The 461,373-nt window shown below is 38.6% G+C and carries 373 protein-coding genes, 3 tRNA genes and 1 riboswitch (2 of these 377 cut by a window edge); of the genes, 213 read left to right on the top strand and 163 right to left on the bottom strand.

The genetic code is table 11. The features are described from left to right. Positions 1-111 carry the 5' portion of a murein L,D-transpeptidase catalytic domain family protein gene (locus tag BUF13_RS04400; protein WP_243839694.1) on the bottom strand. 618 nt of this gene lie to the left of the window's left edge, so the window shows 111 of its 729 coding nt (coding positions 1-111); its start codon is at positions 109-111; the stop codon falls past the left edge of the window. A gap of 252 nt (positions 112-363) precedes the next feature. On the opposite strand from BUF13_RS04400, the gene BUF13_RS04395 reads away from it, so the two are divergent. From BUF13_RS04395 to BUF13_RS04385, 3 genes are all read left to right on the top strand, one after another. After that, a complete protein-coding gene (locus tag BUF13_RS04395) occupies positions 364-774 on the top strand; it encodes a 6-pyruvoyl trahydropterin synthase family protein (RefSeq protein ID WP_073570502.1) in 411 nt (136 codons plus the stop codon). Further along, positions 734-1,438: a GTP cyclohydrolase I FolE gene (folE, locus tag BUF13_RS04390; RefSeq protein ID WP_073570501.1), complete on the top strand. Its 705-nt coding sequence runs from the start codon at positions 734-736 to the stop codon at positions 1,436-1,438. The genes BUF13_RS04395 and folE overlap by 41 nt, the downstream gene beginning before the upstream one ends. Positions 1,439-1,760: 322 nt before the next feature. After that, a complete protein-coding gene (locus BUF13_RS04385) occupies positions 1,761-2,351 on the top strand; it encodes a DUF4136 domain-containing protein (protein WP_083586368.1) in 591 nt (196 codons plus the stop codon). 92 nt (positions 2,352-2,443) lie between these two features. Here BUF13_RS04385 and BUF13_RS04380 read toward each other — a convergent pair whose 3' ends face one another. Next, positions 2,444-3,226 carry a hypothetical protein gene (locus tag BUF13_RS04380; protein ID WP_166669809.1) on the bottom strand — a complete coding sequence of 261 codons (783 nt, stop codon included), beginning with the start codon at positions 3,224-3,226 and terminating at the stop codon, positions 2,444-2,446. 903 nt (positions 3,227-4,129) lie between these two features. On the opposite strand from BUF13_RS04380, the gene BUF13_RS04375 reads away from it, so the two are divergent. Then, positions 4,130-5,065 carry a phosphotriesterase family protein gene (locus BUF13_RS04375; RefSeq protein ID WP_243839693.1) on the top strand — a complete coding sequence of 312 codons (936 nt, stop codon included), beginning with the start codon at positions 4,130-4,132 and terminating at the stop codon, positions 5,063-5,065. Between the two features lie 3 nt (positions 5,066-5,068). On the opposite strand, the gene BUF13_RS04370 is transcribed toward BUF13_RS04375, so the two are convergent. Both BUF13_RS04370 and BUF13_RS04365 read right to left on the bottom strand, forming a co-directional pair. Next, complete coding sequence (locus BUF13_RS04370; RefSeq protein ID WP_083586367.1) at positions 5,069-5,509, bottom strand: DUF4174 domain-containing protein; 441 nt, start codon at positions 5,507-5,509, stop codon at positions 5,069-5,071. Positions 5,510-5,588: 79 nt separating this feature from the next. Beyond that, a complete protein-coding gene (locus BUF13_RS04365) occupies positions 5,589-7,301 on the bottom strand; it encodes a M28 family peptidase (RefSeq protein ID WP_073570496.1) in 1,713 nt (570 codons plus the stop codon). A 251-nt stretch (positions 7,302-7,552) separates the two neighbouring features. Here BUF13_RS04365 and guaA point away from each other — a divergent pair, with 251 nt between their 5' ends. From guaA to BUF13_RS04340, 5 genes are all read left to right on the top strand, one after another. Next, positions 7,553-9,082: a glutamine-hydrolyzing GMP synthase gene (guaA, locus tag BUF13_RS04360; RefSeq protein WP_073570495.1), complete on the top strand. Its 1,530-nt coding sequence runs from the start codon at positions 7,553-7,555 to the stop codon at positions 9,080-9,082. A gap of 148 nt (positions 9,083-9,230) precedes the next feature. Further along, a complete protein-coding gene (locus tag BUF13_RS04355) occupies positions 9,231-10,883 on the top strand; it encodes an ABC transporter substrate-binding protein (protein WP_073570494.1) in 1,653 nt (550 codons plus the stop codon). Further along, the gene (gene hemL / locus BUF13_RS04350) at positions 10,880-12,172 is read left to right on the top strand and encodes a glutamate-1-semialdehyde 2,1-aminomutase (protein ID WP_073570493.1); all 1,293 of its coding nucleotides are present in this window, start codon (positions 10,880-10,882) and stop codon (positions 12,170-12,172) included. Before BUF13_RS04355 ends, hemL begins: the two co-directional genes overlap by 4 nt. A gap of 137 nt (positions 12,173-12,309) precedes the next feature. Beyond that, entirely contained in the window at positions 12,310-15,069 is a 2,760-nt protein-coding gene (locus BUF13_RS04345; RefSeq protein WP_073570492.1) for a M14 family metallopeptidase, read from the top strand. Positions 15,070-15,162: 93 nt separating this feature from the next. Then, on the top strand, positions 15,163-15,516 hold the full coding sequence (locus tag BUF13_RS04340) for a Spx/MgsR family RNA polymerase-binding regulatory protein (protein ID WP_073570491.1): 354 nt from the start codon (positions 15,163-15,165) through the stop codon (positions 15,514-15,516). Here BUF13_RS04340 and BUF13_RS04335 read toward each other — a convergent pair. The 5 genes from BUF13_RS04335 to BUF13_RS04315 form a co-directional block, all read right to left on the bottom strand. Further along, on the bottom strand, positions 15,513-16,895 hold the full coding sequence (locus BUF13_RS04335; RefSeq protein WP_083586366.1) for a c-type cytochrome domain-containing protein: 1,383 nt from the start codon (positions 16,893-16,895) through the stop codon (positions 15,513-15,515). The genes BUF13_RS04340 and BUF13_RS04335 overlap by 4 nt on opposite strands. Next, on the bottom strand, positions 16,888-17,760 hold the full coding sequence (locus BUF13_RS04330) for a sugar phosphate isomerase/epimerase family protein (RefSeq protein ID WP_073570490.1): 873 nt from the start codon (positions 17,758-17,760) through the stop codon (positions 16,888-16,890). The genes BUF13_RS04335 and BUF13_RS04330 overlap by 8 nt, the downstream gene beginning before the upstream one ends. A gap of 3 nt (positions 17,761-17,763) precedes the next feature. Further along, a complete protein-coding gene (locus BUF13_RS04325) occupies positions 17,764-19,263 on the bottom strand; it encodes a DUF1501 domain-containing protein (RefSeq protein ID WP_073570489.1) in 1,500 nt (499 codons plus the stop codon). 1 nt (position 19,264) lies between these two features. Further along, entirely contained in the window at positions 19,265-22,003 is a 2,739-nt protein-coding gene (locus tag BUF13_RS04320) for a DUF1553 domain-containing protein (RefSeq protein WP_073570488.1), read from the bottom strand. 98 nt (positions 22,004-22,101) lie between these two features. Beyond that, positions 22,102-23,049 (bottom strand): NAD-dependent epimerase/dehydratase family protein, encoded by a 948-nt coding sequence (locus tag BUF13_RS04315; protein WP_073570487.1) that lies wholly within the window; start codon positions 23,047-23,049, stop codon positions 22,102-22,104. A 145-nt stretch (positions 23,050-23,194) separates the two neighbouring features. On the opposite strand from BUF13_RS04315, the gene kbl reads away from it, so the two are divergent. Then, positions 23,195-24,391, top strand: coding sequence for a glycine C-acetyltransferase (kbl, locus tag BUF13_RS04310; protein WP_073570486.1), 1,197 nt, complete (start codon positions 23,195-23,197; stop codon positions 24,389-24,391). Positions 24,392-24,466: 75 nt separating this feature from the next. Here kbl and BUF13_RS04305 read toward each other — a convergent pair whose 3' ends face one another. From BUF13_RS04305 to folP, 3 genes are all read right to left on the bottom strand, one after another. Continuing rightward, on the bottom strand, positions 24,467-25,189 hold the full coding sequence (locus tag BUF13_RS04305) for a DUF5715 family protein (RefSeq protein WP_083586365.1): 723 nt from the start codon (positions 25,187-25,189) through the stop codon (positions 24,467-24,469). A 245-nt stretch (positions 25,190-25,434) separates the two neighbouring features. Next, positions 25,435-26,316 carry a diadenylate cyclase CdaA gene (cdaA, locus tag BUF13_RS04300; protein ID WP_073570485.1) on the bottom strand — a complete coding sequence of 294 codons (882 nt, stop codon included), beginning with the start codon at positions 26,314-26,316 and terminating at the stop codon, positions 25,435-25,437. Then, positions 26,313-27,089 (bottom strand): dihydropteroate synthase, encoded by a 777-nt coding sequence (gene folP, locus BUF13_RS04295; protein ID WP_394345357.1) that lies wholly within the window; start codon positions 27,087-27,089, stop codon positions 26,313-26,315. The genes cdaA and folP overlap by 4 nt, the downstream gene beginning before the upstream one ends. A gap of 124 nt (positions 27,090-27,213) precedes the next feature. Between folP and BUF13_RS04290 the strand changes: the two genes are divergently transcribed. Genes BUF13_RS04290 through BUF13_RS04280 form a run of 3 tightly spaced genes read left to right on the top strand, consistent with a single transcriptional unit; the run spans position 27,214 to position 29,376 of the window. Beyond that, positions 27,214-27,759, top strand: coding sequence for a DUF1599 domain-containing protein (locus BUF13_RS04290; protein ID WP_073570483.1), 546 nt, complete (start codon positions 27,214-27,216; stop codon positions 27,757-27,759). Beyond that, positions 27,752-28,849, top strand: a complete 1,098-nt coding sequence (locus tag BUF13_RS04285; protein WP_073570482.1) for a BT_3928 family protein — start codon at positions 27,752-27,754, stop codon at positions 28,847-28,849. The genes BUF13_RS04290 and BUF13_RS04285 overlap by 8 nt, the downstream gene beginning before the upstream one ends. Beyond that, on the top strand, positions 28,849-29,376 hold the full coding sequence (locus BUF13_RS04280) for a shikimate kinase (RefSeq protein ID WP_073570481.1): 528 nt from the start codon (positions 28,849-28,851) through the stop codon (positions 29,374-29,376). The genes BUF13_RS04285 and BUF13_RS04280 overlap by 1 nt, the downstream gene beginning before the upstream one ends. On the opposite strand, the gene BUF13_RS04275 is transcribed toward BUF13_RS04280, so the two are convergent. Together BUF13_RS04275 and BUF13_RS04270 are read right to left on the bottom strand one after the other, a co-directional pair. Next, positions 29,366-30,880 (bottom strand): OmpP1/FadL family transporter, encoded by a 1,515-nt coding sequence (locus BUF13_RS04275; protein ID WP_073570480.1) that lies wholly within the window; start codon positions 30,878-30,880, stop codon positions 29,366-29,368. The two genes, BUF13_RS04280 and BUF13_RS04275, sit on opposite strands and share 11 nt — an antisense overlap. Before the next feature lie 80 nt (positions 30,881-30,960). Further along, the gene (locus BUF13_RS04270) at positions 30,961-32,265 is read right to left on the bottom strand and encodes a DUF5320 domain-containing protein (RefSeq protein WP_073570479.1); all 1,305 of its coding nucleotides are present in this window, start codon (positions 32,263-32,265) and stop codon (positions 30,961-30,963) included. Positions 32,266-32,387: 122 nt separating this feature from the next. Here BUF13_RS04270 and proS point away from each other — a divergent pair, with 122 nt between their 5' ends. The 3 genes from proS (at position 32,388) to floA (ending at position 35,433) form a co-directional block, all read left to right on the top strand. Further along, a complete protein-coding gene (gene proS, locus BUF13_RS04265) occupies positions 32,388-33,869 on the top strand; it encodes a proline--tRNA ligase (protein ID WP_073570478.1) in 1,482 nt (493 codons plus the stop codon). A 92-nt stretch (positions 33,870-33,961) separates the two neighbouring features. Continuing rightward, complete coding sequence (locus tag BUF13_RS04260; protein ID WP_073570477.1) at positions 33,962-34,420, top strand: NfeD family protein; 459 nt, start codon at positions 33,962-33,964, stop codon at positions 34,418-34,420. Between the two features lie 5 nt (positions 34,421-34,425). Continuing rightward, entirely contained in the window at positions 34,426-35,433 is a 1,008-nt protein-coding gene (floA, locus tag BUF13_RS04255; RefSeq protein WP_073570476.1) for a flotillin-like protein FloA, read from the top strand. Between the two features lie 34 nt (positions 35,434-35,467). Here floA and BUF13_RS04250 read toward each other — a convergent pair whose 3' ends face one another. Both BUF13_RS04250 and hemA read right to left on the bottom strand, forming a co-directional pair. Next, the gene (locus BUF13_RS04250) at positions 35,468-37,024 is read right to left on the bottom strand and encodes a WG repeat-containing protein (RefSeq protein ID WP_073570475.1); all 1,557 of its coding nucleotides are present in this window, start codon (positions 37,022-37,024) and stop codon (positions 35,468-35,470) included. A gap of 82 nt (positions 37,025-37,106) precedes the next feature. Beyond that, positions 37,107-38,375, bottom strand: a complete 1,269-nt coding sequence (hemA, locus tag BUF13_RS04245; RefSeq protein ID WP_073570474.1) for a glutamyl-tRNA reductase — start codon at positions 38,373-38,375, stop codon at positions 37,107-37,109. Positions 38,376-38,555: 180 nt separating this feature from the next. Between hemA and BUF13_RS04240 the strand changes: the two genes are divergently transcribed. The 16 genes from BUF13_RS04240 (at position 38,556) to BUF13_RS04165 (ending at position 53,623) form a co-directional block, all read left to right on the top strand. Beyond that, the gene (locus BUF13_RS04240) at positions 38,556-39,224 is read left to right on the top strand and encodes a ComEA family DNA-binding protein (protein ID WP_073570473.1); all 669 of its coding nucleotides are present in this window, start codon (positions 38,556-38,558) and stop codon (positions 39,222-39,224) included. A gap of 35 nt (positions 39,225-39,259) precedes the next feature. Beyond that, a complete protein-coding gene (locus BUF13_RS04235) occupies positions 39,260-39,733 on the top strand; it encodes a type I restriction enzyme HsdR N-terminal domain-containing protein (protein ID WP_073570472.1) in 474 nt (157 codons plus the stop codon). A 69-nt stretch (positions 39,734-39,802) separates the two neighbouring features. Beyond that, on the top strand, positions 39,803-40,516 hold the full coding sequence (locus tag BUF13_RS04230; protein WP_073570471.1) for a Crp/Fnr family transcriptional regulator: 714 nt from the start codon (positions 39,803-39,805) through the stop codon (positions 40,514-40,516). A 36-nt stretch (positions 40,517-40,552) separates the two neighbouring features. Continuing rightward, a complete protein-coding gene (locus tag BUF13_RS04225) occupies positions 40,553-41,068 on the top strand; it encodes a rhodanese-like domain-containing protein (protein ID WP_243839692.1) in 516 nt (171 codons plus the stop codon). Between the two features lie 22 nt (positions 41,069-41,090). After that, entirely contained in the window at positions 41,091-41,876 is a 786-nt protein-coding gene (locus tag BUF13_RS04220; RefSeq protein ID WP_073570469.1) for a DUF547 domain-containing protein, read from the top strand. A gap of 26 nt (positions 41,877-41,902) precedes the next feature. After that, positions 41,903-43,255 carry an NAD(P)/FAD-dependent oxidoreductase gene (locus BUF13_RS04215; protein ID WP_073570468.1) on the top strand — a complete coding sequence of 451 codons (1,353 nt, stop codon included), beginning with the start codon at positions 41,903-41,905 and terminating at the stop codon, positions 43,253-43,255. After that, a complete protein-coding gene (locus BUF13_RS04210) occupies positions 43,252-44,796 on the top strand; it encodes a 4Fe-4S binding protein (protein ID WP_073570467.1) in 1,545 nt (514 codons plus the stop codon). The genes BUF13_RS04215 and BUF13_RS04210 overlap by 4 nt, the downstream gene beginning before the upstream one ends. Beyond that, positions 44,789-46,261: a cellulose synthase family protein gene (locus BUF13_RS04205; protein ID WP_073570466.1), complete on the top strand. Its 1,473-nt coding sequence runs from the start codon at positions 44,789-44,791 to the stop codon at positions 46,259-46,261. The genes BUF13_RS04210 and BUF13_RS04205 overlap by 8 nt, the downstream gene beginning before the upstream one ends. Before the next feature lies 1 nt (position 46,262). Next, positions 46,263-46,952: a glycosyltransferase family 2 protein gene (locus tag BUF13_RS04200; RefSeq protein WP_073570465.1), complete on the top strand. Its 690-nt coding sequence runs from the start codon at positions 46,263-46,265 to the stop codon at positions 46,950-46,952. A 38-nt stretch (positions 46,953-46,990) separates the two neighbouring features. Beyond that, positions 46,991-47,875, top strand: coding sequence for a hypothetical protein (locus tag BUF13_RS04195; RefSeq protein WP_073570464.1), 885 nt, complete (start codon positions 46,991-46,993; stop codon positions 47,873-47,875). A 134-nt stretch (positions 47,876-48,009) separates the two neighbouring features. Continuing rightward, positions 48,010-49,218 carry an MptA/MptB family glycosyltransferase gene (locus BUF13_RS04190; protein WP_134204328.1) on the top strand — a complete coding sequence of 403 codons (1,209 nt, stop codon included), beginning with the start codon at positions 48,010-48,012 and terminating at the stop codon, positions 49,216-49,218. Continuing rightward, complete coding sequence (locus BUF13_RS04185; protein ID WP_073570462.1) at positions 49,215-49,934, top strand: hypothetical protein; 720 nt, start codon at positions 49,215-49,217, stop codon at positions 49,932-49,934. Before BUF13_RS04190 ends, BUF13_RS04185 begins: the two co-directional genes overlap by 4 nt. A gap of 15 nt (positions 49,935-49,949) precedes the next feature. After that, positions 49,950-50,690 carry a DUF6503 family protein gene (locus BUF13_RS04180; protein WP_073570461.1) on the top strand — a complete coding sequence of 247 codons (741 nt, stop codon included), beginning with the start codon at positions 49,950-49,952 and terminating at the stop codon, positions 50,688-50,690. 56 nt (positions 50,691-50,746) lie between these two features. After that, positions 50,747-51,784 carry a glycoside hydrolase family 113 gene (locus BUF13_RS04175; RefSeq protein ID WP_243839691.1) on the top strand — a complete coding sequence of 346 codons (1,038 nt, stop codon included), beginning with the start codon at positions 50,747-50,749 and terminating at the stop codon, positions 51,782-51,784. A 105-nt stretch (positions 51,785-51,889) separates the two neighbouring features. Continuing rightward, the gene (locus BUF13_RS04170; protein WP_073570459.1) at positions 51,890-52,102 is read left to right on the top strand and encodes a YgaP family membrane protein; all 213 of its coding nucleotides are present in this window, start codon (positions 51,890-51,892) and stop codon (positions 52,100-52,102) included. Between the two features lie 132 nt (positions 52,103-52,234). After that, entirely contained in the window at positions 52,235-53,623 is a 1,389-nt protein-coding gene (locus BUF13_RS04165; protein WP_073570458.1) for a Gfo/Idh/MocA family protein, read from the top strand. A 75-nt stretch (positions 53,624-53,698) separates the two neighbouring features. Here BUF13_RS04165 and BUF13_RS04160 read toward each other — a convergent pair whose 3' ends face one another. Continuing rightward, on the bottom strand, positions 53,699-54,565 hold the full coding sequence (locus BUF13_RS04160) for a 3-keto-disaccharide hydrolase (RefSeq protein ID WP_073570457.1): 867 nt from the start codon (positions 54,563-54,565) through the stop codon (positions 53,699-53,701). A gap of 214 nt (positions 54,566-54,779) precedes the next feature. On the opposite strand from BUF13_RS04160, the gene BUF13_RS04155 reads away from it, so the two are divergent. Further along, complete coding sequence (locus tag BUF13_RS04155; protein WP_073570456.1) at positions 54,780-56,402, top strand: AsmA family protein; 1,623 nt, start codon at positions 54,780-54,782, stop codon at positions 56,400-56,402. A gap of 318 nt (positions 56,403-56,720) precedes the next feature. Beyond that, positions 56,721-58,979: a helix-turn-helix domain-containing protein gene (locus BUF13_RS04150; protein WP_073570455.1), complete on the top strand. Its 2,259-nt coding sequence runs from the start codon at positions 56,721-56,723 to the stop codon at positions 58,977-58,979. Between the two features lie 240 nt (positions 58,980-59,219). On the opposite strand, the gene BUF13_RS04145 is transcribed toward BUF13_RS04150, so the two are convergent. The 8 genes from BUF13_RS04145 to BUF13_RS04110 form a co-directional block, all read right to left on the bottom strand. Next, a complete protein-coding gene (locus tag BUF13_RS04145; RefSeq protein ID WP_073570454.1) occupies positions 59,220-59,999 on the bottom strand; it encodes a cupin domain-containing protein in 780 nt (259 codons plus the stop codon). Positions 60,000-60,054: 55 nt separating this feature from the next. After that, entirely contained in the window at positions 60,055-61,416 is a 1,362-nt protein-coding gene (locus BUF13_RS04140; RefSeq protein ID WP_073570453.1) for an FAD-binding oxidoreductase, read from the bottom strand. A gap of 29 nt (positions 61,417-61,445) precedes the next feature. Beyond that, a complete protein-coding gene (locus BUF13_RS04135; RefSeq protein WP_073570452.1) occupies positions 61,446-61,916 on the bottom strand; it encodes a cupin domain-containing protein in 471 nt (156 codons plus the stop codon). Between the two features lie 160 nt (positions 61,917-62,076). Beyond that, positions 62,077-62,958, bottom strand: coding sequence for a helix-turn-helix domain-containing protein (locus BUF13_RS04130; protein WP_073570451.1), 882 nt, complete (start codon positions 62,956-62,958; stop codon positions 62,077-62,079). 313 nt (positions 62,959-63,271) lie between these two features. Next, complete coding sequence (locus tag BUF13_RS04125; RefSeq protein ID WP_073570450.1) at positions 63,272-63,622, bottom strand: DUF6984 family protein; 351 nt, start codon at positions 63,620-63,622, stop codon at positions 63,272-63,274. 25 nt (positions 63,623-63,647) lie between these two features. Then, a complete protein-coding gene (locus BUF13_RS04120) occupies positions 63,648-64,142 on the bottom strand; it encodes a hypothetical protein (RefSeq protein WP_073570449.1) in 495 nt (164 codons plus the stop codon). A 77-nt stretch (positions 64,143-64,219) separates the two neighbouring features. Further along, entirely contained in the window at positions 64,220-64,936 is a 717-nt protein-coding gene (locus BUF13_RS04115) for a Type 1 glutamine amidotransferase-like domain-containing protein (RefSeq protein ID WP_073570848.1), read from the bottom strand. 203 nt (positions 64,937-65,139) lie between these two features. After that, positions 65,140-66,777, bottom strand: a complete 1,638-nt coding sequence (locus tag BUF13_RS04110; RefSeq protein ID WP_073570448.1) for a carboxylesterase/lipase family protein — start codon at positions 66,775-66,777, stop codon at positions 65,140-65,142. An 81-nt stretch (positions 66,778-66,858) separates the two neighbouring features. On the opposite strand from BUF13_RS04110, the gene BUF13_RS04105 reads away from it, so the two are divergent. Then, positions 66,859-67,563, top strand: a complete 705-nt coding sequence (locus tag BUF13_RS04105; protein WP_073570447.1) for an NUDIX hydrolase — start codon at positions 66,859-66,861, stop codon at positions 67,561-67,563. Here BUF13_RS04105 and BUF13_RS04100 read toward each other — a convergent pair whose 3' ends face one another. The 3 genes from BUF13_RS04100 to BUF13_RS04090 form a co-directional block, all read right to left on the bottom strand. After that, positions 67,564-69,654 (bottom strand): polysaccharide lyase family 8 super-sandwich domain-containing protein, encoded by a 2,091-nt coding sequence (locus BUF13_RS04100; RefSeq protein ID WP_166669808.1) that lies wholly within the window; start codon positions 69,652-69,654, stop codon positions 67,564-67,566. A gap of 148 nt (positions 69,655-69,802) precedes the next feature. Further along, positions 69,803-71,341, bottom strand: coding sequence for a M20/M25/M40 family metallo-hydrolase (locus tag BUF13_RS04095; RefSeq protein ID WP_073570445.1), 1,539 nt, complete (start codon positions 71,339-71,341; stop codon positions 69,803-69,805). Positions 71,342-71,367: 26 nt separating this feature from the next. Then, the gene (locus BUF13_RS04090; RefSeq protein ID WP_073570444.1) at positions 71,368-71,820 is read right to left on the bottom strand and encodes a nuclear transport factor 2 family protein; all 453 of its coding nucleotides are present in this window, start codon (positions 71,818-71,820) and stop codon (positions 71,368-71,370) included. Between the two features lie 138 nt (positions 71,821-71,958). On the opposite strand from BUF13_RS04090, the gene BUF13_RS04085 reads away from it, so the two are divergent. Together BUF13_RS04085 and BUF13_RS04080 are read left to right on the top strand one after the other, a co-directional pair. Then, positions 71,959-72,501 (top strand): ECF-type sigma factor, encoded by a 543-nt coding sequence (locus BUF13_RS04085; RefSeq protein ID WP_073570443.1) that lies wholly within the window; start codon positions 71,959-71,961, stop codon positions 72,499-72,501. A 9-nt stretch (positions 72,502-72,510) separates the two neighbouring features. Next, positions 72,511-75,108 carry a serine/threonine-protein kinase gene (locus tag BUF13_RS04080; protein ID WP_073570442.1) on the top strand — a complete coding sequence of 866 codons (2,598 nt, stop codon included), beginning with the start codon at positions 72,511-72,513 and terminating at the stop codon, positions 75,106-75,108. A gap of 1 nt (position 75,109) precedes the next feature. Here the strand turns inward: BUF13_RS04080 and BUF13_RS04075 are convergent, their stop codons facing one another. After that, entirely contained in the window at positions 75,110-76,639 is a 1,530-nt protein-coding gene (locus BUF13_RS04075) for a thiol-activated cytolysin family protein (RefSeq protein WP_073570441.1), read from the bottom strand. Positions 76,640-76,979: 340 nt separating this feature from the next. On the opposite strand from BUF13_RS04075, the gene BUF13_RS04070 reads away from it, so the two are divergent. Together BUF13_RS04070 and BUF13_RS04065 are read left to right on the top strand one after the other, a co-directional pair. Continuing rightward, positions 76,980-77,660 carry a Tat (twin-arginine translocation) pathway signal sequence containing protein gene (locus tag BUF13_RS04070; protein ID WP_073570847.1) on the top strand — a complete coding sequence of 227 codons (681 nt, stop codon included), beginning with the start codon at positions 76,980-76,982 and terminating at the stop codon, positions 77,658-77,660. 10 nt (positions 77,661-77,670) lie between these two features. Further along, positions 77,671-78,084: a DsrE family protein gene (locus BUF13_RS04065; protein ID WP_073570440.1), complete on the top strand. Its 414-nt coding sequence runs from the start codon at positions 77,671-77,673 to the stop codon at positions 78,082-78,084. Between the two features lie 664 nt (positions 78,085-78,748). On the opposite strand, the gene BUF13_RS04055 is transcribed toward BUF13_RS04065, so the two are convergent. The 3 genes from BUF13_RS04055 to BUF13_RS04045 form a co-directional block, all read right to left on the bottom strand. Then, positions 78,749-79,501 carry an NYN domain-containing protein gene (locus BUF13_RS04055; protein WP_073570438.1) on the bottom strand — a complete coding sequence of 251 codons (753 nt, stop codon included), beginning with the start codon at positions 79,499-79,501 and terminating at the stop codon, positions 78,749-78,751. Positions 79,502-79,616: 115 nt separating this feature from the next. Then, positions 79,617-80,504, bottom strand: a complete 888-nt coding sequence (locus BUF13_RS04050) for a dienelactone hydrolase family protein (protein ID WP_073570437.1) — start codon at positions 80,502-80,504, stop codon at positions 79,617-79,619. Between the two features lie 104 nt (positions 80,505-80,608). Further along, the gene (locus tag BUF13_RS04045; RefSeq protein WP_073570436.1) at positions 80,609-81,067 is read right to left on the bottom strand and encodes a YehS family protein; all 459 of its coding nucleotides are present in this window, start codon (positions 81,065-81,067) and stop codon (positions 80,609-80,611) included. A 127-nt stretch (positions 81,068-81,194) separates the two neighbouring features. Here BUF13_RS04045 and BUF13_RS04040 point away from each other — a divergent pair, with 127 nt between their 5' ends. Beyond that, complete coding sequence (locus BUF13_RS04040) at positions 81,195-83,363, top strand: B12-binding domain-containing radical SAM protein (protein WP_073570846.1); 2,169 nt, start codon at positions 81,195-81,197, stop codon at positions 83,361-83,363. 58 nt (positions 83,364-83,421) lie between these two features. Next, positions 83,422-83,985, top strand: coding sequence for a Pycsar system effector family protein (locus BUF13_RS04035; protein WP_073570435.1), 564 nt, complete (start codon positions 83,422-83,424; stop codon positions 83,983-83,985). Positions 83,986-84,010: 25 nt separating this feature from the next. On the opposite strand, the gene BUF13_RS04030 is transcribed toward BUF13_RS04035, so the two are convergent. From BUF13_RS04030 to sdaAB, 9 genes are all read right to left on the bottom strand, one after another. Beyond that, entirely contained in the window at positions 84,011-84,706 is a 696-nt protein-coding gene (locus tag BUF13_RS04030; RefSeq protein WP_073570434.1) for an SIMPL domain-containing protein, read from the bottom strand. A 114-nt stretch (positions 84,707-84,820) separates the two neighbouring features. Continuing rightward, complete coding sequence (locus tag BUF13_RS04025) at positions 84,821-87,034, bottom strand: heavy metal translocating P-type ATPase (protein ID WP_073570433.1); 2,214 nt, start codon at positions 87,032-87,034, stop codon at positions 84,821-84,823. A 71-nt stretch (positions 87,035-87,105) separates the two neighbouring features. Then, on the bottom strand, positions 87,106-87,666 hold the full coding sequence (locus BUF13_RS04020) for a helix-turn-helix domain-containing protein (protein WP_073570432.1): 561 nt from the start codon (positions 87,664-87,666) through the stop codon (positions 87,106-87,108). Positions 87,667-87,700: 34 nt separating this feature from the next. Beyond that, positions 87,701-88,462, bottom strand: coding sequence for a malonate transporter subunit MadM (madM, locus tag BUF13_RS04015; protein ID WP_073570431.1), 762 nt, complete (start codon positions 88,460-88,462; stop codon positions 87,701-87,703). Continuing rightward, on the bottom strand, positions 88,455-88,820 hold the full coding sequence (gene madL / locus BUF13_RS04010; RefSeq protein ID WP_073570430.1) for a malonate transporter subunit MadL: 366 nt from the start codon (positions 88,818-88,820) through the stop codon (positions 88,455-88,457). Before madL ends, madM begins: the two co-directional genes overlap by 8 nt. 2 nt (positions 88,821-88,822) lie before the next feature. Continuing rightward, the gene (locus tag BUF13_RS04005) at positions 88,823-90,307 is read right to left on the bottom strand and encodes an acyl-CoA synthetase (RefSeq protein WP_073570845.1); all 1,485 of its coding nucleotides are present in this window, start codon (positions 90,305-90,307) and stop codon (positions 88,823-88,825) included. A 137-nt stretch (positions 90,308-90,444) separates the two neighbouring features. Beyond that, positions 90,445-91,755: an efflux RND transporter periplasmic adaptor subunit gene (locus BUF13_RS04000; protein WP_073570429.1), complete on the bottom strand. Its 1,311-nt coding sequence runs from the start codon at positions 91,753-91,755 to the stop codon at positions 90,445-90,447. 3 nt (positions 91,756-91,758) lie between these two features. Beyond that, entirely contained in the window at positions 91,759-93,087 is a 1,329-nt protein-coding gene (locus BUF13_RS03995; protein ID WP_073570428.1) for a TolC family protein, read from the bottom strand. A 7-nt stretch (positions 93,088-93,094) separates the two neighbouring features. Next, positions 93,095-93,772 (bottom strand): L-serine ammonia-lyase, iron-sulfur-dependent subunit beta, encoded by a 678-nt coding sequence (sdaAB, locus tag BUF13_RS03990; protein WP_073570427.1) that lies wholly within the window; start codon positions 93,770-93,772, stop codon positions 93,095-93,097. A 152-nt stretch (positions 93,773-93,924) separates the two neighbouring features. On the opposite strand from sdaAB, the gene BUF13_RS03985 reads away from it, so the two are divergent. From BUF13_RS03985 to BUF13_RS03930, 12 genes are all read left to right on the top strand, one after another. Continuing rightward, positions 93,925-94,746 (top strand): aminotransferase class IV, encoded by an 822-nt coding sequence (locus BUF13_RS03985; RefSeq protein ID WP_083586361.1) that lies wholly within the window; start codon positions 93,925-93,927, stop codon positions 94,744-94,746. Between the two features lie 121 nt (positions 94,747-94,867). Further along, a complete protein-coding gene (locus BUF13_RS03980; RefSeq protein WP_073570426.1) occupies positions 94,868-96,511 on the top strand; it encodes a sodium/sugar symporter in 1,644 nt (547 codons plus the stop codon). A gap of 1 nt (position 96,512) precedes the next feature. Beyond that, on the top strand, positions 96,513-98,015 hold the full coding sequence (locus BUF13_RS03975; protein WP_073570425.1) for a xylulokinase: 1,503 nt from the start codon (positions 96,513-96,515) through the stop codon (positions 98,013-98,015). Between the two features lie 33 nt (positions 98,016-98,048). Then, positions 98,049-99,362, top strand: a complete 1,314-nt coding sequence (gene xylA, locus BUF13_RS03970) for a xylose isomerase (RefSeq protein WP_073570424.1) — start codon at positions 98,049-98,051, stop codon at positions 99,360-99,362. Between the two features lie 131 nt (positions 99,363-99,493). Then, positions 99,494-103,537: a hybrid sensor histidine kinase/response regulator transcription factor gene (locus tag BUF13_RS03965; protein WP_134204324.1), complete on the top strand. Its 4,044-nt coding sequence runs from the start codon at positions 99,494-99,496 to the stop codon at positions 103,535-103,537. A gap of 103 nt (positions 103,538-103,640) precedes the next feature. Continuing rightward, on the top strand, positions 103,641-104,639 hold the full coding sequence (locus BUF13_RS03960) for a glycoside hydrolase family 5 protein (protein ID WP_073570423.1): 999 nt from the start codon (positions 103,641-103,643) through the stop codon (positions 104,637-104,639). Positions 104,640-104,998: 359 nt separating this feature from the next. Beyond that, positions 104,999-108,154, top strand: coding sequence for a SusC/RagA family TonB-linked outer membrane protein (locus tag BUF13_RS03955; RefSeq protein ID WP_243839690.1), 3,156 nt, complete (start codon positions 104,999-105,001; stop codon positions 108,152-108,154). Positions 108,155-108,172: 18 nt separating this feature from the next. After that, positions 108,173-109,837: a RagB/SusD family nutrient uptake outer membrane protein gene (locus tag BUF13_RS03950; protein WP_073570421.1), complete on the top strand. Its 1,665-nt coding sequence runs from the start codon at positions 108,173-108,175 to the stop codon at positions 109,835-109,837. A gap of 27 nt (positions 109,838-109,864) precedes the next feature. After that, positions 109,865-111,139, top strand: a complete 1,275-nt coding sequence (locus tag BUF13_RS03945) for a glycan-binding surface protein (protein ID WP_073570420.1) — start codon at positions 109,865-109,867, stop codon at positions 111,137-111,139. 73 nt (positions 111,140-111,212) lie between these two features. Then, positions 111,213-114,473, top strand: coding sequence for a VCBS repeat-containing protein (locus BUF13_RS03940; RefSeq protein ID WP_083586359.1), 3,261 nt, complete (start codon positions 111,213-111,215; stop codon positions 114,471-114,473). Between the two features lie 23 nt (positions 114,474-114,496). Next, positions 114,497-116,308 (top strand): glycoside hydrolase family 9 protein, encoded by a 1,812-nt coding sequence (locus BUF13_RS03935; protein ID WP_166669807.1) that lies wholly within the window; start codon positions 114,497-114,499, stop codon positions 116,306-116,308. Positions 116,309-116,389: 81 nt separating this feature from the next. Beyond that, positions 116,390-118,297 (top strand): sialate O-acetylesterase, encoded by a 1,908-nt coding sequence (locus BUF13_RS03930; RefSeq protein ID WP_073570840.1) that lies wholly within the window; start codon positions 116,390-116,392, stop codon positions 118,295-118,297. Here BUF13_RS03930 and BUF13_RS03925 read toward each other — a convergent pair whose 3' ends face one another. Beyond that, positions 118,298-119,362, bottom strand: coding sequence for an alpha/beta hydrolase (locus BUF13_RS03925; protein WP_073570419.1), 1,065 nt, complete (start codon positions 119,360-119,362; stop codon positions 118,298-118,300). A gap of 1 nt (position 119,363) precedes the next feature. After that, entirely contained in the window at positions 119,364-119,957 is a 594-nt protein-coding gene (locus tag BUF13_RS03920) for a hypothetical protein (RefSeq protein ID WP_073570418.1), read from the bottom strand. Positions 119,958-120,069: 112 nt separating this feature from the next. Between BUF13_RS03920 and BUF13_RS03915 the strand changes: the two genes are divergently transcribed. After that, positions 120,070-120,642, top strand: a complete 573-nt coding sequence (locus BUF13_RS03915; protein ID WP_073570417.1) for a hypothetical protein — start codon at positions 120,070-120,072, stop codon at positions 120,640-120,642. On the opposite strand, the gene BUF13_RS03910 is transcribed toward BUF13_RS03915, so the two are convergent. After that, entirely contained in the window at positions 120,639-120,956 is a 318-nt protein-coding gene (locus tag BUF13_RS03910) for an antibiotic biosynthesis monooxygenase family protein (RefSeq protein WP_073570416.1), read from the bottom strand. The two genes, BUF13_RS03915 and BUF13_RS03910, sit on opposite strands and share 4 nt — an antisense overlap. Positions 120,957-121,099: 143 nt before the next feature. Here BUF13_RS03910 and BUF13_RS03905 point away from each other — a divergent pair, with 143 nt between their 5' ends. Beyond that, complete coding sequence (locus tag BUF13_RS03905; RefSeq protein ID WP_073570415.1) at positions 121,100-122,062, top strand: DUF4097 family beta strand repeat-containing protein; 963 nt, start codon at positions 121,100-121,102, stop codon at positions 122,060-122,062. 368 nt (positions 122,063-122,430) lie between these two features. Here BUF13_RS03905 and BUF13_RS03900 read toward each other — a convergent pair whose 3' ends face one another. Further along, positions 122,431-123,648, bottom strand: coding sequence for a serine hydrolase domain-containing protein (locus BUF13_RS03900; RefSeq protein ID WP_073570414.1), 1,218 nt, complete (start codon positions 123,646-123,648; stop codon positions 122,431-122,433). A 175-nt stretch (positions 123,649-123,823) separates the two neighbouring features. On the opposite strand from BUF13_RS03900, the gene BUF13_RS03895 reads away from it, so the two are divergent. Both BUF13_RS03895 and BUF13_RS03890 read left to right on the top strand, forming a co-directional pair. Then, positions 123,824-125,071 (top strand): NAD(P)/FAD-dependent oxidoreductase, encoded by a 1,248-nt coding sequence (locus BUF13_RS03895; RefSeq protein WP_073570413.1) that lies wholly within the window; start codon positions 123,824-123,826, stop codon positions 125,069-125,071. A gap of 45 nt (positions 125,072-125,116) precedes the next feature. Next, on the top strand, positions 125,117-125,452 hold the full coding sequence (locus BUF13_RS03890; protein WP_073570412.1) for a zinc ribbon domain-containing protein YjdM: 336 nt from the start codon (positions 125,117-125,119) through the stop codon (positions 125,450-125,452). 59 nt (positions 125,453-125,511) lie between these two features. Here the strand turns inward: BUF13_RS03890 and BUF13_RS03885 are convergent, their stop codons facing one another. Then, positions 125,512-126,438, bottom strand: coding sequence for a ThuA domain-containing protein (locus BUF13_RS03885; protein ID WP_073570411.1), 927 nt, complete (start codon positions 126,436-126,438; stop codon positions 125,512-125,514). 81 nt (positions 126,439-126,519) lie between these two features. Between BUF13_RS03885 and BUF13_RS03880 the strand changes: the two genes are divergently transcribed. The 5 genes from BUF13_RS03880 (at position 126,520) to BUF13_RS03860 (ending at position 132,741) form a co-directional block, all read left to right on the top strand. Further along, the gene (locus BUF13_RS03880; RefSeq protein ID WP_073570410.1) at positions 126,520-127,488 is read left to right on the top strand and encodes a DUF6807 domain-containing protein; all 969 of its coding nucleotides are present in this window, start codon (positions 126,520-126,522) and stop codon (positions 127,486-127,488) included. A gap of 38 nt (positions 127,489-127,526) precedes the next feature. After that, positions 127,527-128,897, top strand: coding sequence for a Gfo/Idh/MocA family protein (locus BUF13_RS03875; protein ID WP_073570409.1), 1,371 nt, complete (start codon positions 127,527-127,529; stop codon positions 128,895-128,897). A gap of 22 nt (positions 128,898-128,919) precedes the next feature. Beyond that, positions 128,920-130,272: a putative oxidoreductase C-terminal domain-containing protein gene (locus tag BUF13_RS03870; RefSeq protein ID WP_073570408.1), complete on the top strand. Its 1,353-nt coding sequence runs from the start codon at positions 128,920-128,922 to the stop codon at positions 130,270-130,272. Positions 130,273-130,334: 62 nt separating this feature from the next. After that, complete coding sequence (locus BUF13_RS03865) at positions 130,335-131,744, top strand: NAD-dependent epimerase/dehydratase family protein (protein ID WP_073570407.1); 1,410 nt, start codon at positions 130,335-130,337, stop codon at positions 131,742-131,744. A gap of 46 nt (positions 131,745-131,790) precedes the next feature. Continuing rightward, complete coding sequence (locus BUF13_RS03860; RefSeq protein ID WP_073570406.1) at positions 131,791-132,741, top strand: aldo/keto reductase; 951 nt, start codon at positions 131,791-131,793, stop codon at positions 132,739-132,741. 35 nt (positions 132,742-132,776) lie between these two features. Here the strand turns inward: BUF13_RS03860 and trpF are convergent, their stop codons facing one another. Further along, complete coding sequence (gene trpF, locus BUF13_RS03855) at positions 132,777-133,397, bottom strand: phosphoribosylanthranilate isomerase (protein ID WP_073570405.1); 621 nt, start codon at positions 133,395-133,397, stop codon at positions 132,777-132,779. A gap of 153 nt (positions 133,398-133,550) precedes the next feature. Between trpF and BUF13_RS03850 the strand changes: the two genes are divergently transcribed. The 11 genes from BUF13_RS03850 to BUF13_RS03800 all read left to right on the top strand — a co-directional run bounded on the left by BUF13_RS03850 (position 133,551) and on the right by BUF13_RS03800 (position 149,548). Then, positions 133,551-134,180 carry a hypothetical protein gene (locus BUF13_RS03850; RefSeq protein WP_134204322.1) on the top strand — a complete coding sequence of 210 codons (630 nt, stop codon included), beginning with the start codon at positions 133,551-133,553 and terminating at the stop codon, positions 134,178-134,180. Further along, on the top strand, positions 134,167-135,834 hold the full coding sequence (locus BUF13_RS03845; protein WP_073570403.1) for a S8 family serine peptidase: 1,668 nt from the start codon (positions 134,167-134,169) through the stop codon (positions 135,832-135,834). The genes BUF13_RS03850 and BUF13_RS03845 overlap by 14 nt, the downstream gene beginning before the upstream one ends. A 33-nt stretch (positions 135,835-135,867) precedes the next feature. Then, positions 135,868-136,527 carry a ribulose-phosphate 3-epimerase gene (gene rpe / locus BUF13_RS03840; protein ID WP_073570402.1) on the top strand — a complete coding sequence of 220 codons (660 nt, stop codon included), beginning with the start codon at positions 135,868-135,870 and terminating at the stop codon, positions 136,525-136,527. Between the two features lie 112 nt (positions 136,528-136,639). Then, positions 136,640-137,143, top strand: a complete 504-nt coding sequence (locus tag BUF13_RS03835) for a hypothetical protein (protein WP_073570839.1) — start codon at positions 136,640-136,642, stop codon at positions 137,141-137,143. 93 nt (positions 137,144-137,236) lie between these two features. After that, positions 137,237-138,256, top strand: coding sequence for a hypothetical protein (locus tag BUF13_RS03830; protein ID WP_073570401.1), 1,020 nt, complete (start codon positions 137,237-137,239; stop codon positions 138,254-138,256). A 95-nt stretch (positions 138,257-138,351) separates the two neighbouring features. Beyond that, positions 138,352-140,910 carry a DNA gyrase subunit A gene (gene gyrA, locus BUF13_RS03825; protein WP_073570400.1) on the top strand — a complete coding sequence of 853 codons (2,559 nt, stop codon included), beginning with the start codon at positions 138,352-138,354 and terminating at the stop codon, positions 140,908-140,910. Between the two features lie 29 nt (positions 140,911-140,939). Further along, the gene (locus BUF13_RS03820) at positions 140,940-142,148 is read left to right on the top strand and encodes a tetratricopeptide repeat protein (protein WP_073570399.1); all 1,209 of its coding nucleotides are present in this window, start codon (positions 140,940-140,942) and stop codon (positions 142,146-142,148) included. Between the two features lie 236 nt (positions 142,149-142,384). Further along, complete coding sequence (locus BUF13_RS03815) at positions 142,385-143,995, top strand: NADP-dependent glyceraldehyde-3-phosphate dehydrogenase (protein WP_073570398.1); 1,611 nt, start codon at positions 142,385-142,387, stop codon at positions 143,993-143,995. A 78-nt stretch (positions 143,996-144,073) separates the two neighbouring features. Then, the gene (locus BUF13_RS03810) at positions 144,074-145,210 is read left to right on the top strand and encodes an acyloxyacyl hydrolase (protein ID WP_073570397.1); all 1,137 of its coding nucleotides are present in this window, start codon (positions 144,074-144,076) and stop codon (positions 145,208-145,210) included. A 75-nt stretch (positions 145,211-145,285) separates the two neighbouring features. Continuing rightward, on the top strand, positions 145,286-147,745 hold the full coding sequence (locus BUF13_RS03805; protein ID WP_073570396.1) for a PIG-L family deacetylase: 2,460 nt from the start codon (positions 145,286-145,288) through the stop codon (positions 147,743-147,745). 102 nt (positions 147,746-147,847) lie between these two features. Beyond that, on the top strand, positions 147,848-149,548 hold the full coding sequence (locus tag BUF13_RS03800) for a sodium:solute symporter family protein (RefSeq protein ID WP_073570395.1): 1,701 nt from the start codon (positions 147,848-147,850) through the stop codon (positions 149,546-149,548). Positions 149,549-149,662: 114 nt separating this feature from the next. On the opposite strand, the gene BUF13_RS03795 is transcribed toward BUF13_RS03800, so the two are convergent. Further along, positions 149,663-150,511: a DUF2911 domain-containing protein gene (locus tag BUF13_RS03795; protein ID WP_073570394.1), complete on the bottom strand. Its 849-nt coding sequence runs from the start codon at positions 150,509-150,511 to the stop codon at positions 149,663-149,665. A 149-nt stretch (positions 150,512-150,660) separates the two neighbouring features. On the opposite strand from BUF13_RS03795, the gene BUF13_RS03790 reads away from it, so the two are divergent. Both BUF13_RS03790 and BUF13_RS03785 read left to right on the top strand, forming a co-directional pair. Continuing rightward, positions 150,661-151,581 carry a 2-hydroxyacid dehydrogenase gene (locus BUF13_RS03790; RefSeq protein WP_073570393.1) on the top strand — a complete coding sequence of 307 codons (921 nt, stop codon included), beginning with the start codon at positions 150,661-150,663 and terminating at the stop codon, positions 151,579-151,581. Between the two features lie 13 nt (positions 151,582-151,594). After that, positions 151,595-152,440 (top strand): universal stress protein, encoded by an 846-nt coding sequence (locus BUF13_RS03785; protein WP_073570392.1) that lies wholly within the window; start codon positions 151,595-151,597, stop codon positions 152,438-152,440. Here BUF13_RS03785 and BUF13_RS03780 read toward each other — a convergent pair. After that, a complete protein-coding gene (locus BUF13_RS03780) occupies positions 152,437-153,144 on the bottom strand; it encodes a tetratricopeptide repeat protein (protein WP_073570838.1) in 708 nt (235 codons plus the stop codon). The two genes, BUF13_RS03785 and BUF13_RS03780, sit on opposite strands and share 4 nt — an antisense overlap. Positions 153,145-153,266: 122 nt before the next feature. Here BUF13_RS03780 and holA point away from each other — a divergent pair, with 122 nt between their 5' ends. From holA to trmB, 9 genes are read left to right on the top strand one after another with little or no spacing between them, the layout of a single operon-like run. Continuing rightward, positions 153,267-154,289: a DNA polymerase III subunit delta gene (gene holA, locus BUF13_RS03775; protein ID WP_073570391.1), complete on the top strand. Its 1,023-nt coding sequence runs from the start codon at positions 153,267-153,269 to the stop codon at positions 154,287-154,289. Positions 154,290-154,305: 16 nt separating this feature from the next. Beyond that, positions 154,306-157,293, top strand: coding sequence for a tetratricopeptide repeat protein (locus tag BUF13_RS03770; protein ID WP_073570390.1), 2,988 nt, complete (start codon positions 154,306-154,308; stop codon positions 157,291-157,293). 8 nt (positions 157,294-157,301) lie between these two features. Continuing rightward, complete coding sequence (locus BUF13_RS03765; protein ID WP_073570389.1) at positions 157,302-158,999, top strand: TonB-dependent receptor; 1,698 nt, start codon at positions 157,302-157,304, stop codon at positions 158,997-158,999. Between the two features lie 56 nt (positions 159,000-159,055). After that, entirely contained in the window at positions 159,056-159,994 is a 939-nt protein-coding gene (locus tag BUF13_RS03760; protein ID WP_073570388.1) for a hypothetical protein, read from the top strand. Between the two features lies 1 nt (position 159,995). Further along, complete coding sequence (locus BUF13_RS03755) at positions 159,996-160,685, top strand: MotA/TolQ/ExbB proton channel family protein (RefSeq protein WP_073570387.1); 690 nt, start codon at positions 159,996-159,998, stop codon at positions 160,683-160,685. A gap of 1 nt (position 160,686) precedes the next feature. Then, entirely contained in the window at positions 160,687-161,076 is a 390-nt protein-coding gene (locus tag BUF13_RS03750; protein WP_073570386.1) for an ExbD/TolR family protein, read from the top strand. A gap of 1 nt (position 161,077) precedes the next feature. After that, the gene (locus tag BUF13_RS03745; protein ID WP_073570385.1) at positions 161,078-162,034 is read left to right on the top strand and encodes an energy transducer TonB; all 957 of its coding nucleotides are present in this window, start codon (positions 161,078-161,080) and stop codon (positions 162,032-162,034) included. Between the two features lie 3 nt (positions 162,035-162,037). Then, entirely contained in the window at positions 162,038-163,324 is a 1,287-nt protein-coding gene (locus BUF13_RS03740; protein WP_073570384.1) for a bifunctional folylpolyglutamate synthase/dihydrofolate synthase, read from the top strand. A 1-nt stretch (position 163,325) separates the two neighbouring features. Beyond that, positions 163,326-163,985, top strand: coding sequence for a tRNA (guanosine(46)-N7)-methyltransferase TrmB (gene trmB, locus BUF13_RS03735; protein ID WP_073570383.1), 660 nt, complete (start codon positions 163,326-163,328; stop codon positions 163,983-163,985). Between the two features lie 16 nt (positions 163,986-164,001). Here the strand turns inward: trmB and BUF13_RS03730 are convergent, their stop codons facing one another. Continuing rightward, entirely contained in the window at positions 164,002-164,769 is a 768-nt protein-coding gene (locus tag BUF13_RS03730; RefSeq protein ID WP_073570382.1) for an SDR family NAD(P)-dependent oxidoreductase, read from the bottom strand. A 112-nt stretch (positions 164,770-164,881) separates the two neighbouring features. Here BUF13_RS03730 and BUF13_RS03725 point away from each other — a divergent pair, with 112 nt between their 5' ends. Both BUF13_RS03725 and BUF13_RS03720 read left to right on the top strand, forming a co-directional pair. Further along, positions 164,882-165,847 carry a zinc-dependent alcohol dehydrogenase family protein gene (locus BUF13_RS03725; protein ID WP_073570381.1) on the top strand — a complete coding sequence of 322 codons (966 nt, stop codon included), beginning with the start codon at positions 164,882-164,884 and terminating at the stop codon, positions 165,845-165,847. An 86-nt stretch (positions 165,848-165,933) separates the two neighbouring features. Further along, on the top strand, positions 165,934-166,356 hold the full coding sequence (locus tag BUF13_RS03720; RefSeq protein WP_073570380.1) for a hypothetical protein: 423 nt from the start codon (positions 165,934-165,936) through the stop codon (positions 166,354-166,356). A gap of 54 nt (positions 166,357-166,410) precedes the next feature. On the opposite strand, the gene trpS is transcribed toward BUF13_RS03720, so the two are convergent. Beyond that, positions 166,411-167,385, bottom strand: a complete 975-nt coding sequence (gene trpS / locus BUF13_RS03715) for a tryptophan--tRNA ligase (RefSeq protein WP_073570379.1) — start codon at positions 167,383-167,385, stop codon at positions 166,411-166,413. 70 nt (positions 167,386-167,455) lie between these two features. On the opposite strand from trpS, the gene BUF13_RS03710 reads away from it, so the two are divergent. The 3 genes from BUF13_RS03710 to BUF13_RS03700 all read left to right on the top strand — a co-directional run bounded on the left by BUF13_RS03710 (position 167,456) and on the right by BUF13_RS03700 (position 173,271). Next, the gene (locus BUF13_RS03710; protein ID WP_073570378.1) at positions 167,456-168,547 is read left to right on the top strand and encodes a DUF1573 domain-containing protein; all 1,092 of its coding nucleotides are present in this window, start codon (positions 167,456-167,458) and stop codon (positions 168,545-168,547) included. Between the two features lie 34 nt (positions 168,548-168,581). Beyond that, the gene (locus tag BUF13_RS03705; RefSeq protein ID WP_073570377.1) at positions 168,582-172,769 is read left to right on the top strand and encodes a T9SS type A sorting domain-containing protein; all 4,188 of its coding nucleotides are present in this window, start codon (positions 168,582-168,584) and stop codon (positions 172,767-172,769) included. A 73-nt stretch (positions 172,770-172,842) separates the two neighbouring features. Beyond that, on the top strand, positions 172,843-173,271 hold the full coding sequence (locus BUF13_RS03700; protein WP_073570376.1) for a hypothetical protein: 429 nt from the start codon (positions 172,843-172,845) through the stop codon (positions 173,269-173,271). Positions 173,272-173,325: 54 nt separating this feature from the next. Here BUF13_RS03700 and BUF13_RS03695 read toward each other — a convergent pair whose 3' ends face one another. Continuing rightward, the gene (locus BUF13_RS03695; protein WP_073570375.1) at positions 173,326-174,531 is read right to left on the bottom strand and encodes an acyl-CoA dehydrogenase family protein; all 1,206 of its coding nucleotides are present in this window, start codon (positions 174,529-174,531) and stop codon (positions 173,326-173,328) included. A 116-nt stretch (positions 174,532-174,647) separates the two neighbouring features. Between BUF13_RS03695 and BUF13_RS03690 the strand changes: the two genes are divergently transcribed. Further along, on the top strand, positions 174,648-175,610 hold the full coding sequence (locus BUF13_RS03690) for a tryptophan 2,3-dioxygenase family protein (RefSeq protein WP_073570374.1): 963 nt from the start codon (positions 174,648-174,650) through the stop codon (positions 175,608-175,610). 17 nt (positions 175,611-175,627) lie between these two features. On the opposite strand, the gene BUF13_RS03685 is transcribed toward BUF13_RS03690, so the two are convergent. Next, a complete protein-coding gene (locus tag BUF13_RS03685; RefSeq protein WP_134204320.1) occupies positions 175,628-177,226 on the bottom strand; it encodes an amidohydrolase family protein in 1,599 nt (532 codons plus the stop codon). Between the two features lie 2 nt (positions 177,227-177,228). Further along, positions 177,229-178,290: an alpha/beta hydrolase gene (locus BUF13_RS03680; protein ID WP_073570372.1), complete on the bottom strand. Its 1,062-nt coding sequence runs from the start codon at positions 178,288-178,290 to the stop codon at positions 177,229-177,231. A gap of 251 nt (positions 178,291-178,541) precedes the next feature. Between BUF13_RS03680 and BUF13_RS03675 the strand changes: the two genes are divergently transcribed. Then, complete coding sequence (locus tag BUF13_RS03675; protein WP_073570371.1) at positions 178,542-180,044, top strand: calcineurin-like phosphoesterase C-terminal domain-containing protein; 1,503 nt, start codon at positions 178,542-178,544, stop codon at positions 180,042-180,044. Positions 180,045-180,104: 60 nt separating this feature from the next. Here the strand turns inward: BUF13_RS03675 and ggt are convergent, their stop codons facing one another. From ggt to BUF13_RS03660, 3 genes are read right to left on the bottom strand one after another with little or no spacing between them, the layout of a single operon-like run. Continuing rightward, the gene (gene ggt / locus BUF13_RS03670) at positions 180,105-181,817 is read right to left on the bottom strand and encodes a gamma-glutamyltransferase (RefSeq protein WP_073570370.1); all 1,713 of its coding nucleotides are present in this window, start codon (positions 181,815-181,817) and stop codon (positions 180,105-180,107) included. Beyond that, positions 181,810-184,188 carry a S9 family peptidase gene (locus BUF13_RS03665; protein ID WP_073570369.1) on the bottom strand — a complete coding sequence of 793 codons (2,379 nt, stop codon included), beginning with the start codon at positions 184,186-184,188 and terminating at the stop codon, positions 181,810-181,812. The genes ggt and BUF13_RS03665 overlap by 8 nt, the downstream gene beginning before the upstream one ends. A gap of 14 nt (positions 184,189-184,202) precedes the next feature. Further along, positions 184,203-184,538 carry an Hpt domain-containing protein gene (locus BUF13_RS03660; RefSeq protein WP_073570368.1) on the bottom strand — a complete coding sequence of 112 codons (336 nt, stop codon included), beginning with the start codon at positions 184,536-184,538 and terminating at the stop codon, positions 184,203-184,205. A gap of 158 nt (positions 184,539-184,696) precedes the next feature. Between BUF13_RS03660 and BUF13_RS20590 the strand changes: the two genes are divergently transcribed. The 4 genes from BUF13_RS20590 to BUF13_RS03645 are packed head-to-tail and all read left to right on the top strand — an operon-like array spanning position 184,697 to position 187,020. Then, positions 184,697-184,846 (top strand): hypothetical protein, encoded by a 150-nt coding sequence (locus tag BUF13_RS20590; protein WP_166669806.1) that lies wholly within the window; start codon positions 184,697-184,699, stop codon positions 184,844-184,846. Next, entirely contained in the window at positions 184,847-185,305 is a 459-nt protein-coding gene (locus BUF13_RS03655) for a DUF2452 domain-containing protein (protein ID WP_073570367.1), read from the top strand. It begins immediately after the preceding gene. Between the two features lie 3 nt (positions 185,306-185,308). Next, a complete protein-coding gene (locus BUF13_RS03650; RefSeq protein ID WP_073570366.1) occupies positions 185,309-185,953 on the top strand; it encodes a DUF7255 family protein in 645 nt (214 codons plus the stop codon). Positions 185,954-185,979: 26 nt separating this feature from the next. Beyond that, positions 185,980-187,020, top strand: coding sequence for a glycoside hydrolase family protein (locus tag BUF13_RS03645; protein ID WP_073570365.1), 1,041 nt, complete (start codon positions 185,980-185,982; stop codon positions 187,018-187,020). A gap of 25 nt (positions 187,021-187,045) precedes the next feature. Here the strand turns inward: BUF13_RS03645 and BUF13_RS03640 are convergent, their stop codons facing one another. Further along, positions 187,046-187,663: a deoxynucleoside kinase gene (locus BUF13_RS03640; protein ID WP_073570364.1), complete on the bottom strand. Its 618-nt coding sequence runs from the start codon at positions 187,661-187,663 to the stop codon at positions 187,046-187,048. 5 nt (positions 187,664-187,668) lie between these two features. Further along, on the bottom strand, positions 187,669-188,559 hold the full coding sequence (locus BUF13_RS03635; protein ID WP_073570363.1) for a 3-hydroxyacyl-CoA dehydrogenase family protein: 891 nt from the start codon (positions 188,557-188,559) through the stop codon (positions 187,669-187,671). Between the two features lie 167 nt (positions 188,560-188,726). Here BUF13_RS03635 and BUF13_RS03630 point away from each other — a divergent pair, with 167 nt between their 5' ends. Then, positions 188,727-189,554, top strand: a complete 828-nt coding sequence (locus BUF13_RS03630; protein ID WP_073570362.1) for a CvfB family protein — start codon at positions 188,727-188,729, stop codon at positions 189,552-189,554. Here BUF13_RS03630 and BUF13_RS03625 read toward each other — a convergent pair. Continuing rightward, entirely contained in the window at positions 189,551-189,910 is a 360-nt protein-coding gene (locus BUF13_RS03625; protein ID WP_073570361.1) for an arsenate reductase family protein, read from the bottom strand. The genes BUF13_RS03630 and BUF13_RS03625 overlap by 4 nt on opposite strands. Positions 189,911-189,993: 83 nt before the next feature. On the opposite strand from BUF13_RS03625, the gene BUF13_RS03620 reads away from it, so the two are divergent. Beyond that, positions 189,994-190,482: a YkgJ family cysteine cluster protein gene (locus BUF13_RS03620; RefSeq protein ID WP_073570360.1), complete on the top strand. Its 489-nt coding sequence runs from the start codon at positions 189,994-189,996 to the stop codon at positions 190,480-190,482. Between the two features lie 45 nt (positions 190,483-190,527). Further along, positions 190,528-191,460 (top strand): ROK family protein, encoded by a 933-nt coding sequence (locus BUF13_RS03615; RefSeq protein WP_073570359.1) that lies wholly within the window; start codon positions 190,528-190,530, stop codon positions 191,458-191,460. Here BUF13_RS03615 and BUF13_RS03610 read toward each other — a convergent pair. Further along, positions 191,441-191,824 carry a hypothetical protein gene (locus BUF13_RS03610; protein WP_073570358.1) on the bottom strand — a complete coding sequence of 128 codons (384 nt, stop codon included), beginning with the start codon at positions 191,822-191,824 and terminating at the stop codon, positions 191,441-191,443. The genes BUF13_RS03615 and BUF13_RS03610 overlap by 20 nt on opposite strands. A gap of 236 nt (positions 191,825-192,060) precedes the next feature. Between BUF13_RS03610 and BUF13_RS03605 the strand changes: the two genes are divergently transcribed. From BUF13_RS03605 to BUF13_RS03590, 4 genes are all read left to right on the top strand, one after another. Further along, positions 192,061-192,555 (top strand): DNA topoisomerase IV, encoded by a 495-nt coding sequence (locus BUF13_RS03605; RefSeq protein ID WP_073570357.1) that lies wholly within the window; start codon positions 192,061-192,063, stop codon positions 192,553-192,555. 10 nt (positions 192,556-192,565) lie between these two features. Then, the gene (locus BUF13_RS03600) at positions 192,566-194,458 is read left to right on the top strand and encodes a DNA topoisomerase IV subunit B (protein WP_073570356.1); all 1,893 of its coding nucleotides are present in this window, start codon (positions 192,566-192,568) and stop codon (positions 194,456-194,458) included. A gap of 99 nt (positions 194,459-194,557) precedes the next feature. Next, positions 194,558-197,176: a DNA gyrase/topoisomerase IV subunit A gene (locus BUF13_RS03595; RefSeq protein WP_073570355.1), complete on the top strand. Its 2,619-nt coding sequence runs from the start codon at positions 194,558-194,560 to the stop codon at positions 197,174-197,176. Continuing rightward, a complete protein-coding gene (locus BUF13_RS03590; protein WP_317129053.1) occupies positions 197,148-197,894 on the top strand; it encodes a TrmH family RNA methyltransferase in 747 nt (248 codons plus the stop codon). Before BUF13_RS03595 ends, BUF13_RS03590 begins: the two co-directional genes overlap by 29 nt. Position 197,895: 1 nt before the next feature. On the opposite strand, the gene BUF13_RS03585 is transcribed toward BUF13_RS03590, so the two are convergent. From BUF13_RS03585 to pckA, 3 genes are all read right to left on the bottom strand, one after another. Continuing rightward, on the bottom strand, positions 197,896-198,495 hold the full coding sequence (locus tag BUF13_RS03585) for a hypothetical protein (protein ID WP_073570354.1): 600 nt from the start codon (positions 198,493-198,495) through the stop codon (positions 197,896-197,898). 86 nt (positions 198,496-198,581) lie between these two features. Continuing rightward, positions 198,582-199,019, bottom strand: coding sequence for a peptidylprolyl isomerase (locus BUF13_RS03580; protein ID WP_073570836.1), 438 nt, complete (start codon positions 199,017-199,019; stop codon positions 198,582-198,584). Positions 199,020-199,239: 220 nt separating this feature from the next. Then, entirely contained in the window at positions 199,240-200,841 is a 1,602-nt protein-coding gene (pckA, locus tag BUF13_RS03575; RefSeq protein ID WP_073570353.1) for a phosphoenolpyruvate carboxykinase (ATP), read from the bottom strand. Between the two features lie 280 nt (positions 200,842-201,121). Between pckA and BUF13_RS03570 the strand changes: the two genes are divergently transcribed. Beyond that, entirely contained in the window at positions 201,122-202,660 is a 1,539-nt protein-coding gene (locus BUF13_RS03570) for a peptide MFS transporter (RefSeq protein ID WP_073570352.1), read from the top strand. A 47-nt stretch (positions 202,661-202,707) separates the two neighbouring features. Here BUF13_RS03570 and BUF13_RS03565 read toward each other — a convergent pair whose 3' ends face one another. The 3 genes from BUF13_RS03565 to tyrS all read right to left on the bottom strand — a co-directional run bounded on the left by BUF13_RS03565 (position 202,708) and on the right by tyrS (position 206,192). Then, the gene (locus BUF13_RS03565; protein WP_073570351.1) at positions 202,708-204,057 is read right to left on the bottom strand and encodes an amidohydrolase family protein; all 1,350 of its coding nucleotides are present in this window, start codon (positions 204,055-204,057) and stop codon (positions 202,708-202,710) included. After that, on the bottom strand, positions 204,057-204,752 hold the full coding sequence (locus tag BUF13_RS03560) for a TetR/AcrR family transcriptional regulator (protein WP_073570350.1): 696 nt from the start codon (positions 204,750-204,752) through the stop codon (positions 204,057-204,059). Before BUF13_RS03560 ends, BUF13_RS03565 begins: the two co-directional genes overlap by 1 nt. A 147-nt stretch (positions 204,753-204,899) precedes the next feature. Next, entirely contained in the window at positions 204,900-206,192 is a 1,293-nt protein-coding gene (tyrS, locus tag BUF13_RS03555) for a tyrosine--tRNA ligase (RefSeq protein ID WP_073570349.1), read from the bottom strand. A 167-nt stretch (positions 206,193-206,359) separates the two neighbouring features. Here tyrS and BUF13_RS03550 point away from each other — a divergent pair, with 167 nt between their 5' ends. After that, positions 206,360-209,593: a S41 family peptidase gene (locus BUF13_RS03550; RefSeq protein WP_083586355.1), complete on the top strand. Its 3,234-nt coding sequence runs from the start codon at positions 206,360-206,362 to the stop codon at positions 209,591-209,593. 53 nt (positions 209,594-209,646) lie between these two features. Here BUF13_RS03550 and BUF13_RS03545 read toward each other — a convergent pair whose 3' ends face one another. After that, the gene (locus BUF13_RS03545) at positions 209,647-209,976 is read right to left on the bottom strand and encodes a BlaI/MecI/CopY family transcriptional regulator (protein ID WP_073570348.1); all 330 of its coding nucleotides are present in this window, start codon (positions 209,974-209,976) and stop codon (positions 209,647-209,649) included. 153 nt (positions 209,977-210,129) lie between these two features. After that, a complete protein-coding gene (locus BUF13_RS03540) occupies positions 210,130-210,879 on the bottom strand; it encodes an acyl-CoA desaturase (protein ID WP_073570347.1) in 750 nt (249 codons plus the stop codon). Between the two features lie 139 nt (positions 210,880-211,018). Here BUF13_RS03540 and BUF13_RS03535 point away from each other — a divergent pair, with 139 nt between their 5' ends. Beyond that, positions 211,019-211,381 (top strand): phage holin family protein, encoded by a 363-nt coding sequence (locus BUF13_RS03535; protein ID WP_073570346.1) that lies wholly within the window; start codon positions 211,019-211,021, stop codon positions 211,379-211,381. Here the strand turns inward: BUF13_RS03535 and BUF13_RS03530 are convergent. Next, the gene (locus tag BUF13_RS03530) at positions 211,373-211,813 is read right to left on the bottom strand and encodes an AlbA family DNA-binding domain-containing protein (protein ID WP_073570345.1); all 441 of its coding nucleotides are present in this window, start codon (positions 211,811-211,813) and stop codon (positions 211,373-211,375) included. The two genes, BUF13_RS03535 and BUF13_RS03530, sit on opposite strands and share 9 nt — an antisense overlap. Before the next feature lie 88 nt (positions 211,814-211,901). Between BUF13_RS03530 and BUF13_RS03525 the strand changes: the two genes are divergently transcribed. The 5 genes from BUF13_RS03525 to BUF13_RS03505 all read left to right on the top strand — a co-directional run bounded on the left by BUF13_RS03525 (position 211,902) and on the right by BUF13_RS03505 (position 216,807). Continuing rightward, on the top strand, positions 211,902-212,459 hold the full coding sequence (locus BUF13_RS03525; protein WP_073570344.1) for a hypothetical protein: 558 nt from the start codon (positions 211,902-211,904) through the stop codon (positions 212,457-212,459). Positions 212,460-212,515: 56 nt separating this feature from the next. Further along, complete coding sequence (locus BUF13_RS03520; protein ID WP_073570343.1) at positions 212,516-213,418, top strand: histone deacetylase family protein; 903 nt, start codon at positions 212,516-212,518, stop codon at positions 213,416-213,418. A 96-nt stretch (positions 213,419-213,514) separates the two neighbouring features. After that, complete coding sequence (locus BUF13_RS03515; RefSeq protein ID WP_073570834.1) at positions 213,515-214,114, top strand: OmpH/Skp family outer membrane protein; 600 nt, start codon at positions 213,515-213,517, stop codon at positions 214,112-214,114. 93 nt (positions 214,115-214,207) lie between these two features. Continuing rightward, positions 214,208-215,179: a deoxyhypusine synthase family protein gene (locus tag BUF13_RS03510; RefSeq protein WP_073570342.1), complete on the top strand. Its 972-nt coding sequence runs from the start codon at positions 214,208-214,210 to the stop codon at positions 215,177-215,179. Positions 215,180-215,181: 2 nt separating this feature from the next. Further along, positions 215,182-216,807, top strand: coding sequence for an OmpA family protein (locus BUF13_RS03505; RefSeq protein WP_073570341.1), 1,626 nt, complete (start codon positions 215,182-215,184; stop codon positions 216,805-216,807). A gap of 50 nt (positions 216,808-216,857) precedes the next feature. On the opposite strand, the gene BUF13_RS03500 is transcribed toward BUF13_RS03505, so the two are convergent. Beyond that, positions 216,858-218,312 (bottom strand): Gfo/Idh/MocA family protein, encoded by a 1,455-nt coding sequence (locus tag BUF13_RS03500; protein WP_073570340.1) that lies wholly within the window; start codon positions 218,310-218,312, stop codon positions 216,858-216,860. 186 nt (positions 218,313-218,498) lie between these two features. On the opposite strand from BUF13_RS03500, the gene BUF13_RS03495 reads away from it, so the two are divergent. The 3 genes from BUF13_RS03495 to BUF13_RS03485 all read left to right on the top strand — a co-directional run bounded on the left by BUF13_RS03495 (position 218,499) and on the right by BUF13_RS03485 (position 222,710). Beyond that, on the top strand, positions 218,499-220,109 hold the full coding sequence (locus BUF13_RS03495; RefSeq protein ID WP_073570339.1) for a beta-N-acetylhexosaminidase: 1,611 nt from the start codon (positions 218,499-218,501) through the stop codon (positions 220,107-220,109). A gap of 154 nt (positions 220,110-220,263) precedes the next feature. Beyond that, positions 220,264-221,616 carry an alanine/glycine:cation symporter family protein gene (locus tag BUF13_RS03490; RefSeq protein ID WP_073570338.1) on the top strand — a complete coding sequence of 451 codons (1,353 nt, stop codon included), beginning with the start codon at positions 220,264-220,266 and terminating at the stop codon, positions 221,614-221,616. Beyond that, complete coding sequence (locus BUF13_RS03485; protein ID WP_073570337.1) at positions 221,613-222,710, top strand: glycerate kinase; 1,098 nt, start codon at positions 221,613-221,615, stop codon at positions 222,708-222,710. The genes BUF13_RS03490 and BUF13_RS03485 overlap by 4 nt, the downstream gene beginning before the upstream one ends. Before the next feature lie 286 nt (positions 222,711-222,996). On the opposite strand, the gene BUF13_RS03480 is transcribed toward BUF13_RS03485, so the two are convergent. From BUF13_RS03480 to BUF13_RS03470, 3 genes are all read right to left on the bottom strand, one after another. Then, complete coding sequence (locus tag BUF13_RS03480; RefSeq protein WP_073570336.1) at positions 222,997-223,188, bottom strand: hypothetical protein; 192 nt, start codon at positions 223,186-223,188, stop codon at positions 222,997-222,999. A 274-nt stretch (positions 223,189-223,462) separates the two neighbouring features. Beyond that, complete coding sequence (locus BUF13_RS03475) at positions 223,463-223,819, bottom strand: response regulator (protein WP_073570335.1); 357 nt, start codon at positions 223,817-223,819, stop codon at positions 223,463-223,465. Positions 223,820-224,144: 325 nt separating this feature from the next. Further along, a complete protein-coding gene (locus BUF13_RS03470) occupies positions 224,145-224,711 on the bottom strand; it encodes a DUF4136 domain-containing protein (RefSeq protein WP_073570334.1) in 567 nt (188 codons plus the stop codon). 148 nt (positions 224,712-224,859) lie between these two features. Between BUF13_RS03470 and BUF13_RS03465 the strand changes: the two genes are divergently transcribed. Next, on the top strand, positions 224,860-225,342 hold the full coding sequence (locus tag BUF13_RS03465) for a deoxycytidylate deaminase (protein ID WP_073570333.1): 483 nt from the start codon (positions 224,860-224,862) through the stop codon (positions 225,340-225,342). Here BUF13_RS03465 and murB read toward each other — a convergent pair. Further along, the gene (gene murB, locus BUF13_RS03460) at positions 225,339-226,352 is read right to left on the bottom strand and encodes a UDP-N-acetylmuramate dehydrogenase (protein WP_073570332.1); all 1,014 of its coding nucleotides are present in this window, start codon (positions 226,350-226,352) and stop codon (positions 225,339-225,341) included. The genes BUF13_RS03465 and murB overlap by 4 nt on opposite strands. Positions 226,353-226,420: 68 nt before the next feature. On the opposite strand from murB, the gene BUF13_RS03455 reads away from it, so the two are divergent. Continuing rightward, on the top strand, positions 226,421-227,365 hold the full coding sequence (locus tag BUF13_RS03455) for a succinylglutamate desuccinylase/aspartoacylase family protein (RefSeq protein WP_073570331.1): 945 nt from the start codon (positions 226,421-226,423) through the stop codon (positions 227,363-227,365). A 51-nt stretch (positions 227,366-227,416) separates the two neighbouring features. On the opposite strand, the gene BUF13_RS03450 is transcribed toward BUF13_RS03455, so the two are convergent. Beyond that, a complete protein-coding gene (locus BUF13_RS03450) occupies positions 227,417-229,147 on the bottom strand; it encodes a phospho-sugar mutase (protein WP_073570833.1) in 1,731 nt (576 codons plus the stop codon). Between the two features lie 174 nt (positions 229,148-229,321). Here BUF13_RS03450 and BUF13_RS03445 point away from each other — a divergent pair, with 174 nt between their 5' ends. Both BUF13_RS03445 and BUF13_RS03440 read left to right on the top strand, forming a co-directional pair. Beyond that, the gene (locus BUF13_RS03445) at positions 229,322-230,116 is read left to right on the top strand and encodes a hypothetical protein (RefSeq protein WP_073570330.1); all 795 of its coding nucleotides are present in this window, start codon (positions 229,322-229,324) and stop codon (positions 230,114-230,116) included. 10 nt (positions 230,117-230,126) lie between these two features. Next, positions 230,127-231,941, top strand: coding sequence for a glycoside hydrolase family 2 protein (locus tag BUF13_RS03440; RefSeq protein WP_073570832.1), 1,815 nt, complete (start codon positions 230,127-230,129; stop codon positions 231,939-231,941). A gap of 10 nt (positions 231,942-231,951) precedes the next feature. Here the strand turns inward: BUF13_RS03440 and BUF13_RS03435 are convergent, their stop codons facing one another. From BUF13_RS03435 to BUF13_RS03420, 4 genes are all read right to left on the bottom strand, one after another. Further along, the gene (locus BUF13_RS03435) at positions 231,952-232,542 is read right to left on the bottom strand and encodes a DUF502 domain-containing protein (RefSeq protein ID WP_073570329.1); all 591 of its coding nucleotides are present in this window, start codon (positions 232,540-232,542) and stop codon (positions 231,952-231,954) included. A gap of 59 nt (positions 232,543-232,601) precedes the next feature. Then, positions 232,602-233,696 carry a 4-hydroxyphenylpyruvate dioxygenase gene (gene hppD / locus BUF13_RS03430; protein ID WP_073570328.1) on the bottom strand — a complete coding sequence of 365 codons (1,095 nt, stop codon included), beginning with the start codon at positions 233,694-233,696 and terminating at the stop codon, positions 232,602-232,604. A gap of 73 nt (positions 233,697-233,769) precedes the next feature. Beyond that, positions 233,770-234,771, bottom strand: coding sequence for a 1-acyl-sn-glycerol-3-phosphate acyltransferase (locus BUF13_RS03425; RefSeq protein WP_073570327.1), 1,002 nt, complete (start codon positions 234,769-234,771; stop codon positions 233,770-233,772). Beyond that, a complete protein-coding gene (locus BUF13_RS03420; RefSeq protein ID WP_073570326.1) occupies positions 234,768-235,670 on the bottom strand; it encodes a bile acid:sodium symporter family protein in 903 nt (300 codons plus the stop codon). Before BUF13_RS03420 ends, BUF13_RS03425 begins: the two co-directional genes overlap by 4 nt. A gap of 175 nt (positions 235,671-235,845) precedes the next feature. Between BUF13_RS03420 and BUF13_RS03415 the strand changes: the two genes are divergently transcribed. Further along, positions 235,846-236,220 (top strand): hypothetical protein, encoded by a 375-nt coding sequence (locus tag BUF13_RS03415; protein ID WP_073570325.1) that lies wholly within the window; start codon positions 235,846-235,848, stop codon positions 236,218-236,220. Positions 236,221-236,290: 70 nt separating this feature from the next. On the opposite strand, the gene BUF13_RS03410 is transcribed toward BUF13_RS03415, so the two are convergent. The 3 genes from BUF13_RS03410 to BUF13_RS03400 all read right to left on the bottom strand — a co-directional run bounded on the left by BUF13_RS03410 (position 236,291) and on the right by BUF13_RS03400 (position 239,660). After that, positions 236,291-237,295: an amidohydrolase family protein gene (locus tag BUF13_RS03410; RefSeq protein WP_083586354.1), complete on the bottom strand. Its 1,005-nt coding sequence runs from the start codon at positions 237,293-237,295 to the stop codon at positions 236,291-236,293. 80 nt (positions 237,296-237,375) lie between these two features. Then, positions 237,376-239,109, bottom strand: a complete 1,734-nt coding sequence (locus BUF13_RS03405; RefSeq protein WP_073570324.1) for a DUF2207 domain-containing protein — start codon at positions 239,107-239,109, stop codon at positions 237,376-237,378. After that, positions 239,109-239,660, bottom strand: a complete 552-nt coding sequence (locus BUF13_RS03400) for a LemA family protein (protein ID WP_073570323.1) — start codon at positions 239,658-239,660, stop codon at positions 239,109-239,111. The genes BUF13_RS03405 and BUF13_RS03400 overlap by 1 nt, the downstream gene beginning before the upstream one ends. A 437-nt stretch (positions 239,661-240,097) precedes the next feature. On the opposite strand from BUF13_RS03400, the gene BUF13_RS03395 reads away from it, so the two are divergent. The 6 genes from BUF13_RS03395 to BUF13_RS03370 all read left to right on the top strand — a co-directional run bounded on the left by BUF13_RS03395 (position 240,098) and on the right by BUF13_RS03370 (position 244,819). After that, positions 240,098-241,267: a pyridoxal phosphate-dependent aminotransferase gene (locus BUF13_RS03395; protein WP_073570322.1), complete on the top strand. Its 1,170-nt coding sequence runs from the start codon at positions 240,098-240,100 to the stop codon at positions 241,265-241,267. A gap of 13 nt (positions 241,268-241,280) precedes the next feature. Continuing rightward, positions 241,281-242,420 carry an AEC family transporter gene (locus tag BUF13_RS03390; protein ID WP_073570321.1) on the top strand — a complete coding sequence of 380 codons (1,140 nt, stop codon included), beginning with the start codon at positions 241,281-241,283 and terminating at the stop codon, positions 242,418-242,420. 196 nt (positions 242,421-242,616) lie between these two features. After that, positions 242,617-242,901: a hypothetical protein gene (locus BUF13_RS03385; RefSeq protein ID WP_073570830.1), complete on the top strand. Its 285-nt coding sequence runs from the start codon at positions 242,617-242,619 to the stop codon at positions 242,899-242,901. A gap of 123 nt (positions 242,902-243,024) precedes the next feature. Next, positions 243,025-243,420, top strand: coding sequence for a heme-binding domain-containing protein (locus BUF13_RS03380; RefSeq protein WP_073570320.1), 396 nt, complete (start codon positions 243,025-243,027; stop codon positions 243,418-243,420). Further along, positions 243,421-243,885 (top strand): heme-binding domain-containing protein, encoded by a 465-nt coding sequence (locus tag BUF13_RS03375; protein WP_073570319.1) that lies wholly within the window; start codon positions 243,421-243,423, stop codon positions 243,883-243,885. It begins immediately after the preceding gene. Positions 243,886-243,967: 82 nt separating this feature from the next. Then, positions 243,968-244,819: a LamG-like jellyroll fold domain-containing protein gene (locus tag BUF13_RS03370; protein ID WP_073570318.1), complete on the top strand. Its 852-nt coding sequence runs from the start codon at positions 243,968-243,970 to the stop codon at positions 244,817-244,819. A gap of 83 nt (positions 244,820-244,902) precedes the next feature. On the opposite strand, the gene BUF13_RS20735 is transcribed toward BUF13_RS03370, so the two are convergent. Continuing rightward, on the bottom strand, positions 244,903-245,583 hold the full coding sequence (locus BUF13_RS20735) for a hypothetical protein (RefSeq protein WP_208327357.1): 681 nt from the start codon (positions 245,581-245,583) through the stop codon (positions 244,903-244,905). A gap of 226 nt (positions 245,584-245,809) precedes the next feature. Between BUF13_RS20735 and BUF13_RS03360 the strand changes: the two genes are divergently transcribed. Together BUF13_RS03360 and BUF13_RS03355 are read left to right on the top strand one after the other, a co-directional pair. Then, complete coding sequence (locus tag BUF13_RS03360; RefSeq protein ID WP_073570317.1) at positions 245,810-246,298, top strand: hypothetical protein; 489 nt, start codon at positions 245,810-245,812, stop codon at positions 246,296-246,298. 14 nt (positions 246,299-246,312) lie between these two features. Next, positions 246,313-247,002: a cyclase family protein gene (locus tag BUF13_RS03355; RefSeq protein ID WP_073570316.1), complete on the top strand. Its 690-nt coding sequence runs from the start codon at positions 246,313-246,315 to the stop codon at positions 247,000-247,002. Here BUF13_RS03355 and BUF13_RS03350 read toward each other — a convergent pair whose 3' ends face one another. The 5 genes from BUF13_RS03350 to BUF13_RS03330 all read right to left on the bottom strand — a co-directional run bounded on the left by BUF13_RS03350 (position 247,003) and on the right by BUF13_RS03330 (position 255,067). After that, the gene (locus BUF13_RS03350; RefSeq protein ID WP_073570315.1) at positions 247,003-248,661 is read right to left on the bottom strand and encodes an amidase; all 1,659 of its coding nucleotides are present in this window, start codon (positions 248,659-248,661) and stop codon (positions 247,003-247,005) included. A 193-nt stretch (positions 248,662-248,854) separates the two neighbouring features. Beyond that, positions 248,855-250,294 carry an efflux transporter outer membrane subunit gene (locus BUF13_RS03345; RefSeq protein ID WP_073570314.1) on the bottom strand — a complete coding sequence of 480 codons (1,440 nt, stop codon included), beginning with the start codon at positions 250,292-250,294 and terminating at the stop codon, positions 248,855-248,857. Continuing rightward, a complete protein-coding gene (locus BUF13_RS03340) occupies positions 250,291-253,458 on the bottom strand; it encodes an efflux RND transporter permease subunit (protein WP_073570313.1) in 3,168 nt (1,055 codons plus the stop codon). The genes BUF13_RS03345 and BUF13_RS03340 overlap by 4 nt, the downstream gene beginning before the upstream one ends. 28 nt (positions 253,459-253,486) lie before the next feature. Then, positions 253,487-254,674, bottom strand: coding sequence for an efflux RND transporter periplasmic adaptor subunit (locus BUF13_RS03335; RefSeq protein WP_083586353.1), 1,188 nt, complete (start codon positions 254,672-254,674; stop codon positions 253,487-253,489). Positions 254,675-254,731: 57 nt separating this feature from the next. Next, positions 254,732-255,067 carry a hypothetical protein gene (locus tag BUF13_RS03330; protein WP_073570312.1) on the bottom strand — a complete coding sequence of 112 codons (336 nt, stop codon included), beginning with the start codon at positions 255,065-255,067 and terminating at the stop codon, positions 254,732-254,734. A 403-nt stretch (positions 255,068-255,470) separates the two neighbouring features. Here BUF13_RS03330 and BUF13_RS03325 point away from each other — a divergent pair, with 403 nt between their 5' ends. The 4 genes from BUF13_RS03325 to BUF13_RS03310 all read left to right on the top strand — a co-directional run bounded on the left by BUF13_RS03325 (position 255,471) and on the right by BUF13_RS03310 (position 261,611). Continuing rightward, the gene (locus BUF13_RS03325) at positions 255,471-256,208 is read left to right on the top strand and encodes a glycosyltransferase (protein WP_073570311.1); all 738 of its coding nucleotides are present in this window, start codon (positions 255,471-255,473) and stop codon (positions 256,206-256,208) included. Further along, the gene (locus BUF13_RS03320; RefSeq protein WP_073570310.1) at positions 256,205-258,454 is read left to right on the top strand and encodes a lipid-A-disaccharide synthase N-terminal domain-containing protein; all 2,250 of its coding nucleotides are present in this window, start codon (positions 256,205-256,207) and stop codon (positions 258,452-258,454) included. The genes BUF13_RS03325 and BUF13_RS03320 overlap by 4 nt, the downstream gene beginning before the upstream one ends. Positions 258,455-258,745: 291 nt before the next feature. Continuing rightward, positions 258,746-259,807 (top strand): outer membrane beta-barrel protein, encoded by a 1,062-nt coding sequence (locus tag BUF13_RS03315; RefSeq protein WP_073570309.1) that lies wholly within the window; start codon positions 258,746-258,748, stop codon positions 259,805-259,807. A 4-nt stretch (positions 259,808-259,811) separates the two neighbouring features. Beyond that, entirely contained in the window at positions 259,812-261,611 is a 1,800-nt protein-coding gene (locus BUF13_RS03310; RefSeq protein WP_073570308.1) for a Kelch repeat-containing protein, read from the top strand. Positions 261,612-261,670: 59 nt separating this feature from the next. Here BUF13_RS03310 and BUF13_RS03305 read toward each other — a convergent pair whose 3' ends face one another. The 3 genes from BUF13_RS03305 to BUF13_RS03295 all read right to left on the bottom strand — a co-directional run bounded on the left by BUF13_RS03305 (position 261,671) and on the right by BUF13_RS03295 (position 265,016). After that, positions 261,671-261,871, bottom strand: a complete 201-nt coding sequence (locus BUF13_RS03305; protein ID WP_073570307.1) for a dodecin family protein — start codon at positions 261,869-261,871, stop codon at positions 261,671-261,673. A gap of 168 nt (positions 261,872-262,039) precedes the next feature. Further along, a complete protein-coding gene (locus tag BUF13_RS03300) occupies positions 262,040-263,758 on the bottom strand; it encodes a hypothetical protein (RefSeq protein ID WP_073570828.1) in 1,719 nt (572 codons plus the stop codon). A gap of 379 nt (positions 263,759-264,137) precedes the next feature. After that, entirely contained in the window at positions 264,138-265,016 is an 879-nt protein-coding gene (locus BUF13_RS03295; protein WP_073570306.1) for an aldose 1-epimerase family protein, read from the bottom strand. A gap of 1,052 nt (positions 265,017-266,068) precedes the next feature. Here BUF13_RS03295 and BUF13_RS03290 point away from each other — a divergent pair. The 4 genes from BUF13_RS03290 (at position 266,069) to BUF13_RS03275 (ending at position 269,176) form a co-directional block, all read left to right on the top strand. After that, positions 266,069-266,929: a hypothetical protein gene (locus tag BUF13_RS03290; protein ID WP_073570305.1), complete on the top strand. Its 861-nt coding sequence runs from the start codon at positions 266,069-266,071 to the stop codon at positions 266,927-266,929. A gap of 4 nt (positions 266,930-266,933) precedes the next feature. After that, positions 266,934-267,329, top strand: a complete 396-nt coding sequence (locus BUF13_RS03285) for a hypothetical protein (protein WP_073570304.1) — start codon at positions 266,934-266,936, stop codon at positions 267,327-267,329. 387 nt (positions 267,330-267,716) lie between these two features. After that, on the top strand, positions 267,717-268,397 hold the full coding sequence (locus BUF13_RS03280) for a hypothetical protein (protein WP_073570303.1): 681 nt from the start codon (positions 267,717-267,719) through the stop codon (positions 268,395-268,397). Between the two features lie 329 nt (positions 268,398-268,726). Beyond that, positions 268,727-269,176: a GNAT family N-acetyltransferase gene (locus BUF13_RS03275; protein WP_073570302.1), complete on the top strand. Its 450-nt coding sequence runs from the start codon at positions 268,727-268,729 to the stop codon at positions 269,174-269,176. 7 nt (positions 269,177-269,183) lie between these two features. On the opposite strand, the gene BUF13_RS03270 is transcribed toward BUF13_RS03275, so the two are convergent. After that, on the bottom strand, positions 269,184-269,483 hold the full coding sequence (locus BUF13_RS03270) for a DUF3892 domain-containing protein (RefSeq protein WP_073570301.1): 300 nt from the start codon (positions 269,481-269,483) through the stop codon (positions 269,184-269,186). A 779-nt stretch (positions 269,484-270,262) separates the two neighbouring features. On the opposite strand from BUF13_RS03270, the gene BUF13_RS03265 reads away from it, so the two are divergent. The 5 genes from BUF13_RS03265 to BUF13_RS03245 all read left to right on the top strand — a co-directional run bounded on the left by BUF13_RS03265 (position 270,263) and on the right by BUF13_RS03245 (position 277,223). After that, positions 270,263-271,282: an aldo/keto reductase gene (locus BUF13_RS03265; RefSeq protein WP_073570300.1), complete on the top strand. Its 1,020-nt coding sequence runs from the start codon at positions 270,263-270,265 to the stop codon at positions 271,280-271,282. Positions 271,283-271,980: 698 nt separating this feature from the next. Beyond that, positions 271,981-272,220 carry a hypothetical protein gene (locus BUF13_RS03260; protein ID WP_073570299.1) on the top strand — a complete coding sequence of 80 codons (240 nt, stop codon included), beginning with the start codon at positions 271,981-271,983 and terminating at the stop codon, positions 272,218-272,220. 196 nt (positions 272,221-272,416) lie between these two features. Beyond that, the gene (locus BUF13_RS03255) at positions 272,417-273,061 is read left to right on the top strand and encodes a DUF6266 family protein (RefSeq protein WP_073570298.1); all 645 of its coding nucleotides are present in this window, start codon (positions 272,417-272,419) and stop codon (positions 273,059-273,061) included. A gap of 384 nt (positions 273,062-273,445) precedes the next feature. Beyond that, a complete protein-coding gene (locus BUF13_RS03250; RefSeq protein WP_073570297.1) occupies positions 273,446-273,841 on the top strand; it encodes a (deoxy)nucleoside triphosphate pyrophosphohydrolase in 396 nt (131 codons plus the stop codon). Then, complete coding sequence (locus BUF13_RS03245) at positions 273,834-277,223, top strand: DUF3427 domain-containing protein (RefSeq protein WP_073570296.1); 3,390 nt, start codon at positions 273,834-273,836, stop codon at positions 277,221-277,223. Before BUF13_RS03250 ends, BUF13_RS03245 begins: the two co-directional genes overlap by 8 nt. Here the strand turns inward: BUF13_RS03245 and smc are convergent. Further along, complete coding sequence (smc, locus tag BUF13_RS03240) at positions 277,206-280,745, bottom strand: chromosome segregation protein SMC (RefSeq protein ID WP_073570295.1); 3,540 nt, start codon at positions 280,743-280,745, stop codon at positions 277,206-277,208. The genes BUF13_RS03245 and smc overlap by 18 nt on opposite strands. Positions 280,746-281,320: 575 nt before the next feature. Here smc and BUF13_RS03235 point away from each other — a divergent pair. Both BUF13_RS03235 and BUF13_RS03230 read left to right on the top strand, forming a co-directional pair. Continuing rightward, entirely contained in the window at positions 281,321-281,836 is a 516-nt protein-coding gene (locus BUF13_RS03235) for a hypothetical protein (RefSeq protein ID WP_073570294.1), read from the top strand. Between the two features lie 357 nt (positions 281,837-282,193). Continuing rightward, positions 282,194-282,592 carry an endonuclease domain-containing protein gene (locus tag BUF13_RS03230; protein WP_073570293.1) on the top strand — a complete coding sequence of 133 codons (399 nt, stop codon included), beginning with the start codon at positions 282,194-282,196 and terminating at the stop codon, positions 282,590-282,592. Positions 282,593-282,840: 248 nt separating this feature from the next. On the opposite strand, the gene BUF13_RS03225 is transcribed toward BUF13_RS03230, so the two are convergent. Both BUF13_RS03225 and BUF13_RS03220 read right to left on the bottom strand, forming a co-directional pair. Next, the gene (locus BUF13_RS03225; RefSeq protein WP_073570292.1) at positions 282,841-284,418 is read right to left on the bottom strand and encodes an ArnT family glycosyltransferase; all 1,578 of its coding nucleotides are present in this window, start codon (positions 284,416-284,418) and stop codon (positions 282,841-282,843) included. Between the two features lie 352 nt (positions 284,419-284,770). After that, a complete protein-coding gene (locus tag BUF13_RS03220; protein WP_073570291.1) occupies positions 284,771-285,994 on the bottom strand; it encodes a BamA/TamA family outer membrane protein in 1,224 nt (407 codons plus the stop codon). A gap of 211 nt (positions 285,995-286,205) precedes the next feature. Between BUF13_RS03220 and BUF13_RS03215 the strand changes: the two genes are divergently transcribed. Both BUF13_RS03215 and BUF13_RS03210 read left to right on the top strand, forming a co-directional pair. Beyond that, the gene (locus BUF13_RS03215) at positions 286,206-287,117 is read left to right on the top strand and encodes a helix-turn-helix transcriptional regulator (RefSeq protein ID WP_073570290.1); all 912 of its coding nucleotides are present in this window, start codon (positions 286,206-286,208) and stop codon (positions 287,115-287,117) included. 305 nt (positions 287,118-287,422) lie between these two features. Beyond that, positions 287,423-288,985 (top strand): S8 family peptidase, encoded by a 1,563-nt coding sequence (locus tag BUF13_RS03210; protein ID WP_244547792.1) that lies wholly within the window; start codon positions 287,423-287,425, stop codon positions 288,983-288,985. A gap of 249 nt (positions 288,986-289,234) precedes the next feature. Here the strand turns inward: BUF13_RS03210 and BUF13_RS03205 are convergent, their stop codons facing one another. The 5 genes from BUF13_RS03205 to BUF13_RS03185 all read right to left on the bottom strand — a co-directional run bounded on the left by BUF13_RS03205 (position 289,235) and on the right by BUF13_RS03185 (position 297,001). Continuing rightward, the gene (locus BUF13_RS03205; RefSeq protein WP_073570288.1) at positions 289,235-291,340 is read right to left on the bottom strand and encodes a M28 family peptidase; all 2,106 of its coding nucleotides are present in this window, start codon (positions 291,338-291,340) and stop codon (positions 289,235-289,237) included. After that, a complete protein-coding gene (locus BUF13_RS03200) occupies positions 291,333-292,502 on the bottom strand; it encodes a C40 family peptidase (protein WP_073570287.1) in 1,170 nt (389 codons plus the stop codon). The genes BUF13_RS03205 and BUF13_RS03200 overlap by 8 nt, the downstream gene beginning before the upstream one ends. 89 nt (positions 292,503-292,591) lie before the next feature. Then, a complete protein-coding gene (locus tag BUF13_RS03195) occupies positions 292,592-293,893 on the bottom strand; it encodes an amidohydrolase family protein (RefSeq protein WP_073570286.1) in 1,302 nt (433 codons plus the stop codon). Positions 293,894-293,914: 21 nt separating this feature from the next. Beyond that, positions 293,915-295,303 (bottom strand): amidohydrolase family protein, encoded by a 1,389-nt coding sequence (locus BUF13_RS03190; RefSeq protein ID WP_073570285.1) that lies wholly within the window; start codon positions 295,301-295,303, stop codon positions 293,915-293,917. 3 nt (positions 295,304-295,306) lie between these two features. Beyond that, positions 295,307-297,001 carry an amidohydrolase family protein gene (locus BUF13_RS03185; protein ID WP_073570827.1) on the bottom strand — a complete coding sequence of 565 codons (1,695 nt, stop codon included), beginning with the start codon at positions 296,999-297,001 and terminating at the stop codon, positions 295,307-295,309. Between the two features lie 228 nt (positions 297,002-297,229). Here BUF13_RS03185 and BUF13_RS03175 point away from each other — a divergent pair, with 228 nt between their 5' ends. From BUF13_RS03175 to BUF13_RS03155, 5 genes are read left to right on the top strand one after another with little or no spacing between them, the layout of a single operon-like run. Beyond that, complete coding sequence (locus BUF13_RS03175) at positions 297,230-297,589, top strand: response regulator transcription factor (RefSeq protein ID WP_073570283.1); 360 nt, start codon at positions 297,230-297,232, stop codon at positions 297,587-297,589. Between the two features lie 46 nt (positions 297,590-297,635). Continuing rightward, positions 297,636-299,162, top strand: coding sequence for a HEAT repeat domain-containing protein (locus BUF13_RS03170; protein ID WP_073570282.1), 1,527 nt, complete (start codon positions 297,636-297,638; stop codon positions 299,160-299,162). Continuing rightward, on the top strand, positions 299,155-300,618 hold the full coding sequence (locus BUF13_RS03165; protein WP_073570281.1) for a glycosyltransferase family 2 protein: 1,464 nt from the start codon (positions 299,155-299,157) through the stop codon (positions 300,616-300,618). The genes BUF13_RS03170 and BUF13_RS03165 overlap by 8 nt, the downstream gene beginning before the upstream one ends. Continuing rightward, positions 300,615-301,844 (top strand): YaiO family outer membrane beta-barrel protein, encoded by a 1,230-nt coding sequence (locus tag BUF13_RS03160; protein WP_073570280.1) that lies wholly within the window; start codon positions 300,615-300,617, stop codon positions 301,842-301,844. Before BUF13_RS03165 ends, BUF13_RS03160 begins: the two co-directional genes overlap by 4 nt. 5 nt (positions 301,845-301,849) lie before the next feature. After that, positions 301,850-303,028, top strand: coding sequence for a hypothetical protein (locus BUF13_RS03155; protein ID WP_073570279.1), 1,179 nt, complete (start codon positions 301,850-301,852; stop codon positions 303,026-303,028). On the opposite strand, the gene BUF13_RS03150 is transcribed toward BUF13_RS03155, so the two are convergent. Next, the gene (locus tag BUF13_RS03150) at positions 303,025-304,647 is read right to left on the bottom strand and encodes an LTA synthase family protein (protein ID WP_166669805.1); all 1,623 of its coding nucleotides are present in this window, start codon (positions 304,645-304,647) and stop codon (positions 303,025-303,027) included. The genes BUF13_RS03155 and BUF13_RS03150 overlap by 4 nt on opposite strands. Before the next feature lie 477 nt (positions 304,648-305,124). Here BUF13_RS03150 and BUF13_RS03145 point away from each other — a divergent pair, with 477 nt between their 5' ends. From BUF13_RS03145 to BUF13_RS03125, 5 genes are all read left to right on the top strand, one after another. After that, positions 305,125-305,667 carry a class I SAM-dependent methyltransferase gene (locus tag BUF13_RS03145; RefSeq protein ID WP_073570277.1) on the top strand — a complete coding sequence of 181 codons (543 nt, stop codon included), beginning with the start codon at positions 305,125-305,127 and terminating at the stop codon, positions 305,665-305,667. A gap of 78 nt (positions 305,668-305,745) precedes the next feature. Continuing rightward, positions 305,746-305,997, top strand: a complete 252-nt coding sequence (locus BUF13_RS03140) for a DUF3253 domain-containing protein (RefSeq protein ID WP_134204316.1) — start codon at positions 305,746-305,748, stop codon at positions 305,995-305,997. After that, complete coding sequence (msrA, locus tag BUF13_RS03135) at positions 305,994-306,572, top strand: peptide-methionine (S)-S-oxide reductase MsrA (protein WP_073570275.1); 579 nt, start codon at positions 305,994-305,996, stop codon at positions 306,570-306,572. The genes BUF13_RS03140 and msrA overlap by 4 nt, the downstream gene beginning before the upstream one ends. Before the next feature lie 178 nt (positions 306,573-306,750). Continuing rightward, positions 306,751-308,418 (top strand): DUF6909 family protein, encoded by a 1,668-nt coding sequence (locus tag BUF13_RS03130; RefSeq protein WP_073570274.1) that lies wholly within the window; start codon positions 306,751-306,753, stop codon positions 308,416-308,418. 66 nt (positions 308,419-308,484) lie between these two features. Then, entirely contained in the window at positions 308,485-308,823 is a 339-nt protein-coding gene (locus BUF13_RS03125; protein WP_073570273.1) for a hypothetical protein, read from the top strand. Between the two features lie 8 nt (positions 308,824-308,831). On the opposite strand, the gene BUF13_RS03120 is transcribed toward BUF13_RS03125, so the two are convergent. The 4 genes from BUF13_RS03120 to BUF13_RS03105 form a co-directional block, all read right to left on the bottom strand. Further along, positions 308,832-309,293, bottom strand: coding sequence for a DUF4440 domain-containing protein (locus BUF13_RS03120; RefSeq protein WP_243839688.1), 462 nt, complete (start codon positions 309,291-309,293; stop codon positions 308,832-308,834). 53 nt (positions 309,294-309,346) lie between these two features. Beyond that, a complete protein-coding gene (locus tag BUF13_RS03115; RefSeq protein ID WP_073570272.1) occupies positions 309,347-310,804 on the bottom strand; it encodes an amidohydrolase in 1,458 nt (485 codons plus the stop codon). 178 nt (positions 310,805-310,982) lie between these two features. Continuing rightward, positions 310,983-312,851, bottom strand: a complete 1,869-nt coding sequence (locus BUF13_RS03110) for a gamma-glutamyltransferase family protein (RefSeq protein WP_073570271.1) — start codon at positions 312,849-312,851, stop codon at positions 310,983-310,985. A 15-nt stretch (positions 312,852-312,866) separates the two neighbouring features. Next, the gene (locus tag BUF13_RS03105; protein WP_073570270.1) at positions 312,867-313,931 is read right to left on the bottom strand and encodes a carboxypeptidase-like regulatory domain-containing protein; all 1,065 of its coding nucleotides are present in this window, start codon (positions 313,929-313,931) and stop codon (positions 312,867-312,869) included. 183 nt (positions 313,932-314,114) lie between these two features. On the opposite strand from BUF13_RS03105, the gene BUF13_RS03100 reads away from it, so the two are divergent. From BUF13_RS03100 to BUF13_RS03090, 3 genes are all read left to right on the top strand, one after another. After that, positions 314,115-315,470: a DEAD/DEAH box helicase gene (locus BUF13_RS03100; RefSeq protein WP_073570269.1), complete on the top strand. Its 1,356-nt coding sequence runs from the start codon at positions 314,115-314,117 to the stop codon at positions 315,468-315,470. A 67-nt stretch (positions 315,471-315,537) separates the two neighbouring features. Next, positions 315,538-316,359: an N-acetylmuramidase domain-containing protein gene (locus tag BUF13_RS03095; RefSeq protein ID WP_073570268.1), complete on the top strand. Its 822-nt coding sequence runs from the start codon at positions 315,538-315,540 to the stop codon at positions 316,357-316,359. Between the two features lie 36 nt (positions 316,360-316,395). Then, positions 316,396-316,839, top strand: coding sequence for a DinB family protein (locus tag BUF13_RS03090; protein ID WP_073570267.1), 444 nt, complete (start codon positions 316,396-316,398; stop codon positions 316,837-316,839). A gap of 790 nt (positions 316,840-317,629) precedes the next feature. Here the strand turns inward: BUF13_RS03090 and serA are convergent. Beyond that, the gene (gene serA, locus BUF13_RS03085; protein ID WP_073570266.1) at positions 317,630-319,522 is read right to left on the bottom strand and encodes a phosphoglycerate dehydrogenase; all 1,893 of its coding nucleotides are present in this window, start codon (positions 319,520-319,522) and stop codon (positions 317,630-317,632) included. A 219-nt stretch (positions 319,523-319,741) separates the two neighbouring features. Here serA and BUF13_RS03080 point away from each other — a divergent pair, with 219 nt between their 5' ends. From BUF13_RS03080 to BUF13_RS03070, 3 genes are all read left to right on the top strand, one after another. After that, complete coding sequence (locus BUF13_RS03080; protein ID WP_073570265.1) at positions 319,742-320,284, top strand: DUF4920 domain-containing protein; 543 nt, start codon at positions 319,742-319,744, stop codon at positions 320,282-320,284. 3 nt (positions 320,285-320,287) lie between these two features. After that, positions 320,288-320,494: a hypothetical protein gene (locus BUF13_RS03075; RefSeq protein WP_073570264.1), complete on the top strand. Its 207-nt coding sequence runs from the start codon at positions 320,288-320,290 to the stop codon at positions 320,492-320,494. Between the two features lie 133 nt (positions 320,495-320,627). After that, complete coding sequence (locus BUF13_RS03070) at positions 320,628-320,984, top strand: DUF983 domain-containing protein (RefSeq protein WP_262710358.1); 357 nt, start codon at positions 320,628-320,630, stop codon at positions 320,982-320,984. Here the strand turns inward: BUF13_RS03070 and BUF13_RS03065 are convergent. Next, positions 320,976-322,505: a BCCT family transporter gene (locus BUF13_RS03065; RefSeq protein WP_073570262.1), complete on the bottom strand. Its 1,530-nt coding sequence runs from the start codon at positions 322,503-322,505 to the stop codon at positions 320,976-320,978. The genes BUF13_RS03070 and BUF13_RS03065 overlap by 9 nt on opposite strands. A 220-nt stretch (positions 322,506-322,725) precedes the next feature. Here BUF13_RS03065 and BUF13_RS03060 point away from each other — a divergent pair, with 220 nt between their 5' ends. The 8 genes from BUF13_RS03060 to BUF13_RS03025 all read left to right on the top strand — a co-directional run bounded on the left by BUF13_RS03060 (position 322,726) and on the right by BUF13_RS03025 (position 330,703). Then, positions 322,726-323,403: a TetR/AcrR family transcriptional regulator gene (locus BUF13_RS03060; RefSeq protein ID WP_073570261.1), complete on the top strand. Its 678-nt coding sequence runs from the start codon at positions 322,726-322,728 to the stop codon at positions 323,401-323,403. Next, a complete protein-coding gene (locus BUF13_RS03055; protein WP_073570260.1) occupies positions 323,396-325,102 on the top strand; it encodes a peptidase domain-containing ABC transporter in 1,707 nt (568 codons plus the stop codon). Before BUF13_RS03060 ends, BUF13_RS03055 begins: the two co-directional genes overlap by 8 nt. 3 nt (positions 325,103-325,105) lie before the next feature. After that, entirely contained in the window at positions 325,106-326,461 is a 1,356-nt protein-coding gene (locus BUF13_RS03050; protein WP_073570259.1) for an HlyD family secretion protein, read from the top strand. Further along, positions 326,458-327,849, top strand: coding sequence for a TolC family protein (locus BUF13_RS03045; RefSeq protein WP_073570258.1), 1,392 nt, complete (start codon positions 326,458-326,460; stop codon positions 327,847-327,849). The genes BUF13_RS03050 and BUF13_RS03045 overlap by 4 nt, the downstream gene beginning before the upstream one ends. A gap of 13 nt (positions 327,850-327,862) precedes the next feature. Beyond that, entirely contained in the window at positions 327,863-328,147 is a 285-nt protein-coding gene (locus BUF13_RS03040; RefSeq protein WP_073570257.1) for a DUF1330 domain-containing protein, read from the top strand. 127 nt (positions 328,148-328,274) lie between these two features. After that, positions 328,275-328,901: a hypothetical protein gene (locus BUF13_RS03035; protein WP_073570256.1), complete on the top strand. Its 627-nt coding sequence runs from the start codon at positions 328,275-328,277 to the stop codon at positions 328,899-328,901. Positions 328,902-329,045: 144 nt separating this feature from the next. Then, complete coding sequence (locus BUF13_RS03030) at positions 329,046-330,035, top strand: sugar kinase (RefSeq protein ID WP_134204314.1); 990 nt, start codon at positions 329,046-329,048, stop codon at positions 330,033-330,035. 2 nt (positions 330,036-330,037) lie between these two features. Continuing rightward, complete coding sequence (locus tag BUF13_RS03025; protein ID WP_073570254.1) at positions 330,038-330,703, top strand: beta/alpha barrel domain-containing protein; 666 nt, start codon at positions 330,038-330,040, stop codon at positions 330,701-330,703. A 34-nt stretch (positions 330,704-330,737) separates the two neighbouring features. Here the strand turns inward: BUF13_RS03025 and BUF13_RS03020 are convergent, their stop codons facing one another. Beyond that, positions 330,738-331,373 (bottom strand): peroxiredoxin, encoded by a 636-nt coding sequence (locus BUF13_RS03020; RefSeq protein WP_073570253.1) that lies wholly within the window; start codon positions 331,371-331,373, stop codon positions 330,738-330,740. Positions 331,374-331,519: 146 nt separating this feature from the next. Here BUF13_RS03020 and BUF13_RS03015 point away from each other — a divergent pair, with 146 nt between their 5' ends. Beyond that, positions 331,520-332,143, top strand: coding sequence for a TIGR04282 family arsenosugar biosynthesis glycosyltransferase (locus BUF13_RS03015; protein WP_073570252.1), 624 nt, complete (start codon positions 331,520-331,522; stop codon positions 332,141-332,143). Positions 332,144-332,163: 20 nt separating this feature from the next. Next, positions 332,164-332,781, top strand: a complete 618-nt coding sequence (locus BUF13_RS03010; RefSeq protein WP_083586350.1) for a DUF6134 family protein — start codon at positions 332,164-332,166, stop codon at positions 332,779-332,781. A gap of 3 nt (positions 332,782-332,784) precedes the next feature. On the opposite strand, the gene gap is transcribed toward BUF13_RS03010, so the two are convergent. Further along, on the bottom strand, positions 332,785-333,795 hold the full coding sequence (gap, locus tag BUF13_RS03005; RefSeq protein ID WP_073570251.1) for a type I glyceraldehyde-3-phosphate dehydrogenase: 1,011 nt from the start codon (positions 333,793-333,795) through the stop codon (positions 332,785-332,787). Between the two features lie 191 nt (positions 333,796-333,986). Between gap and BUF13_RS03000 the strand changes: the two genes are divergently transcribed. The 4 genes from BUF13_RS03000 (at position 333,987) to BUF13_RS02985 (ending at position 338,669) form a co-directional block, all read left to right on the top strand. Next, positions 333,987-334,061 (top strand) — tRNA-Glu (locus BUF13_RS03000). Between the two features lie 83 nt (positions 334,062-334,144). After that, positions 334,145-334,216 (top strand) — tRNA-Glu (locus tag BUF13_RS02995). 182 nt (positions 334,217-334,398) lie between these two features. Next, positions 334,399-337,818, top strand: coding sequence for a HEAT repeat domain-containing protein (locus tag BUF13_RS02990; RefSeq protein WP_073570250.1), 3,420 nt, complete (start codon positions 334,399-334,401; stop codon positions 337,816-337,818). Further along, entirely contained in the window at positions 337,818-338,669 is an 852-nt protein-coding gene (locus BUF13_RS02985) for a PIG-L deacetylase family protein (protein ID WP_073570249.1), read from the top strand. Before BUF13_RS02990 ends, BUF13_RS02985 begins: the two co-directional genes overlap by 1 nt. Before the next feature lie 46 nt (positions 338,670-338,715). On the opposite strand, the gene BUF13_RS02980 is transcribed toward BUF13_RS02985, so the two are convergent. The 22 genes from BUF13_RS02980 to BUF13_RS02875 form a co-directional block, all read right to left on the bottom strand. Beyond that, a complete protein-coding gene (locus BUF13_RS02980; protein ID WP_243839686.1) occupies positions 338,716-341,682 on the bottom strand; it encodes a carboxypeptidase-like regulatory domain-containing protein in 2,967 nt (988 codons plus the stop codon). 335 nt (positions 341,683-342,017) lie between these two features. Continuing rightward, on the bottom strand, positions 342,018-342,359 hold the full coding sequence (gene gldC / locus BUF13_RS02975; RefSeq protein WP_073570247.1) for a gliding motility protein GldC: 342 nt from the start codon (positions 342,357-342,359) through the stop codon (positions 342,018-342,020). A gap of 52 nt (positions 342,360-342,411) precedes the next feature. After that, positions 342,412-343,068 (bottom strand): CoA transferase subunit B, encoded by a 657-nt coding sequence (locus BUF13_RS02970; protein WP_073570246.1) that lies wholly within the window; start codon positions 343,066-343,068, stop codon positions 342,412-342,414. Positions 343,069-343,095: 27 nt separating this feature from the next. Then, on the bottom strand, positions 343,096-343,794 hold the full coding sequence (locus tag BUF13_RS02965; RefSeq protein ID WP_073570245.1) for a CoA transferase subunit A: 699 nt from the start codon (positions 343,792-343,794) through the stop codon (positions 343,096-343,098). Between the two features lie 8 nt (positions 343,795-343,802). Then, entirely contained in the window at positions 343,803-344,726 is a 924-nt protein-coding gene (locus tag BUF13_RS02960; RefSeq protein WP_073570244.1) for a bifunctional riboflavin kinase/FAD synthetase, read from the bottom strand. Next, a complete protein-coding gene (gene truB, locus BUF13_RS02955; protein ID WP_073570243.1) occupies positions 344,713-345,399 on the bottom strand; it encodes a tRNA pseudouridine(55) synthase TruB in 687 nt (228 codons plus the stop codon). The genes BUF13_RS02960 and truB overlap by 14 nt, the downstream gene beginning before the upstream one ends. Before the next feature lie 29 nt (positions 345,400-345,428). Further along, complete coding sequence (locus tag BUF13_RS02950) at positions 345,429-345,641, bottom strand: DUF3098 domain-containing protein (protein ID WP_073570242.1); 213 nt, start codon at positions 345,639-345,641, stop codon at positions 345,429-345,431. A gap of 1 nt (position 345,642) precedes the next feature. Continuing rightward, positions 345,643-346,533: a cell division protein FtsX gene (locus BUF13_RS02945; RefSeq protein WP_073570241.1), complete on the bottom strand. Its 891-nt coding sequence runs from the start codon at positions 346,531-346,533 to the stop codon at positions 345,643-345,645. Between the two features lie 57 nt (positions 346,534-346,590). Then, on the bottom strand, positions 346,591-347,256 hold the full coding sequence (gene pdeM / locus BUF13_RS02940) for a ligase-associated DNA damage response endonuclease PdeM (protein ID WP_073570240.1): 666 nt from the start codon (positions 347,254-347,256) through the stop codon (positions 346,591-346,593). A gap of 137 nt (positions 347,257-347,393) precedes the next feature. Continuing rightward, positions 347,394-348,446, bottom strand: coding sequence for a homoserine O-acetyltransferase family protein (locus BUF13_RS02935; RefSeq protein WP_073570239.1), 1,053 nt, complete (start codon positions 348,444-348,446; stop codon positions 347,394-347,396). Between the two features lie 8 nt (positions 348,447-348,454). Next, entirely contained in the window at positions 348,455-349,759 is a 1,305-nt protein-coding gene (locus BUF13_RS02930; protein WP_073570238.1) for an O-acetylhomoserine aminocarboxypropyltransferase/cysteine synthase family protein, read from the bottom strand. Between the two features lie 149 nt (positions 349,760-349,908). Beyond that, positions 349,909-350,017, bottom strand: a riboswitch (SAM riboswitch). Between the two features lie 84 nt (positions 350,018-350,101). Next, positions 350,102-350,752, bottom strand: a complete 651-nt coding sequence (gene can, locus BUF13_RS02925; protein WP_073570237.1) for a carbonate dehydratase — start codon at positions 350,750-350,752, stop codon at positions 350,102-350,104. Continuing rightward, a complete protein-coding gene (locus BUF13_RS02920; protein ID WP_073570236.1) occupies positions 350,749-352,293 on the bottom strand; it encodes a SulP family inorganic anion transporter in 1,545 nt (514 codons plus the stop codon). Before BUF13_RS02920 ends, can begins: the two co-directional genes overlap by 4 nt. Positions 352,294-352,393: 100 nt before the next feature. Beyond that, complete coding sequence (gene argH / locus BUF13_RS02915) at positions 352,394-353,728, bottom strand: argininosuccinate lyase (RefSeq protein WP_073570235.1); 1,335 nt, start codon at positions 353,726-353,728, stop codon at positions 352,394-352,396. Positions 353,729-353,732: 4 nt separating this feature from the next. Further along, positions 353,733-354,815 (bottom strand): M20 family metallo-hydrolase, encoded by a 1,083-nt coding sequence (locus BUF13_RS02910; RefSeq protein WP_073570234.1) that lies wholly within the window; start codon positions 354,813-354,815, stop codon positions 353,733-353,735. Further along, positions 354,815-355,615, bottom strand: a complete 801-nt coding sequence (argB, locus tag BUF13_RS02905) for an acetylglutamate kinase (RefSeq protein ID WP_073570233.1) — start codon at positions 355,613-355,615, stop codon at positions 354,815-354,817. The genes BUF13_RS02910 and argB overlap by 1 nt, the downstream gene beginning before the upstream one ends. A gap of 11 nt (positions 355,616-355,626) precedes the next feature. Continuing rightward, positions 355,627-356,580, bottom strand: a complete 954-nt coding sequence (locus tag BUF13_RS02900) for a Rossmann-fold NAD(P)-binding domain-containing protein (protein ID WP_073570824.1) — start codon at positions 356,578-356,580, stop codon at positions 355,627-355,629. An 18-nt stretch (positions 356,581-356,598) separates the two neighbouring features. Next, positions 356,599-357,732, bottom strand: a complete 1,134-nt coding sequence (locus tag BUF13_RS02895) for an aspartate aminotransferase family protein (RefSeq protein ID WP_073570232.1) — start codon at positions 357,730-357,732, stop codon at positions 356,599-356,601. Between the two features lie 107 nt (positions 357,733-357,839). Beyond that, positions 357,840-358,808 (bottom strand): N-acetyl-gamma-glutamyl-phosphate reductase, encoded by a 969-nt coding sequence (argC, locus tag BUF13_RS02890; RefSeq protein ID WP_073570231.1) that lies wholly within the window; start codon positions 358,806-358,808, stop codon positions 357,840-357,842. Next, positions 358,801-359,994, bottom strand: a complete 1,194-nt coding sequence (locus tag BUF13_RS02885) for an argininosuccinate synthase (protein ID WP_073570230.1) — start codon at positions 359,992-359,994, stop codon at positions 358,801-358,803. Before BUF13_RS02885 ends, argC begins: the two co-directional genes overlap by 8 nt. A gap of 28 nt (positions 359,995-360,022) precedes the next feature. Further along, positions 360,023-360,706, bottom strand: a complete 684-nt coding sequence (locus BUF13_RS02880) for a GNAT family N-acetyltransferase (RefSeq protein WP_073570229.1) — start codon at positions 360,704-360,706, stop codon at positions 360,023-360,025. A gap of 390 nt (positions 360,707-361,096) precedes the next feature. Further along, the gene (locus tag BUF13_RS02875; protein ID WP_073570228.1) at positions 361,097-362,350 is read right to left on the bottom strand and encodes an aminotransferase class V-fold PLP-dependent enzyme; all 1,254 of its coding nucleotides are present in this window, start codon (positions 362,348-362,350) and stop codon (positions 361,097-361,099) included. Between the two features lie 230 nt (positions 362,351-362,580). Here BUF13_RS02875 and BUF13_RS02870 point away from each other — a divergent pair, with 230 nt between their 5' ends. The 3 genes from BUF13_RS02870 to BUF13_RS02860 all read left to right on the top strand — a co-directional run bounded on the left by BUF13_RS02870 (position 362,581) and on the right by BUF13_RS02860 (position 367,308). Further along, positions 362,581-363,285 carry a DsbA family oxidoreductase gene (locus tag BUF13_RS02870; protein ID WP_073570227.1) on the top strand — a complete coding sequence of 235 codons (705 nt, stop codon included), beginning with the start codon at positions 362,581-362,583 and terminating at the stop codon, positions 363,283-363,285. A 227-nt stretch (positions 363,286-363,512) separates the two neighbouring features. Next, complete coding sequence (locus BUF13_RS02865; protein ID WP_073570226.1) at positions 363,513-365,924, top strand: TonB-dependent receptor; 2,412 nt, start codon at positions 363,513-363,515, stop codon at positions 365,922-365,924. A 19-nt stretch (positions 365,925-365,943) separates the two neighbouring features. Next, positions 365,944-367,308 (top strand): hypothetical protein, encoded by a 1,365-nt coding sequence (locus BUF13_RS02860; protein ID WP_073570225.1) that lies wholly within the window; start codon positions 365,944-365,946, stop codon positions 367,306-367,308. Positions 367,309-367,391: 83 nt separating this feature from the next. Here the strand turns inward: BUF13_RS02860 and BUF13_RS02855 are convergent, their stop codons facing one another. Both BUF13_RS02855 and BUF13_RS02850 read right to left on the bottom strand, forming a co-directional pair. Then, positions 367,392-368,306: an SMP-30/gluconolactonase/LRE family protein gene (locus BUF13_RS02855; RefSeq protein WP_073570224.1), complete on the bottom strand. Its 915-nt coding sequence runs from the start codon at positions 368,304-368,306 to the stop codon at positions 367,392-367,394. A gap of 4 nt (positions 368,307-368,310) precedes the next feature. Then, positions 368,311-369,210 (bottom strand): TolB-like translocation protein, encoded by a 900-nt coding sequence (locus BUF13_RS02850; RefSeq protein WP_073570223.1) that lies wholly within the window; start codon positions 369,208-369,210, stop codon positions 368,311-368,313. Between the two features lie 257 nt (positions 369,211-369,467). On the opposite strand from BUF13_RS02850, the gene BUF13_RS02845 reads away from it, so the two are divergent. Next, the gene (locus BUF13_RS02845) at positions 369,468-369,773 is read left to right on the top strand and encodes a DUF2752 domain-containing protein (RefSeq protein ID WP_073570222.1); all 306 of its coding nucleotides are present in this window, start codon (positions 369,468-369,470) and stop codon (positions 369,771-369,773) included. Continuing rightward, a complete protein-coding gene (locus tag BUF13_RS02840; protein WP_073570221.1) occupies positions 369,766-370,149 on the top strand; it encodes a TM2 domain-containing protein in 384 nt (127 codons plus the stop codon). Before BUF13_RS02845 ends, BUF13_RS02840 begins: the two co-directional genes overlap by 8 nt. A 59-nt stretch (positions 370,150-370,208) precedes the next feature. On the opposite strand, the gene BUF13_RS02835 is transcribed toward BUF13_RS02840, so the two are convergent. Beyond that, a complete protein-coding gene (locus tag BUF13_RS02835; RefSeq protein WP_073570220.1) occupies positions 370,209-370,910 on the bottom strand; it encodes a hypothetical protein in 702 nt (233 codons plus the stop codon). 50 nt (positions 370,911-370,960) lie between these two features. Here BUF13_RS02835 and BUF13_RS02830 point away from each other — a divergent pair, with 50 nt between their 5' ends. Further along, positions 370,961-371,482, top strand: coding sequence for a HEAT repeat domain-containing protein (locus BUF13_RS02830; RefSeq protein WP_073570219.1), 522 nt, complete (start codon positions 370,961-370,963; stop codon positions 371,480-371,482). Positions 371,483-371,522: 40 nt separating this feature from the next. Beyond that, entirely contained in the window at positions 371,523-372,143 is a 621-nt protein-coding gene (locus BUF13_RS02825; RefSeq protein WP_073570218.1) for a hypothetical protein, read from the top strand. Here the strand turns inward: BUF13_RS02825 and hrpB are convergent. The 4 genes from hrpB to BUF13_RS02805 form a co-directional block, all read right to left on the bottom strand. After that, the gene (gene hrpB / locus BUF13_RS02820) at positions 372,140-374,626 is read right to left on the bottom strand and encodes an ATP-dependent helicase HrpB (protein ID WP_073570217.1); all 2,487 of its coding nucleotides are present in this window, start codon (positions 374,624-374,626) and stop codon (positions 372,140-372,142) included. The two genes, BUF13_RS02825 and hrpB, sit on opposite strands and share 4 nt — an antisense overlap. A gap of 66 nt (positions 374,627-374,692) precedes the next feature. Next, positions 374,693-375,205, bottom strand: a complete 513-nt coding sequence (locus BUF13_RS02815; RefSeq protein WP_073570216.1) for a DUF2911 domain-containing protein — start codon at positions 375,203-375,205, stop codon at positions 374,693-374,695. 82 nt (positions 375,206-375,287) lie between these two features. Continuing rightward, positions 375,288-376,436: a Gfo/Idh/MocA family protein gene (locus tag BUF13_RS02810; protein ID WP_073570215.1), complete on the bottom strand. Its 1,149-nt coding sequence runs from the start codon at positions 376,434-376,436 to the stop codon at positions 375,288-375,290. Positions 376,437-376,610: 174 nt separating this feature from the next. Further along, positions 376,611-377,729 carry an MBL fold metallo-hydrolase gene (locus BUF13_RS02805; protein WP_243839684.1) on the bottom strand — a complete coding sequence of 373 codons (1,119 nt, stop codon included), beginning with the start codon at positions 377,727-377,729 and terminating at the stop codon, positions 376,611-376,613. Between the two features lie 233 nt (positions 377,730-377,962). Here BUF13_RS02805 and BUF13_RS02800 point away from each other — a divergent pair, with 233 nt between their 5' ends. Both BUF13_RS02800 and BUF13_RS02795 read left to right on the top strand, forming a co-directional pair. Further along, positions 377,963-378,421, top strand: coding sequence for a (2Fe-2S)-binding protein (locus BUF13_RS02800; protein ID WP_073570214.1), 459 nt, complete (start codon positions 377,963-377,965; stop codon positions 378,419-378,421). A 2-nt stretch (positions 378,422-378,423) separates the two neighbouring features. Next, on the top strand, positions 378,424-380,586 hold the full coding sequence (locus BUF13_RS02795; protein ID WP_073570213.1) for a xanthine dehydrogenase family protein molybdopterin-binding subunit: 2,163 nt from the start codon (positions 378,424-378,426) through the stop codon (positions 380,584-380,586). A 113-nt stretch (positions 380,587-380,699) separates the two neighbouring features. Here the strand turns inward: BUF13_RS02795 and BUF13_RS02790 are convergent, their stop codons facing one another. After that, positions 380,700-382,730, bottom strand: a complete 2,031-nt coding sequence (locus BUF13_RS02790) for a glutamine--tRNA ligase/YqeY domain fusion protein (protein ID WP_073570212.1) — start codon at positions 382,728-382,730, stop codon at positions 380,700-380,702. Positions 382,731-382,838: 108 nt separating this feature from the next. Continuing rightward, entirely contained in the window at positions 382,839-383,189 is a 351-nt protein-coding gene (locus BUF13_RS02785) for a hypothetical protein (RefSeq protein WP_073570211.1), read from the bottom strand. Between the two features lie 77 nt (positions 383,190-383,266). Between BUF13_RS02785 and BUF13_RS02780 the strand changes: the two genes are divergently transcribed. The 5 genes from BUF13_RS02780 to BUF13_RS02760 all read left to right on the top strand — a co-directional run bounded on the left by BUF13_RS02780 (position 383,267) and on the right by BUF13_RS02760 (position 391,631). Then, a complete protein-coding gene (locus tag BUF13_RS02780; protein ID WP_073570210.1) occupies positions 383,267-384,412 on the top strand; it encodes a cysteine desulfurase family protein in 1,146 nt (381 codons plus the stop codon). 99 nt (positions 384,413-384,511) lie between these two features. Beyond that, positions 384,512-387,043 carry a hypothetical protein gene (locus tag BUF13_RS02775; protein WP_073570209.1) on the top strand — a complete coding sequence of 844 codons (2,532 nt, stop codon included), beginning with the start codon at positions 384,512-384,514 and terminating at the stop codon, positions 387,041-387,043. Between the two features lie 119 nt (positions 387,044-387,162). Continuing rightward, positions 387,163-387,711 carry a sigma-70 family RNA polymerase sigma factor gene (locus tag BUF13_RS02770; protein ID WP_073570208.1) on the top strand — a complete coding sequence of 183 codons (549 nt, stop codon included), beginning with the start codon at positions 387,163-387,165 and terminating at the stop codon, positions 387,709-387,711. Next, complete coding sequence (locus BUF13_RS02765) at positions 387,704-388,414, top strand: tetratricopeptide repeat protein (RefSeq protein WP_073570207.1); 711 nt, start codon at positions 387,704-387,706, stop codon at positions 388,412-388,414. The genes BUF13_RS02770 and BUF13_RS02765 overlap by 8 nt, the downstream gene beginning before the upstream one ends. Positions 388,415-388,424: 10 nt before the next feature. Beyond that, the gene (locus BUF13_RS02760; protein WP_073570206.1) at positions 388,425-391,631 is read left to right on the top strand and encodes a CHAT domain-containing protein; all 3,207 of its coding nucleotides are present in this window, start codon (positions 388,425-388,427) and stop codon (positions 391,629-391,631) included. On the opposite strand, the gene BUF13_RS02755 is transcribed toward BUF13_RS02760, so the two are convergent. The 8 genes from BUF13_RS02755 to BUF13_RS02720 form a co-directional block, all read right to left on the bottom strand. Continuing rightward, entirely contained in the window at positions 391,628-392,212 is a 585-nt protein-coding gene (locus BUF13_RS02755; RefSeq protein WP_073570205.1) for a nucleotidyltransferase family protein, read from the bottom strand. The two genes, BUF13_RS02760 and BUF13_RS02755, sit on opposite strands and share 4 nt — an antisense overlap. Then, on the bottom strand, positions 392,209-393,327 hold the full coding sequence (locus BUF13_RS02750) for an XdhC family protein (protein WP_073570204.1): 1,119 nt from the start codon (positions 393,325-393,327) through the stop codon (positions 392,209-392,211). Before BUF13_RS02750 ends, BUF13_RS02755 begins: the two co-directional genes overlap by 4 nt. Positions 393,328-393,447: 120 nt before the next feature. Then, positions 393,448-394,203, bottom strand: a complete 756-nt coding sequence (locus tag BUF13_RS02745) for a sulfite exporter TauE/SafE family protein (RefSeq protein WP_073570203.1) — start codon at positions 394,201-394,203, stop codon at positions 393,448-393,450. Between the two features lie 90 nt (positions 394,204-394,293). Then, on the bottom strand, positions 394,294-395,553 hold the full coding sequence (locus BUF13_RS02740; RefSeq protein ID WP_073570202.1) for a sterol desaturase family protein: 1,260 nt from the start codon (positions 395,551-395,553) through the stop codon (positions 394,294-394,296). A gap of 127 nt (positions 395,554-395,680) precedes the next feature. Further along, positions 395,681-396,343 (bottom strand): LytR/AlgR family response regulator transcription factor, encoded by a 663-nt coding sequence (locus tag BUF13_RS02735; protein ID WP_073570201.1) that lies wholly within the window; start codon positions 396,341-396,343, stop codon positions 395,681-395,683. Further along, entirely contained in the window at positions 396,337-397,455 is a 1,119-nt protein-coding gene (locus BUF13_RS02730) for a sensor histidine kinase (protein ID WP_073570200.1), read from the bottom strand. The genes BUF13_RS02735 and BUF13_RS02730 overlap by 7 nt, the downstream gene beginning before the upstream one ends. Positions 397,456-397,485: 30 nt before the next feature. Then, positions 397,486-398,079 carry a hypothetical protein gene (locus tag BUF13_RS02725; RefSeq protein WP_134204312.1) on the bottom strand — a complete coding sequence of 198 codons (594 nt, stop codon included), beginning with the start codon at positions 398,077-398,079 and terminating at the stop codon, positions 397,486-397,488. A 74-nt stretch (positions 398,080-398,153) separates the two neighbouring features. Beyond that, entirely contained in the window at positions 398,154-398,885 is a 732-nt protein-coding gene (locus BUF13_RS02720; protein ID WP_073570198.1) for a dioxygenase family protein, read from the bottom strand. 164 nt (positions 398,886-399,049) lie between these two features. On the opposite strand from BUF13_RS02720, the gene BUF13_RS02715 reads away from it, so the two are divergent. From BUF13_RS02715 to BUF13_RS02705, 3 genes are read left to right on the top strand one after another with little or no spacing between them, the layout of a single operon-like run. Continuing rightward, positions 399,050-400,564 carry a M20/M25/M40 family metallo-hydrolase gene (locus BUF13_RS02715; RefSeq protein ID WP_073570822.1) on the top strand — a complete coding sequence of 505 codons (1,515 nt, stop codon included), beginning with the start codon at positions 399,050-399,052 and terminating at the stop codon, positions 400,562-400,564. Between the two features lie 2 nt (positions 400,565-400,566). Further along, the gene (locus BUF13_RS02710) at positions 400,567-401,709 is read left to right on the top strand and encodes a DUF819 family protein (RefSeq protein WP_073570197.1); all 1,143 of its coding nucleotides are present in this window, start codon (positions 400,567-400,569) and stop codon (positions 401,707-401,709) included. Between the two features lie 7 nt (positions 401,710-401,716). Beyond that, positions 401,717-402,187, top strand: coding sequence for a hypothetical protein (locus tag BUF13_RS02705; protein ID WP_073570196.1), 471 nt, complete (start codon positions 401,717-401,719; stop codon positions 402,185-402,187). Positions 402,188-402,240: 53 nt separating this feature from the next. On the opposite strand, the gene BUF13_RS02700 is transcribed toward BUF13_RS02705, so the two are convergent. Further along, positions 402,241-403,188 (bottom strand): hypothetical protein, encoded by a 948-nt coding sequence (locus tag BUF13_RS02700; protein ID WP_073570195.1) that lies wholly within the window; start codon positions 403,186-403,188, stop codon positions 402,241-402,243. A 263-nt stretch (positions 403,189-403,451) separates the two neighbouring features. Between BUF13_RS02700 and BUF13_RS02695 the strand changes: the two genes are divergently transcribed. Further along, on the top strand, positions 403,452-404,342 hold the full coding sequence (locus BUF13_RS02695) for a DUF1684 domain-containing protein (RefSeq protein ID WP_073570194.1): 891 nt from the start codon (positions 403,452-403,454) through the stop codon (positions 404,340-404,342). A gap of 11 nt (positions 404,343-404,353) precedes the next feature. Beyond that, positions 404,354-405,166 (top strand): polysaccharide deacetylase family protein, encoded by an 813-nt coding sequence (locus tag BUF13_RS02690; RefSeq protein WP_208327356.1) that lies wholly within the window; start codon positions 404,354-404,356, stop codon positions 405,164-405,166. 84 nt (positions 405,167-405,250) lie between these two features. On the opposite strand, the gene BUF13_RS02685 is transcribed toward BUF13_RS02690, so the two are convergent. Further along, positions 405,251-408,316 (bottom strand): VPS10 domain-containing protein, encoded by a 3,066-nt coding sequence (locus tag BUF13_RS02685; protein ID WP_073570193.1) that lies wholly within the window; start codon positions 408,314-408,316, stop codon positions 405,251-405,253. Positions 408,317-408,575: 259 nt separating this feature from the next. On the opposite strand from BUF13_RS02685, the gene BUF13_RS02680 reads away from it, so the two are divergent. From BUF13_RS02680 to BUF13_RS02620, 12 genes are all read left to right on the top strand, one after another. Further along, on the top strand, positions 408,576-409,271 hold the full coding sequence (locus BUF13_RS02680; RefSeq protein ID WP_244547791.1) for a glucosamine-6-phosphate deaminase: 696 nt from the start codon (positions 408,576-408,578) through the stop codon (positions 409,269-409,271). 100 nt (positions 409,272-409,371) lie between these two features. Then, positions 409,372-410,694, top strand: a complete 1,323-nt coding sequence (locus BUF13_RS02675) for a sugar MFS transporter (RefSeq protein ID WP_073570191.1) — start codon at positions 409,372-409,374, stop codon at positions 410,692-410,694. Then, complete coding sequence (locus BUF13_RS02670; protein ID WP_073570190.1) at positions 410,682-411,857, top strand: N-acetylglucosamine-6-phosphate deacetylase; 1,176 nt, start codon at positions 410,682-410,684, stop codon at positions 411,855-411,857. Before BUF13_RS02675 ends, BUF13_RS02670 begins: the two co-directional genes overlap by 13 nt. After that, entirely contained in the window at positions 411,847-413,184 is a 1,338-nt protein-coding gene (locus tag BUF13_RS02665; RefSeq protein ID WP_073570189.1) for a Gfo/Idh/MocA family protein, read from the top strand. The genes BUF13_RS02670 and BUF13_RS02665 overlap by 11 nt, the downstream gene beginning before the upstream one ends. Before the next feature lie 3 nt (positions 413,185-413,187). After that, complete coding sequence (locus BUF13_RS02660; RefSeq protein ID WP_073570188.1) at positions 413,188-414,306, top strand: acyltransferase family protein; 1,119 nt, start codon at positions 413,188-413,190, stop codon at positions 414,304-414,306. A gap of 110 nt (positions 414,307-414,416) precedes the next feature. Then, positions 414,417-415,418, top strand: coding sequence for a Gfo/Idh/MocA family protein (locus BUF13_RS02655; protein WP_073570187.1), 1,002 nt, complete (start codon positions 414,417-414,419; stop codon positions 415,416-415,418). Positions 415,419-415,691: 273 nt separating this feature from the next. After that, complete coding sequence (locus BUF13_RS02650; protein ID WP_073570186.1) at positions 415,692-417,125, top strand: hypothetical protein; 1,434 nt, start codon at positions 415,692-415,694, stop codon at positions 417,123-417,125. 2 nt (positions 417,126-417,127) lie between these two features. After that, a complete protein-coding gene (locus tag BUF13_RS02645) occupies positions 417,128-418,690 on the top strand; it encodes an alkaline phosphatase family protein (RefSeq protein ID WP_073570185.1) in 1,563 nt (520 codons plus the stop codon). 20 nt (positions 418,691-418,710) lie between these two features. Beyond that, on the top strand, positions 418,711-423,282 hold the full coding sequence (locus BUF13_RS02640) for a molybdopterin cofactor-binding domain-containing protein (RefSeq protein WP_073570184.1): 4,572 nt from the start codon (positions 418,711-418,713) through the stop codon (positions 423,280-423,282). Between the two features lie 235 nt (positions 423,283-423,517). Then, entirely contained in the window at positions 423,518-425,302 is a 1,785-nt protein-coding gene (locus BUF13_RS02635; RefSeq protein WP_073570183.1) for a carbohydrate-binding domain-containing protein, read from the top strand. Between the two features lie 168 nt (positions 425,303-425,470). Further along, complete coding sequence (locus BUF13_RS02630; RefSeq protein WP_073570821.1) at positions 425,471-428,293, top strand: hypothetical protein; 2,823 nt, start codon at positions 425,471-425,473, stop codon at positions 428,291-428,293. 511 nt (positions 428,294-428,804) lie between these two features. Further along, complete coding sequence (locus BUF13_RS02620; protein ID WP_073570181.1) at positions 428,805-430,835, top strand: M13 family metallopeptidase; 2,031 nt, start codon at positions 428,805-428,807, stop codon at positions 430,833-430,835. 77 nt (positions 430,836-430,912) lie between these two features. On the opposite strand, the gene BUF13_RS02615 is transcribed toward BUF13_RS02620, so the two are convergent. Both BUF13_RS02615 and BUF13_RS02610 read right to left on the bottom strand, forming a co-directional pair. After that, entirely contained in the window at positions 430,913-432,418 is a 1,506-nt protein-coding gene (locus tag BUF13_RS02615; RefSeq protein ID WP_073570180.1) for a HAMP domain-containing sensor histidine kinase, read from the bottom strand. Then, the gene (locus BUF13_RS02610; protein ID WP_073570179.1) at positions 432,415-433,134 is read right to left on the bottom strand and encodes a response regulator transcription factor; all 720 of its coding nucleotides are present in this window, start codon (positions 433,132-433,134) and stop codon (positions 432,415-432,417) included. Before BUF13_RS02610 ends, BUF13_RS02615 begins: the two co-directional genes overlap by 4 nt. A 245-nt stretch (positions 433,135-433,379) precedes the next feature. On the opposite strand from BUF13_RS02610, the gene BUF13_RS02605 reads away from it, so the two are divergent. Next, positions 433,380-434,255, top strand: a complete 876-nt coding sequence (locus BUF13_RS02605) for an anti-sigma factor (RefSeq protein WP_073570178.1) — start codon at positions 433,380-433,382, stop codon at positions 434,253-434,255. 97 nt (positions 434,256-434,352) lie between these two features. On the opposite strand, the gene BUF13_RS02600 is transcribed toward BUF13_RS02605, so the two are convergent. Continuing rightward, positions 434,353-435,795 (bottom strand): M20 family peptidase, encoded by a 1,443-nt coding sequence (locus BUF13_RS02600; RefSeq protein WP_073570177.1) that lies wholly within the window; start codon positions 435,793-435,795, stop codon positions 434,353-434,355. A 308-nt stretch (positions 435,796-436,103) separates the two neighbouring features. On the opposite strand from BUF13_RS02600, the gene BUF13_RS02595 reads away from it, so the two are divergent. Then, positions 436,104-437,549 carry an aminopeptidase P family protein gene (locus tag BUF13_RS02595; protein ID WP_073570176.1) on the top strand — a complete coding sequence of 482 codons (1,446 nt, stop codon included), beginning with the start codon at positions 436,104-436,106 and terminating at the stop codon, positions 437,547-437,549. Positions 437,550-437,553: 4 nt separating this feature from the next. Then, positions 437,554-439,218 (top strand): M1 family metallopeptidase, encoded by a 1,665-nt coding sequence (locus tag BUF13_RS02590; protein WP_083586347.1) that lies wholly within the window; start codon positions 437,554-437,556, stop codon positions 439,216-439,218. Positions 439,219-439,575: 357 nt separating this feature from the next. On the opposite strand, the gene BUF13_RS02585 is transcribed toward BUF13_RS02590, so the two are convergent. The 3 genes from BUF13_RS02585 to BUF13_RS02575 form a co-directional block, all read right to left on the bottom strand. Beyond that, the gene (locus BUF13_RS02585) at positions 439,576-439,944 is read right to left on the bottom strand and encodes a MoaF-related domain-containing protein (protein ID WP_134204310.1); all 369 of its coding nucleotides are present in this window, start codon (positions 439,942-439,944) and stop codon (positions 439,576-439,578) included. 1 nt (position 439,945) lies between these two features. After that, on the bottom strand, positions 439,946-442,876 hold the full coding sequence (locus tag BUF13_RS02580) for a PVC-type heme-binding CxxCH protein (protein ID WP_073570174.1): 2,931 nt from the start codon (positions 442,874-442,876) through the stop codon (positions 439,946-439,948). Positions 442,877-442,942: 66 nt separating this feature from the next. Further along, positions 442,943-443,593 (bottom strand): hypothetical protein, encoded by a 651-nt coding sequence (locus BUF13_RS02575; protein WP_073570173.1) that lies wholly within the window; start codon positions 443,591-443,593, stop codon positions 442,943-442,945. Between the two features lie 472 nt (positions 443,594-444,065). Here BUF13_RS02575 and BUF13_RS02570 point away from each other — a divergent pair, with 472 nt between their 5' ends. The 3 genes from BUF13_RS02570 to BUF13_RS02560 all read left to right on the top strand — a co-directional run bounded on the left by BUF13_RS02570 (position 444,066) and on the right by BUF13_RS02560 (position 448,817). Further along, positions 444,066-445,532 (top strand): SLC13 family permease, encoded by a 1,467-nt coding sequence (locus BUF13_RS02570; protein WP_073570172.1) that lies wholly within the window; start codon positions 444,066-444,068, stop codon positions 445,530-445,532. 1,185 nt (positions 445,533-446,717) lie between these two features. Further along, entirely contained in the window at positions 446,718-448,136 is a 1,419-nt protein-coding gene (locus BUF13_RS02565; protein ID WP_073570171.1) for a sensor histidine kinase, read from the top strand. A gap of 3 nt (positions 448,137-448,139) precedes the next feature. Then, positions 448,140-448,817, top strand: coding sequence for a LytR/AlgR family response regulator transcription factor (locus tag BUF13_RS02560; protein ID WP_073570170.1), 678 nt, complete (start codon positions 448,140-448,142; stop codon positions 448,815-448,817). Between the two features lie 175 nt (positions 448,818-448,992). On the opposite strand, the gene BUF13_RS02555 is transcribed toward BUF13_RS02560, so the two are convergent. Next, positions 448,993-449,862, bottom strand: coding sequence for an AraC family transcriptional regulator (locus tag BUF13_RS02555; RefSeq protein WP_073570169.1), 870 nt, complete (start codon positions 449,860-449,862; stop codon positions 448,993-448,995). Between the two features lie 136 nt (positions 449,863-449,998). Between BUF13_RS02555 and BUF13_RS02550 the strand changes: the two genes are divergently transcribed. The 3 genes from BUF13_RS02550 to BUF13_RS02540 are packed head-to-tail and all read left to right on the top strand — an operon-like array spanning position 449,999 to position 455,506. Continuing rightward, positions 449,999-453,487, top strand: coding sequence for a PVC-type heme-binding CxxCH protein (locus BUF13_RS02550; protein ID WP_073570168.1), 3,489 nt, complete (start codon positions 449,999-450,001; stop codon positions 453,485-453,487). A 1-nt stretch (position 453,488) separates the two neighbouring features. After that, positions 453,489-454,349, top strand: a complete 861-nt coding sequence (locus BUF13_RS02545; RefSeq protein ID WP_073570167.1) for a sugar phosphate isomerase/epimerase family protein — start codon at positions 453,489-453,491, stop codon at positions 454,347-454,349. A gap of 41 nt (positions 454,350-454,390) precedes the next feature. Beyond that, positions 454,391-455,506: a Gfo/Idh/MocA family protein gene (locus BUF13_RS02540; RefSeq protein WP_073570166.1), complete on the top strand. Its 1,116-nt coding sequence runs from the start codon at positions 454,391-454,393 to the stop codon at positions 455,504-455,506. A gap of 244 nt (positions 455,507-455,750) precedes the next feature. Here BUF13_RS02540 and BUF13_RS02535 read toward each other — a convergent pair whose 3' ends face one another. The 5 genes from BUF13_RS02535 to BUF13_RS02515 form a co-directional block, all read right to left on the bottom strand. Then, positions 455,751-456,125, bottom strand: coding sequence for a hypothetical protein (locus BUF13_RS02535; RefSeq protein WP_134204308.1), 375 nt, complete (start codon positions 456,123-456,125; stop codon positions 455,751-455,753). Between the two features lie 162 nt (positions 456,126-456,287). Further along, positions 456,288-458,990 (bottom strand): DUF7133 domain-containing protein, encoded by a 2,703-nt coding sequence (locus BUF13_RS02530; RefSeq protein ID WP_073570164.1) that lies wholly within the window; start codon positions 458,988-458,990, stop codon positions 456,288-456,290. A gap of 195 nt (positions 458,991-459,185) precedes the next feature. Next, a complete protein-coding gene (locus BUF13_RS20870) occupies positions 459,186-459,341 on the bottom strand; it encodes a GIY-YIG nuclease family protein (RefSeq protein WP_083586346.1) in 156 nt (51 codons plus the stop codon). A 59-nt stretch (positions 459,342-459,400) separates the two neighbouring features. Then, positions 459,401-459,473: transfer RNA gene (locus tag BUF13_RS02520), tRNA-Thr, on the bottom strand. A gap of 111 nt (positions 459,474-459,584) precedes the next feature. Beyond that, positions 459,585-461,373 carry the 3' portion of a DUF349 domain-containing protein gene (locus BUF13_RS02515; protein WP_073570163.1) on the bottom strand. 227 nt of this gene lie beyond the right edge of the window, so 1,789 of the gene's 2,016 nt are visible here — the last part of the coding sequence; its start codon lies beyond the right edge, outside the window — the gene reads right to left on this strand; the stop codon is at positions 459,585-459,587.

Below are 461,373 nucleotides of genomic sequence, written 5' to 3'. Positions count from 1 at the left end.
AATTTCCGGTTCAGATAGGGTGAGTAAGCTGAAGACCAGAAACAGAATAGGTAGTTTTAGCATATGCTCAGGGTGAATAGCAAAGTTAAAGCCAATTATTGTTTTGATCAAAATTCTGATTAGCAGAAGATTATGATTCTTGTCAGAATTCCGGGTTACTAATAAGGGGAACTAAGAATGGGGTGCTTTTCGTTCCATTCTTGGTGAAAAAATCAGATTCTTGGCTCAGCCGAGAAATATGGTTAGTTTTGCGCCTCTTTAAATCAAATTAATCTGTTGGAAAGCAAGGACTTGAAGATTTGTTTAGATTTTAATGAGTAAAAATTAAACAAAATAGAGCCACTTGCTGTTCAGGAAAGGTAAATGAAAGTAAAAGTATTTCGTAAGGAGCATTTTAATGCAGCGCATAGATTAAACAATCCGAATTGGTCTGAGGAGAAAAATCAGGCTGTTTTCGGAAAATGTAACAATCCTCATTATCATGGTCATAATTACGAACTGATTGTCACCCTCAAAGGGGAAATCAATCCTGAAACAGGATACGTATATGATATGAAACTGCTTAGTGATTTGATCAAGGAGCACGTTTTGAGAAAATTTGATCACAAAAATTTAAACCTAGATACCGATGAATTCACGAATCTTAACCCAACCGCTGAGAACATTGCAGTGGTTATTTGGAATATTCTAAGGGAAAAAATTGATCGGAAACTCGAGTTAATAATTCGACTTTATGAAACAGAAAGAAACTTTGTTGAATACGATGGGAATTAACATCTCCCGCGCTTCATTTGAGGAAATCGGTGAAGAACATGTTGGAACCTCCTTAGAAACTCCTCTCAGAGAGGATGCTTTCGAAATGGACGATGATCTTAAAGTTGAGTTGATCGAGAAGCATTTCCGAGAAATCATGAATATTCTTGGGTTGGATTTGACTGATGACAGCTTGAAAGGTACGCCTCACCGAGTAGCAAAAATGTATGTGAAAGAGGTGTTTGCAGGATTGAATCCCAAAAACAAGCCTACTGCCAAACTTTTTGAAAACAAGTACAAGTACAATGAGATGTTGGTGGAGAAGGATATTACTTTCCACTCTCATTGCGAGCATCACTTTGTGCCAATTTATGGAAGAGCTCATGTTGCCTATATTTCAAATGGAAATGTGATTGGGCTTTCAAAAATCAATAGAATCGTCCAGTATTTTGCGAAAAGACCTCAGGTTCAGGAGAGATTAACCATGCAAATTGGAAATGAGTTGAAAGAAGCTTTGGGGACAGAAGATGTAGCAGTGATCATGGATGCTTACCACATGTGTGTGAGCTCCAGAGGGGTGCAGGATACCAATAGCTCGACAGTTACTTCTTTCTATTCCGGGAAGTTTGAAAAAGACGAACAAGCTCGAAATGAGTTTTTGAAATACATTAGTCTCGAAAAATAAGTGGGACATACTAGACCAACGACAAAGCCAAGCAGGAATGCTTGGCTTTTTTTATTTTCAACTTACAATTTATTCTATCAACATTCATTTCGAAAAAAAATCCTCAATCTGTTGAATTCTTTTCACAGTTTATGTCTGTAAGTATCTGAAAAACTGATATTTAAATGGTTTAAGAGGTTTGGAATAGTTTTGGCGACTTTATAGGTGTAATCCTAAAGGAGGTTTGAATTAGAAAGCTCTTTATAAGGGTGGATAAGGCCTGTGATATGGTTGAAATAAGTGCATTTCCTTTAGACATGTTTCACCTAAAATTCAAGGACCAATGAAAAAATTAAGCTATTTCTTATTATTTACAATACTATCATTAACCATAGCTTCTTGCGCCCAGAAAAGTATGAAAGTGGTTACTAGAGAAGATGGTAATGCAAATTTATCTGACTATGACACCTATGCTTGGATTTCTGAAAAGGAATCTATTCCTAATGCATTTGCTATAGTGAGTCCAAATGAAGCCTTGGTATTCAATAATCAATCTTCTCAAAAAATGATAAAAGAAGCAGTAGAACTTCAAATGAGAGCTAGAGGTTTTGCAGAAGATACCTCAGAACCAGAGATGTTAGTCAATTTTGTAGTATTGGAAGAAGATACTGAGTTGAGAAAATATATCCTGGATAATGGACAAGATTACCTTGGCTTTGGACCAAGGTCTGAGTCAGTGCAGATGGTACCAGTTGAAAAAGGTACCGTATTAGTCAATTTTATGGATTCAAGGTCAGGAAATCAGATCTGGCAAGGGTTTGCTTCTGGAGCTTTAAATGAATCTGATATTGAAAATATGAGTGTGATGCAGGAAAAAGTTGGAGCTATATTTGAAAACTTTGACTTTGACCAATTTGAAACAAGCTCTCAATAATTATTGTATTACATGTTAAATAAAAACCCGAGTTTATGACTTGGGTTTTTATTTAAAAAGCCTAGATTATCTTTTTACGAATTGCGTTATTATTATTTTATTTTTTGAACTTTGAAATTTTTTTCATTTGTGTGGTCCCATCTTCCAATCTCATTCCCTTTGCTATCTTCTAAAATATACCTATCTACAATTAGCCAAAACCTTAAGTAAAAATCTTTTTCATCATCCTTTTCGGGTTTTTTATAGGTGAATTTTATGGCTTTTTTAATGTTTTCCTCTTGTGACCTTGTCTCTGTATCCAATAAGGTTGTTTGGTCTTTAAATTGGTAGGCTAGGTTAAGTGTAGCCCCAACTTCATTTGTAGCTGTTGCAGAAGCTCCACCCTCCTCAACACCCATTTCAGCCGATTTTTTTCCATATAAATTGATTGAGGCATCGAATGTAGTTCCAAAAGTCTTTTCGATACTTTTGTATGAGTCAAATTTAAAAGAGGAAATTATTTCTTCTGAAATTTCGGAGGTAAGGTAATCCGAAATCAAGACTTGATTCAATTGTTCAGAACTCCATAACTTTTCATGAGTAAGGTAATAATAGGGGGAGAGAGCTATTTGATCACTCTTAGTTCTGTATTTATTATCATTTATCAATGAGGCTGGAATGGCTTCAACTGATATTGTTTTTTTATTCCATTCTTTTCCATTTGTAATCTTAAAATCAGCAGGAGAGGTGAAATCCTTTTCCAACAATGTGATTTTTTCTTGAATTTTATTAGGGTCTGGTTTTACAAAATCAATAGCCTCAAATTTTAATTTGGTTTGATCTTTTGAGCTATTGGAAGGGAAAACATATCTATGGGATGCAAAATCCAAATACAATTTCGTTCCTTCACCTTTCAGATAATACCATTCAGCTGATTTGTCTTTTTCGACAAGAGGCGGCGGTGCGTTAAAAAACTCGAACCGTTGAAGGTCACTATCTTTTGGTGTTGCCAATAAAGCGCGATCACTTTCCATTTGGACCAGAAAATCAGGCCAGCCAAGAACTATTATTCTAAAAAGCCCCTTTTTGTCTGGGTCAGGGTAAATTTGAAATTTGAAAAACTCATTAGGAATGCCATTTGGAGCAGGGTAACGCATCAAATGACCACTAGTACCGGATCCATATTCTTGGCAAAGAAAGTCTTTCTCAAAGGTTGTTTTGATTAAAAAATGACAAGTGTTTTTTAAAATTGTATTTACTATCTCCATTTTTATAAAAATTATCTATTGATTTATAATATAAAGACAATTAATTAAACTAAATATTTTCTCGGACTATTTAGAAAAGTTTCAAATGCGAACTGTTAATTTAGAGTATAATGTGGTAACCTTTAAACCATTGATCAGGACCATTTTTTTGAGATAGTCTAATGATTGTATTTTCTATTTTTAATATTAAGGTGATGGCTAGTCGGTGTACGTCAACTTTTGAAAGATTTAATAGGAGAGATTTCTAGTTGGAGGATACCATTCTATACTAATTGTAAAAATGTGAATTGGTAATGAGGATCAAAAAACCTAGGAAGGAGTGTGGCCAATTACTTTGGAATCCAAAAAAGGACTTTTGTATTCCGTAAATGCCAAGTTGGGGGAAGATCCAGACTCAATCGAAAAAGATGTTCAGACCTTCTATTTTTATGAGTTGATTAGGTAGATTTATGGATGAAGACTTCCGTTTTTCCTTTCCTTATCTCTTTATCCCTACTATTTTCTTGCAGTCAAAAATCTTCTAATTCTCCTTTGATTCACACAGTAAAAGGTGAGATTCCCATTGACTCCATGGGCTTAACACTCATCCATGAGCATATGTTGGTAGATTTTATTGGGGCAGATTCAGTTTCTCAGGATCGCTATAATCGCGAATTGGTTGTTGAAAAAGTATTGCCCTATCTGCTTGAGGTGAAACAATATGGTGTAAAGACCATATTTGATTGCACGCCATCTTACTTAGCAAAAAATCCCATTTTGTTGAAGGACTTAAGTGAGAAATCAGGAATTCAAATAGTTACAAATACAGGTTTTTACGGTGCTGTGGGAGGGAAATATTTGCCGAATTTTGTCTTTGAAGAAAGTGCCTCTGAAATAGCGGAGAGATGGATTTCAGAATTTGAAAATGGAATAGAAGGAACAGGGATTAAACCCGGCTTTATAAAAATCTCTGTTAATGAAGAGGAACCTTTGCGAGGAATAGATGCCAAATTGGTGAAGGCAGCAGGAATCACGTATCAGGAAACTGGGCTTCAAATTGTCTCACATACCGGAACCTGGAATACAGCCCGACAGGAAATTGAGATTTTGGAAGAAATGGGAATCAATCCTTCCACTTTTGTTTGGGTGCACGCTCAGGCTGAGCAGAATTTTCAGAATTATCTAAAAGCTGTTGAAAAAGGCATTTGGATAAGTCTGGATGGAATTGGTTGGGGAACCGAGGAGTATGTTGAGAGACTCCATTTTGCCAAAAATAATGGGATTTTAGACCATATTTTGATTTCTCATGATGCAGGTTGGTACGATCCGGGGAAGCCAGATGGAGGCGATTTTCAACCTTTCACAGGTATTTTTGAGAATTTAATGCCTGCCTTGAATGAAATGGGATGGTCACAAACTGATTGGGAATTGCTTTTAATTGAAAATCCAAAAAAAGCTTTTGGAATCCTGGAAGTAGAAATGAATTAAACTTCAATTGTCCTTCTTTCTTCTCATTTCTGATATTCTCATAGGCATTTGATCGATCGTTCCAAAGAGTTCTTGGATAGTCAATAAGTCTGTTTTTCGAAGCTTGACTCCACCATCCAATCCGATTAAAAGGACTTCAAATTTTAAGTGAGAATCATTCAATTTTTGGAATTCAACTTCTGAATTATCACAATTCTCATTCTCTACCAATCCTTTTTTAACCTTTCCATTGATGGATTGATAGATGACTATTTTACGATCATGAATTCCCTCAGTATCTTTTTTAAGTTCTTGGAGTTGATTTTGAAAAGTACTATTCGTGGTATCATCTGAATAAATAACTACCAAACGATCTTTCCATTGATGAGAAGAAAGACTCTGAGCATTACTTGGAGAAATGATCATATATAAAAATGCTATTAAGAAAAGTCTAAGATTGACCATATCAACCTAACTAACCCAAAGAGATTTGGTTTAAAAAAGATTGATATTATCCCCTAAATGTTGGGATTCATTGCTGGATTTATTGACTACCCAGTTTTTTGGTAAGGCTTGATGAAATCTTATTCAATTTGGATTCAGACTTTGATTGATTGGATTCAGGAGAAAGGTCTGAAATGGACATTAAGGCTTTTTGATACCAATCATTCCAAGTTGAAATTATATCCATTTCCACTTCTTTGGAACCTCCATTTTTGATTTCCTCCAGGCTTAATTGGTATTCAATTTTCAATCTCTTTTTTGCATCTGCCAAGATTGTTTTAGCCAAAAATTTGGCTGTTTTATCATCACCGTTCAATAAAGTGTATGCACTAGCTAAAGCGGCAGTTCCGACATTTTTCAATGTTTCCTGAGATACTTTATCCAATCTATCTTGGTCAGTGTGATAAAACTGATCAGTAAAGTGCCAAAGCAAGAGACCCGGAATATTGGCCTGAAGGAATGGGGTGTGATCTGAGCCACCTTCGAATGGATTGGTTTTGACAGTCCAATTGGCATAGCTGCCCTGAGCTTTAAAAACATTTAAAATGAAATCATTAAAGTAATGCGGCTTCATGTCTTCTTTTTTCAAAGGCCTGCCACCCCATTCGGTATGCTGATCATTCCCTCTAGTCCAGATCGCACTTGGATCAGGCATCTTTTCAATCAAGAAAGAGCCACCTGTCACATCGGTATTTTCTCCTACCATGTCCAAAGAGATTCCCCATAGGATTTCAGGCTCTCTTTTTTCTTCTTCTTGGATATACCTTCTGGTAGATATGATTTCATCTCCCCAAAGGAATGTCAATGTTCTGTCAAGGTCTAATTTATTTTCCTGAATCAGCTGGGCAGTGATTTGAGCCATCTCTAATTGAGTGCCCACACCCGTTGCATTGTCATTAGCTCCAGGCTCCTGGATATGTGCTGAGAAAACTAAGCTTTCAAATGGTTTTTCCGAACCCAAAACATTTGCTACGACAGTCAATTCCTCTGATTCGTAAATCTTGGTTTCTATACTAACAAGAACCTCTACTTTCCCTTTAGCCAAAGCTGCTTTCAATTTCTCTTTTGCTTGAAAGGAAAGAGCTAAAGCCCAAGCAGGAGAATCAGCTTCATATCTTAGGCCTCGAAATTGAATGGAATTAATATTTTTCTCAGGTTGCAAATAAGAAGGCATGTCATAGGTCAAAGCTCCTAGGGCACCTTTTTCTTTGATAGCCGACTGAAGTGTTCGGTAACTCACGCTGTCAGAAAACAGGATCTTTCCCTTCAGGTCTTTGGTTTCTAAAACCTCTTTGTTGGGGATATATACGATTTCCGCCTGGACGCCGCCTTTTGGAGTTGAGCTAGAATAGGTGTAGATCATGTTTCGATTACTCGAGGATTTGAGTAAATCCGTGCTTTCACCTACGATTTTCAAGCTGGCAGAAACAGGCTCCCAAGTTGGGCGGTTCATTTCTCTTTTTTCGATTCGATAGGTTAGCTTGCTTTTTGCACCCGCATTTTCTTCCAAAACATATCCAGCTTCATCCAAGCGTTTAGTAATCCAATCCACTGAATTATTGAAGCCTGTATTTCCGGCGATTCTCCAGTATTGTTCCACAAAAGCAACAGTTTCATAAGCCAAATCACCCTTGAACTCTGGTCTGATCATTTCGAAATAAGGATCTACTTCTTTTAAAATAGGGGCTTTTTGAGCCAGAACTACTTGGGAAATAAAAATGAAAGCGAATAGAGGAACGAATCTATGATACATGGCAAAGCCTGGTTTTTGATTTGGGAGCTCTAAATACCTACATCTTCTTTGAAAATGGAAGCCGTTCGAAAAATTAACTTGGGACCCACTTGGTACAAAATACCAGGTTCAATTTCCAAAGCATGATTTCAAAAAAGGTGAATTTTGCAATTTTTCAATTTTAAAATCTTTCAATTTCTGAGAACCAAACATTATTCTGTAAAATTTAGCAGAACACTTCGTCAATTTGTCTAGCCTGCTTACCTTTGCGCATGGCAGAACAAATCCTCATCCTAGATTTTGGCTCTCAGTATACACAACTTATCGCCCGACGAGTTAGAGAGCTGAATGTTTACTGTGAAATTCATCCTTATAATAAGGTACCTGAAATTACCGATGACATCAAAGGTGTGATCCTTTCTGGGTCTCCTTGTAGTGTCCGCGAAGCAGATGCTCCTGACTTGGATCTTGATGCATTGCGCGGAAAGCTACCTCTTCTTGGAGTATGCTACGGTTCTCAATTATTGGCTCATAAATACGGGGGAGAGGTTCTTCCTTCTACCATCCGTGAGTACGGAAGAGCTAACTTGGATCATATTGACTTGCATCATGACTTGTTAAAAGAGATGACTCATGGTTCTCAAGTTTGGATGTCCCATGGTGATACCATAAAAAAATTGCCAGCTGGCTTTGAAATTATTGCAAGTACTTCTTCAGTAGAAGTGGCAGCATTCAAAGTGGAAGGTGAAAAGACCTATGGAATTCAATTCCACCCAGAGGTAACTCACTCTACGGAAGGCAAGAATTTGTTGAGAAACTTCGTAGTTGGAATTTGTGGATGTTCTCAGGATTGGACTTCTGATGTGTTCATCGACTCTACTGTTGCTGATTTGAAAGAGAAAATCGGTGCTGATAAAGTAGTGATGGGACTTTCTGGAGGTGTTGATTCCTCTGTAGCAGCTACTTTGATCCACAGAGCGATTGGAGATCAGTTGACTTGCGTTTTCGTAGACAATGGTTTGTTGCGAAAAAATGAATTTGAAGAAGTTTTGGATTCCTACAAGCACATGGGATTGAATGTGATTGGTGTGGATGCCAAGGACAGATTTTATAAAGCCCTTGAAGGATTGACAGATCCTGAAGCGAAAAGAAAAGCGATTGGTAGAGTATTTATCGAGGTGTTCGATGATGAGGCTCACAAAATCGAAGGTGTTAAATGGCTAGGACAAGGGACCATCTATCCAGATGTGATTGAATCAGTTTCTGTGAAAGGTCCTTCAGCAACCATCAAATCTCACCACAACGTAGGTGGATTGCCTGATTTCATGAAGCTATCTGTAGTTGAACCATTGAACACCTTGTTCAAAGACGAGGTAAGAGAAGTGGGTAGAGCTTTGGAAATCGTAGAAACGATTATCGGAAGACATCCTTTCCCTGGACCTGGACTGGGTATCCGTATCTTGGGAGATATCACAGCTGAAAAGGTTAAAACACTTCAAGAAGTAGATTATATTTTCATCAAGGGATTGAAAGACCATGGTTTGTATGACCAAGTTTGGCAGGCGGGAGCAATGCTTCTTCCTATCCAATCTGTAGGTGTGATGGGTGATGAAAGAACTTATGAAAAAGTTGTAGCCTTGAGAGCTGTTGGATCTGTAGATGGAATGACTGCTGATTGGATTCACTTGCCTTATGAGTTCCTTGGGAAAATCTCCAACGAAATCATCAACCGTGTAAAAGGAGTTAACAGAGTGGTTTATGATATTTCTTCCAAGCCACCAGCAACGATTGAATGGGAATAATTGCATTTACAATTTGATATTCAAAATTTGAAATTGGGCCCAAAGAGAAATCTTTGGGTCTTCTTTTTGGGAGTATTTTGGCCTAAACTTTGGGTTTGAAAATAATGGCTTAAATTTGCCTCACTTGTCAGACGCATACCCTCGATTCATGAGAAAATTATTCCTTTTGCTTCCAGTATTTTTGATTTGTCTAGAAGCATGGTCCCAGTCCGTTCCGGAGGGCTATCAGCGGGCTCAAGTCCTATTAAATTCCCGGAGTTATTGGGACGCATTAAACTCTTTTAAAGAATTTACCAGTGTAGAAAAATATGGCAATTTGGCCAATTACGCTTCATTTCATTCAGGAGAAGCTGCCCTTGGTGCCAATCAACCTGCACAAGCTATTGAGTTTCTACAACCTTTGGTTTCAAGAAATTGGAAAGGTAATCAGGATGCTGAGTACCTTTTAGCAACAGCATATTTTCAAAATAATCAAGCTTTAGAGGCTCTTAGAGCAATTGCTAGAATTGAAGATTCTGCTTTACAGGAAAAAGCTCAAGATCTTTCCTTTGAATATTTGACTAAATCAAGCCCTAATTTCTTGATAAGTAATTTGAAGGAATTTGAAAGTCAGCCAGCATATAAGGCTGCATTGGGCACTGTCCTTAAAAGCAAAAGTGTTTTGTCCTCTGAGGAAAAGGCTTTGTATTATGAAATGCAGGGAATTGGAGCTAACTCCTCCTCCGGTCAAATAAAAGACGATGTGCTGGACATTGTAGTGATCCTTCCATTTACTGATTCTGGAAATGGACAAATTTCTCCATCATCATTTACTTATGAATTGTTCCAAGGGATTCGCTTCGCGGTCAATAATATGAATAGAGAAGGAGTAAATGTTAACCTTTCTACTTTCGATTCTCAAAGGGATATGAACCATTTGAGAAGTATTCTTCAAGAGCCGGTTGTAGCCAAAGCTGACGTGATCTTAGGACCTATTTATCCTGATGAATCAGATTTAGTAAGTGCTTTTGCTGAAAACGCGGAGATTCCATTTGTGCATCCACTTTCTAATTTGGGTGAGCGTTTTGTTGGAAAGCAATACAGCTATTTGTTTAGACCTTCCGCTCAAAACTTGGTAGAAGGTATCATCAAAAACCTGAAAGGAAAGACTTGGGGAAATCGAGTTGCCATTGGATATAGTGGAAGCTCAAGAGATGAAAAAATGGCAGCATTGCTAAACGAAAGACTTCCACAGGAAGGTTTTCAAATCGTAGGTAATACAAGGTTAGATCCTAGAAATGCAGCTAATTTCCTTTCTGATTTGGGCGTAAGACCTGGTAAAGACAGTGTCAATTTGGATGTTGATCAGGTTATAATACTTACAGATGATCCTTCTATAGCTCAGCCTACATTGGCTTTGGTCGAATCCGTAACGACTACATTGCCGATTTTGGTAATGGACTCATGGTTAGGTTTCAATTTCGCCAATTATGAAATGTTGGAGTTCCCAAACTTTTATTTTATATCAAATAATTCTCCTGCATTGGATAGTGAAGCGATGAATTCCTTTAAGTCAGAGTTTTACGGTAGAAATTTGGCTTTCCCTACGCTCAATGCCGTTTTAGGTAGAGAGTTAGTTTATTGGGTTTCCCAGAATTTGAAGCCTACCTTTGGATTTGATTTGAGAAGAAGTTTGAATCAGCAGGTTTATGAACCAGGAAAATTGACATGGGGATTCAATTTCCAAAACAGCAATTCCAATCAATATGTACCTGTTTTTTCTATTGAAACAGGTGAACTGAAACCACTATTAAATCAATGAACATATCTGAAAGCAAGCGGCTTTTTGCCCATGCCCAAAACTTCATTCCCGGAGGTGTTAATTCGCCAGTACGTGCATTTAGAGCCGTAGGGGGTGAACCTATTTTTATCAAAAGAGCTGATGGGGCTTACATCTTTGATGAAGATGACAATCGCTACATCGAGCTAATCAACAGCTGGGGACCAATGATTATTGGTCACAATCACACATTGATTAGAGAAGCGGTGATTCAGGCTATGGAAAATGGGACTTCTTTTGGCGCTCCAACGGCTAGAGAGATTGAGATTGCTGAATTGATAATAAGCATGGTTCCTTCCGTAGAAAAAGTCAGAATGGTGAACTCAGGTACCGAAGCTACCATGTCTGCTATCCGAGTAGCAAGAGGCTATACAGGAAGAGATAAGTTCATCAAAATGGAAGGTCACTATCATGGACACGGTGATTCCTTCTTGATTGCAGCTGGTTCTGGTGCTATTACTATGGGAAACCCTGATTCACCGGGTGTGACCAAAGGAACTGCAAAAGATACACTTTTGGCACCCTATAACTCTCTGGAAGCAATCGAAGAGTTGGTTGAAGCAAACAAAGGTGAAATTGCAGCTTTGATTTTAGAGCCTGTTCCAGGAAATATGGGATTGGCATTGCCAAAGCCGGGATACTTGGAAGGATTGAGGGAAATCTGTACCCGAGAAGGAATTGTATTGATTTTTGATGAGGTAATGACTGGTTTCAGATTGTCTCCGGGTGGAGCTCAAGAGCTTTTCGGAGTGACTCCTGATATGACTACTCTAGGTAAAATCATTGGTGGCGGTATGCCAGTAGGTGCTTATGGTGGCAAAAAGGAAATCATGGAGCACGTGTCTCCAGCAGGTCCAGTATATCAGGCAGGAACCCTATCAGGTAATCCAATTGCAATGGCTGCTGGATTGGCGATGTTGAGACACTTGAACGCTCAAAAATCTGTTTATACAAAGCTGAATGAAATCAGTAGAAAGGTTTCTGAGGGAATCCAGAACATCAACCAAGTGTTGGGGTATAATTATTCAGTCAATCATTTGGGAAGTATGTATTGTCTTTTCTTCACAGATCAGCCTGTTTATGATTTTGAATCTGCGAAAAAATCTGATACTGCTTTATTTGGGAAATACTTCCAAGCAATGCTGAAAAGAGGTATTTACTTGGCACCAAGTCAGTTTGAAAGTTTGTTCCTTTCTACAGCTTTGAAAGATGAACTAATCGATAAAATACTGGAAGCTCATCGCGAAAGCATGATTGAGATCCATTCCTAAATTTAAGGCCGATTGATTCGGCCTTTTTTTATGTCCTCTTCCAAACTAAAGATTGTCCTTTTGTTCAAAATTTGAAGGGCTTTTTAATCTTTTGGCTTATATTCTGACTATTAAGTCAACCACTAACCCTTCAGATTATGAACTCAAAAATTCTGGGAGCAGGTCTCTGTCTCTTAGGGAGTAGTTTTTTCGCCCAAGCCCAACAAATTGATCAGGCTTATAATGCTAAGATCAAGGAATACACTACTGATACGCGCTTTCTACCCAGTTCTGTATTGGGAGTTGTTGAGCACCCGACAATTCCTTCACCCTCTAAGCATTTTGGACAAATCATCGGAGCTCCAGGAGTCATGCATAATACCACAGCAATATATGGGTATTATAAGGCCTTGGCGGATGCATCCCCCAACCTAAGTATAAAGCAAGTCGGGACAACTGAGGAAGGAAGACCAATCAATATGGTTGTGATCGGGAGTGATGAAAGTATGGGGAATTTAGATACCTATCGGGAGTACTTAGATCAATTGGCAGACCCAAGAAAGATTGATTCAGAAAAAGCTGAAGAGATTTTTGAAAAGGCAAAACCTGTTTACTACCTAAATGGGGGCTTGCATTCCACTGAAATGGGGTCTCCAGAAATGTTGATGGAATTAGCCTATCGATTGGTAACCAGTGAGGATAAAAGCATCCAGAAGATATTGGATAATGTGATTGTGTTGATCAATCCTGTTTCCGAACCAGATGGAAGGGATAAAGTAGTAGATTGGTACTATCGATATAGTAAGGCAAGAACTGAGTGGGATGATGGTTTCCCTAGATCTGCGCCTTATTGGGGAACATATGTTTACCATGACAATAACCGAGATGGCTTGCAGGTTTCTCAAGAATTAACAAAGGCGATTTTCAATATTTTCTACGAATGGCATCCAACGGTAATGTTGGATTTACATGAATCCGTGCCTTTACTTTATATATCGACAGGAACAGGCCCATACAATGAGCAAGTAGATCCTGTTACGATTGGTGAATGGCAAATCATGGCCAATCATGACATCACAACATTGGCTGCTCAGGGAATGCCTGGAGCCTTTACATGGGCCTTTTACGATGGCTGGTGGCCTGGATATGGGATTTGGGTTGCCAATAACCATAACTCAAACGGACGCTTCTATGAGACTTTTGGGAATGCCGGTGCAAATACCTATTTGAGAGATCTTTCTAAGGCTAGATATGCCGGGGATCCTGCGACCACGAGAGAATGGTACCGTCCTGATCCACCTTCTGAAAAAGTTTATTGGTCAGCTAGAAATAATGTGAATTACATGCAGGCGGGCGTTTTGGCATCCTTAAGCTATGCTGCTCAAAATGGAGAACAGTTGCTAAGAAACTTCTATCAAAAAGGGATCAATTCCATAAGAAAAGGAAGCACCGAAGGGCCTAGAGCTTATGTGATTCCAGCAGAGCAAAGAGATCCAGCTATGGCTGCATATTTGGTAAATCAATTGAGGGCTCAGGCGATTGAGGTTCATGAGGATGGTGAAGGAGCCTATTATGTTTTATTGGATCAACCTTACAGAAACTTGGCTGTGACATTACTTTCTGAGCAGAAGTATCCAAAAGATGCCAAATTTCCTCCATACGATGATATTGCCTGGACTTTGAGCTACCTCTATGGAGTGGACGTGGAAGTGAAAGATTCAATTGATTTTGATAGAAATAGCTTGTCTTTAGTTAATACGGATGCTTCATATGACGGTAAAGTCGATGGGAGCGGGTCCAATTATTACATTTCCTACAAGGCTCAGAATACAGTTTTGCCTGCTTTGTATTGGTTAATAGAGCAAGAATCTGATCTAGAAATCAATGTATTAGAATCTGGGTTGAAAACCGGGTCAGATAGCTTGGCTTCAGGGTCGATTTGGATCAAGGGGATTTCTTCCTCCCAAGCCAAAGAGTTGGGAGAAAAGTTTGAGTTGGATATTACTAGAGCTTCTCAGGCACCGGAAAGCTCTGAAGTTCATGCTATAGACCTTCCTAAAATTGCGATTTACCATACTTGGTTCAATACTCAGGATGAAGGATGGTCTAGATACACCTTTGAGCAACGTGGTATTCCATATACCTCAATTGATAAAGATGATCTGAAAGCTGGGGATTTGAAATCTAAGTTTGATGTGATTTTGGTGCCAAGAAGCAGGGGAGATGTCTCCTCTTTTATTCATGGTGTAGATAGTAGATTTGGTCCTATGCCGTATACCAAAACCGAAGAGTTTCCTTCTCATGGATATCCTGATTCTACGGATGATATGACTGGAGGTCCAGGATTTTTGGGAATTGATAATTTGAAAAAGTTTGTTGAGGCAGGAGGCTTGGTGATCACTCTAGACAATTCAACGAGGATGGTTGCAGAAACAGGAATTACAAGAGATTTAGATCCTCATAATGCAGGAGGTCTTTTCCATCCAGGATCTGTTGTTACTGTAAAAGCTAAGGATTCTAGCAGTCCATTGTTGTATGGCTATCCTGAGGTTTTCTCCATTTTTAGAGGAAATGGTCCATTGTATGGAGTCGATTTGGCAAAAAGAGACATGATGGTTCTTCAATATGGAACGAAGCCCTTGAAGGATGAAGAGCCTTATACCGGAGAAATCATGGGGATGGAAAATCCTGATAAGGATTTGAAAAAAGAAAGTGAAGGAAAGCCTGTACCTTATGTGAGATCTGGGATGGTGAGAAATGAGCAAACGATTATTGGTCAAGGAGGGATTTTCAATGTTCCTGTAGGGAAAGGTAGAATTGTTGCCTTTACCTTTGATCCACTTCATCGCTATTTGAATCATCATGATGCTCCTTTAGTTTGGAACGCCATTATCAACTGGAATCATTTAGGAGATTAATATTGTTGGATGGAAGATACCCGAAGGTTTTGAAATCCCGGGTATCTTTACATTCACATTGAATCTTGAAATCAATTAATCAAAACGAAAACCATGTCAGTTAAAGTTTACGGAATCAAAAACTGTAATACCATGAAAAAGGCTTTCACTTTTTTGGAAGAAAAAGGAGTAGCCTATGATTTTATCGATTATAAAAAACAGAAACCAACCAAGGATTTATTGGAAGGATTTCTAGAAAAAGTATCCTTGGAGCAGCTAGTCAATAAAAAGGGAACGACCTATAGAAAGATGGATGATTCTCAAAAAGCTGCCTTGGAATCCCAAAAATCAGCCCTTCCTATTTTGGTAGAAAACTCCAGCATGATCAAAAGACCAGTGATTGTTTACGGTGATGGAAGTATCACACTGGGTTTTGATGAGGAAGCAATCGAAAGCCACCTTTCTTAAAAAACTATAGTGTCGGTAGCTAGTTTAGGGAGTAAGTAATTTCCTTTTTCCAAATGAAAGCTAAACTCTTTGGACTTGTCGTTTTCGGCTGCTGGAGTATCAAATGCAAAGACCTTTTCTAAACTCGGGTGATCTTGAAGTGATTCCAATTGCTCCAATGTCACCTGAGTTTTGTTTAAATAGAGGTTCTTCAGGTTTTCATTTTTTAGAAGCGTTTCCAATCCACTTCCTGAAATATCCGACTCGTTTAATTTCAACACAGTCAAGTTGGGAAAGCCTGCAATTTGATCCAGACTTTGATCGGTAATTTGAGTTCTAGATAGATCCAAAAAGGCTAACTGATCTTTTACAGAATTTAATTTTTGCCAATCTGAATCTGAAAAAGAAGGGAAGTTGATGCAGGAAATCATGATCCAGTTTGATTGCTCAGAAACTGGCTCAGCAAAGAAACCCTCATCTTTTAGTGTATTCAGATCATCTTTTGAAACTGGATTCACGGAGGCGGTTGAGTAGAATGGAATCTCTTCACGTTTGATAAAAGGTTCCAACAATTCAGTCTCAATATTTGCATCTCCCAATTTGGATTCAGTGTTTCCTCCCAAGGCAATCCATCTCTGGATCAACTCAATCTCTTCTTTGTGCATTTGACGCTTTTCCTTTGGAGGCATATGGTCTTCATCTTCTTTGGGAAGTACCAACCTTGAAAAAAGCGGACTGTCCTCTGGACTTCCACTGGTTAGAATAAAGCCATCTTCTCCTCCTTCCAAAAGGGAATTGTAACTAGACAAGTCTAATTCGCCTTTCTTGTTTCTGGTATTATGGCAACTTGCACAGTTTTGATTGAGGATTGGTTGAACTACATCCTCGTAATAGGCCAACTCCTCCCATCCATTTTCGGGGATTTCTAAGCCCTTTTTCTCAGATGTATCGTAGCCTAGAAAGTTCTGCATTTCTGCAGGTAAAGGTTCAATAAGATAGGTTTCTCCATGAGTGATATTTCCTCCCAAGTGACCTGTGAATAGGAGTAAAGCAAATAATATCCCAGCCTTCAATTTAAACTTAGGTGGAATCTCATTTGATTTATTGATTTCATAAAAGAGCCAAAATGAAAATAGAGCAGTACCACTTCCAAAATAGAAATGAAACTGAACCGAATCCCAGCTGAATCCTTCGTATTGGTACTGAAGGAAACCAGAAATAGATGAAAGTATGGCTGAAATAGCTCCAAGTAAAAAGGCCAGACGAATGGAATCCAAGTGCTTGCTGTCTCCTTTTTTACTCAAGAAAACCAAGATGATTCCAAAGGCCAGAAAGCCAATCGGAAGGTGAACTAAGATAGGATGGAACCTTCCAAAAAGAGGAAAAATAAACTCAATCATTTAGATGTTTTTTGATCAAATTCATAATGTAAACATTCGCTTCCCATTGGTCAGCAATCGGAACGTTGGAGAACGGAACGGTTGGTAAATATGGGGGAGGACCAAATTCGGTAGTAATCGTAAAAGTATCCTCAGGAAAATTCAAGATGATTTCTTTCCAAATCTCCATATGCACTTCTACAGCATGTTTCCATTCTGGAGCTGCAGGATTATTCACTTGAGGTCCTTCAGCAAATCCAACTCTGGAATGAATATGATCTATATGAGGTAATACTGACTTAAGGAAAGGATCTTGCTTTTGGATCAGTTTTTCATGAACTACCATCCAATGACTGATATCCAGATTCAATCTCAATTCAGGAAAAGCTTCAATCATTTCCAAGGTTGCTGGAAGTGTATTGGAAAATCTACCTCGATGAGTTTCATGGATTAAGGGGATACCTGATTCTTGAGCTATTTTTTGACCAGCTTTGATGAAAGCAAGATTTTGCTCCAAGGTCCAAAAATCACTTCCTGTGTGACTATTTACTTTGACTGGTTTCCAGGTTAAGATATATCTTAAACCCTCCTCATAGGCTTTTAAGGACTCCTCAAAAGGTAAGCCTTTGTTCGTTCCATGAAGGAAGAGGACTTTCAAATCATACTTTTCAAGACCTTCTTTTAGCTTTTGTTTGGCTTCATCGGACCTAGGCATCCAGACTTCGATACCATCGTATCCGTCAGCTTTGGTTTTGGCTAAAAAGTCATCCATTGGTAGTTCATTCCCCCAATCTGTTTGGAAGAAGAGAACTTGTTTTTGGGCAATTGAATTGAATGAAATCGAAATAAAAGCAATTGCTAAGAGCAATCTGGAAAATTGGTGCATGTATTAAGCGATAATTTTTCTAATTAATTCTCCTTCCACATCTGTCAGTCTGAAAGGTCGGCCTTGGAAATCATACGTGAACTGTTCGTGATCAAAGCCCATCAAATGAAGTATAGTAGCATGGATGTCATGAACAGAAACCCGTTCATCAACTCCTGAAAAACCAAAGTCATCAGTGATACCATAGCTTGCTCCTTTTTTTACACCTCCTCCGGCCATCCACATGGTAAATGCATCTCCGTGATGATCTCTTCCCAAGAAACTTTGCTGTTTTCCTTCCCGATTTTCCTGCATTGGTGTTCTTCCAAACTCACCACCCCAAACTACAAGAGTGTCTTCTAACAAGCCTCTTTGTTTGAGATCTAAAAGTAAGGCAGTCATAGGACGGTCAATTTCACGGCACTTATTTCTAAGTCCCATATCAATAGACCCATCATGATCTGTTCCATGAGAATCCCAGCCCCAATCATACAACTGAACGACTCTGACCCCTTTTTCAACTAGTTTTCGAGCCAAAAGACAATTATTGGCGAAGGATTCTTTTCCAGGCTGAGTTCCATAAAGCTCATGAATGTATTCAGGTTCATCATTGATGTCCATCACTTCAGGTACCTCAATTTGCATTCTGTATGCCATTTCATATTGATTGATTCTGGCTAGAATTTCTGGATCCCCATATTGGTTGAATTCTTCCTTATTGACATCATTGATAGCCGAGATCAAATTTTTCTTCATATCTCGGGACATGCCATCAGGATCTTGGAGATAAAGCACCGGATCTCCTTTGGATCTACATTGTACTCCCTGATAAACAGATGGTAGAAAGCCACTTCCCCAAACACTTTTGCCTGCATCTGGGGTTTTTCCACCAGAAGTCAAAACCACAAATCCTGGTAAGTTTTGATTTTCAGTGCCCAATCCATAAGTAACCCAACTTCCCAAACTAGGACGTCCCAATCTTGGGCTACCCGTTTGCATAAATAGCTGGGCGGGTCCGTGGTTGAATTGATCAGTATGAACAGCTTTAAGGAAGGCCACATCATCTATTACCTGAGAGAAATGAGGTAAAAAGTCTGATACCCAAGCTCCTGATTCACCTTTTTGAGTGAAGTTTGCCTGTGGACCCAATAGATTAGGAACTCCTCGGATAAAGGCAAATGTCCTTCCTTCCAAAAGAGACTCTGGACAAGGTTGATTATGGTATTTTGCCAATTCTGGCTTGTAGTCAAATAATTCTAACTGGGAGGGAGCGCCTGCCATATGTAAATAGATGATGGACTTGGCTTTTCCTCTGAAAGGAGGTGGAAGAGGAGCCAAAGGATTCAAGTCTCTTTGGCTTAATTCCAATCCTTTAGGTTTGGATTCCAATCCACAGCCGAACATCAGAGGGGCTAAAGCCAGACCTCCCATTTTGCTGACACAATCCATTAGAAAATGTCTTCTGGTTTTCTTTTCTAGCTGTTGCTGAGAAAGCTCTTGAAATAATTTATCTAAATGCTTCATGTCAAGGTTTCGTTAGGAATTCATCCAAGTTCAAAAGTGCATTGGCCACCACAGACATGGATGCCAATTCAGGGCTTATCTGCTCAAAATTGGCAGTCATAAACTCCTGAAGGGTTTTTGGATTCTGCTCAAATTCTTTCAAGGATGCCAAATACAATTCGTCCAATGCTTTGAGTTTTTCTTTCGAAATAGGTGTTAGCATCAATTTTTTAAAGCCATTTGAGATTCCTTTTTGAGGATCAGAATCAGAATCTAACATCCACTTACCCAATTGGGCTGCGGCTTCTAAATAAACTGGATCGTTTAAGGTTACTAGGGCTTGGAGAGGGGTGTTTGTTACAATTCGATTACTCAAGCAAACCTCCCGACTACCTGCATCAAAAGAGATGAAAGAAGGATAGGGGCTAGTTCTTTTCAAGAAAGTATAGATACCTCGTCGATATCGATCTTCGCCATTTGATTCATTCCAGGACTCTCCATTGTATACGGTTTGCCAGATTCCTTCTGGTTGGGGTGGCTTAACTCCCGGACCATACATTTTATTGCTAAGCAACCCAGAAACAGCCAGAGCTTGATCTCTGATTTGCTCCGCACTCAATCTTATTCTTGGACCTCGTGCATACCACTTATTTTGAGGGTCCTGAGAATACAATTCTGGAGAAACTGATGAGTTTTGCTTATAGGTTTCAGAGGTAACGATAGACTTAATGAGCTTTTTAAGACTCCATTCATAATCGTTCATGGTGGTCCAAGCCAAATAGTTTAAAAGCTCTGGATGTGAAGGAGTATCCGATTGGGTTCCCATATCTTCAACAGAACTCACAATTCCTCGACCGAATAGTTGTGCCCAGATTCTGTTGACTAGCGTTCTGGATGTCAAAGGATTTTCCTTAGAAGTCAGCCAGTATGCAAATCCTAATCTGTTTCTTGGCCACTCTGGATTCCATTCATTGAATTCCGAAGGGGTGTCGGGATCCACTTCATCACCTAGCATTAACCAATTTCCTCTTTCGAAGATTTTGGTTTCACGTTTCATGTATTCTGGGTTTTCAATCAAAATTGGAAGCTTCGTTCCATTGAATTTGAGAATTGATTCCCAAGAGTTTTTTACTTCAGCAAATCCAGCTTCGTTTTTCCCTGGAAGACTTGGGATAAAGGCAAACCATACTAATGCAGAAGTATTTTGTTGTGGTTTGGCAATGGGACTTATTGCTGAGATATATAGGTCATTTTTCCCCTGGATTTTTTTGATAGGGAAAGAATGTATTTCATCACCTTTTGTCTGGTTCAAAGTGAATTGAGTCAATATTTCTCCTTCAGGTCCCCCAATTCTGATGGTTATTCGGGTTCCATTCAAGCCACTTCGGTAATTCAAGAGCATTTGATCGGAACCTTGCGTATCTATATTCCTAAAATAGGCTGAGCCACCATTCCACAGCCCCAACCATTTGGTATCGATGAGTTCTGCTTTATTAAAGTCCGTAGCAATATGAGATTCATATTTAGGTTCGAAGAAAGTCAAAAAATCAGCCTTTTTCTTAGCAGCCTCTTTGGATTCATTTTGCTCTACCCAATTAACCACCTTGCCAAAGCTGATTTGATCTTTTACAGAATAAAACCTCAGTTTCGGTTCCTCGTCATGAGTATCTTCATCTCTGGTATTATTGAAAAAAGCCATGGATTCATAAAACTCCTCATGTCGAATAGGGTCATAAGGATGGCTATGGCATTGGACGCAGGCCATGGTAGTGCTTTGCCAAACTTCATAAGTGGTATTTACCCGATCCAAAACTGCCGCAACCCTAAACTCTTCATCCTGTGTTCCACCTTCATCATTATTCATGGTGTTTCGGTGGAAAGCAGTGGCGGTGAGTTGTTCTTGTGTGGGGTTTGGAAGGAGATCTCCTGCTAATTGCTCAATTGTAAAGACATCAAAGGGCTTGTCTTTATTGAGTGACTGAATCACATAGTCTCGATAAGGCCAAACAGTCCGAGAAACATCTCTTTCATACCCTTTGGTATCAGCGTATCTCGCCAAATCTAACCACCAGCTGGCCCAATTTTCACCATAGCTCGGCTGGTTAAGCAAGTAGTCAACTGCTTGTTCATAGTTGATTTTTCCACCTTGATATAAATTCAACAATGAATCAGTAGGAGGTAGCCCGGTAATATCTAAGGATACTCTTCTTAAAAGTTTATTCGGATCCTCCTGAGGAGAAAATGTTAGACCTTGTTCCTCTAATTTTTCTGCAACAAAAAAATCTATTGGGTTGGAGCTTGACTCTGAATTACTTGTTCCGATTCCTGCTGAAAGGACCTGATCTATTTCTTCAGGCTTTTGTACAGTTTCATAGGCCCAGTGTTTCCCCCAATTTGCACCTTCATTGATCCAATCTTTTAATATTTGAATTTCTTCTTTTGCAAGAGCAGGTTTGCCATAAGGCATCCTTAATTCTGGATCAGGATCTGAAAGTCTTTTGATTAGTTCACTGTTATTTGCATCGCCGGGAATTATGGACGGATGACCAGATTCGGTCACAGCCAAGGCTTCTTCTTCAAATAAAACACTAAAACCACCACTTTTTTTGACTCCTCCATGGCAGGAAATGCAATGCTTGTTGAGTATGGGTTTGATTTCAGTACTAAAATCTACCTTCTTACTGGGTGCAAAAAAATAAGCCGTAATAATCCCTAGAATCACCAGGGCAGTAATTATAATATAGAGGTTAAGTTTCGTCATGAGTCTATTTCGAATCAGAAAAATAGGCAAAATGGCCTAAATTCTGAAAACTATTTCAACAAAAAACCCGAAAGATGTCTTTCGGGTTATTAAGTTAATTAAAAAGAATAATTTGGAAGGTTTTCCAGAATATCCTTTGTCATTTCATCTAGTCCAAAGTCTGGTTTCCATCCCCAATCAGCTCTCGCACAACTGTCGTCAACACTATCTGGCCAACTATCTGCAATGCCTTGTCTGAAATCAGGATTGTATTCGATTTCGAAAGAAGGATGGTATTTTAAAATGCTTTCGTAGATGTCTTTTGGAGTAAAGCTCATACCCGCTAGGTTGTAGCTTGATCTGATTTTTACCGATTCAGCAGGAGCATGCATCAAATCTAAAGTTGCTTTGATGGCATCCGGCATATACATCATAGGAAGAGAGCTGTCTTCTCTCAAGAAACAGCTGAATTTTTCTCCAGCTAATACTTTATGATAAATGTCTACGGCGTAATCTGTAGTACCTCCGCCTGGAAGAGATTTGTATCCAATCAAACCCGGATATCTTAAGCTACGTACATCGACTCCATATTTCTGGAAATAATACTCACACCATCTTTCGCCGGCCTGCTTAGAAATTCCATACACAGTGTTTGGTTCTTTCACGCAATACTGAGGAGTATTGATTTTAGGAGTGTTTGGACCGAAAACAGCAATAGAAGAAGGCCAATAAACTTTCTCCATTTTGAATTCTCTAGCCATTTCAAGGACAAACAATAAGCTGTCCATGTTTAGGTTCCATGCAAAAAGCGGTTTTTGCTCACCAGTTGCTGAAAGGACTGCAGCCAAATGATAAACTTGCTTTACATTTTCTTTTTGGATCAATTCTTTGGCTTTTGCTTGATCCATGATATCCAATACTTCGAATTGGCAATAGTCGAATTTTGACCTGGCTGACTCATTTAAGTCCGTGGCAATCACCCTGTCACCGCCATAAATATCACTTAATGATTTTGTTAATTCAGAACCCAATTGACCGGCAGCGCCGATTACAAGAATTTTTTCCATTGATGGGAGATTAAATTGCCCGATTTCCTTCCGAGGCTTTTTGTTTATATTTGGATTTGCTTGCGCAAAAGTATAAAAAATTAGAGGGTCGAAAAGAATTTTTGACCAAAGGAAAACCGAAAATTATTAGTTAATACTTCTCAACATGTACGATCAGATCAAACCCAAATTGGAAGCGGAAATCCAATCTATCAAGGACGCAGGTCTTTTTAAAAATGAAAGAGTCATCACTTCTCCTCAGGCGGCAGAGATAACTATCACTGGAGGAAAGAAAGTTTTGAACTTCTGTGCCAATAATTATTTGGGACTTTCATCTCACCCTAAAGTAATCGAAGCAGCAAAAGCAGCGATTGATTCTCATGGTTTTGGAATGTCATCTGTGAGGTTTATTTGTGGAACTCAGGATATTCATAAAGAATTGGAGAAGAAGATTTCCGAATTTTTAGGAACCGAGGACACAATTCTTTATGCCGCGGCTTTTGATGCCAATGGTGGTGTATTCGAACCTATTTTGGGGCCAGAGGACGCTATTATTTCTGATGCATTGAATCATGCATCCATTATTGACGGTGTCAGACTTTGTAAAGCAATGAGATTCCGTTATCAGCATAATGATATGGAGGATTTGGAAGCTCAATTGAAGGATGCAGTCGCAAAAGGGGCCAAGCAAAAGATCATCGTTACGGATGGAGTTTTTTCCATGGACGGTACGATTGCACAGTTGGATAAGATTGTAGCTCTTGCCGAGAAATATGAAGCATTGGTGATGTCTGATGAGTGTCATTCCACCGGTTTTATGGGTAAAACGGGCCGTGGAGTTCATGAGCATTGCGATGTAATGGGCAAAATGGATATCATTACAGGCACTTTGGGAAAAGCTTTGGGTGGTGCATCTGGAGGATTTACTTCAGGTAGAAAAGAAATTATCGAATTGCTTCGTCAAAGATCTAGACCATATTTGTTCTCCAATACCTTGGCGCCATCAATTACTGGAGCATCTATTGCTGTGTTTGATTTGTTGACTGAGACCACCGAGCTGAGAGATAAATTGGAAGTCAATACACAATATTTCCGAGAGAAAATGACTGCTGCAGGATTTGATATTAAGCCTGGTACACATCCTATCGTTCCAGTGATGTTATATGATGCAGTTCTTTCTCAACAAATGGCAGAGAAACTTTTGGAGAAAGGAATCTATGTGATTGGTTTCTATTACCCTGTTGTACCAAAGGGACAGGCTAGAATCCGTGTTCAGATTTCTGCAGGCCATGAAAGAGAGCATTTGGATCAGGCAATTCAAGCTTTCACTGAAGTAGGAAAAGAATTGGGAGTGATCAAATAATCCTCTTTCTATATAAATGACAAAAGCCAGAGTTCAATATTGAATTCTGGCTTTTGTTGTATACATGAAAGAAATTTACCTGACTGTCACGTGGTAGCAATTCTGCTTTCTTTCTTTGATAAAGAAGATTTTGTCTTCCGCTTCAAATTCCTTTAAGATTTTTTCGAGCTTTTTCTGATTCTTTCGGTTCCAATTCTTTTTACCATTGAATCGGATGTATGAAATGTCAAAAGACACTCCGTAGGAATGAGAACTAACGCCTTTAGTTGCATTGGTATTTCTTTTTCTTAGACTCTTTTGTTGTTCTGGAGTTCTGGTAACTGAGGTGAGCGTGATATAGCTTTTAGAGTCTGTTAGGCTTTGAAAAGCGATTCCGATTTCTTCCAAAACAGTCTTTGAATAGGGAGTGATATAAGGTTGGCTATGAGTCAAAGGCATCACTTCATAGCCTGTTCCATTATCAATTAAGACCAGCTTCCCGTCTTTGACCAAACTATTGTAATGATCTTCACTTTCAATCAACCCAAAGCCATTGTATTCTGCAGCGAATAAGTGCTTATCATATTCTTTAGTGATAAGCTCTTTGGGAATAGGAGGTGTTATTCTTGGTTCTGGAACTTCTATTTCAATCGTTTGAATTATTTCTGCTCGAATAGTTTCCTTATCTGGTTCTACCAATGAAGAATAAGTGTCCTTCAATTGCTTTTTGATTTCAGGCATATATGCTTGGGTAGCCCAGGCTCCTGCGGAAAATAGAATCAATAAAATAGCAATTTGAATTCTGTTTGGTTTTTTCATTGTTAAGAGTGGGGGTGATTTGTCAGGCTATACTGATAATCTTAACGCTGTGATAGCAAAGATTAATCCACTTTGCTACTAGTTTTTTAATACTTGATGGATGATTTTATATAATATGATTAAGAGAACAACTAGTTCAATTTTTAATAAATAGACTAGCTAAAAAGTCTAATCGGTAATAAAAAATAGTAAGTGGTAGTGTTTTAAATTAAAAATTACTCCTAAGAAATTAGATGTAATTTTTTTTAAGAAGTCTTGCTGGTCATTGCTGCCAGTTTCTTCTTTTTCTTCTGCTGGTAATCTTCCAGATTCTCGAATCTCGCATCCACATCCTGACTGTTTAAGTAATCATTCAATGTTTCGCGAACTTCCTGGAAAGACATGTTGTGCAGGATCTTTCCATTTTTAGCCATAGAAATCTGACCAGTTTCCTCTGATACAATCAAAATAATGGAATCTGTCGCTTCAGACATTCCGATTCCAGCTCTGTGCCTCAATCCAAATTGGGCAGGAACTTCCCTTTCTGTAACCGGAAGAATACATCTTGCAGCTTTGATTTTACCATTGTGTATGATCACAGCACCGTCATGTAGCGGACTGTATTTGTTAAAAATCGAAACAAGAAGTCTTTTTGATAATTCTGCATCCAATATATCACCACTTTCGGCATAGAATTTTAATTCAGTACTTCTAGAGATGACCATCAAAGCACCTGTGTTTGAGCCAGCTAGGGTTTTGGATGCATCAATAATAGGAGTAATGTTAAAAGATTCATTGTCTTTTTTTCTCCAGAAGAAAAGCATATCCTTCCAGGCATTGTCATCGGACAACAAAGAAGATCTACCGATCATTAAGAGGAACTTTCTGATCTCTGGTGCGAAGATGATAATAGCTGCTATCACACCGACTCCCATGAACTGCCCCAATATGGAGGAAAGTAATTCCATTCGAAGTGCTCTCACCAAGAGATACATCAAATAAATAGAGAGGAAGCCAAGGAAAATCTTGATTGCAACACTGCCCTTTAGGAGTTTGTAAACCTGGTACAATAGAAATGACACCAACGCAATATCAATCATATTGACGATGGATACATCCAGGAATCCTATTTTAAAAAGTAAGGTCAAGCGTAAAGTTGGTTATATAATTTCAGGGTTTCGTTTGTTTCTTTAACGTCATGTACTCTCAAGATGTTAGCACCTTTTTGAAGTGCCACCATGTTCAAGGCTGTGGTACCAATCAAAGCTTCTGATGGTTCACATTCCAATAGTTTATAAATCATGGATTTTCTGGAAAGACCAGCCAGAATTGGCAGACCTAACGATTTCAAAATTTCCAGATTTTTCAAAAGAAAGTAATTCTGATCGAGATTTTTAGAAAAACCAAAACCCGGATCAATAATTACATCTTTGATGCCAAACTTTACTATTACATCCAGTTTTTCAGCGAAATAGTTCAATATTTCAGGAAGAAAATCAAAATACTCCGTTTTTGCCTGCATAGTTTGAGGATTTCCCCTCAAATGCATCAAAATGTATGGAACTCCAAGCTCTGCAACTGTCGGTATTAGGTCAGAATCCAGTTCTCCACCTGAAATGTCATTTACAATATGGGCACCTTCATTTACGGCAACTTTTGCAACTTTGGATCGAAATGTATCTACAGAAATCAAAACTTCCGGAAACGCATTGTTGATCCAATTGACAGCTGGCAATACTCTTTCCAATTCTTCATCTTCACTCACATCTTTGGCACCTGGTCTGCTACTGTAGCCACCGATATCCAAAATGGAAGCACCATCTTGAATCATTTTTTCGGCCTGTTGAAGAATAGCCTCTTTATTTAGGGAAATTCTGCTTTGATCAAAAAATGAATCAGGAGTTGTATTGATTATCCCCATTATTTGCGGCTTTTCCCATTCAATAAGCCTTCCCTTAATTTGAAGTGTATATTTTTGGGGAAATAAATTATCTTCGATCGAGGAAGATGCACTCGCAGCCGACAACATTAAAATTAAACTAAGATTGGAAACGAAAACCAGTAACGAATATACGCAAGTTATTGCCCGTTGTAAAGAACTATTTCGCAAGAAAACTATAGATTATGGTACAGCATGGAGGATTTTGAGATTGTCTTCCATTACCGACCAGATTTTTATCAAAGCACAGCGTATCCGATCAATTCAAGAAAAGGGAAGCCAAAAAGTAGGAGACCCAATCGTAGATGAATTCGTAGGAATCATCAACTATTGTCTAATTGCCTTATTACAGATTAGTTTTTCAAAAGATGAAAGGATGGAAATTCCTTTTGATGATTTGGAGCCTGTTTATGATAAATGGGTGAATGATACAAAGGGACTGTTAGAAAACAAGAATCACGATTATGGAGAGGCTTGGAGAGAAATGAGAGTGAGCTCAATGACTGACATCATTTTGATGAAATTACTTAGAGTTAAGCAAATTGAAGATAATGAAGGTCAGACTTTGGTTTCGGAAGGGATCGAAGCCAACTATCAGGATATGATCAATTATTCGGTTTTCTGTCTAATCAAACTAGGATATCATGGGTAAAGCATTACTGTGGGTTTTGAGACTTCTGGTTGGAGGTCTATTTATTTTTTCCGGGTTGATCAAAGTCAACGACCCAGTTGGAACAGCCATTAAACTGGAAGAATACTTCGACGTGTTTTCCAATGATATTGCGGGATTCTTTTATTACCTCAAGCCTTTTGCTCTTTATATAGGGGTATTTCTAGTGGTAGTTGAAGTGGTTTTAGGAGTAATGCTTATTCTTGGTGTTAGGTCCAAATTCACTGTTTGGGCTTTAGGTCTGATGATCTTGTTTTTCACCTTTCTTACTTTCTATTCTGCATACTTTAATAAAGTGACTGATTGTGGTTGCTTTGGAGATGCGATCAAATTGACCCCCTGGGAATCTTTTTATAAGGATGTGATCTTGATGATAATGATCGCTGGGATATTTGCATTAAGGAAATTTCTTCCAGAATCATCCCCTTCATGGGCAAAAAGGGTTGTAATGGTTGTTGGTATTTTATCTTTTGTTCTTTCTATTACTGCAATTAGGAATTTGCCATTCATTGATTTTCGTGCTTACAAAGTCGGAGTAAATATTCCTGAAAATATGCAACCATCAGCACCATTGCAGTATTCCTATGTAATGAAAAAAGATGGGCAAGAGGTGATATTGGATCAATACCCTACAGATAAAAGCTATGAGTTTGTAGAAATGAATTTGAAGAACCCTGAGAACTTACCGAAAATCTCTGATTTTGCAGTTTGGAACAATGACGGTGATTATTCTGAAGAGATGTTTGTGGGGAACAAATTGGTGGTTTTAGTAAGTAATTATTCCAAAATGAGTGATGCAAATTTGGATGAAATTGATGTATTGATTCAAAGTTTGGCAAATTCTCCGATCCAAGTGGTTTTGGCTGCTGCAGCTTCTGAAGAAGAAATCAATAATTTGTTGACCTCAAGAGGTTGGGATATTTTGGCTGTACAGGCTGATGCCACTGTAGTCAAAACCATGATCCGATCTAATCCGGGCCTAATGCTTTTAAAAGATGGAACTGTTCTAGCCAAATTCCATCACAACAATACACCTGAAGCCTCTGAGGTTTTAGATTATTTTATTCAATAATGGAATTTCTAAAAGTTGTTTTGGTAGGCCTTCCAGGTTCAGGAAAAAGTACCTTTGGTAAACAATTGGCCCAAGCTTTGGACTTTCCGTTCTATGATCTGGATACTCAGATCGAGCAGAAAGAGCAGATGAAAATCCCAGATATTTTTTCAAAAATGGGCGAGGGGAAATTCAGGGAAATAGAGACTGAAGCCTTAGAACAGGTTTTGAGTTGGGATAGGTCCTTTGTTTTGGCCTCTGGAGGAGGTTGTCCTTGCTTCAATGACAATATGGACCGAATCAATGCGAAAGCTGTTTCTGTATATCTTGACGTTCCTTTGGAAGATATTTCTCAAAGGTTGGTAGGAACTAAAATTCAAAATAGACCCATGTTTCAAGGAATGGGAGGCGGAGAGATTATCCTTAAATTGAAAAGCCTTCAAGCTGATAGAGAATCCTATTATAACCAGTCAAAAATAAAGCTCAGCGGATCTGACTTTATCACTGAGCTTTTGGTATCTGAGTTAATTCACAGACTTAAAAACTAAGCCCAAGGGTTAGAACTCCATTAATTATTGAATTGTCTAATTCTGTAACTGGTCCAATATTATTGTTTTGACTATCTAATACTTGATAGGAGCTGTAAAGCCCATTGTATTTCTGATTGACTAAAGCAAAGTCCATTGAGAAATTATTCAATTTCACGCCAATACCACCACTAATTTGCTGTGTGCTTCTATCAAAATCAGAATTCGTATAAGGGTCGCCGAAATGGGCATATCCAGCTCGAAGTCTTAAGATGTTTAATCTTGCTTCCGCACCAAATCTAAAATTGACGGTACTTCCATAATAGGAACTGATTGCTTGGTTATCTGGTCCCTCATCAAAGTCTCTTGAACTTAATCTAGCTGCACTATAATCTACCCAATCCACATCAGCAGATATAAATCCATTTTTCCCTAAAAAGAATGTGGCTCCACCTCCGATTTTTAAAGGAGTATTGAGGTTATATCGACCTAAAATGTAATCGGATGTAGCGCTTACATTTCCTAAAGTGATATCCTCTTCCTCGAAGTAGTAATTATCATAATTGGCAAACATAGAAGCTTCATATTCTTCGTTCAACATATACCAAGTTGGACTCTGGAAATTGAAACCCAAATTGACATAGTCGATAGGCTTATAGATCAAGCCCATATTTACATTGAAGCCAGTGCCATTAATATAAAGACTTTCTCTGATGGTAGAATTGATTAAAGGACCATCGGGAAATTCCTCGTTGTATTCTTTCAAAGAAGAAAAACTTAAAGAACGAATTCCAATTGACCCACCTACAAAAAGCTTATGGTTAAAGTTTGCACCATATGAGAAAGTCATTTGGCTTGCCGAACCTTCTTGAGTTACATTTTCGTCTTGGAACGGATATCCAGTAACGAATGAATCATAGGTGTCAGGGTTAGAAATTGGATTACCATCATCATCAAATGCAATTGGGTTGATTTGGTAGGTCAAATATCCCAAACCAGTTAATCCAAAAGATTCAATTTGAGATTCTGGGATTCCATATGCATCCTGGATATAAAAGTCAATAATTGAAGTTTCTCCAAGTTGATCAGAGTAAAAACCATATTCTGTATTGAAGTTGGCTATTCTTTGGATACTAATACCAAAGGATCCTCCCTTAAACGCACCTCTTTCGTAGTCTCCTTTAGGATTGGCGAATACTACTGATAGGTTAGGAATATTGAAATTGGAAGTGTTATATGATTTTGGTTGACCCAAATAATAGGTGTCAACTCCCCAGTCTGAATAACCTAGAGTGATGCTTGCTTCTGAATTCCTGAAGAAGCCCAATCCTGCTGGGTTTCCTGCAATATTTGAAACATCTCCGCCCAATGACCACTGGGTTCCCCCAATACCCATAATTCGAGCAGTTCCTGCAGGCATATTTTGGCTAAACCTTAAAGCATCCTCATAATATCCGCTTTGTGAGTATGCTACATGTCCGCATATTATACTAGAGAGTAATAGAATTGAAGCTTTTATCTTCATTAATAAATAATATTTGATTGCCTATTATAACGGTAAGAAAAGGCGAAGTGGTTAATTTTTGGCAAAAAAAAGGGGGGATTTTAATTCCCCCTTCCTCCTCTGGATCCGGATGAGACTGAGCCTCTGGATCCTCCACCGCTTGAAGAACTTCTACTTGGCATGCTCATGCTGCCAGAGGAACTTCTGGATGGTGTATATGTCCTTGTACTAGGTGTACTTCTATTATAACTTGGGCTAGAAGTTCTACCTGGCATAGTACTTCTATTATAAGAAGGAGTGGTAGTTCTTCTATAGGATGGGTTTGAAGTAGTTGATCTTCTATAAGTGTCAATACTTCTGGTATTTACCCCTCTATTTGTTGTTCCTATTGATCTTGTACTTGGTCTTGCAGTTGGCATAGCGCTTCTTGATCTAACAGAAGATGATCTATCCATGGCTGCAGAATTTGTAGTTCTAGTATTCCTAGTTGTAGCAATTCTAGATCTATTGGAGTTATAATAATCATTTTGACTTGTTCCAAAATCTCTAGAGCTTGTTCTTGCTCTGTCAGAAGAAACAATACTTCTATTATTCATAACATCTCTTCTTGCTTGCGCTCTTGCTGTACTAGGTAGGGCGGCATTTGCAACAGCTCTATTTCCAGCAGTGGCTAAAGATGCTCCTCTAGTAGGTCTTGCACCTCTTACTACTCTTCTATCACCGTATTCTCCTCCTGGAAGTACATAGATTGGATTGCCATAGCCAGGATAATAACCGCCATAGTAACCTCCTCCATAATAACCTCCACCCCAAGCATAGCTAGGATAGAAACCTCCATAACCGAAGCCCGGTCTGAAGAAAGGAGACCCGAATCCATATCCAAATCCCCAACCTAAACCGATGCTTAGGCTAAAGCCTGGTCTATAACCCCAACTAGGTCCATAGAATGGATCATAAAAACCAAATCCCCAAGGGTTAAAACCATACATAAAGCCCATATTGAAGGCAAAAGAAGGATTTGCCCAAGAACTATTTCCTGAACTTCCAACGTAATAATTGTTGTAAACATCAATGTCTGGCTCACCCTCAGAAACTGCAGCAGTTTCATCGAAGTAAACCACTTCATCTCCTGTTTCCTCTGTGTCCGCTTGATATCGGGAGATGTAATCAGGATTGACGTTTCTGCTGGAAAAACTTTCTTCCGGAACATCATTCAAAGAATTGAATTCTTGAAATGTTTCTGGCTTGTTGTTCTGTACAGCGTATTCAGTAGATAGTTTTGCATCAGAAGCCATGAAATACATGTTGTCACTCGCTCCATTTGTAGCTAGCTGTGAAGAGCTACAAGAAGCAAGAACAAGTGTTCCTAGGACTGCTGGTGTAAGTAATACGGATAATTTCTTCATGGTTGAAGTTTGAGTTGTTACTTAGTTATACGTTGTTCGAGGTGTAGGGTTATATTTTTACCTTATATTTGCCACGCTTAATTTAGTAAAAATAAAGACATTTCATATTCAATCAAAATAGAATGAGTAAAGGACTACCTAAGCGAAGTGAGGATTACTCTCTTTGGTACAATGAGTTGGTAAAAAAAGCTGATTTGGCAGAAAACTCTGCAGTCAGAGGCTGTATGGTAATCAAACCTTACGGTTATTCCATTTGGGAAAAAATGCAGGCTGAACTTGACCGAATGTTTAAAGAAACTGGTCATACGAATGCTTATTTTCCGCTATTCATCCCCAAGTCCTATCTCAGTAAGGAAGCCTCTCATGTAGAAGGCTTTGCGAAAGAATGTGCGGTAGTAACACACTACAGGTTGAAAAATGCTGAAGATGGTTCAGGAGTAATTGTTGACCCAGAAGCAAAATTGGAAGAAGAGCTGATTGTTCGTCCTACTTCTGAAACGGTTATCTGGAGCACCTATAAAAATTGGATTCAGTCTTATAGAGATTTGCCTTTGCTGGTAAACCAGTGGGCGAATGTTGTAAGGTGGGAAATGAGAACCCGACTTTTCCTTCGTACAGCTGAATTTTTATGGCAAGAAGGGCATACTGCTCATGCTTCAAAGGAAGAAGCAATGGCTGAAACGGTTCAGATGATGAATGTCTATGCTCAGTTTGCTGAGGAATTCATGGCAGTACCTGTTGTGAAAGGAAGAAAAACTGAGAACGAACGTTTTGCAGGTGCTGATGAAACTTTATGTATTGAAGCTATGATGCAAGATGGAAAAGCTCTTCAAGCAGGAACTTCTCACTTCTTGGGACAAAACTTTGCAAAGGCTTTTGATGTAAAGTTTGCAACCAAAGAAGGTGGTTTGGATCACGTTTGGGGTACTTCATGGGGTGTGAGTACCCGATTGATGGGGGCCTTGATTATGGCACATTCTGATGATAATGGTTTAGTCCTTCCTCCGAAATTGGCTCCAATTCAGGTGGTGATTGTCCCTATATATAAAGGAGAAGAGCAGTTGAATGCTATTTCTGAGAAAGCTTATGAAATGATGACAGCTCTTAGAAAAGTTGGTGTTTCTGTCAAATTTGATGATAGAGATACTCATAAGCCAGGGTGGAAATTTGCTGAATATGAATTGAAAGGTGTTCCATTGAGAATTGCAATCGGTCCTAGAGATTTGGAAAATGGAACAATTGAATTGGCTAGAAGAGATAACTTGACCAAATCAAGCTTCGATCTTTCTTCCGAGCCGATTGAAGTAATGATCCCTAGATTACTTGATGAAATCCAGCAAGGAATCTATGAGAAAGCTTTGAATTTCAGAACTGAGAAAACTACTGAGGTGAATTCTTGGGAAGAATTCCAGGATGTTTTGGAGAATAAAGGTGGATTCGTTTCAGCTCATTGGGATGGGACGTCAGAGACAGAAGATAAAATCAAAGAATTGACTAAGGCGACAATCCGTTGTATTCCTTTGGATCAAAAAGAGGAAGACGGAACCTGCATTTTAACAGGGAAACCTTCGACAGGCCGAGTATATTTTGCAAAAGCATATTAAAAATTAAACCCTGAGAATTCAGGGTTTTTTTATTTTCTATTGTCCAAGGTTGCTGGCTTTCTCGTATTTTAGGAATCTAAATAAAAACCCAAATGACAATTCTAATCCTTTCAAGTTTATTGATCATAGGTCTTATTCTTTTAATGGCAGAGACCTTATTTATCCCTGGAACGACAGTTGTTGGAGTTTTGGGTTTACTGATTAGCCTTGCAGGAGTAGCTTATGCTTTTTTGACTTTCCCAGCAAATATAGCCTGGTGGATTACAGCCATTGCTACTGTCTTAAATATTGCAGCAGTTGTCTATAGTTTTCAATCTGGAGTTTGGCAAAAGCTCACCTTAAAAAATGCCTTGGAAGGAGGTGTGTTTGATGGAAGAACCAAAGGATTAGAAAAAGGAATGGAAGGAAAAGCAATTTCAGATCTAAAACCGATTGGAAAAGGATTATTTGGAGACTCTATTTTTGAAGTTAAATCAGAATCCGGTTTTATTTCAGTAGATTCGATCATCACAATAATGAAAATTGAAAACAATCAAATTTTAGTTAAGTAAATATTATGGACCCTTCAAGCCCTGTCTTTTTATTGATAATTGCATTTGGAGCAATTTTAGTTATCTGGCTTTTCCTTTACTTTATTCCTGTTGGATTATGGTTCACAGCACTTTTCGCTAAAGTGAAAGTGACAATTGGAGAATTGTTTGGAATGAGGATTAGAAAAGTTCCCCCAAGTGTGATTGTAAACTCTTTAATTACTGCAACAAAAGCAGGTTTGCAATTGACTACCAATGAATTGGAAACTCACTACTTAGCAGGAGGGAATGTTCCTAATGTTATTCGAGCTTTGATTTCTGCTGATAAAGCAAATATTAATTTGTCATTTAAACAGGCAACTGCTATTGATTTAGCTGGTAGAGATGTGTTTGAGGCAGTTCAGATATCTGTAAATCCAAAAGTAATTAATACTCCTAATGTGGCTGCAGTTGCTGCTGATGGGATTCAGTTGGTAGCAAAAGCCAGAGTAACTGTTCGTGCAAACATTGCTCAATTGGTAGGTGGTGCTGGAGAAGATACCATTTTGGCAAGGGTAGGGGAAGGAATTGTGACTTCAATCGGTTCTGCTGATACTCATAAAAGCGTTTTAGAAAACCCTGATAAAATCTCTAAATTGGTGTTGCAAAGGGGGTTGGATGCGGGAACAGCTTTCGAAATCCTTTCTATTGATATTGCTGATATTGATGTAGGAACCAACATCGGTGCGAAGTTACAGATCGATCAGGCGTCTGCTGACCTGAAAGTAGCTGAAGCAAAAGCGGAAGAAAGAAGAGCCATGGCTGTAGCTTTGGAGCAAGAGATGAAGGCAAAGAATGTGGAAATGCGTGCGAAGGTAGTAGAAGCTGAAGCAGAAGTTCCCAAAGCTCTCGCGGAAGCCTTTAGATCCGGCCAGTTGGGAGTGATGGATTATTATAGAATGGAAAATATCAAATCTGATACTTCTATGAGAGATTCAATTGCTAAATCAGATTCTGAAGGAAGCGATTCCAAAGGAAAAGGAGATAAGAAGTAAAAAGTGAATATATATTTTAAATCAAAAAAGGGGCTTAATGGCCCCTTTTCTTTTTCTTAGATACAGGTTCTTGCTCCACCATCAATACCGGTTCATAATTACTTTTTACCAAAATTTGGCGATTCTGATTATCTATGATGATCTCTTCATAGTCAAATGGAATAATGACTTCTCCATCTTCCTGAATCAATCCGCTCTTGCTGTCTTTGATGGCCAAAACCCAATTGCTTCTTTCATGTTTCAAGAAGTCATATTCAGGATTAAGAATGATATCACCATTAGAGCTTAAGAGTCCGACTTTTTCATTGGATTCTACCAGAAATTGACCAGATTCTGTTCTACATACCTTATTGTATCCTTCTGGATTTTTGATTTCCCCTGAAGCATTGATTAGAAAAAGTTTATTGTCTTTCTTTCCAACTCCCCAACCGTTTTGAAATGCTTTGATTTCATCCCATTCTGGACTCAGGACCATTTGGCCATTGGAATTAATGAGCCCAGAATAAAGGCCTGATTTGATGCTGGCAAAATGTTCAGAAAAAGGACCTGCCTCCTGGAAAGTGGGAGTAATTAGCCAACTTCCTTCTTTATTCACATAGCCGAAAGCTCCATTTTTCTTGGCTGCGAAATAGCCTTCATTTCCATTGTTGATCCATTCCAAACTATCGGTTGGTTTAACGATCCAGCCTTTTTTACCCAATAATCCAAGTTTTCCATCTCTGAATTTGATTTGGTAAAGGTCCCTTTCCATCCGGTTGACCTCGGTCATTCCTACTGTATCCAATAAAATTCCATCTTCCTCCATCACTCTTCTGAGTTTTCCATAGATGTATTCAAGCATTAAATCATTTTCAAATGAGATTTTATGGAATGAGTTATACCGAATATTTGCATTAATCGGATCGCCTTCAATCAAAAGGTATTGGTCCTGGTCAAAACCATAGTAAAAATTACCTCTATTATGTTTTAGCTCTGAAATAACCGGTTCCAAAACGATTGTGCCCTCCATATTGATTAAGCCAAATCCAGTTTGGGTTTTCACCAATATGTATTCACCTTCATTTCCTTCCAGATATTCGAAAGTTTCGTCAGGATTTTCTCCCAAGGGAAGGAAATATTCGTTGTTTCGCTTAGCTATGATCTGACCTACATTCGTTATCTCAGCTGATTCCAATTCTCCGAGGTAAGTTGTGGTACCTTTTCCTCTTTTGTATATCCAGTATTCATTGTCTTTTCTTGCCAAAAGAAAATTGAAATAGGTCTCTATCTCATCATACTCAAGATCTAAAACCTTTTGCCCGTATTCGTGAAAAGCTCCGATTCCATTTGGACCTTTTACTAATATCCATGGCTCTAAAAATTGATAAATCTCATCGCCTTCTAAATTTACAGCAGGCTTAAAATCATTGGAAAGGAGAAATAATCCTTCTTCATTACTTCCAATCTTGACAGACTCACTCAAAAGCGAGATTGATTTATATACCAACCGAGTTTTGAGATTCATGTCATAATCATAGACCTCATAGGTTTGGGCTTGGAGAAAAGAAGAAATTGTAAAGAACAGTACTAATAATGGGCTTTTTCGAAACATCGATAATCTTATTAAAGCCCGAATATAAAATGCCCAAAAGAGGAATTCCCCTTTTGGGCATTAAAAATGTTTTGATTTGCCTTTATTTTTCTTCTTGAACCCTATCTAAGTCAAAAAGATCTGAGATAAACTCTATCATTTCCTCTGCTTCATCTCTTTTGCAAGCAGCCTTTAGCTGTACAACAGGTACTTTCAATACCTTTTGCATCATGCTTTTGGTGATTTTGTCAACCACAGCAAATTCTTCAGCTGTTGAATTCTTTAAGAATCTAGCCAGCTCTTCCTGACGGATTTGCTCTAAAGATTGCTTTAGTTTATTGATAGTAGGTGAGACCATCATTTCTTTTTTCCAGCTGGAAAATTCATGAATGGTTTCCTCTATGATTTTTTCTACTTGAGGAACAGATGCCAATCTTTTTTCCAAAGCCTCTGAAGCTTTGCTTTTGATATTGTCCACATTGTATAGGATCACTCCTGGAACATCCTCCACTGTTGTCTCAATTGATCTTGGTACAGAAAGATCAACGAATAGCTTGTAGGATTGAATCTCAAACTGACTGACCATTTTCTTGGTAATAAATGGCTCAGATCTATGAATGGAGCTGACAATCACATCAGCTTCCTGCATAGCTTCGAAACAATTTTCAAAAGGAACTACCTCAAATCCAAGCTCTGCTGCGATTGCTTCAGCTTTAGATTGTGTTCTATTGGTAATTTTTACTTTCGCCTCAGGAAGGTAGACCATGTTTTTGGCTACGTCTTCTCCGATTTCTCCCACACCGATCAACAGAATTCTTGGTTGATAGGTGTTTGAGGTCAAACTTTCGATCAATTCAATAGATGCATACGACAAGGAAGCTGCTCCATCTCTGAATGCAGTTTCTTGTACGATTCTTTTATTAGTGAAGAAGACTGTGTGCATCAGTCTATGCAAAAATGGTCCAGCCATGTCCAAATCAGCAGAAGCTTGGTAAGCTCTTTTTACTTGATTTGAAATTTGAATATCTCCCACAACTTGAGCTTCCAATCCCATGGATACTCTGAAAAGATGGTTGATGGCAGAATGATCTTCACTGAAAATCTCAAAATAATCAATGTAGTTTACCACTTCCATCATTCCCTTTTCCAACCCAATCAATTTGATGATCTCTGTACTTAGTTCAAGTTCATGACTATAATACACCTCAGTTCTATTACAAGTAGATAGAATGAGTGCATCTTGAAGGCTAAAAAACTCTTTTAGCTTCAATAGGATGCTATGAATTGATTGATCGTCTAGCGCAATCAATTCCCGGATTTGAACGGGAGCGGTCTTGTGGGATAAACTTAAGGCTCTAAACTTATTCTGCATAGATTTAGTCTTGCATCGCAAATTTAACAGACAATGTACTCTAATGCCTGTTTTTATATAAGCTTAATTTGAATTTAGAATATGTCTAAATAACTGTTTTCGCAAAGGTCTGGAAAATTGTTATTCAAGTCCAATATTCTTAAATTATCAGTTATTGATTTTATCTATTAGGCTTTTCTTATGTACCGAAGATTTTTTTACCAACTCAAACAGTATCTGGGCTTTACAAATAAGGAGTCCAGAGGTTTTGTTCTACTGATTCCTTTCCTTTTAATTCTTGCTATGATTCCTCAGTTGATCCAAAAGATCAATGCGAAATCTCGGGTAGCTCAAAGTAGTGAAATTCAGGTGTTAATAGATTCTCTGGAACAAGTAGGGTTTGAATTTGTGAAATCTCCCATGCCAATTCAGGCACCGTTAGATACTGCTCCATCCTTAAACCAAAGTTCTTTGAAAAGGATTCCTTTTTCGGAAGCTGATTCTGTTACACTTCAAATTGTACCTGGCATAGGCCCGACAATGGCGTCTAGAATAATCAAGTTTAGAGAATCTTTAGGAGGTATGCATTCCAAAAATCAGCTTCAGGATGTTTATGGGTTAAAAGAAGAAGTTGCTGCTGGAATTTGGGAATATTTCGACTTTGAAAGTGGGATATCGAAAAAAGTACAAATCAATGAATGGGATGTGAGTGAACTTGCAAAGCACCCCTATATTGGTTATGGAGAGGCTAAAGTTATTGTCGCATATAGAAATCAACATGGTAAGTATACAAGTGCTGATGATTTATTGAACGTGAAAATATTTACTTCAGAATGGATAAATAAAATTTCACCTTATCTCGACTTTTAGGCCTTAGTTATTCAAATTCCTTAGATATTTGAGGCATGATACCGCAAGGAGAAGGAATTAAATTACCCAAATTAAATCTTCCTGAAATAGAACCCAGACTTTCTCAAAGAGAAGGCAGGCTTTGGGTATTTGATATACTTCGAAAAAAAGATCTTGTTTTAACTCCAGAAGAATGGGTACGACAGCATTGGATCTCCTTTTTGATAAAAGAGCAGAGTTATCCAAAAGGCTTACTTTCTATTGAAAAAGGTCTGAAATACAATCAATTACAAAAAAGGACGGATTTGTTGGTATATAATAAATCTGGTAATGTCCATTTGCTTATTGAATGTAAAGCGCCCAATGTCTCTTTATCTCAAAAAACAGTGGAGCAAGCTTGTTTATATCATAGTCAACTACAATCAGAATACTTAATATTATCGAATGGGATGAACCATTTATGTTTGCAGTGGATTTTAGATGAAAAGAGGTTTGAACAAATAAAAAGCTTTCCTCCAATACCAAATTGATTCCAATGTTTTATGATATTAATCAGTCATTTTTTATCTTCAAACGCCGATTAATCATACCTACTTAGCATGTCCAGTTCACCACATAATACTCCATGCGAACTTTGCGCTAGTCGTAAATTTTCGATGATGTCAGGATTGACAGATTCTCAAATCTGTACCATATCTGATCATAAGAATCTTATTTCGCATAGAAAAGGACAAATCCTGTATTACGAAGGGACCAAGCCATTGGGTATATTTTGTATCAATTCAGGTGTGGTTAAAGTCTATAAAACAGCCTCAAATGGCAAAGAGCAAATTGTCCATTTAGCTCAGAAGGGTGACTTTTTGGGGTACGCAGCATTGTTGGGAGAAGAAAACTATACCAATTCTGCAATGATTGTAGAGGATGCCAAAATCTGCTTTATTCCCAAAGAAGCATTCTTAAAGACGTTGATGACCAATTCTGAATTCTTCAAAAGAGTAACCAAGGAATTGAGTCATGAGCTTGGAGTGATGGAAGAGAAATTGACCGACGCCACACAGAAAAGTGTTAGAGAAAGATTGGCTTATGTGTTACTTCATTTGGCTAGTTGCTATGGTGTAGAAGGAGGAGAAAGCCAGAAAATTGACTTGATTTTGAGTAGAGAGGAGATTGCCGGTATTGTTGGGACAGCAACTGAATCGGTGATTCGGCTACTTTCTGAATTTAAAAAAGATGATTTGATCGAATTTGAAGGAAAGAAAATCATCATCAAGGACAAACGTGGTTTAGCTCGACTTTCTGATTTTTACGCTTAATCAGAACCCTTAGGTAGGTTTTCAAGTTCTACCATCATGATGTCACCCAAAAGAATCATTTCTGCCTTGCGATTCCCCTTGCTAGGAGTATTCTTCGTATTCTTTCTGGCAAATGAAGTTTACAGTCAATCTGTTGCCTATAAATCCTTGTTGTCAGTTCTTTACGATGAGGAGTTTCCAGTTTTGAAACCAGGTGAATTGAAAAGCTTAGATAACTTTCAAATCTTGGACACCAGAGAAAAGGAGGAATATGAGGTGAGTCATATTGAAGGGGCGCAATGGGCTGGATTCGATTCATTTCCTGAGTTTGATGTACAAAAGTTGGATAAAAACAAACCAGTTTTAGTCTATTGTACGGTTGGAGCTCGATCTCAAGAAATAGGGCAAAAACTTCAAAATGAAGGTTTTCAGGTTTTCAATCTTTATGGCGGAATTATCCATTGGGTCAATGAAAATCACCCGGTATTCAATGAAAATTCCATGACCAACCAAGTGCATACCTATTCTCAATCTTGGGGAATTTGGTTGAAAAAAGGAGAAAAAGTTTATTGATCAAAAGCTACAATTTCTAAGAATGAATTTTTCAAAAGCATCTTTTTCTCCACTTAAATCATTTATTCTCCTTGCTTTTTCACTCGTGTTATTTGCTTGTGGCAATTCATCTTTGGGTAAAGAAGGAAGTACTCCACCAAGTCATGAACTTTGGAATCAATTGGTCCACAAACATGTCAAATCCAATGGAATGGTGGATTACAAAGGCTTTATCAATGACAAAAGTCAATTGGAAACCTATCTTGATCTATTGTCAAATAATGCCCCAGATCGTAAAAATTGGTCTAAAAATGAGCAATTAGCTTACTGGATCAATGCTTACAATGCTTTTACCGTCAAATTGATTGTAGATCATTATCCAGTGGAAAGCATTCGAGACTTAGGTCCCAAATTGAAGGTTCCACTGATAAATGATGTCTGGCATTATAAGTTTTTTCAAATCGGAGGGGTCGAAACCAGCTTGGATGAAATAGAACATGGGATTTTGAGAAAGGAATTTAACGAGCCAAGAATCCATTTTGCGATCAATTGTGCATCGATTTCTTGCCCTCCTTTACAACCTTTTGCTTTTACTCCAGATCAATTGGAATCCCAACTGGAATCTGTTTCTGTAAAATTCATCAATGATCCTCTCCGTAATAAAATTCAAAAAGACAAAGCTGAGATTTCCTCTATTTTTTCCTGGTTTTCAGGTGATTTCACGAAAGATGGTTCAATCATCGATTTCTTGAATCGTTACAGCAAGACTCAAATTTCAAAAAACGCCAAGGTTAGTTATCTGGATTACAATTGGAGTCTAAACGAATAGTCTTAATTTGAAGATTCTTTTGATTTATGAACCCAAATAGACACATTCTTATCATCGGTAATGGCATAGCAGGTGTGACACTTGCTAGACACATTCGGAAGCGGGATTCTTCTGTGAAGATTACTTTGGTTTCCGGTGAGAGCAAGTATTTTTTTTCCCGAACAGCCCTGATGTATGTGTTTATGGGACACATGAAGTTTGAGCACACACAGCCTTATGAGAATTTTTTCTGGGAAAAAAACAGAATTGACCTGAAAGAAGGGTGGGTTCAATCCGTTGATTTTGACGAGAAAAGTCTGAAGCTTCAATCTGGAGAATCATTATTCTACGATCAATTGGTGATTGCCTCGGGTTCCAAACCCAATAAGTTTGGCTGGCCAGGCCAAGATTTGAAAGGTGTCCAAGGTTTGTATTCCAAACAGGATTTGGAGCTGATGGAAGAAAATACCAAAGAAGTGAAGCGAGCCGTAATTGTAGGAGGAGGTTTGATTGGGATCGAAATGGCTGAGATGTTGGCCTACAAGAAGATTCCTGTTACTTTTTTGGTTAGAGAAACAAGCTTTTGGAGGAATGTGTTGCCGAAAGAAGAATCTGAAATGATCAGCAAGCATGTGCGAGAACATCATATCGATTTAAGATTGGAAACTGAGTTGGCTGAAATAATTGATGATGGAAACGGAAAGGTAAAGGCTGTCAAGACCAATCATGGAGAAGAAATTCCTTGTGAGTTTGTAGGCTTAACTGCTGGTGTGACACCAAATGTGGACTTCCTAAGAAATTCGAAATTAGAAGTGAATCGTGGGGTGGTGGTGAACTCAAAATTTGAAACCAATATCCCAGATGTATACTCAATTGGAGATTGCGCTGAGTTTCAGGTGAAGCCAGCAGCTGATAGAAAAAACATTGAGCAAGTCTGGTATACAGGCAGAATGCATGGCGAAACTTTGGCTTTAACTTTAACTGGTCAAGCCACAGATTATCAAGCTGGAGTGTGGTTTAATTCTGCCAAGTTTTTGGATGTGGAATATCAAACTTATGGAACCGTCCCTGCTGATTGGAAAGAGGAAGAATTCCAAAGTTTCTATTGGGAGCATCCTCAAAAGAAAGTCGCATTTAGAATGTTGATGGATACCAAAGGAGCGATTGTGGGAGTGAATAATTTCGGTTTCCGACTCAAACATGAGTTTTTTGACAAGGCTATTAAAGAGAAATGGACAGGTCAAAAAGTTATCTCCAGTTTAAGAAAGGCAAACTTTGATCCTGAGTTTTTCGCACCGTTTTATATTGAAATTCAAAAAGCATTTTTGAAGGAATTTGGTGGAGATTTCAAGCCTGAAAAGCGATCATTTATTCAAAAACTATTCGGAGCGAGCGTATGAAAGTGATTCAGAAAATAGGGTTGTTTTTGTTCTTGATCGGTTTGGGTGTTTTTACCACTATTCCTTTTCTGGGAACCTATGAATTGAACCAGGAAATGGTGTCAGCCAATACCAAGGATATTCATCAAGAGAAAATGTTGGAGATTTTGACTCCAATCTATGATCAGTCTTATTCTTCCAATTTCCAGTTTTTAAGTGCCTTTAATCAGGAATTTGGCAATTACAATGATGCTTTGAAAGCTGAAGGAAAATGGGATGAAGTGATTTGGGATGATTATAGTTTTTCTTTGGGGAAAGCTGCATTATCAAGTCCCGTCAAGGATAATCCTTGGCTTTGGATGTTTCTTTCCATCGGTTTGGCTGTTCTGGGTGGACTTTTATACAACCTTCCCAAATACAAGGACGAACCTGAAGGAATTAAAAACAATGGAATTTTTCATTCCAAAATGAAGAATAGAGGCTGGTTAGGCATGTTGACTGGTTCTTACTTGATTTTGTTCTACGTAATTCTCTATTGGTTTCCTGCTTACCTAGTGAATTTGGTCGCGATGGTTGATCCATTGAGCATGATTTTTTCCGGAAATCCTGCTAGTCAGTGGTTTTTGTATGGTTTTGTCTATACGCTGGCCATCATTGTGATGGGAATTCGAATGTTCCGAAAATACCGTGGAAACAAGTATCAGCAGCTTCGAACGGCTTCTGTGATGTTTTTCCAAACAGCTTTTGCCTTTTTGATTCCTGAAATTCTAGTTCTTTTGAATCAACCCTATTTTGATTTCAAAAATATCTGGCCTTTGGATTATGACTTTTTCTATTCCTATCAATTGGATTCCTTTTTATCAGGAGGTTCTGTAGGGATGTTTATGTTGATTTGGGGGATCTTGTTGATCATCATCGGAGTACCTGTTTTTACTTATTTCTTTGGGAAAAGATGGTATTGCTCTTGGGTTTGTGGATGTGGTGGATTGGCAGAAACAGTAGGAGATCCGTATCGCCAGTTATCTGATAAAAGTGTCAAATCCTGGAAAATTGAGAGATATCTTATTAATGGAGTCTTGGTTTTGGCAGTTGTCATGACAATCCTAACCATTGCCAATTATTTCTCTGACTTCTGGCTTTTGGGAACTGTCACCAACGAACTTCATAACTTTTATGGTTTTGCTATCGGTTCCGCCTTTGCAGGTGTAGTTGGAACAGGCTTTTATCCATTTATGGGAAATCGTGTATGGTGCCGATTCGGTTGTCCTTTAGCAGCTTATTTGGGAATAGTCCAGCGCTTTAAATCCCGTTTTAGAATCTCTACCAATGGAGGGCAGTGTATTTCTTGCGGAAATTGCTCTACTTATTGTGAAATGGGGATTGATGTGAGATGGTATGCCCAAAGGGGACAAAATATTGTCAGATCTTCTTGTGTGGGATGTGGAGTTTGTTCAGCAGTATGTCCAAGAGGAGTTTTGAAATTAGAAAATGGCCCTGAGGAAGGTCGAATCAATGAATTGCCGATTATTATCGGAAATGACTCTGTGAAAATTAATGCCTGAAATCATCGCATACATTTTATTGGGGATCTACCTTCTAGGGATGACTTTCATTTTTGTGTATAGTCTAGCCCAGGGACATTTGTTGCTGAATTTTTTGAAAGCAAGGAGGAATAAATCCGAACTGAAACTCCTTAAAAATGACTTCCCAAAGGTGACAGTCCAGCTACCTATTTTCAATGAATTGTTTGTTGTGGAAAGACTGATAGAATCTGTAGCCAAATTGAATTATCCAGCTGATAAACTGGAAATCCAGATTTTAGATGACAGTACAGATGAAACAGTCCAGATCATCCAGGAAAAGATAAAAGAATTTCCACAAATTAATTTTCAATACATTCATAGAGCTGATAGACAGGGGTTTAAAGCAGGGGCTTTGCGTGAAGGTTTAGAAAAAGCTTCTGGTGATTTTATCGCAATATTTGATGCGGATTTTATTCCAGAGCCTGAGTTTCTTCTTCATACCTTACCTTATTTTTCTAGTGATAATATCGGTATGGTTCAGTCAAGATGGACTCATTTGAACGAAAAATATTCTTTATTGACGAGGCTTCAGGCATTTGCGCTGGATGCGCATTTCTTGATCGAACAGACAGGAAGAAATCATCAGGGAGCATTTATCAATTTCAATGGAACTGGTGGGGTTTGGAGAAAGAAATGTATTCTAAATGCGGGAAATTGGCATGATGATACATTGACCGAAGATTTGGATTTGAGCTATCGAGCACAAAGAAAAGGATGGGAATTCGTTTACCGACCAGAGATCGAATCTCCTGCTGAGTTGCCTCCTGTGATGTCCGCAATCAAGTCTCAACAATTTCGATGGACCAAAGGAGGGGCTGAATGTGCAGCCAAACATGCCGGAAATGTCCTTCGTGAAAAACATCCTTTCCTAGTGAAGTTTCATGCCATGGCCCATCTTTTCAATAGCACCATATTTATAGCAGTGCTTTTGGTTAGCTTGTCCAGTTTGGGGGTTTGGTGGATGGGAGATCAAGGACTTTTACCAAAAGAAAGCTTGAAATTGGCTGGTGTTTTTCTAATCGGATTTGCCATTATTGCCTTGGTTTACCTGTTTTCTTATGTTTATCGAGAGGAAAAGAAATCCAAAAGTTTGCTAGAAGCCATTGTGCTATTACCAGTCTTTTTATCGGTTTCCATGGGTCTTGGTCTCCACAATGCTCAAGCAGTCTGGGAAGGGTTAACAGGCAAAAAATCACCTTTTATCAGAACTCCCAAATTCAACTTGGAGGGAGGCAAAAGCAAATTGAAAAACAATCTCTATCTCACTTTTAAAATGCCAGTTACCACATGGTTTGAAGGTGTCTTGGCCCTTGTATTTATAACAATGGTTGTGTTGGCATTTGCACATCAGAATTACCTCTTCTTGCCTTTCCACATGATGTTGGCATTTGGTTACACCCTAGTATTTATCACTTCATTTAAATCCTACGCATTAGGCCGATAATATGTCCCAAGCGATCATTGACGTCATTATTCCCGCATTCAATGAGGAGAAATCCATTCCAAAAGTCATTCATGATATTCCCAAATTTGTAAGGCATGTAGTAGTGGCTAACAATAATTCCACCGATCAAACAGCTGCGGTTGCAGAAAAGGCAGGTGCGGTAGTGGTTTTCGAAGGACAAAAAGGATATGGAAAGGCCTGTTTGACAGCTATGGATTGGATTAAAAATCAAGAGATTCAGCCTGATATCGTTGTCTTCTTGGACGGGGATTACAGTGATTATCCGGAAGAAATGACTGGTTTGGTGCAGCCTATTTTGGAAGGAAAAGCCGATATGGTGATTGGTTCCAGGGCTTTGGGAGAAAGAGAAAGTGGCTCCATGACCGTTCCTCAGGTTTTTGGGAATTGGTTGGCGACCACTATGATGAATTACATCCAAGGTGCCAAGTTTTCTGATTTAGGCCCTTTTAGGGCGATTGATTGGCCAAAGCTGTTGAGTTTGAATATGGTGGATCAAAATTATGGTTGGACGATCGAAATGCAGATCAAAGCTCATAAAGCAGGATTGAAATATCTGGAAGTCCCTGTAAATTATAGAAAACGGATTGGTGTGTCCAAAGTCAGCGGTACTGTAAAAGGTGTTTTTGGTGCTGGTTATAAGATCATTTTGACGATTTTCAAGTATTGGTAAATTTGCTAAACTTCGTATTTCCTTCTAAAAGGCTACTCATGAAAAGGCTTTCCTATATTCTCTTTTTCGGTTTCATTTTATTAATCGATTCCTGCGCTCCAAAAAGCAGGGAAGGTGTGGACTTGGATCAGTTTTCTGCCTACTGGTTTCAGGGAAATGCCGAAATCAATGTGTTTGATCTCCAGCAAAGCCGCTATGGTGAAGTGAGAGAAGGAAATACTGTGATGATCTTTGTGACAGAAGATTTTTCGAGAAGAAAGCAGGTGAAACTAGATGATCTTTCAGGAGTGGGAGCCGATGCTAGAAAAGTTCTGAAATTGAATATGACTCGGGAATTTGTGACTGGTATCTATCCTTATCATACGATGTTGTCTGTTTTCACCCCAGTCAATGATGAGATCAATTCTTATAAATTGGTTTCTACTGTGACCGAATGGTGTGGTCAGGCTTTTACCCAGATGAACTGGAAAAACTCCAAGTATCAGATTCAGTCTTTTTCCTATTTTGAATCTGAAGGTGATCAGGAATTAAACATTGAAGCACAAGCTGAGGATGAGCTCTTTAATTTGATTCGAATCAATCCAGATTTGATTCCTGAAGGAGATGCACGATTGATTCCGAGTTTGGTGTATCAACGCTTTGCACATGTGGAAATGAATGATTACCGAGCGAAAATTTCTAAAGAGGATGTAGGGAGTAATAGCTCTGAATTGGTAGTCGATTATCCAAGCTTGAAAAGGACTCTTAAAATCCAGTACAAGAACTTTTTTCCCTATGAAATCTTATCTTGGGAGGAAATCCAAACTAAAGCGAATGGAGATCTGGAAGTGACCAATGCCGTTCGAAGAAAACTGGAATTGTCTGACTATTGGAACAAAAATGAAAAGGTATTTGAACCTCTAAGAAAGGATCTGGGACTTTGAATTCCTGGTTGACAAAAGCTGGTAAACCAGTTGGAATTTTAACTTTAATCCTTGGGCTCTATTGGATAGGATACCAGGTGTTTAGAGAACAATTTTCCTCTATATTTTTCTTTTTTGCACTGGCTTTTATTGGGATGCTGGCCATCTATTTTTCCTATTCAAAATCGGATAATTCTTGGAAGAAAATCTTTTGGGCAGGATTGGGTTTGAGGCTTTTGTTGATGTTAGCTGTTCCCAATTTGTCAGAAGACTACGTGAGATTTTTGTGGGATGGGGAATTGGTGAGGCTGGGTGAAGACCCCTATAAGCTAAAACCATCAGAATGGATTGAGGAAAAAGAGGATGTAACAGCTTTACAAGTTCAGCTTTTCGAGGAGATGAATTCTCCAGATTATTTCTCGGTTTATCCTCCTTTGAATCAGCTGATTTTTTGGGTTTCAGCAAAAGCGATGAATGGTTTTGTTTGGAATGGATATTATACTTTGAGATTCATATTGATACTCTTTGAAGTATTGACTTTCTTTTCCCTTTTGAAACTGATGAGGAGGTTTGAAGTCCCGATTCGCCATTTGGTCTTATACTGGCTAAACCCCTTTGTAATCCTTGAAATCACTGGAAACCTTCATTTTGAAGGGATTGTACTTTTTTTCCTTTTGTATTCATTGATTGCTTATTCCAAAAACAAAAAGTTTGTCTCAGGAATCAGTTGGGGAATGGCAATAGGGATGAAATTATTGCCCTTGATTCTATTTCCTGCTTGGTTTTTCTTTCGGAAAATCAAGTCAAGCCCCTTTTTCTGGATCGGTACTTTATTGGCACTAATTGTAGCTTTTGTTCCCTTGGTTTGGGATGATGCCTGGGTCAATTTCTTTGAAAGCCTGAAGCTGTATCAGGGTAAATTCGAATTCAACGCCTCTTTATACTATTTATTGAGAGAAGTAGGTTATTGGATTGAAGGCTACAATACGATAGGCTATTTGACCAAACTATTGGGAATTGTCTTTGTCATAGGAGTGTGTTATATGTCATGGAAAACCAAGCCACAATCCTTGTTCAAATTGACAGATTTATGGATTGGGATATATTTGCTTTACTTATTGATCCAGCCGATTGTACATCCTTGGTACCTGATTCCAGGTTTGGGTTTGAGTGTGATTACCGGAAGAGTAACTTTCCTATTGTGGAGTTTTTCAGCAATATTTTCCTACCAAGCCTATGGAAATCCAGCTAATTTTGAACAGCCAATTTTCCTGATTTTAGAATATGGCTTTGTCATTATCGGCTTGCTGTGGGATTACCGACCTCAATCATTTAATTTTCTGAAAAAATCAGTTTCTACATGAGAATCACCTCGTATTTCATCATTCTATTCATCATCGCGTTCTCTTGTAAACCCAAGGAGGAAAGAGATGCTATTGATCTTTTGGAAAAATCCATTGAAGCCCATGGTGGGGAGAAAGCATTTGAAGATCTGAATGAAATCCAATTTAGAAAGTGGACTCAATTGCTAGATGAAAATGGAGATGTGGAGTCGGAAACGGACCAATTGATTCAATTTCAATTAAAACCTCAACTCAAGGGAAAAATCACTTGGGAAAAGGATAGCGTAAGCCATGTGATTGAATTTGATGGGGAGAAAACCTTTTATTCTTTGGGTGGAAACTCCATTCAGAATGTTGATTTTTTGGAAGCCAAAAAGAAGGAGTTTGATGCGGCATACTATGTAGTTGCTCAACCATGGAAGTTACTTCAGGATGAAGGAGCAAAGCTGATTTATGAAGGAGAGAAAGAGGTTTTTTCTAAAACTGTCAAATCAATTCGAGTAGAATACGGACCTGATCAAGATGTATGGTGGTATTATTTTGATCCAAATTCTAATCTAATGGCAGGAAATGAAGTTCAGTTAAAAGATCATAGAAGCCAGATTGAGAATTTGAGTTTTAGCCAGATTTTGCCTTTTATTTTTTATGGTCAAAGAGAAAGTTACCGTGTAGACGAGAAAGGAAACAAATTGTATCTTAGAGCGGTTTATAGTTATTCTGATTTCCAATTGAAATAAAATAAATAATTGATAATGAGATATTTGACACTAGTTGTTTTAAGTTTTTATTTGATTTCCTGTGAAAGTAAATCTGAGGCTGAAAAGATTGTTGATTTGGCCATCCAAGCACATGGGGGGGAGGCCTACAAAAACTCTAAAATTGAATTCGACTTCAGAAATATCCATTATTCGATTTATAAATCAGCTTCAGGTTTTGAATATATCCGAGAGTTTTCTGACTCAACAGGAAATGTAAAAGATGTATTGAATAATGAAGGTTTTGTTCGAACTGTCAATAGCGTAAAGATTGATACACTGACAGAAGAAAGGATTGGTGCTTTTTCACGTTCGGTTAATTCGGTGGCCTATTTTGCATTTTTACCTTATGGGTTAAATGACGCTGCGGCAATAAAGTCTCATCTAGGTAGCACTGAAATCAATGGAGAAAATTATGAGATGATCAAAGTGACGTTTCACCAAGAGGGAGGAGGAGATGATTTTGATGATGAATTTTTATACTGGATAGGTTCTGATGATCATTTTGTTGATTTCATGGCTTATAGTTACCATACCGATGGCGGGGGCGTTAGAATGAGAGAAGTGAGCAAAGTACAGGAAGTTGGAGGGATTAGGTTCCAAAATTATCTGAATCTCAAGCCAGAAGATAAAAATACTCCTGTTGAAAGTATGCAAGAACTCTTTGAAAACGGTAAATTGGAATTGTTGTCAGAGATCAATTTGGAAAACATCCAAGTGAAGCCTTTAGAAGAATAGGTTTCTAAAAGGATTGTGAGCCAAGGTCTTTGAAGTTATTTCAAAACCCGAATGCCTTGAGGAAATCTCATTTTACTTATTTATTCAGTTCTGTAGGTCTTATTTTTTTGATCATGGGATTCATCTGGTTTTTTCCCGAAGGCGAAATGCCAGTTTGGTCTCAAAAACTCAAAGGCGTTTGTTGGGTGGGAAGTAGGAAGCCTCTATCAGGAGGAGAGTTCGCAGCCTTGAAAGCTACTGGAGCCAATGCGATTTCCCAAACCCCGTTTGGCTGGCAGGAGGGAACAGACAGTCCTGGGATCCGATGGCAAGTCGAGGGAGATCGGCAATGGTGGGGAGAATCTGGAACGGGAATCCAAGTAACACTAGATTCTGCTGAATCGCATCAAATTTCCAATATGCTGAAGCCTCACCTATGGGTGAGAGGAAGTTGGCCAGGAGAAATTGAAATGAAATCTGAGGAAGACTGGAATCGATGGTTTGAAAATTATGAAACCTTTATTCTTGATTATGCCAAGCTCGCCGAAAGAATTTCTATTCCTTATTTGTGCATAGGGACAGAATTGGAAAAGTCTTCAGATCGTGAAGAGGACTGGAGAAAAATTATTGCTGCAGTTAGACAGATTTATAAAGGAAAGATCGTCTATGCTGCCAATTTCACAGAGTTTGAGCATATCCAGTTTTGGGATGCATTGGACTTTATTGGAATCCAAGCTTACTTTCCTTTGTCAGATAAAGAGGTTCCAACTTTGAATCATATGAATCAAGCCTGGAAATCTCATTTGAAGGACATTGAATCGGTGGTTAAGAAATTTCAAAAGCCAGTCATATTCACAGAAATTGGTTATTGCAATACGCATGATGCGGCGAAAGAACCTTGGGTTTGGCCAAATGAAAGGGGAGAAGCTCAGATTTCTGAAGAGATTCAGGCATTATGTTATGAGTCATTTTTCGAGAGTGTCTGGGATAAATCCTGGATGGCAGGAGCTTATTTTTGGAAGTGGTATCCCGAAGGGAAGCATCGAGATCCTGATTTCAGTCCTCAAGGCCTCAAAGCTGAAACTGTGATGAAGCAATATTTTTTGGCTGATTGAAAATCAGTCTGTTATGTGACTTTTGTCATGGATGTTTTCATCTGGTGATTTTAATTTAGGTCTCAATAATCAAACAGTCCTTTCTAAAACTAAGACGCAGAAATCATGAAAAAGAACATGGGAAATACAGATAGATTGATTCGTTTAATCATCGCCGCTGTCCTTGTAGCCCTTTACTTTTCCGGAACATTGACTGGTACCATCGGTATCATCGGGATGGTTGTAGCTGGAATATTTACACTGACCACATTGGTGGGGTTCTGCCCACTTTATACTTTGGTTGGGCTCAATACATGCCCAAAACCCCACACGAAATAGAATAATGCGTAATAGTTTGGAAAAAGCCGGGAGCAATGCTTTCGGTTTTTTTTATGAAATAATCTATTTCATGATAGGCTTCTTTAAAAATTTTGGTAAACTAGAGGCTCCAAATTCAACAATATTATAAAAATGAAGAACAACCCTAGAAGAGAGTTTTTGAAATCCACTGGTCTCCTTGGACTTGGGATTTTTGGAGCTGGAGCGGCGACTGCCAGCGAGTCAAACATTTTACCATTAGAGGCAAAATATGGAGCCTCCAGAGTACAACACTTTAATATGTCAGGTTTTGCCGCACCAAAACTAGAGACTGTTAGAGTGGGTATTGTTGGATTGGGAATGCGAGGTCCCGGTGCTGTAAACCGCCTAAGTAAAGTTGAGGGAGTAGAAATCAAAGCATTGTGTGATCTTCTTCCTGAAAGAGTAGAAAAGCAAAAGGAATTACTAGCAAAAGACACTGACCATAGACCAGTTGGTTATTCTGGAAGTGTTTATGCATGGAAAGAAATGTGCGATAGAGAGGATTTGGACTTGATCTATATCGCGACACCTTGGGAGTGGCATACTCCGATGGCTGTTTATGCAATGGAAGCTGGAAAGCACGCTGCTGTTGAAGTTCCTGCTGCTAGAACCTTAGATGAGTGCTGGCAATTGGTTGAGACTTCAGAGCGTACTAAAAAGCATTGTATGCAGTTAGAAAACTGCTGCTATGACTTCTTTGAATTGATGACTTTGAAAATGGCTCGTGAGGGTTATTTCGGAGAAGTCCTTCATGCAGAAGGAGCATATATCCACGATTTGTTGGCCCTTAATTTCAACAAAGAAGGTTATCAAGGAATGTGGAGATTAAAGGAAAACTATAGAGATGGTAACCTATACCCGACTCATGGTTTGGGGCCAATTTGCCAGATATTGAATATCAATCGTGGGGATCAAATGGATTATTTGACTTCTTTGAGCTCAAATGATTTCCAAATGAAAAAAGAGGCTCAGAAGCTTGCTGATACTGATAATTTCTTTGGTGAGTTTGCTTCAAAAAGCTATAGAGGAAATATGAATACCACTGTAGTGAAAACCAAGAATGGTAAGTCTATCATGATTCAGCATGATGTGACTTCTCCAAGACCATATAGCCGTCTTCACGTAGTGAGTGGCACTGAAGGATACGCTCAGAAATATCCTACTCCAGGTGTTGCGAAAGGACATGGATGGTTGAAAGAAGAGGAAATGAAGGAGCTTGAAAAGAAATATACTCCTGAAATCGTCTTGAAAGTTGGTGAATTGGCTAAGCAAGTGGGTGGTCATGGAGGAATGGACTTCATGATGGATTGGAGATTGATCGACTGCTTGAGAAATGGCTTGCCTTTGGATCAGGATGTGTATGATGCAGCGCTTTGGAGTTGTATTTCTCCATTGAGTGAGTGGTCTGTTGCCAACAGGTCAAATTCTATCGATGTACCTGATTTCACTGGCGGTAGCTGGAAGACAAACAAGCCAGTTCCGATTACTTTGAGAGGTTAATCGATATACCTTTTAAAAGAAAATAAAAATGGGACGATGATTATTCACCGTCCCATTCTTTTTGAAAAGGATTTCTTATTTCATAACTGTAGTAGCAAAAGCTTCATCTACAATTTCCTTCATTTTTGCAGGATCATTTTTGTATGGGCTTAAATCGATCAAAGCCACTTTTCTAAAATCAACAGGATGGGATTCACTTTGCAAGGAAATGTATCCTGAATCCAAAAGTTTTCCGTCAATTTTTACTTTTTCATCAAAAGGATCTACGCTTCCTCCACCGATTTGAGGTTGGTTGTAACTGAAAACTGTATCAGTTCCTACCAAATGATGGATCACTTCATCTCCTAAAACAATGAAATTCGCCTGAACCCACTGGTCTCCATGGTAAGTTTCAGAGCTGGAATTGATACAATGTGGAGTAAATAGAGTGTCAGCCAACACTACATTGGTTCCTGGGGTGCAAAGATTACAGGTAGATCTTTTATCTGTTCCGTTTCCACCCAAGAACTGTGCTTCTACAGAGATAGGGAAATTTTGATCCTTCAACATAGTGGCTGGATCTTGAGAATGAAGCATGGCTCCACTATTTCTCCAAGCCCATCCTTCGCCTTCAAGAGCTTGCTCTCCGGTAAATCTATATTCTACCTGAAGCAAATAATATGAAAAAGGATCCTTGTAAAAAATATGCCCATACTGTTGATCAAATGCCTCATACCCATCGTATCTCACTTGCATCATTCCATCTTCCACACGAAAAGTATTGGCATAATTATCTCCTAAATCGTGGGTTCTGATTTTGATTTTCCAGTCATCCATGTCTTTTCCATTGAAGAGCTGAATCCATTCAACTGGTGTAGAATCAGCTGTTTCCTCAGTACTGGAGCCTTTTTGACAGGAAGTAAAGGCAAAGAGTGATAAAGCTAAAATTGCTGGGTATTTCATGTTTAATAAGGTTACTGAAATTTGTGGGGTTGAAGTATTAAAGAATTTGAAAGATAAGAATCTTATTAAAGACAATTTTGGAATGTTTTTTCGAATACCCAAGTAATTCTATGCTATCGGTATAATATGCTAATTCAAAGTACCAGGGAATGACAAATTGTTAGGGAAAGGAATGATTTAGTTATGGTTATGCTTATCTTACTTAACAGTATCTATGAAAAAAATATTCTTTATTTCTGTTTCGATAATAGGAGTCATCGCTCTAGTTTTTTTCAGTGCTGAATATTGGATTGCTTATAAAATCAAAAACTCTTTAAACACTCGGGAATCAAGAAATTATGACTTAGTTTTTGAAGATGTTGATGTCAAGTTATTGCTTGGTAAAGTAGATTTGAATCATATTCTATTGGTTCCGCTTCACGATAGCTTGCCTTTTGAATTGGAGGGATCTATGGACCGAATGAAAATGAGCAATGTGAAATTGCTGGAATATATTTTCAAAAAAGATATTGAAATTGGTGAGTTGAGGTTGGAAAATCCATCTTTTAGATTGATCAGAAAAGATAGTCTTACCAATGTCAAACAAAGTTCTAGGGCATTTCAAGATGTGTTTGGGGATATTCTCCGAAGAGGTATTATCAGGAATTTTGTGGTTGAAGGAGGAAATGCTGAACTCTTGATGAAAGGGGATAGTCTAAGACGATTTGGAAGCTTTACCGATTTGACCATTTATGCAGAAGGAATCGAAACTGACTCCGTTTTGGTGACCAATATGGTTCCTTTTCAATTGGAGAAAATCAGGACTGGTGTCAAAAATCTAAGAATTCGAATGTCGGACAAGCAGGAGTTTAGAGTGGGCTCTGTTGATTTTAACTTTACAGAAGCCTATCTCTCTTTACAAGATATATCTATGGAGTTTGATGATGAGATTCTTGATTATTCCCATCAGTTGGACTACCAATCTGATTTATTTGAAATAGGGATAAAGGAGGTCAGATTTGATCAATTGGATACGAAGAGTGATGTGTATGGCAACTGGTCTGTGATTTCTCAAAAGATGTTGATCGATAGCCTGGTGATGGTGGATTTGAGAAACAAAAATAAAATCAGAGTTGATGAGGAGAGGAAACCAATGTTTGCAGGGATGCTTTCGCGAATTCCTTTTCCACTTGATATTGATACCCTTCAGATCAAAAACTCCAAAATCACCTATATCGAAGTGCCTAATGGAAATCAGACTGGTGGCGAAATTCGATTTGATAATTTGAATGCAAAAGTGACCGGATTGATCACCATCGATTCTTTGCAAAAGCAAAATCAGCTAATTATGGATGTGAATGCTGATTTTATGGGGATTTCTCCAGTGATGGCGCATTTTACAGTTCCATATAATCAAGAATATTTTTCATTGGATTTGGATGTGTCCAGACTAAATCTTCCACAATTGAATCCAATTTTGATTCCTTTGGCAAACATCTCGATTACTTCGGGAACAATGAGGAGTTTGAAATTGAATATGGATTCAAGAGACAACTCGGCTTATTCCACGGTCCAGTTTGACTATGAAGATCTAAAACTTGAAATCCGAAAATCAGGGCAATTAAGAGGACATAAACATGGAACTGCTTCCTTTTTAGCTAATATTGCCATTCGCTCTGACAATATTCCTGAAAAGAATAATCACCGAATTGCGAGGTTTCATTCAACCAGAAATCAATACCGAGGTCCATTCAATTTTATTTGGGAAACTACAAAAACTGGATTGATGGATATTACGCCTGGTGGTGTGGTCAAGCTGCTTTCCGGAATAGGGAAGGATTCTGGAAAAGGGAAATAGGGTAAGAGAGATTAGAGAAAGGAGAAAAGAGAAAAGAGATTAGGAATACGAGATAGAAGAAGGGAGATAAAATATAGGACAAAATAGATTGGGTTGCCACCTGCTTTAGCTGGTGGATCACAAAAAAAAACTGTTTGAACGGGCTTTAGCCTAATTTTTTAATTGATTTGGGTTAAAGCCGCAAGACTATTATTATCTTGTATAGATTTATTGCTGGTAAAATTCAACACTATTTAAAATTGTGAGATTAATGGCTTCAAGGTTTATTCCTTTTAGTTTTGTTCTTTAATCCAGACGGATTTTTTCAAAGATTACCAGATGACCGACATTACCACCGACAAACTCAAACTTGCTGCTCAATTTGTAAATAGTACCTCAGCTCCGATTTTTTTGACTGGGAAAGCAGGAACGGGGAAGACTACTTTTCTGAGAAACCTAGCCAAGGAAACTCATAAAAATTATGTGGTGGTGGCTCCAACAGGTATCGCAGCTTTGCATGCAAGAGGAGTGACAATCCATTCTCAGTTCTTATTGCCCCTGGGGAGTTTTCTGCCTGTTCGAGAGCCTGAGGGCAATTATACCGATCAATATGGATTCTTTACCCAGCATACTTTGGGAAGAAAACACCCGCTCAATAAAGTGAGAAAATCGGTTCTACGAGCCATTGATTTGTTGGTGATTGATGAGGTTAGTATGCTGAGAGCCGATGTGCTGGATGCAATTGATTACCGATTGAAAAGTGCCAAGAGCAATTTTAATGAGCCTTTTGGAGGGGTTCAGGTTTTGCTGATTGGCGATTTGTATCAGTTGCCTCCGATTGTGAGAGATCAGGAATGGGGAGTTTTAAACCGTTTTTATAACAGCATTCATTTCTTTGAGGCGAAAGCTCTTCAGAATTCAGGGTTGGTCTATCTGGAGCTGGACAAGATTTTCCGTCAGCAGGATCATGTGTTTATTGATTTGTTGAATCACTTGAGGGACAATCAACTGACAGATGATGATGTTCGGCTTTTGAATAAACATTATAAAAGCGCCGCTGAAATTCAAGAGGAAAAGGACTGTATCACCATCACCACGCATAATTACAAGGCCGATCAAATCAACCAAGGTGAGCTGGAAGCGTTGACGAGTAAGACCTTTTTCTATCGTGCTGAAGTGGAAGGAGACTTTCCGGAATCGCTTTATCCATTGCCTGAAACATTGGAACTCCGAGAAGGGGCACAAATCATGTTTGTCAAAAATGACAGCTCCGGAATGGCTTCTTATTTCAATGGAAAGCTGGCCACTGTCACTGAATTGTCCAAGGATTCAGTAACAGTCATCATGAAAGATGAGAATAGAGAATATATCCTGAGAAAGGAAACCTGGGAAAACAAAAAGTATGTATTAAATCCAGATACGAAGGAATTGGATGAGGATGTTGTAGGAACTTATTCTCATTTTCCTATAAAATTGGCTTGGGCCGTGACTGTTCATAAAAGCCAGGGTTTGACTTTTGACAAGGCAATTATCGATGTGGGGAAAGCTTTTGCTCCCGGGCAAGTGTATGTTGCTTTAAGTAGATTGAGAAGTCTGGATGGACTCTTTTTGAGAAGTAGAATCCAACCTAATTTGGTACATTCCGATCAACAGGTTGTTGAGTTTTCTTCCGGTTCCAAAGCCCATCAAAAGCTGGGAGAATTGCTTCATATTCATCAGAAAAGATACCTCCATCAATTGCTGGAGCTAACTTTTGACTTTACGCCGATTATCCGTGAACTCAATCAACATACCAAGGATCAAAGTGGAACCATGGAATTTGAGGATGAGGATATGCAAGCCACGATGCCGAAGATGTTGGAGAAATTCAGGGGAGAATCCGAAGTGACTCAAAAGTTCAGCAGACAATTGTTGTATTTACTTCATGAAGGAGATTTTGAAAAACTCAATGAAAGACTGGAAAAAGGAGGGGAGTACTACCGTAATTTCTTAGCAAATCGATTGCAGGAAATAGCCCTTCAATTGACTATGGTTTCCAGTTTTACCAAGACTCAAAAGATCCAGGAAGAACTGGAAGCTATCGAAGAGTTGATTCTTCGAAAGTATTTGGATATCAGTAAAATAAGAAATATTGTCAATGCAGTAAGCATTGGGGAGGTTCCTGGGAAAATGCAGAATGTTGAGCAGGCAATTCAGGACCTTCGAAAGCAGTTTTTCTTGCGTGCAAAAGAGATTTCTGAGGAAAAACTCAAGGCTATTAAATCCAAAACCGGAAAAAGGAAAAAGGGAGCGGCGGCACCTAAAAGACAAAAAGGTGATTCTCATGCAATGACTTTTTTACTTTTCGAGTCTGGGAAAGATATCAGATCAATCGCCATGGAAAGAGGCTTGGCTGAATCAACTATCAAAAGCCATATGGCTGAAGGAATTGCTGCAGGTAGATTTGAATTGGAGGACTGCTTGCCTCAAGAAGTTATCATAGAGATTATGGCAAGCTTGGAAAAATTTAAAACCATGAAAGAGCTTCGTGAGCACTTCAAAAACAAGTATGACTACGGAACTCTCAAGATGGTTTTTGCTGGGAATAGAGATATTTGAAAATAGCTAAGGGTTAAAAAGATTGGTAGATTTTGCTTTTTGTTGAAATTTCAAAAAATGGGTGGATTAAAATAACACCTTTAAATCTCGAAGGGTGCACTTATTTTATTTTTTAGGAGGTGATTTTAGATTTTTTTATTCAAAAGAGTACGCGAAACTGCCCATTTGAGTATGAGCAATCCGCGTACAACCAAACCCAATCTATCTAATTGTGTTGGAAGTTTTTGCCTATATTTCCTGTTATGGATTTAAAGAATAAATTTCCTGCATAAGTACCTTTACTGTGGTCTCGCCCCGATTAATTGCAACGTCAGCTAAAGGATTCCCTAATCCAAGCCTTCCTTCTAAATATTCCTTAGTAGTACCTGAGCTAGCGTTCCCAACAATTACCTCTAAAATACCGCCTTCGATAATATAATTAGAATGATATGGATGTACGTGATATGGTAAGGTTTCACCAGGTTCGATAGTCAATTCATAAATCACAATGCCAAATTCATCATGTTTTAACTCAGTCATTTTTGGAGCAATATAAAACGCCCCTTCTTTCCAATTAACCGAGTATAAATCTTTGTTTTCTTTTATAATCAAAGAATAGAATTCATGCATGAGTACTTTTATGGTTGTCTCGCCACGATTTATAGCCATATCACCTGCTGGAGCTCCTATTCCTGTTTGACCTGTTTCAAATTCGATTGTTGCTGACGTCAAGTCTTCGAAAATGATCTCCAGTGTACCACCCTGCATAATATAAAATGAATTGTAGGGATGTTCATGGTAGGGTAGTGTGTCACCTGGTTCAATAGTCAACTCATAAATCAAAACATTATGATCCTCTTTAAGGATATTTGTCATCTCTGGAGCAATATCAGTGGCTGCCAGATCCCGGATGTCAGTATTATCTTGTAGTTCAGAGTCGTCTATCACTGGATCAGTGTCCTTATCTGAAGATTTATCACAGGAAAAGAACGCAATCATTAGGACAAAGAGGAACGGGATGGAATTGAATCTATTTTTCATAATTAGATAATTTTGATTAAAAAAAATGTGCTTATATAGTTTGGTATGTTTAAAATCAGATAGGTTTAATATTTTGATTTATATGGAAAAAATTACTCGGGTCGTACTTGGTTTTTACCTCCACTAACCTGTCATAATTGCTTTTATAAGCAGCCATTACCCTTTCCTGGCCTTCGTTCATCAAAAAATTTATATATCCTCCTCCCATAGCAAATGGGCTTAAATCATCGTGATATTTTTTGCTCCAATCTGTAATCATTTTGGAATTAGCAGGATCAGGATCGATGCCTGCTATCACCTGTGCCCAGCGTGCATCCCGATTTGCCCAGGCTGTTTCACTATTCGCTACATCATGCACAGCCCCGTCAATAGGATAAAGGTGGGTAGTGGAATGAAAATTCGGGATATTTCCTCCGTATTTGACATTCACCTCAATAGCTTCATCCGGCAAATCTTTAAAATAGTGAGCTCGCCAATACCAGTTTAATCCCGGTGGATAAAGTGCATCGAACATTCCATTCAGAACTGGCATGGGCATTTCACCAACAAAATCCAATATGTGAGGTCCAAATTCGCGGATTGGTTTGAAAACTTCTGCAGCCTTTTCAATAGGTCCTGTATAATTCCACACTACACCGCATACATTTTTATTCCATAGGTTTTCAGGAAAGGGATCAGCGGGAGGGACAATTAGAAAGGCAAAGAAACCATATAGCTCCTTGGAGGCATTTTTGGTAAATTCATCATAGAACCTCATCGCTTCTTTTGCTTGCTCCAAAGGCCAAAACATAGGGCCAGCATAGACTTTTTTAACTTCAATTAATTTGAATTTGAAAGAAGTAACCACCCCAAAATTTCCACCACCACCGCGTAGTGCCCAAAATAGATCAGAATGAGAGTCTTTATTGGCAATTACTGTGTCGCCATTTGCAAGTACCACTTCACATTCGAGCAGGTTATCAATTGTCAACCCTGCTTTTCTACTCAAATACCCTAAACCGCCACCCAAGGTAAGTCCACTGATTCCAGTTGTACCGAAGATTCCACTAGGCAATGCGAGTCCATATTCGTGAGTAACGGCATCGATTTCACGCAACAAATTTCCGGCTCCGATTACAGCTGTTTTAGTATCTGGGTCAATAGATATGGTTTTCATTCCTGACAAGTCTATTACCAAGCCATTATCGACTACCCCAAGTCCCGCTCCGTTGTGCCCACCTCCACGTATGGAGACTTCCAACTTGTTTTTTACGGAATAATTAATCGCGTTTACTACATCTTGTGTGTTTTCACACACTACGATAATAGCGGGTTTCTTGTCGATCATAGCATTGTAGACCGCTCTGGCTTCATCGTAATTTGTGTCTGAAGGCCCTATTACTTGGCCTGTTAGTTCCTGAAGACTCATACCTTTCATTTATTTCCTGTTTGAATCATTAATGACACCTAATTTTTAGGTGCAGATAACAATTTGTTGATGTCATCTAAAAGTTTCATCATTGGTTTTTCGGGGCTAAAGTCTATTATCCTAGCATCTTCCAATACCATTACAGTATGACCTGGTGGCATATAAAACACTTCACCGGTTCCAACTTCAGCTTCGGATCCGTCTGTATGAACCACTTTCAGTTTTCCTTTTTCCAGATAACCCCAATGTGATACTTGACATAGGTCATCTTTTTGTCCTTTTAAAAGCGGAGTATAATCTGTACCTGCAGGTGGTTCGTTAATAGCAACTACCATATTGCCCCAACCTTGAAGTAAATTGACAGGATTGTTTTTGGGAAAATCAGCTTTTGAAATATGAAGCGTATTTTCAACAGAAGTAGAATTCTGGTTTTGTGCTACCAAAGTTTGGGAGCTTACGATCATTAAGGCAATACATGAGGTAAAGCAGACGGCTAATCTAGATTTCATAATCTACCTGATTTTAATTGTCAAATTATCACGCTCCGACCTCACAAAACTTTTTGTTCCATTCAAAGGATATTGCAAATATTTCTGCCGGATCGTTATTATATCGAGACTAATCTATTGTAGATTTTTTTGCCTGCCTGTTCTTAAAAGTCCAAAATATTTACTTTGCGGTTAGACTATTTTTATAATCTGAAGGGGTCACACCAAACCTGTCTTTAAAAACTCTGCTAAAGTGAGAAGCATTATTGAAGCCGCAATCGAAAGCTATGGAACTGACTGGATTGTCGGTAGTTTTTAGGTAAATGATAGCACGCTCCAAACGTTTTTTACTAAGCCACTTTCCTGGAGAGGTATCGTAATGATCCTGGAATTCTCGCTTGAAGGCTGACAAACTTCTATTTGCAATTTCTGCGAATTCCTCAAGCTTCAGATTAAACATAAAGTTGTTCTCCATGACTTCCCAAATGGGAACAATATAGCCTGTGGAGATAGCATTGACATAGGACAGGATATGCTTGTTGTCAGGATGTTTGAATATGTTATAGAGGAGCTCCTTAAACTTCATTTCAATGATTTCTTCGGGATAATCCTTGTCTTCATCGAAATAGGGGAGCATACTGAGGTAGCAGTTTTTTATCCTTTCATTTAAATGGACAAAAAGCAGCATGTCGTCTTTATGCGGTGGTAAGTCTTCCCATGATAAATGAGATCTGAATTCCTCTAAAACATTTTTGAAGTAATCGTCTTTCACGTAGAGAGCCAACACTTTCCAACCCTCAGTCTTATTATGCAACTCTTGATGAAAAGCAGTTCGTTTCAATAAAAAAGCAGTGTCCTCAGTGAGTTCCCATTTTTGGTTGCCTTTATAGAAATTCCGTCTGCCACCAAGAGAAAACACAAATTGATTGTAAGCACTGTACAGCTGCATCACTTTCTCCTTTTGGGGACAATTGTAAAATACATACAATTGATTTTTTACTGTAAAATGGCGAAATACCTTTTGGTCTGATTGGTGCACTTTGTAGGTACTGTAAACTGGCATAGGCTAGAGGTTAAATCATAGGAAAAATTTATATCCTAAAAGCTAAGATCAATTTGAAAAGTCATCTAGAGTGGGTTTTTCAAACTGATGAAGTTCATCTGCATGAAATGCAGTTAATTGTGTGTCTACTTCAATATAAGCAATAGATGCTTAGATTCCTTCCCCTAAAGCTATTAAACAACTATAAAAATATCTTGTTGAAATATTGATGGGTAGAGGTTTATAATCCGATTCAAGATTCTGCCAACAGTTTTTTAAAGGAAACCCTTCCAAATTGTCGTATTTTTATTTACGCCAATTGAAAACTTATTATTTAATTTCGATTGATTTGACTAGAAACTAAAGTGGGAAAAGTTATTTCTATTTCATTCTCTTTTGGGAATGAGACCAATTGGTTAAAGTCAACTTTCCAAAGATCAAGTTCGAATAAGTTCCCTTGCTTATCAATTGTTAACTCGAAATCAACTAAAATTCCATCATCATCCATAAAATTTCCCGAAACAATCCTTTCATTCCTTGATTGATTCTGATCTATATCAAATGAAATTGAACCCATTTTTTCATCTTTCAATTGGATTACCATTTCAGGAATTTCAACTTTTAAGGTAGAATGCTTCAGAAGGATTATAATAACCTGTTTTTCAGAATTCGAAATTTTTCTCATTGATTTTAGTTATTCCAAGCCACAATTATTCTTTCGAAATTTTATTTAGACCGATTTTCAATCCTTTGATTCCAGTATTTTCTATTTCAACCAAGTCTTCTGCCTGAATAAGGAATTGATTGGAAGAATTTCCATTGTAAAAAGTGGATCCTGAGGAAGTGAATAGAAATAATGTGTCTCCGATAATTTCAAAAGTTCCATCAAATTCAATCTCCCTTGAGGAATTGCCAAATTCCCAAGTTGAATCATAATATAGGCCAAGCCAATAACCCCCAATAGGAGCCTCTCTGTAGGCAGTCAATACGAGATCATCCAATTTAGGATTTGGTGGAAATAGAATTACTTCATGGACAAGGATAAGCAAAATAACCACCGCTCCAGATATCAGGAAACTATAAATAGACTTCTTCCAATGTTTAGGTTTTCGCTTGAAAATCTCAATTATGATGAAGGTAAGTGTCGCAAATAATCCGAGAAATCCAACCAATAAAATTATCAAACCAAAGAGAAATGAAGTCATTTTAAATTATTTGAAATCCCATCTATTTTGTTCTTTATTCCCTTACTACCTCAAAATAACCGCTTCCAATTTCTCCTCTACCATTTACCATTTTTGATAGAAACGAAGTAACTGTTATGCTTTTCGTCAATGGAAACTACTTTGAAAGGCTTTCCATTTTTGAAAATGATTCCTGCATTGTTGTCCATGGCATAGCCAGCTTTGAAGATGCCATTTGCGATGTTTTTCTCATAAAGCGGTCTTCGATACTCCTCAGCATCATAATGTGGGCTATGGCTATAAGGAAGAAAGCCTAAACCTTCCACTACACTCAGTTCAATAGGACGGGAATCGGTAGTTCCATTTTCAAACCAACAAAGAGATCCTGCACTTCCTCCCGCCAAAACAATTCCCTTTTCCAAGGCTTTTTTCAGCACCACATCGATTCCTTGGGCTTTCCAAATCGCCATCATATTCAGCGTATTTCCTCCGCCTACTACTATCGCATCTACATTCAACAACACCTCTTCAAAGGTCTGCTTTTGATTGTAAGAACTAATCCAAACCCGCTGAACCGATGGCTCTACAGAAAGATCATGGACCAATTCATACCAGCGAATGATGTTTCTCTCACTATCCCCGGAAGCAGTGGGCAAGAAACAAATCTTGGGTTTTTCTTTGCCTGTCAGTTTGATGATTTCATTGATAAATAACTTGTTGGGACCACTTCCGAAAGGAAAGATATATTGGTCTTGAGCATAGGAAGTTCCTAGGAAAAGAATTGAAAAGACTAATAAGAGTAGAGACTTTTTCATCTGAGTATAGGTTGCTGGATTGTGGAAGATTGAATATACATATGTAGCGGTTTCGTTTAGCAAATATTCCTCAAATGGTCGTTTGATTTCTTGAACTCGTATGCTATGATTTATTGCTAATTCAAACTATTAATTATAACCAAAAAAGAAAGGCCACCCATTGCTGGATGGCCCGTACCCTATAAATGAATCGGGTAGCTGGTTTATTTCTTGCCAAAGTATTGGTCGTGAAAATGATATCTAGACTCTACTTCTGATTTCTTTTCTTCGCTTACGACATCGATGACCAAATAGGGTGGATGGGTGTCGTTTCCTTTTACAGGGTTCCAATTTACTAAACCTTCTCCATTTGGATTGCCTGTTTTGATAAAGTTTGCAAAGTAATTTTGCATTTGGCTGGAAACCTTGTAATCATCCGCCGTCCAAGCATACTCATGCACCAAGGGAAGGTTGCCCATTGCATATTCGATTTCGCAGGCATGAGGAGCACCAATAGCTTTTGGAGCTTCCTGTCCATTTCTTTCCATCGTTCCCCCTGCTAATCCAGGAATCAAATCCTGATTTTTCAATTCAGGTCTCAGTTTGCTATACATATAACGATAAACCGGCTGATCTGAATTCTTAGCTTGGAGATCTAGCCATTTCCAGGTAGAATAAACAATAAATCGATCTGCTGCCAAATTGGTGGCGGCCCATTCAACTTCTTCAGGAGTCTGGTGCGGATGTGCCGCTAAAACTACCTCCCATTGTTCAGGATATGTTTCTTTTACTTTCTCTATAAAAGCCTCTTTAGTATAAGGTTTTCCTTGCATAAATGCCATTCCTGGGATCTCAGCGGAGTTCCATCCAGCCATCAATGGGACTTGGGCCTGCTCTTTTGCTTCAAAAATCTCAGGAAGTGTTTTCGGGAGGAAGTATCCATCTATGCTCACTGGAAAACCAAAACGTCCTGATTCCTGATAGATCTCATAGATATCCTTAGAGGATAAAGCTCTCAATTCCGCCAAAGAGTTTATCCCTGCTTTTTCAGCGAATTCTTTCCCTATTGCTTCAGCTTCTTTCATTGGCATTGGTGCGAGAGTTGGATTGATACCTGCGCCACTTTCACCAATTGCACCGGCAATTAAGTCTTTGGAAAGAGGAGAAGCCATCTGATAGCTGACAGAAATAGAACCCGCAGATTCTCCGGCAATAGTTACTTTTTTTGGATCCCCTCCAAAAGCTTCGATGTTTTCTTTCACCCATTGCAAAGCCATATTTTGGTCCAGTAGACCATAGTTTCCAGATCCTTTGTAGCTGCTTTCTGCACTTAGTTCAGGATGAGAGTAGAATCCGAAAATTCCCAATCTGTAATTCACGGTTACTACTACGATTCCTTTTTGAGCCATGCTTTCACCATCATATCGAGGTTCTGAGCCATCACCTGCTACAAATCCACCTCCATAGAAGTAGACCAAAACTGGAAGGTCTTTCGTGTTCCTTTTCGAAGGAGTCCAAACATTCAGGTAAAGACAATCTTCACTGATTCCATCAGATCGGAAATTCATATCTCCGAATACAGGAGCTTGCATCGCTCGAGGACCAAAGTGCTTTGTCTCTTTGATTCCAGACCAATTTTTTGCCGGAAGTGGAGCTTTCCATCTTAAATCACCTACAGGCGGTTGCGCAAATGGAATACCTAGATATTTTTGTACTCCGGTTTTGGTGTCATACATTCCTTCAATCGTTCCATTTTTGATTTTCGTTTGGACATCAAAGGAGTTATTGATTTGAGCAGAAGTTTCTTTTGAACTTGCTTGTAAAATCACCATAATTAGAAAGAAAACAAGATAGGATTTCATAGATTGGGATTATTGTTTCGAATAGAGACAATAGTACTAGCAATTCGATTGAAATCCTAGATTATTTATTAGAAAAAGCCCATGAACAAGCCAGACCCAAAAGACTTTCTTCCCCACATAGCTTATGATTCAGTTGTATTTGGATTTTCGGGAGACCAACTCAAAATTCTTTTGATGGAATACCATAATACTGGTTGGTTTGCTTTGCCAGGTGGCTTTGTGAAAATAGATGAGGCTTTGGATAATGCAGTGCAAAGAGGGCTTAGAGAAAGAACTGGATTGGACGAAGTTTATTTAGAGCAGTTTCACACTTTTGGTTCTATGGAGCGAGTGAAGCCAGAGGTCATGAAGAAGATTTTTAAAGCCAGAAATCAAGATGTTTCAGATGATTACTGGATGTTGGATCGATTTATTTCGGTGGCTTACTATGCTTTGATCGATTATGAAAAAGTTGAGCCTAAAAAGGATATGCTTTCTGATTCAATAGGTTGGTATGCAATAGATCAGATCCCTGAATTGATTTTTGATCACAATTTTATTGTAGAAAAGGCTTTAGAGCACTTGAGAACGCATTTGGATCAAAAGCTTCTTTCAGTAAATCTGTTGCCAGAAAGATTTACGATGAAAGAATTACAAACAGTCTACGAAGCTATCTTAGGAGAAAGCCTAAACAGAGCCAATTTCCAAAGGAAGATGCTTGGTTTGGGGATTTTGGAAAGACATGAAAAGCTGTTCTCTGGCGGCTCTCATAAAGCTCCGTATTTATATTGCTTTAAAGGGAAATGATTAAAAGTTTACATTTTCTGAAATAGTTGACCCTGCCAAATTCCCTGTAGGAAGCTTGAAATTTAGGTTTTTGGAATTTGAATTGAATTTAAATTCTCCTTTTACATTTCCTGAAAGTTTTTGGGTAGGATCAGCATAATTGATGGTCCATTCACCATCATCAGTTTGGCAGGCAAGGACTACACCCGGTTGGTCCATACTTATAGTATTCCCATTCCATTCCAATTTGCCCTTTTTATAAAATACTACTCCCAAAAGTTTGTTAGAATTATCCCAAACAGCCTGAATATCTGAGGAGTTTTCTACAATTTCTATTGATGAAACAGAAGCGGAGGAAATACCATCTGGAGACTCAATTCCCGGGAGAAGTATGTATGAATATTGACTATTGGACGGGTTCAATTGATGGTCGATCCATAAATTGAAAACATTCATTTCAATTTTTTTGTCAGATGAATTGGAGTTAATAGCTTTCCATGATCCAGATTGAGTTTGGGCTGAAAGTCGGATGTTTTGTGAACTTGGGAAATAGTAAGCGATCGCATCATGCCAAACCCATTTTAGATCTTTGTCAAAATGCGCTTCTTTTTCAGTAAACTCCTTAAGCGATGTATTTTCTCCAGTCCAGACTTCTCCTTTTTTCAAAGATTGATTAATAGTGGTATAGATAGGCTCGGGCCTATCAGCGGAAATACCTGCTCCTAGACAAATGACTTTATCATCAAAGAAAAACCACGCTTTTTTGGCTTTAGTTTTATAAGCATCCATTTGGTATGTAGTGACACCGTTAATACCGTCACTGACTCCTCCTACAAAATCAACATTGCCATTTTCCGCAACCCAATTGGTTCTTTTTTTAAGTTTTTGATTTGCTGGCGTGGTAGTTCCAGGGATCATATACCATTTCCAAACTGGAAAAATATTAAAGTATTCATTCCCGTCAACCGCTATATACATGGCGCCTTCAGTCAAAAACTGTCCATTTAAATTTTCTCCGTTTCCTGACTCTGTTCGAATAGTTCGGTTTGAAGCAATGTTGACACTCACCATAAATTCTGGCCTGTGGTGAACAGTGTAATCTGATCTCCAGTAGTGTGTGTGGCTTGGCTCTACCCCAAAAGAAGTGGATTCATCTTCTTGGATTCGTTTGATAGCATCTCCATAGGTTTTGGTAGATTCATCTGGCACAACATCTCTCAATTGCTTCACCAAATTTGAATTGGTTCTGGTGGCATTATTTCTGGATATTCCTCTGCCAATGACACTATAATCAATGTATTTGCCTCTGATGACTTGTAAGTAACCTTTTTTGACGAAGTCAGAAATTAATTCCATCTGCTCAGGAGTATATGAGAATCGGGTTCCTTTTACATATACTTCAATATTTCTTATGCCTGAAAGATATTCCATTCCATAACCATGCATGTAAAGTTCAGGACCATGTGCATGAAAAGAATAGTCTCGCTGAATGCCATCCTTCTCAGAAAACCTGATGGATTCAGAAGTCATTTTCACAGATTCTGAAAGTAAATTTTCATTTTTGGTCAATGCTGCCTGCATAATTCGATGCTGGGCGATATCTGTCAGATTAGAACCGTCTTTTCCTGGGGATTTGGAAGTGGAAACAGTCATATTCATCCATTTGATGAGGTTGTTTTCCAATTCTTGCGGTAATTTTTTTGTACCAAATCTCATCGCTGAAAGTAACTTTCCGATCTCTTGAGGAACACTGATACTGATCCACCACCAATTACTGGAATTAGGGGCAGGGTTTAGATTAATCCAATATTCTGCTGCTGAGATGATTTGATTATATACTTTTTCCGAACCAAAAAGCTCACTTTCCTTTCTCGTATAGGCTTTAGTCAAGGTTCCTATCCGCTTGATATGACGATCAGGTTTCCATCCAGTACCAGATTGATCTTTGTAGTTGATATCTTCCCAAGAACCGTTTTCTTTTATTGATTCACTCCATTCTTTCGCTTCTTTGTTTAGCGTAGCAGTATTGGGAGAGCTTTGGTATTCTTCAAAAACTCTTTCTAATATCAAGTCATACTCATCTCCATTTTGGGAGTATCCTTGACTTTGCATGAATAAAAAAGATAGGCATAGGAAAACAAAAATTTTGGAAAGGGCTTTCATATCAAACAATTTGGTTTAGCTAGTTAAATTTAAAAATGTACGTTAAGGATAGCAATCGTAATAAAAGAAAAGAGGGATTTTATATCCCTCTTGATGCTTATTTTTTATTGATGGTATTTTCCTGAATGGGCTCTGTGAGTATACTTAAGATAGTTTTGATGCCTTCTCTGTAATTCCCCAATCGAATATTTTCATTGGGGCTATGCTGGTTGTTGTCAGCATTTACAGTAGGAATAGTGACAGCTGGAACTCCTAAAGCATCTACAAAGGGTGAAATTGGAATACTTCCACCAGAGATTCTAATTTGGATTGGATCTTTATCAAATGCTCTTTTCATGGCTGTGCGCAACCATTCACCGGTTTCAGAATCCATAGGTGTGCGAAATGCCTGATAGGAAATTGAATAATCCATTTTTACGATTTTTGGATACTTCATTCTTTCCTCATCACTTGGGTCATGATCTAGGATTTGAAATCCTTGCTCTTTTATATGCTCTTTGATCAATTCGAAAAGCCTTACTGGATCAGATTCTGGGACCAAACGCATATCGATTTCGGCCAAAGCAGTCGCTGGTACTATCGTCCTCGCTTCAGAACCTACCCAAGCTGATTCCATTCCTCTGATGTTTAACGAAGGATATTGAATACTTTCTTGGTAAGTGTTCCCAACCTTATCTGTCCTTCCTAATCCCAATCGGTTTTGAATAGCCTTTTCATCATCTGGAACAGATTTTAGGATTACTTTTTCTGCTTCAGTTAGATTGATACCATCATAAAATCCCGGAATGATAACTCTTCCTTCCTCATCTTTCATACTTGCCAAAAGCTGAGCCAAAAGAAATGCAGGATTAGGAGCATAGTTTCCATAATGACCGCTATGTTGAGGAGTTTTAGGACCATAAGTTGTCAATGTCATTCTAGAAATCCCACGTGCTCCATAACTTAAGGTCGGGAGGTTGGAGGTATGTCTTGGGCCATCCATAATTAGCATCAGGTCGGAAGCCAATTCATTTTTGTATTTGTCCACAGCTGCAGGAAGGAGTGGAGAACCTTTTTCTTCTTGAAAATCCAAAATGATTTTGATGTTGTAATCCGGAGAAAGGTTTGCGCCAATCATTGCATCCCAAGCAGTCAAGAACATAGCAAAAGGGCCTTTATCATCTGAAGTCGATCTTGCAAAGATTCTCCATTCTGGATCATATTTTTCATCCAATAAAGACATTGGAATACTTTCCCATTCCCCATTTGGTTTTTTTGACTTGAGTTCAGGATTGTAAGGATCTTCTTGGTTCCATTTAGATAAGTCGACAGCTTGTCCGTCAATGTGGAAATACAAAAGCGCAGTTTTAGTCGCATTGGGTTCTTTTTTCTCTGCAAGAAGAAGAGGTATGCCTCCCGTATCCAGTCTTTCCGATGTCCAGTTTCTTTTGGAAAACTGATCTTCACACCAAGCAATATTTACTTCAATTTGCTCAGGGAAAGTGGCATCATTTGGCATAGAGACAATCTCTTTAAGGAGGTCAAGTCCATGATGCCAACTTTGCGTAGTTAGTTCATCCAATTGCTTTTGGGTTGGAGTTTGGGAATATCCCAGTATGGGAATAAGTAAGCCTAATAGGAGTAATGGTTTTTTCATAAAGGATTAAAGGTTCTATTTGGTGGTTATATTTCTTCGTCTGGGATTGCCATGGTATGATTGGCAAGCAATTGCCACTGGTTTCCTTTGAGGACATAAGTTCTCATGAAATGATAAGTGGTTGGTGTTGGACCCCGGTCAACTACAGTGATACCTGTGACGATAGCTGTTGATCCATCGATGATGACTTTTACATCCCTGGAATCGCGGGACCGGGTATTGTTATTAGGATTTTTGACCGCATTTTTTGCTCTCTTGACTACATCTTCCTTGGAGTCTACCATTGACATATGGTTGTGTACCCAAATGAAATCCTCTGCAAGAAAGGATTCCAAAAAGTCGGGATCGGGACTAAGGTTCACATCTTCCCAAGATCGGTCAATTTGCTTCAACTGGTCCTCTGTCCAAGTCTGAGCAAATGCGGAATTGGAACAAAAGAATATACAAAGAGCAAAAACTATTAAAAATCGAGTGTTCATCTTAAGGGGTTTTATCTGCTTAATTTCTATAATTTTCTTGACTTTCGGTTTTAAAGGATTCAATTCATTGTGAATTAGGCTTTTACTGTTTCAAATTGTATTTTAGAGTTGTTCTTTTAAACTATTTATTTGATTTATATGAGTTCAGTTGCTGCAATCAGTTCTCAGCCTTCCGATTTTTCTATTTTAAAGTCTCAGTTTTTGACTTGCTACGATGAGTTATCAAAAATGGCGAGACAAAAGTTGAAGTTTGAATACAATTCAGACACTTTGGATACATCTGCTTTAGTCCATGAAGCATACTTGAAACTGGAAAACCATGAAAATGGCTTCCAAAATAAATCTCATTTTATGGCTATTGCAGCAATAGTGATGAGAAGGTTTTTAGTGGATTATGCTCGGCAGAAAAAGAGACAAAAAAGAGGAGGAGATCAGATCCAACTGACGTACGGGGCAGTTAACCAGGCTATTTTTACTACTCCAGAAGAGGTTATTAATCTCAATGAAGCGTTGACCCGACTTAAGTTTATTAATAATAGACATTGCCGGGTCGTTGAGTATCATTTTTTTGGAGGATACAAGCATGAAGAGATTGCCAAAATGATGGGGGTGTCTATTGATACTATCAGAAGAGATTGGCGTCTTGCCAAAGCATGGCTTAGTAAAGAGCTTAAAAATTAGGCAAAAACCATGAGTAAAAGGAAAGAGGAGTGGAAGGCATTGGAAGATGCGTTTCACAAACTGACGGCTTTATCCCTAGAGGATCAGGTACTTTTTTTGGATGGCATTCTAGAGGAGGACCCTAACCTATATCATCAATTGGCGTCGCTTTTAGAAGGTGACCGTGAAGCACATCCTATTTTTAATGTTACTGCACCAAGCATTTTCAATGTTTTGGAAAATGATCAAGATTTGATCGGATCTTCCATTGGATCCTTTGAATTGGAAGAATTAGTGGGGCAGGGAGCCATGGGCTCTGTGTTTAAAGCAAAAAGAATAGATGGACAATTTGATCAAATAGTAGCCATCAAATTGATGAAGCCTGTTGTACTAAATAGCTCCTTTCGAGAGTTTTTTCAAAGGGAAAGACAGATACTAGCTAAGCTAAATCATCCACATATCGCTCGATTGTACGATGGAGGATTTACCGAAGATGAAAGACCTTATTTCACTATGGAATGGGTTTCTGGTAAAAACCTAATCGAACATTGTAATGCAGAGAAGCTAAGTTTAAATAATCGAATTGACTTATTTCTTCAGGTTTGCCAAGCTGTCAAATATGCACACCAATCTTTAATAGCCCATCTTGATTTAAAGCCTCAAAATATCATCGTTCATGAAGGTGAGCAGGTGAAATTGTTGGATTTTGGGGTTTCTAAGATGATGGAAGAAGGAGAAGATCAATCCGGTAGTTTTACTTTGGCCTATGCGTCTCCTGAACAGATCCAAAAGACAAACGTTGGCACCAACTCTGATTTGTATGCATTGGGAGTAATCTTTCAGGAATTGTTATCAGGAAAACATCCTTTTCATAACTTTTTTGATGATCGACAAAACCTGAAGGATGCAATTTTGAAAGGTGAAAGCTTACCTTTTTCTCTTTCCTCAGACTTTGGAAATGTTCCTTTTGCAGAAGATTTGGAAATGATCTGTTCCAAAGCCATGCAAATCAATCCAGAAGATCGCTATGGGTCTGTCGATGAGATGACAAGAGATATCAAAGCTTTCTTGAATAATTATCCAGTTCTTGCTGAAAAGACTCCATGGTCCTACAAAAGCAAAAAGTATTTCCGAAGAAATAGAGCGATGTTATCTTCGCTTGGAGGGGCATTCATTTTGCTTTTGGCTATGGGGATCTATTATACCGTTCAATTAGCTGAGCAAAGAAATATAGCTCAAGAAGAGGCCAAACGGGCAAACCAGATTACAGATTTAATGTCGGATGTGTTCTTGGCTGCTGATCCAAATGTGGGTGGAGCAGATACCATTACCGCTGTTCAGTTACTGAATAAAGGGTTGGAAGATTTGGAAAAAAACACTGGTGACAATCCTGAATTGTATGCGGATATGCTAGCCAGGCTTTCTCCAATTTTTTTTAACCTCGGTCAATATGATAAAGGAATGGAGACTGCTGAAAAAGCATTTGAAATCAATAGCTCACTCTCTAATACAAATCCAGAGACTACTGCTGAACGATTGACTCAGCTTTCAAGTGGGTATTATTACTATGGAAACATAGATACCTCTTTGGTTTTGGTGAATCAATCTGTTCAGTTACTCAAAGAAAATGGGCTTGGGAATTCAGAAATGATGGCCATCACTTTATACCAAAAAGGAAACTCCTTATATGATTTGGGAAGAAATGCCGAAGCTGATTCTTCCTACAGAGCAGCTTATGATATTTACCTTACTTATTTTGATCCTCCCAATTTAGACTTGGCTACAAGTCTTCACATGATCGGTGCAAATTTGATAGACATGGGTGAATTAGATGAAGCTGAGAAGTATTTGATGGAGGCTTTAAATATGAAAAAGCAATTGTATGAAGAACCTCATTTAGAAATTGCCTATACCTATAATTACCTAGGGACATTGAATCAGAAAAAAGGGGAGGATTCAATAGCACTCGGGTACGTTCAGGAGTCCCTTAGGCAGAGAAGGGCAATTTTGGGAGACTACCATGTGGAGACTGTTGCTAGTATGGGAAATACTGCCAGGACCTTGATTCGATTAGGAAAAGCAGAAGAGGCAATTCCCATTTATGAAAAGACTTTGGTAATCATAGATTCCTTGATGGGAGAAAGTCATTATTATTTTGGCGCATTGTCTGGATCTTTAGCAAATGCATACTTTAGTTTAAAAGATTATCCGAGTGCTAAAAAATATTACCAGAAAGCTGCTGAAAACTTTCAAGTAACTATGGATGCCAATAACCCAAGACAAGCATCGCCTTATGTCAATTTGGGAAAGGTCGAGGAAGCAGAAGGTAATTATGAAAAAGCCCTCACTTATTATAAGAAAGGGCTTGAAATTAGGGAAAGTATTTTTTCAGAAGGCCATCCGGATATCGCCCAAAGCCAACAGACTGTAGGAGAGTGCCTGCTAGCAATGGGGGATTATCCTATCGCCATAGAATATTTAGAGAAAGCCCGGAATGCATATCAGGAAGATAAAGAGTCGAACAAAGAGGCAATACTTTCATTGAATTCATCTTTAGCTTCAGCATACCAAGCAACCGATAATGAAGAAAAAGCTGCATATTATCGGGGCTTGGCATCTAATGAATGATTTAGCAGGATACTCCTCGGACCGTAACCGATGTAAACGTTTGGGTTGATTCCAAACATAGCTCTGTCGGTTTGCTGTATTCATAATCACTTAGGAATTTCCACTTAAATCCATCTTTGTATTCGACGGTAATTCGAATATCAAAAGCTCCGGCAGGGACGGTTTTGACTTTTTTCGTATTGGTAGAGATGTCACCACTGGCAATTGTTTGATTATAAGTGTTTCCGCCGGATTTTGTCTTATAAGCTATGGAAAACCTCATAGTTACTCCCAAAAATCCATTTTTATTATTCAATGAAACATTTTTAGCTGGGTATTTCTTGTCAGTGCAGGTTTTTACTTGATATTCAGTAGTATAACCGAGCTTAGCTGTTGTATTGTCTTTGAGATAGTGAAGCTTGTAAGAGATAGGTACTCCAGGGTTATTTCTTGAATAAACAGCATTATCTCCAGTGATGATATAGTTCAAATCTGCGAATGTCTTTGCTTCAACAGCATTTGAAGCCACAGATGCATTTCCTCCTATGGTTACCACTGTGATGGAGGATTTGTTCAATATGCTTTTGTACTTCGTTTCTACTGTTCCAGATACATTTGTGAGGCCTGTTGCATAGTTGAGAGTACCTTCCAGCTCCGCATCAGTAGCACTTTCAGTAGTTACCATTCTGAACATGATAATTCTTCCATAATTCACAGCTTGTACATATGCAGGAGGAGAGTTAGGTCCAAACTTAGCTTCTATGTCAGCTTGTGTAGCGGAAGGTCCGAAAACATTTCCCGGGTTAGTAGGAGGATCCATAGTTACTGAATAGAAGACTTGCTTGAACACCATCATCGCTACTCTTTCTGTATTGGTAGATTCGTAACTGAATTGTGCTGAAACATCTCCTCTTGCCCATTCAACATTTAGCCCAAGATCCATACTTAATTGACGAGAACTATAGGAAGTTTTAGCCACGTAGCTTGAGTTTGCTGCATTTACATATCCTTCTTGATAGGCGTTTGCATTCCAATATTCCAAAACCCCATCCAATGCTGATTGGACATTGGAATTGCTTGGACTATCAACGGTAAAACTTCCTTCTTCACCGATTCCAGGTAGATCAATTCGTAAATCCAATGGAGCCCTATCCACTCCGGCAGGTGTTGGTAAGCCTCCCAATGTCGCTTCATCAGCTATTACCAATGCTCCTGGGTAAATAATGCCATTTGTAGGTCTTAGGATAGCGATGTCTTCAAAATTGTTTCGAAGGTCATAGGTGACAGTTTTGCATTCTGTATATCCACCACTAAAATTGGTGCTTTGAGTATTGGTGCCCATTTGAGTTCTCTGAGAAGACCCAGAAATACTTTGAACATTTAATACGTTGTTAGGGTCGTTGTTTAACCCTTTTAGATATTCTCCAATGGTCTCAGCATCTGGAGATATTTTGATCGGATCATCATTGTTTCCGAAATCACAGGAATACATAAAGATCCCCATAGTAAAGGCAAAAATGGCCTTTTTGAAAATTTGAAAATTTGCTTTCATGGCGAATAGAAATTTGGTTGTATTTCTAAAGGCGACAAAAGGTTTCAAAAGTGGTAACGTGGTATTGGGTTTTTTTCAAAAAACTTTTATTCCCTGATTAAATAGTATTTTTTGTGATTGTTTGTACTTAATTAATAGTAATATTCTAATATGGTTATTAATCCTTTTTTTAGTTCGTGATATTTATTAGGGTATTGAATTATTTCCGGTTTAAATATCTTAAAGTATTTGTAGTCAATTGAATAAGGATAATATTTATTGTATTTTTCTTATATTGATTAAACCATTATTGTTTAGTTCCATGATTTTCAATAGATGTTATACTCAAACTGTTTTTAAAATGAATAAGGAAAATTGTAATTCTCGAAGAAGTTTTATTGAGACCCTGGCTATGGGTTCTGCGATTGGAGGCTTGACTGCATTTTCGGGAGGAGTGGTTCAAGCTGAAACCAAATCCGATTCTAAAATTCTAAATGAAGCAGAAGAATGGTTCAAAGGAGTTAAAGGTACTCATCGAATTGTTTATGATGGTTCTACCCCCCATGATGGATTTCCAATAATTTGGAACTGGGCATTTTACCTGACCAATAATCAAACTGACGTGCCAGATTCTGATATGACAGCTATGACAGTACTTAGACATTCTGCAATTCCTTTTGCAATGAACAGCTCAGTTTGGAAGAAATATAAATTGGGAACGGTCTATGGAATCAACGATCCTAAAACCCAACAACCTTCGGAAAGGAACCCTTTCTATGCGCCAACCGAGGGGGATTTCCCTATTCCTGCTATTCAAGGAATTAAAGACCTTCAAGCTCGTGGTGCTATGTTCTGCGTATGTGATCTAGCTATGAACTTTTACAGTGGAGTTATCGCTGGGCAAATGGGATTGGAAGCGGCTGATGTTTATTCAGATTTCAAAGCAGCAGTAGAGCCAGGAATACAAATCGTTCCTTCTGGTGTTTGGGCGTTGCAGAGAGCCCAGAAACATGGATGTGCTTATGTATTTGCAGGTGGGTAATTCTTAGATTATGAAAAAACTCTTAGTATTTGGAATTGTTTTCATTTTGGTGTTGAATGCTTTTGGACAAAGTCCCGAAGTTCAAATTGTCTTTGATATCACTAGCCCTGATGAAGGGGTACATCAATCAGCTATTCGACATGTAACGATGATGTCTGAAGCTTACCCAAAATCAGAATTTGAATTGGTTTTGTATAGCAGCTCAATCAATATGGCATTGAAAGAAAAATCATCTGTTTCTGATGCACTTGTGGGCCTATTGAAAAAGGAAAATATATCCATGGTCGTTTGTGAAATGACTTTGAAAAGGCATGAAATTGATAAGGAAGATTTGATCGAAGGAATAAGTACTGTCCCTGATGGTATTTTGGAGATCATCCAAAAGCAAAAAGAAGGGTGGGGGTATATCAAGGAGAGTAAATAGAATGTAGATTGTCTCAAACTCTTAAAATTTGTCAGACTGAGCGGAGTCGAAACTATTTTGGTTAACATCTAATATAGATTTCGATATTACAGGTAAAAAACTGTTTTTCATAAAAAAGAAAAAATATATCCTATTGAACTCTCAGTCCTTTTTTCTGTGGGTGAAAAAGGACCAAAAACCACACATTTGTATTTTAGGTTTTAAAGGATTTTTCTTTTTGCCTGTTCTTTTGTCTTGATACAAAAGAACCAAAATATCAAGATTTGGCAAAGCTTCAGCCGCACAAGTCCCGCGCTCTCCCCGCTGCCAAATCCTCCCACCGCACCACAAAATTTGAGTTTTTTAGCAAAATTCAAAAGATCTTGGATTGTTGAAGATTATTTGAATGGTTAGGATTCTGCCTTGAAGTGGCTGGTGACGGATTGAGGTCAACAAGCGTTAAGAAAATCGGCTAGTTCCGAACTTGTTCGGAAATCTGGCGATTTTTAGCGTTTGACCCAATTCGGCAGAAAATGTCCGAAGGCATTTTCAAGCCAATTCAGGCAAAAGACTTTTGGGAACTTTTGGTCTTTCAAAAGTTCCAAACTTAAAGGTCTCTGACTTATTTTTTTTATAAGCATATGTAAGAGGCAAACTAAAGCTCTTAGGTGACTTAAATGATTTCCTACTTCAATTTTACTAATGGATAATTCAATCCATTCACTTCATTCCTTACAACGACGTATTTGTTGAGGCTTTTGAATAAATCAGTCAGATTTCGAAAACCATAAGTTCTGGGGTCAAAACTTGGATCAATTTTTCTAAGAGATGCTCCGATTTTGGCAATATGTATTTCTTCCTCCTCATCAGAAGAAATCTCAAATGCCCGATCAATTAAACGCAAGTCAATTTTTGGATGAGAACTCTTTTTGGGGCTTTCTGCCGCAACCACATTCTGTCTTGAACTTGACTTTTCTGGTTTTTTCTCTTCTTCAACTTCTTCACCCAAGTTTTCGGCAAATGTGAAAATCTCACAAGACTGTACAAAGGCCTGAGGGGTGATTCTTCTGCCTATTCCCATTACAAACATCCCTTCCTCACGGATTCTCTTTGCTAAACCTGTATAATCTGAATCTGATGAAACGATACAAAATCCATCCACCGAATTGCTGTGGAGGATATCCATAGCATCGATGATCAGGGAGCTGTCTGTAGAGTTTTTACCTGTTGTGTAGGCGAATTTCTGAATGGGATTAAAAGAATATTGGTTGATTACCTCCTTCCAACTGTTCATTTGAGGAGTAGTCCAATCTCCATAGATTCGCCGAATTGTGGCCTTTCCATATTTGGAAACTTCTTCTAAAATTTCTTTGATAAGCTTGGCTTGAGCATTATCTCCGTCAATCAGGACGGCAATATTGAATTTATTTTCTCTCATAAAAATCGTTCAATCTAAGATTGACTGTGGGTTAATTAAGGCTTTAAGTTAGGTAATGCTATAGTGGAGGCCAAAATAAAAGGGGCTTTTGGCCCCTTGAACTTTTTATTTATATCTATTTCAAATGCTCTTTAAAAAAAGCAATGGTCCGATCCCAAGCTAGATTTGCTGCTGCTTCATCATATCGTGGAGTTGTATTATTATGGAATCCATGATTAACATCTGGATACATAAACATCTGATATTCGACTCCGTTTGTTTTCAAAACCTCCTCATAAGCGGGCCATCCTGCATTGACTCTTTCGTCCAATCCAGCGTATTGAATCATCAAAGGAGCTTTTATTTGCGCAGCCTCTTCTGCAGAAGGCTGACCGCCGTAGAATGGTACTGATGCTCCTAAATCTGGAAGCCTCACTGCCATCATATTGGAGATCCATCCTCCAAAACAGAATCCTACTACACCTACATTTCCATCGCAGTCTGGATGATTTTTGAGGTAATTATATGCTGCTATGAAATCCTCCAACATTTCATCTCTATTTCTTTCACGTTGCATTTCACGACCTTTATCATCGTTTCCAGGATATCCTCCCAATGGCCAAAGCGCATCTGGAGCTATGGAAATAAATCCAGCCACAGCACATCTTCTACCAACATCTTCGATATAGGGATTCAATCCTCTGTTTTCATGAACTACCACAATTCCTGGAAATTTACCAGACCCGGCAGGTTTGGAAAGTAGCCCTCGGATTTCTCCGCCTCCTTTGGGGGAGTCATAAAAGACATAATCGGAGCTTTGCATACGCTCATCATTATCCAGAATAGTTGCCGTGGTGACATAATCAGGCATCATTGTACTCATGAGGGTAGTCAAAGTGATTCCTCCAACAGCATATGCAGAAAGTTTTTCCATAAAAACCCTTCTTTCAAGTTTATTATGGGCGTAATAGTCATACAGGTCAAAGACTTCCTGAGGGATGTCTTCTTTTTTGAGTTTATCCATGGTTGTTGTTGTTTTGAGCTATAGGAAGATGCCCAAAAAATCGCAGATTTCCATGGAGAAAGTGAGGAATTGAGAAATAGATTCGATGAAAGGTGGAGGTTTGATTAACCTCTGAGCTTTAATTGTAGTCCCATGAGGAAGTTTCTGAGAATCTGGTCTTTACATTCTCTGTATTGGTGCTGATCAGGTTTTCTGAAAAATGCGCTCAATTCATGTTTACTGATTCTGAATTTTCTTAATTCAAAAACCTCCAACATATCAGTATCCTGCATAGAAAGTGCGATTTTCAACTTTCGAAGGATCATGTTATTGTTGAGTGATTTTTCAGCAACAGGTGGGTTTTCACCTTTTTTACCTCTCTTCAATATGATCAATCCATTCAGAAATGAAGCGAGTTCTTTGTCGATGATTTTTTGATATGCCGGATCTTCCTCATTCTTGAGCCAATTGCTGACAAGCTCCCTGCTGACTTCCATTCCTCCTTTATGGAAAAGATCAATCATCACAAAATCATTGAAATCGAAAGAATAGCGAAGAGTTTTTAGAATGTCGTTGTTGCTCATTTGATTCAGTTTGGTGGGCGAATTTAAGGCTTTTTTGAGAGGGGAATGGTTTGAAATCTATCTTTTAGGTTTTGAGGAAGGTTTTTGCCAAATTTTAACCTGATCTTTGATTCCAAATTCAAAAGCTGTGACCGAAGTCTTATTTATCACTCCTCCTTTTACACAACTTAACACACCCTATCCTGCAACGGCCTATTTGAAAGGTTTTTTGAATACTCTTTTGATTCCTTCCAATCAGGCAGATTTGGGTATTGAGTTGATTTTGAGGATCTTTTCAAAAGATGGCCTGACAGAAATATTTGATTTAATGGAATCTCAGGAGCTGGAATTATCAGAAAATGCATCGAGAATTTTCCGATTGAAAAAGAATTATCTCCAGACTATTGATTCGGTTATTGGGTTCCTTCAGGATAAAAACCCCACTCTTGCTTATAGGATTGTGGAGGGAGATTATTTGCCAGAAGCTTCCCGCTTTGAGCAGAAGGATGATACGGATTGGGCTTTTGGAACATTGGGAATTCGAGACAAAGCTAGGTACCTGTCAACTTTGTATCTAGAGGATTTGGGAGATTTGATTTCAGAAGCTATTGATCCTCATTTCGGGTTTAGCAGATATGCCGAGCAATTGGCGATCAGTGCACAGGAGTTTGATGAAATGGATGAAGCACTTCAAGAGCCAAATGGATTGTTGGATGATTGGCTTTGGGAGTTATTGGATAAAAAGATTCGTGCATTTGAACCTCGGTCAGTTGCCTTTTCAGTGCCTTTCCCAGGGAATTTATATGGAGCCTTAAAATGTGCTCAATTCATCAAATCTCATTTTCCGGATATTTCTGTTTGGATGGGAGGGGGCTATCCAAATACAGAATTGAGATCCTTGAAAGATCCACGGGTATTTGATTATGTTGATTTTATCACCTTGGATGATGGGGAAGCTCCGGTAAGGCTATTGTTGGATCATATTGCTGGAAATATTCCCCAAGAGGTGTTGAAAAGGACTTTCCTCCGAGAAGATGGAAAAGTGAAATGGGTCAACAATAGTCAAGTCAAGGATATTCCTCAAAGAGAAACAGGGACGCCTGATTATTCTGATTTGCCAATTCGTGATTATTTATCGGTTATTGAGGTGGCGAATCCCATGCACAGACTTTGGTCTGATGGAAGATGGAATAAATTGACTTTGGCCCATGGTTGCTATTGGGGGAAATGTACATTCTGCGATATCTCACTCGATTATATTCAGCGTTATGAACCTATCAATGCCTCCATACTCTGTGATCGGATTGAAGAAATTATAGCTCAGACCGGTCAAAATGGATTCCATTTTGTAGATGAGGCAGCACCGCCTGCTCTGATGAGAGATTTGGCAATAGAAATCCTTAGAAGAGGACTTTCTGTTACCTGGTGGACGAATATTCGCTTTGAATCTAGTTTTTCAGCGGATCTTTGTCGTTTGCTCCGTGCTTCTGGTTGTATTGCTGTTTCAGGTGGCTTGGAAGTGGCTTCTGATCGATTATTGGATATGATCAAAAAAGGTGTGACAGTTGCTCAAGTGGCACAGGTTTGTAATCACTTTACCCAATCTGGAATAATGGTTCATGCCTATTTGATGTATGGTTTTCCAACTCAGACGGCCCAGGAAACCATTGATTCCTTGGAAATGGTTCGCCAGTTATTCGAATCAGGAGTTCTTCAATCTGGTTTTTGGCATCGATTTGCTATGACCGCACACAGTCCTGTTGGACTAAATCCTCAAAGTTTTCAGGTTAAAAACTTATATCCGCATCCAGGAACCTTTGCCAATAATGAATTGGCACATGAGGATCCAAGTGGTGCAAATCATGATTTGTTTGGAGAGGGCTTGAAAAAGTCTCTGTTCAACTACATGCATGGAGTAGGTTTTGAGATTCCTCTCGGTGATTGGTTTGAAACGAAAGTACCTCCGACGAGCATTCCTAAAAAATATATTCAGAGACAGGTGAACGATGAGCCAGAATTGGTTTACAAAGATCAATTGAGAATACTTTGGATTGGAGAGTTGCCTGAATTGGTTTATTTGGATGAAGAAAATGTTGATTTGATTTTCTCGGGCAAAAAGGAAGATTTTGCCTTGGAATTACCTTTAGATTTTGGGGAATGGATCATGGAAATGCTAGAAGAAATCAGCTATCAACAGCCATTAAATAGACTTAAGGTAATTCGTGAAAAATACGAGGCTAATTATGGTGATTTTCAGGAATTGATAGAATCTGAAGTTTGGCAGATTTTAAAAGAAAATGGACTTTTGATTATTTAAAATATTCAAAACTTATGCTTTGATATCCTATATCGAAAAATTGTTAAATTAACATCGAATGGAAGAGCAAATCATACATAAGGAGTCCAAGGATAAGACATCTAGAGAAAGACAAACCTTCTACAGGGTTACTTTCAATAATAATTCTCAATTGTTGAAAATTGCTGATAATAAGGCAAATATTATCATCAGTATCAATGCCTTGGTGATTTCCTCTATGGCTGCTTTGATTGGTTACGGTTCTATTTCCAATCAAATTGAAAGTTCAGAATTTGGATTGCAGATTCCCATTTTACTTTTTGTTGTTTTTTGTTTGGCTTCAACCATTTTGGCAATTCAAGCTGCCAAGCCAAAAATTGTGGGAAAGCCCCGTCAAAAAACAGATAACCCATCTCTCATTTTTTTTGGTTCGGTGTCTCATTTGAGTAAGGATGAATATTTCGCCCATCTTAAAAAGACTATGTCCTCCAGGCAGGATATTATGGATCAAATGTCTACGTCATTGTATTACCAAAGCATGGTCTTAAATCAAAAATACCGACTTCTCAGATACGCTTATTTGGCTTTTTCCTTCGGAGTGATCATCGGAGCTATTGCCTTTCTTACTCAATTGATGGCATAAAAAAAGCCGCTCAAGGCGGCTTCTCTTAATAAGTGAATTTGACGTAAACTCGTTTTTCTATTTTTTGACCATCTGGAGCAATCATCATTTTGGCCGATTCAGCTTGTGCACCATCTGCCATCATTCTCATGACTGGAAGTGGAGATGCTGGTTGATCCAGGGAAACATGAAATACTCGAATTGTTCTAATTCCTAAAGTCTCGGCAATTAAATTTGCTTTTGACTGCGCATCCAAAAGTGCTTCTCTCATCAATGTATTTTCCATTGATTTGGTAGTAGCTTCAGAAACTCTAAAACTCAAATTGAAACTCATATCTCCTGCATCTTGGATGGCATCAGAAATTTTTTGTAAGTCTTCATTTGTGCTTTTAGTGATGATTTGAAGAGATTGTCGTGCTACATATCCACTATCTCTAGAAACTCCACTTCTATAGATTCGATTAATACTAACTGAGTAATTGTCTGCTACCAGTTTATAATCTCTGATTTTCGCCTTTTTAAGTTGGTTAGCAAGGTTTTCGGTTTTGGTATTCAGCATTTTAGTTGCATCAGTCACTTTCATGGACTTTTCTTCCAAATTGATATAGAATACCGCTTCGTCAGGGGATACGGATTTCACTGAATACCCCTGTACTTCAATAAGAGGTACCTGCTGAACTTCTTGGGCTTGTAAAGAAAATGTCAAGCCTGCTGCCACTAGAAATGTCAATAATGCCTTCATATGTGTTGATTTTGGTAATGTGATCATATCTTCAAAACGCAGTCCAGTTTTGCTTCGCTACCTAATTCGATACGCTTTTCTACTTGATTTAAGGAAAATTAGGAATTGATTTACTTAGATTTTTCTTCCTTTTAATCTCAAACTATTAGCTACTACAGAGACAGAACTCATAGCCATCGCCGACCCGGCAATCATAGGATCCAAAAGGAATCCATTGATAGGGTATAAGATTCCAGCTGCGATTGGAATGCCTATTAAGTTGTAAATAAAAGCCCAAAAAAGGTTCTGCTTAATGCCATTTACAGTCAATTTTGAAAGATTGAAGGCTTGAGGAACTTTTTGAAGATCAGAGGTAATCAAAGTGATTTTTGCAACATCCATGGCAATATCAGATCCGTGCCCCATGGCGATGCTGACATCTGCTTGAGCCAAAGCCTCTGAATCATTAATGCCGTCACCAACCATTGCTACAATTTTACCTTGGGATTGGAGGATTTTAACATATTCGGATTTATCAGAAGGAAGGACTTCAGCTTTAAATTGTTTGATTCCAACCTCTTTGGCAACCGAGTCTGCCGTATGCGGATTGTCTCCTGTCAGCATGTGGACTTCAATTCCCATTTCGTGTAATTGCTTGATGGCGGCCTTTGAACTAGCTTTTATCTGATCTTGAATTCCAATCATGGCAATCAATCCTTCCTCATTCCCAAAATAAACCACTGTTTGGGCTTCTTGCTCCCATTTTTTGGCTTTGCTATTCCATTCAGTTGAGAGAGAAAGCTTAAAGTTTTCGAGAAGTCTTAGGTTTCCTACGAAATAGGATTTGCCTTGATATTGAGCTTTGACGCCTTGACCCGTGACACTCTCAAAGGATTCCAAAGAAATTGATTTACTTTGATTTTCTTGGAGAAAGGAAACTACTGCGGTTGCGAGTGGGTGCTCAGATTGACTTTCCAAAGCCAAAAGAATGGAGGATTCATCTGAATTTCCATTTAACCATTCTATTGATTTGATACTAGGTTTACCTTCGGTGATTGTTCCTGTTTTGTCCAAGATCACTGTATTGACTCGATGGCCCAATTCCAAACTTTCTGCATCTCGAATCAGGATGTTGTTTTCGGCGCCTTTTCCCATCCCAACCATAATTGCAGTAGGAGTAGCAAGTCCCAATGCACAAGGACAGGCAATCACCAAAACAGCAATAGATGTCAAAAGAGCATGGGTAAAGGCACTTTCACCTCCAAATGCCATCCAGATGATAAAGGTTAGAATCGCTATCCCTAGAACTGTTGGGACGAAGATACTGGCGATTTTATCGACCAGTTTTTGAACAGGAGCTTTACTTCCTTGAGCCTCTTGGACTCGCTGAATGATCTGAGATAGAAGTGTGGATTCACCTACTTTTTCAGCTATAAACTGAAAGCTTCCTTTCTGGTTTATCGTACCGGCAAACACTGGATTTCCGATAGTTTTTTCAACTGGAATAGGTTCTCCACTGATCATACCTTCATCAATAAAAGTGCTACCTGAGCTTACTTTTCCATCGACAGGAACCTTTTCTCCGGGCTTTACCAAAATTTTATCACCTACCTGTACTTCTTTTATTGGAATTGATTTTTCTCCATGATCGGTAATCAAAGTCAGCGTTTTGGGCTGTAATCCAATCAGCTTTTTAAGGGCAGAAGAGGTGTTGGATTTAGCTTTTTCCTCGAGCATTTTTCCGAAGGAAATGAAGGTGATTATGACTGTAGCAGCTTCATAATAGACATGGGGAACCAATCCTTTGGAAGTCCAAAACTCAGGAAAGAAAGTATTGAATAAACTAAATAGGAAAGCGATTCCAGTACTTAGAGCCACAAGAGTGTCCATGTTTGCTTTTCCATGTTTGGTTTGCTTCCATGCATTGATGTAAAAGCTTTTTCCAAAGAAGAAAAGGACTGGAATTGAAAGGGTAAGAGATATCCATTTTCCCGGTTCCCAATCCATAAAAAACATTCCAATAATAAATATTGGAAGGGTTAGGATAGCAGACCAGATGGTTCTTTTTTTGACATCTTGGTATTTTTTATCCTGTTCATTTTCAATGCTTTCATTGATGTCTTTTGAATTGATAATCAAACCATAGCCTATCGCGGTAAGAGCTTCGTTGAGAAGGTCTGGATTGGTGGATTGATCATATTCTACCTGAACAGTATTTGTCGCAAAATTGACAGCGGCAGACTGAACTCCATCTGTATGAGTAAGGATCGTTTCAACACTGGAGGCGCAAGCTGCGCAGGTCATTCCTGTAACTGGAAAAGTTTGTTTCTGAATCATTTCTTTGTTCATGATTCAAATTTCAGAAAAAATAGTGAGTGGGTGTTTACAGGATTTTAGATGAGTTTTATAAGATTTTGATCTCATACTTTATCCAAAAAAGTCCGTGGTTTGGAGTTGAGTTTTTTAAACTCTGAAGGTGTCATTCCAGTTTCCTTTTTGAATTGAGAAGACAAATAGGCCACGCTACTGTATTCCATCAAATCGGATATTTCTGAAAAACTCAATTCACCATAAGAAATCAGCTCTTTTACTTTTTCAATTTTTTGTTTGGTGATGAATTTCTCAATGGTGATTCCTTCAACAGTTGAGAAAAGTCGACTTAAAGATGAATAATCATGGTGAAGATTTTGCGCGATAAGTGTAGAGAAATTCTCAGTCCTTTTGGAATCATTATTCTGAATTTCCAGAATGATCAAATCCTTGATTTGGGAAATGATTTTGGCACTTTGGTCTTCTAAAAGTTCAAAGCCCAAATCTTTAAGCTCTCCAGCTAATCTTGATTTTTGATCTGTTGATAAAGAGTTTTCAGTCCAAACCGCACCTAATTCGATCCGCTGAACCGGGATTTGATGTTTTTCAAAAAGCTCAGAAACTGCGCTGACACATCTTTGACAAACCATATTTTTTATGCGGATTTCCATGCTTTTTTACTGGTGATTCAATACTTAACAGGGCTTACGCAAAAATAATTTCAAGGATTAGAAAAAGGAGAGAGGGACAAAGCAAACAGCCCAATCCTGTATAGAATGTAGCTGTGACAGCTCCATAAGGAACCAATTTCGGATCTGTGGCCGCCAATCCAGCTGCCACTCCACTTGAGGTACCCATCACTCCACCGTAGGCCATGGCTGAAGCAGGCGATTCTAAACCAATCTTTTTGGCGAAAATAGGCGTGAGTATGGTTACAGCAATCGTTTTGACTAAGCCAGTGCCTATACTCAAGGCAATTACTTCAGAACTGGCTCCTAAAGCTCCACCAGTCACCGGTCCGACAATATATGTACATGCTCCAGCTCCAATGGTGCATAGACTTACGGCATCTCGATAGCCAAAAGCCCAAGCCACTCCAACTCCAACTATAAAAAAAAGTAAAATCCCTACCATAAGTGAGATAAGTCCCAAAAGTCCGCTTTTACGAATCAGGATAAAACTAGCTCCCAATGCTGTGGCAACAATTGTGAAATCCCTAAACATAGATCCACCCAAAAGAGCTAATCCACTAAAATGTGGAACATCTGAAAATCCCTTTTGCCCACCAGTTAATTCCCCACCAATATACCCAAGGATCAAACCCATAAAAATGGCGATTGCGGAACCTGGGATTCTTTTTTTGAAAATAGTTCGAGAAAGATAGTCTGCAAATATTGTTAGGACTCCAACAAAAAGGAAAGCTAGAATAAGCCCGTTCTTATCGATTATTTTCAACAATTCATCCATGAGTCGATTTGTCGAAATTTTTGATTAGAAAAGGAAAAACCATTAAGCTGATCAGTACAGGGACGATACCCGCTAATATGGCCAAAGTACCTGCTGATATGGCTGATTTTACGTTGAGACTTGCTGCCATGGCAATGACAACAGGGATATAAAGCTTACCCCAAAAGTGGATTCCAAATTCCATTTCGGAGTTAAGTAAGTCCTGCTTGATTAGCCATTCTTTTGAAAGAAGAAGGATGATCATGGCAAATCCCACTCCGCCGACATTGGCATTGATACCTAACCAAGACCCAAGCAATTCTCCCATCCATTGACCAAGGAGGAAAGAAAATGCCAATAAAGCCAAGCCCTTAATCATGCCTAAAAGAGTTTTTTAAGTTCATTTTTGGTTACTTTTCCCATGACATTTCTAGGAAGGTCTCCAAGGAAAATGTACTTCCTGGGAGTTTTATAGGCAGGCATTCGTTCTCTGAGCCATTCGTTCAATTCAAGGCTGTCTAATTCATGATCACATACTAAACCTGCTACCACTAACTCTCCCCATTCTTCATCAGGAATTCCTACTACTCCGCAATCTTTGATATGCTCGTGTTTCCTTAAAACTTCCTCTATTTCCAATGCTGAAATTTTATATCCTCCGGATTTGATGATGTCCACTGAATCTCTTCCTAAAATTCTGAAATAGCCATCTTCAACTTCTGCTATGTCGCTAGTTTTAAACCAGCCGTCCTCTGTAAAAGCTTTTGCTGTCGCTTCAGGTTTACCCCAATATTCTTTGAAAACACAGGGGCCTTTTACTTGAATCTCACCAGGATGACCAGGCAGTACGATCAATTCTTCTTCATTGACCAGTCGAATATCTACTCCTGGAAGAGGAAAACCGATGTGTCCTGCTTTTCTGACTCCTTCATATGGATTACTTATGGCCATACCTATTTCAGTCATTCCATATCTTTCCAATAAATAGTGTCCAGAAATCTGCTTCCATTTTTCCATCACTGAAACAGGAAGGGCCGCAGAACCAGAAACCATTAATCTGAATTTGGGTAACTGTGAGGAAAGTAATTCTTGGGCTTCCTTGGAAAGACTTTCATAGGCTGTAATCAACTTGTAATAAATGGTTGGAACAGCCATGAAAACATTGACTCTGCCAGATACAAAAGTATCCAGTACTTTTTCGGCAGAAAATGGATGAATGAATTCGATAGTTCCTCCTGCATAAAGGCAACAGGAAAGCACATTGATAATCCCATGCACATGATGTAGAGGCAAAATCCCAATGGTATAATCTTCCTGAGTCCACATCCAGGCATCAACCAATGTTTTGATTTGAGACTGGATGATTCGATGGGTTGTCAAAACCCCTTTTGGAAGATTTGTAGTGCCCGAAGTATATAAGATCATGGCTCCTCGATCTAAAGGAACTTCAGGAAGAGCTCTGTCTTGTTCTTCAATATTCTCAATTTCAGATATCTCGATCCCAATGAGATTTTCCCTTTCCAAAAGTGGTTGAAGTATCTCCTTATATTCTGATCCATAAACTAAAATGGAGGCTGATGTATCATCAATGACGTAAGTCAAAGAGGGGAGTGGGTAGCTAATACACAGGGGGGCAGCTATTCCACCTGCCAACCAAATACCCCATTGGGTTTTCACATAATCAAATCCTGGCGAAACCATAAAAGCAACTCTAGCTCCATCCAAATCCGGTTTTTTATAAGATTGGAGGAGCTGAAAAGCTACTTTTTTGGAGTCTTCAAGTAGTCGAGAATAGGTGTAAGAACCGTGAGAGTCGACTATTGCAGTCTTTGAAGAATATTTAGCGGCATTTTGGATCAGTTGCATTTCTTGGATTTTGTTAATCTCCCAAGATAAAAGTAGAAATGAATATTTCCCTTCTAATTGCAAAAGTTTCTTTTTGAAAAAATAGAAAAAGAAAACCCCGACTGGTAGGCCGGGGTTTATGCTTTGTTTGGAGAATTTTACTTTTTAGGAGCAGCTGCAGGTGTTGGAGCATTATTAACTTTTGATCCTTCTTTGAGTTCCTTACTTACTACGAAGTATGGACCTGAAATCACTTCTTGACCTTCCTGAAGTCCTTCCAAAATCTCAATATTTTGGAAGTCAGAAATTCCGGTTTTCACTTGAGTCATTTTAGCTTCTCCATTATCCATGATGTAAACCAATTCTTTCATTTTGGTAGTACCATCGGAAAGAGTGTCTAATTGATCTTCTCTAGTAGTCACTGCTGAAAGAGGAATGGATAATACATTATCTTTCTGAGTGGTAATAATTTCAACAGAAGCAGTCATACCTGGTCTGAAAGGGTAAATATTGCCTTCTGCTACCAAATCAGAATAAGAACTATTTAGGATTCTGATTTTTACTTCAAATTCAGTTACGGCATCAGCAGAAGCTTTAGTGTTTGCGGTATTTGCGATGCTGGTTACGATTCCTTTGAATCTTTTCCCTGAGAAAGAGTAGGCATCCACATCAATGATAGTAGTATCTCCTTTAGTCAATCTTACGATATCATTTTCATTAACGTCCACTCTGACTTCCATCTTAGATAGATCAGCAATAGTCAACATTTCGGTACCTGCCATCTGTGCAGTTCCGACTACTCTTTCACCTTGCTCTACCAAAAGGTTGGAAACAATCCCACTAACTGGAGAGTAAACATTGGTTAGACGTAGATTTTCTGCAGCTTCATTTACTGAGGCCTGAGAACTTTTTACGACGAATTCAGATGCAATGACACTTTGTTTTGCAGCTTCGAGATCTTTTTGAGCAGAAGTGTAATCAGCTTGTGCTTGCTCAAAATCTGACTGAGAAATTGCCTTTTCCTCAAATAGTTTCTTTTGACGATTGTAAGTCAATTCAGTTCTTGTAAACTGAGCTTCAGCTCTTTGAAGGCTAGCTTTTGATTGTGCCAAATTAGCCTGTTGTTGGTTAAGGTTTGCCTTGGTTCTATCCAATGCAGAGATGAAGTTGTCAGGACGAATTTTTACCAAAAGCTTTCCAACTGCCACTGAGTCTCCTTCTTGGACATTCAATTCAATAATTTCCCCAGCAACGTCTGGACTTAGGTTAACTTCAATTTCTGGTTGAATTTCTCCAGAGGCACTTACTTTTTCAATGATTGAGTTTTTACCAACTTTGGAGACTTCTACATTGATCACGTTTTCACCGCCAATCCAGCCCATAGATCGACCGATGACTGCAACTACGATGATTAATCCAACTCCACCTAGGAGATAGTATAATAACTTATTTGATTTTTTATTGGCCATGGTTTAGTTGAGGTTGATGGGGTTACCCAAATAGAAATCTAAAACTTTTACTCTGAAAATGTAAGTGTATTTGTCGTACAATAATTGAGACTGAGCACTGAAAAGGTTGTTTTGCGCTGTTTGGAAATCAACTGAATTGATTGCTCCTAAGTCAAATCTTTGCTTGGCAATTCTGAATGATTCCTCCAAACTCTGAATTCTCGTCAAGGAAGCTTCATAGGATTGTTCAGCTGCAAGAGCATTGGTATAGGCAGTTTCAATATCCTGTCTCAATTGGTTTTTCGTTTCCAACTCGGTTATTTCTGACAATTGCTTTTGAACTCGAGCTCTCTGCACGGCTGCCTTATTTGAAAGTCTGGAAAACAAAGGGATATTCAATTGAAGACCTGCAGATTGAGAGAAGTTGAAATCAATCTGGTCAGAGAATTTTTCCTCGTAAATATCAACATAGTTTGTACCTAGGTTTCCTCCCAATGCAATAGTAGGGTAGAATCCAGCCTTAGCTATTTTTACACCTTCTTCAGCGCTTTCCACTCCTTTTTCAGCTGCTTTTACTTCTGGCATAATCTCCAATGCAGTATCATAAATAGTTCCAGAAGATTCCGAAGTCATAAATGCATCGTCAATTGTTAATTCAGGAGTTACGATTTGGAAATCTGGTGTATAAGGGATTTGAAGTGCCTGAGCCAAACTGAGCAATGCCCCATTCAAAGTAGCCTTTGTATTGATCAAGTCAACCTTATTAGTGGAGAGCTGTGATTCCAAGTCCAATTGATCGGCATAAGGGAGGGAACCTGCCTCTACCAACCTAGTAGTTCTTTCTAGTTGTTCTTGAGTTGTGTTCAGTTGATTTTCCGAAATCTTAACTTGCTCCTGATTGAAGATCACATTTACATACAGGTTGATCACATTTAGGATAATCTGATTTTTGGTAGCTTCTATATTAAACTGCCCTTGCTCCAGATTGATCTTGGTCTGTCTGATGGTATTATTGATTCTACCTGCATTGAATACAGTCATATTCGAGCTACCAAACAGATTAATGTTGCCGATCCTTTGTGTTTCAAAAAGGTTGGTTGCAGGGTTAATAGATCTACCCCAATTAAAATTGGTCGCCCCACCCACTGTCAAGTTTGGGTATCTAGCTCCTTGATTCTGGATCAAGTTAGCTTCAAGAGTCTGTTGGTTCAACTCACTTCTTTTGAGCGTCAAATTATTTTCTAATGCGATTTGAACAGCGGTTTCGAGATCCAAAGGACCAGAAACTTCCTGTGAAAAAGCATAAGAAAATGAACCTGCGACCCAAATGAGGCTTAATAAAAGTCTTTTCATGTGGTAATTATAGGTCAATATCAGGAATATAAATTAATTCTTTAATCCATGGCAGGGATCTCAAATATTCCAATGTAATGGGCTGGATTCCTGAATCCATTTCGATTACATGGCATGCTAGATCATTTTTTCCTTTTCGGGAAACTGACATGGTGGCTATGTTGGTTTTCTCCTGAGCAATCACCGATGAAATAAAAGCAATTGCACCAGATACATCATCTGCCTTAATGATGAGTGTATGCATTTGAGCTGAAAAGTTGGCGACAAAGCCATCTACTTCAGCAATATTGATCAAACCTCCCCCTAAGCTTTCTCCGACTACTTCTACTTTCCTATTTCCTTTTTTAAGGATCAGTTTGATAGTATTCGGATGGTGGACTGAGGAATTTCCAATTGATTTAAAGGAATATTTAAAGCCGGTCTCTTCAGCAATTTGTAGTGCCTGTTTGATACGTTCATCATCTGTTTTGAAATCCATCAGTCCGCCTATGATTGCTCTGTCACTTCCATGACCTTCATAAGTTCTTGCAAATGAATTATAAAAAGTGATTGATGTTTCTTCAGGCATACCGCCTAAAACTCGGATAGCTGCACGCGCTATACGAACTACTCCCGCAGTGTGGGATGAAGAAGGTCCTATCATTACCGGACCGATCATATCAAAAATACTACTTTTACCAGCCATCGCCCCAAATGTCCAATTATGATGCTAATCTTAGGAAAACTATTTATTCCTGCCAAAAATGATAATAATTGAGTGATTAAATGAAAATTTAGAGGGCAATTTCTACAAATTTAATAGTATTCTAAATTGACAGTTTTCAATACTGTACGATAATGAACGATAAAATGAGCGTTTTCGAAACAATTTTAACAAAAGCATACAAATCAACAGAATGGAATACGGAAAAGTCAATATCATCTCCAAATAGGGGCATTTATTTTGGTGATGGACTTTTCGAAACAATGGTATATCAAAATGATGAATTGAGATTTTTTGGTTTTCACTTAGATCGTTTGATGGAAGGAATGAAACTCCTGGGATTGAATGAGTCTAAAATAAGTCCTTCAGAAATTATTGAGCATTGTCAGGCAGCTTTCCGTGATGAACCTATGCGAGTTAGATTGACGATTTTTAGAGAGGGAGTGGGAAAATATGCACCATTATCAGTGGGATTCTCCCAAATCCTCCATTTGACCAAACTAGAAAAGGCCCCAAAAGTCAAATCAAAATCAATTGTTTCCAAAACCGTTCGGCTTAGTTTTAATAGTTTCTCTCATTTGAAAACTACCTCGGCTTTAGCCTATGTAATGGCAAATAAAGAAAGACAAGAACGGAAAGCTGATGAAGTGATTTTGTTAGATTCTTTTGGAAATGTGGCAGAATCAGGAGCCTCCAATATTTTTTGGTTGAAAAAGGGGATAATTTATACCCCTTCCCTGGAATCTGGATGTATAGCTGGGATAAGCAGGCGAGTATTAATGAATGAGCTAATTGGAAAAGGAAAAGAAGTTTCAGAAGGATTGTATCCGCTTTCGGAATTGCTTCAGGCAGAGTTAGTTTGGGTCAGTAATGTTTCCGGAATTAGTATGATTGAAACTATTGAAAACAGTGAATTTGATACCGATATGCCTGATTTTCTCAAAGGAATACTCTAATTGTTCATGAAAATTAGATTTGAGATTTTAAGACCTTTCGATGAAAGTCTTATATTTAACGGCTTATATTTTATCAATTAGTCCATTCACCAAAAACTATTGTAAAAACCCAACCTAACCTATGCTCTTAGAACCATTAGACTTAGCGGTATTCATTGGATACTGCTTGTTGATTGTCGGCATGGGCCTTTTTGTTTCTCAAGAAAAGAAAGGCCACGTCAAAAACTCCTCAGATTATTTCTTGGCATCCAAAGCGCTCCCTTGGTGGGCTGTTGGTGCTTCTTTGATTGCATCCAATATCTCTGCCGAGCAGTTCATCGGTATGTCTGGTTCTGGCTTTGCGCTGGGATTAGCCATTTCTACCTATGAATGGATGGCTGCGGCTACATTATTGGTTGTGGCAATCTTCTTCCTTCCAGTTTACATCAAAAAAGGCATTTATACCATGCCTGGATTCTTGCTGGATCGATATGATTCAAGAGTAAGAACGACCATGGCTATTTTCTGGCTGTTGCTGTATGTATTTGTAAACCTGACTTCTGTTCTTTATTTGGGAGCACTGAGTTTAAATACTATTCTGGATGTTCCATTGACTTATGGAATCATCGGTTTGGCGGCTTTCGCGATGATTTATTCCATTTATGGAGGGTTGAAAGCTGTTGCTTGGACTGATGTAGTTCAGGTAGTTTTCTTGATCGTGGGTGGTTTGGCTACTACCTATATTTCATTGCAATTGGTAGGCGGTGGAGATGTTTGGGAAGGGATTAGCCTTTTGAAAAAAGAAGTTCCTGGACATTTTTCAATGATCCTTTCTAAAGGTGAAATGATGATCCCCGATGGATCTGGTGGTGTTAGAGATGCTTATTTGGACCTTCCTGGTTTGAGTGTGTTGATAGGTGGTATGTGGATCACCAATTTGAGTTATTGGGGCTTTAACCAATACATTACTCAGAGAGCTTTGGCAGCTAAAAGCTTAGATGAAGCTCAAAAAGGGATGATTTTCGCAGGATTCTTGAAATTGTTGATGCCATTAATCGTGGTAATTCCTGGAATTGCAGCTTTGGTGATTGTAAATAAAGGAATGGATACGGGTTTCATTGAATCCATGAAAGATCCAGCAACAGCAATTATCAAATCTGATAGAGCTTACCCAACCTTGCTTCAATTGCTTCCAGTTGGTCTGAAAGGACTTGCTTTCGCTGCTTTGACAGCAGCCATTGTTTCTTCTTTGGCTTCCATGGCAAACAGTACTTCTACCATTTTTACAATGGATATTTACACGAAGTATTTCGGTAAAAATGCTTCTGAAGTAAAGCAAGTTAGGGTTGGTAGAATTACCGCTTTGGTGGCATTTATCATTGCAGCTATTGTTGCACCTGCTTTAGGGCAGCTTGATCAAGCATTCCAATTTATCCAGGAATATACAGGCTTTATTAGCCCGGGTGTATTTGCGATTTTCTTCTTTGGTGTTTTCTGGAAAAAGACTACCTCAAATGCTGCATTGGTAGGAGCTGCATTAAGTATTCCTCTTTCTGTAGTTCTTAAAATCGTATTCCCTGCGCTGCCATTTATTGATAGAATGGGTGTTGTATTCCTGATTTTGGCCGTATTGATGATCGTGATTTCGTTGGTTGAAGGGAAAGGAAAAGATCATCCAAATAGCATCGAGATCAACAAAGAATTGTTCCAAACCAGTACTCAATTCAAGGTTGGAGCCTTTTTGATCACAGGAATTATTGCAGCACTTTATACAATCTTCTGGTAAAATGAGAAAACTATTATTAGGTCTTGATATCGGAAGTTCTTCAGTAAAGGCTTCCTTATTAGACGCAGATACAGGAAAATCAATTATTTCAAAAGCATTCCCTGACCAAGAGTTGCCAATCGACTCGCCAAAGAGTGGATGGGCTGAGCAGGATCCTGAGATGTGGTGGAAATATGTGATGGAGGCAAGCAAATTTGTTCATCAAAAAGCTGAGGTCAAAAAAGGTGAATTAAAGGGAATCGGGATTGCCTATCAGATGCATGGTTTGGTAATTGTAGACAAAGATCAAAATGTCTTGAGGCCTTCCATCATTTGGTGTGATAGCCGAGCAGTGGGAATTGGCGAAAAAGCATTTGAAAATCTGGGAGAAGATTATTGTTTGAATAACCTACTGAATTCTCCGGGAAATTTCACTGCATCCAAATTGAGATGGGTCATAGAAAATGAACCAGAAACAGTAGCTAAAATTCATAAAATGATGCTTCCTGGAGATTTCATTGCTATGAAACTGACCGGTGAAATCTTGACTTCAGAAACAGGCCTTTCCGAAGGTATATATTGGGATTTTCAAAAGAATGGGATCAGTGATCAGGTTCTTTCTAATTATGGAATCAATCCAGAATGGATTCCGGAAGTGGTTCCATCATATTCGATCCAAGGAAAAGTATCAACTGCCGCCTCAATTCTGAGTGGTATTGAAGAAGGAGTTCCAGTTTCATATAGAGCTGGTGATCAGCCTAACAATGCATTCTCACTTCAAGTGTTGAAACCGGGAGAATTAGCAACTACTGCAGGTACTTCAGGTACTGTATATGGAGTTTGTGATACACCTCTTCATGATCCAAAATCTCGCGTGAACACCTTCGTTCATGTGAACCATAAGCAAGAAAAACCATCTTATGGTGTTTTGCTTTGTGTGAACGGGACAGGGATTTTGAACAGTTGGTTGAAGCAAGTCATGGGTGGAAATCATATTGATTATGATGAGATGAATACCTTGGCATCTTCGGCAGGAATAGGAGCGGAAGGTTTGTCATTTATTCCTTTTGGAAATGGAGCGGAGCGGATCATGCAGAATAAGCAGGTTGGAGCTCATCTTTTGGGTTTGGACCTACTTAAGCATGATAAAAGACATGTGATTCGTGCAGCACAGGAGGGAATCGTTTCTGCTTTGACCTTTGGTTTTAGAATCATGCAGGATATGGGCTTGGATTTGAAAACAGTGAAGGCTGGAAGAGCCAATATGTTTTTGAGTCCGATCTTCAGAAAGACATTTATCCATATGAATCAGGTAAATCTTGAATTATATGATACAGACGGTGCTCAAGGTGCCGCAAGAGGGGCTGGAATCGGTGCCGGAATTTTCTCCTCTGAGGATGAGGCTTTTGCCGGATTGACATTATTGGAAACTTTCGAACCTAACGAGAATTTCTTCGATCCATATGAAGAAGTTTATCTCCGCTGGAAAAACCAATTGGAAAGTATCCAAAAAATGAACTTATAATTGTGAGAAAATAATTAAACCTAAGAACCTATTATGGCTAAGACTTATTTTTCTGGTATTGACAAAATACCTTTCGAAGGAAAAGAAAGCGACAATCCACTTGCATTTAGATTTTATGATGAAAATCGAATAATCGGTGGAAAAACCATGAAGGAGCATTTCAAGTTTGCAATCGCTTACTGGCATTCCTTCTGTGCAACTGGTGCTGATCCATTCGGGCCAGGAACAATCGTACATCCTTGGGATGCTGCAGCTGACCCTGTGCAGAGAGCAAAAGACAAAATGGATGCTGCTTTTGAATTCATTACTAAAATTGGAGCTCCTTACTACTGTTTCCATGATGTGGATTTGGTGGATGAAGCACCAACTTTGGCTGAATACGAGAAAAGGATGCAAATCATCACTGATTATGCATTAGAAAAGCAAAAAGAAACTGGAGTAAAATTGCTTTGGGGTACTGCCAATGTATTCAGTAATCCTAGATACATGAATGGAGCATCTACGAACCCAAATTTCGATGTAGTTGCAAGAGCTGGCGCTCAGGTGAAAAATTCCATTGATGCTACGATCAAATTGTCTGGTGAGAATTACGTTTTCTGGGGTGGTAGGGAAGGTTATATGTCCTTGCTAAATACTGACATGAAGCGTGAGACTGAGCATTTGGCTCAATTCCTTACCATGGCAAGAGATTATGCTAGAAAGAATGGTTTCAAAGGAACATTCTTCATCGAGCCTAAGCCAATGGAGCCTACCAAACACCAGTATGATTATGATTCAGCAACTGTTGTTGGTTTCTTGAGACACTTCGGTTTGGACAAAGATTTCAAACTGAATATTGAGGTGAATCATGCGACTTTGGCTGGACATACTTTCCAACACGAGCTTCAAGTAGCTGCTGATGCAGGTATGTTAGGAAGTATCGATGCAAACAGAGGTGATTACCAAAACGGATGGGATACTGATCAATTTGCATTGAACCTACAAGAATTGACTGAGGCAATGTTGGTCATCTTGACTTCTGGAGGACTTCAAGGCGGAGGAGTTAACTTTGATGCTAAAATCAGAAGAAACTCGACTGATATGGACGACTTGTTCTTGGCTCATATCGGAAGTATGGATGCCTTTGCAAGAGGTATGTTGATCGCTTCTGATATTTTGGAAAAATCAGACTACCTAGAAAGAAGAAAGCAGAGATATTCAAGCTTTGATGCTGGAAAAGGCAAAGATTACGAAGATGGTAAACTGTCTTTGGAAGATTTGAGAAACTATGCTGCTGAAGCAGGTGAACCAACTCAAATCAGTGGTAAACAAGAATACTATGAAAATCTAATCAATAGATTTATCTAAATATTAATTAACCTATATCTATTAAGTCTGGCCCTGAGAAGGTGCCAGACTTTTTATTCAGTGGGTATCTGAAGATATTGAAGACCGGGAAGATTTTGTTGAAAGCAAAAATCACATATTGTTTTTTCATTTTGCTTCTAAGCTTAGGAAGTCTTTATGCCCAACAGAAAAATGATAATCTAGTTTTTAGAAGTCTTGATCCTGATTTAGGGCTTTCTAATTCCAATGTCATGTCCATTGTGAGAGGGCCTGATGAAATGGTTTGGTTTGGGACTGGATATGGACTTTATCGATATGATGGTACCCGAATCAAGACTTTTTTAAACTCTGGTGATAGTCTTTCGCTGAGTCACAATAGTATCCAAAAGCTTTTTAACGGTCCTTTTGGACTGCTTTGGATCAAGAATGTCAATGGGCAATTTGATCTATATGATCCTGTAATGGAACAAATCCATCGAGGACTTAATCAAGTCGCCAACAAGATAAAATTTGCCTCCGATTCAATAGGGATCATTTTAAAGGATAGGCAAAATCGTTTTTGGTTTACTCATCCTGAAAAAGGTATAACTCTCTATGATCCTGAAACCAGTAAAACCCAATACCTATCCTCATCCAAGGAATATGGAAACTTATCATCTGACCGTATCGCTTCTGTTCAAGAAAGCCCCGATGGATTAATCTGGGTTTTAAGTAGGGATGGATATTTGGATTTAGTTGATCCAAATCGATTGATTGTTACTCGTTCCACATGGATCAAAGAGCAAAAGAACTTCGGAGTTTCAAATTTCGAGTTGATGATCGATTCCGAGGGTGATGGTTGGATTTTTGACCCTGATAGAGATTTGGGGCTGATTTGGGTTCAGGGGCTGACTCTGGAATCAGAACAAATTACAAGTGCTACTTCACCTTTAAAATTGAATAATGACATGATTAAGGCGATCAGCGAAAATGTCAAAGGTGAAATTTGGCTGGGTACGGACCATGGTGGGATCAATATTCTCCATAAAAAAAAGAGAGAAATTGAGTATCTCTATGATCAAAACCCAAATGATGAAGCATCTCCTCAAAATGTTGTGTATGCACTGTATAAGGACTTAGAGGGGATATTATGGGTGGGAACTCACAAAAGAGGAGTTTCCTATTATCATCCTGGTCTGTTGAAATTCTCACATATTCAGAAGAATCTATCAGATGCCAATTCTCTTCCTTACAATGATGTAAATGCTTTTGTGGAAGACAGTTTAGGAAATCTGTTTATTGGTACCAATGGGGGAGGGCTTTTATTTCAAAATCGAAAAACAGAAACTTATAAACAATATTTAAATGATCCTTCCAATTCCAATAGTCTGGTGGGAGACGTCATTGTTGATATGACAATGGATAGAAATGGGGTACTATGGATAGGAACGTATCTCAATGGTCTTGGGAGTTTTGATGGAAAGAATTTCAAGTCTTTTCAATTCAAAGGTGAAGGAGAAAATAGTATCCCTGGTCCTAATGTTTGGAAGGTTTTTGAGGATAGCAAACACAGACTTTGGGTTGGGACTCTACGGTCTGGATTGGCTTATTTGGATTCAAGCAGAAGCACATTCACAAGTTTCAAAGCAGGGGACCCACCTTATTTCATCCATAACCAATACATCACTGGATTTGCAGAAGATACCGCCGGAAATATTTGGGTATCAGGTGGTAGTGGCTTGAATGCCTTTAATTTAGAAACAGGTTATCATCAATATTTTTCTGAAGAAACAGGCGAGGGGCTGGTCGAACCGAATATCACGGATTTATTTGTGGATTCTGATGGTGTTTTGTGGTTGACTACGATCAATGGGCTTCATTATTTTGACAATCAGGATTCAACATTCGTCCAATATTCTACTGAGTCAGGTCTGCCTTCGGCTTATTTGGTTGACGTATTGGAAGATCAAGATGGAAATTTGTGGATTAGTAGTCAAAAAGGGATCAGTTATGCTGAGGTGGATCGAAGCAAGAGACCTTTCTCCATTGTTTTTCAGAATTTTGACCAAAAGGATGGACTTCAAGCTTCACTTTTCAATAAAAATTCAGCGATTAGAACTAGAGATGGAGAGTTCATTTTTGGTGGTCCCAATGGATACAATATTTTCAGGTCAGAGAATTTTGCGTTTGAGCAGAACTATCCAAAAGTTGTATTCACGGATTTGTACCTATTTAATAATGAAGTAGGGGTAGGAGAAGTCTTTGGGAAGAGAGCTTTGCTTCAAAAGAATCTTCAATACACTGATGAATTGGTTTTGAGGCATGATGAAAATATGTTTTCAATTGGCTTCAGTGCCTTAAATTTTCTCTATCCTGAAAAGAATAAATATCGCTACAAACTTGAAGGCTTCAATAATGAGTGGATCTATTTGGATGAAAATGTAGCTAGAGTGAATTTCACAAATCTGGATCCGGGGAGTTACACCTTGATCGTCCAACCAGGTAGTGTTTTGGAAGGATGGAGTCCGCAAGAATTTGAGTTGAAAATCAGGGTGTTGGCTCCTTTCTGGAAGACTCCAATAGCCTATTTTTTATACTTTTTCATTGCTGTGGCGATCATCATTTATTTTAGAAATCAGCTGATTAGAAGACAAAAAGAACAATTCGAAAGAGAACAGAATCTATTGGAAACCAAAAGAATCCAGGAGCTGGACAGATTGAAAACAAAATTTTTCACCAACCTCAGTCATGAATTTAGGACTCCACTTTCTTTGATCCTGACACCGGCAGATCACTTGCTATCTACCACAGAGGATAAAAATTTGAAAACTCATTATGAAATTATTCAAAGGAATGCAAGGAGGCTTTTGAAGTTGATCAATCAATTGTTGGATGTCAAAAACATTGAAAAAGGGGCGATTGCTTTTCATCCAAGTGAAGGCGATATCGTCAATTTTGTCAATGATGTGGTTTTGGACTTTAAAGAATTGTCAGAAAACCAACATAAGGTGCTCATTTTTGAAAGTAATGTAGAGTCGAAACAGGTGATTTTTGATGCAGATAAATTGGAAAAGGTCATCTTCAACTTACTTTCCAATGCCTTTAAATTCACCTTCGAGGATGGTCAGATCAAGGTGAAACTGGAACTTCACCAAGAAGATGAAGAGAAGGTAATGATGGAACTATCTGTTTCCGACTCCGGTGTAGGCATTTCTCCTAAAAATCAACAAAGAATATTCGATCGTTTTTATTCGACAGATGCCCCTACCAACCAATTGAATCAGGGGAGTGGAATTGGACTTTCATTGGTTTGGGATTTTGTCAAAATCATGAAAGGTGAGGTCTTTGTCCAAAGCGAGGAAAATGTAGGCTCTACTTTTATACTTCAAATTCCATTGACTTTGATTCATTTGGAAGAATTAGAAGAGCGTGAGGAAATGCTGGATGAATTGACCAAAAATCAAAAGGAAGTGGTTCTGATTGCTGAGGATCATGCAGATTTCCGCACCTACCTCAAAGATTGCCTTTCAGAAAATTACCAGGTTTTGTTGGCTTCAAATGGAGCTGAAGCATTGGAGATTGCACGACAACAAATACCTGATCTGATTATTTCTGATCTGATGATGCCAGTCATGGATGGTAATGAGTTTTGCCAAAATGTGAAATCAGATATCAGCACCTCCCATATTCCTGTGATTTTATTGACAGCCAAAAAATCTGAAGAGCAAATGCTTCAAGGGTTGGATAGTGGATGTAACCTATATCTTACCAAGCCTTTTAATTTGGAAGTCCTACAGCTTTCGATTAAGAATTTACTCAAAGAGAGAAAGCTTTATCAGGAAGAAAACAGGAAATTAATTCAAGTGAATGCATCTTCAGTAGAGGTGGCTTCTTTGGATGAGCAGTTGATTCAAAAAGCTGTTTCTTTAGTGGAAAAGCATCTCGATGATTCAGAATTTTCGGTGGAGTTTTTGGCTAAGGAATTAGGAATGAGCCGTGTTCATCTTTACAAAAAACTACAGTCCCTAACTGGTAAAAGTCCGATTGAATTCATTCGATTGATCCGATTACAGAGAGCTGCCCAGTTGCTTTTGAAAAGTCAATTGAATGTCAATGAAGTTGCGTATATGGTCGGCTACAACAATGCCAAATACTTTACCAAGCAGTTTAAAGCTGAATTTGGTATTTTACCTTCCGAATATGCCTCCAATTCCTAGGAATTGAGAGGTTCATACGATTTGACTCCCATTTTAGAAACATTTCTTCCCCTTCATTTTTTTGAAATTGACTTAAAATTGGGTTCAATTAACCAACCCAAACATGAAAACCTTATTCCTCTTTTTTGGACTATTTGTTCTTCCACTATCTGTTTTTCAAACCATTGAACAAGATGATTCCTTGATTCCTGAAAAAGAATTCCCCGGAGCTCTTCGTGTCGATGGAACCCAATTAGTTGGAGAAAATGGAGAACCGATTGTCCTGAAAGGAGTCAGTTTAGGTTGGCATAATTGGTGGCCTCGATTTTACGATTCTAAGATAGTATCATGGCTTAAAAATGACTGGAACGCACAAGTGGTTCGTGCATCCATGGGAGTAAATGTTTCCAAAGGATATTTAGAGAATCCAGACTTTGGTATTCAAAAGATTCAGGAAGTGGTGGATGCTGCTATTTCGGAGGATATCTATGTCATAATAGATTGGCACAGCCATGATTTGATTGAGAAAGAGGCAATTGAATTTTTTGAAAAAATGGCTCAAAAATATGGAGAATCCCCACACGTGATTTATGAAATTTTCAATGAACCTGTAGACTTGGAATGGAGTGAAATAAAAAGCTATAGCGAAAAAGTAATTCAAGGGATAAGGAAACATGATCCTGACAATCTGATTTTGGTAGGAACTCCAACATGGAGTCAGGACGTCGATTTGGTTGCTGAAAATCCAATCAACGGGTATAGCAATTTGATGTATGTCTTACATTTTTATGCTGGTACTCATCAAGAGTCATTGAGAAATAAAGCTGAAATGGCTCTTGAAAATGACTTGCCAATTTTTGTATCTGAATGTGCCGGGATGAATTCAGACGGGGATGGTCCCATAAATTGGGAATCCTGGAAAGCTTGGTCAGATTGGATGGATTCGAAGTCCATTAGTAGGATTGCCTGGTCTATTTCAGATAAAGACGAAAGTTGCTCCATGCTGCTTATATCAGCTTCATCTTCCGGAAACTGGAAAGAGGATGAAATGAAGTCTTGGGGAAAATATATCCGGGAATCCTTAAGAACTGATCAAACAGAAAATCGATTTTTTGGAAATTGAATTATGCATTCTTCTGAAAATTCAGAGGTGTAAAATGCCTTTTTTAGTGGTTTTAGGCCGATTTAACATGGAGTTAACATTTGTTACCCTTATTAAAAACATTTGAATCCCCTCTCTACAGATAATCAAATCTACTTTCCGAGAACAATTAGTAAACCCAAAATCCTAGAATGATCCTATTAGAAGCTCAGTCTTCCTTTGACGGATTCTGCTCAATTTTTTTGGTGTTTGCTAAGTCCATTTACAACCAGCTTTAAACACTATGAGTATCCGACCTTCTCCAATTTCCCACATTTTTATTTCCGGGCCTTTTCCCGCAAAAAACCTATTACCTAGTTTAAACAATTAAACCCTTTATGATGAAAAAACTATTACCCATTTGGCTTTTCCTCCTGGCAGGAATGGTTCATGCGCAAGTCACGGTAAAAGGAACTGTGACTTCTGCTGCAGATGGACTTTCCCTTCCTGGAGTGACTGTGCTGGTCAAAGGTACCACGACGGGAGTAGCCACCGATGCTGATGGTGGCTATAGTATTACAGCTCCTTCTTCTAGTTCTGTTTTGGTTTTTAGTTTCATTGGATTCAAACCTCAAGAAATCCAAGTTGGAAACCAATCAGTTATTGATGTAAACATGGAAGAAGATATGGCCTCATTGGATGAGGTTGTTGTAGTTGGATATGGAACTATGAAAAAGCGGGATATGTCCAGTGCACAGGTCTCGGTTTCTTCAGAAGATATCGAAAGAACAGTCAATACAACTATTGAGCAGGCTTTGCAAGGACGTGCTGCTGGTGTGTATGTGACTCAAAATACCGGTGCTCCTGGAGGAGGTATTTCTGTAAACATTCGAGGGATTAACTCGATTGGAGGTACCAATGAACCTCTATATGTTATTGATGGAGTGCAGATTCAGCCACAGACTGTTTCCTATGGAAATACATCTTCAACCAATCCATTAGCAGGTTTAAATCCGAGTGATATTGAATCTATGGAGGTTTTACAAGGACCTTCTGCTACTGCAATTTATGGATCAAGAGGTACGAATGGTGTAATTATGATTACCACCAAAAGAGGGAAATCAGGGGATACTAAGATTAGCTACAATTACCTGTTTTCACTTCAGGACAAGCCACAATCTTTGGATGTGATGAATCTGCAGCAATATGCTACGATGACCAATGAAATCAATGAGATTTCAGGTGGCGATCCTCCCGCAGCATTTTTGGATCCTTCTCTTTTAGGACCTGGTACGGATTGGCAAGAAGCGCTATTTAAAACAGCTGCTTTGAATAAGCATACTTTGAATCTAAATGGAGGAAATGAGAAAACCCAATTCTACATTTCTGGTGAATATTTCGATCAGGAAGGTGTGGCTATCGGTTCCGGTTTTGAAAGATATTCAATGCGTGTCAATTTGGACAATCAAACCAGAAAATGGTTGAAGCTTGGAGTGAACCTTCAGCTTTTCCATACTGATGAACAATTGGCAACCGGTAGCTCTGATGTGATCAGCAATGCCATTCAAATGGCTCCGAATATTCCAGTGACCAATCCAGATGGCTCTTGGGGAGGTGCGGATCCTATTAATGGCTCCAGTCTTCAGTTTACTCCTTTGAACCCGATTGCCTTGGCTAATCTTTTGGACAGAAACTATAAAAGAAGAGGTGCTTTAGGAGGTTTCAATATTGAAGTGGACATCATCGAAGGATTGAAATTCCGAACCATGGTCAATGGGAATGTGAACTATAACAATGGACATTTCTTCACTCCAACCTATACTTTGGGTGTGATCAGTAATGATGTCAATCAGTTGACAAAGAATTCTGACAATAGCTTTTATTGGAACTGGAACCAGATCCTGACCTATAGCAAGACATTTGGAAAACATGCCATCGATGCGATGGTCAGCCACGAGGCCCAAGCATCTCAATATGAGTTCATGAATGCTTCTCGTGTTAATTTTCCTTCCAACGATTTGCCAGAGCTAGGTCTTGGTTCTGCACAGGGTGCAACCAATAGCGGAGGTGCTGGACATTGGGCTATGGAATCCTACTTCGGGAGAATCAATTATACCTTCAATGAAAAGTATATTATCCTAGGTGCATTTAGAGCTGATGGTTCTGCCAATTTTGGTCCTGAGAATAGATGGGGTTATTTCCCTTCTGTCTCTGCGGCTTGGAGAGTTTCAGAAGAAAACTTCCTGAATGATGTAGAATGGATGGACGAATTGAAAATTCGTTTTGAAACCGGTTTGACCGGTAATCAAGGAAATGCGAATGCAATTTTTGCTCCTTTAAGTTCTCCAAGTATCCCGACTCCATGGGGTGGTGGATTTTTGGTGTCAAGATTTGGGAACCCTTCATTGAAATGGGAAGAAACCCAAACCTATAACCTAGGTTTCAACTTGAACATGTTTAATAACAGAGTTCAATTGGAAGGTGATTTTTATCTGAAGAAAACTGATAATCTATTGCTTCTTAACCCATTGCCTTGGTACATGGGGACATCGGCGGAAGGAAGTATCGGGACTCCAACAGTAAATATCGGTGCTCTTGAAAATAGAGGTTTTGGAATCACGATCAATACCATCAATATTGATAATAGAGCTAGTGGATTTAGCTGGACTTCGAATTTCAACTTCTCTGGTTTCAAGACCAAAGTCACTCAATTCTTCTCTCAAACGGCTTTCATTGACAGAACTGCCTGGTACATGAATGACTTTACTCAAAGAGCTGTGATTGGTCAGGCACCTTGGATGTTCTATGGATACGTTTCTGATGGATTGTTCCAGTCTTTGGAAGAGGTTGAATCAAGCGCGAGACCAGTTGACAATTCTGGAAATCCTTTGCCAGTGGGTGAAGACGGGATTTATGTTGGTGATATCAAATTCAAAGATTTAAACGGTGATGGAGTAATTGATGAAAGAGATCAGACTTTCATTGGTAATCCTTGGCCAAAACTGACTTTTGGTACCACGCAGCAGTTTTCTTACAAAAACTTCACCTTGGACATTTTGTTGACAGGAGCAGTAGGAAACGATATCTACAACTTCAACAGATTCAGAAATATCGCTCCGAATAATATCTACTTGGGCAGAAACATGCTGGCAGAAACCTATGATTATGCCAGAATCGAAATGGACGAATCAGGTAATCCATTTATCGTGAATTCTGATACCAATATTCCTCGTATCACGATCACAGACTTGAATGGTAACAGCACCAGAATTTCAGATAAATATGTGGAAGACGGGTCATTTGTAAGATTGAAAAACATTCAATTGAGCTACAATATTCCGAGTTCTCTTCTAGGCGGTCAAAATGTGATCCGAGGAGGAAGATTGATGGTTGGTGTTCAAAATGCCTTTACATGGACCAAATACAAAGGATATGATCCTGAAGTAGGTTCCTATGTGGGTAACAATGTGTCTGCAGAAAATCAGCTGATCGGGGTTGATTACGCAAGATATCCTCAGACGAGAATGTATACTATCAGCTTAGGAATTGACTTTTAAACCCAAAAGAAGAATCAAATGAAAAAACATATAAATATCAGGAATATCCTGGCGGGTGTAGCAGCCTTGAGTTTGGGATTATCGGGTTGCTCTGATGAGTTTTTAGACAGGCCTCCATTAGATGCAATCGTTGATGCAAATTTCTATCAAAATGATGACCAAATTCTGGCTGCTTCTGCGCCGCTTTACAATATTGTTTGGTTTGCTTACAATGATAAAGCAAGCCATGGAATAGGGGATGCGAGAGGAGGAATATTGACTTCTGGATCCTACCAATTGGAAAATGTAAGGTTCAATACTACCGGTGAAACTCCTGAAAATGGAGCTGCCTGGAGAGCTTTTTACAATGTGGTAGCACAATCCAATTCCCTGATCAATAATATTGAGAGTTTTGCTGGGGAAGACGTGACAGACCGAATCAAAAATCATGGTTTGGCAGAAGGAAGATTTATGAGAGGTTTGGCCTTTTCCTATCTAGTCCAAAACTGGGGAGCAGTTCCAATTATCACCAATAATACGACTTTGCTTCAGGATACGACTTTGACCAGAAACACTGAAGAGTCTGTTTGGCAATTTATCATCAAGGATATCAGATTTGCTGCGGAAAACCTTCCGGAATCTAGTGTTCAAACTGGTAGATTGAACAAGTGGAGTGCAGAGGGACTTTTGGCCAAAATGTATTTGACTAGGGCTGGAGTCTCAGGATCAAGAAATCAAACTGATTTGGATTCGGCTGCATATTTCGCCAAAAGAGTCATTGATAATAGTGGAGCAAGCTTGATGGAGAATTATGAAGATCTCTTCAAGATGGCCAATAATAATAATGAAGAAACTCTTGCGGCTTTGCAATGGACTTACAATGCAGGTCAGGCTGGTGCTTGGGGTGCTCAAAACTCAGTGCAGGCTTTTTTGGCCTTCGGATCAGAAATCACCGGATTTGGTGACGGATGGGGAGGAGATATTGGAGCTTCTAAATGGATGTTGGATTTGTATGAAGATTACACTTTCGATACCAGAAGGAAAGCGACATTCATGTTTCCTGGAGATCACTACCCTTATATCACTCAAGTACCTGCTGGAGGTACAGCTCAAGAATTGAGAGTTCCAGCAAGAAGCAATGATGGAGCAAGAGATTATAATGGCAGAGCTTGGGTTAAGAAATACGTAGTTGGTAGGCCAGAGGACAACGATGGCAAAGTAGTGCAGCAGGGTACAGAGATCAATACCTATATCTTGAGATTGGCTGATGTTTACTTGGTTTATGCCGAAGCTATTTTGTCCAAAGACCCATCTGAAGCACTTACCTATGTCAATTTGGTTAGAGAAAGAGCCGGTGTCAGCCCACTTACTTCGGTAACTTGGGAAGATATTTTTGAGGAGAGAATGCGTGAGTTTGCCATGGAAGGCCAGGCATGGTATGAGTTTACCAGATTGCATTACTACAATCCTGAATTGACTTATCAAATTTTATCGGAGCAAGATAGAGGCACTTTCAGAATCTATCCGGACAAATTGCCAGATCCAACTTTGTGGGATGTTGAAATTCCTGATGATGATACATCTCCAAGGTTCTTCAATGTGAATGCGTCAAATTTCTTGATTCCCATTCCTTCCTCTGAATTATCCAGAGCTCCAAACCTGAGAAAACCTCCAGTTCCTTATGATTTCTCTTCTGGAGAGTGATTGTCCATGTTTAATTAAGATCTAATTATGAAACTTATAAATTATCCAAAAAACCTATCTCACTCTCTGGTTGTTGCTTCCCTTTTGACATTGGCAATTGGGTTGGGATCATGCCAAGAGGAAGATGAAATAAGTGTGGGGCCTCCCACAATCGAAAGGGTAAGAACAACTGATCCCACAACAGTGGACAGTTCGTTGACTTCAGCAACCCTGGGTACGACTTTGTCTATCATGGGAACCAATTTTCTTGGAACCCAACAAGTATACTTGAATGATTATCCTTTAGGTGTAAATACTGCCTATGTGACCAATAACGCAGTAATCGTTACAGTCTCTGATAGTGTACCAACAGTTGCTACCAATCCTGATGTACCCAATACCCTTCGTTTGGTAACCAAATCTGGTGAATCCATTATTAGTTTTCAAACACTTCCACCGGCACCACAGATTTTGCAAGTGAAAAATCAATATGTGAAGCCAGGTGATGAGTTGGAGTTATATGGTAGATATTTCTATTTCGTAGATACAGTTTATTTCCCGGGAACCGACGTGTTTGTTACATCTGGATTTGAAACCAATGGCGCTGGTACTTCCTTGAAAGTGACTGTTCCAGATGGAATGGATTTTTCCGAAAGTCAATCTATTTCAGTTGTGACTCGAAGTGGTGGTTCCGTTCCGGGTAGAACTTCTCAGATTTATGCAGGCAAAGGAATGATCGCTGATTTTGATACCAATGGTGCTCTAGAATGGCCATGGAATTGGGGATGGGGATTGTCAGGAGAAATGATCAAACCTACCCAACCAGGAATCGAGAGTCTGGAAGGAAGTTTTGCAGGAATGAATCAGGCCTTCCCAGCTAATTGGGGCTGGAACAATGATAAGGTAATCAACTTGACCAACTGGGGTGGAGTACAGATTTTCCCTACAGATCCAAGTGGAGAGTATGACCCTTCAACTCCAGCCAATAAGTTCGATTTTAGGGTAGAAATGGCTGTAAGTACCTCCGAATCCATAGATGGATTGTTACTTCAATTTTGGTTCCCTGACAAAAACGGAAACGAATTGAGTTACAATGTTCCGATTACTGATTTTGTGAGAGAAACTGATGGTTCTTGGTTTACTATCTCCATGAACGCAAGTCAATTAACCAATGGTACTACTCGCTTGAGTACCTACCAAGATTTATTGGACGGAGATGGTTGGGCGAAGCAAATTCGTTTGGTTGTGATCAATCCAACTTCAAATGATATTCAAGCTGTAATGGGTTTTGATAATCTAAGATTAATCAGAGCAGTAGAATAATTTCCCGTTTTCAGATTGCCTCCGGAGTTCAAGCAGCTCCGGAGTTTTCTTTGTTTTCAAGAAAAGAATCGCTTTGAATCACCCCAATCAATTTCTTTTTCTTCGCTTGTTGGCGATACCTATTTTCGCTTTTTTACTTCTTTCTTGTAAAAGAACTGATAGTGAAAAAGGAGGAAATCAAACTCTTTTTAGAGTATTACCTTCCGATTCTACAGGGCTGAACTTTACGAATCAAATTCAGGAGACTGCGATTGCAAATGTCCTTTATTATCAATATTTCTATAATGGAGGAGGAGTTGCAGTTGGCGATATCAATAATGATGGATTGGAGGATTTGTATTTTACTGCAAATCAGCAATCCAATAAACTTTTTTTAAACCTTGGAAACCTTCGTTTTAAAGACATCACTCTAGCAACTGGAACCGGTGGAAGAGAAGCTGCCTGGACAACTGGTACAGCCATTGTGGATATCAATTCCGATGGATTAAAAGATATTTATGTGTGTTATTCTGGTGACTTGGATGAGTCTTCCAGAAAAAACCAATTGTTTGTAAATCAGGGCTTGGATAAGCAAGGTATCCCTTATTTCAAGGAAATGGCAGAAGACTATGGATTAGCTGATCCTGCCTATTCTGTAGCAGCTTATTTTTCAGATTTGGATAGAGATGGGGATTTGGATATGCTGCTTCTAAATCATAATCCAAGTCTATTTACAAATCTCAATGAACAGGCATTCAAGTCTATGCTCAGTGAATATGATTCAATGAGTAGCTCCAAAATCTATCGAAATGAAGGAGGAAAATTTCACGATGTAAGTAAGGAAGTCGGCTTTTCTGGAAGCCCATTGAGTTATGGCTTAGGTGCTGTGATCTCTGACTTTAATCAAGATGGTTGGCCTGATATTTACTTAGGAAATGATTATTCGGCCCCAGATTATTTTTATGTCAATCAAGGGGATGGCACGTTCAGGAATGATCTTAATGAGGCTTTTTCGATTACCAGTCAATATTCAATGGGAGTGGATGCATCCGATTTCAATCAAGATGGCTGGACTGATCTGATTTCTCTGGACATGCTTCCTGCGAGCAATAAGCGTCAAAAATTATTGCATAGTCCTGAAAATTACGAGCACTATCAATTATTTGTCCGATCTGGATTGCATCATCAGGTGATGAGAAATATGCTCCAACTGAATAATCAAAATGGGACCTTTTCTGAAATCGGGAACCTTTCGGGCATAGAGGCAACGGATTGGAGTTGGGCTCCGCTGGCTGGGGATTATGACAATGATGGCTGGACCGACCTTTTTATTTCCAATGGATTTTTGAAGGATTTTACGAATCTGGATTTTATCAATTACAGAAATACTCAATTGGGTAACACTCATGTGACAACTGAAACGGTTCAGAATTTAATTCAGAAAATGCCTGCAACCAAGGTTGGAAATTTTGCATTTAAAAATCAAAATGGACTTCAATTTCAGGATGTCTCCGATGAATGGGGTATTGGTATTCCGGGAAATAGTAATGGAGCTATTTATGCCGATTTGGATCAGGATGGTGATTTGGATTTAGTACTCAATAATCTAAATGAGCCTTCTCAGATCTTTGAAAACACAGCTTCTGGAGAAGGAAATCACTTTCTTCAAATTCAATTGGAAGGCCCGCAAGGGAATCCTTCAGGAATTGGTTCCAAAGTTTGGTTGTATTCCAATGGAAAACTCCAGTATCAAGAGCAATTGATTTACAAAGGCTATCAAGGGAATGTGTCAGAAATCCTGCATTTTGGACTTGGTCAGCAAGCTATTGATTCGATTAAAGTTGTATGGCCAGATGGAAGAAAGGAAAACATTGAGAAACCAAATTCAGGTCAACTGTTGAAGGTTTCTTATGGAAATTCTACCACCAATGTTGAATTTAAAAAACCGAATAAACCATTTTGGGAATTGGTGGATGAGTGGGATTTGGAAGAAATCGATGCTACTATTGAAGACTTTAAGAGTCAAAATCAATTATTGTATTCCCAATCAAACTCTAAGGTTCATTTTGCAAAAGGAGATCTTAATCTGGATGGAAACGAGGATCTGGTTTTTAGTGATGGAAAAGGAAATGTTTGGTTGATTGATGGAATCAAAAAGTCATTTCAGCTTAAAGAAAAATTGATTTCTGGAATTCAAAGTCGAGTTTCCGGTTTGGAGTTGATGGACTTGGATGGTGACGGAAAGCTCGACTTGATAATCTCCAAATTGAATGGTGAAAATGGAAGCCGAATCTATTTTCAAGGTCCAAATTTCAATTTTGACAATGAGGTTATCCTTTCAGTTGATGGGGAACAGAGATTCAATTCAAAGGTTTTGCCTTGGGATTTTGATCAAGATGGGGACTTGGATCTCATTTTGGGAGGAACCTATCTACCTGGAAGATGGCCTGAGTCAAGCCCAACTTTGGTTTTTGAGAATTTGGGGAAGAGGAAGTTCCAATATGTTTCATCTCAAATCTTAAATGAAATCAATCGGGTCACAGACATGACGATCTTGGATGGAAATGGAGATGGAAAAGAAGAATTATGGATTAGCTCCGAGTTTGAACCTATTCGAGCAATCCAATTCGATTCCGAAGAATTTTCATGGGTCCAAACTGGTCTTCCAATACAAAGTCGAGGACTTTGGAGAAAGTTATTCACCACCAAAAGTGAAAGTGGTAATGACCTTTTGTTTATGGGGAATTGGGGGCTCAATAGCCGCTTAGAAGCTGATTCAGAAAAACCTTTGTCTCTGTATTTTGCAGATTTTGATCAAAATGGCTCCGTTGATCCTTTGATGGAAATTCAAATCCAGGGTGAACTATTCCCTTTCTTTTCCAGAGATGAATTGAGCAGTCAACTTTATAAGAAGAAAGCAAAATTTCCTGATCACGAAGGATTTTCGAATGTGAAAATCTCAGGAATTTTGGATGAAAAGGAGTTGGAAATTGCCACCATTTTGAAGGTTGATACTTTAGCAAGTTTGGCTTTTGAGAAAAAAGATGGTGTTTGGAAATCTATACCTCTTCCATTGAATTTTCAATATTCACCAATTTCGATTTTCCTTGAGCCTTCTGAAAACGAATTATTGGTATTGGGTAATCTTGAAAGTACACGATTGAAAATTGGGAAGTTGACTGCAAATCCAGGAATTCAGTTTTCAATCGATTTGACAGATAAAATCCAATCTTTTGGACCTGAACAAACTGGTATTAATCTTAACCAAGAAGTCGTGGATGCGATACTTCTCGATGAAATGCTTTGGGTAAGTACTGCCAGTGGAAAAATTATCCAGTATCAAAAGTCAAAATGATCCCAAATCTTACCGATTCAATAATGATGAAACTTTACACAGGTAAAGATTATAGTAGATTCTCTTCAATTTTTGTCTGTCAAAAACAAGGAAGCTTCTTTTATTTAGTAGCTTTTATGCTTTTGATTTTTTCCTGCCAAACGAAGGTAGAATTGGAAAAATATCAGGTTCTTGAGAGTCTGAGAATAAATCAATTAGGATTTTTCACCAATCAAAAAAAGATAGCGATTTGGGTTTCTGAAGAGGAAGAAAAAGAATTTTGGATTGTAGATACAGATAATAAAGATTTGATCTTGAAGGGAAAGACATCTCTTAATCCAAGTTCTACTTTTTCTGGGAAGAAAGTTCAGATCATTGATTTTTCATCTCTAAACAAAGCTGGAAAATATGAGATTATCATTCCTTTAATTGGAAAGTCCTATCCATTTGAAATAAAGAAGAGCATTTTTGAAAATTTAGGCAAGGCTTCTTTGAAGGCATTCTATTATCAAAGGGCTTCCACTCCGATTGATTCTATTTATGCAGGGAAATGGAGTAGAAGCTCCTCTCATCCTGATACTAATGTTTCTATTCATTCATCAGCTGCCGATTCATATAGGCCAGTAGGGTATAAAATTGATGGGTCTAAAGGTTGGTATGACGCTGGGGATTATAATAAATATGTGGTCAACAGTGGGATTACTTTAGGAACGCTAATGTCTCTTTACGAGGATTATCCGCACTATTTTCAAGAATTGACATTGAATATTCCAGAGTCTCAAGATAGAATTCCAGACATTTTGAATGAAATTCAATGGAACTTGGACTGGATGATTGGAATGCAGGATCCATCTGACGGGGGCGTTTATCACAAGTTGACAACTGCCAAATTCGAAGGTTTTGTGCAGCCCATAGATGCTACTCATGAACGATTTGTAGTCCAAAAAAGTACTGCGGCTGCTTTGGACTTTGCGGCAGTAATGGCTCAAGCACATCGAATTTTTAAGACCTATTCTCCTCAAAATAGTGAGTGGTATTTGAAAGCTGCTGAAAAAGCCTGGCATTGGGCAGAAAAAAATCCTACTGCCATTTATGATCAAAATTCATTGAATGAACGTTTTGCTCCCCCTGTAACCACAGGTGCTTATGGTGACAAGAGCCTGGATGATGAAAGAGTTTGGGCTGCATCTGAATTATTTATTGCGACCCATAATCTGGACTATTGGAAAGTAGTTGAAGGTTCAAACTTGGATTTTATTTTACCTACTTGGTCAAAAGTCAAATGGCTGGGATACTATTCCTTGCTTCGTCATTCTCAGAATTTGAGTAATACTTCACCTATTTGGATTGACCATGTAAAACTTCAAATGCAACAAGCTGCGGATGAAATTGTGAAAGAAAGCAGGAAAACAGCCTTTTTGAATCCGATGGAAACCCAAAGAAGTAATTTCGTTTGGGGGAGTAATGCTGTAGCAGCCAATCAAGGGATTTTATTGATTCAGGCTTTTAAGCTATTTGGAGAGCCGAGTTATTTGGAAGGAGCATTTGATAACTTGGATTATTTGTTGGGTAGGAATTCCACAGGATATTCATACGCTACGGGTTTTGGGGCGAAAACGCCTCAATTTCCTCACCATCGATTGATAGCTGGTAGAGAATCACTTGGGCCTATTCCTGGATTTTTGGTGGGTGGTCCAAATCCTGGAAAACAAGATAAAGTCATGTATTCCAGTTCTTTTCCAGATGAAACCTATGTGGATGATCTGGAAAGTTATGCAAGCAATGAAATTGCAATCAATTGGAATGCTGCTTTTGCCTATTTGGTCAATGCTTTGCAAGCTATTGAAACAGAATAATTTCTGTTGGTGGAAAAATTGGGAAAACAGGCTAGAGTTTCAGATATTTTCTTCAATTTCCCTGTGAATCCAAGACTTAATATGAAAAAGCTTTCTGTATTGTTGATTGCATTGCCAATGTTGGTTTTTGGCTGCAAAGAAAAATTCCAGTCTGAAATCACCCTACCAAGAGTTATTTCGGAAGGAATGGTTTTACAACGGGACCAGCCTATTTCAGTTTGGGGAAAAGGGATTCCTGGAGAAAATGTCCGAGTAAGTATAGCCGGTGTAATGTCCAGCACTGAGGTAGAAAGTGACAGTACTTGGATTGTAGGTTTACCTTCGGTTTCTGCTGGTGGACCGCATATTATGAAAGTCAATCAAACAGAAGTTAAAGATGTGTATTTCGGAGATGTTTGGTTGGCTGGAGGTCAATCCAACATGGAATGGCCATTGAAGTCAGGAGTTATTGGGGCTGATGCAGAATATAAAGATGGCGGAAATCCAAAGATTCGTTTTTTTAAAGTGCCTAGGATCTATGCAGCTGTTAAAAAGTCAGACATTCCAGAAGGGGAATGGAAAGTTGCAGACTCTATCAATATGCCTGATTTTTCTGCTGTGGCTTGGTTTTTTGCCAAAAGAAATGCTTTGGAAAAAGATGTGCCTGTTGGAATTATAGAGTCCAACTGGGGCGGAACTCCTGCTGAGGGATGGACAGATGCTGAAATCTTGGCTGAAATGGAAGGAATGTCCTTTTTAGAAGAGGCATTGGATATGGTCGAAAATCAAGAGAAGTGGGATAAGGAGTTTCAGGCAAATGATAAAAGACGCGAGATGCGTGATATCATGGTGCATCATCCAGATTCGGCTACAGCTAGAGAGGTTTCTTCAGTAGACTATAGTGATTCTCAATGGAGTAAAATTAACCTTCCTTCAGCCAATCCTCTAAGTGATATAGCTTGGGTTCGGAAGTCATTTCAATTGGCTTCAACGGAAGATGTTACATTAATTTTTCCTTCGATTGATCAAATGGCATTTATCTATATCAATGGTGAATTGGTTCATCATAAAGATTGGGGAACTACGATGCCTGAGGTTTCGGTATCATCTGATTTACTTTTTGAGGGTAAAAATGTAATTACAATTCGAGCTATTAATACTTGGAATAATAAACCTGTTATTGGATCAAAAGATGAAATGTATTTGCTACAAGCAGGGAAGAAGATCGCTTTAGAAGGAACTTGGTCTTATTCTAACGCTATTGTTGAACCAAAGCTACCTGAAGTAACTTGGCAAAACTGGAAGCCTGGAGCCATGTATAATGCCATGATTTATCCATTGAAAGATTATGGAATCAAAGGTGTGATTTGGTATCAGGGTGAAAGTAACGCTGGTAGAGCAGGGGAGTACAAAGAGCTATTTGAGACCATGATAACTAACTGGCGAACTATCTGGGATCTTCCAGAAATGCCATTTCTTTTTGTTCAACTAGCCAATTTCATGGAAAGGGTCGATATCCAACCAGATAGCCAATGGGCTTTCTTACGTGAGGCACAGACAGAAACCTTGGAACTACCTAAAACGGGCATGTCTGTGATTATTGATATTGGAGAAGCAGAAGATATTCACCCTAGAAATAAGAAAGACGTGGGAGAAAGATTATGGCTTCAAGCAAGAAAAGTTGCTTTCAATGAAAAAGTAACCGCATCAGGGCCCATTATCAAAGAGGTTAGCAAAACTGGAGCTACTGTTACTCTCAATTATGTTTCAATTGGTGATGGATTACAATTGATTGTGGAAGGAGATGTAAAAGGCTTTATTCTGAAGAATGAGGCAGGAAAATGGATTTTAGCAGAAGGTAAAATTGTAGGTAAAGATCAGATTCAAATCAAGTTGCCAGATGGATTCAATCCAGTAGAAATTAGATATGCTTGGGCTGATAATCCTGAGGTGAATTTGATCAATTCAGAAGGTTTACCAGCTCAGCCGTTTCGAATGGAATTGGAATAATTAGTCTTGGGATTTGATGTCTTGAACTTCCATCATTTCATCTACTTTTTCTTGAAATTGTGGTCTTGGAGTTATTCCGACCACATTTTCCAAGAAATTGATGGTTTCAAACATGACGCCTTCCCAATCATCAGAAGTGATCGAACTTGAGATCACATGATTTCCAGACTTAGGAAATGCCTTTTCTACTTTTAGGTTTTCTGGAGTGGAAACTTCTTGGAACATTTCAAGCATTTTTTGGACAGAGACGGTACCGTCTTGTTCCTCCTCACTTTTGTAATAGTATCCTAAAAATAGAGGTTGATGAATTTTTTCGTAAGTGGATTTATTCATCATACTATACATCAATACAGCCAAGCTCTGGTAGCCATTGATATGATAATCTTCAGACCAGTAAGCGGCTTTGATTTCGCTTCTTTCTTGATGGATCATTTTGTCTTTCATGGCAAAATTTTCCATTAAGAACTTTGCCCAAGGAGTAAATAATTTCCCTAAAACCTCACCACGATCCCTAAAGGCTGGAGAATAAAGGACCAAAGCTTTGATGTCAGGCTGCTGACTTGCAAGGAGTGTAGTCAAGGCTCCACCCATGGAAGTGCCAATTATGATGACTTCATCTCCTAAGACTTTCCCAATTTGATATGCTTCACCAACAGCGTCAGCCAATTTCTGAGCTGTGAGGTATTCCATTCCATTTTCTCTTCGGATTCCATGTTCTGGAAGACGGGTCACAAACAAATTGGCTCCGAAATGCTCTGCCAAAAATCTATGAACAGGGTCGCCTTCCATGGGACTTGCTCCAAATCCATGGATATAGACGATAGAGTAGGGAGTCTTTCTTTTGTTGCTAGAATCTGCCCATTGGATATAGGCTTCATTGTCTGGTTTCAAGCCTTTCACACTGTCTTCCCTTTGGGAAATATATGCTTCTAATTCATTTAACCGAGTTGGGATTTCGGGAAAATGAATTTCAAGGTTTTCTGTTTCGACTTTTGGCCCTAGCATGTAAACTATGACCAAAACCATAGCCGTGGCAAATAATCCTAGGAAGATTTTACGAAGCATATCAAGAAGTTTTCAAAGTTGGAGAGCTCGAATTTACGACGATTTGAGTTCCATCCTTCAAAAATACGTGAGTTCTAAATTTTAACTTGGAATAATTTTCAATCTCACCTGTGAAATTGAATCCCAAGTAAGCAGGAATTTCTTTGAAATCTTTTAATTCTGAAAGCTTTTTGCCGGCATAATCTTCAAAAAGGAATGTGATATCTGATCCGTTTTGAAGATTCCCAAATGCTTCTGTCAAGGTGATTGAAATATTTGAAATATTCGAAAAGTTATAGACTAGTGCACAAGAAAGTGCATAGGCTTTACCTGGAAAGGAATTCAATAATTTGCTGGTTGTTGTTTCTTCTGGCTTGAAATTGAAAACTACACTGAAGTCTGAAAAAGTGACTGTATCTGACTCCACTGCAAACCGATCGTCTATAAATGGAGTGAAGTTGACTTCTAAATCTTCAAAAGTTGCTTTTACAGGATCGGGACATTCGCCAAATATGTAGGGATTTGGTTCCTCAACACATGAAACAATTACCATCAAGAATAAATAACCAAAACAAAGCACTAGAGTTGATTTTATAGGTTTGAAGTTGAAATTCATCTTTTCTTAGATTTTGGAAAATTGTGTACTATAAGTTTCTGATATTAAAACTTTAGCTTTCATGTGTATCGTTTCATTAATTTTGACGTATTAGACTTAAATTTTGATACTTATGAAGCGATATATTTTTGCCCTTGTTGTAGTTTTTTCTTTCCTATCTCAGGCTTTTGCCCAAGAAGATAAAATTCCTTCCAAATTTGTGTATTTGGAATTGGGTGGGGCAGGTCTCCCGTACAGTTTTAATTATGATTTTCGATTTAACCCAGAAGATATGAATTCCTGGGGGATGAGAGTGGGTGCTGGAGGTTATACAGTTTCTGGCGGAGAATCTTTTTTTTCAATTCCTTTGATGGTCAATAAACTCTACGGAAATGGTCCACATTATTTCGAGTTAGGTTTTGGAGCTACATTTTTTGGATTTAGCAATGATTCCTATTCCTATTGCATCGACGGGTATTATGATCAAAATACCGGTCAATATATCTGCAATACCTACGATAATGATGACTATAATTTCATCTTAGACGTAGATGGGTCTCCAAGTTTAATGGGGACCATGAATTTTGGATACAGAAAGGTTCCTGTAGATGGAGGGTTTATGTGGAAAATTAATGTCAACCCGATTTTCAACAATAATGGATTTTGGCCATTGTTTGGAGGAATAGGGATTGGATACGCTTTCTAAAGCTCGAATCCGTAATCCCTTTCTACCAAGCAAATTCTAGTTTTATAGGCTTTGTACCACTTGTCTCTTCCATTTTTTTGGGCTTCCAGATGGTCTTGTTGCTGTTTCCAAAATTTGATTGATTCCAAATCTTTCCAATAGGAAATAGTAATGCCCATTCCATCTCTTACACTTTCATGTCCTAAGTAACCAGGTGTTTTTTCTGCCAACTCAACCATATGCTCAGCTGTTTGTCCATATCCTTCATCAGTATCAGTTCTGATATTTGAAAATATCACAGCATAGTATGGAGGCGGTGGAGTGTTTGCAATCATTTTTTTTGATGTTCAATAGGGGGAAGAATCTTTTCAGTTGTCTTAGTATAAAGTTGATCAAAATATTTGATTCTGAGTGAGCTTGACTGCTCATAAATGAATTCAATAACGATCTCAAAAGAGAAAACTAAACCAACATTTTAATGCAAGCAATTATGAAAACTGGAAAGAAAAGACCATTTGTTTTAAAACTCATCTTGGGATTACTATTAACTCCTTTGCTTTTCTCCTGCGGATATGGGGAATTGGAAGTCGTCCAAACTATTGATGAGGAATTTTATGATGTACAAAAGATTGATATTGAATCAGGCTTTTTGGAGGTAGTTTATGAAGGAGTTGAGGGTAAAACTGAAGTGACATTGACAGGTACCTTAGAATCATCTCGACCTGGAGCTTATAAGGTGAAATACCAAATGGAAGGAGACGAATTGAAAATCGAATTGGATCAGAAAAATTTAATCGGATCTGGAAGACATAAAGGTGTTCTTTATATCAGTGGACCTGTGTCTATTGAATTGGATGTAGAATCAGGATCCGGAACTACTCAGATTTCCAATGTTGAATCTTCAGAAATAGAATTGGATGCAGGTTCGGGAAGGTTGGAATTGTATAATGTTGCTGCCAATACTATTGATCTTGAGGTTGGTTCAGGTACGATAAAAGGCTATAATTTGGTAGGGAATGTGAAAGGTGAAGCTGGTTCTGGAAGGTTAGAATTCGATCAAATTGATGGAGATGCTAAATTGAATGTATCCAGTGGTGTTATTAGAGTTAAGTCTATCACGGGGAAATTGAACTCTCAATTGAGTTCAGGTAACCTTTACATGGAAAGAGTAAATGAAATCGAAGAACTAAAAGTTAGTTCGGGTTCCATTGAAGGTGAAGATATAGGCTTAGGAGCAAAAACACGTTTGAGTAGCTCTTCTGGTAGAATAAAAATTCAAACTTATTCTGATTTAGCTGATTACAATTATGATTTTCAAGCAGGAAGTGGAAGAGTGAAAGTAGGAGATAGTTCTTCCTCAGGAAGTTTAGAAATCCACAATGGTTCACCATATACAATTCAGGGATCTGTAAGCAGTGGATCAATTGAGATTTTCAATTAAAATATTTTAACGTTCTAAATTAACAGATAAGGCACTTTCAGGGTGTCTTATCTGTTTTTGACTTATAGCCTGATTATTAATCTTTTGACGTAAATCAATTAATTAAAATTAGGATAACTGTTCTAAAATTCTTACCGTATATTTGTATGCATAACGAGTAATTCAGAATGTAAAACCAAATATTATTTCGTTAAGAATGCCTGATATCTTTCTTTAGTAAAGGTTTCATAAGGGTTGTTAGGTTGATGAACACGGGCATTCGAAAACGGTTATCCTTCCGAGTTCTAAAAAAGGAATAGTGAAAAGTTGTTTAAATCACTCCCGACCCCGGCTCCCCGCCGGGGTCTTGTTTTTTGATACCATTTGAATTAGTGAGGTAGGCTTTCTAAGATTTTCTTAACCAATTCCGCTTTATCACCATTTGGAATCCATCTAGCTACGATTACCAGTTCATTTTCTGGATCTACATATATCATATTCGTTCCTGCTCCGATGTGTAGAAAGGCTGATTTCGGACCTGCTGGAACTTGCTTTTGATCTTCATTCAAGAAGTAATTCATAAATCCATAACCAGGATTTGCAGGTGTTGGGATTTTAGATTTTGCGATCCAATCTTTGGAAATCAATTGTTTTCCAGCCCAATTACCTTCGTTCATTGTTAGGTATCCAAATCGTGCCTGATCATAAGCAGAAAGCATCATTCCACCTCCCCAATGTGATCCGCCACTTACAGATTGCATGATTTGGCCATCAATAATCACAAAGGAATTTTCATAACCAGTCCATCTCCAAGTATCACTTGCTCCAATTGGGTCCATGATTTTTTCCTTCAAAACTGTTGGAAGCGGCTTTCTCCAAACATTCAAAAGAGCCAAAGCCAAGACATTTACCCGAGTGTCATTGTATTCATATTTGGAACCGGGACTGTTTTGAGGCCTTGCTCTTTTCTCAGCTACTCCTTCAGCTGGTCTGTCTCCCCAATCAGGTTTTCCCCATAATGAACCTTCCCAATCTGAAGTCTGTCTCAATAAATGATTCCAAGTGATGGTTTTATTGTGTTCTGTGTCAAAAAGCTCAAACACATCATCATCCATCAAATGATCCGATTTATTCATTAATAACTTGGCTGGTTCATAAGGGTAAATAGGAGCCATGTAAGGATAAACCAAATCTTGCTCGCTTTGGATCAAACCCTCAGCTACCGCCAATCCTGCGGTAGTGGAAAGAAAACTTTTTGCTACTGAAAAAGTCAAATCAACTCTGTTAGGCTCTCCCCACTGGCCAACAACATATCCTTTAAAAATAATCAATCCCGTCGCTGGACCACGAGTTTTCATGGGGCCGACAGGATAACCGAAAGGTTCTCTACCGAAAGCCGATTCGTAGTGAGCGATTTTCAAATTTGGATTAGCATCACTTTCGTGAGCTATCGCAAAATCAATGGCCTCTTGAACCTTTTGGGAATTAAGTCCCAATTCTGTCGGTGATTTCTTCTCCCAGTTTCCTTTTTTAGGAAAGTAGGTTTGAGAAAAAGTAGTTTGTACTGCGAAGGCAGAAAATAAAAGAAGTAAGGCTGTTTTTTTCATGCTTAGGTGATTTATTGCGATTTTACAAAATTCCTGCTCCAATGCATTGCCATTGGTGGATTTGAAAAATGGAAATTCTTCAAAACTCTTTGAACACTTTCTGGTTACCTTTTAAGGAATTCTATAATCTCTTTGTTTTTGAAGAATTCTGACTGTTTTAACCCAGCCTTTAAATATGAAAGAAGATAAAATATATATCATCGGTGCCGGCTTATCCGGATTAGTAGCTGCTTTGGAATTAGAAAAAGCGGGATTTTCCCCTATAATTTTGGAGGCTTCAGATCGTGTAGGCGGTAGAATGAAAACGGATGAAGTAGAGGGGTTTTTATTAGATCATGGGTTTCAGGTTCTCAATACTGCCTATCCAGAGGCAAAAAGGTATCTAGATTTTCAGGCTTTAAACCTGAAGACTTTTGATCCGGGAGCTGTAATAATGGATGGTAATGAATCCTATATTATCACAGATCCTCTAAGAAATCCTTTGAAGGTGATGGGGATGGCTTTTTCTAAAGTGGGAACACTTCTGGATAAGATTAAAATGTTTTCTCTGACACAAGAATTGAAGAAAAAGACCTTTGAAGAGATTTTTGAAACTCCTTCGATCCCAACACACCAATACCTCAAAAAGTATGGTTTTTCGGATCAGATCATCACCAATTTCTTTAATCCCTTTTTTAGAGGAATTTTCTTGGAAAAGCATCTGAATACCAGCTCCAGGATGTTTGAGTATGTATTCAAAATGTTTTCCATTGGACATGCAGCGATTCCGGCTAAAGGAATGGGAGAGGTGGCAGAAATGTTGAGAAGACAATTGAGCACTACTCAGATTTTCTTCATAAGTCCTGTAGAAGAAGTTCAAGGAGATAAAATCTTACTTAAAAATGGGGATGAGCTGCATGCAGATAGAATAATTATCGCGGTGCAACCAGATAAAATCATGAAACAACTTCAGGGACAATTCGCTTCTCCGAGGAAGGTTACCAATCTCTATTTTTCACTGCAAAAGTCGTTTTTAGCTCGGCCTATGATAGGATTGCTACCTCATGGAAAATTGGTAAATAATCTTGTTTTCATGGATGATGTTTCAGATGCATACAGTCAAAATGGAAGAGCTTTACTTTCTGTGACAGTTTTGGAAAATGAATTGGATGACAAAGAGTTGATTCAACAAGTTCAAAATGAATTAGAGGAGGTGTCGGGAGTGAAAAGCGAATACTTCAAGTTCGTTCATTTGTATCATATTCCTTATGCATTGCCTGTTTTGGACGATTTGAAATACAGTATTCCGATTAGTGAATGTCAAATTACCGATCAGGTTTATTTGGCTGGAGATTATCTGTTGAATGGCTCGATCAATGCCGCCATGAGGTCTGGAAGAATTGCAGCTGAGTCCATCATCCATTCTTATATGCCGACTCATTGAGGATTTGCAACGGAATAGCTTCCAAAAAAGCTTATCTTTGCCGGCATGAATATACCTCCTTGCCCTTCCTGCGGATCTCCGTATGGATATGAAATGGACGATAAGCTAGTTTGTCCTGAATGTTCTTATGAATGGATTCCTTCATCTGAGGAAGAAGTTGAAGAAGGACTGATTGTCAAAGATGCCAATGGTACTCAGTTGGCGGATGGTGATGCTGTTGTGATTGTTAAAGACCTTCCTGTAAAAGGAGCGCCGAAGCCGATTAAGGCAGGTACGAAAGTGAGAAGTATCAGACTAGTGGAAGGGGATCACAATATTGATTGTAAAATCGATGGATTTGGATCGATGGCCTTGAAAAGTGAATTTGTAAGAAAGGCATAATTGCCATAAAATATAAGTGAAAAGGGTTCGGAATTGATTTCCGAACCCTTTTTTGTTTTTTATTTCCCGATTGACTTGTCATCGACTTTAACATCTCCAACTAAGTATTGCATACCGTCCAAGAAAAACTGTAGCAAATCTGCGTTTTCGAAGCTTTGAGCATTGTGAGAAGGAGAGCTATAAAGCACTCTACCTTTTCCGTCTTTTCTGATCCAGGCCACATAAGTCACTCCGTCTTTCAATTCTTTTTCTTTTCTCTGACCTTCAATTTCTGCATTGTTGAAATACAAAAGAGGTTTGAAATCAAGATTCTCATAAGCGTTTTTGTAAAAGTAAGGCTCATCTGTATGAACAAATCCTTCTTTAGGAAAAGCCTGAACCAAAGGGTGGTTTGGATCAACCAATCTTACCTTGATATCTTGTTGTTTAGGATGATAATCAAAGCTTCCTCCCAATAATTCAGAGAATTCCTGAGAGTTATTGAAAGTGGTATTTCCTCCATGGATTACGAATAAACCTCCTCCTTTTTTCACGAAGTTGATTAGGTTTTTCTCCAATTCACCCGCTTTTTTCCAAACTGCCACACTATCTGAATGCTGATCTTCACTTAGCTTATCAACGAATAGATTTCTGTATTGAGGTTTTGAGTTGGTGTTGTTTAGGACAATCAAATCAAATTCCTTCAAGTTTGCCTTTTCAAACATTTCTATGTCTGTGCTTGAAGTGACATCAAATGCACCACTTTTTTGTCCCAAGATTTTGAACATCTCTTCTGTATGTGGATTTACCCAATGAACGAAACCTGTGTGTAGTGAAAAAACTAGAACCTTTTTTGGTTTGGTGGTAGGGAAGGTTGGTTTCTCTGGAGCCAGAGAATAGATTTTATCCTTCCATGCATCAGTCAATTTTACTTCAGACATGCTTTGTCCAAAGGAAAATTGAGAGCTTAAGAGGAAAACGATTCCGTAGAAAATAGATTTCTTCATGGGGTATTCAATTAAACTTTAAATGGGTTTTAATAGAGAATTTATAACTTGAATTCGAATGCCTAATAACCTGAATCTTGCATGAATTTCAAAAGGAAATTACTTCTAGCGCCTGTTTTTCTACTTTTTTCTACGCTATCGTTTTCGCAAAAAGTAGTCTTGAATGAGACTCCTGATGGAGTTGATTTTAGCATCAATGGTCAGACTGTTTTGACCTATCAAAAATCTAAAGTTCCAGTTCCTGAAGGTATTAAGGAGGCCTTTAGTAAATCTGGATTTATTCACCCTCTTACCTCTCCAAGTGGTCAAGTATTGACCAGAATCCAGCCTAAGGACCATTACCATCATTATGGAATTTGGGGGCCTTGGACCAGGGCTACAATTGATGGTCGGGAAGTGGATTTTTGGAATTTGGGAGATGGAAAGGGCCGAGTGGACTTTTCACATGTTATTTCCAAAAAGCAAGCAGGTGGTGCTGCTGAGCTAAATGTGCGTCAAAATCACTATGATCTGAAAGCTCCTGAATCCCAAAAGATCGCAATCGAGGAGGATTTAAGGATTAAAGTCAAACCTGCTGATAAAGGACGATATATGGTTGATTACACTTCGACGATTTCCACGAAAAATCCGGGAGGAATACTATTGGATGACTATAGATATGGAGGAGGTTTAGGATTCAGAGCCACGGAAGTGTGGGGATCTGATAATAGTGTGATTTTGACTTCCGAAGGAAAAGATCGCAAAAACGCCGACAGCAGTGAAGCTAAATGGGTGATAATTACTGGTGAAACAAATGCTCCTGAAGGAACGAGCGGATTGCTAATCTTAAGTCATAATACAAACAAGGCTCATCCGGAGCCTTTAAGAGTTTGGCCAGAAGAAAATTATGACCGAAAAGGTAATGTCTTTGTGGAATTTACTCCGATTCGCCATGAATCTTGGGAGATCCTACCTAATAAAAAATATAGCCTTAAGTACAGAATGATTGTTTTTGATGGTACAATGAGTGCTGAGGAGGCTGAGGCTTATTGGAGAGCCTTCGTTAAATAAGAAACCCTTAAATTTATCTAATACCTTTTTCACGAATTATGAAAAGAAGAGACTTTATTATGAAAACTGCTGTAGCAGGTGCAGCATTCGGATTCCCGACGATCGTACCTGCTTCTGTTTTAGGTAAGAATGCCCCTAGTAATAAAATCAATATCGGTCAAATTGGATGTGGTAGGATTGCGAGAGATCATGATATGCCGGGAACCTGGAGACATGATGTAGCTCGAATCATTGCTGTTTCAGATTTGGATAGCAAAAGAATGGCTGACGGTAAGAAGTATGTAGAAGAATACTATACCAAGAAAATGGGTAGTCCTTACATTGATGTGAAGCAGTATGGCGATTACCGTGAAATGCTTTTAAATCCCGATATCGATGCTGTGGTTATTTCAACTCCCGATCACTGGCATTCTCAACCAGCGATGGAAGCTGCATTGGCAGGAAAGCATATTTATGTTCAGAAACCAACTTCCTTGACGATCAAAGAAGGTCGTCAATTAGTAGATGTTGTGAATAAAACTGGCGTAGTCCTACAGCTAGGAACGCAGCAAAGATCCAGTGAGCAATTCCGTATTGCAGCTGAATTGGTGAGAAATGGAAGAATCGGGAAATTACATACAGTTAGAATAGGTCTTCCTGGAGATCCTGCAGGTCCAGAAGCTCCTGAGATGCCAATTCCTTCTAACTTGAATTTTGACATGTGGTTAGGATCCACTCCAGAAGTGCCTTATACTGAAATCGGAGTACACCCTCAGCATGATTACAGTCGGCCAGGGTGGTTGAGAATAGAAAATTATGGAGCAGGGATGATCACAGGTTGGGGTCAGCACCACTATGATTCAGCGGCTTGGGGTATGGATACCGAATTGACAGGCCCGAGATATGTTGAAGCAGTTGCCGAATTTCCAAGATCTGGTCTTTGGAATGTTCATGGGGATTTCATGGTCAAGCAAGAATATGACAATGGTGTGAATGTATTTACTTCTGGAGGCTATCCAAACGGTATCCGATACGAAGGTTCTGATGGATGGATTTGGGTGTCAAGAGGTAGTTATCAAGCATCTTCCTCGGATCCGGTTGCCCAGGATAACAATGCAAAAGCCTTGGATGCTTCAGATCCAAAAATCTTAACTTCGGTAATTGGACCAGATGAAATCCATTTGACAAAAAGTACCGAACACCATGGTAACTGGCTGGGTGCTATTCAAGGAAATAATGAATTGCTTTCCCCTGTAGAAATCGGACATAGAGCATGTTCTGTTTGCCTAGTAAGCCATATTGCTATGAAGTTGGGTAGAAAATTGGCTTGGGATCCTGTGAAGGAAGAATTCATCAATGACCCAGAAGCAAATACTTATCTAAGTAGACCTCAAAGACGACCATGGGGAACTGATTATGTCAATGTCTAATCGAATTAGATTATTTTAGAATATGAAAAAACTACAAATAGGGCTCTTTGGAGCCCTTATTTTCTCCGCCTGTTCTTCACCAGAAATGAAAGACCAAACTGAAACCATGGACTCAAAAGTTAAAATCATGACTTTGGATCCAGGTCATTTTCATGCTGGACTGATACATAAATCCATGTATCCAAATGTGGATTCTACTATCCATGTCTTTGCACCGGAAGGGGAGGAATTACAGGAATATCTCAAAAGAATTGAATCCTATAATACTCGATCTGAGGATCCAACTGCTTGGAAACTGGAAATCTATGAAGGTCCAGATTTTGTAAATCAGATGATTTCTCAAAAACCTGGAAACGTGATGGTGGTTGCAGGGAAAAATGATCGGAAAATAGATTACATCTCTGCCGCTATAGATAATGGAATCAATGTCTATGCAGACAAACCTTTGGTGATCAATCATGATGGGTTTAAAAAGCTATTGAAAGCATTTGATTCTGCAGAAAAGCAAGACCTTTTGCTTTATGATATCATGACTGAGCGATTTGAGATTACGACCAAATTACAGCGCGAACTTTCCATGATTGAAGATGTATTTGGAAAGGTCGAAACTGGAACTGTCGATAATCCAGCTATTACAAAAGAATCAGTTCATCACTTTTTTAAATATGTTTCTGGACAGCCATTGATTAGACCAGAATGGTTTTTTGATACTGAAATCGAAGGATCTGGAATTGTCGATGTGACAACCCACTTGGTTGATTTGGTTCAATGGGAGCTTTTCCCGAATCAAATTTTAGATACTACCGATGTGTCAATGTTGGAAGCGGAGTTGTTGCCAACTTCTTTGGATGCTGAACAATATGAAAAAGTAACCGGTAAAACAGCTCCTTTTGGGCAAGATGGCAAATTGGACGTCTTGGCAAATGGGGTGATGAATTATACCTTGAAAGGTGTACATTCAAAAGTCTCTGTGATTTGGAATTTCCAAGCACCTGAAGGAACGGCCGATACTCATTACAGTAAAATGAGAGGAACCAAAGCCAATCTAATCATCCGTCAAGGTGCTGAGGAAAATTATAAACCGGCTCTGTATGTAGAGCTTTTGGGAGAGGATAAAGGGGCGCTTGAAAAAGCGGTTTCTGAAACTTTACAGGCTAAGTATCCTGGAATTTCTTTGGAAGAAAAATCATCTGGCTTAATTGAGGTGAAGATCCCTGAGGAATACCACAATGGGCATGAAGCACATTTTGCTCAGGTAACTGAGCAGTTTTTGGAATATTATGAAAATAGAAATATGCCAGACTGGGAGGTTCCAAATATGATTACCAAGTATTTCACCACAACAGCTGCTTTTTCTATGGCTCAAGAAAAATAGGAGACTAGGAATTAAACAGAATGAAGGGATTGAAGTTAAATGTATTCAATCCCTTCTTTTTTATGTCTAGTTCTCAAAGCGAAAAGAAAAAGCTGAAAGTTGCAATAGCAGGTGCTGGTGGATACATCGGAAGGTGGTTTATTCACCATTACCGGGAGCACTATGAAATTATCGGCCTGAGTAGGAGAAAGGTTAAATCAAATTTGCAAACCGAAGTAGAATGGAGACAAGTAGAGCTTTATTCGATTTCCTCTACAGTGGAAGCACTCAAGGGAGTGGATGTAGCGATTTATTTGGTTCATTCCATGAATTCATCTACTCGATTAAATCAGGGGAGTTTTGAGGATACTGATTTATTGTTGGCGGATAATTTTAGCCGTGCCGCCAAAGCAAATGGAGTAAAGCAGATTATATTTTTGGGAGGAATTATTCCTGATAATTACGAGGAGAATCTTTCTCGGCATATAAGAAGTAGGTTGGAAGTGGAACAGGTCTTGGGTTCAAGAGGGAACAATCTGACTGCCTTAAGAGCATCTATCATTGTAGGTCCTGGAGGTTCGAGCTTTGATATGATTAAAAATCTGGTTCAAAAACTACCCGTGATGATCTGCCCAAAGTGGACAGAAAGTAAGACACAACCCATATCCCTTCGGGATACTTTGACTATATTAGATCACTGTATAGGAAACTCAAATGTTTACAATCAAGCAATCGAAATTGGGAGTCCTGAAATATTGACTTACCGTGAAATGCTTGAAAGAACAGCCAAAGTTTTGGGTAAAAAAAGGATGATCTTTTCAGTTCCTTTCTTTTCCCTAGGCTTGAGTAAATTTTGGGTTGGTCTTTTTGGGGAAAGTCCATCACAGTTGGTTTCTCCTTTGGTTGAAAGTTTGAAGCATACGCTGACAGTAAACCCTAAACTGGCTCTGAAGGATAAAAATATCGATTATCTCAATTATGATGAGTCTGTTTTAGAAGCCGTTAATTCTAATGAAAAACCATATTTGCCCACTTTTTATAAGAGAAAGGGGATAAAAAATACAGTTAGAAGTATCCAACGACTTTCTAATGAATCAGGCTATTCAATACCTTGGGTTGCTAATCGATATAAAGTCTGGCTGCCTTGGTTTTTTAAATTTCTGATCAATGGAAAAATGAGTGGTCAGGAAGGGGTAGGCTTTTTTTTAATGAATGGAAGAAAGCCAATGTTGGAATTAACTCCTGTACATGATAGGAGTGATCAGCATAGGGAGTTATTTTACATATCAGGAGGATGGCTAGTCAAGAGGTTTGATTCTGGTTGGCTTGAGTTTCGAGGTGTTTTGGATGACAAGTATATTTTAACTGCCATTCATGATTTTGTTCCTCGATTACCCTGGTTTATTTATGTAAATACCCAAGCAAAGATTCATTTATGGGTAATGAATCGATTTAAAAATTATCTAGAGAAAAAAGTAAGATTTATAGGATGACACAGGCTGTCATTTCGTATATGATTTAAAACTCTTTTTGATACAAATGAAAAACTTACAATTCAGAAATGGAGATCTAATTCCAATCTTGGGATTGGGAACATGGAAAAGTAGCCCTGGTGAAGTGAAACAAGCTGTTTTTTGGGCAATCGAAGCTGGCTATCGACATATAGATTGTGCGGCTGCTTATGGCAATGAGCAAGAAGTGGGAGAAGGGATAGCTGATGCAATCAAGGCAGGGCTGGTGAAAAGGGAGGACCTTTTCATTACTTCGAAACTTTGGAATGATTCTCATAGACATGAAGATGTAGGTCCTGCCTTGGAAAAGTCTTTGAAAGAGTTGGGCTTAGATTACTTGGATTTGTATCTGATGCATTGGCCTGTAGCTTTTAAGCATGGAGTGGGCTTTGCAAAAACTCGAGAAGAATTTTACACCTATCAAGATGTGCCCTTGACTCAGACCTGGGAAGCCATGCAAGAGCAAAAAGAATTGGGTAAGACCAAACACATTGGAGTTTCTAATTTCAATCAGGCTAAGCTGAAAGAATTGCTGAAAATGAAAGGAGAAGGCCCTGAAATGAATCAGATTGAAATGCACCCATTTCTTCCGCAGGAAAAATTGGTAGAGTTTTGTCGGGAGCATGAAATTCTTTTGACTGCATATAGTCCATTAGGCACATCGGACTCTAGAGCCGAAAGGCATAAAAATGACCCAAAATTATTGGTTAATCCAGTTGTGCAAGAAATTGCCAATCGTCAAGGAGTTTCTGCTGGACAAGTTTTGATAGCCTGGTCAATTCAACGAGATGTGATCGTAATTCCGAAATCTATCAATCAGAGCAGGATCAAGGAGAATTTTGATTCTATCAATGTGAAGTTGACAGAACATGACTTGATGGAATTGAAAGATATTGGGATATCCCATCGCTTTTTGGATGGCTCCCTCTTTGCCGGAGATCATAGTCCTTATAAAAAATCTGATCTATTTGATATGTAAAGTAAAAGGCTCCTTTTGGAGCCTTTTACTTTTATTTAATCTTCAACTTCTAATTCTTCTAAGATATCCGCCAACTCATCAAAATCCTTTAATCCCGGTTTGATTTCTTCTCCTCCTTCTAAAGCTATTCCGTAAAGTTTCAACTCGGATACAAGCGATTTTACGTTGAATTCGGATATTCCTGAACCTAGAATGACAGATGCCTGACCTGTTACTTTAAGAATAATTGCTTCTTCCTCTTTAGTAAGTTTGTCATGAGGTCCTCGGATCAACATGAAAATATCCAAGTTGGCTAATCTATCAGCTACTTGGGCTTCGAGGTGCTTTAATTCATTGACATTGACTTCATAGATCAGGTTTTTACCTGAATCAGCCAAGTCAACAAGTGTTTCTAATCTTTGATGTTGGATCCAGGAGATGTTTGGGTATTTCTCCAGTTTTTGAAGAATGTAATCAGCTTCTTCAGTTTCAAACTCTGCCGCCAATTCAGTTCCAGAAACCCATCCTGTTATTTCTTCAAATTGCGTGGGATGGACGAATTTTTCTGAACTCTCCTCTAAACAAAAACCCAACACATCTACATACATTCCTGCACAGTAGCGTGCGTCACTCAAGTTGGTGATACCACCTATTTTTACAAAAGTACTTAAAGCCATTATTTCAAATTATTTCGCTAAGGTAAAAACAAATCAGTTTTCCAAAGGCAAATATTAGTAAGGATTCCACTTGGAGAAGGTTTTTTGATAGATTCCTTCTATTTTTAGGTGCTCATGAGGTATCCTTTCCGCATTGTTTTTTGCATGTTTTTCATGACCCTATTGATACAAGGGTGTGAGAGAGAAATAGAAGATCCCCAAATGGATCTGGGGTTGGAATATTTTCCACTCTTGATTGGGAATTTTTGGGTTTATGAGGTAAATGAGCTGATCCATTTTGGAGAGAATGATTCAGAAGAAAGCACTTTCTTTTATAAGGATAAAATCAGATCTGTTTATGTGAATGATGCATTGGAGCAAGTTTTTATCGTAGAAAGAAGTAAATCCGAAGATCAAGAAAATTGGACTTTTCTTTATGAATACACTTTACTTGAAAGAGGGGGTAGTTTGATAAGAACAATTCAAAATCAACCAATAGTAGTCTTACCGGCAACAATAGCTGAAGGTAGTTCTTGGAATGGAAACTTATATAGGAGTGCCGCTGATGATGAATTCCAGGTGAATTTTATTCAATCTGATGAATTGAAAGTTGATCAGGAAAATGAAGATGATCAAATTACATTTCGAGATATTCGCTATGAAATATTCCAAAAGGATATAGGAATGACCGAATTGTATACAGAAGTGTTAACTTATTGTTCAAGGAATGATTGCTTGGGTGATCAATTGATAGATTCTGGAAGTAGGGTACATATGAAATTAGTAAGTCATGGTTCAGAGTAAATGGCTTTTTCTTTTTGGTTTTGTTTTTTCCCTGACTATTTTGAAAGTTGAGGCACAGGATAGGTATGCCGTATTTTATAAATACAAACCTCAAGAGGCCTTAAGCTTGGAAAACCCACAGGGATTTTTGACCTCAAAAGCAATCCAAAGACGAAATAGGGAAGGAGTGGAAGTTGATAGCTTGGATTTGCCAGTCTCCCAAAAATATGTTGATCAAGTTTTTGATATCGCACATTATATCCTCTATCAAAGTAAATGGATGAACGCTTCATTGGTGGTGACTGATGAAGCAGGGATTGTCGAATTAGAGAGTTTGCCTTTTGTTGATCGGGTTGAATTGGTGGGTAAAGGATACATTCCTAATCCAAATGCTCGAGTAGGAAAGCGTATCTATGCTTCCACTACCATGAAAATTTGTCCTCCTGGAGGAAAAGCCAGTAGGAAATTGGAAAGTCAGGAGCTCCCATCTGATTTTCAAAATAACTTAATCGGAATTCCAGACATGCATGAAGAAGGCTTTTTCGGGGATGGAATCACCGTGGCTGTATTCGATGCAGGTTTTCCCGGTGCAAATACTGCATCTGCTTTGGCTCATTTATTCAGTAATGGACAAGTGATAGCTACGAGGGACTTTGTGAGACCTTGGAATGAAAATGTGTTTGAGGACAATCAGCATGGTACCAATGTTCTTTCATTGATTGCCTCTAATGAGTCTCAGACTTTAGTGGCAGGAGCTCCAAATGCTGATTTCGTGCTGGTAATGACTGAAGAAATTGCAACTGAATATCCGATAGAAGAATACAATTGGCTTCGTGCTGCAGAATTTGCAGATTCTTTGGGAGTGGATATCATTAACAGTTCCTTGGGATATTGGGATTTTGATGATGCCAGTATGAACCATACTTTGGAAGAGTTGGATGGTCAAACTACAGTCATAACAAAAGCTGCTAATCTTGCCTCAGAAAGAGGAATTTTGGTAGTGAATAGTGTTGGTAATTATGGTCCACAAACATCCACTTTGGTAGCTCCATCAGATTCACCAAATGTTTTGGCAATTGGATCTGTCAAGGAGGATTTGGATGTGTCTGCTTTTAGTTCGAGAGGGCCAACTGGTGATGGTAGAATCAAACCAGATTTGGCGGCTTTTGGAAGTGGAGTTGCTTTGATTCGATCCAATGGAGCAGTTGGATTTGCCAATGGAACCTCCTTTTCAGCTCCACAAATAACAGCACTGGCGGCAGGGTTATGGCAGGCAAGACCTGAATGGACACGAGAAGACTTGATTTTGAATTTACTTCGGAGTGCTACTCAATATGAGGAACCGGATAACATTTTAGGTTATGGGATTCCAAATTTTTATGATGCCTATTTCGGAGAGATTTTGGATGTAGAAGAAGAGCCAGAATTGATTCCTTGGAAAGTATTCCCTAATCCTCTACAGGAGGATGAATTGAAGATTTATTTTGGAACTGGACTTGAAAGCTCCTTTGAATTGGTAGATATGAATGGAAAGAAATTGGAATCTGCTATTTTAAAAAGAAACTCTAATAAGGAACCATACAAGATTCTTTTGGAGAGAATCAAACCAGGTCTTTACTTGATTCAATTGCAAGAAGGAACCTTCATCAAACAAACGAAATTATATAGATATTAAACTTGGGACTTCACTCAGGTGTAAAATAGAATTATGAATCCATTAATTGCCCCATCAATTTTAGCTGCAGATTTTGCCAATATTCAGAAAGAAGTGGAAATGCTGAATAGCTCTGAAGCAGATTATATCCATGTTGATATTATGGATGGGATATTTGTACCCAATATTTCTTTTGGTATCCCTGTCACAGAAGCGATCTACAAGCATGCTAAGAAGCCTTTGGACGTACATTTGATGATCCAAAACCCTGATCAATATTTGGAAGCTTTTCGAAAAGCAGGCGCGGCTGTTATTTCTGTTCATTATGAAGCATGCTCCCATTTGCATAGGACACTTCAAGCTATCAAACAATTGGGAGCAAAAGCCGGGGTAGCAATTAATCCTCATACTCCGGTTGAGCTTTTAGTAGATGTATTGGAAGACATAGATGTGGTCATCATCATGTCTGTAAATCCAGGATTTGGGGGGCAGAAATTCATCGAAAACACTTACTCCAAAGTGAAAAGACTGAAAAGTTTGATTCAAGAAAACGGAGCAGATACGCAAATTGAAATTGATGGTGGAGTAAACTTAGAAAATGCTCCCAAACTTTTATCCGCTGGTGCAGATATTTTGGTGGCTGGAAGTTTTGTGTTTAGCTCACCTGATCCAATCCTTACGATAGCCGAGCTAAAATCAATTACCATGGTTTAGGGCATGCGGGCCATTTATCATAAAAAAACTTAAAAAAGGGCTGTTTTACTTGATTTTTTGGCATATGAGCATTTCTTTGAAAGCTTATCGTAAACTAAACTCAGAAAAGATTATGAAAAAAGTTCTGCTATTTGGGGCGTTTTTTGCCTTCCTAGGATTAACCGGATTTGCACAAGAAGCTTCAGAAGAGCCAGTGACTGACGAGGAAATTGAGAAGTTCGCAAATGTCGAGTTTTTAACAGCCCAATTTGTCAATGATAAAACCGAGGAATTAAAAAATATGATTTCTGGCAATGAAATCTTCCAAGGAGGGGCACGATATAATGAAATCAAGGCTGCTTGGGGAGATGATACAAAAATGGCTGAAGCCGAAGTGACTGAAGAAGAAAAAGCTGCTTTTCAGGAAGTGATTGATTTTATGGGTTCATTGCAAGAGTCTGCTAAAGAATTCAAAACTGGATTGATTATGGATGATGAGGTTTTGGGTGTGTCTACTTATAATAAAGTAAACGGAGCAAAGTCTGATCCAGCAGTAAAAGAAAAAATCGATTCTATTGTAGAGGCAAAGAAAGCTGAAGCTGCTGCTGCAAAAGAAGCTGAAGAGGACGGAAAATAAATCTTTCCTCTCTCATCATATGATTGGCCTCCTTTTTGGAGGCTTTTTTTATGTATTTTGCACGAAAGCCGAACCTTAGAACGTTACCACTTTATGAAATTTAAAACTCCTTCAATCGCGTTAATTTTCCTATTAATAAGTTTTTCAGTGTTTGCTCAAGAGGAGGATATTTTTGGAATTTCGAAAAAAGCCAAAAACCCGAAAAGTGAATCTTCCATCGGAAATGTGACTCGGAATATAATGGAAATGTTTGCAGTTGAATTTTCAACTGGTGCAGCTTACCATCAGTTTGGGACTAGTTTTTATACCGAAAATGTGGGGCTTTATGATAATTTCAGTCGCTATCGAGAATCAGATTTGGTCTTGGATATGACCGAAGAGAATCCATTGGAAATGAAGTCTCAGGACTGGACCTTTCCTTTGTTTAATGCGGGTCTTAGAATCAATGTGTTTAATATTATCACCATTGGTGGGGGATATGGTCAAGAATGGGGGAATTTAAGTCCCATGCAAGGAGGAGATTGGCAGTTTGATTTTGAAGGAGCGACTTATCAAATGAGTAAATTCTATGGGACTGTTGGTTTGGTTCTATGGGATGCTCGAAAAAGAGCTAAATATCTGCAATGGAGATATCGTAAATATGCTGGTGCAAATATCTATATGCAATCCGAATTGAAGCAGAGAGTTCGTCAGATTTATCCTTGGAGATTCATTTTAGAGGGGGAGTTTGGACAATTGAACCTAAAAAAAGCATATGATCCATCTTTGGCAGCCAATGGTTCTTATACGCCAAGATTAGCGGTTGGGGACAAACCATACTATGCAATTGGCTTGAGATTGGAACGTGATTTCTCCGAATACACCAAGTTGTTTTTAAAAGGAAGTGCCGAATTTAGAAACTTTACTTATGCATCGGCGGATTATTCTGAGGTGCAAGATCTTGAGCAACAGGTGTATGCGATGCAGGTTGGACTTTCGATTCGAATACCAGGAACCAAGAGATGTAAAATTCGTGGTTGTGGAGTTGTGATGAAGCATATGCATAATGGAATCGAATATCGTGGTAGTTCGATTTTCAAACTTCAGGACAGAAAAATCGGACAATGGTATTAAGTCCTGATTTCCTGCACTAGACTTCATATTCTCTTTTCAAAAGCTTAGGCTTTTTACTATCTTGCAGGCTTAATATACCCTGTGAATAGCATATTATGGCTCAAGGAGAAAACGAGAACATTATACCCATTAACATTGAGGAGGAAATGCGAGGAGCCTACATCGATTATTCGATGTCGGTTATTGTTTCAAGAGCACTTCCAGATGTCCGTGACGGACTAAAACCAGTTCACCGAAGAATCCTTTATGGAATGCAAGAACTGGGAGTTTTACACAACAAACCTTTCAAGAAATCTGCAAGAATTGTAGGGGAGGTCCTGGGTAAATACCACCCACATGGTGACTCAGCTGTATACGAAACCATGGTTAGGATGGCCCAGCCTTGGTCTTTGAGATACCAATTGGTAGATGGTCAAGGAAACTTCGGTTCGATTGATGGAGATAATGCCGCAGCAATGCGTTATACTGAGGCAAGACTAAAAAGAATTGCTGAAGAACTATTGGTTGATATCAACAAAGAAACCGTTGACTTCCAATTCAACTTTGATGACTCATTAAAAGAACCTATCGTTCTTCCTGCAAAAGTTCCTGCACTTCTTTTGAATGGTGCTTCTGGGATTGCAGTAGGTATGGCAACTAATATGGCTCCGCATAACCTTTCTGAGGTGATTGACGGAATCGTTGCCTATATCCAAAATAAAGATATTACTGTTTCTGAATTGATGGAACACATTGTGGCCCCTGATTTCCCTACTGGAGGTATCATTTATGGTTACAATGGTGTGAAGGCTGCCTTTGAAACAGGTAGAGGAAGAATCGTGATCCGAGGCAAAGCCAATGTTGAGACCAAAGACGGAGGAAACAAGGAGATGATTGTCATCACTGAAATCCCTTACATGGTCAATAAGGCAAACATGGTTGAGAAAACAGCTGCCTTGATCAATGAAAAGAAAATAGATGGGATTTCTGCTATCCGAGATGAATCAGATAGGTCAGGGATGAGAATTGTATACGAATTGAAGAGAGACGCTATGCCAAGTGTCGTTTTGAACAATTTGTATAAGCATACACAGTTACAGACATCATTCTCAGTGAATAATGTGGCTTTGGTAAAAGGCCGTCCTCAGACTTTGAATTTGAAAGATCTGATTGTTCACTATGTCAATCACAGACATGAGGTAGTAGTCAGAAGAACTGAATATGAACTAAGAGAAGCTGAAAAGAGAGCTCATATCCTTCAGGGTTATTTGATTGCCTTAGACAATTTGGATGAGGTTATTGAATTGATCAGAAACTCTGCTGATCCTGAAACTGCCAGAAATGGTTTGATTGAAAGATTTGAGTTAAGCGAAATCCAAGCAAGAGCTATTCTCGATATGAGATTGCAGCGATTGACTGGAATGGAGCGAGATAAGATTCTTCAGGAATTCAAAGAAATTATGGAGTTGATCGAGGAGTTGAAATTCATCCTTGCCAACGAAGATAAAAGAATGGAAATCATCACAACTGAACTTCTTGAAATGAAGGGAAGATATGGTGATGATCGTAGAACTGAAATTGAGCATAATGCAGAAGATTTCAGTTATGAAGATATGATTCCAAATGAGGAAGTGATTATCACTGTTTCTCATCAAGGATATGTCAAAAGAACTGCATTGACAGAATACCGAACTCAAGGAAGAGGTGGAGTAGGATCAAGAGGTGTGAGTACCAAGGAAGATGACTTTACAGAATACTTATTCACTGCTTCCACCCACAATTACTTGTTGATCTTTACAGATAAAGGAAAATTGTTCTGGTTGAAGACCTATGCAATACCAGAGGGAAGCAAAACTTCAAAAGGTAGACCTATCCAGAATTTGATCAATATTGAGCAAGATGATAAGATTCGTTCTATTATTCAGGTGAACGATCTAAATGATCAAGATTATATTAATAATCATTTCTTGATAATGGTCACCAAGCAAGGTGTTATTAAGAAAACTACTCTTGAGCAATACAGCAGGCCTAGGTCTAATGGTATTATCGCCTTGAATATCAGAGAGGATGATCAGCTGGTAAATGTTGACATGACCAATGGGGATCATCACATTGTCATAGCCGCAAAATCTGGTAGAGCTATTCACTTCCACGAGTCAGCTGTAAGACCAATGGGACGTACTGCCACTGGTGTAAAAGCAATTACCTTAAATGATGTAAACGATTTTGTTGTTGGCATGGTATGTGCATCCGAAGAAAATGCAACCTTACTGGTAGTTTCTGAAAAAGGGTATGGAAAACGCTCTGATTTAGGAGAGTACCGAATCACAAATAGAGGTGGTAAAGGGGTGAAAGCCATGAACACCACTGACAAAACTGGTTCTCTGGTTGCGATCAAAGAAGTAGTAGATACAGATGACCTGATGATCATCAATAGATCTGGAATTACTATTCGAATTTCGGTGGATAATCTTCGTATCATGGGAAGGGCTACACAGGGAGTTCGATTGATCAAAGTAGGTGAAGGAGATGAGATTTCTTCCGTTGAAAAAATTTCTAAAGAAGAAGAAGATGAAATAGCAGATTCTTCAGAAATTGCGGAAAATAGTTCTGATTCAACTACAGAAGACAGTTCAGAAACCAAACCTGACGAATCAGGAGAAAATAACGAATAACCAAACAATTACCGAATAAACGCTAATCAATGAAAAAGCTAATTTTATCAATGGTTTTGGTCGGAGCAACGACCATTGCTTTTGGACAAAAGAAAGTAGTTAGATCTGCAGAGAAAAACTTTAAATCTGGCGATTTGGCAACCGCACTTTCAGAAATAAATGCTGCTACGCAGGATTCAGAGACAGGTAGTGACCCTGAAACTTATCTTATCAAAGCTCAGATCGAATTGAAAATGTTCGGTTCTGATTCTTCTAATACCATGGAAACTCTTGAAAAAGGAGTAGCTTCATTGGCTACCTTCAATGAGGCTTTCGAAATGGCTGGAGGAGATAAAACAAGTGGTGTAGGAGAAGATATTTATAAAGACGATATGACTGGTGTTCCAGATAATCTTCGTCCTTATTCTATCATGACTTTGAAAAACACATCTTTTGATAAAGCAATCAACCAGTACAATGTTGATGATTTTGAGATGGCTTATGAGTTTTTCAACCTAGCAGGTGAGATTGATCCAACTGATACTACTATCCATTACAATGCTGCTTACCTAGCAAATGAATTGGGTAAATACGAAGAAGCTAAGAAGCATTTCAACTTGTTGTTGGAGATCCCTGAATACAATAAGTTGAATACTTATTATTTCCTTGTTCAGATCTTGAGTGGTGAGGACAAAAATCCTGAAGCTGCTTATGATGTAATCATGGCTGCTAGAGAAGATTATCCAAGCGATAAGATTTTGGCAGAGTATGAAATCCAATTGTTGCTTCAATTGAACAAAATGGATGAAGCTATGGCTCAAATCAAAGAAGCTTTGGCAAATGATCCCAACAACACTTCTATCTTGTTGAGATCAGGATACTTGAAAGAGCAGTCTGGTGATGTTGATGGTGCTTTGGCTGATTATAAAAAATCTGTTGAAGTTGATCCTAACTTCTATGAAGGAAACTACTACGCTGGTGCTTTGCTTTTGGAAAAATCTAGAGAAATCTTGGCTGAGTTGAATAGCCTTTCTGACGATGAGTGGGAGAAAAGATCCGCATCTATGGGAGAAGAAGCAAATCAGCACTATGCTGAAGCTGTAACTTATTTTGAGAAGTCTTTGGAATTGAAGCCAGAAGATACCGATATCATGGGTATTTTGTATCAAATCCACACTCGTTTGAAAAACGATGCTGAAGCTGAGAAGTACAATAACAAATTGGTTGAATTGCTAGGTCCAAACTGGCAAGACAATTAATTCTGAAAAAGAATAGAGTAAGGAAAGGGTACTGAAAAGTACCCTTTTTTTTATGTTCATTTTTCTAAAACAGGTGAGTACCAGATGATTTTTGGTTTTTATATAGGCTATTTTGGTTTTCAATCGATTCCGTAGAATGCCTTGATTTTCATAGGATATACCTCTATAAATCATCAATTTTAGCCTCTCAAACCTATTTTATTCTATTTCCTACAATTTTTACAAAACCCTGTTGTATGAAGAATTTCAAATTCCCTAAGGAGAAAGAAATCCCAGAGGATTTCCAACTCCAAGATCCCATTTTGCAAAACACCTACTTGTGTAATGGGGAAATGAAAACCTGGAAAGGGAAAACACACGATGTTTTTTCTCCGGTTTGCATTGAAAAGAAATCCGGCCCTGTTCGGGTATTAGTTGGATCTTATCCGGTTTGTGGTGCAAAAGAAGCCATGTCCGCTCTAGATGCTGCTGAAAATGCCTATGACAATGGAAGAGGTGAATGGCCTACGATGTCAGTAGCAGATCGAATCAAATGCATTGAAAAGTTTACCAAGAGAATGTTGGAGAAGCGGGAGTTGGTTGGAAAACTGATCATGTGGGAAATTGGTAAATCCTATACTGATTCGCTTAAGGAATTTGATAGGACTGTTGAATACATCTATGCCACTGTTGATGCTTTGAAAGATTTGGACAGGCAGTCTTCAGGATTTCAAATTGTAGATGGTATAGCTGCTCAAGTCCGAAGGTCTCCATTGGGTGTAGTTCTTTGTATGGGGCCTTTCAATTATCCATTGAATGAAACCTATACGACTTTGATTCCTGCCTTGATTATGGGTAATACTGTTCTCTTTAAACCACCCAAACACGGTTCTTTGTTGCATTATCCACTTTTGGAGGCTTTTGCAGAATGCTTTCCTAAAGGAGTTGTAAATTCTGTTTATGGGCGAGGGGCAGATATTATTCCTCCATTAATGAAGTCTGGAAGGATCAATGTTTTGACTTTGATTGGCTCGAGTAAAGTAGCAGATCAATTGAAAAAACAACATCCTAAAGTCAATAGATTGAGAGCGATTTTGGGTCTTGATGCAAAGAATGCCGCTATTATTACTGCAAATGCAGATATAGATAAAGCAGTCAAAGAATGTATCACAGGAGCACTTTCATTTAACGGCCAAAGATGTACAGCAATCAAAATCATTTTTGTTCATAAGTCTATTGTCGATAAGTTTAATCAAAAATTGGTTGAAGCTGTTCAACAATTGGTACCAGGTATGCCTTGGGAAAATGGGGTGCAAATCACACCACTACCAGAGCCACAGAAGCCAGCCTATCTTCAAGCATGTATTGAAGATGCTGAAAAGCATGGTGCTAAAGTTTTGAATGAGGGTGGTGGTGAAGTAAACGAAAGCTTCGTTTATCCGGCAGTGGTCTATCCCGTTAATGAAAAGATGAAATTGTTTCGAGAGGAACAATTTGGTCCAGTTATTCCGGTTTTACCTTTCTTAAGAATTGAAGAACCTATTCAATACTTGATCGATTCCCCTCATGGACAACAAGTAAGCTTGTTTAGTTCTGATTCAGAGGAATTATCTAAGTTGATTGATCCTTTGGTGAATCAGGTAAGCCGTGTAAATATCAATTCACAATGTCAGCGAGGGCCAGATGTATTCCCATTTACAGGAAGAAAAGATAGTGCGGAAGGAACGCTTTCGGTCTCTGATGCTTTGCGTTCATTTAGTATCAGGTCATTGGTAGCAGCCAAACTCACAGATGAAAATAAATTGCTGCTTAATGAAATAGTGACAAATCAAGAATCTAATTTCTTAAGTACTAAGTTTATATTTTAAGTGAAAAAGAGCCGATTTCAATGTTAAATCGGCTCTTTTTTTTGAAAAGGATTTATCTTTGCGGGCAAGATCTTTCCGATGAGATATTCAATTTTTATTAAATCCCTTTTTGCTACAATTCTAATCCTAAGTACTGTTGAAGTTTTCGCTCAAAAGAAATATCAACAGCTTCTAGAGGTGTCCTATGAAGCTGGTCCTTTGATCAGTAATGGGAAAGATTGGGCAAATGAGATTGCGGATTTGGTTTCTTATAGAGGAGCAGATGTCCGTATGGGGTGGAGAAAAGTTGGTGATGATTTTTATAATCAACTATACCGCTACCCAACCTTTGGGGTAGGGTTCTCTACAGCATTGGCTTATTATCCTGAGATCGGAAGACCTCAAGGTATTTATGCTTTTGCTGAACTTCCAATCACCAAAAATTCCCTTCAAAAAAAATTAAGCTTTTCTTATTTCAGCCAAATAGGGTTGGGGTTTAATTTGAATCCCTATGATTCTCTGGAGAATCCATTGAATAAATACATTGGTTCGTCTCTTAATGCTTATATCCATTTTGGATTTAAAGCGAATTATCAAATTCAAGACCGGATCAAAGTTTTTGGAACATTTGGTTTAAAGCATTATTCAAATGGCTCAGCAAAAAGACCCAATGCGGGAATAAATTTATCTCCTCTTTCACTGGGTTTTCAGTATAACTTGAACAATGAATTTGTACCTAAGGATCATGTGATGGTGTATCCGCCTTTAGAGAAAAGAGGTTTCTGGAACTTTGCTCTCTATTTGGGACATAAAAATTACGAAATAGGGGACCCTAGCTATTTCAGAGGAGGTTTTGGAATCAATTACCTGTGGGAGGCATCCTATAAATATCGTATGGGACTGGGGCTGGATTTCTTTTATGCTCCAGGATTTCATAGTCGGTTCCCTGATCAAAAAGGTACTTTCTCAAATCAAATAAGTACAGCAGTTGTTGGCTCTTGGGAATTTAAATTGAATGAAAGATTATATATGCCGATCGGCTTAGGAGCATATATCCACTACAATAGCGAAAATCAAGAAAGTTGGTTTTTTGAAAGGATAGGAGTGAGATATAGATTGAAACATAATCTTTTTACAGGTGTCCAAATCAAAGCTCATAAAGCAAAAGCAGATTTCTTTGAATTCACAGTCGGTTATACCATACCCGGGAAAGTGAAAAGTGTGATAAATCCATAGGTTTCTCCCTTTAATCATAAAATATTTTTTTTTCTTTCAATCTAAAGGTAGTTTGTATCGTTTTTTGAAAGAACTATGCTAAACCCAAACCTAACGCGCAGCTTGCTTAGCTTTATGCTAAGCTTTATCACCTTCTGTTCATTTTCTCAATCCATTCCTTCTTCAGAACTGTATCATGAATTGCTCAAAATTCAAGAAACAAGAAGGGTCTTGTATATCGCGGCTCACCCTGATGATGAGAATACACGATTGATTGCCTACTTGGCCAATCAGGAAATGGTTCAGGTTGCCTATATGGCTTTGACTCGTGGAGATGGCGGACAAAATCTCATAGGACCTGAATTGGGCATTGGATTAGGTCAAATCCGTACCCAGGAGCTATTGAAGGCCCGTGAAACTGATGGAGGTCGCCAGTTTTTCTCAAGAGCCAAGGATTTTGGTTATAGTAAAAACCCTACAGAGACCCTTCAAAACTGGGATAAGAATACGATTCTTTCCGATGTGGTTTGGGTGATTCGGAAATTTAGACCAGATATTATCATCACTAGGTTTAATACGATTCCTGGTGGAAATCATGGTCATCATACGACTTCTGCGATTTTAGCTGAAGAGGCTTTAACCTTAGCAGGAGATCCTAATTCATTTCCCGAACAGCTGAAATTTGTGGAGCCATGGAGCCCAAAAAGGATATTTTGGAATACCTATAATTTCAGAGGAGATTTTGAGCCAGAGGAAGGGAAACAATACTACGCTTTTCCGACAGGAGACTATAATTCATTATTAGGTGAAACCTATAGCCAAATTGCCTCAGACAGTAGAACTATGCATAAGTCTCAGGGATTTGGTTCGACAGCTTCAATCGGGGGAGCTTTGGACCATATTCAATTTATTAAAGGAGAGCCAATGGTTGAGAACCCATTCGAAGGGGTGAAAGATAGATGGGAGACAGTGGCTGGCGGTAAGGAAATAGAAGAATTAATTCAAAAAGCCTTAGATAATTTTGACTTTGTAGAGCCATCTTCAAATGTTGCTAAACTGTTAGAAATCAAGAAGAAATTAAACGATCTCAATACTTCAGAATCTTGGGTGACTGAAAAGAAAATAGCTTTGGATAAACTGATTATCAATGTATTAGGGATAGATTTTGAATACGATGTGAATCAAGAAACAGGATACCCTGGTTCCGAGGTAGAAACGAGATTTGTTTTTAATAATCCATCAAATATTCAAGTTTCAGATTTGGAATTTGAGGTAATGGGACATTCATATGGGGCTGAATTAGCAGTTGAAAGTAATCAGCCGGTTACTATTCCAATTCAGTTAAAAATCGATGAAAATGAGCCTTATTCTCAGCCGTATTGGTTGAAGGAATATGTCGATGGACCGATGTATCCAATCGAGGATCAGGAAATGATCGGAAAGCCTTTTAATGATATTCAAATTGGAGGTCGAATGGAATTTCAAATTAGTGGACAGAAATTTTCACTTCCTGTTCAGCTATTTTACAAATACAATGACCAAGTAGATGGAGAGGTGAAACAACCGTTTACCATCATTCCAGAAGTTGATTTGAAGGTTTCCAAAAACACGTTGTTCCTCCTAGGGGGAACAGACCCAAAAGTGACTGTTTCGGTCCATTTTAATGGTGAAATGTTGGATGGTGAACTGTCATTTAGTGGAATTGGAAAAGATCAATACCGAATTTTGGAGGTAGATGATATTCCAGCACAAAACACGAGAGTTTATCAAGTTGAATTCCTAAAAAATGGTGATGGGAAAAAGATTGTAACAGCTCAATATCAAGTTGCAAATGGTGAGAATTTCGATCAAGTAATGAATCAGATTTCCTATAAGCACATCCCTAATTTGACTTATTTCCAACCTGCCAATATTGCTGTGATTCAGGCCGATTGGAAAGTGTCAGGGGATAGGATTGGATATATTCCTGGTGCAGGAGATGATGTTCCAGCGGTTTTGGAAGCTTTGGGCTATCAAGTTGTTCCAATTGGTGAAAATGATTACAATCTGAATTATTTAAGCCAATTCAAAACAATTATTGTTGGAATACGGGCTTACAATGTCAATAAAGTACTGTCTGATAATCAACAAGTCATGATGGGCTATGTGAAAGCTGGAGGACATTTAATTGTTCAATACAATACCTCTGCTCCTTTGCTTGTTGATCAATTAGGTCCTTATCCATTTAATATTACCAGAGATCGAGTTGCTGTAGAGACAGCTCCAATAGATGCAGATTTTTCTCATCCACTTTTAGCAGGTCCTAATCTTATCAATCAGGATGATTTCAAAGATTGGATCCAAGAAAGAGGACTGTATTTCGCTGGGAATTTAGCTCCTGAATATTCTACTCCATTTACTATGAATGATCCCGAAGAAGATCCAAAGACTGGTTCTTTGATCTATGCGAACTATGGAGAAGGAACTTACGTGTACTCTGGACTATCATTTTTCAGGGAATTGCCGGCAGGAGTTCCGGGAGCCATTAAATTATTTATCAATCTGATCGAACAGTAAATTGGAGGAACAGAAAGTTAATTGGAAGAAATTGTACGCAGGTCTGGTACTTAGTTTAGTAGCGATGGTTGCATTGTTTTATTGGCTAATGGTGGCATTTTCATGAGTAGTATTGATTGGATTGTATTGTTTGGTACCCTTGGGTTGATTGCTTCATACGGGATTTACAAAACGCGAGGGAAAAAGAATCTAGATTCCTATTTAAAGGGTAAAAACTCCATGAATTGGTGGACTATTGGTTTATCAATTATGGCGACTCAAGCTTCCGCGATCACCTTTTTGAGTACTCCTGGCGAGGCTTATGAGAGCGGAATGGGTTTCATCCAATTTTACTTTGGATTACCGATCGCGATGATCATTATTTCGGTTTTTTTCATTCCCATATACTATAGATTAAAAGTCTATACGGCTTATGAATATCTGGAAAACCGATTTGATTTAAAGACGAGGACATTAGCGGCTTTGCTTTTTATCGTCCAGAGAGGCTTGGGAGCTGGGATTACCATTTATGCTCCTGCTATCATTTTATCGACTTTATTGGGTTGGAATTTGACCTGGACAGTTGTCTTGATAGGAGCCGTGGTAATTCTCTATACTGTTTCCGGAGGGACTGAAGCCGTTTCTATTACACAAAAGCAACAAATGGCTGTGATGATGGGAGGGATGATTCTTGCAGGAATTATCGTAGTTAATTTGATACCAGTTTCATTTACGGAATCTCTTCATATCGCAGGGAAAATGGAAAAATTGAATCTGGTGAATTTTGAATTTGACCCTTCAGATCGATACAATGTTTGGTCGGGTGTGACTGCAGCAGTCTTTCTTTTCCTTTCCTATTTTGGTGCTGACCAAAGCCAGGTTCAGCGATACCTATCGGGTCAAACTCTGACTCAAAGCCGAATGGGCTTGATCATGAATGGCTTCTTAAAGATTCCGATGCAATTCATCATTTTGTTTATCGGAGTGATGGTTTTTGTGTTTTATCAATTCTATGAGCCGCCAGTTGTTTTCAATAAGGTACAAACTGAAAAGTTGGAGAATAGCGTTTTTTCTGATGATTATGCCATTTTGAAAGATCGATATTCTGAGAATTTTGAGGCTAGCAAAGCTGAGTATATGAATCTGCTAGAAGCTGTAAAATCTGATGATGAGGCAGGTCAATCAGAGATTCAATCATCTCTTCAAACCTTGAAATCGGAGCAAAATGAAATTAGGGATGAGGTAAAAGCCTTGATAGTAAAAAATGATCCTGTTGCAGAAACTCGGGATACAGATTATGTATTTATGAGGTTTGTAATGGACAATCTTCCAACAGGGATCATTGGATTGTTGTTTGCTGTGATTTTTTCAGCTGCCATGTCTTCCAGTGCTTCAGAGTTGAATTCTCTGGGATCTACGACCACCATCGATTTGTACAAAAGATCCATCAATCAAAATGGGACGGATCAGCAATACCTTCTTTCTTCTAAGTTGTTTACCGCATTTTGGGGAGGAGGAGCGATCCTTTTTGCTTTGTATGCATCCTTATTTGAAAATTTAATTCAGGCCGTCAACCTTTTGGGCTCCTTGTTTTACGGAACTATCCTAGGGATTTTCTTAGTAGGCTTCTGGATGAAATGGATTAAAGGACGAGCCGTATTTATAGCAGCTCTACTTTCAGAAGCTTTGATTCTATTGGTTCATTTTAAAAATGGTGAAGGAATATTGGGCTTCCATTGGGATATTGGATTTCTGTGGTACAATGCAATAGGAAGCCTTTCGGTGATGCTGTTTGCTTCCCTGATTCAATTGGTTAAAAAATAAAGGCTGAATTATTATAGTCAGACTGAGTGGAGTCGAAGTCTTTTGAAAGTCTTATTCAAACATTTCGACTCCGCTCAAAGTGACAGTTTTTGGAATTAAGTTGATCTAATTCTCTTATTTCAAAGATTGAATCAATCTTTCATTCAGTCTTATATAATCAGGATTGTTTGCAGATTCTGCCAATTTCATGGATTCCTCCGCTGAAGTTTTTGCATCTACATTCTTACCTAGACTCGCTTCGATTTTTGCCTTCAGATGCATTGTCCAATACTTAGGATCTGATTCTACAGATTCGGAGATCCATTCATACGCCTGATTGATGTCCTTTTGATTTGTGTAGTAATAGTTTGCTGCTGCGTATAAAAGACTAGGATCGTGAGTGGATTTATCAATCACCAATTCCTTAATCTGTCCCATGACAATTGGGTCTACTTCAGTAGAAATTTTGAACTCAACTCTCGTGTTTTCCCATTTCAATGAAAGATCTGCGCTATTGTCAGTCATATTGTTGAAAGTGATTTCGAAAGTTTCATACTTTCTGCTTAGCTTGTTTGGTTCTACAGAAAATCTCACGATATCCTCGTCTGGGGAATATCCGATAGAACCCCAAAGGTCTGTGTTTTTGGAAAGGACAATTGTCCATTTAGATTTTTCAGGGATGGTATACAAAGCATACTTTCCTTTTGGGATCTGATTGCCATTTACTGATACATCTGTAGAAAAATCTAAGATGGTTGCAGAGTTTGCGCCGGTTCTCCATACAGCTCCAAAAGGAACTAGTTCACCGAAGATTTTTCTTCCTTTCATACTAGGTCGTGAGTACTCTACTGTTACATCTGTTAATCCTACTTTTTGGGAAATCTTAGCCGCTGGAGATGCTTGAGGCATCTGAATTTGTTGCGCTACTAGATGTGAGGTGAATAAAATACTTAATAGAGAGATGGTTAAGAGTAATTTTCTCATCTTTGATATTGTTGAATAACTGTTTTATATAAAGCAAAATGGGGATTTTTATTTCAAAAAAGGAGCCAAAATCTGCTCTTTTTTGATCAATGGGTAAATGTTTTTTTGCGGCATTTTCAAAGCCATTTAAGTTTTAAGAATTTTGTTCTATGAGTTTAGCGATCATTTGTCCTGGTAAGGACCCAAAAAGTTGGATCGATGCGATCCATTCACAAGACCCAACTATTGATATTCAGGTATACCCTAACATAGATAGACCTGAAGATGTAGAAGCTGCTGTGGTATGGCAACACCCCAAAGGTATATTAAGTAAGTTTCCTAATTTGAAATTGGTTAGTTCTATGGGAGCAGGTGTTGACCATATTTTAACAGATACCAGTATTCCTGAGCATCTACCTATCGTCAGAATAATAGATGAAAAGCTCACTTGGTCCATGACCAATTATGTGGTGATGGGAGTATTGAATTTCCATAGACAGATTACCCGATATCAAAAAGACAAAGCTCGTAAAGTATGGGATATGAGTAACCCTGAAATTGAGGTGAAAGTAGGAGTGATGGGAGTCGGAGCTTTAGGGTTTGATGTACTAGAGAAGTTAGACTATATGGGTTTTCCTGTTGTCGGTTTGGGTTTTTCGGAAAAAGATGATTTTCCCTTCCCATATTTTCCAAAGTCTAGAATGGATGAATTCTTGAAAGAGGTGAACGTGGTTGTTTGCTTGATGCCGTTGACTCCAGATACACAGGACATTTTGAATCTAGGCTTTTTTGAGAAGTGTAATCCAGGAACCTATTTGATCAATGTGGCAAGAGGAAAACACTTAGTTGAGGAGGATTTGCCAGTGGCATTTGATAAAGGATATTTGTCTGGAGCCTTATTGGATGTCTATCGTACTGAACCGTTGCCAGAAAATCATCCTTTCTGGAATCTTGAAAAATTGACTCTTACGCCGCATATAGCCAGTGTGACAAACCCCAGTGCTGCCGTTCCTCAAGTTTTGGATAACATTAAACGTGCAAAAGCTAACGAAGATTTGCAAAATCTCGTAGACCGTTCAAAAGGTTATTAACTTTTTAAACAGAATGAACCCAAATCACACCATCCTTTGTCCAACCGATTTTTCTGAATGTTCTCTGAATGCCATAGAATATGCAGCTAGATTAGGTGAAAAATATCAATCAAGGTTGATTTTGATTCATGTGGCCAATAAGGAAGATTACCTAAAGCTTTCGCCAATGGATACCAATGGCTATTATCAAATGGACTTCTTGAAAGATAAGTTGAAGAGTCTTAAGAAAGCTATAGAAAAAGAAAGTTTGGACAAAGGACTTCAATCCTGTGAATGGGAGATTTTGGATGGTGATATTGTCAATGAAACTCTTGAGTTTGCACAAAAAGAGAGTATTGATCTAATTATTGTGGGTACAGAGGGGATGAATGATCTTCGTAAAAATATAATCGGATCTCGCGCAAGTAGAATTGTTGAAAGATCTGATCGAGATGTATTGGTGATTCCAAGAAAGGTCTTTTTCAAAAAGCCTAGAAAACTTGTGTACGCTACCGATTATATTGAAGAAGATAAAATTGCTGTGCAGAAGGTGGTAGACTTTGCAGGGTTTTTCAAATCAGAAATTGATATTGTCCATGCCAGTCCGGGAAATCGAGCGATCGATAAGTCCTTGCATCAAGTGATGATTGAGGAAGTGAAGCCATTTATCAAATACCCTTTTGTGAATTTTGTTTTGAAGTCATTTCGGGATGATTTGGCTTTAGGTTTGGAAAATTACCTGCAAACATCGAAAGGGGATTTGCTCGTGACTTTGAGCGAAAAGAAGGACTTTTTTGAAAAAATATTCCATAAAAGTCTGTCAAAAAAAATGGCTTATTTCATCAATAAGCCATTGTGGGTCATCAAGTCTTTGAATTAATTAAAGGGCTTTTTCAGGAAAGAGATAAACTCTTTTCTGGAGTTTTTGTCAAATAATACGGACTTCAGCGTTTTCAGAAAGTATCCAAAAGTCATACTCTCTTCTTGTTTTTCTTCAGGTTGAATAGGTTTCTTAATGTCTGAAGAAGTTTCTACTTTAGGTTCTATCTTGTTTGTACCTTCTGGTTTTGCTGTGGATGGTTCGTATCCAGTTAATTCATCAGCTTTCGAAAAACTCTTCTTGGACTTTGCCTGATATCCTAGTTTTTCCTCAACCAATCCTTTGTTATTGTATGAAACAGCATCTTCAGGATCAAGCTCTATTGCTTTTTCATAATCCTCAATTGCCCCTTCCAAATCGCCAATACGATCTTTGAAAAAGGCTCTACTAGAATAGCGATAGGGGTTTTTAGGATCCAAATTGGCAGCCTGATCAAAAGCGGAAAGTGCCTCTTCATTTCTTTTCAACAAATGAAGAATCACAGCTCTATCAGAGATGTAATCCGTATTGTATGGTTCAAGTGCTACAATGGTATCAAAGTCCTCCAATGCCAATTCAGTTTTTCCTAACCTAGATCGTACTCTTCCCCTGAACAAATGGAATTGGGGATTAGAACTTCCCTGATTGATCAGACCATCGAAAACATCCAATGCCTCCTGAAACTTTCCGTCTTTATATAACTCGATTCCTTTTTCGAAACTCATTTTCAAATCTTTGATAATAATACAAAGGTAAGGCTCGAAAAGTTTTGCCAAATAAACTTCTTCAGGATTTTGCAGGCAATTGAGGAGTCCTGTTATCTTTATTGCAGGAATAATCACCAAGCATGCCACAGAATCCCACTACTGTACTCAAAGAATTAAAAGCAGGAAAATTTGCCCCGATCTATTTTTTGGATGGAGAAGAGCCATTTTATGTGGACTTGATTACGGAGTTCGTTGAAAAAAATGCCATTGCAGAACATGAGCGAGGGTTTAATCAAATTATCCTTTATGGAAAGGATTCCAATATGGGCTTGATTCTGAATAATGCACGGAAATTCCCTATGATGGCTGATCGGCAAGTGGTGATTGTGAAAGAATTTCAGAGCTTACCAGATTTGGGGAAAGAGGATTCTCAAAAGCTTTTGATCTCCTATCTCCAAAATCCTTTGCCAAGTACCATTTTGGTTTTGGCTCATAAGTATAAAAAACTGGATGGTCGTTCCGCGCTTTACAAGGAATTAGATAAGAGAGCGGTTTATGTGCGCTCTGATAAGGTTTCTGATTACAAACTCAATGCTTGGATTGATGAATACTTTAAGGAAATGGGACATTCCATTGATCCAAGAGCATGTCAGTTATTAGCTGATTCCATTGGGAACAATTTGGAAGTGCTGACCAATGAAGTGGGGAAAATGTTGATCAATTTTGATGGAGCAACTCAAGTCACTACCGAGCATATTTCCAAATACATCGGAATTAATAAAGAGTATAATAATTTCGAATTTTTAAAAGCAATTGGTTTTAGAGATGTAGGTAAGGCGAATAAAATCGTTTATCATTTTTCACAAAACCCTAAGAACAATCCAGTAATTCCGCTTTTCTCACTGTTGTATACTTATTTCACACGGATAGCTTTAATCCACCAGGCAAGAGTTTATTCTGATAGTCAAGTAGCAAGTGTGATTGGGGTTCCACCTTTTGTCGCCAAGGAATATGTGGCTGCAGCGAGAAATTATAAATTGGGCAAGGTAATTGAGGTGTTCAGATACATCAAAGAGGCAGACCTTCGTTTCAAAGGAGTAGACTCCGGGAGTTTGAGCGAATCAGAAAACCTCCGAGAGCTTGTGTATAAAATTTTACACTGAACCCCTAAACCAATTTATGAAATACCACCTGGTGCTTCTTGCAAGCCTGGGGATTTGTTTGGAGGTAAACGCGCAATCCACCGTTTACCAAACCAGTCCTCAGAGATCTTTAGATGAGCAGTTGGAGCTTTTTGATAAGCAACTCTTTTCTGCTTCCCTAATAGATAATCAACAAATTCAATTACTTCCTCTTAGTTCAGAGCAGAGTAGGTCTGGAAAACTGCATGCGGCAATGTCTGCTTTGCAGTTGGAAAGCCCGGATGGGCCTGGCCTGATGAAGTCTTATATCCTTGAAAATGGGAATCATCCTACCGTTGCAACCGCCGGTTTGTATATGGGGGATCATTTCTTTTTTAAAAGAAATTACAAAGAGGCTTTGGAAGGATATGCCTTGGTTGATAGTGAAAAACTAGATACGGAGGCCAAAGCAGATGTTTTATTCAAGCAAGGATATGCTTATTTCCAGCTCAATGAATATGCAAAAGCGGCTCCGTTTTTTGATCAGGCTAAAGGCTTGGGACAGCCGATTAGCTATGATGCCTATTACTATTCAGGCTATATCGCATTAAAAGACGGGAATACCCAAAAAGCGATAGCGGATCTACAAATTGCTGCTCAATCCAATTACTATTCTGGAAAAGTGCCTTACCTATTGGCGGCCATGTACTATCAGCAGGGGAGCTATGAGGAATTGATTTCTTACGCGGAGCCTAAGTTAACCAGTGGCCAAAGCTTGGATCGTAAAGAAATGATCCATTTGTATTTGGCGGAAGCTTACTTCGCAAAAAAGAATTTTGCCAAAGCTGCTGAGAACTACGATGCTTTTGTCAATGCAAGAAAGGGGGAACTGACTCGGGAACAAGTATATAAAGGTGGAATCGCACAATTTGAAATTCAGAATTATCAAAGAGCTGCTGACTATTTGAAAGTTTCGGCTTCATCCAGTGATGAATTGGGGCAGGCTTCCAGTTATTATTTGGGACATGCCTATTTGAAATTGGATAACTTCCAATTCGCAAGTACTTCTTTCAAGGCAGCGGCGAATTCAGATTTCAATAAAGAAATTCAGGAAGAGGCGATTTTCAATTATGCCAAATCCAATCTTCAAAAAGGAAGTTTCCAAGCTGGAATTTCCGGTTTGGATGAATACATCGAAAAATACCCGAGCGGAAAATATAGATCTGAAGCAGAAACCTTGCTTTCAGAAGCTCTAATCAACACTTCAGATTATCTGAGAGCCATCGAGCAGATGGATAAAATCTCCAATAAATCACCTAGAATCAGAGAAGCTTACCAAAAAGTGGCCTTTTATCAGGCTATGGTTTATTTCCGAGATCAAAAATATCCGGGTGCTTTGGCATATTTAGATAAGTCCTTGGCCTATCCAGTTAACAAGGATATGGTTTTGGAATCCCACTTTTGGAAAGGAGAGATTTATTCAGCTTCTGGGGATTTGAATGCTGCAGAAAAAAGCTATAAAACGGCCCTGGATATGGGAAGAACCACTTCCAGTGCTTATATCAATAAGAGTTTGTATGGCTTGGGATATGCATATTATAATTCCCAAAAATATCCTCAGGCAGAACAGCAGTTCAAGACATATACCGATCGGATGAGAACTCGTAATGACAAAGAAAATTACGATGATGCCATGCTAAGATTGGGGGACTGTTATTATGTCCAAAAAAGGTTTGGTGAAGCAGAAAGGATTTTTCAGGAAGCTATATCTGAAAGAAACACAGGCGTAGATTATGCTTATTTCCGACTGGCTGTTGTTCAGAATTTCCAATCAAATAATAATGCCGCTTTGGCAAATTTGGAGCGCTTGATCAGCAATTACCCAAATTCACTGTATTTAGAGGATGCTATGTATCAGCGAGGTCAAATCTTCATGGAAGAGACTCGTTACTCTGAGGCAGCAAATAGCTTTAGTGACTTGATCAATAAAAAGCCAAACAGCCCATTTGTACCTTATGCCTTGGAAGGAAGGGCTGTTGCTAATTTCTCCATGCAGAATTATGATCAGACAGTTCGAGACTACAGAACTATCTTAGATCAGCATCCTAATTCAGCCTCTTCTGAAACAGCTTTGAAAGGTTTGCAAGAAACCTTGGCTTTGGAAGGGAGATCTGGAGAATTCTCTGGATATCTGGAAAACTATAAAAACTCAAACCCAGGAGGAGGGTCTGTTCAATCACTGGAATTTGAAGCTGCTAAGAGTCTTTACTTTGAAAAGAACTATGCTCAAGCCACAAGTGCATTTGAAAATTACTTGAGAAGCTATCCTCAAACTAGCCAAAAAGCAGACGCTTTATATTTCTTGGGCGATTCATATTTCCAACTGGGAGATAAGGATCAAGCCTTGGTTTCTTTCAAGCAGTTGGAAAAAGAACCAGCCTCTCCTCAAAGAATTCGTGCCATGCATCGAATTGGATCCATTGAGTTGGAAAAAGGAAATTATGCACAAGCAATTCCATACCTAGAGACTTCAACCCAGAATGCCAGAAGCAAAGTGGAAGAAGCAGAAGCTTTAGAAGGCTTATTGTTGGCATATTTTGAAACTCAGAAATACAACCAGGTTATCAGCACAGCAGAAAGATTAGAGACTTTGGATGGAATCTTGCCAGAGTCCAAGCCAAAAGCTCTTTTGAATAAAGCTAAAGCTCAACTGGCATTAAATAGAAGAGATGCGGCAGAGGTGAGTTTGGCAATCTTGGTGGATGGATTTAAAACAGTCCAAGGAGCTGAAGGGCTCTACTTATTGGCAGAATCTTATAGTATTCAAGGGAATTTTGAACAGTCGAATGAGACTATTTTCGAGATGTCTGGACCATTTGCTGATTTCGGATATTGGTATGGAAACATGTTCTTATTGCTAGCTGATAACTACCAGAAATTGGGTGAAGATTTCCAAGCAAAAGCTACTTTGGAATCGGTTGTGGAAAATGCAACTGATCCAGAAATCAAAGCTAAAGCTCAAGCTAAACTTCAATCTTTAAACTAAACCTAACCATGAAAAAGCTAAGCATATCAATTTGTATAGCCCTAGGATTGGGGTTTGGAGCAGAAGTAAAAGCTCAGATCCAGAATAGAGGAGAAGTTCAGGATCAGGAATTTGTCATCAGAAAAGACAGAGTTTTGACTTTGCCTGTTCAACCAAGGGTTTATGAAAAACTTCCTGTTTTGCCTCAACCGAAAGGGATGAGTGATTTCATCTATTCTATCAATTTTCATGAAATCAATTTACCTCCTGTTCAATTGGAAACTGAACCTGTGCAAAAGGTTTATAGACCAGAGAGAATGGATCTTTATCCTGGTTATTTGAAGGCAGGTTACGGAAATTTTGCTTCTCCTTTGTTGGAAGCAAGGTTTATGGCCACTGAAGTAATCGATTGGAATTACTCTATCGATTTGCAACACCAGAGTTTTGGAAAAGGGCCAGTTTTGGATGAACAGTCCAAGGAGTCTCACACGACATTTGGTGGATCGGCAAGTTATTTTCTTGATCAAGTGGAAGTCTTTGGTGGACTACGCTGGAATCAAGACTCATATGCATTCTACGGCATGGATACCACAGGATACAATAATCCATTAGTGGATTGGGCAGGGATTCCAGACAATGTTTTGAATACGATTAAAGTAGAAGGAGGAATCAGGGATATTGAAAAAACTGGACCATTTTCTTATGAGGCTAAATTGAATTACAGGAATTTCAAGGATAGTTATTCCGCCAGAGAAAGTGAATTTGGTGTTAATGCCTTAGGGAAATTCAGACCTGCTGATGACTGGTTGGGGAAAGTTGGAGTAAGTTATTATTTCACAAATCCTGTTGGAGAAAATTTTGAAGAAAACAGAATGTTTCTAGCGATCAGACCTGAAGTAGGGTATAGCTATGAAGCTTTCCAATTTAGTGCAGGATTGAATATTATCTCAGAAGATGATGTAATTGAAGGGAAATCAAGTGATTTTCACATTTTTCCAAATCTAAAGGCAAGCTATCAGTTTGCTGAGGAGTTTGGGTTCTTTGGTGAGTTTTCGGGAGATGTCCAGCGAAATACCTACTACAGTTTTGTGATGGAGAATCCTTATTTGGGTCCGGATCAACAATTATTGAATACAGTTAATAATTACAAAATTGCAGGTGGCATCGAAGGTCAGTTCCAAGGAAATTTCCACTACAAAGCAGGAATTGATTTAAGTCGATACAATCAATATTATTTCTTTGTCAATTCCTTAGCTGATTCAGCAAGATTTGATATTGTTTATGATGAAAAAGTATCCGTTTATAACCTGAATGCAGAATTGGGATTCAAATTTTCTGATATCTATAGCCTTGGGTCAAGATTGGATATGTATCAATATGATTTGAGTGAGCAGGAAGCGGCATGGCATCGCCCAACTTGGAAATTGGCTATTAATAACCAAGTAACTCCAGTTGAAGGATTGATTGTCCAGGCTAATGTGATGATCATGGGTGGCTTGAAAGCTAGGGGAGAGGTAATGGATCCTACCGATAGTTTTTATACTCCGCCAACGGTTGTGAATCTAAAAACTATTGCCGATTTGCAATTGAAAGTAGATTATGGAATCACGGAACGTTTTGGAGTTTTTGCTGTAGGAAACAACCTAATGAATGGCCAAAACATGAGATGGAATAATTATCCTGTCCGTGGAGTACAATTGATTGGGGGAGCTTGGTTGAAATTCTAAAATTCCTTTGCCTTTCTATTCAAATCACTTAGTTTCGTAGCTATCTTTTTTCAGAAATGGCAGGAAAAAACGCTGAACAAAAATCTTGGACGAATCCGAATGACTATGGGCTTCCATTTGTGGAAATCAAGCCCTTGAGTGATATGGGTAAAACTTCTGTCGAATCTGAAGTAGATAAAGTTTCAGAATCAGTTGAAAAGCCAAAATCAGCAGCTGAATTGAGATCAGAGGTTCAGGAGAAATTGACCTTGGCAGCAAAGCAGAAAATCCATTCTGAAAAAGTTGAAAAGCCTAAAGAAGTTGAAGAGCCAGAAGTAAAGCCGGAAGAAATTCCTGTAAGTCCTTCAATTGATGATAAAAAAGAGGAGGTGGTCGAAGAAAAAGCTCCTGTCATAGCAGAGAAATCTCCATCACCTGAGACGAAAGTAATCGAAAAGAAGAAATCCAATTCTTGGATTGCTTATGCTGCAATTATAGCGTTGTTTTTAGTTGCTACAATCGTTTGGCAATTGATGAAGGAAGAACCTAATTCTTTGGGAGAACCAGTTGTTTCAGATGTGACTTTAGCTGAAAAAGAAAACGATGAAATTGCCCAAGAGGAAATAAAAAATACACCAACTGAAGAAATTCAAGTAACTGAAAATCAGGATTCTATTTCAAATTCCAATACTGTTTCCGCACCAATTCAAGAAAGTACCGAAACTGGTACAACTATTGATCATAGTGGGGAAAGGTCTTTGACACGAATAGAAGGAAAAGAGGCAAGACCACAATATTTTATTGTGGTTGGGAGTTTGCCTAATGAACGCCTTGCTATTCAAGAATCCAACCAGTATTATGATCGCGCAGAAGAACTCTTTTTGATTCTTCCTTATGAAGATGCGCCACATTATCGTCTTGCGATAGGGAAGTTCACTTCCTTCACCAAGGCAAATGCTGAGTTGGAACAAATCAAAGATCAATACACAGAAGCACTTTGGATTTTGAAATATTAATATGATTCTTCTTCAAACCCTCTCAACAGACTCACTTTCAGCAGTAGATAGTCTAGGTATGGACGGCGCTGCCCAAAACATTGGCCTTTTGGACCTCCTAATCAAAGGTGGTTACATGATGGTTCCACTGTATGCCTTGTTCATTTTGGCAATTTATATTTTCATCGAAAGGCTTTTGACACTTAAAAAAGCATCTACCACTTCCACCAATTTATTGGATCAGGTAAAAGTTTTGGTTTCAAGTGGTCAGATTGAAAAAGCAAAAATTCTTTGTGCTGGGGAGAAAACTCCAGTGGCGAATATGATTGCCAAAGGAATCGAAAGAATAGGTTCACCATTAAAGAATATTGAAGTTTCGATCGAAAATGTCGGTAAAATCGAAATTTACAAATTGGAAAAGAACCTCAATTTGTTGGCAACAGTATCAGGTGCGGCACCAATGATTGGTTTCTTGGGAACAGTTGCTGGTATGATTCAAGCATTTATTGCAATTGCTCAGGAAGAAGGAATGGTTTCTCCAAAGCTACTTTCTGAAGGTATATATGAAGCGATGATTACTACAGCAGCAGGATTGGTTGTGGGTATCTTGGCTTACTTGTGTTACAATTACTTAGTTACTCAGGTTTCGAAGTTGGTTCATAGCATGGAATATTCTTCCATTGAGTTTATCGAATTGTTACAAGAAAAATAAGATGGCACTTCAGTCAAAAAATAAAGTAGAAACAGCATTTAGCATGTCTTCGATGACAGATATTATTTTTCTGTTGTTGATATTCTTCATGTTGACCTCTTCATTTATTACTCCATCAGGCTTACCGGTAAACTTGCCTTCAAGCGAGACTTCTGATATAGCCATGCAGGAAGTGACGGTTTCTGTAACCAAAGACCTTCGCTATGCCGTTAATGATAGGGTAGTGTCTAGAGATCAGATCAAATCTGAACTGACTGCATTGTTGCAGGATAAAAAAGGACAGGTTGTTCTTCATATTGACAAGGAGGTACCTGTTGAGTACCTTGTAGAGATAGGTGGTATTGCCGCTGGTTTGGAAGCAAATGTTTCCATCGCAACAAAACCGTTTTGATATGGAATTTTGGGATGCCGATAAAGTAGAAAATCAAAATAGAAAGCGTTCAGGCTTGATCACATTGCTTATCAATGTGCTTTTGCTGATTGCCTTCTACTTTATTGTGGTTTGGAAACAACCCATTCCACCTCTTCCTACTTTCGGTTTGGAATTAAATCTTGGTTTTACTCCTACAGGATCTGGTGATGTGAGTTCTCCAACTCCTCCTTCTGAAACCGTTACCCCAGTCAAGGAAGCTGCAGCTCCTGGAGAAATAGCACCTAAAGTGGTTGAAAAGTCTACACCAAAACCAAGTCCCAAAACTGAAACAGCAAAGCCAAAAGCTAACCCTCAGCCTGCTGTAAATCAAGCAGTAACTACAAAGCCGTCTCCAATAAAAGGGGAAGAAAAGGCTACAGAGAATACCAAAAAGCCAGAACCTACCAAAACGGAACCTGATAAAGCGGTAACAACTCCAGCTGAATCGAAAGCGGAAGAAACTGTTCAAAAAGCTCCAGAGCAACCTAAAATCAATGAAAGAGCATTGATGGGTGCGGGTGGAACGAAAGGAACAGGTACCAATCCTTCTTCAGGTGGTGCCCAAGGTACTTCTACCGAAAAAGGAGATGCTGGCGATCCAAAGGGAACAATTGAAGGAAAAGCATTGATGGGCAAAGGTTCAGGACAAGGGACTAATTCCGGTTCTGGATATAGCCTGGATCTTGCTGGATGGGATTTTGCTTCAAGACCCAATATCAATGACCGTGTTTCAACCCGAAACGGTCGAATAGTTTTTAAAATTACTGTGGATGACTCAGGAAGAGTAGTGCAAGCTGTTCCATTGGAATACAATGTTTCCAATGATGTATTGGCATACTATCGCCAAGTAGTCAATCAGATTTCTTTCAAAAAACAGGGGGGAGCAGTTGCAGACTTCTCATCTGGGAAAATCACATTCATTATTAAGGTTGATTAATTCATGACCTATCAGGAGACTCTGGACTACCTGTTCAATGCCCTTCCTATGTTTCAGAGGGTGGGTGCCAGTGCATTGAAAAAGGATTTAAGCAATACCATTGCCCTTTGTAATCATTTGGGTAACCCTGAGAAAAAATTCAAATCTGTTCATGTTGCAGGAACCAATGGAAAAGGAAGTTCTTCTCATTCCATTGCTTCTGTATTACAGGCTGCAGGCTTTAAAACTGGGCTTTATACCTCTCCTCATTTAAAGTCTTTTACTGAAAGAATCCGGATCAATGGGTTGGAAATTCCTGAGGATGCGGTTGTGGAATTCGTAGAAGAGAATAAATCATTTCTTGAGGAATTGAAGCCTAGTTTCTTTGAAATGACGGTAGGGATGGCATTTTGGTATTTTGCCAAAGAGCAGGTGGATATTGCTGTCGTAGAAGTAGGAATGGGAGGTAGATTGGATAGTACCAATGTTTTGATGCCGGAGGTATCATTGATTACCAATATCGGAATGGATCATGTTCAATTTCTGGGCGACACTTTAGCTGCAATAGCAGGAGAAAAAGCAGGGATCATCAAAAAGAATATTCCAGTGGTGATTAGTAAGACTCAAGAGGAAACTACGCCAGTATTTGTACAAGTTTCAAAAGAACAGGATGCTCCCATCACTTTTGCTGATCAAAAATGGAAGGTTGAAAAAGTGGAAGAAAATGAAGGGAAAGCCCTTTATGATGTGATCTCTTCTGATGTAAAGCAAGAATTGGGATTTGACCTTTTGGGAAATTACCAGAAGTTCAATTTGCCGGGAATTCTGGAAACTTTGGTTCAATTGAAAGCCAAAGGCTGGGATATTTCTTCAGATGCTATCAAGGCTGGCTTGACAAATGTTACCAAAAGCACTGGGCTTAAAGGAAGATGGCAGGTTCTTTCTAAAGGACCTTTAACAATCTGTGATACAGGTCATAATGAAGCTGGTATTCAAGAGATTTTGAATCAATTGGAAAGTTATTCCTATGATCAATTGTGGATGGTTTTAGGAATGGTTCAGGATAAAGACATTTCTAAAATTCTTCAGTTATTACCCAAAACAGCTTCCTATATTTTTTGTCAGGCGAAACTTCCTAGAGCAATGAAGGCTGAGGAGCTTTTGGAAAAGGCCAAATTGAATGGACTAGAAGGTACTTTTGTGCCTGATGTGAATGAAGCATTAAACTTTGCCAGAAAAAAAGCCGGTGCAAATGACTTGATTTTTGTGGGAGGCAGTACTTTTGTGGTCGCAGAAATCGAAGAACTGTAAAATGAGCAGAAAAAAACTGGTTCGTTTCAAAGAGAACGAATACAATCCAAATGTTGTCCAGGAAGGGAAAGCCATCTTTGAAGAAGTAAAAGGAAACTGGAACTCCAAGCAATTTCAAAATGATAAACCTTTGGTTGTGGAATTGGCATGTGGAAGGGGAGAGTTTACTGTTGGATTAGCCAGAGTTTTTCCAGACCAGAACTTTATTGGTGTAGATATCAAAGGAAGTAGAATCTGGAAAGGAAGCTCAACAGCCACAGCAGAAGGAATTGAAAATGTTGCTTTCTTAAGAACTCAAATTCAGTTGTTGGAGAAGTTTTTTGCACCTGAAGAGATTTCTGAACTTTGGATCACCTTTCCTGATCCATTTCCAAGAGACGGTGATGAGAAACGCCGCTTGACTTCACCAAAGTTTTTGGAAATGTATAAAACCTTGGTCAAGAAGGACGGAATTATTCATTTCAAAACAGACAATACCGGACTATTTGATTATTCATTGGAATTGGTTCAATCTCGTGAAGACATTGAGGTAATTGGTTTTACCCATGACTTCTATCAAAGTGAATGGAAAGATGATCACTTTGGCATCCAAACTAGATATGAGAAGATGTTTTCCGAAAAAGGGGAAAAGATCAAGTATATGAAAATCAAGTTTGTATAAAGGACTGTCCTCTGGATTAAATATTGAATCCTCCGTCAGAGGTGAAAATTGAGCCTGTGATGTAAGAGGAGGCAGGAGAAGCTAAAAACAAGGCTAAAGCACCGATTTCCTCTGGAGTACCCAATCGTTTGATGGTCAGTTGTTTCATTACGAAATCCATGATTTTTTCATTGGACCAAAGCGGTTCCGAGAATTTGGTTTTGATCAAGCCTGGACAAATGGCATTTACCCTGATTTTGGCTTCCCCCCATTCTTTTGCATAGACTTTGGTAAGAGAAGTAAGAGCGGTTTTACTGACTGAGTAAATTCCCAATCCAGGTTCTGGAGAAAATGCACCAATTGAGCTGACATTTATAACGGAAGCATGTGAGGATTTCCTTAGGTGAGGAAAACATAGCCGTGTCAATTCGAAAGGAGCTTTGACATTCACGTCCATGATTTTGTCGAAGGCTTCTAAGCTAGTTTCATGTACAGGGCCAAAAACAGGGTTTGCAGCAGCATTATTGACGAGAATGTCAATCTGACCATATTTTTCAACGGTTTTTTCTACCAAGCCTGGTAGTTCCTCCATATTTCCCACATTGCAAGCAATGCCAGCAGCCTCATATCCTTTGGCTTTCAGGTTATTTGCCACCCCATCCAACACTTCTTGCTTTCTACTACTGATGACTACTTTAGCGCCTGCTGCAGCAAAAATTTCTGCGGTGGCTAATCCAATTCCTTTGGAGGCTCCGGTAATCAAAGCCACTTTGTGATCCAGTGAAAAAAGCTGGGAAAGATCCATGAATAGCGTTTTTGATGTCTACCCTTAAGATATAAAAAAATATCCCCCGATTTAGTCCTCCCAAAGAATATTACCTAGATTTATTTAAGAGGTAACACATAAATAAATTGGTATGAAAGAAGTAGTATTTGAACAAATAGGAATTCCTTCAGAAGTTTTAAAGTTGGTAGAATCTCCTATCCCTCAACCGAAAGAAGGTCAAGTATTAGTAAAAGTGACTGCAAGAAACATCAATCCTGCTGATTTGATGTTTATCCAAGGGAGATATGGAATTCAGCCAATATTACCAAGTAGTGCTGGTTTTGAAGCAGTAGGTGTTGTTGAAAATGCCTACGAAACTGGAAAGTTTAAAGCAGGAGATAGGGTGATGTTTTCGGCAATTGGCACGTGGAAAGAATATATCTGTATTCCTATTTCTTCAGCTATTCCAGTACCTCCGGAAATGCCAGATGAAATCGCCTGTCAGGCTTTTGTCAACCCTTTTACGGCATATGCTATGATTGAAAAATCCGGACTGAAAGAGAGAGAATGGCTCCTGATTACTGCTGGTGCATCCGCCTTTGGGAAGTTTGCAATTCAAATGGCCAAGGCGAAAGGAATAAAAGTTGCGGCAACCGTGAGGCAAGATGATCAGATAGATTATTTGAAAAAACTGGGAGCAGACCTGGTTGTTAATTCAGAATCTAAAAAAATCCATGAAGTGATTCCTGAAAGAACTGAAGGGGGAGTGCATGCTGTATTTGATGCAGTGAGTGGAAAATTAGGAGCTCAGGCATTGAGTTGTTTGAGAAAAAATGGAATCATGTTGGTATTTGGAGCCCTTAGTTTGAATACCATGCCTGTGAACAGTGGCTTAATGATTTTTAAAAACCTAAAAATTGAAGGTTTTTGGCTAAGTACCTGGATGGCAGAAGTAGATCCAAAGGAGATGAATGAGGCCTTTTTAAAGGTGTTTGGCTTTTTGATGAATGAGGATTCTCAGATTGATGTGGCTGGAAAATTTCCATTAGAATCCTTTCAAGAAGCCCTAAATGCGTATCAAATGCCCGGTAGAAACGGAAAAATCCTCCTTACTTAGTTATTTTCTCTAAAATCATTCTGCTTAGAAAAATGATATTCTCATCTTTGTGCTTTGAATAACAAACCAAACAAAAACATAGACCAATGAATTGGGACAAGCTGGATAAAGAGCTAACCGAAATTGTAGAAAAAAGAAATCAACTTGCTTCGATGGATTATAGTGATGAGAGCTATGATGATTTAGAAGAGGAAATCCATGATTTAGAGGATGATTTCAATGAGGAATATGAGGATGTGATTGAGGAGCAATTAGAGAAGATTTATTCTGTATTGAAATCAGATACAGATATTCTTCTTCCTACAGCCTATATCGCCAACAAGTACAAGCCTTTGCTTCCAGATGCAAAAGGAATTGTAAGTTATGAAGTAGGAGGACAAGAAGGTGTACCTATAGAGTCAGATCAATTTGATAGACAAGATGTAAGATTGGTTTTGATTCCAAATCCTGCAAGGATCGTTATGTTGATCAACGGTCGTCAATTGAAGGATGTTTGGAGAAGTAGATAATCCAATTATAAAATCATAAAAAAGCCCGAATCTGGAAAGATTCGGGCTTTTTCTTTATCTAAATCCGAGTTTTTCTCGAACTGTCTGAAGGAGTTTTTCTCCGATAGCTTTTGCATGGGCCTCACCTGCTGCAAGCTTCTTTTCGATTTCCTCTGGATTGCTCATGTAGAAGTCAAATGCTTTTCTTTCTTCAGCATATTTCTCTAGAATCAATTCCATAAACTCTTTCTTTGCATGTCCATAGCCATAGTTTCCACCAAGATATTTTCCTCGCATTTCCTGAATCTGATCTTCAGAAGCCAATAGAGAATACAATTTGAAAACGTTACAAGTATCTGGATCTTTCGGATCTTCCATAGGAGTACTATCGGTAACAATGCTATTGACATTTTTCTTCAATTGCTTTTCAGGCAAAAAGATATCAATGTAATTGTTATAGGATTTGGACATTTTCTGTCCATCGGTTCCAGGAATGGTTTTTACCGCTTCAGAAATTCTAGCCTCAGGAATAGTCAAGATATCTTCTCCTACGATTCTATTGAATGTGGTAGCAATGTCTCTTGTCATCTCCAAATGCTGCATCTGGTCTTTTCCAACAGGAACCAAATCCGCAGAATAGAGAAGGATATCAGCAGCCATCAATACTGGATAGGTAAACAAACCTGCATTGACATCTGCCAGTCTTTCTGCTTTATCCTTGAAACTATGGGCATTGGCCAACATAGGATAAGGAGTGAAGCAGTTGAGGTACCAAGTCAATTCTGTGACTTCGGGTCTTCTGGATTGTCTATAGAAGACAGTTTTTTCGATATCCAAACCAAAGGCAAGCCAGGCAGCAGCTACAGCTCTCGTGTTTTCTATTCTCAATTCAGGATCTTTGGAACTGGTGAGAGAATGTAAATCAGCGATGAAAATAAAGGATTCTTCAGCATTGGCTTTCGCCAATTCAATCGCAGGAACGATCGCACCGAGAATATTTCCCAAGTGGGGTCTTCCGCTACTTTGTATGCCTGTAAGTACTCGTGCCATTAGTTTAATTTTGGCGCAAAATACGTAAATCAAGCTATAATTCTTTTGGATTTATACGTTATTTGCGGCTATGAACTTATTTCGAAAACTATTCACCACAGCACTATTTCTATCGATTTTGGCGCAAGTCTGTCTGTCTCAGGAGACTGTGACTCCAAAACTCATTTGGGAGATCAATAAAATAGATTTGGGGACCATCTTAGAGGAACAGGGTCCTCAAGTGGCAGAGTTTCGATTTACACATACTCAAGATTCATTGTTTTGGATTGAAAGAGTTTGGACAGATTGTGGTTGTACCACAGTTACTTATACCGAGGATACTTTGAATGTGGGTGAGGAAGGGGTTTTGCAGATTTCTTATGACCCAAGTGCTTCAGCTGGATTTTTCTCAAGAATGGTAGTTGTAAAAGGGAATTTGATGGATACACAGGATACTTTGTACTTAGAAGGTACTGCAGTTCCTTTTCCTCAAGATCCAGACATTGATTATCCCAACCAACAATTGGGCTTTGGTTTTCGCCAGCAAAAGGTGAATATGGGAGATGTATTTACCAATGAACCCAAAATCAAAAATGTGGAATTCTTCAATTTTACAGGAGAAACTCTTTATCCAGATAGTTTAAGGACTTTCGGTCCGGATTACATCCAATTGAGGTTAAAGCAGGATAGCGTTCAGGCAAATGAAAGAGGATTAATCCAGGTGATTTATTCAGGTGCTGATAAGAATGATTTGGGCTTTTTTGAAGACCCAGTTCAGTTTTCTTGGTCAGATTCATTGGTCGTTCAGTGGGATGTTATTGCCAATGTTTTTGAATACTTTCCAGCATTTGCGAAAGAAGATTTAGGAGTAGTTCCTAATCTAAGTATTTCTCCAAAGGAGATCGATTTGAAGGAAATCTCAGCAGGTCAAAAGAAGAATGAAACGGTTACATTGACAAATAAGGGGCAAAAAGTCCTTGAAATCCGGAAGATTCAAGGCAATTGTGATTGCTTGAAAATGACAATGTCCAAGATGGAAATTAATCCAGGTGAGTCAGTAGATCTTCATCTAGAGTTTGATCCTGCTGGTAGGCAAGGGATCGATCAGCGCAATATATATATTTTTAGTAATGATCCTTTGAACCCAGTTCAACTGGTGGTTTTGAAAAGTAGGATAAAATAATGCTCCTACTTATATTTAAAAAAATCTGACTCTAATGCGTAGTTTTTTTAAATCTTTCATTTTTCTAATAAGCTTCCTTTCTTTTTCAAGTTCATTTGCTGGGATAAAATATGCCTCTCCCAATGGAAATGATTCTAATTCAGGGACTGAAATAAGTAAACCATTAAGTTTATCTTTTGCTTTTTCAAACCAATCCCCATTAAATTTTGGTGACACACTTTTGTTATTGGATGGTCAGTACAATGGAAATTTCACTTTGGATAAAAGTGGAAGCATAGACAAACCTATCTATATCCTTCCCCAAAATTCTGGGAAAGTTTTTATCAATCCAGGCGAAAATAAAACCAATGGGAAAGCCATTGTAATTAATGGTTCTAATGTATGGTTAATAGGGCTTCACATTAGTTCTTCATCTTTAGTGAAGAGGGCTGATTTGGGGGAAAACGTCCAAAATGAATCTGGAATTACTGTTTTTGGTGAAAATGTAAAATTGATAAACTGTTGGATTTACGACGTCCCAGGAGTAGCATTAGAACTTTGGAGGTCCTCATTAGATTTGGAGGTTTATGGCTGCGTTATTTTCAATAATGGTACTCAGTCATCATTGAGAGGTACTGGGCATGGCTTGTACATCCAACATAATCAGATAGATAAACCAAAAATAATTAGGAACAATATTGTTTTTCAAAATGCATCTCAAGGGATCGATATTTATACGACAGACCCAGTAAATGGTGGGATCAATGTAATAGAGAATACTTCATTTAATACAGGAGCAATCGCAAATTTTGATGGATTTGTATTTCGACCTCCCCATAATTTAACCATTGGTTCAAAGAATAACCTGAGTTACGAAATGAAGGTCTATGACAATATTTTTTATTCTGATTTGCAAGGTGGGCGCCTGACCGTAAACCAGGTAAGTAACGTTACGATTGGAAGGACATACCAGCCCAATGATAAAATTGAGTTCTATAATAATTTATTAGTCGGAGGTAGAAACGTTGTTGAATTTCAACCTTTGGAAAATCTAAAATTTACAGGGAATACTTTTTATAATAATCATGGCAAGTTTTTTCAATTCTTAACTCTTCCAACCTCGATGGATGGGACCTATTGGGACAAAAACTTCTACTACCAAACTTCAAGTGATGATTTCCCATTCACTGGGAATGATTTTGATCAATGGAAAATCTCATCTGGATTTGATCTTCAAAGCACTTATTCTAAATCTTTCCCCCAGGACCCAAAGGTTACAATCAGGCAGAATAAGTATGAGACTGGTAAATACTATGTGACTATAGTGAACCCGGGAAAGACCTCATCTGTAAAGGTGGATTTTTCCCAATTTGGGATCGAAAATGGTTCTACTTTCCAAATCATTGATATTCAAAACCCTTTTTATTCAGATTATTTTGTAGATGGTGCTTACAGTGGCCAATCTTTGGAGTTTCCCATGAATCATAATTTGTCATTAGCTCCTAAAGGAAATATGCCAAATAAACCCGTCCATACCGATGAGTCATTTGGGGTTTTTCAGGTAATCTTTAAATCTGAAAATTACATTCCAGTATTTAAGAGTCAAATAGAGTTAGCACTTAATGAAAATGGTGTTGCTAGTACTGATTTAGCAGATTATCTAGAAAATGAACCAGCACAGAATTGGACTGGAGAATTTTCAAAAGGGCCTAATTTCAATTGTGAAAATATTGGAACGAATGAGGTTCAGGTAAAAGTTTTGGATGGTGAAGGCAATGAATGGACCCAAGTAGTCAAAGTGATTGTCAAAGATCTTTTGCCACCAAGTTTACAAGTTGAATCAAAAACACTTGAATTTGATAAATCAAAAGGGATATTAGAAGTTGTTCCAGATCAGTTTATTACATCCTTAGACGATAATTGTGGGATTGAATCAATCACTTTAAATAAAAGCCGATTTGAATGTTCCGATTTGGAATCATCTCAAGAAATCACCCTACTTGTGAAAGATAAATCCGGTAATCAAACTTCAAAATCTGTAATTGTTGAATTTACCATAGTAGAATCTCAAAAAGTAAGCCTTCAAGCTACTGGGCCACTTTATTCAGGGGAAACAGTTGAATTAACCCTTGGTAATGAATTGGACTTTGAAGTCATTAATTGGTTTAAAGATGGGGAAATTATGGATGGAGTTCAGGGAAAAACAATTGCGATAAGTCAAGCAGGGAATTATTTTGCTTCCATTCAATTGACCTCTGGGTGCGTGGTAGAATCTAATCATCTGCAGATTTCTCAAGCTGACGTTCCATATCCTCCTGTCAAGGATTTGATTGAATTGGAATTAGATGAAAATGGTGAAGCTAGCTTACAGATTTCCGATCTATTTACCTCTTGGCCTACAGAACAAGAATTAATTATTACCACATCAAGTTTAATTTTTGATTGTGGTGATTTAGGTGAAAATATTGTTTCGATACATGTAGAAAACCTTACAGGACAAGTTTGGGAAGAAACAACTACAGTTCTCGTAAAGGATAATGAAAAACCATTTCTTGTATTAAAAGATCCAAGTCTAGTTTTTGATCTTTCAAAAGGATTTATCGAATTGACAAGCAGTATGTTCATTGAAAGTACTTCAGATAATTGCGAAGTTGCTTCAATTAGTCTAAATAAAAGCCGATTTATCTGTTCTGATTTGGATTCGCCGCAGGAAATTAAGGTGACAGTAAAAGATAAATCTGGAAATGAGACTTTTAAAACAATTTCGATTGAGTTTTCAATTATAGAATCCCAAAAAGTAAGTCTACAAGCCAATAAACCGCTTTATTCTGGGGGAACAGTTGAATTAACTCTAGGAGAGGAGTTGGATTATGAAGTAATCTCATGGTATAGAAATGGTTCAATCATGGATGGAATAAAAGGAGAAACCATCGTAGTGAATCAAGTCGGAAACTATTTTGCAACTCTACGATTAGCATCAGGTTGTATTGTTGAATCAAAGAAATTGGAGGTCTCAGCTACAGATGTTCCATTTGCTCAAGTGAAGGATTTGATTGAATTAGAATTAGATGAAAATGGGTCAGCAAGCATGGAGATTTCCGACTTATTTACTTCTTGGCCACCATCTCAAGAATTAGAAATCACAACATCTGATTTGGTTTTCGATTGCGAAGAATTGGGTGAACATACCATTGAAATAAGAATTGAAAGTCAATCAGGTCAAGTTTGGGAAGAAAAGACCACTGTTTTAGTAAGAGATAATCTAAAGCCAGTAATCGTTTCTAAAGACCTGAGTTTAAACTTTGATCCTTCAATAGGGGCTATTGATTTGACTCCTGAAATGTTTGTTGAAAGCGCTACTGACAATTGCGGAATCAAGTCTTTGGCGATTAGTCAACAAGAAATTGGTTGCGGAGATTTTGCTTCAGAAACCCTCATTGAGATAAGAGCTGAAGATAACTCTGGAAATGTTACAGAAACCACTGCTACTTTAAATCTGACTTGGGTTGATAGTAAACCAATCTTTATTGAGGGAGTAACGGAATTATGCGAAGGAAATAGCACAGAATTGTCTCTATCTTCTGAGGCAGAATTTGAAGTGATCAGATGGAGAAGAAATGGTGTTGAGATTTCAGGAGAACTTGGTAAAACATTAACTATCGAGGAAGGAGGTGCATATCATGCTGTGATCAGATATTCTGGTGGATGTCTGGCAGAAACTGGTGTGTTTGAAGTCAAATTAATTGATATTCCACAAGGTGAGATTACAGTTGATGGAAATATTTTGATAGCACCAGAAGGCATGTATTCCTATCAATGGTTTAGAAATGGACAAGCAATTTCTGGAGCATCTAATCAGACTTTTGAGGTTATTCAGATGGGAAGCTTTAGCGTTTCTATTACCAGTGAATTGGGTTGTTCTGCTCAATTGCAGGCAGTAGAAATGACGATATCTGGGTTACCAGGAGGAAAACAATTTGAAGCTGAGGCATTGGTGATTTATCCAAATCCAAGTAAAGCGGAAGTCGTTTTTGAACCGAAAGGTGATTTGGAGTTTGCTGAAAACTCTTGGAAAGTCTATGACCTTAATGGGAAGGATGTAGGCCAATCAGTTTTCATGATTCATCAATCTCCAAAACAAATCAAACTGGATATTTCGACTTTAGCCTCAGGAACCTATTCGGTGATGATCGAAAGTCAAGACCATCGAATTTTCTTGGGTAGGTTTATTAAACTGGATTAAATTATTTTTTAATGTAGCAATTTTGGAAAGGTAAACGTCTGATTTGTAATACGTAACCCAAAGTAATTTTGCTATGAATAGAATCTGTTTCGTCGCTATTGTTTTTTCTTTATTTGTTTTTGGATGTAAGGATAATGAGGATCCTGTCTTAAAGGTGACTTATGAAGTAATCACCACAGGTGGAGCCATGTGGTATGGTGAGTTTGATGATGAAAATGAAATTCGAGTCAATTCTTTTGATATGAATGGGGGACTGCTTCCAAGTGGTTGGAAATATAGCTTTGAACCGAAAGTTTCACCCATGATTGTAACAATCCATGGCACTGCTGACTGTCCAACTTGTGATGAACAAACCCAACGTGAATCCTCAGAGGACTTAACCGTAAATATTTACATCAATGATAAATTGGTCCAAACGCAAACAAATTCTTGTCGTGAATGCACCGTTGGGACTATTAAAGGGATGGCTACAGCATGGCTAAGAATCCCTGAAGAATTATAAAAAGAGAAAAATTCAAAAACGCCCTTGGAATCAACTTCAAGGGCGTTTTTGTTATTATTTAAAAGCTGAGATCCCAGTGATTTCATTCCCCAAGATCAATAAATGAATATCATGGGTTCCTTCGTAAGTAATTACGGATTCCAAATTCATCATATGACGCATAATCGGATACTCTCCGGTGATTCCCATACCTCCGTGGATCTGTCTGGCCTCTCTGGCGATATTTAAAGCCATTTCTACATTGTTTCTTTTGGCCATGGAGATGTGAACTGTTTTAGCTTTTCCTTCATTCATCATTTTGCCGACTTTCCAAGCTAAGAGCTGCGCCTTGGTGATTTCAGTGAGCATTTCAGATAGCTTTTTCTGAGTCAATTGAAATCCGGCGATTGGTTTTCCAAATTGAATCCGTTCTGCAGCATATTTTCTGGCGGATTCATAGCAATCCATCGCCGCACCGATCACTCCCCAGGCAATTCCAAACCTTGCCGAGTCCAAACACATCAAAGGAGCTCCTAAGCCGGATTTTCCGGGCAGTAAGTTCTCTTTGGGTACTTTGACGTTATCAAAAACCAATTCGCCTGTACATGAGGCTCTAAGCGACCATTTGTTGTGAGTCTCTGGAGTGGAAAAGCCTTCCATTCCTCTTTCTACAATCAAACCATGAATTCTTCCTTCTTCGTTTTTGGCCCAGACTACAGCGATATCAGCTTTCGGAGAATTGGAAATCCACATCTTAGTACCATTTAAAAGATAATGATCACCCATGTCTTTAAAGTTGGTGACCATACCACTAGGATTTGATCCATGATCGGGCTCTGTCAAGCCAAAACATCCCAACATTTCACCTGAAGCGAGTTTGGGAAGGTATTTTTTCCTTTGCTCCTCAGATCCAAATTTATAAATCGGATACATAACCAAGGATCCCTGTACAGATGCTGTAGAACGCATCCCTGAATCACCCCTTTCAATCTCCTGCATGATCAATCCGTAGGAAATATAGTCCAATCCTCCTCCGCCATATTCTTCTGGAATTTGTGGGCCGAAAGCGCCTACTTCTCCGAATTTTTTAACGATTTCTTCAGGAAAATGAGACTTTTGAGCCCAGTCTTCGATGTATGGTGAAATTTCTTTTTTGACGAAATCTCGGATAGAACTCCTGATCAATTGATGCTCTTCGGTAAGCAAATCATCCAGATCCAAGAAATCTACTCCTTCGAATGTGTCCTGTTTTTGGGATTTATGGATTTCAACTCCCGCCATGGTATTTTGGTTTATTAAAATGAATCAGTGATTTTTGTCGGGCAAATAAAAATGGCCGCCTTTCGAAGTAAATAGAAAGGGGGCTAAAAAACTATCATTTTTCCTAAAAAATACCCATGGCTGAGTACCAGTTTAATCCTGAAATTTTAGAGAAAATCAAACAGCTTGAGGAGAAGTATAAAGCATCCGGTCAGGATATGCTTTCTTATCTGGAAGGTCTCCTTTATGCGGATTATCTTACGTATTGGGATTATATCAATTTGGATGTGTTGCTTTCCCTGCAGCAGCCCAAAACCAATCAAAAAGATGAGAAGATTTTTATCATGTATCATCAGATTACGGAATTATACTTCAAATTGATAATCAATGAAATAGAGCAGATTGCTGAAGAGAAAAGCCTGACTGAGGCAGATTTTACGAAGCATTTGGATCGTATCATCATGTATTTTGATCAATTGATCGGTTCCTATGCGGTGATGTGGAAAGGGATGGATAAAGATCAGTTCCTGAAGTTCAGGATGTCTTTGCTTCCTTCCTCGGGATTCCAGAGTGCTCAATATCGGGAAATTGAATTGATGTCTACCGATGCGCATCATTTGGTGACTTTGTTGAAAAGAGATGAGTTCGATTACCATTCTCCAGCTGATGATATTTTTGAACATTTGTATTGGCAACAGGGAGCGATAGAATTGGCTACAGGGGAAAAGACTTTAACCTTAAAGACTTTTGAATTGAAATATGCCAAGCAGCTCAAGGATTTGATCGAAAATTATAGAAGAAAAAATATCTGGCAGAAATACATGGAGTTGGAAAATCCTTCTGATGAACTGACAGAATTAATGAGGAAATTTGACTTAAAGGCAAACGTGTTTTGGCCTTTGGCGCACTATAAATCCGCTGTCAGATATCTGCAAAGAGATCCTGTGGATATCGCAGCAACAGGAGGGACTAACTGGCAGAAATACTTGCCACCACGCTTCCAGAAGGTAATTTTCTTCCCTGAACTCTGGTCAGAGGAGGAAAAAGACAATTGGGGAAAAGGTTGGGTAGTAAAAGAGATATTTGGAGAGGAAGACTAGGTCTTCCTCTTTTTATGTTAAACCGGATAATTCTCCAAAACAAAAGCTTCCGCATTGTTGTAGCAGAATCCATCTACGGCTTTTTCTACATCTTCTCTTGATTTAAGATGATGCAAATGGGGTTTGGCTGGATCTTTTCTAGCCTGCTCGATTTCAAAAACTAGGTTGTTGCCAAAAAGCTCAAATTCTAAAGCACTTGGATAAGGGTTAACTGGATCGATCAACCCTTCAAAGTCAGTTCCGATGGTAATGGAATTCCAGATTTGAGGTTTTTCAAATTCATTCAAGTTAGGATTGTTATAAGCACTTAAGATGATGCCCTCAATATTCTCCCAAATCAATTGGACACCATTTCGTCTAGTTTCTTTATCCTTTTTGGTGATTCCCAGAATTCTCTGATCAAAGGAAAGTCCGAACAAACCTCTGGTTTTCACAATCATTTCTATGTCCTCATCACACATATTGATGTTCCAGGCATTAAAAAGGCCAGTTTCATCACAATAATCATCCTTTTCTTTGTCTTCTAACTCGATATGTCTGTCAAGTGACGAGATGCCTGAATAGCCACAATGAGAAGCTATCACAGGGATTCTATCATCGTTTTTTAGACATTTCTCTACAAGAGAATAATACTCTTTTCTAGATCGAGCACTCATGTGCTTTACATCTATCAAAATACGATAACCAAAATCATCAACTTTTTCAAAATCAGAATTGATCCCCAAAAGCTCTTTGATGATTTTCCTTCCGTTGTTGTTGAAGCCACCGTTCATTTTATCCCGCTGATTGAGCAATAGTTTACCTGTATCAGGAATGGAATGGGCATGTCCACAAAGCTTATTGTCAAAGTGATGGGCAAACGTGATAAAGAAGACAGGATGCTTCCAGACGTTCTTGATAAACTGAATTCTATCCGATACATCTTCGATAGAATTAATTCTATCAGTTCCTAAAGCATGGGCTCCTTCAATTGTTAAAACCATTGTGATTTCCTGGTCATTGGCTAATGATGCCTCAAGTTCTACTTTAGATTTAGGAATTCGATAGGTTGCATTAGTCGCGACATATTCTTGAGGGAAAAGTCTGGCTCTTTTGGTGGCTGCTTTGAACTCACCGACGATTTTTCCAGGGACATGGATTTCATTTTTCCGAATTAATTTCCCAGAATCCATGGTGACAAATTCCATCTCACGATTGAGTGATTCCCAATAGTCATAATCCGGAGACTGGAAGTAATCCACGACTTTATCAGGAATTCGCATATAGGCAACCTGAATGAAATCTCTGATAGGAAGATGATGGGAAGTAGCAAAAGCCACTAAAAACTTAAACCACTTGTCCTCTCCAACTTCTACTTTCATTCCCTTGACAAACTGTCTCTCCAAGGGATAGAGACTGTTGAAAGTCAATCTCAAGTTTGCATTCCAGCATTTGACCAAATCCATCTGGGAGTAGGAGGCTCCCATCTTTCCTTTGGATTTATTTCTTTCATTGGAAGCAATCACAGTCCATGGACTAAACTCACCTTTGCGCATGAATTTCTTATGCTTTTCCTGCATTTGAAAATGCGCACGCATATGGTTGTGACAGTGCAGATCTGAAAATTTCCTTTTCATAATTATCTGCTAAAAATGGAACCTTCACCCTTGAAAACGGCTGTGATATCCTCTACCACCGTTGTAGAATTGGTATAATACCAATGATGGACGACTTCATGAAGCAAGCCTTTGTCATCCTCAATTGCTGAAACATCGCATTGGTAGATGTCATCCGGAAGATTTACCGAGTTCTTGGCACCCCAGCGCCCCAATCTATTAAATGCATTTTTGGTCAGCTCTGAAACCCCTAATGCCTGATCCTTATTGTGATAATAAACATGGACTCTCTCACCGAAGTCAATTAGTCGATAAAGTGGGTTAGGTCTTTCCAACGCATAGTAGTCAATATCAGCACCTACTAAGATAATTTCGCTAAAAGTAGAATTGATCTCCATACCGATATCGCAAATTCCTTTGATCATATTTTCAAGAACTCGATTTCCCATGCTATGGCAGAGTAAATGAATTTTCTGATTACACATCGGCTTCTTTTCTTCCACAAATTTCTTCTTGAAAAATTCTCGCAAAGAAGCCATGGAACGAGCCAATGCAAAGCCAGATTGGATCGCATCGTAGGCGTCAGAACGGTATTTCAGCATCTTTTTCTTAGCAGGCCAGGTGAATAGTACCAAATGTTTGATTGTAGAAGTTTCAGGTTCTACATAGCGTTTATGTAGCTCAGAAAGCGTTTGCATAGCTGTTTCCAAATCGGATTTGAAACCGTGTACAAAGACCAAAATATCTTCTTGAATAAATTCGCCGCCTTTTCCTTTTGCAGCTTTGATACCTGACTGATAGAGTTCATCGAAAACCTGCGTAGAAGGGAATTTTGCCTTATTGACATCTTTATCATCTGCATATTTCTCCAAAGTGTCTTCCGGTACTTCAGGGAGAATCTGGATATTGAAATCTTTCAGTTTTTTAGCTTTTGCAGGGTCAAATGAGACTGTTCCATATCGCAAATTATGTCTTGCCTCCTCATCCCCATCTTTTCGCATATATTCCTTTTCATTGACTGAAATGTAGCTGCTAGATCGTCGGGAGGTTACTTCTCGGTTGGTTACGATATAATGGGTTACCATATATTTGAAAGTTTAAATTGAAAAATCATTAAAAAGCCTGAATAGTCAGGTAAAGGTGAATCCTATAATGGATACAAAATCAGTTGTTTAAATTGCTAAATATTCCGTGGAAGTCCAACCCGGAGCGGAAGGCATTTCCATGATTTTTGTTTCAGGGGTGTTAAGAAATTGATAAATTATATTTCCTGCTCTATCGGTGAAGATTAAAAAATGCACCTTGAGTAATCAATTCACATCAACCCTTTTTATCAATGTTTAATAGACGAGATTTTATCAAAGGCTTAGGTTTGACTTCAGTTGGATGGTTGAGCCTGGGAGATTTAGCTTTTTCAAAGGAATTTCAGAATCAGGCTGATTTTAGGATTCCAACTGTTTTTGCACCAATTAAAGTGAAAGGAAGAGTTACTTCTTCAGGAAAAGGAATCGCTAATGTGGCTGTTTCAGATGGTCGTGTTGTCAGCAAAACTGATGCGAGAGGAGATTTCGAATTTGTATCGGGAAATGACCGTGATTTTGTTTTTGTTTCCTTGCCTTCGGGGTATGAAATCGCCAAACAGGCAAATGGATCAGCAAGCTTTTTTAATCCACTAGATAAAAGTAAGTCTTCAATGACTGTTTCTTTTGATTTGAAAAAATCAGCCAATTCTGACGATAATCATCATTTTTTATTGCTTTCTGATACCCAGATTCAGGATGATTACGATGCGAATCAATTATTAACTGTTTCGATTCCCGATGTTCAGAAAACCATCAAGTCCATCAATGATCCCAATATTTTCGGGATAGGTTGCGGAGATTTGGTTTATGATCATTTGGACCTTTTCAAAGAATACAATCAAGGGATTGAGGCTACTGGAATTCCTTTTTTTCAAGTAGTTGGAAATCATGATTTAGACTTCAAAGTTCGTTCTGATGAACAGACCACTTCTACTTTCAAGGGCCACTTTGGACCAACTTATTATTCTTGGAATAGAGGAGAGGTACATTTTGTGGTGCTGGATGATGTCTTTTATTTGGGAAGAGATTCTGGCCAAAAGTATATTGGATACATACCTGAGGAACAGTTGGCTTGGCTAGAGCAGGATCTAGCTCAGGTTGAAAAGGGGAAAACAGTGGTGGTTTCTCTTCATATCCCAACTTATACAGGTGCAGTGACTAGATATCCAGAAAGGGATACCATCGGTGGAACCGTGAGTAACAGACAACATTTGTATAGAATGCTAGAGGGGTATCAAGCCCATATCATGTCTGGCCATACCCACTTTAATGATAATATGATTTCAGGCCATGTTTATGAACATTGTCACGGAACAGTCTGTGGAGCTTGGTGGTCAGGACCGATTTGCTATGATGGGACTCCAAATGGCTATGCGGTATATGAAGCGAAAGGCTCAGAAATTCAATGGCAATACAAAGGCACGGGATTGGATATCGAGGAGCAGTTTAGGGTTTATAAAAGCGGATATCATCCAGATTTCCCTGATTTCTATTCTTTGAATTGCTGGAACTATGATCCTGAATGGGATTTAGCTTGGTATGAAAATGGGGTTAAAGTAGCTGCTCCTATGAAGATTGTGGCCAAAGACCCATGGAGTATGGAATTGCATACTGGACCGAGCCTACCTGAAAGAAGGTCATGGGTAGAACCTCAATTGACAGATCACATGTTCTTCTTCCAACCAAACTCTACGAACAATTTGGTTGTGGAAGCAAAGGATAGATTTGGGAATTTGTATACTAAGAGGATTGTATAAAAGTTAATTCCATTTGATAGAAAAAAGTCCTTCTGATTAATCAGAAGGACTTTTTCAATTTTAAAATCCTGAAGCTGCATCATCACCTCGTGGATCAGCACCACCTTCTAGTTTGCCATTTGGAAGCACCAAAATAGCATCCACCTTTCCGATGATTGGATTATTGCTTTCTCGGATATTGTATCCTCTGCCTTTCAATTTTGCGATCAATGTACTATCGAAAGATTCCGGTTCAAAGCTGACTAAGTCTGGAAGCCACTGATGATGGAATCGTGGTGATTCCACCGCCTCCTGCATGCTCATATCGAATTGAGAAACATTCAGGATGGTTTGAACTACAGATGTGATAATCGTCGATCCACCAGGTGTCCCGACCACCATCCAGAGTTTTCCACCTTTCTCAACGATTGTTGGGGTCATAGAGCTTAACATTCTTTTCCCAGGAGCTATGCTGTTAGCCTCAGCACCGATCAATCCAAACATGTTTGGCTCTCCGGCTTTGGAGCTAAAGTCATCCATTTCATTGTTCATAAAAAAGCCCAGCTCGTCAATGTAAACCTTGGAACCATAGGCACCATTCAAGGTCGTTGTAACTGAAATAGCATTTCCTTCCTGATCAACGATAGAGTAGTGGGTTGTTTCCATGCTTTCTGCAAAAGCGATTTTCCCTTCAGCTATATCCTCAGATTTGGTGGCTTTTTCCATCGAGAAACTTGACATTCTCACTTTTAAATAGTTTGCATCCAATAGCTCTTCCACTGGAATATCAACAAAATCTGGATCTCCTAAGTAGAAGTTTCTATCAGCATAAGCTCTTCTTTCAGCTTCTACCAAAACCTGAATGTACTCAGGTGAATTATGACCATACTCTTTCAAATCAAAAGGCTCAATCATCTCGAAAATCTGACCAATTGTAATTCCTCCAGAACTTGGCGGAGACATGGAGATGATTTTCAAATCTTGATAATCAAAAACAATAGGCTCTCTCCAGGCGGCTTCATAGCTAGCTAAATCCTCTTTGGTAATGATTCCACCGATTTTTTCCATGTGGTCTACCAATAATTGAGCAGTTTCTCCGGAGTAAAACTCTTCTTTACCATTGGCCGCAATTCTTTTCAATGTTTCAGCTAGGGCTGGATTGGTGAGTGTTTGACCGGCTTGGATATCCTTTGCATAGAAAGTTTCTGGTCCATTGACTTCGATGAAAGTGTCTTTCAATCGAGCAAATCGATTGGCCTGGTTTTCGGTCACCACAAAGCCTTTTTCTGCCAATTCGATAACTGGAGCCAATACTTCAGCAGGGCTTAATTTTCCAAATTTTTCCTGAGCAGCAAATATACCTGCAATGGTTCCCGGTACTCCTGAAGCTAATGCTCCTTTGGTACTTAAACCTGGGATGATGTCTCCATTTTCATCCAGATACATGTTCCTGTCAGCTGCCAAAGGAGCTTTTTCTCTGTAATCGACAGAGCCAATGCTTCCATCAGCCATTCTGAAAACAGCAAAGCCTCCGCCTCCCAAATTTCCAGCGAAAGGGTAGGTGACTGCCAAAGCCATTTCAGTTGCCATCATAGCGTCAAAGGCATTTCCTCCTTTTTCAAGAATTGCAATCCCGATATCTGAGGCTTCTTTTCTTGCTGAAACCACCATGGCATGATCGGAAATCAATCCTGTTTTAGGTGTAGCTGTTGGAGTCTCTGGGTTACAAGAAGTAATAAAAAAAGCTATTGCTGATACCAGCAATAGCTTTTGAGTTAATATGAATTTATTCATTGATCAATGTACTGTTGAATAATTTTAAAATTCGTTTGTATTCATCTGTCCAAGAACTTGGCTCTACAAAGCCATGATCTTCCACTGGATAAATTGCCATTTCCCAATTTTCTTTTCCAAGCTCTATTAGGCGTTGAGATAGTCTCACCACATCTTGGAAATGAACATTCACATCTACCATTCCATGTGCCATTAAAAGATTGCCTTTCAATCCTTCAGCAAAGTAAATAGGAGAGGAACGTCTATAAGAAATAGGATCTTCTTCAGGAGTATTGAGAATGTTCGCAGTATATCCATGGTTGTAATGAGCCCAATCTGTAACTGATCGCAAACCTGCTCCGGATTTGAATACATCTGGTTCGGTAAATAGCGCCATCAAGGTGATAAAGCCTCCGTAACTACCACCGTAAATTCCGATTCGATCTGCATCGACTCCATAGTTTGAGATCAAGTGCTTGGCCCCATCTACTTGGTCAGAAAGGTCCTTTCCACCCATGTGACGATAAATTCCCGTTCTCCAATCTCTACCATAGCCTGCCGATGCTCGGTAATCAATGTCCAATACCGTGTAACCAAGGTCTGCAAGTAGATTATGGAACATATACTCTCTAAAATAACTGCTCCACCATTTGTGGACGTTTTGAAGGTAACCTGCACCATGTACAAAGATTACTGCAGCACCATTTTTCTTGGCTGGATCTGGTTCATAAATTCTTGCTGGAACCATCGCACCATCTTGAGCTTTGAAATGGATGATTTCTGGATCTCTCCAATCGTAGGACTTAAACTCATTGCTTTGACCGGAAGTCAATTGCTCTGCTTTTGCACCTACCTTGTTTTCTTGAAGATAAAGCTCAGCTGGCTTATTGGAGTAGGAATAAATGATTGCCAATTGCTTTTCATCAGGAGAAAGAGTGACATCATTGTTTCCAGTCATAGAAGTTAATTTCTCCATTTTTCCACCCATTAAAGGCATTTTGTAGAAATGTCTTTCCCCTGGATCCACTTCAGAAGTAGTCAAATACCAAGACTTTTGATCTTTAGAAATGAATGGATCAAAAATCTCAAAGTTTCCTGATGTCAAAGCTTTTTTCTTACCGGTTTCGGTATCTAAAACGTATAGATGAGAATAACCAGTTTCTTCCGATTGGAAATAGATATGCTTATTGTCTGGCAACCAACTCAAGGTTCCTCCCGAGAATGTCCAGCCAATTCCAGGTCCACCGATCCAAGCTTCGTCTCTTTGTCTATCCAGAGTTTTCAATTCTCCTGTCTCCAAATCAACTTCAGCGATCCATCTGTCCTTGTTGTCAAAGGATCTTGCTTGAATGATGGCTTTGCTGCCATCAGAAGAAAATACGGGTCCGAAAAGGGACAACTTACGATCTTCTTTTTTCCATTCTTTGTCTGGATAATCAGTTACATAGTCTGGCAAATCCTGCAATCCTGGTAGGGTAGAGGTATTGATGAAATAAACCGAGTCACTATGGATATCATAAATTCCAATTTCTGAAGTAGTCGGTTCAGTACCTACTTTTGGTCTTGCATTAAGTTCCTCAGTGTAGCCAGAAGCCGCGACATAATCAGGGACTTTGGTGTTTTTGTTTGAACTTGAATTGTAATAGGTAAAAGTGGCAAACCTTCCACTTGGCGAAAGTTGAAGATTAGCAGGATTCTTACCATCTGTATAATAGACAAATTCTTTTTCAACGTCATCGCGAGTGGCATCTCTGTATTCTTTACGCAATTCTGCGTTTTCTTCTCGTTCTCTGACTACTTGAAGCAATTCTAGATTTTCCCTTTCCACAAATCCTTTCGGCTTCTCATCCATTTTATCACTTCTGGATTCAGATGGTTTGGTTCCGTTTGAAATGTGAGTAACTCTATTAACAGCGCCACTTTCAAGATTTAAAACGAAAATGTTTTGTTCAGCAACAAAAGCAATTTTGTTTTCATCAGCCAAGAAAGTAGGGTTGTTGATTCTGGTATACCAATTCAAAACCTCTCTCTGTTCACCGGTTTTCATGGTTTCCAAGATCAATTTGTCATTGGGACCGACAAATATTCTCAGGGTTTTGTCATTATTGAAATCCGCTTGGTTTCTTTCCAGCTTATTTTCTTCTCTCCAAGAAACCTCAGTATAGGACTTAGGATTTTGAAGGTGGATGACGTAGGTAGAATCAGCTGGATTTCCTTCCGGGTTGTATTGGAAATAGATGCTTTTACTATCATCGCTCCATTGGGGTCTGGAGGGGAAAAACCCCATCCATTTGGGATCTCTCATGATGTATTCTACGCTGAGTTGGCTTTGTGCAAAACCAGAAAAAGACAGCCAAATAAGGGCTGCCAGAGTAAAGATCTTACGATTCATGAACGTTTACTTGGTTAGGGCAGTGCTTTCAGAAACTGATTGAGCTCTTTTTCTATTTCCCCAAGATGCTCCTTTAATTCGGAGTTTTTTTCCTGAGAATGTTCTAGATCTGCTTCAATATCCTCCAACACTTTTCGTGTTTTCAATGCTCCAATATAACTCATACTGGGCTTTGCCTTATGACATCTTTTTTTAATGGTAGGAAAATCTGCTTTATCAAAAAAATCATCGAGTTCCTGAAGATCTTTGACATTGGTTTCCAAAATAATTTGGATCATTTCTCGGATCATTTCCGGGTCATCATCACCAAAATACTGGTAGATAGAATGCTCACTGATAAACTTATACATAGTGTGTGGGCTAAAAAAGGATATGAATTAAAAATTCTGCTTGGTTATTCTTTAAAATTAAAAACATTTTTCAAAATGCATGATTTCTGTTGTTAAAGATTCACTTAAAACTGGCAGAATCGTCTGTAGTCTTTAATTTCGTGGCAGAGTCGAATTTTATGCAGAGGAACAAAAAAATATTTCTGATAATTTTCATCATTTTCATGTTGATCATGATGTGGATTGGGTATGATATTTCCCAGAGAACCACTTTTCCAGGTTCCAAAGGGAATTTGAAAGAGCGTATTTCAACAGATCAAGAGCAATAGATGAAGGGAAAAAAGGTAAATATCGATCAGATTGACCTGGAGGAAATGAAGGAGAAAATTTCTGAAACTCCAAACACTTTACCCTATGCTCATCATTCGGGAAGTGCTATTGTAAAGCCTGAAGACAAAGGGAAGATCACCGGAAGGGCTGTCGCAGCCATGCACAGTCAAACTGATATGCAGATGGCTCAAATCTATGAGCAAATGCAGCTTTTGGCGGAGCAGGCTAAGCAAATCCAAAGTCGAGTTCAAGTGTCAGAGCGAATTTATCAGGCTTCAATTTCATTCGAACCTTTAATCAATCATGTTTATTTCCTTTATCAAAAAGATGACGGCTTTGACTTTTTGAGTATGATAGCTCCTGAAGAATGGGGAAGGAAAAAGAACTTTGCTGCATTCGTCGCAGAGGTAAGACTTTTAGCGGATCATACTTGGGAAATCCTGAGAGAGAACAATTAATCAATGCAACATATTTTAGTAGAGAATTTTCTGGAGATCCTCCGAAACAGCGATGTGGATTTAGAGGAAAACTTTGAATTGGAAGTGAATCCAAAATTTCTGGATCAAAAAGGGAAAAATTGGCTTCAAGAAGTTTTTGAAGATTTAGGAGGAAATGGTAAAACCCCGCTTTTAGAAAAGCTGAAATTTGACTGGAAAATCAATCGATTTTTGTTCTTATTTGACTTTCATCTTCATTTTAACAGATATAGATTAACTACTTTTAGATCAGATCTTTATCATGAAATGAATTTTCCTTTTGTGGATGCACATAGAAGGCTTTGTAGAACCTACGAAAAGGAATGCCTGAAAGCTGGAATGCAAAGTAGAATTTGGAATGGTCCTCCGATTGCACAGACTTGGTTTGGAGAAGCTTCTGATGCTGGAGATTTCTCAGGAAATGGTGCGACGGGTTGGAAATTGCAAGCCTATAATGATGTCCAAACTGACCTGCAAACCAGAATCCATGGTTTTAAATTAGTTCGCCTGTCGCCATATGAAACCATCATGACTGGCGGAAGTCTTAAGCGATTGGATCAGCTTCTGGTCAATCCCAATGAAGAACAGCAGCAAATGCTATTGAATTGGTTTATAAGAAAATTGGCCTAATCTTTTCCCGAAAAATCTGAATACGAATGAAAAACATCTTTTTTAGCCTACTATTTCTAGTTTTTTCTCTTCAAGTACTAGCTCAAGATGTTCTGAGGATTTCAGATCGTATTTCTGAAATTGACGAATCCAATATTTTCAAAACTGAAGGGTATTATAATTGGGGAGGTTCAATCATAAAAGGAGATGATGGGAAATACCATCTTTTTTATAGCCGATGGCCCAAGGAAAGTAAGTTTACAGGTTGGCTTTTGTTCTCAGAAATAGCTCACGCTATTGCAGATTCGCCTTCTGGACCATGGACTTATGTAGAAACGGCGCTTGAGGGGAGAGGAAAAGGAAATTGGGATGCGATTACTGCTCACAATCCAAAAATTAAGAAGTTCGGCGATACCTATTACCTCTATTATATCTCCACCAATTTGGGAGAAGATCAGAATTACAATTCTGAAGATCTAATGGAAATCGCTCAAACTGGCTATTCTCATCCAGATTGGAAGATTTTGAGACCAAATCAAAGAACCGGAGTTGCCATTTCTAAAAGTTTAAATGGCCCTTGGCAAAGGAAAGATTCGCCTTTAATTGAGCCTTCTGGTCCGATTTCCACCTTGACTGTAAATCCAGCTATCACCCAAGGACGAGATGGGGAATTTTATCTAATCGTAAAAGGAGATAAACCAAATGAGACAAGATTCATTCGCAATCAGGCAATGGCAATAGGAGAGAAGCCTGATGGTCCCTTTGAAATCCTTCCCAAAGCTGTAATTGATGATTTGGATACAGAAGACATGTCACTTTGGTATGACGAGACCTTGGATCATTATTATGCAGTTTTTCATGCGCATGGTTTTATAGGTATGATGAGTTCTCCAGATGGAATTAATTGGGAAAAAGCCTCTGATTACGTACTCACACCCAAAGAACTCACAATGAAAGATGGTAGTATTTTGAAGCCAGATCGTTTGGAAAGACCTTTTGTGTTTCATGAAGATGGAAAAGTAATAGTCTTGGGTTTGGCTGGTAAAGTAGGAGATGAGTCTGTAGTGATTACAATTCCATTGAAATAAAAAAAAGCAGCTTTGAGCTGCTTGATTAAGAGAATAATCCAAAAATTTCTCGATGAACTTTTTCAAGGATTAGTGAAAAGTCCTCAGGATTTTCAACGAAATCTAACTTATTGACATCGACAATCAGAAGCTTTCCTTCTTTATAATTGGCTATCCATTCTTCATAATGGGAATTGAGGTTTTTCAAGTAATCAATTCTCATGGTAGTCTCGTAGGTTCTTCCTCTTTTTTCAATTTGTCCTACCAGTTTCGGAATATCTGCTTTCAGATAAATCAATAAATCAGGCGGATTGATATGCGGAGTCATACTTTCAAAAAGACTCTTGTAATTATAATAATCCCGCTCACTTAATAAGTGACTTTTATAAAGGTTTGCTGCGAAAATATAGGCGTCTTCATAGATAGTCCGATCCTGAACTGTATCGATTTGACTTTCTTGAATCCGCTTTATTTGATTGAATCTTGAATTGAGGAAATAAACCTGAAGATGAAAAGCCCACCTTTTCATATCCTCATAGAAATCAGGAAGGTAAGGGTTGTCATCTGCAGATTCAAATTCCGCTTGCCAGCCAAAATGTTTAGCCAGTTTTTCGGTTAAAGTGGTTTTTCCACTACCGATGTTGCCTGCAACAGCTATGTGCATTTTTCTTATTTCTTAAATCTTGAAGCTACTACCAAATCCTTGCTTCCTGGAGTGTATTTGTAAAAACCTTCACCGGTTTTGGCACCTTTGTAACCTGCTTCCACCATATTTACCAAGAGTGGACAAGGCGCATATTTAGGGTTTCCAAAACCATCATTAAGGACTTTCAATATTGAAAGGCAAACATCCAATCCTATAAAATCAGCCAGTTGCAAAGGCCCCATCGGATGAGCCATTCCTAATTTCATTACCGTATCGATTTCCTCAACTCCTGCTACTCCTTCGAATAGAGAATAAATCGCCTCATTGATCATCGGCATCAAAATTCTGTTTGCGACAAATCCAGGATAATCATTCACCTCAACAGGAGATTTATCCAAATCTTTGGAAAGGTTCATGACACTTTCGGTCACCTCATCAGAAGTCGCATATCCACGGATCACTTCAACAAGTTTCATCACTGGAACAGGATTCATAAAGTGCATCCCGATCACTTGCGTCGGTCTTTGAGTTACGGCCGCTATTTTTGTAATGGATATAGAAGAAGTATTGGTAGCCAAAATTGCCTCTTTTGGAGCATGTTGATCCATTTTTCTGAATAGATCGAGTTTAATCTCCAAATTCTCTGTCGCAGCCTCAATCGCCAAATCCACCGAAGTCAGACCTTTTTCTAGATCGGTAAAAGTGAAAATTCGGTCCAATGCAGCTCCTTTTTCATCCTCTGACAAAATCCCTTTGCTGATTTGGCGATCCATATTCTTGGCAATCTTATCGATTGCTTTATCCAAGTATTCCTGCTTAAGATCTATTAAAGAGACCTGATATCCATTTTGGGCAAAAACGTGAGCAATTCCATTTCCCATGGTTCCAGATCCGATGACTGCAATGTTCTTCATAATTCAATTTTTGTTTGTATTTGGGTTTATCCTTGACGACGGTTTTTTAGCCGCCATTTCAAAACTACCTTTGGCAATAAAGAATTCCAATTTTATCAGATCTTTCCTGACTACCATTGTCAGAATTTTTTCAAGGCCTATTTTGGATTAATCCCTACCTTTGAGCTATGAAAGAACTAGGACAGATCAGTCGCCTTCCCATCAATCGCTTTACAGATTTTGGTGCTTACCTCGAATTGGAATCAGGAGAGGAAGTTTTGCTTCCCAAAGGATACCTAAGTGGGGATGAGCGAGAGGATGATTATGTACAGGTTTTTGTCTACACAGATAGTGAAGATAGACCTGTCGCAGTGACTGATACTCCCAAAGCTATAGTGGACGAATGGGCTGTCATGGAAGCCAAAGAAGTTACTTCGTTTGGTGCCTTTATGGATTGGGGCTTGCCAAAGGATCTTTTGGTACCTAACTCAGAAATGGGGAAAGACATGGAAGTCGGTCGGAAATACCTTGTTCGCGTCTGTGTTGATTACCGTTCCAATCGTTTGATTGGAAGTAGCAAGCATAGAGATTTTATCATTCCAGCTACGGATGATTTCAAACCGGGAGACGAAGTGGATGGTTTGATTTATGAAAAAACTGATTTGGGCTTCAAAGTTTTAGTGGATGATGAATTTGAAGGTTTGATTTATTCCAATGAGGTGTTTCAACCCATCGAAATAGGAGAGAGAAGGAACCTGTTTGTCAAAAAGAAGAGAGATGACGGAAAATTGGATCTTCAACTATTACCTACCGGAAGAGTAAAGTACGAAGAAGGAGCTGAGAAAATCTTGGCGATTTTGAAAGAGAAGAAGTTCTTGCCACTTCATGATAAGTCCGACCCCGAAGAAATCAAAAAAGTGCTTTCTATGAGTAAAAAGCACTTCAAACAATGCATTGGTCAGCTTTACAAAGCACGTGAAATCCAGATTTTAGAGGACGGAATCGCCTTGCCTTAATTGAGTTTTAGAATATCACTTGGAGTTCGGCAAAGGATGGCTTTTTTGCGAAAAAGCACAATCGGAGCTTTGATCAAATAAGGATAATTAATCAAAATATTGAGCCAGCTTTCATGGTCCCAGTTTTTACCTGCGATCAGTCGTTGGTAATCGGGATGAGCCCGGTTGAGTAGGTCTTTAGGGCGTAGATTGAGTAGGAGCAAAATCTGATTCCATTGAGTGGGAGTCATTTTTTGAGAAACCACATCTATTTCATGAATGAATTTGGCTACCGAATGAGCATAAGCTTTCGTCTGTTTGTTGATAGGTTGAGCTGAATTATGATAGTAATAAAGCTCTGAGGGATGAGTTTTCATAGGTATTTGGGTTTAGCTTACTTAATATACCTAATTTTACAAACAATTGAAATACAGTTTGTTATAAAATTTATTAACGCATTTTGGATTTAGAATTATTCCAGAGGGAAAGCAAATCTGATTTTCCTGCCAATAAAAAACTCAAAGACAGGCTTCGAAAAGTAAAGCCTAAAAAGCTCGATGAAGAATTTGAAAATCTTCATGAGGAAGTCTTTGAGGAAATTGACTGCCTGGAATGCGCCAATTGCTGTAAGACGACCAGTCCTATTTTTTTACAAGTTGACATTGATCGTTTGGCTAAGGTTTTTAGACAGAAAAGCAGTGCATTTATCGATGAATACCTTCACAGGGATGAAGAGGGGGATTATGTTTTGAATTCTTCGCCTTGTCCTTTTTTAGGAAGCGACAATAAATGCTTGGTTTATGAGGACCGACCAAAAGCTTGTCGGGAATACCCTCATACCAACAGAAAAAATATGCATGGGATTTTGGGCCTAACACTTAAAAATACGTTGGTTTGTCCCGCAGTTTTCAAAATTTTCCAGCAGATTGCTAAAGATTATAGGAAGTAAAGCAATTTTTTGGCTTTTTTGGGACTCAAACCTATAAATAACAAAATGGATAAAGCAGTGACGCACTTTTTAGGAGTGGATGTAGGAGGAACCCATCTGAAGATTGGTCTAGTTGATAAAAACGGACAAATTGTTGATTTTCAGAAAGAAGATACAACGCCATTTAGAGATCATAAGGATGGATTTGGGCCTGCTTTTATCGCTGGATTAGCTAAATATTTCGAGAAATACCCAGAAGTAGAGAAAGTAGGCATCGGTTTACCGGGCTTAATCAGTAAGGATCGTACTACTCCATTGGAAATTCCCGCAATTCCAGGATTAAATAATTTCAATTTGAAGGAAGGCCTAAAAAATGCCTATCCAGATAAAGAATTCTTTTTGGAAAATGACGCTGCTGCTGCTGCCATTGGAGAGTTCTATTTTGGAAAAGACAATCCTTCAGATAATTTCCTTTTCATCACCATGGGAACCGGGATCGGTAGTGCCTTGGTATTGGATGGAGAGGTTTTCAAAGGTTCCAGAGGAAATGCCATGGAAATGGGCCATATGCTTTCCAAAGGAAGTGCGCGATTGGAAACTTTGATTGGTAGAAAAGGGATTTTGGATATCCTTGAGCGAATGATCGCTGCCTATCCTGAAAAGGCCGGAAGATTGGAAGGTGCTGAGCTTGGAACCCACCTTTTAGTAGATACCGCCAAAGAAGGCAATGAAGTTTCCTTGATGGTTTTCAAAGAGGTAGGCTTAATGCTAGGTGAGGCAATTGTATCTACGATTCGTATCCTCGATGTGACAGAAGTCTATTTCGGTGGGGGTATTTCAGCAGGTTTGGAATTTATGCTTCCTGAAATCGAGCGTACAATTAGACAGTACTTGACTATCTATTACAATAAAGACTTAGTGTTGAAGAAGGCGACTTTGGAAAACAATGCAGGAACCCTTGGAGCGGCTGCTCTTTGTTTTATGGGTTCAGGGTTGTAACAGTCACCTCAGAAACTTTAGAAATAGCATTCATTCGGAAAAGAACCTTGAGGGGTTCTTTTTCTGGTTTTACACCATCACAGTTTTCGCTAGGTTCAAAATAGTAGAAAAAGAAGCTTTGGCTTTTATCGACTAATTCAACTCTATCTGGTCTTCCAAAAGTCTTGATCAAAGCTTGGTTGTCAGCACCTAGGAAGGTGTTTTTTATTTTTTCAAATTCCTCCAAATCCTGAAGGCGAAGTCCTTTGCATCCGTATCTATCACCTTTCCAATTTTCAATATTGATAGCTCCTGTATCTAATTTAGAAGAACAGGAAGTTCCGATCATGATCAATAAAAAGGCGGTAATGCTCAAATACTTCATGGAGAAATGGATTCTTTATTCGGCTGCAAATGTACTGAGCTTTCTTTTTCTATGTAGGAAAAACCTGATTTTATCTCAATGGGAGAAAAATCAGTGCTAATTTGCAGGAAAGGCTAATTCGCTTAGGTTCACGGATTTTCATATTTGAGACAAATATTGTCGGAGTACCAGCTTGAATTGCTGCCCATCTGTTTGATCAAATCCTGTATATTAGCACATTCAATTACCCATTTCATATGTATTACAGATTCGGGAAGTTCTTCTACTTCGTAAGTATCATCATATTCCTCTTTTTCCTACTGTATTTTTATGCAGCTATGACCGATCAGCTCACTTACAGATTGGGAGAAAGCGGAGAAACCGTATCAACCATTGAGAAGAATTCCTTCTTTTATGCCATGATCGCAGCATTTGTTCTCTTAAATGCATTTACGATCCTTCCTCCAAAATTGCTGGAGACCAAGACAAGCAAAAGATTACACAGAGTTTTCCCAGTAGGTGACAACTACAGAGATTATCTATTGGCTTGGTTTTATTCCTTTGGAGGGGTGATCAATTTTAGTTTGGCAGTAGTGGTTCTATACATTCATTCGATTAACAATCAGCAAGAAATAACTCCAGATAATTTTAGTTTCTTCTTTTATCTGATTCCAGTTTTATTGGTGATCTGGATTATCGCACTCTTTTTGCTTTTTGCAGGGAAAGCCAAACAACTGCAAAAAGGCTCTTAAGTATTGAATTATGGCAGAAAACGTAAAATATACAGAGGATAGTATCAAGTCCCTTGATTGGCGAGAACACATTCGGTTGAGACCGGGTATGTATATCGGTAAGCTTGGAGACGGTAGTGCCCAGGATGATGGGATTTATGTTTTGGTAAAGGAAGTTTTGGATAACTCCATCGATGAACACATGATGGGGTATGGACGAACGATCGATGTTAAGATTTCTGAGCATAAAGTTGAAGTACGTGATTATGGTCGTGGTATTCCCTTGGGAAAAGTTATCGATTGCGTCTCCAAAATCAATACCGGTGGTAAATATGACTCAGGTGCTTTCCAAAAATCAGTTGGTCTGAATGGGGTCGGTACCAAAGCCGTCAATGCACTTTCCGATTATTTCAAAGTTCAGGCTTTCCGTGATGGTGAAACCAAAATAGCCGAGTTCGAAAAAGGAGTTTTGAAGGAGGATAGACCTATCGATAAAACTTCTGATAGAAACGGGACTAAGGTCATTTTTACCCCAGATGCCAGCATTTTTAAGAATTATCACTTTATCCCTGAATATCTTGAAAATCAGATATGGAACTATGCCTATCTGAATGCTGGATTGACGATCAATTACAATGGGAAAAAGTATTTCTCAGATAAAGGTTTGTATGATCTTCTTTCCAATAAGGTAGAAGAGGAGAGCATTCGATATCCGATTATCCACTTAAAAGGGAATGATATCGAATTGGCGATAACTCACTCAAATCAATACGGTGAAGAATATTATTCCTTTGTAAACGGACAATACACGACTCAGGGAGGAACTCACTTGGCAGCTTTCAGAGAGGCTATCGTGAAGACTATCCGTGAGTTTTTCAAAAAGGATTATGATGCCTCTGATATTCGTCAGAGTATCGTAGCCTCTATTGCAGTAAGAGTTCAAGAGCCGGTTTTTGAATCTCAAACCAAAACCAAACTGGGTTCGCATTCCGTAGGTCCTGATGGCCCTACTTTAAGGACCTTTGTGAATGATTTCGTCAAGACAGAACTTGATAATTATCTCCATAAAAATCCTGCTGTCGCTGATGCTTTATTAAAGAGAATCCTTCAATCTGAAAGAGAGAGAAAGGAAATCTCCGGTATCAAGAAATTGGCGAATGAAAGAGCCAAAAAGGCCAATTTGCATAATAAGAAGCTTCGTGATTGTCGCGTTCATTACGATGATAATAAGGCAAATGAGGAAGTGAAAAACAATACCATGTTGTTTATCACAGAAGGGGATTCGGCTTCAGGATCTATCACCAAATCCAGGGATGTTCAGACTCAGGCAGTTTTCTCTTTGAGAGGAAAGCCGTTGAACTGCTTCGGGATGACCAAAAAGGTGGTTTATGAAAATGAAGAATTCAACCTTCTACAGCACGCACTGAATATCGAAGACGGAATTGATGGATTGAGATATAGAAAAATCGTTATTGCAACGGATGCCGATGTGGATGGTATGCACATCCGATTGCTTATCATGACATATTTCCTTCAGTTCTTTCCTGATTTGGTAAAAAATGGTCACTTATTCATTTTGGAAACTCCGCTTTTCCGGGTAAGGAATAAGAAAGAAACCATTTATTGCTATACCGACGAAGAAAGACAAAGAGCAATACATAAACTAGGAAATAAGCCTGAAATCACCCGTTTCAAAGGATTGGGAGAGATTTCTCCTGAAGAATTTGGTGGTTTTATAGGAGATGATATCCGTTTGGAACCAATCATTCTGAATAAGGAAACCAAGATTTCAGAGCTTTTGACTTTCTACATGGGGAAAAACACTCCAAATCGCCAGAACTTCATTATCGACAATTTGAAAGTTGAAAAGGATTTGGCTTTGGAAGATCCAAAATCTGAAGAACCTGAAGAAGAGGCTGCTTAATGCGGCCCTTTTTAGCTTTGGGTAAAACCAAGTAATCAATAAAATTAGATTTGAATAGAGTTAGGCGTTCCTGACTTTTTAGAATAGTGGATGAATTAAATGAGCGAAGAAACTAACAAACCTGAAGAATCTGACGACAGTTTACACACTTCGGTTCCAGTAACCGGGATGTACAAAGACTGGTTTTTGGATTATGCTTCTTATGTAATTTTAGAGCGTGCAGTTCCTGCCATAGAAGATGGATTGAAACCGGTGCAAAGACGTATTCTTCATGCGATGAAGGAGATGGATGATGGCCGATTCAACAAAGTAGCCAACATCATTGGTCAATCCATGCAGTATCACCCTCATGGTGATGCTTCTATTGGAGATGCCATTGTGAATTTAGGTCAAAAAGACCTTCTGATCGAAACTCAGGGAAACTGGGGTGATATCCGAACTGGGGATAGTGCCGCTGCAGCTCGATACATTGAAGCCAGACTTTCCAAATTTGCTCTTGAAGTAGTCTTTAATCCACAGACTACAGAGTGGCAACTTTCCTATGATGGTCGAAAAAGAGAGCCTGTTACACTTCCTGTGAAGTTTCCACTTTTGCTTGCTCAAGGAGTAGAAGGGATCGCTGTAGGTCTTTCCACTAAAATCCTTCCTCACAATTTCATCGAACTTATCGAAGGGTCTATCGAGATCCTAAAAGGAAATAAAACCAATGTTCTTCCAGACTTCTTGACTGGTGGTTTGGCTGATTTCAGCGAATACAATGAAGGAGTAAGAGGAGGAAAAGTAAAGGTTCGAGCAAGAATTGAGGAAGAAGACTCTAAAACTCTTTTAATTAAGGAAATACCATACGGAACGACTACTGATTCTTTGATTGATTCTATCCTGAAAGCAAATGATAAAGGAAAGATCAAAATCAAAAAAGTAGTAGACAATACTGCGAAGGATGTAGAGATCCAGGTTCATTTGGCTCCGGGAACTTCACCTGATGTGACAATTGATGCACTCTATGCATTTACGGATTGCGAAGTTTCTATTTCCCCAAATGCTTGTGTAATTATTGAAGACAAGCCTGTTTTCCTTTCGGTCAACAGAATTTTGGAATACAATACCAAGCAGACTAAAGCCCTTCTGAAAAGAGAGCTTGAAATCCGTAAAGCGGAGTTGATGGAGAAGTTGCTATTCTCTTCCTTGGAGAAAATCTTTATCGAAAACAGAATCTACCGAGACATTGAAGAATGTACCACTTGGGATGCTGTTTTAGAAGCGATTGATCAAGGACTGGAGCCGTATAAGCCAGACTTTTATCGAGAGATCGTTCAGGATGATTTGATTCGATTGACAGAGATCCGAATCAAAAGGATTTCCAAATTCGATACTTTCAAAGCTGATGAATTGATGAGGAAGCTTCAGGAAGAGTTGAAGGAAGTGAATTACAACCTGAGACACCTGACTGAATACGCTATCAAATACTATCAGAATTTGCTGGCTAAATATGGCAAAGGAAGAGAAAGAAAGACTGAAATCAGGGCTTTCGATACGATCCAAGCCTCTGTAGTAGCAGCAAACAATGCCAAGCTTTATGTCAATAGGAAAGACGGTTTTGTCGGTTTTGGTCTAAAGAAAGAAGAGTTCGTTTGTGATTGTTCTGACTTGGATGATATCATCGTGATCCGGAAGGATGGCAAAATGATGGTTTCCAAAATACAGGACAAAAACTTCATGGGGAAAGATATCCTTCATGTAGGGATTTATAGAAAGACAGATGAAAGACTGACTTTCAATATGATTTATCTGGATGGAGCTTCCGGTAGAGCCATGGTGAAAAGATTTCAGCCTGGAGGTGTTACTCGAGATAAAGAATATGACCTGACTAAGGGAACTAAAGGCTCTAAGACACTTTACCTGACTGCTAATCCAAATGGAGAGGCAGAGATCATTACTGTTTACCTAACTCAAGGAGCTAAGGCTAGAGTTAAGGTTTTTGATTTTGAGTTTGCCAGTATTGAGATCAAAGGAAGAGGAGCTGGAGGTAATATCTTAACCAGATACCCAGTAAGGAAAATCCAGTTGAAAATGGAAGGTGTTTCTACCTTGGGAGGATTGGATATTTATTATGACCCTGTAGTAGGTAGGTTGAATACCGATCAAAGAGGAAATCTGATTGGAAATTTCTTAGGTGAGGATAAGATTTTGGTTTGCTATAAATCTGGCGAATATGAGTTGACCAATTTTGAATTGACCAATCGCTATGAGCCTAAAGAAGTCCTTTTGATTGAGAAATTTGAGCCTGAGAATGTGCTTTCGGCCGTCTACTATGATGGAGGAAGTAAAACATACTACGTGAAGCGGTTTATGATTGAAACGACTTCACTCAACAAGAAATTTAACTTTATAACAGATCATCGCTCTTCTTACTTGAAAGTGATTTCTTCTGAAAAACAGCCACAGGTAATGGCCCGCGTTTTGAAAGGAAAGGAGGAAGAAACTTTGGAATACGATCTGGATATGATTATTGATGTCAAAGGCTGGAAGGCCATGGGAAATAAATTAAGTACCTATGATGTCAAAGAGGTTAGTCTGATTGTTCCGGAGAAAGCACCCACCGAAGAAAAAGGAGAGGGAGATGGGAGTGAGGCTTCCGATGATGAAGATTTGGAAGTAGGTAGCACCATCGACCTTTCGCCGAAGAACGATGATGAAGAACAGTTGGGACTCTTTTGAAAGCCCAAGACCATTGATTATGAATTATGAAAATGGCCCAATAGATCAAGGATTACTGGATTATTTAGACCAGTATATCACAGATCACAAGAAATCAGTCATGGAGCGAGTTCTGAAAGACAGGACTCGCCATTTTACCGTGGTTTTGGAAGATATCTACAAACCCCACAATGCCAGTGCGGTATTGAGAACCTGTGATTGCTTTGGGCTACAGGATATTCATGTGGTTGAAAAGACCAATCAATACAAAATCAATCCTTATGTAACCCGCGGAGCATCTGAATGGGTTGATATCCATAAGTATTTTTCTCCTGCCGGTAATGCAGTGAAAGACTGTTTCAATTCTCTTAAATCTAAAGGGTATAAAATATTGGCTACCAGTCCAAATGCTGATTCAGTTTCAATTTATGATTTAGATCCTAATCAGAAGACCGCTTTGGTCTTTGGGAATGAACATGAAGGTGTAAGTGAAGATGTAAAAGATCAAGCAGATGGGTTAGTACACATTCCCATGTTGGGTTTTACAGAGAGCTTTAATATTTCTGTATCTGCTTCCATCTTTCTTTATGATCTGGTGAGAAAAGCTAAAGAAAGCCTTCCAAAGGATTTTTATCTTTCAGAGGAAGAAAAGCAACAATTGAGACTAAAGTGGTACAGACAAATTGTGAAGCGTTCTAAGCTTCATGAAAAGATGTATTGGGATTCTAAGAACAAATAAGTTATTTCTTTTCAAAGATTGATTTAAGCTTTTGATCGATAGGTACTTGGTCCTTTTGATTATTAGCTCTTCTACGCTGTCTCTGACGCTTCTTTTGTGTTTTTCTATCCAATAGTACCATTCGTACTGAAACGCCTGCTTGACCGCGGAAAAACTCTTCTCTTCCAACAATGTTGATATTGGGCTTGTAATCAAAGGCAATCACTGTTTTGAGTAGTGTCAATTCCAATCCAAGTATGAAATCCGTTCCCATGGTTCTATTTCCATAGGTTTGGATGATTTCCTTTCGGGTTTTGTCTTTAATGAAGCTTTCTTCATTACCAAAAGAAATACCTGCTCCATAGTAGTAATTCAGCCTTTTGGAAAGAAGAGGACGATGAAATTCATAAAGTAAGTGAGCTGTGGTGTTGGTAGAAAAATCTGACTGGAGGATTCCTTCCAAGGTTCCTCTTTTGGTAATTCTTTGTTGAAAAGTAAGTCCAACTGTTCGCCCTAAATCATTATTGCCAAGGCGTAAACCTAATGAGTTTCCATAATGCTGAGCATTCCCCAGAATGGGTAAAAGTGGGAAAAGTATAAACAATAAATAGAATCTTTTCATAGCTACATACTTAGTGGGAAAGCCCAAAACGCAATAACTATTCCAAGAATTGTTAAAAAAAAAGCCCCTTCGAGAGGGGCCTATTTTTAGTCTTCGCTAATTACAATCTTTTCAATCACATCACCAGCTCTTATTGCGTCAATGACTTCTAGTCCTTCTACGACTTTTCCAAAGCAAGTATGGTTTCTATCCAAGTGTGCAGTATTGTCTCTGCTATGACAGATAAAGAATTGAGAACCTCCGGTGTTTCTTCCAGCATGAGCCATAGAAAGTACTCCACGATCGTGATATTGGTTTCCACCCGTCAACTCACAATCAATTTTATATCCAGGACCACCTGCACCATTACCGATAGGACAACCTCCTTGAATCACAAAGTTTGGAATCACTCTGTGGAAAGTAAGTCCATCATAAAATCCCTTTTTGGAAAGATCTACAAAGTTTTTGACGGTATTCGGAGCATCATTTTCATAAAACTCCACTTTCATGGTTCCCTTTTCGGTAATAATTTCTGCAGTTTTCATAGGCATGCACTTAATCTATATTTATAAGGATGGCAAAATTATACTTTTCTATGAATTTTTTGTCCTGTAACTATTTCTTTCTGATGATATTATTGGACTTATTTTTTCTCCCACAACCTGTAATTTGTGCTTATGGACTAGAAATGAGAATTTTATAATTTTTATAAAAAAAGCCTACTTCAAAAAAAGTAGGCCTAGGTTAATTTTGGGTTAGTATTTTTTAAGGATTCGGAGCTCCTTTTAGAATGTCATCAGATGCAAAAGACATAAATTGATTGAAGTTTTTCACAAAAGCAAGCGCTAATTCATGAGCTTGTTTATCGTATTCTGAAGGGTCAGACCAAGTGGTACGAGGATTTAGCACTTCAGAGGGAACAGATGGACAGGACTGTGGAACCTGAACTCCAAAGACTTGATGAGTCTTGAATTCTACATCATTTAATTTCCCTTCTAAAGCAGCTGTAATCATTGCTCTGGTATAAGACAGTTTCATCCTAGAACCAATGCCATAAGGACCTCCAGTCCATCCCGTATTGATTAGCCATACATTGGTGTCATATTTCTCCATTTTTTCACCAAATAGAGTAGCATACTCAGTTGGATGGAGAGGAAGGAAAGCTGCCCCAAAACAGGCGGAAAAGGTCAATTTGGGCTCAGTGATACCCATTTCAGTTCCTGCAACTTTCGCTGTATAGCCTGATATAAAATGATACATTGCCTGACTCTTATTCAATTTTGAAATAGGCGGAATGACTCCAAAAGCATCTGCTGTAAGGAAGAAGATGTTTTTTGGAATTCCTGCCATTGATGGCAACTGAGCATTTGGAATATAATGGATAGGGTAGGCAGTTCTGGTGTTTTCAGTGACTGATCTATTTTCATAATCCACCTCTCTAGTTCCAGGCTTGAAGCGCGTATTTTCTACAACTGATCCAAATCGAATAGCATCCCAAATCTCTGGCTCTTTTTCACGAGTCAAATCAATGACTTTCGCATAGCATCCTCCTTCAAAGTTGAATACACCGGTTTCAGTCCATCCATGCTCATCGTCACCAATCAAATTTCTATTCGGATCTGCTGAAAGGGTTGTTTTTCCAGTGCCGGAAAGACCAAAGAATATCGCTGTATCATCATCCTTTCCCACATTGGCCGAGCAATGCATGGATAGAACATTTTTCTCATGAGGCAGGATAAAGTTCAAGACTGAAAAAATTCCCTTTTTCATTTCACCTGCATAGCCAGTTCCACCAATCAGGATCATTCTTTTGGAAAGATTCAGAATTGCGAAATTCGAGTTCTTGGTACCATCAGTCACTGGGTCCGCTTTGAAATCAGGAGCGCAGATGATGGTAAAGTCCCGAATAAAGTTGTTTAATTCATCATGTTCAGGTCTTAAGAACATGTTGTGGCAAAATAAATTATGCCAAGCCAAGGTGTTGATCACTCGAATGTTGAGTCGGTGTTCAGGATCTGCTCCAGCAAAAGCATCTCTTACGAATAGATCTTTATCCTGTAAGAAGGCTTTCATTTTTCCTAGAAGCTGATCAAACTTTTCACCATCAAAGGGGATGTTGATATCTCCCCACCAAACTGCATCGGATGTCTTTTCATCTTTCACGATGTAGCGGTCTTTTGGAGATCTACCGGTAAACTTACCTGTGTCTGCCATCAAGGCTCCTGTTGATGTAAGGCTTCCTTCTTTTCTGGCTAAAGCATGCTCAACCAACTCAGCTGGAGGGAGGTTGAAATGAATTTTTCCACTTGTTTCCAAGTCGAGGTAACTCAAAGGAGAGGTCTGGATGTCCAGAGCTAAATCCTGCATAAATATTTGGGTTTACAAACTGAAAATTGTCTCCCCAAAATTAGATAAAATGAGTTAATAGAAAATGAAAAAATGTTTAAAATTTCGCATTTCAATCGATTACGAAGAAAATTCCATCTTTTATTTGGGGCATTATTTTAATAGCTGATTTTCCTCATATTTTTTGCTTAAAAATCCTGTTTTTTGAAGCTTTTATCAGCCATTTAAAAGAAAGCTTTTTGAAGAACCTGTCATTTTATTTTATCATTGTGAAATTATATACACCTAAATCAGAGATTAATTGGAAAATACAGTCAACCCCCTTCAGGACGAGCCAACTATTTTTGGACATCCTAAGGGATTATTTTATTTGTTCTTTGCAGAACTATGGGAGAGATTCAGTTTTTATGGAATGCGAGCATTGCTCACACTCTATATGGTGGATGTCATATTCGAAGCTTTAGCGGATAGAGATTATGCCACTGCAGCAGTATATGCATCTTATGGATCCCTAGTTTATGCATCTACAGTCATTGGAGGTAGGATCTCAGATAAGGTTCTGGGAATGAGAAACTCCATTTTCTTGGGTGGTATCCTGATGTCAATAGGCCATTTTGTTTTAGCGATAGAAAACGATGTGGCCTTTTTTCTTGCCTTATCTTTCATCATCGTGGGTAATGGCTATTTCAAACCAAATATTTCAACTTTTGTAGGAACACTTTACCCAGATGGAGATTCTCGTAAAGATTCAGGCTTTACCATCTTTTATATGGGAATCAATATAGGTGGATGGATTGCTCCACTTCTTTGCGGCTGGTTGGCAGCTACCTATGGCTGGCATTATGGTTTTGCTTTGGCAGGATTCGGCATGCTTTCAGGTTTGATTTTCTTCTGGAGCGGTATCAAAAATGGAGTTTTTGGCGAAAGAGGATTGCCTCCTGTGAATAGCTCTATAGATGAAAAACTTTTGGGAGTTAAGAACAGATACATGATCCCTGTGATTTCTGTTTTGGCTGTGCCTGCTGTGGCTTTCTTGCTTTCTTCTTACAAAGCTTTGGGAGCGGAAGGTACTTTCTTCGGTGATCAAAATATCGTGAATGTCATATTCAAATTGGTAGGTGTTGGTATTTTATCTTATTTGGGATATATCATGTTCCAGGCGACAGCTGACGAAAGGAAGAAGCTTTTTGTAGCTGTGTTGATCACCTTCTTTATGACGATTTTCTGGGGCTTCCATGAGCTTTCTGGAAGTGTAATTACTTTGTTTGCGTCTAGAAATGTGGATTTGGAAGGTATTATGTCTGCTTCCCAGACCAATTCACTAAACTCCATGTGGATCATTATTTTGGCCATTCCGATTTCAATGCTTTGGACTAACCTTTCCAAAAAGAATTTGAACCCAAGAACTCCCTACAAATTTGGCCTGGGTCTAGTGATAGCGGGTATCAGTTTTTATGTTTTGGCAATTAGTGGAAACTCCGCAAATGAGTCAGGCTTGGTACCATTTACCTATCTGTTATTGATGTACTTCTTGCTTTCTATTGGAGAATTGTTCATGTCTCCTGTGGGACTTTCCAAGATCACAGATTTATCTCCAAAGCGGATTGTAGCCTTTATGATGGGGGTTTGGTTCCTTTCTTCTGCTTTCGCTTTCCAAGTAGTAGGATTTATTGGAAAACAGTTGGCAATTGAAAGTACCGAAAAGAATATCGGAGGTTTTGATACCTTGACAGTTTACACTGACGGATTCTTATTGATAGCAAAATATGCCTTGGGAGCTGGAGCTTTAGTTTTACTAGCCTCACCATTTATAAAGAAACTAATGGGCAATGTCCATTAATTGAAAAAGCCGGCTCAGCCGGCTTTTTTTATATCCATTTTTTTCAATTATTGAATCGACTTTTCTTTTTCATCGACCCAATCCTTGATCTTCTTTTGTATCTGATCAAGAGAATCGCGATCAAATACTTTTCCTTTAAAAATTACAGATTCAATAGCTCTTGTATTTTTAATGTCCTCCAATGGATTCGCCTTAAGGATTAAAAGGTTTGCAATTTTTCCAGCAGAGACAGATCCATAAGAATCCAATTTGAAATAGGAGGGACCATTGATAACAGAAGCTGTTAAAGCCTGTTGAGGTGTCAATCCATACTGAACCATTTTCTCTAATTCCAAATGAATAGCCCATCCCGGGTAGTCATAAGAATTCAAATATCCAGCATCAGTTCCAGCATAAATCTTCATTCCTGATTGTTGGATTAAAGGAAGCATTTCTGTTGCCGCTTCAAAACTTTCAACTCGATTTTGACGGGATTCAGGACTATCATTCTTTAGTCTCTCTATTCTCCAGGAATAGCTTTCTTTCAACTTTGGACCTAGGTAATCCAACATGGTATCCTGTTCAAATTTCCCTGGTTCCCAGTAAGCGATATTGTCACTGATCAAAAGAGTAGGAACAATCCCTGTCCCTAGATCTCTTAATTTTTCAAGGTTTTTAAGAGTTTTAGCTTCTGAATCCGCTTTGATGCGGGTGATATATCCCAAATGCTCAATGGTGGTCAGTCCGGCGTCTGCCAAGTCAAATAACTCAAGTTGGGAAGGAATATGAGCTGAGACACTCCAGCCTCGAATAGATGATTCTTTGACTGCTTTTAAAAAGAGCTCAGGTTGAAGCGCATTATCCGTGATTTTGATAAAATCCACTTGAAGCTGCTGTAAGGAATCCAAAGCCAATTCTAATTCTTCCTCAGTTTCTATTTCCAAATCCCCAGGCCAAATAGATTCCTTTCCTTCCAGCTTGGGCCCAGAGGTATAGAGTTCTGGTCCCAATCTTTGACCTGATTGGATTTCATTTCTCCATTTTAATACATCCAAGCTAATGTCACCTGCAGCATCTCTCACAGAAGTGACGCCTAAACTGAGATAGAGTGGAAGTAATTGCTCATTTTCATCAATGTATTCTGCACCTCCAAAATGGACATGGTTATCCCATAAACCAGGCATGATAAAATGGTCTTTACCATCAATTTCTTGCTTTCCTTGAGAAGTTGCCGCCTCAGAAGTAGCAATGATTTTGATTATTCGATCATCATTGATTAGGATGGTTTGATCAGAGATAACTTGATTATGCTGAATATCAATAATACCAACTGAAGAGATTTTCAGATCATAAGTTTCAGTCTCCTTTTGACAGCTGAAAGAGAGAATACATAAACCTATTATAAGGTGCTTTTTCATCAAAATAGACTGGTCTGTACAGTGGTTGGTTTACTTGCCTGGATTGTACCTCTCAACATTTCTTGCATCAATTTGATAAATCCCGGTTCCCAGCTTTCAGGATTGATCTTTATTTCTTTTCCTTCATACTCGATCGGACCGCGCATTTTTTCGAAACCTATCATCATACTCCAAATGGTGAAAAAGGTAATCTCTGGCTGTAGTTCTGGACGAATACTTCCGTCTTTGATCCCTTGGCTAATCATGGCAATTCCCAGTTTGGCCGGCTCATGATGGATTTCCAATAACTTTTGAAAATGGACACTTTCCAAAATCTTTGGATCTATTCCTTCACGTCCTTCCTCTGAATTGTACTGTTTCATCAAGTCAAGAAATGAAATAATGGAATCATACAGAATCTGATTGGTTTTTGCGAAAGCTGAAATACGAATCACCAGGTCACTCATTAATTGTAAACCTGACTTTCCTCTATTTCTATACACTTCACGAAATTCGTCCTTCAATTGGTCAAAAGCCTTTTTGGTCAAAGCCATAAATAAGTCTTCTTTGTTCTTATAATAAAAGTAGCTTAGGCCTTTACTGATGCCTGCCTTTTTAGCAACATCCTCCATTCGAGTTGCCTGAAATCCTTTTGTGGTAAAAAGAGAAATAGCTGAATCTAGGATGAGTTTCTCTTTGTTTTTTTCGCCCGCCATACTGAAGTTTTAAATTTTAAAAAGCTCTGTAAAGATATTAAACCTGGGTCAAAAAGACGAGTTAAACGCGGGTCAATTTTTGAGAAAAAGGAATAAAAAAAGGCCTTTGAAATTAATCAGAGGCCTTTTTGATTGGGTATCATAGGTTTAGATGATTTCCACAATGAAGTAGTTTTTCTTCCCTTTTTGTACCAATAGATATTTTCCTTGAAGCAGGGCAAAGGATACCGGGGCATTCGGATCACCTAGTTTTTCCTTGTTCACACTTACTCCGCCTCCTTGAATCATTTTTCTAGCCTCACCTTTAGAACCGAAGATCACTCCTTGGGAGATTTCACCAAATAGATCCAGCGTGTTTTCTAAAGCTTGGTAATCTGCAGCAGAGATTTTCACCTGAGGAACTCCATCAAATACTTGAAGGAATGTTCTTTCGTCCAAAGATGCCAAGTCCTCAGTGGAAGACTTTCCAAAAAGGATATCAGAAGCTTTTACGGCCATCTCATAATCTTCAGCACTGTGAACCATGATAGTCACCTGCTTGGCGATTTCTTTTTGCAAAGCTCTTTGATGAGGTGCTTCAGCATGCTCTTTTTCCAAATTCTCAATTGTTTCTCTATCCAAAGTGGTAAAGATTCTTATGTATTTGGAAGCGTCCTCATCAGAAACGTTCAACCAGAATTGGTAGAAAGCGTAAGGAGATGTTTTCTCTGGATCCAACCAAACAGATCCACCTTCGGTTTTCCCGAATTTGGTTCCATCGGCCTTAGTGATCAAGGGAACAGTCAAAGCGTAAGCGCTTCCACCACCCATTCTTCTGATCAACTCGGTTCCGGTTACGATATTTCCCCATTGATCAGATCCTCCAAGTTGGATGCTGCAATTGTTGTTTTTCCAAAGGTGGAAGAAATCATACCCTTGGATCAATTGGTAAGAAAATTCAGTGAATGAAAGTCCGTTTCCGTCCTCCAATCTTCTTTTAACTGAATCTTTTGCCATCATATAGTTTACAGTGATGTGCTTTCCTACATCTCTGATAAATTCCAAAAAGGAAAACTGGGCCATCCAGTCATAATTATTGACCAATTCAGCTTTGTTTTCAGTTCCTTGACCAAAGTCCAGGAATTTGGCTAATTGGTTTTGGATGGAAGCCACATTATGATCCAAAGTTGCCTTGTCCAAAAGGTTTCTTTCAGCAGATTTGAAAGAAGGATCACCGATCATTCCGGTCGCTCCACCTACCAAAGCAAACGGCTTGTGACCAGCTCTTTGAAAATGGAGCAGGGTCATCACACCCACCAAATGTCCAATATGAAGTGAATCCGCAGTAGGGTCAAAACCCAAATAAGCAGAAGCCATTCCTTTATTGAGGTGTTCTTCAATTTCTGGGGTCATATCCTGGAGCATTCCTCTCCAGCGCAATTCTTCAATAAATGGATTCATCTTGATAATTTTTACAAGCCGCAAATATAGGCTTGTCCTTGGAAGGATGGAAGAAAATTGAAAAAGGTTTCTTCAGGATTACCGCTCTTCCGTAATTTTTTATGTCCGTCCAAAATAGGTTACCAGCATTTCAAAAATGATTACTTTCATGGTTTAACCCAAAACTTATGAGAAATCTACAATTGATAGGGTGCTTATTGTTGACTTGGTTTTCACCTTTTCTTACGCAAGCTCAAAATGCCCCTCAATGGATGAGATATCCAGCCATTTCACCTGATGGAAGTACGATCGCTTTTACTTATAAAGGCGACTTGTATACGGTGGCTAGTACTGGTGGCGAGGCCAATCAGATTACATTTCATGAAGCTCATGATTATAAGCCTGTATGGAGCCCTGATGGTCAAAAGATTGCTTTTGCCTCTGATCGATATGGAAACTTCGACATTTTCTTGATGGATGCTGCAGGTGGTCCTGCTGATCGCTTAACGTACCATTCCAATGATGAGCAGCCTTTTGATTTTTCTTCAGATGGAAAAGAAGTGATTTTCGGAGCTGTTCGAATGGATTTGGCTGCGCACAGACAATATCCAACCGGTTACCTTCCTGAATTGTATCAGGTTCCAGTTACTGGTGGAAGAGTAGATCAGATCTGGACAATTCCAGCAGAATACGTTCAGACTAGTAAGGATGGTCAAAAAATGATCTACCATGATAAAAAAGGTGGAGAAAATGAGTGGAGAAAACATCATCAGTCCGGAGTGGCTAGAGATATTTGGATGTATGATGCCTCATCAAATTCTCATCAAATGCTCAGCACATTTTATGGAGAAGATAGAAACCCTGTCTTTTCTCCCGACGAGTCAGAGCTATTCTATTTGAGTGAGCAGAATGGGACTTTCAATGTATTTTCCATGGATTTGGCTGACCCATCCAAAACTCAGGCATTGACAAATCTGGAAAAATTTCCAGTTCGTTTTTTAAGTATTGCTGATAATGGATTGATGTCCTTTAGCTATGATGGTGAATTATATACTTTGAAAAAAGGGGATACCCCAAAAAAGCTTTCCGTTTCTATTAAAACTCAGGACATCTCCAATTCTGATAATTACATTTCTATCAACGGAGGAGTTAGAGAAATGAGCATCTCTTCTGATGGAAAAGAAATCGCATTCATAGCCCGTGGAGAGGTGTTTGTTACTTCTGTTGATGGATCTTTGACTAAAAGAATTACCAATACTCCTGAGCAGGAACGATTTGTAGAATTTGCTCCTGATGGCAAATCAGTCATCTACTCTTCAGAAAGAGATGGGAAATGGCAGATTTTTAAATCCACCAAAGTGCGGGCCGAAGAGCCATTTTTCTTTGCTTCTACACTTTTGAAGGAAGAGCCTCTATTGACTGTTTCAGAGGATGCTTATTTGCCAAAGTTATCTCCAGATGGGAAAAAACTAGCTTATATCGAAGGAAGAAGAACTTTGAAAGTGGTGGATTTGGCTTCCAAAGCGGAAGTAACTTTGATGACTCCAGAGCAATTGTTCCATATGAGTGATGGAGATCAGTATTTTACATGGAGTCCTGATAGTAAATGGTTGTTGGCATCCTATAGACCTACTATGGCCAATTCTGAAGTTGTGTTGTTGGATGCCAGTGGGAAAGAGCCATTCAAAAAAATCACTCAAAGTGGATATAGCGATGACCGTGCGACTTGGGTTAATGATGGAAAGCAAATGCTTTGGTTTTCCAATCGTGACGGATTGAGAAGTTACGCGACTTCAGGTAGAAGTGAAGATGATGTCTATATGCTTTTCTTTGATCAGGAAGCTTGGGACCAATTTAACCTTTCCGATGAAGATTATAAGTTGAAGAAGGAGCTTGAGAAAGTGGGTAAAAAAGAGGAAAATAAAGATGAGGATAGTAAATCGGATTCTGATAAGAAAGAAGTGAAACCACTAGAATTTGACTGGGATGGAATCGAAGATCGAAAAGCGAGGTTAACGATTCACTCAAGCAATTTAGGTGATGCCGTTTTGAGTAAAGATGGAGAGAAGCTTCTTTATTTGGCTCGTTTTGAGAAAGGAATGAACTTATGGAGTACAAATCTTAGAACCAAAGAAACCAAACAGGAAATTGCTTTAAATGCAGGTTATGCCCGTTTGGTTTGGGATAAGGATATGAAAAGTCTCTATATGCTTAGTGATGGAAGCATTTCCAAAATCAATCCTGAATCTATGAAGCGAGAATCTATCAAGATCAATGGCGAAATGACTTTTGATAAGGATGCTGAGTTGGCTCACTTATTTGATCACGTTTGGCAGAGAACCCAAGGGATTTTCTACACACCTGATATGCATGGGGTAGATTGGGAGCAGTCCAGAATAGATTATCAAAAGTACTTACCTCATATCGGTAATAACTATGAATTTGCTGAAATGATCTCTGAAATGATTGGTGAATTGAATGTTTCTCATGCTGGTGCTCGTTATTCCAGATCTATTCCAATGGCTGATCAGACCGCTTCATTAGGTGTGTTTTGGGATTACAGCCATCAAGGAAATGGATTAAAAATCACAGAAGTCATTTCTGGAGGACCTTTAGATAAATCTAATCTTAATATTTCCCCTGGTATGATTATTCAAAAAATCGATGGAGAAGTGATTAGCCCAAATGTTGACTTTGCCAAATTGTTGAACAGAAAGTCAGATAAATTTACGCTAGTTGAGATTTCTGATGCATCTGGTGGAAATACTCAACAACTGACCGTAAAACCGATTAGTTTGGGTGAAGAAGGTCGATTATTGTACAAAAGATGGGTAAAAAAGAACCAGATGGAAGTTGCAGAGAAAAGTGGTGGGAAGCTGGGGTATGTCCATATACCAGGAATGAGCGATGGACCATACAGAAATGTCTATGAGGAAATGATGGGTAAATACCATGATACAGATGCTGTGATCGTCGATACTCGTTTTAATGGTGGGGGAGACTTGGTTGCTGATTTGGCCATGTTCTTCACTGGGGATAAGTTTTTGACTTATGCTACTGCAGCTAGAGAAGTGGGGTACGAACCGACAGCAAGATGGACCAAACCAACCTTAGCTATGTTTAATGAAGCCAATTATTCAGATGGACATTGCTTTGCATGTGGGTATACTGATTTAGGAATTGGGAAGACAGTAGGGATGCCGACTCCTGGGACTTGTTCATTTGCTGGATGGGAAGGTTTACCAAATGGGGTAAGATGGGGAGCTGTTCCGATTTCTGCAAAAAATAAAGCTGGGGAGTGGTTAGAAAATAATGAAACTCGACCACAATATGAGGTAAAAAATATGCCTGGACAGATTGATCAGGGAATAGATCAACAATTGGAAAAAGCTATTCAGGAATTATTGCTGGAAGTGAAGTAACAAAAAATGCCGGTTTCAGGCCCGGCATTTTTTTTCGTTTTTCTCAATATTTATTATTGATAAGTCTTATTGTTTAAAGACTCATCATTTTTAAAGAATTGAGACATTTTAGCGAAAGAACTATCAAAGTATCCTTCTAACATTTTCTTGATGATGAATGTACGATATTCATCTTTAGACACGATTGGGAAGTATTCATGACTTTTTCCATAAGACTTATGGCTTACAAATCCTTTTCTTTCCAAAATTCTTACGATAGTGGAAACGGTGTTGTAAGCGGGCTTAGGCTCTGGCATTGGGGTTAGGATGTCTTTGACAAACCCTCTCTCAATGTCCCAGAGAATTTGCATGATCTCTTCTTCAGCTCTGGTTAATGGTTTCATAAGGTGTTAAGTTTTAATTTATTAGAAAATTATTGCTTTAGTTCCTTATATCCAAAAAATATTTAATAATATATTATGTGTTTTAGTTATAAAAAATTTAATTGATTGAATATTAGTGAAATAAAAAAGGGGCTTTAAATAAGCCCCTTTTATTTATGTAGTTTTTAATTTTATAATTCCTGATGCATGTAATAACTTAACTATTGGATAAGTTGGGTCAAATTCATACCATTTCACAGCAAAATTTGGTCTGTTTGGTAGTTTATGATGATTATTTTGGAATAATTCACCAAGCATCAATAAATCTAATAATAAACTGTTTTTAGATTTATCATTATTGTCAAAGTTAGCATATCCATATTTATGTCCACTCCAATTGACAATGGCACCATGCACAGGACCCATCAAAAAATGAATTGGAAGTAGAAAATACATCCACCAATGAGTGCCAGGTAGTTCGAATACTGAAATACATAAAACATAGATCAGGACATAAAGCAATCCCCAAGCAACTCTGACTCCCATATTGTCTGCAAATCGATCGAATTTATTCCAATCGGGAATATCTTTTGAGAATCGTTCTTCTGGCTTTAATTTGAAGCTGAAGTAATCGTTGTAAATGTTTTTGGTTTTCCACATCATGGTAAAAAGATTCTCAGTGTGGTGTGGGCTATGAGGATCTTTTGGTGTGTCACTGTAGGCATGATGCATTCTATGCAAAATCGCATAGGCTCTAGGAGAGAGGTAAGAACTACCTTGCCACATCCAGGTGAATAGGTAGAAGAATCTTTCCCAGAATTTTGTCATGACAAACATTTGATGTGCTGCGTATCTGTGCAGGAAGAAGCTCTGGCAAAACAGGGAAAAATACCAGTGCAATAAGAAGAAGATAATGATGATCACTCGGTACTTGGATTTGGTTAATTTTTTTGCAAATATACGGGCTGAAAGACCAATTTTAAAGCCAAAAAGGAAACTTGCTTTCCTGTTCCTTCATGATTTAAATCATTTTTCGATTATTTTGGAGTAAATATTCGAAATTATGGCACAGCAAGATAAAGCATCTTCATTTTTAGTTAAAATCGTTTTAGGAGGCATTTCGGTCCTAATTGCTGAATTTTTTCTCTCAGGAATTCACATCGATAGCTGGATTACCGGCTTTTTATTAGCAGCAATTTTGATCCTAATCAATTTAACGATTAAGCCCTTGATGATTGTATTAACTCTCCCTTTGACGCTAATCACTTTCGGTCTGTTTTTACTAGTGATAAATGCTTTAGTTATTATGCTGGCAGATAAGATTATTCCAGGTTTTCAGGTAGATGGTTTTTGGTGGGCTTTGTTGTTTGCAATTGTATTGAGTATAATAAACTCTCTATTTGGAAATAACCTGAACTCAAACTAAAGTAATTGTATGATCTCCTTCTCTTCTGTAGATCTTCCAATCACCATTTTTTGTTTTTGCCTTGATAGGATCTAAGGATTGGGGAATTACTATTTTTAATATGCTTTTTTCTTCATTTTCATAAGGACTTGGATTAGGATCCACCCATCTTATGACTTCTATTTTTATTTTTGGTTCAGGAAAACAATAAGAGCTAATTGCTGAATTAATCATATAGATTTCTTCATCTGGATCGATCCCAATTATTCTTTTTTGATCAGAAATTCCCACTACTAATATACCTCCTTCTGCATTTGCTAAAGAGGAAATAGTTTTGGCTATTTTTTCGTTTGAAGACACCTTTTGCTTGAATTCCAGATAGATACCTTCCTTTGATTTAAGCAAAGTATTTACAAATTCTTCATCAAACTTTTCTGACTTTTCTTTACTCATTTATATTTTGCTTGTATATTCCTTGGTAAATCACTTCCGAAAGCTATCTTTCCTAAGTGAAATCTAATTATCCATAATTTTTAATTCTATGTCACTAACCAATCCAGGATTTGATCCTAATGAGATCGCGAAGCTTAAAAAGGAACTGAGCGCTTCTGGAAAGCCATATAAATTGATTCCTGACGATGAGAATTCTGATGAATTTGTAAACTTTTACTTCATAGGTATGTATGAAGGTAAAGAAGTGATCTACGATGCTGCACTTTATACCTTAAGATTACATCATTCTAGTGAGGTATACGAATTAGCCGAACATGAGGCTGCCAAAAAGTTTCCCAACTTTAATGGTATCCAATATGAAGAAGATGAGAACGGTAATTTACTTCCTTTGGACAGTGAACAGGAAGAAATAGGTTGGTTCATCACTGAAATGATCATGGAGATCGAAGAGGAAGAAACTGTAAAGGTTCAAGAATTTATTGATGTGGATACCCACCATGATTATGGAATAGGCGTGGATGCTGCATTGAATATTGATGTGATTACTGATAAGGTAATCGCAAAATTTATCAAGGAATTCAATGACGATACCATTGTATTGGATGAGACCATGTTTTCTTTCCAATCAGAAGAAGAAGACGTTTGATAAAAAACTTGAGAACAATACCTTTGAACGCTTGTTGATTCAACAAGCGTTTTTTTATGCTTCATATCGCCTGGTCACCCGAATATTGTCATCCATTACCTACTGGACATCGTTTCCCGATGGAAAAGTATGAATTGCTTCCTCAGCAATTAATGTATGAGGGTACAGTTGATGAAAGCAATTTTTTCAAGCCTAAACCAGCTTCAGAAGGTCTCATATTGGAAGCACATGATTCAGATTATTGGAATCGGTTAAATTCTCTTCAGCTCACTCGATCAGAGGAAAGAGCTACTGGTTTTCCTTTGAGTAGAGCTTTGGTCGATAGAGAGGTGCTGATAGCAGGTGGTTCTGTGGAAGCAGCTGTTTATGCCATGGAAAACAAAATTGCCATGAATATTGCTGGTGGAACACACCATGCATATTCCAATCGAGGGGAAGGTTTTTGCTTATTGAATGACCAAGCAATAGCTGCCAGATATTTACAGAAAAAGGGACTTATACAGAAAATCTTGATTATTGATCTGGATGTTCATCAGGGAAATGGGACAGCTGAAATATTTAAGGATGATCCATCTGTTTTCACCTTTAGTATGCATGGTGCTAAAAATTATCCTCATAGAAAAGAAAAATCAGATTTGGATGTTGGTTTAGAGGATGGCACCTCAGATAAAGAATACCTCAAAACTTTAAATATTTCATTAGATCAGATTTTAAATAGATTTGAGCCAGATTTTATAATGTATCAGTCTGGCGTGGATGTATTGGAATCAGATAAATTAGGAAGATTGTCATTGACTATGGAAGGGGTAAGAATGCGGGATGACATCATTCTTTCGCTTTCTAAGGAATTAGGTTTGCCGATGATTTGCTCCATGGGGGGTGGTTACAGCGAAAAAATAAGCCAAATCATTGAGGCGCATTCACAGGTTTATAGGCTGGCCCAAGAAATATTTTTCTAAACCTTAACCTATTTTAATGCCGGATATGGGGCACTTCCCTTGGAAAATCAATTCTTTCTTTATATTTGCGCCCTTGTCAACAATAATCAATTCAAAGTGAAAAAGGGATTAAAATTCATCGGAGTACTAGGTCTTGCATCTGTACTTTTTTACGCCTGTGATCAAAAAAGCACTGAAAACCAAACTGCAACTGCTACTGAAAGCGCTGCTGGTTCTGGAGACTACAAAATCGCCTATGTATACACAGACAGTGTGATTAATAAATATGACTACTTCATCAAAAAATCTGAAGAACTAACCGAAAAAGGGAAGAAGTTTGAAGGTGATCTTCAAAGCAGAGCTAGAGGGTTTGAGCAGGAAGTTTCCAATTTCCAACAGTCTGGTGGAAACATGACTCCAAATCAACAAAGAGCTAAGCAAGAGGAGTTGATGAAAAAAGAGCAAAATTTGGTGACTTATAGAGATAACTTGATGCAGGAACTTTCTGTAGATGAGGCAAATCTTTATAATGAAGTTTACGAAAAAGTTCAAACCTATTTGAAAGGATATGCTGAAGCAGAAGGCTTGGATTTGGTCCTTAGCTACACTAGAGGTGGTTCTGTATGGTATGGAAAAGAGTCTTTGGATGTAACTAAATCTGTGATTGACGGATTGAACAAAGAATACGGTAAAGCACCTGTAGATACAGCAAAATAATTTCAGTAAAAACGAGATTAGAAACCCGGCCAAGTCCGGGTTTTTTTGTACCCTATTTTTGGGTATTTTTGAAGGCAAATTGAAAAAACTCAAATGAAAATCACAGAATTTTTAAAGCATCACTATCGTCATTTCAATGCTGCATCTTTGATCGATGCTGCTGAAGGTTATAAAACTCACTTGGAAGAAGGTGGAAAAATGATGGTCACTCTTGCCGGAGCAATGTCCACTGCAGAATTGGGGATTTCTTTGGCAGAAATGATTCGTCAAGATAAAGTTCAGATCATCACTTGTACGGGTGCAAACTTAGAAGAGGATGTTTTCAACTTGGTGGCTCATGACTACTATGAGCGAATTCCAAATTATAGAGAACTTTCACCAGAGCAGGAGCAAGATCTATTGGATCGTCATATGAATCGTGTGACTGATACCTGTATTCCAGAAATGGAGGCCATGAGAAGAATTGAAGATGTTATTTTGGATGAATGGGTGAAAGCTGATCAAGCTGGAGAAGCATTTTTTCCACATGAGTTCTTCTATAAAATTCTATTGTCAGGCAAGTTGGAAGATTCTTATCAAATCGATCCAAAAAACAGCTGGTTGCTTGAGGCGGCTAAGAAAAACTTACCTATCATCGTTCCAGGATGGGAAGATTCTACTTTGGGAAATATGTTTGCTGGACACGTTATCTCTGGCGATGTGAAAAATGTTCACACGGTGAGAAGTGGAATTGAGTACATGATGTTCCTTGCAGAATGGTATACAAACAATGCTACTGAAGAAAGTAAAGTTGGATTTTTCCAAATTGGCGGGGGAATTGCAGGAGACTTCCCTATCTGCGTGGTACCAATGTTGCATCAGGACCTTCAGCGTGATAATGTGCCTCTTTGGGGCTATTTCTGCCAGATTTCGGATTCTACTACTTCTTATGGATCTTACTCTGGAGCGGTTCCAAATGAGAAAATCACTTGGGGTAAACTTGGATTAGAGACTCCGAAATTTATTATTGAATCAGATGCAACAATTGTGGCCCCGCTGGTATTTGCCATCGTTTTGGGTCAATAATTATGAAAAATTTAAATACTAAAATACTTAAAGCAGGCAGTACTTTACTGCTTGCTTTTTGTGTTTTTAATCAAGTACAATCTCAAGAAATACAGGTCTTATCAGGGGCTAATAGCCCTCAAGATGACCAAAACCCAGTGTGGATTGGAGATGGAACCCTTCTTTTTACAAGAGCATTTCACCCAGGAAATATTGGAGGAGTTACCGATCCAGGAGATATCTGGATGACCAAGAAAAATGAAGCTGGAGATTGGTCAGAAGCGATTCATCGTCCAGATTTAAGTACAGAAGGGTATGATTTTCCTATTGGCTTGGAAGACCTGCTCACGCTTTTGGTTTACCATAGAGATTCTGAAAAAAATGGCATTTACCAATATTCTAAGTTTGGTACTGACTGGAATTTCCTAAGAAGAATCAATGTGGATGGTGTAGATGATCTTTCAGGAAATGTAACAGGGCGAATTTCCAAAGGTGGAGAGTTGATTTTCCTTTCTGCTAAAAGAGAAGATAGCCGTGGTAATGAAGATATTTATCTAATCAAGAAAGAGTCTGTTATCAAATGGGAAAGCCCTGTTCATTTGGGAAACGTAATCAATACTCCGGGTCAAGAAATCAGTCCATTTTTTAATCCTAAAACCAAACTACTGTACTTCGCTTCCAATATGCAGGAAGGAGCACAGGGGAAAGATATATTTATTTCCAAAGCTTTGGATGAGACTCTTTTAAATTGGAGCCAACCAATAAAGTGGGAGCAAATCAGTTCCCCCGGTTCGGAGAGTACGGTTACTTTCATCAATGATGATGAGGTTGTTTGGTCAAGCATCCAGAATTCCGATGGATTTTCAGATTTATTGACTTTCAAAAATCCTGAACCATTGGTAATCCCTGATGAGTTTGAAGCACCCAAAAGTGTGGCAATCAGTCAAGCAAAGGAAGAAAAACAGGTAAAGGTTCAGGAGATGACTCCTATTTTTCCCAGTAGTAGCGTAGGGATCCCAGAAGTCAAAATCCAAGAAAAAGAAATAGCGGTTGAAGAAGAACCTTTAAAATGGCTCTTGGTTGATCAAAAGAATAAAACGAGAATTCTTGACTATACACTATTTGGATTATCTCAGGGAAATTGGTTAGAAATGCATTCTGATTCCATTCTGATTTCTGGGTTGGAAAAAAATGGGATCTCAGAAATTAAATTTGAAGCCAGTTCTTTCTTTCCCAAAACCATAACTACATCTCAATTACTTTCAGAAGAGCCAAACGTTGTTTTAATGGCTAAAATTGAAGCAGGTTCAAGTCTTACTTTAGAGAAAGTGAATTTTAAAAGAGGAACTTCTGAATTTGAAGGAGAGGAAACTTTAGAATACTTGGCTGGAATTGGCGACTTTTTAACAAAGAATGAAGGCTTTAAAATCCGAATCAATGGCCATACTGATAGTGCCGGAGATCCCGGCCTGAATAAGGCCCTTTCCTTGGAACGAGCAGGTGCAGTTAGGGATTACTTAGTCGAAAAAGGAATCGAATTTGAAAGATTGAGAATCTCAGGATGGGGAGGTACTAGGCCTGTGGCTTCAAATGCTACGGAGGTAGGCAGAGCTAGGAATAGGAGAGTAGAATTGACAATAGAGAACTAATAAGAAAGCCCCGAAAAAATCGGGGCTTTTCTATTTTCCATATTTTGAAATTATAGGGAATATTCCCCTCTATATTCTCTTTTAACAAATTGGTTGGCTGGATCGAAGTTAGTGATCTTCATGTTTGGACCATCCCACATTAATTTGATTCCTCTTCCTGGATAGTCAAATTGATTGTCGCTTCCAGCTCTTGGAACACGATAATCATAAGATCTAATTGCTAGGTTACCCATTAATACGGATTCTGTCAAAGGTCCTGCAACGCTAAATGGTGAACTTAGATGCTTGTATTCTTCAGATCCATATCCTCCGATACATGCTTCAACCCAGTTTTTGTAGTGACCGCCATCTCCACCAGGAACTCTATATTCGGTCATTGGTACGCTTACTTCTTTGGTTCTTGAAGTAGGAAGAAGCTTAGGGTCTTTTCCGTAGGTAGAGCACATCATTTTACCTTTGGTTCCTTCGATGATAACTCCATTTCCGCCATCACCCATTTGCTCATTTGGTTCTAGTTCTTCTGGGCGAGTTGGCTGGATACCACCATCCATCCAGTGGAATTCCAAATCTTCCTTACCTGGTCTGTCAAATCTCAAAGTAATATGAGAGGAAGGAGGGCAGCTTTCAGGGAAATATCCTCGAGTAAATTCTCCCGTGTAAACAGATCCTACAGAACATTCGGCAGACTTTGGATAGCCTAATCCTAGAACTCTAAAAGGAGGCTCCATAATATGACAAGCCATATCTCCCAATGCACCTGTTCCATAATCCCACCAACCTCTCCAGTTGAATGGAACGAGATTTCCTACGTAGTCTTTAAAAGGCGCAGTTCCTAACCATAGGTCCCAATCCAAATCTGCAGGAGGCGTAACCGGAGTAGAAGGCCAAGGAATACCTTGAGGCCAAACAGGTCTATTGGTCCAAGAATAAACTTTGGTAGCTTCTCCAATAAGTCCTGCATTGTACCATTCTACCATTTTTCTAACACCATCTCCTGAGGAGCCTTGGTTACCCATCTGAGTTACCACTTTGTATTTTTCAGCTGCCTCGGTTAGCATTCTTGCCTCGTAGATGTCATGGGAAAGGGGTTTCTGAACATAGACATGTTTTCCCATTTTCATAGCTGCCATAGCGATTACCGCATGCATATGGTCAGGAGTAGAAACAGAAATCGCATCGATATTCTTTTCTTCCTTTTCCAACATTACTCTATAGTCTTTGTAATAAGCCGCTTTCGGGTGTGCTTCGCGGCTACCTTTAGCTCGAGTATCGTCAACGTCGCAAAGGGCGATCATGTCTACTTTCCCAGAGGCGAAAATCCCTCGGACATCACCGCCACCCATTCCACCAACACCAACGCTGGCAACTCTTAATTTGTCACTTGGAGCGATATATCCCGGTCCACCCAAAACGTGTCTTGGGACGATGTAAAACCCAGCCATAGCTAAGGAACTACTTTTCAAAAAGTCTCTTCTGGAATTACCAGATCCTTTATTTTCTTTCATGGTTTATTGATTAATCTTTGGCAAAAGTTGAAATTATCATTTTCTACGAAGTTATTAGCCTTGATTTTGATAAAATCACCCATTTATTCCATAAAATTCATTTATTCCCTTTTTCAAATATATTTTTTTGACGGGGTCAGATATTTAATTTTTTCCATTAAGTTTACCTAAATCCAATTTCCTACTATGAAAAAAAGTATTGCTATAATGGCAGTAGGGATTTCTTTGTCCCTTTTTTCTTGCCAAAATGATTCTTCAAGCTTGACAGATGCAGGACTGATACCTCTACCTGTAAGTGTTTCTAATTCTTCTGGACATTTTGAATTGACTTCAAATTCTGCCATTCAATTGGTTGGACCGGAAAGCGATCTAATTTTCATTGGTGAATATCTAGCCCAAAAATTAAGACCTTCGACAGGTTTTCCTATCCAGGTAGGAACAGATGAGGCAGATATTAAATTGGAGTTGGTAGGAGATGGATCTGGCTCCGAAGCTTATGAATTGTCAATTTCCGAATCCGGAATAAATATTTCAGCTGAATCTGAAGCTGGATTATTTTATGGTGTACAAACTTTGATTCAAGCTTTTCCTCCATCAATACTTGAAAGCAAATCAGTTTCTCAAAAATGGATTGTTCCAGCCGGTACCATCACCGATAGCCCAGATTTTGCATATCGTGGATCCATGCTGGATGTAGCTAGGCACTTTTTCCCTGTGGAAGATGTGAAGCACTACATCGATCAAATGGCTGAATTGAAATTGAATTATCTTCATTTGCATTTAACTGATGATCAGGGTTGGAGAATTGAAATCAAATCTTGGCCAAAATTGACCGAAACAGGCGGAAGCACTGAAGTAGGAGGTGGAGAAGGAGGTTTTTATACTCAAGAGCAATATGCTGATATTGTCGCTTATGCTGCTGAAAGATATATCACTATAGTTCCTGAAGTGGACATGCCAGGTCATACGAATGCAATTTTGGCATCCTATGGAGAATTGAATCCAGGAATCAATCTTCCTGATGGAGATACTGAGACCATTGTGAAATCTGTAGAGAAAGCAGAAGACTTACTGTCTGGCTCTAACATTGACAGACAAGCGGCGGAATTATACACGGGAATTGAAGTTGGATTTAGCACCCTTGATTCTGAATTGGAAGCTACGTATCAATTGGTTGAAGATGTAGTTAGAGAACTTACTGCATTGACTCCTGGTCCTTATTTCCACATTGGTGGTGATGAGTCTCATGTGACTAAAAAAGACGATTACATTTACTTTGTAGAGAGAGTACAGGAAATCGTAAAAGGCTATGGTAAAACAAGTATCGGTTGGGATGAGATTGCTACTACAACTCTTTTACCTGGAAACGTTGCCCAGTTTTGGGATAAAGCAAATAATGCTCAAATGGCAAAAGATCAAGGAAACAAAGTCTTGATGTCGCCTGCAAAAAGAGCCTATATGGATATGCAATATGATTCAACTAGTAGAATTGGCTTGCATTGGGCTGCATTCATAGAATTAGATGATTCCTATAATTGGGATCCTGCTACCTATACAGAAGGGATTTCTAAATCAGATATTTTGGGTGTAGAGGCTCCTTTGTGGACTGAAACAGTTACTGATAGAGCGGATATAGAATATTTGGTTTTCCCAAGACTAGCCGCGATTGCAGAGGTTGCCTGGACTCCAACTAATAGAAGGTCTTGGGATAGTTTCGCTTCGAGAATTCCTGTTCAGGGAAAAAGATGGGAAATCGAAGGGATAGGATTTTATAAATCACCGAAGGTCAATTGGTAAGCAATTAAGACTTTTAGAATGCCCAAGTTGAAATGTATCAACTTGGGCTTTCGTTTTTTTAGAAAGCTTCAATAAACTTTGATTTTGGTAAAATTGAGGCTATTATGGAAATTAATTTAATTAGATAAACGGGTTTAAAACCTTTAAATATTTTATGGCAGACATAGTTATTTCCTTTGCAAATTGGATTTGGGGAACGCCGATGTTGGTTTTATTAATGGGAGGTGGAATGATTTTACTTTTTCATTCCGGCTTTATACCATTTAGAAAAATCGGGCATTCAATAAGTTTATTGAGGGGGAAATATGATGATGACTTAGCCCCTGGACAAATCACCTCTTTTCAAGCTTTATCAGCTGCAATTGCAGCTACGGTTGGATTGGGGAATATTTCCGGAGTGGCAATTGCAATCAATATGGGAGGGCCAGGAGCCATCTTTTGGATGTGGGTTTCGGCATTTGTAGGCATGGCAACCAAATTTTACAGTTGTAGCTTGGCTATCATGTATCGTGGGACTGATTCTGCAGGAGTTGTTCAAGGAGGCCCCATGTATGTGATAGAAGAAGGGATGGGGAAGAAATGGAAATTTCTTTCAATCATATTTTGTGTGGCTGGGGTAATGGGCCTTTTAGCCATCTTTCAAGCTAATCAATTATCTGCTGTATTCAGAGCGGTAATGTTGGAGCCAGCAGGGATAGAAAATACAGTTACCTTAAGATGGATTATTGGAATTGTAATGATGGTATTGGTTGCTTTTGTAATCCTTGGAGGTATTAAAAGGATTGCAAGCGTCGCATCCAAACTGGTTCCATTTATGGTAGTGCTTTACTTTTTAACAGTTTTGATCATCGTTGGAAAGTATATTGGTGATGTTCCTGAAATGTTTGTAAGAATCATTACTGATGCATTTACTGGTCAGGCTATGGCTGGTGGTGCTGTTGGATCGGTAATCATTATTGGTGCTAGAAGAGCAGCTTTTTCAAATGAGGCAGGGATTGGTACTGCGCCAATGGTTCATGGTGCTTCCAAAAATAGAGAGCCTATTCGTGAAGGTTTAATTGCTATGCTGGGTCCATTCATAGATACGGTAGTGGTTTGTACATTGACTGCTTTGGTGATTATGCTTACTGGTGTTTGGCAAAGTACAGAGGCTGATGGAGTACGATTGACGTTGCATGCTTTTGATTTGGCTCTTCCGGGGATTGGAAGGTATTTATTGATGACAGCAGTATTGATTTTTGCCCTGTCTACCATGTTTACTTATTCTTATTATGGTCATAAGTGTTTTAATTACCTTTTTGGTGCAGATAAGGCAGATTATTACAATTACTTCTACCTTGTCACTATTGCAATTGGAGCTGTAGTTTCTCTTGATGTTGTGGTGAGCTTTGTAGACGGGATGTACGCTATTATGGCGATTCCAACTATGATCTCAACGATTTATTTGGCTCCAAAAGTGAAAGGGGCAGCGAAAGAATACTTTGCAAGAATTAAAGCTGGAAGATGAAAGTATTAATTGCTCCTAATGCTTTAAAAGGAACTTTGACAGCGATAGAAGCTGGAGCAATTATTCAAGAATTTTTTCAGAATGAATTTCCTGATATAAAAACTCAACTTGTTCCCATTGCCGATGGAGGTGATGGGACTTGTTTTTTATTGGGGGAATATCAAAATCTTCCTCAAGTCAAAACCTGGAGTTTGGACTCAGTCGGTAGGAGTAAATTAGGTTTCTTTTATTTCGATGAAGAAAACAAAGCGGCTTTGATAGATGTATCAACAGTTTCTGGATTGGGGGATTTAGCGGAAGAATTAAAGTCACCCTACCATACTTCCACCTTTGGAACTGGGATACTAATTAAGAAAGCTATAGAATATGGAGCCAAGGAGATTGTATTGGGCTTAGGAGGTAGTGCAACAGTGGATTTGGGGCTCGGTATTTTGCAAGGTTTGGGTTTTGCTTTTTTAAATCAATCTGGTAGAGAAATCAATCCATTTTCAGGTTCTTTGATGGAGGATTTGAGTCATATTCAATTGCCGGTTCCTTTTCCAAATATTAAGTTTAGACTCTTGTGTGATGTTAAAAATCCATTTTTTGGAACCAATGGTGCGATCCCAGTTTTTGGACCTCAAAAAGGCCTAAAAGAATCTAAGTTTAAGACTTATGAAACAAGTGCTAGAAATGCTGTTGTAAAGCTTTTCAGTAAAGCCAGAAAGGATTTTAATGATGAAGAGGGATTCGGAGCTGCAGGAGGAATTGCAGTTGGTTTATCAGCTTTTTTTCCAATAGAAATAGAGTTTGGTGCTCCTTATTTTTTCGAAAGAGTTCAAATCTTGGAATCGATAAAATCCTCAGATTTAATCATTACTGCAGAAGGGAAATATGATGAGCAGTCGAAAGAAGGGAAGGCATGCTATGAATTATTGCAGCTTGCTAAAAATCATAAAAAGAAGACTGTTTTGATTAGCTCGGGTGAGGAAGGGACGCTTGCTGGCTTTGACCAATTTATTCAACTCCCTGATTTAAATTTTGAAAATGCCGATCTTAAAGAACAGGCCGTTTTCGGACTGAAAAAGTGCCTAAAAAAAATGACTATAAAATAAAAAAAGGAGGCTTATGGGCCTCCTTCAATGTTTTTATGATTTAGGAATCAATGGTCGCTTTTTTTGCTTTTTGTGAAAGTGCTTCTCACATCAATTGCAGAAAGACCTGCGCCTAGGCCTATGAGGATACATACAATTAGAAGAAATAATTGAGCACCCGAAGCAATAGGAGAGCTGAAAATATCTAGTAGAATCATAGTTAATTTGATGTGTGACTATTTTGAATGCCCGAAGATACTTTCAAAGGCGGAAAATACCAACTTTGAATAGTAGGCAAATGAAATATTTAGCCTAAATCGTCGTCAAAATCATCCTCAAAATCTTCATCAAATTCATCCTCCTCGTCGAAGTCCATGATATTGTCATCTACAAATTCATTGTCTTCATCGAGATCATACTCATCTTCGAAGTCTGATTCAAAATCATTTTCATCTTCGAAGTCATCAAATTCGTCGAAATCTTCTTCAAAATCCTCCATAGCGTTGTTATAAGGGGTATTACAGTTGAACGATACGAATTAAAATAAAAATTCAATTTGCTCAATACACTGAAGGCTAATTTTTTTTAAAATTTTATTTCATTCAAAATAATGAGTCCTAATGTGTTGATATTCAATAAGTCTATTCCTTTAGAGTAGTGTGTTTTTATATTCAGATATTTAATGTTTGAATTTTTAAATAATCACAGCTTTATGAGCTTGTGAAAAGCTTATCCTGTATAAAAAAAATAGGCTGCCTTTTTTGAAGACAGCCTTAATTGAAAATGTTTTTGATGTATTTTTTTATCAGAGGTTTCGAGAGATAATCTTTTACAACTTGATATTTACTGGCTTTGGATATGTCCCTTTCATCTACAGAGCTACTCAATATGTAGATTTCGGCTTCATTCTTTTGGGAATCAAAATGATCTAAAAAATCCCAACCGGTCATTTCAGGCATATTCAAATCTAGAAAAAGATAATTAGGTCTTATGTCATAGATTTCATTGAGTGCCACTTTTGCACTTTGATATTTAAAGAATTGACATGGCTCTTTAACGTTTTTCGTTATTAATTTCTCCGTCACAAAAGTGCTGATCGGATCATCGTCAATGAGTACAATGGTTAACATCAAAATGCAAATATTTGCTACTGAAATACATTTAAGCTACTACAAAAGTAGTATAGTTTTGGTACTTCGCAAATAATTTGCCAATAAAGTACAATTCTATTTGATCAATTTCGATAGGCCTTTCCTTGACTTTCAATACACTAAACTATTTGGTGAAAAAATATAATATTTCACAACTTGTTAAGTCATATTTTTACAATTAAAAGGCTTTTTTGTCTAAAATCGACCTATTGGATTTGTGGTAGCAAAGAGATTTCTAATCCCTTCTTTAAGATTAGTGCAAAAACAGTGTCCTTTTTCTACGATTAGGAGTTTATGACTTTGCTTATTGAATAGTGTTTACCTCAGATGAAAATCTCTCCAAGATTTTTTCGGTTGTCTTCAATACTTTTTTCTCTTTTGTTTTCGGACTGGAAACTTCCGTGACACCTGTCAAAGTCATCAAAAATTTATCTTTTTCAGGATCAATAAAATCTACAATTACTTGGAGTAACTCATAATTATCTGTTCTTCTTCCATAATTGTTCATATATGGGTTGTACATGAATGGATCCCAAACTCTATATCCCCAATATGGATATGGATTGTTATAGTTATTGACTTCTCTTTCTCTTTGATCTTCATTTGATGTATAGCGAATCACCAAGTCAGGTTCCATTTTGTCATATATCATACCCTGACTTTCTAGATAGTCTCTGAGTTTTTCTTGGACTTTTTCATCAATATACTGTGCGGAAAAGCCTCTCATGTTCACCTCTTGATTGATGATCACAAATGAATTGTATGGTCTAGCAGCGGGGATTTCAGTGTTTTCTTTAAATATCTCAATAGAACTACAGGATATTAGAAGTATTGAAGCCAAGAATAGTAGGGGGAGGGTGAATTTGTTCATGTTGTCAATTAATAGGGCGATACCTCATAAAACGAAATAGATTTTACAAGGTTGAATTTCATGTATAACGATTAAATTCGGTAGGATATTTTTGATTTTCTATTTCATGCTGAATTGCATGTGCTATTTTTGAGCAAAATTTGAATAGATGAGTAGACCTGATTTTGATGATATTTTTATGGAGTTGGCAGTTAACCTTGCCAAACGTTCACATTGTATCAAAAAGCATGTTGGTGCAGTGCTGACGAAAGAAACTAGAATCATTTCAATTGGTTATAATGGTCCACCAGCTGGGACTCACAATTGTGATGTAGAATTTCCTGATCATGGCTGTGCACGTGATAGCAAAGGGAGTTGTTCATTGGCTCTCCATGCGGAACAAAACGCGATTCTTTACGCTGTGAAGAATAACACTTCTGTGGAAGGCTCTACCTTATATGTGACGTTAGCACCTTGTTTAGCTTGTGCTAGAATTATCTTTTCGATGGGAATCACTAAGGTTGTTTACCTTTTTTCCTATGCAGAATACAAAGGAATAGGATCAGATGAAGGTGTTGATTTCTTGAGAAAATTTGGAGTTCAGGTAGATCGCTATACCAAAGAGGTCGAAGTAAATGACCACCTGATTTAAAGGAAATTGACTTCAGGGCTTAGCTTCACGTTGAATTTCTCAAAAACTGATTTTTGTATCTTCTCGGAAAGCTTTGCCACTTGAGCTCCATCTCCACCACCATGATTTACTAAGACCAATGCTTGTTTGTCATGGACTCCGATAGACCCTTCTTTATATCCTTTCCATCCAGCTTGCTCAATTAACCAGCCTGCAGCTAATTTGACTCCATTCTCATTAGGATATCCTGGGATTGTGGGGTAGAGTTCTTTTAATTTTTCAAATTGTTCTGCTGGAACGGTTGGGTTCTTAAAAAATGAGCCTGAATTACCAATTTGGGCTGGATCTGGCAGTTTTGATTGCCTGATCTCAATCACCGCATCAGAAATCGCTTTGATGCTGAGCTCTTGAATTCCATGAGCCTTCAATGTTTCTTGAATAGCCCCATACGATATATTGAATACAGGTTGCTTGGATAATCTATAAGTAACCTCGCAAATGATATATTTTCCTTTGAGCTTATTTTTAAAAACACTTTCCCTATAACCGAAATCACAGGTTTCAAAATCAAAGGCTTCAAGCTCTAGTGTTTCTCGGTTCAAGGCTTTTAAGGAGTGAAAAACATCCTTGATCTCTACACCATATGCACCAATATTTTGCATGGGAGATGCGCCAACTGTCCCAGGGATCAAGGAAAGGTTTTCTATTCCAGACCATCCTTGGGAAATGGAAAACAGAACCCATTCATGCCAATTTTCTCCAGCACCAACTTCTACAAAAACTTCATTTTCGGACTCCTTGGTAACTTTTATACCTTTTATTTCATTTTTAACGATCAAGGCATTTTGATCTTGAGTCAGCAGAATGTTGCTTCCGCCTCCTAGAATGATAGCAGGTATTTTCTTTTCCTTTGAAAAAATGAGTGCTTCTTTAAAATCTGCAATTGATTCAGCAACAGTAAAAAATCTTGCATTTTTATCAATGCCAAAAGTATTATAAGGTTTTAAGGAAATGTTTTCTTGTATCTTCATAGCCAATTAGTCGATGCGAAATAAGTAAGATTTGCCCGAATAAGAAATATAAATTCCCTTTCGATTCTATGAGAGAAATTCAAATCAACGGAACAAAGATCCGACCAGGGCAGGCAGTCAATATTGAAATTCCTATTGCCAAGCTTCCAACTCATACTTTAATCGATTTGCCAATATTCATTCGATCTTCCAAAGAGCCCGGACCGGTGGTATTGGTTAGTGGTGGTGTTCATGGAGATGAAATCAATGGAATCGTTACAGCCAGACGTGTTTTGGAGGAATTGGACCATGGATTAGAGCTTTTGAGAGGAACTGTGATCATCATACCTTTGGTGAATATTTATGGCTTTCTTTCGAATAGTAGAACATTTCCAGATGGTAGAGATTTGAACCGAAGTTTTCCCGGGTCGAAAAAAGGATCACTTGCTGGAAGGATTGCCTACATTATCAATGAAGAGATCATCCCGAACATTGATTATGGAATTGACTTTCATACCGGTGGTCGGATGCTCACAAACCAGCCTCAGATTCGTGTAGATTTTGTTGATAAGAAAGCTGTGGAATTAGCAGAGGCATTTGGAACCCATTTCATAGTCAATTCCAAAATGATTGATAAATCATTTAGGAAGGCTGCATACAAAGCCAAGAAGCACATTTTAGTATTTGAGGGTGGGGAATCGATGAGGATTGATGAACTATCAACAGATGAAGGGGTAGCTGGTACCAAAAGATTGCTTCATTATCTAGGTATGATTGCTGAAAGTTCAGACAAAAAGGAAACCGTTATTTTAAAACAAAGTGATTGGGTAAGAGCAAGAGCCTCAGGTATTTTTAACTCTTCAGTTAAGCTGGGAGATCAAGTTAAAAAAGGGCAGATATTGGCGAGAATTTCAGATCCTTATGGACAAGTGAAAATTCCTGTCAAAGCTCCTTCCAATGGATATATTATCGGGATAAACAATCTTCCAGTAATCAATGTCGGAGAGGCATTGATTCATTTGGGGAAAGATTAAAAAAAAGCAACACTCGAAAAAGTGTTGCTTTTCATTTATAGGAAAAAGGATTTAAGAGAAATACCTTTTCAGTCCTTCAATTCTTTCTACTAGTTCTGCCTCTACATTTCTATAATCGGAAGTATTTTCCAATGGAGTGTTTACGGAGAAATAGTATTTGATTTTTGGTTCTGTTCCAGATGGTCTTGCAGAGATTTTGCTACCATCTTCAAGATAAAACTGCATAACGTTGGATGAGTCCAATGGTAATTTGTCCACGTTTCCTGTTTTTACGTTTTTCTCAGTACCTTCTTTGACATCCAAAATACGCTCAACAGGAACTCCATTCATGGATTTAGGTGGGTTTTGTCTGAAATCCATCATCAGTGCCTGGATTTGCTCAGCACCGTCTTTCCCTTTCTTGGTAACAGAAATCAAAGCTTCTTTATAGAATCCGAATTGGTGATACACCTCAGCTAAGACTTCAAAAACAGATTTACCTTGAGTTTTGTAATAAGCAATAGCCTCAGCAACCATAGCACAAGCACTCACTCCATCTTTATCTCTTACAAAATCGCCAACTAAGTAACCATAGGATTCTTCACCACCTCCGATAAAGGTTTCTTTTCCTTCTAATTCTCTGATGATGGCTGCGATATTTTTAAATCCAGTTAAGACATTGAAACATTTTACACCAAAACCTTCAGCAAGTCGATTGATCAATTCTGTGGTTACAATGGTGTTGACCATGAATTGTTTTCCATCCAGTTTCCCAGCTTCTTTCCACTTATTCAATAGATAATAGGTAAGGAGTGTTCCTGTTTGGTTTCCGTTCAATAGCTCAAATTCACCTTTTTCATTTGGAACAACAGCTGCATAACGGTCGCCATCAGGGTCACAAGCAAGAATAAGGTCTGCATTTACTTTCTTTCCTAACTCAACTGACATAGTCAAAGCCTCTCCTTCTTCTGGGTTAGGATAGATTACAGTCGGGAAAGTTCCATCTGGTTCTGCTTGCTCTTTTACCACATGAACATTTTCAAATCCAAAGGTCTTCAAAGCAGCCGGAACCATTTTTCCAGAAGCTCCATGAATCGGAGAGAAGACAATGCTCATGTCTTTATTTGCTTGAATAGCACTTGGAGAAAGACTTAAGCCTTTTACTTTTTCCAAATAGATTTGATCGAAGTCTTCCTCTATGTAAGTCACCAGATCATCATTTTTATCCCAATTGACCAAGTCAAAAGAGGTGATCTTCTTTACTTCCTGAATGATATTTTTATCATGTGGAGCTACTACTTGCGCACCATCTTCCCAATAAGCTTTGTATCCATTGTATTCTTTTGGATTGTGAGAAGCTGTGATCATTACACCACTTTTACACCCAAAATGCCTAACTGCAAAAGAAAGCATAGGGGTTGGACGCATTTCTCGGAAATAATAAACTCGGATTCCGTTAGCAGTCAATACATCGGTGGTCGCTGTTGCAAATACAGTATTGTTGATTCTACTGTCATGTGTGATTGCAACAGAAATATCTTGATCTGGGAAGCATTTTAATAGATAATTTGCTAATCCTTGGGTAGCCATTCCAACAGTATAAATGTTCATCCTGTTGGTCCCAACTCCCATTAACCCTCTCAATCCTCCGGTTCCAAACTCCAGATCTTGGTAGAAAGAATCTACCAATTCATTCGGGTTTTCATCTTTTAATTTCAGAATGGCATCTTTCGTATCTTGATCTACATTTCCATCGAGCCATGCCTGGGCTCTCACCATAATGGTGGGGTCTATTGAATTCATAGGAATAAAAATTAAGCTTGATTCTAAGATATGGAAAATGTAGTTATTTGCCACTCTTAAGGTGAATTTCATCTTCATCAAAAAACCACATTCTTTTGGAAGCCTTTTTTACCCTCTGATTTTTAAATGGATAGATAAAATTGAATATTAGTGGATTCAATTGCCCAAAAATAAATGATTCAACTAGTACAAGTTGCTTTTAAGTTTATTCTCTTGACATTCCTATTGGATTTAATTCCAATAAATGAAACAGATCTTTTCTCTTCAGGAGCAATAAGTGTGAGAGAATCAACGGTGGATCTTCAAATTCGTGTCGATCATAAAATCTTTGTATTTGAGAAAGCCAATGGAAACCTGGAAAAGGTAAAAGTTGGGATGCATTTACTCCCTTTTGCTCAGGTTCCAAAAATTGAAGGTCTTGAAAGTTCATTTAAAAATTTCACCTGGAAAAGGACCAAAGATGGATCTATTCAGATTAGATCATTTTATAGTCCTGAATCTGCTATTTTGATCTGGACAATTTTCCAAGATGGTAGATTAAAATTTGAGGCCGTGGGTGAGAATTTAAAAAATCAGGATTTTCTGGGCTTGGGTTTTGATTTTCAGGAAGATGGAATCAAACTTGTCCATTGGGAGAATTCCATTCAAGAACCTGGTGAATATTCTTTTGAATCTGTTAGCGATAAAGGAAACGTGCTAGAAGTTCAAAGTTTCAGCGTTTTGAACCTTGATTTTAAGGAGGTAAAAGTTGGAGTGAAAACAGAAACCCCTCAATCACATTTTAGGATAAGCGCAGATCAAAGTGATCCAGATATCAATTCAACCATTAATTTAAATTTTCTTTTCTATTCTTTACCAAATCAAAGTCTATCTGAAGAACCACGTACTCCAAATTCAATGAGTGATGTTGGTTCTTTACAAGGAAATCTGGTCAGAGATCCAATTGTACTTTGGTTTGATTTTCATTAAACCTTTCACTATGAGAAAAATAGTTTTTTCCCTGTTAATGTTGGCAGGGACAGTGGTGTATGGCCAAGAAGCAAAGTTGGTGACACCTTGGACTGAGGATATGAATCCTGAGGCACCTCTTCAAGAGTACCCAAGACCCCAATTGGTACGCGAAAATTGGCAAAACCTGAATGGACAGTGGGATTACACCATTCTTCCGAAAGGAAGCATTCCTGAAATTGGTTTTGCCGGATCCATTACGGTTCCTTTCCCAGTAGAGTCCTATCTGTCTGGAGTTCAAAAGGAAGTAGGGCCTGATATGGAGCTTTGGTATGAAAAGGAGTTTGAATTGAGTTCAAAACCTGGTAAAAACCGCGTTATCCTTCATTTTGGCGCTGTTGATTGGGAATCTGAAGTTTGGGTTAACGGAACTTCTGTTGGTGTTCATCAAGGAGGTTTTGATGGATTCTCTTATGATATCACAGATCAAATAGTTTCTGGAAAGAAGCAAACGATACGTGTTCGGGTTTGGGATCCAAGTGATGGAGGACCTCAGCCAAGAGGAAAGCAAATTCAAAAGCCACATGGGATCTGGTATACTCCAGTTACCGGTATCTGGCAAACAGTTTGGATTGAGCAAGTTCCTCAAACTTATCTAGCATCGATCTACTCAAATACTGATTGGGAAAATGGTGTTCAAGTTTTTTACCCTGAAGTGGAAGGTGCTACAGATGGAGCAGAAGTAGAGGTCAGTCTAAGTTTAGATGGAGTTGCTGCTGGTTCATTTAAAGCGCAAGCGAATAAGCCTGCTCCAGTTAAGCTTTCAACCTTGCAAGCATGGTCTCCTGACAATCCGGTTTTGTATGATGTAACCGTAAAATTGATCAATGGGAAGAAAGTTCTGGAGGAAGTTGATTCCTATGCTGCCTACAGAGATGTGAGAATGGGTAAAGATGCAGATGGGTTCCAAAGAATATTCCTAAATGGTAATCCATTGTTCCAATATGGTCCTTTGGATCAAGGTTGGTGGCCTGATGGACTTTATACTGCTCCAACGGATGAAGCCTTGCTATTTGATATAGTGAAAACCAAAGAGATGGGATTCAACATGATCAGAAAGCATGTGAAAGTTGAGCCAGCTAGATGGTATTACCATGCCGATAAGGAAGGGATGTTAGTTTGGCAAGATATGCCAAGTGGAGATATGGGGAATCGTTGGGAAGTACGTCCAGGTGTATATCGTCACGATATGTATAAAGACAGAACCAAAGAGTCCGAGGAAATCTTTAAAACAGAATGGAAAGAAATCATTCGTGAGTTCAAATTTTTCCCTTCTATTGTTGTTTGGGTGCCATTCAATGAGGCTTGGGGCCAATTTAAAACCACAGAGATTGTCAACTTGACAAGAATGGAAGATGATTCTAGGTTAATCAACTCTGCCAGTGGTGGAAACTTTGAAATGAAAAGTCAAGATATCGTCGGTGACATCATGGATTTGCATAATTATCCTGACCCTGTGATGCCTGATCCATCAGTTTTCGGAGCAAATAAGATAATGGTTTTGGGAGAATTTGGTGGTTTAGGATTACCTGTAGAAAACCATACTTGGCAAGAAAAAGACAACTGGGGCTATCAAAGCTTTGCAAATAAGCAGGAGTTATTTGCTCGTTATAGTTTATTGATGGAAGACTTGAAAAAGTTGATTCCAATGGGCTTAGCAGCAGCAGTTTATACTCAAACAACAGATGTCGAAGTGGAAGTCAATGGGATGATGACTTATGATAGACAAGTGTATAAATTTGATTTTGATGCTTTGAAAAAATTGCACCAAGAACTTTACAGATGATAATAGGAGATTAGATTTTAATCTTTCCTTTTAGAGTTTCAAAACTTGAAATTCCCAAAGACCGGCCAATCTTATGCACCTCATGCTGAGTTAGGTCGGTCTTTTTGATTTTTGATTTGTCAAAAATGATCAAATTTCCACTCCATGTTTCAGGAGAACCCGGTACAAAAACCAACACTTTTTCATCTTCCAGTTCTTCCACCAAAAAAGCCATCATCCATCCATCTATAGGGACCAATACGACTGGGAAATTGTGGTTTTGAGCAATTCCAGCTCTTTGCTCAAATGTGGTTTTCATTAATTTGTATCCAGGGAAAAGGACAAGAATATGATCCTCAATCCATTCAATCATCCTTTTGCCCATTCCTCTTTGAGCGATATATCCAGCAATCAAGCAAATCAATAATACCAAAGTCACCGATACTACAAAAGGAGTGATGATCCGGTTTTCTTCCAATCCAAAAATCGATTCGACATGATCAGAAAGTGGCTGGATTAATTCAATGGCTCTTTCAAAAAGTACGATAAGAAGGATAATGGGAATGAGAAAAAAAATACCTCCCTTAATCAATGCTGAAATGATATTGAGAAAATGCTTCATGGCTTTCGGATCTTTTCCAAAAGATAAATAAAAAAAGCCGACACTAGGCCGGCTCAATTTTATAAGTTTCCTCTAAGATCTTGCTCTCGCTCTATAGCCTCAAATAAGGCTTTGAAATTACCTTTTCCGAAAGATGTTGCTCCCTTTCTTTGGATGATCTCTATAAATAGGGTAGGCCTATCTTGTAAGGGTTTCGTAAAGATTTGAAGCAAATAGCCTTCATCATCTCGGTCCACCAGGATATTGAGATCCTTGAGAGGCTGTATATCTTCATCTATTTTCCCAACTCGATCCAAAAGATCATCATAGTAAGTTTGGGGAACTTCTAGAAACTCAATTCCTCTTCTTCTTAATTCTCCAACTGTATGAATTATATCGTCTGTGGCAATGGCCATATGCTGAACTCCTGGTCCATTGTAAAACTCTAAGTATTCTTCAATTTGGGATTTCTTCTTGCCTTCAGCGGGTTCGTTGATAGGAAACTTGATATAGCCATTTCCATTAGAAACTACTTTGGACATCAAGGCTGAATATTCAGTAGAAATATCCTTGTCATCAAAAGTGATCAAAAGCTTGAATCCCATCACTTTTTCATAGAAATCAACCCAATGGTTCATTTCACCCAACTCGACATTTCCAACGCAGTGGTCAATGTATTTTAGTCCGATTGATTCGGATTTGTAAGTGCTTTTTCTAGAAATGAAACCTGGTAGGAAAACTCCTGAATAGTTTTTTCTCTCAACAAAGGTGTGGATCGTTTCACCATATGTTTTGATTGAGGCTACTTTTACTTCACCAAATTGGTCTTTCAGTACTTTGGGTTCATCGACAGATTCAGCTCCTCTGGATGTCGTCTCATACCAAGACTTTTCAGCATCATCTACCCAGAGTGCCAATACTTTGACTCCATCTCCGTGTCGCTTTACATGCTCTGCGATATAGTGATCTTCTTGAAGCGCAGATGTCAAAACCAGCCTAATTTTATCTTGCTTGAGTACATAGGAGGCTCTATCTCTTACTCCAGTTTCTGGACCTGAATAGGCAATTAATTCAAAGCCAAAGGCATATTGATAAAAAAGTGCAGCCTGTTTGGCATTTCCTACATACAACTCTACATAATCCGTCCCATTGATGGGTAGAAAGTCTTCACTCATGATTTGTTATTTTTGGGTTTGTTCGTTACTCTCAAAGTTAAACAATCCTCCAAATAATATTTGGTTTTGAGCTTTATTCTTGTGGGCTCTTATTCCAAAGGATTGAGATCAGACTCATAATCAAAAAGGCCAAAGCCCAAGAACCTAAGGGTGAACTCAAGGCCAATAAAAACAGCATCAAAAACCAGATAGGGCCTAAGAAAAAACCGATAAGGAATTTAAAAGTAGACTCGAAAACCCGGTCTTGAATTTTGGGACTGATCCAAAGCCAAATCCAATACAATGGGAAATTGAAAATTTTCATCAATTTATTTTTGACTCCTGATGGATCGGAAACCTCATTAGTAACTATGCCATCTTTCAAAAAGGTATCGACAGCTTCTTTGGAAGTAACGTCTACTCCCGCTTCCAAAATGGAATTTAGATTCTCCTCATAATGCTCATCCGGAATCTCCACAACCATACTTTTGAGCGTCTTTTCCACTGTCTTGGTTAATAGTCCTGATTTAGAAGCCGGCATATCCACAGGGATAGCATCTCCAAAAGTGATGCGAACCAAACTTCCTGAATGCTTATGGGCACTATATTCCAATGCAACTGGCAAAATTACAGGTTCACAGTTGGGGTATTTTTCTTTGAGTCCAAAAGCCATTCGGGTAAACCCTTTGCTCAATGGTCTTACATTTCGAACCACACTATGACTTCCCTCGGCGAAAATGATTACAGCACCATTCTTTTTAAGAACCTCAAAAGTGGCTTCAAATGTCTTTTGATTTTGCTGAATGGTGGAAAAACCATCTCTTACTCGATATACAGGAAGCATCCTGATCAAATGAAGGATCTTTGCCGCGATTGGATTTTTAAAAACAGCAGCTCTGGTCAAAAACCAGGGATTTAACTTGGTGTGGGTGGCTAGAAGTAAAGGGTCAATCAGTGCATTTTGGTGATTGGCTACCAAGATGACAGGGACTCCTGTTGGAATATTCTTTTTACCAGTAACAATGATTTTTCTGAAATATCCATGTAAAGCAATTTTCACTAGGAATCTCAGAATAAAATTAATCAGGTTTTTCATGTTTTAGATTTCCAAATACTGGCTATGGTGATTCCAGATATTAGATGCCAAATCCCCCACAAAGCTGTAATGACAGCCATTCCTCCCAAACCTTCAAAGTAAGTAAAAATCAAAACGAGCCCCAATCCTGAATTTTGAATTCCCGTTTCGATTGTCAGTGTTTTGACATCGGGTAAAGGGAGTTTGAAGCTTTTAGCTGTCAGAAAACCAGCACCTAATGCAACCAAATTATGGGCAAAAACCCAAAGGAAAATTTTTCCAATGTATTGAAGAAAAATGTCAAAGTTACCGGCAAAGGCCAATACAATGAATGCTGCAAATATGAGCAGACTCAATGGTTGTAGGATTTTCTTAAATCGTTCAGCCCATTTTGAGGCAAATGTTCTAGTTAGTATTCCCAATATCAATGGGATTCCTAAAATGAGTCCAACAGTCATGAAGACATTTTCTATGTCTAGACTGATTTCCTGAAGTAGAGTGGAAGTCGGTCCGTATAATCCTGCCCACAAAGCAAAGTTGAGTGGAGTACTGATTATGGAAAATAGTGTCGAAAAACCTGTAAGACTGACTGAAAGTGCCGCATTTCCTTTTGCATAGCTACTTAGAAAATTTGAAACATTTCCTCCTGGACAAGCAGCTACCAAAAACATTCCAAGAGCCACACTTGGAGGAGGTTGAATGATCGAGATCAAGGCCCAGGTTAAAAATGGTAGTAATATAAATTGAGAGAAAACTCCCAAAAAGAAAGCTTTGGGATTTTTAGCCAAGTATTTAAAATCCTCAAATCTTAAATCTAAAGCAACTCCATACATAATAAGAGCCAAAGCTAGATTAAGTAGAAGAAGGTCGTTTTGGGAAAAATTTAACTGGATAGAATCCAGTTCTGTGGGTGAACTCATGGCTGGCAAATTCTTAAAAAATCCCTGAATTCAAAAATTATTATTGATGAGGAAAGCTAATTGTATCACCTGAATGGTGGAATTCGTCATAATTCAATTAAGTTTTAGTTTCGTTGATCCTATTGTATAGGGTCTCCTTTTCTTTGAATTTGATAGATAATTTAAATTTTCAAACATGAAAAGAATCCTTTTTATTTTTTCAATGGCCCTTGTTTCTATTCTATTCCTGGCTTCCTGCAAAGAGGAGGTGGATCCTATTTTGATCTGTGGATCCTCCAATCCGACTGATGAGATAACCATTATCAAAGAAATGGTCGAAAATATAAAAAGCTCTGAGTTTGAAAAGCAAAACAATTATGTCAGATCAGGAACATACAAAGGAGTTAGGTACATCTATGTTGGAAGTTGTTGTGCTACATGTTATTGGGTGCCTGTATTTTATACATGTGATGGAGAAAAAGTTGAGAATGCAGATTTTTCAATCGTGGACCTAGAGGATAAAGTATTGATATATGCTCATGAGACCAATACCTGTCAATTTGAAGAGTAAATGATAGAAATAAAAAAATCCTTTGGAAAACGCTTCCAAAGGATTTCTGATTAGTAGCTAGGGTAGTTTATTATTTTTCGATTCCTTCAAAATCATTCGGATCCAGATTAAAGAACCTGACCGCATTATTGAAGAAAATATCTCTTTTCTGATCCTCAGATAGGTAATTTGCATTTTCAATCACCCCAATGGAGGTTTCCAAAAGTTTTGGCCACATCATCAAATCCGTGCCATATAGAATTCTTTTTCCGAATCCTGCCTGAACCAATCTTTCCAAATACATATGGATTTCTGCCAATGGGTAAGACCAGATAAATCCTGCCAAGTCCACATAGACATAGGCATTCGCACCCATCAAAGCGATCATTTCATCGATCATAGGATATCCCGCATGCATTACCCAGATTTTTAAATTCGGATGTCTCGCTAGCAGGTCTTCTAGTAGAAAAGGATTACCCATGGATGCACGATATTTTGGGCTGGTGATATTGGCCATACCATTTCCACCCGTTCCCATGTGAATACCAACTGGAATACCAAGTTCCTCTGCTACTCCAAAATATTCATCCAAAGACATGTCACTAGGAGACATTCCTTGATATTGAGGAGCGATTTCTCCCATGACAACATAAAATCCATTGGAAAGGGAATCTTTGAAAGCTTCCACGGTCATTCCCGGAGCAACACCGATTGAAGGCATCACTCTTTCGGGTGCGGCAACTTTCCATTTATGAAGAACTTCTGCATCTCCACTCGCCACAAAGGTGATGTTTAGCCTTTCAGCAGTTTCCATTAATTGATTCTGAAAATCTTCATCAGATGTAGCTGCTTTCAGAGGAGTTGCGCAATCAGTATTGATAAAAGATGGTGGATCTTGCTTAGGTCCACTTCCAGGCATACTGCTTAAGAACCAAGGGCACATATCTGCTGTAAACGCCGGATTGACTTTCATAGCATGTACATGTACGTCAATGATAGGAGGGTGGACCTTTTTTTCCTGAGCAAAGCTTAAAGAAGCAATGCAGGTCAGGAGGGCCGTGGTAAGTAAACTGGTCTTTTTAATTAATTGATTCATTATTGAATAGATTATTGGGTTTGATTCCTAAATCTAACCAAATGTGTCATTTTGACAAAATAAAAAATTAGAATATTAATTTACCAGCTTCCTCCGCCACCGCCGCCACCACCACCGCCGGAAAATCCTCCTCCGCCACTACCACTGCTCCAACTTCCACCACTACTGCTCTGAGGTTTGGTAGAAGTACTACTCAGAGTATTGGATAGGCTTGAATTAAGGCTATGACCAAAGCTTCCCATAGAGGTGATCGGGCGATTATACCAATGAGGATGATATTCTGATGGTGCCATGGTAGACCTTTTTAGGAAGTTGTCAAACTTATCTCCCCATATTCCCTCAACATCCAAAGCAATGGCATAGGGTAGGTATTTCTCGAAAATTTCCGGAGTCATGCCCGGTGGATTGAAATGTTGCAATTGTCTTTCTTCTGCAGCTCCGAGATACATTTTGAAACCCTGAATTTCTGCTCTGAGTTTTAATTTTCGCTCTGCAGGTCTTCGAATCAGCCATTGATAAATTAAAAAAGCCACAATATTCCCGAGCATAAATAGGATCAACAGGGCTGTTTTTCCTTCATAAACAAAATAGTCCTGGAAGCTCAGAGCTAAAACGAAATACAGGAAGATTATCAATATCGGGAAAATCCAAAGGATTCCATTAAAGCCTTTCCAAATCAATGATTTCCATTGAGAATTGATGTTTGTTTGAAACTGAGACATGGCACTTGCGATATCAGAATCATATTTTCCATCTATCGTAATGGAGTCACTACTTTTGAATAGCTTTTCCATTAGCTTCTTTTCTTCTTTTGGCAATGAATCCAACTCATTTTTTTCCTTAACCAGGATGTATTCATGATGCTTAAATACTCCGAAAAAAGAACTACTGGTTTCATCTTTAATGCTGATAAAGCCTTTAGTAGCTAAATTGACAATTGCTGCTGTTGCAATATCCTGCCAATAATACCCTTTGCTAATCATAGCTACAGAAGCTGGCGAAAGATTTTCTGGAGGAGAAAATAAAGGGATGACAGTGGGTTTTGGTGGATCAATTCCCCATTTGATCCAAGTAAATAAATAATATAGGAGTAAAATTCCTCCAATTACCCCTGCTAGTAATTGACCTCCATATCTTTGAAGCCAACCTGGTGGGGGAGGTTTGGACACGATGTCTGGTGTAAAACCAACCGCTATACTTAGATTATCGCCTGCTCTTGCATCTAGGGTTTCAAAGTAGATTCCATTCTCATTAATTGTAGAGCTACAATTACTTTGGGTACTTCCATAAGGACCTGTATAACATGCATTTTGTATTACAGATGCACCAACAGGTAAATCAATCTGTGCACTGATCTTTTGTATTGGGAAATCCCAATCGGTGCCATTTACATTCCAATACAGTTCATCATAACCCTCAAAAAATCCGATTTGATAAGGTATTTCATATACCAATTCATAGGAATAAGTATTTCCTTGATCTAAAAAGACGTCGGATTCACCGACATAGATCAATAAGTATCCATTTGATCTTTCTGTATGATATTCAGAGCTACTTCCATCTCTAATGATTTCTTGGATGTCGAAGTCATTTTCGAAAGAAGTTAGATTTCTATCTTTTCTGATAAGAGGTAATCTTCTGACTATTCCTCTTTTGCCAGAGATTTCTGTGTGATATTCTATTTGTTCTTTGACTAGAAGGTTTCCATTGGGTTTTATTTCAATTTCCGAATGAAAACTTTCAAGCCATTCGCTTTGAGAAAAACCTAAAGTGATAAATGAAAAAAATATAAAAAAACCTAAAAGATATTTCATTAGAACTTGACTTGAGGTACTGTTCGCTCTGCTTCATTATCCAATTCGAAGAATGGACTTTTGGAGAAGCCAAACATGTTTGCAAATAGGTTGCTTGGAAATGATTCTACCAAGGTGTTTTTATCACGGACAGTACCATTATAATAGCGTCTGGATTTTTCGATGTCTTGCTCGATAGAAGAGAGTTCATCTTGAAGTTTCAAGAAATTAACATTACTCTTCAATTCTGGGTATTGTTCAGCTACTGCAAATAAATTAACCAAGGCCTTGTTGAGTTGGTTTTCTGCGTTCTGGTGTTCTCCAACAGTTGAGGCGGACTGTGCGGCAGCTCTTGCTTTCGTTACGTTTTCGAAAGTTTCTTTCTCGTGAGTCGCATAGCCTTTGACAGTCTCCACAAGGTTAGGAATTAGGTTATAGCGTTTTTTTAATTGTACATCTATTCCGCTCCAAGCTTCTTCTACCAAATTCTTCAGTTTGACAAGTCGGTTATAAATTCCGACTCCATAAAAAGCTAATAGGATTACAATCAATCCAATAATGTATCCGATCATAGTTTTAAAATTTATGGTTTAAAATACTGCTTTTTCAGGAAAACTGAGGTACAAAGAGCCTAATTCTAAGTTTTACATAATCAATAGTCCTTTTTTCATCAAAATGTAAGGCTTATGTGAACTGATTTTTGTGATTTTTCAGTAAAAGTCAAACTTTTAGAAATTTTTAATAGGGTTAAAAAATGATCCATTTATAAAATATTTTTGTGAAAAAGATAAAAAGTGGTTTTCATATAGATTCATTATTGCTACATTTCTGTTGAAAAAATAAATACAGGGTAAAAATTATATCTGTATTGATTTTTAAACAAAGATTTTTCTGGGATTACTCCAGAGACCCGCCCAAAATACCTTCCAGTAGTCAAAAACAGATATGTTTTTGCTGGAAAACGATTGAATCGATACCCAATTTCAGAATAAATTCAACCCATTTACTCATGAACAAATCCATGAACCGTAGAGATTGGCTAAGAGCAAGCATGCTGGCCGTAGGAGGTCTAGCAAGTGCACCTGCTTTAGCGTTTAAAGGAGCTTCTTTAGTTTCCCATGCTCCGGGAAGTGTAATCAAGGAATTGGTTCCTCATGTTCCTTTAGACGAAAGTCGCATGATGGCCAAGCTAAATGCAAATGAAAATCCCTATGGTCCTTCGCCAAAGGTGATTAAAGCAATCGCTGACTCTGTAAGCCTAGGTAACCGCTATGGGCATGGTGATGCTGCCATTTTGATAGACATGATTGCTGAGAAAGAAGGTGTAAAACCTGAAAACATCATGTTGGGACCTGGTTCCACTGATTTGTTGGAAAAGACTGCGATTGTTCAGTTCCAGCAAGGAGGAAATATCGTAGCAGGTGATCCAGCTTATATGTCAATTATGAATACTGCTCAGGCAATGGGTGGTAACTGGAAGGCTGTTCCTTTGACCAAGGATTATGCTCATGACTTGAAAGCCATGGCTGCTGCTGTAGATTCCAACACCAATTTGGTTTATGTATGTAATCCAAATAACCCTACAGGGTCTATCACTGATGCGGGAGAATTGAAAAAATTCTGTTCAGAAGTTTCTGCCAAAGTTCCTGTATTCGTCGATGAGGCTTATTTGGAATTCTTGGAAAATCCTGATTCCCAGACAATGGTTGGTCTAGTTAGTGAAGGAAAAGATGTGATCGTTGCCCGTACCTTCAGTAAAATCCACGGAATGGCTGGATTGAGAATCGGTTATATCGTAGCTACTCCTGAAAGAATCGAAACTATCACCAATAAAGTGAGAAGCACTATGGGATTGTGTGTGACTTCATTAAAAGGTGCGATTGCAAGTATGCAAGAGAAAACTTTCCTAGCTCAATGTAAATCTCAAAATACTGAGTGTCGCGAGTATGTGGAAGATGAAATCAAAAAAATGGGCTTCAACCCAATTCCATCTTATACCAGCTTCATGATTTTCCCAATCGCTATGGATGGAAGAGAATTTATGAAGTCCATGTATGAAGAAGGTGTAGGGATCCGTACTTACCAAATGTATGATCAATCTTGGTGTAGAGTCAGCATGGGTACCCATGATGAACTTGCCTACTTCGTAGATACTATCAAAAAAGTAACTAAAGCCTGATTACCATAATTTTATGCCGATTGCCATTCAAAAGACCCTTTCTTTATTATTGATGATTCTTTTGGGTTATCTGCTCCGCAGCAAACTCAATAAGGACGAGCATAGAAAGGGGATGAAAGTAGTAATTCTCGATTTGGCTCTCCCTGCCATGATATTTGTGGCGTTGATGGGAGTCGAATTGGATAGCGACTTATTGTTGCTTCCTCTTGCTATACTTTGTTGGAATGGCTTTATGTTGGCTGCCAGCTATTTTACTCTACCATTTCTGGGAATAGATCGTCACAGTGCACAGCATAGGACCTGGATGATGCTATTCCCATCTTTGGCCCCCGGATTATCTTGTTTTCCATTTTTGATTGAATATTTGGGAGACGATGCATTGGCTTGGGGAGCATTAGCGGATGTAGGAAATAAGGTCTATGTCCTGTTGATTGCCTATTTACTTGCAATGGCTTGGTACTATAAGGTCCAAAAAATGGGAGAGCAATCGAATGGTGACAAAATCAAACAATTACTATTGGCTATGATCAAAGAGCCAATCAATATGGTCATTATCGCTGCTTTGATTCTATTGTCTTTTGGTCTAAACATGACTAGTCTTCCAAGCTTTTTGGGAGAATCTATTACCATGTTGAAAAACATCATGACTCCTTTGGTTTTGTTATTCATTGGAATGTCAGTGATTTTGAAATGGAAACAGATTCAGTCTATTTTCTCCCTTTTATTATTTCGGGCAGGTCTTTCCTTATTGATCTCTGGAATTTTGATCAGTTTGGTTGATTTGCCTTCTACTGCGGCTATTCTTGTGGCTATAGTGTTCCCACTTTCAAGTGCTTCATTCTGGCCATTTGCACATATGTCAGCAGTTCATCAATTGGAGTCTCAAAAGGAGTCTAACACCCACACATTTGATTTAGGATTGGGTATAAATATTCTTGCTGTTTCATTGCCATTCAGTACATTACTGATTTTGGGGATTTTCAGTGCAGGAGAAACATTTGCTAATCCTAGTCCAGTATTTATCCTTGGAAGCATTCTATTCTTGTTACCTCTTATTCCAAGATTTTTCTCTTGGATCAAAGATCAGGAAATTGATTTCAGCTTTTTAAAGAGTCATGATTTCAAGGATTCTCCTTCTCAAGAAAGGGGATAATAGATTATTATTTCTAAAGGAAAATTTAAAGGCTTCTCAATTTGGGAAGCCTTATTTTTTTGAGAAAGTCTGATCAACTTCGGTTAAGTTTTGGCTTAGGTCCAAAGTTCTCAAAAGTCTGAGGCTTTTTAATGTCTTTGAATTTTATCGTATATTCTGCTTGAAAATCAATTATTTAACCCAAAATAAACAGATGATGGATAAGATAGAAAAGGTAGAAATGATGGATAAAATCCTTCGTGAATTAGAGGATTTGAGAAATAGCCAAACATCGGTAATGAAGAAGATTTCTAAGATCGAGGCGGACAATATCAATCTTGGGATAGAAATGTTGGAGACTAAATTGGTAGATGTTTTTGTAGCTGTAGACTCCAATTTGAATTTGGTTTCTTCCTTGGAAGAAGAATTTCAAGAATACCGAGATAAGTTCTATAAGGACAATAAAATTGATGCTTTAAAGGCTGCTCAGGAAAAAGGATAACCATATTTTATTGTAATAATTCGCCGATTATCACTTTTTATTAAATTTTTCTTGAGAAATTAATCTTATTAGTTCTATTTAACGTACTAAAACCAAAACAATCTTTTATTAACCCTATTGACTATGAAAAAACTTTCTTTACTCCCAATTGCCGCTTTAGTCGGTGTATTATTTTTTCAAGCAATTCAAAAACCAGAAGTAGAAACGCATCCAGAGATAGATATGGAAGCTCCTAAAATCCCTGCGAAAGTTAAGGCTGTGATTGACCAGAAGTGTTATGGATGTCATAATGCAGAAGCAAAAGGAGAAAAAGCCAAAAAGAAATTAGATTGGGATCAATTCGAAGCTGAGAAAAAGGCAAAACAATTGGCAGCAATGTCAAAAATCAATGAAGCTCTTGTGGAAGGTGAAATGCCTCCTAAGAAGTTTTTGGAAAATAAGCCTGAAGGCAAATTGACTGAAGAAGAAATGGCTATCCTTTTGGATTGGAGTGCTGGTAAGAAGAAAAGCGGAGAGTAAATGAAAGTATGGCAATACGGATTACTAGGATTAGGTATTATTTTCCTGGTGATTCAGTTTGTACCCAATCAACTCCCTGAAGTAATAGAAAACAACCCGAAGGATCTTATGGGGTCTGGGTTGGTGGAAGGGGAGATGGCAACATTACTTAAAACCGCCTGCTATGATTGTCATAGCAATGAAACTAAGTATCCTTGGTATTCCTTTGTCGCTCCTGCTTCTTGGCTTGTAGCAAAAGATACTCGTGAAGGTAGAGAAGAAGTTAACTTTTCTTACTGGACAGATATCGATATGATGGATAAGCTTGCCATTTTGGATGATGTTTATTCAGAAGTTGAAGAGAAGCATATGCCTCTTCCTATTTATCTGAGCATGCATTCGGAAGCGAAGTTGACTCCTGAAGACAGACAAAAAATCATGGAATGGGCTGAGGCCGCCATGGATATAGTCGTTGAGGAGGAATAAATCCATTGAGTATTTAAATAGAAAGACCTGTGATTACTAATTACAGGTCTTTTTTGTGATGATATTAAAATCCTATTGGTAGATGTTCTGTTTTTTAATTCCTGGTATCTTTTGGCTTTTATCAGCTTATAATAATACGGGAGATTCATTGCTTGTTGATAAAGTTTTAAAAACATCAAACTTGATAGCATTATGGACTTTTGAAGAAGACTCTGGAATACCTAGATTATCCTTAACTAATCAAAGTTTAGCATTATTGGAAGGTGATAAACCAATCCCTAAAATTGATGATGGTCCTTTATCAGGATCTTCAATTCTTCTGGATGGATCCTCCTATTTATCCATACCCAATAAAAAAACAGGAAGTTTGAATATATCTGGCCCTGGTAGGCATGTTACTCTAATTGCCTGGGTCAAATGGTCTGGAGAACAAACAGGGTTTGTGGGGGGGATGTGGAATGAATATCAAGATGGAGGAAAGCGCCAATATGGTTTATTTGTTTCCCTGCCATATTACAATGGTAAAGATCAGGTTTGCGGACATGTTTCATATTCAGGAAAGGCAACGCCACCTTTTCCTTATTCAATGGATTATTCTGCTAGTGAGCAAGTGGTGGCTCCCAATGAATGGGTTTGCATCGCTTTTACCTATGATGGAACTTGGATTAAGTCTTTTGTTAATGGCGAATTTATTAATAGAGAAGAAGAACTGATTAATCATACTATTGGGTATCCCGGTTTTCCAGACGGTATTACTCAAAGTAAAAATCCATACTTTTTTCCAGATGGGATAGGTGATAATGGTTCTGATTTTACAGTCGGGGCAGTACTACTCAAAAGTGGAATGGGTAATTTTTTCAAAGGACAAATAGGCGGATTGGCTGTTTTTGACCGTGCCCTAGATGAGGAGGAATTAAAAAATTTGGTTGATTAATCTATTCTTTCAGATCATATTGATCCAGAATAAGTTTTCAAAAAAAATGAAACAGCCTGAGTTATCTCAGGCCGCTTCTTTGATTAAAAGTCCTCTTCTGGGACTCCCAAAGCTTTCATTACATCTTCATAGGACATCTGACGATAATTGAGACGTCCTGCTGGTGTATTTCCAGGAATGATTACATATCTAAATTGATTGTCGCATAGTGAGATGATTTGGTTGTCTGGTGGAGTTCTGGTTCCTTTATGTAAAATATAAAGCCTCAAAAGTCCTGGATCTATTGTACTAAAAAGATAATCCCATGTTCCTAAGTCATAAAACATGTCATAAGGTAATGGGGTAACTTCATCAGGCATCCAAGAATTATCACAAAACTTTACATATGTCAATACAACACCTTGGTTGATGATATCTTCAGTAATTGACGTAGCAGTGATATCGAAATATCTCCCAGGTTTGTTTGGAGAAAGAAAAGGATACGTTCCTGCTGGAATTTGAGTCCAATCTGAGCTTTCTACAGTTATCCAATCACTGTAAATCACCGATTCGGTAATTGTTTCCCCTGGATCCCCTTTATCACCTTTGGGACCTGTATCTCCCGTGTCACCTTTAGGACCGGTATCTCCTGTTGCACCGGTTGCACCAGTTGCTCCTGTGGCACCAGTTGCTCCTTGTGGGCCTGTTGGGCCTTCAGGTCCTTCGCAAGCAGAAATCATTATAATGACTCCTGTAAGAAATAAAAATGATTTTAATGTCTTCATATTTAAATTGTTAGGTCGAAAAATAATTTAACTAAAAATTATTAAAAAATTGTATTAATATGATTTCAGTATTGGTTTATTAATTATATGTATGGTTATAAATATAATTAATATAAATAATGAGAGAATTTTCTTTTTTAGGCATTATCCTTCTAGAAGGTTAGTATCTCATATTTTATTTCAACCTTAACTTTTTAAAGACGTAGGAGTAGGAAACCCATTTTCCATGTTAAACAAACTAACGGCAATCATTTTTATTCTTGCCAGTAATTACATTTTTGTTCCTACTACAATTGCTCAAAATCTAAGTGAGAAACTTGGAGCTATAGAAACTGGTTTTAGCTTTACGACTCTTGGTCAATCTGTCAATGTAATAGATCAGTACCTAATAAAAAGGGCTGAAAAAGTTGTTTTTAGATATGTTCCAGATGAGGTTTCCGCCGGTTTAGGATATGAATCTTACCATCTTGAAATTACTATAAAGGAAAAATTGGAGGTTTCAGATGCTGATAAAAAGAGAGAGAGATTTCATTGGTCCTTAAATTTCTTTGATTCTCAGGGTGAAGTTATTTCTACCTTTATTATTGCCAAGGAACAAGTCAAATACTCAGGTAATCAGAATGAATCATTAAATTTTTACAGCATAGATTTAATTGATATCCCTTTAAACCTATTAGATAGGACCCATCATATTGATTTGTTCTATTTAAGGTAGAGGCAAATTTGAATATGGAAATCATCGATCTAAGTCAGGAGATTTTTGAGGGAATGCCTGTTTTTAAAACCCTTCCTCAGGTAAAAATGGAAATTCATGTCAGCCATGAAGATTGGGAAGGTATAGAAAACCAAGAAAATCCAACACCTAGTGTTCATCGATTGGAGATGGGTGAACATACAGGAACCCACGTGGATGCTAGGAATCACATGGCTAAGGAGTATGTTGGGCACTCTATCGATAAAATGCCTTTAGCAATGTTTTATACTTCAGGTTTCTGTGTTGACTTTAGAGGAAAAGGTCTTCAAGAATTGATTACCAAAGATGAATTGAGATCTGCCATTCAATCAACTGGTGAAAGTTTGAAGAAGGGAGACACTTTATTGATTTGTACAGATCATTACAAAAAGCATTTCCAAACAGAAAACTGGTCAAAAGGTCCTGGAATTGATGCTGAGGCAGCAGAATGGCTAGGACAACTGGAAATAGCAGCCTTTGGGGTAGAAACCATGAACCCTGGCGTCAGTGGAGTTTCTAACCGCCAAGTTCACGAAATCTGCGGTAAATACAATTTTACCCATTATGAAAACCTGTTCAACCTAGACCAATTGCTCGATAGGGGAAGATTCAGATTTATAGGGCTTCCATTGAAAATCAGAGGTGGAACGGGTTCTCCGGTTCGTGCTGTAGCTGTTTTTGAATAATCAGTCTACAAACTTAGGTGGATGCTTTTCATCAAAATCTGTCAATTCCTGGTAGGCTTTCGCAAAAGCAATAATTGAACCTTCATCATACAAATTTCCAATCAGAGTAATACTAGTAGGTCTACCTTCTTTGTCAAATCCATTGGGCACAGAGACTACTGGATGCCCTGTTAAATTGGTCAAGAATAGTTGACGGCCTCGGTTGGATGGGGCAATAATCACATCATATTTCTGAAACAACTTGTTGGTTTCTTCAATCATTTGTCTTCTTTGACGATTAGCTTGAAGATATTCTACTGCAGGAATAAATCGAGATTGTCTTAATGAATTTGCTCTGGAACCTCCATGTTGCTCAACCATGACATCAACTTCGCCAGATCTCACTAAGTCATCGAAGAATGCTCCTGCTTCAGCTCTTAAAATAATGTCAAATACAGAATATGGATAGTTTGTTGGCAATTCAATAGAATCCATTTGGATACCCAAATCTTGATAAACTTTCAATGCAGCTCTGGTATTATCTCCATATTCAGTAGTATCGGAATCAATGTCCTTTTTGAGATAAGCAACTTTGAAGTCTTTTACATCTTTCTTTGGCATACTAAAACCTACATTATTGGTAGATGGATCTTGCCAGTCTTTTCCATAAATGGCTTCAAAAACAATGGCACAATCCTCCGCATTTCTCGCCAAAGGTCCGACTTTGTCCATAGACCAACTCAAAGCCATTACCCCATATCTACTGACTCTCCCGTATGTTGGTCTAAGGCCCGTTACACCATTTCTTGTAGCTGGGGCCGTGATGGATCCCAAGGTTTCTGTTCCTAAAGCAAAAGGAACCAGGCCTGCTGATGTGGCTGAACCTGAACCTGCAGATGAGCCACTAGCTCCCTGTGTCAAATCCCATGGGTTTTTAGTCTTTCCTCCAAACCAAACATCACCTCTTGCCAAAGATCCTGAAACCAGTTTTGCTACTAATACAGCTCCTTGAGATTCCAACTTTTTGACAACCGTTGATGTGTAATCAATCATTTGATCTTTGTAGGGCTCAGCTCCCCATGTTGTTGGATAACCTTCCACTGCCATCAAATCTTTCACCCCGTAGGGAATGCCATGAAGTATCCCTTTATAATTTCCGGATGCGATTTCCTGATCTGCTTTTTGAGCTTGAGTCATAGCCAAGTCTTCCGTCAAAGTAATTACAGCTTCCAATTGGCCATCATATTTCTTAATTCGGTCAATGAAAAGTCTGGTCAAATCCTCGGAGCTAATCTTTTGATATTTGATCAATGAAGCCAATTTGGGAATCGGATAGAACGCCAAATCTTGGAGGTTTTCGGGTAATTCTACTCCATCTGGGATTTCAAAGGTAGGAGCAGTGCCTTTCTCTGGAAATTGAAATCCGAGGGGATGCGGATCAAATGTGACGGCAGGAAAGGTCTCATTGAAAGTTTCATAGGCTCTCAAACTATCATATCCACTTCTATTCCTTTCCAGATACCCATGCATCGTCTTGATGTTCTCCTTAGAAAACTCTAACCCAATCAACTTTTCACTGTGCTTGATATCCTTATTATTAAAAGTTGACTCCTTGGTTTTACAGGAATCAGTGGCCCAAATGAGGGTAATTAAGCCAATTATTGGGTAGATTTTCTTCATGCTTAAGGAGGAAAGGTGGTTGTTTGTTTGGTTTTGGTTGAATTTTCAACCTTTGAAATTCTATTCAACAAATTACTCCATTTCACTAGACTGGAAAATCATTTGGGGATGATTGCATTCATTTTTATATGAATAGAAAAAGGGATACTGATTCAGTATCCCTTTAGATTTATTGGTTTTCTAATTGGTGTTTTTAGTTCCAACCGCCGCCAAGGGCTTTATAGAGTTTTACATTGGCCTGAAGTCTAGAGGCTTTCAAATCGGCCAATTCAATAGCTGATTCCAAGGTTCTGCTTTGGGCATTGATTACCTCTAAGTAGTTTGCATAACCCACAGAGAATAAAGTATTGGAGTGCTCAATTGCTCTTTCAAGTACTGAAACTTCATATTGCTTCATTTTCAGTTGCTGATCATAAGTATCCATTTGATTGATCAAATCCAATACTTCTAAATAAGCATTCAAGGTCTTCTTTTCGTATTCCAATAGAGCAATCTGCTGATCAGTTTTAGCAACTTCATATAGAGATCTGATTTCTCTTCTGTTGAAAATTGGAGCTGTCAATCCAGCACCAAACTGATAGATTCCTGATCCAGGACTCAAGAAGAGTTTGCTGAAATCAAAGGCATTGAATCCTGCCATTCCAAACAAATTGAAAGAAGGGTAGAAGGCAGCTTTTGCAGCATGTACATCAGCTTTGCTTGCTTCCAATTTCATCTCAGCCTCTTTTAAATCAGGACGATTTTGAATCAATTCAGAAGGAAGACCAGTTTCTAATTCATTTTGAATGGTGATGGCTTCATCTAAATCCATTCTGTTTAAAGAGAAATCCAAGGAACCAACCAATCTTGCCAAATCGTATTCAGCACTTTTCAGCTCTCTGTTTTTAGCTTGTAATAAGGCTTTTGTATTCAATACCAAAGCTTCAAATTGATCGATTGCCAACTGATTGGCTTTTCCACCTTCTTTGAGTTCGGTAATCAATTGCAGCGCCAATTCCTGAAGACCGATGTTTTCTTCCAATACTTCGATTTCCTGATCCAATGCCAACAAATGATAGTAATTGGAAGCTACTTCAGAGATCAACCAAGTTTGGATATTTCTACTCATTTCCTCTGAAGCCATCAACCTAGCCACTGCTGCTTTTTTCCGACTTCTCAATTTTCCCCAAACATCAATTTCCCATGAGAATTCAGCTCCCACTAAGAAATCCTTGTAAGGAGAAGGGATCTTTTTATCTGCTGGAACATTGTCGGAAAGATTGGTATCCGCATTACCAACTCCATCCATGGTATACTCTCCAAACTTCCTTTTTGCAGCTCCGGCATTCAATGAAAAGGCTGGAAGAATCCCTCTTTTAGCATTGAGCATCGTAGCCCTGGTAGCATTGATTTTCAACAAAGTCTGTTGATTGTCCTGATTATTTTCTAGAGCAGCCTGAATCAAAGATTTCAGCTCTTCGTCTTGGAAAAATTCTGTCCAGATGATTTGAGAGCTATTGGAAGCACTATCTAAAACAGCTGTTTCATAGGTTTCTGGCAATCTTAAACTTGATTCAGGTAATGAATCTTGCTGTACTTTACATCCGGCCAGAAGGACGAAAGACAAGGCGATTTTTAAAGTCTTGGATCTCATAGTTCTAGTACCGGTTCTTGTTTTACTGTATTTTGTCTCTGTGCTTTTTTAGCTCTCATTTTGGTATCAATGGTTTCAAAAACCACATACAATCCAGGAATCAAGAATACTCCGATCAACGTACCGATAAACATTCCGCCAGCTGCAGCAGTACCAATGGTTCTATTACCAATTGCACCTGCTCCCGAAGCGATAGTCAAAGGAATCAAACCACAGATAAAGGCGAATGATGTCATTAAGATTGGTCTCAATCGCTCAACCCCACCTTTAATCGCACTTTCCAAAATGCCCAAACCTTTGTTTCGGTTTTGGATCGCGATTTCGATGATTAGGATGGCGTTTTTACCCAACAAACCAATCAACATGACCAGTGAAACCTGAGCATAGATGTCATTTTGCAAACCCACTAAATTCAAGAAAAAGTAGGAACCGAAAATCCCTGCAGGAAGTGAAAGAATTACAGAAAGTGGTAGCATATAACTTTCGTACTGTGCTGCCAAAAGCAAATACACAAAGACCAAACAAATCAAGAAAATATAGACTGCCTGATTTCCAGAAGCGATTTGCTCTCTGGTAATTCCGGACCAGTCAATCGAGAATCCTCTAGGTAAGGTTTGTAAAGCAACTTCCTCTACTGCTTTGATGGCATCACCTGATGAATAGCCTTCTGCTGCTTCACCTGATACCATCGCTGAGCTAAACATATTGTATCTCGTTAGCTGTTCTGGTCCATAGACTCTTTCCAAACTCACAAAGTTGGAGTAGGGAACCATCTCGCCATCCTTGTTTTTGGCAAACATGGTCAATAGTGATTCCGGTGAAGTTCTGTATTCAGGAGATGCTTGAATCATCACCTTATACATCTGACCGTATCGAATGAAGTTAGAAGCATAGAAACTACCGATATAGCTCTGTAGAGTCGCCATTGCATCTTGAACAGACACTCCAAGCTTTGCAGCCTTGTCATGATCCACACTGATCATAAACTGAGGGAAGGTTGGGTCAAAGTTGGTGAAAACAGCATCCAATTCTGGTCTGTCATTCAATGCCTGAACAAACTCTTCAGTCACCAAGGCCATATTGTCCAAATCACCACCGGACTTATCCTGAAGTCTCATTTCAAAACCAGAAGCATTACCAAATCCAGGTACTGGAGGAGGAGCAAAGAATTGAATATCGGCCCCTTTGATATGGGAAGTTCTTTCAGAATAATCAAGAATCAATTCATTGACACTCATTTCTCTTTGATCCCATGATTTCAAGTTGATCATACCCATCCCGTAGGATGCACCCGCTGTTTCTGTCAAAAGGGAATATCCAGCAAGGGTAGAAACTGTCTCTACTTCGTCTAAAGGTAAAAGCGCTGCCTGAACCTGATCCATGATCTCGGTTGTTCTATCGACCGTTGCTCCTGGAGGTGTAGTGACATTCACATAGATCATTCCTTGGTCTTCATTTGGAATAAAGCCCGTAGGTACGATTGAAATCATTCCATAGGTCAGAGCAAAGAAGATAAACAATGCCCCAAAAGTGACTGCTCTTCTACCGGCTGTTCCTGAAATGATATTTGTGTATTTGCCTGCCAAAGCATCGTATTTCGCATTGAACCCATCAAAGAAACGCTGCATAGCACCTTTTTTCTTATTTGGATCATGGGACATCGGCTTCAACATCATCGCGCACAAGGCAGGGGACAAGGTCAAAGCATTGATACCTGAGATCACAATGGCTATGGCGAGAGTCAGAGAGAATTGCCTATAGAAAATCCCAACTGGACCTGAAAGGAAACTAACTGGGATAAATACCGCAGACATTACCAAAGTAATAGCCACGATTGCACCTCCGATTTCTTTCATCGCTTCGATCGTTGCATCGAAAGCATTGAGGTGGAGATCATGCATTTTTACGTGCACTGCTTCCACAACAACGATTGCATTATCCACTACAATACCAATCGCCAATACCAATGCAAATAGCGTCAACAAGTTGATCGAGAAGCCAAACATCTGCATGAAAAACAGGGTTCCTACCAAGGAAACTGGTACAGCAATCGCTGGAATCAAAGTAGATCTGAAGTCCTGAAGGAATAGGAAAACGACAATAAATACGAGGATAAATGCTTCAATCAAGGTTTTGATTACCTCATGAATCGAAGCATCTAGGAAACGGCTGACATCATAAGAAACATTATAAGACATTCCTGGAGGGAAGGATGTACCTTCCAATTCTTCCATTTTGATTTTGATGTTTTCAATCACCTCACTTGCATTGGAGCCAGGTCTTTGCTTCAACATGATGGAGGCAGAAGGTCTACCGTCAGTCATGGACATCATGTTGTAGTCCAAAGCATCAAATTCGATGTCGGCAACATCTTTTAATTTCAGTAAAGAACCATCAGGAAGGGCTTTTAATGTAATATTTTCAAACTCACTTTCTTGGTTAAACTTACCGGTGTATTTCAGGACATATTGCAAGGCTTGAGGATCCCTATCAGAGGAAATCCCTGATTTACCAGGAGCTGCTTCCACATTTTGGTTTTGGATCGCATCTGTTACATCTTGAGGAGAAATATCATAGGCTGCTAATCGATCTGGTTTCAACCAAACACGCATTGCATAATCTTTCATTCCCATGATTTCCGCAAAGCCAACTCCATCAATACGCTTCAATTCAGGAAGAATATTGATATCAGCAAAGTTGTAAACAAACTTTTCATCCTGTGCAGGATCAGAGGTGATCAGGTTGAGGTAAAGCAACATACTGTTTACCTCTTTTTCGGTCATAACACCTGCACGGATAACTTCTTCTGGTAATTCATCGACTACAGTCGCAACCCTATTTTGGACGTTTACAGCCGCTTGATCTGGATCGGTTCCTACCTGGAAAATAATAGTAATCAAAGTGATCCCTTCATTGGTATTTACAGAATACATGTATTCCATACCTGGAACCCCATTGATTGCTCGTTCTAGTGGGGTTGCAACTGCTTTAGCCAAAACTTCAGCATTTGCTCCAGTGTATTTTGCAGTCACTGTCACCGAAGGAGGAACGATGTCTGGGAATTGGGTAATCGGCAATGAAGTCAGCGCCAGTATTCCCAATAGGGTAATAAAAACCGAGATGACCGTTGATAAAATCGGCCTTCTGATAAATAATTCAAACATAGTGGGTACTAAATGTGGTTAGGCTTTTTCAGCGAACAGTTACAAAATCTTGGTAAACATCAGCAGCAGCGATAGATTTTGGATCAACCAAACTACCATCCTGAACCTGCTGGATACCTTCATAAACAATCTTATCACCTGGGTTGAAACCTTCAGCCAAGTAATAATTGCCGTACCGCTGGATTGGCTTAAAGCTTCTCACTTTTACCACATTCTCTTCATCTACCATGTAGACATAAGTAAAGTCTTGAATTTCAAAAGTTGACTTTTGAGGGATCAAGTACACGTCTTCAAGCTTGGAAAGCATCTGAATTTTACCAGAAGCACCATGCTTGATCAATTGATTAGGATTTGGGAATCTAACACGGAAACCGATGGAACCTGTACCTGATTCAATATCACCTTCTGTAGTTTCCAAGATTCCTTTGTCAGGATAAATCTGTCCATCGGAAAGAATCAAAGTCAATTGCTCATTCAAATCATCAGCTGAACCGTCTTCGATTTTGGTTCTCATGAAGTTCAAATATTCGTTCTCATTGACTTTGTAGTAGGCAAATACTGAAGAGATATCAGTGATAGAAGTCAACAAATCATTTTCAGCCACCAAGCTTCCGATTTTATGAGGGATTCTATCGACGATTCCATCAAATGGAGCTTTTACAGTGGTATAAGAAAGCCCTGTTCTTGCAGCTTTTAGTTGAGATTCAGCCTGAGCAATCTCTGAATCAGTCACCGCCTTTTTGGATTTTGCCAGTTCCAATTCAGAAGGGGAGATAATTTTTTTATCAACCAAGATTTGAAGTCTTTCAACCTCAACCAATGCTGCCTTTTGCTCAGCTTTTGCCCTCATCAAGTTTGCACGTGCTGAATTGACCATTTCATTAAATTCCTCGCTGGAAAGTTGGAAAAGGCTCTGACCTTTTTTCACAAACTGTCCTTCATCGACATAGATATTGTCTACGAATCCAGAGACTTTGGATCGGACATCAACAAATTGTACAGCTTGAATGTCACAGATATAGGTTTGAGGTACTTCTACATCTGTTGGTTCCAGTGCCAAAACTGGAATCTCCAATGCTTTTTTGTTCTTTTTGGACTTGTTAGGATTGGATTGACATGCCACCACAGTCACAAAAAGTAAGACTAAAATTGGGATAGATAAATAGGAGTCCAGGCTCTTCCTATTGGAAAAACCAAGGGGCTTACTAGTTTTCATTTATAGGGTATTTAAAGATAGAATTAGAATTGATCAGGGGCCAAAAAACCCGGAAAATCAAGGAGCGTTTGCCTTAATGGCAGTTTTTATTCTTCTGGAAAACTCATCAACCACATCTACTGGAGAGTAGCTATTGCTGATTTTACATTGAAAGAATGTGAGACCCAAATCTTTGGATGGATTCAAAGGACTTTGGAATCGCTCACTTGATCTGTGTTTTTGAGTTGCCCTAAAAATTTTGACAAGGGCAGAAATGCTTTCGGAGGAAGGTTGGAGAACTTCTATCACGTTCTCTTGCAGGCATGGTTCTACTGCGTAAGCTGTCGATAAGTCATCGGCAGATAATGGGGTGATCCCTACTGTAAAAAGAAAAATCAGAAAGAGAAACCTCATAATTAATACTCCTAATTTTGTTCTTTAGAATGAACTTGTGAAATGGGGGTTTAGTGTCTATTGAATGCTTTAAATTAATACAGTATGTTGAAATTCTTTTTATAAAAATTCAAAAAAGTATCGATTTTTTTGTTGAGTGGTTGGGAGATTGACTCATTGGTTAACGAAAAAATAAATTTTGGGCATATTATTTACATTTTGTCATTTTGAAAAAATAGGCTTGTTCCCAATGCTAATTATTGATTGTTAAAGAGGACTTGTGATAACGTGACAAAAATTATCTCCTAGATTTAAATAAGATCAGGGAAAAAGGAAGATTCAAATCTTAAGAGAAAATTAAGACAAAAGATTTAGTTGTGCTTTTCTGAATTGGTACATTTCGAATTGTTTTTCGAAGAGTAACATGTCAGATTTAACAATTCTAATTCCTATTTTCAATGAAGAAGAAGGAATAGAAAGAATACCTCAAGCATTCGAACCTTACCTCAGGGAAACTGATCTAGAGGTTGAAGTTTTATTGATCAATGACGGTTCAACAGATGGAAGCTTAGAGAAGATCATTAAAGTCTGCCGTGATAACCCGCAATTCAATTTCATTTCTTTTTCAAAAAATTGTGGGCTGAGTGCAGCTCTTTTCACGGGTTTTCAACATGTAACTTCCAAATGGGTAGGGTATATCGATGGAGATTTACAAACTGACCCATTGGACTTTTTGAAATTAGAGCCTTTTCGAATCGAATATGAATTGGTTACAGGGTATAGAGCCAATCGAAAAGACACTTGGGTTAAGCGGCAAACCTCATCAATTGCCAATGGGTTTCGAAATTGGGTATTGGCGGATGGAGTGCGAGATTCAGGGTGTCCATTAAAAATCATTCAGACCAAATCTGCAAAAAGACTTACTCCATTCAAGGGAATGCACCGGTTCTTTCCGGCTTTGATCCAGATTCAGGGTGGAAAGGTCAAGGAATTGCCTGTCAATCATTTTCCAAGAATTTCTGGTGAGAGCAAATTCGGTTTTAATAACCGACTTTTCGGGCCCATCAGGGATATGTTTGCCGTCCGGTGGATGAAAAAAAGGAAACTTGGCCTGCCCAAAAATTCTGAAATAAGTCAAGAAAAAACTCACCTCATTTCATGAATCCAATGCTATTATTGGGACTTGGCTTTTTGGCGCAGGGAATGTTTTCTGCGAGGTTTTTGATTCAATTAGTCAAAACAGAAAAATCTGGAAAAGTTGCCAATCCACTAATCTTCTGGCAGCTTAGTTTGTTTGCCTCCTTGCTTTTAATGGTTTATGGTACTTTCAGACACGATGTGATAATCGTAGTAGGGCAATTGATTGGCTATTATATCTATATCCGAAACCTTCAACTGAAAAATTCCTGGGAGCTATTCCCCAAAGCTGTTCGACGTATTTTCCTGATAATTCCAATTTTCTTTTTTGCCTATATCTTCGGTTTTAGAGAGAAGGACTTTTTTCAACTAATTAATAATCCAGAACTCGATGCAGTTTTATTGACTTGGGGGAGTATTGGACAAGTCATTTTCACAGGCAGATTTCTGATTCAGTGGTATGTTTCGGAAAAGCAGAAAAAGTCGGTTTTCCCAAATACATTTTGGATAGTGTCCATCCTCGGAGCAATGATCATAGCGATATATGCCATTATCAGAAAAGACGCCGTGTTATTTATTGGGCAATCATTTGGCTTGGTGGTTTACTTCAGGAATTTGTGGGTATCCTATTGGCCAGATAAAAAGAAAAAAGGAGATCTGATTCTCAAGCTGAAGGATAGTGGGATTTATATTCTTTTAGTACTGATGGTCCTAGTTCTCTTTTTCAATCTAGGAGGATGGTCTGTCACAGAAAGTAGTGAGGCCAGATACGCACAGATAGGAAAGGAAATGTTCGAATCAGGAGACTGGATTCATCCCAAACTGATGGAAATCCATCATTATCATAAGCCTCCATTTACTTATTGGGTTACAGCCATTTCTTATAAAATCTTTGGGATCTCACCATTTTCGGCTCGTTTCTTCCTTCAGATTTCTGCCCTGATTCAGATCGTATTAGCTTATTTATTGGCAAAAGTTGCCTTTAAAGACCAACGAAAGGCTTTGCTTTCGGCAATTCTATATGCAGCATGTCCATTACTCATTATTGGAGTCAGAGGATTGACAACAGATATGTTTTTGACCACATGGGTCTTGGCAGGGATCTATTTCAATTGGAAATATAGAGATGAGAAAAAGCCTCTTTTTGCTGTGCTGAGTTTCTTATGTTATGGTTTTGGATTCCTAACCAAAGGCCCTGTCGTCTGGATTGTTCCTTTCACTTTAGAGTTGGCCTGGTGGATCAGAGGGAAGAAGAAACCTCAATTCAAATGGCCTCAAATTGTTGGCTGGTTCTTGATGCTCGGAATTGGTTTTAGCTGGTTTATTTATCTCTACATAGAAGATTCCAGGTTCCTGGATTACTTCCTGTTTAAGCATACGGTTCAGCGTTTCGCCTCGGATACCTTTAAGAGAGGTCAGCCATTTTATTTCTATTGGGTGATTTTATTGGTATTGAGTTTCCCTTGGTTCTTGTTGATATTAACTCGCCTTAAAAAACTCTGGAAATCTAATACCGAAACCGCCGTTTTAATGTTTGGCTTTTTGGTTTCACTTGTCTTCTTCTCCATCAGTCAATCAAAGCTGATTTTATACATTCTCCCCTTGATGGCAGGGATGATCTTAGTGGCTGTTGTTGCTTGGGAGGACTTGTCGATTTCTCAAAAGAAAAAGTGGGAAAAAGGACAATTAATACTTCATCTGTTGATTTGGGGAGGATTTTGTTTACTTCCTTGGATCGAACCAAGAGCGATTTTGTCCATGAAATTTTGGTTGATATGGTTTTTGACAATCTCGTTTTTGTTGGCTTTATGGAAAACCGGTATCCATGTTAAAAATAGAGCGATATTTTCCTCCCTAGTTTTTACAGTTGGACTGACCTTGATTGCCTCTTATTTCTTCTCTGCCAATCTAGGCTTGGTAAATGATACCAAAAGGGTGGTGGAGCTTATCGATGAAGTCTCTTCTCCAGATGAAAGAATCGTCATTTTTGACAAAAGACTTCCATCCATATTATTTAATTCAGACAGGGATGTGTTATCCATATATGATGGGGATGATGGCTTGAATCGAGAAGTTCAATTCGAGGAGGATGACAGATGGAAAGAGTATTTGATCAATTTGAAGGAAGACCCAAATTGGATTCAAGTTCCAAATCATCAAAGTGGAATTTGGCTAGCGAAGGAAAGGCGAGAAATGCCTGCTTTGGAAAATGGAAAAGTCTGGAAAGAACTTGGTAGGATTGATGGTTATAAGTTGTTGAGGATAAAGTGATTTTAAAGAAATATCTATATGTTTTTTCTTTCTAATAGTTGAATTTCGAACCTTTGAGAATCAGCCTTAATTTCCTGTGAATCAGAAAGAAAAAAGAATTATTTAACTCAAAAAAAATAAATTTTAGGTTGCCTATTTCATAAGATTTTTTTTCATCTACATTTGCTCAATTTATTTAAATCTAAGCCTAAATAATCTGACATCTGTATGGTGATACTCCCCCCAAAAAGCAGGTTTCTCTTTGTGAAAACGTGTTTTTACCTTTCTTTCCTAATAATCTTTGCAAATGAGGTGGCTGCCCAAAAAAAGCAAGATTATGTGGTTATTTCAGACTCTATTTTTTCTCATGGTTATATCCAAGAGCTTCCTTTATTTCCAAAAACTGACATTCAATTTAAATTCAGAAAAAGGGAACCTTTTAAAACTTACAGAATAGAAGAAATCAGTGAATTCAGGCTTGACAAAATGCTTTTTCAAAGGAAGCAAGTTTCACTCCAAGGGGAGCCTAAAACGGTCTTTTTAGAGCTATTGAGTGACTCTGTCAAAAACGCTTCAATTTGGAAGCTCAATATGGAGGTGAATAAATATTTCATTATCACTCCTGATGGTCCTGAGGAACTCACGAAAGAGAATTATAAAGCTTTATTATTAAAGATTTTTGAGAATGAGGAGTTGGAGCCTTTATTGGAAATCTCAAATCTAAAAGACTGGCCTTTAGAATATGTCTCCAAGACTGTAAATACTTGGCAAGGACCAAGGACATTTACCAAAGCAGTAAGGGTTTCACCAATGTTTGGGTTTGCAAGCCTTCAAAATAAATTTATAATTCCTGATACGAACGTACCCTTTAAATTCTCCAGTTATAGTCCTACGATTGGAGCCAATGTTGAGTTGTTTTTGAACTTTTTAAGAAACGTTTCTTTCAATATCGGAGGTACTTGGAATGCTGTTGATGATCAAATTACCAAAACCTATGTTTATGGAAGTTCCTTGGAGGATTCAGATTTCTTTTTGGATTATAATCTCTATCGTTTCCCGCTTTCGGGTAGGTATTATTTGGATTTGAATCCGAATAAATTCAGAGTGTTTGGCCAAGCTGGGTATGAGCTGGGTGTTTTATCTATGGATAATTCCGGTATGTACGTGGCTTCAAGGAAATTATCAACTATAGTGACGCAGGAGAAACCATTACCAATTTCTAGTAATTATTCAGGGATAAAGCTAGGCGCTGGAGTTGAAAAATATTTCCGAAACCATCAGGCTATTTTGGCGTCACTTCAATTTTCAAATCTTCAAAGTGATGTAGAGGATTCGATTACGGCTTTAGAATTTTTAGTAGGTTATAAATTTTAAGAAGATGAAAAAATCAATTTGGTATGCCATCATAGCTGCCTCCATCTTCTTTGGATGTGAGCAAGAGGAGTTTATAAGTCCTAGAGATTACCCCTTTATTGAAAGCCTTGGAGTTACTCAAATCAATCCAAATGGAGCTACCATTGAGGCAGAAATTCTCAAAGAAGGGTCAAGTTCGATAACTGAATATGGAGTTTATTTTAATATGTCAATTGATAATCCATATGCAGAGCCAGATATTACAGATTTTCAAAGTGTTGCTATTTCAGGAAAGCCTGATGAATCAATTTTCTCGGTTAGAATTGATTTTGACCTGGTTGATCAGACAAATTATTTTGCAAAGCCCTATGTCAAAATGGGAGAAACTGTAATACTGGGTAAATCCTTGACATTCCTAAGCCAAGGTGTTCATTCACCAGTCATAGATTCTGTTTCTACTAATAAGCTTTTTGAAGATGGGGAGTTTATAATTTATGGTGATTTCTTCCATTCCGAACTTGATAGAAACTGGGTTGAAGTACCTGGCCTTGAGGATTATTACAAATTCCATGTTACCGAGGTGAGTAGGAATGAAATGAAAGTTAATGTGGATAGGAGGTATATGAATATCCAAACTTCAAATAATAAATTTGATTTGGTTGTAAACAGTGCTGGTAAGAAGACTGTTTTACCAGAACACTTTTCATTTGGTTTTCCAGTAATCGAGGAAATTTCTCCACTCAAAATATACTCAGGCGATCGAATAACAATAAAGTTTTCTGAACCTGTTGAGGATATGCAAATCTATTTTCAAATCATGTATGATGGAGCATTTGTTTCTTTTATTGAGGAAATGGAGGTAGTTGGAAATGAGGTAAGAGGGATACTAGGGGATACTGCTCCCGGAGAATATTTGATTAAATATTCTGGTGGTGGTTTTACATCTACTTTTTCTCAGCCCTTAGAAGTTTTATCTTCTTGGGAAACAGTTTTCGATGACATAAGTGCACCAAATTTCGATAATCATGAATTCCTATCCACTCCTGATAGGTTATTGGCTTATGAGTATATAATACGGAATGAACCTTCAATTTTGAGTTATACATTAGGAAGCTCTGGCTTCATTCCACTTACGAAATTCCCTAATTCTGCAGAATTTAGAAGAGGTTTCTTATCTGCAGTAGTGGATGATCGATATTTCTATTTTGGATTGGGTACCAATGCTGATGTTTATAACAATGGGTATTACAAAGATTTTTATCGCTTTGATTTAAACCTAGGAACTTGGACCAAACTCAAAGATTTTCCTTTTGACTATACTATGGTAACTCAGGCTTTTGAATATGAAGGGAAACTTTATGTTGTAATGAATGATTACTTGAATTATAGGATTTACGACCCAATAAAAGATTCTTGGGAGATGAGTCCCTTTCAAGTGATCGATGGTATCCGAAAAGGAGGATTTGAGGTTGTAAACGATGTGATTTATTATTTGAATAATTCTTATGATACTATCGTTAAAAAGCTCAAGATAGGTTCGGAACCTGTTGACTATCTCGAAATTAAAAGTTTTGAATATGGAATTGGGTTTAACTTCTTTAACGTGTGGGAGAAAAATAAATTTATGATAGGTTTTGGGTCACAGATTAACATGGTCAATAGTGATACAAAAGAAAGTTTCAGCCTTCAGCCTGTTTATGAAAGTTCGTATTCAAGCTTTATTCCTTGGGATTCTAAAGATGGATTTTTAATGGCATTTCCTAGGCATCGAAATACGTATGAACAAGAGAATAAAATTTATAAATTGATTCAACCGTTTGATTAATAAAAACAAAAACGCAGGCCTAGACCTGCGTTTTTTTATTCTTTTTCGAATGATTCTAATTAATCCACTCTAAAGGATACTTTACAAATGGCTCCATAGGAAACTACTTTTCCATCTTTTACATGAGCTTTGATATCCTTTACATAGACTGAATCAATATTTCTCACAGTTTTTGATACTTCCGTTACTGCATTTTGAATTGAATCTTCAATACTTTTTTCCGATGAGGCGATTACCTCGATTACTTTTACAATTGACATAAACTTTGGGTTGTTAGTGAAACTTATTCCTATAGGTTCAAAACCTCAGCCAATTGCGAGAATCGTCCATTGACCATGTTTTAAATTTTTAGGATTAATAAAAAGTAAGAAATAATACCCAAAGTGAGGAAAGTTTTCCCCTTAAATTTTAGTGATAGGCAGTTGACTTTATCTCAAACAAAGTGCTGCAGCTAAATAGATTACCTCTTTTGGAGAATCCTGTTCAATCCTAATCGCAACATTTTCCCTTTTAGTAGGATCAATCTCAGAGCCTTTTAAGGTTACTTCAGAATACTTCCATGCCTTATCAAATTGTTTTTGGATTTCATCAGCTTCACCCTGCTTACCCTGAGCTATCAAACTGCTTTGTAAACCACTCAAGGCAAACCCATTTTTCGGCCAATTGTAAAGATCTTCTCGATAGATTCTTTCTGCATCTTCAAAGTCGCCAGTTTGCAAATTCAAGTTTCCTAAAATATGTCTTACTGAGAAAAACCAGTCCGGTGGTTCATTGTAATTCAGATTATCTTCAATCAAAATTGCTTCAGCCAAAAGAGATTTAGCCTCATCAAATTGACCTTCTTTTGAGAGAATTTTGGCTTTTAAAACTTTCGAAGCTATCTGGCAAACTTCTGTGACTTTATTGATTCCCCAATTCATTTGCTCAGCTATGGTGGTATCTTGGCTTAAAGCAATGAGTAGGTTTAATTCTTCTTCGGCCTCAGCTAGTTTTCCATTTTCAGCCAAACGCATCCCTTGCGCATAATGCCAAATAGCCTGAGGATAGATGAGTTTTTCATCAGGAATAGGTAGTGCTTGGATTTTTTCCCATTGAGCAAACTTGACCAAAATATGATAGGGTATGGTCATGTAATGTTGAACCATTTCCAATCCAGGTTCAAACCAGTATTCAGGTTCTACCAAATTCGCAGTCTTGAATGCTGCTTCGATGGATCTGGATGCTCTTCCTTCAAATGCAGAAGTAGCTGCCAAGAAATGATAATTATGTGTAAAATACATCTGAGGATAATATCCCTGAGCTTTACATTCAGCTATATATGTACTATCCGCCAAGACTGCCCTTTCATTGGCCAATGATCCCTCATGATAATCGCCTGTATTGATATAAATATGAGAAGGCATATGAACCAAATGACCTGCAGCAGGCACTAGATCCTTTAACTTTTCTGCTATGATTTCGGCTCTTTCCAGTTTCCCACTAGCTTCGGTAGCGTGCAGGTAGAGATGATTTGCCAAAGGATTTTGCGGATCTATTTCTATTACTTTTTCCAACAGTGAAACTAATGGTGGAGTCCAAGCTCTTGGTTCTCCTCCTCTTTTTTCATAGAAATCCCAAGGGTGAAGGTTCATTACAGATTCTGCATAGAGAGTTGCGACGAATGAATTTTCAGGAAAGTCTTGATAGGACTTTTCCATGGCCTGAGAGAAACCTTCATCATTGGAAATGGTTGCATCTGCTGGGAATTTGATGGCAATTGCCTCAATTACTGCCTTTTCCCAGGGACTTGATTTTTCGCTTAGCTTCGATGCTTCTGAAGCTGCTTTTCTGATTGCTTCAATATCTCCCAGACTAGCCGCAGAATTGAAATTTGGGCCTAAGACATAGGCGATACCCCAATAACCCATAGCAAAATCAGGGTCTAGTCGTACAGCTTCTCTAAAGGAACGTTCAGCTTCAAAATGGTTAAAATTGTTCGCCATGATGATTCCCTGATTGAAAAACTTCTGTGCATCAGGGGAAGAGGTACTAACTTTTACTTCATAGCTTCCAATATTTTCTAAAAGTGGGGCTTGAAAGGTCTTCGTGGGTTCTTGGCATGCCGAAAGAATCAAACCGAAAAGAAGGAGATAGGATAAACTTTTCATTTGGTAAATGGTTGAAAATGAGTGATAAATAAAGAATAGGTAATCGGACTCAAAAATCTCAATTCCAAAAAAGTCTGAATTGAAAATAATCAAACAACAATTGAAAAATCAAAAAACTTATAACCTCCCTATTGAATAAAAACTAAAGGGAAATTCTGCGAATGAAGAATATTTTTTGCACAAAAAAAAGGACTTATGGTAAATATATTTTACCGATAAGTCCCTGATATATAGGAGGATGATTTGTGAAAATTATCAATGGTCAATCCCGATGACTATCGTGGATCAATTTTCAAAGCTCAAAACCTCCAATCTTCACTCGGATATTCTACTGAAATAACATTTCAGATTTCAAAATTCAGAATTCAGATTTTTTCCCCTATTCCAAAACCTCAATGGTGTAGCTATTAACCTCTGTTTGGTTTGGAGAAAGCTTTCTGATTCCATCTTTTTCTGATAGGATTCCTGAATGATCAGCAGCATCACCAACTCCCAACCAAGGTTCAATACACACATAAGGTGCTCCCGGCTTTGCCCAAATTCCCAAGTAATCAAAGTCTTTGAACTCCATGGCCACTAAAGGCCCTCGGTCTTTGTGGTTCAAGGAAATGCTTCTGGATTTTAGATGCTTGAAGATCAAAGCATCTCCATCGAAAATATGTTCGTGAAGCTGAATTGTCGAACTGTTGTCCAAGACTTTGTCGCTCTTTTCTCCAATCAATCCACCTGGGAGAATATGGTAAGTATAATCATTTTCTACCTCGGGAAACTCTAGTGAATAATCGCTTAATTTAGTTTCTCCATCAATTGGACAATTGAAAGCCGGATGCCCTCCAATAGAGAAATACATGTCATCTGTTCCGGAATTTGAGACAGAATGTGAGACTTTCAGACTTTTATCATTCAATTCAAAACTTACTTCAAACAAGAAATCAAAAGGGTAAATTGCCAGGGTTTCTTCATCTGATTTTAGTTGGAATACAATGGAATTCTTATCCTGCTTGACAAATTCGGCTTTTTCATTATTTCGGATAAATCCATGTTTTTCGAGATGATATTCTTTACCCAAATGGCTAGTCTTACCATCTTTTAGGGCTCCGACAATTGGAAAAAGTATTGGGGCTTGACCAGCCCAAACTGCAGGGTCTCCCTGCCAAAGGTATTCGACTTCGGTTTTTTTGTTTTTGATGGAGCTTATCTCCATTCCACGATGATTGATTTGTACTTCAAGAGAATCTGATTCTAGTGTATAGGTCATAGGTTTTTCAATAAAGCCCCGAAAATAATGGAGAATTGAGAAATACGAAACGAGAAAAGAGAAATACGAAATGAGAAAAGAGAAAATCGAAATACGAAATGAGAAAATCGAAATACGAAATCAGAAATGGGAAGAGAGAAAATTGAAATACGATAAGAGAAATGCGAGTTTGGTGAATGATCAATCCCGATGAATATCGTGGATCAATAAAGAATATCTCTGTGAAACCTCCGAGTTCTCTGTGGCTCTGTGGTAAAAATGGATTTAGGATTTACGAAGTGAGAAATACGAAATACGATGGGAAATGAGAAATACGAATTTAGTGAATCTCTAATCTCCAATCTCTAATCTCTTTTCCCTAACAATAAAAGATCCGTAAAGACACGGATCAGGGCGGAGGATGAATTTTCAATAATCAATCCCGATGACTATCGTGGATCAATTATCATAAAGAAATTCACTGTGAAACCTCAGGGTTCTCTGTGACTCTGTGGTAAAAATGGATTTAGGATTTGCGATCTCTGATTTACGCGTATTAAATCTCGAATCTCTTCTCTCCAATCTCTTTTCCCTAACAATAAAAGATCCGTGAAGATACGGATCAGGGCGGAGGATGAATTTTCAATATTCAAGGTTCAATGACCAATGATCAATCCCGATGAATATCGTGGATCAATAAAGAATATCTCTGTGAAGTCTCCGTGTTCTCTGTGGCTCTGTGGTAAAAATGGATTTAGGATTTTCGATCTCTGATCTACGTGTATTAAATCTCTAATCTCTTCTCTCCAATCTCTTCTCTCTAATCTCTTTTCCCTAACAATAAAAGATCCGTGAAGATACGGATCAGGGCGGAGGATGAATTTTCAATATTCAATCCCGATGACTATCGTGGATCAATGATCAATCTCGATGATTATCGAGGATCAAGATTCAATATTGTAGTAGATTAGGAAGTCTTGGTTGATGTCAGGTCTTTCTCGCATTTATATCCGAAATTTTATATCTTGATTATCAGATATTTTTAGAACAGGTTTCTTTCAAAATCTTGATATATGCGATCATTTTTAAATCTTAAAAATCTAATATTTCTATTAGCACCTTTTTCAATTTTCTCCTGTGTCAATTTGAAAACAGTCCAAGGTTTTTCAAATACCTCATCTACGGGTCTTCAGCAGTTTGAAGAAATTCACTATACGTTTTTGGATCATTGTCAGGATAGATGCTTTGAAATTGCCGTTCATGAATTTCAGTTAGAACGAGAATTGGAATGCGAGTGTGGAGATTTCATTTCAGCGGATAGTGTGACTCAGGTGATTTATTCTACGATCAATGGCTACCTATTGGGTTTAGGTGAATTGGCTCAGAATAATCTGACCACTTATCGAACCAATGATTTGAATGTAGCTCTGACAGCCCAACAGCTGGGGCCTGTATCCATAGATGAATCTGTTGTCGGCGCTTTTTCAGCTCTTTCAAATACGCTACTTCGCTCCACAACGGACTTTTACCGTCGCCGAAAAATCGCCTCCTATATTGAGCAGGCCAATGACCCTCTTCAAGTTTTATTGAAGAAGTTTGAACAGATTGTTCAGGCTAATTTGAAAGGAGAACTGCAGTTCAAAAAAGAGCGACTATATGGAAATTTCATAGAGTTGAAATTGAACAATACGCTGGAATCAGACTTTGAAAAGCGAAAAGCAGGGGAGGATTATTACAATGCTCTTTTGGAAATAAATCGACTTGAAAAAATGATTGATATCTACGCAAAAAGCCTTCATGAAATAGCTGATGGCCATCAAGTTTTGTATGATAAAAGAGATAAACTTTCTCTCAAAGACCTTGCGGTAGACCTGATGGATTATTCATCAGAAATTCAAGTTTTGTACACTGAGTTTAATAAACTAAATCAATGAAAGTATGGCTAATTTGACATCAGAACAGGCTAAACAACTTTCGGATAACTTTTTTATGCTTTCCACGGCTTTGCTGGATTTTCGTGTTGCCAATTGGGATTCTTTAAGTAAGGACGATCACCAGATTTTAAGTGATGCAAGATCCAAAAGTTTGGAGTTCGGGGAGCAAATCCTGGCTTTGGCTACAAGTCTAATTATGAATGAAGTTGCCGAATCTTTAGATACCATCAATCAGGTGACTACAGATATCAAGGGAACGATCAAAAACCTCAAGAATATCCAGAAAGGCCTCAATATCGCTGCAGCAATTTTGGTTTTGGGAATAGCGGTTTTGGAAAAGGATCCTGGGAAAATAGGAGAGTCCATCAAAGGAATGGTAGGTGCTTGGGGAGAAGGGTGAAATGACCAATGAACAATGATCAATCCCGATGAATATCTTGGATCAATCATGAATATCTCTGGGGTCTCTGTGGCTCAGTGGTAAAAAAATGGATTTACGTATTGCGATTTCCGAATTACGGGCATCAAATCTCCTACCTCCCTTAAAATTATCAGAATCCCTATTCTTGGCTCTGAAATTTAAAGATTTAAAAGGTTTTGATAATGTTCATCAGAACATCATCCTTTTAATTCATCCGATTTTCCTTTCGATGTAATTAATTTTCGACTTAAAAAAGAAGTGGGTTTGCCGATTTTATTAATTGCATTAAAATAATATTAGTGTAATATTTTTAATTAATAAATGGATATATTGAATAAAATATTTTAAACCCAAAATAATTAATCTATGGAAAAGTTCAAGAGTATGATTGGGAGTGCTGCAATTTTTTGCATGCTTTTGGTAGTTGTATCCTGTAATATGGATGAGACGGCAAATTCGCCGGATTTAGGAAATGATAATATTAAATTGGTGAAACCCGGAATTCCGGTACCTGCAGATTACATCCCTGGGAAGGTAAATGCTCGTGAAAATTGGATGGCTGGTGAAGGCTGGGCCAAAGCTTATGAGATCCCTTATTATACTGAAGTTTTTGGTGGAATTCAGGAGACCTATAGTTTTGAGGCCACTCTCAAAGCTGGTGAAATTTCAGGAACTTTTGAGGTAACTGACTACTTTGAATTATTTGACCAAACTAACTGGGTAAAAGGAGAAGTGACTTGTATGGTTTTCGAAGATGATTGTAAGACTGTAAGAATAACAGGAATCATTACAGATTCTGACGATCCTAACAACATTGGTGATTTTGCTTATTGGATTGCTGAAGATAATGGGAATGGTGGTTTAGATGCAAGCACCGATATTCGATGGGGAATGAGTCAGGAAGCAGCAGAATATCATTGTGAATTTGGATTTACAAAAGAGGAATTTGATTTAGCCGGTTTTTCTTTATTCCTACCAACTGAAGGAAATATCAAAGTAAAATCATTGGATTGCAATGGAAATGTCACCGGTGATCACGGTAACTAATTCAAAATCACATACTATGATTTTTTAAAAGGGGAAGAGATTCCCCTTTTTTTTCTGTTTATTGATTCAACTCAATTGACAAGACAAACAATCAATCCCGTTGATTATCGTGGATCAATAAATAATATCTCTGTGAAACCTCCGAGTTCTCCGGGGCTTTGTGGTAAAAACGGATTTAGGATTTGCGATCTCTGATTTACGAATCTCTTTTCTCTAGCGTTGAAAAATCGGTGAGGACACAGATCAGGGCGGGGAATTCCTAATTGCTAAAAATTTGGACTAACCATCAAACCAAATGATATTAGCTTCCCATTTGAAAATTGATGCCCATGAACCTAAGTTTTACTGTTAAGTCCTTTTCTGAATTGAGCAATGAAGAACTCTATGAATTGCTTCGATTGAGATCAGAAGTCTTTGTAGTGGAGCAAAATTGCGTTTTCCTGGATCAGGATAACAAGGATCAGAAATGCCATCATCTGATGCTTTGGGAAGGAAAAGAGATGGTCGGTTATACCCGATTGGTTCCTGCAGGATTATCTTATGGGGAAATGGCAATAGGAAGAGTAGTGACTTCTCCAGCTGCAAGAGGGAAGGGATATGGAAGGGTTCTAATGGAAAAATCGATAGAACAATGCCAAGAAATTTTTGGAGTTGGCCCCATCCGAATTGGAGCCCAAACCTATGCTTTAGGCTTTTATTCCTCCTTAGGTTTTATGGCAGAGGGAGAAACCTATGACGAGGATGGCATCGAGCATATTGAGATGGTCTGGAAGCCTTGAAACCTTTTCAAATGGCCTGCAAAAATGAATACTCAGGCAATTCATCCAATAGGTTGTAGATATATCCCTTTCCTGTAGAAGTCAGGTAAAGTTCAGAATCATAAAGTGATGCCAGACGCACCGGGATTTCCAATTGATTTTCTACGATAAAGAAATTCCAATTATCATTTTGGATCTTTTCAATGGCTTGGTCTAGGGAAAGATTCCAAATCTCACCGTTAGGAGTTACACCCCCAAAAGATTTCAAATCACCATGATGCTTTCCTCCTTTATATCTTACTGCCCAAAAAATCTGATATCTCTTCATAGCTTGGTTTAGTTTTATTTTAAACTGTAAAAACTATATTTTATTGTCAAATGTTTCGAATCCCCAAATTGATTCTTGTATCTGTATTGGATTGTTGCTTAACGGAATATCTACAAAGCTCGAGTAACTTCAAATTTCGTTAAGAAGATTTAAGGAATGGGGGAAGATTAAGAGAATAAGAGATTTAGAGAATATGAGATTGAAGGGAAGGCTGAAATCAGAAATTAGAAAGCTGACGTCTGAAGTCTCAATATTCAATTTTCAAATCTCAATTATCAAAGTTCTAGGCCCCAAAGACTGTGATTCATAATGAAATTGAATCCCTTAAAAACTAAACTTCAGAAGGGGGAATTTGAATAAGGAAGAAAGCACCAGAGGTGCGAAATTTATGTAGCCGTGGGTAAGCGAAGCATAGCCCACGGTATCAAATGAATAATTATTTTTTTCCTCGGCCCGGAGATTTAAATTGGAAACGGAATTTATTGCCGAGGAGGTGAACCTTATTCAATTAAAAGACAATTTTGTTCATTTTAGGAGTTTCAAACTCCTAGGATAATAGGTCAGGATTGCTCCCGCATAGCAATCGGGATCCTGACCAGCATTAGAAGTTTAAAATCAGAAAGCTAAAATCTGAAATCAGAATTCTGAGGATTAAGCGATGAATCTCTATTCTCCAATCTCTATTCTCACCGAATAAACAGGCGAAAGAAAACTATTTTAAACCCCCTCCTGTTTTAAATTCATTAAATCAACTTTTCTAATCAAAAACAACCCTAAAAATGAAGTACAATTATATTGGAAATACAGGGCTTCGTGTTTCCGAACTTTGCTTTGGTACCATGACTTTTGGAGGCCAAAATGGCGGAATCTGGGAAAATATCGGAAAGCTGCAGCAGCAAGAGGTTAACGCGATGCTTTCAGCTGTGGTAGAATCCGGAATCAACTTTATTGATACGGCAAATGTCTATTCCTTTGGGCAATCTGAAATGCTTTTGGGACAAGGGCTGGTCGATCTGCAAATCCCAAGAGATGAGATTGTGATTGCTACCAAAGTGCTTGCAAAGATGAATGATAAGCCGAATAGCACAGGACTTTCCCGCTACCATATTTTCAATTCTGTAGAGGCTAGCTTAAAGCGTCTTCAGCTCGATTATATTGATATCCTTTATGTGCATGGAGTAGATCCTGCAACGTCATTGGAGGAGATCGTTCGTTCGCTCAATGATATCGTGGAAACTGGCAAGGTTCGCTATATCTCCATTTGCAACTGGCCTGCATGGATGGTGGCAAAGGCTCAGGCTATCGCCGAGTACAAGGGCTATCACAAGTTTATTGGCTTGCAGTATTATTATTCTGCGGTCAGCAGGGATATAGAGCATGAGCTCGTTCCTATGGCTCAGGATCACAAACTGGCCATCTTCCCATGGAGTCCCTTGGCAGGTGGATTCTTGACGGGTAAGTTTACTAGGGAAGGAGAGGATTCAGGTTCTCGAAGGGCCAATTTCGATTTCCCACCGATCAATAAGGACAAGGCTTATGATTTGGTAGAAGAGATGGGAAGAATCGCCAAAGATCATGATGTGACTATCGCACAGGTAGCTTTGGCTTGGGTAAGGCAGCAGCCGGGAATTACCAGTACGATTATCGGTGCCAAAACCTTGGATCAGCTACATGCCAATATCGCTTCCACGGAACTAGAATTGAATCCGCATGATCTGACTATGATCGATGATATCAGCCCATTGCCTAAACAGTATCCCGGCTGGATGGTCGAGAGACAGTCTTTGTATAGGAAATAATAGGGATTGGCCTAAAGGCCAATCCTATTGAAATTGGAATAATTGAATTATCTCGAATTATGATTTGAATTGCCTCCAGCTTTAGCTGGAGGTTTATTTTTTTCATCCTCCATTAATGGGCTTTAGCCCAATAAATCAATAATTGGGCTAAAGCCCCAAATTATAAATGTCCATCGGTTGGGAATGGCCTAAAGGCCAATCCTATTCAAAACCTATGAATTTTATCTTGGTATGACCTAAAGGCCGATTCTATTGAAAATGGAAAACCATTATAAATGTTTGTGTTGAATAGACCCCGGTTTCAACCGGGGTTATCAATAATACCCCAAAACCCAATCGGGCTTTAGCCCAATAAATCAATAATTGGGTTAAAACCGCATTAAAAATATGCATCGGTTGGGAATGGCCTAAAGGCCAATCCTATTCAATCCCCATATTTATCAAATTGAATAAAAGGCCGATCCTATTCAACACCCAATTCGAAAGGAAAAGCCTCCTGCTTGATACCCACCATTTCCCTCCATAGAACAAGGAAAACATGCAGTCCAAACGCTTTTTGTCAGAAAAAATTATTCTTCTGAAGGGGCTAAATCATTCGATATAGAATATTGTATCCCATTGAAATACATGATATTAGATCAGAATCTAAGAGAAAAAAGATGACTTTTAATCCTATCTAATTACTAGCCCCTTATTTGATGAATTTGAATTTTGATCATAGCGTAGAAGAGTTGTTTGATTCCTATCTGGAGGAGGATATTTCCTTCTATCTCTGGGAGATGTATCAGTGTTGGTTGCTGGAGCTTTCCCAAAAGGACAAGACCCATCAAGAAGTAGAAAACAGGCAATACTTCTTCCAGCTCCTAGCTGCTCATGTCAGCAAGAATCTCAAGCAATATCAGCAGAAAGCTCCCGCTAATGAGACGGATGCTCAATAGCAATGAAGGCTTAGAGACCCATAGCAAATAGAGGGTTTATTCAGGGTTAATACAGGGATTCTATAGGATTTATACAAATCCCACCTATATAAACCCAGTAAAAGCCCTATAAATACCCTAATCTTTAGTTGCTTAAGCTTTTGATTATTAAATATTATTTACTACTTTATCTATAGTTCAAATAGATTTTTTAGATATGGCTACCATCTCAGATTCCAGTATTATTCAGCCAAAAGGGAAAGTAGGAAGGTTTACATTCTACCAACTCAATGGAAAAACTATCATGAGGAGTTTGCCAAGCGGCCCTCATAAAAACAAAACCCATCCTTCTGCCCTTCAAAAAATATATCGAATCAGGCTGAAAGAAATCAATGCCTATTTGCGCCCCTTAAAGCGAGTGCTTGATTTTGGCTATCAGAATTTCCTGGATCAAAAGACCGGGGTGAACTGGGCACATACGGATCTGGCCACCAAAGGCTATAATCATCAGGCAAATCCGAGAATCAATCCGGCTTACTTGCAAATCTCTAAAGGAAGCCTGGTTGGAGCAGTCGAACCATCTGCAAATAGGGAAGGGGATGAAATTAGGATCACTTGGTCAGATAATTCCTATGAGGCCAATGCCAATCCAAGTGATCAGGTATCTGTTCTCCTGCATCAACCCGAAGTGCAAAGACATCTTTGGATACAAGAGATAGCTAAAAGAGAAAGCTTAAGCCTTTCTATCCCCTTAGACTCCAGCAATCTAGAACTGGAATGGGAACTTTATCTGGTATTCCATAGACCACAAAGCCAGAAGAAGCTATTGATTTCTGATTCCCAGTATTTGGGTAGGAGGTAGAGGGGTGGTTTTTAGGGAAAAGGATTGAATCCTAAATTTCTATACTTTTTGAAAACAAGGAGCTTTCTGGTATTTTACTTCTATGAAACCCAAACCTTACAAAAGGCCCAAAGTAGCAGTTCCCAAGTTTTCTGAGGAGAATGGTCTTATTGGCTTCGATACTAAGATTTATTACTAATTTTTGATGCTAGTTTTGGATTGAAAAATTTGAACTTTTGATTTTTTTATTGTTTTTCGTGGTATTGATTTTTATTTTTTTAAGCATCCAAACAATTTGTTTCATTAATTTAGAAAGAGGATTTTCTAGTATAATTAAAGGTTTAAATCATTTTCTGGAGAATTATCAATGAAACAAGTTCCTATTATTTAATAGAAAAATTATTAATGAAAAAAGTTGAAGTTGTTGCAGGTGTAATATATTTTAAAGATGAGATACTCTGTGTTCAAAGACCAAAAAACAAACTCCATTATATATCAGAGAAATTTGAGTTTCCCGGAGGCAAAATTGAACAAGGAGAAACCAAAGAAGAAGCATTACATCGCGAGCTTTTGGAAGAATTGAATGTTTCAACCAATATCAAAACCTTCTTTCTTACCGTTGTTCATGAGTATCCAGACTTTGAATTAACCATGCACAGTTTTATCTGTGAGGTTGATTCCAAAGAACTCACACTTCATGAACATATAGATCAAAAGTGGCTGACTATTAATGAACTTCCAGATTTGGATTGGGCTGCAGCAGATATTCCGATTGTAGAAAAACTGGTTTCGAATGGATGAACTAATCCAAAGTTTCAACCAGAGCTTACAAACGGGTTATGTAGATAAATCCATTTTATCAAGTCTGCACTATCAACCAGAATTGCTCGTCAATCAAAAGAATCCGCCAAAAAAGGTTCTGACAACAATTCTTCACGAACTTGAAAATTGCAACCAGTTTTTTATCTCCGTTGCATTTGCAACAACTAGCGGTGTTGCCGCCATAATCAACAAACTCAAAGAGCTTGAAAGCAGAGAAATAAAGGGTGAAATATTGGTTTCTCAGTACTTAAATTTTACCCAACCTGAAGCACTAAAAAGACTTTTACAGTTTAAAAACATAGACCTAAGAATCGCCACAACAGGGAACGCTCATAGTAAAGGATACATTTTCAAAAACAGAGATCACTTCAACTTAATTGTTGGCAGCAGTAACCTGACTGCACAGGCGTTATCCACCAACAAAGAGTGGAATATTAAAGTCTCTGCATTAGACCAAAGTGGTATTGTTGAAAAAGTGTTGCAAGAGTTTCACTCAGATTTTGAAAAAGCAACACCTGTTACCGCTGAATATATTAAGACTTATGAAGCGATTTATCAAAGTCAATTTCTTTCAAATGGAAACAGCACTCCTGAAAGCTTAGACACATCTCAGCCGCTTATCAGTCCAAATTCAATGCAAAAAGAAGCATTGGAAAATCTTAGTAATTTGCGGGCTGAGGGCAAAAACAAAGCGCTGATCATTTCGGCAACAGGAACTGGAAAAACGTATTTATCCGCGTTTGATTCTCAAGCTTTTAACCCTAAAAAATTACTTTTCGTAGTTCATCGGTTGACAATTGCTAAAGACTCACTGAATACATTTCGGAATGTCTTCGGCAGCGATAAAACCATGGGTTTATATTCCGGGAGTCAACGGGATTTAGATTGTGACTTTGTATTCTCAACTATTCAAACTATTTCGAAAGCAAATCACCTGGACAATTTCTCGAAAGATCATTTTGACTACATAATTATTGATGAAACTCACAGGTCGGGTGCTGATTCATATTTGCGACTGATTGAGCACTTTGAGCCAAAGTTCCTGCTAGGAATGACTGCTACTCCGGAGCGGACAGATGGTAACGATATTTTTCAACTGTTTGATCACAACATTGCTTATGAAATCCGATTAAGCAGAGCAATGGAAGAGGAAATGCTTAGTTCCTTTCATTACTATGGAGTTACCGATTTATCGATAGACAACGAGGAAGTCGACAAAAAATCAGATTTCAGATATTTAGTTTCAAGTGAGCGGGTTGAACGAATCATTGAGCACGCACAGTTTTATGGAAGTGATAATGGAATAACGAGAGGTTTGATCTTCTGTTCAAGAAAGAACGAAGCAATTGAACTATCCGGTTTATTCAACTCAAAAGGACTAAAAACTATAGCCTTAACGGGAGATGATTCTGAAGAAGAAAGAGCAAGAGCAATTGAAAAGTTAGAGACGGATAACCTAAGTGAAAAAATCGACTACATTTTTACAGTAGACATTTTCAACGAAGGGATTGACATTCCAAAAATCAATCAGATTATCATGCTCCGACCTACAGATTCAGCTATTATTTTTATTCAACAACTGGGAAGAGGATTAAGAAAAGCTGAGGGAAAAGGCTATTTAACGGTTATCGATTTCATCGGAAATTACGAAAACAATTACCTCATCCCTATTGCCTTGTATGGCGACACATCATACAATAAAGACTCTCTAAGAAAATTGATAACTGAAGGCAGTAGAATGATCCCGGGATCTTCTACTATCAATTTTGATGAAATATCAAGAGAGAAAATTTTTCAATCTATTGACTCTGCCAACATGCAATTACTTGCTGACTTGAAAAAGGATTACAACCTTTTGAAATTCAAGTTGGGTAGAGCTCCAATGATGATGGACTTTATTGAGCATGGTTCTCGCGATCCTTTCCTGTACGTAGATTATTCGAATTCTTATTACAACTTCTTCTTAAAAGTTGAGAAACCAGAAGAACCAGCATTATCAAAACAACAAGAGAATTTGTTGGAATTGTTTTCTAAAGAAATTAACAACGCAAAACGAGTTGAAGAAAGTTTGATTCTCAAAATAATAATTGACTCTGGAGAACTTAGGGTGAAAGACTTGAGAGAATTGGTTCTTAAAAAATATAACTATTCCATTTCTGATGAGACCATACAATCTTGTGTTTCTAATTTGAATTTTGAGTTTGTTAGAAAGAATGAAAAGAATATCTATTTGAAGGATAATATCTTTTATTTATATGACACTTTCATAAAATCTTTAAGCAATCCCATCTTCAAACATTTTCTCTTAGATTCAATTAATTACTCAATTCATACTTTTTCTATTCTATACAAGGAAGATAACTATAAAAATGGGTTAATTCTGTACAACAAATACAGCCGCAAGGACGTATGCCGCTTGTTAAATTGGGAAAAAGATATCAGTAGTACAGTTTATGGGTATCGCACACACGGTGGGATTACACCTTGTTTTGTAACATATCATAAATCTGATGAGATAGAAAATACCATAAATTACAATGACCATTTCATTAACCCATCAACATTTGCTTGGGAATCGAGGTCAAATAGAAAACTTAATAGTACTGAAATTCGATCAGTGGTAAATTCAACTCGAATTTTATTATTTGTTAAAAAGGAGGATGGAGAGGGCTCTGATTTTTACTTTATGGGTGATGTTTCAATTATTCCTAATTCAATTGAACAGGCTTTAATGCCAAATTCTAGGATACCTGTTGTTCATTTTAAGTTTCATCTTGAAAAACCTGTAATAGATAGTCTATATAAATACATGACAACAGACAAAGTAAATCAAGTCGAAAAATCAAAATATAAAGAAAAAATAAACAAATCTATTCCAATTCAGCAAACTATCAATTTTGAAAATGAATTGAGAAATCCCATTCCATTATATGATTTCTATGCAGCTGCAGGAACATTTAGCGAATTACAATCCGAAAAGAACTTTACACTTATTGAGGGCCCCGAGAACAGTTTTGGTAAAAAATATTTTGCTTGTAAGATAATTGGAGAATCAATGAATAGAGTTATACCGAATGGGTCTATTTGCGTATTCAAACCATATACTGGTGGTTCAAGGAATGGAAAAATTTTGTTGATAGAAAACAGAGATATTCAAGACCCTGATTTCAACTCGGCTTTTACTATCAAAACCTATTCTAGCGAAAAATCTGTTTCAGAAGAATCATGGGAACATACTTCCATTGTATTAAGACCTAACTCATACGACAACTCATATCAAGATATTATCATAACAGAAGATAATGCACCAGAAATGAGGATTGTTGGAGAATTTGTTATGATTCTACGCCAACTCCCTTAAATCCACCGGTACCACTCTGGAAACACCTGCTTCGATCATGGTAATGCCATAGATAATATCGGTGCTGGCCATGGTTCGCTTATTATGGGTCACGATAATAAACTGGGACTCTCCACTAAAGCGCTGGATAATCGTATTGAACTTATCAATATTGGCATCATCAAGCGGCGCATCCACCTCATCAAAAATACAGAATGGCGCAGGCTTCAGCAGGTAAATGGAGAAGAGTAGGGAAGTGGCGGTTAGGGTCTTCTCTCCTCCGGAAAGCTGATTGATCGTCAAAGGTCTTTTGCCCTTAGGCTTCGCCATAATCTCAATGGTAGATTCCAAAGGATTATCCGGATCAGTAAGCTTCAGATCACAATCATCCTGCTCGGTAAATAGGGAACGGAATACCTTGACAAAGTTTTCCTTGATCTGGTCAAAAGCAGTCAGGAAGGTCTCTTTGGCCACATCATCTATCTCCTGAATCGTCTTCAATAAGGATTCTTTGGCCTTTTCCAGATCTTCTTTCTGTCCCTGAATAAAGTCATGTCTCTCCTTAATCTCATCGTAGGCTTCCATAGCCATCGGGTTGATCGGACCGATCTTTTCCAGCTTTTCTTTCTGCTTGTTGACCAAGTGGCGAAGTTCTTCTTCAGAAAACTCCAAGAAAGGTTCATCCAAGCCCGGATTTTCCTCCATCAGCTGATCCAGATCCAGTTCAAACTCCACGCTAAGGCGTTCCTTCATGGAAGTCATCTTGAGTTTGACTTCATTGATAGAGTTCTGAAGCTCATGCACCAAGGTATCATGGCTTTCCTTGGACTTTTGCAAGGAGCGAATCTTCTGATCCGTCTCATCGATCAGTCCACGGCTTCCATAATAATCTTTCTCAGCCTCGGTAACACCGGCTTCTATGGTTTCCTTTTCCGAATACAGCTCAATCAATTCATCATCCTTGACCTCATTGTTTTCCAACAAAGACTTGATCTCCGAATCCAGTGAAGCCAATTCAGCCTGGGACTTTTCTATTCTTTCCTTGGAACCCTCGTAAGCATTCTGCTTGAATTCAATCTCCTGCTCCAGGCTATTCACCCGGTTGAGCTGCTGATGATAGAGTATATTCTCCTGATTGAAAGCCTGAGATTTCTCAGTCAACAAACCGGATTCTGTTTCTAAATCCGAAGTCAAAATATCCAGATCCTGAGCAGCGGATTCATATTCCCCACGATTGTCCAGGAGTTCCGGTTGGATATAAGCCAGACTTTCCTCTAGCTCCGCAATACGATCCAGGATATCCTCCCGCTTATTGGCATTAGAAGAAAGCAGCTCCGCCAATTGTTCCTTTTTGGTTCGGATGGAAACGTACTGCTGATTGATTTCAGAAATCTGTGCCTGCTTTTCCTCGAGAGATTTTTTGTAGGAAATCTCCTTCAGCTTCATCAGGTCAGAAAGCTTCTGATCCAGATTGGAACGGGTAGCTGAAACTTTCTTATTCAGGTCTTTGATCTCCTTATCCAGCTTTTCCAAGTTCTTGGCTCTACCGATTCTTTTTCCTTCGAAAAGCCCCACAGATCCTCCGGAAAGAGAGAATTTGCGTTTGGTGTACTTTCCACTTTCGGAAATAAAGATGGCATCATTATCGTCTGGAAACTCCTTGTAATCCCCCTGAACGATGTAGACATTGTCCAGAATATGATTGATCAGTCGGGAGTATTTGACATCAAATTCAATGATCTCCGTTGCCGCGATGGCATTGGCAAATAACTTGGATTGACTCGGTTTGAACCGCTCAAAATGCTCCAAAACAAAGAAGTTGGCCTTGCCACGGGATGCATCCGAAAGGAGGGAAATGGCAGCGATTGCCTGGGCTTCGGTTTCCACCACATAGTAGTTCATATAGCCCTCCAGGTAGTTTTCAATCGTCACCCGGTATTTCTCATCCGTGGTCAACAAATCGGAAAGGAGAGGGGTATCTTTCCCCCAGGAATTGTTCTTTTTCAGGAATTTGATGGCCTCTGGAAAACCTTCCAGATTCTCCACCAAAGACTTGGTCAGGTTGTATTCGTTTTGCTTGGAATCCAGCTTTCTGGCCGATTGGGTCAGTTCCTCCCGGATCATTTCAATCACTTTGTTCGAATCCTCAATCTTCTGATCCAGATCTTCCTGCTTCTTTTTTAAGCTTTCATATTCCGCAGTGGCATCATCCAGTTCAGTTTTGAAATCAACAATCTTGGCTTCGAAATCCACCAAAGAAGCTTCCTGATGGGAATCATCTGATGAAGTTCTTTCCAGTTCTTGTTTCAAGGTAGAAAGCTGAATCTGCTTCACTTCCAGATCCTTGGTCAATTGATAGACCTTTTCTTTCAGAGATTCAAAAGCCTGTTGCTGGCTCTTTTGCTGCAATTGCTTTTCGGATTGAATCTGCTTTTGGGATTCATAGGCATCCCTTAGTTCGGAGACGATATGTTCCTTTTCTGCCAAAATCTTGGCTGCGGATTCCATTTCCTGTTGCAAAGAACGAATGGAAAAACCCGCTCGATCATTGGATTTGCGATCTGCATCGATCTGCTCACGCAATTTCTGGGAACGATCTTCCAAAAAGCGAAGACGCTCGTTTTTTATCTTTTTCTCCGATTCGAATGAACGGATCTTATTGACATGTTCGTTTAGGGTTTTCTGACGGGAAGCCAGCAATTTTTCCTTCGAAATCAAATCCGTCTTCAGCTGAGTCAACATTGCCTCCTGATCGGCGATTTGAGTTTGGAAAGAAAGCTTGCGATCCGATTCATCCTGGATTTTCTGGTTGGTTTCCAGCAAGGAATTGGTGTATTTCTCTATGCTTTTCTTAGCCAGATTGATGGAAGCGGCTTTGTATTCCTTTTTAATTTCAAAGTACTTGGCTGCTTGCTTGGCCTGCTTTTCCAGAGATTTGAGGTTTTTCTCGATCTCATAGAGCAAATCTTCCACACGATCCAGATCCGCATCAGTATCTTCCAGCTTTCGAAGGGTTTCTTTCTTTCGGGTTTTGAACTTGGATATCCCTGCAGCTTCCTCGAAAAGATCCCTTCTGGAGTTGTTTTTATCATTGAGCAACTCATCGATCATCTTCAACTCAATGATGGCGTAGGAATTGGAATTGATCCCTGTGTCCATAAAGAGATTGGTGATGTCCTTGAGTCGGCAAGTCACGCCATTGATCTGGTATTCACTTTCCCCAGAACGATAGTATCGACGGGTAATCGTCACATGCGTGTACTCGGTAGGAAGGAGGTTTTTGGTGTTTTCGAAGGTCAGAGAAACTTCGGCAAGATTAGATGGCTTCCGGTTTTTGGTCCCGTTGAAGATGACATTTTCCATCTTATCGGAGCGCAACATCCGTGTTTTCTGCTCTCCTAAGACCCAACGGATGGCATCGACTACATTTGACTTTCCACAACCATTTGGCCCAACTACTCCGGTAATCCCCTTGTCAAAGTTGATCACCATTTTATCTCCAAAACTTTTAAAGCCCTTGATCTCCAGTTTACTAAGCAGCATGCGTTTTTATCTCCTTCTAAAAGGAAACAAAATAGTACCATTATTGGAAAATTGAAAGATATATTGTGAGATAAGGCTATGGCGAGATAGATTCCTATCTGCGTCAGCTATCCAAATATTTATCAGCCCGAAGGGCTATCTTGATCTATTTCAAGATAAGGCTTCGTCTAGATACATTCTCCTTCGTCGATTGAGATAAGCCTACGGCAAGATATGATTTTATATGCATAGCTATCTTAATCTATTTCAAGATAAGGCTTCGCCTAGATACAATCTCCTTCGTCGATTTAGATAAGCCTTCGGCGAGATATGATACTGTCTGCATAGCTATCTTAATAAATATCTGCTAACGGGGCTATCTTGATCTATTTCAAGATAAGCCTTCGCCAAGATTTACTCCGCTTCGCTTCGTGAGATAAACCTATGGCGAGATAAGTCCTTATCTGCGACAGCTATCTTAATAATTATCTGTCCGCAGGGCTATCTTGATTCAAATGTTAAAGCTATTCAGAGATATATTCCGACCTTGTCTGAAAGAAGTATTGTATTTCTATTGAAATTAGTACCTTAAACTCATGGATATCGGAAATATCATTTATATCGTCGCATTGATCGCCTACTTCATCTATCAGGCAACAAAGAAGAAGAAAGGTGCTGAGGATATAGATATGCCTGAATCTGAGCCATCTCAGCCTGAAAAAGGGGTGTCTTTTGAAGACCTTTTGAAAGAAATCCGTGATGCTCAGCAAGGAAAAAGAAGACCATCTCAACCTGTTCCAGCTCCTCCTGCTCAGGAGAAAAGAAGAGAAGAACGATTTGAACCGGTAAAAGCTGAACCTATCAAAAGAACTCGATATAAGAGTTTGCAAGAGCAAGATGATGAGATCAGCTATTATGAAGAAGCCTTTGAGAAAACCCAATCTGAATTGTTAAAAACCTCCAAGGGAATCCCTACGATTCCATCTGTTGTGGAGAAAGTATACGAACAAAAATCAAAGCCAAGAAACCGTTATTCCTCCTTGCTCAAAGATCCCAAAACTGTCAAAGATGCGGTGGTTTTGAAGGAGATATTGGATAGGAAGCATTTTTAGGATTTAATCCCCCTTCCCCCCCTTTGAGAAAAGGGGATTTGTAACGTCTAATTATTATTTTCTATTTCAAAATTGTATTCCTAACTGGATAAAAAATCCTATTAATAAGCAGTAGGTTGAAATCTGGTAGAGACAATTCCCCCTTGGTAAGGGGGTAAGGGGGATTGATTTGAATATTTATTTTCTGTATCAAAATTGTATTCACAACCAGATAGAAAATCTAATTAAAAGCAGTAATTGAAATCTGGATGAGTCAATTCTCCCTTAGTAAGGGGGGTAGGGGGATTAATATAATGGGACTAGGGGGATTGATATTATAAAAAGGGATCGATCAACTAAAAATCACTAAATTCCTTAATGTACTTTTTACCTTATAACCGAAACCTTAAAGATTTTTCAAGAGAGCTTAGATCTCACTCAACGTTATCTGAGGTTTTACTTTGGAAATATTTAAGGGCTAAGTGTTTTCGGGGATATGGATTTAATAGGCAGAAACCTTTGGATAACTACATTGTAGATTTTTACTGTAAAAAATTGGATTTGGTTATTGAAGTGGATGGAGATTCACATTTTTCAGAATTCGCTGTTACTGAGGATGCTGAAAGACAAAAAATATTGGAGGAGTTGGGCCTAAAATTCTTAAGAATTCAAGATTTTGAGATCAAAAGAAATATCATGCAGGTATTGGAAGACCTGAATGAATTGATTGATCAGATTGAGGCGGAAAAGGGTTTGGAGAAGACATATTTTAAGTAAATCTCTTTATCAGCTTTGAGATAGTGACATGTCTTCTGCTTTCTAATCTCCATTACCCCATTTGAAGAGGGGTTTGCTGCGTTTTTTAATCCCCCTAACCCCCTTTAAGAAAGGGGGATTGGTTACGTCTTAAATTTAACTATCAATTATAAAATTGAATTCTCAACACATCCTGAAAGGCTTAAATAATTGATAATTTGAATCTTAGCAGTGACAATTCCCCCTTAGAAAGGGGGATTGATTTGAACCTATTTCTTCCTAAACTCCCTTATCTCCACCAATCCCTCTTCTCTTTCCTCTACCAACTCATATTTGCCCTTAAATAAACCTTCCATTTTTTCAATATCCTCTTGTTCTTGAGGATAGGCATGTTGGTAATAGTTGTAAATCAAAACTCGGAGTTTTTCGGGATGAGTTTGTAGGATGGAATCAGCCTTCTCAATGGGAATCAAAAGGTTATTCTGATTCTGAACATCATTTAAAAGCAACTCTTTGCTGAAATACACAAAGTTATTGACCAAGATAGGAGAATCCTCTACTTCTTCTAATTCGGATTCTAGGCTATGAGTAAAAGAACTGTATTGCTTGGTTTGGAATTGATAAACAGCTGAAGCAATAGCCGGTATAAACAGCAGGATTGCAAAGTATTTTAACTGGTGATTTCTCTTGAAATTAGACCATATCAAGTAGATGAACGCCACTGAAAAGCCAATCATTTTTTTATCCATGATGATTATGGAATATATGGCGCCAAGGCCTAAAAGGATGGTTAAAATCCATTTCCAATTTTTGGATTCATTCCAGGTTTTCCAGCCTTTGGCTATCAAGAAAGCCATGATTGGAACCAATATGATCAAGTGTCTTGGGTTCAGATAAATAGGATTGTAAAACTCCAAGGTGGAAGTCATAAACCAGAAGCCAATCAAAAGACATAAAAAGGCAATTGAGAATTCGAATATGACATCTTCTTTCTTCTTTAATCCTCTGTAAAGTCCTGGAATAGCAAATACCAACCAAGGCCAATAGGCTCTTTCGATAAAAGTCAAAATAGGAGTAATCGTAATCCTTTTAAGGATAGAAGTCCAACCTTTATCCGCATAAGTGAACTCGGAAACATAATGTCCCGCATTGATACTGGTAATCCGATACAAAGGATCTCCAAACTTTGCCCAGAAATAGCCCAAATAGAGCAATCCTGCCAATGTTGAGAAAATGAAAAAGGTGAGGTAAAAGGACTTTTGGAATTTGTTTGACTTCCAGTCAATCCACATCAAAATCAAAGGAAGAGGAAAGAGAAGGACAATTGTTTCCTTGGTGATAAAGCCCAAAGTGAGTCCTACCATCAATAGTTTTCCTCCGCCAACGGGATATGTTCTCCGAATACTTGCTCCAAATACAGCCAAGACGACGCAAAAGACCAGAAGGCTATCTGGATAGACTTTGGTCAAGAAATGAAGGAGATAAACCTGAGTTAAAAACCATAAAGAAAAGATGATCTTCTCCTTAGGATCGGTAATTAATTTGAGAATGAGTAAATAAGACCCAACATAGGCTAGCAAAGAAATCAGGGAAAACCAACGGGCGTCAAAGCCGAAAATCAAGCCCATCAATCCTGCTGGAATATAGGCTCCCCAACGACTGGAAAAATGGTAGGAATTGACTTCCATTTCACCATTCCAAAAGTCCCTTCCTGCCAAAATATAATAGACATCATCGCTAAAGGTGATTCCATCATATCCCAGGACCCAAAAAAGAAATAAAAAAAGAACTCCTGTAATAGGAATCCATTGCTCTTGGGTGAAATGTCTTACACTAATCTGACTCATCTTCTTGAACAAGATAAAAATAAAAAATAGGGGGAGTTTGTTATTTGTATGAAAAAGAAATTTGAATATCCGCTTTAGCCCAAATCATTAAATCACCGATTGGGCTAAAGCCAGGTTAGAGTAATCATTGATTTTGAAGGAATAGGCTAAAGCACCATTCCTAATCAAAATTTGAACTCGAATCATTCCTTTTTCCCTTCTTCATTATTCAACATTCATCATTCGATGTTCGATATTTTTAGAGATTGGAGAATTAATGGTTGAAAGATTGAAAATGGCAAAATTGCGGACAATCATAAAAAGAAAAAGGCTCAAGTGTTTAACTTGAACCTTCTCCAAACATTTTATTTTTTTAGAAAACCTCGTTTACACTGAGATAGAAGCCGCTCGCTCCGTAATTACCCCAAGCGTAATCCAGGGCCAAGTTTTGTCTTTTTTGCTTGTCCAACATAAATCTCACTCCCAATCCAACACCTGTATTCATGTATTTGAACATTTTGATTTCAGCATCTTTATTGGTAGCTGATGAAATATTTCCAAAGATTACACCACCCCAACGATCATTGTTTTGCTGCAGTGGAAACCTCCATTCCAATTCAGAATACACCAAAGATTGTCCTCTGAACCTTCCTTGAGGATAGGCTCTGCCGGATCTGCCAAATTGATCCCAACCCAAAGCAGGCAAATCCAAATATGGAAGAGCTCCACCAGTTTGGAAATTACCATATGCCCAGAAAGCAATCAGGTTTCTCGGTCGATCCGGATTCAAAGTGAAATAGTCTCTATACTCAGCCCAAAGGGTAGAAGAACCTACGGTGCTTCCCAACCAAGTTGGATTCCCTTTCAAAGAAAGAAAAGCATAGCGGCCATGATAGGCATTGACGGTGTTGTCACGAGTGTCGTAGATCACATTTCCAGAGACACCAGATAAAGTATATTTCTCAGGATTGATTCCATACTTGGTGCTATAGGCATAATGACTTGTAATCACAGGTGGATCAGCTTCTAGATCCAACAATTGATCTTCGATCTTGGAATGAATATCCAAATGGTACCCAATACCGGCATAAAGCCCATTTGAATTCACTTTTTTCAATAAGGTCTGATGCAATCTCAGAAAGTTGAATTTCATGAATTGAGCCTCGTCAATTGCCTGGCTAGTCAATCCATCCTCATATTCAATTCCTGTACTTACCAATCGAGCTGATTGTGGACCAGTTCCTAATCCGAAAGTAGGCTGGGAAGTGATGAAATATCTCCAGTCATTCATCAAAAGCCATTCGTTGTTTTCAAAGAAAAGATTTCCCTTGAATGTCAGTAATAGCTGCTTTTGAGTTGTATAAACAGCTGATCCTAAATAAGATGAAATAGCAGTTGTCTTGGGGTCTCCTTTGATAAATGTAATCGCAGGAGCTACTCCAAACATAAATCCTGTAGCAGGCGAAGAGGCTAAAACAGGTATGAGAAGTAACTTCATGTTTTTCTCTTCTTTCACCTTCACACTATCAGCTTCTTGAGCAAAAAGTGATGCAGATAAAAAGAAACTCAATCCCAAACTCAATATGATCTTTTTCATAAATTTTGGTATTTAAAAACTGGGTTTAGTATTTCAATTAAATTTTTGAATAAATAAATCTACCTATATAATTCATGAAGTGAATATTGAAATTTGATTATTTGATGTTTTTGTGCAAAAAATCATAATTCTGGCTGTGACAAATAGTGTCATGAGAAATCATATTGTAAGGTATTGTCTCTATTTTTGAACTGTTATAAATTTTGATGATATGGCTCAGGCAGGTAAAGTAGAACAGCAGAAAATCCTTCGTGTTTTTAAATTGATCAATCTTCTTCAGGGTAATATTGGAAAGCCTGTTCATCGTTTGGCCGAGCTATTGGAAACTGATGAGCGAACTATCTATCGCTATTTCAAATTGCTAGAAGCTTTGGGCTTTGAGGTTATCAAGGAGTTTAGCAAGTACAAACTGAAAGAGCCTGCGGGCCAAGATCCAACGATGAATTACAGTACTTTTTCTGCAGAGGAAAGTCAATGGCTTCAGTCGATGATTGAATCTCAGGGGAAAAAGAACTTGTTGAAGGATTCTGTATTACAAAAGCTACAGCTTCGATCCGAATTGAAGCAAGGTACTGCTGAATTGTTCAAAGCAAATCTAGGTCGATTGGTAGATGAAATAGGGAAGGCAATTCAGGGACAAAAGCAGATTTTATTGAGAGACTATTATTCTTTAAGTAGTGATACCACCAGTGATCGATTGGTCGAGCCAGTGGCATTTTCAAGTAATTACGAGTCTATCCATGCCTTTGAAGTGGAAAGTAAGTCCATGAAGATTTTTAAAATCGAGCGAATTGGTGAGGTTTTGATTACTTCTGATTCTTGGAAATATGCTGCCAAACATGAATTGCCACAAGAGTCACTTTTTGGATTTACTGGTAAGAATCGTTTTAAGATCAAATTGAAATTGAGTAAAAAGGCTTATCAATTGATGTTGGAGGAGCATCCAAATGCGAAGCCATTCCTTTTCATTAAGAATAGGAATCAATACTTTTTTGAAGGAGAGGTACCACATCTTCCAGGGATAGGGAGGTTTATTATGGGTCTTCCTGGCGAAATCAAAGTTGAAGAAGGAGAGGAGATCAAAGCTTATTTGCAGGAGCAATTGGAGAAGGCGGTGTTTTAAATCAAGATAGCCCTGCGGGCAGATGGATTAAGATAGCTTTCGCAGATAGAATTAAATCTCACCGAATGCTTATCTCAATCGACGAAGGAGATTGTATCTAGGCGATGCCTTTTCTTTTAATTAAGAAAGCCCTGCGGGCAGATAATTATTAAGATAGCTGCCGCAGATAGAATTATATCTTGCCGAAGGCATATCTCACGTAGCGAAGCGAAGTATATTTCGACCCAGTCATATCTCTTCTCTTAATTGTATTTTTTAAAGAATTCACGTAAATTCCTCATTATCATTAACCTAAACCCATTTTTATGATGAAGAATACTTTTAAAATTCTTTCAATGCTATTTTTTCTAGCGTTGATATTTCAAGCTTGTAAAGAAGACGAGCAGCCAATGATATCCGGTTCGGATCAAATGAAAAATCAGGATTCGATTATTCCTCAAGATGAAATTGATCAGCTGATTTTACAGTCACTTAAGGAAACAGGAGATTTTATTTGGGCAGATCAAAGTGACCGACTGGTTTGGTCGGCATTGATGCATTCGGATTCTACTTTGACAATTGGGTATCAACCATCGGGCGAAACCTCTGCAAATTCAAGAATTGGATTAGAGGAAGTTTCAGATCCACGCTGGCAAAATGCTGCTAGAAAAGTTTTGGAGTTGGTGGAAGAAACACAGACCCAAAATCAAAGTCCAAGATTCAGAATTGCAGGTGAATCATCTGTTGTTCATAGTGATTTGCCATTTATTGAAGTGAAGATCACTGACATTGGAGTTTTGACCAATCTCCGTCAAATGGGAGAGGTTCGTTATTTAGAACCTCGAGGATATGAGTTTAACTACGCTTTATTGGACACTGCCGATCCTGATGCTCGGTATCTAAGTGATTCTGGTTGTGAAAATGATCCTCAAAGCATTTCCTCTTCAGATTATGTAGTGATTAATCCTTCTGCGAAATCTTCATGGAACTATGAGGATATGGGAATTCAAAATGCTTGGCCACAAAGCACTGGACAAGGGATCACTGTAGGCTTGATTGATACAGGTCTTTCACCAGATCAACCTTTATTGAATGCTTCATTTAATTCAGGTTATTCATCAGGAAGAACGGTTCAAAAATATGGTACTTATCAAACTGGATATTGGTGGTGGAAGAAATATGATGGACCCAATGATCAATGCGGTCATGGAACAGCTATGGCAGGTGTAATTGCTTCTCCTAGAAATGCTGTTGGAAATGCAGTCGGAGTGGCTTATAACTCTAATTTGGTATCTGTTCGAGGAACAAGTGATGTGGTAGTCAATAGCGGAAATGAAAAAGATGGAGTAGCTGAGGCTTTAGTGCTATTAGGAAAAAGATCAGATGTCAAAATCATTTCCATGTCCATTGGAGATATATTCTCTAATTCCAAAGTGGCAGATGGGGTTCGATACGCATACAATCGCGGCAAATTGATCTTTGCGGCGGCAGGTACCTCAACTTCTTTTACAAATTGGTATGGTGTTATATTTCCTGCTACGATGTCTGAGACAGTTGCTGTAACTGGAGTAAAAGAAGGGACAGGATATCAACGTTGTGATACTTGTCATTCAGGCTCTAAAGTGGATTTTACTGTGGTGATGGAAAGGTCTGGTACCAATACCAAACCTTTGACAACAGCCTTGTATAGTAATACTCCATCAACGGTCGGTGGTTCATCTGTAGCTACATCCACAGCATCCGGAATTGCAGCTCTGGTTTGGGGGAAAAATCCAGGATGGAGTAGGGATCAGGTTTTGCAAAAAATGAAAGAGACTTCTGATTTATACCCTTCTAAAAGTTCTGAATATGGCTATGGTAATTTGAATGCTGCTGCAGCTGTTAATTGAGTAATTTCTCTTATTAAATTAAAGAGGTCCAATTCAATGAAGAATTGGACCTCTTTTTTCTATTTTTTCTAGCCATTGTTCGTGTCATCAAGAACAATTCATTCCTTAAATAAATCTATGATTGAAGACACTCATGTGGCTCACCTGAGAATTCAAGAAAAAAGCCCAATTGAAATATCCAATTGGGCTTTTTTCTATTCTTAAGATTGAGGCTTCGATTTCGCTCAGCCTGACTCAAAAGAGATCTTCTTAAAGTTGCTTCGTAATCTGCTCGATTTTCTTAGCCAAAGATGAAATAGCTTTTGCATAGCGACCATCCCATTCTTCTAATTTTTCTGTTCTGTTGATCGCTACTTCATATTGGATCCCCGGTAGGATCCAGGAAGCGTAGCCAGAGAAAGGATCATTACAAACGTAAAGTGATTTGTACCACTCTCCGTAATACATTCCCTTAGGATCGATCCAGCTTTTTTCCAAGCCAATCAATTCTTCATTGATCTTTTTCAAATCCTTGTCTGAGATTGAACCACTCTTCAAAGCCGCATCCAAAGCTGTTTGGTATGCTGTAGAGCTTGCTTCTAATTGTGCCAAAGCGGCATTGGATTTATCAAACTCAGTGAAATCTGGAGCAATGGTTTTAACATTTTTCACAGCATTTTCAAAGTGACCTTTCAAGTCTTGAGCATAGCGAGGGACATCGTAAGGAATCACGTCACCGTTGGCCATACGCAAAGCTACCAATCCAAATACCTGCGCAACCATACCACCCATTTTGAAGCTAGGATCAACGAATTTGCTGTAATAATGGAAATTGTCATAATTAGAGTGATATGGAGTCAATCCTCCGGTACCACCGCCTAAACTAGGAACACCTACGTGCATATAGAAAGCAATGTGATCAGATCCACCACCTAGGTTACCCATTCTTGGCTCCTCTTTATTGCCTGCCCAAACTTGATAAACAGATTTTGCAGAATCAGGATAGGAAACATCCTTAGCAGCATCCATGATGATCTTTTTCAATGAAGGAGCAGCTGAAGCACCAAAGTTTCTACCATTCACACCACCGTCAAAGTTCATATAAGCAATAGCATTTGCTTTCAATTGATCTCTCATTTCTTCTACCCATTCAGTAGAACCAATTACACCTTGCTCTTCAGCATCCCAATGACCAATCATAATGGATCTTTCTGGTCCTTTTCCGTCTTTCACCAATTCTCCAATTGCTTCAGCCAATGTTAAAAGCATTGCAGTTCCTGAGTTAGGATCAGTAGCTCCAAAGCTCCAAGCATCAAAGTGAGCTCCCAAAATAATCCACTCATCAGGGTATTTAGATCCTTTGAAAGTACCAACCACATTGTTTGCACGGATGAAGTCAACTGGCTGCTCAACCATTACACGAACTTTCAAATCTGCTCCACCCTCGATCTTGTAATCGAAAGGAAGACCTCCTTGCCATGCTTCAGGAACAGCCTGTCCTTGCATTCTAGATAGGATTTCTTTTGCAGCGCCATATCCAACAGGAGTTACTGGAATATTGTGTAGAGCTACATCTTTTGGATCTAGTCTTTTTACCTTCTTGTCACCTTCTAGTGGCAAAGCAGGTTCATTTGGAGTCAATGGGTCACCAGTCCAATCTAAGGTCAACATGGAACCTCTTTGGATGGTGGTTTCGTTGTAGTAAGGTCCATCAGGATAGACATCTCCTTTCGTGAATCCATTGTCTTTAGGATCTGTATAAACTACCAAGCCAATAGCTCCGGCTTGTTCTGCATATTTTGCTTTGTAGCCTCTGAAATTTCCTCCATATCTGGCTATGACAACTTTTCCTGTCAAATCGATGCCCATTTCTTTGAGCTTCGCAAAGTCTTCACGGGTTCCATAGTTCGCATAAACCACTTCTGCAGTCACATCACCAGAACCAGAAAAGGCATTGAATCCTAGGTATAATCTTTTATCTGCTGTAAATGGATCTTCTTCGAGAATTGCTTCCTGTTGAGAAAGGGTCATTTTAACAGGTGACACGATCTCTAAATGAGATTCACCCGGATGATTTGGAAGGTATACATCGTAAGGATACAATTTCACATCCATTCCTGCATCGGACATGACTTTAGCCATGTATTGCTGTACCAATTCATTTTCCGGGGTTCCCGCAATGTGTGGGTTTTTGGTGATTTCCTTCAAATGAACTTTGAAGCTTCCAAAGTCTACGGCATCAAGATATTCTTTCTCAATAGCCTTTTGTTTTGCGAGATGGCTTTGGAAGAAACCATCCTGAGCCTGGGCAGAAAGTGCCAAAGCCAATGATCCCAATACAAGGGATTTCTTGGGATTGAAATTTAGTTTACTCATTTGTTAAAAGTTCGGAGACGGAAATTACTCCGTCAGATTGTTTGTTGATGATTCGTTTGGTTCTTAGGTATCGATTGAGCTCATACTCATCGAAATTAGGGCTATTTGGGTCAAAACTTGAAATTCTTACTCTACCTCTAGAATGGATAAATTCATTGTTTCCAATCCACATTCCCACATGTACAACTCTCTCTTTCTTGTCATCAGTGGCTTTTTCACCAAAGAAAAGCAAGTCCCCAACCTCTAGGTTCTCCCAGTTTTTGTCAACATCCACTTCTTCGCCTTCATTGACTTGTTGAGATGCATCCCGAGGAATTACTTTACCATTGAGGTAATAGATTGTCTTCGTAAAACCACTACAGTCCACACCTTTGATAGATGTACCTCCCCATAGATAGGGAATGCCCATCATAGATTTGGCGGTAGTGATTAATTTATCAGCACTAGTTTCTCTTGTTGCTATCCATTGTTCCCAAGGCATTAGGGTTTCATCTTCCACCCATCCTGATCTGCCATCTGGAAGACTTACTTTCACCCATTTTCCATTGCTTTCTTCAGCTACAAGGATATTTCCAGCTACCAAGTCAGAAACCATCATTTCTTCTTTAGGACTATCCCAAACATGGCCAGAAAGGGGAGTGAAGACTACCTTCGGTTTGGTAAACCAAGAAGCCAATTCCTCATCAGTCATCAATTGGATTCCAGCAGCATCTACCCATGAAAGATAGCCATCGGGTGTTTGGACCAAATACCAGGTTCCTTCTTTTTTTAAGACTTTCAATGGAGTCCCCAAAAGCGCCTGAGTAGCTAATTCTGCTGAATGTCTTGGATTGCTTCTGATGTTTGCCACTGAAATCGTTACCAGAGCCCGTGTTTGATCTCCTAAGGAGGCTTGAGGTAATTCTTCGACTGCATTGATGTAGTCTATTCCATCAGCTTTTAAACTTGAGGTTAAAGTCTCTAAAGCTTGTGGTTGGTCAGTTTCACCTTTTAATGAATCATTTTCGAAGGAAATATTCCAAAGTGCAACTCTTTTATCCGGAGCGACTTCCAGTCTTAATTCTTCGATTTTTTGAGTAATCCGTGGGTCCTCAGATTTTTCCGAGCATCCAAAAATCAGAGATAGAAATAGGAGAGGGTAATAGTTGGATTTGAGTTTCATGTTCTCAATATAATCAAGGCAAAAACCACAAGTAACCCTTCTCGAAAGAAGGATTAACTTGTGGTCATTTTAATTTGGGTTAGGAAAGATTAGTTTTTATTTAATCCAGGAGATCTTTCCAAAAATTCCTGATACAATCTGATATGTCTGTTGCTCAAAGGAATTCTGTATCCATTGATGAATACATGCATTACCTGAGAACTAGTTTCAAATGGATCTTTTGTTGCAACGATCAAGTTGGCAACTTTTCCTTGCTCTACAGATCCCAATTGATCAGCTAAACCGAAGATTTCAGCAGGAGTGATAGTTACAGCTTTCCATGCTTCTTCTTTACCCATTCCATAAGCCGCAGCAAATGCTGCATGGAAAGGAAGGTTTCTTACATTTTCTTGGTCATTTGTTCGGATTGCTACTTTCACACCAGCTTTGGACATTTTACCTGCATTGGAATAGGCTGCATCATAACGGTCAGACTGACGAGTTGGAAGGGCTTGGATAGGACCAGTGATTACTGGTATTCCAGCTTTTGCAATCTCATCTGCTACTCTCCAACCTTCAGAAACACCACTCAAAATGAATTTGGCATCTTTGCCTTCGATCCATTTTAATGCTCCCTGAATATCAGATGCTGTATTAACTTCTATCATCAAAGGAAGTTCTCCAGAGATTACTTTAGCTAACTGAGCCATTTCTGGGTAGTATTCCAATTCAGCTCCTTTTTCAGTTAATTCGTAGTAAGACGTAGCATTATCCCAGAGCTCATTTGCTTCTTTCAATGCTTTATCATTTTCTTTTTTGATATCATCATCGCTACGACGATCCCATCTACCTCTTCTACCAGAGCTAGGGAAATTCATCACAACAGCTTTTGCTCCAGCATACATTTGATCAGGAGTATAACCTACCAAATTGATCAAAGCTGCAGTACCTGGGAAAAGTCCACCTTGAGGAACTGTAAGAACCGTGGTTACCCCAGAAACTCGAGTCACTGGAACAGCCTCAGAATTAGGGTTCACAGCAGTCAATGCCTGCATGTTTGGAGCAAAATTTCCAATTTCACGTGAATCGACAGTTTCTGGAACAGAGTTTACTTCGACCAATCCTAGCGTAGTACCGCCATCAATCATGCCTGGATAAATAACTAAACCTGAGCAATCAATTACTTCTGCATCTCCTGCAGTAATACTGGAACCGATTTGTGCGATTTTTCCATTTTCAATCAAAACTGAGGTATTTTCCAATACGCCTTTAGTGATTGTATGTACAGTTGCATTTTGCAACAAAAACTTTCCTGAACGAGGTTTTACAAATTCCCCGTCGATCTGAGCCATTGCAAACATAGGAAGCAAGGCCAGTAGGAAGGCGAAAAAGCTTTTATTCAATCTTTTCATGTCTTCTTTTTTTCGGGGTTATTAATATTGATTCAAAGAGAACAATGCCTCAGCAGTTTCGAACAAGTATTCGGTATCCTGCATACACTTATGGGCTGTTTCTTCATGTAGATAAATAGGCTCAACCATTTCAGTTGCACTTACCAGCTGTCTTTGATCATCTTCATCAGAGTTGATATCAAAGTACTTTACACCATCCACAAAAGTCATTTGTGGGATAGCGTAAGAGGAGAGAGGATGACCTTCGAAAATCACCATATCAGCCTGCTTACCTTCTTCGATAGATCCAACCTTGTCAGATACGCCCAATTGCTTGGCTGGATTGATTGTGATCATTGCCAAAGCTTCATCATCAGTCATTCCACCATATCTCTGCGTCTTTGCAGCTTCATGATATAGGTGTCTGATCAATTCAGCATCATCAGAGTTGATGGAAGTGATTACCCCATTTTTCTGAAGGATAGCTGCGTTGAAGGCAGTTGAATAATATACTTCAAACTTGTAAGCCCACCAGTCAGCAAAAACAGATGCCCCCATAGTGTATTCTGCGATTTCTGGAGCTACTTTGAAACCTTCGTTGGTATGTTGGAATACCAATTTTTTGATTCCAAAATCTTTAGCAACATTGATCAACATGTAAATCTCATCTGCTCTGTAAGAGTGACAATGGATGATGATCTTTCCATCCAAAATATCCGCCAAAGTCTGTAGCCTTTCATTGTATTCAGGAGCTACAGCTGTGTTTCCTTTTTGTGAGCTAGCAGCATTGAAATCAGCCCAAGCTTTTTTGTATTGAAGAGCTTCATTGAAACCATTTCTCAAAATAGCTTCAACACCCATTCTAGTTCTTGGCTGAATTCCGCGACCACGACCATGAACACGAGTTGGGTTTTCACCCAAAGCGAACTTAATCGTACGAGGTGCATCTTGCATAATGATATCAGCAGGATCTGTTGATCCCCATCTGTGTTTCAGTGTCGCATTCTGTCCACCCACCACGTTTGCAGAACCGTGCATTGCATGAGACATGGTCACACCACCTGCCAATGCTCTGTAGATTCCGATTTCGTATGGATTTACGACATCCTTCATTCTCACTTCAGCTACAATAGGAGCCGTCGCTTCATTGACTACATCCAATGCGATGTGAGAGTGAGCATCGATGATACCTGGCATTAAGTACTTGCCAGTAGCATCGATGGTTTCTACTCCATTTGGAGCTTTTATATCTTGACCGATTTTCTTAACGATACCGTCCTGAACCAAAACATCGGTGTTTTCATGAGTTCCATTGGTAACCGTAAGCACAGTCGCATTTTTTATCAAAACACTGCCCTTTGGGGTCTGAGCCATAGCATATTGCATACTCAGTCCTACCAGTGCAGCAAGAAAATAGCTTAATTTTTTCATGGCTTACTTATTTGCGATTAAGGTTGGATTGAGTGTGCCTGAGATAGGGAAGGAGCCAAATTCTCCAATTATCATACTACCGTCCATGGTATTTCCAGATACCTCAGCACTTACATCAACTTTCAAATTCATTCCACCGGCACTAACACCAAATGAAAAAGTCAAGGAAGATCCTTCATAGGAAATGTCTTCCAAATCAGAAGTTGCAGCTCCTGATCCAGCTGGATCGTCATAAGTAATAGTTCCGCTGTATGAACTGCCATCTTTTGCGATAGTAATTTTACCACCAGAAGAGCCTGCAGGGGTTTCAGAAGTGTAATCCCAAGTTCCAGCTATTGCTCCACCTGATCCTTCAGCTCCTTCTTTTTTCTTTTTAGCTTTTGTCTCGTATTCGAAGATTTTCCCATCAACAACTACATGTTTGATTTGGCTGTCTTCTTCGAAAATAGGTCCTGTCGCAAGTACCAAGTTTGCCATTTTACCAGATTCTATAGATCCAGCAAATTTTGAAACACCTAGAATGTCAGCTGCATTGGTAGTCAAAGCTGCTAGAGCGGCTTCTTCACTTAATCCGGCTTCAATCATCGTTTTCAATGATTTCATCAGATCATTTGGCTTAGCACCTATAGTGGTAAAAGCAAAAGGAACGCCTGCTGCTTCTAGCTTACCAGCCTGAGCAATTGCTTTATCATAAGAAGCTTTTACTCTTGCTTTCAAAGCTTTTACTTCTTCACTTTCATCTTCTCCTTCCTTAGCTTTGATAGCTTTATCATCAGGAACAGCCAATTGAATAAGAACTTTAGTTCCGCTTGACTTTAGAAGATCGATTACATTTTCATATTCTTCCAATCCAGTCAAAATCAATTGGAAACCCAATTCATTTTTAAGGCTTAGAGCTCTTCTAACTTCTAGATCATTTCCAACTTCAAATAGAACCGGAACTTGGCCGCTGATCACATCCATCATCGCTTGATAGGTAGGAGTGATTTCAGGTCTAACTACTCCAGTGTTTGAAGCAAAAGTTGCTGTACGGTTCTTTGTTAGTTCTGTGTTTTTATAAACATCTCTGAACTTAGCCATGACGCCGACTGTGGTTCCTGGGTACATTCCTCGTGCTCCATTTAAGTTTGAGGAAAGAGAAGTGTTTTCTTTGATCACATTGGTAGACTTATCATCACCCAAAATAACCAATGCAGATTTCCCTGCAATCATTCCACCTTCAGGAACAATTTGGATCAATGTAAATCCAGCCTGTCTCATGGCATCAACTTGAGATCCATCTATACTAAACTGATCTACAGCTGATCTCCAAGGAGTAATTCCAGCTATTTCATCAGATGGCTTTGATGAATCAAAATTGTCAGGTCTTTTAGGATCTTCAGGTTTGGTGATACCTGCTTGGCTGGCGCCGTCGATAAATCCTGGGTAGATAAACAAGGAATCACCAGCAATTACTTTCGCTTCAACTGGAAGAGACAAATTGGAGCCAACTCCTTTGATCACTCCATCTTTGATCAAAATTGTAGCCTTACTTCCTTCACTTCCTGGTTTTGCGAATACTGTGGCATTGGTAATTGCATATGTTGAAGTAATTGGTTTTTTACCAGTAGGATCACTTTGTGCAAATAGACTCGCTCTACTAATAAACCCACTCAACATTAAGCAAAGAACACTTGCCTTCAGAAGTGTTTTTCTCATAGGGTTTGATGGTTTGTTATGATCTAGCAAGCTAATAAAAGCTTCTTCGGAATCCATTTAGATTTATTTTTTGAAAGTTTTTTTTTGATCAGTGGCAAAGTATTAAATATGAAATGCGATTTTCCTTGATCAATCAACAAGAGAGGTTTTTCAGATTTCTTTGAATGGCTTTTTACTAACAATTTATTACTTGATACTGTTATATTTAAATCCAGAATCACCCACATTATGAAAAAAATCCTGATTATCGAGGATGATTTATTAATCTCCAGTCTTGTTCAATTCCGCCTTAAAAAGGATGGTTATGAAACAGTTCTGGTCAAAGATGGCAATGAAGGAATAGATGCGATCGATCATCAAAATCCCGATTTAATCATCACAGATGTAATGATGCCTTTCAGAAGTGGAATCGAGATCATCCACCATGCAAAAAAGAATCACCCTGAGGTTCCGATTATAGTTTTGAGTTCATTGGGTGAAGAGGAGGAAGTGGTATTAGAGGCGTTTAATTTAGGAGTGGTGGATTTCATTCCTAAACCCTTTAACCCCAACGAGCTAGCCATTCGGGTGAAGCGCGTTCTCCGTTAATTTTATGCTCAAAAAAATACTCGTATTTTGTTGCTTCAGCTTACTGATGCTCGAAAGCTTCGGTCAAGGAGGACTTTCTCGTCTGGAGGACTCAATTTCATTGGTGAAGGAAATCAAACAACAGGAGAATATTCCTAGCCTGACATATCGATTAGAATTTCCTTTTAAGGATTCTTCATCTCAATTTTTATCTGATTCCACTTATTCTTGGAGCCAAACTGACTCAAGCTATATCTCCAAACAATTTTCCAATGGGAAAGAGATTGACTCATTATTCCAAAGCCTTCCAGCTGATAGTATTGATTTAAGGTTTTTTGTTTTTGATGAAAGATCCGATGTCAGTGGTGTAGCTTCCTACTTGGAGACATTATATAATACCGGTGATTTTATTTTGTCAGAAGATCAACAAAGACCTGAAAAGGATTTGGTCTTGATGGCATCTAGAAATCATTATGAACCCCTTGATGAGTATAAGAATAAGTTGCTCTCTGATAAGGGTTTGTTTAGCGTTACTTTAATTAATTTCTTATTCATTTTTCTGTCTATTTGTATGATCATTTTTATGGTGATTTTCAAAAGAAAGAGAAATCAGAAAGAGGATAATATAAAGGACTTTGAAAATGAAATAATCGAACCGCTGACTTCTATTTTATTTGAAAAGTCTTTGGAAGAAATCAAAGAAATGACTCCAGAGATGATTTCTTCGATTTACCCAAAACAGATTTTCCAAAAAAGACTTTTTAAGAAGGTTTTGATCGATAAAATCATCAGCCTAAACAAAAAAATGAAGGGTGACTTCAAAGATAAATTGAAAGTTCTCTATAAGAAGTTTGGGCTTGTAGATATAACTAAAGCCAATCTGAAGCATCGACATTGGGATAATGTCGTTTCGGGTTTGGTGCAAGTGAATGAGATGGATTTGAGAGATTTGTTACCTCTTGTGAAAGAACATTCTCAGTCATCTAATTTCCATGTTCGATCTCAAGCTGGTGCTACTTTATTGAACCTTTCTGAAAAAGTTGATTTGAAGTTTTTGAGGGATCAGAACTACCCACTTTCTGATTGGCAACAGATGCATTATCTCAGAATTATCAAGTTTGTAGCAGCCACTAAATCACTGAATATTCCAATTCTATTTTCCTCAGAAAACCAAAGTGTTAGAGAGTTTGGGGTAAAGCTAGTTAGAATGCTTGGTAGAATGGATTTGATTGAGGAGTTGCATAAAATTAATGATCAGGTATTAGATGAGGAAAAGGTTGAATTAATTAAGACCTATGATGTCCTTGGAGCTCATATGGAGGTGGATTTCATTAATCAATGCATGAGCTCTGATTATCCTGAACTGAAAAAGGAAGCAATCAAATGTGCTGGAAATTTAGGGAATGAAGAATCGGAGAAAATCTTATTGGATTTACTCGAACAAGAACCAGATTTTCAAAGCAGAAAGAACCTTCTGCAAAGTCTTTTTAAACTAAATCAGCAAACGTTTGATGTGTTTATATCCAACCATCCTAATCAAGAAAATCTTGCAATTCAAGCTCACCTCTTAGACCCGGTTTTGAATCATGTATAATTTCCTATTCTATTTTCTGATTGAGCTTTTTGGGGTGGCATTCATGATCCTGAGTTTTTCTGTGGTATTAGTTTACCTCACAATCATGGTATTGAGTGCCTTGGAAATGAGAGATTTTCGAAAGAAAAATAAATACGCAGATTATCAGGACATCATTACTTCTCCAATAGCTCCTGGGGTTTCTATCATTGCTCCAGCCTTTAATGAAGCTTCAAACATAGTTCAAAATGCAAAAAGTCTCCTTTCTCTTCATTATGGTCGGTTTGAAGTGATCATTGTCAACGATGGATCTAAAGATGATACGCTTCAGCGATTGATTGAGGCATTTGAGTTGAAGAAAACGGATTATGCATTTCATCCTGAATTGGAAAGTCAACCAATCAGAGGGATCTACAAGTCGCCTAATAAATCATTTAGGCGATTGATTGTGGTAGACAAAGAGAATGGTGGTAAAGCGGATGCTTTGAATGCAGGGATCAATATTTCCCAAATGGAAATTCTTGCATGTATTGATGTAGACTGTATTCTTTCTAGTGATTCCATAACGAGAATGGTTCGCCCATTTATGGAAGAGACCAATAGAAAAGTGATTGCAGTAGGAGGGGCGATTGGGATTGCCAATAACTGTGATGTAAAAGACGGTACAGTAACCAAATATAGAGCGCCAGAAACTACACTTGGTAGGTTCCAGGTAATTGAATATTGTAGAGCATTTTTGATGGGCAGGATGGCTTGGAGCCGAATCAATGGCTTGATGTTGATTTCAGGTGCCTTCGGTTTCTTTAAAAGAGATTTGGTGATGGCTGTGGGAGGCTATTTTCCAAAAACAGTAGGAGAGGACATGGAATTGGTAGTAAGAATGAGACGCTATATGGAGGAAAAGAAAATTCCATATAAAGTCAGTTTTATTCCAGATCCACTATGCTGGACAGAAGTCCCAGAGGATCAAGATGTCTTGTCCAGACAAAGAAATAGATGGATGAGAGGAACCATAGAGACGCTTCAGCTCCATAGAAAAATTGGATTCAACCCTCGATATGGAATTCTTGGGATGATATCCTATCCATTTTGGGCTCTCTTTGAAAAATTCGCTCCAATTATCGAGATAGTCGGATTGATATATACCCTGATTTTGATGGTGATTGGAGACTTTTCTGCGGTTTACTTTCTAGGGCTTTTGTTGATGGTTTATCTCCTTTCATTGATGGTTTCCTCCTTTAGTTTGCTTTACGAGCAGATAGCCTTTAACAATTACAAGGATAGAAAGGATTTGAATCGACTGATTTGGATCATCTTATTAGAACCCATTTTGATTCACCCTAAAGTGGTTTTGTGGGGAATCAGAGGCCATATCGACTTCATCATCGGTAAAGGTGGCTGGGGTAAAATGATCCGAACTGGCTTTAAAACAGCTGAGGACAGAAAAAATATTGAAACTCAATCCAATAGTATATGAGAAAGTCGTTACTCATTCTTTTATTTTCTGCAATTACCATTGGAAAATTGGCTGCACAGGACAATTTTGATCCGGATGAATTGTTCTATGAAGCCCGTACATTAATTCTGGATGGAAAATATCAACAAGGAAGAAAAATAGCCTTTCGGGCTTTAGATAAGTATCCGGAATATGCTGATATCTTGATTTTGGTAGGCAGAAGTTATGCTTGGGAAGGAAAGAATGACTCTGCAAGTATCTATTTGGATCGTGCAATTTTAGCTTCTCCTACCTATGCAGATGCTTATTCTGCCAATATGGACAATCTATTTTGGTCTGAGCAATACACTAAGGCTGAGGAAGTTTTAGGAAAAGCTAAAATGAATTTTAATGATCAACTTCCACCTGTTCTCAAATACAAGGAATCTAGGCTTTTATATTATCAAGAATCCTATGATGAGGCTTATGAAATAGCAGAAGATCTATTTGATGGGGGGTATAAGATTGATGGTTTTTTGGGATACCTTCAAAACCTTCAGAGGTTGAGAAGGAATTCAGCTGTTGGAGTTACTTATGATTACGATAATTTTAGAGGAGAAATAGACCCTTGGCATACTTGGTCTTTCTATGGAAGAACTAGGACAAATCTTACTGGATCTTTGATCGCTAGAGTTACTCAGAGTTCTAGATTCGATAGTTTTGGGACTTTATATGAATTGGATGCTTATCCTTCTTTGGGCGAGAATTCCTATGCTTATTTAAATATTGGTGGATCTGGAGCTTCATTTTTTCCAAAGTTGAGAATGGGTGCTTCGGTTTATTTCAATCTTCCAAAAGCTTGGGAAATTGAGGGTGGATATAGGTATTTGGGCTTCTCTGAAGTAACCCATATTGCAACAGCCTCTTTGGGTAAATATGTAGGCAATTGGTGGTTTAACTTCCGATTGAATGTCATCCCGTCAGCAAATGATGGTACCAGTACTTCGGGAAATTTTCAAGGTAGATACTATTTCAAAACTGGAGAAGACTTTTTCTCATTCCAGTTGAGCTCTGGTGTTTCTCCAGATGAAGAAAACCGAGATCTATCTCAATTATTGAATTCCTATCGATTTAGATTGGGATATCAACAATTAGTCAGTCCCCGATTTATGATTTATGGCTACACAGGATACAGTTGGGATGAATTGTCCTCAACCAATACAAGGAATGATTTGAATATTTCAATTGGTACTGAATACCGCTTCTAAGGTTTATGGGACAGGAATTAAAAGTATTCATAAGCAAACTGTGGCCATTATTGGTTGTCCTCATAGTGATTCCAGCATTGAGTTTCGGGACTTGGTGGATTTCTCCTCAAAAATCTTTGGACGTAATGGTCTTAGATAAAACAGTTCCTAGAGCAAATTATAGAGAACATTCTGGACTTTTTTGGGCTTTGGATTATGATAAATACTTAAAACACAACGGTGAAGAGTACTTTAAGGAGAAAGACTATTTAGGTTTCTTTCCTTCAGAGGATAAAGAGAAAAAAGGTGAAGTAAATGATCTTGCCAAGCCTAACAAGAAGGATTTTGAAAAGCTAGCATCAGATTCTGACCTAATATATGTTGCTGATACTTATGGAGTCTATGAGAGAGATTTCTCCGGAGGTGACAATGAAATTGAAATCAATGAGAGAGTCTATGGTGGAATGAGTCAAGATGATGTGGATTTCCTTACTCTAGCCAAAGAGAAGGAGAAAACTATTATCGCTGAATACAATACGATGGCTTCTCCAACTCCTAAATCCATTCGAACACAGTTTGAAATGTTGATGGGTTTGAAATGGACTGGCTGGATAGCTCGATTTTTTGATGAACTGGATCCTGTAAAAAACGGAGATCTTCCTCAATGGTTGATCCAAAATTACTTGGCACAAAACCCAGGTGAATGGGCTTTTTGGGGCCCTGGATTGGTTTTTATCCATGAATCAGGAGAGATCCAAATCATGAAATATGATGAGGATTTTTCAAGTGAAACACCTCTAATAAGAACTCCTAGATTCAATAAATTAGGATATGATCTTCCAGAGGTAGTCCCTTATCCAGATTGGTTTGATATTGTTTTAATTGAGCGAGAATATGAAGTTATATCATATTTCGATATCGGTGTGACCAATCAAGGTTTGGAAAGGCTTCGTGAAATGGGATTGCCGAGATTTTTTCCTGCCGCAGTGGTCAGAGAAAATGGTGCTGGTAAAATGTTTTATTTCTCAGGAGATTTTTCCGACATGAGAGGGGATTTGGGCTCTGCTAAATTCAAAGGACTTCCATTCCTTTATAGAGGGCTGTATGTACCCGCCAATTACCGTGACAGACAAAGCTTCTTTTGGAATTATTACCTTCCATTGACCCGTCAAATTCTCGAAAAAACTTACGAAGGGTTGAATTAGTTAAGCTGATTTTTTGGCTCAGGATACAGCTTTCTGGTTTGAACCATGTAGTTGTTCTTATTCTTAAAGTCTTCAAACTCGCCTTTCAGTTGAGTCAAATCATCCGGTGAAATTATTGGATCAATTACCAGGTTATCAGAGACTTTAAATAGCTGACCGTCAGAATAAAACAAGTCTCCATGGATATAATCGATTAACTGATTTTTATTCCTCATCAAAGGCATGGCGATTCTGGATTGGAATGTTCTAGCGGTGTCCAAAACCTGACCCAACCAAGTCTTCTGCTCTGGAAGCTGGATACCAGCTTGATTTTTTAAGAATGATAGTAGGCTAGGGGTAATTTCAAAATGGCTGCTTACTCCTCTGAAGTATTCTTGACCTTTGAGTAGGGGAGAATAGATCATTAACGGCACATGAAATCTATCCAATCTATTGGACATGGGGATTTCAGGTAGTCTATGATCCCCAGTGATAATGAAAATCGTATTCTGGAATTCTGGCCTTTCTTTGTATTTGGTGATAAACTCTTTAACTGCATCATCCGCATACAATACAGTCATATAAATATCCTCATAAGCCATGTAATCTGAGATTTCAGAACTTGGAATATTAAGGTTTTGCTCCAGATGATTCTTCAACTTTTCTTGGTAAAAAGGTCTCTCAGGAACAATGTAAGGGTCATGAGAAGTTTGGGTTTGAAAAGTAATTACCTGTGGCTTAGAATAGCTTTGAGGTAATTTTTCCAGTCCATTTCTGAAAAGTTCTTTATCTGCAAAACCCCAGGTAAAATTCCCTGATGCGGCTGGAGCCTTGGAATATTTAGGATCGTAATCCTTTTCGTCTACAAACTGTACAGGCTTTTGATAATCAATGAAATTACCCACATGATCAAAGTTTTTGTCTGCACCAGTGAAATACCTAATCTCGTAATCATTATCTCTTAGAATACTGAGAAATGATTTATGATAAGGGAAGTTTTGATACAAATCCAAAAAACCTTTTTCTCCAAAAGGAAATCCTCCGAATACACCTGGTTGAAGTCCAAAAGTCCTACCAGTGGAAGAAATTGCATTCAGCCAAACCAAACTGTGCTGTTCCAAGGAATCTAAGAAAGGAGTGAAGCTTCCTAAATAGGCATCAGTACCCGAATAGGCCTTTCCAAAGCTTTCTAAGAAAATAAAAACGATATCTGGAGCTTGCTGAAGAGTATCAAAATAGGGACTTAATACATCAGGATATTCAGCAGTATGCAGAAATGGATAGGCGTCGCTTGTGTAGCTTTTTTGAACTACCATATCATCGGTGCCAGATCGCAGGTAGAAATCAAAATAATACTCGCCACCATACATGAAATAATCAAAAGATTGCTCAGTCAAAAACCTGGATTTATTGGTAATGATGTTTTCTTCAGTTTCATTAAGTACATGAGGTTTACCTAAGCCGAATAAAGAAAAAGTCAAAATCCCAGCTATCATCAAGCCAGACATAACACCATAGGTGGTCAATGAAAACCTAAACAGTTTTGTACCTAAATGAAATAAATAGAAGAGGAAGGCAAATAAAATGACAAGCCCTATCAGATTGAAAATATTCCATTGACCTGATGCTTTTACAGTCATTAAAAGATCATCGGGACTATAAGCGAACAAGTCTTTACCTAAAGGCAGTAAGGTCTTATAAAAGTAAAATACCAGACCGGTATGAATAACTACTAAAATCGATAGTACAAATTGATAGGAAATTTTAGCAAGTTTTCTTGAAAGAAGAGAGACTAAAATAAATAGTATAAATAAAATTCCTAAGAGATATAGGTGCCATCCAATATCTGATAAAAAACTATCCCAAAGGATTTCTTTGATGTCAAAATTTAGGGGATGATTTTCGAAAACTAAATAAATTTCCACCATCCTAATGGAAGTCATTAATAGTATAAAAATCAGGGATATACCCCAGAAGTTATTCAATAATGATTGTGTTCTAAATGGTAATGTGGAGCGTATCGCTGCCTTTTGAGACATAATTAATTGTCAAGTTTTAAGGATGAAGCGGAAAATATAGGGCAAAATCGGGTATCTTCAAGTATCAAAGATTGATATATGAGTAAATCCAACCTTTTGATCGAGTTGTATTCCAATTTAGGAACAACTGGAGCGCTGACTTTTAGTTCAAAAGCCCTTGTTAAAAAGATGATTTCCCAAGCCGACTTGTCTCAAGCAAGATTGATTGTAGAGATGGGGGGTGGTGACGGTAGTATTACCCAGGGTATTATTAACCAAATGCATCCAGAAGCTGAATTATTAGTTTTTGAGATTAATGAATCTTTTTGTGAGGCTATGAGATTGCAATTTCCGCAAGAAAATGTCAAAATCATCAATGACTCTGCTGGGAATTTGGACGAACATTTATTTGGGAGAAAAGTAGACTATATTTTCTCCTCGTTACCATTTTCATTCCTTTCCAAAGAGGTGACAGATGCAATTCTTTCTCAATCCAAACAAGCTTTGGGAACTAGTGGGGCCTTTATTCAAATTTGTTATTCCTACCTATTAAAGAACTTATTTAAGAAATACTTTAATCAGGTCAATGCCAGTTTCACTCTTAAAAATTTACCGCCGGCATTTGTGATGGTTTGTAAATAAGAGTCTTTAAAAAATCAGGATAAATCGAATCTTTTATCCCTGACTTTTGGTTACTAATTTATATCAAAACCTATTCACTTGGATATTTTAGAAACAGCCATTTTAGAGATGTGTAGAAAATATCAAGCAAAAAGTTTTCCTCCCTCAGAGGTAGTCCAATCGATGTATCCTGTGGATTGGAAATATTTTACTGAAGAGGTAAATCAAAAAGCTTGGGAACTTTACCAGAAAGGGGTTGTTTGTCTGACTCAAGATGGAAAGGCTGTGGATAAAAACCATTTTCCAAAAGCTGAGTTTTTGATTTACAAACCCAAGGATTCAAAGAAATGAATGAATTGAAATTGCCCAAGACAATTGTGGAAATTCCACAAGGATTGGATCTGATCACTTTAGGTGCAGGATGCTTTTGGTGTACTGAAGCTGTTTTTCAGAGATTGGAAGGAGTGGAGAAGGTAGTTTCCGGATATGCAGGTGGTCATATTGATAATCCAAGCTACGAGGCTATTTGTACAGGTACTACTGGACATGCTGAGGTTATTCAAGTTTACTATGACCCGAAGAAGATCAACTTGGTAGAGTTATTGGAAGTGTTTTGGATGACTCATGATCCTACTACCATTAATAGACAGGGGGCAGATGTGGGGCCTCAATACAGATCAGTGATATTTTATAATTCTGATATCCAGAAAGAAATTTCAACTGATCTAAAGCAGAAATTAAATGAAGCTCATGTTTTTCCTAGTCCGATTGTGACGGAAATCAGCCCATTTAGTAATTTCTATCCTGCGGAAAATTTTCACCAAGACTATTATAATTTAAATGGTCATCAACCTTATTGTCAAATAGTAGTCAAACCTAAAGTTGATAAGTTGAAGAAGTTTTTTGGTGAGAAATTGAAGAACTAATCCATTTTAAGTCCACTTTATAAGTGGACTTTTTTATTGGTTTAAAGCCTAAAATTCATGTTTTGATGTTGATTCTTTAACTTCAATTTGAATATTTTTTAGAAACTTTCGACAAGAATATAGTTTCAGATCCAAGAAAAAGAGGTACTTTTGCTGAATTTAACCTATTCCAAATAGCATGATAAGAACCAGAGCACAAGAGTCCAGAGCAGCGATTGAACGCTTGTACATCACTATGAGACACCTGTTTACCAGAGGCAGTTATAAGCCAATGGGAGTGTCGGGTGAAAGTTTAGTACAGGCATTAATGGTATTGAGCCCAGAGATTTATGGGACAATAACAGATACTGAGAAAGTAGAACTAGACGGACTCTTGTATGTGATGGAGAGATTGCCAAAAGGGATTGAAGAATGCCGTTTTGTAAGGCTTATCAGTCGTGAAGGCTATGAAACTTCACACCTGACTCCATTGGTTCCACCTAAAAGAAAAAGAAATTGCTACAGACTGGATGAGCAAGTGATGTATGTAGAAATGACCCGAGGAAGATCGGATATCTACGATATATTGACCCACTTGACATTTTTATACATCGAGTCCAACAAAATCTATCGAAACAGTACTGATCCAAAAGGAAAGATTTCCTTGAATTGGACAATGTTAGAAGAAGTTGTTCACAAAGAGGCGAGAGGAGAGGAATTTGATAAGGAAGCAGCTTCTGCTTATTTAAGTCATCTCATTGGCAGAACCTATGAGGAGACTGTCCGGGCAGTTGACAAATTTGGAAAAAGTAACAATTCAAACAGCTTGTTTTCCATTGTGTATAATATGGGGAAACTTGCTTTGGAAGAAGCTAAGCACCATTTAGATAGAGAAATATCATTCTCAGCTACTTTGAGAGAACGAATAGGACATCATGTTTATGGCGAGTTATGGGCAAAAAGAATCAAATCCACTTTGGATGAATTAAACTTGATCAAAAGGCCAATTCACATTATATCTGCTAATCTTCACTCTGTACTGAATACCATCTATGCTCCTCAAAAACTTGGATCCAAAACCTATGAAGAAATAGAGCAGGTAGCGATGGATATTTCAGTGAAATCAAAAGGAAATCATGGAAAAGCCATTTATGAGTATGCCTTGAAACATGGTTTTGTTGACCTTCCAGATGAATCAGGGACCAATATAGGAGCTCAAATCATCGATACAGCCAAACTTGAAAAGAGCGAGCTTTTACCAGGGATTCTACTCCCTGAAGAGGAGGATAAGAAACCAGTTTTTGTCGTGATGGATTATGCATTTGGTGAGCAAGCATATGAATGCTTTGACGAATTGCTGAAACCTTACAAAAAAGATGGAAAAGCCATTCCATTGAATGTAGTCTCTACTTCAATCATGGGGAAAGCTGGTATACTTTACGGTGGCAAAGGGGATTTGATGATTCCAGATGCCCATGTTTTCGAAGGAACTGCAGATAATTATCCTTTCAAAAACGAACTCAAAAAATCAGATTTTGAAGGTTTTGGGTTAGGAGTTTATTCTGGAAGTATGGTGACAGTTTTGGGAACTTCCCTTCAAAATAAAGATATCCTCAGCTACTTTATGGAATCTTCTTGGAATGCGATTGGACTTGAAATGGAAGGAGCTCATTATCAAAAAGCCATTCAGTCAGCCTCTAAAATCAGAAAGAGCATCAGGTCCAATGTGAAAGTCTTGTATGCTTACTATGCTTCTGATAACCCCTTAGAAACAGGAAGTACCCTTGCTTCTGGCGCTTTGGGGATGGATGGTGTGAGACCAACTTACTTAATCACCTTCAAAATACTGGAGAAGTTATTCAAATAAGGAATAGAAAGTAAGACCGGTTGTAGCAGCCGGTCTTTTTTATTCGTATTTGGGGAAAGTTGATTTATGAGAAGAAAGCTAGTAATAGGTATTATCCTTTTGATTTTTGGGGCTTGTCAAGAAAATGGAAATCCCAATTTGATGGAGTTTTATTGGGAGCAAACTGGTTGTGCTGACCCTTGGGTTGTCAACTCAAACCTTTCTAATAAAACATTGAAATCGGCTGTCGAAGAATACTTAAAAAATGAAGGAGTTGTTGGCGCCAGATTTACGTCAATACAAACAGAATGGTCAGGGGCGGTATGTTTAGCCTGTCATTGTAAAACGGGGCAATGGATTTATGTTTCCGCTCCATTAAGTCAAAAGGAGAAAATGTTAGAGCTAGGTTTCCTGGAAAAGGATTAGGACACTATTTAGTCGTTTTCAACTCTGGTGGAATGCAACATATCCAATCTCCAACCATTTTGAGTTTTGATAGCTGTGGCACTTTCTAGCCAATGAATTTCTCGAATCACCTCACCATTTCTGCTTATTGTCGCAAAATTATGATAAGCAATCCATCCTCGATTTCCTTCTACTTTGGTTTCTATAAATTCAAATCTGTTCGTTCTGGTAGGTCGATCTTCATTTTTTAAAGCCTTTTCGAAATACCCTCGGATAATTTCATTGTTCCAGACCTCTCCGTTTTCTAAAAGGATAAAATCTTCAGTATAAAACTCTGATAATTTTCCAGAATCAAAATTGGAAAAAAGGTGATCAAATGAGTTTTGTATAAGTTCCTGAATAGCTTTTTCATCAGATTTGTTTTGGGAAAAAGCTCCAAAAGAAATCGTAATAAAGATCGTAATAAGAAAGGTTGATTTAATTGGGTTCATATTTTATAGTTTATTAAAAAAGCGCATGATTAAAGATACCATGCGCTTCCAGTTTATTGCAAATTTGATTTCAATGGGGGAGGTCCATCAGGAACCATTCCTTCATATACATAATCACCCAAATGTTCTTTGAAGTCAGCTTTTACTGCTTCAACCAATTCTGGGTTTTTAAATAGATCAACCATGGTCATGGATAATGCTTTTGCTGCATAAGCCATTCCTTTATGTCCGATTGACATACCTCCGGCAGCAACTACCGCCCAAGAGTGCCAAGGTGTACCATTTGGAGCAGTTGTGGCAGAAAGTCTGATAGTAGGAACTACATAACTAACATCACCCACATCGGTACTTCCACCCATACTGTGTTCAGCAGTCTCTTCCATTGGCTCAATTACTGAAACCAATCCAATTTGAGGCTTTCCAGTAGCTTCCTGGATCTTTTTAGCAAAATCTTGTTCTTCTTCAGTGTAGGAAATAGCACCTAAAGTTTCTAGGTTTTTCTGAAGGGCAGCAGACCCGGTTCTATTCACCAATACTTCATGAATGCCAGAAATCAAGCTTACCTTATAATCTACATTGGCCAATATCGCGGCACCTTCTGCCATAGCTTTGACTCTTTCATATACTGGCATCAAGCCTTCACGACTACTGTCTCTCACACGAACCCAAATTCTACTGTAATCAGGAACTACGTTTACAACCTGACCAGCATCCTGGATATGGTAGTGAATCCTAACAGTTGGTTTGATATGCTCTCTGTAATAGTTGATCCCATTGGAATACAATTCCAAAGCATCACTAGCGCTTCTACCGTTCCAAGGATCAGCTGCAGCATGAGCTGCCTGACCAAAGAATTCTACTTGGAAATCAACCAAAGCCAATCCTTTTTGAACTGCAGCTTTTGTTTCAGCAGCCGGATGCCAGTCCATCACAACATCTACATCATCAAATAATCCTGCACGAATCATCCAAAGCTTTCCAAAGAACTTCTCTTCAGCTGGTGTACCATAAAAACGAACTGTTCCTTGGATTTTACCTTCATCGATTAAGTCTTTGATAGAAGCTGCCGCTCCTAAAGAAGCTACACCAAATAGGTTGTGACCGCATCCGTGGCCAGGAGAACCTTCATGTAAAGGGCTTTTGAAAGGGACTTTATTTTGGGAAAGTCCTGGCAATGCATCAAACTCACCTAAAATCCCAATTACTGGTTTTCCAGACCCATACTCTGCCACAAAAGCGGTAGGAATTTCGCCAACTCCTCTTGTTACTTTAAACCCTAAAGACTCCGCATAATCAGATAAAGCAGCGGCAGATTGAGTTTCTTGGAATGCAATTTCTTCAAAAGACCAAATCTGATCACTCAAATTGGTTAATTCAGCGAAACGTTTATCCACTGAGGCCTGAACCTCTTCCTTAAGCGGATCAGGTTTAGATTTTTTTTGAGCTTGTACAGGAAATACAGCTCCAAACCCCAAGACCATTCCTAGGATAGGTAAGTAAATTTTTCTCATTTGGTTGGTTGTTTTTACTGCCTTTAAAGTAAACAAAATGCTTGGGTTTTATCGAAGGAATTTGAAGTAATGGTTCTAAAACAGACAGTATCTTTTGAAAAAATATGACATATCAAAAAAGGCAGCTCTAAAGCTGCCTTTTTCATAGATTTTTTCGTCTTGATTGCGAAAAGTGGTTTTACCAAGCTATTCCGTAATCATCTCCATAATCGCTGGATCCACCCCAGAAACTTCCATGCTTCCAGTCAAACCAGATGGCATTCAAAGGACCAGAGGTTTTATTCCATAATTCGATTTTGTAACCTCTTCCTGCCAATTCCTTGGTGATCCAAGATGGTGTGTCTTCTCTCAAAACGATAGCGCCAGGTCGAATTTCATGATCACCAAATGAACTTTGCATTTGATATGAATTGAAATTGGCTGCTTCAGTAGCTTCTTGGATGTCCATTCCAAATTCTACCACATTTAAGAATAATTGCAATAGGTTTTGATCTTGGGAATCCCCACCTTGAACAGCGAATGCCAAGAATGGCTTTCCATCTTTCATAGCTAAGCTTGGAGTTAATGTCACTCTAGGTCTTTTTCCAGGTTCAGGTAAGTTGTATGGATTGAGATTTTCGTCCAAAACGAAACTTTGCATTCTTTGAGAAAGGCCAACGCCTGTATTTCCTGCAACTACAGCTGGTATCCAACCACCACTTGGAGTTACTGAAACGACCCAGCCTTCCGCATCAGCTGTTTCCACAGAAGTAGTTCCACTCTGAAAGTCCTGGATGAACTTTGGATCCAATTCCTGATTAAAGTCTTCTGGATTCAATGCTGCTATTCCTTGTTGATTCTTTTTGAGAATATCAGAATAAGGATTTGTCCCATTTTGGTATGGATAGGGGTCACCTGGACCTATTTTAGGATCATTTATATCACCAATCAACTTAGCTCGATCCTTCGCATAGTCTTTGGAAAGTAGTCCTTCCATGGGAGAATCTACATAGGCTGGATCACCATAGTAAAAGTCTCTGTCCGCAAAGGCCAAACTCATTGCCTGGTAAACTGTATTGATATAATTAGCGGAATTATAGCCCATTGACTTCAGGTCAAAATTTTCCAGGATGTTTAAAGATTGAAGCAATGCAGGACCTTGAGTCCATTCCTGAAGTTTGTATACGTCAATGCCTTTATAATTTACATGTAGGGGTTCTTCGATTTTCACTTTCCAATTTGCCAAATCAGATTCAGTGAATAATCCCCCTTGCTCTCGAGTACCTCTTACAATCTCTTTTGCGATATCTCCTTTGTAAAAGCGATCATAGGCAGCGTAAATCGCTTCTTTTCTGGATTTTCCAGCTGCTAAAGCTTCTTTTTCTGCCTGAACCATTTTGGAAAGCGTTTCATATAGGTCGTCTTGTACAAAGATCTCACCCACTTCAGGAGCTTCTCTTTCTTCACCTAAATGAGGAAGGAAAATCTTTTTAGAATATGGCCATTGCTTGATCCTTGCCTTTTGAGCCTCCATGGCATTGGCAGTTTGAGCTTCTAAAGGATATCCTTTTGCCAAATCCATTGACGGTTTTAGAATTTGTTCCAAACTCATGGTTCCATACTCAGCAAGCATGGTCATGATTCCACCGGGAGTTCCTGGAGTGGTCGCTGCTAATGGTCCAAATTGAGGTGGGTAATCCATTCCTTGAGATTTGTAATATTCCACAGTGGCACCTGTTGGAGCGTATCCCAAAGCATTGATAGCGATAACTTTTTTGGTATGAGGATTATAAATCAAAGCTTGAGTTTCTCCTCCCCATGATAGTACATCCCACATCGTACTAGTAGCTGCAATCATGGCGCAAGCTGCATCAACAGCATTACCGCCTTGCTGGAAAATGGAAGCGCCAGCAGTTGCCGCTAAGGGCTTTCCTGTGATGGCAACCCAGTTTTTACCATGTAGAATTGGTTTGTTATTGGGAGTTGTTCCTGCTCCTAATCCTGGTAGACCCTGTCCATAAAGGTTCCAGGAAATCAAAAAGGTGGCAATCAGGTAAAGTTTTTTCATAATTGGGTGAATGGTTTAATTGGTGGTTTCATCAAGTAATTGGCTCATGATGGGTTCAAAACCTGGAAATTGTGAATTATAATAGGTGAAAACTTTAAAGATATCACTGGCTTGTTTTACATCCAGGTTGTTTTCATCGGCATAGTCCTTCATTTTTTGTGCTTGATCCTCAAAAATCAGGTAAAATTTCTTCCTGTTTTTAGGGATTTCCATCAGATCCTTTCCTATCAGGTAATAATAATAATTCCTTTTGATGATTTGATCATTTCTTTCACCAACCATCAAAGCAGCATTATAATTGGATTCTTTTAGGACAGCCATCGTCCTTCTCATCAATGGAAGTTCTCCCTCAACCAATACTTCGAAAAAGCCTGAGATAGGAACTCCTTCATCCAAAAAGTCCATTCCATTTACGAAATATCGTGGGACTTTATAGGTAGAGTCAACCCATACAATATTTTGGATTCGGAGACCAGGCATCACTGATACCAGATTGTTTTCAGGCTCCATCAACTCAAACATATTGGAAACAATATTATATCGTACTCTGAAACCTTCCAGCATTTGTTGATCACGATAAAGGAGAATAGAAGCCGCATTCCATTTTGTGTCTAAATAGTTATTCCCCTCAACTTTTTTTGGTTCTGGCGGAATACCCATGATCATATTGCCTCCAACGAAATTGGGACGGTCGTTCATCAGAGCCACAATATTATTAGATCGAATAGACTTTTGTAAAGCAGCTCCAGAACCTTCTGCTCCAAAACGAGTCAAAACGACTTCTTCCAAATCAATATCTTCTTTTAGATCGATCACCTTTTCCAATTTATTATACCCATCTAGATTAAAGCTGATAATGTATCTTCCTTCAGGTATTTCTGAAAATTGAAAAAGCCCACCAGCAGCACTTACACGGCCATAGGCTGTTCCTTTTAAAGTGATTGAAACCTCATCTAGAAAGTTCTTTGACTCTGAGTCAATGGTCTTTCCTGAGATATTAAATACCTGTCCAAAAAGCTGTGGAGAAATAAAAAGTAGGAGCAGGCAAAACAATAATCGATTTGCGGGTTTAGGTAGCATAGAAGGATTAGATTGGGTAAATAATATAGCTTTTTAAAAGTTACACAGATAATCTTGTGAAAGCAATGCTCGTAAAAACTAGAATTCACCGACTAAACTTTTGCAAATTGGCTTTCTGAACGAATTCCCACTATATTTGGTCAGGCTGAAGCCGAAAGTTTTTCATTCTAAAATTATCCCAATTTGGATTTCTCTTCATTTAATTTTGAACCTGCACTTCAGGAAGGTCTTGATGCTATGGGGTTCGAACAACCCACTCCAATTCAGGAAAAGTCAATCCCTGTAATCCTTCAAAATAAAGACTTGATTGCTTGTGCTCAGACAGGAACAGGTAAAACAGCTGCTTTTATTCTTCCAGTTTTAAATAAAATATGCCAGTCAGGTTCTAGTTCTTTGAACACATTGATACTTGCACCTACGAGGGAATTGGCAATTCAAATAGATCAGCAAATTCAAGGTTTTGCATATTTCTTGGGAATTAGTTCTATCCCTGTTTATGGAGGGGGAGATGGTGTAGTTTGGGAACAACAAAAAAGAGCTTTGGTGACTGGTGCTGAAATCGTGGTCGCTACTCCGGGTAGATTAATCGCATTATTAGCTGGAGGAAAAATTGATTTAAAATCTCTTAAGCACCTGATTTTAGATGAAGCCGATAGAATGATGGATATGGGATTTTCTGATGATATTTTGAAAATCGTCAATTATCTCCCTAAGAACAGACAAACCATTCTCTTTTCAGCCACTATGCCCCCAAAAATCAGGCAGTTTAGTATGAAAATATTAAATCAACCTGAAGAGATTTCAATTGCTATTGGAAAAACTGCTGAAGGGGTTACACAGTCCTTTTATTCTGTCTACGATACACAGAAAGAGGATTTAGTAGCAAATATACTTTCTCAGAAATCTTATGAGGCCGTAATAATTTTTTCTTCTACCAAAGAGAAGGTAAAAAACCTATATAGGGCATTAAGAAAGAAATTTGATGTTGAAGCCTTTCACTCAGATTTGGATCAGGTGGAACGTGAGAAGATCATGTCAGCTTTCAAAAACAAGTCTGTAAAGATTTTGATTGGAACTGATATTATTTCAAGGGGTATAGATGTTGTGGGAATTGAATTGGTCATCAATTATGACACTCCAAGCGATCCAGAGGATTATGTTCACAGAGTCGGCAGGACTGCTAGAGCTGACAAAGAAGGGGAGGCTATCACTTTTGTAAATCCTAAGGATCAATACAAGTTTACCAGAATTGAAAACCTAATCGGGATGGAGGTGAATCAATTGCCTTTGCCTGAAGGAATGGAAACTGGACCTACTTACAGCCGCGAGCCCAAAAAGTCAAAATCTGGAAATAAAGGAAGCTTTAAAAAGAAGCCATTCAATAAAAACCCGAAAAGTAACTTCAAGAAAAGAAGTAATGATCAAGCTTCTTCCCAACCACAACAATCTAAGCCGAATCAGGAGCCAAATCCAAGTGGAACAGCCAAAAAACCAGGCAGATTTGGTCCAAGAAAGAATGTGGTAGATAATGGGGAATAAGCTCTAAATATTGGAATTGTCCATGGCAACTGGTAACTTTTAGAACAGATCTAAAATTTTTCATGTCATGGACTTTGTTAAATATAAAAGCCGTGGCTCCAGCGTTGCATTTTTACAGGAGCTCCTGGCAAAATTAGGTTATCAAATTACAGCTACTGGTTATTTTGGAAAAAGTACTGAGTTAGCTGTTATTGATTTTCAATCCAAAAACCATCTAGTGGTAGATGGCAAAGTGGGTATTAAAACTTGGACTATAATTATTGAAAAAACCAATCCTGCTGATGCCTTTGGTGGCAAATTTTTGGAAGAACAGGATTTAATAAATTTCGCGGATCAATACGGACTTGAATTGGCTGCAGTCAAAGCTGTCAATGAAGTAGAAAGCAGCGGAAAAGGCTTTTTAATTGATGGTCGGCCCAAAATTCTATTTGAAGGTCATATTTTTTGGAAGGAACTGAAAAATAGAGGAGTGGATCCTACTTCTCTTTCCAATTTTAATAATTCTGATATTCTCTATCCTAAATGGACCAAACAGCATTATTTAGGAGGAACGAGAGAATATGAAAGACTTGAAAAAGCGGTTAATCTTGGAGTTAATCCAATGATCAAAGACGCAGCACTAGCATCTTGTTCCTGGGGGAGCTATCAAATTATGGGGTTTCATTATAATGCTTTAGGATATGACTCTATTTCAGAATTTGTGGATGAAATGGAAAAACATGAGCGAAATCATCTGGAAGCATTTGGTAAATATTTACTAAAATTCGGATGTTTAGTTCACCTAAAATCTCTCAATTGGACTAAGTTTGCCATATGTTATAATGGACCTGCTCAAGCTCAAAACAAATATGATGAGAAAATGGAAAGAGCTTACCTCCGTTATAAATAATGACCAATCACAAATTTTTAAAGTTTATCACCAACCATGCTTAAATCTTTAACAGAACTATTCGAACGTGATTTAAAACGTTTGCAAAATGAATTGAAAGCCTTCCAATCCGAAGAAAAACTTTGGGAAACAACAGGAGTAATTACCAATTCATCTGGTAACCTTGCCCTTCATTTAATCGGTAACCTTCGAACATTTATCTGCCATGATATGGGAGGCTTTGATTATGTAAGAGACCGAGAGTTTGAATTCAATGGAAAAGGGGTATATAGAGATGAAATGCTTGAAGAAATTAATTTGGTTATCAAACAAGTTACAAGCAGTTTGGAAGGATTATCGGATCAAAAATTGGATGAATTATATCCAGATGAAAAATTTGGTAGACCAATGACTTATGCTTTCTTTTTGAATCACTTATATGGTCATTTCAACTATCATCTAGGACAAATAAATTACCTCAGAAGGGCATTAGAAGCTTAAAAAAACAATATAGTTTTATATGTTTTTTCTTAAAATTAGGGCCAAAATTGTTGGGGAAAGTTTTTTTATAATCTTGGAACATAGAAAAAGGATAAGACAAGGCTTCTATGTTTGGCACTTTTGAAAGACCAAAAGTCCCCCAAAGTCTTTTGCTTGAATTGGCTTGAAAATGCCTTCGGTCATTTTCTGCCGGTTTGGGTCAAACGCTAAAAATCGCCGGATTTCCGAACAAGTTCGGAACTAGCCGATTTTCTTAACGCTTGTTGACCTCAATCCGTCACCAGCCACTTCAAAGCAAATGGTATAGTTTATATCCGGTGGAAAATTTTAGACCATTAGAAAATAGACAACTATAAATCAAGTCAAGAATATCAATTTTAGTCTGGACCCGCCTTTCAGTTTTGGGTGTTAAGAAAACAATTGTGAGGGCTGCAACTAGGAGGCTTGCCTGCAGCAGGCAGGCTTGTTTGACGAAAATTTTTCTAGCACATACTTCAAGTTTAGACAAGAGTCAATGCAAAATTGAGGAGTTTGCCGACGTGTGGGTAGGAAATTGATTTTAACCCAAAAATGAACAGCGGTGGTCCCGTACAGCTGTCGGGATTGGTCCTTTTTCACCTATAGGAAAAAGGACGATAAAGTTATATACTGAATTGTTTTTATTTAAAAATTAAGGGTTGATTCAATTTTAACTGAATCAACCCTTATTAATAATATTGAAAGCGAGATAAAAGAAATATTTTTAATAATACATTTCGACTCCGCTCAATGTGACAAACTCAATTATTAATTAATAAAGAATTCTAAACCTTATTGTTCCCGGGATGGCTTTAAGTGCTTCAATCGCTTCCTCAGTATATGCCTTGTCAATGTCGGTAATTACATAACCGATTTTTTCATTGGTCTTTAAATACTGACCATTGATGTTGATTTCATAATTAGCCAAAACTTGATTGATTTTAGCCAAAACCCCTGGTTCGTTCTGGTGGATATGGATCAATCGATGTGCATCTTTCAAGAAAGGAAGTTGAATATTAGGGAAATTCACCGAGTTGAAAGTGTTTCCGGTATTCACATATTCCATGATTTTACCCGGAACGAATCGGGCAATATTTTGCTGTGCTTCCAAAGTACTTCCACCGATGTGTGGGGTAAGTATTGTATTTGGCAAACCGATTAATTCAGAAACAAATGGTTCTGAATTGTTTTTAGGCTCTTCAGGGAATACATCTACTGCACAACCAGCCAAATGACCAGAAAGTATTGCTTCTTTCAAAGCTGGGATTTCTACCACATGACCACGGCTCAAGTTCACTAGGTAAGCACCCTTTTTCATTTTATTGATCTTGTCAGCATCAATCAGGCACTTATTATCTTTTCTTCCATCCACATGGAGTGAAATAACATCACAAGTACTTAATAGCTCATCCAAAGAATCAAGTTTCGTAGCATTTCCTAGAGCTAACTTTTCAACTACATCGTAGTAGAAAACATTCATCCCCATGTTTTCAGCCAAAACTGAAAGTTGAGCACCAATATTTCCGTACCCAATAATACCTAGCTTTTTACCACGAATTTCAAAGCTTCCAGTTGCTGATTTATCCCATTTGGTCTGGTGCATACTCAGAGACTTATCATGGAAGTTTCTCATCAAGAAGATGATTTCCGCGATCGCCATTTCTACCACAGATCTAGTATTGCTAAAAGGTGCATTGAATACTGCAATTCCTTTTTCCTGACAAGTCTCCAGGTCAATTTGATTGGTTCCAATACAAAATGCTCCAATTGAGATCAATCGATTCGCATTTTCTAAGACCTTCTTGGTCACATTAGTCTTGGAACGAATACCAAGGATTGAAACATTCTTGATCTTTTCGCATAACTCATCTTCGCTCATGGCGGATGCCACGACTTCCACCTGATAGCCTTCTTCTTTTAATAATTCCACTCCGATAGGGTGAACATTCTCAAGAAGAAGAACTTTAATTCGGCTTTTTGGGTAGGAGAATTTCTTGTTCAAATTATTGATGTATAGAATTTCGTCTAAACTAAGAGCAACATGATCCGCTTTCGAAGTTACTTTCGGTCTGTGAATATTTTCAGTGAAAGCATAAAACTTGTTAGCAAGACCTGAAGCTTTGATTTCATAATCGGTATATCCATCACCGATTACATAAATATCGCCATCTAAATTGATTTGTTTGATGGTTTCCGCTTTTCCGTTGTTTTTAGAAAGAGGGTTTTCTCTATTAAAGTCGACGATATTACCCACTTCATCATAGACAAAGTCATTGGCAAATACATTTTCTTTTTTGATTCCGAATTCACCAACAATAGGAATAATGAAATCTTTAAATCCATTGGAAACAATGAATATGTCTTCAGCATTTTCCTGAAGAAATTCTTTATTTCTCTCAAATGATTTAGATACTTTTTGCTTCAAAGCATCGATCAAATCAGAAATCTGAGCTTGGGTTGCTTGAAGGATATCTAATCGCTGCTCTAGACTTTCACGAAAAGTCAATGAGCCTTCCATTCCCTTATCAGTTATATCTTTGATTGCTTGAAGTTTTTCATTTGCTTTTGGATCTCCTTGCAAAGAGATTTCTCCCAAGATATCCAGAGCTTCTACCTGAGTAAAGGTACTGTCAAAATCAATGATGAATTTTTTGGTTTGAGGCATGAGTAGGGTCTATTTATAAGAATCTCCTGTAAAATTACAGCATTGTTAAAGATTTGGAAGATTTGTTAGCAAAATTGTTTCAAATAGTTTTCTAAGCCTAAATTTTCGCAATCGATTGTGTGGTCTATCTTGAAAATTAGGCCTATTTTTGATTTCAAAAATTCAGAGAAAATTCTTCTGTTATATTCTCTTCCACTATTTTTATAAAAAATTATCAAAATGAAAAAGGCACATTCGATATACACGCTATTACTTTCAGGACTTGTCTTGTTTTCTTGTTCTTCCAAATCACAAGATCCTTTTGCAGATTTAGAAACCCATGAAATGGGAAAAGTAGTTGGTGAAATAGAAACAGTTCCAGGCAAGTATGGGGAGGATTTTGCTGAGCCAAAGATCCTATTAACTCAAATTCCAAATTTAATTAAAGAAGTAGAAGAGAAAGGTTCTGTTGAAGCAACGATTCAGGGAGAAATCCAGGAAGTCTGCACCAACAAGGGTTGTTGGTTCACCATGGACTTGCCAAATGGTGAAAGTATGAGAGTGACTTTCAAGGATTATGGATTTTTTGTTCCTACCAATAGTCAAGGCTTCCCAATAATTTTGAAAGGCGTAGCTACCATGACTGAGACAGATGTTGATACCCAACGTCATTATGCAGAAGATCAAGGTAAGTCTAAGGAAGAAATCGAAATGATTACTGAGCCAAAAAGAGAAATCACTTTTGAGGCTACGGGAGTTATCATTGAAGGGAAAGAAGCTTAATCTATGGCAATAGCTCTTGACAATCTCCGAGTAGGTAGGAGATATCTACTCGTCAATCAGGGAGAGGTTCGTAAATTGGAAATCATGTCTAGACTCAGTGGTGACAATTTCAAAGTAAAAGACCTAGAGACCCTAGAATATTATACAATCGAAGAGCTTTTGAGATGGGGGAAAGGGAAGGATTACGAATTGGATGAATTGGGATCTTAAGTCAGTTCCCGGTCCTTGCCCTCTAAGGATCAGAAAATCATTTTCATTTGTGAATTAAGTCACTTTCGAAGGTGTGTATAATCTATACTTTCGGGAAAATTATTAAGATATGGCTAAAGGAATCGTTTCGTCTATGTTAGGCGCTAAATGTCCTCAATGTAGAAAAGGGAACTTGTTTCCTGTTTCAGTTTTCAGTTTCAACAAACTCACGGATATGAATAAAAGCTGTGATTGTTGCAATGCAAACTTCCAACCTGAGCCAAGGTTTTACGATGGTGCTATGTATATCAGCTATGCGTTTTCTGTTGCATTAGTGATTACTGTTTTTGTAGCAATCAATATTTTAGTAGCTGAACCGGAACTTTGGATGTATCTGACCACTATTGTGGTAATCAATATTTTATTGTTGCCTGCAATGCTTCGGTTTTCTAAGGTGTTTTATCTCTATGGTATGGGGAAATTAAAATACAAAGAAAAGAAATCAATCTAGATATTTTGAAGGATTGATAGAAAGCAAAAGCAAGCTTATTGTAATTAGGATTAGAAAAAGGAACGCGGGAAATCCACCAATAGCCGAAAGGATTCTTACTCCATCTATTCCTGAATAAAAGATCATTACAAAAGCAATTGCACCTACAAGCAAACCCCAAACGATTTTTATCCCAGTTGGTATTCTAAACTCATCTTTGGTCTGACCTTTCAATGATAGACTGGCCATTGCTTCGGTGCTGGAATCAGCTGCTGTCACATAGGAAATAAACATCCCGATTAAAAATAGAAATGTCATCAACTTTTCCTGATTGATCTCTTTGAAAAGTAAGTAAATAATGGATTCAGGGCCGTTTTCCGTAAAGCTTTCCTGATACATATAAGGATCTGCTGAAGCAAAACCCAAAGTGCTACCTCCAAATACTGCCATCCAAACCAAGCAGAATGCTGCAGGAAGAATACAATTGACTAAAATGAATTCTCTGACTGTTCTGCCTTTTGCAATTTTCCCTAAAAATAAAGCGGCCATTGGTGCCCAAGCCATCCACATTGCAAAATTAAAAACTGACCAGTCATAAGTCCATTGATTACCTTTCCCGGACAATTGAAGACTCAGATCTAAAAACTCTTTTCCATAATTTTCTATCCCTAGAACCAATGAATTGAGGAAATCACCCCCTTTGGAAATAAATAGGAACACGAGTACAAACCCGAAAAAGAAAAACAGATTGAAAAGTGACAGCCTTTTGATTCCTTTTTCAATCCCGGTACTAGCTGAAATTATGAACGTGCTGACAATGCAAATAGTGATTATAGCTGGTACAGCTACTTGAGATGAATTCGGACTTAAGTGCAAAATCCCACCAGATAAACTTAAAATTCCGGCACCTAAAGCTCCAGCCATTCCAGAAACCATTGCAAAGAGACTGAGCATATCAACTCCATTTTTCAAAAAACTTGGCAAGTTTGACCCAAAAAGTGGTTTGATCATCAAGCCTAATTCAAAGGAATTTTTACCATGATAGTATAAAAGACCAAAAGTTAAAGCTGGTACGGCATAGATCGCATAGGGTGTAAACCCCCAATGAAAAAAGAGAGCGCCCAATGCGAACTCTTTTGATTCAGTGCTTGCTGGTTCAATGTTTTTAAAAGAAGGTGGAAATAGGTAGTGCGAAAGGGGTTCAGCACTTCCCCAGAAAAGAATTCCTACTGCAATGGTTGTACATAAAACAATAGCAAACCATGAAAGAAAACTCAAACGTGGTTTTGCTTCTTTTCCGCCAATTCTATAAGATCCTAGTGGTGATACCATGATCCAACAAATAAGTATCAGCATAAAAAAGGAGAGATAACTATAGCCTATTGAAAAATTTTGGAGTAACCAAGATTGTATTCCTTTCATATTTTCTTCAAAAACTCCAGAAAAGAGTATTGATGCAACAAGGGTAAGTATCAAGAAAAGAACTGGAGGCCAAAAAACTGATTTTCGGATGGGTAGCCGAAATTTTTGTTGAAAGTTCATGAATTAAGAAATGTTTGATAATTCCTTCATAGGACAAAGTGATAAGTTAATGAAATCATTTCTATATACTAATATTGAGATAGTTATGGTTTTTTATCAGGTAAAACTTATCAATAAAAAACCTTAACTTTATTTTATTGTTAACAATACTAACAAAACACGAAGTTTTACTAAACCTATTTAGGTTTAATCCGTAAAAACTCGAAACCGAAAAAAGACTATGGAAGCAATTTTGAGCAAAATCAAAGTTGAAGTCAGTAATTGTTTGTATCAAAAAGAACCTTTTAGCTCTGAATTGGGAAAATCAATAGTTCAAGAAGGGTCTAAAATGATTTTAGAATTAGGACTTGAACATTTTACTTTTAAAAAACTGTCACAAGTTATTGGAAGTACAGAGGCTGCTATTTATCGGTATTTTGATAATAAACATAAACTTTTGCTTTATCTCTCTGCCTGGTATTGGGGTTGGATGGAGCACAATTTGGTATATGGCACAGCAAATATGATTGATTCGGCCGAACGCTTATCGATGGCAATTAGGCTCATGTCTGATGGTCCAATTTTCCTTAAAAATGAATATTTAAATCCTGAAACCTTAAGAGATATTGTTGTAAATGAAGCCTTGAAAGGCTTTTTAACCAAAGAAGTCGATTTAGAACATGAAACTGGACTTTTTACCCAAGTTTATAAATTCAGTGACAGGATAGCCAATATTATTTCCGAAATTAACCCATCTTATAACTACCCAAAAACCTTGGTTTCTACTGTTTTGGAATCCAGTCTGATGCAAGCTTTTCATTCCCAACATTTACCGGGAATGACAGAGAATGGCATTCAATCAGCCTCCAGGTATCAATTCTTTCATCAATTGGTCGTAAACACCATTCAACATGACTAACAATTCTGGTATCACACCTCTCAAACGCTTTTTTAGGTTACTGAGGGAAGAAAAGAGCCAAGTCTATTCCATTTATTTTTACGCCATACTGAATGGATTGATCACCCTTACTTTGCCTTTGGGGATTCAGGCGATTTTGAATTTTATTTTGGGTGGTAGGATATCTACTTCTTGGATTATTTTGGTGCTAATAGTAGCTGCAGGTGTTGCATTTGGAGGTTTTCTTCAAATCTCGCAGCTTCAAATCATGGAGAAACTGCAGCAAAGAATATTTACCAAATCAGGTTTGTCTATTGCTTACCGACTACCTAGGGTAAAAGCAGAGATCCTACATGGAAAATACGGACCGGAAATCGTCAATAGGTTTTTCGATACAGTTAACCTTCAAAAAGGGCTTTCCAAGATTTTGATTGATTTCTCCACAGCATTACTTCAAGTAGTTTTTGGCCTTCTTTTATTGTCAGTTTACCATCCTACTTTTATTCTTTTTGGATTGGGTTTGGTATTTATTCTGGGTTTGATTTTCTATATCACAGGACCAAGAGGCATGGAAACAGCCTTAAAGGAGTCTTCCTATAAATACGATACTGCCTATTGGTTGGAAGAAATCGGAAGAACTCTGAACACATTCAAATTGGTAGGAAATAGTCGTCTTCCAATACTGAGGGCAGATAAGCTTTTGCAATACTATGTGGACTTTCGCTCGAAACATTTTGCTGTATTGATTTTTCAATATAAGATCATGATTGCCTTTAAGGTATTGATCGTTTCCAGTTTATTGGTTGCAGGAAGTTTGTTGTTGATCAATGATCAAATTAGTATCGGCCAATTTGTGGCTGCCGAGGTAATCATTGTATTAGTAGTAAACTCTGTTGAAAAACTGATTCTTTCACTTGAAACAGTTTATGACACTTTGGTGGCCACAGAAAAACTGGGGCATATCATGGACTTGGAATTGGAGAATCCTAAAGGGAACGAGAAAGTAATCACTTCTGAACCAAAAGGATTGAAGTTTGGAATGGAAAACGTATCATTTCAACCAATAGATGCTAAAAAACCTATTCTATCTGATATATCACTAACCATCAATCCAGGCCAAAAGGTGGTTGTTACCGGTGAAAGTGGTAGTGGAAAATCCGCCTTATTGGCATTGCTGTCAGGATTATATGAGGAGTACCAAGGAAAAATCATGGTTAATGATTTATCGATCGATATGATCCAATTGGACAAATTCAGATCTATGGTAGGGGATTGTCTGGAAATGGAGCAGATTTTCCATGGGACTATCCAGGAAAATATCATCGTAGGTCGTGAATTTGACGAGAAGCAATTGGATTTCATTTTGGATTTGGTGGATTTGAAAGACTACATCTATCAATTGCCTGATGATCTCAATACAGAACTTCAACCTGAAGGTAAAGGACTTTCTAAAAGATTGGTCCAGAGTATTTTGGTAGCAAGATCTTTAATGGGTAAGCCAAAGGCCATGATTATGGAAAATGCATTGTTGCATTTGTATGAGGATGTCAAAAAGCGAATCATTAACTACCTCATGACTGGTGAATGGACACTGATAGTAGTCACCAAAGATGAAAATGCCATCAAGTTAGCTGATGAATTAATCGTTCTGGATGGCGGAAAAGTCGCATTTAAAGGAGACCAGGCATCCTATCAAACATTCAAAAATAAAGCTCTTTAAGTCATGCTGAATATTTCCAGAACAAAAATAAAAGAGTCAATCCCATTCAGCGGGGCGAAAAGTCTCGTGATGACTCTTCCTGTTAAGGAAGCTCAAAAGAGAGTTAGAATTTTGACGGCTGTCGTTTTAGTTTTCTTTTTGATCCTCTTTCTTCCATGGACTCAAAATGTTCGATCCAAAGGATATGTGACAGCTTTGAGACCAGATCAGAGACCTCAAACAATTCACTCTATCATTGCGGGTCGAATCGAAAAGTGGTATGTCAGTGAAGGTGCTTATGTAGCAAAAGGAGATACTATACTTCAGATTTCTGAGATTAAGGATGAATATTTCGATTCTTTACTTTTACCTAGAACCCAACAACAGGTCGATTCAAAAGCCTTGTCTGCCCAATCTTATGGTGGTAAAGTAGATGCTCTCAAAAATCAAATCGAAGCATTAAAAAGGAACAATATTTTAAAGATCCAACAGGCAAACAATAAACTTAAAATGGCTGAGCTGAAGGTGGAATCTGATAGTATCAAATTTCAACAAGCACAGGTTAATTATGAGATTGGAGCACAACAATTGGAACGCTGGGAAGCCCTGTATAAAGAAGGACTAAGATCTTTGACAGATCTAGAAAGCAGAAGGTTAAAGTTTCAGGATGTCCAAACGAAAGTAATTGCTGCAGAAAATGACTATCTAAGTAGTCAAAATGCTTTGATCTCAGCACAGATTGAGTTGGAAACTATTGACAATGAATTCAAAGACAAATTAGCAAAGGCTGAATCCGATATGTATTCTGCTATGTCTTCTCAGTTTGATGCAGAAGCCACAGTTTCCAAATTGGAAAACCAATATTCCAACTATGAAGCGAGGACTGGATTTCGCTATATTTTGGCTCCACAGAATGGGTATTTAGCTAGGGCTATACAAGTAGGTATAGGAGAAACCATCAAAGAAGGAGATGCTATTTTGAATATCGTACCTGCTGATGCTTCATTGGCTGTAGAAATGTATGTCCAGCCAGTTGATCTTCCTTTAATCAAAGTGGGAAATAAAGTCCGCTTTATTTTTGACGGGTGGCCTGCGATTGTATTCTCCGGATGGCCTCAAATTTCGAATGGTACATTTGGGGGAGTTGTAGTTGCTATGGATCAATTTGCAGGATCCAATAATCAATACCGAGTATTGGTAATAGAAGATCCTGAGGAAGAGCCTTGGCCAGAAATGTTGAGAATGGGTTCTGGTGCAGATGGAATTGCCTTATTGAACGATGTACCTGTCTGGTATGAAATCTGGCGACAGCTAAACGGTTTCCCTGCCGACTACTATACCCAAGAACAAAAAGATCAATTGGCAAAAGAGAAAAAATGAAATACCTATTCACTGTAATTTTTTCTGTTTTACTGATCTTCAACAGTCAGGGCCAAGGGACGGACACCTTACAATTTGAGGTGTTTTTGGAATGGATACAAAGCTATCATCCCCTGGCCAGACAAGCTGATATCCAGTTGAGATTAGGTGATATGCAGGTCAGAACTGCAAGAGGCGGATTTGATCCTTTACTTTATGGCAACTTGGATAAAAAGGATTACAAGGAAACCTTGTATTACGATAAAAGGGAGGCAGGCTTGAGTATCCCAACTTGGGCTGGGATTGAGCTAAATGGAACTTTCGAACAGAACTCTGGATATTATTTAAACCCTGAAAGTACTGTGCCAAATGGAGGGTTGTTTGCTGCTGGAGCTTCTGTCAATGTTGGACAAGGTCTAATCATGGATGAAAGAAGGGCCGCCTTAAGACAAGCTCAAATTTATCAAGATGCCACTCAAGTAGAACGGCAGAAAATGTTAAATGAGCTTTATTTGAAGGGGTTTGAAGCTTATTGGAATTGGTCTTTGACTTATGCAAACCTTCAAGCAATTCAGGAAGCTGTTGAATTGACCCAGTTTAGATATGAAGGGATCATCAAGAGTTTTGAGCAGGGCGACGTAGCTGCTATTGATACAGTAGAAGCTTACACTCAGTTGCTAAATCGTCAATACAGGCTTGAAAACGCCCAAAATCAATTTTTCGCAGCAGGTCAGATTTTGAATTCTTTTTTATGGAATGAGGAAGAAGAACCCATGATTTTAGACCCTCTTTTGATCCCTTCTGATTTATCGGAGGAAATTGATCACATCGTGGATCCAGAAGAATTAAGGAATGCAGTAGGAGCACATCCTGATTTGCAATTGGTTAATTATGAAATTGCCGGTTTGGAAATTGATAAAAAGCTAAAAGGGCAATCCATCTTACCGGTGGTTAAGCTTAAATACAATTTCTTGGTTGAAAGCATGGATGGTTTTGAGCAATCCCAATTTTTTGAAAATAATTACAAGTTTGGAGTTTCAGTTTATACACCACTTCTATGGAGGAAAGCTCGCGGTTCTCTAGGAATGACCAAAGCAAAAATTGATATCAAGGAGAATAGTAGAGAATTGAAGGAATTGCAGCTACGAACCAAATTGGAGTCTGAAATCAATAACTTAAAAACTATAGGAAATCAGGTTTCTATATATGATACCAATGTTGAGAGTCTCGAAAGACTACTTGCCGGAGAAATGAGGAAGTTTGAAATTGGAGAAAGTAGTTTGTTTCTAGTAAATGCAAGAGAGGTGTCAGTATTTGATTCCAGATTGACTTTAAATGAACTTTTAGCCAAATACCAAATTGCCATAGCCAAGACTAGAGTTGCAGCTGGTTTAGGCTTTCAAAATTAACCTCAATAAAGCCATGCCAGCATACATTATTGTCGAAGCGGATATTCAGGATCCTGTTGCATATGATGAATACAAAAAAAATACTCCAGCAACTGTTGAAAAATATGGAGGTAAATTCGTGCTACGAGGGAATCCGGTAGAGGCGTTAGAAGGGGAGTGGAATCATGATCGTTTAGTTATGCTTGAGTTTCCGGATAAGAAAAGTGCAAAAGATTGGTATTATTCAAAGGAATATCAAAAAGCAAAGGAAATTAGAGCTCAAGGAAGCAAAGCAAAATTTTTATTGATTGAATTTTAAAAAATTGGCATTTTTATTGGTATGAAATGCAATTAATTGATGTTTAGAGTATTCTATTCTGAAATTAAAATTTTAGTATTTTCAAACCAAATCACCATTTAATTCAATCACCCTAAAAATTATTCAAATGAGAAAAATTCACTTTACGGGTAGGGCTTATTCATTTTTAGTAGCTCTATCAATCCTGACTTTCTCCTGTATTTCGGAGAGTGAAACACCTCTTAATGAGGATCTTACTGTAGAAAAAGAAATTGCTGAAGAGGTAGTTACTGGCGGGGAAAATTTAAGAAAAGGCGATTTTTATCGCTATCAAGAGAAGTTTTCAAACTCAATTTTCCCATTTGGAACTGAGTCTGGATTCTATTTACCTGGCACTGGTGTAGGAAACGCCACTTTTATTGGCAAGTCACTTTCTTTCATTAATCAAAAAGCATTAGATCCAATTACTACAGAAGGAGCACCTGTCTCTTTGGTTTTTGCAGAAGAATTAGCGGCATTGGGAATTACAAATCTTTCTGATGATATACATTCTGTGACAGTAGATAAAAAAGGAAATGCCTTATTCTTTTCTTCTGGAACGAACAATGGAGTTCCTGTTTCAGAAGATAGAGTAGAATTCGAAGCAGAAGTGACTGTTGTAGGTGGCATGGGAATCTTTGAAAATGCCTCTGGCAGCGGAAAAGTTACAGGATTTTATAATCCATATACAGGAGCAGGAGAATCTTCAATCGTTGCAGAATTAATGTTTAAATAATTCGAATCTTAAATCGGAAAAAAAGGGAGTGAATTATTCGCTCCCTTTTTTTTGCATTCGATTCCGCTAATTTTTTCTCTCTTAATCCCACAGATTCTTCCTCGATTTTCTAATTTGAGTTCGATTTGAATCAAAGGAATTATCATGAAAAAAATAATCACCCTTGGAGAGGTGATGTTGAGACTTTCTCCGCCCGGAAATAGCCGCTTTGCCCAAACAGATGAGTTTCATGTAGAATTTGGAGGCTCTGAAGCCAATGTTGGTTCAGCTTTAGCCTATTGGGGTGAGTCAGTTAGCCATGTTACTGCATTTCCGGATCATGAATTGGGAAAGAGAGCAGCAGCACAACTTCGTCAGAATGGAATTTCTACTGAGTATGTGAAATTTTTACCGGGAAGATTGGGAGTATATTTTCTCGAGAATGGAGCCTTGCAAAGAAGTTCTAAAATTATTTATGATCGATTTGATTCCAGTTTTTCTCAATATGATGGAAGTGAAACAGATTGGGATGAAGAAATGAAATCTGTTTCATGGGTTCATTGGTCAGGTATTTCTCCGGCTATTTCCCAACAATCAGCAGATCTTACTAAGCGAATCTTAAAAGCAGCAAGGAGTCAAAATATCCCTGTTTCAGGGGATTTGAATTACAGAAGTAATCTTTGGCAATATGGGAAGAAGGCCCATGAAATTATGCCAGAGTTAATGGAATTGACTACAGTCATGATAGCTGGAGCTAGAGATTTTAGTCAATGTCTAAACAAGGATTTCGATAGTTTCGAGGAAGCCAAAACCTATGCCTTTGAAACTTTCAAAGATTTGAAATATATCAGTAAAACGAACAGAATCACTCGTAGTGCCTCAGATAATGCAATCTCCGGTGAACTTTATACTGCCTATGAAGTCTTTTCTAGTCAGAACTATGATGTCAATCCAATAATTGATCGAGTCGGTACAGGAGATGCCTACGCTGCTGGTTTAATTTATGGATTGCAAAATTTGGAGCCTCAAGAAGCCATTGAATTTGCTTTGGCTTCAGGTGTTTTAAAACATTCAGTTCCAGGAGATATACTATTATCAAGTAAAGAAGAAGTAGAAGAAGTTGCAGCGGGAACTTCCGGAAAAATCAAAAGATAAAAATGAGAAATCCATCAAGCCCTTTTATACAAAAAATGAACGCCGCTGGCGTCATGCCCATATTTTTTAATCCAAGTGAAAGTCTATGTCTAAAGATGCTGGAAACTGCCTATGAAGGCGGAATCAGGGTCATAGAGATGGTAAACAGAGGGAAAGAAGCTCCAAGTATTTTTCCAGCCTTAAGAAAAATGGCTGATCAGATGCCTGGTTTAAGCTTGGGTATTGGAACCATTTATCATCCAAGAGAGGCTGAAGAGTTTTTGGATATGGGAGCTGAATTTATTGTCGCACCTGTTATGAACCCGAAGTTGGGAGAATATTGTGCTAGTAATGATGTTCCCTGGATCCCTGGATGTGGAAGTGTCACAGAAGTTTGGAATGCTCAGGAATTGGGAGCAGAATTGGTGAAAATCTATCCTGCAAATATCTTAACTCCAGCATTTGTAAAAGCAATTCATGCAGTATTGCCAAAAATAGAAATCATTCCAACAGGTGGTGTCGAACCAAGTATGGAAAGTATTAAACCCTGGTTTGATGCAGGAGTTCTTTGTGTGGGAATGGGATCACAGCTTTTTAGAAAAGACCTCGTACAAGAAGGCAAATTCAAAGAAATAGCCGAATCCATTAAAGTGGTGATGGAAACTGTAAAGCAGTTAAAAGGGAATTAATAAAATAGGGGCTTTTAAAGCCCCTTCTATTTTTTTATAAATCCGGTTGTGGAGTAGTTCTCAAATAAGGTTTAATCACTTTATGTCCTTTTGGGAACTTCGCTGGTATATCCTCATTCTTGATAGCTGGAGCGATCACTACATCTTCACCCTTTTTCCAGTTAGCCGGAGTAGCTACTGAATAGTTTGCTGTCAATTGAAGTGAATCAATTACACGAAGCAATTCATCAAAATTACGGCCTGTACTGGCTGGATAAGTAATGATCAATTTGATTTTCTTGTCATTTCCAATCACAAATACAGATCTAACAGTAAAGTTTTCGTTTGAGTTGGGATGAATCATATCATACAATTCCGAAATCTTTTTGTCCTCATCGGCAATAATTGGAAAATTCACTTCGGTGTGCTGAGTTTCATTGATATCCGAAATCCAACCTTTGTGACTTTCGACTCCATCAACTGAAAGCGCCATCACTTTCGTGTTTCTTTTTGCGAATTCATCTTTTAGTTTCGCTACTGTGCCTAACTCGGTGGTGCAGACCGGAGTATAATCAGCAGGGTGGGAGAAAAGAACTCCCCAGCCGTCTCCTAGATACTCATAAAAATCAATGTTTCCCTCAGTTGTTTCCGCTTGAAAATTTGGTGCAAGGTCACCTAATCTTAGTGTCATAATTAAATTAGTTAAAGTCTATAGGGTTAATAGGTAAATGACTTAAAATGTTCCATTTTCACCATTTTTTTTTTGAATAATTTCTTCCATAATTAGTTTGGCTTACCTTTCGACATATCAATTTGACTTAATAAAAATCATCAAAATTGTCCCCGGAAACCTGCGCAATTATAGTCTTTGAGAAAAATCCAAAATTAGGGAAAGTAAAAACCCGATTGGCTGAGACTATCGGCGCTGAAAAAGCACTGGAAATCTACCGATATCTTTTGGGCTTAACTCACTCAGTTGTTGATTTAACTCCATACCATAAAATCATCTATTTTTCAGAATTTATTCCTGATGACACTTCCAAAGGAAATTATAGTTTTGGACTTCAAAAAAAAGGAGATTTGGGAAACAAAATGAGCTATTCATTTTTGGAATCATTTGAAAAAGGATTTGAAAAAATAATCATTATTGGGACTGATTGTCCTGAAATTTCCCCTGAACTTCTTCATCAAGCCTTTGATATTTTGGATGAAAAAGATGCTGTAATAGGGCCTGCTTCAGATGGAGGGTATTATTTGCTAGGGATGAAATCTTATCATCCTGAGCTATTTAAAAATATGATCTGGAGTACTTCAAGCGTCTATAATGAGACAACGGAAAAATTTAAAGAATCAGATTTAAGCTATGGAGTTTTGGAGGTTTTAAATGATATTGATACCGAAGATGATTGGAATGCCTATTTGGAAAAAAACTCAAAAGAAGGCTTATCCGACAAATTTTAACGAAGATATCATATAATCCAATGAAAAGTCCAAAACTGATTTTAACCATCATTCTAATTGGTTTTGGAATTTTCATGGTACCCAAATCCTATGGTCAAAGAGTTGATTCTGCCGCCTTTGCTATCAAAGTCCTAGGAATCACAATAGGGGAAATGGAAGTCGCCAAAACAGGCTCTTCAGACCAAAATTCTGTGTATGATTTACATAGCCAGGTAAACTTCTGGTTCTTTGGAAAGATCTTTTTAGATCACCGAATCAAATGTATGTTCCGAGATGGACAGTATATTTTTTCAACGGTAGATTCTAAAACCAACAAGGGTGATTTCTTATCAAAAATCGAATGGAAGGAGAATCATTATCAAATCAATGCCAATACCTATAAATATGAAAATCAAAAGCCAATTGATTTCCCTATTTATAGCAGTATCAGTGAATTATATTTTCAGAAACCCAAAGTTGGAGATGTGATCATTTCGGAAACATATGGACTTACAAGTCCCATTGTAGAAATTGAACCTGATGTATTTGAAATTACTATCAATGGTCACAAAAATCACTTCTATTACCTCGATGGAGTTCTCGATAAAGTGATGATTGAAAACCCCATCAAGAATTTCATCATGCAGAGGATTTATTAAATCCTATCCTAAGTGACTTGCCAAAAGTCCCGATAGCTGCACCAACCGATTTGCGTAACCCGCTTCATTGTCATACCAACCTACTATTTTCACCATATTTCCTTTCGAAGAAGTTAAGGAAGAATCGATGATACAGGAGTAGGGATTCCCAATGATATCCATTGAAACGATCGGATCATTTTCTACCTGAATAATACCCTTTAATTCGTTTTCAGATGCATCCAAATAGGCTTGATTTATTTGCCCGACTGTAGCCTCTGTTTTTAGCTCAATGATCAAATCGGTCAAGGAACCATCTGGAACGGGTACACGCATCGCAGAGGCCTCAATTTTCCCTTCGATTTCAGGCATCACTCGATCCAAAGCTTTACCTGCATTGGTTGTGGTCGGAATAATGGAATAAGCAGCCGCTCTAGCCCTTCTCAGATCTCTGTGAGGTGCATCATGCAGGTTTTGATCATTCGTGTAAGAATGAACCGTCGAAGCATATCCCTTTTCAATTCCAAAGTGCTTTTCCAAAACCTGAATCATAGGAGCCAAGCAATTGGTCGTGCAGGAAGCATTGGAAACAATTTTTTCATTTCCATCTAAGATTCCTTCATTTACCCCAAGAACAACCATTTTGATGCTAGGATCTTGGGAAGGGGCAGAGATGATTACTTTTTTGGCTCCTGCCGAGATATGTTTTTCTGAACCGGCACGATCAGTAAACCTTCCCGTGCTTTCGATCACCACATCGATATCCAATTCTTTCCAAGGAAGCTTTTCAGGATCTGATTGACTCAAAAGCTGAATGGTGTTTTTACCTACTTTCAATTTTCCTTCCGAAACAGAAATACTTGCATCCATCTTTCCATGGATAGAATCATATTTCAAAAGATGGGCTATCGCATGATCATCTGCAAGATCATTGATGGCCACCAATTCAAATTCTGGGTGCTCCAAAATCAGCTTGGTAGTGTATCTTCCTATTCTTCCAAATCCATTGATGGCAATGCGTGTCGGTTGGTTCATATTCGGGCTTTTCTATGAGTAAACAAAAGTAGGAAAAAGGAATTCAAGTCCAGAAAAGAAATTTTAATTGCTTTGGTTCAGCTTTTTAGCTCTCAAACCAAATAAATTTTTGTGACCATTTTGTTATTGTAAAATGAACCCTCTATATTTGCACAACCTTACGGAAAAGCACGTTTTCTGAGGCAAATAATGGTCCGTTCGTCTAGGGGTTAGGACGCATCCCTTTCACGGATGAAACACGGGTTCGATTCCCGTACGGACTACCATTATATTGATTTTCAAGGAGTTATAATTTCGTGTTATAACTCTCTTGAAATCAGAAAAAGTACTTCTAAGTAAAATACCCCATGGTCCGTTCGTCTAGGGGTTAGGACGCATCCCTTTCACGGATGAAACACGGGTTCGATTCCCGTACGGACTACAAGACGTAAGCTCAATCACCGAGCGTCACCCAATTTTTGTTTTATGGTTGTTAGTGGTTAAAGTGAACAAAATCCCGATTTCTGATCGGGATTTTTGTTTTATAGACCTTTTTGATCAACGGGAATTTCACCTCAGTTCATTTTTCTTAATTTGCATTTGTCAAACGAATTTATTGCCAAAATGCATCAAACCCGTAACCTATTTTCCAAATCGCTTTTTGCGATCATGTTTGGGGGGATTCTTATCACCACTTCCTGTAAAAAAGAGGAGCCAGTTGATCCCCGAATTCAAACTTTTACCAAAGAAGAACTACAACCACAAGCAAGCGCTGCCAATTCCCAAGTTAATCCTGTCCTTAAAGAAGGATTGAAACTTTCAGTCTGGGGCGTTGACTCCTTGGTTTTTGATCCGATCTCGATCAACATCACAAATGAGGGCGACCTCTATTATACTCGAACCAACCGTCAGAAAAACTCTGAATTTGATATTCGTGGTCATCAAGACTGGGAAATCAGGTCAATAGGACTTCAATCTATCGAGGATAAAAGAGCTTTCCTGCATTCTGAGCTTTCTCCAGAAAGAAGTGAGGTCAATACTTGGCTTTCTGATATCAATGGTGATGGATCCCACGACTGGAAAGACATGACGGTCGAAAAAGAGAATATCTATAAGTTGAAGGATACCGACGGAGATGGATTAGCTGACTTTATGCAACTGGTGGTTGAAGACTTTAATGATGAAGTCACCGATGTAGCAGGAGCCGTTATGATGGGAGAGGATGCACTCTATGTAGGTGTAGGTCCTGATATGTGGAGAATGGTCGATAAGAACGGCGATGGAGTTATGGATGAGAAAACCTCCATATCTCACGGCTACGGGGTTCATATTGGTTTTGGAGGTCATGGGATGTCCGGTTTGGAAATGGGCCCTGATGGACGTGTTTATTGGGGAATTGGAGATATTGGTTTTCATGGTAAAGGACCCGATGGAAAGGATTGGAATTATCCGAACAGAGGTGTAATCGCCAGAGCTAACCCTGATGGTTCGGATTTTGAAATCTTCGCCATGGGTGTGAGAAATACCCATGAGTTCGTTTTCGATGCCCATACCAACCTGATTTCTGCAGATAATGATGGAGATCATGCAGGTGAAAAGGAGCGTTTGGTTTACATCACCAACGGATCTGATTCGGGATGGAGAACCAACTGGCAATTTGGAAAGTATCGCGATCCTGATAACAATACCTACAAGGTTTGGATGGATGAGCTTTATTTCAAACCCCGATGGGATAAGCAGGCAGCTTTTATCACGCCACCAATCATGAATTATGTTTCTGGTCCAACAGGTATGTTGTATAACCCAGGAACTGCCTTGGGAGATAGATGGAAAGACAATTTCTTCCTAGTTGAGTTTGTAGGAAATCCTACTAATTCAGGGATCCACGCTTTCACTTTGGAGCCAAAAGGGGCAAGTTTTGAATTGAAGTCAACCGAGAAAATCTTATCTGGAGTATTAGCAACTGGGATGGATTTTGGACCCGATGGAGCACTGTATTTTGCAGATTGGATCAATGGATGGGATACAAAAAACTATGGTAGAATCTGGAAATTGACAGATCCAGAAACTGAGAATAAAGCAGCTCAAGCTGACACAGAAAAAGAATTAAAAGCTGATTATAAGGCACTTTCAGAAACTGACCTTCAGTCAAAATTATATCACGATGATATGCGGGTTAGAAGAAAGGCTCAATTTGAATTGGCAAAAAGGGGAGATAAAGGAACTGTGGTATTCCAAAAAGTCTTGGCAGATCCTTCTAATCAATATGCGAGAGTTCATGCGATTGTTGGGATTAGTCAGCAAGCCCGAATGGAATCGATGGACATTGCAGATGCTTTGATTCCTTTCTTAAAAGATTCTGATCCTGAGATCAGAGCACTTTCAGCCAAATGGTTGGGAGATATCAAGTTTAAAAATGCGAGTGCGGATCTAATTGCAAGCTTGAAAGATGAAAATTCCAGAGTAAGATTCTTTGCCGCAGAGGCTTTGGGAAGAGCAGAAGATAAAAACGCCACTCAACCATTAATTGCTCTTTTAGAAGCTAATAATGATGAAGATGCTTATATCCGGCATGCAGCGAGTTTGGCTTTATCCAGAATTGGTGATGAAAAAGCTCTTGCAGCTTTAAATACCAATCCATCTGATGCAGTAAGAATGGGGGCTGTCTTGGCATTGAGAAGACTTTCAAGTCCTTCTTTAGCAGGATTCCTCAATGATTCCGATGAATTGATCGTGACGGAAGCAGCTAGGGCTATTCATGATGATTACTCCGTACCAGAAGCTTTACCAGCTTTGGCAGGAATCCTAAATACAACCTCTTTCACCAATGAACCATTGATCCGTCGAGTTCTCAGTGCAAACCAACGTGTAGGTGGAGAGGAACAATTGAATCAGGTTTTGGCATACATTGCTAAAAACAGCGCTCCAGAAGCCTTAAAATTAGAAGCTATTGCCGTTATCGGTACTTGGGCTAAACCTTCTTTAGTAGATCGTGTCGATGGAAGATTCAGAGGTGAGGTAAGTAGAGAAGCTGGATTGATTAAGGAAAGAAGTAAATCCACTTTGATTTCTGCACTAAATAATTCCAATGCAGCAGTGAGACAAGAAGCTGCAAAAGCAATTGGAAAATTGGGAATGGAAGAAGGAGGCGATGCTCTTTTGGCTCATGTCAAAACAGATCCTTCTGCTGAAGTGAAAGTGGAGTCTTTAAGAGCATTAGATAGAATGAAAGCGACTCAACTTCCAGATGCTATTTCCTCAGCTATGAATGATGCAAGTCAAGAAGTTCGAGTTGGAGGCTTGGCTTTACTTTCTGAGACATCAATTCCAACCGAGCAAAAAGTTAGTCTTTTGATGGATATCATTCAAAAGAGAACCAATCCTGAAAAGCAAACGGCTTTATTGACACTAGGTGGGATTGGAAATAGCGCTTCTCTAACTGAATGGAATACTATTTTAGAAGATTTTGAAGCGAATAAGCTTCCAACTGCCACTTGGGTAGAATTGGAAGAAGCAATAGAAGAAACAGGCTCAGAAGACTTGAAAACACGCTTCAATGCTTTGCTAGATGCTAAAGCAGGAGATGAACCTTGGAAAAAATTTTCCGGAGCATTGGCAGAAGGAAGTGTACGAGCCGGAAGATCTTCTTTCTTCCAAAATCAAACTGCTCAATGTATCAGATGCCATGCCTATGATGACATGGGGGGAAATGCGGGGCCACGATTAAATGGAATAGCTAATAAACTTAGCCGCGAGGATTTATTGATTGCTTTGGTCGATCCAAGTCAGCGATTGTCTCCAGGTTTTGGATTTGTGACCCTTGAGTTGAATAATGGTGAAACAATCACAGGAACCGTGATGGCCAATTCTGATCAGAGTGTTACTGTGAAAGTTGGTTCAGATCCAGAAAAGACCTACCAAGCATCTGAGATCAAATCCAAAAAATTGGCTCCTTCCAGTATGCCAAATATGGGTGATATTTTAAGTAAAAGAGAAATCAGGAATTTGGTTAGTTTCTTAAGTACTTTGAATAGAGACGAATAATGAAAATATTCCTTTGGGTGATGGGAGTGCTACTTTTGTTGGTACTCTTATCCCCCTTTTTTTTGATTCAGATTGGAAAAGGAGCTCTGCACAATCCTGAGATCCCTAGTAGGGATTTGCCTTTTTCTTCAGACTCTAAATTGAAAGTTTTAGCATTTTTTCCTCATCCAGATGATGAAGTCACTGTCTCTGGAACCTTGATGAAATTAATTGAGGAAGGACATGAGGTACATCTTCTTTGTTTGACAAGGGGAGAAGCGGGTAATTCTGGAGAAGGTTATTCAAAAGATGAGCTTGCTGAAATTAGAACCTTAGAAATGACCCAAGCTGCCGATCGGATTGGAGCTACAAAATTACATTTGCTTGAATATGCAGATAGTGGATTAAATGAATTAGGCTTGGATAGTCTTAAATCAATTGCCTTAGATCGAATCTATGCCATTCAACCGGATATACTGTTTTCTTATGATTCCAAAGTTGGACTTTATGGTCATCCCGACCATCGCTTGAGTGGTTTGGCGGTTGAGCAGGTATTTCAAGAGAATAAAGGAAATAGCTTATTTAAGCCTCAGCAGCTATTTCAAGTAACCCTCTCACCCAATCAAATAGAAATTGCTTTGGAGCTTTCAGAAGGCTTTAAAAACAACTATCCAAAAGAGGAAGGAGAGGGCTTACCTCTTCCTGATTTTTCTATCAAAACTCAAGCTTATTTTTCACGGGTACTTGATGTAATGCAAGCTCATGAAAGTCAACAAGCAGTTTTAAAGGATTTAATGCCATACCATGATCAGGTTCCTGCTTGGATTTATTCCAGGATTTTCGACCGGGAATATTTTCATGAAGTGAAATAAAAAAAGGCCACATAAGTGGCCTTTTTCATTGAGAATTTATTGTTGATTAATTCAAGAATTCATCAAAAGTTAAGCTTACAAAGTACATCGTTCCTACTGTTGGGTTACCCCAAGCTTGACGATACCCATCAGAGAATAAGTTAGATCCACCTACTTTTAGGATAGACTTGATGCTCTTCAATTTGTAGCTTACTTGTGCATCAAATGTTCCAAAAGCAGGCATCACAGACATTTGTGAAGAGGATACCGCTGGAGAAACAAAAGAGGATTGCCATACGAATTCTCCTTGCCATCTATAAGCCATAGAGAAGCCAAAGTTTTTCCATACCTCTCTGTTGGCAAAATTCAATACATATCTATACTCTGGAGTATTAAAGCTAGGCTGGAAACCAGTTTCAGCTAATTCATCTAGGTTCGAAAGAGTGTTGAACGAGACGTTACCTCCAATCGTATAATTCTTCGGAAGCTTATAATCCATTCCAACAGCCCATCCCCAAGATTTGATTACTTCAGTTCTGTTTACAGGCATGGAGAATACATTTCTGCCTCCTGGGCCTACACCGATTAGGTTCAAACCAGTGATTGGATTAGGACCAGCTGATCCAGTGTCAGGATTTCCATCTTGTATCAATACTTGACCGCCAATAAAGTTTTCAAATCTGTTGAAATATGCATAAGCATCAACCAACAATCTATTTGCAAACAATCCTTTGTATCCTACTTCAAATGACTTCACTCTTTCTGGCTTAAATTCAGACAATTCATATGGCTGAAGAGTAGCCAAATTGTTTTGTGCAGCCAATAATGGAACCACTTGAGGAACTAAAGCGGCAACTGCAGCTTGTATTGCGTCTGGATCATTCGGAATCTGACCTGCAGCCACTTGTTGCAATACCAATTGAGTCGCTTGTTGGATTGCAGCTTGAATAATTTCAGGGTTATTAACATCCGCAGCTACTCCAGCACCGTATTGAGTTACATTTGTCAAAGTGTAACCAGGGTTGGAGTTAAGGTTATATCTATCTCTAAAGAAATCCAATCCACCAATCAACCTCGCCTGAGGTGTCAACAAATCGATGTATTGATCTTGAGTGGTTGGAATTCTAAAGCCTGTTTGGTAAGAAGCTCTGAAATTATGATCTCCTACAGAATATACACCAGAAACTCGTGGAGACCATTGACCTTGGAAGTTTTCATTTTTATCATAACGAACAGATGCAGTCAATTTGAATCTATCATTGAATAGCGTTTTAGATCCTTGAACATAGCCACCGTATTCTTTGATATTAAACTCATTTCCATTTTCATCAGTCGCGAAAAGAGTCTTTTCTGAATTCAATTGATAAATCCTATAATTAGCTCCAACTACAAATTCAGCAAACTTGATTTGATCAGCTAAATTGTAAGAACCTTCGAAATGATACAGATTGGTTTTATCAACAAACTGTGCACCTACACCTGAAGCGTTTCCAGGTATTGGACGGGAAGTCACGTCTGCCAAAGAATTTTTGAATTCAGTTGTACCAGGCATATATCTACCTTGATCTGCAAAAGCTCTAGCGGCTCCATGAGCAGCATCTGAAGTCATTCCACCTAAAACAGCTTGCGCATATGCACCGACATATTCTGGGAACCACTGGGTACTTGCTTTCCAAGCTTCATTGATCCCCTGAGCTGCAGTACCTACTGCAAATGCATCTCCTGATCTCTCCTGAGTAGTATAAGCTCTCACATACCAGTTAGCACCTTTCAATTCAGCTTTGTACTGGCCCATGTTGAAATTACGGATTGAATATCTATCAGCTCCTGTATATACCGTCGTTCCGTATCCATAATTACCTTGAAGTACTGCTTCAACTCTGTCATTCAATCTCCAATGCAATGCTGCATTCAATTTCAAAGATTTGGTGCCATAATCTGCCAAATCACGCTCCATATAACCCGTTCTGGAAACATAGGTTTGAGGAATGATTCCTAATGCTGCTGCAGGTAATACTCCTGCTCCAACCATGGATTGAGCCACAGAGAACATATTGACATTGGTCTCATCACCGTAGATGTTTACTCCATTGTATGCAGGATTATTTTCTCTAGTTCCTCCCTCAATTGTTGATCCATTCAATAGAGATTGATCTCTGAAATCATTGGCTTGCCAATCATCTGCTCTTAGATATTGTAAGTTTACTTTGAAAGCGACTTTATCATTGAAAGCCTTAGCATATCTCGCGCTAAAGTCATAAAATCCGGTGGTAGCAGTACTTCTATCACCTTGATTCATGATACCTGTTTTCACATTAGCAGAGAGGCCTTGATATTGAAATGGATTTTTCGAAGTCATCAGCAAAATACCATTGATGGCATTCGGTCCATATAGGGCAGAAGAAGCACCTGGAAGCAACTCAACGCTTTCCAAATCCAATTCTGAAATACCTAAGATGTTACCAACAGAGAAGTTCAAGCCCGGGGCTTGATTATCCATTCCATCGATCATCTGAACAGTTCTTACGTTACCGTTGGCATTGAATCCACGCGTGTTGAAAGATTTGAAAGTGAGTGATTGAGTACTCATTTCAACACCTTTCAAATTATTCAACGCATCATAGAAACTTGCTTGTGGCACTTCTCTGATTGCAATGATATCCATCTTCTCCACAGACACTGGAGACTTCATGACACTTTCCTCAACCCTTGAAGCAGATATAACGACCTCCTGTCCGAGTACCGTAGACTCTTGGAGCTTCACATCTAGGTTTGATACTCCACCACTAATTTCAATTTCCTGGCTGGTATATCCGACCATCGAGAAAATCAAAGTGAAAGGAGGTTCCTGATTTACATTAAGAGAGAAATTTCCGGAAAGGTCTGAAATTGTACCAATTACCTTTCCTTTTACAATAATATTAACTCCGACTAAAGTCTCTCCAGACTCTGCATCTGTCACATTACCAGATATGGTAGTTTGTGCAAACACTGTTCCTATACTCAAGGAAACTAGGATGACAAATGATGCCATATACCTAGAAAATTTGTGAGTAAAATTGCTCATAGGCTATTAAGGGTTTTAAATTATAATCTATTAGAAATAGACCATAGGGATTAGTTTCGTACCGAATTTATTGTAAAAAGTAAATATAAAACGGTATATCCAAAAAAAACATTTTCGCCCTATACGGGAAATTAGAGGGGGATTTAGGAAACTTTGGCTCTATTAATGAAAAACTGAGAATGAATTGCGGAGAACTTTAGAGAATCGGAATAAGACTCTAATTATTATTAAAAAATCCTAAATAAAAATCTGAGATTTGTTTTAGATCAAAAAAAAGCCTGATTAAATATCAGGCTCTTATTTTATTTGTTTTTGGCGTTTTCTTCGTTAACATGTTTGACTAATCGGTCACATAAATCTTTCATCTCTTCAGACATATATTCATCTCCCGTACTAGTTAATATAGTTTGTGCCATACCACCTATCACATCTATATAAAACCTTTTCATCTCGACTACAGACATTTCATCTGTCCACAAATCTATTCTAAGAGTACTTTGGTTTAAGTTGTCCCAAACATTCAAACTGATACTTTTGGTTGCTTCTAAACCTTCACCTTCTTTGTCGGATGCCTCCCAAAGAATTTCCTTAGGGATGTTTTGTTCGTCTAGGGCGATTTGAAATTTTATATCTGACTTTTTCATTTTATAAATTTTGGGTGAAACCAAATCCAGCTTCCCCGGGTTCCATTTTTTCTTAAAATTTCATTTCTGGGATTTCTCCCTCAATAATCAGCTTTCCTTCAGTTTTGGACTGTATTTCTTCAACTGATACTCCAGGTGCTCTTTCTTTGAGAATAAAGCCTCCTTCGGGCGCTATTTCCAAAACTGCCAGATCGGTTACTATTTTCTTCACACATCTGATACCTGTAATAGGTAAGGAACATTCCTTCAATAGCTTGGAGTCACCACTTCTACTACAATGCTGCATGGCAACAATGATATTCTCTGCGGAAGCAACCAAATCCATCGCTCCACCCATCCCTTTGACCATTTTGCCAGGAATCTTCCAATTGGCGATATCTCCATTTTCAGAGACTTCCATAGCTCCCAAGATTGTAAGATGTACATGACCTCCTCTGATCATTGCAAAAGATTCCGCTGAATTAAATAATCCAGAACCTTTGACCATCGTGATGGTTTGCTTTCCTGCATTAATTAAATCCGGGTCAATTTTATATTCCGTAGGAAAAGGTCCAATTCCCAACAATCCATTTTCTGATTGCAAAACTACTTCCAAATCCTCCGGAATATAATTGGCAACTAGGGTAGGGATGCCGATTCCTAAATTGATGTATTGTCCATTTTGGACTTCCTGGGCTATTCTTTGGGCTATTTGTTCTTTTGTCAACATGATTCTTGATGTTTTGAGATTAGAAAATCAGGAATGGGATACAGTCCTTTGTTCAATACGCTTTTCATAATCTTTCCCTTCAAAAATCCGCTGAACATAGATTCCAGGGGTATGAATCTGATTGGGATCCAATTCACCAGCAGGGACCAATTCTTCCACCTCAGCTATGCAGATTTTTCCGGCTGCTGCCATGATCGGATTGAAATTCCTTGCTGTACCTTTAAATATCAAATTTCCTGCTGTGTCACCTTTCCAGGCTTTCACAAGTGAAAAGTCAGCTCTTAGCCATCTTTCCATCAAATAAAGCTTTCCGTCAAACTCACGGATTTCTTTTCCTTCAGCCACCTCTGTTCCGACACCGGCAGGAGTGAAAAAGGCTGGAATTCCAGCTCCACCGGCTCGGACTCTTTCTGCCAAAGTCCCTTGCGGAATCAAGTCTACTTCCAATTCACCAGAAAGAAGCTGTCTTTCAAATTCTGCATTCTCTCCTACATAACTGGAAATCATCTTTTTGACCATTTTCTTTTTCAGCAAAAGGCCAATTCCAAAGTCATCGACTCCGGCATTATTGGAAACAATGGTCAGACCATTGATGTTTCTTTTCAAAAGGGCGGAAATGCAGTTTTCGGGAATCCCACTCAAACCGAATCCTCCCATCATCAAAAATGCACCACTAGGAATGTCCTTTACGGCTTCCTGGGCGTCTTGAATTACTTTATTGATCATAATTGGGTTTATAAAATGAGTTTGGCTCTCTGCTGATCTTTGTGCAATTGAGCTTTTAGTCCTTCTAAATTCTCAAATTTTTGCTCTTCTCTCAAGTAAGCCTTCAGATAAATTGTAATTTGTTTATCATAAAGGTCTCCCTGAAAATCAAACAGATGGGCTTCCACTGATTTTTTGCTACCGTCAACGGTCGGACGATTCCCAATATTTAGCATGGATTTGTATATGCTTCCATTCACAGAAGCTTCCACGGCATAGACCCCGTCTTTGGGGATTAATTTATAATCATTTGGAATGTGAACATTGGCTGTAGGAAAACCGATCGATCTTCCGATCTGCTGTCCTTTGACGACCAATCCATTCAATTCATAGGGTCTTCCCAAATAAGAATTTGCTGTTTCAATATCCCCAGATTCCAACGCTTGGCGAATTTTGGTACTGGAAACACCGATTTCATCGACATCTTGTCTAGAAATCTCCTCCAATTCAAAACCATAGGAAGAACAGTTCTCTTTCAAGTATTCGAAAGATCCTTCACGGTTTTTCCCAAATCGATGATCATAGCCAATAACCAGCTTTTTGGTTTGGATTTTATTGACAATCACCTCTTCAATAAACTCTTTGGAAGTCAATTGAGAAAACTCCTTGGTAAAAGGGATGGTGACCAAATGATCGATACCAAATTGACGAAGTAGTTTGGCCTTTTCTTCAAAAGTTGATAGTAATCGAAGTTTGTGCTCTTCTGGATAAAGAACCAATCGGGGATGAGGCCAAAAAGTGATCAAAACCGTCTCACCTTCCACTGAGCGGGCGATTTCACGGATTCTATGTAATATTTTCTGATGACCTAAATGAACACCATCAAAGGTTCCACTAGTAACCACTGGATTTTTGACTGGCAAAAACTCATTTAATCCCTCATAGATTTTCATCAGCTCTTCGGGCTTTTATTTCTTCTATTAAAGGCAAAAGATCTTTGGCATCTTCCAATCGAAATTCTCCAATTCTGGTTCTGCAAAGTGAACTCATGTAGGCACCAACACCTAATATTTCTCCTAAATCTCTCGCTAGGCTTCTAATATAGGTTCCTTTGGAACAAGAAATTCTAAATTCGACGACTCTATCTTGAAAAGAGGTAATTTCAAATTCTCTTACCTGGACAGGTCTAGGTTCCATTTTTACATCCAATCCTTTTCTTGCAGATTCATAGACACGTTTGCCATCAACTTTGATAGCTGAGTGCATAGGAGGGACCTGCATGATATCTCCAGTCAATTGAAGAGCTGCAGCTCTTACATCTTCCAAAGTTATATGAGATGCATCGGCAACAAATTCAACTGGTTTTTCCAGATCAAAGGACTCTGTGGTTTCACCGATGACGAATGTTCCGGTGTATTCTTTTTCCTGCCCCATGAAGGTTTCGATCTGCTTGGTCATTTTACCGGCACAAACGATCAATAAACCAGTTGCTAGGGGGTCAAGGGTACCTGCATGGCCAACCTTTTTGATTTTGAGTGCATTTCGCACCTTTTTGACAACATCAAATGAAGTCCATTCCTTGGGTTTGTCAATCAAAAAGACCTCTGCGTAGGCTTGTTCTTGCATGTGTTGAAATAGAAATTTGGCCGAAAGAATCAGCTATTCTTTTCTGATTTTGCCAAGATGGCATAAAACTCAAAAATAAATCCAGCTAGGGTAACGATAGGACCGATGGTCAATCCAAGGACTCCGTTTCCGTGTGGCTCAGGATCTAAACCAATCAGGATAAAGCCCAAAATGATCAAACCGATCCCGATAAACATCAGCTTGTAATTTTTTCTGGAAAAAGGAAAAGATGCTTTACTCATATTAATACAATTCGTCCAATGTCATATTGAGATACTTATTAACAGCTCGCAAGGTACTGAGAACTGATAGAATTCCACCCACAACGACCAAAATTCCAAATAGAATCAGCATCAGTTCTTGGTTTTGAAGTAATGCAAAGCCCTCAATAGCTGTTTGTGTGTAGGAGATCAACCCAAATAAGATGAGTGAAGCGAAAGCTCCAGCTAGCATTCCAAACACCCAAGAGCGCATAAGGAATGGCTTTCTGATAAAGGCTCTAGTTGCCCCAACCAATTGCATGGATCTGATAAGGAAACGCTGCGAGAATAAAGCCAAGCGAATCGTATTATTGATCAACATGACTACAGTAATGATCAAAATCAGGATAAAACCACCCATGACCAAACTGACTTTCACCAAATTTTTATTGATGGATTCTACCAAGTCTGTCATGTATGAAACTTCGAAAACACCTGGAATTGCCTCTAATTCTTTAGCTATACTTTCTAATTGATCAGCCGTTTGGAATTCCTCAGAAATGGTGATCACATAGCTATCTCTCAAAGGATTATCCTCCAAAAACTGCGTAAAATCCTCTCCTGTACTTTCAATAAATGTCTTAGCAGCATCTTCATTGGAAATGTATCGAAGACTAACTGTATCTGACTTGATCAAAACAAAAGGACGGCTGGCAAGATTATTTTTAACTGCTGTGATTTCTTCTGCCTTAAGATTCTTATCCAAAAAAATCTGGACTTCGACATTTTCCCGAATCAAACTGGTCAATGTTTTTGCCTGAATCAAGATGACTCCAAAAAGTCCAACAATAAATAAAGAAAGAGTGGTGCTAAAGAGTACGCTTCCGTATTTGAAATGCCCTAAAGTCTTTTTCTTACGAGGGTAGTTTGCCATTTGGTTTTATAAATTCCTATCAAAGCTAATCATCCCCAAGGATTTTGCCAATTTGTTTCAGGATTGGATAAGAATGACTTTTTCTGTGGTAATTCCATAAATTTTTGATTGGGATCGAGGTTTTATCAAGGCTAATCCTGTAAAATTCCCAAAGGCAGGAAGAATCATTCTGTTCTTTTCCAGATAAAAACATGAGATTTTTACAGATTGACGTCCCAGTCCTTTCAATCTCACACCGGGATGAATATGTCCACAAAGATTTAAAAATCCATCAGGCACAATTTCAATCGGCTCATGGGAAAGCATCAAATTGGATAGGAAAACCGGCTGTTGATGAATTTTCATCGGACTATTTTTATAAAAATTAGGAGAAAGGACATCATGATTTCCTTGAACCAGATGAAATGAAATTTGATCAAACTGATTTAAAAATGTCATCAAAATGTCCCATTGCCCATTCCAATCGCTGTGAAACAAATCTCCTAAGAAGTAAACATCGGATGGGTCATAATAAAGAAATAGTCTTTCCAAACCTTCTAAATCTTCCTGATGTATTGGTTCAGGTATGGGAATACCAGACTTTCTAAAATGAGCAGCCTTTCCAAAATGAACATCTGAAACCAAAAGAGTTCTCAATTCAGGAATCCAAATAGCTTTTTCCTTTAAAAGCCACAATTCCATTCCCTTATGTTCAATGATTGCCTGATTCAATTCTTGCTTCATTAGAGTTCAAAACTAATTTGAAAGCCATAATTGAACTAATAGAAAATTGATTTTTCTGACAATAGGTGTCTTTGCATAAAAAAACCTCCATGGAATCTCCAAAGAGGTTTTTAAAAACTTAATCCAAATTAAAATCTTTATTGCTGCTCCAAATAAAAGGATTGCAGGAAATAACTTAATTGTTCAAACTCAATCAAAAAGGCATCATGGCCGGCAGAAGATTTGATTTCTTTGTAAGTTCCTCTTTTGACATACTTGGAAATGAATTGAGATTCTTCAGGTAAAAATAGCAAATCTGTATCTACTCCAACAGTCAATACTTTGGCTTCAATTAATCCCAAAGCAGCTTCCAGACCACCTCTGTTTCTCCCCAAATCATGACTGTCCATGGTTTTGGACAAAGTCCAATAGGAGAGAGCATTGAAGCGCTTGGCAAGCTTTTGTCCCTGATAGCGCAGGTATGAGGAAGCTTTGAAGTTATCCAGTTTTGTATCCTGATCCTTTTGTTTTTTCTGGAGATCTCCAGGATGTCTGTAACTCAACATCGCTATAGCTCTAGCTGTTTCAAGACCTTTTTGACCAGCAAATTCACTTTTTTCTCCCCAAGTACAATCAGATTCGATTGCCATTCTCTGGGTTTCATTAAAACCAATGACCCAAGGAGAAGATTGCGAAGTAGAAGCCAATACGACCAGATTTTTCAATTTTGAACCCAAAGTGATAGCCCATTCCAATGCCACTTGGCCACCCAAAGAACCTCCTATTAAGGTATGGATTTGTTCCAAGCCTAAATGATTTCTAAGCCTTTCCAATGAATTGGCCAAATCACGAGGAGTCACATGAGGAAAATCATAATAGTAAGTTTCCCCAGTATCCGGATTTTTACTCAAAGGGTTGGTAGAACCATAATTGGAACCCAACAAATTGGCACAGATGATAAACTTATCTGAAGGGTCAAAGAATTTGTCTTCACCAATTAATCCATTCCACCAATCTGAGGCATTTGAATCGCCGGTCAAGGCGTGGACAACCCAAACAACATTGGACTTGTCCTCATTGAGACTTCCATAGGTAGTGTAGGCCACATCAAATTGTGAGAAAGATTCCCCTGACTCTAGTTCAAGGGGTTCAAAGGACTGAAATAATTCCAAAGACATGGTAATCGTTGCGTATTGACTTTTAAGGTTCATTCTTGATTTTAGATTGAATCAAATGCTTGTTGAAGATCAGCTTTGATATCTTCTATGTGTTCTATTCCCAAGGAAATGCGAAGTTGAGTCGGTGTAACACCAGACGCTTTTTGCTCTTCTTCTGAAAGCTGTTGGTGAGTAGTAGCAGATGGTTGAATAATCAAGGTCTTTGCATCACCTACATTTGCCAAATGGGAAATCAATTTCAAATTATTAATGATGGCAGAGGTTTGTTCTTTGTCTCCTTTCACTTCGAAACTTAAAACACCACCAAAACCATTTTTGAGGTACTTTTTAGCCAAAGCATTGTAAGGAGATGAATCCAATCCCGGATAGTTTACTTTTTGAACTTTCGGATGAGTCTCTAACCATTTAGCCAATTCCAAGGCATTATCAACAGTTCTCTGAACTCTTAAGGAAAGCGTTTCCAAGCCTTGCAAAAGCAAGAATGAATTGAATGGACTGATCGCAGGTCCAAAATCTCTCAAACCTTCAACTCTTGTTCGGATCGCAAAAGCAATATTTGGAAGTCCTAGAGGATTCCCTTCTCCAAAAACATCCCAGAAGTTCAATCCATGATAACCTTCAGAAGGCTCACTGAACTGTGGATATTTTCCATTTCCCCAGTTGAAATTTCCAGCATCGATAATGATTCCTCCAATAGAGGTTCCGTGACCACCAATCCATTTGGTAGCAGAAGAAGTCACAATGTTGGCACCATGTTTAATTGGGTTGAATAAATATCCACCTGCTCCAAAAGTATTGTCAACTACCAATGGGATATCATGCTTTTTAGCAACTGCAGCAATGGCATCAAAGTCAGGAATATTGAATTCCGGATTCCCGATTGTTTCCAAATAAATTGCTTTTGTTTTGGAATCAATCAGTTTTTCAAACGCCTCTGGAGAATCTCCTTTGGCAAATCTAGCTTCAATGCCGATTCTTTTGAAGGCTACTTTAAATTGATTGAATGTACCTCCATATAGGAATGAGGTAGATACAAAATTATCACCGGCCTGAAGGATGTTATTCAAAGCCAAGAATTGGGCGGCTTGACCAGATGCTGTAGCAACTGCAGCCACACCACCTTCTAAAGCTGCAAGACGTTTCTCAAAAACATCTGTGGTAGGATTCATGATCCGGGTATAAATGTTCCCGAATTCCTTTAGTCCAAAAAGGTTTGCTCCATGTTCTGCAGAATTGAAAACATAGGAAGTTGTTTGGTAAATAGGAACCGCTCTGGCGTTAGTTGCTGGGTCTGGTTCCTGTCCAGCATGTAGCTGAAGTGTTTCGAAACGATAGTTCGCTGACATAATTAATGGGTTTATGGTTTTAGAAAAAAGACATAGAAAAAACAGCTCAATGAAAAGATTGAGTTGAAATAAATAGAATAAAATCTCTTTGAAAGAGGGGAGGTTTGTCCAGTAAGTGGGATTGAAAATCCTTTGTTCATATCGCAGAGAATTTATAGTTCCAAATAAGACCATCTCATTTGGCAGGAATTGGCACCTTGGTTTTTCCAGGTTGCCAGAGGGTCATAGAGCCTGTCTCTCGCCTCTTCTTTATAAATCCTTGCACGGAAAAAGTGAAAGGATGATGCAAAGATGTGTGAACTAGGTGAAATTTCAAAAATTATTTCACCTAGTTTCTAATTTTTATGATTCTTTGAGTTGGTCAATATCATAACGGAAGATCGGGGAGATGTTTTCAAAATCAGGTTTGATTGTGACTAACTCCTTGACAAGACCATCTTTAAGGCCATATACCCAACCGTGAATTTCAGGGGCTTTTCTATTGACCCAAGCTTTTTGAACGATAGATGTTTTGATCAAATCCTGACATTGTTCGATGACATTCACTTCGACTAGTTTATCTACTTTATCAGCATGTACCTCAATAGCGTCAATCTCTGACTGATGTTTAGAATATACCTCTTTGATATTTCTGAGCCATTTATTGATCAACCCCAAGTGATTCGGAGTCAAGGCTGCATCCACACCACCACAGCCATAATGACCACAAACTATGATATGTTCAACTTCCAATACTTCAACTGCATACTGAAGAACAGAAAGCATATTCAAATCAGTATGAACCACCATGTTGGCAATATTTCTATGGACAAAAATCTCACCTGGATCAGTTCCTGTTACTTCATTTGCTGGAACACGACTATCAGAACAACCAATCCATAAAAATTTTGGCTTTTGCTGTTTGGCTAATCTTTGAAAAAATTCCTTGTCTACCTCTACCATTTCTTCAGACCAAGCTTTGTTTTGGAGAAGTAGTTTTTCGTATGGATTCATATAGTTTTGTTCAGGTTAAAGTTAAATCCTTCAATAGTTACGGTAATATTTTTATCAGGAGAGCTATCAATGAAATCATTCAAAACCTCCTGAATATCATGATCAATGAATCGGGCTTTTGTAGCATTTAAAATCACTTCACTGCCAGATGGAATTTCGGATAGTTTTTTCATCAAAGGGGCCTTATTCAGAAATGACACATCTTTTTGGAGCTTCACTAAATAGCTTCCTTTTAGCTCAGTCACGATTACAGATCGCTGATAATTTGTTCTGATCACGAAGAAAATTCCAAAAATCATCCCTATGCCAATACCCACCAAAAGGTCGGTAAAAAGGATTGCTACAACAGTTACAATAAATGGCAAAAACTGGTTGAAACCTTTATTATATTCATTGATGAAAAGGCTTGGTTTGGCCAATTTATATCCTACCACAAAAAGAACTGCAGCAAGACAACTTAATGGGATCAAATTCAAAATGCTTGCAATTCCAATCACTAAAACCAATAATAAGACGCCATGCAAAATTGCAGAGAGTTTAGTTTTGGATCCGGAGTTGATATTTGCTGAAGTTCTTACAATAACCGCAGTGACAGGTAGCCCTCCAATCAATCCAGAAACTGTGTTTCCTAAACCTTGTGCTACCAATTCTTTGGATGCAGGAGAGATCCTTTTGTAAGGGTCCATTTTATCACCCGCCTCTAGGCAAAGTAATGTTTCGATACTTGCAATAATCGCCACTGTAACGGCTATTACCCAAAAATCAGGTGTTGCCAATAATCCAAAATCTGGAAAGGTTACCAGTCCACCTAAACTTGCAAAACTGTCAACCACCGGAATACTCACAAGATGCTCTCCGTCCAATTGCCAAGAAGGTTGAAATATTCCATAAAATTGATTGATCAAAATTCCAGCAATAACCGCCCAAAGCGCTCCTGGAACCAAGCCCAATATTTTATGATTTTTGATTTGGGGCCTATCGAAAAAAACAATGATTGCCAAAGAAATCAAGACAATTGGAATGGCTCCTGGACTAAAATACTTGATTGCATACCAAATCTCAGTGATGGTATTATGTGAATCAGCTTGAAGAAATGTTTCATCACCCATTGTATCCTTATCATAACCCAAGGCATGAGGGATTTGCTTCAAAATCAGAATTAAACCAATAGCTGTTAGCATTCCTTTAATCACAGAGTGGGGGAAATAATACCCCAAAACCCCAGCCTTTAAAAAGCCCAAAATTATTTGGATTAACCCTGCTGCCACAACGGCTGCAAGAAACAATTCGAAAGTCCCTAATGAAGATATAGCGTCTAATACAATGACAGTTAGGCCTGCTGCAGGTCCACTGACACTTACATGGGAACCAGAAAAAGAACCAACTACAATCCCTCCAATTATTCCTGCGATCAATCCGGACATAGGAGGAGCTCCACTGGCTATGGCAATCCCTAAACATAAGGGAAGGGCCACTAAAAATACTACAAGGCTCGACTTTAAATCATATTTCAGATTGGAACCAAAAAGGGAATTATACATAGATGTGGGTTTATTGATGAGGATGGGTTTTCCCCATCCTCATCAAAAATAACTTTATCTAAGATAATTAAAACCTGAAGATTAGTAAAAAGCGACTATTTTAATCGATCAGCTTATTAAAAGCCTCATCAATTTTATCAAATTGGAAAGCTAGAATAGCTGAATCAAGTTTTCCTTTGATTTCAGAAAGGTTCAAATTTCCAATACTTCCTTCGTGGCTATGTTTTAACTGGCTTTGATCTGGATTGAAATCGTCCTTTTCAATATCCAAACCTACTTTTTTATAGGCATCTCTAAATGGCATGCCTTCCAACACCAAGTCATTTACAACTTCCACAGAGAATACATGCTTGTAGAATGAGTCCTTTAGGATATCAGATTTGATTTGGATTGATTTCAACATGAAAGTTGTCATCTCAAGACAAGATTGAAGTGAATCAATTGCCGGGAATATTTCCTCTTTCAACAACTGAAGATCTCTATGATAACCAGTTGTAGAATTCGTCAAAAGAAGGGCTATTGTATTTGGAACTGCCTGAATCTGATTTGTCTTTGCTCTAATTAACTCAAATACATCAGGATTCTTCTTATGAGGCATGATACTGGAACCAGTTGTCAACTCATCCGGGAATTTGATGAAGCCGAAATGTTGGTTCATAAATAAACAAACATCATCAGCAAGTCTATTGAGTGTTCCTGCCATTCCTGCAACAGCAAAACCTAAGGTTCTTTCAGTTTTTCCTCGGCTGTTTTGAGCATTGATCACATTGTGATGCAAGTCAGCAAAGCCCAAAAGTTGAGTTGTCAATGTCCTATCTAAAGGAAAACTAGAACCATATCCCGCAGCAGAACCCAATGGGTTTTTGTTGCTTAAATCAAATGCTGCCTTCAACAAGCCTAGATCTTCACTGATCCCTTCTGCAAAAGCTCCAAACCACAATCCAAAAGAAGAAGGCATCGCCAATTGTGTATGGGTATAGCCCGGCATTAAATCCTTTTTGTGCTTTTCTGCCAATTCGAGAAGCAGGTCAGTTAACTCGGTGCTAGCCTCAACCAAACCACGGATCGCAGCTCTATAGTACAATTTCAAATCCACCAAAACTTGGTCATTTCTACTTCTTCCGGAATGAAGCTTTTTACCAACATCACCGTATCGCTCTGTCAATAGAAATTCGACCTGAGAATGCACATCTTCGACACCAGGTTCAATTACAAATTTTCCTGTTTCTATTTCCAGATAGATTTCTTTTAATCCCTTCTGGAGAATCTCATTTTCCTCGGTTGTTAGCAATCCAATTTTGGCCAACATGTGAGCATGAGCCATAGAACCTAAGACATCAAAGGGAGCGAGAACCAAATCAAATTCCGGGTCTCTACCGATAGTAAAGGATTCAACTTCTTTTTTGCTATCGGTGGCTTTTTGCCAGATTTTCATAGGATTATAAATTTGAAGATTTTAATGAGGCGTATTTTTCAAGGAGCTGAACGTATCCAGCTATTCCTTTTTCTATTTCATCCAAATAGATGAATTCATCAGCTGTATGGGATCTTGCCGAATCTCCAGGACCGATTTTTACAGAAGGGAATGGAATCAAAGCCTGATCCGAAAGGGTAGGGCTACCATATTGCTCTAAGCCCAACTCTTCGGCGACTTTCAAAATCAAATGACCTTTTGGTACATGAGAACTTTGAAGCCTCAAAGATCGTGGAGTCAATTCCGCAGAAAGGCTATTCACCAATTCTCCTAATGCTTCCTCCAAAGTATATGCATCAGTTACCCTTACGTCTAATGTGTATTCACAAAGATCAGGAACTACATTATGTTGGCTACCTGATTGGATGATGGTGGCAGATACTTTTGTTTTTCCTAAGAAAGGGGATACCCGATCGAATTTGAAATCCCTGATCGTTACCAAGTCATCCAAGGCTTTATAAAGTGCGTTTTCTCCTTCTTCACGTGCTGCATGACCTGCTTTTCCATAAACCTTTGCATCGATGACCATCAGGCCTTTTTCAGCTACAGCCAGATTCATCAAAGTTGGTTCGCCCACGATGGCTAATTCAGGTTCTGGTAATTCGGAAATCACATGAGCAATTCCATGTGGCCCAGAAATTTCTTCTTCAGCCGAGGCAATCATGATCAAGTTAAATGGAAGATCAACTCCTTTGAAATGAAGGAATGCGGCTATCAAAGAAACTAAAGGGCCTCCTGCATCATTGGAACCCAGACCAAAAAGCTTCCCATCTTGAACTATAGCTTGGAAGGGATCTTTGGTATAGCCGACATTTGGTTTGACCGTATCATGATGGGAATTCAACCAAATGGTAGGCTTGGATGCAACAAACTTGTTGATACAAGCCCAAATATTATTCCCCTTGCGCTGAAATTCTATATCTCTTTCAATGAAAAACCTACTGATCAAAGTTGCTGTATCTTCTTCTTTTCTAGAAAGGGAAGGAGTTGATATCAAATCCTTCAAAAGTTGAATAGCATCCTGAACAATTCCTGTTTGTATTTCCATTAATATAGATCGTATCTGTGTCGTTCGATAATCGTTCCTGAAAGTTTTCCTTTGGTGGAAAGCATCAAATTTTCAGCTTTTCCAATCCATACATTATGCACCCCTTTTTGAAGCGCTTCGAATGCATTGTCTAACTTTGGAATCATGCCTGAATGAATCACATTCTCCTTTCTCAATTCAGCATAGATATCCTCATTGATCCTAGGAATGATGGAGTTTTCATTCTTTTCATCCAAAAGAACACCGCTTTTATTAAAGCAGAAATAAAGATTCACTTGATGCTCTTTTGCCAAACTAGTAGCTAGGGCAGAAGCGATGCTATCAGCGTTGGTATTCAAAAGTTGTCCCTTTTTGTCATGAGTGATTGCACTCAATACAGGTACCAAATCAGCACTTAACAAATGCTTGATCAAATCAGTATTAACTTCTTGAATATCACCAACAAAACCATAGTCAATCCCCTTAACAGGACGCTTCTTGGATCGGATGATATTTCCATCAGCACCACTCATTCCTATCCCATTGACATGCAAGGCCTGCAATTTGGCAATGATGTTTTTATTGATCAAACCGGCATAAACCATTGTTACAATGTCCAAAGTGTCTTTGTCAGTAATCCTTCTTCCATCGACCATTTCTGGCATTACACCCAAAGATTCACCAAATCGGGAAGCCATAATTCCTCCTCCATGGACCAAAATTTTATGTCCAGGAAATTTGGCAAACTGTCCCAAAAACTCATCGAGTTTTTCAGGAAAGTCAATCACATTGCCACCGATTTTGATAATACTAATCTTCATAATAAGGGTACTTAAAAATTGCTATCCAACAAGTGATTGATCACAGATTGGGCAGCGTAAATTCTATTTTCTGCTTGCTTTTGTACCAAAGAACGTGGTCCATCCAACATCTCATCAGATAATTCCACATTCCTTCTTACAGGTAAACAATGCATAATTTTTGCATTTGGCGCATTTTTCAAATGATCCTCAGTCAACATCCAAGAAGTATCCGTACAATGAATTTTACCATAATCCTGAAATGAAGACCAATTTTTTACATAGACAAAATCAGCATCTTCCAAGGCTTTGGATTGATTATACTCGATTTTAACACCTTTGGTAAACTTCTCATCCAACTCATAACCTTCAGGATGGGTAATCGTCAGGTCATGTTCCATTCCAGACGTCCATTCTGCAAAGCTATTGGCTACAGCATGAGGAATCGCTTTGATATGAGGAGCCCAAGTCAAAACAACCTTTGGCTTTTTGTTTTCCTGACTATGTTCCCGAATCGTAATCTGATCGGCCAAACTTTGAAGTGGATGTCTGATAGCAGACTCCAAGCTGACGATAGGAGTACCCGTGTACTTCATAAACTGACTAATCACATAGTCATTGATATCACTTTCCTTATCTGTAAGGGTAGGAAAAGCACGGATTGCCAAAATATCAAAATAAGTTCCCAAAACACCTGCAGCATCCTTGATATGCTCCACAGTACCTTGGTTCATGATAGCTCCTTCTTTCATTTCCAAGGCCCAGCCTTCTTTGTCCATGTTCAGGACAATAGGCTCCATTCCCAGATTTTGTGCTGCTATTTGAGTAGAAACTCTAGTTCTTAGGGATGGATTTAGGAAAATACAACCTATTCTTTTTCCTCTTCCTTTGGTGATATCCGCACGAGGATTGGTTTTGAAATAAAGGGCATCTTGAATCAATTGTTCACCTAATGCCTTGGAGTCGAACTGTGTAAAATGGGTAATTGAAGAATTCATCAAAAATTATTTGCTGAGGATTTCCTTTAGGGCTACTAAAAACGAATTTAACTGATTCCATTCAATGGACAAGGGTGGAAGCAAACGAATCGTTTCCTTTTTTGAGGCTGAGCCAGTGAATATTTTGTATTTGTTTACTAATTCAGATCTTACAGGTCCTGCTTCGCGATCCAGATCAATCCCAACCATCAAACCAGTTCCTCTAACTTCCTTCACTCCAGGGATTGATTTTAACTCTGCAATCACTTTCTCACCAAGCTCCTGAGAATTAGCAATTAAGTCTTCATGTTCCATCACTTCCAAGACAGCAATACCAGCTGCACATGCCAAATGATTGCCTCCAAAAGTGGTACCCAAAAGTCCATAGCTAGCTTGGAATTCCGGGGAAATCAACAAACCTCCAATTGGGAAGCCATTTCCCATTCCTTTAGCCATGGTAATCAAATCTGGATTGATTCCATCTACATTTTGGAAAGCAAAGAACTTACCTGTACGTCCAAATCCAGACTGAACCTCATCCAAAATCAATTTGGCTTCATATTTCTTAGCCAAATCAGCCAAGCCTTTTAGAAAGGCTGGAGATGGAACTTGAATTCCACCAACTCCTTGGATTCCTTCTATGATGATCCCCGCTATGTTTCCTTTTTTTAAAGTTTTTTCCACTGACTCCAAATCTCCAAAAGGAAGGATGTGAAAATCCTCGCGCGCATTACAAGGAGCGACAATTTTAGGATTATCCGTCAATGCAACGGCACCTGATGTTCTACCATGAAAACCACCTGAGAAAGCGATGAAACCCGACTTTCCAGTCGCGAATGAAGCCATTTTGATAGCATTCTCATTCGCTTCAGCTCCGGAATTACAAAGGAATAATTGATAATCAGGAAGGCCCGAAAGCTCGCCTAATTTAGCTGCATAGTCTTTCTGAATAGGGATCTGAATGGAATTTGAATAGAATCCCATTTTGTCCAATTGGTCTTTGATCCGCTTCACATAGTGTGGATGGGTATGACCAATGGAAATAACTGCATGACCTCCGTAGAGATCTAAATATTCTTGACCGTTCTCATCCCAAAGTTGAGCGCCTAGTGCTTTGTCAATTGTGACTGGGATAAGAGGATATACATCAAATAATTTCATTTTGAATTACGATTTAAGAATTGGAAAATAATGAATTCCGAATGATGAAAACTGAATATCGATTGATCATCATTCAAACTTGATTCTAGCGCCTAGATTCTAATATCTTAGAATGCTATACTTTTCAGATTCAAGCCCATCCTCTGATCCATTCCAAAGGCCAAATTGTAATTCTGTACTGCCTGCCCTGAAGCTCCTTTCAAAAGGTTATCAATCGCAGAGTAAACTACCAATTGTCCAGCTTCTTTTTGAACATAGACAATGCATTTATTAGTGTTTACAGCCTGCTTCAAATCAATATCTTTCTTAGAAACATGAGTGAAAGCAGCATCCTTATAAAACTCCTCATAAGCTTGAACAGCTTCTTCCTCAGTTCCTTCGAAAGGGAAGTAGGCAGTCACCCAAATACCACGGGAGAAGTTGCCACGATATGGAACAAAAAGCAATTCTGAATCAAAGCCTTGGTTCAATTGTCCAAAAGTCTGCTTAATCTCTTTTAGGTGCTGATGCGTGAAAAGCTTGTAAACAGAAAGGTTTCCTGTTCTATAGCTGAAATGGGAAGTTTCTGCCAATTTCTTTCCTGCTCCGGTACTTCCAGTAGTTCCTGAAATATGTACAGCATCTTTCACCCAACCTTTGGCAATAGCAGGCGCCAAAGCCAATTGGATACCGGTGGCAAAACAGCCTGGATTAGCAATCTTTTTAGCAATCTTGATCTTCTCAGCATTTACTTCAGGAAGACCATAGACGAAACCATTGCTTTCATCACGGAAATCTGTCGATAAATCAATAACTACAGTGGTTTCTGGGAAGGAATGTTCTTCTAGAAACCCTTTGGTTTGACCATGAGGCAATCCTAAGAAAACTGCGTCAATTCCTTCTGTTTGTACCTCGCCAGTAAAAACCAAGTCACAATCCCCAATCAAGTCAGGGTGTACTTCTGAGACAGTTTTTCCTTTTTGGCTATTTGAATGCACATAGACCAACTCACAGGACGGATGATGAACCAATAATCTTAAAAGTTCTCCTCCAGTATAGCCTGCAGCGCCTATGACTGCTGTTTTGATCTTAGTCATCGGTACTATTTACTTTATGGAAAATAGCTGTTTGGTTACCCAAAATTCGAGTAAATCCTTTCACATCTTCTCCAGTATAACCTTTGTTCATTTCTCCATAGCTACCAAACTTGGAAGACATCAAATCATGATCTGATTCGATACCAATCAAGGTAAATCTGTATGGCTGAAGTAAAACTTTCACATCACCACTGACAAATTGCTGAGTGCTGGCCATAAATGCTTCCAAGTTTCTCATCACTGGATCCAAATAATGTCCTTCATGCAAGTGGTTACCATAGAATTCAGCTTGCTGATTCTTCCAGAACAATTGCCATTTGGTCAAAGTGTGCTTTTCAAGCAACTGATGTCCTTTAATAATGATCAAAGGAGCAGCAGCTTCAAAACCAACGCGACCTTTGATACCGATAATGGTATCACCTACGTGAATATCTCTTCCGATTCCATAAGGAGCAGCCATGGCTTGTACCTTTTGGATTGCATCTACTGGGTTTTCAAATGTTTCACCATTGACTCCTTTCAACTCACCTTGAACGAAAGTCAATTTGATCTCTTTTGGATCAGTTTCAGTGACTTGAGTAGGCCAAGCCTCTTCTGGAAGGTACTCTGAGGAAGTCAAAGTCTCTTTTCCACCTACAGAAGTTCCCCAAATTCCTTTATTGATTGAGTAAGCAGCTTTTTCGAAGTTCATGCTTACACCATGCTTTTTCAAATATTCGATTTCTTCCTGACGAGAAAGTTTCAAATCACGAATAGGAGTGATGATTTCGATATCCGGAACAATAGTTTGGAAAATCATGTCGAATCGAACCTGATCGTTACCTGCTCCTGTAGAACCGTGAGCTACGGCTTTTGCGCCAATTGATTTCGCATACTCAGCCAAAGACTTGGCTTGCAAAATACGCTCAGCAGATACAGAAAGGGGATAGGTTTGGTTTTTTAGCACATTTCCAAAAACCAAATACTTAATTACTTCTTGATAATAAGTATCAACCACTTCCAATATTTTAAAAGAAGCAATTCCCAAGCTTTTTGCCCTGGATTCAACTGTCTCTAATTCTTCTTTTGAGAATCCACCTGTATTCACTAAAACAGCGTGAACTTCATATCCTAAATCTTTGGACAAGTGCAGTGCACAAAAGGTGGTATCCAGGCCACCGCTATAGGCTAAAACAACTTTTTTCATTTTTGAAAGGGTTGCAATTGGTTTTTAATTAAAGGAATAAATTAAGTGCTGAATCTTTGGTTTTATTCAGCTTCAACATCACATATTTTTTCAATCTGACCCAACGGTCAAATAGTTTCAAATCTTTTTTGAAATCTTCTCTCAATGCCATTTCTGCCATTTGGTTCTTTTTTGCCAATGGATCATAAAGCATGGCAGTACAAAGACAGTTTTGTCTGTTTTTGGAAGTCAAAATCTCAAAATTGATACAGCTTTGGCAACCTTTCCAGAATTCTTGATCATCTGTCAAATCAGAATATGAAACGGGAATATAGCCTAGTTCAGAGTTAATTTTCATCACTGCAGCTCCTGTCGTCAATCCAAAGATTTTCGATTCTGGGAACTTCAGTCTACTCAATTTGAATACTTCTTGCTTGATTTTTCTGGCCAATCCGTATTTACGGAATTCTGGAGAGACGATTAGACCTGAGTTTGCCACATATTTACCGTGACCCCAAGCTTCTATGTAACAAAAGCCTGCCCACACACCATCAGAAGTCAAAGCGATAACTGCTTTGCCTTCATCCATTTTTGTTTCGATGTAAGCAGGAGTTCTTTTTGCGATACCAGTTCCTCTAGCTTTGGCAGAATTAGCCATTTCTTCGGTGATGATCTCCGAATATTTTTTGTGAGAAGGATCTGCTACTATGATTTTAAATGAAATTTCTTCCATGGACTAAGACATGAATTGAAACCCGTAATTTCGGGAAAGATAATAAATGATTAAAGGGAAAATTTGGCGGGGACAGTTTTCCGCGTAGGAAAACAAACAATACTACAGGGTCAAACCCTGAAAAAGAACCTGTGCCTCCTCAAAGGAGAAAAAAGCAAAGTAGCAGCCAAACGCAATTCGATTGCGATAGGATGAGATGTTTTTGGCGCTATGTTTACTGTGTTAATCATTTCTAATGGGCAGCAAAGGTGATGCCTTTGTAAAGGAATTGCAAGAAAATTTCTCAAAAATTTAAAGATTCTTGGACTTCCTTGAATATGCGCCAATGAAAACAAGCCAATATTCCCAATAAACCAATGAAACCAAATAATATTTGGTGTATTTTAAATATTAAGCATTGCCAGAAAGTTCCTTTAAAGCGATTACAAAGGCATCCATGTCCGTTTCGGATGTATAAACATTGGGGGAAATCCTACAACCTTTTACACCTGCACCATCTATTGCTACAGTGAAGATTTGATATTCTTCCAAGAGTCTTTTTGCCAAATCTGATGGCTTCATGTTAACAATTCCCACATTGGCAATGGCACAAGACCTCTTTGGATCCAAAGGTGTATTTACTACTACATTTGGTAATCCTCTAACCTGATCAGACCAATACTTTTGAATGTAGCGAAGTCTTTCTTCCTTCCTTTTTGCACCCATTTTATTTTGGAACTCGATTGCATTGATCACCGCCAAATCAGTAGAAACAGCATGTGTTCCCGTATGATTTAGATTTGAAATGGTCTTTTGGTCTAATTGGTAGGGAGCTAAGAGAGGTCGGATTTTAGGTGCTTTTCCATTTTTCACATACAATAATCCTGAACCCAATGGAACACTCAACCACTTATGAAGGCTACTTCCATAATAATCGCAATGCAAGTCATTCATATTAAAAGTAAAATGACCAACTGCATGCGCTCCATCCACCATTACTTCCACTCCATGGCTATGAGCCATATCACAGATTTTTTGAATAGGTAAGATGTGCCCAGTGATATTGACGATATGGGGCACCATCATCAGCTTTGTATTGGGAGTAATTGCTTTTTCATATGCTGCCACCACTTCTTCATCATTTTCAGGATGCATGGGGATGTCAATTTTCACAGGCTTCATTCCATGTCTTCGGCTGGCCAACTCAAACATATTGAGCATACTTCCATAGTCCTGATTAGACATAATCGCTTCATCACCTTCTTGCCATGGATATCCAGCGATGATTAGATCCAAAGATTCAGTGGTATTTCTGGTAATAATTATTTCCTCAGGAGAAGCTCCAACCAATTCGGCTAGCATTGCGGCACTCTTAGCTTTGTTTTCCCACTGAACAGTTCTCATATAATGAGATCCCTGGTAATTCACCTCTCTTAAATGTTCAATGTATTTTTCAAGTGTTTCTTGTGGAAGAAAGCAATAGTATCCATTTTCTAAATTGATATAATCAGGCTTCAGTTTATATCCAGCACGGATTTGATCCCAAAGATCATCTGCTTCAAAATCTATTGATCCAAAACCTGATTCTTTCGCTTCAGATTTTAGACTGAAAGAAGTTGAAATACCTAAGAATGCCAAAGATTTAAGAAAGGAGCGCTTATTCATGATGGGGGTTGGTGGTTAGAGAATGTAAGTCAAAAGCCAAACTATCAATAAGAAAATCGCTAACCAAGTAATCCAAGGTGCTCTTTTTGGAAATTCAAATTTACAAATTGGGCAAATTTCTGCTTTGGAATCAATCTCCATCGCACAAGAAGGGCATTCTTTGGTTTTCACGATACTTTACTGAACTCTTTTCGAGGCTTTTTGATTTACCTGTAAATAAATCAAAATCTATGAAAATCGAAATTTGGTCGGACATCGTTTGTCCATTTTGTTATATAGGAAAGAGAAAATTGGAAAAGGCATTAGCCAAATTCCCGAATAAAGAAGAGATAGAAATCGAATGGAAAAGTTTTCAGCTGAATCCTGAAGAAAAAACCAATCCATCCATTTCAACAATCGAAAACCTTGCAAAAGGAAAAGGTTGGTCTTTAGAGCAGGCAAAAGATGCCAGCAATTATGTGATTGAAGCTGCTTCCAAAGAAGGCTTGACTTTCGACTTTGATAAAGCGGTGGTTGCAAACACCCTAAATGGACATCGAATGATCCACTTTGCCCAGGCAAATGGAAAAGGATCTGAAATGAAAGAAAGGCTGTTGAAAGCTTACTTTACAGATGGATTAAATGTCGATGATGCGGCAACTTTGAAAGGGATTGCAGTTGACTTGGGATTGAATCCTGAAGAAGCGCAGGCTGTTTTGGATTCAGATAAATATCTGGATGAAGTAAATCAGGATATCTATGAATCAAGACTGGTAGGAGTGAGAGGTGTACCATTCTTTGTGTTGGATAGAAAATATGGAATCTCAGGTGCTCAACCAGATGAAGTATTCGATGATACTCTGAATAAAGCTTGGACAGAATTTTCTAAAAACAATACTGAAATTTTGCTTCAAGGATCAGATGGTGAAGCATGTGATATAGACGGAAACTGTTAAAAAAAGCCAGTTAAAACTATTTTTATCAGAATTAAAGGGAGGAAAAAGATAAAATTTTTTCTCCCTCATTTTTTGTCTATCAAGTCTTTATAAATCAACTTTTTAATCAATCTAAATAAGCTTAAGTTTTTCTAGGATTTAAGCCCTTATTTAAATAAATTCTAATTACTATTTAGACTAATTACAAATAGATTGTAATTTTACCCCCGAATTAGAGTCAATCATCTATGAAAAGGGGGATCCTTCACATCTTTTTTAGCCTTTGTTTCTTAGGGAGCTTACAGGCTTATTCTCAAACTGGAGTTCTGACAGGAACCCTAAAATTTGAGGATAAAAAGCCGGTTGCATTTGCAACAGTTCATATTGTATCCCTTAAAAAATATGGATTAACAGATGAGCAGGGAAATTTCACTATCTCGGATATTCCTCATGGAACCCACCAAGCAGAAATTTCGAGCATTGAAATAGAAAGAACTTCATTTGAATTCACACTTTCTTCTGACAAGTACAGGCATACCCAAACTTTAAAAAGAGTTGGAGAAACCCAATTAGACGAAGTTCAGGTCATTGGTGAATCTTATAAAACACAAGTTGAAAAGTCTGGATTTGCAGTAAATATTGTCGACACAAAAGAGGCAAGTCTTCGAAACATTCAAACAAATGAATTACTGAATACAACAGTAGGCGTTAAAATCCGACAAAACGGAGGATTAGGGTCAGAGGTTAATTATAGTTTAAATGGATTGTCTGGAAGTGCCGTTCGGATTTTTATAGATGGTATTCCCATTTCATCATATGGTAATTCATTTAACCTGAATAGTATTCCACCTTCAATGATTAAGGAAATTGAAGTCTATAAAGGAGTCGTTCCGGGTCATTTGGCAGATGATGCATTGGGAGGAGCAATAAACATTGTACTCCAAAATTCCATCCAATCAAATTTCAATGCCTCAGTTTCTTATGGTTCATTTAACACATTACAAGCTAGTGTAAATGGCCAGTACAGGTTTAAAGATTCTGGTTTTACCGTCAAAGGCTCACTTTTTCATAATTATTCTGACAACGATTATAAAGTTTCTGGAAGAAGTGTGATCGTAACCGGATTAGGAGGGGTACAAACCCCTGTTACTGCTAGACGATTTAATGATGCCTATAGATCCTCAGGGGGAATGCTTCAAATAGGATATACAGATGTTAAATGGGCAGATCAATTCTTAATAGGTTTTACAAGTTCGAGTGACTTTAAAGAGATTCAACATGGGGCTTTTATGACCATTATGCCTTATAAGGATAGGTTTATGGAATCAGATGCCTTTCTAGGAAATCTTACATACCAAAAGAAAAATCTATTTACCAAAGGACTTGATTTAACTGTAAATGGGCTATATGGAAATAGAAACCGGTTTGTGAGTGATACAGTAGCTTGGGCCTACAGCTGGAGTGGAGAAAAGGCCATTGATTTTAGAGGAAATGAATATCAGTATTCATGGAGATCCCAACAAGAGGGAGGCCCAACTTTGGCTAGAATAAATCGAGATGTTGCTTCTATAAGAACCGGGGTATCCTATTCGATAAACGATCATCACAAAGTATTAATAAATCATGTGTATAGTGGTATAGACAGGGTAGATAGTGATGAACTAAGATCTGTCTTGGAAAACACATTCCGGGGAACTAGGGATTTACAAAAGAACATCACTTCCCTCACCTACGAGGTAAATGCATTAGAAAATAAGCTGAAGGCCAATTTATTTGGAAAATATTACCAACAAAGGACTGTAAATATTGACCCTGAAATAAATGATGAAACCAATAAAATTGTTGATGATATCACCAGTTCCAATACCAAAGATGAAGGCTATGGTTTTACAGTTTCATACGCTCTAATTCCTAACGTAACGCTGCTTACATCAGCCGAAAAAGCCATCAGATTGCCAAATGAAAGTGAAGTATTTGGAAACGACGGAGATAATGTAGTCGCCAACCCAAGTATCAGGCCTGAACTTAGCAACAATTTTAATCTAGGATTTCGACTCGGAAAATTCAGCCTATCTGGGCATGATTTTACAGTTTCTAGTAATCTTTTCACTAGAAATATCAAAGATAGAATAGGTCTACCCATTGAAACATCTTTAAACGTCAACGATGAAACCATTCTTTATGAAAACCAAGGGAATGGGACCTCCAAAGGCTTTGATGCACAATTGGATTATACCTACAACAACAATTTTGGGATCAATTTCAATGTTTCACGTTTTGATTTGAAAATTGTAAACAGGGGTGTAGAAATAGACGTCCCTAATACTCCATTTTTTACTATGAATGGCAATATCCGCTATTCATTCAAAGATTTAATCCAAAAAGAATCTCGATTAAATCTTTTTTACACCATGTACTTTACTGATGAATTTTCCTATCTGGTCCCTCAGGGATCCAATACTGTAGGAGATGAATTCTTCAAAGTTCCCCAACAAATAGCACAGGATTTAGGATTCAGCTATGTCTTTCCTAGTAACAAGTTGGTGGCAAGCTTTGACATCAAAAACATATTTGACAAACCGGTTTATGATAACCTATCAGTCCAAAAACCGGGACGTGCATTTTACCTCAAATTAAACTATAGAATCAACAAATTTTAACTGTTCACAAACAAATATCATGAAAGGAAACTTTATAGATTTTAAAAAATTAACTGCCATTATTTTGGCTGGTGGTTTAGTATCTGCATGTACTGAAGATATTACACCGAACCCAACGCCAGATCCAGATCCAGTGGTTGAATCTAGATGGATTACAGTGGCAGCCGCAAAAATGGGTGATAATCCAGGTGATGGAAATGGAGGAACATTAATTTATTCTCTTACTAGTGATGAAGCTAAAGACCCTACAGTTTCTATCGCACCTTTCGATAATGGATTTATTGTTCCATCTAACAGAACAGCGAGATTGCAATCCTCCGAAGACGGTACTACAATATTTAACATTAGCTACGCAGGAGATACAGGTGGAAATTACACGAAATACACTGTTGGTGGTGGACAAAGTTTTTCTCAGACAGGTACTTCAGTAAGTATTGCACCATATGTCGGTTCTGCTCCAAGATGGATAAAATTATTTGATGGGGACAATACTGGAGCTGCTGTATATGTTTCCACTGAACATCAATTTGATGACAATGGTACACCAGAAGATGCTACTGATGACACTTACCTTCGCACAGAGGCTACTATGGGTATAGTAACTCTTGATTTAGTAAATTCTGTAATCGTAGATTTTCAGGAAAGTGTTGTTCCATTGAGTGAAGAGGAGGAAGCAAATGGCTATTATATTTCTAGAATTGATATGCCAACATTGAATGCTGCCGGTGATAAACTATACATTGGCGCACGTGTAAGCAAAGTTGATCCAGCCACTGCAGAAACTGACAGAGAGGGAGAAATTTTAGGCTCCAAAACCATTGTATTAGATTATCCTTCATTATTAAATCCAACTGTAATCACATCTACAGTAGGTCACGGGAATACAAATGGGTATCGTAGCATTAATTCTTTTGAATACAATGGAAGTGTATATCAAGCAAACCAAGGAGACCCTAATGGCTCTCATATATTAAAAATTGGGGCTGATAACCAATATGATGATTCGTATGTATTTAGCCTAGACAATGCATTAGGAACTGATGAGGCATACATCTTGGCTTGGAGACCAGCATCAAATGGAAAAGCAGTGGTAGCCTACAGAGATGCTACTTCCGAAACAGGTGCTGCAGGAGCTCAAGGTTTCTTTGCTTTGGTAGATCTGGAAACAAGAACTGCTCAAAAAATTGAAGGCATTCCATATGAAGCAGATTTTTACTTATTCCAGTACCAAGGCTTTGTAGTTCATGGAACAGAAATTTTCCTAACTGAAGCTCCTGTAGGTAAAAATGGAAACATTTACGTCGTAGATACTGAAACTGGTGATGTAACAAAGGGTGCAGAATTAGTTAATGTGGCTGGAAGTCACTTTATCGGAGTATTCTAATTAGAAATATCTATTAAATAAAAATCCCGGAAATGAGCTTTTCAGCTTTATTTCCGGGATTTTTTTGTTTTTAGATTTTCAATTTACCAAACGCCTTGCGCTTTCATATCCAAGGTATAAACAGCATCCATAGCCGTGATGAATAGTTTTTTTCGAGTTAAAGAACCAAAAACAACATTGGCTGTCCAATTTCCTGGAACAGGAATATGTGCTATTTGATTTCCTTTTTTATCAAAAACCGTAACACCATCACCAGTCAAATACACATTTCCTCTCGCATCGATAGTCATACCATCTGAGCCCATTTCTACAAACAAGGTTTTATTGGTCAAATAACCATCTTCTCGGATATCATAGCGATAGGTTTTTTTGGCTCCGATATCAGCAATATATAGATACTTACCATCTGGAGTACCTACGATTCCATTTGGTTTCACCAAATCGTCAGCTACTCGGAATAACTCAGACCTATCATCAGAAAGGAAGTAAACATGTTGACCATCTTGTTCCATTTCTTCGCTTCTGATCCCATCCCAATATGGTCTAGGATAGAGAGGGTCTGTGAAATACAATCCACCTTTCGGACGAACCCAAAGGTCATTTGGGCCATTTAGTTTTTTTCCACGGAAACCTGATATCAAAACTTTTTCATTTCCATCTGTATCCATGGACCAAAGCTCATTATTTTCATCAGCACAGGTCAGTAAAGTCCCATCCAGCATGAAATACATTCCATTGGATCGTCCCGCATTATCTTTGAAAAGAGATACTTCATTGGTATTCGCTTTCCATTTATAAATTTTATTATTTGGCTGATCTGTAAAAAAGACATCACCAAATCTATTAACAGCTGGACCTTCTGTGAAGGAAAATCCATCCTGAACTTTGACCAATTCAGCATCTTTGGCTACCAGTCCTTTTTTATCTTCAATTTGGGCATAAAGTGCCGAGGTGGCTAATAGGATCGCCAATCCAAGTGTTCCTAATTTTTTTCTCATTGGTTTATTGTTGATTTCTTTCCATAGCGACTACGATTACATCCAAATCAAGACTGTAGGCCAGGCGGGTGATTCCATGATGTGTATCTGATTCAAGGGTGCCTAAGAGCTCCCAGTTTTTCTCATTCCATTTCCGAATATAAAGGGAATTTCCTCTTCCCATCAAAAGAGTGTTTTTGTCAAGCCAAATAAAATCCTGAGAACCAGCCAAACTTAAACCTAAATCAGCTTTGACCATGGTCTCTAAATCATAGGCATACATTTCAAAGGCTTTTCCATCAGGTAATTCGGCAGAATTCTCTGTTGACAAATATGTTATCTGATTGGTTTTGGGTCTCCTTACTATAGATCTTCCTATTGCTTCATCCATTTCCACCAAATCATTTCGACCTCTTGCGTAGATCAATTCATGTGGCTCTCCCAAGACAAACATGGCGGCTTTGTTATCATACCAATCATAATATCCAACCGGCTCGATGTCATCATAAAGCAGTTCCGGTTCTCCAAAATTGGTAGGGTAGAGCCACAGTCTTTGTTTTTGATCTGGCTCCATCACCACTGCCGCTATATATTGACCGCATTCTGTGATTCTTGGAGAATATTCACTTCTATCAGCTGTCTTTGTTAGGTTGGTAAATTTCCCACTTTCAAAATTATAGACGATGATATCATGGTTTCCTTTATCATCTGCTGCCGAAAAAACCATTTGGTATTCGTTGATAAAAGAGGGTTGATTATCATATTCGACTCGATCAGTGATGGCTTTTTCCGACCCGGAAACCAATTGTAGGCTTTTACCTTTTCCTTTGGTCTTGATTTCCCAGAGATCGGTAGAAGTTTGAGCCTGGGCCACAAAAGCTCCCAAAAAGAGAGATAGGGTACAAGCAAGAATTTTATTATTCATGTTTCGATTTCATTCTGAGCCGACCAAATTACAAAATCAAAGGAAGAAAGAACCATTTTCTTATATTCATTATTCAAACAGAAAAATGCCTAGGTAAAAGGCATGTCAATTCTTATTTTACACAAAATATTGTTCTGAACCGTTCATAATCGAACACTTTTTTGTACGGATATTATGCAATCAAAAAATGGAAAGTGCTTAAAAATCGAAATGAGGGCACATTTAAGCACTGGCATCCTTTTCGTACTTCTGCTAGCATGAAAGCAATCACCGATCGGCTAAGTCAATTTCCACTGGAGTTGATATTTTGGATAGGAAGTATTGTAGCGATTTTGACAATTGATCCATCAGTTTCAAATCACTTCACACTTTGTCCATTAGAAAACTTGGGATTTGACTGGTGTCCGGGATGTGGATTGGGAAGATCTATGAACTTACTCGCAAGAGGGGAGTTCCAAGCCTCCTGGTCTATGCATCCTCTAGCGATGCTCGCTTATGTGGTGATCTTCTCTAGAATTTGGAATTTGATTAAAAACCTAAAAACAACACACAATTATGGCTAATGTATTAAGACACCTTCCTGAATTGGAAGGAATGGAACTGGGCTACATCCAGGGATTGATGAAAAACATGGATGACGATCAAGCTTCTCTATTTGCTCAAGTTTATCGTGCCCGCAGAAAGGACTCTCAAATGATCTTGATTTTGACTTTGCTTGGATTCTTTGGATTCGCAGGTCTTCACAGATTTATCTTGGGACAAATCGGACTAGGTATCCTTTACATTCTGACTGTAGGTCTATGCTTCATCGGTACCATCGTGGATTTGGTCAACTACAAAAGCTTGGCCTATGAATATAACGTGAAAATGGCCCATGAGACTTTGGCAATGCTTTCTAACACCATGCCTGGAATGGGAGATGATAAATCAAACGAATAAATATTACCTGATTACCACTTAACACCAACCTGAGCCCCGAATTTTCGGGGCTTATTTTTTTACCAATCATCTTCATCAGGTTCACTTTCTTTTGAACCTGAAAGCACTATTTCAATATTTTTATCAGAGTTTGGTAACCAATGAAACTGATTGATCAGCTTTCCTGCCATTTCCAATTCTTCATAAGAACCTTGATGAAAATGAAATGGCAATGACCTTAAAAGTTCCGAACCAGATTCAAAAGGGGGAGTAGTTTCACTTCCGAAAAAATAAGGCCAAAGAGTTTTTGCACAAGAAATCCCCCAGACGGAAATTGGAAAATCATTTTCATATCTATTCAATCTTTCACTGATATCCTCAAAAAATCGCTCAGTTTCTTCTAATCGAATTCTGGAACCAGCTCGGGACTTTCCTTTGGTTTTCAAATGCTTGATTTGTGATTTCCCCTGTTTTTGACGGACCATATATGCTCTGAAAACCTTATGATCCAATAATTCTTTCTCGTGAAAATAGCCAACAGCAGCTTGACCAGCCTTAATGGCCACCAAAACACAATGGAAATTATCGACAGGGATTAGCTTTTCATTTTCCCAATTCATATTCCATGGAAGAAAAATCCTCGCTATCCATTCTTCCTCATTTGAAATTACCAATTGATGTTTCTCAGAGCTATATGAAAGCTCCCAAGCATTAGAATTTGCATGTTCAAGAACTTGGTCAAATTGCTCCGGAAGGATTATTTTAGAATTGGGGATTTTCATAGGCACTCCACTCTCATTTCGAGTATATTTGTGCAAATAAAACAAAAAAGATGGACCAGGACCTTGAATTTCTATTTTCCAAAATTACAGATCCCAATGAATCTGAAGCTTATGTTTTTGCTGATAAATTGGGTTTGAAAGCCAATGAAGAAGCGAAGGACAAATTATTGGAATTGGTAAAAGGTGATAATTGGGAAATCTCATACCTGGCTTGTCGAGCTCTTTCTAAAACAATCTGGCAGGATGAAGCTTTGGACGCTATCTTTGATGTCATTTTTGACAGGAAAAATAAAAACCTCCAAGGGGCTTTCGTTCAGATCTTGGAAGAGTATGATCTAAGCCTTCGGTTTGTCGATATTTTTAGAGTTTATCTATTCGGAAATTTCAAAGCTTCCACTTTGGCAAAAGACTATTTGGACCAGGTGGAATTTGAGATCACTCCGCGAACAATCAGAAAGGCTGAAAAGCATTGGAATCATTATCTCCATAATCCAGAAGATGAAGGTAGTATGGCCATCAAAAAAGCAGAGATTGAGCCTATGTTGCTGGAAATGAAAGAATTATTTTCATAATCTGACACAACATTTCTAACTTTCTGTAGTTTTTTAATAGATGAGAAAGTTGGAAGTTGTAGAGCGTCACCATGCATTTTTTTTGGATTCCGGATTTATTTATGATCCGGCTTTCTCTTTGTATACCAAGCAATTTTCTCACGGAAAGCAGGCAGTTTTTCTCCATTTCACAGACTCTGAAGATGGCAACCTTTTAGAGTACTCATTAGGAGTTCGGATTGATCAGGTAGAAAATATTATCCATAAATTTTTACCCTCGCTTTCTGATTATTCAGAACGGAGTCTGACTTTGGTGCAAACTCCCAATAAGATTGGAAAAGAATTACCTAGGGTTTTTCATGTTTCGACAAATTGGGAGCTTTCACAAGCCATGATGAAAGCAGAGAAATTCTTTGTTTCAGATGGTTTCCCTTGGTTAGATCAAATGATAGATCCGGTCTTGTTAGAACGGGCCTTCTTTCATAAAAGAGACTATTCTTTCAAAACCCAAAACTTTATCTACAATGCTTTTAGGGCAACGGCTTTAGCAAAATTATTCAACCCAAAAGACTATCACATTATTCGCGATGGATTTCTTAGTCAAATTAATCGACAACATATGACACCTTTTACAATTGCTTCTTACTTACAATTTTTGAGCTTTTTGGATCAATTGCATTAACTCTTTCTCTTTACTCCACGAACAGCTTCAGCAGAATTGGGATCTTCGGGCCATTCATGCTTAGGGTATCTTCTTTTCAATTCTTTTTTGACCTCAAAATATCCATTTTCCCAGAAGCTTTTCAGGTCTTGAGTCAATTGAACAGGTTTAAATCCAGGAGAAAGTAATTCAATCAAAAGGGGAGTCTTGCCCTGATTTACACGAGGTGTTTCGGTCATTCCAAATAACTCCTGAAGACGTACAGAAAGCAAAGGGATATCTCCATCTTTTCGATATTGGATTTGAATCATACTCCCAGAAGGTACTTCCAATTTGGTAGGAGCAAGTTTGTTCAACTCTTGCTGTAATTCATAATCCAAACTATGGGTTAAAATCTCTTTCAGGTTGATTTTCAATAAGTCCTCATTCTTTTGAATATTGGTCAAATATGGGCTAATCCATTCACTTGCTGACTCACAAAGACCCGAAATAGACCAGTCTAGCAATCTTTCATCTTGATTCCAAATTCTTAATGAGTTCACCCGATTGATCAATTGGATGACCGACTCATCAAAATTCAACAAGAATTCACCTTCTTCTTTGATAGCTTCCAAAATAGCTTCTTGAGCTTTTTCTGAGCTGTAATTTTTCAATGGTCTCGAACCCAAAATAATGGCTCCAATCCTTACTTCAGTCAAAGCAACCAATCCTCCTTTTTTTCGATCCCACTCGAACACTTCCTTGGTTTTCACCAAAGGCATCAAATCTTTAGGGTTCAATGGTGCTGCAGACCATATTTTTCCCATACCATCACGTGCATCTACTTCAGCAACAGCCAGCCAAGATTCATGAGCCAAATCATCTCTATGACCAATTTGAGCTATTTTTCCATTCGCCAATTGGAATTGAGCATTGTTGCCAGGTCTGGCGGAAGCAATTCTTTCTGGATATGCATAGGCCAAAAGAATCCCTGTTTGCCAAGGATCTACCGAACCATTCTCAGGTTCAATTTTGAAAAGCCTCCGATACTGTTGAGCGACTTTTTCGATCTTTTTGATTCGAGGAATACTGTGGCCACGAGATCTAAATCTTCTTAATGCTTCAATTCTCAAATTCAGATCAACTCCAGCATCTGGACCCAAAGGATCCCTTTCTTCCAAAATAGCTGCTATGTCTGTTCCTAGTCCTAAAATGTCATGCTCCTCAGCATAAAGCAGCATGTGGGCAATTCGAGGATGGCAAGGCAAGGAATGGATCTCTTTTCCATGCTCAGTTAAACCATCTTCATTTATGGCATCCAATGATTCCAATGTCTTTTCGGCCAAGGCTAGATTCCCTTTCGGAGGGGGAGTCAACCAAGTCATCTCTCGGATATCAGATTTGCCCCAAGCCATCATATCTAAAACAAGCCCAGTCAAATCTGCCTCCATCAATTCTGGAGTTCTGAATCCCTGTAATTGGTTTTGTACGCCTTTGTTCCAAAGACGATAGGCATGACCTGCTGTCAATCTCCCTGCTCTACCACTTCTTTGGTCTGCTGAATCTTGACTAATTCTATGTAATTCCAATTTTGAGAGTCCCGAACGCGGATCAAATCGATTTGATTTAGCAAAGCCAGAATCAACAACTACTTTCACTCCTTCAATAGTCAATGAAGTTTCTGCGATATCAGTTGACAATACAAATTTCCTTTTTCCAGCAGGATGTGGTTGAATAGCTCTGTTTTGTTCACCCGGAGAAAGTTGTCCGTACAAAGGGAGAATTTGATCCTCAGGAAGTGACTTTCGAAGGATAGCCTCTGCTTTCTTGATATCTCCTTGCCCAGGTAAAAAAACTAAGAAATCACCCTCATGGCTTTTAGCTAAGGATGAAATTACACGAGCCGTATCTTCCCCAATATGATATTCATCAATAGGATTGAGGTAATTGACTTCAACTGGATATTGTCGCCCCTTACTTTCAATAACTGGTGCATCAAGTAATTGAGACAATTCTTCACTATTGATGGTTGCAGACATCAACAGAATCCTCAAATCTGGACGGAGCACTTGTTGTACTTCACGGCATAGAGCCAATGCAACTTCAGAATGAAGATTTCGTTCATGAAACTCATCAAAAATCACCAAACCAACATCAGACAATTCGTTATCGGAATGCATCATTCTGGTCAAAATCCCTTCAGTAATTACTTCTAGTTGGGTTTCTTTGGAGATTTTGGACTCAAATCGAATTCTGAATCCTACTGTTTTCCCTACTTCTTCACCGAGCATGGAGGCCATGCGTGTAGCAATACTTTTGGTAGCGAGTCTTCTCGGTTCGAGCATCAGGATTCTTTTTCCCTTCAACCAATCTTCTTCTAGCAATGCTAATGGGAGGAGAGTACTTTTACCAGCACCTGGAGGCGCTTGAACTATTAGGGAATTGGAATCTGAAAGAACCTTCTTCACCGAAGGGATGATCTCCGAAACTGGAAGATCGAAGGAATTAAAATCGAATTTTGACATGCGCTACAAAAATAAAAAGGCCATCAGGAATAATCCCGATGGCCTTCAATTCTTTTTGAAATCAATTTACATAGCAGGAGCAATTTTAGCTTCTGCTTTGCCATATTCCCATGCAATTGAGAATTTTCCATCTTTCACTTCATACTTCAATCTTTCTTCCATTGTAGAAGTCTGCTGAGAAGGAACACTTACACGAAGTTGATCTTCTGCTGCATCATAATTGAACGCTCCCCATTGCTTATCTACTTTATTGAAAATAAATGTAGACTGATACTCGTCAGGGATTATAAAGAAACTATATGTTCCGGCAGGAAGCATTTTTCCCTCTACCATCAAATCTTTGGTTGTGGTAAAGGTTGTTGCCTCATTGGCACCAGCTCTCCAAACTTGTCCTAACGGAACCAAATCACCCCAAATAACTCTACCTTTTACAGCAGGAGAGGAGTATTTGATCGTAATTTTAGCATCACCGACAGTGCCTTCAGCAGTTTTTGCAGGGCTTGGTTTTTCCTGAGCCATTACAGCTGCAGCGAATCCAGCGAAAAGAAGAAATGAAAATAGACTTTTCTTAAAGTTCATGGGTTTCGAATTTTTATTTAGATGTAAAGGTTATTTCTACTCAACAATAAATCTATTAACTGAAATATAGAATTAAATGTTGTTAAATCTTCACCCAAGCCTCTTTTTCGTTGCTTTCGACGATTGCTTCACCAATAATCAACTCTCTCAATCCATCAGCAAAAGTTGGGAAAGAAGCTTTCTCAGGCATTTTGCCTTCTCTTACTGCAGCGTAAACCTCTTTGAATAGCTGCTTAGAAGTATCAGGAAAACCTTCTTGATGACCACCTGGGAAGCTAACCAAAGATCTGGCACCTTCGTCTACCAAAGCTGGATCTTTCATCAACACCTGATTCAATCCATCTCTCTTACCAATCCAAAGTTCATTTGGCTTCTCTGCATTGAATTCAAAGTTTGCCTTAGAACCAGAGATTTCAATGTTCAATCGGTTTTTACGACCAGCATTCACCTGGCTAACTGTAATTGAACCAGTGTTTCCATTGTCAAAACGAAGCAAAACAGTCGCGTAATCCTCTGAAGTCACTGGATATTCCTTGTAATCAGAAGGATCCAAAGCCTTACCAGAGAAAGTTTCAATTGCTTTCAGAGGCTTCAATCTTGTTTTGTGAACAGTGGAGAAATCTGCCATGACAGCAGTGATTTTCAAACCAGTTACGTATTCAGTCATATCTAAAAGGTGAGAACCGATATCAGCTACAGCTCTTGAACCGCCTGATTGATCTGGCTCCAATCTCCAGTTGTAGTCCGTATTGAAGAATAGCCAATCCTGTAGGTAAGATCCCATCACAGAATAAACTTCTCCCAATTCACCTTTTTCTCTCATCACTTTCATCTGTCTTACCATTGGGTAGTAGCGCAAATTGAAGTGAACAGCATTAACAAGTCCTTTTTCAGCAGCAAGTGAAACCAATTCTTCAGCTTCAGCAATGGTATTTGCCAAAGGCTTCTCACAAATCACATGCTTTCCAGCAAGTAGACAGGCTTTGGTTTGAGGAAAATGAAGGAAATTAGGGGTACAAATATGAACCACTTCGATGCTGTCATCTTTCAGCATATTTTCAAAAGTGTAAGCAGAAGGAATTCCCAATTCATCCGCTTTGGCATCAGCAACTTGCTGATTAACTTCCACAAGAGCAGTGACTTCGATATTTGGAATTCTTCTCAATGCTTCCAAATGAGCTGGCCCGATAAATCCAGTACCAACAATCGCCACTTTGATCTTCTTCGACATAGGTTATTAGGTTTTATAAATTTTAGATTAAAGTTTCAAATTAGGAAAAATGCTTCTAAATCACTCATGTGAATTTTGTCATTTTATGAATTTTAAAGAGTTTTTGTAGAGTTGCTTAGTTTTTTCAGCATAAATCTGGCACTTATCCCCTGAAAATCAGATAAAAAACCAAAATCAAGGCTTAATCCACCACTTTTCTCTGATTTCAGGATTTGCACTCAACTCTATCTTGGAGCCGATTTTAGGGACTATGATAGGGAGGTTAAGTTCTTGAGCTTTCACCAAAACTCTTTCCACTGGATCGGTCCATGAATGCATTGCTAATCGGAAAGCTGCCCAGTGAATCGGCATAATTACTTTCGCATTAATATCCACCCCGGCTTGAGCAGTTTCTTCTGGCATCATGTGGATTTCCTTCCAATTTTCATTGTATTGGCCACATTCAAGCATAGCAAAATCAAAAGGTCCATACTTTTCACCAATCTCCTTGAAATGTGGGCCATACCCTCCATCTCCACTAAAATAGATAGTGTCATTTTTCCCTCGAATCACCCAAGAACCCCAAAGAGTACTAAATCGGTTGGTCAAGCCTCTTCCTGAAAAATGTCTACTAGGGGTAAAGGCTAGAAAGATTTCATTTTCATTTCCTTCTTGCCACCAATTCATTTCATGAATTTTATCTACCGAAACTCCCCAAGATTCCAAATGTGAACCAACTCCCAAAGGCACATAAAAAGCCCTCGTTTTATCTTTCAGTCTTTGAACTGACTCATAATCCAAATGATCATAATGATCATGTGAAAAAAGGATGATATCGATTTCAGGTAACTCTTCGATCTCGATTGGCAATTCTTCAAAGAATCGTTTATCTCCTAGCCATGGATGCGGAGCAGGAACTTCACCTAGCATTGGATCTAATAGAATATTTTTCCCATCCAATTGAAGTAAAAATGCTGAATGTCCGAACCAAACCAATCGAGTAGGGAAGACCTTTCCAACCAATTCGCTGGAATCCACTGAGACTATCGGTAATTCAAAATCAGGCTTTCTGGATGGGTCATTTTTGAAAAATTCCGGCATCATTCTCATGGCTTTAGCAAAACCCATATCCATGTTTGTAGGGATAAGATTTTGAAATTTCCCATCTGAATAATGGTCCAGATTCTCAAATTCAGCTTGCCTTTCTTCACTTGGTTCTTCTCCGAATTGTGGACTTAAATTCACAAAAAGAACTCCGGTAACTACTAATATTAAAATTAGGCCTAAAAGGCCCAGAAATAGTTTTTTAATCACTTTTATAAAATTTTACTCCACAAAAACAGAGCGATAAAATACGATATTGAAGGCAACAAGAATCAGGAATAAATAGGTCCAAAGCCTTCAATATTTTTATGGGTTGATTGCTTAGTTTCCTACTAATTAAGGATATAGAGTGTTCAATTACTACAATTTTAATCTTGGAATTCCACAAATGGCATTTGGAAGGGCTTGATTTTTTGTAACTTAAATCCAAACAACATCTATCCATGGCAACATTAAACTTAAAAATTAACGGAAAAACCCATACCGTTGATGTCGAGGACGATACCCCATTATTGTGGGTGCTTCGAGATCATTTAGGATTAGTAGGAACGAAATATTCTTGCGGAATAGCCCAATGTGGAGCCTGTACTGTCCATTTGAATGGAAATGCCACTTTTTCCTGCGTGACTCCAGTCTCCAGTGTTGGAAATTCTGAGGTTACTACCATTGAGGGATTGTCAGAAAATGGAGATCATCCGGTGCAAAAAGCCTGGGAGGAGATTGACGTGGCCCAATGTGGTTTTTGTCAACCAGGTCAAATCATGCAAGCCGCTGCATTTTTGAAAAATAATCCTAGCCCAAGTATGGAAGAGATTGACAATGCAATGAACCGCAATATCTGCAGATGCGGTACCTATCATAAAGTAAGAGAAGCTGTAGCCCAAGCCGCAAAAACCAAATAATCATGAGCACTATCACTAGAGAAGGAAGAAGAGATTTCCTCAAAATAGTCGGAACCACTGCCGGAGGATTGTTTATTGGCTTTAATTGGTCCAGTTGCGACTCTCCGAAAGTAGAAGTATTGAGCACTGAAGAAGTTTTGGCTCAAGTCAAAAACTTCAATGCTTATTTATCCATTGCTCCATCAGGTGATGTGGTAATCTATTCACCAAATCCTGAATTGGGTCAAAATATCAAGACATCATTTCCAATGGTTGTAGCTGAGGAATTGGATGCTGATTGGTCTAAAGTCCGGGTAATTCAAGCGAATCTGGATACAGAAAAGTTTGACAGGCAATTAACAGGAGGATCAGGTGCTATGCCTCATAGCTGGGAAAGATTGAGAAAAGCAGGTGCTACCGCCAAATATGTTCTTGTAGCTGCTGCAGCCCAAACCTGGAATGTTCCCGCAGAAGAAATCACAGTGGAAAGTGGTATTATTTCTCATAAAGAATCCGGTAAATCAGGTCATTTTGGTGAGTTTGTAGAAGTTGCTTCCACCATGTCAGCGCCTGAGGAAGTGACTTTAAAGGATAAAAAGGATTTCAAAATCATAGGGACTCCAGTAAAGAATGTTGATGCTAAAGAAATCTACACAGGAAAACCAATGTACGGCTTGGATTTTTACCGTGAGGGAATGAAGCATGCAATGATTCAGAGAGCTCCTTTTGGAATGAAAATCAAATCAATGGATGACGGAGCAGCAAGAGGGGTTTCAGGTGTAACGGATGTTGTTACTTTTGGGAATTCGGTTGCCGTGGTAGGAACATCCACTTGGCCTCTATTGAAAGCAAAAAAACTGCTGAGAATTGAATATGAAGCAGATGGTAATGTTGAGAGCACTGCAGATCATGATCGTATTTTTAAAGATCTCCTGGAAAATGGAAAGGCAGATGTAAGAAGGAAAGACGGAAATGTAGATAAGGCTTTCAAAACCGCAGCTAAAGTGGTGGAAGCGGAGTATCAATGTCCATTTTTGGCGCATTCCCCGATGGAACCAGAAAACTTCTTTGCACATGTCCAAGGTGATCGTTGTGAATTGATTGGTCCAACTCAGACACCAGATAGAGCTCGACAGACAGCGGCTCAGATATTGGGGATTCCACCGGAAAATATCACTGTAGAAATCACTCGTTTAGGAGGTGGGTTCGGTAGAAGGTTAAGAGCAGACTATGTAGAGGAGGCTGTAGAAGTTTCCAGAGCAATCAATGGTCCTGTAAAAATCGTGTGGAGTCGCGAAGATGAATTGACAGGTGGGGCTTATCGACCAGCTGTGAGATATAAATTTTCGGCGGCATTGGATAATGCAGGTAATATGATTGGCTATAAACTCAAGGGTGTTGGAATGAATGCCGGAAACACTACTCGTGAGAATAATTTCCCATCTGGCGCTGTAGAAAATGTCCTGATCGAATCCATAAGCTACGATTCCAGTATAACAACAAATGCTTGGAGAGCACCAATCACAAACTTCCTCGCTTATGCCGAGCAAAGTTTCTTGGATGAAGTCGCTTTGGCCGCAGGAAAAGATCCAGTTCAACTTCGATTGGAATTATATGAAAAGGCCAAAAACAATCCGGTAGGAGAGTTGGGATACAATGTTAATCGAATGATCGCCGTGACCAAAGAAGTAGCTGAAAAGTCCAATTGGGGTAAAAATCCAAATGTAAAACAAGGGTTGAGTGTTTACTTCTCCCACAGATCATATGTGGCCCAAGTAGCAGATATTGAAATGGATGGAGGAAGCCCTACGCTCAAAAGGATCACTGCTGTAACAGATTGTGGAATGGTTGTCAATCCTACAGGTGCAAACCATCAGGTAAGAGGTGGGATTGTAGATGGAATGGGACATGCGATGTACACCAATTTGACTTTTGAAAATGGTGTTCCAAAGCAAAAGAATTACGATTCCTATCGCCTGATTCGTTTGAAAGAAGTTCCAGAAATCAATACCCATTTCTTGGATAGTGGATTTGATCCAACAGGTCTGGGTGAACCAGCCTTGCCACCAACAGGCGGAGCAATTGCCAATGCAATCTTTGCTGCAACAGGTCGAAGGTTGAGAAGTCAGCCTTTCATTGAGCAAAAGGAATTTTCTGATATCAAATTAGAAATCAAGAGAACCTGATGATAAGTCTATTGTCGAGAGTTATTAGACCATAGAAATAGCAAAAACGCCTTTGAGTAAAACCCAAAGGCGTTTTTTTATTTATTGTAGAAAATGAATTTCCAATATTGAAATCAACCAATCGCCTCAGCTTCTGCTTTAAGCAATTCATTGGAATCATTTAAACCTGCTTCGATGAATACTTTCGCAGCCTCTGTTTTTTCTTGACCTTTCTCAATCAAAACTCCTAAAATCAACATGACACCGATTCGAGTTCCTACTTTCTTTGCAGCGGTATTAAACAAAGGTTCAATCTCTTCATAATTGATCTCTTCAGCCAATTTCTGAATGTTTGCCTTTGTGGAAGCATATTTTTCTTCAGGAAGATTGGTCAATTTTTTACTCAATTGCTGCATCTCACTCAAAGGATTTTTCTTTGGCTGATTTTGAGGAGCAGGAGCTGCTGGTTTTGATTGCTCTTTTTGAGGATTTTGCTTCGCCCATGAATCTTTCAGACCAACTGTTTTGTTGAAAACCAATTGATCAGAAGTGGTGTCAGTATCCAAAGTGAAGTAACCTAATCTTTGGAATTGGAATTTGTCTTCCAAAGTCGCATTCGCCAAAAATGGCTCCAAATAAGCTTCTTTGATCACATTCAATGAATCTGGATTGATGAACTCCAGGAAGTTTTTATCCTCATGAGAATCCGGAGCTTCGTCCAAGAACAAACGATCATATTCACGAACCTCTGCTTTGATGGCATGCTCAATGGATACCCAATGCAAGGTTCCTTTGACTTTTCTCAAGCTTGCTTCTGTTCCCGTTCCTGACTTTGAATCCAAGTCAACAGTACAGTGAATCTCAGTAATTTTTCCAGAATCGTCTTTTACAACTGAATCTGCTTTGATGATATAGGCACTTTTCAATCGAACTTCAGTTCCCAAAGCCAATCTGAAAAACTTCTTGCTTGCCTCTTCCTGAAAATCAGCTCTTTCTATATAAAGCTCTCTGGAAAAAGGTACCTCATGCGTTCCTGAATCTGGAAGCTCAGGATTGTTTTCCATGTGTAGAATTTCCGTTTCCCCTTCTGGATAATTCGTCAAAACAAGCTTCACGGGATCCAAAACAGCCATTACACGAGTAGCGGTTTTATTCAAATCTTCTCTGATGCAATATTCAAGAAGTGAAACATCCGTCACATTATCCCTTTTGGAGATACCGGATAGGTCACTGAATTTTCTAATTGAGTCTGGTGTATAACCTCTTCGTCTCAAACCAGAGATAGTTGGCATACGGGGATCATTCCAGCCCGAAACCACCTTTTTCTGTACCAATTCAAGAAGCTTTCGCTTACTCATGACGGTATAGCTCAAGTTTCTACGAGCAAATTCTCTTTGTTTAGGACGTAGATTGGCTGAATCATAAATCTGATCCAAATACCAGTCATACAGCTCTCTATGAAGCTTAAATTCAAGCGTACAAAGGGAATGGGAGATATGCTCGATATAATCTGACTCGCCATGAGCCCAGTCATACATCGGGTAGATACACCAATCGTTGCCGGTTCTATGGTGATGCGCATTGATGATACGATACAAAATCGGATCTCTCATATGCATATTCGGAGAAGCCATATCGATTTTTGCACGAAGAAGGTAAGCGCCTTTTTCAAATTCCCCATTCTTCATTTTCTCGAAAAGCTCCAAACTTTCTTCTATTGGTCTGTCACGATAGGGACTTGCAGTCCCCGGAGTGGTAGGAGTTCCTTTTTGTTCGGCGATTTGCTCAGAAGTCTGCTGATCAACATAGGCTTTGTCTTCTTTGATCAACTGGACAGCCCAATCATATAACTGCTGGAAATAATCCGAAGAATAGCATTCATTTGCCCATTTGAAGCCCAACCAAGCAATATCACGCTTGATCGCGTCCACATATTCCTGTTCCTCTTTGGCAGGATTGGTATCATCAAATCTCAGATTGACAGGAGCATTGTATTTCTCTCCCAAACCGAAATTCAAACAAATGGAGGCAGCATGACCAATATGCAAATAACCGTTAGGCTCCGGTGGAAAACGGAACCTTAGTTTATCTTTTGGAAGGCCATTGGCCAGATCTTCTTCTATAATTTGCTCAATAAAATTGAGTGCTTCTGGTGATTCTTTCATAAGTGAAAACTGATGTTCAAAATTACTTCAATTGAAAGGAATTGCAACAATCAGCGAAAATGAAGAAAGAGATTAGATTAAAAAAATTCAGATTTGGCAAGTTTCACCTTAAATCTCATCCATTTCTCTTTCTGGCCAGTAGGGACCTATTAAATCCAATTTTCTATTTTCTCTATCCAGCTTGAATTTCAGCACCATTTTATCATGGTCTTGCTCATGAATAGCCAAACAGGCATTGAAATAAACTACGTTAAATGATAAAGTCAGCTTCCCGGATTTTTTACCGTCCAAAAGCAAAGTATTGATCACACTTACGTTTTCGGCAACTGCTCCCTGCTTTTTGTAATAAAAGGAAAGAAAGATCCCTAGTTCCTTTTTTCTGGCTGTCAAAAAATCATCGATTTCCATTTCATTACCCAGTGGCTCTTCTCCAATTTCAAATGTCCAATTTTCTTGCATGATCAAATAGACTGATTCAGATCGAAGTTACTTGAAATTTGTAAGGGGATGGAATTAGAATCACTTATTTTAGTCACATGAACTATCCGATTTACCTAGATTATAACGCCACCACGCCTTGTGCTCCTGAAGTCATCGAAGAAATGATCCCATACTTTGGGACTCATTTTGGAAATGCATCCAGCAAAAGCCATCCCTTTGGCTGGGTAGCCGAAAATGCTGTTGAAGAAGCAAGGGAAAAGGTAGCTACTTTGATAGGAGCAAAGTCCAAAGAGATCGTATTTACATCGGGTGCTACCGAGGCAATTAATCTAGGAATCAAAGGAGTTTTTGAGCATTATTTGGGAGAAAGACAACACTATATCACTTGCCAAACCGAACACAAAGCTGTGTTGGATACTTTGGAAGAAATCGAAAATAGAGGCGCTGAAGTCACTCATTTACCTGTTGATTCCAAAGGAGAAATAGATTTTGATCTGCTCTTTAAATCAGTAAAACCTCATACAAAAATGATTTCATTGATGTGGGCAAATAATGAAACAGGAGTCATTCATCCAGTTTCTGATATCGCTGCATTATGTGAAGATCAGGGGATAATCTTTTTCACTGATGCAGTTCAGGCTGTTGGTAAAATCCCTGTTAATGTGAAAGGAATCCATCTGATGGCGATGTCTGCTCATAAATTATATGGACCAAAAGGAGTAGGAGCCTTGTTTGTTCGACATAATCATCCCTTGCCCAAACCTTTGGCTCAAATTCAAGGAGGAGGGCATGAAAAAGGGATGAGAAGTGGTACTCTAAATGTACCAGGAATTGTGGGATTTGGAAAGGCAGCTGAATTACGTTCAGCTCATTTGGTTTCTGAGGAAATCCGTCTAAAAAGCCTGCGTGATCTATTAGAAACAGGCCTTTTGGAATTATCAGACACTTTTTTGAATGGAAGTCAAACTCATCGTTTGCCTCATGTTTCCAATATCTCATTTGCTGGAGTAGAAGGAGAGGAGCTATTGAGAAAGGTTTGCCAAAAGGTAGCAGTAAGCTCCGGTTCAGCTTGTACTTCTATTAACCCTAAACCAAGTCACGTTTTGGAAGCAATGGGCATAGAACCTGATTTAGGAAGAGCTTCGATACGATTTAGTTTGGGAATGAATACTAAAGAAAAAGAGATTCGGGATACTATTGAATGGGTCAATAGTGTAGTTTTTGAATTGAGGAACATTTAATTTTTTTAATCACCCTGTTTACTTTTTTGTGATGGAGTTGATAGAGGATTGAAAGTCAAATGACTTTTTAGAATCCTATCATATTTAACCTCCTTCTCAATGAAACCTAGACATTTACTTTTTATCGGCCTTTTGTCTTTTTTGCTCCTATTTACATATTCCTGCAAAGATGAACATGAGCCTACAGTTGACCCAAATATTCCAACGGGCGAATTTGATACAAAGAACATTTCAATCGAAATTCCTTCAGAAGCTGGAATTGATTTAGCTACAGCAGAGATTTTTTCCTTTGGCAATTCTTTTCCAGTAAGCTCAAATGGGGCATCCCTGGTTGTTTCCACGCCAAATGTTCCCAGCCTCGCATATTTGTTTGATCAGGAGGACAACCTACTCTTGGCAGGTTTTATTACCGATTCTACTTCAACTTTAAGCCCAAAAACGACAGCTCAGGTGTTGGTTTATTTGGGCATGGCATTGGACTTTAGGGACGAGAGACTCACACCAATATTTCTGGAACAATATAGCTCCTTGCCCAAAACAAGCATTTGGGATTCGGAATTTGAAGAGCTCTGGAAATCAGACCCTTTGATTCTAGGAAAAGAAACCTATTTAGACCCACTTACAGAGGTACTAAATGGGATTTTACCCGAAGACAACTACAGCGATATTTTCGCAAGAACTCAAATAGAAAAAGCTTCCACAATTCAGGTGGAAGGAATAAGTATTAAAAGTGGAATTCAAGTTTTCGACCCTTCAATTGGTCAATTGTCAATTAGAAACAGCTACCGGAGAAGGGCTCATGCTTTCCTTTATAAAATGTATACCAAGGATGAGGCAGGGAATAAAAATGTGTTGCTATCTGAAGTCGGAACCGGTACACAATCAGACATAGATTTTGAAGTTTCTCCAGCAGATGCAGCAAATTCCATAACAGGAATATTGGGGGCGACTATTGAAAGCAAAGAAAATGATTTTGTCTACAAGGAAACTACTCCAATAGATCTCAATCTACCTGATGGAGTAAGTGAAATTGGATATAAAGTCCATGTTATAGGGCCTGGAATAGCTGATCCTAAGCCCAAAACTGAAACTGAAACAGCCAAATTGACTAGACTTGAGATTGAAGCATTTGCCTTGGATTTCATGTTTCCATTAGTCATGGAGATATTTGGTTGGAAAGATGAATTGAAGGGAGCTGGATTCGATATAAAAAGTGGAACAGTTGAAGCATTTATTGAAAAGACAGAAGTGTTTCTTAAAGCTTCACCAGATATTTATGAAAATGTTAAAAAGGGAGATTTTTCAGGAGCTATAAACACTTTTCTATTAAAATCTAGTACAAATATCCTTGAGAATAGTTTTCCGGATTTGGCAAATGCAGCCTTTGACTTAATGGTTGATCGTGCAGATCAATCCGGATATGAGCTCCCACAATTTGATTATGATAAGGTAGACGACGTAATGAAAAAGTCTGCGAAAATCATGAAAGTCGTCAATGTAACATTGCTCGCAGGGGATTTTATAAGGTTGGCATGGGATTATAGAAATTCAAATCAACTCGAAGAATGGGACGTCAGAGCCAAAAGCTCAAAAGTCACCTTAAGCCCACAAGAGTCTACTATTAGCGCCTATTCATATGTAGACTTGGAGCCAATTATTAAGGATCTGACTATAGAAGATGGTACCCATCCTTATTTTGTTTTTGAAACTCCCGGAGAATTTGGAGAGGTTAGAAATGCCGATGGAGATAAAGGTAAGAAAATCGAAACTGCCACTCCTAAAATCACCTACATCACTCAAGTAAGTGCTGCAAACCTTCCGGATGAATACAATGTAGAATATGTCTATGTTGAGGCCTATTACAAAAATAAATTAATAGGACGGGATACTGCAAGCATCACGATCCGCAAAAGCAACTATCAGCTTTTACCCAAAGGGGTAACACTTTCTGGAAAAGAAGGAAATGTAAATATGGTGGACGTATCTATCGAGCCCATCATTAGAAACCAATCTTTGATGGATTTCTCAGAAATGAAGATAGTTTGGGAAACATCCGGTAAGCATGGGAAATTTCTATATGAAGGGAATTATTCTAACATCGTGAATACATTTGGCACTAATAATCTGAAGTATAGATGTTTAGATAGTGATACACAAAATGGAACAGAAACCATCACTGCAAAGATTTATGCAAAGTCAGAGGTCGATGACGAATACTTTTTATATCAAACATTAGAGACCACTTTAAAAATTCTAAATGATGATAAATACAAAATCCTTCACCTTCCCATAGATTATTATTCCTATTACAATTACAAGCCAGATGAGCTTTATTCCAGCTGTGGTTCAAATACATATTTCACAACACCTCCAATTGAAGGGGCAGAGTCCTATCAAGCAAGGGTACTCTATTATTGGCCAGATGTTATACCTTCTCAAGTAGGAAGATCTATTAGTTGGACATCTGAATCAATGGAATTGATTGATGGGAGGTATGAATTTTTCCATTTATTAGTATCAGGGAGATCTTGGCCATCCTGGATGGGTGATGGCGCAGCAGAATGTGCTGAAGGAGAGGAACGGGCTAAATCATATCAAGGAATGGCAGAATTGATTGTGAAATTAAAATAAGTGATAGGACTGAATATGCCTGACTCACATTAACCAACTATGACTTATGGTATTTTAAACAAAACTTAATGAAAAAATGAAACTAGCAGTTTATCTTGATGATCAAATAATTACAAGGTTTGGGTTCATCAGAAGAATATTGGTTTCAATCTCCAGAGAAAGCTCTTTCACAAGCATACTCCATGAATATCGAGTGGTGCAAAAGTTACGTGGTCAAAAACTCAGGTACGATTGAAGATGCAGAAGACTTATTCCAAAGCTGTATTCACGTTGCCTGGGTCAATTTAAAAACGGGAAAGTTTGTGGGTAGTCAGGAAAAATTCAATGCATACCTAAGACAAATCTGCAAGTATAAATGGATCAATATCCTAAAAACTAGAAAACCTACCAGTAGCATCAATGAAGATAGAAATGACTACAATGAAGGAAATCAACAAGATGAAAATTGGGAAGAAAATGAAATACAAACCAATTTATTGATTGAATCACTTATGCAATTGGGAGAAGGTTGCAGAGAGATTTTATCAAGATTCTACTTCAAAAAATCAAGTCTAAAATCAATAGCATCCAGCAGAAATACAACTGAGAAAAGCATCAAAACAATCAAGTTCAGATGTATGAATAAACTAAGAAAAACCTACTTGGAACTCCAACGCAAGCATGAATAATAAGCCTGAAATATCGCTAGAAGAATTTGAAGAGATCGAAAGATTTATTTTGGGAGAAATATCATCTGAGGAAAAAGGAGCTTTCGAAGAGAGGATAATTACAAATCAGGAACTTAGAAGAGAAGTTAACTTTCAAAGAAGCTTGCAGGCGACTATTGAAGTTGATTCTTGGATCAAAAACAAAGAAAATTCTAAAGTAAGTAGAAAGTTGATTTCTTTCCTCAAATATGGAATTGCTGCTTCAGTTGTCTTCATTTTAGGTTTATTCATTTGGTTGCAGCCATGGAATTCGGAAAGTTCATCTGGAGACATTTATACCGCCTATTTTTATCCTGATCCAGGATTACCAGTACCAATGAGTAGCACTGATTCTTATCAATTTGATGATGGAATGGTCAGTTACAAAGAAGAGAAATATCAGGAAGCACAAGATATTTGGACCAATCTAGCACAAGATCAGCCAACTGATACATTGGCTTTCTATTTGGCTATGGCCAAGTTAAATCAAAAAGAATTTGAGTCTTCAGCCCAATTTCTAGATCAATTATTAGAAGATTCCAATTCTGAATTTTATCAAAAAGCTCTTTGGTATAGATCATTGATTTACTTGAAAGAGGAAGAAAAGGAATCAGCGATTCAATTGTTGGAAAAATTAAATAGTCCTCTTTATAAAAAGGAGGAACTTTTGGAAAAATTGAAATAGTCACTTTGACATGGCTTGGTTCAAAAGATATTTCCTTTTTTTTCTTTTTACTAGCTTTTGGTACACCTCTGCATTAGGTCAAAATTGGTATGCACAATCCCAATCTGCATTCAGAGATGGGGAATTCGAGTCTGCCAACCAGCTTATTCAAAAGGCTATAAAGCAATTCAAAACTGAAAATGAACCCGATAGCATAGTATTCGCTTACGTCCACAAATCTGCAATTCAATGGGATTTATTCGGAATAAATGAAGCCCTTGAAATGGCCGATTCAGCCATTTTTCTTTCCGAAAATCTTAACACTTCAACAGATTCCAAAATCGCTGCTTTGAATAAAAAAGGGCAGTTGCTGGTACATGATTTCTATTGGAATGAAGCGGAAAACACTTTTCAAAAGGCCGAGTCTTTAATCAGGGAACAAGACAAAAAATCGACTTTGATTTCGACTCTTTACAATAATATTTCTTGGCTTTATCTAAACCTCCAAAACTTGGAAAAGGCATATTCTTATGGATTGAAATCTCTGGAAATTCAAAAAGAATTGTACGGAGAAAATGATCGAAAATTAATGGGGGTATATCAATCATTGGGATTGATAGCCAATGATCGAGCGGATTATGAAAATGCAGAGAAATTCAGTTTCAAACTGTATGAAATAGCCAAAGCTAATTTGGATCCGGACCATCCAACCATGGCCTTGGTCTATAATCAATTGGCGATAATTCAAGAATCCAGATTCCGCTATGCAGAAGCGATTCAATATTTGCAGGAAATGGCAAACGTTTCCCAAAAGAATTATGAGAAAACTGGAAACCCTCAGTTTTTGGCGATTGCCTATAATAACCTTGGAAATATCTACCACAAACTCAATGAATTCCCGCTTGCAGAGCCCTATTTTTCGAAATCCGTAATCCTTCACAGTGAAAATTATGGAGAAGATGAAATTGGAATAATTCAACCAATTATTCATCTGGCTAGTAGTAAAATGCATTTAGGAAAACTGGATGAAGCTGATTCACTTTTTCAATTTGCTTACCTAAAACAGCAGATTCTGGAAAAGGAAAATCTTCCGGGATTGGCTGCCTTGGAAAGCCAAATAGGAGATTTGTTTGCATATAAATCCATACCTGAGGAGGCTATTTTGTGGTATACAAGAGCACTTGAGCATTATCAGGCCTCAAATATTGAGAATTTCTTTTTGGTAGGAGAGACCCATACTTCAATAGGGAAGGAGTTCCTAAATTCTGAAAATTATAAACAATCCATTGAGCATTATGAGAAGGCTTTAGAAATCTATAAAAAGCTTTACCCTGATTCCAGAATAGTAGTTTCCAGTAAGTACAACGATCTCAGTTTGGCATTTTTAAAAGAGGGTAACCAAGAGGCGGCCTGGAAATATTCAGATAGTACATTCATCCGAATTCTAGGTCAAGGTTTTATTAGATCAGAAAAATGGACCGATCTCCTTCCTCCCAATTATCGAATTGCTTTTTTTATCGAAAATCGAATCAATTTGATTTGGGCAAAGAATCTTGAAAATGAAAGTCAGGAAAATCTTTTAGAAATTATTGAGTTGGCAGACGGATATTCTCGGAATTTTCAAAAGAGCATTTTTAGCCTCAGAACTCAATATTCTTTGATAGAATTGGCCAAAGAGCATCGAAAAATCCTTCTGCATGCGATTGATGCCTGCTGGATTTTAGCTGCCAAATTTGAAAAGAAGGAATATTTTGAAATAGCCTTTCGATTTTCAGAGTTGGAAAAGGGGGTACTACTGAGACTAGCATCAAATAATATGATGATTTCTGAATCCATAGATGCCGATGATTCCATTGCTATTTTAGATCAATTTTGGAGAGATCAGATCAATGGCTTGAACTCCAATTTCATGAATAGTCCCAATGACTCTATTTTGAATCAATTGACTTATTCAATGGAGAGCTATTCAATTTTTCAAGACAGCATCATCAATCTGGACATACCTATATGGAATGAACGCTATTCTTTGGAACCATATTCAATAGAGGAGATCCAAAGAAAATTGTTGGGAAATAATAATGTTCTTATTGAATTTTCAGTGTCTGAGAATAGGATTTATGCATTCGTTTTATCAGATGCTGGTTTAAAAACCCACATGATTGACCGAAATTCAATAGGTAGGCAAATAGAAAAATTGAATCAATTAAAAAACCTTGAATTTGAGGAGTTTAAATCAGTTTCCCATGTGATTTTCAATGAATTGATTTCTCCTTTCTATTCAGATTTAAAAGATAAAAACATAATAATCATACCTGATCGGGAGCTTTATTCTGTCAATTTTGAATCCTTAATCAAAAATCAAGATGGAGAGAATTTTTCTGAGCTCTCATACCTCATCAAAGACCACGAGATTTCATATCTTCTATCTACTTCGACTTCCAATCAATTTTTTGAAAAGAAGAAAAAGGATTCAAAAAATGGGCTTTTCATAGCCCCTGGTTTTACCGATCAGATGAAGCAAAGCTATATCTCTGACCATCCAAATCAAGCTCCAATTCAGAGTCAATTGATCAGACAGCCTTTTTCTCTTTTAACAGCTAAGCTGGCATCAAACATGGTAAAAGGCTCATTTTATCAACAGACCGAGGCTCAAGAATCCTTGTTTTACGAGAATGCTTCCGATTTTGAGATATTACACCTCGCAACACATGGAGAGGTCGATAATGCCTATCCGATGAATTCCCATTTGTATATGGCCTATCCTAATGAAGCTGACAGTGCCAACCAAGATGGGATAATCCATGCTTTTGAAATTTACGGTTTACAGCTTCAGGCTGAATTAGCTGTGCTTTCTGCGTGCAATACGGGCTCAGGAAAGTTCGAGGACGGAGAGGGATTGATCTCACTGGCCCACAGTTTTTTACATGCAGGCTGTTCCTCTGTCTTGATGAGCATGTGGGAAATAGACGAAAAAACCAGCTCAGAGATTCTGATGGATTTTTATAAAAATCTGACCAATGGAGAAAGCAAGTCTGCTTCTTTAAGAAATGCAAAATTGAGTTTTCTGGAGCAAAGCCCGCCGGAATTGGCGCATCCATACTATTGGGCTGGCTTAGGATTGATAGGTGATACGAGCCCTTTAGAATCGAACAAAGGGTTCAAAAACCTCCTTTGGATATTCTTAGGAGCCTTGATTGTTTCTGCTTTGATGTATTTTTTTCTTAGGAAAAAAATCTAAAGGTATTGTAAATTCTCCCAATCAGCCTGAGTATCAATATCTATTTTACCATTTTCAAAAGGAATTTGTACCAGGTCATCTAAATGATGTTTGATCACCTTTTTAGCGCCTTGATCACCTTTTAGATTTAATAATTCCGAGAAGTACTTTTTTTCAATAATGGCAGGAACACCAATGGTATCGGAATAGCTACAGGCTGCAATTCCATTAGCAGAATTTTCCTTTTTAGTCATCAATTGATGGATCAATTCTGTACTTACAAAAGGCTGATCACTAAGAAGCACGAGTACTTGATCTGGATCATAATTTTCTTCCAAAAATTTCAAACCTACCTGAAGACTTGAAGCCATTCCACTTTCCCAGTTTTGATTTACAATCCACTTAACCCCATCAATTTTTAAAGTTGATTTGATAAGGTCGGATTGACTACCTAAAACAACTAGAACAGGTCCTAAAATGGCCTCCTGAGCTGATTTGATGGTTTTTGACAGAAGTGTTTCTTCACCAAATTTCAGAAGCTGTTTCGGTTTTCCAAGGCGAGAAGAAGAACCCGCTGCTAAAATTAGTACTCCTGTTTTCATGATGGGTTTTCATGAATTGGCCCCACTTTATCCTTCAAGAATATTGGTTCCTTTTTATTCAAAACAGCGGTGATTTCTGACAAAGCTGATAAGGCAATTTCTTCCGATGTCTCAGCACCGATTTCAATTCCGATTGGAGCATAAATATTATCCATACTCACAGAAATTCCTTGATTTTGAAGCCGATCGATTAGCTTTTCTGTCTTCTTTTTAGGGCCCAAAATTCCGATGTATGGAATCATGCAATCCAAAAGCTTTTTCAAGACTACGGCCTCATACTCAAAATTATGAGTCATCAAAAGAGCCACTGTTCTCAAGTCAGTTTCTATTTGTTCAGAAACATCCTCTGCCGAACCTTGAATTATTTCAATGACACTTGGGAATCTTTGCTTCGTTGCCAAATTCTTTCTGCCATCAATCAAAACCACTTCATAACCCAGAATATCAGCCAATTTTGCCAATGGAATAGTATCGTTTCCAGCTCCAAATAATAGAATTTTCACCGGAGGTCTGATCAATTCATAAAAGACTGAAATGTCATCAAAATCCGGATAGGCTTGGATTTTACCAGATGCAAATTCCCAACTGGAAAGTTCATGCTTCATCTCCAGCCATAGAGCAGGAGGAAGATGGTCCACTTTCCCATATTCGTGATTCCCTTTTTTTAGAAAAACAGTCCCAATCTGTTCTGATTTACTTCTTTTGATAGAAAACAAAGTCAGCAAAACACAGCTAATTCTTTCTGCAAGAGCCAATTTTATCAACTCAACAGGATTCGCTGGATTTTCATAATCAATAGGCTCAATCAACACATGAATGATACCATTACATCCTAAACCAACTCCGAATTTCTGATCATCCTCATCAGTGGTATCATAGGTGACCAACATAGATTTTTGTTGAAAAATCACCGTTTGGGCCTTTCTTAGAGCATCCCCTTCCAAACATCCACCACTGATAGCTCCAGTCAAGTGACCTTCTTCAGTAACCATCATCCGTGCACCAGGACGGCGATAGGAGGAGCCATCCACCTGAACCACCGTCGCCAAAGCAACTTTTCGGTTTTCAGATTTTGCCAGTTCGTATGATTGGATGATTTGTTTGAATTCCTTCATTTACCTTGATGATGATTCTTTTAGAATTGAATCAAAATATAGCCAAAATTGAATGTTTAAACACTCGATTTTATTTCAATTCTGATGAAAATCACCTGGGTATTTAAATTGAATAAGAATTTATTTGAAAAGGATAATAATTGCCCCTAAGGCTGTAAGGATCAAAATCATCTTTCTGAAAAACTCCTCATTGATCATTTTTACGACTTTGATACCGACCAAAAATCCGAGCATAATTCCGGGGATGAGTTTTAGATCCAAGAGCAGAGTTTCTTTGGAAATAGTCTCCCAAACGAAAAAATGGAAAGGCAATTTGAAAACATTGATAATCAAAAAAAGCCATGCAGCAGTCCCAATGAAATGATTTTTGGGCAAGCGCATAGCTAGAAAATAGATATTGGAAATTGGACCTGCTAAGTTTCCAACCATCGTAGTAAATCCTGCCAAGGTTCCAACTCCACTCGAAAATGCCCAATGAGTAGGAACTGTTTTGGTTTTCTTTTGATCCCACCAAACTATAAATCCAACTGTAAAGAAAATGATGATGGCCATGAAGATTTTGAAAGCTTTCTCTGGCAAATCCATCCCTACCAAACTCCCTAGAATAATTCCCAAAATCATCCATGGAAGGAATTTGGCGACGTATTTCCATTGGGTATGACGATTGTAATAGATAACGGCGAATATGTCCGCGATCACCAAAAGTGGTAGAACAATTCCCGTTGATTGCTTTGCTTCAAATGCAATAGCCATAAATGTCACATTAATGATCGCAATTCCTTTGATTCCTGCCTTGGACATACCAATCACTAAAGCAGCTAAAAAACTAAGAATCCACGAAGTAGTACTGATTTCAGAGGTAAGTGACAAAAACATAGGTTGGGGTCAAGAGCAAAGAACAAAAATATCCCGATTTCCCAAACTTAAAAAAATCCAAGCTAGAACACCTTAGAATGTCTATCTGAATCAATTGGTCAATTGAACTCTTTCCTTGTTAAGTGAAAACACAAAGGAAAGGAGTAGAGATACTAGTAGGTAGCCCACAAATCCATAAATAGCTCCCGGAAAGGCTGTATTCATACCAAACCAATCACCTGATGTAAACACAAAATACATGGCGTATACTGCTTTCAAGAGTTCCCAGGCCCAAGCGTTGGGATTTCTATCCATCAATTCAGTGTAGGCATAGACAGTTAAAAAGACAAAACCTCCATAGTAGAAAATACCAGGAGCGCCTATTGCAGCCAGATTTCCAAAAAGGTAACTCAAGAGTAAAAGCAAAACGATTAATTGTGCAAAGCTCCAAATGAGCATTCCCTTAGATAAATGAGAATCATATTTTTCAAAATGATAGACATCCTCAATTTTATTCACTGGATATTTTTGAGCTACATCAGCAGGTCTCCATCCCAATGGCATAAACCAGATTTTCAATTTATCAGACCAGTTTTGAGCTCTCCAAGCGTCCTTGATCAACAACCATAAATGCATGAAATTGATCTTGATTGGATTCCAGGTTTGTACAGGTCTAGTCACTCCATATACGGCAGGAACATCTTCCAATTCATCCTGATAAGTCCCAAACCACCTGTCCCAAAAGATGAAAATCTGGCCATAGTTTTTATCCAAATATTCTGGATTAATGGCATGGTGAACTCGGTGATGGGAGGGGGTAACGATCACTTTTTCCAGAATCCCCATCTTTCCAATATGCTGGGTGTGATACCAGAATTGAGCGAAAAGATGTAAGGGTGCTACGATAGCAATTACTTCAGGTGGAACTCCCAAAATAGCTGCAGGAATCAAGAAAACAGCGAAAATCTTTACTATCCCTGAAATACTTTGGCGCAAGGCACAGGCTAAATTGAATTCTTCAGAGCTGTGATGAATGATGTGATTATTCCAAAAGATGTTGTATTCGTGAGCGATCCGATGGGTCCAATATCCGGCAAAGTCCAAAGCAAAAAAGGCTATTACATAAACCAACCAAGTGGCTTTTATTTCGAAGAATCCGAGTTTATCATAAAGCCAGGCATAGGAGATCACAACTAAACTCAAACCTAAAACATCTTTGGTCACATTGGTGATTCCAGAACTCAAACTGGAGATCATATCTGAAACAGGAACCGTGTCTTTCCCTTTCCAGATCCCCCAGAATTTTTCAAAAAGTACCAAGCCAAAGAAGGCAGGCATTGCAATCAATAATATTTCTCCGTAGGCTTCCATTTGGGTTTAGAATGGCGTGATAACTCCTCTAAACCTAGGAAAAATGGTCTTTCAGAACAATAGCTCAATTAATCAATTAACTGAATCAGTAGCTTTTTTGATCTATTTCAAGGATTTGCCTGTCTATTCAAATATTATAAGATGCACTAATTGGTAAAGTCACTTCACCCAGTTGTACTTCTTTGCTTGATTTGGCGGTTATCTTATCTTCTCTGATGATATAGGATTTATGAATTCTTAAAAAATCAGAATCGAGCATTTCCATCATTTTTTTCATGGTCATCCTTGTCACGATTGGCTTTTCCTCATCCAAATGAATTCTTAGATAATCGGCCATACCCTCTATGTAAACCACTTTTTCCAATTCAATTTTGACTTGTTTGGAATCAACTTTTACCCAAATAAAAGTTCCTTCTTTGGCTGGGGAAAGCATAGCCAGATGCAAATGGGCTTTTTCTACAGATTTTTTAAACCTCTCAAAATCAAATGGTTTCAATAGATAATCCACAGCATTCAGATTGAAACCTTCCAAGGCAAATTCAGAAAAAGCGGTCGTTAAGATCAATAACTTATTTTTTCCAAAGAGCTTATAAAACTCAATTCCTGACAAAAGAGGCATTTGAACGTCCAAAAAAATCAAATCTACCTGCTCAAACTCTAAAAACTGTTTGGCATCAGTGACTTTGGAAAAGGTTTTGACCAATTGAATTTCTTCCGGAATTCGTTCACAGAAAGTCTGCAAAATCTCTAAAGGAAGTGGTTCATCATCTAATGCAATCGCTTTTAGCATTCAAGGTTTATTCTCAGGTGAACCCGAAAATAACTATTTCTTTCTCCTATCTCAAGTTCTTGCTTGTCTCCATAGATTAATTTTAATCTGGATAGAGTATTTCCTAGGCCAAATCCACTTTTCTCATGCTGTGCCAATTGATGAGAAACAATTTTGTTTTGAACCATTAAAATAAATTCGTCTCCTTGAGTTTCTAGAATGATTTTGACTTCACCTGTCTCTTCTGGGCTAACTCCATGTTTGAAGGCATTTTCGACAAAGGATATCAAAATGAGCGGAGCAATCTTTTTTCCAGCGAAGCTTCCCTTTTTTTTATAATCCAATGAAAAATCTATAGGCAATCGAAGCTTTTGTAATTCTAGGTAATTTTCGATGTATTGAATTTCGCTTTCCAAACTGACACGGTCTTCCATTGAATCAGAAACAACATACCGCATCATCTTCGACAACTTCATAACGCTTTCTCCAGTTTTATCTGCTTTTTCTCGAATGCTTAAAGCATAAATGGAATTCAATGTATTGAACAGAAAATGGGGATTAATCTGATTTTTTAAGGACCCAATTTCAGCCTTCGATTTTGCTTGCTCAGTCTGGAATAAAGCCTCTCTCAGCCGCAAAAGGATTGAAAACATGACAACTACAGAGAATAACAATAGCTGATAAGCATAAGAAGCCAACTCTTCCCAAGGAAATAGCTTATCCAAAAAGGAATTGGGCCCTGCACCAAATCCTGGGGGTTGATGTCCCGGACCGCGATCTGGTCTAAATTCTGAATTTGGTTTCGGAGGGGGATTGTGGTTTAAAGCAGGAATATTTCCTCCAGGCTCATTTGAAAAAACAACCTCAGGTATTCCTATTATCAGCAGAAATGAAATTCCTACCCACAAAAAGTAGATGAGATAGTGACCTTTTTGAAAGAATTTAGGAATAAGCAAGAAGTAGTTCAAGTAGAAAAAGCCTAGCATCAAGGCATTACTAAATAACTCCTGAATGGTGGCAGGGTCCAAAGCAAATCTTGATACCTCAGGAGGCTGAGGAGATAAAATCACTGGTACCAACAAAAAAGCAACACCTCCGAAGAAGTGAAGCCACCAACTGCGTATAAATTTCATAAAGCCTATTTACAAAAAGGATCTCAATTTTTACAAATTCAAGTTTTTATATTCCAAAATCAGGATCATAGCTTCTGTCGTCAAGGCTTCCATTTCAAGGATTCCACTTTGATTGATTGAAAGAGCGTCTCCTTGCTCCAAAAGACAATTTTCAAATTCGAATACACCTGTAACAGCCATCGAAAATGAAGGACCATAAGACTGATGTTCGACGTCGGTTCTCCCTTGCAAATTCCCTAAACTCAATCGGAAAGATTCATCTCCATTCTTGAACTCAGCTATAGTAAAAACCTTATTGGCGATTTCTTCCAATTCAAAATCGAATGTTCTTTCACTATAGAAATTTCTGGTTGGAACCTCAATCCTAATAAAATGGACGGGATCCTTATCAAATGGATTTTCCAGTGATAAAGACATTTTCTTTGGAATAAACTTAGACCAAACTTCCCCGGTCTCTACGAACAAACCGGACTCTAATTTTAACTCACCCACAACTGGAATGATAAGCTGTAGAGAGGGGAAGTTGGTACCAAGATCTAATTTTTCTCCCGGTAAAATTGTAATCTCAGAAATAGCTATGGAGGCCTCATTAGAAACCTCCAAAACTCTATTTCTTAAAATCATTTTTCCGACTTGATGCATTTCAGCATTCTTACCTAGGAAAATTCTTTTATCTAATATTTCAGTTGTATTCCCCATTAAGATGCTGCAACAATAGAATGAGTCAATTTAAATCCTTCAGAAATTGAACCTGAAACGATAGCCATTTCAGTAGAAACACCATCACTAAATACATTGTCGCTACTATTGTAAGTGTAGCCTGACATTCCTTTAGTATATCCATTTGCAGTACTTGAATTCACCTGAACCACAGCTGAGTTACTTCCTTCAGGGAATGCAATCTGAGTTACTTTGATAGACTTCCCTGATGCAGTATACACGTGGACATGAATGTGGGTAGCGCGGCCGTTGTACCAACCTGGGAAAATAGTGGTGAATGCAACTTTGCCATTTTCGTCTGCTGCTTGACGGCCGCGCAAGAATGAACTTGAAGTATATCCACTGTATTCAGAATAATTTCCGTCTTTATCACAATGCCAAATATCAACTAAAGCACCTTCGAGAGGTAGGCATGATTGTGATTGGTCCAAAATGGTGATTTCTACATCAAGTTCGATCCCAGTTCTATCTCCTCTGATATCTTCTCTTACCAATGATCCCGGTGAATGGGTAGGGTAAGGACCAGCAGTTTCTGTATTTGTCAAAGTACAATCCGAAGAAGTAGTAGAAGAATTGGTACTACTTGAACCATCGTCTGTAACCGTACTTGTTTCATCTATGATTGTATCCGATTCATCGATACATCTTGTCAGCAAAGGAAAAGCAAATGCACTCATGCTCAACCTTTTGATAAATTCTCTCTTTTTCATGATTTCATGGGTTAGTTAAATTCGATACCCAAATCAACGGCAAATTCTTTCGTGTTGGTTGCCCTTAAACAGCCCTTTGCGACGAACACCTAAAATCTTACGATGAAAAGAAAGTTTTTAATTTTTTTTAAGGAGGATTCTTATCTTTTATGAAAATTCAACCTATGAAAAAGCCATTGATTACCTTAATTCTATTTTGTATTGTATTCCAAAGTCAGGCCCAAATCAAAGCTGATGACATTAGGAGAGAATCAGAGAAATATTTAAAACCATCTCTAGATCAGTTTATTGAATTTTTGAAAATCCCAAATAATGGGAATTACCCTGATCAAATCCTAGATAATTTGAAATGGAGCCAATCTCTTTTAGAAGGTTTAGGGTTTCAAACTCAAATCGTTCAATCTGGAAATATTCCTCATTTATTCGCACAGGGGGCTCAAGATCCTACTAAGAAGACTATTTTGGTTTATATGCAAATAGATGGGCAACCAGCCGATCCGAAGGCTTGGAATCAACCAAATCCCTATATACCCGTTTTGAAAGAAAATAAAGATGGTGAATGGAATGAAATTTCAATGGACCATCTTCAAGGTGATATTGATTTGGATTGGAAAATCTTTGCAAGATCTGCTTCAGACTCTAAAGGACCGGCAAATTCCTTTTTCTCAGCACTTCAGATCATGAAAGCCCAAAATTGGGAGCCAGCTGTAAACTTAAAAATGATTCTAGACTTTCAAGAAGAACTTTCTTCTCCTGAATTAGCTGATGTAGTAGCCCAAAACAATGAACTCTTTGCTGCAGATGGAATTCTGATCATGGATGGAACACGCCATCTTTCAAACCTCCCAAATTTGACTTTCGGAGCGAGAGGAATAGCTACGGCAACCATCAAAGTATTTGGTGCTTCGAGAGATCTTCATAGCGGTCAATATGGGAATTTCGCCCCTAACCCAGTGTTTTCCATGGCTAGATTGCTTGCAGCGATGAAAGATGAAGATGGGAAAGTATTAATCCCTGGCTTTTATGATGGAGTTAATTTGACTGAGGAAGATATCAAGGCAATGGCTTTGGTACCAGAAACACTAGAAGAAATTGAAGATGATTTGGGAATAGCAGAGGCTGAGAAAGTCGGTAACACCTATCAGGAAGCATTGCAATATCCTTCCTTGAATGTCAGAGGAATCAATGCGGCTTGGGTTGGGAAAGAAGTTCGGACTTTGATCCCTTCAGTAGCAGTGGCAGAATTGGATCTCAGATTGGTGAAAGAAACTCCAGGAGAAAGACAATTGAACCTCCTAAAAGACTTTATAGAAGGACAAGGGTATCACTTGATAGAAGGAGAAGAACCAACTGATGCCGAGCGAAAGACATATAAAAAACTAGCTTCATTTACTGTGAAAGAAGGTTCTGAGCCCTTTAGAACTGATATGAACTCAGATTTTGCTCATTGGCTGGAAGCTGGAATGAGACATGTATTTGGAGATAATTTTATCAATACGAGACAAACTGGTGGCTCTCAACCTATGGCTCCATTTATCAATATTTTGGATGCTCCAGCGGTTTCTGTTAGAATTCCCAATCCCGACAATAGCATCCATGCACCCAATGAAAATATCCGAATCGGAAACTATTTGGAAGGTATAGAGACCTGCTTAAGTATTCTGACTCAACGGTTTTAATTATGAGTTTGGATTTAATAGCAACAGGAATCATTCTTCTCACAGTTCTTTTTGTACTCAAGATCACTAAAGTTCAAAATAGAATAGTCCAAAAGGTTTTGGACTGGTTTCCTGCTATTTTATTTGCCTATGTAATTCCCGCTTCATTTACTCATTTGTTTCATTGGGACTTATCAAAAGTTTATCTCCATGATTTGAGCCGACATTGGATTATTCCGGTGACCTTGTTGGCAGTCATGTCGGCTTTACCAATCAAAAAGCTAGCAATTGTAGGAGTTAGGCCTATTATCTTATTTGTGGTAGGAAGCTTATTAATTGCAACACTTCCAGTATTCCTTGTTTCCATTTCTTCCTCAATTTCAGGAGACTCCGATCAATTGTTTTTTGAAATGGAATATTGGAAAGGCCTAGTTCCAATAGTTGGAGGGTGGATTGGAGGAAGTACTTCTCAGCTGATTTTGAAAGAATTAGCAGAAACTCCAGAAAATCTATTTCTCTCTGTTTTGGTATTGGACAATATTCTTGTGAATATCTGGACAATTTTGATGTTCCAGTTTATCAAAAAGGGTGATTCATTAAGTAAAACAATAGGAATAAGTGATATTATTCCCGCAAATTTGGAACAAAATCAAAGCAACAGCGCAAAGAAAATTCGTCCTATTTTTATTATTGGAATCTTCCTTCTTTTGGCTTCAGGTACATTTTTCTTACAACTATCATTTTTATACTTAGTAATAAGTCTTTCAATTATAGGCTTACTCCTCGGGAATATCATTCCATCATGGAATACAGAGTTTTCATTAAAGCTAGGCGGAATCTGTATTGTGTTGGTGATGGCAATTCTGGGACTGAAGCTTGATTTCAGTAATTTGACCTTACCTTTCACCTTTATAGGTATCGTACTTTGTTGGTTGATTCTACACTTCGTAGGGATGCTTCTAGTTGCAAAAACCTTGAATCTAAACCTTATTTGGGTTCCAATAGCCTCGATGGCAAATCTTGGAGGAATCTCTACAGCTCCTGCAGTGACGGCAGCTTATCGCAAAGATTTAATGCCCCACGCAGTACTTTTGGCAATATTGAGTATGGTCACGGGAACTGCTTGGGGTATGTTTACGATTTACCTATTTCAAATGATCTCTTGATATAAAAATGGAAATCCCCAGTCTGGCTAACCTTAAAAAAGAACTTTCTTATCTCTCAGAATCTGAAATCAAAGACTTACTAATTGAGTTGATCAAATTCAGTAGGGATAACAAGGCCTATCTTTTTTTCAAATTGTATGAAAAGGATCAACCGGGATTATTTGTAGAATTGGTCAAAGAAGATTTGCTTGTGGAGTTTGAAAAAGTAAGAGTGGATCATTCTTATTATGCCAAAAAAGGGATTCAGTCCATTCGCAGGAAAATGAACAAACTTTTAAAACTTTCAAAAAATAGGGAAGACCAAGTCGAAGTTTTGTTGTTTTTCAGTGAAGAAATGAAGGAGAGAGGATTTTTAAAACACAGGAATCCTGTAATTAAAAACCTGTATGAAATCCAAAAAGGAAAAGTGGAAAAACTGATTGAAAAACTTCATGAAGATCTCCAGTATGATTATATGAATAGGCTAGAAGAGTTATAAAAAAAGAGGCCTCCAACGAATCAGAGACCTCAAATTAACCATTTTAACCAATGCTATTTATTGGGCCAATTTGCCCAAATGCTGCAATGTCCAGCCAAATCAGTTTTCCCAATAGTTCTCTGAATTCCAGTATAACCTGCATTCATGACAGCCCTCGGAGAAAATTGAAAATCTCCTTTTTGTTTTTGGAAAAGTGTTCCAAAATGTGCCTGACTAAGACCATGACCATTTTCATGCAAAGCTACAGTCTCTAAGTCAATGTGAGATCCATCAACCGCCCAATTAAAATTATCATTGTAATAGATTTCTCTAAAAGCGGCGTCTGGCTTACCATCATTATTTTGATCTACAGGATCTCCATTCTCATCTATCCAAAAGAAAGTAAAAGTTACACCTAAGATGGAGTTTTCACCACCTGGGGCAAGGAAATTAAAAAAGGCACCAGGCATAAAACCTAAGTTCTCAATGTCTGCACCATAAGCCTCAACACTAGGAAATCCTAAAATACTTGCTACAATACCCACAGGAAAAGGTGCAGGTCCTATATCATACAAGTTAAGTTCTGAACAAGTTGCACCTTCCCAAGTCATAAGAGAATTTTCAATGGCCATTCTAGAATCCGCAGGCGCTAAAGATGATGCAGGTCTATAGCTATCAATGTAATAAGACATGTCAGGAGTACCATACATTTTACTTTGAGGAGCAAAATCTATACTCAGCTTTTTGGATCCTTTATTGTCAAACAATACTGTTCGACCCATTTCGGTGCTTCCCGGTGCAACGATATATTCTGCCATATAAAGTTTAGCCTGATATTCGGACTCCACCATTCTTGCATTTTCGGTTACCCTATTCACTTTCATTGGTGGAAACCGCAAGTCACTGTAAACAATTTCCTCTTCAACCTGCTGCTGATTAGGAACAACATTTTCATCGGTTTCCTGACAGGAGAAAAGTAGGATACCGGCACATAAAGCAATTACTATTCGGTTATTTTTCATAAAAATTTGGGTTTGGTTGATAATTACTCCTATTAAAATAATCACATTAATACCAAGCTCAAAACTCCTATAAAATATTGTTTATCACCTATTTATGATTTTTTATTCTTAATATTTAAATTATATAAATTCAATTTATAAACTAATAGTACAATTTTATTCAAAACTAGATTTAATGAATTATTAAGTACTTTGCTTAAAGAAAATTTTGAATTGAAAGCCTTCTTTGTAATTTCATTCCGCTTAATTTATTACCCTACCAAATGAAATTTTTAAAAGCAATTCTACCATTAATCTTCCTTTCCAATTCCTCTTTTAGCAGTTATGCACAGGTTGTTCATTTGGGGAGTGCAGGCTTTGAACCTTGGAAAAAAGATAGGTTTGAGGAGATTACCACAGAAAATGGATGGCTCAATCTTTCCGGATTATTTTGGTTAGAAGAAAACAAGACAACGCTTAATGAGGCTGGGAATAATTTGAGTTTGGAATCAAATCCCAATGAAAAGAACCTCGGATCATTTATTATGAAATCTGATTCGGTTTGGTTTATCCCAAACCCAGAAACAAAGAGCAAATTTAACCTGCCTTCAAAAGTCCTGCAGTTTCCCGAGGAGCATTATGGAGACCTGGCTTTGAAAGTTGGTCAATGGAAATGGTCCATCATAGAAAGGGGAGGATTATATGGGGTTCGAGTTAGAAATCTAAAACATCCAGCAGTCGAACAATTTGATGGAATTCCTGTCTATGACTACAATCCCGAGTGGAATTTTGAGGCCAAGTTTATTCCCAAATTCAACGAATCCATCACTATCACCAATGTACTTGGTCAAGAATATGACTGGAATGTCATGGGACATATACTTTTCAATTTTAATGGAGTGGATTACGAATTACTCGCTTTGGAAGAAGAGGGAAAACTCTGGGTAATATTCTCAGATGAAACCAATCTAGCGGATACTTATCCAACAGGAAGGTATATGTATGTTGGCTTCCCGGATCGTACAGGAAAATTGGCCTTAGATTTCAACTATGCCTACAATCCACCTTGTGCTTTCACCAGTTTTGCAACTTGTCCCATTCCTCCAAAAGACAACAGATTAGACTTTGCTATTCCAGCAGGTGAAAAGATGCCTAAGGTTCTTCAAATCCATTAATAAAAATGGAAATGAAGAAGCTTAATATCATTCATATTTACTTGATATTATGGACTTTAATATCATTTACTTCATGTAAAGAAAAAAATTCAGCAACCTTTCAATCAACTACCCAATCGCAAGAATTCACTTGGGTAAAAGGAGGAATAACCCGAGGAGATTCATCTGAAAGAATGATAGCTTTAATGTTCTCTGGAGATGAATTTGCCGATGGTGGAGAAACCATCTTAAACACTTTGAAAGAGGAGGAAATACTAGCTTCATTTTTCTTTACAGGTAACTTTTACAGAAACCCAGATTTCAAAAGCATCATCCAAAACTTAAAGACTCAAGGCCATTATTTAGGAGCACATTCAGATAAACATCTTTTGTATTGTTCTTGGGAAAATAGAGATAGTCTTTTGGTCACAAAAGAAGAATTCGAACTTGATCTGATGGGTAACTATGCCGAGATGGAAAAATTTGGAATCAATCCAAATGAAGCCCATTATTTCCTTCCTCCTTATGAATGGTACAATGACAGCATCAGCCAATGGACACAAGAATTAGGTTTCCAACTGATCAATTTCACGCCGGGAACGCTTTCTCATGCCGATTACACTACTCCAGATCTAAAAAATTACCGAAGCAATGAAGTTATTTTGGAAAGTATTTTAAGCTACGATAAAGAAAAAGGGCTTAACGGATTTTTATTATTAAGCCATATTGGAGTTGCTCCAACAAGGGAAGAGAAGTTTTACTTGGAGTTAAAAAGTCTGATTCAGGACTTAAAGACCAAAGGATATCAATTTGTGAGGGTTGATGAATTATTAAGTAAATATTGATTTTATAGGCAATATTAGGTCATAAATGGCGGAGTCAAAGGTTTTCCGACTCCGCCAAGAATGACAAATATTCAAAGCAAAGAACTATTTCTTTTCTAAGTCAATCTTCTCAGGAAGCATTTCATTCAAATCTTTCAATTCATTCTGAAGAATCTCATCTAGTTTTTTTAGATGACCTTCCAATTCCAGACTCAATTCCTCAAATACAACATATGCAGCATCCGTCGGCTTGGCTTGACCACTTTCAACACTTCTTTGAAGAGATGCTAGTCGGTTGTTCAATTTGATAGGGAAGTTCAATGGATCTTGACCACTTTGGTTTCTCACCTGATACAAATCTTCCTCGACTACCTGAAGCTTAGACAATAGCTCACCCAACTTTTTCTTGATTCGATTGGATGCAGATTCTTCGATTCCCTCAGCCTGAGATTTGATTTCTCTAATCAAAATAACAGCTTCATTGGCAGCTGAAACCTTATCTCTGATCTGAATTGCCAAATCAAATTGTTCCTGAATATCTGCAGCAGAAACACCCTCCAGATTAGGATCCATTTCTAGTTCAAAGGAAGTTTCTGGATTTGACCCAAGTGCTTCTAATTCTACCAAATATTCACCAATCGGTGCCATAGGCCCTCTCTGTGGTCTCGCTGACCAAATAATCATCCCATCAAAAACAGTAGCTCCAGGATAGCGCATATCCCAATTGAAAGTATTTAAACCAGCTTTCAAACCGGGATTATTTCTCCCTTTACTATCTTTTTTACCTACATAAGTTTGAATCAAATTCCCTTCCTTATCCTTGATATGGATAGTTACAGAATCAGCTTCTTCTGGCAAATAATACTGAATTGCTGCATTGTAGACTCCACGAATTGGATTCGCTGGCTGAAAGAGCGTGACTTGATTGGTTTTCTCTACCTCCATCGCATCACGAAGAGGTCGGATGTCATCCAAAATCCAGAATCCTCGTCCATGGGACCCTAGTACTATATCATCATTTTTCAATACCAAATCACGGATAGGAGTGTCCGGCAAGTTTAACTGTAGGGATTGCCACATTTCTCCATCATTGAAAGAGACATAAACTCCATGCTCAGTGGCCAAATAAAGAATTCCAGGCTTTTCCAGATCCTCTCTGATAGCTCTTGCAAAATGACCATCTTCAATTCCATTGGTGATTTTGGTCCAGCTTTTACCAAAGTCTTTGGTTTTGAAAACATATGGCTGACGATCATCTACCTGATAGCGATTGGCTGCCAAATACAAGGTTCCTGGTTCAAATTTCCCTTCATCGATAATACTTACCCTTGAAAACTTAGGAAGATCTGGAGGGGTGATATTTTCCCAGTTTTTTCCACCATCTCTAGTGATATGAACCATTCCGTCATCTGAGCCGGCCCAAATGGTATTGACATCATGTTGTGATGGAGCCAAAGCAAAAACTGTCGCATAGATTTCAGGCCCATTCATATCCATGGTGATCACACCACCTGTTTTACCAAGTGTTTCTGGATCAGCATAAGTCAAATCCGGACTGATTTTTTCCCAAGTCTGTCCATCATTTGTCGTTTTCCAAATATGTTGAGAAGTGGTATACATAATGGATGGATCCAAAGGAGAAAACATAATAGGAAATGTCCATTGCCATCTTTCAGGGAGGGCAGAAGCTGGCTCACCAGAAAAGAACCTAGGGTAAACCTGAATATCTCTAACCTGACCTGTAGCTCTATTGTATCGAGTCAAAAGGGCTCCTTGAGAACCCGCATAAAAGACATCTGGGTCAGTAGGACTTTGGGTAATCCAGCCGCTTTCTCCTCCGCCTACTGCATAATGCCAACCATGATTTGGGCCTCTTCCTGACATGTGATTCCAGCCTTCAGAAGGCATAGCCAAAGTTGAATTATCCTGTTGAGCACCAGCTACATGATAAGGCACATCTGAAGTAGCCATTACGTGGTAAAACTGTGACGTTGGATAGTCTTCTTCTGTCCAAGTTTCCCCTCCATCAATACTCACTACACCACCTCCATCATTGGAGCTGATCATCCTTTTTGGATTATTGGGATCAATCCACAAGTCATGATTATCTCCGTGAGGAACAGTGATTTCTACATCAAAGGTTTTACCGCCGTCAGTAGATTTCCAAAAATCAACATTCAATCCATAAACCGTTTCTGGATCTTTTGGATCGGCATAAATTCGAGAATAATAAAATGCTCGCTGACGAAGCTTTCTTTCATTATTCACCATTTCCCAAGTTTCGCCAGCATCATCAGAACGGAAAACTCCTCCTTCATTTGCTTCAACAATTGCCCAAACGCGATTAGGATTGGCAGGGGAGACGGTTACACCTATTTTTCCGATTGGGCCTTCAGGCATTCCGGGATTAGAAGTCAAATCCGTCCAGGTATCTCCACCGTCAGTAGATTTCCAAAGCTTGCTATCAGGTCCACCTCCCCACATTTTCCAGGCTTTTCTATAAACCTGCCAAGTAGAGGCATAAAGGACTTCAGGATTGGTACTGTCGATTATCAAATCAGCTGCACCAGCCTTATCACTGACATAAAGAACTTTTTCCCAAGTTTTTCCACCATCATTGGATCGAAAAACGCCTCTTTCTTCATTTTCTCCGTAAGGATGACCCAAAGCAGCTACATAAACAATATCTGGATTGCTAGGATGAATTCTGATTCTTGAAATGGCCTGAGTTTCCTTCAAACCCATATGCGTCCAGGTCTTTCCAGCATCTGAAGATTTATAAACTCCATCTCCTTGGGTAATGCTACCTCTCAGCTGAGTTTCTCCTCCTCCGATAAAAACTATATCTGGATTGGATTCGGAAACGGCAACGGCCCCTATACTGGAAGAAGAAATCTGGCCATCCGTAACAGGAAACCAATCATTTCCTCCGTTTACAGTTTTCCATAATCCACCTCCTGTGGCTCCAAAATAATATTCATTAGGTCTGCTTGGACTTCCTGCAGATCCTAGAGATCTACCTCCTCTGTCAGGACCGATATTTCTCCATTTATAACTACTGTAAAAGGCTGTATCAACGGGGAGTTGATCTTGGGCTTGTCCCAATGAAGGGGACAAAAATAGCCCAAATAGGCCCGCCAAGGCCCATGGGTAAGGGTAATTCTTTTTCATTCTCTTAAGGTTAGTTGATCTTAGCTGAAATTACGAAATTCAGGTTAGTGATTGATGCAGCTTTTTGAGATTGGACTGACTTTCTGATGAAAGGTGATTCCTCCAAATCCAAAACATATCTTTTTACATGAATTTTCTTCAAATGAGGTTAAAGGATGCATTCTTCAAAATTTTCTAGTATCATAGAAGAGTACACTTGACACTTACAACTTTTATGATCCACAAAACAATAACTAAAGACTCAAAGATTTTAGGCCAAATGGCAGGCGAAATTGGAGCTTCAATGATTAGAAACACTATCGCCTCAAAAGGAGAAGCCTCCATTATTTTAGCGACAGGAACAAGCCAATTTGAAACTCTCAATCAACTCTTAAAGGAAAAGGATATTGATTGGTCTTTAGTGACTGTTTTTCATTTGGATGAGTACATAGGGCTGCCAATCACCCATCCAGCGAGCTTTAGAAAATATCTGAAAGAACGATTTTTTGACTTGGTTGAATTAAAAGCTTACCATTTGATCAATGGAGAAAATGATCCTGAAAAGGAATGTGAAAGACTAGCAGGCCTAATCGAAAAACATGCTATTGAGGTGGCTTTTGTAGGAATAGGAGAGAACGGACATCTAGCTTTCAATGATCCGCCGGCAGATTTTGGGACCAAAAAACCCTATTTGGTAGTCGATTTGGATGAAGCTTGTAGAAAACAACAATTGGGTGAAGGCTGGTTTCCTAACTTGGAAGCAGTTCCAGAAAAAGCGATTTCAATGTCGGTTCATCAAATTATGAAGTCCAGATTTATCATTTGTTCTGTTCCGGATCAGCGAAAAGCGCAAGCGGTCAAAGATTGTTTGGAAGGAGAAGTAGATCCTATGCATCCAGCTTCAATACTACAAAATCATCCTGATTGCAGGCTTTTTCTGGATCAAGAATCTTCATCCTTACTTTCAGGCACTTGATGGGAAAAGACTTGTTTGATTGAGTGAAAATTTTGTATTTAAAGGAAAACCGAAAAATCATTTCGAAAACCCCTTATAACTCAATCAATCTGTATTCTTTATGTCTTCAAGCCCCGCGGCAGTAAAAGCAGAGTCACTTAGTCAAAAAGATACCTGGATTTCAATAGGTATCATCGGCATGCTTTTCTTCATTTTTGGATTTGTTTCCTGGGTAAATGCAATCCTGATTCCTTATTTCAAAATCACTTTTACCCTCAGCAATTTTGACTCTTACTTAGTCGCTTTTGCCTTTTACATTTCCTATTTGGTCATGTCTCTTCCTTCTTCCTATCTCCTTAAGGCGGTGGGCTTCAAAAAGGGAATGATGTACGGATTCTTTGCCATGGCAGTTGGTGCATATCTGTTTATCCCAGCAGCTCTAACCAAAACTTATGAACTGTTTTTATTGGGGCTTTTTACCTTGGGAACAGGATTGGCAGTCCTACAAACTGCAGCCAACCCCTATGTGACCATTCTTGGACCAAAAGAAAGAGCCGCCCAGCGAATCAGTATCATGGGCATTTTCAATAAAGGAGCAGGGATCTTGGCACCGATTTTATTTGCGGCTGTGGTTCTTCGGGTGGGAGATAGCGAATTGTTCCAACAACTGGATCAAATGAGTCCCGAAGCCAAAGATGCCGCTACCACCGAGCTGATTCGAAGAGTAATTAATCCTTATGCAGTAGTAGGCACAGTCTTGGTTGCATTAGGAGTCTTTGTGAGATTTTCTCCACTTCCTGAAATAGATACAGAACATGAATCCGAGGAAGTAGCTCAAGCAAATTCAGGAAAAACAAGCATCCTTCAATTCCCTCATTTGATTTTGGGAGCTTTTGCGATTTTCCTTCATGTTGGGACTCAAGTTATTGCCATCGATACAGTCATCCCTTATGCTAATTCATTTGGGATCTCTCTCTTGGATGCGAAAGTATTCCCATCATTCACTTTGGCATTCACCATCTTGGGCTATCTGATAGGGATTTCCCTAATCCCCAAATTCATCTCTCAGGTAAATGTTTTAAGGATTTGTACCCTTTTGGGAACCGTACTCACATTACTCATCGTCTTTGCTAGTGGACCCATCCAGTTTTGGGGAATGACAGTTGACATCTCAATCCTGTTTGTAGTCTTATTGGGTTTGGCAAATTCCCTGGTTTGGGCTGGAATTTGGCCTCTAGCATTAGATGGACTGGGAAGATTTACCAAAGTCGGAGCATCGATCCTGATCATGGGATTGTGCGGAAATGCAATCATGCCTATGATTTATGGCTATTTCGCTGATTTGTATTCGGTGAAAATGGCCTATTGGGTACTTTTACCCTGTTATCTGTATTTGGTTTTTTATGCTGTGAAAGGTCACCAAATCAAGTCATGGAAAAGCTAATTGCCCAAAATATAGAGGATGGATTTTCCTATGAAATTTCGATTCATGAAAATGAAATCCAATCCATAAATAAATCTGAAAATCCTGTAAAATCAGCCTTCTATTTTGGTCCTGGATTCTTTGATATTCAAGTCAATGGATATGCAGGGCATGATTATAATTTGGTTCAAAAGGATTATTTGAACCTAGGTCAAATTCCTTTTGAACTTGCAAAAAATGGGGTTACAAGCCATTTACCTACAGTAATTACCAATAGTAAGGAACAAATAGGAAAGTTATTTCAACAACTAACAAACCTGCTCAAATCAGATTCAATCTTTGATAAATGTATCCCAGGTTTTCATATGGAGGGACCATTTATTTCTCCAGAAGATGGTCCTAGAGGAGCTCATTTCAAGGAATTTGTTTGTCCTCCAAATTGGGACTGGTTTCAGGATTGGCAAGATATTGCAGGAGGAAGAATCAAATTGATCACACTTTCACCGGAATGGGAGGGTAGTAATTCTTTCATAGAAAAATGTGTAGAATCTGGGGTTAAAGTTTCTATTGGTCATACGTCTGCCAATCAACAACAAATAGAAGATGCTGTACAAGCTGGGGCAAGTTTGTCAACCCATTTGGGAAATGGAGCAAACGGAATTCTTCCTAGACATCCTAATTACATTTGGTCTCAATTGGCTGAAGACCAACTCCATGCAAGCATCATTGCTGATGGGTTTCACCTTCCTAAAGAAGTCATCAAAGTTTTCCAAAAAGTCAAAGGAGATCAACTCTTCTTGGTAAGTGATTCGGTTGCTTTGGCAGGGAAGAAACCGGGTGATTATGAAACACCCGTTGGTGGAAAAGTAACACTCACCAAAGAAGGAAAATTACACCTCAGAGATAAACCTGGAATGCTTGCAGGATCAGCCATGAACCTACTTCAAGGGTTTAATTTCTTAATCGAGCACCAGCTCGCCTCAATCCAGAAAGCTTGGAAAATGGCATCTCAATGGCCTGAAAAGTATATTTTTCCTGATTCACCTTCATGGGAACCAAGCAAAAAACAAGATCTCATCATCTTAAAAAAGACAGTAGATTCTCAATTCGAACTTTATAAAACTTTTAAAACAGGAAAGGAACCTTTTCCCAATTCCTATCAAATCACAGACCATGAGCAATAAATCCAATCGTCGAAATTTTCTAAAAACTGTAGGAACAAGCACTGTGGCTTTGGGCGCTATTGTCCCGGCATATTCATTCAATATCCTATCCTCATATCCTTTGAAAGATAAATACAGGCTTGCAGTAATTGGGGTTAATAGTCGAGGAAGTCAACATATCCAAGCCCTCTCCAAGATTCCAAATGTGGAAATCGCTTACATCTGTGATGTGGACACCAATGCCTTGCAAAAAGGAATTGATCTGGCGGTGAAATCGGGCAGTCCCAATCCTCCAAAAGGTGAAAAAGACTTTAGAAAAGCCTTAGATGATAAGACTTTGGATGCTGTGACCATTGCTATGCCAGACCATTGGCATATGCCAGCGGCAATGATGGCACTTCAAGCAGGAAAACATGTGTATATCGAAAAGCCAGGCTCGCACAATCCCGCTGAAGCGGATCTGTTAACTGAAGCCGTTCAGAAATATGGAAAAGTGGTCCAAATGGGAAATCAGCGCAGATCTTGGCCAAGAGTGCGTGAAGCGATGAATGAATTACATTCTGGAACATTGGGGAGAGTCTATTATGCGAGAACTTGGTATTCGAACACAAGACCTTCGATTGGTTTTGGAAAACCTGCCAGTATTCCGGATTGGTTAAACTTTGAATTATGGCAAGGGCCAGCTCCAAGACAGGAATTCAAGGACAATCTTATTCATTACAACTGGCACTGGTTCTGGAATTGGGGAACAGGCGAAATCGTCAACAACGGTGTCCATTTCTTGGATTTGGCTCGATGGGGGCTACAAGTCGATTATCCTTCAAAAGTCTATTCTAATGGTGGCAGATACCAATATCAAGACGATTGGCAGACTCCTGATACGCAAACCGCTTCTTATGATTTCGAAGATGGAAAATCAATCCTTTGGGAGGGGCGAAGCTGCAATGCAAGGAGTATCAACGGAATGGGTTCTGGGGTATCTTTTCATGGAGAAAACGGTACACTCGAACTCCTCAACAATTCCTATAAAATCTATGAAAACAAAAATGAATTGATCAAAAGTGCGGACCCTACCACCAACATTGTGGTTGATCAAAAAGGGGCAGGTTTTGACATGGATGTCGATCATTTTCAAAACTTTATCAATGCGATAGATAAAGGAGATGCGTTGATTTCACCTTATCCAGAAATCAAAAAAAGTGTTTTGCTTTGCCATTTGGGTAATATCTCATACCGAACCGGTAGAGCTTTAAATATCGATACGGCAACAGGCAAAATTAAAAACGATCCAGAGGCAATGAAACTTTGGGGGAGAGACTATCAACCTGGATGGGAACCAACTTTATAAGCCATGGACCTCGAACTCAATAAACCCTCAAAACGACTGATTTCCATAGATGCACTTCGTGGCTTTGACATGTTGATGATCTGCGGTGCCGATGCCTTTTTCATGAGTTTACATGGCAAAACAGATTGGCTTTGGCTCAATGGATTAGCTGAACAATTTGAGCATCCTGAGTGGATAGGATTTGTCTTTTATGATTTCATTTTCCCTTTATTTCTTTTTCTGGCAGGGGTTTCTATTCCTTTTTCACTGAAAAAAGCCAAAGAGAAAAACCTTCCCAAAAAGGAAATCTATAAAAAGGCTGCAATCCGAGCTTTGATCCTGATTGGCTTGGGTATGCTCTATAAAAATGCGCCATTTCCATTCTTTGAATGGGATCAGATCAGAATGGGAAGCGTATTGGGAAGAATTGGTATTGCCGGCCTGGTTACCGTCATTTTATACCTAAATCTGGATTCGGTCAAAAGGCTAGGGGTGGCTGCATTGATTCTGATAGCATATTATGCTGCAGTCTTTCTAGTTCCAGTCCCGGGTTATGGAGCTGGAGATCTTAGTTTTGACGGAAACTTGATCGGTTGGTTTGATAGGACCTTTCTCCCTGGAAGGCTCCTTCAGGGTAATTTCGATGAATTGGGAATTCTCACCACCTTACCAGCCATCTGCTTGACTATTTTTGGAGCTCAAGCTGGTGAGATACTAAAAGATCCCAATCGGACTGATAGCAAAAAGCTTCAGCAATTGATGTTTTTTGGTATAGCCTTCTTATTGATTGCCTTTATCTGGAACTTCCATTTCCCGATTTTCAAAAGAATGTGGACAAGTTCCTTTATCATGCTGACTGGTGGGATGGCTTTCATCGTTTTAGGCTTGTTTTATTGGGTGATTGATATCCTAAAATTCCAGAAGTGGACCTTCATTTTTGTCGTGATTGGGATGAATAGTTTGACCATTTATTTGGTTTATCGATTTGTCAATTTCCGATATACTTCCAGGATGCTTTTCGAAGGACTTTATAAGCCTTTTGGTGAAAACTGGATGCCAGTTTTTGAAAGCTTAGGAGCATTGCTTCTCGTTTGGCTTTTCCTTTATTTTCTCTACAAAAGAAAGATATTCTTCAAAGTTTGAAGAGACAAAAGCCAGGGGAGGGAAAATCGATATTGAATATGCATTAAAAAGAAACTATCCAACAATTAAGTTTAAACAAATAATATTATCAATCTATACTTCAATAGTTTATGAATTCATCAAGAAGAAGTTTTATTCAAAAATCCATGGTATTGGGAGCTGCTGCAAGTGTGGGAACATTTACATTTTCGAAAGATGGAATAGCTCAAAATGCTCTGATAAAAATTGGAATAATTGGCTTGGATACTTCCCATTCTCCGGCATTCACAAAACTCTTCAATGCTAAAAACCCAAAAGCTGAACTTGCAGGTTTTAAAGTTGTAGCCGCCTATCCTTATGGAAGCAGAGACATAGAATCGAGTTTTAAAAGGATTCCGGACTATATCCATCAAGTAGAGGAATTAGGAGTGGAAATCGTGGATTCAATTGATTCATTATTGAGCAAAGTGGACGTAGTTCTTTTGGAGACGAACGATGGAAAACCGAGACTGGAACAAGCTCTCCAAGTGATTAAAGCCAAGAAGCCATTTTTCATAGACAAACCGGTAGCTTCCAGCTATGCAGACACTTTGAAAATTTACCAAGAGGCAGAGAAAAATGGAGTCCCTATATTTTCTGCTTCTTCTTTGCGCTATTTGAGCAATGCACAGGCGGTAAGAAATGATAATAAAATCGGAAAAGTACTGGGATGCGATGCATTTAGTCCAGCTACATTGGAACCGGGACATCCTGATCTATTCTGGTACGGAATCCATGGTGTAGAAATCCTTTTTACCGTAATGGGGCCTGGATGTGAATCAGTAACTAGATTTCAAACTCCAGAAACTGAAGTGGTGGTAGGAAAATGGAAAGATGGGAGAATTGGTACTTTCAGAGGGATGAGAGCTGGAAAACATGAATATGGAGGAACTGCTTTTGGATCTGAAGGAAACCTCGTTTTAGGAAATTATGAAGGATACGAGCCTTTAGCTATACATATTGCACAATTTTTCAAGACTGGAAAATCTCCTGTTTCTGACGCTGAAACATTAGAAATATATGCTTTTATGGAAGCAGCAGACGAAAGTAAAAGAAGAGAAGGGGCAAGTGTAAATCTTGGAAGTATCACATAAAATAAATAGGACAGGAGGAATTAATTATGTTTAGCAATCCTACCATAAAAAGCCTCATTTTTAATAAGATTTGAAATATTATTAATCCATAAAAATTTTTAAAACCATATTTTTTCTCTATTTTTTCATAATACAAATACATTTTTATTGAATTCAAAGACAGTAAAAAGCTGTTTATTATTATTTATAACTTATTGATTTTTAGTGACTTAAAAACATTAAATTAGATTACATTTTAAGTTCATTTTTTATTAACCATAAATCTTTTAGAGTATGTATTATTTCAAATTTCCCCAAAGGGTTAAATACCTTTTGTATTTATCCTGTACAGTTTTCATTTTAAATTCCTGTTCTCCTCCAAGCACCTCCACTGAAAAAGTTGAAGAAACAAATGGAAAGTTTGTCAAAAATAACTTTCCTGATTTTGGAAGGATGATCAGTCCGGCCGAGTTTCATTCTAAGTTTCCCAACGATCGTGTGTTCAAATTGAGTCAGGATTATCCATTAGAGATGCCTGATGACTCGCAGATTCCAAGCTTTTTTGATATTCCATTTGATGACGATGAAAGATGGATGGAATATATCAATGCCGTAAGAGATTATGCATTCGAAGGTATGATTGATGTCGATTTCATCGCTCAGGAATCAAAAGTCAGAAAGTGGTACCATATGCCTTGGATGCATTGGGGTCCGCAAGGGTCAGAGGGTTTTCATGGATTGGCTAAAGAGGCAGAAATAGGTCCTTATCAATTAGGCCCCGATCAAAAGACTTCGCATCAAACTTATGCTTTGGGATTTTACAATGAATTTGCGGGATATACATTGGCTCAAATGTGGAAAGACAAGGATAATCCAGATCCATATGCGACACAAAAACCCAATGGATTCCCTGTTGGAACTGTAATTTTCAAATTGCTTTTTACAGATGCGGATGAGTCAGAAGTTGACTATTTGGTCAATCCTATGACCTGGAATGCTTATATCACACCAACCTGGAATAATGGTCAGGATACTGGAAGAGTTGTCAAAAAAATGCATCTGATTCAAATGGATGTGATGGTTCGCGATCCTAGAGCTGATCAATATGGCACTGGATGGGTCTTTGGTACCTTCTGCTACAATGGCAAGCTGAATAATGGAAAAGAAGGCTCTTTTAGAGCTGAAAACCTGGTTCCCGTTGGAATTCAATTTGGGAATGATCCTCAGGACACCACGAATTTCATCAATCCATATCCGGTGACTAAAACCATCATCAACCCCAATCTGAAGCAAACCAAAATCAATCCTGATTCTACTCAATTACCTCCACAACACTTAGGCTGGGGCGGAAGACTGGATGGTCCAGTGGATTTGAATACTTCTTCTTGTATGTCTTGTCATGCAACAGCAGAATTCCCACAAATAGCAGCATTGGTACCGAAAGAATCATTTATCGGAGACACCAATGCTTTGGGACAATTAACCAAACTGACAGAGACTCAAGCTGAGGAATTCATCGATTATTTTAAAAATCTGGAATGTGCAACCCCGTACACTGCAGATGCAACATCATGTGATTTTTCACTTCAAGTTTCATTGGCACTTGGGTATTTCACAGAATGGAAGGATGAAGAAGTAGAAGGTTATTGGACTTCAGAATTTGAAAGGCTACCTGTAGAAATGAATCGTGACGGCTCTTTAAAAATCAATGTACCTCAACTAGATTGATCATGAGCCAATATTTAGAAGATCAAACCGCACGTTTGCAGCAAAACATCAAGCACATAGTAGTCTTGATGCTGGAAAATAGATCATTTGACAATCTTTTAGGTTGGTTGTACCACGATCAGGATCCACCTAATGGACAAGATTTTGAAGGACTTGATTATGGCCTTTGGAATCCTTTGAATAACATTGATTCGGATGGAATTCCGTTCATTGAAAAAGTCCCAATCGAACAGAACGGGGAGGTAAAATACAGTTATGGAAAACCGGTGAACAATCCTGTTAACTTTTGTTTGCCAGATCCAGACCCTGGGGAAGGGTTTAAAGACACCAATCACCAGTTGTTCAGCCATTACAATGTGGCTCAGCTTTATCCGCCTGACCCAGTCAACATGGGTTTTGTACAGAATTATCAGAATGCCATGTTATATGGAGCATACACCTTTGGTGATCAACCGAGCAATCCTCGGAATATCATGAAGTGTTTTACACCAGCTCAAACTCCGGTGCTTTCAGGACTGGCAAAAGGTTTTGCTGTCTGTGACAATTACCATTGCTCTATTCCAAGTCAAACCTTGCCGAATAGGAGTTTTATCCATGCTGCAACTTCTGGGGGCAATGTGAACAATGATCCAAATGCTTTTACTGATCATCAAACTATTTTCAACCAAATTCAAACAGCAATTGATCAGGGAAGAACTGATTTGAGTTGGGGAATTTTTGGCAACAATCTGATGCCTGAATCTGAAAAACAAAAAGCAAAAGATGCCGACGGAGAGTTTGGAGAGGGATATTTTAGTCTGACCCGACTTTGTATGACAGCACTTCATGACCCAAAATTCAATTCGAATTTCGGGAATTTGGATCAGTTCTATCAGCTATGTAAAAGTGGGAAACTTCCTAGTTATTCATTCTTAGAGCCAAGTTTTGGAGGGGATGATCAAAATGATCAACATCCACCAACTGATATCCGGCCAGGCGAACAACTCATCGCAGATATATACGATGCAGTTCAGCAATCTCCTTGTTTTGAGTCCACTCTATTGATCATAACATATGATGAACATGGGGGCTGCTATGATCATGTTCCTCCACCAGGAGAAGCGCAAAATCCTGATCCAACAAATCCTCCTGGGCAAGATGGTTTTCTTTTTAATAGATTCGGGGTGAGAGTTCCATGCGTCTTAGTGAATCCATATATTCAGGAAGGTTTAATAGCTAGACCAAGTGGATACACTCCATATGATCATACTTCGGTGATCAAAACCATTCAGGAATGTTTCCAACTTCAAGGAAACTTGACCGAAAGGGATAAGGCTGCTCCAAGTTTATCGGGAGTTTTGAATTTAGCCACTCCAAGAACTGAATTTCCTTCTGTTCAACCAGTATCTGGGACGACCAAAGTGGACATAGATCATGTTAATGATCTTCACCGCACGATGGCTAACATGGTTCAAAAACTCAGTGGTAAAACCCCAAGTTCAACAGAGCATCCACTTACCTATATCCAGAAGAATTTCAATCAAATTTTTAATACCAAATCAACGGGATCTAAAAAGACCTCTTGATTCCATTTTACATTTTAATTATGAAAAATTCCGTTTCATTTTTTCTCAATGGAAAACCAGTAACCATTGAAAACCCAAAGCCCGATTTACTATTGCTGGATTACATTAGATCCGAAGAAGTTGGTCTGATTGGAGCCAAAAAAGGCTGTGGTCAAGGCGGTTGCGGTGCCTGTACCGTGATTTTATCCAATTGGAATGAGGAAAAAAATAAAGTTGAACACAAGTCAATAAACTCCTGTTTGAGGCCTGTTTGTGCTTTGGGAGGGCTAAGCGTGACTACTGTCGAAGGTACAGGTGGAGTAGAAAGACCAGAAAACAAACACTTGACTTTCACACCATCAGGATCAAGAGGAGTCTTACCAAGTGAAGTTCCTCCTCCAAAGGCTTGGAATGAGGCGAAGGCAAACTTATTGAATCTCCATGAGCATAAGTTGGATAAGTCTATTAAAAAGCTAAAAAGCACTTCCCAAAATGGAATAACGGCAACCTGTGTATCAGATCCTGATAATTCTGATGTGCATGAAGGGATGAATCCAGTTGCACACAGACTAGCCATCAATAATGGGACCCAGTGTGGCTATTGTACCGTCGGCTTTGTGATGAATATGTCTGCTTTTCTTTCTGAAAATCCAAGTCCGACCAAACAACAGATAGAGGAAATATTTGACGGGAATATCTGTCGCTGTACGGGTTACAGATCGATTTTGACGGGAATGAAGACTTTTGCTTCAGATTGGTCAACGCTGGATGAAGAAAACAGGATGAAGTGCGTCACTGAGGATAAATGCGAGGAAGTCATGATCCATGACACGATCAACATTCCTTTCCCAGAGGCTGCAAAAGCTCCATTACCTCCGGTTAATGTGATAGAAAGCTATCAAAGCTGGATTACTCCCCAGTCACTAGACGAGTTAAAAAAGGTATTGAAAAATAATTCTGCCAAGACTACGCGAATCGTTTTTGGCAATACTTCTTATGGGATTTATATAGATGAATTCCCAGAGGTAAAGCTTTTTGTCGATATCAAATTGATCCCGGACTTCTATGGAATAAATAAACTGGAATCGGAAATAGAAGTAGGAGCATCTACAACCTATTCAGAGTTATTGACTCTCCTAGAAAATTATATATCCGAGAATGATCTTTCTCCAACCTCAACAATAGGGGCTTTGGAGTTTATGTGCCATCGTACAGCAGGTATGATCGTCAGGAATGCTGCTTCCTTGGCTGGAAATACCATGTTGGTCTTACATCATATTTTTGAAAGAGAACCCTTCCCATCAGATCTCTTTACCGCTTTGGATGCCTGTGATGCTGAGATTAGTTTACTGAGGATCAAAACTGGAAAAGAAGTCAAATGGAAGGTTTCCAATTTGGTAAATCAACTATTGAAGAATCCAGATTTGGCTCAGGATATTGTCATATTGAAATACCATTTGCCTATCGGAAAGGAAAATGAAGTTACACTCTCCCAGAAAGTAGCTTTAAGAGAAGTCAATTCCCATTCAATCGTAAACAATTGTACTCGGATCTCCTTCAATGATACTTATGAAATTACAGATGCAAGTATAGTTTTTGGTGGAATAGCTCCAGTCACTTGGCATGCTTCCAATTCTGAACAGTGGCTGAAAGGGAAGAAATTAAGTTTGGATTTGCTACCAGGTCTGCTTCGCGTCCTAAATAGAGAAGTAAGTAAAGAACTGGCATATTGGGAGGAAAAAGGGCGTAATAAGGGACTTCTTTCCGAAGGCTTTACAGATGCCTATCGAATCAACCTAGCAAATTCATTTTTGTACAAGGCGATTGTAAAGACTTTGCTGGAGACAGAGCCTATGTATGTTCCAAAGTATTTAAAATCGGCAGGAGAAATCAATTGGGGTAATTGGGGCGTAACTGGAGGCACTCAGTATTATGAAAACCAAGATTTCAAAGCTCCCGTTTCTCAGCCTTACATCAAATTGATGGCATTTCATCAAGCGATGGGACAGGTTCATTATACCCATGAAATCAAAATCCCACCAATTGGTAAAAATGCAGCATTTATTCAATCTACCAGGTCTCTGGCAGATTACTTTTTCATCGATCCAGATTCCAAGGAAAAGATAGATGCAGATCAACTGGAAGATGTTTTAGCTGACAAATTCACCTCATTTTATACATTGATTACAGCAAAGGATATCCCTATCGGAGGACTTAATCTTCAGGGAATGGGCTATGATCAACCCATGTTTGCAACCCAAAACATCATGTATCCAGGACAGGTGATCGCCATGGTCATCGCCGAAAAGGAGAAAGATGCAATTGAAATCGGTGAATATGCTTCCGAATACTGCGTGGGTTATGGTCCAATCACTTGGCAAGGAGGAGAAACTCCAACAAATCCAGGATGGGAGCAACCCATCATTTCAATCGATGATGCTATTAGGCTGGGAAGTATCTTCCCTGACAGTCCAAGTACGGCTCCATTTACAACCCATATTTGGAAAATCACAAGACCAGGAACGGAACTGTATTGGACCGATCAGCAAAAGGATCCTTTGGACAAAAAGCCAAAAGTGAGAAAAGAAAAATTGGATGGTGCTAAATGTCTAGTGGTAGAAAACACCCAGATATCTGGAGAACAGGTCCATTTCTACATGGAAACCCAATCTTGCGTGGCTTTTCCTCAGGACGACAATCAAATTTTGGTTCATCCATCTTCACAAAGTCCAATGGAGATGCACCAGACTATCGCGAGTACTCTGGCATCTGAACAAAATAAAGTTCAGGTGGAAATCAATCAAGTTGGAGGTGGCTATGGAGGTAAGACAGAACAAACCAAATTCATTGTTGGGCCAGTGGCTGTGGCAGCTAAAAAACTCAATAAACCGATTCGCCTGATCATGAAACGAGAACATGATACTGCAATGATCGGTAAGCGTCATGGGTATTATGGCCAATACCAAATCGCAGTTGATCAAGGGAATTTAAGACCTGAAGATAAAGGATTGATTCGAGGCTTTTTCGTTAAAATGTGGGCAGATGGTGGGGCTTTTTATGATTGTTCCTATATCGTCAGTAATTGCGTTCAGCTCCGAATCGACAATGCCTATAAGGTTCAAAATTTCGAAAGTCAATTGGATGTTTGTCGAACTAACAAGGCCCCAAACACAGCGATGAGGGCTTTCGGAGATATCCAAGGAAAATTGATTTTGGAAAATGCGATTGATGATGCTGCTTATGCCATCAAAATGGATCCGGCGGAACTCAGGCTCAAAAATATGTACGAAAGGGGAGATGTTACTCCTTTCGGCCAAGCCCTTTCTTTTTGCTACATGAAAGATGTTTGGGATTATGTGGCTGAAAAAAGCAATTATCACAATCGTCTAAAAGCCGTCCAGGAGTTTAATAAAACCAATAAATGGAAAAAGCGGGGGATTTATATGCTTCCTGTAAAATATGGCTCAGGATATAATCTGGTCATGATTGAGCAGGCCGCAGCTGTGGTTTCGGTATTTTCTGGTGATGGAAGTATTTCCATTAATCAGGGAGGGGTAGATATGGGACAAGGAATGATGACCAAAGTGGAGCAAGTTGCTTCCTATGTTCTAAATGTCCCAATGGACCTGATCCAGATTCACGGACCAAATACCCGGATTATACCTAACCCAACCAGCACTGGTGGTTCAACCGGTACGGCATACAATGGAGAGGCTGTGAAGCAAGCTTGCGAAAAAATGCGCAAGCGTATGACTGAGTTCGGATACCAATTACTCAAGGACAATGGGGATGAATGGTGTAAGGAGCAGGGAATTGATTTTTGGAACTATGGAGTCGAAGGTTGGGCTTCGTCAGTCACCAAACCTGGTGACCAGCATCCCAAGTTGATTTGGCAAAATTTGGTGGCTTTAGCTTATCAGTATCGAATAGACTTGATTTCATCTTTTACAGCACCAATTCCGGGAGGAACAGTTCCTATTCCTGCTATGACTTTTAAGACCGTGGAAGAGAATAAACCGATTCCGGGAATTTCGATAGCAGATGTACCTTCTAATACAGGCGCTGTGGATTCATTTGTCGGGTTTACTTATTCGGCAGCTTGTTCAGAAGTTGAAGTAGATGTATTGACTGGGGAGGTAAAAATCTTGAGAGCAGATATCGTCTACGACATGGGCTGGAGCTTGAATCCTGCCATAGATATTGGGCAAGTCGAAGGAGCCTTTATCCAGGGAGTTGGTTATGTGATGACCGAAAAACTGGTCTTTGAACCAGATGGTGAGAATAAAGGACAATTGAATACATTAAATACTTGGCGGTATAAGCCACCAGCGATTACTACAATTCCTTTGGAAATGAATACCTATCTATATCCAAGAAGCAATTCCAAAGAGGTACCAGAGAATCCTAATGGACTTTTCTCCTCCAAAGAGGTGGGAGAACCACCCTTGGTTTTAGCAACTTCCGTATTCTTTGCGATCAAGTCTGCTATTCGTGATTCTAGAGTAGAAAGAGGACTTTCGGGCTTTTTCAAATTGGATGCGCCCGCTACTGTACAAGAAGTCAGCAATGCTTTAGAAGTAGGAAAAAGGGATTATATAAAGGTTAAGCAGTAGTAAAGTTCATTAACTCAAATTAAAGGGAAACGGCCTTATTTATCGAGGCTGTTTCCCTTATTTTTTGTCTATTCCAGAATTCTCAAACTTTAAAAGACATTAAACAGCACGAGTTCATCGCAGAAAAAGCCTTGTTCGTCTCATTTTGAAATTGGAGACAAACTAAAGATGGAATGCCAGCGTAATTTTCACACAAGATTTTAATCCAAGGAGTTTAAATCAAACCAACGCTGTTATGAAAATTACCCAAGCCATTTACCCGGTCCTTTTCCTGGGAATCCTTTTTTCTTCCTGTAATCAAAACGATGGTGATGACATCATCATTGAGGATGAAGATGAAGTAGAAGCACCTGTCAACTCAGATTATTTTGATGATGACATTTCCTCCGCGATGGAAGCTAATAAAGCTGACCATGAAGAGTCCGGAGATGATTCTTATGATACCAACGATGCCACAATTATACAATTGAACGGAAGCAGTATATCTGTTTCTGGCACAGTGGCCGATGTTACTGTCTCAGGTACATTGGCCACTATTACCAATTCTGGAACTTACATTATCCAAGGAACCTTGAATGATGGTCAAATAGCGGTAGATACCGAATCAGAGGAAGCTGTTAAAATCATCCTAAACGAAGTCACAGCAAGCAACTCTTCCAATGCTCCATTCAATGTTATCAGTGCTGAAAAAGTGATTGTATTCCTTCCAGATGGCACATCTAATACTTTTTCAGATACAGAAAACTATGTTTTCGAAGATGACGATGACGAACCCAATGCAACTTTCTTTAGTAAGGCAGACCTCTCCATTTATGGAAATGGAAAGTTGACTATTAATGGCAATTACAATGATGCTTTAACCAGTAAAGATGGCTTAGTCATCGGAGGTGGAGAATTTATCATCAATTCAGTGGATGATGGGATTAGAGGTAAAGACTATTTGGTAATCAATGGAGGAGACTTCACACTAAACACAGATGGGGACGCTTTCAAATCTGACAATGACGATGATGAAGACCGTGGTTATATCTTAATCAATGATGGAGTTTTTGATGTGACTACCACAGGAGGAGATGGTTTTTCAGCTGAAACAGACCTCATGGTAGTTGCAGGAACATTTGAATTGAGTACAGGTGGTGGAAGTTCAAATTATGATGAAGATGTCTCAGCTAAAGGCTTAAAAGCTGTCGTAAACAATTTGATTGAGGGAGGAACATTTACGATCGATTCCGCTGATGATGCAGTCCACTGTGATGGGAATATCGCCATCCATTATGGAACATTTGATATAGCATCTGGAGATGATGCGATCCATGCCGATGAGCAACTAACCATCAATGACGGAAAAATTACCATCACTGAATCTTATGAAGGTCTAGAAAGTAATGTCATTACCATAAATGGAGGAGAAATTCGATTAGTTTCTAGCGATGATGGAATCAATGCCGCGGGTGGAGCCGATAGCTCAGGAACAAGACCTGGACAAAGCAATGGATTCTCATCTTCAAGTAATAGCTACATCTACTTCCAAGGAGGATATATCGTTGTGGAAGCAGGAGGTGACGGGATCGATGCCAATGGATCTATTTCAATGACAGCAGGAACAGTAATAGTCAATGGACCTGCATCTGGCGCAAATGGCATTCTGGATTTCGATGGCTCATTCCATATTTCTGGAGGAACATTGATCGGAGCAGGAACTTCCAATATGGCCCAAACTCCTAGCTCAGATTCAGATCAAAACTCTATGATCGTTTACCTCAGTCAACAAACTGCGAATACACTTTTTGCAATCGAGGATTCTGATGGAAATAATGTACTGACCTTCAGTCCTTCCTTACGATATGCAGCTGTAGTCTATTCTTCTCCATCACTAGAAGATGGCAAAAAATTCAACATATACACCGGTGGTTCCGCATCTGGAACTGAGTCGGATGGTCTATACACCAGCCCAACTTATACCCAAGGTACATTGGTAGGATCATTTACTGTCACCAGTAATATCACAACAGTTAGGTAATAATTGTAATTGCGGGTTTTTTCTTTGGAAAACCAGATCTGATTCAGGTCTGGTTTTTTTTTGCCAAAACAATATTAGGCCATAAGGCCAAAATGAATTCGGATTTTTTCCTAACTTTTGATTTTGAATAACAAATCAATCCCCAAAATCGCAAATACATCTAACCAAATGTACAAAAACAACTCCTTTTTAAGGCTAGTAGGACTCCTGCTTCTTTTTATTTACTCACCATCTTCATTTGCTCAAACAGACTGGCTAATAGATAATTCAGGCTATAAATCTGAAGTAAAGAAAGAAGGAGATCAGCTGATTCTAACGAATGGCTTAATCCAAAGAGTAATAAAAATCAGCCCCAATGCAGCAACTATTAAATTGGACAATTTATACAGTGGGGAGTCATTTTTAAGAGGGGTGAAGCCAGAAGGGGAAATCCAAATCAACGGAATCACATATGAAATTGGAGGCTTGAAAGGTCAACCTAATTATGCTTTCCTGAAAGAAGAGTGGATTCCAGAATTAAGCAATAATCCAGCTGCCATGCAGTTTGTGGATTATGAGATTTCAGAGACTGAAATGCCTTTTGATTGGGCTAGAATCAGATATGGAGATGAAAATGCAGAATGGCCCCCAAAAGGAAAACATCTTCGATTGGATTTTCAATTACCAGAACCCCAAAACCTTTTGGCCAGTGAAAACCCTCTTCCGAGTTTTCTTGGAAGAAAGGCCATTTATCAAACCGACTTCAATTCATTGGATCCACAGTGGACGAGTCATCAGTCCAAATCGCATCCAAGATCCTCTTTCGAAAATGAAGGGAAAATGGGAGAGATTTACACCCCACAGAATTCCGCTGTTTATATAGAAAAAGAGTTAAATCCTTCTTCAAAAATCATTGAAGCCACCTTCAATACAGGTACTGACAAAGCCAAAGAATTCGGACCGGGAATCACCTTGGTTTGGCCTGAAAAGACCATCAAGTTTTACTTGAGACCTGGAGGAAATGAATATGACCAGAACATCCCGATGTTTGGGCTTTGGGATGGAGAAAAGGAAATCAAAGCCGCTGGAGGAAGACAAAAACTGGATCTTTCGACTCCATGGACCTTGAGATTTAGAATTACGGATGAGGCTGTTCTTTGTGAAGCAAAACCTCAAAATGGAGAATGGATAACCATCGAAAAACTTCCAGTTTTTTCATCTTTCCCAGAAAAAGTCAGAGTTGGAAAAACGGATGGCAAAGGAAATGCAGTAGATGCTGAAGAAGTGGGGGAATTAGTACGGATGCAGGTGACTGATTTTGCTACTTATGGAGACTTGGATGATCAAATTGAAAATGGGCTAAACCCTGAAGATTTGATTGTTTCTGTGCACTATGAAATCTATGATGGCATCCCTGTCATGGGAAAATGGTTAACAGTAAAAAACAACAGTAACTCAAGCTTTACAATCAATGATTTTACCAGTGAAATCATTGCAGCAGTGGAATATGAATCCAAAGTTGAAATGCGTGAAAGCACTGTTTTCTACAAACCCAACATCCATGTCGAGACAGATATGTCTTTTTCAAGTATGTCGGTGGATGATGCAAATGCCCATGTGGTTCATTGGCTATCAGATCCTGAATATCAAACTCAGGTTAATTATCTGAGGCAAACGCCTTCACTTTTGAAAGTCAGTCCTACCTATGGACCAGAAAAGCATTTGGAGGCTGGAAAGGAATTTAAAACCTTCCGAACATTTGTATTACCTCATGATAGTTTTGACAGAGAAAGAAAAGGCCTAGCACTTCGTAAATTATATCAAACGCTGGCTCCATGGTCTTCTGAGAATCCCTTGATGATGCATGCTCGATTTGCAGATTGGGAAAGGGTCAAATTGGCAATTGACCAAGCTTCAGAGGTTGGTTTTGAGATGGTGATTCTGACTTTCGGAAGTGGATTCAATATCGAAGATGATAGTGAAGAGTACATTGCCAAAATGAAATCCTATGCTGATTATGCGAAAAGCAAAGGAGTAGAAATAGGAGGATATTCCTTATTGGCTTCCCGAAAAATAAGCGCTGAAGATGATGTTGTTATGCCCGAAGGCATGAAGCCAGCTTTTGGAAATTCTCCCTGCCTGGAAAGTGAATGGGGACATGAGTACTTTAGAAAACTTTACAATTTCTACGAAAAATCAGGTTTTACACTTTTGGAGCATGATGGATCCTACCCAGGAGATATTTGTATTTCAGAAAACCATCCAGGTCACAAAGGGCTAGCAGACAGTCGTTGGAACCAGTATCAGCGTATTTCCGATTTTTATAAATGGAGCCGTGAAAAAGGTATTTACCTGAACATCCCTGACTTTTATTTCATGACCGGAGGCAGCAAAACCGGAATGGGATATCGAGAGGTAAATTGGAGCTTGCCAAGAAATGAACAATTGGTCCACGCACGACAAAATATCTATGATGGTACATGGGAAAAGACTTCTAGTATGGGCTGGATGTTTGTTCCATTGACAGAATATCATGGAGGTGGCGCAGCAGCTACAATTGAACCTTTAAATGAGCATTTGGCTCATTATGAATCAATGATTTCCAGTAATCTGGGAGCTGGAGTACAGGCTTGCTATAGAGGCCCAAGGCTTTTTGATACAGAAGAAACCAAAACCATGGTAAAATCAATGGTAGATTGGTACAAAGATCACCGCGAGGTATTGGAAGGTAACATCATCCATTTGAAAAGAGCAACAGGTCATGATCTCGATTATTGGTTGAATGTAAATCCCGGTGGAGAGGAAAAAGGAATGTTGATGGTTTACAATCCAACAGACCAACTAATCATCAGAAAAATCAAAGTCCCGCTTTATTACACGGGTTTAACTGACGCTACTCAAGTTATCATGAGCAATGGTCAAGAAATGAATCTACAGCTTGCCAGAGACTATTCTGTAGAAGTAGAAGTGGCTGTTCCAGCAAATGGAGATACTTGGGTTTTGTTTAAGTAAAGGGACTTATCAAACCCGAATGCATATCTCTTTGACCAAAGGGAAGGATAAATCGGAGAAACCATATTTCAATACTGAAGATAGCCCTACGGGCAGATAAGAAAAGATAGCTACGCAGATAATTTCCTATCTCGCAGAAGGTATATCTCACTTCCCGAAGGGAAGTATATCTCAGCGCAGCCATATCTTCAAAATATTTCGCCGAAGCCCTATTTTCACCTTATTTCACGAAACGTATTTCTTTGAATTTCAATCCCCCTTGCCCCCTTGCTAAGGGGGAATGGTTCATATTTCCAGAATGAATTTGGGGATAATTTATTTCGCCGAAGGCCTATTTCCATCATATTTCGCGAAGCATATTTCAATTATTTCCATTACTTCACCTCAATCTATTTGAATTTAATTTTTCAATTTTTTAATCTTCCAATTTTTCAATTTATAGGGCTCTTACATCAATGGCTTGATAACTCATTAGGATTTCCACTAAATTCCGTCAAACAAACCACCAGCTATGAAAAATAAAATCCTTTTACCCCTTTTGGCTTTGGGTGCTGCTTGTACCTCTGAACCTTCCGGGGAAAATATGACAGAAGAACGACACTTTGTAGACGTTGCTGCCGTCGATAGCACCATTCGTCCAGGCGACAACTTCTTTATGCGTGTCAACGGGACTTGGTATGACACTGTCAAAATTGCTGACGATCAGGTAGGAGTGGGGTCTTACTCTTTTTTGAATATTCCTCAAAAACAGCTTTTGGAAAATATTTTGGAAGAGGTTTCGGCATCTCCAGAGCATCCAAAAGGCTCTATTGAGCAAAAAGTAGGGGATTTTTATGCCTCTGGAATGGATACTATGGCCATCAATGCCCGTGGATATTCACCTGTTCAGCCTGTTTTGGATCAAATTGATGCTATTCAAAGCATTCCTGATCTTGAAGCATTCCTAGCTTCGGAAATCAAGACATCCAATCAGTCATTGATAGGAATGAGAATCTCTCCTGATGATGAAAATAGTACCATCAACATCATCCACCTAAGTCAGAATGGCTTGGGATTGCCGGATAGAGATTATTACTTCAAAACTGATTCGTCCACTGTAGGAATCCAGAAAGCCTATCAAACTTACCTGACTACTCTATTTGAATTGACTGGAAGTCCTGCAGCAGATGCAGAAAAAGCAGCCACTACGGTTTATGGAATTGAAAAGGATTTGGCTGAATCTCACAAAACCAGGATTGAAAGACGGGTTGTAAAAGAGAACTATCACAAAGTAGCAGTTGCCGATTTGGATAAAGAACATTCCCAAATCAACTGGTCTTCAATCTTTGAAAATGTAGGCTTAAAGGCTGATTCTTTGGATATCCGTCAACCGGCTTATTATAAAAAGCTCGATCAAATGCTGGCTGCAGTTCCTCTAGAAGATTGGAAAACATATCTGAAAGCTCAAACACTTTCTTCCTATGCCAATTTCCTAAGCTCTCCTTTTGAAAAGGCCTCTTTTGAATACACCAAAGTAGTTTCCGGTCAATCCAAGCAACTAACCAGAGCTCAGGAAATGGTTCAGCAAGTGGATAGACAAATCGGCTTCGATTTAGGTCAGCTCTATGTAAAGCGTTATTTCAATGAAGATGCAAAACAAAGAGTATTGGATTTGGTCAATAATCTTCAAAAGTCCTTTGAAAACCGAATCAATGAGCTGGATTGGATGAGTGACAGCACCAAGACTCAAGCCAAGGAAAAGCTGTATTCCATCACCAAAAAGATTGGATATCCAGACAAATGGAGAGAATATAAGGTAACGATAGACCGTGATAGCTACTTTGAAAATGTAGTAGAATTGAGAAAAGATGCCGCCAAATATCAATTGGATAAATTTGGTAAGGCTCCAGACAAAACAGAATGGGGAACGACACCTAGCACCGTGACAGCCTATTACAACCCTTCTTTAAATGAAATTGTCTTCCCAGCCGGAATCTTACAATATCCTTATTTTGACCAAAATGCGGATGATGCAATCAACTATGGAGGTATCGGAATGGTAATAGGTCATGAATTGACTCATGCTTTTGATGATCAGGGAGCACAATTTGACAAAGATGGAAATCTCAAAAACTGGTGGACAGCTGAGGATTATGAGAAATTCAAAGCCAAAACTCAACAGTTGATCGAGAGATATGATACATTCACCGTTTTGGATTCGGTTCATGTAAAAGGAGCCATGACCATCGGAGAAAACACAGCTGACAATGGTGGAATTTACATTGCCTATGATGCTTTCAAAATGACGGATCAAGGAAAAGGTAATACCCCGATTGACGGATATACTCCAGACCAACGATTCTGTTATTCTATTGCTCGAATCTGGAGAGTGAAGACACGGGATGAGTTTATGAGAACCTATGTAAATACCAATTCTCATTCACCGGCAATGTGGAGAGTAAATGGCCCACTGATGAATTTTGAGCCATTCTACAGCGCCTACGACCTCCAGCCAACAGATAAGAATTACAAACCGGAATCAGAAAGAATCAAAATCTGGTAAATATTATGGGGAATCAGAATGAAACTATTCTGATTCCCTTTTTTCTTGATAAAACCTGAGGGTAATTGAGCTAGAAATCAGGAATTATAAACCATTTCTTCATTCCAGGTAGGAAGGAAAAATCTAAAAGTAGCTCCCTGATTGGGCTTACTGATGATATCTATAGTTGATTCGTGAAGCTCTATGATTTTTTTGACGATGGCTAATCCCAATCCAGCACCTGCGTTCTTCGGATAATTTCCTCCTTTTCTAAACCTTTCAAATATGAAAGATTGCTGATCCTCAGGTATACCAGGTCCGGTATCCTTGATTCCAATAAATACCTGCTGATTATCTGAGTCTAAAAAAATGGTGACTTTCCCATTTTCAGGGGTAAACTTCATTGCATTATCCATCAGGTTTTGGAGAATCCTTTCGATCAGACTAATGTCCCCAAATACGAGGGGTAATCCTTTTTGAGCATTGAGCTCAATAGTGATATTCTTTTCTTTGGCCAAAGTTTGATAATTCAAATACACATCACTTGCCAATTCTGAAATTTGAAAAGGCTCTTTGACAGGATGGATTTGTTTGGCTTCAAGTTTAGAATATTCGAAAAGCTGCTGAATCAAACCATTCAGTTTTACACCACTTTTTTGAATGATTTTGAGATATTCATTCCGTTGTTGTTCAGACATACTGGCACTTTTTATCTGAAGTGTTTCAATGTATCCCTGCATGATAGCCAAAGGAGTCCTAAGATCATGGGAAACATTGGAAACGAGTTCACGGCGAAGGGACTCAACAGATTTCAATTTCTCAATATTATCCACCAGTGTATCTGCCATATTGTTGAAAGTCAATGCGAGTGACGACAAATCTGAATCTGATGCATTTTCTATCCTGGCAGTCATATCACCTTCTCTGAATCTTTCTACGGTCCGAATTACTTCCCTGAGGTTTTTGGTAAGATACCAGATTACCAAAGTTCCCAAAAGAGCAGTGAAAAGTAGAGTTGCCAGAGATGCAAAAAAGCCTAATCTCAAAAAGTATGAACCGATTAATCCAGATGTGATTTTTTCAAATTCCTGACTTGCCAGGACCACATAGATATAGCCTTCATTTCCATCAATATCAAATTTTGCTGCCGAAAAAATTTTCTTCTGTAAAGGTTCTAAAGGATCATCACCCAAAATGAACTGATTACCTCCAGATTGAATAAATTCCTCAATAGGGGCAATTGCTACATGGGGAATGGCTTTCTCCGGACGCTCGTGATCCAAGACAACAGAATATCTTACGGAACCATCCAATCCCAAAAGGTAAACTTCAATTCCTCGATTGACAGCCATCATATCATGCATGATATCTCCAAAAAGAGGCTTATTGATTTCTCCATCTGCCAAAAACGGGGAAGCATTCTGGAATTTTTCTTCTATCAAATGTGAAGCGACATTGGCATTGAGCCTTTGGGAAGATTCCTCAAAATATTTGGTAGTGAAATAATAGGTCAAAAAGATATAACCGATCCCCATCACCAAAATCAAAAGAAGGAAGGTCAGGATAATCTTTTTGACAAGTTGATTGGATAGAGTTTTGTTCATTTTTCCTGAATTTCTTCATTAAACTTATAGCCAACTCCCCAGGAAGTAAGAATATAGGTGGGATTGCTCATGTCGGGTTCTATTTTAGCTCTGAGCCGGTTAATATGTGAATTAACCGTATGTTCATAGCCTGCAAAATCATAGCCCCAGATTAAATTCAATAATTGGGACCGCGTATAGCTTCTACCTGGATTGGAAGCCATAATGACAAGCAAATCAAATTCTTTGGGTGATAATTCGACTTTTTGCTTTTCTCTAATTAGAACTTTCCTTTTTTCAATATCTATGGATAATCCTCTAAACAAGAACTGATTTTGCTTTTGTCCGGCATCTTGCATTTCCGAAAATCCCGTTCTTCGGAAAATCGCCTTGACACGGGCCAAAAACTCACGAACAGAAAATGGTTTTACCATGTAATCATCTGCTCCGACTTCCAATCCCAAAACCTTGTCTATTTCTTCAGATCTTGCAGTAAGCATTAGGATCGGAGTAAAAATGTCTTTTGCCCTCAGCTTCTGACAAATTTCAATCCCGTCCATTCCTGGAAGCATCAGATCCAAAATTATCAGATCAAATGATTCAGCCCGGGCTCTTTTATATCCTTCGTCTCCGCTACTTTCTTTGGTTATCTCACAACCAACATCTGAGAGGTGGATTTCGAGCAGTTGGCAAATTTCAGCGTCATCTTCTATGATGAGTACCTTTTTGTAATCCATGATTCAATATAAGGTAGAAAGTATCACAAAAGAATCACGAATTGTTAAAATTCTGAGGACAAACAGAGGTGTTTTCATGAAGAAATTGATTAATTCCTAGACCTCAAAATATAAAAAAACGGTCTTTTTAGTAATTCTGGAAGGTTTTTTAAATGAATAGTGGGTTGTGATAAAAAGTTTAAGCTTGTGTGACAGCTTTGAGATACCTCATCTCCAATTTTGAATCATTACAAAACACAATAGCTATGAAAACAAACAATTCTTTATTCACGCTTTTTTTTGCAATGATTCTATTTGTCAGTTGTAAGGAAGATGAACCAAGCCCAATTACCGATTTGACTTTGAATGTGAATTTTTCAGGACTGGAAGATTTAGGAAGTGACTTCGTTTATGAAGGTTGGATATTAGTCAATGGAAGTCCTGTGTCCACAGGTACTTTTAGAGTTGACCCTGAAGGCAAAGCCACACCAAGTAGTTTTCTGGTTTCAAAAGCAGATTTGGAAGAAGCAAGTATGTTCGTTTTATCTATTGAGCCTGCAAATGATAGTGATCCCGGGCCTGCTGCCACCAAAATTCTTGCGGGAGAATTTTCCAATAATTCAGCTTCTTTGAGTTCGGGGCTGATTGGTGATTTTTCGAATGCAGCAGGTTCTTTCTTTTTGAGAACACCAACAGACGAAACTTCAGGAAACAATGGAAATGATCAAAACGGAGTTTGGTTTGGTCTACCTGGAGCTCCACCTTTACCGGATTTTGTGCTTCCTGAATTACCTGAGGGTTGGGCCTATGAAGGTTGGGTAGTGGGAGATAATGGACCTCTTACTACCGGTACATTCACCGAATTCAATATGATGGATGAAGCGGCTCCATTCAGTGGGCCCAATCCAGGACCGCCAGTTCCGGGTGAAGACTTTTTCCTAAATGCACCTTCCGGAGAAACGTTCCCATTGGATATTAGAGGAAGAACAGTAGTCATTTCTGTAGAGCCAGTTCCGGATAATTCTCCGGGTCCATTTTCAATCAAGCCATTAGTTGGTACCGCTGGACAAGAAACTGCACCCACGACTTATTCCTTAGGAAAAAACCTAGGTTCATTACCAACAGGTACTGTTTCTTTTTGAGAAAAAATAAATTAGAAAGTTTAAAAGAATGCCATTTTCAGTTGATTGAAAATGGCATTCTTTTTTAATCTGAATTAAAATGAAGATACAAACTATCTTAATCTTCATTGAATCTTTTCATCAACTGATAGGTAAACTGGATCATTTCCTTGTAATTCTCTTTGGAGATTTTCTCATCAATCCCATGAAAACGAGTCATCCCCTCAGGACTGATTCGAATCGGGTAAAATCGGTAAACACCTTCAGAAATACCGTAGAAATAACGTGCATCTGTACCACCGGCAATCAAACCAGGCATTACAACGGAATTAGGGAAAACAGACCGAATAGTCTTTTCTAGTTTCTTAAATGCATCCAATTCAATGCTTGAAGAAGGAGAGGGGTTTGTCAAAAATCCAACTGGTTCTACACGAACCTTTTCATTGATCGTACTTTGGATATGCTCCTGAACCGATTCAATCGTTTCTCCAGGAAGAATTCTAAAATTAATCGTCGCCTCTGCAACAGTTGGAATCACATTGTTTTTAAAACCTCCATCAATAATCGTTGGAGCAGTAGAAGTATGGGAGTTTAAAGCTTCCAAAATAGGTCCTTTCAAAAGCCAAGGATTGGCAAAAGCCATCTTTTGAAGGAAGGGTAATTCCGGACCCAAATATTCCAATTGATATTCAACAGGCTCCACCAATCGATATGGCAATTGATTGTTTTCCAGATCAACGATTGCTTGAGCGAGCATTCCTATCGTGTTTTCCTTAGGAGGAGAGGAACTATGTCCACCTTGGGTCTCCACAATTAACCGAAAAGAAGCAAAACCCTTTTCAGCTACATTGATCATGGATACCGGCTTGTCCACTCCAGGAATCATTCCTTCAGCAATCATTCCTCCTTCATCTAAAGTAAAGGCTGCCTCAACTCCCTTCTTTTCCAAATATTCAGCAATTTTGGATGCCCCTTTGGGACCACCGACTTCCTCATCATGACCAAAAGCAAAATAGATGGTCTGCTTTGGAACAAACCCTTCACCAATCAACATCTCGGCACTTTCCAACAAAGCAATTAGTGAACTTTTATCGTCCAGAGTTCCACGACCAATAATATGATCAGCAGTGATTCTTCCCTCAAATGGAGGCGCTTCCCATTGTCCCAACGTCGGTTCATCCACCGGAACCACATCCTGATGAGACATCAAAATGATGGGCTTTTGGTTGGAGTCAGAACCTTTCCAAGTATACAAAAGGCTATACTCATTGATTTTGGTAAGTTCCATAGTTTGGTGAACCTTTGGAAAGGTAGCTTCCAAAAACCGGTGAAAACCATTAAAAATGGCTGAATCTGGTGGTGTATCCTCATTGAAGGAAATCGTAGGAAACTGGATGGCTCCAGAAAGGTGAACGAAAGCAGAATCTGAAATAGCAATGGGGTCAATCGGATCTGGTTCGACCTGCTTGGAGGATACTCTAAATGTATTGAAGAGTAGAATTGCTACTAGAATAACTATTAAGCCGAGAAGGCCTAAAAGTAGTTTTCCAATGATTTTCATAATGCTGGTTGGATGGTTTTGGTGATATTAAGCGAATATAGAAAAAGAGGGCTTGATTAAAGCTCCAAAACTCAATTTGGAGACACTATTATTAAAATTAGGGTCATTTTTTTTATCTATTCTTTAACTGTGGTAAAAAATTGGAGCACAATTAGGTTATTTGATATTTATCAAGATGTTCCATTTTCACGACAAGAGGATAAAAACCAAGCTATTTTCTGATAACCTCTATTAATTAAATAGAATATATTTTCGGTAAAATTCCTCTGAAAGAATTTCCCTATATTCCTTTTTAAACTTCAAACCTTATGAATAAAAGCCACCTGATTATAGTCTTGATTTTTACTTTGTCATTTTCAGCATTTTCTCAAGATGACCCACATTTTCAAACCGAGTTTTCTAAGGAAGAATTTGCCAAAAGGAGAAATACCGTTTTTGATCAAATTGGAAATAATGCAATCGCAGTAATCCAAGGAGCTAGCGGAATTCCGGGTTTTTCGGTTTTTAGGCAATCCAATAGCTTCTTTTATCTCACAGGAGTAGAAACAGCCAGAGCGTATTTAATGCTCAACGGAAGAAGTAAAAGGGCCATTTTATACCTTCCTCATCGGGATGAAGGAATGGAAAGGAACCAAGGGAAAGTCCTTTCAGCCGAGGATGCAGATTTAGTAAAGGAACTGACTGGAATTGATCAGGTGAAGGGCATTGAGTTTTTGGCAAATGATCTGGTTGGAGCAGGATTGATCAAACCGCCAGGGCCTGTACTGTTTACCGAATTTAGCCCTGCAGAAATTGGAAATGATAGCAGAGATGAGATCCTTTTTGGGCAAGCTAGAAATGCATCTGACCCATGGGATGGAAATCCCACTCGAGAAGCATTGTTTATTGAAAAATTGCATGACAGATATCCTCAATATGATATCAAGGACCTGACTCCGATTTTGGATGAAATGAGGTTAATCAAAAGCGAAGAGGAGATTAAAGTCATTAAAAAAGCTACTCATATCGCTGGTTTGGCAATAATTGAGGCAATGCGATCGACCAATCCAGGTGTCTATGAATATCAATTGGATGCGGCTGCCAAGTATATTTTTTACCTATACGGATCGCAAGGAGATGGCTATCCATCCATCATCGGAGGAGGAACCAATGCCTATATGGGCCATTATTTTCATAAAACAGATCAGTTGAAAGATGGTGACTTGGTCTTGATGGATTATGCTCCGGATTATGAGTTTTATACCAGTGATGTCACCAGAATCTGGCCTGTAAATGGAAAGTTTGATGCTGAACAAGCTGAGCTATACAATTTCATTGTGGCCTACCGAGATGCTTTATTTCGATACATCAAGCCTGGAGTAACAGCTGATTATGTTTTGGATAATGCAGCCTCGGATATGAAAGTCTATTTAGAGGATAAAACTTTTGTTAAGGAAAGTCATTTAAAGGCCGTTCAGGATGGGTTGAAGTTCAGAGGGCATTTTCAGCATCCAGTTGGAATGGCAGTTCATGATGTGGGAAGAGTTCGTGGAAGACCTTTGGAAGCAGGAATGGTATTTACCATAGATCCAATGATTTGGCTGCATGAGGAGCGCCTATACATCCGTATTGAGGATGTCGCTTTGGTTACTGAAAATGGAGTAGAAAATCTTAGCAGTTTTGTACCCTCCAAATTGGAAGATGTGGAAGCTATCATTCAAGAAAAAGGACTGATTGAATTCAGACCAGAAATCGATCTTTCTAATTTAAAATAGAGCCATGCTAGTTTATATATTCCCCCAAAAATTCCTGAAGAATTTCCTGATACTTGTGCTTGGCTTCGTATCCTCAGCCAGTTTTGCCTGGACAGATTCCTATCCTAAAAATCCCAAGGTTGATGTCCTGAATTATCAATTCAAGATTGAGCTCTCCGATGACACAGATGTCATCAAATGCGAAGTTTTGGTGGATGTAAAATATTTGGGCGAAGGTGTCGAAAACCTTCGTCTGGATCTTGTAAAGGCTTCTGAAGCTTTGGAAAACAAGGGAATGATCATTTCATCCATTCAATCTGATGGAGTTGATTTATATTATATCCATGAAGGCGATGAATTGCAAATCAAGCTTCCATCCAGGTCACAAACCAATGAAGAAAAGCAATACAAAATCGTTTATTCAGGTATTCCTGCCTCTGGCCTAAAGATCGCCGAAAACAAGTATGGGGATAGAACCTTTTTCAGTGACAATTGGCCGGACAAAGGAAGAAATTGGTTGGCTATTGTAGATCATCCTTATGATAAGGCAACCAGTGAATTTATAGTAACAGCGCCATCACACTATCAAGTGGTTTCCAATGGTCTAAAAATCGAAGAAACAGACTTGGGCGATGGAAATCGAATCACTCATTGGAAACAATCTGTTCCCATAGCATCTTGGCTTTATGTCTTGGGAGTGGCTCGATTTGCAATGCAGGAAGTAGATCAATTTGATCATAAGTCTATCCAAACATGGGTTTATTATCAGGATCGGGAAAAGGGCTTTTATGATTTCGCTGTCCCAACTAAGCAGGTTTTGGAGTATTATAGCGATTACATCGGTCCATTTTCCTACGAGAAACTAGCCAATATTCAATCCAATAGTGTCAGTGGTGGGATGGAAGCAGCATCAGCCATTTTGTATAGCGAAAGTTCCGTGGTGGGAGATCGGAATACCCGCTGGAGAAATGTAATCATCCATGAGATCGCTCACCAATGGTTTGGGAATTCGGTAACCGAATATGACTGGGATGATGTTTGGTTGAGTGAGGGATTTGCGACCTATTTCACCTTGCTTTTTCGGGAACATGCATACGGAAGAGATGACTTTTTGGAAGGTTTGGCCAATAGCAAAAGGACCGTTGACTCTTTTCATGAGAAAAATCCAGAATATCGAATAGTGCATGACAATCTCAGCGATATGAGTAAAGTGGTGAGTTCACATACCTATCAAAAGGGGAGTTGGATACTCCATATGCTGAGAGGAGTGGTAGGAACCGAAAACTTTTGGAAGGGAATCCGGGCCTATTATGCCAAATATCAAAATAAAAATGCCACGACTGATGATTTCCGATTTGAGATGGAAAAAGCATCTGGACAGGATTTAAAGTGGTTTTTTGAGCAATGGTTGTACAAACCAGGAACCTTGAAATTGGAAGGAATTTGGACCTATGATCCTGCACTTAAATTGGTTAAAATCGATTTGGATCAGGTTCAAAATGATGGAAGTCAATTTCGAATGCCTATCCAAGTTGCTATAAAGACAAAGGATAAAATTGAGGAAAAGTTAATCTTGATAGATAGTAAAGAGAATCAATTTGGGATTCAAGTAGATGAAGAACCAGAAGAAATCATCCTTGACCCGAAGACTTGGGTTTTGATGGATTGGAAATTGGAGAAAGGAAATTAAGGAGGAAAGACCAGGAGCAAAGGGAAATATATCTCGGCACCAGAAAAGCCCTGAAAGGGTGAAAGATTCTAAATCTAATAAGAATTGGCTTTGGGATAAAAACTAAGTAATTAACACCTCCTCGGCAATAATTTTATTCCTAAAAATTGGTTTAGAGGGCCGAGGAAAGGGTTTTCTTGCCAGTACCCCGAGTTTCACTCGGGGTTACCTATCTTTTGCCCCTTTGGGGCATTATCTCGCCGAAGGCATATCTCGCTGAACGAAGGGAAGCATATCTCGGCGAAGCCGTATCTTAATTAATAAAAAAGATAGCACTTCGTGCAGATAACCTAAGATAGCTTTCGCAGATAATAATTGTCAATCTAAAAATCTTATTTCTCCCATCCCAATACTTACATCCCTATCTCGTAGGAGATGATTATAAACTATCCCATTTTCAAAGTCCAAAATCTGGCTAACACCAATTCCATTAGCTTCTCCCCAGGTGATAAATAGCTTCTGAGAATCAATCCACTCGGCTTTGTAAGTTTCGAATTCTTTAGCACCGGTTTCATCCCCGGCAACAGCCTCCCAATGCATTTCTGAATCTGAGTCAAAAGTAACGTGATAGATGCTTTCACCATATTGATATTCCAGTGTTTTCCCTATATAAGTCACTGATTCCGAATCAGAACAGCCAGCAAGAATGATTGAAGCAAGAACCAAAAGTGAAGCAAAGTATTTCATATCAAAGGTTTCCATTTTGTAAAAATTCCAATAAATCTGCCATCTCTTGAGAGCTCATGCTGTTTTCCAGACCTTCCATCATCAGGGAAGATCCCAAAGATCGGAAGGATTCAACTTCTGATTTTGGAATAATCACTGATTCGCCTCCCATCTTTTTAATGGTGATTTCATCATCACTTTCATGAGCGATGATTCCCATATGAATCGTCCCATCCTTGGTTTCCAAGCGATGATTGATGTATTCGGGATCTGCAGCGGCATTTGGATCCAAAATATCATGCATGAGGGTTTCCTTGCTTTTTCTGCCTATTTCTGTCAAAGCAGGCCCCACCTCATTTCCAATCGATTCATATTGATGGCAATTGGCACAAATACGTTCAAAAACAACTTTTCCAGCTTCCAGATTTCCAGTCAAGTCCAAAGCTGGTTTCATCTGATCAATGGCTTCCTGTCGATTGCTTACCCCAGAATCAGAGAACAGCAACTCAGCTCTTCTTTTGGTTTCCTCATTATCAGTCCACCAAAGCAATTCTCTACGGCGTTCCAAATCAAAGTTCATCTCACCGATATTGATAGTTCCATCTTCCAAACCCGTCAACAAAGCATCATGATGAATTGCATTATATAGTAAAAGATCACTGGCATATCTCCGCGTTTGAGGACTTAGATCATTCCAGATTTCCACCAATTTGTATCCAATGGCAGGTTCCTTTAATGCTGCTAACTGTTCCAAAGATTTCTCCTGGATTTTTAACGGTTGGGATTGGTTCAAACCTGTAAACAGCACCTCCGATTTTTCCGAGTAGGGGAGCAACTTGATGAGTTCCAACTGCTCTAATCGCACAGAATCAGCCAGATCATCATCCATTACCGTTAGCAAGGCATTTCTGCTGTATTCCAGGAATTCAGCAGATGGAGCAAGTTTTAATTGGTTTCTCGTCACAGCCAATTCTGAAATAATCCCTGCATTTCCTGATTTCTCCAAAGCCTGAATTGCAGATAGCAAAGCAGGAGAGGAGCTTTTCAATTGCGCATTAAAAGAATGAATCAAACCTTGTTTTTGGGCTAAAGGAATTGGAGAATCCACCAAAGCGGCAAAAGCCTGATCAGCATCTTTTTGATCACCGGATGCATGGGCCAAAGAAGCTAAAAACTCAAATGAATAGCTTTTCACATCAGATGACTTCAATAAACCGGCAATCAGTTCTGCCGAAGCATCATGAGTAGCCAAAGTCAAAGCAGTAATCACCCAAAGGTCTGTCGCCTGAATCCCTACACTTTGAATTTGATTCAAAATTAGATCTTTATCTTTTTCAAAATCAGCAGGAGAGAGGACAGAAAGTGCCAATCCAGCCTGCATAGCCACTCTTTGATTGGAATCAGCTACGAAAATTACAATCTTTTGAATCAATTCCTGATTTCCATCTAATCTAGTTTCAGCGATCTTTAAGGCTGTTTCTCGGATGACTGGAGATGCACTTTCCAAAGCTTTCAGAATATCAGAATCATGAATATTCCCTGAATTAGCCAAAATCCACAATGCATGGATTTCGGCCATTTCATTGGAAGAACTGAGCAATTCTCTCAAGGAGGTAATCATAGATTCAGTCAGCTCACTTTCCAAAAGAATTCGCTGAGCAGTCATCCGAACCCATTGATTGGGACTTGACAAAGATTCAAGCAAGCCCTCGGCACTTTGAAATTGCTTTAGGTTAAAACGGTCTTTATTTCCTTCTTTCCGGATTTGATAGATTCTTCCCTGATCTTTTCCGGCTTCCAGATCCAAAGTCTTTTCTATCTCATCGGGAATCCATTCGGGATGCTCGATGACTTTTCGGTACATATCCACCACATACATTGCCCCATCTGGCCCAACAGACATATTCACGGGACGAAAAGACCGGTCTGTGCTTGCCAGAAACTCCCGTTTCTCAGCATCCCGAGAAGCCTCAAAGGAAGCTCCATTTGCCGAAATATGATCCACATGAATCAGATTCAGGACCACATCAGCCACCCAAACGGTATGATCATAATTTTCACCCAAAGCACCACCTCCATAATGTGTAATCCCACAAGAACCTGAGAAAAAGCCAGACTGCTCGGGGTGATTCACCCGTGATTCCTGTTCTCCGATCGGATAAATACGCGATAAACCTTTCTCATCGTGATCAGACACATTTTCCAATAAGTATTCTTGATACAGCTGCTTTCCCTGAACATAGCGATCCGGGATCACCAAATGGAAAATATGAATCAGATTATGGGTTTCAAAGACTCTTCCCAGCTCATCCACACCCAATCCAAAACCACCTGAAGATTCTCCCAGTCTTTCCAGCGTTTTCGTTTCCAGATTAAATCGAAAATCCTGACCTCTTAGATCCATCTGACTTGTGGGATCTCCCCACCAATAGGGCGCACCATCATTTCCGCCATTGGCTGCATAAATCCAATTATCCAGCCCAAGAGTCAAACCATTGTAATTATGCTGGAGATTTCCGGTGGAAAATCCTCCCATCAAGGTATCTACCTGCTCCGGGATATAGTTTTGATCTTCATCGCGGACAAACAATAAATAGGGGGGAGCAGCCACTAAAAGCCCCTTTTGATAGGGTAAAAAAGAACTGGCCAACTGGAGATTTTCAACAAATATCTGAGACTCATCATAAATCCCATTTCCATCCAAATCCTTGAGCAACTTGATCTTACTTTGCTGATCCTCAAAAGGATATCCCGGCATTTCTAAGACCAAAGCATTTCCCAACTCATCAAATTCCAAATCCACCGGATCCTGAATCAAGGGTTCCGCAGCCACTCGAGTCAATTCAAATCCCGGTTCAATCTGAAATCCCTCTGGAATCTCAGAAGGCCGAGAACAGGAAAAAACGCAAAAAACTGAAAACAAAAGGATTAGAGGAAGGATTCGAATCGGCATAGGAAAAGATAAGCATTCTTTACCTTATAAGTACTTGGGAATGGGGGAGATGGGCTAGTTAAAAGCTTATTCTGCTTTATAAATATTAAAATAGGCCAAATCAGAAACCAAGGTGCGTGAACGAAGTTTCAACAATTTAATTTTATACTTATTGGAGTTTTGTTCAAAGGGTACCGACTCACCTACGTTCAATGTCTTAGATAAAATCCTTTTACCCTGACTATCTTTAATATATATATCGCATTTTTCAGTATCCATGTGAATTTTTGATGGATATAGCCTATAATTATTATCATCAAAAGGCAAATACCTTTGTTCTTTCAACACAAACCATTCATTAATCAACGTATAGGAGGTAGGCTTCATCATCATGGCTTCAGTTGCTCTAGGATTATTAGGGTTGGTTTCTGTTACCGCTGGGTTTGAAGAATTGGTTTCCGTAACCCTTTGGTTCTCGGCAATAGCTTCAACACCAAAATCCCTAGCATCCAATGGGAGTACAGGTCTTCTCCCTTCATTACCATCAGCATCTTCTTCTTTTCCACCTTCTTCTGCAACTTCATGATTGTCGAAAATTTCTTCTTTATCAGCTTGGTTAATCTCGGCTTCACCTCGTCCCATAACATCCAAAGCTTTTATTACTAATGGGCTAAATGCGCCAATCAAAGCAGCAATAGCCAAAATTCGGTTACTGAATTTATCCTTAGTTTCAGTCATTTTTAAAAATATTTTTATTAAAAAACTATAAATAATATCATGATTTCTATTTTAAAATCCCAACAAAATTTAATTTAATAGACTATATTTCAATTATTTAAAATGTTTTTTTTCAAAATCCAATTAGGCCTAAACGCATTGAGATATTAATATTTGGAACCAGCTGACCATTGATACGGAATATTGAATTCTAAAGCGTTTAGGCCGGCGGCCTGCCTGATCCGCTACCTCAAATAACCTCTAACTATTCCTAGGATTCGTAAAAGACTCGTGATTTGCTTTAACATAAAATCCTTACCGTTATTGATCTGAAGTTCAATAACTGATTTTATATTAATCAGCAAGCTGATCGCAAATAACTAGAAACGTTACATAATTTATATTATGTTAACTAGAATATTTCAAACCTTCCCTTTTCCAAGATTATTTATAAATTCAGCAAATTTTAAAACCACCACCCTTAAAGCGCTGAATGAAAATTAATCTTTCAACTCTTGGCCTATTTGCCGGACCTCTAGCATTCCTAGCAATTCTTTTTTTGGTAGAGTCTCCAGATTTAAATCCTCAAGCTCAATCCATGTTGGCAATTGCAGTCTGGATGGCTATCTGGTGGATTACCGAAGCTTTACCTATTGCAGCTACAGCATTTTTGCCATTAGTTCTGATGCCAACCATGGGAATTCTCAAGATTGGAAGCGTTTCAGCAAATTATATGCATCCTACGGTGATGTTGTATATGGGTGGTTTTCTAATGGCTACTGGTATAGAAAAATGGAATTTGCACCGAAGAATCGCCCTATCGATCATTAATTTAATTGGAACTAACCTGAGAACTATTGTCTTGGGTTTTATTTGTGCCACAGGATTCCTTTCCATGTGGATCTCCAATTCTGCGACTTCTTTGATGATGCTACCGATTGGTTTGGCCGTTGTCAAGCAGTTTCAAAGCCAGTTTGGTGATGATAATGAGTCACTTGGAGACAGATTAGGTAAAAATATTATGCTGGGAATCGCCTATAGTGCTTCTATTGGCGGTTTGGCAACATTGATCGGAACACCCACCAATACGATTTTGGCGGCTGTAGTTTCTGATTTATATGATTATCAGATCGGTTTCAACGAATGGATGCTATTTGGTTTCCCTTTGTCAGTAATTCTGATTTTTATCTGCTGGTACTACCTGGTGAATTTCGCTAACCCTCTCCCCCGCAAATTCAACCTTGAAAACGCCAAATCCATCGTTTCTGACCGTTTGAAAGAACTTGGAAAGATGTCTTATGAAGAGAAAAATGTGCTTATCGTCTTCTCTTTGGTTTGTTTGGCCTGGATTTCCAGAAGCTTTTTCCTTTCCAAATATATCCCCGGAATCGATGATACCATTATCGTTTTGACCGGCGTGGTCATCCTCTTTATGCTTCCAGATTCCAAAAAGAAAGGAAGAATTTTGGACTGGAAAACGGCAGAAAAGATTCCTTGGGGTGTTTTGATCCTATTTGGAGGCGGATTGGCATTGGCTGAAGGGTTTAAGGAAACCGGCTTAGCAGAATGGATCGGTCAGCGCTTCACTTTAATAGAAGGTGTCGGATTCTTTGTTTTGCTCCTAGTCATCATCGCATCCGTAAATTTCTTAACCGAAGTCACTTCCAATGTGGCCACAGCTTCCATGTTATTGCCGATTTTGGCTTCTGTAGCTGTCAAGTTGGATTTACATCCATTTGGATTGATGGTTGGAGCAACTTTAGCAGCAAGTTGTGCCTTTATGCTTCCTGTCGCCACTCCTCCCAACGCCATTGTATTTGGTTCTGGCTTCCTACAAATGAAAGACATGGTTCGAGCAGGTTTCTGGCTCAATATCCTATCCATTATCCTGGTCACCATGATGGTTTATTTCCTTTTACCAGTCTTATGGGGAATCGATTTGGAGATGTATCCTTTTTAAGGAAAATTATTTACCACAGAGCGCACAGAGAGGATTTAATAGAAATACGCTTTGCGAAATAAGGTGGAGATAGGCCTTCGGCGAGATACAATAAAGATACAGCTGCGCTGAGATATACTTCCCTTCGGTCAGTCAGATAAGCCTTCGGCGAGATGAGATCAGTGAAAATCTGTGGCCCGCGATGATTATTGGGGCTGTGTGAATCTGCGGGAGAAATAGATTGCTTAGTATCTTTCCTCTCCTCGCAATGACGTTAAAGACTTCGTCACTGCGAGTGGAGCTTACGGAACGTGGCAGTCTAAATTTTTAAAGAAATACGTTTCACGAATTAAGGTGGAAATAGGCCACTATCCATTTTTGGTTTAAAATCAATTTCCTCCCCACACGTCAGCAAACTCCTCAATTTTGCATTGGCTCTTGTGGTGACTTGAAGTTTGAAGTAGCAAAATTTTCGTCAGACAAGCCTGCCTGCTGCAGGCAGGCCTCCTAATTACCTCCCTCACAATTGATTTCTTAACTCCCAAAACTGGAAGGCGGATCCAGACTAAAATTGAAGTCCTCTCCTCAATTTAAAGACACCTTTTTGCCAATTGTTTGAAAATTTACCCATGATTTCAATTGGACAATTTGCTTTGAATTGGCTGGTGACGGATTGAGGTCAACAAGCGTTAAGAAAATCGGCTAGTTCCGAACTTGTTCGGAAATCCGGCGATTTTTAGCGTTTGACCCAATCCGGCAGAAAATGTCCGAAGACATTTTTAAGCCAATTCAAGCAAAAGACTTTTGTAACTTTTGGTCTTTCAAAAGTTAGATAAAAAATGATTTGAATTCCTCTTATGAATTTAAGGTAAACTTTATAGTCCTGACTACCATTACTAAAGCAGTGAAAAAATCTCTAGACACATTTAAATAATAGCAGTTTTAACCTGCAACATTGAAAAGCACAAGTCTGGAGACTTGCGCTATTCTGTTTAAAAACTATAAGCTAAAAAATTCCATCCCACCTATCCCCCATTTCATCCCAACTAATTGAGTAAGGTGTTGCTGTGCTGTATTCTTGTTTCATGAAAACAAAAAGCAGCGAAACACCTAACCATCTTAAGGAATCCAACCGTGGATACTTATTTTTGATGCTTCTGGCGCTGTTGTATCAATTATTCACGCTAGTTTCTTTCAACTAATCCCATGAAAAACAAAAGTTTAGACTTTCGACAGATCGAATGGTGGATGGTAACCATCACTTTCGTCTGTATTATTCTGTTCAACTTAATTTCTCAAAGCAGCTATCTCAGATGGTCTGGACTTGAAGGTGTACGATCCTTAAAGAACGTGCTGGTACCCAGTGTCATATTTGCGAGTTTCTATATAGTTCATATGAAACTGGTCCCTACCTACATCAAAAACCGAAACGTCTGGCAATTGGTGGGGTTCTCTTTACTCACATTAACAGGAAGTCTAATCCTTTCGGTTATTGCTACTGTTAGCCTTAACGGAGCAGTGCCCAATGTATTTTTCCTTTATTTCGGAATGGTCCTTTTGTATGCCAGCTATCACCTTTCGGCATTTGTGATCAAAGAAATGCTCACTCCTCCCCGTTTTCAGGATTTCTCCTTTTATAACCAATTAAGGCTCATCCTCGCCTATTTATTTCTGATTTTGTTTTTGGTGCTGTCGCAAAGAACAATTACCAATGAAGTAGCTCTGGTATTCTTTATTCTGATTGTTCCAGCTATTCTGATTGTTATCGCATTTAACTACTTCCTGATTTATAGAAATAGACAAAAAGGAAAAACCAAAAGAGCAAATTGGTTTCTGGCTTTACTGTTAGGTATTATCCTGTTGATTTTCTTCATTATTGCTGCAGATAACAATGAAGAATTTATCTTCTTGATTGGAGTCATGGTAGCCGCTATTGCAGCATTGATTGTGATTCCTTTAAGCAATTTGGTTTTCAAAAAATACGATTCATTTACAGGAACTATCACCACCTTGACTACCCAAGTAAATCAAGGAAATGCAAGCATGGATTTCTTGCGTTCTCAGATCAATCCACATTTCTTGTTCAATGCACTAAACACGCTTTATGCGAGTTCTTTGATGGAAAATGCAGAAAAGACCTCCGATGGAATTCAAAAGCTGGGCGATATGATGCGCTTTATGCTTCATGAAAATCAGATGCCTCAAATTCCTGTGAGCAGAGAAATAACCTATCTGAAAAACTACCTGGATCTGCAGATGCTGCGATTTGGAGCGCAGAAAAACCTAGATGTAGACATTCAGATCAATGAAAACCAATGTTCTGGCAATATCGCTCCAATGCTGATTATTCCTTTCGTAGAAAATGCCTTTAAACACGGAATCAGTTCCAAAGAAAAATCTTGGATCAAAATCAATTTGAGATGCATCGCCGGTTCTCTTCATTTGGATGTGGTTAATAGCGTACACCCAGAAAAATCCAAATCAGAACAAGACCGCGAAGAATCCGGAATCGGATTGGAGAATGTGAAAAAGCGTCTGGAGCTGACCTATCCTGAAAAACATGAACTCAGTATTGTTTCCAATGACTCTGATTTCTTTGTACATTTTTCCATCCAACTACAATAACCTATGCTGACGGCAATCGCCATCGACGACGAATCTTTTGCTTTGGAGGTGATCAAATCGCACGCCTCCAAAGTGCCTTTTATAGAAGTCAAAGAATATTTTACCAATGCAATTGAGGGGTTGGAATATCTGAAAGCCAATCCCGTTCAATTGGTATTTTTGGATATCAATATGCCTGATATCTCAGGGATAGATTTAGCTGAATTACTTCCTACGGAAACTCAGGTGATTTTCACTACCGCTTATTCGGATTTTGCTGTGAAGGGTTTTGAATTGGATGCTCTGGATTACCTGTTGAAGCCTTTTTCATTTTCCAGATTTCTCAAGGCCTGCCAAAAAGCTCAGGATTGGCTTTCTCTCCAACCTGGAAATGATCCGGCCTATATTTTTGTCAGAACAACCGATGGAAGCGTTCGGGTGGATTTTCAGGATTTATTGTATTGTGAATCCCAAGCCAACTATGTGAACTTCCAGCTTACGGATCAAAAAGTAGTAAGTAGAATGACTTTGGCTCAAGTAGAACAGGAACTGCCCTCCTATTTTATCCGGACACATCGATCCTTTTTGGCTAATGCCCAATTAGTAAATCGTATTGAAAGACATCAATTGCATCTGAAAGGTCATACTGTTCCGGTGAGCTCTACGTATTTAGACGGGATTCAGGAAAAATTCAAGGCTTAAGCCTATAACCCGGATTATGCAATAGGTTTCGTTATGGAGTCATTAATTGCAAGAAAATCAGACTGTTTGGAAACTGAGGCATAGCACCGCTATGGTGAAGTTGAAAACAGCAATGTAATGACTGATTTTGAAGCAATTAATGGATTAAATAGAATTGCTATTGCATATTTCGGGTTTAATAGCGGGTGGTAAACTCCTTTCTATATTCCAAAGGGGTCTTTCCGCTTCGCTCTTTAAACTGCTTATTGAAATTGGAAAGGGTGAAAAATCCGCATTCATAGCAGATTTGACTGATGTTCATGGATTCATCCTGTAGGAGCTTATAGGCATGATTGATCCGGATTTGGCTTAGAAAATCAGAAAAGGACTGATTGGCTCTACTTTTAAAATAGCGACTAAAAGCACTTTCGGAGAGATTACAGATATCAGCGACTTCTTTTAAGGAGATTTTATCCCGGAAGTTATGCATCACAAAATCGAATACCATCCCCATCCGATCCTTTTCTGATTCCTTATGAGTATTGATATAGGTAGCTTCCGTGATCAGTCTACAATCTTCAGAAACGGCTATTTTTTGCAAAATCTTCAATAGATGGATAATACTTTCAATCCCCTCAACTTCCAAAAGCTCCTTCATCAGGCTCGTAACTTCCAAATTGGTTTTTCCGGAAATCTGAATTCCTCGGGATGACTTATGGAGCAATGAGGAGATAAAACTGAACTCTTCGAGCTTGAATACCGAATTATTCAAAAAAGTATCTGGAAAATAGATGACGATTCCATGGGTTTCCAAACCGGAGTTGGAATCAAAATATTCCAGGTCATTTCTCCAAAGATGAGGCAAGTTGGGACCGGTCATGACCATGTCTCCTTCCTCGAAGGATTGCATATTGTCTCCGATAAAACGGGTCCCCTTCCCTTTCAAAGCTACAAAGAGCTGAAACTCAGAATGGAAATGCCATTTATTATCAAAGTAAGGAGCAATCAACTCCTTGATTATAAAAGCTTTATTTGCTGGAATTCTTGACTTTTGAACAGGTTTCATTCCTGATTATTGATAAGATTTGCTTACAATGTAAAAATAAATATCAAAAAACAGTCAGAATTTAAAAGTATACAGTTGGACTTCCTCTTCTAAAATTAGGAATATAGTAGCCTAAAAAAATTCATAAACCCAAAGGATGAGTAAATACAACAAATCGGGTTTTAGAGGTTTCATTGTCTTAGCCTTCTTGACCCTGCTATTCGCCTGCAAAAAAGAGCAGAGCTTCCTTTCCATGACCGAACCACGTAGAGTGGAGATTTTGGTTTTAGGACACGAGAGTGAACATCACAATTCTGAGAAATTGATGATGTATTTAGAAACTCCTCTTTTTCAAAAAGGGATCAACCTAACTTACACGACCGATCCCAATGATCTCAATCCAGGCACCCTTGCCAACTATGACGGATTGATGATTTATGCCAACCATGATCAAATTTCTCCTGATCAGGAATCTGCTCTTAAGGACTATGTTCAAGGTGGTAAAGCTTTAATTCCTATTCACAGCGCCTCTTTTTGCTTCCAAAATTCCGATTGGTACATATCAGCCGTCGGAGGGCAATTTAGCACACATGGTGTGGGAGATTTTACTGTGGATATTATAGATGCTGAGCATCCAATCATGGATGGAATTGAGGAATTTGAGACTTGGGATGAGACTTATGTCCATTCCAAAGTAAATCCTGACATGCATGTATTAATGGAGCGAGTGGAAGGTGACCATAAAGAGCCTTACACTTGGACTCGTGATGAAGGAGAAGGACGTGTGTTTTATACTGCCTACGGGCACAATGAAAAAACTTGGGAAAAAGAAGAGTTCCAGCAGCTTGTAGCAAATGGTATTCTATGGGCTGTAGGTGATAAAGTCAATGAGCTTTTGACTGCTTACAATATCCCTACTCCTACTTTCGAAGATGCGGAGATTCCTAACTACGAAAAAAGAGATCCAGCTCCACGTTTCCAGCATCCACTTTCTCCGGAAGAGAGCATGAAATTGGTTCAGGTGCCTGTAGGCTTTGAATTGGAGCTTTTTGCTTCTGAGCCAATGATCATCAACCCAATTGCAATGACTTGGGATGAAAGAGGAAGATTGTTTGTGATCGAAACTACTGATTATCCAAATGAAATCAGAAAAGAAGGTGGCGATGACAAAATCAAGATTTTGGAAGATACTGACGGAGATGGTAAAGCTGATAAAGTGACCATTTTCGCAGAAGGATTGAACATTCCTACATCTATCATGGCTGTTAATGGAGGTGTTTTAATTTCTATGGCTCCTGATTTTGTATTCTTGAAAGATACCGACGGAGATGACAAAGCAGATGTAAAAGAAGTAGTAATGACTGGCTGGGGTAAATCAGATACTCACGCAGGTCCATCTAACTTGAAATACGGATTTGACAATAAAGTATGGGGTGTTTTAGGTTACTCTGGCTTCAATGGTGAAGTAAGCGGCCAAAGACATTCTTTTGGACAAGGCGTTTATAGATTTGAGCCATCCGGCGAAAACTTGGAATACCTAGGAAATACCTCCAACAACACTTGGGGATTGGGTTTCACTGAAGATTTCGAAACCTTTATCTCTACTGCCAACGGACAGCACTCTGTGTATTACTCCATGGCAAACAAGTATATCAAAAGACCTATTTACCAAGGTTCTGCCAATACAGTTCATGGTATCGATACGCACTATGATATGCCTCATTTGACTCCATTCTTGAGACAAGTTGACTGGCATGGATCTTATACTGCTGCTGCTGGACACAATTTCTACACTGCTAGGAGTTTCCCTGAATCTTATTGGAACAAAATTGCTTTCGTAGCTGAGCCAACTGGACGTGTACTTCACAATGCTCAAATCAATGCAAATGGCTCTGGTTATACTGAAAAAAACAAATTCAATATTCTAGCAAGCTCTGACGAGTGGTTCTCTCCTGTTCACGCAGAAGTAGGTCCTGACGGAGCACTTTGGGTAGCTGATTGGTACAACTTTATCATCCAACATAACCCAACTCCAAGAGGATGGGAAAATGGTGAAGGAAATGCCTATATCAATCCAATGCGTGACCGTCAGCATGGTAGAATCTATCGCGTAGTTTATAAAGGTGGTACGCCTTCCAAAACTTTCGATTTGAAAGATGCTTCCAATTCTGAATTGATTGAAGCATTGAAGAGTGAAAACATGTTCTGGAGATTGACTGCTCAGCGATTGATCGTAGAAAACAAAAACACTGAGGTTCTTTCTGATTTGTATAAAATCATTTCTGATCAGTCCACTGACGAAATAGGAATCAATGGTCCTGCTATCAATGCGCTATGGGCTTTGCATGGTCTAGGACAATTGGACGGAAGCAACAGAGAAGCAGATATGATTGTGGAGAAAGCTTTGAAGCATCCTTCTGCAGGGGTTAGAAAAAATGCTTTGAGAGTCCTTCCTCCTACTCAAGAAACTTTGAAAGCCATTTTGGGTTCAGGCATCTTGGAGGATAAAGACCTTCATACAAGAAAATATGCATTCTTGACACTTTCAGAAATGCCTTTCTCTGAAGATGCATCCAAAGAATTGGTGAAAGCCGCTGCAAATGCTGAAAACGCCGATGATCCTTATTTGCCACAAGCAGTTTTTGCAGCTGTTTTGGCTCATCCGACTGAGTTTGTTGACTTGGATCCTGCATTTGACAAAGAGGAAGAATTGACCTTGACTGAGAAAATTGCAAGAGGTTTGGTTAGTGAGCAATATCCTTTGGATCAGCGTAACTCTATCCTTTTCCCACCAGATGCAAGAGGGAAAGAAATCTCTATCAGAATGATGATTTCCAAAGCCGATGATCCTTTAGAGGGTGTTTTGGTAGCTCAAGGAAATAATACAAACGGCTACAGTTTGTACGTGATGGATGACAAATTGTATTTCGCAGTAGCTCAAAACGAAAAGCAAACTATCATCAGTTCTCCAAAAGGTCTTCCTGAAGAATTGTTTACGATCGATGCAACTTTGGTTGAGGATGGATCTATGACTTTGAAAATAGATGGAGCTGAAGTAGCAAAAGGAAAAACTGCAGGATTGTTTACTGAAGAATTGACTCCAAGCCGAGTAAGAGCTGGTACCAATGACAGCAGATATGTAGTTGGTAAATACGAAGGAACTTGGTGGTTCAACGGTAGATTGAGTAACAAATCTACTCTGGGCTTGAAAAAACCTGGTTCTGGAATGACTTCTGGCTCAGAGGATACCTCAGCATCCAATGCCAATGGTACTTCTATGGTGAAAATCGCTGTTGTTCCTCATGAGATGAAATTCAACAAGTCTACCTTCACTGTGAAAGCAGGTTCTCAAGTAACAATCGATGTAGAAAACCCTGATTTCATGCAGCACAACCTAGTAATAGGTAAAAAAGGTACCATGGAAATCATCGGAAAAGCTGCAGATGAATTGGCTAGAGATCCAAAAGGAGCTGAACAAAACTATGTTCCAAATATCCCTGAAGTGATTGCGGCGACTGCGCTTGTTGATCCTGAAGGAGTAGAAACCATCGTCTTCACTGCACCTACCGAGCCTGGAGAATATCCATTTGTATGTACAGTTCCTGGACACTGGAGAATTATGTTTGGAACAATGATCGTAGAGTAAAATGGCATTAGACGTAAAATTCGGAGTCAGTACCTGGTTATGGACCTCCCCTTTTAGCTCAGAAACCATAGCTCTATTTCCAAAGATCAAAGAATACGGATACGATGCAGTGGAAATCCCTGTAGAAGATCCTGACTTAATAGATATACCTGTTGTAGCAGATGCTTTAGCAAGTAATGGGTTAGCACCCATTATTTGCGGGGCATTTGGACCTACTCGTGATTTGACAAACGAGGATCCTAAGTTTCATCAGACCTGTTTTGATTACTTGGATAGATGCTTTGATATCGCAGCTCAATTAGGCGCCGGCTTTGTTGCAGGTCCTATGTATTCAGCTGTTGGAAAAGCTAGACTTGTTTCTCCTGAGCAGAAGAAAATCGAATGGAATTTGGCCGTTACCAACTTGAGAAAAGTTTGTGAAAGAGCCAGAGTTCAGGGTTTGGAAATTGCAATCGAGACTTTAAATCGATTTGAAACCGACCTAATCAATACAGCTGCAGAACTCAAGCAATTGATCACCGATATCAATGAACCTGAAGCAAAAGCTCTTTTGGACGGATTTCATATGAATATCGAGGAGCCGAGCATCGAAGAAGCTATCAAAACTGTTGGTGACAAATTGATCCATGTTCAGGTTTCCGAGAACTACAGAGGAACTCCTGGAACAGGTCAGACTAACTGGGCAGCTTGGAAAAGAGGCTTGGAAGCTGTCAATTACAAAGGAACGATCTCCATCGAAAGCTTTACTCCGGAAGTGAAAGAACTTGCTGGAGCAGTTTGTATCTGGAAACCATTGGTTCCAAGTCAAGATGGTTTTGCCAAAGACGGATATACTTTCCTTAAATCTTGGGCATCGGAATAATAGTCAATTAACCATACAATAACCCTTTTTTAAAATAGATTATGAGTAAGAAACCAATAAACATAGCAATTATCGGCTTGGGTTTTGGAGCGGAATTTATTCCGATTTACCAAAAACACCCATGGGCAAACATGTATGCGATTTGCCAAAGAAATAAAGAGAAAGCAGAGGAAATCGGCAAGGCTTTCGGAATCGAAAAAGTATATACCGATTATGATGAATTGCTAAAAGATCCAGACATCGACGCAGTTCACATCAATACACCGATCCAGAATCACGCAGAGCAGTCAATTAAGGCCCTAAAGGCAGGCAAACACGTGGCTTGTACAGTTCCAATGGCTACTTCTGTTGAAGATTGTAAAAAGATCGTAGAGGAATGCGAAAGAACTGGATTGACTTATATGATGATGGAGACGGTTGTTTATAGCCGTGAATTCCTTTTCATCAAAGAGATGTATGAGAAAGGAGAATTGGGTAAACTTCAATTCTTGAGAGGCTCTCACCAACAAGAAATGGCTGGATGGCCAGGCTATTGGGAAGGTCTCCCTCCTATGCATTATGCTACGCACTGTGTAGGACCTGTTTTGGCATTGCCTAAAGGCGAAGCTGAATACGTTTCATGCTTCGGATCAGGAACGATTGATGAAAACCTGATTCCTAAATACGGTTCTCCATTTGCCATTGAGACTTGTCATATCAAGATGAAAGATTCTGATCTTTCTGCTGAAGTGACCAGATCTCTATTCAATACGGCACGTCAATACAGAGAAAGCTTTGATGTCTATGGTTCTGAAAAATCCTTCGAATGGACTTTGATCGAGCATGAAGACTCTGTCATTCACACTGGCGAAGTTCCTGAGAGAGTGAAAATCCCTGATTACGCGCATTTATTGCCAGATGAAATCGCCGGATTTACCATGCAAGGAGTTTATGATTCTGATGACAATCAGCACTTGTCTTTTATCCAGGGTTCAGGTCACGGAGGTTCTCACCCACATTTGGTTCATGAGTTCCTTTCAGCGCTTTATACAGAAAGAGCTCCTTATCCTGATGCAAGACAATCTGCTAACATTACCTGCGTAGGTATTTTGGCTCACGAATCAGCCATGGAAGGTGGAAAGATCAAATACCTTCCAGAATTTACTTTGAAAAAATAATTTGGGTTTAATATGAATTGGAAAAGGCAGCTTGGTTTCGAGCTGCCTTTTTTTTGTCTTTAACCCGAAATATGCAATAGCAATTCTATTACTGCCATTAATTACTTCAAAATCAGCCATCACATTGCTGTTTTCAACTTTACCATAGCGGTGCTATGCCTCAGTTTCCAAACAGCCTGATTTTCTTGCAATTAATGTCTTCATAACGAAACCTATTGCATAATCCGGGTTTCGTAGAATGGAATTACTTCACTCTTTTTCCTTCAGCAGGAAACATATCCATTAATGAACCCGAAGCATTGTCATCATCTATTTTTTGAAGGCTGATATACACGTCATAACCTGTAATAGTAAAATAAGCTGTCAGCTTACCTTCTTTGATACTTACAGATGTCATCGCTTTTTCCTCTCCATCTGGAGTTTCCAAAAAGTAGCCTTTTGTAGCTCCATCTACTGTTTCAAATCGCATGGGGATTGTTGCATTTCCTTGGGGAGTATCTTTGACCAAAACTTCCCATTTTCCATCAAAAGACTCTTCTACATTGGAAGGCAATTGAAAGGACATCAAAGAAAAAATAAGTACTAAACTGAATAGGAATGTGTAGTTCTTTAGTTTCATGGTTTTTTGGGTTGAAGTAAATAATATTCTATTATATCCAAATGAAACAATAATAAAAATAAGTTCAAACACCCTTAGCAAAATAGTTGATTGACAAATATCAAATTAGCCAAATAAAAAAGGAGTGGATCACTCCACTCCTTTCTGCAAATAAATTTCTATTTATAATAAACGAGCAAACAAAGTCAAATTCTTCATAAACCAAGCCTTGTCTCCGCCTTGAGTGGTTTGAATCTTTAAGTATCTGAAAGCCTCAGAAGCATCCCAGCTTGAAGAGTTTACTCCAGGAATACCAACTTCTTTTGTTACAGCAGTCCATTCGGTTCCATCATTGGAAACCATTACCTGATATTCTACTGGGAATTCTTCATTTCCTGAATCAAATTGAACTTCAGTCAATATTTTGGCTTCTGGTAATTCAACCTGGAACCACATTCCAGCTTCTTGATTACTATCTGTCTTCCAACCTTTGAAAGAAAACGCATAGGAAGCATCTCTGGTCGAACCAACACCTCTTAAAGCAGTACTGCTCGCAGTCGCTTTCCAAGTATCCATAGCTGTCAAAGCTTTAGGAATTCCAGCTGATAGTTCTTCATACGTATACATTCCCTCTTTATCGGCTGTTTCCTGACGAATCTTGGCTACAAATTCAGGAGTCACAAAACTTCCATTATTTCCAAAATCGTTTCTGATATATGAAATCACAGATGCGATATACTTATCATCGTTAGAATTCATTGCGATCATCACACCTTCATACATTTTCCCTTCAATGTCACCAGTAAGACCATGCAAAAGGGTTTTAACGGCATACTCTGGATGTCCCTGTATCCTTGGGGAACCTGAGAAAGCCGGAGCAATCAATTTGCCTTCACCGGCAGGAGAACCAAGACCTTTTGGACCATGGCAAGTAGAACAGTAGCTATCAAAAATAGATTTACCCTGAACGAACAAAGCCTGTTCTTCAGGAGCAAATTTGGTGTTAGCCGCTTTCTTGGCTTCCTCCATCTTTTCCAATAATTGAGCACCAATCACCTGGATACCATTTGCTGGATTGGATTTCATCGTGGTTTGTATCAGGCTTTCCACCTCATCAATATTCAAAATATAAGCACTCAATAGAGCTTGAAGCGCTACATCCACATCTGGATCTTTGGTTCCTTCTCGATAGAGTTCAGCTAAGCTCTTATTACCATACTTGTACAAAGTTTCCCCAGCTCTCATTGCTTGCATTTGAATCTTAGGGCTAGAATCATTGACTAAAGACTGAACCATCTCAGCTTTCAATTCTCCAAGACCTTCCAAAGTCCAAATAGCATGAATTCGAGCCAATTCATTTTCAGAATTTTTAGCCATTTCTTCCAAAGCTGGTGCAATAGATTTATCCTGTCTCATGACCATGATCTGCTGAGCCATATCTCTCCACCAGCCATTTGGATGCTCTAAGTGCTTAACCAACTCTGCACTGGTTTGATCATACATTCTAGGCTTTTCGGTATTCCTGGGCATTCCTTCATAGCTCAATCTCCAAATTCTACCATTTCCAATGACATCATCCATTTGATACTGCTGAATTTTGGTTCTCAGGTAACTTCCATCCTGAGTCCACTCCCCTTCTTGAATAATACCTCGATACATATCCACGATATAAAGTGTGCCATCTGGAGCTGTAGCCATATCTACAGGTCTAAACAAAGGGTCTGTAGATTGAATGAATTCAGACTTTTCTTCACGGTAAACATTTTGAAGATATGACAAGCCTTCCACCTTTTCAGTCTCAATACGGCGAATAATACGTCCTACAGGCTCGCCATAGATATATTGACCAACGAGGTCAGAAGGAAGACGATCTCCCCGGAAAACATCATTTCCAGCAGCCCCTGTCACATTCCTCAATGATCCATCAGGTTTTGCCTCCTGCATCCCCGGTTGGAAGTCAAAAAGTTTCACCAAACTGAATGGCTCTCTAAACCCTTCTTTCAAGCCGCCTTTTACATTGAAATTTCCATAGACAATCGGGAATTGAAAACCTTGAGGAACTCCACCTGCCCCGTCTTGGAACCACTGCTGCCCATAATTATCCTGGGTCACTCCCCATTGACCCCATGGATTACCACTGGGTTCCTGAATTACAACACCACTTGGAGTCCATCTTATTCTCTTGGAATTATAGGTACTGTACATCCAGTTGTCTAATGTCCAAGTCAAAAAGCTCGTTTGATGCTCCACATTCCCGGATCTTCCCAAGCCGGATGCAAAGAGTTCTTTTTTATCCGCCTGACCGTCTCCATCAGTATCTGTGTATTTGTAAACATGATCTTCATTGGATTCCATGGATAAAATACTATTTGGGCCAAATGGAACCACATAGCGAGGAAAAACCAAGCTATCTAAGAATACTGTTCCCGTTTCATAAACCCCATCATCGTCCAAGTCTTCCCATCTTGAAATTTGGGAGGTTGGTAGAAGCTCCCCATTGGCATCCAAATCCTGCATGTAAGTCCTTAACTCCAATACATACATTCTTCCATTTCCATCAAATTGGATGGCCGCTGGCTCCTTGATTTGAGGCTCAGAAAGCACAGGATCAATTTGATATCCAGGATGCAATACAAAGGATTTCTTCTGCTCATTTGCAGAAACAGGAACTACTGGAGGTTTGGGACTTAAATCAATCCCTTTCCAGATGGGAGATTCCATATCAATTCCTTCCGGTAACTGTACTTCAGGATATGGCTCTTCCAATCTTGAGGGATCCATGGATTCGGCAGGGCTTACATCAAATGGAGACCTTTTTTGCTCACATGAAAAAGCAATACCAGAAATCAAAGCAGATACAACAAGGGCCTTATTGCTAAAACGCATAATGGTAATGGATTAAATTCTTAAGGATCAGGAATCCCAATCCTTCCAATTAAAAGGATCTACAAATTATGGGTTTATTCCTTGTTGAGGGTAACCAGTTGCGTAAAAAATTCAAGAAAGATTTAACGTAAAGCTTAAAATTTTAAACAAAGAGATAATCGAAAGTTTCACTCATTTGGTGAGGATAATATTGTATCAAAATATTGAATGTCGAATGATGAATATTGAATAAAGAAGTTTGAAATGATTATTGTGCTCCTTTATCCTTTCCTCTAGATTGGTAGTTTGTCCAATGTAATATGTATCAATTGTTGGAGAATAGAGGATGTACACAAAAAATTCAATATCCATTCTCTAATTAAAAAAACTCCTTAAAAGCAAAAAACCACCCATTTCTGAGTGGTTTTTTGAGCCCCTTGCCGGGATCGAACCAGCGACCTACTGATTACAAGTCAGTTGCTCTACCAGCTGAGCTAAAGAGGCTTTTTCCTTTAACGTGGTGCAAATATAGGCCTTCCCTTTATTCACTCCAAACTCTCAGAAATTAAAATTTAGAACTATCTCCTATCTTCCTTATTCTGAGAGAGAAAAATTTTAAAACTCTCTTAAGATCGATAGCTTCTTCTTCAATTTTTCGATCTCCTCTTCAGCTTTCTGAATCTTCACATCAAACTGGTCTTTCAATTTATCTGCGGTCTTGGAAGCTGCAAAGAACTCCAAGTTGTTTTTCCAAAGAGTAATATTGTTTTCCAAATCCGAAATCTGCTTTCTGATACCATGTTCCTTTTTATTCAAAGTCTTATTGGCATTAGGATCGGATTGAATACGGTTCAAATTCAATCGGAACAAGAAATCTTCTCTGTCAAAACCATCATCTAGCTTCTCCAAATAAATGTCAACAGCTTCTTTAAACTGAGCCTGGATATCTTTCATGTTCTTTCTAGGAACGAAGCCAATTTCATTAAACTGATCAACAAGACCAGTCAATTCACTTTCGCTTGGATTTCCTTCAGCAGCACCCACGATCAATTCACAAATCGCCTGCTTCTTTTTGTAGTTCGCCTCGTATTCAGAGTTTGCCTGCTTATTGGAGTTTCTTCTATTATCAAAGAAAGTATCACATGCTGCCTTAAATCTCTTGTATAAGCTATCTCTGCTTTTCTCTGGAGTTGGACCTAGCTTTTTCCACTCTTGCTGCAATCCGATCAAGGCATTAGCTGTATTTTGCCAATCAGTAGAATCTTTCAATTCCTCAGCTTTTTCAATCAAACCTTCAGCTTTGCTCTGATTAGTAGCTCTGATCTCATCCAGCTCTTTGAAGAACATGTTCTTATTATGGAAGAACTTCTTAAATGCTGTCCAGAAGGCTTTATTTATTTCTCGCCCTGACTCTCTAGGAACAGGACCGACTTTTTCCCAATCTTTCTGAATTTCAAGAATCTCCTTCGTCTTGGAATTCCATTCTTTGATTCTGTCGGCTTTGAATTCAGCAAAAACGGCCAATTTTTCGATCAAAGCTTCTTTTTCTACTTGGTTTTTCTTGAATACTTCTTTTTGACCTTCGTAGAACTCTTTTCTTCTATCATAAACAGCATCTGAAGCAGTTTTGAATCTCTGCCAAAGTGCCTCTTGATCTTCTCTTGGAACAGGACCAATGTGCTTGAACTCTTCGTGAAGTTCATTCAATGATTTAATTGCCTCTTTTAAATCAGCTACAGAAGTTAATGCTTCTGCCTTTTCGCATAGTTCCAGTTTGCTTTCTAGATTTTTCTTTCTGTCAAGCTCTTTCAACTCAAAATAAATCGATCTATTGTCATAGAATCGATCCATCAAAGCATTGTAATTAGCCCAAAGGCTTCTGTTTTGAGAAGATGGTACAGGTCCCACAGATTTCCATTCTTCCTGAATAGCCTTGATGGCATTCATACTCAAAGTGGTTTCCTCGCCGTCTACCAACTCTCGAAGTTTATTCAAGATTTCAGTTTTTACCTCCAAGTTTTTATCCTTTTGCTTTTCAGCTTCTTTACGGATTGAGGAAACTTGCTTCTTGAATTCGTAATAATATGTATTGAAATCCCTTTCCTCATCGGAAGGTCTAAAATCAAAATCGTCTTCTACTCCGCCGTCAGCCTTGAATTTTTCCAAAGCCTCTTCTCTCTCCTTAGATGTAAATTCATCAAAGGCAGCCTTAATAGCATGAACAGTCTTGTCTAATTTTAATGGACTCAATCCCTCACCCAATTTTTCTTTGATGAGTTTCAAAAGTTGAGTCTTGGAAAGCCCCTCCAAATCCAATTCTTCTTCATGGTGCTCTTCCTCTTCTTCCTCATCATTGGATGAAGATTCTTCTTCAGAATCACTTGATTCAACTACTTCTTTTTCA

Source organism: Algoriphagus zhangzhouensis (assembly GCF_900148515.1).
Taxonomy (GTDB): Bacteria; Bacteroidota; Bacteroidia; order Cytophagales; family Cyclobacteriaceae; genus Algoriphagus; species Algoriphagus zhangzhouensis.
The sequence above is the reverse complement of the archived record's forward strand: the minus strand, read 5'-3'. Positions and strand labels throughout refer to the sequence as shown.

Excerpts from the sequence above, each read along its gene's own strand:
- BUF13_RS04305 (WP_083586365.1), bottom strand. The coding sequence starts at position 25,189 with ATGAAAAAACCAAACAGAATTCAAATTGCTATTTTATTGATTCTATTT.
- BUF13_RS03105 (WP_073570270.1), bottom strand. The coding sequence starts at position 313,931 with ATGCTACCTAAACCCGCAAATCGATTATTGTTTTGCCTGCTCCTACTT.
- BUF13_RS02930 (WP_073570238.1), bottom strand. The coding sequence starts at position 349,759 with ATGTCAGCGAACTATCGTTTCGAAACACTTCAGCTACATGCTGGACAG.
- BUF13_RS03070 (WP_262710358.1), top strand. The coding sequence starts at position 320,628 with ATGTTAGGCGCTAAATGTCCTCAATGTAGAAAAGGGAACTTGTTTCCT.
- BUF13_RS02550 (WP_073570168.1), top strand. The coding sequence starts at position 449,999 with ATGAGTAAATACAACAAATCGGGTTTTAGAGGTTTCATTGTCTTAGCC.
- BUF13_RS02645 (WP_073570185.1), top strand. The coding sequence starts at position 417,128 with ATGAGCCAATATTTAGAAGATCAAACCGCACGTTTGCAGCAAAACATC.
- BUF13_RS03260 (WP_073570299.1), top strand. The coding sequence starts at position 271,981 with ATGAATTTGAATTTTGATCATAGCGTAGAAGAGTTGTTTGATTCCTAT.
- BUF13_RS03190 (WP_073570285.1), bottom strand. The coding sequence starts at position 295,303 with ATGAAAAAATTAAGCTATTTTCTTGCTGCACTGGTAGGACTGAGTATG.
- BUF13_RS02970 (WP_073570246.1), bottom strand. The coding sequence starts at position 343,068 with ATGTTGACAAAAGAACAAATAGCCCAAAGAATAGCCCAGGAAGTCCAA.
- tyrS (WP_073570349.1), bottom strand. The coding sequence starts at position 206,192 with ATGAATCCATTTATTGAAGAATTGCGCTGGAGAGGAATGCTCCAGGAT.
- BUF13_RS04270 (WP_073570479.1), bottom strand. The coding sequence starts at position 32,265 with ATGAAGAAATTATCCGTATTACTTACACCAGCAGTCCTAGGAACACTT.
- BUF13_RS03405 (WP_073570324.1), bottom strand. The coding sequence starts at position 239,109 with ATGAAATATCTTTTAGGTTTTTTTATATTTTTTTCATTTATCACTTTA.
- BUF13_RS04125 (WP_073570450.1), bottom strand. The coding sequence starts at position 63,622 with ATGAGAAAAATTTCGAATTCTGAAAAACAGGTTATTATAATCCTTCTG.
- BUF13_RS03280 (WP_073570303.1), top strand. The coding sequence starts at position 267,717 with ATGGAAAAGTTCAAGAGTATGATTGGGAGTGCTGCAATTTTTTGCATG.
- BUF13_RS03745 (WP_073570385.1), top strand. The coding sequence starts at position 161,078 with ATGGAATTTTGGGATGCCGATAAAGTAGAAAATCAAAATAGAAAGCGT.
- BUF13_RS03375 (WP_073570319.1), top strand. The coding sequence starts at position 243,421 with ATGAAAGTATGGCAATACGGATTACTAGGATTAGGTATTATTTTCCTG.
- BUF13_RS02735 (WP_073570201.1), bottom strand. The coding sequence starts at position 396,343 with ATGCTAAAAGCGATTGCATTAGATGATGAACCACTTCCTTTAGAGATT.
- BUF13_RS02810 (WP_073570215.1), bottom strand. The coding sequence starts at position 376,436 with ATGTCGAAGAAGATCAAAGTGGCGATTGTTGGTACTGGATTTATCGGG.
- BUF13_RS03055 (WP_073570260.1), top strand. The coding sequence starts at position 323,396 with ATGACTAACAATTCTGGTATCACACCTCTCAAACGCTTTTTTAGGTTA.
- BUF13_RS03885 (WP_073570411.1), bottom strand. The coding sequence starts at position 126,438 with ATGAAGAAATCTATTTTCTACGGAATCGTTTTCCTCTTAAGCTCTCAA.
- BUF13_RS02980 (WP_243839686.1), bottom strand. The coding sequence starts at position 341,682 with ATGGCATCATTTGTCATCCTAGTTTCCTTGAGTATAGGAACAGTGTTT.
- BUF13_RS03860 (WP_073570406.1), top strand. The coding sequence starts at position 131,791 with ATGAAAAACTTACAATTCAGAAATGGAGATCTAATTCCAATCTTGGGA.
- BUF13_RS02555 (WP_073570169.1), bottom strand. The coding sequence starts at position 449,862 with ATGAAACCTGTTCAAAAGTCAAGAATTCCAGCAAATAAAGCTTTTATA.
- BUF13_RS02815 (WP_073570216.1), bottom strand. The coding sequence starts at position 375,205 with ATGAACTTTAAGAAAAGTCTATTTTCATTTCTTCTTTTCGCTGGATTC.
- BUF13_RS02725 (WP_134204312.1), bottom strand. The coding sequence starts at position 398,079 with ATGATTTTAAGAAATAGAGTTTTGGAGGTTTCTAATGAGGCCTCCATA.
- BUF13_RS03790 (WP_073570393.1), top strand. The coding sequence starts at position 150,661 with ATGAGTTTAGCGATCATTTGTCCTGGTAAGGACCCAAAAAGTTGGATC.
- argH (WP_073570235.1), bottom strand. The coding sequence starts at position 353,728 with ATGAAAATCTGGCAAAAAGCCACCGATAGCAAAAAAGAAGTTGAATCC.
- floA (WP_073570476.1), top strand. The coding sequence starts at position 34,426 with ATGGACCCTTCAAGCCCTGTCTTTTTATTGATAATTGCATTTGGAGCA.
- BUF13_RS04370 (WP_083586367.1), bottom strand. The coding sequence starts at position 5,509 with ATGGTCAATCTTAGACTTTTCTTAATAGCATTTTTATATATGATCATT.
- BUF13_RS02630 (WP_073570821.1), top strand. The coding sequence starts at position 425,471 with ATGTACAAAAACAACTCCTTTTTAAGGCTAGTAGGACTCCTGCTTCTT.
- BUF13_RS03535 (WP_073570346.1), top strand. The coding sequence starts at position 211,019 with ATGGCACAGCAAGATAAAGCATCTTCATTTTTAGTTAAAATCGTTTTA.
- BUF13_RS03495 (WP_073570339.1), top strand. The coding sequence starts at position 218,499 with ATGAAAAAAAGTATTGCTATAATGGCAGTAGGGATTTCTTTGTCCCTT.
- BUF13_RS03615 (WP_073570359.1), top strand. The coding sequence starts at position 190,528 with ATGGATAAAGCAGTGACGCACTTTTTAGGAGTGGATGTAGGAGGAACC.
- BUF13_RS02610 (WP_073570179.1), bottom strand. The coding sequence starts at position 433,134 with ATGGATTACAAAAAGGTACTCATCATAGAAGATGACGCTGAAATTTGC.
- BUF13_RS03820 (WP_073570399.1), top strand. The coding sequence starts at position 140,940 with ATGAAAAAGCTAATTTTATCAATGGTTTTGGTCGGAGCAACGACCATT.
- BUF13_RS02635 (WP_073570183.1), top strand. The coding sequence starts at position 423,518 with ATGAAAATTACCCAAGCCATTTACCCGGTCCTTTTCCTGGGAATCCTT.
- BUF13_RS03340 (WP_073570313.1), bottom strand. The coding sequence starts at position 253,458 with ATGTTTGAATTATTTATCAGAAGGCCGATTTTATCAACGGTCATCTCG.
- BUF13_RS03705 (WP_073570377.1), top strand. The coding sequence starts at position 168,582 with ATGCGTAGTTTTTTTAAATCTTTCATTTTTCTAATAAGCTTCCTTTCT.
- BUF13_RS03560 (WP_073570350.1), bottom strand. The coding sequence starts at position 204,752 with ATGGCGGGCGAAAAAAACAAAGAGAAACTCATCCTAGATTCAGCTATT.
- BUF13_RS02680 (WP_244547791.1), top strand. The coding sequence starts at position 408,576 with ATGGCAGGCGAAATTGGAGCTTCAATGATTAGAAACACTATCGCCTCA.
- BUF13_RS04100 (WP_166669808.1), bottom strand. The coding sequence starts at position 69,654 with ATGCAAAGTCAAGGATACTCCCAAAATGGAGATGAGTATGACTTGATA.
- BUF13_RS03915 (WP_073570417.1), top strand. The coding sequence starts at position 120,070 with ATGAAGCGATATATTTTTGCCCTTGTTGTAGTTTTTTCTTTCCTATCT.
- BUF13_RS04225 (WP_243839692.1), top strand. The coding sequence starts at position 40,553 with ATGATGTCACCCAAAAGAATCATTTCTGCCTTGCGATTCCCCTTGCTA.
- BUF13_RS04185 (WP_073570462.1), top strand. The coding sequence starts at position 49,215 with ATGAGAATCACCTCGTATTTCATCATTCTATTCATCATCGCGTTCTCT.
- BUF13_RS02670 (WP_073570190.1), top strand. The coding sequence starts at position 410,682 with ATGGAAAAGCTAATTGCCCAAAATATAGAGGATGGATTTTCCTATGAA.
- BUF13_RS03165 (WP_073570281.1), top strand. The coding sequence starts at position 299,155 with ATGTATAATTTCCTATTCTATTTTCTGATTGAGCTTTTTGGGGTGGCA.
- BUF13_RS03275 (WP_073570302.1), top strand. The coding sequence starts at position 268,727 with ATGAACCTAAGTTTTACTGTTAAGTCCTTTTCTGAATTGAGCAATGAA.
- BUF13_RS03530 (WP_073570345.1), bottom strand. The coding sequence starts at position 211,813 with ATGAGTAAAGAAAAGTCAGAAAAGTTTGATGAAGAATTTGTAAATACT.
- BUF13_RS03815 (WP_073570398.1), top strand. The coding sequence starts at position 142,385 with ATGAAGAATTTCAAATTCCCTAAGGAGAAAGAAATCCCAGAGGATTTC.
- BUF13_RS03290 (WP_073570305.1), top strand. The coding sequence starts at position 266,069 with ATGCGATCATTTTTAAATCTTAAAAATCTAATATTTCTATTAGCACCT.
- BUF13_RS02565 (WP_073570171.1), top strand. The coding sequence starts at position 446,718 with ATGAAAAACAAAAGTTTAGACTTTCGACAGATCGAATGGTGGATGGTA.
- BUF13_RS02530 (WP_073570164.1), bottom strand. The coding sequence starts at position 458,990 with ATGCGTTTTAGCAATAAGGCCCTTGTTGTATCTGCTTTGATTTCTGGT.
- BUF13_RS02845 (WP_073570222.1), top strand. The coding sequence starts at position 369,468 with ATGAAAGCAATCACCGATCGGCTAAGTCAATTTCCACTGGAGTTGATA.
- BUF13_RS02750 (WP_073570204.1), bottom strand. The coding sequence starts at position 393,327 with ATGAAGGAATTCAAACAAATCATCCAATCATACGAACTGGCAAAATCT.
- BUF13_RS03725 (WP_073570381.1), top strand. The coding sequence starts at position 164,882 with ATGAAAGAAGTAGTATTTGAACAAATAGGAATTCCTTCAGAAGTTTTA.
- BUF13_RS03360 (WP_073570317.1), top strand. The coding sequence starts at position 245,810 with ATGTTAAACAAACTAACGGCAATCATTTTTATTCTTGCCAGTAATTAC.
- BUF13_RS03080 (WP_073570265.1), top strand. The coding sequence starts at position 319,742 with ATGAAAAAGGCACATTCGATATACACGCTATTACTTTCAGGACTTGTC.
- BUF13_RS04345 (WP_073570492.1), top strand. The coding sequence starts at position 12,310 with ATGAACTCAAAAATTCTGGGAGCAGGTCTCTGTCTCTTAGGGAGTAGT.
- gyrA (WP_073570400.1), top strand. The coding sequence starts at position 138,352 with ATGGCTCAAGGAGAAAACGAGAACATTATACCCATTAACATTGAGGAG.
- BUF13_RS03700 (WP_073570376.1), top strand. The coding sequence starts at position 172,843 with ATGAATAGAATCTGTTTCGTCGCTATTGTTTTTTCTTTATTTGTTTTT.
- BUF13_RS03920 (WP_073570418.1), bottom strand. The coding sequence starts at position 119,957 with ATGAATTTCAACTTCAAACCTATAAAATCAACTCTAGTGCTTTGTTTT.
- BUF13_RS03835 (WP_073570839.1), top strand. The coding sequence starts at position 136,640 with ATGAAAAAAGTTCTGCTATTTGGGGCGTTTTTTGCCTTCCTAGGATTA.
- BUF13_RS03185 (WP_073570827.1), bottom strand. The coding sequence starts at position 297,001 with ATGAGAAAAACACTTCTGAAGGCAAGTGTTCTTTGCTTAATGTTGAGT.
- BUF13_RS02570 (WP_073570172.1), top strand. The coding sequence starts at position 444,066 with ATGAAAATTAATCTTTCAACTCTTGGCCTATTTGCCGGACCTCTAGCA.
- trpF (WP_073570405.1), bottom strand. The coding sequence starts at position 133,397 with ATGGCTTTAAGTACTTTTGTAAAAATAGGTGGTATCACCAACTTGAGT.
- BUF13_RS02985 (WP_073570249.1), top strand. The coding sequence starts at position 337,818 with ATGAAAATATTCCTTTGGGTGATGGGAGTGCTACTTTTGTTGGTACTC.
- murB (WP_073570332.1), bottom strand. The coding sequence starts at position 226,352 with ATGAAGATACAAGAAAACATTTCCTTAAAACCTTATAATACTTTTGGC.
- BUF13_RS03755 (WP_073570387.1), top strand. The coding sequence starts at position 159,996 with ATGATTCTTCTTCAAACCCTCTCAACAGACTCACTTTCAGCAGTAGAT.
- kbl (WP_073570486.1), top strand. The coding sequence starts at position 23,195 with ATGTACGATCAGATCAAACCCAAATTGGAAGCGGAAATCCAATCTATC.
- BUF13_RS03695 (WP_073570375.1), bottom strand. The coding sequence starts at position 174,531 with ATGGCGGGAGTTGAAATCCATAAATCCCAAAAACAGGACACATTCGAA.
- BUF13_RS03730 (WP_073570382.1), bottom strand. The coding sequence starts at position 164,769 with ATGGATCTTTCCCAGCTTTTTTCACTGGATCACAAAGTGGCTTTGATT.
- BUF13_RS04395 (WP_073570502.1), top strand. The coding sequence starts at position 364 with ATGAAAGTAAAAGTATTTCGTAAGGAGCATTTTAATGCAGCGCATAGA.
- BUF13_RS02850 (WP_073570223.1), bottom strand. The coding sequence starts at position 369,210 with ATGAATAATAAAATTCTTGCTTGTACCCTATCTCTCTTTTTGGGAGCT.
- BUF13_RS02830 (WP_073570219.1), top strand. The coding sequence starts at position 370,961 with ATGGACCAGGACCTTGAATTTCTATTTTCCAAAATTACAGATCCCAAT.
- BUF13_RS03040 (WP_073570257.1), top strand. The coding sequence starts at position 327,863 with ATGCCAGCATACATTATTGTCGAAGCGGATATTCAGGATCCTGTTGCA.
- BUF13_RS04230 (WP_073570471.1), top strand. The coding sequence starts at position 39,803 with ATGTCCAGTTCACCACATAATACTCCATGCGAACTTTGCGCTAGTCGT.
- BUF13_RS02545 (WP_073570167.1), top strand. The coding sequence starts at position 453,489 with ATGGCATTAGACGTAAAATTCGGAGTCAGTACCTGGTTATGGACCTCC.
- BUF13_RS04110 (WP_073570448.1), bottom strand. The coding sequence starts at position 66,777 with ATGAAATCCTATCTTGTTTTCTTTCTAATTATGGTGATTTTACAAGCA.
- BUF13_RS03355 (WP_073570316.1), top strand. The coding sequence starts at position 246,313 with ATGGAAATCATCGATCTAAGTCAGGAGATTTTTGAGGGAATGCCTGTT.
- BUF13_RS02795 (WP_073570213.1), top strand. The coding sequence starts at position 378,424 with ATGAGCACTATCACTAGAGAAGGAAGAAGAGATTTCCTCAAAATAGTC.
- BUF13_RS03870 (WP_073570408.1), top strand. The coding sequence starts at position 128,920 with ATGAAAAAACTACAAATAGGGCTCTTTGGAGCCCTTATTTTCTCCGCC.
- BUF13_RS02990 (WP_073570250.1), top strand. The coding sequence starts at position 334,399 with ATGCATCAAACCCGTAACCTATTTTCCAAATCGCTTTTTGCGATCATG.
- BUF13_RS02760 (WP_073570206.1), top strand. The coding sequence starts at position 388,425 with ATGGCTTGGTTCAAAAGATATTTCCTTTTTTTTCTTTTTACTAGCTTT.
- folE (WP_073570501.1), top strand. The coding sequence starts at position 734 with ATGAAACAGAAAGAAACTTTGTTGAATACGATGGGAATTAACATCTCC.
- BUF13_RS02920 (WP_073570236.1), bottom strand. The coding sequence starts at position 352,293 with ATGTATAATTCCCTTTTTGGTTCCAATCTGAAATATGATTTAAAGTCG.
- BUF13_RS02580 (WP_073570174.1), bottom strand. The coding sequence starts at position 442,876 with ATGCCGATTCGAATCCTTCCTCTAATCCTTTTGTTTTCAGTTTTTTGC.
- BUF13_RS02765 (WP_073570207.1), top strand. The coding sequence starts at position 387,704 with ATGAATAATAAGCCTGAAATATCGCTAGAAGAATTTGAAGAGATCGAA.
- BUF13_RS02910 (WP_073570234.1), bottom strand. The coding sequence starts at position 354,815 with ATGGAAATACAAACAGGAATTGTTCAGGATGCTATTCAACTTTTGAAG.
- BUF13_RS03065 (WP_073570262.1), bottom strand. The coding sequence starts at position 322,505 with ATGAACTTTCAACAAAAATTTCGGCTACCCATCCGAAAATCAGTTTTT.
- BUF13_RS02785 (WP_073570211.1), bottom strand. The coding sequence starts at position 383,189 with ATGCAAGAAAATTGGACATTTGAAATTGGAGAAGAGCCACTGGGTAAT.
- BUF13_RS02620 (WP_073570181.1), top strand. The coding sequence starts at position 428,805 with ATGAAAAATAAAATCCTTTTACCCCTTTTGGCTTTGGGTGCTGCTTGT.
- BUF13_RS04020 (WP_073570432.1), bottom strand. The coding sequence starts at position 87,666 with ATGGAAATCCGCATAAAAAATATGGTTTGTCAAAGATGTGTCAGCGCA.
- BUF13_RS03550 (WP_083586355.1), top strand. The coding sequence starts at position 206,360 with ATGAGAAATCTACAATTGATAGGGTGCTTATTGTTGACTTGGTTTTCA.
- BUF13_RS03330 (WP_073570312.1), bottom strand. The coding sequence starts at position 255,067 with ATGAGGTTTCTCTTTCTGATTTTTCTTTTTACAGTAGGGATCACCCCA.
- BUF13_RS02700 (WP_073570195.1), bottom strand. The coding sequence starts at position 403,188 with ATGAAAAATAACCGAATAGTAATTGCTTTATGTGCCGGTATCCTACTT.
- BUF13_RS03600 (WP_073570356.1), top strand. The coding sequence starts at position 192,566 with ATGGCAGAAAACGTAAAATATACAGAGGATAGTATCAAGTCCCTTGAT.
- BUF13_RS03025 (WP_073570254.1), top strand. The coding sequence starts at position 330,038 with ATGAGAAATCCATCAAGCCCTTTTATACAAAAAATGAACGCCGCTGGC.
- BUF13_RS03880 (WP_073570410.1), top strand. The coding sequence starts at position 126,520 with ATGAATTTCAAAAGGAAATTACTTCTAGCGCCTGTTTTTCTACTTTTT.
- BUF13_RS02800 (WP_073570214.1), top strand. The coding sequence starts at position 377,963 with ATGGCAACATTAAACTTAAAAATTAACGGAAAAACCCATACCGTTGAT.
- BUF13_RS02715 (WP_073570822.1), top strand. The coding sequence starts at position 399,050 with ATGAAAAAGCCATTGATTACCTTAATTCTATTTTGTATTGTATTCCAA.
- BUF13_RS03545 (WP_073570348.1), bottom strand. The coding sequence starts at position 209,976 with ATGAAACCATTAACCAGAGCTGAAGAAGAGATCATGCAAATTCTCTGG.
- BUF13_RS04335 (WP_083586366.1), bottom strand. The coding sequence starts at position 16,895 with ATGATTGAGTTTATTTTTCCTCTTTTTGGAAGGTTCCATCCTATCTTA.
- BUF13_RS02745 (WP_073570203.1), bottom strand. The coding sequence starts at position 394,203 with ATGTTTTTGTCACTTACCTCTGAAATCAGTACTACTTCGTGGATTCTT.
- BUF13_RS03250 (WP_073570297.1), top strand. The coding sequence starts at position 273,446 with ATGAAAAAAGTTGAAGTTGTTGCAGGTGTAATATATTTTAAAGATGAG.
- hemL (WP_073570493.1), top strand. The coding sequence starts at position 10,880 with ATGAACATATCTGAAAGCAAGCGGCTTTTTGCCCATGCCCAAAACTTC.
- BUF13_RS03295 (WP_073570306.1), bottom strand. The coding sequence starts at position 265,016 with ATGACCTATACACTAGAATCAGATTCTCTTGAAGTACAAATCAATCAT.
- BUF13_RS03310 (WP_073570308.1), top strand. The coding sequence starts at position 259,812 with ATGAAAAAATCAATTTGGTATGCCATCATAGCTGCCTCCATCTTCTTT.
- BUF13_RS20870 (WP_083586346.1), bottom strand. The coding sequence starts at position 459,341 with ATGGATATTGAATTTTTTGTGTACATCCTCTATTCTCCAACAATTGAT.
- BUF13_RS03060 (WP_073570261.1), top strand. The coding sequence starts at position 322,726 with ATGGAAGCAATTTTGAGCAAAATCAAAGTTGAAGTCAGTAATTGTTTG.
- BUF13_RS04240 (WP_073570473.1), top strand. The coding sequence starts at position 38,556 with ATGTACCGAAGATTTTTTTACCAACTCAAACAGTATCTGGGCTTTACA.
- BUF13_RS03075 (WP_073570264.1), top strand. The coding sequence starts at position 320,288 with ATGGCAATAGCTCTTGACAATCTCCGAGTAGGTAGGAGATATCTACTC.
- BUF13_RS04315 (WP_073570487.1), bottom strand. The coding sequence starts at position 23,049 with ATGGAAAAAATTCTTGTAATCGGCGCTGCCGGTCAATTGGGTTCTGAA.
- BUF13_RS03765 (WP_073570389.1), top strand. The coding sequence starts at position 157,302 with ATGAAAAAGCTAAGCATATCAATTTGTATAGCCCTAGGATTGGGGTTT.
- truB (WP_073570243.1), bottom strand. The coding sequence starts at position 345,399 with ATGCAAGAACAAGCCTACGCAGAGGTCTTTTTGATTGACAAACCCAAG.
- BUF13_RS04030 (WP_073570434.1), bottom strand. The coding sequence starts at position 84,706 with ATGAAGGCATTATTGACATTTCTAGTGGCAGCAGGCTTGACATTTTCT.
- BUF13_RS04210 (WP_073570467.1), top strand. The coding sequence starts at position 43,252 with ATGAAAGTGATTCAGAAAATAGGGTTGTTTTTGTTCTTGATCGGTTTG.
- BUF13_RS03470 (WP_073570334.1), bottom strand. The coding sequence starts at position 224,711 with ATGAACAAATTCACCCTCCCCCTACTATTCTTGGCTTCAATACTTCTA.
- BUF13_RS02560 (WP_073570170.1), top strand. The coding sequence starts at position 448,140 with ATGCTGACGGCAATCGCCATCGACGACGAATCTTTTGCTTTGGAGGTG.
- BUF13_RS03800 (WP_073570395.1), top strand. The coding sequence starts at position 147,848 with ATGAGTAGTATTGATTGGATTGTATTGTTTGGTACCCTTGGGTTGATT.
- BUF13_RS03370 (WP_073570318.1), top strand. The coding sequence starts at position 243,968 with ATGTTCTGTTTTTTAATTCCTGGTATCTTTTGGCTTTTATCAGCTTAT.
- BUF13_RS04215 (WP_073570468.1), top strand. The coding sequence starts at position 41,903 with ATGAACCCAAATAGACACATTCTTATCATCGGTAATGGCATAGCAGGT.
- BUF13_RS04150 (WP_073570455.1), top strand. The coding sequence starts at position 56,721 with ATGACCGACATTACCACCGACAAACTCAAACTTGCTGCTCAATTTGTA.
- BUF13_RS03505 (WP_073570341.1), top strand. The coding sequence starts at position 215,182 with ATGAAAAATTTAAATACTAAAATACTTAAAGCAGGCAGTACTTTACTG.
- BUF13_RS03300 (WP_073570828.1), bottom strand. The coding sequence starts at position 263,758 with ATGAAAAGTTTATCCTATCTCCTTCTTTTCGGTTTGATTCTTTCGGCA.
- BUF13_RS03680 (WP_073570372.1), bottom strand. The coding sequence starts at position 178,290 with ATGGTAACCCATTATATCGTAACCAACCGAGAAGTAACCTCCCGACGA.
- BUF13_RS03785 (WP_073570392.1), top strand. The coding sequence starts at position 151,595 with ATGAACCCAAATCACACCATCCTTTGTCCAACCGATTTTTCTGAATGT.
- BUF13_RS03655 (WP_073570367.1), top strand. The coding sequence starts at position 184,847 with ATGAAGGGAAAAAAGGTAAATATCGATCAGATTGACCTGGAGGAAATG.
- BUF13_RS03455 (WP_073570331.1), top strand. The coding sequence starts at position 226,421 with ATGAGAGAAATTCAAATCAACGGAACAAAGATCCGACCAGGGCAGGCA.
- BUF13_RS03225 (WP_073570292.1), bottom strand. The coding sequence starts at position 284,418 with ATGAGTCAGATTAGTGTAAGACATTTCACCCAAGAGCAATGGATTCCT.
- pckA (WP_073570353.1), bottom strand. The coding sequence starts at position 200,841 with ATGCAGGATTTAGCTCTGGACATCCAGACCTCTCCTTTGAGTTACCTC.
- BUF13_RS04250 (WP_073570475.1), bottom strand. The coding sequence starts at position 37,024 with ATGTTTCGAAAAAGCCCATTATTAGTACTGTTCTTTACAATTTCTTCT.
- hrpB (WP_073570217.1), bottom strand. The coding sequence starts at position 374,626 with ATGTCAAAATTCGATTTTAATTCCTTCGATCTTCCAGTTTCGGAGATC.
- BUF13_RS02740 (WP_073570202.1), bottom strand. The coding sequence starts at position 395,553 with ATGGAAGCCTACGGAGAAATATTATTGATTGCAATGCCTGCCTTCTTT.
- BUF13_RS03130 (WP_073570274.1), top strand. The coding sequence starts at position 306,751 with ATGATAAGAACCAGAGCACAAGAGTCCAGAGCAGCGATTGAACGCTTG.
- BUF13_RS02665 (WP_073570189.1), top strand. The coding sequence starts at position 411,847 with ATGAGCAATAAATCCAATCGTCGAAATTTTCTAAAAACTGTAGGAACA.
- BUF13_RS03770 (WP_073570390.1), top strand. The coding sequence starts at position 154,306 with ATGAAATACCACCTGGTGCTTCTTGCAAGCCTGGGGATTTGTTTGGAG.
- BUF13_RS03975 (WP_073570425.1), top strand. The coding sequence starts at position 96,513 with ATGAGAAAACTATTATTAGGTCTTGATATCGGAAGTTCTTCAGTAAAG.
- BUF13_RS03095 (WP_073570268.1), top strand. The coding sequence starts at position 315,538 with ATGGACTTTGTTAAATATAAAAGCCGTGGCTCCAGCGTTGCATTTTTA.
- BUF13_RS02675 (WP_073570191.1), top strand. The coding sequence starts at position 409,372 with ATGTCTTCAAGCCCCGCGGCAGTAAAAGCAGAGTCACTTAGTCAAAAA.
- holA (WP_073570391.1), top strand. The coding sequence starts at position 153,267 with ATGCCACAGAATCCCACTACTGTACTCAAAGAATTAAAAGCAGGAAAA.
- BUF13_RS03155 (WP_073570279.1), top strand. The coding sequence starts at position 301,850 with ATGGGACAGGAATTAAAAGTATTCATAAGCAAACTGTGGCCATTATTG.
- BUF13_RS04105 (WP_073570447.1), top strand. The coding sequence starts at position 66,859 with ATGAACAAGCCAGACCCAAAAGACTTTCTTCCCCACATAGCTTATGAT.
- BUF13_RS02880 (WP_073570229.1), bottom strand. The coding sequence starts at position 360,706 with ATGGAAGAAATTTCATTTAAAATCATAGTAGCAGATCCTTCTCACAAA.
- BUF13_RS03120 (WP_243839688.1), bottom strand. The coding sequence starts at position 309,293 with ATGAACCCAATTAAATCAACCTTTCTTATTACGATCTTTATTACGATT.
- BUF13_RS03930 (WP_073570840.1), top strand. The coding sequence starts at position 116,390 with ATGAAAAAGCTTTCTGTATTGTTGATTGCATTGCCAATGTTGGTTTTT.
- BUF13_RS03415 (WP_073570325.1), top strand. The coding sequence starts at position 235,846 with ATGAAAAGAATCCTTTTTATTTTTTCAATGGCCCTTGTTTCTATTCTA.
- BUF13_RS03255 (WP_073570298.1), top strand. The coding sequence starts at position 272,417 with ATGGCTACCATCTCAGATTCCAGTATTATTCAGCCAAAAGGGAAAGTA.
- BUF13_RS03795 (WP_073570394.1), bottom strand. The coding sequence starts at position 150,511 with ATGAGAAAATTACTCTTAACCATCTCTCTATTAAGTATTTTATTCACC.
- BUF13_RS04340 (WP_073570491.1), top strand. The coding sequence starts at position 15,163 with ATGTCAGTTAAAGTTTACGGAATCAAAAACTGTAATACCATGAAAAAG.
- BUF13_RS02710 (WP_073570197.1), top strand. The coding sequence starts at position 400,567 with ATGAGTTTGGATTTAATAGCAACAGGAATCATTCTTCTCACAGTTCTT.
- hemA (WP_073570474.1), bottom strand. The coding sequence starts at position 38,375 with ATGCAGAATAAGTTTAGAGCCTTAAGTTTATCCCACAAGACCGCTCCC.
- BUF13_RS03955 (WP_243839690.1), top strand. The coding sequence starts at position 104,999 with ATGAAAAAACTATTACCCATTTGGCTTTTCCTCCTGGCAGGAATGGTT.
- BUF13_RS03325 (WP_073570311.1), top strand. The coding sequence starts at position 255,471 with ATGTCAGATTTAACAATTCTAATTCCTATTTTCAATGAAGAAGAAGGA.
- gap (WP_073570251.1), bottom strand. The coding sequence starts at position 333,795 with ATGAACCAACCGACACGCATTGCCATCAATGGATTTGGAAGAATAGGA.
- BUF13_RS04170 (WP_073570459.1), top strand. The coding sequence starts at position 51,890 with ATGAAAAAGAACATGGGAAATACAGATAGATTGATTCGTTTAATCATC.
- BUF13_RS04205 (WP_073570466.1), top strand. The coding sequence starts at position 44,789 with ATGCCTGAAATCATCGCATACATTTTATTGGGGATCTACCTTCTAGGG.
- BUF13_RS03200 (WP_073570287.1), bottom strand. The coding sequence starts at position 292,502 with ATGAAACTCAAATCCAACTATTACCCTCTCCTATTTCTATCTCTGATT.
- BUF13_RS02600 (WP_073570177.1), bottom strand. The coding sequence starts at position 435,795 with ATGAAAATCATTGGAAAACTACTTTTAGGCCTTCTCGGCTTAATAGTT.
- BUF13_RS03595 (WP_073570355.1), top strand. The coding sequence starts at position 194,558 with ATGAGCGAAGAAACTAACAAACCTGAAGAATCTGACGACAGTTTACAC.
- BUF13_RS03395 (WP_073570322.1), top strand. The coding sequence starts at position 240,098 with ATGAACAAATCCATGAACCGTAGAGATTGGCTAAGAGCAAGCATGCTG.
- BUF13_RS03710 (WP_073570378.1), top strand. The coding sequence starts at position 167,456 with ATGAACTTATTTCGAAAACTATTCACCACAGCACTATTTCTATCGATT.
- BUF13_RS03650 (WP_073570366.1), top strand. The coding sequence starts at position 185,309 with ATGCAACATATTTTAGTAGAGAATTTTCTGGAGATCCTCCGAAACAGC.
- BUF13_RS04385 (WP_083586368.1), top strand. The coding sequence starts at position 1,761 with ATGAAAAAATTAAGCTATTTCTTATTATTTACAATACTATCATTAACC.
- rpe (WP_073570402.1), top strand. The coding sequence starts at position 135,868 with ATGAATCCATTAATTGCCCCATCAATTTTAGCTGCAGATTTTGCCAAT.
- BUF13_RS03905 (WP_073570415.1), top strand. The coding sequence starts at position 121,100 with ATGCAAGCAATTATGAAAACTGGAAAGAAAAGACCATTTGTTTTAAAA.
- BUF13_RS03660 (WP_073570368.1), bottom strand. The coding sequence starts at position 184,538 with ATGTATAAGTTTATCAGTGAGCATTCTATCTACCAGTATTTTGGTGAT.
- BUF13_RS03720 (WP_073570380.1), top strand. The coding sequence starts at position 165,934 with ATGAATTGGGACAAGCTGGATAAAGAGCTAACCGAAATTGTAGAAAAA.
- BUF13_RS03305 (WP_073570307.1), bottom strand. The coding sequence starts at position 261,871 with ATGTCAATTGTAAAAGTAATCGAGGTAATCGCCTCATCGGAAAAAAGT.
- BUF13_RS03170 (WP_073570282.1), top strand. The coding sequence starts at position 297,636 with ATGCTCGAAAGCTTCGGTCAAGGAGGACTTTCTCGTCTGGAGGACTCA.
- BUF13_RS03610 (WP_073570358.1), bottom strand. The coding sequence starts at position 191,824 with ATGAAGTATTTGAGCATTACCGCCTTTTTATTGATCATGATCGGAACT.
- BUF13_RS03760 (WP_073570388.1), top strand. The coding sequence starts at position 159,056 with ATGGCAGGAAAAAACGCTGAACAAAAATCTTGGACGAATCCGAATGAC.
- BUF13_RS02595 (WP_073570176.1), top strand. The coding sequence starts at position 436,104 with ATGAATAAAAGCCACCTGATTATAGTCTTGATTTTTACTTTGTCATTT.
- BUF13_RS03235 (WP_073570294.1), top strand. The coding sequence starts at position 281,321 with ATGGATATCGGAAATATCATTTATATCGTCGCATTGATCGCCTACTTC.
- argB (WP_073570233.1), bottom strand. The coding sequence starts at position 355,615 with ATGAAGATTAGTATTATCAAAATCGGTGGCAATGTGATTGACTTTCCT.
- BUF13_RS03960 (WP_073570423.1), top strand. The coding sequence starts at position 103,641 with ATGAAAACCTTATTCCTCTTTTTTGGACTATTTGTTCTTCCACTATCT.
- BUF13_RS03205 (WP_073570288.1), bottom strand. The coding sequence starts at position 291,340 with ATGAGTAAACTAAATTTCAATCCCAAGAAATCCCTTGTATTGGGATCA.
- can (WP_073570237.1), bottom strand. The coding sequence starts at position 350,752 with ATGAATCCATACGAAAAACTACTTCTCCAAAACAAAGCTTGGTCTGAA.
- BUF13_RS03925 (WP_073570419.1), bottom strand. The coding sequence starts at position 119,362 with ATGCTTCGTAAAATCTTCCTAGGATTATTTGCCACGGCTATGGTTTTG.
- BUF13_RS04285 (WP_073570482.1), top strand. The coding sequence starts at position 27,752 with ATGGGTAAAGCATTACTGTGGGTTTTGAGACTTCTGGTTGGAGGTCTA.
- trpS (WP_073570379.1), bottom strand. The coding sequence starts at position 167,385 with ATGGCACGAGTACTTACAGGCATACAAAGTAGCGGAAGACCCCACTTG.
- BUF13_RS03520 (WP_073570343.1), top strand. The coding sequence starts at position 212,516 with ATGCTTCATATCGCCTGGTCACCCGAATATTGTCATCCATTACCTACT.
- BUF13_RS03020 (WP_073570253.1), bottom strand. The coding sequence starts at position 331,373 with ATGACACTAAGATTAGGTGACCTTGCACCAAATTTTCAAGCGGAAACA.
- BUF13_RS03865 (WP_073570407.1), top strand. The coding sequence starts at position 130,335 with ATGTCTAGTTCTCAAAGCGAAAAGAAAAAGCTGAAAGTTGCAATAGCA.
- BUF13_RS04075 (WP_073570441.1), bottom strand. The coding sequence starts at position 76,639 with ATGAAAGCAAATTTTCAAATTTTCAAAAAGGCCATTTTTGCCTTTACT.
- BUF13_RS04115 (WP_073570848.1), bottom strand. The coding sequence starts at position 64,936 with ATGAAAAAGTCTCTACTCTTATTAGTCTTTTCAATTCTTTTCCTAGGA.
- argC (WP_073570231.1), bottom strand. The coding sequence starts at position 358,808 with ATGACTAAGATCAAAACAGCAGTCATAGGCGCTGCAGGCTATACTGGA.
- BUF13_RS03090 (WP_073570267.1), top strand. The coding sequence starts at position 316,396 with ATGCTTAAATCTTTAACAGAACTATTCGAACGTGATTTAAAACGTTTG.
- BUF13_RS02860 (WP_073570225.1), top strand. The coding sequence starts at position 365,944 with ATGAAAGGAAACTTTATAGATTTTAAAAAATTAACTGCCATTATTTTG.
- trmB (WP_073570383.1), top strand. The coding sequence starts at position 163,326 with ATGAGCAGAAAAAAACTGGTTCGTTTCAAAGAGAACGAATACAATCCA.
- BUF13_RS04365 (WP_073570496.1), bottom strand. The coding sequence starts at position 7,301 with ATGTATCATAGATTCGTTCCTCTATTCGCTTTCATTTTTATTTCCCAA.
- xylA (WP_073570424.1), top strand. The coding sequence starts at position 98,049 with ATGGCTAAGACTTATTTTTCTGGTATTGACAAAATACCTTTCGAAGGA.
- BUF13_RS04220 (WP_073570469.1), top strand. The coding sequence starts at position 41,091 with ATGAATTTTTCAAAAGCATCTTTTTCTCCACTTAAATCATTTATTCTC.
- BUF13_RS04135 (WP_073570452.1), bottom strand. The coding sequence starts at position 61,916 with ATGAAATCTAGATTAGCCGTCTGCTTTACCTCATGTATTGCCTTAATG.
- BUF13_RS04325 (WP_073570489.1), bottom strand. The coding sequence starts at position 19,263 with ATGAAGCATTTAGATAAATTATTTCAAGAGCTTTCTCAGCAACAGCTA.
- BUF13_RS03740 (WP_073570384.1), top strand. The coding sequence starts at position 162,038 with ATGACCTATCAGGAGACTCTGGACTACCTGTTCAATGCCCTTCCTATG.
- BUF13_RS03580 (WP_073570836.1), bottom strand. The coding sequence starts at position 199,019 with ATGAAAACTGCAGAAATTATTACCGAAAAGGGAACCATGAAAGTGGAG.
- BUF13_RS03900 (WP_073570414.1), bottom strand. The coding sequence starts at position 123,648 with ATGAAAAAAACAGCCTTACTTCTTTTATTTTCTGCCTTCGCAGTACAA.
- BUF13_RS02755 (WP_073570205.1), bottom strand. The coding sequence starts at position 392,212 with ATGAAAACAGGAGTACTAATTTTAGCAGCGGGTTCTTCTTCTCGCCTT.
- BUF13_RS04035 (WP_073570435.1), top strand. The coding sequence starts at position 83,422 with ATGGAAGAGCAAATCATACATAAGGAGTCCAAGGATAAGACATCTAGA.
- BUF13_RS03485 (WP_073570337.1), top strand. The coding sequence starts at position 221,613 with ATGAAAGTATTAATTGCTCCTAATGCTTTAAAAGGAACTTTGACAGCG.
- hppD (WP_073570328.1), bottom strand. The coding sequence starts at position 233,696 with ATGAGTGAAGACTTTCTACCCATCAATGGGACGGATTATGTAGAGTTG.
- guaA (WP_073570495.1), top strand. The coding sequence starts at position 7,553 with ATGGCAGAACAAATCCTCATCCTAGATTTTGGCTCTCAGTATACACAA.
- BUF13_RS02590 (WP_083586347.1), top strand. The coding sequence starts at position 437,554 with ATGCTAGTTTATATATTCCCCCAAAAATTCCTGAAGAATTTCCTGATA.
- BUF13_RS20735 (WP_208327357.1), bottom strand. The coding sequence starts at position 245,583 with ATGAAGACATTAAAATCATTTTTATTTCTTACAGGAGTCATTATAATG.
- BUF13_RS03875 (WP_073570409.1), top strand. The coding sequence starts at position 127,527 with ATGAAAAGAAGAGACTTTATTATGAAAACTGCTGTAGCAGGTGCAGCA.
- BUF13_RS03115 (WP_073570272.1), bottom strand. The coding sequence starts at position 310,804 with ATGAGAAAAATTTACTTACCTATCCTAGGAATGGTCTTGGGGTTTGGA.
- BUF13_RS03630 (WP_073570362.1), top strand. The coding sequence starts at position 188,727 with ATGAAAGAACTAGGACAGATCAGTCGCCTTCCCATCAATCGCTTTACA.
- BUF13_RS04050 (WP_073570437.1), bottom strand. The coding sequence starts at position 80,504 with ATGGATAAACTCAAAAAAGAAGACATCCCTCAGGAAGTCTTTGACCTG.
- BUF13_RS04330 (WP_073570490.1), bottom strand. The coding sequence starts at position 17,760 with ATGCACCAATTTTCCAGATTGCTCTTAGCAATTGCTTTTATTTCGATT.
- BUF13_RS04160 (WP_073570457.1), bottom strand. The coding sequence starts at position 54,565 with ATGAAATACCCAGCAATTTTAGCTTTATCACTCTTTGCCTTTACTTCC.
- proS (WP_073570478.1), top strand. The coding sequence starts at position 32,388 with ATGAGTAAAGGACTACCTAAGCGAAGTGAGGATTACTCTCTTTGGTAC.
- BUF13_RS03145 (WP_073570277.1), top strand. The coding sequence starts at position 305,125 with ATGAGTAAATCCAACCTTTTGATCGAGTTGTATTCCAATTTAGGAACA.
- gldC (WP_073570247.1), bottom strand. The coding sequence starts at position 342,359 with ATGAAAAAGTCAGATATAAAATTTCAAATCGCCCTAGACGAACAAAAC.
- BUF13_RS03220 (WP_073570291.1), bottom strand. The coding sequence starts at position 285,994 with ATGAAAAAGATCATATTGAGTTTGGGATTGAGTTTCTTTTTATCTGCA.
- BUF13_RS04045 (WP_073570436.1), bottom strand. The coding sequence starts at position 81,067 with ATGAGCAACAACGACATTCTAAAAACTCTTCGCTATTCTTTCGATTTC.
- BUF13_RS02650 (WP_073570186.1), top strand. The coding sequence starts at position 415,692 with ATGTATTATTTCAAATTTCCCCAAAGGGTTAAATACCTTTTGTATTTA.
- BUF13_RS04080 (WP_073570442.1), top strand. The coding sequence starts at position 72,511 with ATGAGTAAAAGGAAAGAGGAGTGGAAGGCATTGGAAGATGCGTTTCAC.
- BUF13_RS02895 (WP_073570232.1), bottom strand. The coding sequence starts at position 357,732 with ATGAAATTATTTGATGTATATCCTCTTATCCCAGTCACAATTGACAAA.
- BUF13_RS03245 (WP_073570296.1), top strand. The coding sequence starts at position 273,834 with ATGGATGAACTAATCCAAAGTTTCAACCAGAGCTTACAAACGGGTTAT.
- BUF13_RS03490 (WP_073570338.1), top strand. The coding sequence starts at position 220,264 with ATGGCAGACATAGTTATTTCCTTTGCAAATTGGATTTGGGGAACGCCG.
- pdeM (WP_073570240.1), bottom strand. The coding sequence starts at position 347,256 with ATGAAGCAAGAATTGAATCAGGCAATCATTGAACATAAGGGAATGGAA.
- BUF13_RS03210 (WP_244547792.1), top strand. The coding sequence starts at position 287,423 with ATGATGAAGAATACTTTTAAAATTCTTTCAATGCTATTTTTTCTAGCG.
- BUF13_RS02855 (WP_073570224.1), bottom strand. The coding sequence starts at position 368,306 with ATGAGAAAAAAATTAGGAACACTTGGATTGGCGATCCTATTAGCCACC.
- BUF13_RS03780 (WP_073570838.1), bottom strand. The coding sequence starts at position 153,144 with ATGAGTTTCGAAAAAGGAATCGAGTTATATAAAGACGGAAAGTTTCAG.
- ggt (WP_073570370.1), bottom strand. The coding sequence starts at position 181,817 with ATGAATAAATTCATATTAACTCAAAAGCTATTGCTGGTATCAGCAATA.
- serA (WP_073570266.1), bottom strand. The coding sequence starts at position 319,522 with ATGCCTCAAACCAAAAAATTCATCATTGATTTTGACAGTACCTTTACT.
- BUF13_RS03380 (WP_073570320.1), top strand. The coding sequence starts at position 243,025 with ATGAAAAAACTTTCTTTACTCCCAATTGCCGCTTTAGTCGGTGTATTA.
- BUF13_RS02685 (WP_073570193.1), bottom strand. The coding sequence starts at position 408,316 with ATGAAAAAGAATTACCCTTACCCATGGGCCTTGGCGGGCCTATTTGGG.
- BUF13_RS03690 (WP_073570374.1), top strand. The coding sequence starts at position 174,648 with ATGGCTGAGTACCAGTTTAATCCTGAAATTTTAGAGAAAATCAAACAG.
- BUF13_RS03265 (WP_073570300.1), top strand. The coding sequence starts at position 270,263 with ATGAAGTACAATTATATTGGAAATACAGGGCTTCGTGTTTCCGAACTT.
- BUF13_RS03440 (WP_073570832.1), top strand. The coding sequence starts at position 230,127 with ATGAGAAAAATAGTTTTTTCCCTGTTAATGTTGGCAGGGACAGTGGTG.
- BUF13_RS03175 (WP_073570283.1), top strand. The coding sequence starts at position 297,230 with ATGAAAAAAATCCTGATTATCGAGGATGATTTATTAATCTCCAGTCTT.
- smc (WP_073570295.1), bottom strand. The coding sequence starts at position 280,745 with ATGCTGCTTAGTAAACTGGAGATCAAGGGCTTTAAAAGTTTTGGAGAT.
- BUF13_RS03685 (WP_134204320.1), bottom strand. The coding sequence starts at position 177,226 with ATGAAAAGGAAATTTTCAGATCTGCACTGTCACAACCATATGCGTGCG.
- BUF13_RS04280 (WP_073570481.1), top strand. The coding sequence starts at position 28,849 with ATGGAATTTCTAAAAGTTGTTTTGGTAGGCCTTCCAGGTTCAGGAAAA.
- BUF13_RS03480 (WP_073570336.1), bottom strand. The coding sequence starts at position 223,188 with ATGGAGGATTTTGAAGAAGATTTCGACGAATTTGATGACTTCGAAGAT.
- BUF13_RS03420 (WP_073570326.1), bottom strand. The coding sequence starts at position 235,670 with ATGAGTTCACCCACAGAACTGGATTCTATCCAGTTAAATTTTTCCCAA.
- BUF13_RS03425 (WP_073570327.1), bottom strand. The coding sequence starts at position 234,771 with ATGAAAAACCTGATTAATTTTATTCTGAGATTCCTAGTGAAAATTGCT.
- BUF13_RS04180 (WP_073570461.1), top strand. The coding sequence starts at position 49,950 with ATGAGATATTTGACACTAGTTGTTTTAAGTTTTTATTTGATTTCCTGT.
- BUF13_RS02945 (WP_073570241.1), bottom strand. The coding sequence starts at position 346,533 with ATGGCAAACTACCCTCGTAAGAAAAAGACTTTAGGGCATTTCAAATAC.
- BUF13_RS04070 (WP_073570847.1), top strand. The coding sequence starts at position 76,980 with ATGAATAAGGAAAATTGTAATTCTCGAAGAAGTTTTATTGAGACCCTG.
- BUF13_RS03010 (WP_083586350.1), top strand. The coding sequence starts at position 332,164 with ATGAAAAGTCCAAAACTGATTTTAACCATCATTCTAATTGGTTTTGGA.
- BUF13_RS03980 (WP_073570426.1), top strand. The coding sequence starts at position 94,868 with ATGCTCTTAGAACCATTAGACTTAGCGGTATTCATTGGATACTGCTTG.
- BUF13_RS04025 (WP_073570433.1), bottom strand. The coding sequence starts at position 87,034 with ATGAACAAAGAAATGATTCAGAAACAAACTTTTCCAGTTACAGGAATG.
- BUF13_RS03510 (WP_073570342.1), top strand. The coding sequence starts at position 214,208 with ATGAAAATCACAGAATTTTTAAAGCATCACTATCGTCATTTCAATGCT.
- BUF13_RS03230 (WP_073570293.1), top strand. The coding sequence starts at position 282,194 with ATGTACTTTTTACCTTATAACCGAAACCTTAAAGATTTTTCAAGAGAG.
- BUF13_RS03110 (WP_073570271.1), bottom strand. The coding sequence starts at position 312,851 with ATGAAAAAACTTTACCTGATTGCCACCTTTTTGATTTCCTGGAACCTT.
- BUF13_RS03345 (WP_073570314.1), bottom strand. The coding sequence starts at position 250,294 with ATGAGATCCAAGACTTTAAAAATCGCCTTGTCTTTCGTCCTTCTGGCC.
- BUF13_RS02605 (WP_073570178.1), top strand. The coding sequence starts at position 433,380 with ATGAAAACAAACAATTCTTTATTCACGCTTTTTTTTGCAATGATTCTA.
- BUF13_RS02935 (WP_073570239.1), bottom strand. The coding sequence starts at position 348,446 with ATGAACCTTAAAAGTCAATACGCAACGATTACCATGTCTTTGGAATTA.
- BUF13_RS03195 (WP_073570286.1), bottom strand. The coding sequence starts at position 293,893 with ATGAAAAGATTGAATAAAAGCTTTTTCGCCTTCCTACTGGCCTTGCTT.
- madL (WP_073570430.1), bottom strand. The coding sequence starts at position 88,820 with ATGATTAAGGGCTTGGCTTTATTGGCATTTTCTTTCCTCCTTGGTCAA.
- BUF13_RS02870 (WP_073570227.1), top strand. The coding sequence starts at position 362,581 with ATGAAAATCGAAATTTGGTCGGACATCGTTTGTCCATTTTGTTATATA.
- BUF13_RS02660 (WP_073570188.1), top strand. The coding sequence starts at position 413,188 with ATGGACCTCGAACTCAATAAACCCTCAAAACGACTGATTTCCATAGAT.
- BUF13_RS04320 (WP_073570488.1), bottom strand. The coding sequence starts at position 22,003 with ATGACGAAACTTAACCTCTATATTATAATTACTGCCCTGGTGATTCTA.
- BUF13_RS03030 (WP_134204314.1), top strand. The coding sequence starts at position 329,046 with ATGAAAAAAATAATCACCCTTGGAGAGGTGATGTTGAGACTTTCTCCG.
- BUF13_RS03475 (WP_073570335.1), bottom strand. The coding sequence starts at position 223,819 with ATGTTAACCATTGTACTCATTGACGATGATCCGATCAGCACTTTTGTG.
- BUF13_RS04140 (WP_073570453.1), bottom strand. The coding sequence starts at position 61,416 with ATGAAAGGTATGAGTCTTCAGGAACTAACAGGCCAAGTAATAGGGCCT.
- BUF13_RS04120 (WP_073570449.1), bottom strand. The coding sequence starts at position 64,142 with ATGACTTCATTTCTCTTTGGTTTGATAATTTTATTGGTTGGATTTCTC.
- BUF13_RS02780 (WP_073570210.1), top strand. The coding sequence starts at position 383,267 with ATGAACTATCCGATTTACCTAGATTATAACGCCACCACGCCTTGTGCT.
- BUF13_RS02965 (WP_073570245.1), bottom strand. The coding sequence starts at position 343,794 with ATGATCAATAAAGTAATTCAAGACGCCCAGGAAGCCGTAAAGGACATT.
- BUF13_RS04355 (WP_073570494.1), top strand. The coding sequence starts at position 9,231 with ATGAGAAAATTATTCCTTTTGCTTCCAGTATTTTTGATTTGTCTAGAA.
- BUF13_RS03675 (WP_073570371.1), top strand. The coding sequence starts at position 178,542 with ATGTTTAATAGACGAGATTTTATCAAAGGCTTAGGTTTGACTTCAGTT.
- folP (WP_394345357.1), bottom strand. The coding sequence starts at position 27,089 with ATGGGGATAATCAATACAACTCCTGATTCATTTTTTGATCAAAGCAGA.
- msrA (WP_073570275.1), top strand. The coding sequence starts at position 305,994 with ATGAATGAATTGAAATTGCCCAAGACAATTGTGGAAATTCCACAAGGA.
- BUF13_RS02540 (WP_073570166.1), top strand. The coding sequence starts at position 454,391 with ATGAGTAAGAAACCAATAAACATAGCAATTATCGGCTTGGGTTTTGGA.
- BUF13_RS02615 (WP_073570180.1), bottom strand. The coding sequence starts at position 432,418 with ATGAACAAAACTCTATCCAATCAACTTGTCAAAAAGATTATCCTGACC.
- BUF13_RS03035 (WP_073570256.1), top strand. The coding sequence starts at position 328,275 with ATGAGAAAAATTCACTTTACGGGTAGGGCTTATTCATTTTTAGTAGCT.
- BUF13_RS02950 (WP_073570242.1), bottom strand. The coding sequence starts at position 345,641 with ATGAGTAAAGCATCTTTTCCTTTTTCCAGAAAAAATTACAAGCTGATG.
- BUF13_RS03335 (WP_083586353.1), bottom strand. The coding sequence starts at position 254,674 with ATGAAAACTAGTAAGCCCCTTGGTTTTTCCAATAGGAAGAGCCTGGAC.
- BUF13_RS03150 (WP_166669805.1), bottom strand. The coding sequence starts at position 304,647 with ATGACTGTAAAAGCATCAGGTCAATGGAATATTTTCAATCTGATAGGG.
- BUF13_RS03590 (WP_317129053.1), top strand. The coding sequence starts at position 197,148 with ATGATGAAGAACAGTTGGGACTCTTTTGAAAGCCCAAGACCATTGATT.
- BUF13_RS03585 (WP_073570354.1), bottom strand. The coding sequence starts at position 198,495 with ATGAAAAGATTCTATTTATTGTTTATACTTTTCCCACTTTTACCCATT.
- BUF13_RS03935 (WP_166669807.1), top strand. The coding sequence starts at position 114,497 with ATGATGAAACTTTACACAGGTAAAGATTATAGTAGATTCTCTTCAATT.
- BUF13_RS03950 (WP_073570421.1), top strand. The coding sequence starts at position 108,173 with ATGAAAAAACATATAAATATCAGGAATATCCTGGCGGGTGTAGCAGCC.
- BUF13_RS03985 (WP_083586361.1), top strand. The coding sequence starts at position 93,925 with ATGAACGATAAAATGAGCGTTTTCGAAACAATTTTAACAAAAGCATAC.
- BUF13_RS04090 (WP_073570444.1), bottom strand. The coding sequence starts at position 71,820 with ATGAACACTCGATTTTTAATAGTTTTTGCTCTTTGTATATTCTTTTGT.
- BUF13_RS04275 (WP_073570480.1), bottom strand. The coding sequence starts at position 30,880 with ATGAAGATAAAAGCTTCAATTCTATTACTCTCTAGTATAATATGCGGA.
- BUF13_RS03910 (WP_073570416.1), bottom strand. The coding sequence starts at position 120,956 with ATGATTGCAAACACTCCACCGCCTCCATACTATGCTGTGATATTTTCA.
- BUF13_RS03445 (WP_073570330.1), top strand. The coding sequence starts at position 229,322 with ATGATTCAACTAGTACAAGTTGCTTTTAAGTTTATTCTCTTGACATTC.
- BUF13_RS03810 (WP_073570397.1), top strand. The coding sequence starts at position 144,074 with ATGAGATATTCAATTTTTATTAAATCCCTTTTTGCTACAATTCTAATC.
- BUF13_RS03945 (WP_073570420.1), top strand. The coding sequence starts at position 109,865 with ATGAAACTTATAAATTATCCAAAAAACCTATCTCACTCTCTGGTTGTT.
- BUF13_RS03805 (WP_073570396.1), top strand. The coding sequence starts at position 145,286 with ATGCTAAACCCAAACCTAACGCGCAGCTTGCTTAGCTTTATGCTAAGC.
- BUF13_RS02960 (WP_073570244.1), bottom strand. The coding sequence starts at position 344,726 with ATGAAAATCTATGAGGGATTAAATGAGTTTTTGCCAGTCAAAAATCCA.
- BUF13_RS03830 (WP_073570401.1), top strand. The coding sequence starts at position 137,237 with ATGAAATTTAAAACTCCTTCAATCGCGTTAATTTTCCTATTAATAAGT.
- BUF13_RS04195 (WP_073570464.1), top strand. The coding sequence starts at position 46,991 with ATGAAAAGGCTTTCCTATATTCTCTTTTTCGGTTTCATTTTATTAATC.
- BUF13_RS04260 (WP_073570477.1), top strand. The coding sequence starts at position 33,962 with ATGACAATTCTAATCCTTTCAAGTTTATTGATCATAGGTCTTATTCTT.
- BUF13_RS02875 (WP_073570228.1), bottom strand. The coding sequence starts at position 362,350 with ATGAATAAGCGCTCCTTTCTTAAATCTTTGGCATTCTTAGGTATTTCA.
- madM (WP_073570431.1), bottom strand. The coding sequence starts at position 88,462 with ATGGATGAATTGTTGAAAATAATCGATAAGAACGGGCTTATTCTAGCT.
- BUF13_RS02730 (WP_073570200.1), bottom strand. The coding sequence starts at position 397,455 with ATGAAATTTATACGCAGTTGGTGGCTTCACTTCTTCGGAGGTGTTGCT.
- BUF13_RS03500 (WP_073570340.1), bottom strand. The coding sequence starts at position 218,312 with ATGAAAGAAAATAAAGGATCTGGTAATTCCAGAAGAGACTTTTTGAAA.
- BUF13_RS03605 (WP_073570357.1), top strand. The coding sequence starts at position 192,061 with ATGTATTACAGATTCGGGAAGTTCTTCTACTTCGTAAGTATCATCATA.
- BUF13_RS03435 (WP_073570329.1), bottom strand. The coding sequence starts at position 232,542 with ATGAAGCATTTTCTCAATATCATTTCAGCATTGATTAAGGGAGGTATT.
- BUF13_RS04130 (WP_073570451.1), bottom strand. The coding sequence starts at position 62,958 with ATGCCAGTTTACAGTACCTACAAAGTGCACCAATCAGACCAAAAGGTA.
- BUF13_RS20590 (WP_166669806.1), top strand. The coding sequence starts at position 184,697 with ATGCAGAGGAACAAAAAAATATTTCTGATAATTTTCATCATTTTCATG.
- BUF13_RS03045 (WP_073570258.1), top strand. The coding sequence starts at position 326,458 with ATGAAATACCTATTCACTGTAATTTTTTCTGTTTTACTGATCTTCAAC.
- BUF13_RS03565 (WP_073570351.1), bottom strand. The coding sequence starts at position 204,057 with ATGAAAAAGCACCTTATAATAGGTTTATGTATTCTCTCTTTCAGCTGT.
- BUF13_RS02885 (WP_073570230.1), bottom strand. The coding sequence starts at position 359,994 with ATGAAAAAAGTTGTTTTAGCCTATAGCGGTGGCCTGGATACCACCTTT.
- BUF13_RS04065 (WP_073570440.1), top strand. The coding sequence starts at position 77,671 with ATGAAAAAACTCTTAGTATTTGGAATTGTTTTCATTTTGGTGTTGAAT.
- BUF13_RS04190 (WP_134204328.1), top strand. The coding sequence starts at position 48,010 with ATGCTGGCCATCTATTTTTCCTATTCAAAATCGGATAATTCTTGGAAG.
- BUF13_RS04235 (WP_073570472.1), top strand. The coding sequence starts at position 39,260 with ATGATACCGCAAGGAGAAGGAATTAAATTACCCAAATTAAATCTTCCT.
- BUF13_RS03215 (WP_073570290.1), top strand. The coding sequence starts at position 286,206 with ATGGCTCAGGCAGGTAAAGTAGAACAGCAGAAAATCCTTCGTGTTTTT.
- BUF13_RS03625 (WP_073570361.1), bottom strand. The coding sequence starts at position 189,910 with ATGAAAACTCATCCCTCAGAGCTTTATTACTATCATAATTCAGCTCAA.
- BUF13_RS02655 (WP_073570187.1), top strand. The coding sequence starts at position 414,417 with ATGAATTCATCAAGAAGAAGTTTTATTCAAAAATCCATGGTATTGGGA.
- BUF13_RS02825 (WP_073570218.1), top strand. The coding sequence starts at position 371,523 with ATGAGAAAGTTGGAAGTTGTAGAGCGTCACCATGCATTTTTTTTGGAT.
- BUF13_RS03160 (WP_073570280.1), top strand. The coding sequence starts at position 300,615 with ATGAGAAAGTCGTTACTCATTCTTTTATTTTCTGCAATTACCATTGGA.
- BUF13_RS03270 (WP_073570301.1), bottom strand. The coding sequence starts at position 269,483 with ATGAAGAGATATCAGATTTTTTGGGCAGTAAGATATAAAGGAGGAAAG.
- BUF13_RS04005 (WP_073570845.1), bottom strand. The coding sequence starts at position 90,307 with ATGCAACTGATCCAAAATGCCGCTAAATATTCTTCAAAGACTGCAATA.
- BUF13_RS04155 (WP_073570456.1), top strand. The coding sequence starts at position 54,780 with ATGAAAAAAATATTCTTTATTTCTGTTTCGATAATAGGAGTCATCGCT.
- BUF13_RS03285 (WP_073570304.1), top strand. The coding sequence starts at position 266,934 with ATGGCTAATTTGACATCAGAACAGGCTAAACAACTTTCGGATAACTTT.
- BUF13_RS02690 (WP_208327356.1), top strand. The coding sequence starts at position 404,354 with ATGAAGAAGCTTAATATCATTCATATTTACTTGATATTATGGACTTTA.
- BUF13_RS03385 (WP_073570830.1), top strand. The coding sequence starts at position 242,617 with ATGGATAAGATAGAAAAGGTAGAAATGATGGATAAAATCCTTCGTGAA.
- BUF13_RS02695 (WP_073570194.1), top strand. The coding sequence starts at position 403,452 with ATGAAATTTTTAAAAGCAATTCTACCATTAATCTTCCTTTCCAATTCC.
- BUF13_RS02775 (WP_073570209.1), top strand. The coding sequence starts at position 384,512 with ATGAAACCTAGACATTTACTTTTTATCGGCCTTTTGTCTTTTTTGCTC.
- BUF13_RS03350 (WP_073570315.1), bottom strand. The coding sequence starts at position 248,661 with ATGAAGAAAATCTACCCAATAATTGGCTTAATTACCCTCATTTGGGCC.
- BUF13_RS03995 (WP_073570428.1), bottom strand. The coding sequence starts at position 93,087 with ATGAAAAGACTTTTATTAAGCCTCATTTGGGTCGCAGGTTCATTTTCT.
- BUF13_RS03525 (WP_073570344.1), top strand. The coding sequence starts at position 211,902 with ATGTCACTAACCAATCCAGGATTTGATCCTAATGAGATCGCGAAGCTT.
- BUF13_RS03125 (WP_073570273.1), top strand. The coding sequence starts at position 308,485 with ATGAGAAGAAAGCTAGTAATAGGTATTATCCTTTTGATTTTTGGGGCT.
- BUF13_RS03845 (WP_073570403.1), top strand. The coding sequence starts at position 134,167 with ATGGTTCAGAGTAAATGGCTTTTTCTTTTTGGTTTTGTTTTTTCCCTG.
- BUF13_RS04095 (WP_073570445.1), bottom strand. The coding sequence starts at position 71,341 with ATGAAAAAACCATTACTCCTATTAGGCTTACTTATTCCCATACTGGGA.
- BUF13_RS03635 (WP_073570363.1), bottom strand. The coding sequence starts at position 188,559 with ATGAAGAACATTGCAGTCATCGGATCTGGAACCATGGGAAATGGAATT.
- BUF13_RS02720 (WP_073570198.1), bottom strand. The coding sequence starts at position 398,885 with ATGAAAAAGAGAGAATTTATCAAAAGGTTGAGCATGAGTGCATTTGCT.
- BUF13_RS03640 (WP_073570364.1), bottom strand. The coding sequence starts at position 187,663 with ATGCACATAGCTGTTGCAGGCAACATCGGTAGTGGAAAAACCACTTTA.
- BUF13_RS03320 (WP_073570310.1), top strand. The coding sequence starts at position 256,205 with ATGAATCCAATGCTATTATTGGGACTTGGCTTTTTGGCGCAGGGAATG.
- BUF13_RS02585 (WP_134204310.1), bottom strand. The coding sequence starts at position 439,944 with ATGAAATACTTTGCTTCACTTTTGGTTCTTGCTTCAATCATTCTTGCT.
- BUF13_RS03410 (WP_083586354.1), bottom strand. The coding sequence starts at position 237,295 with ATGAATCAATTAATTAAAAAGACCAGTTTACTTACCACGGCCCTCCTG.
- BUF13_RS04055 (WP_073570438.1), bottom strand. The coding sequence starts at position 79,501 with ATGAGAGAAAATAAATTCAATATTGCCGTCCTGATTGACGGAGATAAT.
- BUF13_RS03050 (WP_073570259.1), top strand. The coding sequence starts at position 325,106 with ATGCTGAATATTTCCAGAACAAAAATAAAAGAGTCAATCCCATTCAGC.
- BUF13_RS03400 (WP_073570323.1), bottom strand. The coding sequence starts at position 239,660 with ATGATCGGATACATTATTGGATTGATTGTAATCCTATTAGCTTTTTAT.
- BUF13_RS02790 (WP_073570212.1), bottom strand. The coding sequence starts at position 382,730 with ATGAAAGAATCACCAGAAGCACTCAATTTTATTGAGCAAATTATAGAA.
- BUF13_RS03450 (WP_073570833.1), bottom strand. The coding sequence starts at position 229,147 with ATGAATTCAATAGACCCCACCATTATGGTGAGAGCCCAGGCATGGCTC.
- BUF13_RS02865 (WP_073570226.1), top strand. The coding sequence starts at position 363,513 with ATGAAAAGGGGGATCCTTCACATCTTTTTTAGCCTTTGTTTCTTAGGG.
- BUF13_RS04000 (WP_073570429.1), bottom strand. The coding sequence starts at position 91,755 with ATGGCCAATAAAAAATCAAATAAGTTATTATACTATCTCCTAGGTGGA.
- BUF13_RS03465 (WP_073570333.1), top strand. The coding sequence starts at position 224,860 with ATGAGTAGACCTGATTTTGATGATATTTTTATGGAGTTGGCAGTTAAC.
- BUF13_RS04165 (WP_073570458.1), top strand. The coding sequence starts at position 52,235 with ATGAAGAACAACCCTAGAAGAGAGTTTTTGAAATCCACTGGTCTCCTT.
- sdaAB (WP_073570427.1), bottom strand. The coding sequence starts at position 93,772 with ATGGCTGGTAAAAGTAGTATTTTTGATATGATCGGTCCGGTAATGATA.
- BUF13_RS02835 (WP_073570220.1), bottom strand. The coding sequence starts at position 370,910 with ATGAAAATCCCCAATTCTAAAATAATCCTTCCGGAGCAATTTGACCAA.
- BUF13_RS04085 (WP_073570443.1), top strand. The coding sequence starts at position 71,959 with ATGAGTTCAGTTGCTGCAATCAGTTCTCAGCCTTCCGATTTTTCTATT.
- BUF13_RS04145 (WP_073570454.1), bottom strand. The coding sequence starts at position 59,999 with ATGAAAAATAGATTCAATTCCATCCCGTTCCTCTTTGTCCTAATGATT.
- BUF13_RS02705 (WP_073570196.1), top strand. The coding sequence starts at position 401,717 with ATGGAAATCCCCAGTCTGGCTAACCTTAAAAAAGAACTTTCTTATCTC.
- BUF13_RS02535 (WP_134204308.1), bottom strand. The coding sequence starts at position 456,125 with ATGAAACTAAAGAACTACACATTCCTATTCAGTTTAGTACTTATTTTT.
- BUF13_RS02840 (WP_073570221.1), top strand. The coding sequence starts at position 369,766 with ATGGCTAATGTATTAAGACACCTTCCTGAATTGGAAGGAATGGAACTG.
- BUF13_RS03390 (WP_073570321.1), top strand. The coding sequence starts at position 241,281 with ATGCCGATTGCCATTCAAAAGACCCTTTCTTTATTATTGATGATTCTT.
- BUF13_RS02575 (WP_073570173.1), bottom strand. The coding sequence starts at position 443,593 with ATGACTGAAACTAAGGATAAATTCAGTAACCGAATTTTGGCTATTGCT.
- BUF13_RS03890 (WP_073570412.1), top strand. The coding sequence starts at position 125,117 with ATGAATATACCTCCTTGCCCTTCCTGCGGATCTCCGTATGGATATGAA.
- BUF13_RS03750 (WP_073570386.1), top strand. The coding sequence starts at position 160,687 with ATGGCACTTCAGTCAAAAAATAAAGTAGAAACAGCATTTAGCATGTCT.
- BUF13_RS02640 (WP_073570184.1), top strand. The coding sequence starts at position 418,711 with ATGAAAAATTCCGTTTCATTTTTTCTCAATGGAAAACCAGTAACCATT.
- BUF13_RS03645 (WP_073570365.1), top strand. The coding sequence starts at position 185,980 with ATGAAAAACATCTTTTTTAGCCTACTATTTCTAGTTTTTTCTCTTCAA.
- BUF13_RS03895 (WP_073570413.1), top strand. The coding sequence starts at position 123,824 with ATGAAAGAAGATAAAATATATATCATCGGTGCCGGCTTATCCGGATTA.
- BUF13_RS03665 (WP_073570369.1), bottom strand. The coding sequence starts at position 184,188 with ATGAATCGTAAGATCTTTACTCTGGCAGCCCTTATTTGGCTGTCTTTT.
- BUF13_RS04200 (WP_073570465.1), top strand. The coding sequence starts at position 46,263 with ATGTCCCAAGCGATCATTGACGTCATTATTCCCGCATTCAATGAGGAG.
- BUF13_RS03850 (WP_134204322.1), top strand. The coding sequence starts at position 133,551 with ATGACCCTATTGATACAAGGGTGTGAGAGAGAAATAGAAGATCCCCAA.